This window comes from Pseudophaeobacter profundi, from assembly GCF_029697505.1.
Taxonomy (GTDB): Bacteria; Pseudomonadota; Alphaproteobacteria; order Rhodobacterales; family Rhodobacteraceae; genus Pseudophaeobacter; species Pseudophaeobacter profundi.
The window spans coordinates 56497-512652 of record NZ_JARJEF010000001.1 but is presented as its reverse complement, the minus strand read 5'-3'; the positions used below and the strand labels follow the sequence as shown (position 1 = coordinate 512652).

Annotated in this window: 420 protein-coding genes, 10 tRNA genes, 3 pseudogenes and 2 riboswitches (2 of these 435 cut by a window edge); of the genes and pseudogenes, 214 read left to right on the top strand and 219 right to left on the bottom strand. The window is 60.3% G+C overall.

Annotated features, from left to right (window positions below; genetic code table 11):
* A protein-coding gene (locus P2081_RS02440; RefSeq protein WP_278921271.1) for a sugar phosphorylase crosses the window boundary here: on the bottom strand, nt 1-1262 show its 5' portion. It extends 487 nt beyond the left edge of the window; the window shows 1262 of its 1749 coding nt (coding positions 1-1262); its start codon is at nt 1260-1262; its stop codon lies beyond the left edge, outside the window.
* A gap of 168 nt (nt 1263-1430) precedes the next feature.
* Nucleotides 1431-2294 carry a MurR/RpiR family transcriptional regulator gene (locus P2081_RS02435; protein ID WP_278921270.1) on the bottom strand — a complete coding sequence of 288 codons (864 nt, stop codon included), beginning with the start codon at nt 2292-2294 and terminating at the stop codon, nt 1431-1433.
* A gap of 250 nt (nt 2295-2544) precedes the next feature.
* Here P2081_RS02435 and dctP point away from each other — a divergent pair, with 250 nt between their 5' ends.
* The 7 genes from dctP to P2081_RS02400 all read left to right on the top strand — a co-directional run bounded on the left by dctP (nt 2545) and on the right by P2081_RS02400 (nt 9851).
* The gene (dctP, locus tag P2081_RS02430) at nt 2545-3552 is read left to right on the top strand and encodes a TRAP transporter substrate-binding protein DctP (protein ID WP_278921269.1); all 1008 of its coding nucleotides are present in this window, start codon (nt 2545-2547) and stop codon (nt 3550-3552) included.
* Entirely contained in the window at nt 3552-4037 is a 486-nt protein-coding gene (locus P2081_RS02425) for a TRAP transporter small permease (RefSeq protein WP_278921268.1), read from the top strand. The genes dctP and P2081_RS02425 overlap by 1 nt, the downstream gene beginning before the upstream one ends.
* Nucleotides 4034-5311 (top strand): TRAP transporter large permease, encoded by a 1278-nt coding sequence (locus tag P2081_RS02420; RefSeq protein WP_278921267.1) that lies wholly within the window; start codon nt 4034-4036, stop codon nt 5309-5311. Before P2081_RS02425 ends, P2081_RS02420 begins: the two co-directional genes overlap by 4 nt.
* Nucleotides 5312-6001 (top strand): M15 family metallopeptidase, encoded by a 690-nt coding sequence (locus tag P2081_RS02415; protein WP_278921266.1) that lies wholly within the window; start codon nt 5312-5314, stop codon nt 5999-6001.
* A 267-nt stretch (nt 6002-6268) separates the two neighbouring features.
* Nucleotides 6269-8200 carry an ATP-binding protein gene (locus P2081_RS02410; protein ID WP_278921265.1) on the top strand — a complete coding sequence of 644 codons (1932 nt, stop codon included), beginning with the start codon at nt 6269-6271 and terminating at the stop codon, nt 8198-8200.
* A 111-nt stretch (nt 8201-8311) separates the two neighbouring features.
* Nucleotides 8312-8914 carry an acyl-homoserine-lactone synthase gene (locus tag P2081_RS02405; protein WP_278921264.1) on the top strand — a complete coding sequence of 201 codons (603 nt, stop codon included), beginning with the start codon at nt 8312-8314 and terminating at the stop codon, nt 8912-8914.
* 118 nt (nt 8915-9032) lie between these two features.
* Nucleotides 9033-9851: a lysozyme family protein gene (locus tag P2081_RS02400; protein ID WP_278921263.1), complete on the top strand. Its 819-nt coding sequence runs from the start codon at nt 9033-9035 to the stop codon at nt 9849-9851.
* A gap of 13 nt (nt 9852-9864) precedes the next feature.
* Here P2081_RS02400 and P2081_RS02395 read toward each other — a convergent pair whose 3' ends face one another.
* The 4 genes from P2081_RS02395 to P2081_RS02380 all read right to left on the bottom strand — a co-directional run bounded on the left by P2081_RS02395 (nt 9865) and on the right by P2081_RS02380 (nt 14266).
* Nucleotides 9865-11181, bottom strand: a complete 1317-nt coding sequence (locus tag P2081_RS02395) for a TRAP transporter large permease (protein WP_278921262.1) — start codon at nt 11179-11181, stop codon at nt 9865-9867.
* Nucleotides 11181-11894: a TRAP transporter small permease gene (locus P2081_RS02390; RefSeq protein ID WP_278921261.1), complete on the bottom strand. Its 714-nt coding sequence runs from the start codon at nt 11892-11894 to the stop codon at nt 11181-11183. Before P2081_RS02390 ends, P2081_RS02395 begins: the two co-directional genes overlap by 1 nt.
* 81 nt (nt 11895-11975) lie before the next feature.
* Entirely contained in the window at nt 11976-12956 is a 981-nt protein-coding gene (locus tag P2081_RS02385) for a TRAP transporter substrate-binding protein (protein WP_278921260.1), read from the bottom strand.
* A gap of 68 nt (nt 12957-13024) precedes the next feature.
* Nucleotides 13025-14266: an NAD(P)/FAD-dependent oxidoreductase gene (locus P2081_RS02380; protein ID WP_278921259.1), complete on the bottom strand. Its 1242-nt coding sequence runs from the start codon at nt 14264-14266 to the stop codon at nt 13025-13027.
* 333 nt (nt 14267-14599) lie between these two features.
* Between P2081_RS02380 and P2081_RS02375 the strand changes: the two genes are divergently transcribed.
* Nucleotides 14600-15334, top strand: coding sequence for an aspartate/glutamate racemase family protein (locus tag P2081_RS02375; RefSeq protein WP_278921258.1), 735 nt, complete (start codon nt 14600-14602; stop codon nt 15332-15334).
* A 22-nt stretch (nt 15335-15356) separates the two neighbouring features.
* Here P2081_RS02375 and P2081_RS02370 read toward each other — a convergent pair whose 3' ends face one another.
* The 7 genes from P2081_RS02370 to P2081_RS02340 form a co-directional block, all read right to left on the bottom strand.
* Entirely contained in the window at nt 15357-16289 is a 933-nt protein-coding gene (locus P2081_RS02370) for an AEC family transporter (protein ID WP_278921257.1), read from the bottom strand.
* Nucleotides 16290-16439: 150 nt separating this feature from the next.
* The gene (locus P2081_RS02365; RefSeq protein WP_278921256.1) at nt 16440-17237 is read right to left on the bottom strand and encodes an MBL fold metallo-hydrolase; all 798 of its coding nucleotides are present in this window, start codon (nt 17235-17237) and stop codon (nt 16440-16442) included.
* Complete coding sequence (locus P2081_RS02360) at nt 17237-18046, bottom strand: TatD family hydrolase (protein WP_278921455.1); 810 nt, start codon at nt 18044-18046, stop codon at nt 17237-17239. Before P2081_RS02360 ends, P2081_RS02365 begins: the two co-directional genes overlap by 1 nt.
* A gap of 76 nt (nt 18047-18122) precedes the next feature.
* A complete protein-coding gene (locus P2081_RS02355) occupies nt 18123-19259 on the bottom strand; it encodes a DNA polymerase III subunit delta' (protein ID WP_278921255.1) in 1137 nt (378 codons plus the stop codon).
* Nucleotides 19256-19939 (bottom strand): dTMP kinase, encoded by a 684-nt coding sequence (gene tmk, locus P2081_RS02350; protein WP_278921254.1) that lies wholly within the window; start codon nt 19937-19939, stop codon nt 19256-19258. The genes P2081_RS02355 and tmk overlap by 4 nt, the downstream gene beginning before the upstream one ends.
* Nucleotides 19936-21117 (bottom strand): D-alanyl-D-alanine carboxypeptidase family protein, encoded by a 1182-nt coding sequence (locus P2081_RS02345; protein ID WP_417702013.1) that lies wholly within the window; start codon nt 21115-21117, stop codon nt 19936-19938. The genes tmk and P2081_RS02345 overlap by 4 nt, the downstream gene beginning before the upstream one ends.
* 34 nt (nt 21118-21151) lie before the next feature.
* The gene (locus tag P2081_RS02340; RefSeq protein ID WP_278921253.1) at nt 21152-22030 is read right to left on the bottom strand and encodes an SPOR domain-containing protein; all 879 of its coding nucleotides are present in this window, start codon (nt 22028-22030) and stop codon (nt 21152-21154) included.
* A gap of 277 nt (nt 22031-22307) precedes the next feature.
* Here P2081_RS02340 and P2081_RS02335 point away from each other — a divergent pair.
* Both P2081_RS02335 and P2081_RS02330 read left to right on the top strand, forming a co-directional pair.
* Nucleotides 22308-22397, top strand: a tRNA-Ser gene (locus tag P2081_RS02335).
* Between the two features lie 655 nt (nt 22398-23052).
* Nucleotides 23053-23586 (top strand): response regulator, encoded by a 534-nt coding sequence (locus tag P2081_RS02330; RefSeq protein ID WP_278921252.1) that lies wholly within the window; start codon nt 23053-23055, stop codon nt 23584-23586.
* A 234-nt stretch (nt 23587-23820) separates the two neighbouring features.
* Here P2081_RS02330 and P2081_RS02325 read toward each other — a convergent pair whose 3' ends face one another.
* Nucleotides 23821-24210, bottom strand: coding sequence for a DUF983 domain-containing protein (locus tag P2081_RS02325; protein WP_278921251.1), 390 nt, complete (start codon nt 24208-24210; stop codon nt 23821-23823).
* Between the two features lie 172 nt (nt 24211-24382).
* Between P2081_RS02325 and P2081_RS02320 the strand changes: the two genes are divergently transcribed.
* Together P2081_RS02320 and P2081_RS02315 are read left to right on the top strand one after the other, a co-directional pair.
* Entirely contained in the window at nt 24383-25771 is a 1389-nt protein-coding gene (locus tag P2081_RS02320; protein WP_278921250.1) for an aminotransferase-like domain-containing protein, read from the top strand.
* 37 nt (nt 25772-25808) lie between these two features.
* Nucleotides 25809-26675 (top strand): DMT family transporter, encoded by an 867-nt coding sequence (locus tag P2081_RS02315; protein WP_278921249.1) that lies wholly within the window; start codon nt 25809-25811, stop codon nt 26673-26675.
* A 10-nt stretch (nt 26676-26685) separates the two neighbouring features.
* Here the strand turns inward: P2081_RS02315 and cobF are convergent, their stop codons facing one another.
* The 10 genes from cobF to cbiE all read right to left on the bottom strand — a co-directional run bounded on the left by cobF (nt 26686) and on the right by cbiE (nt 34171).
* Complete coding sequence (gene cobF, locus P2081_RS02310; RefSeq protein WP_278921453.1) at nt 26686-27453, bottom strand: precorrin-6A synthase (deacetylating); 768 nt, start codon at nt 27451-27453, stop codon at nt 26686-26688.
* Between the two features lie 182 nt (nt 27454-27635).
* Complete coding sequence (locus tag P2081_RS02305) at nt 27636-28136, bottom strand: hypothetical protein (protein WP_278921248.1); 501 nt, start codon at nt 28134-28136, stop codon at nt 27636-27638.
* 63 nt (nt 28137-28199) lie between these two features.
* Nucleotides 28200-28889: a CbtA family protein gene (locus P2081_RS02300; RefSeq protein WP_278921247.1), complete on the bottom strand. Its 690-nt coding sequence runs from the start codon at nt 28887-28889 to the stop codon at nt 28200-28202.
* A 4-nt stretch (nt 28890-28893) separates the two neighbouring features.
* A complete protein-coding gene (locus P2081_RS02295; RefSeq protein WP_278921246.1) occupies nt 28894-29064 on the bottom strand; it encodes a CbtB domain-containing protein in 171 nt (56 codons plus the stop codon).
* Between the two features lie 35 nt (nt 29065-29099).
* Nucleotides 29100-29319, bottom strand: a riboswitch (cobalamin riboswitch).
* A 95-nt stretch (nt 29320-29414) separates the two neighbouring features.
* On the bottom strand, nt 29415-29750 hold the full coding sequence (locus P2081_RS02290) for a DUF1636 family protein (RefSeq protein ID WP_278921245.1): 336 nt from the start codon (nt 29748-29750) through the stop codon (nt 29415-29417).
* 4 nt (nt 29751-29754) lie between these two features.
* Nucleotides 29755-30492 (bottom strand): uroporphyrinogen-III C-methyltransferase, encoded by a 738-nt coding sequence (gene cobA / locus P2081_RS02285; protein WP_278921244.1) that lies wholly within the window; start codon nt 30490-30492, stop codon nt 29755-29757.
* The gene (locus P2081_RS02280; RefSeq protein ID WP_278921243.1) at nt 30489-31805 is read right to left on the bottom strand and encodes a cobyrinic acid a,c-diamide synthase CobB; all 1317 of its coding nucleotides are present in this window, start codon (nt 31803-31805) and stop codon (nt 30489-30491) included. The genes cobA (P2081_RS02285) and P2081_RS02280 overlap by 4 nt, the downstream gene beginning before the upstream one ends.
* The gene (cobM, locus tag P2081_RS02275) at nt 31798-32592 is read right to left on the bottom strand and encodes a precorrin-4 C(11)-methyltransferase (protein WP_278921242.1); all 795 of its coding nucleotides are present in this window, start codon (nt 32590-32592) and stop codon (nt 31798-31800) included. The genes P2081_RS02280 and cobM overlap by 8 nt, the downstream gene beginning before the upstream one ends.
* The gene (locus tag P2081_RS02270) at nt 32589-32966 is read right to left on the bottom strand and encodes a cobalamin biosynthesis protein (RefSeq protein ID WP_278921241.1); all 378 of its coding nucleotides are present in this window, start codon (nt 32964-32966) and stop codon (nt 32589-32591) included. The genes cobM and P2081_RS02270 overlap by 4 nt, the downstream gene beginning before the upstream one ends.
* Nucleotides 32963-34171 carry a precorrin-6y C5,15-methyltransferase (decarboxylating) subunit CbiE gene (gene cbiE, locus P2081_RS02265; protein WP_278921240.1) on the bottom strand — a complete coding sequence of 403 codons (1209 nt, stop codon included), beginning with the start codon at nt 34169-34171 and terminating at the stop codon, nt 32963-32965. Before cbiE ends, P2081_RS02270 begins: the two co-directional genes overlap by 4 nt.
* On the opposite strand from cbiE, the gene P2081_RS02260 reads away from it, so the two are divergent.
* Nucleotides 34170-34913: a cobalt-precorrin-6A reductase gene (locus P2081_RS02260; protein WP_278921239.1), complete on the top strand. Its 744-nt coding sequence runs from the start codon at nt 34170-34172 to the stop codon at nt 34911-34913. The two genes, cbiE and P2081_RS02260, sit on opposite strands and share 2 nt — an antisense overlap.
* Here the strand turns inward: P2081_RS02260 and cobJ are convergent.
* From cobJ to P2081_RS02225, 7 genes are all read right to left on the bottom strand, one after another.
* Nucleotides 34895-35656, bottom strand: coding sequence for a precorrin-3B C(17)-methyltransferase (cobJ, locus tag P2081_RS02255; protein ID WP_278921238.1), 762 nt, complete (start codon nt 35654-35656; stop codon nt 34895-34897). The two genes, P2081_RS02260 and cobJ, sit on opposite strands and share 19 nt — an antisense overlap.
* Entirely contained in the window at nt 35653-36390 is a 738-nt protein-coding gene (locus P2081_RS02250; protein WP_278921237.1) for a precorrin-2 C(20)-methyltransferase, read from the bottom strand. Before P2081_RS02250 ends, cobJ begins: the two co-directional genes overlap by 4 nt.
* Nucleotides 36391-36392: 2 nt before the next feature.
* Nucleotides 36393-37022, bottom strand: coding sequence for a precorrin-8X methylmutase (locus P2081_RS02245; protein ID WP_278921236.1), 630 nt, complete (start codon nt 37020-37022; stop codon nt 36393-36395).
* Between the two features lies 1 nt (nt 37023).
* Complete coding sequence (gene cobG / locus P2081_RS02240; RefSeq protein WP_278921235.1) at nt 37024-38211, bottom strand: precorrin-3B synthase; 1188 nt, start codon at nt 38209-38211, stop codon at nt 37024-37026.
* Complete coding sequence (gene cobN, locus P2081_RS02235) at nt 38208-41453, bottom strand: cobaltochelatase subunit CobN (RefSeq protein WP_278921234.1); 3246 nt, start codon at nt 41451-41453, stop codon at nt 38208-38210. Before cobN ends, cobG begins: the two co-directional genes overlap by 4 nt.
* 89 nt (nt 41454-41542) lie before the next feature.
* Nucleotides 41543-42577: a cobalamin biosynthesis protein CobW gene (gene cobW / locus P2081_RS02230; RefSeq protein WP_278921233.1), complete on the bottom strand. Its 1035-nt coding sequence runs from the start codon at nt 42575-42577 to the stop codon at nt 41543-41545.
* Nucleotides 42574-42993, bottom strand: coding sequence for a DUF1636 domain-containing protein (locus P2081_RS02225; RefSeq protein WP_278921232.1), 420 nt, complete (start codon nt 42991-42993; stop codon nt 42574-42576). Before P2081_RS02225 ends, cobW begins: the two co-directional genes overlap by 4 nt.
* A 94-nt stretch (nt 42994-43087) precedes the next feature.
* Nucleotides 43088-43315, bottom strand: a riboswitch (cobalamin riboswitch).
* 50 nt (nt 43316-43365) lie between these two features.
* Here P2081_RS02225 and cobO point away from each other — a divergent pair.
* On the top strand, nt 43366-44001 hold the full coding sequence (gene cobO / locus P2081_RS02220) for a cob(I)yrinic acid a,c-diamide adenosyltransferase (RefSeq protein WP_278921231.1): 636 nt from the start codon (nt 43366-43368) through the stop codon (nt 43999-44001).
* A gap of 104 nt (nt 44002-44105) precedes the next feature.
* On the opposite strand, the gene glpD is transcribed toward cobO, so the two are convergent.
* From glpD to P2081_RS02145, 15 genes are all read right to left on the bottom strand, one after another.
* Nucleotides 44106-45716, bottom strand: coding sequence for a glycerol-3-phosphate dehydrogenase (gene glpD / locus P2081_RS02215; RefSeq protein WP_278921230.1), 1611 nt, complete (start codon nt 45714-45716; stop codon nt 44106-44108).
* The gene (locus P2081_RS02210; RefSeq protein WP_278921229.1) at nt 45709-46494 is read right to left on the bottom strand and encodes a DeoR/GlpR family DNA-binding transcription regulator; all 786 of its coding nucleotides are present in this window, start codon (nt 46492-46494) and stop codon (nt 45709-45711) included. The genes glpD and P2081_RS02210 overlap by 8 nt, the downstream gene beginning before the upstream one ends.
* A 171-nt stretch (nt 46495-46665) precedes the next feature.
* Complete coding sequence (locus P2081_RS02205) at nt 46666-47751, bottom strand: DUF1513 domain-containing protein (RefSeq protein WP_278921228.1); 1086 nt, start codon at nt 47749-47751, stop codon at nt 46666-46668.
* A gap of 41 nt (nt 47752-47792) precedes the next feature.
* A complete protein-coding gene (locus P2081_RS02200) occupies nt 47793-48797 on the bottom strand; it encodes an imelysin family protein (RefSeq protein ID WP_278921227.1) in 1005 nt (334 codons plus the stop codon).
* A gap of 1 nt (nt 48798) precedes the next feature.
* Nucleotides 48799-50391: a di-heme oxidoreductase family protein gene (locus P2081_RS02195; protein ID WP_278921226.1), complete on the bottom strand. Its 1593-nt coding sequence runs from the start codon at nt 50389-50391 to the stop codon at nt 48799-48801.
* Nucleotides 50348-50836, bottom strand: a complete 489-nt coding sequence (gene bfr, locus P2081_RS02190; protein ID WP_278921225.1) for a bacterioferritin — start codon at nt 50834-50836, stop codon at nt 50348-50350. Before bfr ends, P2081_RS02195 begins: the two co-directional genes overlap by 44 nt.
* Nucleotides 50784-51077, bottom strand: a complete 294-nt coding sequence (locus P2081_RS02185; RefSeq protein ID WP_278921224.1) for a (2Fe-2S)-binding protein — start codon at nt 51075-51077, stop codon at nt 50784-50786. Before P2081_RS02185 ends, bfr begins: the two co-directional genes overlap by 53 nt.
* 249 nt (nt 51078-51326) lie before the next feature.
* On the bottom strand, nt 51327-52343 hold the full coding sequence (locus P2081_RS02180; protein ID WP_278921223.1) for a porin: 1017 nt from the start codon (nt 52341-52343) through the stop codon (nt 51327-51329).
* 86 nt (nt 52344-52429) lie between these two features.
* Entirely contained in the window at nt 52430-53698 is a 1269-nt protein-coding gene (locus P2081_RS02175) for an imelysin family protein (RefSeq protein WP_278921222.1), read from the bottom strand.
* A gap of 47 nt (nt 53699-53745) precedes the next feature.
* Nucleotides 53746-54225: a hypothetical protein gene (locus P2081_RS02170; protein WP_278921221.1), complete on the bottom strand. Its 480-nt coding sequence runs from the start codon at nt 54223-54225 to the stop codon at nt 53746-53748.
* The gene (hemP, locus tag P2081_RS02165) at nt 54222-54395 is read right to left on the bottom strand and encodes a hemin uptake protein HemP (protein ID WP_278921220.1); all 174 of its coding nucleotides are present in this window, start codon (nt 54393-54395) and stop codon (nt 54222-54224) included. Before hemP ends, P2081_RS02170 begins: the two co-directional genes overlap by 4 nt.
* A gap of 525 nt (nt 54396-54920) precedes the next feature.
* Complete coding sequence (gene metG, locus P2081_RS02160) at nt 54921-56639, bottom strand: methionine--tRNA ligase (RefSeq protein WP_278921219.1); 1719 nt, start codon at nt 56637-56639, stop codon at nt 54921-54923.
* A 137-nt stretch (nt 56640-56776) separates the two neighbouring features.
* Nucleotides 56777-58006 (bottom strand): MFS transporter, encoded by a 1230-nt coding sequence (locus P2081_RS02155; protein WP_278921218.1) that lies wholly within the window; start codon nt 58004-58006, stop codon nt 56777-56779.
* A gap of 83 nt (nt 58007-58089) precedes the next feature.
* Nucleotides 58090-58701 carry a YceI family protein gene (locus P2081_RS02150; RefSeq protein WP_278921217.1) on the bottom strand — a complete coding sequence of 204 codons (612 nt, stop codon included), beginning with the start codon at nt 58699-58701 and terminating at the stop codon, nt 58090-58092.
* Nucleotides 58702-58965: 264 nt separating this feature from the next.
* Nucleotides 58966-59367, bottom strand: a complete 402-nt coding sequence (locus P2081_RS02145; protein WP_278921216.1) for a rhodanese-like domain-containing protein — start codon at nt 59365-59367, stop codon at nt 58966-58968.
* Between the two features lie 157 nt (nt 59368-59524).
* Here P2081_RS02145 and P2081_RS02140 point away from each other — a divergent pair, with 157 nt between their 5' ends.
* Nucleotides 59525-60568, top strand: coding sequence for an aldo/keto reductase (locus tag P2081_RS02140; RefSeq protein ID WP_278921215.1), 1044 nt, complete (start codon nt 59525-59527; stop codon nt 60566-60568).
* Nucleotides 60569-60783: 215 nt separating this feature from the next.
* Here P2081_RS02140 and P2081_RS02135 read toward each other — a convergent pair whose 3' ends face one another.
* Nucleotides 60784-61821 (bottom strand): GlxA family transcriptional regulator, encoded by a 1038-nt coding sequence (locus P2081_RS02135; RefSeq protein ID WP_278921214.1) that lies wholly within the window; start codon nt 61819-61821, stop codon nt 60784-60786.
* Nucleotides 61822-61954: 133 nt separating this feature from the next.
* Here P2081_RS02135 and bcoG point away from each other — a divergent pair, with 133 nt between their 5' ends.
* On the top strand, nt 61955-62872 hold the full coding sequence (gene bcoG / locus P2081_RS02130; protein WP_278921213.1) for a 3-dehydrocarnitine:acetyl-CoA trimethylamine transferase BcoG: 918 nt from the start codon (nt 61955-61957) through the stop codon (nt 62870-62872).
* 73 nt (nt 62873-62945) lie between these two features.
* Here the strand turns inward: bcoG and P2081_RS02125 are convergent, their stop codons facing one another.
* Entirely contained in the window at nt 62946-63419 is a 474-nt protein-coding gene (locus P2081_RS02125; RefSeq protein ID WP_278921212.1) for a DUF1203 domain-containing protein, read from the bottom strand.
* Between the two features lie 74 nt (nt 63420-63493).
* Here P2081_RS02125 and P2081_RS02120 point away from each other — a divergent pair, with 74 nt between their 5' ends.
* Together P2081_RS02120 and P2081_RS02115 are read left to right on the top strand one after the other, a co-directional pair.
* On the top strand, nt 63494-64969 hold the full coding sequence (locus P2081_RS02120) for a carnitine 3-dehydrogenase (protein ID WP_278921211.1): 1476 nt from the start codon (nt 63494-63496) through the stop codon (nt 64967-64969).
* Entirely contained in the window at nt 64966-65736 is a 771-nt protein-coding gene (locus P2081_RS02115; RefSeq protein WP_278921210.1) for an SDR family oxidoreductase, read from the top strand. Before P2081_RS02120 ends, P2081_RS02115 begins: the two co-directional genes overlap by 4 nt.
* A gap of 122 nt (nt 65737-65858) precedes the next feature.
* On the opposite strand, the gene P2081_RS02110 is transcribed toward P2081_RS02115, so the two are convergent.
* Nucleotides 65859-66722, bottom strand: a complete 864-nt coding sequence (locus tag P2081_RS02110; protein ID WP_278921209.1) for a helix-turn-helix domain-containing protein — start codon at nt 66720-66722, stop codon at nt 65859-65861.
* Between the two features lie 110 nt (nt 66723-66832).
* Here P2081_RS02110 and P2081_RS02105 point away from each other — a divergent pair, with 110 nt between their 5' ends.
* From P2081_RS02105 to P2081_RS02095, 3 genes are read left to right on the top strand one after another with little or no spacing between them, the layout of a single operon-like run.
* Nucleotides 66833-67039, top strand: a complete 207-nt coding sequence (locus P2081_RS02105) for a DUF2061 domain-containing protein (RefSeq protein WP_278921208.1) — start codon at nt 66833-66835, stop codon at nt 67037-67039.
* Nucleotides 67032-67976, top strand: a complete 945-nt coding sequence (locus tag P2081_RS02100) for a fatty acid desaturase (RefSeq protein WP_278921207.1) — start codon at nt 67032-67034, stop codon at nt 67974-67976. The genes P2081_RS02105 and P2081_RS02100 overlap by 8 nt, the downstream gene beginning before the upstream one ends.
* A gap of 18 nt (nt 67977-67994) precedes the next feature.
* Nucleotides 67995-68897: an EamA family transporter gene (locus tag P2081_RS02095; protein ID WP_278921206.1), complete on the top strand. Its 903-nt coding sequence runs from the start codon at nt 67995-67997 to the stop codon at nt 68895-68897.
* 25 nt (nt 68898-68922) lie between these two features.
* Here the strand turns inward: P2081_RS02095 and P2081_RS02090 are convergent, their stop codons facing one another.
* Together P2081_RS02090 and P2081_RS02085 are read right to left on the bottom strand one after the other, a co-directional pair.
* The gene (locus P2081_RS02090) at nt 68923-69654 is read right to left on the bottom strand and encodes an NUDIX hydrolase (protein WP_278921205.1); all 732 of its coding nucleotides are present in this window, start codon (nt 69652-69654) and stop codon (nt 68923-68925) included.
* 36 nt (nt 69655-69690) lie between these two features.
* A complete protein-coding gene (locus P2081_RS02085) occupies nt 69691-70110 on the bottom strand; it encodes a DUF983 domain-containing protein (RefSeq protein ID WP_278921204.1) in 420 nt (139 codons plus the stop codon).
* 220 nt (nt 70111-70330) lie between these two features.
* On the opposite strand from P2081_RS02085, the gene P2081_RS02080 reads away from it, so the two are divergent.
* From P2081_RS02080 to P2081_RS02065, 4 genes are all read left to right on the top strand, one after another.
* Nucleotides 70331-70849, top strand: a complete 519-nt coding sequence (locus P2081_RS02080; protein WP_278921203.1) for an EF-hand domain-containing protein — start codon at nt 70331-70333, stop codon at nt 70847-70849.
* 171 nt (nt 70850-71020) lie between these two features.
* Complete coding sequence (locus P2081_RS02075) at nt 71021-71632, top strand: RNA polymerase sigma factor (RefSeq protein ID WP_417700006.1); 612 nt, start codon at nt 71021-71023, stop codon at nt 71630-71632.
* Nucleotides 71625-72035, top strand: a complete 411-nt coding sequence (locus P2081_RS02070; RefSeq protein WP_278921202.1) for a hypothetical protein — start codon at nt 71625-71627, stop codon at nt 72033-72035. Before P2081_RS02075 ends, P2081_RS02070 begins: the two co-directional genes overlap by 8 nt.
* Nucleotides 72032-72496 carry a periplasmic heavy metal sensor gene (locus tag P2081_RS02065; protein ID WP_278921201.1) on the top strand — a complete coding sequence of 155 codons (465 nt, stop codon included), beginning with the start codon at nt 72032-72034 and terminating at the stop codon, nt 72494-72496. The genes P2081_RS02070 and P2081_RS02065 overlap by 4 nt, the downstream gene beginning before the upstream one ends.
* A 99-nt stretch (nt 72497-72595) precedes the next feature.
* Here the strand turns inward: P2081_RS02065 and P2081_RS02060 are convergent, their stop codons facing one another.
* The gene (locus tag P2081_RS02060; protein WP_278921200.1) at nt 72596-74017 is read right to left on the bottom strand and encodes a diguanylate cyclase; all 1422 of its coding nucleotides are present in this window, start codon (nt 74015-74017) and stop codon (nt 72596-72598) included.
* 115 nt (nt 74018-74132) lie between these two features.
* Between P2081_RS02060 and P2081_RS02055 the strand changes: the two genes are divergently transcribed.
* The 5 genes from P2081_RS02055 (at nt 74133) to P2081_RS02035 (ending at nt 79126) form a co-directional block, all read left to right on the top strand.
* Entirely contained in the window at nt 74133-74417 is a 285-nt protein-coding gene (locus tag P2081_RS02055; RefSeq protein WP_278921199.1) for a DUF3572 domain-containing protein, read from the top strand.
* Nucleotides 74418-74542: 125 nt separating this feature from the next.
* Nucleotides 74543-75232 carry an HAD family hydrolase gene (locus P2081_RS02050; RefSeq protein ID WP_278921451.1) on the top strand — a complete coding sequence of 230 codons (690 nt, stop codon included), beginning with the start codon at nt 74543-74545 and terminating at the stop codon, nt 75230-75232.
* Between the two features lie 248 nt (nt 75233-75480).
* Entirely contained in the window at nt 75481-77118 is a 1638-nt protein-coding gene (locus tag P2081_RS02045) for a trimethylamine methyltransferase family protein (RefSeq protein ID WP_438826522.1), read from the top strand.
* Nucleotides 77119-77507: 389 nt separating this feature from the next.
* A complete protein-coding gene (locus tag P2081_RS02040; RefSeq protein ID WP_278921198.1) occupies nt 77508-78107 on the top strand; it encodes a heme NO-binding domain-containing protein in 600 nt (199 codons plus the stop codon).
* Nucleotides 78104-79126, top strand: coding sequence for a GGDEF domain-containing protein (locus P2081_RS02035; protein ID WP_278921197.1), 1023 nt, complete (start codon nt 78104-78106; stop codon nt 79124-79126). The genes P2081_RS02040 and P2081_RS02035 overlap by 4 nt, the downstream gene beginning before the upstream one ends.
* Nucleotides 79127-79305: 179 nt before the next feature.
* On the opposite strand, the gene P2081_RS02030 is transcribed toward P2081_RS02035, so the two are convergent.
* From P2081_RS02030 to P2081_RS02005, 6 genes are all read right to left on the bottom strand, one after another.
* A tRNA-Glu gene (locus P2081_RS02030) sits at nt 79306-79380 on the bottom strand.
* Nucleotides 79381-79558: 178 nt separating this feature from the next.
* Nucleotides 79559-79633, bottom strand: a tRNA-Glu gene (locus P2081_RS02025).
* A gap of 120 nt (nt 79634-79753) precedes the next feature.
* Nucleotides 79754-81499, bottom strand: coding sequence for a single-stranded-DNA-specific exonuclease RecJ (gene recJ, locus P2081_RS02020; protein WP_278921196.1), 1746 nt, complete (start codon nt 81497-81499; stop codon nt 79754-79756).
* Between the two features lie 169 nt (nt 81500-81668).
* Entirely contained in the window at nt 81669-82655 is a 987-nt protein-coding gene (gene glpX, locus P2081_RS02015) for a class II fructose-bisphosphatase (RefSeq protein WP_278921195.1), read from the bottom strand.
* Nucleotides 82656-82888: 233 nt separating this feature from the next.
* Nucleotides 82889-84175, bottom strand: coding sequence for a homoserine dehydrogenase (locus P2081_RS02010; protein ID WP_278921194.1), 1287 nt, complete (start codon nt 84173-84175; stop codon nt 82889-82891).
* A 184-nt stretch (nt 84176-84359) separates the two neighbouring features.
* The gene (locus P2081_RS02005; protein ID WP_278921193.1) at nt 84360-84623 is read right to left on the bottom strand and encodes a hypothetical protein; all 264 of its coding nucleotides are present in this window, start codon (nt 84621-84623) and stop codon (nt 84360-84362) included.
* Between the two features lie 216 nt (nt 84624-84839).
* Here P2081_RS02005 and P2081_RS02000 point away from each other — a divergent pair, with 216 nt between their 5' ends.
* Nucleotides 84840-85427 carry a TetR/AcrR family transcriptional regulator gene (locus P2081_RS02000; RefSeq protein WP_278921192.1) on the top strand — a complete coding sequence of 196 codons (588 nt, stop codon included), beginning with the start codon at nt 84840-84842 and terminating at the stop codon, nt 85425-85427.
* Nucleotides 85428-85502: 75 nt separating this feature from the next.
* Here the strand turns inward: P2081_RS02000 and P2081_RS01995 are convergent, their stop codons facing one another.
* Nucleotides 85503-86429 (bottom strand): pirin family protein, encoded by a 927-nt coding sequence (locus tag P2081_RS01995; RefSeq protein WP_278921191.1) that lies wholly within the window; start codon nt 86427-86429, stop codon nt 85503-85505.
* Nucleotides 86430-86665: 236 nt separating this feature from the next.
* On the opposite strand from P2081_RS01995, the gene P2081_RS01990 reads away from it, so the two are divergent.
* Nucleotides 86666-87148: a hypothetical protein gene (locus P2081_RS01990; protein ID WP_278921190.1), complete on the top strand. Its 483-nt coding sequence runs from the start codon at nt 86666-86668 to the stop codon at nt 87146-87148.
* 99 nt (nt 87149-87247) lie between these two features.
* Here P2081_RS01990 and P2081_RS01985 read toward each other — a convergent pair whose 3' ends face one another.
* The 3 genes from P2081_RS01985 to P2081_RS01975 are packed head-to-tail and all read right to left on the bottom strand — an operon-like array spanning nt 87248 to nt 90042.
* Complete coding sequence (locus P2081_RS01985) at nt 87248-87850, bottom strand: TadE/TadG family type IV pilus assembly protein (protein ID WP_278921189.1); 603 nt, start codon at nt 87848-87850, stop codon at nt 87248-87250.
* Between the two features lie 3 nt (nt 87851-87853).
* Nucleotides 87854-88399 (bottom strand): TadE/TadG family type IV pilus assembly protein, encoded by a 546-nt coding sequence (locus P2081_RS01980; protein ID WP_278921188.1) that lies wholly within the window; start codon nt 88397-88399, stop codon nt 87854-87856.
* Nucleotides 88396-90042: a pilus assembly protein TadG-related protein gene (locus tag P2081_RS01975; protein ID WP_278921187.1), complete on the bottom strand. Its 1647-nt coding sequence runs from the start codon at nt 90040-90042 to the stop codon at nt 88396-88398. Before P2081_RS01975 ends, P2081_RS01980 begins: the two co-directional genes overlap by 4 nt.
* Nucleotides 90043-90487: 445 nt before the next feature.
* On the opposite strand from P2081_RS01975, the gene P2081_RS01970 reads away from it, so the two are divergent.
* The 16 genes from P2081_RS01970 to ribD all read left to right on the top strand — a co-directional run bounded on the left by P2081_RS01970 (nt 90488) and on the right by ribD (nt 107052).
* Nucleotides 90488-91918, top strand: a complete 1431-nt coding sequence (locus P2081_RS01970; protein WP_278921186.1) for a Glu/Leu/Phe/Val family dehydrogenase — start codon at nt 90488-90490, stop codon at nt 91916-91918.
* A gap of 346 nt (nt 91919-92264) precedes the next feature.
* Complete coding sequence (locus P2081_RS01965) at nt 92265-93518, top strand: sarcosine oxidase subunit beta family protein (protein ID WP_278921185.1); 1254 nt, start codon at nt 92265-92267, stop codon at nt 93516-93518.
* A 69-nt stretch (nt 93519-93587) separates the two neighbouring features.
* Nucleotides 93588-93857, top strand: coding sequence for a sarcosine oxidase subunit delta (locus tag P2081_RS01960; protein WP_278921184.1), 270 nt, complete (start codon nt 93588-93590; stop codon nt 93855-93857).
* A complete protein-coding gene (locus P2081_RS01955) occupies nt 93854-96802 on the top strand; it encodes a sarcosine oxidase subunit alpha family protein (RefSeq protein ID WP_278921183.1) in 2949 nt (982 codons plus the stop codon). The genes P2081_RS01960 and P2081_RS01955 overlap by 4 nt, the downstream gene beginning before the upstream one ends.
* A complete protein-coding gene (locus tag P2081_RS01950; RefSeq protein ID WP_278921182.1) occupies nt 96795-97340 on the top strand; it encodes a sarcosine oxidase subunit gamma in 546 nt (181 codons plus the stop codon). The genes P2081_RS01955 and P2081_RS01950 overlap by 8 nt, the downstream gene beginning before the upstream one ends.
* A gap of 36 nt (nt 97341-97376) precedes the next feature.
* Nucleotides 97377-97715, top strand: coding sequence for a hypothetical protein (locus tag P2081_RS01945; RefSeq protein WP_278921181.1), 339 nt, complete (start codon nt 97377-97379; stop codon nt 97713-97715).
* A 144-nt stretch (nt 97716-97859) separates the two neighbouring features.
* Nucleotides 97860-99887: a DNA primase gene (dnaG, locus tag P2081_RS01940; protein WP_278921180.1), complete on the top strand. Its 2028-nt coding sequence runs from the start codon at nt 97860-97862 to the stop codon at nt 99885-99887.
* Between the two features lie 126 nt (nt 99888-100013).
* The gene (gene rpoD / locus P2081_RS01935; RefSeq protein ID WP_278921179.1) at nt 100014-102005 is read left to right on the top strand and encodes an RNA polymerase sigma factor RpoD; all 1992 of its coding nucleotides are present in this window, start codon (nt 100014-100016) and stop codon (nt 102003-102005) included.
* Nucleotides 102006-102103: 98 nt separating this feature from the next.
* Nucleotides 102104-102658: a thiol-disulfide oxidoreductase DCC family protein gene (locus tag P2081_RS01930; protein ID WP_313790315.1), complete on the top strand. Its 555-nt coding sequence runs from the start codon at nt 102104-102106 to the stop codon at nt 102656-102658.
* 94 nt (nt 102659-102752) lie between these two features.
* Nucleotides 102753-103070: a hypothetical protein gene (locus P2081_RS01925; protein WP_278921178.1), complete on the top strand. Its 318-nt coding sequence runs from the start codon at nt 102753-102755 to the stop codon at nt 103068-103070.
* A 157-nt stretch (nt 103071-103227) separates the two neighbouring features.
* Nucleotides 103228-103638 carry a hypothetical protein gene (locus P2081_RS01920; protein ID WP_278921177.1) on the top strand — a complete coding sequence of 137 codons (411 nt, stop codon included), beginning with the start codon at nt 103228-103230 and terminating at the stop codon, nt 103636-103638.
* Nucleotides 103639-103735: 97 nt separating this feature from the next.
* Nucleotides 103736-104188, top strand: a complete 453-nt coding sequence (locus P2081_RS01915) for a hypothetical protein (RefSeq protein ID WP_278921176.1) — start codon at nt 103736-103738, stop codon at nt 104186-104188.
* Nucleotides 104189-104300: 112 nt separating this feature from the next.
* Nucleotides 104301-104732: a hypothetical protein gene (locus tag P2081_RS01910; protein ID WP_278921175.1), complete on the top strand. Its 432-nt coding sequence runs from the start codon at nt 104301-104303 to the stop codon at nt 104730-104732.
* A 29-nt stretch (nt 104733-104761) separates the two neighbouring features.
* Complete coding sequence (locus P2081_RS01905; RefSeq protein WP_278921174.1) at nt 104762-105184, top strand: secondary thiamine-phosphate synthase enzyme YjbQ; 423 nt, start codon at nt 104762-104764, stop codon at nt 105182-105184.
* A 120-nt stretch (nt 105185-105304) separates the two neighbouring features.
* Nucleotides 105305-105769, top strand: coding sequence for a transcriptional regulator NrdR (nrdR, locus tag P2081_RS01900; RefSeq protein ID WP_278921173.1), 465 nt, complete (start codon nt 105305-105307; stop codon nt 105767-105769).
* A 185-nt stretch (nt 105770-105954) separates the two neighbouring features.
* Nucleotides 105955-107052 carry a bifunctional diaminohydroxyphosphoribosylaminopyrimidine deaminase/5-amino-6-(5-phosphoribosylamino)uracil reductase RibD gene (gene ribD, locus P2081_RS01895; protein WP_278921172.1) on the top strand — a complete coding sequence of 366 codons (1098 nt, stop codon included), beginning with the start codon at nt 105955-105957 and terminating at the stop codon, nt 107050-107052.
* Nucleotides 107053-107186: 134 nt separating this feature from the next.
* On the opposite strand, the gene P2081_RS01890 is transcribed toward ribD, so the two are convergent.
* The 3 genes from P2081_RS01890 to P2081_RS01880 form a co-directional block, all read right to left on the bottom strand.
* Nucleotides 107187-109232 (bottom strand): capsule polysaccharide biogenesis protein, encoded by a 2046-nt coding sequence (locus P2081_RS01890; RefSeq protein WP_278921171.1) that lies wholly within the window; start codon nt 109230-109232, stop codon nt 107187-107189.
* Nucleotides 109233-109236: 4 nt separating this feature from the next.
* Nucleotides 109237-110370 carry a polysaccharide biosynthesis/export family protein gene (locus tag P2081_RS01885; protein WP_278921170.1) on the bottom strand — a complete coding sequence of 378 codons (1134 nt, stop codon included), beginning with the start codon at nt 110368-110370 and terminating at the stop codon, nt 109237-109239.
* A 94-nt stretch (nt 110371-110464) separates the two neighbouring features.
* Nucleotides 110465-111757, bottom strand: a complete 1293-nt coding sequence (locus P2081_RS01880) for a capsule polysaccharide biogenesis protein (RefSeq protein ID WP_278921169.1) — start codon at nt 111755-111757, stop codon at nt 110465-110467.
* Nucleotides 111758-111988: 231 nt separating this feature from the next.
* Between P2081_RS01880 and P2081_RS01875 the strand changes: the two genes are divergently transcribed.
* From P2081_RS01875 to P2081_RS01855, 5 genes are all read left to right on the top strand, one after another.
* Complete coding sequence (locus tag P2081_RS01875) at nt 111989-112576, top strand: riboflavin synthase (protein ID WP_278921168.1); 588 nt, start codon at nt 111989-111991, stop codon at nt 112574-112576.
* A gap of 106 nt (nt 112577-112682) precedes the next feature.
* Nucleotides 112683-113804, top strand: a complete 1122-nt coding sequence (gene ribB, locus P2081_RS01870) for a 3,4-dihydroxy-2-butanone-4-phosphate synthase (RefSeq protein ID WP_278921167.1) — start codon at nt 112683-112685, stop codon at nt 113802-113804.
* Between the two features lies 1 nt (nt 113805).
* On the top strand, nt 113806-114357 hold the full coding sequence (locus P2081_RS01865; RefSeq protein WP_278921166.1) for a 6,7-dimethyl-8-ribityllumazine synthase: 552 nt from the start codon (nt 113806-113808) through the stop codon (nt 114355-114357).
* Nucleotides 114354-114836, top strand: a complete 483-nt coding sequence (nusB, locus tag P2081_RS01860; RefSeq protein ID WP_278921165.1) for a transcription antitermination factor NusB — start codon at nt 114354-114356, stop codon at nt 114834-114836. The genes P2081_RS01865 and nusB overlap by 4 nt, the downstream gene beginning before the upstream one ends.
* Before the next feature lie 148 nt (nt 114837-114984).
* Nucleotides 114985-115314 (top strand): hypothetical protein, encoded by a 330-nt coding sequence (locus tag P2081_RS01855; protein ID WP_278921164.1) that lies wholly within the window; start codon nt 114985-114987, stop codon nt 115312-115314.
* A 515-nt stretch (nt 115315-115829) separates the two neighbouring features.
* On the opposite strand, the gene P2081_RS01850 is transcribed toward P2081_RS01855, so the two are convergent.
* Nucleotides 115830-116018 (bottom strand): DUF6324 family protein, encoded by a 189-nt coding sequence (locus P2081_RS01850; protein ID WP_278921163.1) that lies wholly within the window; start codon nt 116016-116018, stop codon nt 115830-115832.
* 262 nt (nt 116019-116280) lie between these two features.
* On the opposite strand from P2081_RS01850, the gene P2081_RS01845 reads away from it, so the two are divergent.
* Nucleotides 116281-116357, top strand: a tRNA-His gene (locus P2081_RS01845).
* Nucleotides 116358-116579: 222 nt separating this feature from the next.
* Here the strand turns inward: P2081_RS01845 and P2081_RS01840 are convergent.
* On the bottom strand, nt 116580-116882 hold the full coding sequence (locus P2081_RS01840) for a DUF6476 family protein (RefSeq protein ID WP_278921162.1): 303 nt from the start codon (nt 116880-116882) through the stop codon (nt 116580-116582).
* Here P2081_RS01840 and P2081_RS01835 point away from each other — a divergent pair.
* Together P2081_RS01835 and rpoH are read left to right on the top strand one after the other, a co-directional pair.
* A complete protein-coding gene (locus P2081_RS01835; RefSeq protein WP_278921161.1) occupies nt 116881-117918 on the top strand; it encodes an RluA family pseudouridine synthase in 1038 nt (345 codons plus the stop codon). The two genes, P2081_RS01840 and P2081_RS01835, sit on opposite strands and share 2 nt — an antisense overlap.
* 152 nt (nt 117919-118070) lie before the next feature.
* Complete coding sequence (gene rpoH / locus P2081_RS01830) at nt 118071-118967, top strand: RNA polymerase sigma factor RpoH (protein ID WP_278921160.1); 897 nt, start codon at nt 118071-118073, stop codon at nt 118965-118967.
* A gap of 913 nt (nt 118968-119880) precedes the next feature.
* Here the strand turns inward: rpoH and P2081_RS01825 are convergent.
* The 3 genes from P2081_RS01825 to P2081_RS01815 form a co-directional block, all read right to left on the bottom strand.
* Entirely contained in the window at nt 119881-121701 is a 1821-nt protein-coding gene (locus P2081_RS01825; protein WP_278921159.1) for a M3 family oligoendopeptidase, read from the bottom strand.
* Between the two features lie 192 nt (nt 121702-121893).
* Complete coding sequence (locus tag P2081_RS01820; RefSeq protein WP_278921158.1) at nt 121894-122859, bottom strand: alpha/beta fold hydrolase; 966 nt, start codon at nt 122857-122859, stop codon at nt 121894-121896.
* Nucleotides 122859-123149 (bottom strand): SCP2 sterol-binding domain-containing protein, encoded by a 291-nt coding sequence (locus P2081_RS01815; RefSeq protein WP_278921157.1) that lies wholly within the window; start codon nt 123147-123149, stop codon nt 122859-122861. The genes P2081_RS01820 and P2081_RS01815 overlap by 1 nt, the downstream gene beginning before the upstream one ends.
* A gap of 129 nt (nt 123150-123278) precedes the next feature.
* On the opposite strand from P2081_RS01815, the gene P2081_RS01810 reads away from it, so the two are divergent.
* The 5 genes from P2081_RS01810 to P2081_RS01790 all read left to right on the top strand — a co-directional run bounded on the left by P2081_RS01810 (nt 123279) and on the right by P2081_RS01790 (nt 128509).
* Nucleotides 123279-123848 (top strand): tetratricopeptide repeat protein, encoded by a 570-nt coding sequence (locus P2081_RS01810; protein ID WP_278921156.1) that lies wholly within the window; start codon nt 123279-123281, stop codon nt 123846-123848.
* A 64-nt stretch (nt 123849-123912) separates the two neighbouring features.
* Nucleotides 123913-126888 (top strand): helicase-related protein, encoded by a 2976-nt coding sequence (locus P2081_RS01805; RefSeq protein WP_278921155.1) that lies wholly within the window; start codon nt 123913-123915, stop codon nt 126886-126888.
* A gap of 6 nt (nt 126889-126894) precedes the next feature.
* Entirely contained in the window at nt 126895-127269 is a 375-nt protein-coding gene (locus tag P2081_RS01800) for an RNA-binding S4 domain-containing protein (RefSeq protein ID WP_278921154.1), read from the top strand.
* A 64-nt stretch (nt 127270-127333) separates the two neighbouring features.
* The gene (fdxA, locus tag P2081_RS01795) at nt 127334-127672 is read left to right on the top strand and encodes a ferredoxin FdxA (protein WP_122072740.1); all 339 of its coding nucleotides are present in this window, start codon (nt 127334-127336) and stop codon (nt 127670-127672) included.
* A 324-nt stretch (nt 127673-127996) separates the two neighbouring features.
* Entirely contained in the window at nt 127997-128509 is a 513-nt protein-coding gene (locus P2081_RS01790) for a CarD family transcriptional regulator (protein ID WP_232400241.1), read from the top strand.
* Nucleotides 128510-128621: 112 nt separating this feature from the next.
* Here P2081_RS01790 and cobS (P2081_RS01785) read toward each other — a convergent pair whose 3' ends face one another.
* Nucleotides 128622-129380, bottom strand: a complete 759-nt coding sequence (cobS, locus tag P2081_RS01785; RefSeq protein ID WP_278921153.1) for an adenosylcobinamide-GDP ribazoletransferase — start codon at nt 129378-129380, stop codon at nt 128622-128624.
* A 102-nt stretch (nt 129381-129482) separates the two neighbouring features.
* Between cobS (P2081_RS01785) and cobT (P2081_RS01780) the strand changes: the two genes are divergently transcribed.
* Complete coding sequence (gene cobT, locus P2081_RS01780; RefSeq protein ID WP_278921152.1) at nt 129483-130499, top strand: nicotinate-nucleotide--dimethylbenzimidazole phosphoribosyltransferase; 1017 nt, start codon at nt 129483-129485, stop codon at nt 130497-130499.
* 185 nt (nt 130500-130684) lie between these two features.
* Here the strand turns inward: cobT (P2081_RS01780) and P2081_RS01775 are convergent, their stop codons facing one another.
* The 3 genes from P2081_RS01775 to P2081_RS01765 form a co-directional block, all read right to left on the bottom strand.
* Nucleotides 130685-132565, bottom strand: a complete 1881-nt coding sequence (locus P2081_RS01775; RefSeq protein ID WP_278921151.1) for a monovalent cation:proton antiporter-2 (CPA2) family protein — start codon at nt 132563-132565, stop codon at nt 130685-130687.
* A 188-nt stretch (nt 132566-132753) separates the two neighbouring features.
* Nucleotides 132754-133974, bottom strand: coding sequence for a PAS domain-containing protein (locus P2081_RS01770; protein ID WP_278921150.1), 1221 nt, complete (start codon nt 133972-133974; stop codon nt 132754-132756).
* A 62-nt stretch (nt 133975-134036) separates the two neighbouring features.
* Nucleotides 134037-134492 (bottom strand): Lrp/AsnC family transcriptional regulator, encoded by a 456-nt coding sequence (locus P2081_RS01765; protein WP_278921149.1) that lies wholly within the window; start codon nt 134490-134492, stop codon nt 134037-134039.
* A gap of 159 nt (nt 134493-134651) precedes the next feature.
* On the opposite strand from P2081_RS01765, the gene hppD reads away from it, so the two are divergent.
* On the top strand, nt 134652-135752 hold the full coding sequence (gene hppD / locus P2081_RS01760; RefSeq protein WP_278921148.1) for a 4-hydroxyphenylpyruvate dioxygenase: 1101 nt from the start codon (nt 134652-134654) through the stop codon (nt 135750-135752).
* A 107-nt stretch (nt 135753-135859) separates the two neighbouring features.
* On the opposite strand, the gene P2081_RS01755 is transcribed toward hppD, so the two are convergent.
* Entirely contained in the window at nt 135860-138457 is a 2598-nt protein-coding gene (locus P2081_RS01755; RefSeq protein WP_278921147.1) for a hypothetical protein, read from the bottom strand.
* Nucleotides 138458-138633: 176 nt separating this feature from the next.
* Here P2081_RS01755 and P2081_RS01750 point away from each other — a divergent pair, with 176 nt between their 5' ends.
* On the top strand, nt 138634-139353 hold the full coding sequence (locus P2081_RS01750; RefSeq protein WP_278921146.1) for an SIMPL domain-containing protein: 720 nt from the start codon (nt 138634-138636) through the stop codon (nt 139351-139353).
* Between the two features lie 136 nt (nt 139354-139489).
* On the opposite strand, the gene P2081_RS01745 is transcribed toward P2081_RS01750, so the two are convergent.
* Both P2081_RS01745 and P2081_RS01740 read right to left on the bottom strand, forming a co-directional pair.
* A complete protein-coding gene (locus P2081_RS01745; RefSeq protein ID WP_278921145.1) occupies nt 139490-140782 on the bottom strand; it encodes an O-acetylhomoserine aminocarboxypropyltransferase/cysteine synthase family protein in 1293 nt (430 codons plus the stop codon).
* A 194-nt stretch (nt 140783-140976) separates the two neighbouring features.
* Nucleotides 140977-141966 carry a GT-B fold glycosyltransferase domain-containing protein gene (locus P2081_RS01740; RefSeq protein ID WP_278921144.1) on the bottom strand — a complete coding sequence of 330 codons (990 nt, stop codon included), beginning with the start codon at nt 141964-141966 and terminating at the stop codon, nt 140977-140979.
* Nucleotides 141967-142124: 158 nt separating this feature from the next.
* On the opposite strand from P2081_RS01740, the gene P2081_RS01735 reads away from it, so the two are divergent.
* A complete protein-coding gene (locus P2081_RS01735; RefSeq protein ID WP_278921143.1) occupies nt 142125-142550 on the top strand; it encodes a hypothetical protein in 426 nt (141 codons plus the stop codon).
* Between the two features lie 18 nt (nt 142551-142568).
* Here the strand turns inward: P2081_RS01735 and P2081_RS01730 are convergent, their stop codons facing one another.
* Nucleotides 142569-143444, bottom strand: a complete 876-nt coding sequence (locus P2081_RS01730) for a hypothetical protein (RefSeq protein ID WP_278921142.1) — start codon at nt 143442-143444, stop codon at nt 142569-142571.
* A 280-nt stretch (nt 143445-143724) separates the two neighbouring features.
* On the opposite strand from P2081_RS01730, the gene P2081_RS01725 reads away from it, so the two are divergent.
* Nucleotides 143725-143800, top strand: a tRNA-Thr gene (locus P2081_RS01725).
* A gap of 81 nt (nt 143801-143881) precedes the next feature.
* The gene (locus P2081_RS01720) at nt 143882-144538 is read left to right on the top strand and encodes a DUF6538 domain-containing protein (RefSeq protein WP_278921141.1); all 657 of its coding nucleotides are present in this window, start codon (nt 143882-143884) and stop codon (nt 144536-144538) included.
* Between the two features lie 129 nt (nt 144539-144667).
* Here P2081_RS01720 and P2081_RS01715 read toward each other — a convergent pair whose 3' ends face one another.
* The 9 genes from P2081_RS01715 to P2081_RS01675 form a co-directional block, all read right to left on the bottom strand.
* Nucleotides 144668-145219 (bottom strand): fasciclin domain-containing protein, encoded by a 552-nt coding sequence (locus P2081_RS01715; RefSeq protein ID WP_278921140.1) that lies wholly within the window; start codon nt 145217-145219, stop codon nt 144668-144670.
* A 121-nt stretch (nt 145220-145340) separates the two neighbouring features.
* Nucleotides 145341-146039 carry an anti-sigma factor gene (locus P2081_RS01710; protein ID WP_278921139.1) on the bottom strand — a complete coding sequence of 233 codons (699 nt, stop codon included), beginning with the start codon at nt 146037-146039 and terminating at the stop codon, nt 145341-145343.
* Nucleotides 146024-146539, bottom strand: coding sequence for a sigma-70 family RNA polymerase sigma factor (locus tag P2081_RS01705; protein ID WP_278921448.1), 516 nt, complete (start codon nt 146537-146539; stop codon nt 146024-146026). Before P2081_RS01705 ends, P2081_RS01710 begins: the two co-directional genes overlap by 16 nt.
* 291 nt (nt 146540-146830) lie before the next feature.
* On the bottom strand, nt 146831-147298 hold the full coding sequence (gene queF, locus P2081_RS01700) for a preQ(1) synthase (protein WP_278921138.1): 468 nt from the start codon (nt 147296-147298) through the stop codon (nt 146831-146833).
* 12 nt (nt 147299-147310) lie between these two features.
* Nucleotides 147311-148030, bottom strand: coding sequence for a 7-carboxy-7-deazaguanine synthase QueE (gene queE, locus P2081_RS01695; protein ID WP_278921137.1), 720 nt, complete (start codon nt 148028-148030; stop codon nt 147311-147313).
* Nucleotides 148027-148383, bottom strand: coding sequence for a 6-pyruvoyl trahydropterin synthase family protein (locus tag P2081_RS01690; protein WP_278921136.1), 357 nt, complete (start codon nt 148381-148383; stop codon nt 148027-148029). The genes queE and P2081_RS01690 overlap by 4 nt, the downstream gene beginning before the upstream one ends.
* Nucleotides 148383-149075, bottom strand: coding sequence for a 7-cyano-7-deazaguanine synthase QueC (queC, locus tag P2081_RS01685; RefSeq protein ID WP_278921135.1), 693 nt, complete (start codon nt 149073-149075; stop codon nt 148383-148385). Before queC ends, P2081_RS01690 begins: the two co-directional genes overlap by 1 nt.
* A 216-nt stretch (nt 149076-149291) precedes the next feature.
* Complete coding sequence (locus P2081_RS01680; protein WP_278921134.1) at nt 149292-151790, bottom strand: ATP-binding protein; 2499 nt, start codon at nt 151788-151790, stop codon at nt 149292-149294.
* 7 nt (nt 151791-151797) lie between these two features.
* Nucleotides 151798-152520, bottom strand: coding sequence for a response regulator (locus tag P2081_RS01675; RefSeq protein WP_278921133.1), 723 nt, complete (start codon nt 152518-152520; stop codon nt 151798-151800).
* 278 nt (nt 152521-152798) lie between these two features.
* Between P2081_RS01675 and phnD the strand changes: the two genes are divergently transcribed.
* The 5 genes from phnD (at nt 152799) to P2081_RS01650 (ending at nt 157377) form a co-directional block, all read left to right on the top strand.
* Nucleotides 152799-153782 carry a phosphate/phosphite/phosphonate ABC transporter substrate-binding protein gene (gene phnD / locus P2081_RS01670; protein ID WP_278921132.1) on the top strand — a complete coding sequence of 328 codons (984 nt, stop codon included), beginning with the start codon at nt 152799-152801 and terminating at the stop codon, nt 153780-153782.
* A gap of 156 nt (nt 153783-153938) precedes the next feature.
* Entirely contained in the window at nt 153939-154724 is a 786-nt protein-coding gene (gene phnC, locus P2081_RS01665; protein WP_278921131.1) for a phosphonate ABC transporter ATP-binding protein, read from the top strand.
* Complete coding sequence (gene phnE / locus P2081_RS01660) at nt 154721-155515, top strand: phosphonate ABC transporter, permease protein PhnE (RefSeq protein WP_278921130.1); 795 nt, start codon at nt 154721-154723, stop codon at nt 155513-155515. The genes phnC and phnE (P2081_RS01660) overlap by 4 nt, the downstream gene beginning before the upstream one ends.
* Nucleotides 155512-156324: a phosphonate ABC transporter, permease protein PhnE gene (gene phnE, locus P2081_RS01655; protein ID WP_417699826.1), complete on the top strand. Its 813-nt coding sequence runs from the start codon at nt 155512-155514 to the stop codon at nt 156322-156324. The genes phnE (P2081_RS01660) and phnE (P2081_RS01655) overlap by 4 nt, the downstream gene beginning before the upstream one ends.
* A 150-nt stretch (nt 156325-156474) precedes the next feature.
* Complete coding sequence (locus tag P2081_RS01650; protein ID WP_278921446.1) at nt 156475-157377, top strand: HAD-IIA family hydrolase; 903 nt, start codon at nt 156475-156477, stop codon at nt 157375-157377.
* A gap of 29 nt (nt 157378-157406) precedes the next feature.
* Here P2081_RS01650 and P2081_RS01645 read toward each other — a convergent pair whose 3' ends face one another.
* A complete protein-coding gene (locus tag P2081_RS01645) occupies nt 157407-159185 on the bottom strand; it encodes a carboxyl transferase domain-containing protein (RefSeq protein WP_278921129.1) in 1779 nt (592 codons plus the stop codon).
* Between the two features lie 186 nt (nt 159186-159371).
* On the opposite strand from P2081_RS01645, the gene P2081_RS01640 reads away from it, so the two are divergent.
* Entirely contained in the window at nt 159372-160931 is a 1560-nt protein-coding gene (locus tag P2081_RS01640; protein WP_278921128.1) for an acyl-CoA synthetase, read from the top strand.
* Between the two features lie 185 nt (nt 160932-161116).
* Nucleotides 161117-163216, top strand: a complete 2100-nt coding sequence (locus P2081_RS01635; protein ID WP_278921127.1) for a TonB-dependent siderophore receptor — start codon at nt 161117-161119, stop codon at nt 163214-163216.
* Between the two features lie 204 nt (nt 163217-163420).
* Here the strand turns inward: P2081_RS01635 and P2081_RS01630 are convergent, their stop codons facing one another.
* The 17 genes from P2081_RS01630 to P2081_RS01550 all read right to left on the bottom strand — a co-directional run bounded on the left by P2081_RS01630 (nt 163421) and on the right by P2081_RS01550 (nt 176930).
* On the bottom strand, nt 163421-164272 hold the full coding sequence (locus tag P2081_RS01630; RefSeq protein ID WP_278921126.1) for an energy transducer TonB: 852 nt from the start codon (nt 164270-164272) through the stop codon (nt 163421-163423).
* Nucleotides 164269-164652, bottom strand: a complete 384-nt coding sequence (locus tag P2081_RS01625; RefSeq protein ID WP_278921125.1) for an ExbD/TolR family protein — start codon at nt 164650-164652, stop codon at nt 164269-164271. Before P2081_RS01625 ends, P2081_RS01630 begins: the two co-directional genes overlap by 4 nt.
* An 8-nt stretch (nt 164653-164660) precedes the next feature.
* Entirely contained in the window at nt 164661-165038 is a 378-nt protein-coding gene (locus tag P2081_RS01620) for an ExbD/TolR family protein (RefSeq protein ID WP_278921124.1), read from the bottom strand.
* 4 nt (nt 165039-165042) lie between these two features.
* Complete coding sequence (locus tag P2081_RS01615; protein WP_278921123.1) at nt 165043-166047, bottom strand: MotA/TolQ/ExbB proton channel family protein; 1005 nt, start codon at nt 166045-166047, stop codon at nt 165043-165045.
* Nucleotides 166044-167144 carry a siderophore-interacting protein gene (locus P2081_RS01610; protein ID WP_278921122.1) on the bottom strand — a complete coding sequence of 367 codons (1101 nt, stop codon included), beginning with the start codon at nt 167142-167144 and terminating at the stop codon, nt 166044-166046. Before P2081_RS01610 ends, P2081_RS01615 begins: the two co-directional genes overlap by 4 nt.
* A gap of 9 nt (nt 167145-167153) precedes the next feature.
* Nucleotides 167154-167984, bottom strand: a complete 831-nt coding sequence (locus P2081_RS01605) for an ABC transporter ATP-binding protein (RefSeq protein WP_278921121.1) — start codon at nt 167982-167984, stop codon at nt 167154-167156.
* Nucleotides 167985-169019, bottom strand: a complete 1035-nt coding sequence (locus P2081_RS01600; protein WP_278921120.1) for a FecCD family ABC transporter permease — start codon at nt 169017-169019, stop codon at nt 167985-167987.
* Nucleotides 169016-170050 (bottom strand): FecCD family ABC transporter permease, encoded by a 1035-nt coding sequence (locus P2081_RS01595; protein WP_278921119.1) that lies wholly within the window; start codon nt 170048-170050, stop codon nt 169016-169018. The genes P2081_RS01600 and P2081_RS01595 overlap by 4 nt, the downstream gene beginning before the upstream one ends.
* Before the next feature lies 1 nt (nt 170051).
* The gene (locus P2081_RS01590) at nt 170052-171041 is read right to left on the bottom strand and encodes an ABC transporter substrate-binding protein (RefSeq protein WP_313790313.1); all 990 of its coding nucleotides are present in this window, start codon (nt 171039-171041) and stop codon (nt 170052-170054) included.
* Between the two features lie 267 nt (nt 171042-171308).
* The gene (gene ureG, locus P2081_RS01585) at nt 171309-171932 is read right to left on the bottom strand and encodes an urease accessory protein UreG (RefSeq protein WP_278921118.1); all 624 of its coding nucleotides are present in this window, start codon (nt 171930-171932) and stop codon (nt 171309-171311) included.
* On the bottom strand, nt 171929-172609 hold the full coding sequence (locus P2081_RS01580) for an urease accessory protein UreF (protein WP_278921117.1): 681 nt from the start codon (nt 172607-172609) through the stop codon (nt 171929-171931). The genes ureG and P2081_RS01580 overlap by 4 nt, the downstream gene beginning before the upstream one ends.
* Nucleotides 172593-173030 carry an urease accessory protein UreE gene (locus tag P2081_RS01575; protein WP_232400312.1) on the bottom strand — a complete coding sequence of 146 codons (438 nt, stop codon included), beginning with the start codon at nt 173028-173030 and terminating at the stop codon, nt 172593-172595. Before P2081_RS01575 ends, P2081_RS01580 begins: the two co-directional genes overlap by 17 nt.
* Nucleotides 173031-173040: 10 nt before the next feature.
* Nucleotides 173041-174753: an urease subunit alpha gene (ureC, locus tag P2081_RS01570; RefSeq protein WP_278921116.1), complete on the bottom strand. Its 1713-nt coding sequence runs from the start codon at nt 174751-174753 to the stop codon at nt 173041-173043.
* A gap of 142 nt (nt 174754-174895) precedes the next feature.
* Nucleotides 174896-175201 carry an urease subunit beta gene (locus P2081_RS01565; protein ID WP_278921115.1) on the bottom strand — a complete coding sequence of 102 codons (306 nt, stop codon included), beginning with the start codon at nt 175199-175201 and terminating at the stop codon, nt 174896-174898.
* 13 nt (nt 175202-175214) lie between these two features.
* The gene (locus P2081_RS01560; RefSeq protein WP_278921114.1) at nt 175215-175802 is read right to left on the bottom strand and encodes a HupE/UreJ family protein; all 588 of its coding nucleotides are present in this window, start codon (nt 175800-175802) and stop codon (nt 175215-175217) included.
* Between the two features lie 23 nt (nt 175803-175825).
* The gene (locus P2081_RS01555) at nt 175826-176128 is read right to left on the bottom strand and encodes an urease subunit gamma (protein WP_278921113.1); all 303 of its coding nucleotides are present in this window, start codon (nt 176126-176128) and stop codon (nt 175826-175828) included.
* A 1-nt stretch (nt 176129) separates the two neighbouring features.
* The gene (locus P2081_RS01550) at nt 176130-176930 is read right to left on the bottom strand and encodes an urease accessory protein UreD (protein ID WP_278921444.1); all 801 of its coding nucleotides are present in this window, start codon (nt 176928-176930) and stop codon (nt 176130-176132) included.
* Between the two features lie 441 nt (nt 176931-177371).
* Between P2081_RS01550 and urtA the strand changes: the two genes are divergently transcribed.
* The 11 genes from urtA to P2081_RS01495 all read left to right on the top strand — a co-directional run bounded on the left by urtA (nt 177372) and on the right by P2081_RS01495 (nt 190313).
* Nucleotides 177372-178652 (top strand): urea ABC transporter substrate-binding protein, encoded by a 1281-nt coding sequence (gene urtA / locus P2081_RS01545; RefSeq protein ID WP_278921112.1) that lies wholly within the window; start codon nt 177372-177374, stop codon nt 178650-178652.
* A 54-nt stretch (nt 178653-178706) separates the two neighbouring features.
* On the top strand, nt 178707-180674 hold the full coding sequence (gene urtB / locus P2081_RS01540; protein ID WP_278921111.1) for an urea ABC transporter permease subunit UrtB: 1968 nt from the start codon (nt 178707-178709) through the stop codon (nt 180672-180674).
* Nucleotides 180675-180678: 4 nt separating this feature from the next.
* Entirely contained in the window at nt 180679-181911 is a 1233-nt protein-coding gene (gene urtC, locus P2081_RS01535) for an urea ABC transporter permease subunit UrtC (RefSeq protein ID WP_278921110.1), read from the top strand.
* Nucleotides 181908-182648 carry an urea ABC transporter ATP-binding protein UrtD gene (gene urtD, locus P2081_RS01530; RefSeq protein WP_278921109.1) on the top strand — a complete coding sequence of 247 codons (741 nt, stop codon included), beginning with the start codon at nt 181908-181910 and terminating at the stop codon, nt 182646-182648. The genes urtC and urtD overlap by 4 nt, the downstream gene beginning before the upstream one ends.
* A 3-nt stretch (nt 182649-182651) precedes the next feature.
* The gene (urtE, locus tag P2081_RS01525; RefSeq protein ID WP_278921108.1) at nt 182652-183347 is read left to right on the top strand and encodes an urea ABC transporter ATP-binding subunit UrtE; all 696 of its coding nucleotides are present in this window, start codon (nt 182652-182654) and stop codon (nt 183345-183347) included.
* 299 nt (nt 183348-183646) lie between these two features.
* Nucleotides 183647-185203 (top strand): ABC transporter substrate-binding protein, encoded by a 1557-nt coding sequence (locus P2081_RS01520; protein ID WP_278921107.1) that lies wholly within the window; start codon nt 183647-183649, stop codon nt 185201-185203.
* Between the two features lie 205 nt (nt 185204-185408).
* On the top strand, nt 185409-186389 hold the full coding sequence (locus tag P2081_RS01515) for an ABC transporter permease (protein ID WP_278921106.1): 981 nt from the start codon (nt 185409-185411) through the stop codon (nt 186387-186389).
* The gene (locus tag P2081_RS01510; protein ID WP_278921105.1) at nt 186386-187330 is read left to right on the top strand and encodes an ABC transporter permease; all 945 of its coding nucleotides are present in this window, start codon (nt 186386-186388) and stop codon (nt 187328-187330) included. Before P2081_RS01515 ends, P2081_RS01510 begins: the two co-directional genes overlap by 4 nt.
* A 5-nt stretch (nt 187331-187335) precedes the next feature.
* Entirely contained in the window at nt 187336-188328 is a 993-nt protein-coding gene (locus tag P2081_RS01505; RefSeq protein WP_278921104.1) for an ABC transporter ATP-binding protein, read from the top strand.
* Nucleotides 188325-189347 (top strand): ABC transporter ATP-binding protein, encoded by a 1023-nt coding sequence (locus tag P2081_RS01500; RefSeq protein WP_278921103.1) that lies wholly within the window; start codon nt 188325-188327, stop codon nt 189345-189347. Before P2081_RS01505 ends, P2081_RS01500 begins: the two co-directional genes overlap by 4 nt.
* A gap of 30 nt (nt 189348-189377) precedes the next feature.
* Entirely contained in the window at nt 189378-190313 is a 936-nt protein-coding gene (locus tag P2081_RS01495) for a LysR family transcriptional regulator (RefSeq protein ID WP_278921102.1), read from the top strand.
* On the opposite strand, the gene P2081_RS01490 is transcribed toward P2081_RS01495, so the two are convergent.
* A complete protein-coding gene (locus tag P2081_RS01490) occupies nt 190310-191227 on the bottom strand; it encodes a LysR substrate-binding domain-containing protein (protein ID WP_278921101.1) in 918 nt (305 codons plus the stop codon). The two genes, P2081_RS01495 and P2081_RS01490, sit on opposite strands and share 4 nt — an antisense overlap.
* 135 nt (nt 191228-191362) lie before the next feature.
* Between P2081_RS01490 and ugpB the strand changes: the two genes are divergently transcribed.
* The 5 genes from ugpB to P2081_RS01465 all read left to right on the top strand — a co-directional run bounded on the left by ugpB (nt 191363) and on the right by P2081_RS01465 (nt 196505).
* Nucleotides 191363-192664 (top strand): sn-glycerol-3-phosphate ABC transporter substrate-binding protein UgpB, encoded by a 1302-nt coding sequence (gene ugpB, locus P2081_RS01485; RefSeq protein ID WP_278921100.1) that lies wholly within the window; start codon nt 191363-191365, stop codon nt 192662-192664.
* Nucleotides 192665-192746: 82 nt separating this feature from the next.
* On the top strand, nt 192747-193628 hold the full coding sequence (gene ugpA, locus P2081_RS01480) for a sn-glycerol-3-phosphate ABC transporter permease UgpA (RefSeq protein WP_278921099.1): 882 nt from the start codon (nt 192747-192749) through the stop codon (nt 193626-193628).
* Nucleotides 193628-194479, top strand: a complete 852-nt coding sequence (ugpE, locus tag P2081_RS01475) for a sn-glycerol-3-phosphate ABC transporter permease UgpE (protein ID WP_278921098.1) — start codon at nt 193628-193630, stop codon at nt 194477-194479. Before ugpA ends, ugpE begins: the two co-directional genes overlap by 1 nt.
* An 11-nt stretch (nt 194480-194490) precedes the next feature.
* Nucleotides 194491-195546, top strand: coding sequence for a sn-glycerol-3-phosphate import ATP-binding protein UgpC (locus tag P2081_RS01470; RefSeq protein ID WP_278921097.1), 1056 nt, complete (start codon nt 194491-194493; stop codon nt 195544-195546).
* Nucleotides 195546-196505: a glycerophosphodiester phosphodiesterase family protein gene (locus P2081_RS01465; protein ID WP_278921096.1), complete on the top strand. Its 960-nt coding sequence runs from the start codon at nt 195546-195548 to the stop codon at nt 196503-196505. The genes P2081_RS01470 and P2081_RS01465 overlap by 1 nt, the downstream gene beginning before the upstream one ends.
* Nucleotides 196506-196611: 106 nt before the next feature.
* Here the strand turns inward: P2081_RS01465 and P2081_RS01460 are convergent, their stop codons facing one another.
* Nucleotides 196612-197274, bottom strand: coding sequence for a TetR/AcrR family transcriptional regulator (locus P2081_RS01460; protein WP_278921095.1), 663 nt, complete (start codon nt 197272-197274; stop codon nt 196612-196614).
* Between the two features lie 80 nt (nt 197275-197354).
* Between P2081_RS01460 and P2081_RS01455 the strand changes: the two genes are divergently transcribed.
* The 7 genes from P2081_RS01455 (at nt 197355) to P2081_RS01425 (ending at nt 209631) form a co-directional block, all read left to right on the top strand.
* Nucleotides 197355-198701 (top strand): flavin-containing monooxygenase, encoded by a 1347-nt coding sequence (locus P2081_RS01455; RefSeq protein ID WP_278921094.1) that lies wholly within the window; start codon nt 197355-197357, stop codon nt 198699-198701.
* Entirely contained in the window at nt 198698-199600 is a 903-nt protein-coding gene (locus P2081_RS01450; RefSeq protein ID WP_278921093.1) for a bile acid:sodium symporter family protein, read from the top strand. Before P2081_RS01455 ends, P2081_RS01450 begins: the two co-directional genes overlap by 4 nt.
* Nucleotides 199597-200526 (top strand): SDR family oxidoreductase, encoded by a 930-nt coding sequence (locus P2081_RS01445; RefSeq protein ID WP_278921092.1) that lies wholly within the window; start codon nt 199597-199599, stop codon nt 200524-200526. Before P2081_RS01450 ends, P2081_RS01445 begins: the two co-directional genes overlap by 4 nt.
* Nucleotides 200523-201338 (top strand): SDR family NAD(P)-dependent oxidoreductase, encoded by an 816-nt coding sequence (locus tag P2081_RS01440; protein WP_278921091.1) that lies wholly within the window; start codon nt 200523-200525, stop codon nt 201336-201338. The genes P2081_RS01445 and P2081_RS01440 overlap by 4 nt, the downstream gene beginning before the upstream one ends.
* A gap of 151 nt (nt 201339-201489) precedes the next feature.
* Complete coding sequence (locus P2081_RS01435; RefSeq protein WP_278921090.1) at nt 201490-203337, top strand: non-ribosomal peptide synthetase; 1848 nt, start codon at nt 201490-201492, stop codon at nt 203335-203337.
* Entirely contained in the window at nt 203334-205103 is a 1770-nt protein-coding gene (locus P2081_RS01430) for a thiamine pyrophosphate-binding protein (RefSeq protein ID WP_278921089.1), read from the top strand. Before P2081_RS01435 ends, P2081_RS01430 begins: the two co-directional genes overlap by 4 nt.
* The gene (locus P2081_RS01425) at nt 205096-209631 is read left to right on the top strand and encodes a non-ribosomal peptide synthetase (RefSeq protein WP_278921088.1); all 4536 of its coding nucleotides are present in this window, start codon (nt 205096-205098) and stop codon (nt 209629-209631) included. Before P2081_RS01430 ends, P2081_RS01425 begins: the two co-directional genes overlap by 8 nt.
* A gap of 19 nt (nt 209632-209650) precedes the next feature.
* Here P2081_RS01425 and P2081_RS01420 read toward each other — a convergent pair whose 3' ends face one another.
* From P2081_RS01420 to P2081_RS01410, 3 genes and pseudogenes are all read right to left on the bottom strand, one after another.
* Complete coding sequence (locus P2081_RS01420; RefSeq protein ID WP_278921087.1) at nt 209651-210589, bottom strand: glucokinase; 939 nt, start codon at nt 210587-210589, stop codon at nt 209651-209653.
* Nucleotides 210586-210957, bottom strand: a pseudogene (locus P2081_RS01415) (TOBE domain-containing protein); the annotation flags it as partial. The pseudogene P2081_RS01415 and the gene P2081_RS01420, both read right to left, overlap by 4 nt.
* Nucleotides 210943-211426 (bottom strand): annotated as a pseudogene (locus tag P2081_RS01410) (hypothetical protein); the annotation flags it as partial. The pseudogenes P2081_RS01410 and P2081_RS01415, both read right to left, overlap by 15 nt.
* Nucleotides 211427-211824: 398 nt before the next feature.
* Between P2081_RS01410 and P2081_RS01405 the strand changes: the two are divergent.
* The gene (locus P2081_RS01405; protein WP_278921086.1) at nt 211825-214140 is read left to right on the top strand and encodes an ATP-binding protein; all 2316 of its coding nucleotides are present in this window, start codon (nt 211825-211827) and stop codon (nt 214138-214140) included.
* A 44-nt stretch (nt 214141-214184) separates the two neighbouring features.
* On the opposite strand, the gene thiD is transcribed toward P2081_RS01405, so the two are convergent.
* The 7 genes from thiD to thiC are packed head-to-tail and all read right to left on the bottom strand — an operon-like array spanning nt 214185 to nt 220254.
* Nucleotides 214185-214961 (bottom strand): bifunctional hydroxymethylpyrimidine kinase/phosphomethylpyrimidine kinase, encoded by a 777-nt coding sequence (gene thiD, locus P2081_RS01400; protein ID WP_278921085.1) that lies wholly within the window; start codon nt 214959-214961, stop codon nt 214185-214187.
* A complete protein-coding gene (locus P2081_RS01395; protein WP_278921084.1) occupies nt 214958-215926 on the bottom strand; it encodes a HesA/MoeB/ThiF family protein in 969 nt (322 codons plus the stop codon). Before P2081_RS01395 ends, thiD begins: the two co-directional genes overlap by 4 nt.
* Complete coding sequence (locus P2081_RS01390) at nt 215926-216516, bottom strand: thiamine phosphate synthase (RefSeq protein ID WP_278921083.1); 591 nt, start codon at nt 216514-216516, stop codon at nt 215926-215928. The genes P2081_RS01395 and P2081_RS01390 overlap by 1 nt, the downstream gene beginning before the upstream one ends.
* Nucleotides 216517-216530: 14 nt before the next feature.
* Entirely contained in the window at nt 216531-217298 is a 768-nt protein-coding gene (locus P2081_RS01385) for a thiazole synthase (protein ID WP_278921082.1), read from the bottom strand.
* Between the two features lies 1 nt (nt 217299).
* On the bottom strand, nt 217300-217497 hold the full coding sequence (gene thiS, locus P2081_RS01380) for a sulfur carrier protein ThiS (RefSeq protein ID WP_232400364.1): 198 nt from the start codon (nt 217495-217497) through the stop codon (nt 217300-217302).
* On the bottom strand, nt 217466-218434 hold the full coding sequence (locus P2081_RS01375; protein WP_278921081.1) for an FAD-dependent oxidoreductase: 969 nt from the start codon (nt 218432-218434) through the stop codon (nt 217466-217468). Before P2081_RS01375 ends, thiS begins: the two co-directional genes overlap by 32 nt.
* Nucleotides 218431-220254, bottom strand: a complete 1824-nt coding sequence (thiC, locus tag P2081_RS01370; RefSeq protein ID WP_278921080.1) for a phosphomethylpyrimidine synthase ThiC — start codon at nt 220252-220254, stop codon at nt 218431-218433. Before thiC ends, P2081_RS01375 begins: the two co-directional genes overlap by 4 nt.
* A 445-nt stretch (nt 220255-220699) precedes the next feature.
* Here thiC and bioB point away from each other — a divergent pair, with 445 nt between their 5' ends.
* The 8 genes from bioB (at nt 220700) to P2081_RS01330 (ending at nt 230024) form a co-directional block, all read left to right on the top strand.
* Nucleotides 220700-221680 carry a biotin synthase BioB gene (bioB, locus tag P2081_RS01365; RefSeq protein WP_278921079.1) on the top strand — a complete coding sequence of 327 codons (981 nt, stop codon included), beginning with the start codon at nt 220700-220702 and terminating at the stop codon, nt 221678-221680.
* Entirely contained in the window at nt 221677-222915 is a 1239-nt protein-coding gene (locus P2081_RS01360) for an 8-amino-7-oxononanoate synthase (protein ID WP_278921078.1), read from the top strand. The genes bioB and P2081_RS01360 overlap by 4 nt, the downstream gene beginning before the upstream one ends.
* The gene (bioD, locus tag P2081_RS01355) at nt 222912-223568 is read left to right on the top strand and encodes a dethiobiotin synthase (RefSeq protein WP_278921077.1); all 657 of its coding nucleotides are present in this window, start codon (nt 222912-222914) and stop codon (nt 223566-223568) included. The genes P2081_RS01360 and bioD overlap by 4 nt, the downstream gene beginning before the upstream one ends.
* Nucleotides 223568-224866, top strand: coding sequence for an adenosylmethionine--8-amino-7-oxononanoate transaminase (bioA, locus tag P2081_RS01350; RefSeq protein WP_278921076.1), 1299 nt, complete (start codon nt 223568-223570; stop codon nt 224864-224866). Before bioD ends, bioA begins: the two co-directional genes overlap by 1 nt.
* Nucleotides 224867-225288: 422 nt before the next feature.
* On the top strand, nt 225289-226248 hold the full coding sequence (locus tag P2081_RS01345) for an ABC transporter substrate-binding protein (protein ID WP_438826521.1): 960 nt from the start codon (nt 225289-225291) through the stop codon (nt 226246-226248).
* Between the two features lie 14 nt (nt 226249-226262).
* Nucleotides 226263-227321 carry a quaternary amine ABC transporter ATP-binding protein gene (locus P2081_RS01340; RefSeq protein ID WP_278921075.1) on the top strand — a complete coding sequence of 353 codons (1059 nt, stop codon included), beginning with the start codon at nt 226263-226265 and terminating at the stop codon, nt 227319-227321.
* Nucleotides 227314-229368 (top strand): ABC transporter permease, encoded by a 2055-nt coding sequence (locus tag P2081_RS01335; protein WP_278921074.1) that lies wholly within the window; start codon nt 227314-227316, stop codon nt 229366-229368. The genes P2081_RS01340 and P2081_RS01335 overlap by 8 nt, the downstream gene beginning before the upstream one ends.
* 134 nt (nt 229369-229502) lie before the next feature.
* Nucleotides 229503-230024 (top strand): DUF2478 domain-containing protein, encoded by a 522-nt coding sequence (locus P2081_RS01330; RefSeq protein WP_278921073.1) that lies wholly within the window; start codon nt 229503-229505, stop codon nt 230022-230024.
* A gap of 255 nt (nt 230025-230279) precedes the next feature.
* On the opposite strand, the gene P2081_RS01325 is transcribed toward P2081_RS01330, so the two are convergent.
* A tRNA-Tyr gene (locus P2081_RS01325) sits at nt 230280-230363 on the bottom strand.
* Between the two features lie 120 nt (nt 230364-230483).
* Between P2081_RS01325 and rlmB the strand changes: the two genes are divergently transcribed.
* The 4 genes from rlmB to P2081_RS01305 all read left to right on the top strand — a co-directional run bounded on the left by rlmB (nt 230484) and on the right by P2081_RS01305 (nt 233012).
* On the top strand, nt 230484-231275 hold the full coding sequence (rlmB, locus tag P2081_RS01320) for a 23S rRNA (guanosine(2251)-2'-O)-methyltransferase RlmB (protein WP_278921072.1): 792 nt from the start codon (nt 230484-230486) through the stop codon (nt 231273-231275).
* A 136-nt stretch (nt 231276-231411) separates the two neighbouring features.
* The gene (locus P2081_RS01315; RefSeq protein WP_278921071.1) at nt 231412-231735 is read left to right on the top strand and encodes a hypothetical protein; all 324 of its coding nucleotides are present in this window, start codon (nt 231412-231414) and stop codon (nt 231733-231735) included.
* A gap of 139 nt (nt 231736-231874) precedes the next feature.
* Nucleotides 231875-232321 (top strand): YHS domain-containing (seleno)protein, encoded by a 447-nt coding sequence (locus P2081_RS01310; RefSeq protein ID WP_278921070.1) that lies wholly within the window; start codon nt 231875-231877, stop codon nt 232319-232321.
* Nucleotides 232322-232541: 220 nt separating this feature from the next.
* Nucleotides 232542-233012, top strand: coding sequence for a CoA-binding protein (locus P2081_RS01305; RefSeq protein ID WP_278921069.1), 471 nt, complete (start codon nt 232542-232544; stop codon nt 233010-233012).
* Between the two features lie 260 nt (nt 233013-233272).
* Here the strand turns inward: P2081_RS01305 and P2081_RS01300 are convergent, their stop codons facing one another.
* The 4 genes from P2081_RS01300 to hisA all read right to left on the bottom strand — a co-directional run bounded on the left by P2081_RS01300 (nt 233273) and on the right by hisA (nt 235631).
* Complete coding sequence (locus P2081_RS01300) at nt 233273-233590, bottom strand: phosphoribosyl-ATP diphosphatase (RefSeq protein ID WP_278921068.1); 318 nt, start codon at nt 233588-233590, stop codon at nt 233273-233275.
* Nucleotides 233587-234348, bottom strand: coding sequence for an imidazole glycerol phosphate synthase subunit HisF (gene hisF / locus P2081_RS01295; protein WP_278921067.1), 762 nt, complete (start codon nt 234346-234348; stop codon nt 233587-233589). Before hisF ends, P2081_RS01300 begins: the two co-directional genes overlap by 4 nt.
* Before the next feature lie 105 nt (nt 234349-234453).
* Nucleotides 234454-234903, bottom strand: a complete 450-nt coding sequence (locus tag P2081_RS01290; RefSeq protein WP_278921066.1) for a DUF2867 domain-containing protein — start codon at nt 234901-234903, stop codon at nt 234454-234456.
* A gap of 5 nt (nt 234904-234908) precedes the next feature.
* Complete coding sequence (hisA, locus tag P2081_RS01285; RefSeq protein ID WP_278921065.1) at nt 234909-235631, bottom strand: 1-(5-phosphoribosyl)-5-[(5-phosphoribosylamino)methylideneamino]imidazole-4-carboxamide isomerase; 723 nt, start codon at nt 235629-235631, stop codon at nt 234909-234911.
* Between the two features lie 211 nt (nt 235632-235842).
* Here hisA and P2081_RS01280 point away from each other — a divergent pair, with 211 nt between their 5' ends.
* Nucleotides 235843-236244: a DUF2147 domain-containing protein gene (locus tag P2081_RS01280; RefSeq protein WP_278921064.1), complete on the top strand. Its 402-nt coding sequence runs from the start codon at nt 235843-235845 to the stop codon at nt 236242-236244.
* A 69-nt stretch (nt 236245-236313) separates the two neighbouring features.
* Here P2081_RS01280 and P2081_RS01275 read toward each other — a convergent pair whose 3' ends face one another.
* From P2081_RS01275 to P2081_RS01265, 3 genes are all read right to left on the bottom strand, one after another.
* Nucleotides 236314-236565: a WGR domain-containing protein gene (locus tag P2081_RS01275; RefSeq protein ID WP_278921063.1), complete on the bottom strand. Its 252-nt coding sequence runs from the start codon at nt 236563-236565 to the stop codon at nt 236314-236316.
* Between the two features lie 232 nt (nt 236566-236797).
* On the bottom strand, nt 236798-237436 hold the full coding sequence (hisH, locus tag P2081_RS01270; protein WP_278921062.1) for an imidazole glycerol phosphate synthase subunit HisH: 639 nt from the start codon (nt 237434-237436) through the stop codon (nt 236798-236800).
* 96 nt (nt 237437-237532) lie between these two features.
* A complete protein-coding gene (locus P2081_RS01265; RefSeq protein ID WP_278921061.1) occupies nt 237533-238150 on the bottom strand; it encodes a TetR/AcrR family transcriptional regulator in 618 nt (205 codons plus the stop codon).
* Nucleotides 238151-238235: 85 nt separating this feature from the next.
* Between P2081_RS01265 and P2081_RS01260 the strand changes: the two genes are divergently transcribed.
* On the top strand, nt 238236-238856 hold the full coding sequence (locus P2081_RS01260) for a DUF2306 domain-containing protein (RefSeq protein WP_278921060.1): 621 nt from the start codon (nt 238236-238238) through the stop codon (nt 238854-238856).
* 56 nt (nt 238857-238912) lie between these two features.
* Here the strand turns inward: P2081_RS01260 and hisB are convergent, their stop codons facing one another.
* Nucleotides 238913-239500, bottom strand: coding sequence for an imidazoleglycerol-phosphate dehydratase HisB (gene hisB / locus P2081_RS01255; RefSeq protein WP_278921059.1), 588 nt, complete (start codon nt 239498-239500; stop codon nt 238913-238915).
* Between the two features lie 179 nt (nt 239501-239679).
* Between hisB and P2081_RS01250 the strand changes: the two genes are divergently transcribed.
* A complete protein-coding gene (locus P2081_RS01250; RefSeq protein WP_232400394.1) occupies nt 239680-239919 on the top strand; it encodes an Lrp/AsnC ligand binding domain-containing protein in 240 nt (79 codons plus the stop codon).
* An 87-nt stretch (nt 239920-240006) separates the two neighbouring features.
* Here P2081_RS01250 and P2081_RS01245 read toward each other — a convergent pair whose 3' ends face one another.
* The 7 genes from P2081_RS01245 to P2081_RS01215 form a co-directional block, all read right to left on the bottom strand.
* Complete coding sequence (locus P2081_RS01245) at nt 240007-241359, bottom strand: aminotransferase (RefSeq protein ID WP_278921058.1); 1353 nt, start codon at nt 241357-241359, stop codon at nt 240007-240009.
* Nucleotides 241360-241489: 130 nt separating this feature from the next.
* Nucleotides 241490-241639, bottom strand: a complete 150-nt coding sequence (locus P2081_RS01240; protein WP_278921057.1) for a hypothetical protein — start codon at nt 241637-241639, stop codon at nt 241490-241492.
* A gap of 22 nt (nt 241640-241661) precedes the next feature.
* Nucleotides 241662-241736, bottom strand: a tRNA-Gly gene (locus P2081_RS01235).
* 263 nt (nt 241737-241999) lie between these two features.
* Nucleotides 242000-242074: transfer RNA gene (locus tag P2081_RS01230), tRNA-Gly, on the bottom strand.
* A 78-nt stretch (nt 242075-242152) separates the two neighbouring features.
* Nucleotides 242153-243067, bottom strand: coding sequence for a NaeI family type II restriction endonuclease (locus P2081_RS01225; protein WP_278921056.1), 915 nt, complete (start codon nt 243065-243067; stop codon nt 242153-242155).
* Nucleotides 243068-243106: 39 nt separating this feature from the next.
* Nucleotides 243107-244066, bottom strand: coding sequence for a DNA cytosine methyltransferase (locus tag P2081_RS01220; RefSeq protein WP_278921055.1), 960 nt, complete (start codon nt 244064-244066; stop codon nt 243107-243109).
* Nucleotides 244067-244206: 140 nt separating this feature from the next.
* Nucleotides 244207-244281: transfer RNA gene (locus tag P2081_RS01215), tRNA-Gly, on the bottom strand.
* Nucleotides 244282-244484: 203 nt separating this feature from the next.
* Here P2081_RS01215 and P2081_RS01210 point away from each other — a divergent pair.
* Complete coding sequence (locus P2081_RS01210) at nt 244485-244676, top strand: hypothetical protein (RefSeq protein ID WP_278921054.1); 192 nt, start codon at nt 244485-244487, stop codon at nt 244674-244676.
* A gap of 64 nt (nt 244677-244740) precedes the next feature.
* Here P2081_RS01210 and P2081_RS01205 read toward each other — a convergent pair whose 3' ends face one another.
* Together P2081_RS01205 and P2081_RS01200 are read right to left on the bottom strand one after the other, a co-directional pair.
* On the bottom strand, nt 244741-248193 hold the full coding sequence (locus tag P2081_RS01205) for a pyruvate carboxylase (protein WP_278921053.1): 3453 nt from the start codon (nt 248191-248193) through the stop codon (nt 244741-244743).
* Nucleotides 248194-248403: 210 nt separating this feature from the next.
* Nucleotides 248404-249582, bottom strand: a complete 1179-nt coding sequence (locus P2081_RS01200) for an alpha-hydroxy acid oxidase (protein ID WP_278921442.1) — start codon at nt 249580-249582, stop codon at nt 248404-248406.
* A gap of 159 nt (nt 249583-249741) precedes the next feature.
* Between P2081_RS01200 and P2081_RS01195 the strand changes: the two genes are divergently transcribed.
* Entirely contained in the window at nt 249742-252117 is a 2376-nt protein-coding gene (locus P2081_RS01195; protein WP_278921052.1) for an ATP-dependent helicase, read from the top strand.
* Between the two features lie 542 nt (nt 252118-252659).
* Here P2081_RS01195 and P2081_RS01190 read toward each other — a convergent pair.
* Nucleotides 252660-252878, bottom strand: a complete 219-nt coding sequence (locus tag P2081_RS01190) for a DUF1127 domain-containing protein (protein ID WP_278921051.1) — start codon at nt 252876-252878, stop codon at nt 252660-252662.
* Between the two features lie 324 nt (nt 252879-253202).
* Between P2081_RS01190 and P2081_RS01185 the strand changes: the two genes are divergently transcribed.
* From P2081_RS01185 to murD, 9 genes are all read left to right on the top strand, one after another.
* A complete protein-coding gene (locus P2081_RS01185; protein ID WP_278921050.1) occupies nt 253203-254330 on the top strand; it encodes an Mrp/NBP35 family ATP-binding protein in 1128 nt (375 codons plus the stop codon).
* A gap of 991 nt (nt 254331-255321) precedes the next feature.
* On the top strand, nt 255322-255789 hold the full coding sequence (mraZ, locus tag P2081_RS01180; RefSeq protein ID WP_278921049.1) for a division/cell wall cluster transcriptional repressor MraZ: 468 nt from the start codon (nt 255322-255324) through the stop codon (nt 255787-255789).
* Between the two features lie 3 nt (nt 255790-255792).
* Nucleotides 255793-256785, top strand: a complete 993-nt coding sequence (gene rsmH, locus P2081_RS01175) for a 16S rRNA (cytosine(1402)-N(4))-methyltransferase RsmH (RefSeq protein ID WP_278921048.1) — start codon at nt 255793-255795, stop codon at nt 256783-256785.
* A complete protein-coding gene (gene ftsL / locus P2081_RS01170) occupies nt 256782-257144 on the top strand; it encodes a cell division protein FtsL (protein ID WP_278921047.1) in 363 nt (120 codons plus the stop codon). The genes rsmH and ftsL overlap by 4 nt, the downstream gene beginning before the upstream one ends.
* Nucleotides 257141-258925: a peptidoglycan D,D-transpeptidase FtsI family protein gene (locus tag P2081_RS01165; protein ID WP_278921046.1), complete on the top strand. Its 1785-nt coding sequence runs from the start codon at nt 257141-257143 to the stop codon at nt 258923-258925. Before ftsL ends, P2081_RS01165 begins: the two co-directional genes overlap by 4 nt.
* A 44-nt stretch (nt 258926-258969) precedes the next feature.
* Nucleotides 258970-260469 (top strand): UDP-N-acetylmuramoyl-L-alanyl-D-glutamate--2,6-diaminopimelate ligase, encoded by a 1500-nt coding sequence (locus tag P2081_RS01160; RefSeq protein ID WP_278921045.1) that lies wholly within the window; start codon nt 258970-258972, stop codon nt 260467-260469.
* On the top strand, nt 260466-261884 hold the full coding sequence (locus P2081_RS01155; protein ID WP_278921044.1) for a UDP-N-acetylmuramoyl-tripeptide--D-alanyl-D-alanine ligase: 1419 nt from the start codon (nt 260466-260468) through the stop codon (nt 261882-261884). The genes P2081_RS01160 and P2081_RS01155 overlap by 4 nt, the downstream gene beginning before the upstream one ends.
* 30 nt (nt 261885-261914) lie before the next feature.
* On the top strand, nt 261915-262997 hold the full coding sequence (gene mraY / locus P2081_RS01150) for a phospho-N-acetylmuramoyl-pentapeptide-transferase (protein WP_278921043.1): 1083 nt from the start codon (nt 261915-261917) through the stop codon (nt 262995-262997).
* Nucleotides 262998-263264: 267 nt separating this feature from the next.
* On the top strand, nt 263265-264662 hold the full coding sequence (murD, locus tag P2081_RS01145) for a UDP-N-acetylmuramoyl-L-alanine--D-glutamate ligase (RefSeq protein WP_278921042.1): 1398 nt from the start codon (nt 263265-263267) through the stop codon (nt 264660-264662).
* 92 nt (nt 264663-264754) lie between these two features.
* Here murD and P2081_RS01140 read toward each other — a convergent pair whose 3' ends face one another.
* Nucleotides 264755-265936 (bottom strand): BaiN/RdsA family NAD(P)/FAD-dependent oxidoreductase, encoded by a 1182-nt coding sequence (locus P2081_RS01140; protein WP_278921041.1) that lies wholly within the window; start codon nt 265934-265936, stop codon nt 264755-264757.
* 188 nt (nt 265937-266124) lie between these two features.
* On the opposite strand from P2081_RS01140, the gene ftsW reads away from it, so the two are divergent.
* The 15 genes from ftsW (at nt 266125) to P2081_RS01065 (ending at nt 283326) form a co-directional block, all read left to right on the top strand.
* On the top strand, nt 266125-267294 hold the full coding sequence (ftsW, locus tag P2081_RS01135; protein WP_278921040.1) for a putative lipid II flippase FtsW: 1170 nt from the start codon (nt 266125-266127) through the stop codon (nt 267292-267294).
* 68 nt (nt 267295-267362) lie between these two features.
* Nucleotides 267363-268454: a UDP-N-acetylglucosamine--N-acetylmuramyl-(pentapeptide) pyrophosphoryl-undecaprenol N-acetylglucosamine transferase gene (locus P2081_RS01130; protein WP_278921039.1), complete on the top strand. Its 1092-nt coding sequence runs from the start codon at nt 267363-267365 to the stop codon at nt 268452-268454.
* 2 nt (nt 268455-268456) lie between these two features.
* Nucleotides 268457-269872 carry a UDP-N-acetylmuramate--L-alanine ligase gene (gene murC, locus P2081_RS01125; RefSeq protein WP_278921038.1) on the top strand — a complete coding sequence of 472 codons (1416 nt, stop codon included), beginning with the start codon at nt 268457-268459 and terminating at the stop codon, nt 269870-269872.
* A 52-nt stretch (nt 269873-269924) separates the two neighbouring features.
* A complete protein-coding gene (locus P2081_RS01120) occupies nt 269925-270170 on the top strand; it encodes a DUF2484 family protein (protein ID WP_278921037.1) in 246 nt (81 codons plus the stop codon).
* Nucleotides 270167-270448 (top strand): DUF2484 family protein, encoded by a 282-nt coding sequence (locus tag P2081_RS01115; protein ID WP_278921036.1) that lies wholly within the window; start codon nt 270167-270169, stop codon nt 270446-270448. Before P2081_RS01120 ends, P2081_RS01115 begins: the two co-directional genes overlap by 4 nt.
* A 157-nt stretch (nt 270449-270605) precedes the next feature.
* Nucleotides 270606-271535, top strand: a complete 930-nt coding sequence (gene murB, locus P2081_RS01110; RefSeq protein ID WP_278921035.1) for a UDP-N-acetylmuramate dehydrogenase — start codon at nt 270606-270608, stop codon at nt 271533-271535.
* A 357-nt stretch (nt 271536-271892) separates the two neighbouring features.
* Nucleotides 271893-272813 (top strand): D-alanine--D-alanine ligase, encoded by a 921-nt coding sequence (locus P2081_RS01105; protein WP_278921034.1) that lies wholly within the window; start codon nt 271893-271895, stop codon nt 272811-272813.
* On the top strand, nt 272801-273703 hold the full coding sequence (locus P2081_RS01100) for a cell division protein FtsQ/DivIB (protein WP_278921033.1): 903 nt from the start codon (nt 272801-272803) through the stop codon (nt 273701-273703). Before P2081_RS01105 ends, P2081_RS01100 begins: the two co-directional genes overlap by 13 nt.
* A 1-nt stretch (nt 273704) precedes the next feature.
* On the top strand, nt 273705-275039 hold the full coding sequence (ftsA, locus tag P2081_RS01095; protein WP_278921032.1) for a cell division protein FtsA: 1335 nt from the start codon (nt 273705-273707) through the stop codon (nt 275037-275039).
* 370 nt (nt 275040-275409) lie between these two features.
* Nucleotides 275410-277086 (top strand): cell division protein FtsZ, encoded by a 1677-nt coding sequence (ftsZ, locus tag P2081_RS01090; protein WP_278921031.1) that lies wholly within the window; start codon nt 275410-275412, stop codon nt 277084-277086.
* Nucleotides 277087-277296: 210 nt separating this feature from the next.
* Nucleotides 277297-278232: a UDP-3-O-acyl-N-acetylglucosamine deacetylase gene (gene lpxC, locus P2081_RS01085; RefSeq protein ID WP_278921030.1), complete on the top strand. Its 936-nt coding sequence runs from the start codon at nt 277297-277299 to the stop codon at nt 278230-278232.
* A gap of 308 nt (nt 278233-278540) precedes the next feature.
* Nucleotides 278541-279389, top strand: a complete 849-nt coding sequence (locus P2081_RS01080) for an outer membrane protein assembly factor BamD (RefSeq protein WP_278921029.1) — start codon at nt 278541-278543, stop codon at nt 279387-279389.
* A 34-nt stretch (nt 279390-279423) separates the two neighbouring features.
* A complete protein-coding gene (gene recN, locus P2081_RS01075) occupies nt 279424-281070 on the top strand; it encodes a DNA repair protein RecN (RefSeq protein WP_278921028.1) in 1647 nt (548 codons plus the stop codon).
* 142 nt (nt 281071-281212) lie between these two features.
* Complete coding sequence (locus tag P2081_RS01070) at nt 281213-282895, top strand: chloride channel protein (protein ID WP_278921027.1); 1683 nt, start codon at nt 281213-281215, stop codon at nt 282893-282895.
* Between the two features lie 242 nt (nt 282896-283137).
* The gene (locus tag P2081_RS01065; protein WP_278921026.1) at nt 283138-283326 is read left to right on the top strand and encodes a hypothetical protein; all 189 of its coding nucleotides are present in this window, start codon (nt 283138-283140) and stop codon (nt 283324-283326) included.
* A gap of 335 nt (nt 283327-283661) precedes the next feature.
* Here P2081_RS01065 and P2081_RS01060 read toward each other — a convergent pair whose 3' ends face one another.
* From P2081_RS01060 to P2081_RS01040, 5 genes are all read right to left on the bottom strand, one after another.
* Nucleotides 283662-284003 (bottom strand): DUF427 domain-containing protein, encoded by a 342-nt coding sequence (locus P2081_RS01060; protein ID WP_278921025.1) that lies wholly within the window; start codon nt 284001-284003, stop codon nt 283662-283664.
* Between the two features lie 63 nt (nt 284004-284066).
* A complete protein-coding gene (locus P2081_RS01055; protein WP_278921024.1) occupies nt 284067-285857 on the bottom strand; it encodes an aminopeptidase P family protein in 1791 nt (596 codons plus the stop codon).
* A gap of 159 nt (nt 285858-286016) precedes the next feature.
* The gene (gene cobT, locus P2081_RS01050; RefSeq protein WP_278921023.1) at nt 286017-287894 is read right to left on the bottom strand and encodes a cobaltochelatase subunit CobT; all 1878 of its coding nucleotides are present in this window, start codon (nt 287892-287894) and stop codon (nt 286017-286019) included.
* Between the two features lie 166 nt (nt 287895-288060).
* Complete coding sequence (cobS, locus tag P2081_RS01045; RefSeq protein WP_278921022.1) at nt 288061-289047, bottom strand: cobaltochelatase subunit CobS; 987 nt, start codon at nt 289045-289047, stop codon at nt 288061-288063.
* 256 nt (nt 289048-289303) lie between these two features.
* On the bottom strand, nt 289304-289927 hold the full coding sequence (locus tag P2081_RS01040) for a DnaJ domain-containing protein (protein ID WP_278921021.1): 624 nt from the start codon (nt 289925-289927) through the stop codon (nt 289304-289306).
* A gap of 106 nt (nt 289928-290033) precedes the next feature.
* Here P2081_RS01040 and P2081_RS01035 point away from each other — a divergent pair, with 106 nt between their 5' ends.
* The gene (locus tag P2081_RS01035; RefSeq protein ID WP_232400443.1) at nt 290034-290291 is read left to right on the top strand and encodes a BolA family protein; all 258 of its coding nucleotides are present in this window, start codon (nt 290034-290036) and stop codon (nt 290289-290291) included.
* 101 nt (nt 290292-290392) lie between these two features.
* On the opposite strand, the gene P2081_RS01030 is transcribed toward P2081_RS01035, so the two are convergent.
* Both P2081_RS01030 and gatB read right to left on the bottom strand, forming a co-directional pair.
* Nucleotides 290393-290890 (bottom strand): DUF4177 domain-containing protein, encoded by a 498-nt coding sequence (locus P2081_RS01030; RefSeq protein WP_278921020.1) that lies wholly within the window; start codon nt 290888-290890, stop codon nt 290393-290395.
* A gap of 189 nt (nt 290891-291079) precedes the next feature.
* Nucleotides 291080-292591 carry an Asp-tRNA(Asn)/Glu-tRNA(Gln) amidotransferase subunit GatB gene (gene gatB / locus P2081_RS01025; RefSeq protein ID WP_278921019.1) on the bottom strand — a complete coding sequence of 504 codons (1512 nt, stop codon included), beginning with the start codon at nt 292589-292591 and terminating at the stop codon, nt 291080-291082.
* 218 nt (nt 292592-292809) lie between these two features.
* Here gatB and P2081_RS01020 point away from each other — a divergent pair, with 218 nt between their 5' ends.
* Nucleotides 292810-295197, top strand: coding sequence for a Tex family protein (locus tag P2081_RS01020; RefSeq protein ID WP_278921018.1), 2388 nt, complete (start codon nt 292810-292812; stop codon nt 295195-295197).
* A gap of 216 nt (nt 295198-295413) precedes the next feature.
* Here P2081_RS01020 and P2081_RS01015 read toward each other — a convergent pair whose 3' ends face one another.
* From P2081_RS01015 to pepN, 3 genes are all read right to left on the bottom strand, one after another.
* A complete protein-coding gene (locus tag P2081_RS01015) occupies nt 295414-296946 on the bottom strand; it encodes a hypothetical protein (RefSeq protein WP_278921017.1) in 1533 nt (510 codons plus the stop codon).
* Between the two features lie 201 nt (nt 296947-297147).
* A complete protein-coding gene (locus P2081_RS01010) occupies nt 297148-297534 on the bottom strand; it encodes a hypothetical protein (protein ID WP_278921016.1) in 387 nt (128 codons plus the stop codon).
* A gap of 97 nt (nt 297535-297631) precedes the next feature.
* Nucleotides 297632-300205: an aminopeptidase N gene (gene pepN / locus P2081_RS01005; RefSeq protein ID WP_278921015.1), complete on the bottom strand. Its 2574-nt coding sequence runs from the start codon at nt 300203-300205 to the stop codon at nt 297632-297634.
* A 287-nt stretch (nt 300206-300492) separates the two neighbouring features.
* Between pepN and P2081_RS01000 the strand changes: the two genes are divergently transcribed.
* From P2081_RS01000 to P2081_RS00990, 3 genes are all read left to right on the top strand, one after another.
* Nucleotides 300493-302628 (top strand): malate synthase G, encoded by a 2136-nt coding sequence (locus tag P2081_RS01000; RefSeq protein WP_278921014.1) that lies wholly within the window; start codon nt 300493-300495, stop codon nt 302626-302628.
* Nucleotides 302629-302720: 92 nt separating this feature from the next.
* Complete coding sequence (locus P2081_RS00995; protein ID WP_278921013.1) at nt 302721-303146, top strand: GlcG/HbpS family heme-binding protein; 426 nt, start codon at nt 302721-302723, stop codon at nt 303144-303146.
* 235 nt (nt 303147-303381) lie between these two features.
* On the top strand, nt 303382-304164 hold the full coding sequence (locus P2081_RS00990; RefSeq protein ID WP_278921012.1) for a gamma-glutamyl-gamma-aminobutyrate hydrolase family protein: 783 nt from the start codon (nt 303382-303384) through the stop codon (nt 304162-304164).
* Nucleotides 304165-304245: 81 nt separating this feature from the next.
* Here P2081_RS00990 and P2081_RS00985 read toward each other — a convergent pair whose 3' ends face one another.
* Together P2081_RS00985 and P2081_RS00980 are read right to left on the bottom strand one after the other, a co-directional pair.
* On the bottom strand, nt 304246-306483 hold the full coding sequence (locus tag P2081_RS00985; protein WP_278921011.1) for a xanthine dehydrogenase family protein molybdopterin-binding subunit: 2238 nt from the start codon (nt 306481-306483) through the stop codon (nt 304246-304248).
* Between the two features lie 4 nt (nt 306484-306487).
* The gene (locus P2081_RS00980; protein WP_278921010.1) at nt 306488-306952 is read right to left on the bottom strand and encodes a (2Fe-2S)-binding protein; all 465 of its coding nucleotides are present in this window, start codon (nt 306950-306952) and stop codon (nt 306488-306490) included.
* A gap of 104 nt (nt 306953-307056) precedes the next feature.
* On the opposite strand from P2081_RS00980, the gene P2081_RS00975 reads away from it, so the two are divergent.
* Nucleotides 307057-307650, top strand: coding sequence for a TetR/AcrR family transcriptional regulator (locus P2081_RS00975; protein WP_278921009.1), 594 nt, complete (start codon nt 307057-307059; stop codon nt 307648-307650).
* A 101-nt stretch (nt 307651-307751) separates the two neighbouring features.
* On the opposite strand, the gene kynA is transcribed toward P2081_RS00975, so the two are convergent.
* The 4 genes from kynA to P2081_RS00955 form a co-directional block, all read right to left on the bottom strand.
* Entirely contained in the window at nt 307752-308609 is an 858-nt protein-coding gene (kynA, locus tag P2081_RS00970) for a tryptophan 2,3-dioxygenase (RefSeq protein WP_278921008.1), read from the bottom strand.
* Nucleotides 308610-308758: 149 nt separating this feature from the next.
* Nucleotides 308759-309952 carry a kynureninase gene (gene kynU, locus P2081_RS00965; protein ID WP_278921007.1) on the bottom strand — a complete coding sequence of 398 codons (1194 nt, stop codon included), beginning with the start codon at nt 309950-309952 and terminating at the stop codon, nt 308759-308761.
* A gap of 89 nt (nt 309953-310041) precedes the next feature.
* The gene (locus tag P2081_RS00960) at nt 310042-310431 is read right to left on the bottom strand and encodes an MmcQ/YjbR family DNA-binding protein (protein WP_278921006.1); all 390 of its coding nucleotides are present in this window, start codon (nt 310429-310431) and stop codon (nt 310042-310044) included.
* Entirely contained in the window at nt 310431-311183 is a 753-nt protein-coding gene (locus tag P2081_RS00955) for an SDR family NAD(P)-dependent oxidoreductase (RefSeq protein WP_278921005.1), read from the bottom strand. The genes P2081_RS00960 and P2081_RS00955 overlap by 1 nt, the downstream gene beginning before the upstream one ends.
* Nucleotides 311184-311356: 173 nt before the next feature.
* Here P2081_RS00955 and P2081_RS00950 point away from each other — a divergent pair, with 173 nt between their 5' ends.
* The 5 genes from P2081_RS00950 to P2081_RS00930 all read left to right on the top strand — a co-directional run bounded on the left by P2081_RS00950 (nt 311357) and on the right by P2081_RS00930 (nt 317812).
* Nucleotides 311357-312310 (top strand): MBL fold metallo-hydrolase, encoded by a 954-nt coding sequence (locus tag P2081_RS00950; RefSeq protein ID WP_278921004.1) that lies wholly within the window; start codon nt 311357-311359, stop codon nt 312308-312310.
* A 219-nt stretch (nt 312311-312529) separates the two neighbouring features.
* Nucleotides 312530-312979, top strand: a complete 450-nt coding sequence (locus P2081_RS00945; protein WP_278921003.1) for a methyltransferase family protein — start codon at nt 312530-312532, stop codon at nt 312977-312979.
* 252 nt (nt 312980-313231) lie between these two features.
* Nucleotides 313232-314803, top strand: a complete 1572-nt coding sequence (locus P2081_RS00940) for a Re/Si-specific NAD(P)(+) transhydrogenase subunit alpha (RefSeq protein WP_278921002.1) — start codon at nt 313232-313234, stop codon at nt 314801-314803.
* A gap of 13 nt (nt 314804-314816) precedes the next feature.
* Nucleotides 314817-316250 (top strand): NAD(P)(+) transhydrogenase (Re/Si-specific) subunit beta, encoded by a 1434-nt coding sequence (locus tag P2081_RS00935; protein ID WP_278921001.1) that lies wholly within the window; start codon nt 314817-314819, stop codon nt 316248-316250.
* A 281-nt stretch (nt 316251-316531) separates the two neighbouring features.
* Complete coding sequence (locus tag P2081_RS00930; protein WP_278921000.1) at nt 316532-317812, top strand: DUF3422 family protein; 1281 nt, start codon at nt 316532-316534, stop codon at nt 317810-317812.
* Here the strand turns inward: P2081_RS00930 and P2081_RS00925 are convergent.
* The 4 genes from P2081_RS00925 to P2081_RS00910 all read right to left on the bottom strand — a co-directional run bounded on the left by P2081_RS00925 (nt 317748) and on the right by P2081_RS00910 (nt 322883).
* Entirely contained in the window at nt 317748-318848 is a 1101-nt protein-coding gene (locus P2081_RS00925; protein WP_278920999.1) for a YeeE/YedE family protein, read from the bottom strand. The two genes, P2081_RS00930 and P2081_RS00925, sit on opposite strands and share 65 nt — an antisense overlap.
* Nucleotides 318849-319112: 264 nt before the next feature.
* Nucleotides 319113-320024, bottom strand: a complete 912-nt coding sequence (locus P2081_RS00920; RefSeq protein WP_278920998.1) for an ABC transporter permease — start codon at nt 320022-320024, stop codon at nt 319113-319115.
* Nucleotides 320017-321024 carry an ABC transporter permease gene (locus tag P2081_RS00915; RefSeq protein ID WP_278920997.1) on the bottom strand — a complete coding sequence of 336 codons (1008 nt, stop codon included), beginning with the start codon at nt 321022-321024 and terminating at the stop codon, nt 320017-320019. Before P2081_RS00915 ends, P2081_RS00920 begins: the two co-directional genes overlap by 8 nt.
* A gap of 158 nt (nt 321025-321182) precedes the next feature.
* The gene (locus P2081_RS00910; RefSeq protein ID WP_278920996.1) at nt 321183-322883 is read right to left on the bottom strand and encodes a peptide ABC transporter substrate-binding protein; all 1701 of its coding nucleotides are present in this window, start codon (nt 322881-322883) and stop codon (nt 321183-321185) included.
* Between the two features lie 354 nt (nt 322884-323237).
* Here P2081_RS00910 and P2081_RS00905 point away from each other — a divergent pair, with 354 nt between their 5' ends.
* From P2081_RS00905 to P2081_RS00880, 6 genes are all read left to right on the top strand, one after another.
* Nucleotides 323238-325058, top strand: coding sequence for an ABC transporter ATP-binding protein (locus P2081_RS00905; protein WP_278920995.1), 1821 nt, complete (start codon nt 323238-323240; stop codon nt 325056-325058).
* A gap of 4 nt (nt 325059-325062) precedes the next feature.
* Nucleotides 325063-326229 carry an acetylornithine deacetylase gene (argE, locus tag P2081_RS00900; RefSeq protein ID WP_278920994.1) on the top strand — a complete coding sequence of 389 codons (1167 nt, stop codon included), beginning with the start codon at nt 325063-325065 and terminating at the stop codon, nt 326227-326229.
* Between the two features lie 65 nt (nt 326230-326294).
* Nucleotides 326295-326765 carry a MarR family winged helix-turn-helix transcriptional regulator gene (locus P2081_RS00895; RefSeq protein ID WP_278920993.1) on the top strand — a complete coding sequence of 157 codons (471 nt, stop codon included), beginning with the start codon at nt 326295-326297 and terminating at the stop codon, nt 326763-326765.
* A 53-nt stretch (nt 326766-326818) separates the two neighbouring features.
* Nucleotides 326819-327985, top strand: a complete 1167-nt coding sequence (locus tag P2081_RS00890) for a M20 aminoacylase family protein (RefSeq protein ID WP_278920992.1) — start codon at nt 326819-326821, stop codon at nt 327983-327985.
* Nucleotides 327986-328009: 24 nt separating this feature from the next.
* Nucleotides 328010-329179: a M20 aminoacylase family protein gene (locus tag P2081_RS00885; RefSeq protein WP_278920991.1), complete on the top strand. Its 1170-nt coding sequence runs from the start codon at nt 328010-328012 to the stop codon at nt 329177-329179.
* An 87-nt stretch (nt 329180-329266) separates the two neighbouring features.
* Nucleotides 329267-330430 carry a M20 aminoacylase family protein gene (locus P2081_RS00880; RefSeq protein ID WP_278920990.1) on the top strand — a complete coding sequence of 388 codons (1164 nt, stop codon included), beginning with the start codon at nt 329267-329269 and terminating at the stop codon, nt 330428-330430.
* A gap of 136 nt (nt 330431-330566) precedes the next feature.
* Here the strand turns inward: P2081_RS00880 and P2081_RS00875 are convergent, their stop codons facing one another.
* Genes P2081_RS00875 through moaA form a run of 3 tightly spaced genes read right to left on the bottom strand, consistent with a single transcriptional unit; the run spans nt 330567 to nt 333952 of the window.
* Nucleotides 330567-331610, bottom strand: a complete 1044-nt coding sequence (locus tag P2081_RS00875; RefSeq protein WP_278920989.1) for a glycosyltransferase family 4 protein — start codon at nt 331608-331610, stop codon at nt 330567-330569.
* A complete protein-coding gene (locus tag P2081_RS00870; protein ID WP_278920988.1) occupies nt 331607-332932 on the bottom strand; it encodes a 3-deoxy-D-manno-octulosonic acid transferase in 1326 nt (441 codons plus the stop codon). The genes P2081_RS00875 and P2081_RS00870 overlap by 4 nt, the downstream gene beginning before the upstream one ends.
* Before the next feature lie 9 nt (nt 332933-332941).
* Nucleotides 332942-333952, bottom strand: a complete 1011-nt coding sequence (moaA, locus tag P2081_RS00865) for a GTP 3',8-cyclase MoaA (protein WP_278920987.1) — start codon at nt 333950-333952, stop codon at nt 332942-332944.
* A 91-nt stretch (nt 333953-334043) separates the two neighbouring features.
* On the opposite strand from moaA, the gene P2081_RS00860 reads away from it, so the two are divergent.
* Nucleotides 334044-334532, top strand: coding sequence for a hypothetical protein (locus P2081_RS00860; protein WP_278920986.1), 489 nt, complete (start codon nt 334044-334046; stop codon nt 334530-334532).
* Between the two features lie 70 nt (nt 334533-334602).
* Here the strand turns inward: P2081_RS00860 and P2081_RS00855 are convergent, their stop codons facing one another.
* The 3 genes from P2081_RS00855 to glmU are packed head-to-tail and all read right to left on the bottom strand — an operon-like array spanning nt 334603 to nt 338562.
* Entirely contained in the window at nt 334603-335379 is a 777-nt protein-coding gene (locus tag P2081_RS00855; protein ID WP_278920985.1) for a DNA alkylation repair protein, read from the bottom strand.
* A 4-nt stretch (nt 335380-335383) separates the two neighbouring features.
* Nucleotides 335384-337207, bottom strand: a complete 1824-nt coding sequence (gene glmS, locus P2081_RS00850; RefSeq protein WP_278920984.1) for a glutamine--fructose-6-phosphate transaminase (isomerizing) — start codon at nt 337205-337207, stop codon at nt 335384-335386.
* Nucleotides 337207-338562 (bottom strand): bifunctional UDP-N-acetylglucosamine diphosphorylase/glucosamine-1-phosphate N-acetyltransferase GlmU, encoded by a 1356-nt coding sequence (glmU, locus tag P2081_RS00845; protein WP_278920983.1) that lies wholly within the window; start codon nt 338560-338562, stop codon nt 337207-337209. Before glmU ends, glmS begins: the two co-directional genes overlap by 1 nt.
* A 129-nt stretch (nt 338563-338691) precedes the next feature.
* Here glmU and P2081_RS00840 point away from each other — a divergent pair, with 129 nt between their 5' ends.
* From P2081_RS00840 to P2081_RS00830, 3 genes are all read left to right on the top strand, one after another.
* Nucleotides 338692-339354, top strand: coding sequence for an HAD-IA family hydrolase (locus P2081_RS00840; protein ID WP_278920982.1), 663 nt, complete (start codon nt 338692-338694; stop codon nt 339352-339354).
* Nucleotides 339355-339463: 109 nt separating this feature from the next.
* Entirely contained in the window at nt 339464-340684 is a 1221-nt protein-coding gene (locus P2081_RS00835; protein ID WP_278920981.1) for a DegT/DnrJ/EryC1/StrS family aminotransferase, read from the top strand.
* 250 nt (nt 340685-340934) lie between these two features.
* Nucleotides 340935-342095, top strand: a complete 1161-nt coding sequence (locus tag P2081_RS00830; RefSeq protein WP_278920980.1) for an isovaleryl-CoA dehydrogenase — start codon at nt 340935-340937, stop codon at nt 342093-342095.
* A 96-nt stretch (nt 342096-342191) separates the two neighbouring features.
* On the opposite strand, the gene P2081_RS00825 is transcribed toward P2081_RS00830, so the two are convergent.
* A complete protein-coding gene (locus P2081_RS00825; RefSeq protein ID WP_278920979.1) occupies nt 342192-342794 on the bottom strand; it encodes an OmpW/AlkL family protein in 603 nt (200 codons plus the stop codon).
* A gap of 149 nt (nt 342795-342943) precedes the next feature.
* Between P2081_RS00825 and P2081_RS00820 the strand changes: the two genes are divergently transcribed.
* The 29 genes from P2081_RS00820 to P2081_RS00680 all read left to right on the top strand — a co-directional run bounded on the left by P2081_RS00820 (nt 342944) and on the right by P2081_RS00680 (nt 371690).
* A complete protein-coding gene (locus P2081_RS00820; protein ID WP_278920978.1) occupies nt 342944-344464 on the top strand; it encodes an AMP-binding protein in 1521 nt (506 codons plus the stop codon).
* Nucleotides 344461-344907, top strand: coding sequence for a hypothetical protein (locus P2081_RS00815; RefSeq protein ID WP_278920977.1), 447 nt, complete (start codon nt 344461-344463; stop codon nt 344905-344907). The genes P2081_RS00820 and P2081_RS00815 overlap by 4 nt, the downstream gene beginning before the upstream one ends.
* Nucleotides 344908-344920: 13 nt before the next feature.
* Nucleotides 344921-346525 carry a carboxyl transferase domain-containing protein gene (locus tag P2081_RS00810; protein ID WP_278920976.1) on the top strand — a complete coding sequence of 535 codons (1605 nt, stop codon included), beginning with the start codon at nt 344921-344923 and terminating at the stop codon, nt 346523-346525.
* An 86-nt stretch (nt 346526-346611) separates the two neighbouring features.
* Complete coding sequence (locus P2081_RS00805) at nt 346612-348555, top strand: acetyl/propionyl/methylcrotonyl-CoA carboxylase subunit alpha (RefSeq protein WP_278920975.1); 1944 nt, start codon at nt 346612-346614, stop codon at nt 348553-348555.
* An 81-nt stretch (nt 348556-348636) separates the two neighbouring features.
* Nucleotides 348637-349494, top strand: a complete 858-nt coding sequence (locus P2081_RS00800) for a hydroxymethylglutaryl-CoA lyase (protein ID WP_278920974.1) — start codon at nt 348637-348639, stop codon at nt 349492-349494.
* A 58-nt stretch (nt 349495-349552) separates the two neighbouring features.
* Entirely contained in the window at nt 349553-350335 is a 783-nt protein-coding gene (locus tag P2081_RS00795; protein ID WP_278920973.1) for a crotonase/enoyl-CoA hydratase family protein, read from the top strand.
* Nucleotides 350336-350607: 272 nt separating this feature from the next.
* Nucleotides 350608-350973: an NADH-quinone oxidoreductase subunit A gene (locus P2081_RS00790; RefSeq protein ID WP_009808934.1), complete on the top strand. Its 366-nt coding sequence runs from the start codon at nt 350608-350610 to the stop codon at nt 350971-350973.
* On the top strand, nt 350964-351497 hold the full coding sequence (locus P2081_RS00785; RefSeq protein ID WP_278920972.1) for a NuoB/complex I 20 kDa subunit family protein: 534 nt from the start codon (nt 350964-350966) through the stop codon (nt 351495-351497). The genes P2081_RS00790 and P2081_RS00785 overlap by 10 nt, the downstream gene beginning before the upstream one ends.
* Nucleotides 351498-351520: 23 nt before the next feature.
* Complete coding sequence (locus P2081_RS00780; protein WP_278920971.1) at nt 351521-352123, top strand: NADH-quinone oxidoreductase subunit C; 603 nt, start codon at nt 351521-351523, stop codon at nt 352121-352123.
* Nucleotides 352124-352126: 3 nt separating this feature from the next.
* Nucleotides 352127-353050 (top strand): sulfotransferase, encoded by a 924-nt coding sequence (locus tag P2081_RS00775; protein WP_278920970.1) that lies wholly within the window; start codon nt 352127-352129, stop codon nt 353048-353050.
* A 100-nt stretch (nt 353051-353150) separates the two neighbouring features.
* Nucleotides 353151-354362 (top strand): NADH-quinone oxidoreductase subunit D, encoded by a 1212-nt coding sequence (locus tag P2081_RS00770; RefSeq protein ID WP_278921441.1) that lies wholly within the window; start codon nt 353151-353153, stop codon nt 354360-354362.
* The gene (locus tag P2081_RS00765; RefSeq protein WP_278920969.1) at nt 354362-355528 is read left to right on the top strand and encodes an NADH-quinone oxidoreductase subunit E; all 1167 of its coding nucleotides are present in this window, start codon (nt 354362-354364) and stop codon (nt 355526-355528) included. The genes P2081_RS00770 and P2081_RS00765 overlap by 1 nt, the downstream gene beginning before the upstream one ends.
* 53 nt (nt 355529-355581) lie before the next feature.
* The gene (locus P2081_RS00760) at nt 355582-355821 is read left to right on the top strand and encodes a DUF5337 domain-containing protein (RefSeq protein WP_278920968.1); all 240 of its coding nucleotides are present in this window, start codon (nt 355582-355584) and stop codon (nt 355819-355821) included.
* Nucleotides 355822-355827: 6 nt separating this feature from the next.
* Complete coding sequence (gene nuoF, locus P2081_RS00755; protein WP_278920967.1) at nt 355828-357126, top strand: NADH-quinone oxidoreductase subunit NuoF; 1299 nt, start codon at nt 355828-355830, stop codon at nt 357124-357126.
* A 23-nt stretch (nt 357127-357149) separates the two neighbouring features.
* The gene (locus P2081_RS00750) at nt 357150-357491 is read left to right on the top strand and encodes a hypothetical protein (protein WP_278920966.1); all 342 of its coding nucleotides are present in this window, start codon (nt 357150-357152) and stop codon (nt 357489-357491) included.
* Nucleotides 357492-357603: 112 nt separating this feature from the next.
* Nucleotides 357604-358014 carry a DUF5333 domain-containing protein gene (locus P2081_RS00745; RefSeq protein WP_438826520.1) on the top strand — a complete coding sequence of 137 codons (411 nt, stop codon included), beginning with the start codon at nt 357604-357606 and terminating at the stop codon, nt 358012-358014.
* 3 nt (nt 358015-358017) lie between these two features.
* Entirely contained in the window at nt 358018-360036 is a 2019-nt protein-coding gene (nuoG, locus tag P2081_RS00740) for an NADH-quinone oxidoreductase subunit NuoG (protein WP_278920965.1), read from the top strand.
* A complete protein-coding gene (locus tag P2081_RS00735; protein ID WP_278920964.1) occupies nt 360033-360419 on the top strand; it encodes a YNQ4 family lipoprotein in 387 nt (128 codons plus the stop codon). Before nuoG ends, P2081_RS00735 begins: the two co-directional genes overlap by 4 nt.
* A 6-nt stretch (nt 360420-360425) precedes the next feature.
* A complete protein-coding gene (gene nuoH / locus P2081_RS00730) occupies nt 360426-361463 on the top strand; it encodes an NADH-quinone oxidoreductase subunit NuoH (RefSeq protein ID WP_278920963.1) in 1038 nt (345 codons plus the stop codon).
* Nucleotides 361464-361465: 2 nt separating this feature from the next.
* The gene (gene nuoI / locus P2081_RS00725) at nt 361466-361963 is read left to right on the top strand and encodes an NADH-quinone oxidoreductase subunit NuoI (protein ID WP_278920962.1); all 498 of its coding nucleotides are present in this window, start codon (nt 361466-361468) and stop codon (nt 361961-361963) included.
* Nucleotides 361960-362391 (top strand): carboxymuconolactone decarboxylase family protein, encoded by a 432-nt coding sequence (locus P2081_RS00720; RefSeq protein WP_278920961.1) that lies wholly within the window; start codon nt 361960-361962, stop codon nt 362389-362391. The genes nuoI and P2081_RS00720 overlap by 4 nt, the downstream gene beginning before the upstream one ends.
* Nucleotides 362388-362990, top strand: coding sequence for an NADH-quinone oxidoreductase subunit J (locus P2081_RS00715; protein ID WP_278920960.1), 603 nt, complete (start codon nt 362388-362390; stop codon nt 362988-362990). Before P2081_RS00720 ends, P2081_RS00715 begins: the two co-directional genes overlap by 4 nt.
* A 2-nt stretch (nt 362991-362992) precedes the next feature.
* Complete coding sequence (nuoK, locus tag P2081_RS00710; RefSeq protein WP_009808916.1) at nt 362993-363298, top strand: NADH-quinone oxidoreductase subunit NuoK; 306 nt, start codon at nt 362993-362995, stop codon at nt 363296-363298.
* Between the two features lie 6 nt (nt 363299-363304).
* Nucleotides 363305-365401, top strand: coding sequence for an NADH-quinone oxidoreductase subunit L (nuoL, locus tag P2081_RS00705; RefSeq protein ID WP_278920959.1), 2097 nt, complete (start codon nt 363305-363307; stop codon nt 365399-365401).
* On the top strand, nt 365401-366948 hold the full coding sequence (locus P2081_RS00700; protein WP_278920958.1) for an NADH-quinone oxidoreductase subunit M: 1548 nt from the start codon (nt 365401-365403) through the stop codon (nt 366946-366948). Before nuoL ends, P2081_RS00700 begins: the two co-directional genes overlap by 1 nt.
* Nucleotides 366949-366962: 14 nt before the next feature.
* On the top strand, nt 366963-368402 hold the full coding sequence (nuoN, locus tag P2081_RS00695; protein WP_278920957.1) for an NADH-quinone oxidoreductase subunit NuoN: 1440 nt from the start codon (nt 366963-366965) through the stop codon (nt 368400-368402).
* 71 nt (nt 368403-368473) lie between these two features.
* Nucleotides 368474-369223, top strand: coding sequence for a biotin--[acetyl-CoA-carboxylase] ligase (locus P2081_RS00690; RefSeq protein ID WP_278920956.1), 750 nt, complete (start codon nt 368474-368476; stop codon nt 369221-369223).
* 17 nt (nt 369224-369240) lie between these two features.
* Nucleotides 369241-370023, top strand: coding sequence for a type III pantothenate kinase (locus P2081_RS00685; protein WP_278920955.1), 783 nt, complete (start codon nt 369241-369243; stop codon nt 370021-370023).
* On the top strand, nt 370020-371690 hold the full coding sequence (locus P2081_RS00680; protein ID WP_278920954.1) for a ribonuclease J: 1671 nt from the start codon (nt 370020-370022) through the stop codon (nt 371688-371690). Before P2081_RS00685 ends, P2081_RS00680 begins: the two co-directional genes overlap by 4 nt.
* A 113-nt stretch (nt 371691-371803) precedes the next feature.
* Here the strand turns inward: P2081_RS00680 and P2081_RS00675 are convergent, their stop codons facing one another.
* From P2081_RS00675 to P2081_RS00655, 5 genes are all read right to left on the bottom strand, one after another.
* Nucleotides 371804-371977 carry an RSP_7527 family protein gene (locus P2081_RS00675; RefSeq protein WP_278920953.1) on the bottom strand — a complete coding sequence of 58 codons (174 nt, stop codon included), beginning with the start codon at nt 371975-371977 and terminating at the stop codon, nt 371804-371806.
* A gap of 259 nt (nt 371978-372236) precedes the next feature.
* The gene (locus P2081_RS00670) at nt 372237-373901 is read right to left on the bottom strand and encodes a DEAD/DEAH box helicase (RefSeq protein ID WP_278920952.1); all 1665 of its coding nucleotides are present in this window, start codon (nt 373899-373901) and stop codon (nt 372237-372239) included.
* Nucleotides 373902-374124: 223 nt separating this feature from the next.
* Nucleotides 374125-375105 (bottom strand): glycosyltransferase family 2 protein, encoded by a 981-nt coding sequence (locus P2081_RS00665; RefSeq protein ID WP_278920951.1) that lies wholly within the window; start codon nt 375103-375105, stop codon nt 374125-374127.
* Between the two features lie 268 nt (nt 375106-375373).
* Nucleotides 375374-376981, bottom strand: a complete 1608-nt coding sequence (locus P2081_RS00660) for a peptide chain release factor 3 (protein WP_278920950.1) — start codon at nt 376979-376981, stop codon at nt 375374-375376.
* A gap of 145 nt (nt 376982-377126) precedes the next feature.
* Nucleotides 377127-378137, bottom strand: a complete 1011-nt coding sequence (locus P2081_RS00655; protein WP_417699659.1) for a Hint domain-containing protein — start codon at nt 378135-378137, stop codon at nt 377127-377129.
* A gap of 339 nt (nt 378138-378476) precedes the next feature.
* Here P2081_RS00655 and P2081_RS00650 point away from each other — a divergent pair, with 339 nt between their 5' ends.
* The 3 genes from P2081_RS00650 (at nt 378477) to P2081_RS00640 (ending at nt 381655) form a co-directional block, all read left to right on the top strand.
* On the top strand, nt 378477-379256 hold the full coding sequence (locus P2081_RS00650; protein ID WP_278920948.1) for an SDR family oxidoreductase: 780 nt from the start codon (nt 378477-378479) through the stop codon (nt 379254-379256).
* Between the two features lie 32 nt (nt 379257-379288).
* A complete protein-coding gene (locus P2081_RS00645) occupies nt 379289-380407 on the top strand; it encodes a YhaZ family DNA alkylation repair protein (RefSeq protein ID WP_278920947.1) in 1119 nt (372 codons plus the stop codon).
* A 135-nt stretch (nt 380408-380542) separates the two neighbouring features.
* Entirely contained in the window at nt 380543-381655 is a 1113-nt protein-coding gene (locus P2081_RS00640; RefSeq protein WP_278920946.1) for an ABC transporter ATP-binding protein, read from the top strand.
* Nucleotides 381656-381751: 96 nt separating this feature from the next.
* Here P2081_RS00640 and P2081_RS00635 read toward each other — a convergent pair whose 3' ends face one another.
* Both P2081_RS00635 and P2081_RS00630 read right to left on the bottom strand, forming a co-directional pair.
* Nucleotides 381752-382432, bottom strand: a complete 681-nt coding sequence (locus tag P2081_RS00635) for a helix-turn-helix transcriptional regulator (RefSeq protein ID WP_278920945.1) — start codon at nt 382430-382432, stop codon at nt 381752-381754.
* Between the two features lie 108 nt (nt 382433-382540).
* Entirely contained in the window at nt 382541-382852 is a 312-nt protein-coding gene (locus tag P2081_RS00630; protein ID WP_278920944.1) for a hypothetical protein, read from the bottom strand.
* Nucleotides 382853-383074: 222 nt separating this feature from the next.
* On the opposite strand from P2081_RS00630, the gene P2081_RS00625 reads away from it, so the two are divergent.
* The 4 genes from P2081_RS00625 (at nt 383075) to P2081_RS00610 (ending at nt 385733) form a co-directional block, all read left to right on the top strand.
* Entirely contained in the window at nt 383075-383302 is a 228-nt protein-coding gene (locus tag P2081_RS00625) for a twin-arginine translocase TatA/TatE family subunit (protein ID WP_278920943.1), read from the top strand.
* A 6-nt stretch (nt 383303-383308) separates the two neighbouring features.
* Nucleotides 383309-383806, top strand: coding sequence for a Sec-independent protein translocase protein TatB (tatB, locus tag P2081_RS00620; RefSeq protein ID WP_278920942.1), 498 nt, complete (start codon nt 383309-383311; stop codon nt 383804-383806).
* On the top strand, nt 383803-384744 hold the full coding sequence (gene tatC, locus P2081_RS00615; RefSeq protein WP_278920941.1) for a twin-arginine translocase subunit TatC: 942 nt from the start codon (nt 383803-383805) through the stop codon (nt 384742-384744). Before tatB ends, tatC begins: the two co-directional genes overlap by 4 nt.
* 146 nt (nt 384745-384890) lie before the next feature.
* Entirely contained in the window at nt 384891-385733 is an 843-nt protein-coding gene (locus P2081_RS00610; RefSeq protein WP_278920940.1) for an ATP-binding protein, read from the top strand.
* A 110-nt stretch (nt 385734-385843) separates the two neighbouring features.
* On the opposite strand, the gene P2081_RS00605 is transcribed toward P2081_RS00610, so the two are convergent.
* The 25 genes from P2081_RS00605 to P2081_RS00485 all read right to left on the bottom strand — a co-directional run bounded on the left by P2081_RS00605 (nt 385844) and on the right by P2081_RS00485 (nt 412053).
* On the bottom strand, nt 385844-387085 hold the full coding sequence (locus P2081_RS00605; RefSeq protein ID WP_278920939.1) for a M23 family metallopeptidase: 1242 nt from the start codon (nt 387083-387085) through the stop codon (nt 385844-385846).
* 134 nt (nt 387086-387219) lie between these two features.
* Nucleotides 387220-387867, bottom strand: coding sequence for a protein-L-isoaspartate(D-aspartate) O-methyltransferase (locus tag P2081_RS00600; RefSeq protein WP_278920938.1), 648 nt, complete (start codon nt 387865-387867; stop codon nt 387220-387222).
* Nucleotides 387864-388646: a 5'/3'-nucleotidase SurE gene (gene surE / locus P2081_RS00595; protein WP_278920937.1), complete on the bottom strand. Its 783-nt coding sequence runs from the start codon at nt 388644-388646 to the stop codon at nt 387864-387866. Before surE ends, P2081_RS00600 begins: the two co-directional genes overlap by 4 nt.
* Nucleotides 388647-389009: 363 nt before the next feature.
* On the bottom strand, nt 389010-389654 hold the full coding sequence (locus P2081_RS00590; RefSeq protein WP_278920936.1) for an SDR family NAD(P)-dependent oxidoreductase: 645 nt from the start codon (nt 389652-389654) through the stop codon (nt 389010-389012).
* Nucleotides 389655-389774: 120 nt separating this feature from the next.
* Entirely contained in the window at nt 389775-390047 is a 273-nt protein-coding gene (locus tag P2081_RS00585) for a hypothetical protein (RefSeq protein WP_278920935.1), read from the bottom strand.
* A 416-nt stretch (nt 390048-390463) separates the two neighbouring features.
* Nucleotides 390464-391006: a DUF2199 domain-containing protein gene (locus P2081_RS00580; RefSeq protein ID WP_278921439.1), complete on the bottom strand. Its 543-nt coding sequence runs from the start codon at nt 391004-391006 to the stop codon at nt 390464-390466.
* A gap of 183 nt (nt 391007-391189) precedes the next feature.
* Nucleotides 391190-392710 (bottom strand): amidophosphoribosyltransferase, encoded by a 1521-nt coding sequence (purF, locus tag P2081_RS00575; protein WP_278920934.1) that lies wholly within the window; start codon nt 392708-392710, stop codon nt 391190-391192.
* 239 nt (nt 392711-392949) lie between these two features.
* The gene (locus tag P2081_RS00570) at nt 392950-393636 is read right to left on the bottom strand and encodes a Hint domain-containing protein (protein ID WP_278920933.1); all 687 of its coding nucleotides are present in this window, start codon (nt 393634-393636) and stop codon (nt 392950-392952) included.
* Between the two features lie 405 nt (nt 393637-394041).
* Nucleotides 394042-394596 (bottom strand): CvpA family protein, encoded by a 555-nt coding sequence (locus P2081_RS00565; RefSeq protein ID WP_278920932.1) that lies wholly within the window; start codon nt 394594-394596, stop codon nt 394042-394044.
* Nucleotides 394597-394634: 38 nt separating this feature from the next.
* Nucleotides 394635-396002, bottom strand: a complete 1368-nt coding sequence (gene radA / locus P2081_RS00560; RefSeq protein ID WP_278920931.1) for a DNA repair protein RadA — start codon at nt 396000-396002, stop codon at nt 394635-394637.
* Between the two features lie 75 nt (nt 396003-396077).
* A complete protein-coding gene (locus P2081_RS00555; protein WP_438826519.1) occupies nt 396078-396521 on the bottom strand; it encodes a paraquat-inducible protein A in 444 nt (147 codons plus the stop codon).
* A gap of 288 nt (nt 396522-396809) precedes the next feature.
* Nucleotides 396810-397556, bottom strand: coding sequence for an ABC transporter ATP-binding protein (locus P2081_RS00550; RefSeq protein WP_278921437.1), 747 nt, complete (start codon nt 397554-397556; stop codon nt 396810-396812).
* 23 nt (nt 397557-397579) lie between these two features.
* On the bottom strand, nt 397580-398362 hold the full coding sequence (locus P2081_RS00545; RefSeq protein WP_278920930.1) for an MlaE family ABC transporter permease: 783 nt from the start codon (nt 398360-398362) through the stop codon (nt 397580-397582).
* Nucleotides 398359-399396, bottom strand: a complete 1038-nt coding sequence (gene alr / locus P2081_RS00540; protein ID WP_278920929.1) for an alanine racemase — start codon at nt 399394-399396, stop codon at nt 398359-398361. The genes P2081_RS00545 and alr overlap by 4 nt, the downstream gene beginning before the upstream one ends.
* Nucleotides 399397-399621: 225 nt before the next feature.
* Nucleotides 399622-400674, bottom strand: a complete 1053-nt coding sequence (locus tag P2081_RS00535) for a permease (protein WP_278920928.1) — start codon at nt 400672-400674, stop codon at nt 399622-399624.
* Nucleotides 400675-400729: 55 nt separating this feature from the next.
* Nucleotides 400730-401044, bottom strand: coding sequence for an ArsR/SmtB family transcription factor (locus P2081_RS00530; RefSeq protein WP_278920927.1), 315 nt, complete (start codon nt 401042-401044; stop codon nt 400730-400732).
* A gap of 162 nt (nt 401045-401206) precedes the next feature.
* A complete protein-coding gene (locus P2081_RS00525) occupies nt 401207-402859 on the bottom strand; it encodes a replicative DNA helicase (protein WP_417699647.1) in 1653 nt (550 codons plus the stop codon).
* A 239-nt stretch (nt 402860-403098) separates the two neighbouring features.
* Complete coding sequence (locus P2081_RS00520) at nt 403099-403779, bottom strand: orotate phosphoribosyltransferase (protein ID WP_278920926.1); 681 nt, start codon at nt 403777-403779, stop codon at nt 403099-403101.
* Nucleotides 403780-403897: 118 nt separating this feature from the next.
* Nucleotides 403898-404950, bottom strand: coding sequence for a dihydroorotase (gene pyrC, locus P2081_RS00515; RefSeq protein ID WP_278920925.1), 1053 nt, complete (start codon nt 404948-404950; stop codon nt 403898-403900).
* A gap of 84 nt (nt 404951-405034) precedes the next feature.
* Complete coding sequence (locus P2081_RS00510; protein ID WP_278920924.1) at nt 405035-405991, bottom strand: phosphoadenosine phosphosulfate reductase; 957 nt, start codon at nt 405989-405991, stop codon at nt 405035-405037.
* Nucleotides 405992-406181: 190 nt separating this feature from the next.
* The gene (locus P2081_RS00505) at nt 406182-407249 is read right to left on the bottom strand and encodes a glycosyltransferase family 2 protein (protein ID WP_278920923.1); all 1068 of its coding nucleotides are present in this window, start codon (nt 407247-407249) and stop codon (nt 406182-406184) included.
* 3 nt (nt 407250-407252) lie between these two features.
* The gene (locus P2081_RS00500; protein WP_278920922.1) at nt 407253-407990 is read right to left on the bottom strand and encodes an FkbM family methyltransferase; all 738 of its coding nucleotides are present in this window, start codon (nt 407988-407990) and stop codon (nt 407253-407255) included.
* A gap of 3 nt (nt 407991-407993) precedes the next feature.
* On the bottom strand, nt 407994-410375 hold the full coding sequence (locus P2081_RS00495) for a glycosyltransferase family 2 protein (RefSeq protein WP_278920921.1): 2382 nt from the start codon (nt 410373-410375) through the stop codon (nt 407994-407996).
* Complete coding sequence (locus P2081_RS00490) at nt 410375-411001, bottom strand: sulfotransferase (RefSeq protein ID WP_278920920.1); 627 nt, start codon at nt 410999-411001, stop codon at nt 410375-410377. The genes P2081_RS00495 and P2081_RS00490 overlap by 1 nt, the downstream gene beginning before the upstream one ends.
* Nucleotides 411002-411009: 8 nt before the next feature.
* Nucleotides 411010-412053: a glycosyltransferase family 2 protein gene (locus P2081_RS00485; RefSeq protein WP_278920919.1), complete on the bottom strand. Its 1044-nt coding sequence runs from the start codon at nt 412051-412053 to the stop codon at nt 411010-411012.
* A 426-nt stretch (nt 412054-412479) separates the two neighbouring features.
* On the opposite strand from P2081_RS00485, the gene P2081_RS00480 reads away from it, so the two are divergent.
* The 7 genes from P2081_RS00480 (at nt 412480) to P2081_RS00450 (ending at nt 420968) form a co-directional block, all read left to right on the top strand.
* A complete protein-coding gene (locus P2081_RS00480; protein ID WP_278920918.1) occupies nt 412480-413388 on the top strand; it encodes an AAA family ATPase in 909 nt (302 codons plus the stop codon).
* On the top strand, nt 413388-414641 hold the full coding sequence (locus P2081_RS00475) for a vWA domain-containing protein (RefSeq protein WP_278920917.1): 1254 nt from the start codon (nt 413388-413390) through the stop codon (nt 414639-414641). Before P2081_RS00480 ends, P2081_RS00475 begins: the two co-directional genes overlap by 1 nt.
* Before the next feature lie 165 nt (nt 414642-414806).
* Complete coding sequence (locus P2081_RS00470; RefSeq protein WP_278920916.1) at nt 414807-415820, top strand: XdhC family protein; 1014 nt, start codon at nt 414807-414809, stop codon at nt 415818-415820.
* Nucleotides 415817-416836, top strand: coding sequence for a molybdopterin-binding protein (locus P2081_RS00465; protein WP_278920915.1), 1020 nt, complete (start codon nt 415817-415819; stop codon nt 416834-416836). Before P2081_RS00470 ends, P2081_RS00465 begins: the two co-directional genes overlap by 4 nt.
* A gap of 249 nt (nt 416837-417085) precedes the next feature.
* Nucleotides 417086-417571, top strand: coding sequence for a (2Fe-2S)-binding protein (locus P2081_RS00460; RefSeq protein ID WP_278920914.1), 486 nt, complete (start codon nt 417086-417088; stop codon nt 417569-417571).
* Between the two features lie 120 nt (nt 417572-417691).
* Complete coding sequence (locus P2081_RS00455; RefSeq protein ID WP_278920913.1) at nt 417692-420070, top strand: xanthine dehydrogenase family protein molybdopterin-binding subunit; 2379 nt, start codon at nt 417692-417694, stop codon at nt 420068-420070.
* A 109-nt stretch (nt 420071-420179) separates the two neighbouring features.
* Nucleotides 420180-420968 carry an FAD binding domain-containing protein gene (locus P2081_RS00450; protein WP_278920912.1) on the top strand — a complete coding sequence of 263 codons (789 nt, stop codon included), beginning with the start codon at nt 420180-420182 and terminating at the stop codon, nt 420966-420968.
* A gap of 129 nt (nt 420969-421097) precedes the next feature.
* On the opposite strand, the gene infC is transcribed toward P2081_RS00450, so the two are convergent.
* Nucleotides 421098-421559 (bottom strand): translation initiation factor IF-3, encoded by a 462-nt coding sequence (gene infC / locus P2081_RS00445; protein WP_278921435.1) that lies wholly within the window; start codon nt 421557-421559, stop codon nt 421098-421100.
* A gap of 458 nt (nt 421560-422017) precedes the next feature.
* Between infC and P2081_RS00440 the strand changes: the two genes are divergently transcribed.
* The gene (locus P2081_RS00440; RefSeq protein WP_278920911.1) at nt 422018-422689 is read left to right on the top strand and encodes a hypothetical protein; all 672 of its coding nucleotides are present in this window, start codon (nt 422018-422020) and stop codon (nt 422687-422689) included.
* Nucleotides 422690-422908: 219 nt separating this feature from the next.
* On the opposite strand, the gene P2081_RS00435 is transcribed toward P2081_RS00440, so the two are convergent.
* The 6 genes from P2081_RS00435 to cobA (P2081_RS00410) all read right to left on the bottom strand — a co-directional run bounded on the left by P2081_RS00435 (nt 422909) and on the right by cobA (P2081_RS00410) (nt 427881).
* Nucleotides 422909-423778 carry a ferredoxin--NADP reductase gene (locus tag P2081_RS00435; RefSeq protein WP_278920910.1) on the bottom strand — a complete coding sequence of 290 codons (870 nt, stop codon included), beginning with the start codon at nt 423776-423778 and terminating at the stop codon, nt 422909-422911.
* A gap of 146 nt (nt 423779-423924) precedes the next feature.
* Entirely contained in the window at nt 423925-424326 is a 402-nt protein-coding gene (locus P2081_RS00430) for a DUF934 domain-containing protein (RefSeq protein WP_278920909.1), read from the bottom strand.
* A gap of 5 nt (nt 424327-424331) precedes the next feature.
* Entirely contained in the window at nt 424332-425105 is a 774-nt protein-coding gene (locus P2081_RS00425) for a phosphoadenylyl-sulfate reductase (protein ID WP_278920908.1), read from the bottom strand.
* 4 nt (nt 425106-425109) lie between these two features.
* Complete coding sequence (locus P2081_RS00420) at nt 425110-426774, bottom strand: nitrite/sulfite reductase (protein WP_278920907.1); 1665 nt, start codon at nt 426772-426774, stop codon at nt 425110-425112.
* Nucleotides 426767-427075 (bottom strand): DUF2849 domain-containing protein, encoded by a 309-nt coding sequence (locus P2081_RS00415; RefSeq protein ID WP_278920906.1) that lies wholly within the window; start codon nt 427073-427075, stop codon nt 426767-426769. The genes P2081_RS00420 and P2081_RS00415 overlap by 8 nt, the downstream gene beginning before the upstream one ends.
* Nucleotides 427075-427881 (bottom strand): uroporphyrinogen-III C-methyltransferase, encoded by an 807-nt coding sequence (gene cobA, locus P2081_RS00410; RefSeq protein WP_278920905.1) that lies wholly within the window; start codon nt 427879-427881, stop codon nt 427075-427077. Before cobA (P2081_RS00410) ends, P2081_RS00415 begins: the two co-directional genes overlap by 1 nt.
* Nucleotides 427882-428037: 156 nt before the next feature.
* Between cobA (P2081_RS00410) and P2081_RS00405 the strand changes: the two genes are divergently transcribed.
* On the top strand, nt 428038-428505 hold the full coding sequence (locus P2081_RS00405) for an Lrp/AsnC family transcriptional regulator (protein ID WP_232400602.1): 468 nt from the start codon (nt 428038-428040) through the stop codon (nt 428503-428505).
* Between the two features lie 239 nt (nt 428506-428744).
* Here P2081_RS00405 and P2081_RS00400 read toward each other — a convergent pair whose 3' ends face one another.
* Nucleotides 428745-429926 (bottom strand): cytochrome P450, encoded by a 1182-nt coding sequence (locus P2081_RS00400; RefSeq protein WP_278920904.1) that lies wholly within the window; start codon nt 429924-429926, stop codon nt 428745-428747.
* Between the two features lie 88 nt (nt 429927-430014).
* Here P2081_RS00400 and P2081_RS00395 point away from each other — a divergent pair, with 88 nt between their 5' ends.
* The 5 genes from P2081_RS00395 (at nt 430015) to P2081_RS00375 (ending at nt 436584) form a co-directional block, all read left to right on the top strand.
* Nucleotides 430015-431778, top strand: a complete 1764-nt coding sequence (locus tag P2081_RS00395) for an ATP-binding protein (protein WP_278920903.1) — start codon at nt 430015-430017, stop codon at nt 431776-431778.
* A complete protein-coding gene (locus tag P2081_RS00390) occupies nt 431775-433010 on the top strand; it encodes a sigma-54-dependent transcriptional regulator (RefSeq protein ID WP_278920902.1) in 1236 nt (411 codons plus the stop codon). Before P2081_RS00395 ends, P2081_RS00390 begins: the two co-directional genes overlap by 4 nt.
* A gap of 328 nt (nt 433011-433338) precedes the next feature.
* A complete protein-coding gene (locus P2081_RS00385) occupies nt 433339-434340 on the top strand; it encodes a DctP family TRAP transporter solute-binding subunit (protein ID WP_278920901.1) in 1002 nt (333 codons plus the stop codon).
* A gap of 145 nt (nt 434341-434485) precedes the next feature.
* Entirely contained in the window at nt 434486-435166 is a 681-nt protein-coding gene (locus P2081_RS00380; RefSeq protein ID WP_278920900.1) for a TRAP transporter small permease, read from the top strand.
* Complete coding sequence (locus tag P2081_RS00375) at nt 435166-436584, top strand: TRAP transporter large permease (RefSeq protein WP_278920899.1); 1419 nt, start codon at nt 435166-435168, stop codon at nt 436582-436584. The genes P2081_RS00380 and P2081_RS00375 overlap by 1 nt, the downstream gene beginning before the upstream one ends.
* A 186-nt stretch (nt 436585-436770) precedes the next feature.
* On the opposite strand, the gene tpiA is transcribed toward P2081_RS00375, so the two are convergent.
* The 6 genes from tpiA to P2081_RS00345 all read right to left on the bottom strand — a co-directional run bounded on the left by tpiA (nt 436771) and on the right by P2081_RS00345 (nt 441427).
* Nucleotides 436771-437520: a triose-phosphate isomerase gene (tpiA, locus tag P2081_RS00370; protein ID WP_278920898.1), complete on the bottom strand. Its 750-nt coding sequence runs from the start codon at nt 437518-437520 to the stop codon at nt 436771-436773.
* Nucleotides 437521-437638: 118 nt separating this feature from the next.
* Entirely contained in the window at nt 437639-437998 is a 360-nt protein-coding gene (locus tag P2081_RS00365) for a HesB/IscA family protein (protein WP_278920897.1), read from the bottom strand.
* Between the two features lie 138 nt (nt 437999-438136).
* Nucleotides 438137-439378 (bottom strand): glycerophosphodiester phosphodiesterase family protein, encoded by a 1242-nt coding sequence (locus P2081_RS00360; protein WP_438826518.1) that lies wholly within the window; start codon nt 439376-439378, stop codon nt 438137-438139.
* Nucleotides 439379-439485: 107 nt separating this feature from the next.
* The gene (locus P2081_RS00355; protein ID WP_232400616.1) at nt 439486-439848 is read right to left on the bottom strand and encodes an SUF system Fe-S cluster assembly protein; all 363 of its coding nucleotides are present in this window, start codon (nt 439846-439848) and stop codon (nt 439486-439488) included.
* A gap of 401 nt (nt 439849-440249) precedes the next feature.
* On the bottom strand, nt 440250-440537 hold the full coding sequence (locus P2081_RS00350; RefSeq protein WP_278920896.1) for an NfeD family protein: 288 nt from the start codon (nt 440535-440537) through the stop codon (nt 440250-440252).
* Nucleotides 440537-441427, bottom strand: a complete 891-nt coding sequence (locus P2081_RS00345) for an SPFH domain-containing protein (protein WP_278920895.1) — start codon at nt 441425-441427, stop codon at nt 440537-440539. Before P2081_RS00345 ends, P2081_RS00350 begins: the two co-directional genes overlap by 1 nt.
* A gap of 197 nt (nt 441428-441624) precedes the next feature.
* Here P2081_RS00345 and tgt point away from each other — a divergent pair, with 197 nt between their 5' ends.
* Nucleotides 441625-442755 (top strand): tRNA guanosine(34) transglycosylase Tgt, encoded by a 1131-nt coding sequence (gene tgt / locus P2081_RS00340; RefSeq protein ID WP_278920894.1) that lies wholly within the window; start codon nt 441625-441627, stop codon nt 442753-442755.
* Between the two features lie 465 nt (nt 442756-443220).
* On the top strand, nt 443221-445635 hold the full coding sequence (gene lon / locus P2081_RS00335; RefSeq protein ID WP_278920893.1) for an endopeptidase La: 2415 nt from the start codon (nt 443221-443223) through the stop codon (nt 445633-445635).
* A gap of 143 nt (nt 445636-445778) precedes the next feature.
* Here the strand turns inward: lon and P2081_RS00330 are convergent, their stop codons facing one another.
* Nucleotides 445779-446831: a Leu/Phe/Val dehydrogenase gene (locus P2081_RS00330; RefSeq protein ID WP_278920892.1), complete on the bottom strand. Its 1053-nt coding sequence runs from the start codon at nt 446829-446831 to the stop codon at nt 445779-445781.
* 131 nt (nt 446832-446962) lie between these two features.
* Between P2081_RS00330 and P2081_RS00325 the strand changes: the two genes are divergently transcribed.
* Together P2081_RS00325 and P2081_RS00320 are read left to right on the top strand one after the other, a co-directional pair.
* Nucleotides 446963-447418 carry an Lrp/AsnC family transcriptional regulator gene (locus tag P2081_RS00325; protein ID WP_278920891.1) on the top strand — a complete coding sequence of 152 codons (456 nt, stop codon included), beginning with the start codon at nt 446963-446965 and terminating at the stop codon, nt 447416-447418.
* A gap of 143 nt (nt 447419-447561) precedes the next feature.
* Nucleotides 447562-447636 (top strand) — tRNA-Val (locus tag P2081_RS00320).
* An 86-nt stretch (nt 447637-447722) separates the two neighbouring features.
* Here P2081_RS00320 and P2081_RS00315 read toward each other — a convergent pair.
* From P2081_RS00315 to P2081_RS00280, 8 genes and pseudogenes are all read right to left on the bottom strand, one after another.
* A pseudogene (locus tag P2081_RS00315) lies at nt 447723-447941 on the bottom strand (tyrosine-type recombinase/integrase); the annotation flags it as partial.
* 83 nt (nt 447942-448024) lie between these two features.
* Nucleotides 448025-448768, bottom strand: coding sequence for a pseudouridine synthase (locus P2081_RS00310; protein ID WP_278920890.1), 744 nt, complete (start codon nt 448766-448768; stop codon nt 448025-448027).
* A gap of 248 nt (nt 448769-449016) precedes the next feature.
* Entirely contained in the window at nt 449017-449448 is a 432-nt protein-coding gene (rnk, locus tag P2081_RS00305) for a nucleoside diphosphate kinase regulator (RefSeq protein ID WP_278920889.1), read from the bottom strand.
* Between the two features lie 488 nt (nt 449449-449936).
* Entirely contained in the window at nt 449937-451097 is a 1161-nt protein-coding gene (locus P2081_RS00300; protein WP_278920888.1) for a fumarylacetoacetate hydrolase family protein, read from the bottom strand.
* Nucleotides 451098-451241: 144 nt separating this feature from the next.
* Nucleotides 451242-454028 carry a bifunctional aconitate hydratase 2/2-methylisocitrate dehydratase gene (locus P2081_RS00295; protein ID WP_278920887.1) on the bottom strand — a complete coding sequence of 929 codons (2787 nt, stop codon included), beginning with the start codon at nt 454026-454028 and terminating at the stop codon, nt 451242-451244.
* Between the two features lie 287 nt (nt 454029-454315).
* Nucleotides 454316-454873 carry a sulfopyruvate decarboxylase subunit beta gene (gene comE, locus P2081_RS00290; protein WP_278920886.1) on the bottom strand — a complete coding sequence of 186 codons (558 nt, stop codon included), beginning with the start codon at nt 454871-454873 and terminating at the stop codon, nt 454316-454318.
* A complete protein-coding gene (gene comD / locus P2081_RS00285) occupies nt 454870-455376 on the bottom strand; it encodes a sulfopyruvate decarboxylase subunit alpha (RefSeq protein ID WP_278920885.1) in 507 nt (168 codons plus the stop codon). The genes comE and comD overlap by 4 nt, the downstream gene beginning before the upstream one ends.
* Nucleotides 455377-455556: 180 nt before the next feature.
* Nucleotides 455557-456156 carry the end of a BCCT family transporter gene (locus P2081_RS00280; protein WP_278920884.1) on the bottom strand. The gene runs 1044 nt beyond the window's last position, so only the last 600 of its 1644 coding nucleotides appear in the window; its start codon lies off the right edge, out of view; the stop codon is at nt 455557-455559.

Genomic DNA, 456156 nt, shown 5'->3' with positions numbered 1-456156 from the left:
GTTTGCGAACATAAGAACCGATCAAAGTGGTGGTCGTCTTCGCCCGAAAATGTCTGCCGGGTTGCCTCAAAGAAGGTGGTGTTGATTTCATAAGGTGCCTCGCCTCCGTCCGGCAAGGCCCGCATCGAGACCAGCCCGCCGGTCTGCTTGATCGTATCAAGCATCTTTTCCTGCTCCCGGTCTGGCAGGATGCCTTCGACTGGGCGCATACCAATCCCATCGTGGCTGGCAGTGAAATTCAGATAGGCGCATCCCAGCTGGGCTGGGGGCATGCCGCTCTGCCAGCGGCGCAAATACTGAGCAGACCCGGACAGGACCGCATGTAGAATCAAGGGCGGCAGCGGGAAGTTATAGATCGCGTGGGCTTCATTGCGGTTGCCAAAATAGCTGAGATTTTCCGCCTTTGGCACATTGGTTTCGGTCAACAGGATAATGGTTTCGGTGGCGTAGTCGCACAAGAGCCGCATCAGTTGCACAATCGCATGGGTCTGGGGCAAATGGATCGAGGCGGTGCCAACCTCTTTCCATAAAAATGCAATTGCATCCAGGCGGATGGTTCGCACGTCGTTGTCCACATGCAGGCGGATAATTCGCAGGAATTCTAGCAGGACCTCGGGGTTACCAAAGTCGAGATCAATCTGGTCATGGCTGAAGGTGCACCAAACATGGCGCGGGCCATTGGCTGTTTCGACCTCTTGCAGCAGCGGCGTTGTGCGGGGGCGAACCACCGCGCGCAGGTCATCCATCGGCGAGGCTTCGAAGAAGAAATCCGCATAGGGCGCCTGGCGCTGACGGTAGCTGTTGAACCAGCTTCCCTGGCTGGAGACATGGTTCAGCACCAGATCGGACATCAGGTGAAAATCTTTGCCGATCCGGTTGATATCCGGCCAATCCCCCAGCTGAGGGTTCACGGTGCGAAAATCCGACACCGCAAAGCCATCATCAGAGGTGAAGGGAAAGAACGGCAGGATATGTACCCCGTTGACGACCCCGTTCATCCGGCGAAGCAGGAAATCATGCAGAAGATCCAGTGGTTTATGGGCACCATCCAGGATGGAGTTGCCATAGGTGATCAGCAGCGCGTCGCGTTCCGTCCACAGATTGTTGCTTGGCCGCCGCCCACGTTTGCGACGATGTGTATTGTCGGGCCAGAAGGCGGCGATAATTTTGCTGGAAAGCGCTGCGGCATCCATATCAGGATAGATCTGCCGTATCAGCGCCGCCAACCGGTTTGAGAATGCATCTGTCTGGTCGTTAGGCATGTGAAAAGGAAATCTGAAAACCCGCGCAACACAAGGCTTTGGCGGTGTTTTGGGTCACAAAGCCCGGATCATCGGCAGCCCCGGTGGCCCGCCGTCAGATTTTGACCATTGCTGACTAAATATTAGGCATTTACTGGGTCGGTTCCGGTGCAGTTGGAGCGGTGGCAGCTAGTCCAGGAACAGGCCAAAATAATCCTGTGCCTCGGACAGTTTTTTGACCCGGCGTCCGGCGGTATCCCCAAGGCTGGCGCTGACATCCTGCAGCAGCAGGTTCAGCCCGGTGGTAATGCCTTGCGGCATCGCCAGGAAAAAGTGGGTCTCTGCCGGGTAGCGCAGGACATAGGGCGTGATGCCGCCAGCCCAGTCGCAAAATTCGTCCGCTAATACAATGACATCAATGCCACGCTCTTGGGCGAGTGCCGCCAGGCGGGGGCCATGCGCCCCGTAGCGGTAGACATCCATCATGATCAGCGCAACCCGTTCGCCGGGCTCTGGCAGCAAGCCGGCATAGACGCCGTCGATCCCATCTTCGAGGTGAACCTTGTTGCGCAGATAGGACAGGCGGCGGAAAAAACCGTCGGCAAGGAAATGCATGGTTTGAAAGCCGGTTACATGCACCGCATCCGAGTGCGCAACCAATTCGACGATCTGTTCCCAGAGGGCGCTGCCACGCAGTTCAAAGGCGGCCTCAACAGAGGCCCGGCTTAGCTGAAGATCCTTTATGGCCTTTTCAGAGCTGGGGCGCGAAAAACTATCTTCAAACCGTTTGTCGACGCGGTCATTCCCTGGCCTATAGGTGTTCTGGATGGACTGTGCGCGCGCATCAGCTGTGTCGGTGAAGCCGATTTTGCGGAAAAACCGGGTCAGCGTCATGGTGCTCAGGTCAAGTTTCTTGGCAATGTCAGCGTTCTTTTCGACAATCACCGCATCTGGGCGCGCCAGGAAATAGGCCGCGATCCGCTTCTCTTTTTGGGTGAGCTTTGATTCTGCCTTGGCGATGGCATTGGCCAATAGATCCTGCTCTTCCTGCACCTTTCGCCCCCTTCTTCCCCTGTGCTTACTGTTTCATCACATGTAATTTATTAGTATATTCAACTGTATAACAGCAAATGTTTTCCAGCAAACTTTTTTTATAAAGATGTTTGCTTGATAACATTTTCAAACTTTTCTATTCCAAGGTATCGCCCGAAACGCGTGCCGCCACTAAGGCAACACAGTGAAGTGCCGAGGAGGTCACGCGTTGGCGGCAGATCATATATCGCTCAACAGGAAGGTTTCTGAAATGAAATTCAAGTCTCTCGCCCTTGCCGCTTTGCTGTCCAGCACTGCGGTTGCCGCCCAGGCTGACGCCATCAAACTTGGCTACAACGGTCCCCCAGACGCCGAAAAGAACGCGGTGCATTTCTTTGCTACCAAACTGGAAGAGATCGTCGAAGCCAAGACGGATATCGAACTGGAGCTGTTTGCCAACTCGCAGCTGGGCGAAGAGCAGGAGCGCATGGAAAACACGCTGGCCTCGCCGATGTTGAACATCGCCAGCTTTGCCGGTGTGTCACCGGTGGTGCCAGAGGTCTTCGTTTCCAACACGCCCTTCATGTTCACCAGCCCCGAAGAGGCCCGCAGCTTCTTTGATGACGGCAAATACTGGGGCATGGTCGAAGAGGCCTTTGCCGAGCGCACCGGCGGGTCGGAAATCCTGGCCGTGGTGGAAGAGGGCGGTTTCCTCGCGTTCACCAGCACAGACAAGCCGATCCATTCGCCCGCCGATTTTGACGGCATGAAGTTCCGCGCGATGGATCCGTCGCAGGTGGCGCTGTATGAAGCCATGGGCGCATCCGGCACGCCAATTCCATGGACCGAAGTTTATAACGCGCTGCAAACCGGGGTTGTCGACGGGCAGATGAACCCGCCGCTCTATATCATTATCGGATCCTTGAACGAGGTGCAGGGCTATATGACCCGCGCCAATATCCAGTATTCCATGCAGTTCTTGACCGCCAATGGCACATGGCTGGCAGGTCTTTCCGACGAAGAGCGCACAATCCTGGAAGAGGCGGTGGTTGAGGCCAACGCGCTGACACGCGATGACGTGCAGGCCAATGTCGAAGGTCGGGTAGAATGGCTGTCGCAAAATGGCGTCGAGGTGATCACCCCCACCGCCGAGGCCATGGCAGAATTCCAGAAAATCGGTCAGCCCGGCTTTATCACATGGCTTGGCACCCAGGACATCGACAAGAGCTTCCTGGAAGCCGCCTTCGCGGATCTCGGCAAGTCTGACCTGATCAAGTAATGATCGTCGCTTTGCAAAAATTGCTGGCACGCCTTTCAATAGGCGTGTCAACGCTGCTCATCGCTTGGGTGACGGTGTTCATCCTTTATGGGGTGGGGGCGCGCTATTTCCTTGGCGCTTCGCCGATCTGGTTTGATGAACTGGCCCGCTATTGCATCATCGGGGCTGCGATGCTGGGGATGGGTGCGGTCTGGATTGAAGGCGCGCATATGCGTGTTGCGATCCTGGAAAACCGTGTTCCGGCGCCGATCAAACGAGTGATCGTTTGGTATCAATGGCTGTTGACCCTGGCGCTGACGGGGGCAATGACTTGGTTTTCCTATGAATATGTTGGCAGCGTCGGCTTCTTCAAAACGCCGGGTCTGCAGATTTCGCGCTCTATCCCGGTGGCGATCCTGCCGGTTGGCTTTGGGCTGCTTTTCCTTCTGGCGCTGCTGAATGGCCCCAAGCCAATGCGCGCCCAGACCGTCGAGGATGACGAATGATTGCCACCATGCTTGCTGTGATGCTGCTCAATGTGATCATTGGGATGCCGCTTTTCCTCAGCCTGATGACCACTGCGGTGATCGGATTCTCCTTTGTGGGCTTTGAACAGATGAGCCGCATCATGCCGCAGCAGGCCTTTGGCGGCATTGATGTGTTTTCCCTGATGGCCATTCCGCTGTTCATTCTGGCAGGGAACCTGATGAACAATGGCAATATGACGCCACGGCTATTGAACCTTGCAACGCGCCTTGTAGGGCATCTGCGCGGTGGTCTGGGCCATGTGAATGTCGTGGCCAGTGTTTTTTTTGCCGGCATCAACGGCTCTGCCGTGGCCGATACCTCGGCGCTGGGCACTCTGCTGGTGCCGGGAATGCGTAAGGCCGGGTTTCCCGGCACCTATGCGGCGGGGCTGACCGCTGCCAGTTCATTGATCGGGCCGATTATTCCGCCGTCGATCTTTATGATCCTCTATGCCAGCCAAACCGGAACCTCTGTTGGGGCGCTGTTTCTTGGTGGGGTATTGCCGGGGTTGGCGCTGGGTGGCGCATTCATGGCGATGAACGTTGTCTATGCGCGCATCTATAATGTTGAAAAACTGGACAAACCTGCGCGCTTTAGCGAAATTCTCTGTGCGGCCTATGCCGCGTTACCGGCCCTGATCGCGCCGCTGATCATTGTCGCGGGGATTGTATTTGGCGTGGTGACGCCGACGGAATCCGGCGCCTTGACCGTGGCCTATGTGGCAATCTGGGGGGTGATGTCGGGCAATCTGAACCTGCGCAGTCTTTGGATGTCTTTCAAAGACACGGCGATGCTGACCTCGGCGGTATTTGCCATCATCGCGATTTCCTCAATTATTTCGTGGCAGTTGGCCTTTGCCAATGCGCCCGAAGCCTTTGCCGATATCCTGGCGCCCTTTGCCGATAATCCGGCGCTAACCCTGATCGCGATTTCATTTGTGACTTTCATCACCGGCATGTTCATGGAGGAAGTCTCGGCGCTGATGCTGTTGACGCCGATCTTTTTGCCTGTGGCCCAGGTAACGGGGATTGATCCGGTGCATCTGGGCATTGTCATCACCCTGAACATCACCATCGCGCTGATTACGCCGCCGATGGGGGCCTGCATCTTTGTCGCCTCTGCGGTTGGCAAGGTCGATATCGCCCGTCTGTTCGTAGCGATCTGGCCCTTCATCGCGGTGGCGCTGAGCGTGCTGTTGATCATCATTCTTGTGCCCGGGCTTACCACCTGGCTGCCAACATTGTTGCACTAAATGTCTAAACCACAGCCAAATGTTCTGAACTGGGAGGCCGCGGCGCGGCTCAACATCGCTGAGAACGGCGAAGTGCTTGTCCCCACCTCCGGTTGTGCAGCCTGGCTGACGCGCCCCGTTTACCATGCCGATGGCCTGCCCAATGCCCTGCCAGATGTCTGGGTGCGTGCCGGGGTCTATGATCGTTTGCGCATGGCGGCGCGGGCCTTGCCGCCGGGGTATCGGCTGGTCCTGCTGGATGGGTGGCGCTCCAAAGCCCTGCAGCAGGCCCTGTACCAAAAGATCCGAAGCGATGTTGCTGCGCGCCATCCAGAGGCCAGCGCCCCGGAGATTGACCAAATTACCATGCAGTTTGCGGCACCACCTTCGGATAGTCAGACAAGACACAGCCCGCATGTCACCGGCGGCGCTATCGACGTGACACTGGCGGATGAAACCGGCGCAATCCTGCCTATGGGCAGCGGCTTTGACGAACCCAGTGCGCGCAGTTGGACAGATGCCGCTGTAGGATCCCCCGAGGTCGAGCGCCGACATCTACTGTGCCAGGCGATGTTTCAGGCCGGGTTTACCAATTTGGCAAGCGAATGGTGGCATTTTGACTATGGCAACTGGGTCTGGGCTGTTGCCGCCGGGCAGCCAGCCGCCTTTTATGGCCCAACCAGCCTGCCGGAAGGATGCCTGAAAATATAGCGGGGCACTGGAATCCTGGCTCTGCCTGTTCATTGTGCATCCCGTGTCTGAACACTGGGCTTTTGCGGGGAAATGCCTTCAAACTTGCATAAATTGTCAAGATACGATCCTATTCTTTCGAACCACCGCCATCTTTTGGCCTTATGTTCAGGCGAAAGTACCGAACCGTCCATACGCGTGCTCAGGCGATGGCGGTGATTGGGTGTCTTTGGTGCCCGTTCAGCGAGAAAAAAGGACGACGTGAATGACGCTTCGGGGATGATGCGCATGTTTGATTTACCAGCCGATTTGAAGGCTTCGGTTGCGGCACAGAACCGGCTTGTACGTGGCGACCTGCCATCTCGGTTTGCCTCCATCACGCTCGTCTCGGTTTTGTCCCTGTATTACCTGCCTTTTGTGACGGTTTGTGCTATCTATGCCTGCCTTTGCGTGATCGAAGTGATCGGTATTTTTGCCTATCGCAAGCTGGAGCGTGAGGTCACGCCTGGCGGGGTTGTGCTGTTGCTTGGCTCTGCCTTTGTCGGGATCTGGGTCTTCAACGCGATTCCGGTGCTTTTGTTCTTGCAGCCAGAGCCCTTTCCCAAGCTGGCCGGCACGATGTTGCTGATCATTGCTCTCAATCATAGCGTTGTTGCGCGCTCCGAATGGATGCTGTTTGGCCTTTTGACTGCGGTGCCGATTATCTGCGCTGTGGGTTTCATGATCATCAATTTCCTGTACTCCTTTGCCAGCCCGATGGAATTTGTCATCGCGTTGATTATCATGATTTTGGGGGCCGGGTATGTTGCCCATAGCATGTGGGTGCTGCACAGGCTGACCAGACGGCTGCGCGTAGCGCTTAGCGCAGCCGAGGCCGGTAGCCGTGCCAAGAGCCGCTTTCTGGCGGCGATGAGCCACGAAATCCGCACGCCTCTGAACGCGATTTGCGGCATGTCTGAACTCATCGATGAGGAAGATACCGATACAGAGACCCGGCGTGAGCGCACCATTTTGTTGCGCAAGTCAGCCCAGGCGCTGACCGGGATTCTGGACGATGTTCTGGACCATGCCAAGGTTGAGGCCGGCCATATCGAAGTGAGCCTGGCTGCCGCAGCCCCCAAGCTGGAAATCGCCAGCGCGGTAGAGGTGTTTCGCGCGGCGGCGGATGCAAAGGGGCTGCGGCTCGATGTTGCAATCGGTGAAGGCCTGCCAGCCTATGCCGAATTTGATGCGTTGCGCCTACGTCAGGTAATTGGGAACCTTGTTTCCAATGCGATTAAATTCACTGAAACCGGCTACGTCTCTGTCAAGGCGAGCGGCGCGCTGGTCCGAGGGGAGACGCTGCTGGCAATCGAAGTCTGCGACACGGGGCGGGGGATCGCGGCAGATCAGCTTGGCAAGCTGTTTACGGAGTTCTACCGCGTCGAGGATAAAGACGCCCCCACGGTTCCGGGCACAGGGCTGGGCTTGGCGATTGCGCGCCGTTTTGCCCGTATGATGGGCGGGGATATCACGGTTGTTTCCACGCCGTCCAAGGGCAGTTGTTTTACAGTGACCTGTCAGATCAAGGTTCTGGAAGAGGCAGATGTACCGCTTGAGACCGAGCGGCCCAGCGGCGCGGCTGCGCCTCCCAGCAGGGATGAACTGCAAGAGCTGGTGCGAGATCTTGGGATCAAATCCATCCTGCTGGTTGATGACACCCGATCAAACCGGATGGTGGTGCGGGCCTTTCTCAAGAAGGGGGATTTTGAAATATTGGAGGCCGGCAATGGTGTCGAGGCGCTGGACTGTCTGGAACAGCGGCCGGTTGATCTGGTGCTTCTGGATATGAAAATGCCGGTGATGGATGGCGGCGAGACCTTGATGGAAATGGCCCGGCGTGGCGGGCATATTGCTGCTACGCCAGTGATTATGCTGACGGCGAATGCCGGGGCAGAAGATCGCGAGCGATATCTGGCTCTTGGGGCCTCGGGCTATATCGCCAAACCGGTGAAAAAATCAGTTCTGTTGTCGGAAATGCGCAAGGTCGTGACTGCGTGGGGGATGGCCTCAGGTCAGTCGCAGCAATCGGACCGATCGACAGGCCCGGATGGCCTGCCAACAGAGGCCGAAGCGCGACCAATTCCGGGGCAGAGCACAGAGACCAGTCAGCTTTCCTCGGCAGAGACGGAGGAAGCCACCGTTTCGATTGACACAGGGCTGCGTCGTGCCGTTAAGTAATACCAGTTGCGTTAATGTAAAATTTACGATTGCCTGTAAGAGTTGTGTTGAATTTTATTAAAACTCCCATGAGGGGGTTAGAAATCCTCCAGCGACTGGGCAGGCGCAACGATGCAATCCACAGAGATCACCTTTGACAACTTTGGTGAAACAGGAACCTTATTCACCGCGCTTCTGCGCGCCAGGTATCACCATTTCATTGAAGCGCGCGGCTGGAAGCTGCCAAATACCCGTGGGCTTGAATTTGACCAATATGACAGCCCGGAAAGCATTTATTATGTGATCCACGATGGGCTGACGGTGCATGGCGGGCTGCGGGTGACGCCGACAACGGCCCAGAACATCAACGCCAGCTACATGCTACGCGATGCCCAATTGGGCCTGTTGCCGGATCTGCCCTCCGATATTCTGGACGAGCCAGCCCCGCAGGATCCCAAAATCTGGGAGGTCAGCCGGGTCTTTGTTGCCGACACCCTAAGCAGCCGGGAACGGATGCAGGTGCGCGGGGAGATCGGCATTAGCCTTGCCCGTTTGGCCGAGTCCTGGAACTTCAAGGACTATATCTGCCTGACATCGGTGGCGGCAGGGCTACTGATGCGGCGGACTGGTTTGACAATTTCCCCAGCTGGGCCGCGCGTTGAAATCGGCGGGGAGACCTGCCAAGCCTACCATTTGAAGGTGGATGCCAAAAATGTCCGCCGCTACGCGGCCTGACCCTTTGCCCGACGGGCTGCGGGGCATTTTAGCGCCCCGCCTCGCGCCCTGGTAAAGGAAATCTCAATTCTGTCACGATATCACAGCAGGGACCTGCGGTTTCAGACAGAAGGCTGATATGAGCAAATCCCAATTAGGCCCACGCCTTATTTCTTTGAGTATGGCGCTTTTTCTTTCGCCTGCCAGCTTTTCAGCTGTTGGCGCGACAGAACAGTTTTCCATCGTCAACGAAGGGTTCTTTCGTCAGGGATCTACGGCAGCGGCGCAGCCGATGTTGGCGCGCCATACTCCGGCTTCGGTTCTGGCGGGCGAGACAGCACCGGGTCAAGCTGATCTTCAGGGGCAGGGGCAGGGGCTTGAGGCCGAGATGGAAGCGGTACAATCCAATCTGGCGAGCCTCTTTGCCGATCGGCACGGCACCAGCCTGTTCCGCGCCATGCCCAAGGGGGGTGTTGCACGCGGTGCGGTGGCCAAGCTGATGCAGTTGATTGCCAGCGCCGAGGCCGGCAGCGCACAATATGATGCGGTTCAGCATGCCGCCAAGGTCCGCCCGCAAAAACTGCCAACCCAGCTGACGCTGGGTGAAATATACGACTGGATCGCCCGCACCCCAGGACAGCAGCACGCCATCGGGCGCTATCAGTTCATTCCGGCCACCCTTAAACGTCTGGCACGCCAGATTGGGGCCGAACGAGGAGAGCGCTTTTCCCCTGCGTTGCAGGACCGTCTTGCACATCAGTTGCTGGAAGAGGCAGGCCTAAGTGCGGTGATGGCAGGCAAGATGGACCGACGCGATTTCATGCATAACCTGTCCAAGATCTGGGCCGGGCTGCCCACCTCGACTGGTAAATCCTATTATCATGGCCTGGCGGGCAACCGTGCGGTGCTTAGCTGGGCGCGCTTTGACGCAGAGATGGCGCGTATCTTCCCCAGCTAAGACATACCATCCGCTATCCGCCGACAGGCCCACCCCGCAGGGTATTGGGAAGCCAGGTTGCCAGCTCTGGCCAGGCCACCAGGATAACGACCATCAAGAGCATCAGTCCCACCATCGGTAGGGCGGTCTTGGCGATATAGGAAATTTCGTGCCGGGTCATGCTTTGCAGTACAAAGAGGTTGAAGCCAATCGGTGGCGTGACCTGCGCCATTTCAACCACCACCACGATAAAGATGCCAAACCAGATCACATCAATGCCTGCCTGCCGGATCATTGGCTCTACAATTGCCATGGTCAAAACAACCGAGGAAATCCCATCCAGGAACATGCCGAGCACCACGTAAAACAGGGTTAGCGCAATGATCAGCACCAGCGGGGACAGGTTCATCTGATCAATCCAGGCTGCCAGCGCCCGTGGCAAGCCGGTAAAGCCCATGGCCAGTGACAGGAAAGAGGCCCCCATCAGGATCAGCGCGATCATCGCCGATGTGCGCGTCGCCCCCATCAGGGAGGCGCTGAAGGTTGCCCAGCTGAGCGAGCCTTGCAACAGCGCCAGCGTCAAGGCCCCGACAACGCCCACGGCGGCGGCCTCGGTGGCGGTGGCCAGGCCCAGATACATGGAGCCAATGACGACGGTGACCAGGATCAGCACCGGAATCAGGAACCTGCTCTCGGCAAGCATCGCACCAAAAGACATCGCTGGTTCGGGTTCGGGGCGCTGGTCTTTGGCCAGAAAGTGCCAGGCCATGATGTAGGCCATGAACAGGCTGGCCAGCACCAGGCCGGGGAAAATCCCGGCCATGAACAGTTTGGTGATCGATTCATTGATCGAAACGCCATAGACGATCAGCGTCAGCGAGGGCGGGATCATCAGCCCAAGCGTGGCAGCCCCGGCCAGGGTGCCGACGATCATATATTCCGGATAACCGCGCTTGCGCAGCTCGGGGATCGACATTTTTCCCACGGTGGTCAGCGTCGCCGCGGATGAGCCCGAGACGGCAGCAAAGATGGTACAGCCCGCGATATTGGTGTGCAGCAGCCCCCCCGGTAGCCAGCGCATCCAGGGGGCAAGGCCGCGAAACATGTCCTCTGACAATCGGGTGCGATAGAGGATCTCTCCCATCCAGATGAACAGGGGCAGCGCCGTCAGGGTCCAGCTGGAGGCACCGGTCCAGATGGTCGTGATCATGGCATCGCCTGCGGGGCGGGTGGTGAACAGCTCCATGCCGAACCAGGCCACGCCCATCAGCGCCAGCCCAATCCAGACGGAACTGCCAAGCAGCGCAAACAGAACAAATATAAAGATAAGCGTTGTGTAGATCTCGCCCATTATTCCACGGCCTCCGATGTGATGCTGGCCTTGCGGGTGATCAGCAGACGGCACAGATAATCCCACAGGGCCAGGGCCAACAGGACGGTGCCAATCGACATCGGCAGCTGTGGCAGCCAAACGGGGGTATAGACCCAGTCGGATCCGGTTTCAGCCCAGAGCCTGCCCCATTGCGACGGCGCGGTGACAAACATGGCAAAAAACGACAGCAGCCATTCCGGGGTGAAATCCTGCCCCTGGGTGCGATCATTCAGCATTTTTGACATGATGTTGGTCTTGATCGCGTAGCGGGCGAAATAGGTGGCGGTCACGGCGGCAATCCACATGGCCACCCCATCCAGCCAGAGGCCAAAGCGATAGCCCATATTCAAAAAGACCGAGACCCGGATATGGGCGCCTCGGGTCAGCGCATGGGCCAGAGCCAGAAACGAGGTCGCCGCCATGGCGTAGCCGGCATATTCGGTTGAACCGGGAAAGGTCAGGCTGCTCCATCGCGCTACCATCTGGGCGAGGATCAGCCCAAGAATGGTAATCATGCACAGTGCGGCCAGCATGCCGGACAGCAGATAGATCCGGTCCAGCAGCCGTTGCAGCGGCCGCAAAGCCCGGCCCATAGCTGCCGGTGACAGCAGACAGGCCAATGCCAATACTGTTGGAATCACAAAGAGCCAAACCCACAGGGGCAAGCCCAGAAACGGTTGCCAGTCACGCATGCCCATCCCCTAAAGACGTCACAGAAAAGACGGCTCCGCCCCCAAACTCCGGGGGGCAGAGCCGTCGAATTTTTGGTTCGCTTAGTTTGCGTTATAGGCGTCCAGAATGGCCTGGCCGTCATCTCCGGTGCTGGCCAGCCAGTTGGCAGCCATCTTGGCACCGATCTCTTCCAGTTCGGCCAGGAATTCGGGGCCCGCATCGGTGACTGTCATGCCGTTTGCAGCGAGCTGCTCAAAGTACCAATTGGCCAGCTCTTCCGATTTGGCCGCACAGGCCGCGCCGGTTTCATCCGCAGCCTGTTGAATCTGTCCCTGCGTTTCGGCGCTCAGCCCTTCCCAGACCTGTTTGTTGACCATTACATAGTTGCGCGGCAACCAGGCGTTGACCTTGTAATAATGGCTCAGGTTTTCCCAGACCTTGCGGTCATACCCGGTAGATCCGGACGAGATGAATGCCTCGGCGACGCCCGTTGCCAGGGCCTGGCTCAGCTCGGCGGCTTCGACCTGCACCGGGATCATGCCCAGTTCTTCGGCAAAGGTTGCGGTTGCGGTGTTATAGCTGCGGAACTTGATGCCCTGGGTGTCCTTGGAGGAGGAGACCTCTTTGTTGAAATAAAAGCCCTGGCCCGGCCAGGGGCAGGTGTAAAGCGCAACAAGGTTGAGATCGCCCAACTGGCTGTTCACCCGGTCTTTTGCGGCATGCCAGAGCTTTTCGTTATCGGCGTAGGTGGTAGCAATAAAGGGCAAGTTATCCCAGCCCAGCAGCGGCGCCTCGTTGGCGTGGGCGGACATGAAGCGTTCACCAATCGGGGCCTGGCCAGTCTGCACCGCGCGCTTGATTTCACCGCCCTTGAACAGCGATCCGCCTGCATGCACGGTGATGTCAATATCGCCGCCAGTGTAGTCGCGGACCTTGTCGGCAAAAACCACGCCCATTTCCGAATGGAAGTTGGACGCAGCATAGGCCATGGGCATGTCCCAGCTTTCGGCCAGGGCGCCCGTGGCCGCAAGGGCCAGCGCCGAGGCGGTGAAGGTCATTGTGAGCGAGGTTCTAGCTGTCATTTCTGTTCTCCCTGAAGGTTTGATTTTGCTGTTTGTCAGCTTGTTATTTTTGATGGTGCCAAATGGTGTCACCTAAAACGATCCGGGGCATAGGCGCGCATGTCAAGGTTCATCGGCTGACCGGTGATCAGCCCGGCCACCATACGCCCGGTTTTTGCGCCACCCGTCAGGCCGATGTGATGATGGCCAAAAGCGGTATAGACGCCAGTGCTGCCAACCTCGCCGATCAGGGGCAGGCTGTCCGACGGGGCGGGGCGAAAGCCCAGCCATTCCTGCTCACCGGTGGCGCGCATCTGGGGAAAGGTCTCGGCGACGGTGCGGCGCAGCAGATCCAGCGGTGCCTTGGACGGCGTCGGGTCCAGCCCGCCAAATTCGACGATGCCGGCACAGCGCAACCCCTGATCCATCGGGGTTGCCACGAATTTGCCAGAGGCCACCATCAGCGGCGCGCGCGGGGTAATGCTGGGGGATTCATACACCACGTGATAGCCACGCTCGGTCTCCATCGGGACCGAAAGACCAAGTTTCTGCATCAAGGGCTTGGACCAGATCCCGGCAGAGATGACCGCTTGGTCACAGTCAAAGCGTCCCTGATCCGTTTCAACGGCAGCAATACGTCCGCCGCTGAGATCAAAATCTTTGACCTCTGCCTGCACAAATTTACCACCCATTTCCACCAGCAGCTTGACCAGATCCTTGACGTAGTTTGCCGGGTTCAGGATGAAGCCGTGGTTCTTGTTCACCGCCAGCAGGCCGGTGTTTGGCCCCAGGGCCGGTTCGTGTTCCTGCACGGCCGGGCCTTCGATCAGATCGGGGACAAATCCGGCTTCGCGGCGCAGATCCCAGACATAGGAATCCGCCTCAAAGGCAGCGCGATCCTGATAGGCAAAGTTATACTCGCTCTCCCGGATCCATTTTGCCGCCGGGGTGCCGTGTGTCAGCGCCTGATGCTGTTCTACGCTGTCGCCAACAATATGGGTCAGCGATTTTGCAATGCGCCGGGTGTCGCGATCATTCGCATACGAGAGATATTTCATCAACCAAGGCAGCAGCTTGGGCGTATATCCCCAACGCAGAAACAGGGGGAACTTGGGGTCCAGCAGGTATTTTGGCCCCTTGGGAAGCAGGCCGGGCGTGGTCACCGGCACAATGGCGCAACTGGCGAGAATACAGGCATTGCCATAAGAGGCCCCCATGCCGGGTTCGCCTTTGTCGATCAGGGTGACGTCATGCCCGGCGCGCTTCAGCCAGAGCGCGGTGGCCGCGCCGACGATGCCTGCACCCACCACGATTGTATGTTGTGTCGTCATTCTAGATAGCCTTTTTGATCGCGGCCGAGCGCTTGCTGTGCGAGGATGGTTTCCACACGAATTGTCGCCTAAGCACTGTCAATGGAATAATCTTTTCCCAGACCATGCCGATTTCGCAGGGGCATTTCAAATGATATCTTTTGGCGTTGGTGTGGCTGCGGGTGAAATCGTGCGGTGGCGCGCGTTGCGCAGGCCCGGGGCTTGGGAAGGGGCAGATCTCTGGTGTTGGGGCCTTTGGTGCACCATCAGCAGCGGGCCTCTTGGGGGATGCCATGCCCTGGTAAAGCTGCTAGGGATATGGCGATTTTGCGGGGCATCCAGCGGAGAGACAGCATGCAGCAGGGTGGCAAGACAGTCTATGGGGCTGCGGTTGGGATCTTGATGCTTGAGACACAGTTTCCACGCATTCCGGGCGATATTGGCAACGCTCTGAGCTGGGATTTCCCGGTGCATTACCGGGTGGTGCGCGGCGCAACACCGGATCTGGCAGTGCGCCAGGACCCGGGCCAGCTTGCCGATCTGTTCATCGAGGCCGGGCGCGATCTGCTGGCCATGGGCTGCGATGGGATCACCACCAGCTGTGGCTTTCTGGCGCTGATCCAGGATCAGGTGAAACAGGCCCTGGGCGTGCCGGTAGCGACCTCTTCGTTGATGCAGATCCCCATGGTGCAGGCGCTGTTGCCAGCGGGCAAGAGGGTAGGGGTCCTGACCATTTCAGAACAGTCTTTGACCCCGGCCCATCTGCGGGCGGCGGGCGCCCCCGAGGATACGCCCATCGGCAGCCCCGAAGGGCTGCGTTGTTTCACCCACGACATCCTGCGCGATGCGGCGCAGATCGATTTTGCGGCCTGCGAGCTGGATATGATCGATGCGGCGCAGGCATTGATTGGGCGAAACCCGGATCTGGGGGCGCTGGTGCTGGAATGTACCAATATGGTGCCTCATGCGGCGGTGCTGCGCCGCGTCACCGGGCTGCCGGTCTTTACCATCCACAGTTTCATCACCTGGTTTCAGGCCGGGTTGATGCCGCGTCAGTTTGAACGGGGCCTGATGGACCACCGGACCTAGCGCGGGTTTGCATTCTGGACGGTTAGCTTAGCACCAGCAGCCAGAACCAGATGGTCAGCACCGAAGCGGCGGTGGCGATAAGCACCGAAGAGGCGGCAACCCGCTTGGCCCGCCCATACATATTGGCAAAAATATAGGCGTTGAAGCCAGGTGCCATGGCCGCATTCAGCACGCCAGAGCGGAACAGATCCTGCTTGACCCCAAGCGTGCCGCCCATCAGCCAGACAATGCTGGGATGTACCATGAGGGCGGTCACACAGACAAAGCCGATGGTGCGCAGGTCGCCTTCAGGGCGGTATTGCACCAGCACCCCACCAAGGGCGAACAGCGCCGTCGGCAGCGCTGCACGGATCAGCAATTGCAGCGCAGCATCGACGGTGCCGGGAATGGACAACCCGGCAAGATTAAAGGCAAAACCAAGGGCGATACCCAGGATCAGCACGTTCTTGAACATGGCGGTCAGCACCGAGGAAACTGTCTTGAACCCGCCAGCGCCCCGGTTTCTGACCACCTCCATTACGGTGATACCCAGCCCATAGCAAAAGGGCGAGTGAAAGGCGATGATCGCATAGTTGCCAGTCAGGTTCTCTGGCCCAAAGGCGCGTTCCGTGATTGGTAGCCCCAAGAGGACGGAATTGGAGAACAGGCAGCAAAAGCCAATGGCGACGCAGTCTTCCCAATCGCGTTTGAAAACCAGCCGTGCGCCGGTCAGCCCGATGCAGAAACACACCGCCGCCCCGGTGTAAAAGCTGATCAACAGCGCCGGATCAAAACTGCTGGAAAGGTCCAGATTGGCCATGGCGCGAAACAGCAGGCAGGGGATGGCAAACCCCTGGGTGAACTTCATCAGCCCATCAATCTGCGCCGGGCTGAAAAATCCTTTCTGTGTTGCGATATAGCCCGCTGTAACCACCAGAAATACTGGCAGGATGACGTCAATCAAGCTTTGCAGCATTGCAATCTCCTGTCAGCCCACAGTCAACCGCAGGCGGCCTATGGGCGGCATCAATACGCGGGCACCACCGGGGCCAAGACCCGAGGGGCAGAATAAATTTTCAATCAGCACCCAGGTACCAGCCTTGGTCCGATCAAAGTCAAATGGCTCCTAGAGCGGGCAGCGGATCACCATCCCGTCATAGGCCGGTGTAATGTGGTCATCGGTTTCCGCCGTAATCGTGTCATGGTCAAGATCGATATGCATATTGGTCAGAACCGCCCGCTTCGGCTGCATCCGCGCAATCCAGGAAAGGGCCTGTTCCAGGCTGAAATGAGTAGGGTGCGGGGTGCGGCGCAGCGCGTCCAGTACCCAGCAGTCCAGCCCTTCCAATGCGGCAAGAGAGCGATCGGGGATCTCGGCCACATCTGGCAGATAGGCAAGAGAGCCGATGCGAAAGCCCAGGGCGTCCATCGCACCGTGATTGACTTCAAACGGGAGAAACGGAATTTCCCCGCCAGGCCCGTCAATGCTGAAGGCGCCGTCAATGGTGCGCAGATCCAGGATTGGAGGATAGGGCGATCCTTCGGGCTGCACAAAGGCATAGCCAAATCGCGACAACAGCGCATTTTGCGTCTCGCCATCTGCATAGACCGGCACTCGGTTATGCATGTTGAAGACAATCATACGTAGATCATCAATGCCATGCACATGGTCTGCATGGGAATGGGTGTAGATCACCGCGTCCAGCCGCCCGACTTCGGCGTCCAGCAACTGGCTGCGCATATCCGGAGTGGTGTCAATCAGCACCGTGGTAGTGCCATCCGGGCCGTCCCGCTCCACCAGCATGGAACAACGGCGGCGGCGGTTGCGGGGGTTTTGTGGGTCACAGGCCCCCCAATGGCCGCCAAGCCGCGGCACCCCACCAGAAGAGCCGCAGCCCAGAATTGTATAGCGCAGTTCAACCATCAGGCAGTGGCCTCATAGCGGGTGGCCTTGCAGAACAGGCGGTCAAAATTTTCCTGGGTTGCCGTGGCAAAATCAGCATAGTCCAGACCAAAGGCCTTGGCACCGATCTGCGCGGTGAGGGCGCTATAGGCGGGTTCATTGCGTTTGCCGCGATGCGGTGGTGGTGCCAGATAGGGCGCATCGGTTTCGACCAGAATGCGGTCCAGCGGCGCGGCGGCAAAAATATCGCGCAGTTCCTGGCTCTTGGGGAAGGCGGCGATGCCGGACATCGACAGGTAAAACCCCAGATCCAGCGCCGCACGTCCCAGCTCAGCCGAAGAGGAAAAGCAGTGCATCACGCAGCTATAGGCACCGTTCTGCATTTCTTCGCGCAGGATCCGGGCCATATCGTCATCGGCGGCGCGGGCATGAATGATCAGCGGAAGCTTGGTTTCGCGCGCGGCGGCGATATGGATCCGCAGCGATTGCTGCTGCATTTCGGCGCTTTCGCTCGTGTAGTGGTAGTCCAGCCCGGTTTCGCCAATGCCGACAAATTTCGGATGTTTGGCCAGGGCAGTTAGCTCGTCAAAGCTGGCCATGGGTTCGCTTGCCACGCTCATCGGATGGGTGCCTGCCGCATAGAACACTGGAGGATGGGCCTCGGCGATGGCGCGGACCTGTGGTTCGTTCTTGAGCTTGGTGCAGATGGTGACCATGCGGGTCACCCCGGCCTGGGCGGCGCGGTCGATCACAGCCTCCAACTCGCCGTCAAAATCAGGGAAGTCCAAGTGGCAATGGCTATCGGTGATCTGTGCCGGACCTTGGGCCATAGCTTGGGAAGGGGTGCTCGTCATGCCTGCCTCGTCTTGTCGTCATTGGCCGGATCCGGGCGCTGCCGTTGGTGGGTCAGCGGGACGCGGTCTCTTGCATCTTGAAAACCGTATCTAGGACAAGTGAAGCCGGGTCAAGGTTCACCGCTTGGCCATGCCGCGCCCGCGCGGTTGCTTCGGCGGAAAGGTCGGCCCAGGCGCGCGCCTGTTGCGGCGTTGCGGCCAGCCGGGACAGCATTGCGCTTTCGCCGGGGGCGGCTTCGGGTTGTGGCGGCTGGCCCATGGCCCCGGTGCGCGCCAGCCGCGACAGCGCGATTTCGATCAGGGTGAGCAAGAGTTCAAATTTCTCTGCCGCGCCACGCTGGGCAGCAGTTTCGGCCAGGGCCATGGTGCGCTGTCGGTCCAGCCGGGGGAGGGTGGCCATGATCTGCACCAGCTCGCCATAGGTTTTTAGCCCGCCAAGATTCAACAGGCGCAGAGCCGCGCCTACGGATCCCGCCGCCAGAGCCGCCAGATGTGCCGTGTTTTCTGGCAGGTCCGCCCCCGCCTGGGCCAGCGCGGCCTGCATGTCATCAGGGCTGAGCGGCGCGAGCCGCAGGCTGCGGCAGCGCGACCGGATGGTGGGCAGCAGTCGCGAAGGCTGATGCGAAATCAGGATCATGGTGGTGCGCGCGGGGGGTTCTTCCAGCATTTTCAACAGCGCATTGGCGGCGCTGGTATTCATGTCGTCCGCCGCGTCCACAATCACCACCCGGCGCCCGCCATCGGTCGCGGACAGGCCAAAGAAGCGATTCAGTTTGCGAATATCATCCACCACGATCTGGTCTCGCAGCTTTTCCTTGTCGTTATAGCTGCGGCTGATAGAGGCCAGCCCCGGCTCGGCCAGGGCCTGAATGCGATGAGCGACAGGCAGATCTGGGTCCACCGACAGAGATGTTACCGGCGGTGGCGCGCCAAACAGCCCGTCTTCGGCAGGTGGGGTGGCCAGCAGAAAGCGGGCAATGCGCCAGGCCAGGGTGGCCTTGCCGATGCCCTGAGGCCCGGTCAGCAACCAGCCGTGGTGCAGGCGATTGGAATTGAAGGCGGTCAGAAAATCCTGCTCTGCCCGATCCTGGCCAAACAGCTGCGCGGTTTCCCGTGGATGCGGCGCGCCAAGTGCTTGATCGGCACGGGGCAGCGCCTCTGCCTCCTTGGTCTTGGTGGCGCGGCTCATGGTGTTGCGGTCTCGCGTGCGGCGAGCGCCGCAGTGGCCTGCTGTAGAATATCCGCCGCCACGCTGTCGATGTCCTGGCTGCCGTCGATGACGCAGAAGCGATCGGAAAATTCCTGTGCAAGTGCAAGAAACCCGGCACGCATTTTTTCCTGCAGCGCCAGGCCGAAATCTTCAAACCTTTCTTCTGAACCCTGCCGCCCCTTGGCACGGGCCAGGCCGGTGGCGGGGTCCATGTCTATAAGCAGGGTCAGGTCGGGTTCGCGGCCGATCATCAGGCTGTGCAGCTGGTCGACGGTGGCGCGCAGATCGCCGCGCGACAGTCCCTGATACATCCGGGTGCTATCGGCAAAGCGATCACAGATCACAACTTTGCCCGCCGCCAGAGCGGGCTGGATGGTCCGTTCCAGATGATCGCGGCGCGCGGCGGTGAACAGCAGGATTTCCGTTTCAGCGGACCATTTGTCAGGGTCGCCTTCCAGGACCAACCGGCGGATATCTTCCGCACCGGGAGAGCCGCCAGGCTCGCGGGTGACAAGCGTGTCATAGCCTGCGGCGCGCAGGGCTGCGGCCAGGCGCTGACACTGGGTAGATTTGCCCGACCCATCAATGCCTTCTAAGGTCAGGAATAGGCCTTTTTCGGCTGTGGCGCTGGCCTGCGCGTCTGACTTGATCGCGCTCACTCTGTGGCCTCGGGCCCATTGATCAGCCGCTTGGAAAGAACCTGAGCAGCGGTCTTTATGCGGACAAAGAATCCGCCTGCTGCAATGTCCTCGGCCGCCACCAGGGGCAGGCGCAGTTCTGGCAGATCATCGGGCTGTAGCACCAGTTCTGCCAGGGGGTCGCCCTTGCTGACAGGCGCATTGATGGGGCCGGAATAGACCACTTCGGCGGCGATTTCCTTGCCTGCCAGTGCCGGTAGCAGGATTTCCAGATCGGTTTGTGGCACCAGCCCTACCGATTGTTCAGCTCCCTGCCAGACCTCGGCGCGCGCCACCGGGATGCCGGCTTTGGCGATGATCTTTTTGGCAAATTGACGAAACGACCAGTTAACAACGGCTTCGGCCTCCTCTGCGCGGGCCTTGGTGTTGTCCAGCCCTGAAATCACAAAGATCACCCTGCGGTCCCCCTGCACGGCAGAGCCGACCAGCCCATAGCCGGCTTCACTGGTGTGCCCGGTCTTGAGCCCATCTGCCCCAATACCAAGCCCCAAAAGCGGGTTGCGGTTGCGGGTGTTCGAGGGCGCGCGCCCATCAAAGGCAAAGCTTTCTTCAGAAAACAGCGGGTAATACTGCGGGAAATCTTCGATCAGATGCTGCGCCAAGATGCCGAGATCGCGCATCGACATGCGATGCCCGGCTGCGGGCCAGCCGTTGGAATTGGCAAAGCTGGCGTTGTTCATGCCCAGCTCTTGGGCGCGTTTGGTCATGTAGCGGGCGAACCCGGCCTCGGTACCATCTGGGCTCAGCGCTTCGGCAATCACCACGCAGGCATCATTGCCGGACAAGACGATAATGCCGCGCAACAGATCCTCGACACGCACCCGGTCAGTGGTGTCCAGAAACATGGTTGATCCGCCATAGCTCATGGCGTGGGCGCTGACCGGAAGTTGTTCATCCAGGGTCAAACGGCCATCCCGAAGCGCCTCGAAGGCCACATAGAGCGTCATCAGCTTTGACATTGATGCGGGGGGCAGGGGGATTTCGGCATTTTTCGACAGCAGCACGGTATTGGTGCCTTGGTCCAATACAAATGCTGCCTCGGCGCGGGTATCAAAGGCGGCCAGCGGCAGTGCCGTCAGGCAGAGCCCAAGGGCGGCGGCCAGAAGCTGTTTGGCAATGGGGCGAAACGGTGATTTCACGCCTGCGTCCTCCTGAGGGTCGGGGGTATGAGAATTAGTTGGTGACGGCATAGGCATCGGTAAATCCGGCGGCTTTGACGGCTTTCAGCAGATGGCTGCGTTCCGAACTGGACTGGGCCGGGCCAACCACCACCCGCCAAAAGGGCTTGCCGTTGCTGGTCTGTGCCAGCACTGTGGGGATCAGCCCGGCGTTGCGCATCTGGCCAGCGGTGTTCTTGGCATTGCTTTCCACGCTGAAGATGCCGATCTGGATATAGGGTTTGGCCAGCGGAGAGACGCGCTGCGTGGCGGGCGCTTGCGGCGCGCTTTGGGTCGGTGCGGCCTCGATGGCGGCAGCGGCACCGGCAATCGGGTCCAGGGGGGTTGCCTCGATGTCATTGGCGGTCAGGGCGCTGGCGGCCTCTGCCTCCAGGGGGGCGTCTTCGCCGGTGGCGGCTGGCAGTGGATCTTCGGGCAGTTCTTCGGCTTCGCGCCGCAGGGCGGTAACATTCAGTTCAACCGGCGCACCGGCCAGCATACCAAGTGCCGCTGCCGCATCCGAGGAGGTTTGCAACCGCGGGCCAGGAATTTCACGCTCGCGGCGGAACAGGGCACCGATGACGAATTTGCCATTGGATGTGTTGCGAATGATTACCCGCTCTGGATCTTTGGCATCCGGGTGCGCCACCCAGACCCCACCCAGCGATGGGCGCCCATCCCAAAGCCCTGCCTCGTTTACCTGAAAGACATCCGGCGCTTCGACATCGCGCTCCACCAGCTGGGTGCTGCTGGAGCTGGCTACCTCGGGCTTTGCTGTTTTGGGTGACAGAAAAGAGAGGTTTGGCCCCTCTTCACAGGCACCTAAGATCAGCAGCGAAAGCGCCGCAAAGGTGAGGCCCGCACCGGGGCTCCGTCTTGGCATGGGGTGTGTCATGATGGTTTCCTTGCCTCTGCTCTTCCACGCCATAGCGCGCTTGCCGGGTTTCCCGGTCATCTCTGCGATTTGGCAGATGATAGCCTGCGATGGCTGGCATGAAAACCCTATGGTACACCGCCATTTGTGAAAGCCGGGCGATGGGCATCTTTCTGCGCGTCGTGATAGCCGAGGCAGGGAAAATCCCGGTATTTCCCCACAATCGCGGATCGACAGCGCAAAGCCGATAATTTCCTCTTGCGTGTTGGAGTGTCGCACCTTAAACCGCCCGCAGACCGGGGAGGTGGCAGAGTGGTCGAATGCGGCGGTCTTGAAAACCGTTGAACGTGAGAGCGTTCCCAGGGTTCGAATCCCTGTCTCCCCGCCACTAAATCAAGCACTTACGTGATTTCCGGCCTGCTGGTCGGGTTAGGTAAACTTGTGGGTTTCCAGCCTTTTTCTCACAGTTGTGTTTCGTCCTCTGAGGCTTCGCGCCGCGTTTGAAACGCGCCGTTCGAGTGTTTTGCATCATCGGCAAACTTTCGTGCCCCATGATGGCGTTGTCGCGCAAATCTCCTGAGGGGGGGGCGCTGTGTGAAGCCTGCATGATAGCTGGATGGTGTGAGCAGCCCGGTGCCTGAGAAGTGCAAGACCAGGAGTTCGCCCTCGTATAGTTAGCCAGTGAATGTGCCGCCAGTTCGTCCCACTGGTCATCGCACTCAAGCCACACGGATCGCCTGCGATCTGGTTTGATCCGGAAATGACCTGGATGCCACCGCAAACGGGAAAACTTGGCGGTCAAAATGCCGGATTTGGTGTAAGATTCACGTCAGCGTCGATGAGGCAGGAAGTGTGGATGCTCGGCATGGTTGTCACAAGGGGGGTGTATCCGCCCTTGAAAGGGGGAAGGCGCGGTTGAAATTCGATTTGTGCAACGAGGGTGTATTATGGCGCCGTTATTATTTACGCTGAACTTCTGCAAGAATTTGAAACTTTATCTTTAGTGAAAGATAAAGTTATCTAGCATTCGCAGTATTATAGGCGTGATCCCTTCGGTTAGCCCGAAAGGTTCAGTAAAAACGGCTTGTTGCATTTTGTTTATTACTTGTAGAGTGTTGCAAGTTCATGTCCAGTGGGGGGGGGCGTTTTCGGAAATGCCAGAGCGAAAACTATATATTGCCGATGATAATTTTGAATTCGTCGAATACCTTCAAGCGGTTGCAAGCCGCGCTGGGTGGCAGGTGGAAACCTGCGGCAATGGCAATGAACTGCTTGCGCTTCTTTTGTCTGGCCAGGATCCCGCTGTCGTATTGGTTGATATCAATATGCCCGAAAAAGACGGCATCGAAGTGATCGAAGGGCTGACTGATATTTCGCGCCCACTGCGATTTCGCTTTATGACCGGGGGCGCAGATGCCCCAATGTTGGCGGCCAAATTGATGGCGCGGGCCAGAAATCTTTCGGTTGGGCGCAATCTCTATAAACCCATTCCAATGGACACGCTGAAACGGGTGTTGGTGGAGGAGTGGGAGGAGCTTTTGCTTTTGCAGGAAAGCCCCAGCCAGCAGGTGCAATAAGCACGCCTGCCAGGTGGTTAGCTCGCTTGATATCCGCAGCAGCGGCCTTACCAGAGTGATCCCGGCTTTCAGGTGGTGGTGGAGGTCGTTGATTGGTCGGCCGGTAATACATGTGTCTGCCGTAGGGGCGGGGCGCAGGTTATCACCATACACGCGGCCACCGGACGGATCGGCCCATACGGCCATGCAGCATGGGATAACGTCACTGGCTTCTGGCTCAAGGGCTGGCTGGCGTCAAAAGCCGTGCATGCGTTTGGCCCATTGATAGGCTACAACCAGTCCCTTCATGCGGGGCAAGAGCGCCAGCGAGGCGCCAATGGTCACCGCAGACATGATCAAGGCCAGGGTCAGCGGATCGGGGCGGTAGGTGATGTAGGTGATGTGCAGCACAAACCCCAGCAGATGGCCCACCAGCAGAATGGTCAGGTAGGCTGGGCCGTCATCGGCGCGGTTGTGGTGCAGCGGTTGCCCGCAGTTGCCACAACTGTCTTTTACTTTCAGGTAGCTGTGCAACATCTTGCCTTCGCCACAGTTGGGGCAGCGCAGCCGTAGCCCACGCAGGACAGCAGGTTTCCAGGGGCGTGGTGCTGCTTCTGTCGGGGTGATTTGGGCGGGCGTGGTCATGGCGGCTCTCCTGTGTTGTACGGTTTCTAGGATGTTCGAAAATTGATTGCAATCAATTATGCAATCAATTACCGATCAATTTGACTGCACCGGGTCAACCGCCTGTGCGTGCCTCCGGCATCAAAGAGCGCTGGACAGCCCGCCACGGGACCGCCTGCCAAGGGAGAGAGTTTTGAAACAATGGCATCCAACCCTGCCGGGTTCTGATCGGCCGCGCTATGTGGAGATTGCCGACGCCATTCGCGCCGATATCCGCGCTGGGGTGCTGCATCCGGGCGACCGCCTGCCGCCACAGCGCGGAGTAGCACAGGATTTGGGTGTTGATTTTTCTACAGTTTCAAGAGGGTACGCCGAATCCGTGCGCCGGGGGGACATTGAAACCTTTGTTGGACGTGGCACCTTTGTGCGCGCACCAGAGGTCGCCACAAAACCGGACGAAGCCCTGCCTCTGCCAGATCCGCGTCGGGTTCTGGAAGAAGATCCGATGATGAATATGCCGCCAGAGCCCAATGATCCGGCGCTGGTCGCCCGGATGGCTGCTGGCGTCTCCGATATTGCCGCCAATCTTGTACCGCTGCTGCGCTATCAATCGGTGCGGGGCAGTGCCGCCGACCGCGACATTGCCCAGGGCTGGATGCAGGCCAATGGGCTGGAATATGCACCGGATCGCTTTGCCATCACACCGGGGACCCACGCCAGCCTTTATGCGATATTGACGCAGCTGAGCGAGCCGGGGCAGGTGCTGCTTTGTGAGACCTTGACCTATCCTGGTATTCGCGCCATCGCGGCCCGTCTGGATCTGCGTCTGGTGGGGGTTGCTTCTGACCAGGATGGGATGTGCCCGCAGGCGCTGGAGCAGGCGATCACCAGCCATTGGCCGGTGGCGCTTTACCTCAACCCGACCTTGCAAAACCCAACGACCCAGACCCTGAGCGAGGGCCGCCGCCGCGAGATTGCCGAGGTGTTGAAACGACATGAGATGCCGCTGATCGAGGATGATGCCTACCGCTTTGTCGCGCGCGATGCACCGCCGCCCCTTGCCCAATCTCTGCCTGATCTGGCCTGGCATGTGGCGGGGATTTCAAAATGCTTTGGCGCCGGGCTACGGCTTGCCTATACTACGGTGCCGCAACGGGCGGATATGGGCGGATTCTTGCAGGCCCTGCGCAGCATTAATGTGATGGCCTCGCCGCTAAGCCTGGCGCTGTTGGGGCGCTGGATCGAAGATGGTACCGCCGCCGAGATCCAGGCCTTCGTGCGCAGCGCTGCCGCCGAGAGACAGGCGCTGGCGCAGAGCTGTCTGAGCGGCTGCGCCCTGCGCGGCGCACCCGAGGCCTTTAACCTGTGGATTGATCTGCCCGCAGGCACCAGCCGGGCAGAAATCATGGGTCGTATGGCCAATCATCAGATTGGCATTATGCCCAGCGATGCCTTCACCGTCACCGAAACCCCCAGTGAAGCCCTGCGCGTGTGCCTTGGCGGACCCATCGGCCTGCCGCAGTTGCGTCAGGATCTGATGGCTCTGCGCGATGCCATCCTGCGTAAGGATTGGCTGGGATGATGGGTACTGCAATCCTTCCCTCTCTCGGAGAGCGCCGATGACCTCACATATTCCATTCCGGGTTCTGGGGACGGTGGTCCTGGCCATGACCCTGATTGTCACCGGTGATGCCGCTGGCAAGGCCCTGACCATGGCGGGGGCCAGCCCATTTTTCGTGGCCTGGTCGCGTTTTGCCGTGGCGGCGGTGGTGCTTCTCCCCTTTAGCGGCTTGCAAGCGGCAGAACTGCGCGGGTTTCTTGATTGGCGTATCCTGTTGCGCGGTCTGCTGATCGCCACGGGCATCCTGTGCATTTTGACCGCGCTGCGTACCGAACCGATTGCCAATGTCTTTGGCGGTTTCTTTGTTGGGCCGATTGTGGCCTTCGCGCTGTCGGCGCTGGTGCTGAAAGAGCGCGCCGATCCAAGCCGTGTGGCACTGTTGCTGGTCAGTTTTGGCGGTGTGCTTTTGGTGGTCAAGCCGGGGTTCGGCATGCAGGCCGGTATGGGGTTCGCCGTGCTGGCGGGCTGTTTCCATGGGTCTTACCTAGTGGCGACACGCAGCCTTGCAGGGCAGTACCGACCTCGGTTCTTACTGATATCACAGTTGATTATTGGTGCTGTTGTGCTGCTGCCCTTTACCCTGGGGGCGCTGCCGCAAAGTCTGGGCCCAACGCAGATCGGGCTGGTCTTGATCAGCGCCCTTGGATCGGCGGCAGGGAATTTCCTTTTGGTGCTGGTCAACCGAACAACCCCCGCAAATGTCGTGGCGCCACTGATCTACAGTCAGCTGCTGGCTGCCACGGTGCTGGGCGGTGTTGTCTTTGGCACCTGGCCCGATGGGGTGGCGCTCTTGGGGCTCTGCGTGATTATCCTGTCGGGACTGTCATCGCTGTGGCTGGCAGGGCGGCGCCTGGCGCAGACTTGAACCCGGCGTTTTATGCGGCGGAGGGCGTGCGGCGTAGCAGGTAGATATCCATGATCCAGCCGTGGTCAGCCCTTGCCCTGGCGCGGGTTTCGCAGATCTGGTCTGCCACCTCGCGCAACCTGCCAGAGATGCTGATCTGGTTTTCCATGCCAGCATAGGCTGACCACCAGATGTCCACCCCTGTGGGGTCGATCTTCTGGAATGAGCAGTCGCCATCCAGCATGATCACCAGGGTATCGGCACTGTCAGGCCAGCCGTTTTCGCGCAGCTGTCGCCCGGTGGTCACCGTAAAGGGTGCGCCAATCTCGTTCAGGGGGATGGCATGTGCGGCGGTCAGCGCCTGGATCGAGGTCACGCCGGGAATGACCTTTAGCGTGATATCCTGCGTGGCCTTCAGGCGCTCGGCGATGCGCATGGTGCTGTCATATAGCGACGGATCCCCCCAGACCAGAAAGCCAACCCTGACCTTGCCACCGGGGCAGTGGTCGCGGATGGTTTTGATCCAGACCTCGGCAATGGCATCGTGCCAGTGATCCACGCGGGCGGTGTAGTCCTGGATCGCGGGGTCGCGCACCGGCAGGGCAAATTCAACAATGCGCGGGCCGGGGGGCTGGATCACCTGGGCGCAGATCTGCTGGCGCAGCCCGGCGAGGTCGTCTTTGCCCGCGCCCTTATGCGGGATCAGGATCAGATCGCAGGCATTGAGCGCGGCGACTGCTTGCAGGGTCAGATGCTGCGGGTTGCCGGTGCCAATGCCAATGAGCGAAAGCTCGATCATGGCCGCCGTACTGTCATTGTTCATCTGTCGGGCTCCTGCCAAAAAGAAACACGGCCCGCTATGGCGCCGTGTTTCAGCATAATCAAGCCCGGATCCGGCGGCATCGCGGGATCGGGCCGCTTTGTATCGACTTCGCGTCAGGTCAGGCGGCAGACCAGGGCTGCAACCGGGGCACCAAGGGGTCAGGGGTTTTCAATGATCACGCTGTCAGCAATCGGATCTGTCCCGATCATCAGCGGGCTGTGGCTATTGGCGTTCAGCGCCACCGTGATTTCGACCTTGCCCTTGGGCAGATCGCCCAGATGCAGCCAGTTGCCATAGAGCCGCGTCAGCTTGCTGCCGTTGATATAGACATGGGCATGGCCTTCGCCGGGACGATCCGCGGTAGAGACGTGCTCGGGCGAGAAGAGGAAGTTTTCTGTCGTGACCTGCAGGTTCCAGCCAGACATCGGGTCCTTGTGGACTTTGACTGCGATTTTCGGCGCGCTACTGCCCGCTGTGATCATCAGCGGCTGGCTATGTGCGTGGCCGAGGCTTTCCATCTGGTGCTCTGCGCCGCCGTGCTGCGCCGGGTCGCCGTGGTCGTGACCGGTGAAGGTGATGCCATTGCCGGCAGCGACAACAAAACCGATGCCACAGCCAAAGGTAAGCCCAATGGCAAAGAGTGCGAGGGAACGGGACATTCTTGATCCTTTGAAACAGAAACCTCCGCCGGTGGCGATGCGTCGGCGGAGGTCTTGTTGCGATTACGCTGCGGCGGTACGAGGCGCTTCCGACTGCCAGAAATAACCGGCGAAGGTGCCAAGCAGAACCCAGGCGGCCATGCCAACGCCAAGGGCGCGTGCGGCAAACAGCGCGCCGATCTCGGTTGGAACCGGACCGGTAAAGCTGTCTGGTTCCGGGGCACCAATCAGATGCGGCAGCAGCAACAGCGCCACGGCAATGGCATAAGAGACCAGATTGCCGCCAAAGGCGATGAGCCACATGGCAATGCCAGCAGCAGCCACGGTTGCTGTCCACCAGATCTGGCGGTCAAAAACATCGGCAGCGGCGACGCCGGGCACTTCTGGTGCCAGGGTCAAAGCTGGCGCCAGATGGAAGGTGACAAAACCTGCCAGCCCCCAGAGAATGCCCGCCCGTGCGGTGACAACATGGCCCTTGCTCTCGGCAAGTGACATCAGGGCAACCATGACCAGCGCATAGCCGGTGTAGGTCAACATGGTGAAAATGATGCTCAACCCGTCGCGCATGACGTCAAAGCCGGGCAGCTCCGGATGCGCCGAAACTGCGGCACCGCCAAAATGCACCAGCTCGCCGCTTTCATAAAGCTCGGCATGCAAAAGAACAGGCTGCACAAAAAGAAGCTGCAGCAGAGCGGTTATCAACCCTGCTGCAGCACCAGCGAACAACGCGCTGGTCAAGATACGGTTCATCATCTGCTTAGTGGCAGGGGAAGCCGGTTGCGTGACGGACGTCATGGGCCGCGTCATGCAGGGCAGAGGCCTGTACGTGACCGGTCAGGGTGACAATACCCAGGCCGAGGATCACGGCAAACAGAGCGGGTGCAAAACCAACGCCTGCAGCGGATTTGTTCAGTGTCTTTGTTGTCATCATTATTCTCCACGTCGTCACACCCGACGACAAAAGTTGCATTCCAATACATGGCCGGTCTCCTGACTCGCAGGTCACGGCGGTTTTTCCCCTTCCCGGTGGCCAGATTGGCCCCAGTGGATATGAATAACCGCTCTCTGCTCACAGTCGCGGGGGCGGTTGAGGGTGTGGCGCCGCGATTTGGTCCGCCATTCCTCATTCCCGTTTCAGCCCTGATGCTTTGCACCGTTGGACACCATGTTCATTTGTTGTGCCCTTTGTCACACCGCCCGGTCAAGTTGGAAACCGTCCTGCATGGGCAAAGATGCGACTTTTCGGCGGGCAGGGTGATTTTGCCCCTGTTGCAGGATCTAGTCCAGATCCGCCGGGATTCGCGCGATGGCCTTCATCCGCAGCGCTCCCAGAGGGCGGGCATCTGCCAGGGTGCCATCTGCGCTTTCGTTAAAGAGCCGCAAGAAGACGACGATATCTGGCAGGTCCGCTGCGGTGATCTCGCCAAAGAGATAGGCCGTCTTGCCGCTTTGCCGTACCGCAAGGGTCTGCGGGCGTGTGCAGCCGGACATGCAGTCCACCTCCTGCACCCGCGCCGCGATCCCGGCCTGTTTCAAGGCCTCTGTCAGGCGAAGGGGCAGGGCCAGATCGGCGCTCCGGCAACTCCGGCAGAGGGTCAGGGTCGGCTGCGGCACCGGCTCAGCCTCCCGGGGTCAGATCGGTATCGGCCAGCGGGCCGTAGAGTATGAGAACCGGCGCAGTGGTTTCCATCGCACGCAGAACCTGTGGCAATTCACCCACCGTATGGCAGCTGAGTTCCTGTTCGGGTGTGGATACCCCCAATGCCACCAGCGCATGGGTTTCAGGTGGCAGACCGGCTTCGACCAGCTTTTCCGCCAGGGCGGCAAAGGTGCGTTTGCCCATATAGACAACCGTGGTGGCATCAGGGTCGGCCAGAGCCGCCATGTTGAGGCTATCTGGCAGGCCACCGGTGACGTCGTGACCGGTGATGAACTGCATACGGCGCGCCGTCAGCCGCCGGGTCAGCGGGATATTGGCCGCCGCCGCCGCCGCCGAAGCGGCCGTTACACCAGGCACGATCTCAAACGCGATACCGGCGGCCCGCAGCGCAGTGATTTCTTCTTCCAGGCGACCAAAAACGCCACTGTCGCCGGATTTCAGCCGCACCACATTCTGTCCGCTTAGGGCGTAGTCCACCAAGAGCTGGCTTACGTGGTCCTGTTTGGGCGAGGGGCGTCCGGCGCGTTTGCCAACACCCACCAGATCGGCCTCGGCGCGGGCATGGGTAAGGATCGGCCCGGCAGACAGATCATCAAACAGCACCGCATCGGCAGCTTCCAGTCTCTTGACCGCCTTCACCGTCAACAGGTCGGGATCGCCCGGCCCGGAAGAGACAAAGCTGACAAAGCCGCTCATGCGCCTTCTCCGGTGATCAGATGGAAAAAGGTGCCGGTGACATGGCCCTTGATGGAGCCGGTTTCCGGCACCGGATTGCCATCGGCGTCCATGACATGGGCCAGTGGGGCGTCGGGTTCATCCAGAATGGTGGAATAGTGGAACTCATGCCCGCGCAGGGCTGCACCTGTTGCAAAGCCCGGCATCGGCGCCTGCAACTCGGCGCGGCGATAGCCCAAATGGAATTTGCGTTTCTCATAGGAGGTGACCAGCCCCAGCAGACCGGCCATCTGATGGCGGTTGCCCTCTTTGTCGATCAGCGCGTCGCCAAGGGCCATGTAGCCCCCACATTCGCCATGCACTGGCCTGGTCTCGGCATGTTTGCGCAGGCCCGCACGGAAGGTCTCGGCGGCGGCCAGGGTGCCGCCGTGCAGTTCCGGGTAACCGCCGGGCAGCCAGACCAGATCGGCGTCTTGGGCCGGGGCCTCATCCGCGAGGGGGGAAAACGGCAGGATTTCAGCGCCAGCGGCGCGCCAGCCGGTCAAAAGATGCGGATAGGTAAAGGAAAAGGCCGCATCCCGTGCCAGCGCGATGCGCTGCGCCGGGGGCTTTGGCAGCCTGTTGGGGGCTGGGGCGGCCGCGCCCATGGCTGCCGATTTGAGCGCCTCAAGATCCACATGTTCGCGCAGGAAAGTGGCATAGCCTGCGATGGCGGCTTCCAGATCGGGATGTTCCACCGCCTGAATCAGGCCCAGGTGGCGTTCGGGCAAGGCGAGATCGCCGCGCCGGGGCAGCGCGCCCAGAACCTTGACGCCTGCGCGCTCCATCCCCAGCCGGGTCAGGCGTTCGTGGCGGGGGCTGGCAACCCGGTTCAGGATTACGCCCGCAAAGGGCACCTCGGGGTCGTAGGATTTAAACCCCAAAGCGGTGGCGGCAGCGGACTGCGCCTGGCCGCCCACGTCAATCACCAGCACCACCGGCCAGCTCATACGCTTGGCGGTTTCGGCAGAAGAGCCAAAGCCGGTCTGCCCACGGGTGGCAACCCCGTCAAACAGCCCCATCGAGCCTTCGCCGATGCAGATTTCAGCCCCTGTTGCCTGTCCGGCAACCGCATCCAGCAGCGGCGCGTCCATCGCCCAGGTATCCAGGTTAAAACTGGGGCGTTTGGCGGCGGCAAAGTGAAAGGCCGGGTCGATGTAGTCGGGGCCGCTTTTGAAGGGCTGAACCGCCAGGCCGTCTTCGGCCAGGGCCCGCAGCAGGCCCAGCATCACCGTGGTCTTGCCGGTGCCAGAGGCCGGGGCGGAGATCATCAAACCTTTGGGGAAATCAGTCATCACCTTCGCTCCAGTTGGCCCATTGGCTGTCGGCGCTTTGTGGCCGGTAGCGGCGGTCGTAATCCTGCGCGTAAAGGCAGCTTTCGTCAAAGCCTTCGTTGCCAAGCGCCGGTCCGACCAGGATCAGCGCGGTGCGTCCACGCATCCCACCCGTCGCCTCTTCCAGGGTGCCTAGCGTCGCCTTGACCACCTTTTGGTCGGGCCAGCTGGCGCGCCAGACCACGGCAACCGGGCACTCGGCGCCATAACTGGGGGTGAGCCGGGCGATCACATCCTCCAGCACATGCACCGAGAGGTGAATGGCCAGGGTCGCACCGGTGCGGGCAAAGTTTTCCAGCGTCTCACCCTCGGGCATGGCCGATGCCTTGCCGGATGTGCGCGTCAGCACCAACGATTGCGCCACGCCGGGCAGGGTAAGTTCTGCACCCAGGGTGGCGGCGGCGGCGGCGAAGGCCGGCACGCCGGGCGTGATGTCATAGGCGATGTCCAGCGCGCGCAAGCGGCGCAGCTGTTCGCCAAGGGCCGACCAGACCGACAGATCGCCCGAATGCAGCCGCGCGACATCCTGCCCGGCGGCATCGGCGGCCTGAATATGGGCGATGATCTCATCCAGTGACAGGGCGGCGGTGTTGATCACCTTGGCCCCTTTGGGGCAGTGCTGCAGCAGGGCCTCGGGCACCAGCGATCCCGCATAGAGACAGACCGGGCAGGCAGCGATCAGGTCGCGCCCGCGCAGGGTGATAAGATCGGCGGCGCCGGGACCGGCGCCGATGAAGTGAACGGTCATGGCTCAACTCTTTCTGCAATTGCCGCGGTGGCGATACCATTCGCGGTGATAACTCGGGGGGCGATCAGGCGGGACCGGGCCAGGTCTGCGCCTTGGCGGGCGGCCACCAGGGCGCAGGCCTCGGCAACCGAGCCGGTGCCAAATCGGGATTTTATGCGGGGTGAACAGGTGAGGGTCTGTTCGCCGGCGATGTCTTCTTCGCGCAGGGCAATCAGCGGCAGCGCCAGTTCCCGGGCTAGCTCTATCAGCGCAGGCTGCGCCGCCTTTGTCGCCAGGCTGGCCAGGGCATCGGGGCGCGCCCCTGTCAGGGCCAGGGCGGCGCGCAGATCGGCCAATGTTGCGGTGCTGCGAAATCCAAATCCAGCGATCTTCATCGGGTGACGCTCCACTGGATGACCGGGCGGGCGCGCTGCCAGTCACGCATGGACCCTAAAGGCCCGGCCTCGGCAATTTCAGCCTTCAGCAGATGGCCGCCCCATTGTGCATGGGCCTGCATCAGCAGGGTTTCGGTCTCCAGCGTGACGCCATTGGCCACCAGCCGGGTGCCGGGTGGCAGGATCTGCCACAGATGATCCAGCAGCGCCTGCGAGCCACCGCCGCCGATAAAGACGCAGTCGGGCAGCGCATGTCCCGTCAGCACTTCGGGGGCTTTGCCCTGGACTGCCACCATGCGGTGGCTCAGGCCAAAACGCGCGGCATTGGCGCGGATGTTTTCCAGCCGCTCGGTACGGGGTTCAAAGCTGATGGCGCGGGCTCCGGCAGCGGCCAGACACCATTCCACCGAGACAGAGCCAGAGCCGCCGCCAATATCCCACAGCAGTTCGCCTCTGCGTGGCGCCAGCGCCGAAAGGGTCAGGGCGCGAATGGGGCGTTTGGTGATCTGGCCATCGCTGGCGAAATGCGCATCGGCCAGCCCCGAAGCCTGCGGCAGCCCGGGCTGAGTTGCCTCGATGGCGACGAGGACCGGAGCCCCCCCTGGCGGCAGATCCCATTCCTTGGCGGTGGCCTGAAACAGGCGTTCCCGGGGGCCTCCCAGCCGTTCCATCACATGTATCCGCGCCGCATCCTGGCCGTTCTCAACCAGCCAGCGGGCCAGTTCAGCCGGGGCCGCGCCGTCGCGCAGGGTGCAAATTGCGCGGGTGCCCCGGCCCAGCAGCGGCAATAGTTGTGCAAAAGGCGCTGCATGCAGCCCGAGGCAAAGCACCTCTTCCAGTTTCCAGCCCAGCCGGTTGGCGGCGAGCGCAAAGCAGGAGGGCACCGGATGAGAAACCCATTCGTGAGGATCAAGGTCGCCCATCAAGGATCCTCCGGCGCCGTGCCAGAAGGGATCACCCGAGGCAAGCACCACCACCGGGCGTCCCCGTTGCGCCAGAACGGGCTGGATGGAAAAGGGCACCGGCCAGGGCTGCCCCTTGACCCCAGCCTGCACCAGATCAAGATGACGTGGCCCGCCAAAGATGGTTTCCGCATCCGCCAGCGCTTTGCGGCTTGCCTCTGACAGGCCGACCAGTCCATCTTCGCCCAGACCAATCACCGTGAGCCAGGGCTGGCCTGCGGTTTGCAAGACAGGATCAGACATGACACGCACCCTTGTTCTGGGCGGCACGACCGAGGCCTCTACGCTGGCGCGCGCCCTGGCCGACAGCGGCGCCGATGCGGTGTTTTCCTATGCCGGGCGCACCGCCAAGCCGGTGCCGCAACCCTTGCCGATGCGGCTGGGGGGCTTTGGCGGTATTGTCGGCTTGCGGGCCTATCTTCGGGAAAATGACATCAGCCATGTGGTGGATGCCACCCATCCCTTTGCTGCCCAGATGAGCCGCAATGCACTGCAGGCCTGCGCCGAGGCGGGGGTTGCGATCTGCACGTTTGAACGCCCGCCCTGGCAGGCCGAGGCTGGCGATACATGGTGTCATGTGCCAGATATGGCTGGCGCAGTTGCCGCTTTGCCCCAACAGGCCGCGCGGGTGTTTCTGGCCATTGGCAAGCAGAATTTGGCCCCCTTCGCGGCAAAGCCGCAGCATTACTATCTGCTGCGGCTGGTCGATGCACCGGCGGCGGATCTGCCGCTGCCTGACTGCACGGTGGAATTGGCGCGTGGGCCGTTTGATCCGGCGGGCGATCTGGCGCTGCTGAGGCGTCACCGCATCTCTCATATCGTGGCCAAGAACGCAGGTGGCACCGGCGCAGTGGCCAAACTTACTGCTGCGCGTGCGCTGGGTCTGCCGATCATTATGATCGACAGACCCAGGCTGCCAGCCCGGCGCGTGCTGGGCTCTCTGGCTGAGGTTTTGGCCTGGCTGTCTCATGTGTCTGATGCGTAGCGCGGCGTGTAGACATGCGGGCCGACACGGCGGGTGTCCTTGTTGCCGACGATGACCACGGTGCGCATATCCGCCATTTCTGGCCGCGCCTCGTTCAGGGTGACGGTGGTGATTTCCTCTGTCGGTTTGGACACATCGCGGGCAAAGGAAATCAACGTCTCGCCACCGCAGGCCTCGCGCAGGATCTCTAGTGCCCGGCCAAACTGATGTGGCCGTGATTTGGAGCGCGGATTGTAAAACCCCATGGCAAAGCCCGCTTCGCCGGCAAGGCGCAGGCGCTTTTCGATCAGGCCCCAGGGTTTCAGATTGTCGCTGAGGTTGATGGCGGCAAAGTCATGCCCCATCGGTGCGCCGATCCGGGCCGAGGCCGCCAGCATCGCGGTGATGCCCGGCAGCACCTGAATATCGAGATCCAGCCAGTCAGGGCGATTGGCCAGCTCCAGCGCTTCGAACAGGGCCGAGGCCATGGCAAAAACGCCGGGATCGCCAGAGGAAACAACCGCGACACGCTTGCCCTCGGCTGCCATTTCCAGTGCATGGGTCGCGCGCTCCACCTCGACCCGGTTATCTGTGGCATGTAGGGTCAGGCCAGGGCGCTCGGGAATACGTTTCACATAGGGGATATAGCCCACCACATCGGTGGCCTCGGCGATCACCTGCTGGACCTGGGCTGTCACCATGGTCTCGTCGCCGGGGCCAAGGCCGAGGATCTTTACCCAGCCTTTTGTTGCTGCATCTGTCATGGTCTGCGCCCCTGTCCATGCACCAGAACGATCGAAAAATAAGGCACATCGCCGGTGAGCTCGGAGAGTTTTTTCAGGCTTTGGCTTGGCATGGTGCCGCGTTCCACCAGCCAGGCATCCTGCAGTTTATTGGCGCGCTCCAGAGCGCGACGCAGCTTGGGCAGGTTGCGGCCAATCTTCATCACCACCAGCGCGTCGGTTTCCGCAATGCGGCGGGTGAGTTCATCCTCGCTGAGCGTGGCCATTGCCACGGTCAGCACATCATCGCCCCAGGTGATGGGATGGCCGGTGGCTGTCCAGCAGCCGGACATGCCGGTGATGCCGGGAATGATCTCTTGCGCGATACGACCCTGCAACCGGGTATAAAGATGCATGTAAGAGCCGTAAAAGAAGGGATCCCCTTCGCAGAGCACCACCACATCATCGCCGTCGTTCTTTGCAATACCGGCCAGAGTTTCGGCCCATTGATCATAGAAGGCAGCAAGGATGCGATTGTATTCGGGGTCAGAGAAATGGATCTCGGTGGTGACCGGATATTCCATCGCGTGTTCGATCACCCCGGCGGGCAAAAGACCTTCGACCAGGGCGCGGGCCTGACCTTTGCGGCCTTCCTTGCGGAAATAGGCCACATGTTTGGCCCCCTGGATGGCTCGCCAGGATTTGACGCTCATCAGGTCGGGGTCGCCAGGGCCGAGCCCGGCGCAGATCACTTTACCCGGTGTTACTTTTGGCATGGTCACTCTTTCCAGCTGGCAAGCGCATTGACCGCCGCCACGGTGATGGCAGAGCCGCCCAGGCGGCCCTTTACGATCATCGAGGGCACCGGAAGGTCCTGCATCAGGGCGTCTTTTGATTCCATAGCGCCGACAAAGCCAACCGGGCAGCCGATGATGGCGGCGGGGCGCGGGCAGGTGGGATCCTTCAGCATGTTGAGCAGGTGAAACAGGGCGGTGGGGGCATTGCCGATGGCGACAACGGCGCCGTCAAGATGTGGGCGCCACAGCTCCAGCGCCGCGGCTGAGCGGGTATTGCCCATCTCTTTGGCCATCTGGGGTACACGTTCATCGCGCAGGGTGCAGATAACCGGGTTATTGGCGGCAAGTCGGGGGCGGGTGATGCCCTCGCTGACCATATAGGCATCACAGAGGATCGGCGCACCACCAGCCAGCGCGGCGCGGGCGGTTTGTGCCATCCCAGGGGAAAAACGCACATGTTCTTCCAGGCCAATCATACCGGCGGCATGGATCATGCGAACGGTGACGCTTTCCTCATCCTTGTTGAACCGGGCCAGATCTGCCTCGGCGCGGATGGTGGCAAAGCTCTCGGCATAGATGGCGGCGCCGTTGGTTTCATAGGTGTGGAGCATGTCAGCTGCCCTCTGTCAGGATTTGTGGCGCGGCGCGCAAGGCGCCGGCCCTTAGGGAGACTCTTAGCGGTTGATCCCCGGCCTTGCCATGGTGGATCAGAGTAAATGTGTCGGGGGCGGTTGCGGTCAATACCAGTGGCGCCGGGCCGGGATGGGCACAGCCCTTGGCACAGCCCGAGACATGCAGCAGCTGCCCTTCTGGTACGAAGCGGGCCAGATCGCGGGCCAGATCGCGGGTGGCCGAAAGCGCCTGCAGGCAACCGGGCGCGCCGGTGCAGGCGCTCACCCGCAGGCGCGGATCGCGGGCGTCAAGGATCAGGCCGGGCAGGTGGCGGGCGGTCAGGTCGCGCGCGCCTTCTACCAGCAGCATGCGCCAAGGGGTCAGGCGCAGGGCGCCTTGCTCTGCCAGGGTCGCGAGGGCTTGAGCGGTGATTTGGCCGAACTCAAGCCCGACCAATTGGCCAATGGCGCAATGTCCGATCATTGGCGACGGGGTGCTGGTGCGACGGGGCGTGATATGTGACGTGGGTGGCCCGCGGCGCGCTATGAGCGGCTGCATTCTGCCACGCCCCTCGGGCGCGCCGCCCTGTTGCAAGAACCATCGCGCCAGATCGAGTGCTGCCTTGGCGGCGGTCTTGGCGGAAACCACTTTGCCATAGTCTGCGCCATCAGCCAGAAGCAAAAGCTCGGCACCGCTTGCCTCAATGCGAATATCGCCGGCGCAGTCGCGTAGCCGTGGGCTCTCTCCCGCATCGACCACGAAGCCGAATTTTCCGGGCAGCGAGAGATCCTGGGCATCGCGGAGCGCCTGTTCAAGCTGGGTGGCGATACGGTGACTGATGTCCTCGGGCTGCCACAGGGGGGTCAATGTCACGTTGCGGCGGGCCTCGGCGGCGCTGTCATGATCCACCAGACCGAGGTCCTGCAGGGCGGCAATCAAGGCAGGATAGCTGTCGGCAGTGATGCCGCGCAGTTGCAGGTTGGCCCGCGCCGAGAGGTCGATAAGACCATTGCCAAAGCGTTCAGACAGGCTGGCAATGGCGCGCGCTTGATCCTGGCTGAGCCGCCCCTGCGGTGCCCGGATGCGCAGGACCAGCCCGTCGCCCGACATCATTGGATGCAGGGCGCCCGGGCACCAGCCATAGACCTTTGGCTCAGAAGCGGCAGCAGGGCCAGGGGCTTTGGTCACGCGGTGTCCTCCAGCAGGGCCATGATGGAATTGCGCCGGGTGGTCCACAGATCAGCCGCTGCTAGGGCGCGAAAGCGGTCGCGCATTGCCGCCAGGGCTTTGGGATTTTCCTGTTCGAGAAAGGCGACAAGATCTTCGCGCCCCAGGGTGGCCTCGAAGTAGAGATCAAACAGATGCGGCGGCACCACCTGGGCCAGATGGGCAAAGGCCGCCATATGATCCAGCGTGGCCGCAATCTCTGCCCCACCACGAAAACCGTGTTGCATCATCGCGCTGGCCCAATCGGGATTGCTGGCGCGGGCTCGGGTGACGCGGGCGATCTCTTCGCCCAGCGAACGGGCCTGCGGACGGTCCGGCCGGGTGGCATCCAGATGGTAAAGCGCAGGTGCTGGGGCGCCGATGCGGGCCATGGCAGCGGCAAAGCCTGCCTCATGGGCGGCGTAGTCTTCGGCAATCAACAGGTCCGTTTCGGGCAGATCCTGCAGGTGAACAAAGCTGTCGGCACCCTTCAGGCGGGCCTCCAGGGCGCTGCGGGCCTCTGATATATCGCCCTGGGCATCAATGGCATGTGACGAGGCGGTGATCCAGGCCTCGCCCGCCGCTGCGCGTGCATCGTCGCTGTAGCTGTCGATATGTGGCCCCATGGACAGGCCGTAGAGGCCGGGTTTGGGGCCAAACACCCGTGGGCCCTGTGCCAGGTAAGGATTGTCGGAGGGGTCTTCGTCGCGCCCCGCCAGCGCCCCGGCGGCGGCTTCGAACATCTGGGCCAGGCCGGGAAAGATATCGCGGAACAGGCCGGAGACCCGCAGGGTGACATCAATGCGGGGGCGTCCCAACATGGAGAGGGGCAGGACTTCAAAGCCGGAGACCCGTTCCGAATCCTTATCCCATTTGGGCGCCAGTCCGGCCAGATGCAGCGCCATGGCAAATTCCTCGCCGGCGGTGCGCATGGTGGCAGAGCCCCAGAGATCAATCACCAGCCCCTGTGGCCAGTCGCCCTGGTCCTGCAGGTGGCGGCGCAGCAACTCTTCCGCCAGTTTGACCCCCTGCACCTGCGCCGCCCGTGACGGCACCGCGCGCGGGTCGGTGGTAAAGAGGTTGCGCCCGGTGGGCAGTACGTCTGAACGGCCGCGAAACGGAGAGCCAGACGGGCCGGGAGGCACCAACTGCCCATTCAGCGCAGCGATCAGCCCGGCATGTTCCGCCGCGCCGCAATCGCCGGTGCCAAAGATGTGCAGCCCCTCGCCATACTGGCTTTCCTTGATGTCGCAGACAAAGGCATCGATCCGGGTGATGGCCTCTGCCGCAGAGGTTTCAGGGGTGAGGCCGAGATCTGCCTCGACGCCAGTGCCCTGGGCCTCAGCGCGGATATCCTCCAGCAGACGGTCGCGCCGTGCCGGGTCCAGCCCATCGGCGGTGGAATATTCATCCAGCAGGTTTTCCAGCCGCGCCATACCCTCGGGCAGGGTGGTCTGGGCCAGGGGCGGCGGCACATGGCCCAGGGTTACGGCACCAATGCGGCGCTTGGCCTGGGCGGCCTCGCCAGGGTCGTTGACGATAAAGGGATAGACTACGGGCAGCGCGCCGGTCAGCGCTTCGGGCCAGCAGGCCGCCGAGAGTGCAACGGATTTGCCGGGCAGCCATTCGAGGGTGCCATGGGCACCGATATGGACCAGCGCATCGCTGTGCTGGCGCAGCCAGAGATAAAAGGCGACATAGGCATGGCGCGGCGTGCGTTCCAGATCATGGTAGTCGTCAACGCGGGTCTGTACCTCGCCACGTTCCGGTTGCAGGGCGATCAGCGCCTTGCCCGCCTGCAGCGCCTTGAAGTGAAACGCGCCATCCCTGCAGTCGGGATCCTGCTGCGGCGCCCCCCAGGCGGCGGCCAGGTCCTGTTGTAGCACCTGCGGCAGGCTGGCCAGCGCGGCGGTATATTCCTGCAGCGAAAAGCGCAGAGCGGCGCTGTCCAGCCGCAGGCCAAGATCCCCCTGCGGCGCGGTATCATAGCCCTGCTTGGCCAATCCTGCCAGGATTTCCTCACAGGAGGCCAGTGCATCCAGCCCCACCGCATGGGCCAGATTGTGGGCCTTGCCGGGATAGGTCGATAGGATCAGCGCCGGGCGCTTGGCCGCATTGGGCTGGGCTGCAAGACGCAGCCAGCCTTCGACCCGGTCGACAACCGCCGCGATGCGATCAGCAACGGGGCGGTGGGCAAAGCGGGAATACTGAAGGTCCGGATCCTGCTTGCCGGGGGATTTGAAACTGACAACCCCTGCCAGGATACGACCGTCTACTTCGGGCAGAACGACATGCATCGCCAGATCCGCAGGCGAGAGCCCGCGCGCCGCTTCGGCCCAATCCTTTTTGCGGGCGGTGGACAGCGCCACCTGAAACACCGGGCAGCCAGTGGCATTCAGCGGCGAGGCGCTGCCATCACTGCCCTGGGCCGAAAAGGCGGTGGCGTTGACAATAGCGGCTGGCTTCAGCACCGGCAGGGTCTCGCGCAGCCAGGCGGCGGTCTGGGTGGATTTCAAGCTGGCGGCAAACACGCCGTAGGCAGCGTAGCCACGGGCGCGCAGTTCAGCAATCAAGGCATCCACCGGGGCGGTATCGGCGGCAGTCAGGTAAGAGCGGTAGAAACTGATCAGAACCAAAGGTTTATTCTGCATATCGGGGGGCGAAATCACCCCCAGATCAGGATCATAGAAGCCGTGCTGCGGGGTGGATTTCAACCCCAGAACTGGCCCGGCATATAGTCCCGCCGCCAGCGAGAGCTGCGCCAGCGCCGCCTGCGCCGCTACCGCACCGCCCGCATCACAAAGCGCCTGCAGCCGCCGCAGGGTCGAGGCTGGTAGGGTCGACAGATCGTCCAGCCGAGGATCTTCACGGCCATCGGCAGGCAGGATTGCCAGGGCGATGCCGCGGCGGCGGGCCAGATCCTGCAGGGTGGCCAGCCCATAGGGCCAATAGCTTTCGCCGCCAATCAGCCGCACCAGCACCCCCTTGGCCCCGGCGAGTGTCTGTTCGGCATAGGTGTCGACTGACAGCGGGTGTTTCAGCGCCACCAGATTGGCCAGCCGCAGGCTGGGTAGTTTGCCATCGGCGCGATGCCAGCCTGCCGCAAAGGCCCCAAGGTCGCTGTCGGAAAAGGACAGCACCACCAAATCTGCGGGCGATTGCCCCAGATCCTGTGGCGTGTCGGTTTGATCCAACCCGTGGCTTTCACGAAAAACGACGTGCATTGGTGAGGCCTCTTGCAGAGTGTTTAGGGTGCCGCCTGGCCTTGCAGCCGGAATGCGGCACCCGCGTTTGCTTTGTCTTTGCCAGTGGCCTAGGCGCCCAGGTCTGCCCGGATGGCGGCCCCGTCGATATTGTCATGTTCGGCAATGACCACCAACTGGGTGCGACGCGGTGCATCGCCCCAGGGCTGATCATATTGTGCCCGCAGACGTTCGCCAACGGCCTGTACCAACATGCGCATTGGCTTGCCCTTTACTGCAACATAGCCTTTGACCCGCAGGATATTGCGAGTCCGAGCCAGATTCACAATGGCATTTTGCAGCGCTTCCGGGTCAGAAACTTCGCCCATTTCGACAACTATGCTTTCAAAATCGTCATGTTCGTGGTCGTGGTGGCCATCGTGATGGCTGGGGCGTGCCTCCAGATCGTCTTCGGCGGCTGCATTCAGCCCCAGAATGATGCGCGGATCAATCACGCCCTCGCTCATGGGGAGGATCGGCAGCTGGCGCGGGGCTTCGGCCTCGATCACCTTGCGGGCCTGTTCCAGTCCGGCCTCGCCCGCCAGATCGGCCTTGGACAAGAGCACGATATCGGCGCAAGCGATCTGATCCTCAAACACTTCCGACAGCGGCGTTTCGTGATCCAGGCTATCGTCGGCAGCGCGCTGGGCCTCGACGGCGGCGAGATCGGGGGCAAACTGCCCTGCGGCCACGGCTTCGGCGTCGGCTAGGGCAATGACGCCATCAACGGTGATGCGCGATCGGATGGCCGGCCAGTCAAAGGCCTTGAGCAGCGGCTTGGGCAGGGCCAGGCCTGAGGTCTCGATCAGGATATGTTCGGGGGCCTCTGGCAGGGCCATCAGGGCCTCGATGGTGGGGATGAAATCATCCGCTACGGTGCAGCAGATACAGCCGTTTGCCAGCTCCACAATGTTGTTTTCAGGGCAGTTTTCATCGGCGCAGGATTTCAGGATATCGCCATCGACGCCTGCGGTGCCAAATTCATTGACCAGAACCGCCAGGCGCTTGCCCTGGGGGTTTTGCATCAGGTGGCGGATCAGCGTGGTCTTGCCCGCACCGAGGAAACCAGTGATGACGGTGACAGGAATTTTGTTGAGATCGCTCATGGGGTTTCGTCCTTGCAGGGGAATGTGATCGGGGGAATGCGGGCGATGGATTGCTTGCGAAATACCTGTGGGCGTTCGCGCCAGGGCACCAGCCCATCGGTCGTGGCAGCATAGGCGGCAGCCCCGGCCAGAATGTCGTCGACATGGGCTTCGGGATCTAGGTCGCCGTAGATGTAGCTCCAGCGGGTATCGCCACCGGTCAGCACCATGGCGCAGCCACGTTTGCAGGCGGACAGGCATTCAACACCCCGCACCGTGACCCCGTCTGGCAATGTCGCCTCGGAGAGGGCCGACAGCAGCAGGGTGCCGGGGCGTGTGGACTCGGGGTCAACACCTTCGCGTTTGCAGGTGGTGCAGATCGTCAGGGTGACCTCTGCGGTATTTGGGGCGGTGGGGTCCGCCATATCGTCTGCCATCAGCGCGCACATCCATTGTGGGGCCAAGGGGCAATGCCAGCAGGGGGAGGGCAGAGGTGCGCTCCCACAACCAGTTGCGACACACCCCGTTCGCCCGTTGTCTCATGCGTTGGCAGGTCTCCCGGCTTGCGGATTTCAACAGGCCTGGGGCCTGTCTGCGGCTCTCTTGCCTTCCCGGCGCTGGGCACCAGTGGCATCAGAGACCTCTCCGGTCACGGTCGCGGGGGCGGCTGTGCTTGAGACTGATGCCAAGGGGGGGCACCTGCCTGTCACATTCCCTCTTCGCCTGCAATTTGCAGGAACCAACGAAAACCCCTTGCGCTATTGGGGGCTTCCTTGTCAAGACTTGCACAAACAGCAGGAGTGACCCCAGTGAGCGAGAAGTCCGAAACCGGCGTTTCAGAAGAGGAAGCGGCACGGCATGCCTCAAAGATGGCCAAGAAAAAGGCCGCCCGCGATCGCATGATGAAAAACAAGGATGGCGAAAAGGGGCTGATCATCGTCCACACTGGCCCGGGCAAGGGCAAGTCCAGCTCGGGATTCGGGATGATCATGCGGTGTATCGCCCATGGCATGCCCTCGGCTGTGGTGCAGTTCATCAAAGGCGCCTGGCAGACCGGCGAGCGTAGCCTGATTGAGGAAAACTTCAGCGATCTGTGCCAGTTTTATGCGATGGGCGAAGGCTTTACCTGGGAAACACAGGATAAGGCGCGCGATATCGCTGCGGCGCAAAATGGCTGGGAAAAAGCCAAAGAGATGATTCGGGATGAGCGCAACACCATGGTGCTCTTGGACGAGATCAACATCGCGCTGCGCTATGATTACCTGGATCTGGACGAAGTGCTGGAATTCCTGGTGGAGGAAAAGCCGCCGATGACCCATGTGGTGCTGACCGGCCGCAACGCCAAAGAAGAGCTGATCGAGATCGCCGATCTTGTCACCGAGATGGGGCAGGTCAAGCACCCCTTTCGTGCCGGTATTAAGGCGCAAAAAGGCGTGGAATTTTAAGAGAAAGGCGCTGCGCGGTCGAAAAGGCGGGCAGTGCCTTGCCCGCCGCGCAGGCGGACTTGTGCATCCCCAAAAAAACGGATCAGGCCCAGATTATATCTGGGTCACGTCTGAGCCACCGACGCAGCCCGGTTTTCTGCAGCTGACAGAAGGGCGGGATTGTTTCGAATATACGCATCCACAGCCGCACGCTGGGCTGCATCAAGCCGCAGGTTCAGCTTGGTGCGGCGCAGCAGGAAGTCTTCGCCTGTGCGCACCCATTCGTTCCTGATTACCCAGTCCAGCTCGCGTGCAGTGATGGTTGCGTCAAAATCCTGCCCCAGATCTTCTGGTGCTTTTGCATCTCCCAGAACCTCCCAGGCTTCCAGCCCGTAGGCACGGATCAGACGGCGCGTGGCATAGGCGCTGAGGAACGGATAGTCGCTGGCCAGTTTGGCCGTCAGCTTGGCGACATCTTCCACCGGAAAGTCGCCTCCTGGCATCGGCACGCCAGCGGTCCAGTTGCCTGAAAGGCCTGGCAGGGCCTCGCCAATCTTGGCCAGGGCGGATTCCGCCAGCTTGCGATAGGTGGTGATCTTGCCGCCAAAGACATTCAGCAGCGGCGCCTGGGTTTGATCCAGCGTCAGCACATATTCGCGCGTCGCTGCGGTGGCCGAACTGGCGCCATCATCATAGAGTGGGCGCACCCCGGAATAGGTCCAGATCACATCATCGCGGCTGAGCGGCTTTGCAAAATACTGCGACGCAAAATTCACCAGATAGTCCTGTTCTTCTGGCGTGCATTCCGGCGCGGTTCCGGGATCAGGGTGATCTGCATCGGTGGTGCCGATCAGGGTGAAGTCTTCTTCATAGGGGATGGCAAAGATAATCCGGCCATCGGTCCCCTGAAAGAAATAGCAGCGACCGTGGTCAAACAGTTTTGGCACCACGATATGGCTGCCGCGCACCAGACGCACGGTTTCGCGGCTGTTTTGCCCCAGTGTCTGGCGCAGCAGATCCGCCACCCATGGCCCGCCTGCATTGACCAGCATCTTGGCGTGATGCTCTGCCGTTTCGCCGCTGGCGTGATCCTTGACAGCGATGACCCAGTGATCGGCGCGGCGCTCTGCGTGCAAGACTTCGGTGCGGGTCATGATATTGGCGCCACGGGCCTGCGCGTCGCGGGCGTTCAGCACCACCAGCCGGGCGTCTTCGACCCAGCAATCGGAATATTCAAAGGCCTTTTTGAATTTCGACTTCAGCGGGCGGCCCGCCACATCGGTGGTCAGATCCACCGTGCTGGTGCCGGGCAGGATGCCACGCTTGCCAAGGGAATCGTACAAAAACAGCCCCAGACGGATCAGCCAGGCAGGGCGCCGCCCCTTCATCCAGGGCATGAAGGTGGTCAGCAGTTTAGACGTCGGCGTGTCATTGTCGAACCGCATATCCTTGTGGAAGGGCAGCACAAAGCGCATTGGCCAGGAAATATGCGGCATCGCTTTCAACAGTACCTCGCGTTCGATCAGGGCCTCGCGCACCAGTCTGAATTCGAAGTATTCAAGATAGCGCAGCCCGCCATGAAACAGCTTGGTCGAGGCCGAAGACGTGGCCGAAGCCAGGTCGTTCATCTCGGCCAGCGTGACGGAAAGGCCGCGCCCGGCGGCGTCACGGGCGATGCCGCAGCCATTGATACCGCCGCCAATGATAAAGAGATCGGTGATCTTGGTGTCAGACATTTTCGGGGCTTTCGTTTGTGGCAGTGGTCAGGATGCGGGTGCCAGCGGCGCGGGCGACATCGCAAAATTGGGCAGGGGGCAATTGGTCGGTGATCACGATATCCAGGTCTGTCAGGTCGCAGATTCGCACCGGTGCAGAGAGAGCGAATTTGCTGCCATCACAGAGAAGGATCTTGTTGCGCGCATTCTTCAACAGGGCGCGGGCGACAGAAACCTCGTTGGCGTCATGGTCCAGGACGGCGCCATCCGCATCCAGCGCCGAGGCGCCGATGATGGCATAATCCACTTTGTATCGCGAGATGAACTTGACTGCATCCTCGCCAATGATTGCGCCATCGCTTTGCCGCACAGTGCCACCGACCAGAACCAGCTCCTTGGACTCTCCGCCAATCATAAGATTGATAATATTTATATTATTGGAAAGAACAGTCAGCCCCCGGTGACTGCTGAGCGCCCGTGCAGCTTGTTCGGTTGAGGTGCCGATATTCAGCGCGACAGAGCAGCGATCGGGGATCAGATCTGCCAGAACGGCGGCCATGGCCTGCTTGGCGCTGGCGTTTTGTTTGCGCCGATCGGCATAGGCGCGGTTGGCAGCAGAGCTGATGCGCACTGCGCCGCCATGGACACGCGACAACGCGCCCCGCGCGGAAAGATCGCGCAGATCCGTGCGGATGGTTTGCAACGAGACCGCAAAACGGCGCGACAGATCCTCCACCTCGACCCGTTCCTGGGCGTTCAGCAGATCCAGAATGTGAGAGTGACGAGTCGCTGCATCCATTGGCTTTCCTTTTGATGTGGGATTTAGCCTATCTTATTTCGAGAGTCATCATTTGTTTTCGTTTTGCTTTCGCATCTGGGGGCGGGAAAAGAAAAAGGCGCGATCAAAGACCGCGCCTCGCCATGGATTGTAGCTTTGTCCCAACATCAGCCCGGGAATAAACCTGCCAGATTATCCTAGCCGAATAAGGTGGTTGTCCCAGGCTAGATCATGGCTCTGCTGGTGGGTGACTGTGGGGCCATCCAGCGTCAGAACCTGGCCAAGCCCGGTGCTGGCCATCAACCCGCTTGCGGTTGTCGCCAGGCCACAGACATCCGCAAGCGGGATTTCCTGAATGATTTCGGCGCTTTCAATCTGCATCACCTGTACCAGCCCGCCACGCGGAGAGCTGACCGCGATCTTGCGCCCATCCGGTGTAAAGGCGACTGAACCACCATATCCCTGCAGATGCCGCAAACGGGGATCATCTTCCCCCATCAGCCGGGGGGGCGTATCCGGGTGGTAAAGGCCAACAATCGGTAGGTCGGCGCCCAGATCCCCCTGCCACTGCATTGCAAACCCCACCCCCCCATCAGCCGAGAGCGCAAGGTGACGGATCGAGTTCAGGCGCAGGTCCGGGGCCAGCTCCATCACATCCTGCACATCGCCGTCCAGCGACAGCAGGCTGAGATTGGGCCGCATCTGCGGCAGGTTCAGCTTGGCGCGGCCACTGTCTGGGTGGGTTTCAATGCCGCCATTGGCCACAACGATCTGCTGGCCCGCCTCGTGGTGGCGCAGCAGCATGTCGTGGGGGCCGATCCCTCCAGAGCTAAAGCTGGCGCTGCGCTGATAGCCCCGCGCGACCTTCCAGACGCCGATGACGCCGCGGCCATTTTCAAAGTCATTTTCGGTCGTGTATAATCGGCTGCCATCGGGGCTAAAGACGCCATGCCCATAGAAATGGTGTCCCTTTGGGGGCTCTAGCCGGGCAAGGCGCGCGCCGGTCCGGCAGTCGATCACATCGGCAAATCGTCCGGGACGGCGGGCAAAGGCCACGGCTTCGGGGCGTTGCGGGTGGGCGGCTGCGGCATGGCCCCGGCCGGGCAGGGGGCAGGTAAAACGGATCGCCCCCTGATCAGAGAGCCCCGCGAGCAGATAGCCGCCCTGCGGGGTTTTGGCGGCGGCCAGAAAGGCAGGGCCGCCAAGATCAGCCCAACTGGGGCTAGGGGCAAGGCCTGTCGCCAACAGCCCGGCGAGAAAGCCACGTCGTGTCGTCATCTGCTGCTCCTTGTCTGACACAGGATGAGTGGGGCCGGAACCTAGTCGCCATCCAATGAGTTGAAGCCCGCCAAGACCCCAAGCGCCGGGCCGAGATCACTGGCGATCAGGGTGCGCAGGTCATTGATCTCTTGCTGCAGGGCCTCGATGTGGATGCGTTTTGCGGGGTCCGCAACACCTGCAAGGATGGGGTCCTCAAGTCGCAGCGCGCGTAGGGTCGGCCTTTCAAAGGCGGCGTCAAGGCGGGCGATCAGGGCGGCATCGCCATCTGCCAGGGCAGTGGCCAGCGGGTGGAGTGCTTGCAGGGCCAGCACGATATGGTGCTGGCTGCGACCAGAGCGCCAGGCCTCGGCCCGTTTTGGGCGCGGGGCATCAAACCGTCCGAGCGGCCGTCCCAGCCGCATGTCCGCCAGCATTTGCAGCCCTGTGTTCAGCGATTTGAACAGCTCTTGCTTGACCTCTGCTTCGTCCTGATAGCGCCCGGTGGCATTGCGCATCTGCGCGGCATAACTGTTCTGCCAGTCCTGCTGGATCGCTCTGGCGGTTGTGGCGATGTCCTGGGCCATGACGGCGGCCAGCGTGCAGCGATAAGCGGCCGCGGGGGCGCTGGCTGCTTTGGGATCAAAATAGAGGAACTCCAGCGCATAAAACCCGCGCCCGGCGATTGAAGACTGCGCAAAGGTGTTCGGCTCCAGCAGGGCGGGATCCGCTGCTTGCAGGTGTTTTGCCAGGGTTTTGGGGATCTTGCCGCGGCTGTCGGGCCAAAAGGCCAGGGCAAAGGCGCGGTTTTTGGTCTCGCTGGGGCCAAAGCGCAGGTGACTGACCTGGATCCAGTCATCAAAGGCTTGATCATAGGCGTCCCGCAGTTTGCCCCCCTCGGGGGTGCAATGGGTCTGCGCGGTCTGGGCCAGATACGCGCTGCTATCGACCAGGGCCTGCATCCCAGGCAGGATCTGATCGTCGAGAACCTCATCCACAACATCCGCCCGCAGCGCAGGCGGCGCAAGGCAGGCAATGGCGGCGACGGCAAAAAGGAGGTGTTTCACATCAAAGACTTTCCAAGAAACGAAGAAGGGCAGCGCGATCCGCTGGGGCAAGGGCGATGACACGGTTGCGCGCGGGCTCTGCCTCGCCGCCATGCCAGAGCACGGCTTCCAGCAAGCTGCGGGCGCGCCCGTCATGCAGGTAGGTGGCATCGGCGTTGACCTGTCGCGTCAGGCCAATCCCCCAGAGCGGCGGCGTGCGCCATTCCCGGCCCGTCGCGCGGCCCTCGGGGCGATTGTCGGCCAGATCCGGGCCCATGTCATGCAGCAGGAAGTCGCTATAGGGCCAGATCAGCTGAAAGCTGTTTTCCGGCCGGTCTGTCAGCCGCTGTGTGACAAATTTGGGCTGATGGCAACCGGTGCAGCCGCTGCCATAGAACAGGGCCTTGCCGCGCAACACCTGCGGGTCGTCCAGATCGCGCCGGGCAGGCACGGCAAGGTTGCGGGCGTAAAAGGTCACGAGATCCATATTGGCCTGGTCGATTTCGGTGCCGCGTATATCACCGTCGCCATGCGGCGCCGCAAGGCAGCCTGTCTGGGCGGCAGTGCAATCGCCCGCAGCTGCGTCAAACAGCGGCGTCGAAATGCCGATATCGCCGGAAAAGGCCGCTGCCGACTGCTGATGCAGCGTGGGCATCCCGGCCTTGTGGCCAAATCGCCCCAGCATGATCTGGTCGTATTCAGCCGACCATGCCAGGTTGGCCCGCCCGGATATACCGTCGCCATCGGCGTCGAGTTCATCCACATTGGCCAGGATATCAGCGGTTGAAATTGCCTCGATCAAGCCAAGGCCGATCATCGGCGGCGCCAGCCGGGGCGATAGCATCGCATCGGGGTGGAGCGGCCCATACCCCAGCGCAGCGGCGGTGTAGGTTGGACGGCGCAGGGTGACGCTTTCGCCGCCGCTCAGGGCCAGGGTTTGCGGGGTGTAGCTGACCTGCAGGCGGTATTCCGAGGGTACTCCGGGGCGGGAAAAATCCTGCAGCTGGCCGCCATAGTTCGGGTCTGGCGCAGTGCCAATATAGTCGCGCACGGCGCGCATCTGCGCAGGTGGTGGCGCAGGAATTGAGACGCGCAAAAACATCGAGGCGGCGCGGTAATCCGGGTCTGTCGGCACCTGGCCGCGCCCGTCCTTGATATGGCAGCGCTGACAGGATCGCGCGTTATACAGTGGCCCCAACCCATCTGACGCAAGCGTCGAGGCCGGGGAAAACACCCAGATTTTCTTGAACAATCCATTGCCCAGCTTGAAGGCCAGTTCCTGTTCAAAAGAGAGATTGGCACCATGCTGCGAAAAGGCGGTGGTGTCGCCGCGCGCGGGCACGGTAGCGCTGCCGACGGGACGGGCTTCAAAGGCTTCGGGAGCGGTGAAATTCTGTGTCGGCGCGGTGACGGCTGCGATACGCGCCTGTTCTACCGCGCTGCGGGGCAGGCTGTTCAGATGCGGATCCGACAGGGGGATCGAGGAGAGTTCAAAGGTGGGTTCCCCAGCGCATGCAGGGGCAAGACCGGCAAGGGAGGTGGCAACCACCAGAGCGGTAGCCACCAAAAGATTACTCTTCGACCGCTTCCATTTTGGTGGCGTTGAGCTGTGCATAGTTTTCGGCGCCAATCCGGTCGTGCAGGTCTAGCTGGGTTTCGAGGAAGTCGATATGGCCTTCTTCGTCTGCCATCAATGTTTCAAACAGTTTCATGGTGACGTAATCACCCGCCTGGTTGCAGATTTCGCGGGCCTCTTTGTAGAGTGCGCGGGCACTTTCTTCCGCCGCCAGGTCACATTCCAGCGTTTCCTTGGGCGTCTGGCCAATGCGCAGCGGATCCAGCTTTTGCAGGTTTGGATGACCGCCGAGGAACAAAATACGTTCGATCAGATCATCCGCATGCTGCATCTCTTCGATGCTTTCCTCGCGGCTTTTCTTGGCCATGCTGCCAAGGCCCCAATCGTCCTGCAGGCGATAGTGGAGCCAGTACTGGCTGACGGCTGTCAGCTCATGTCGCAGCGCTTTGTTGAGGTAGTCGATGACTTTGGGGTCGCCCTTCATAGGTGATCTCCTGATTTGTGCGGCGGCGCAGGTTCTGTAATTGCGCCGGTACGGTCACCTTATCATTGCTACGCATGGTGTCGAGGAAGAGTGGCATGCACCCGCCACAATCAGCGGTTTTCCCAAGGGCATGGTAAATTTTTCCAGGGGTGATGATGGTCTCTGGGTCGGCGCTGCGCATCCAGTCGATGGCGGCGTGGATATCATGATCAGAGATAGAGGTGCAGTGGCAGATAATCATGCGGAGGTCCCAAGGATATGTCTCGTGGGGGGGTGGCTTGAATATCTGACAAAAAGAATAGGTTTTCAAGGGTGAAATTCTTATGGTTTTAGTAAGGCACGGGTTTTCGTCGATATCGCCTTGTAAAAACGTGCTCTTTTCTTGCGGTTTTGGCTTGTTTTACGCGCGGCTTCTGGCCCAATACGCCATAAACTGACTGGCTGGCCCTGAGGACAGGATAGCCAGCCAGTCAGGCCTGGTTTGTTGGGGTTAGCTGCCCAATGGAACCACCAGATTGAGGCCAAGGATGGTGTCCTTGATGCCGCTGTCGTCCTGATAGGCCAGCGCGCCGCCGAGGGTCATGCCGTTCTGGAATTCGTACTCAGCCGCGAGTGAGTGCAGATCCGTCTTGCCGCCTGCGTCAAGATCCCGTTGCGACAGTGTGCCCGAAAGGGTCAGATCGCCAATGGCATAGGCCGCGTTCAAGGTTGCAAAACCTGCATCATCCGCACCGCCGCCAAAGTTGTCGAAGCTGGCAAATTCGGCATAGAGATCAAAACCGCCCTGGAAGCTGTGGCCAAGACCGGCCACCAGGCCCTGTTCATCATCCACGTCACCCGCGCTGGCGCTTAGGTGGCGCGCGCCGATGTGGAACCGGGTTCCGTCGACCTCATGCGCCCATTGAATGGCAAAATTGTCCAGGGTTCCGGTATTGCCCGCACCGCCGGTGTCGGATCTGTTGCGGCCCCGATCTGTGCCCCAGGATCGGCTTAGCCCCGTGTCATCGGCGAAAAAGACACCAAAGGACAGGGTGCCTGCACCGTTCAGTTCCACATCGGCCAATACGCCGATCTGCTCTGCCAGTTCATAGTCTTCGGCCAGGGTGCCACCAAAGAAGCCAGCCGCATCGTCCCAGGCGGTGCCAAAGACCGGGTGCAGTTTACCAAGCGTCACCGTGGTGGCCTGACCCAGGCCAAAGCTAAGGCCGAGCTTTTCAACATAGAGGCCCATATCGTCAAAGCTGCGATCTGCGGTCGGGTCTGTCACGCTCTCGGCGGTGAGGGTGGAAAAGATCGAAACGCCAGACCCAAATGTATAGGTGCCGGTGGCGGTGATGATGGCATAGGTGTTGCGGATTTCATTCCCTGCAACATCAGAAGAGACAACCTGTTCGTTGCCGATTTCGATTTCGCCTTCCCAAGAGAAGCCTTGGTCCGCCAGGGCCACATTGGCGCACAGCAGCAGGGGTGCGCCGAAGGCCAGCGCGGCAGATGTATTTCGTGTCATTTCAGGAGATTTCTTTGCTTGAAAAGGGGGCGGGCGGGCAGAAGAGCTGGCTGCCCCCTTTTATGTTTGTGTAATATTACAGAGGATTACTGGAAAACCGCATTGGGGTTATCCAAGCTGTCAGAGCCTTCGAAGGCCAGGCCATCCAGGTTGAGAACCTTTACCACGCGTTCAATTGATCGTGTCTGATCGACCAGGCCATTGACGCCACCCATGACAAGGGCTTCGCCAGCGGCATTGCCCTGTTCCAGCATCTGATCATAGGAAAAACCTGCCTCGGCGGTGGTCTTGATGCGGCCCAGAGCCTGCATGGTGGTGGAGAGCTTGCGGCGCATTTCGCTGTCCAGATCTGGGTCGGCTGCGGCGACCAGATCCGACAGTGACGGGCCAGAGACTAGCGCGCCATTCACCCGCACATATTCACCCAGATAGACGTTCTGCACCCCAAGCCCATCGTAATAGTGGCTGTTGTGGGTGTTGTCGGAAAAGCAGTCGTGCTCTTCTTCCGGATCATTGAGCATCAGGCCCAACCGCATGCGTTCGCCGGCCTGTTCGCCATAAGACAATGACCCCATGCCAGTCAGCATGGACGAAATGCCGGCACTTTCATTCGCAAGCAGGGTGCTGCGGGCCGCGCCGGTTTCGGACCACTGCGCCGCCATCCAGTCCAGATCAGCGACCAGCAGATCTGTTGCGGCTTTCAGGTAGGCACCACGTCGATCACAATTGCCATTGGTGCAGGTGTCGCCTGCCGCATAGTCGGTCCAGCTGCGCTGGCCTGCACCGTGCTTGGTGCCGTTCAGATCCTGCCCCCAAAGCAGGAATTCGATGGCGTGATAGCCAGTGGCCACATTGGCCTCGACGCCATCTGCTTCGTGCAGCGTCTCGGCCAGCAGGGCAGGGGTGATCTGGCTGGTGTCGATGGTTTTCCCAGACAGTTCAAACTCCGGGTTGGCCACCACATTCAGCGCAGCCAGGGCATTTTCGTCGGTGGCCCCGCCGTAAGAGGCATCTGTATAGTCAATCAGACCTTCATCCAGCGGCCAGGCGTTTACCTTTCCTTCCCACTCATCGACGATGGCATTGCCAAAGCGAAAGACTTCGGATTGCTGATAGGGCACGCGTGCGGCCAGCCAGGCCTGGCGCGCGGCGGTCAGGGCCTCGGCTGAAGGGGCGGCAATCAGGGCCTCGACGGCGGCCTGCAGGGTCTGCGCCGTGGACAGGCTGTCTTGGTATTTCGCCTGGGCGATATTGGCGTAGTTGGTCAAAACACCGCTTGCATCGGCGGCCAGGGCCGAGGTGCTGCCAAAGGCAAGACCTGCCAGAGCGGTACCCGTCAGAAACAGAGATTTCATATATAAAGTCCTTGATGGTTTTGCGGGGTGGGTCGGTTGAAAGGAGGTCAATGCAGGGTCGCAGACCCCGGACGATAGAGACGCCGTAGCGGGGCCTTGCCGACGAGATGTAGCAATAACAGGCCTGTCTGCGCCGCCAGGGCGCTAAGCGCCTGCGCCTTTTGCGGTGGGACAAGCAGCGCGGCCAGGAGGTCGGCATCAGCTGCCTCGCCCTGGGTTGCCGCCGCGACAAGGTTGGCAAAACAATTCTCGTCAGCGCCCAGGCAGGAGCAGGTCATGCCATGACGGATCAGCGGACGGCGGCCATGGGTGACGCAAAAATCACAAAGCCTGCCAAAGCTGTCATAGGCGCTTTGGGCGCTGTCGGGGCCAAGGCTGTCGCAAAGCGCCTGCTGCAGATCGGCGCGGGCCGATGGGCCGCTGAACCAATAGCGAAAATACCGCACCGTCCCCGCCTCTAGCGGGGGGAGATCGGCCAGCAGGCCGACAGCAGCGCCGCCGCGAAGGGAGGTCTGCGGCTGGGTCATTTTGTCAGGATCAGCTTTCCGGCCCGGGTGATGCGCAGGCTGTAGATCTGACCATTGAGCAGAATGCGTGCCTGAATGCCGCCGCGCGTCAGGTCCTCTGCGTGATAGGTCGGGAAAACTTCGGGGGTGGCGGTGGTGGTTGCCACCGGATCAGATGTCATCTGGTTCATAAGGATTGCCCATTGTTGAAGTCCGCCTTGTCCAAGAGCCATTCCAGATTTGCGCCCGCCGGGGCGATCCCGGTCAAGGACAACTCGGCCAGCTCGGGGCTGGAGAGTGGGTCGCGGTCGGCGCCCGGCGTGGTCTGATATGTATCAGGCCTGGCCTTGGGGGTAAGGCGGGTTCGGGCCGTGCGAGACTGGAGAGGCTTGGGCGACATAGCGGCGATTTCTAAGTTGTGAAGCTGCGGTGGGCTGGCCTGTCGAGTCAGGTTGGCTGAGCCTTTTATATCTTATTATTTTAATCAGGAAACCCTTTCCGAGTATTTTTGTCGGAAAAAGTATCTCAATAATATATCTATGCGGAACAGCTTGCGATATCTGCAGGGGGCTGGGCGCGGGATGCCTTGCGGCTGTGGCGGGCACCGGTGGGGCAGGGGCTGAAAAAAGGAAAAGCCCGCCTGAAGGCAGGCGGGCTTTGCAGGGTGTGGCGGGCCTGAGGGCCCGCCGGATTGGGATTTGTGGCGCGGAAGCGGATCAGTCGCGGTTGCCGGCGAACCTGGCCTGCCAGTCTTCGCGCTCTTCGTCGGTGATCTTGGCAAAAAGGTTTTCCGGCACCGTAAAGCCATGGCCTGCGGGCAGGGCCGCCAGGGCGGTTTCGATGTCACTGGGCCAGCTGTCGTCGGTGCAGTTCAGGGCCTGCATCAGGGTGGCGCTGGCGGTGGGAATGAAAGGGGCGCTCAACACGGCATAAAGACGGATCAGATTGAGCCCAAGGCGTACCTGGGCTGCAGCTTGGTCGGGATCGGTCTTGAAGGTGGACCAGGGGGCCGTGCTTTGCAGATACTCATTCCCGGCCACCCAGATGGCACGCAGTTCTTGCGCGGATTTGCGGACTTCCATGTTTTCCATGTGCTGCTCGTAGGCCCGGACCCGTTTGGTCAGATCCTCCATCAGTGCCTGCTCTGCTGCGCCATAGCTGCCGCCCTCGGGGACGGCTTCGCCAAACTTGGACCGGCAGAATTTGGTGATGCGGCTGACAAAGTTGCCCAGAACATCGGCCAGATCTTTATTGGTGGACTGCTGGAAGTTTTCCCAGGTAAATTCAGCATCAGAGCTCTCGGGGGCGTGGCTGAGCAGCCACCAGCGCCAGTAGTCGGCTGGCAGCAGCTCAAGCGCCTGATCCATGAAGATGCCGCGCCCCTGGCTGGTAGAGAACTGGCCGCCATCATAATTCAGATAGTTGAAGCTTTTCAGGTGATCGACCAGTTTCCAAGGCTCGCCAGAGCCCAGGATGGTCGCCGGGAAGGACAGAGTGTGGAAGGGCACGTTGTCTTTGCCCATGAACTGGACATATTTCACGTCATCGGCACCCATGTCAGTGCGCCACCAGCGCTGCCAGTCAGCGTCGGTTTTGCCATTGGCCTCGGCCCATTCGCCAGCGGCGGCGATATATTCGATGGGGGCGTCGAACCAGACATAAAAGACCTTGCCCTCCATGCCGGGCCAGTCTTCCGTGCCCTTTTTCACCGGAATGCCCCAGTCCAGATCGCGGGTGATGCCCCGATCCTGCAGGCCGTCGCCATCATGCAGCCATTTCTTGGCGATAGAGGTGGTCAGTATCGGCCAGTCGGCTTTGCTGTCGATCCAGGCGTCCAGCTGGTCTTTCATCTGGGATTGGCACAGGAACAGATGTTTGGTCGCGCGGACCTCCAGATCGGTCGATCCTGAAATGGCCGAGCGCGGATTGATCAGATCGGTGGGATCCAGCTGTTTGGTGCATTCTTCGCACTGATCGCCACGCGCCTTTTCAAAGCCGCAGTTCGGGCAGGTGCCTTCAACGTAGCGGTCGGGCAGAAATCGGCCATCCGCATGAGAATAGATCTGGCTGTCGTCAACTTCGCGGATCAGGCCTGCCTCGGCCAGCTTGCCGGCAAAATGCTGGGTCAAGGCATGGTTTTGCGGGCTGGAAGAGCGACCGAAGTGGTCAAAGCTAAGGCCGAACCCCTTGGCAATATCAGCCTGGACCTGGTGCATTTCGGCGCAGAATTCCGCAACCGGTTTGTCGGCCTTGGCGGCGGCCAGCTCTGCCGGGGTGCCATGTTCATCCGTGGCGCAGAGAAACAGCACCTCATTGCCAATGCTGCGCTGGTAGCGGGCATAAAGATCAGCCGGAAGCTGACTGCCAACCAGATTGCCCAGGTGCTTGATCCCATTGATATAGGGAATTGCCGAAGTAATCAGAACGCGTGCCATGCCATCTACCCATGTGTAAAGTCAAAGCTGCGTCTACCCCATGCAGCGCGGCGCGAAAACCCCGGCTGAGCCATTGGCGGGAAATTTTGCTGCCATAGCGGCGCTAGGGATCTGTCACGATAGGGGGCAGGGGCAGGTTATTTGCGCTCCCGTGCGCGTTTCATCAGGCGTCCGATAGTGAAAGAGGTCCGCGGTGCATAGACATAGCGGGTGCGTTCTTGCGGGTCTGGGGCGGCGCGGGCATGCATCCGGGTCAGGCCAAAGGCGATGAGCAGCGCATGGCCCAGGGCGACAAAGGCAAACAGCGCCGAAGGGCCAAACTGGCTGATCAGGCTTGAGGCCACCAGCGGCGCGGCAATCGCCCCAAGGGCAAAAAAGAACATCAAGGCTGCGGCCAGCTCGACGCGCTGTTCGGAGGTGGCAAAATCATTGGCATGTGCCGAAGAGAGCGAAAAAATCGGAAAGGTGGTCAAGCCAAAGAACCCGGCAGCCAGCATCACCCCGAGCGTGCCAGTCTGGCTGGCGGCCATGGTGATCAGGCAGCTGGCCACCGCCGCCCCCGAGAGCCAGATCAGCACCCAGCGCCGGTCATATTTGTCCGCCAGCCAGCCCATCGGATACTGCGCCAGGGCACCGCCCAGCACAAAAGAGGCAAGGAAAAAGGCGATCTGGTCGATCTCCAGCCCGACCTCCTGACCATAAATCGGCCCCACCATCCGAAAGGAGGCAGAGCTGAGCGCCGCCACCGTCACCCCAGCCACAGCTAAAGGGGAGCATTGCCAGGCCAGCTTGGGCCGCAGGCGTGGCGCGCCCGGTGTCGTCGGCTGGCTGGCACGGGTCAGGGTCAGCGGTAGAAGCGCCGCACAGCATAGCAGCGCCAGCAGGTTGTAAGACAGGTAATAGGCCGGCGGCAGTACCGCGATGAGCAGCTGCGCCCCAAGTGAGCCGCCCATATCGACCAGCCGATAGGTGCCCATGGCACGGCCGCGGGTTTCATTGGTGACCTTGGCGTTCAGCCAGGCTTCGATCACCGTGTAGCTGCCCGCGACACAGAGCCCGGAGGCAATGCGCATTGCGGCCCAGGCGTAGGGATCATTTGTCAGCGTATGCGCCAGCAGCCCCATAGCCCCCAGCGCGGTACAGACGGCAAAGGTGCGCGAATGGCCAATGGTGCCCAGCAGCCGTGGTGCCCACCAGCAGCCAATGAAAAACCCCAGGAAATGCGCCGACCCCAACAGGCCAATCTGCTCTTTGTCAAAACCAAGGGCAAAGCCGGATAGCGCATCCAGCGGGCCAACGCCGCCGGTGGCGAATTGCAACAGCACGACTGACAGGAAAAGGGCGGCAAAGGAAATGATCATACGCATGATCTGGCCATCAACGCCGCGACTGGCACAGAAGGCAAGTGGTTTTCCGACGCAAATGTCGCATTCGCGGTGGCAGTGGCGTTTTACTGATCGCGAATAATACGGGCATCGATGGCCAGCTGCACCCTGTCCCCGACCAGCGCGGCAAAACCCGAGGCCCCATAGGCGGCCCGGCTGAGGCTGCCGGTCAGACGGAACTCCAACTGGCTAAGATCATCCATCGCGCTGCCCGCGCGCCGGTACAGTGCTGCCTGCAGCGTGATCGGCTTTGTGATACCTCGCAGTGTAAGATCGCCAGTGATTTCAGCCCCGTCTGACAGGCGCCCCTTCGCACCCAGGTGGATCTTGCGGGATGTAAAGTGGATGGTCGGATAGCGTGCGATATCCAGAACCTCGGGGCCGGTCATGGCCTGGGTGGCAATGATGAACCCGGTTTTGGCCGCAGTTGCATCCAGCACCACAGAAACTCTGGTGGCGGCCAATTGGTTTGGGTTTAATTCAATCGCTGAGCTGGTGATGGGCATGGTGCCGCTTTGCCATATGCCATTGAGTTGAAATTTAAACTGAACGGTGGTCGCATCCAGATCCAGCCTGTAGCCACTGTTGCCGGCCCAAAGGCGCACAGGTGTTGTGACAAGACCTGCGTAACCAGCATGGCCCAGCAGACCCAGAAGCATCTGGCGTCGTGACGGCATGAGAGGGATCCTGCTATTGCTTGGTCCGGCGTGAAGGGGTCACTCTGGTCTCCGACTAAAATGCTAGCACAAAAAAAGCGCGCGCACAGGATTGCTTTTGGTCTTGCTTATTGGTCCTGCGGTTCTGGCTGGATAGTTTGCGGCGCATGCAGCCTGTGGGGCAGGCAAGGGGCAGCAGCGGCGACAGGCCGCTGGACTGCAGTCAGCGCGATTTGCGCGCGACGCCACGCGGCTTGCCTGCAAGAGCGGGGCGCAATCAGCGGATCAGGCCGTCTGCGGCACGACGGCCCCGCCCGCCTTTTCCCAGGCGGTAAAGCCGCCTTCAAGATGCATCACCGGGGCGAGCCCCATTTCCATCGCGATGCGCGCGCTGAGCGCCGAACGCCAGGCGCTGGCACAGTAAAAGACATAGGTTTTATCCTGGTTGAATATGGGCTTGTGATAGGGGCTGTCAGGATCGATCCAGAACTCCAACATGCCACGCGGGCAGGAGAAGGCGCCGGGAATCAAACCGCTGCGCTGCAACTCGCGGATATCGCGCAGATCAACAAAGACGTAGTTGGGATCCAGCGCCTTTTCCTTGGCCTCCTCTACCGACAGGGTGGTGACCTTGGCATTGGCCTCGGCAAGCAGGGCCTTCACGCCCTTGGTAATGTTCTGCGCCATTTCTTGGCTCTCCTGGCTGAACTTTGGATGCGGGTAGGCTGTTGTATTTTGTGGCAAAGCACAAGGCGACTGTTGGCTTGCGATCACGGGACGGGGCGCTAAGGTCGCGGAGGGAAATATCAGGCCTGTTGGCATCCAAGCAGTGAAGGAAAGCGCAATGAAGAAGAACCCCCTTGGTCGTACTGGAATGGAGGTTTCGGAACTCTGCCTTGGAACCATGACCTATGGCACCCAGACATCAGAGGCCGAGGCGCATGTGCAGATCGACACGGCGTTGGCGGCCGGGATCAACTTTATTGATACGGCAGAAATGTATCCGGTGAACCCGATCCGCCCCGAAACCATCGGCCGTAGTGAAGAGATCCTGGGCACCTGGCACGCGAAAACCGGGCGGCGGGGCGATTACATCCTGGCGACCAAACATTCTGGCGAGGGTATGCAGGCCGTGCGTGACGGCGCGCCGATCAGTTCGCAGACCATCGCCGCCACGATCGAAGGGTCACTGAAACGGCTGCAGTGCGATTATATTGATCTCTACCAGTTCCATTGGCCCAATCGCGGTAGCTACATGTTCCGCAAGAACTGGAGCTATGATCCCTCGACCCAGAACCGTGAAGAAACCCTGGACAACATGCGCGACTGCCTGGAGGCGTTGCAGGGGCAGGTCGACAAGGGCAATATCCGCGCCTTTGGGCTAAGCAATGAAAGCGCCTGGGGCACGGCACAGTGGCTGCGCCTTTCTGACGAGGGGCTGGGGCCAAGGGTGGCCTCGATCCAGAATGAGTATTCGCTGATCTGCCGGATGTATGACACCGATCTGGCGGAGCTGAGCGTCAACGAGGATGTGGGGCTGTTGGCCTTTTCACCGCTGGGAACCGGGTTGTTGACAGGCAAGTATCAAGAGGGGGCGGTGCCGGAAGGATCACGCAAATCCATCGTCCCAGAGCTGGGAGGGCGGCATTCGCCACGGGTCTACGATGCGGTTGCCGCCTATCTGGACATTGCCGCGCGGCATGGGCTGGATCCGGTGCATATGGCGCTGGCCTGGTGTCGCACACGGCCCTTTATGACCAGCGCCATCTTTGGCGCCACGACGCAGGGGCAACTGGAACATGCGTTGAAATCGGTGGAGCTGGAGCTGTCGGCAGAGGTGCTGGAGGAGATCAATCTGGCCCACCGCGCCCATCCGATGCCCTACTAATCCGAGAAGGGGGGGCGCTCCCGCCTGCGCCAGAGGCATTAAAATGCCTCTTTGCAGTTGGGCCCGGCGCCGCGCTATGCGCGGCGCCGGCACGCGACTTAAGAGGTGGCTCAAGGAGGTATATCCCCCCTCTTTAGGCCGCCAATGCCAGTGTCCTCTGCCTAAACCCGGCGGCGCTGGGCAGGCCGCCGAAGGTGCCTGGCTGCCCTATTGGGTTAGTGGGTTGTCGGGCGCGGCGTTTCCGGGCGGGAGGACCCCGTGGTGCCAAAGCTGGCACTACTCATGCTGCTGCGGTTTTGACGCAGTTCGCGGGCAGAGGTGCCATGGGCAACCCGAAAGGCGCGGGCAAAGCTTGAGGGCGAGGTAAAGCCAGTAGCCAGGGCAACCTCCATCAGGGACAGATCCGTATCGCTGACCAGGCGGCGGGCCTCGGCCAGACGCAGGTGCAGGTAGTGGTCCTGTGGGGTTGTGTTCAGCCGCAGGCGGAACTGCTGCTGCAGGCTGCGTGGGCTGGTGCCAAGGCGCTCGGCGATGGTGGTCAGGGTCAGGGGTTCGTCCAGAGCGGCCTCCATCAGCGCATTGGCCTTGGCGGTCAGTGCATTGTGCTTGTGGCTGCCCAGGCGGCTTTGGGCGCGTGTTGGTGCAGCGGGGCCGTCATAGAGGAACAGACCAGCCACCCGGGCGGCAAAGCCGGCCCCATGGCGGGCGCTGATGATATGCAGCATCATTTCGATCGCCGGCGTTGCGCCGCCAGAGGTCAGGCGACCCTCGGAGACGGTGAAGCGGTCATTGCGGCAATCCACCCCGGCAAAGCGGTTGGCAAAGTTTTCCAGATCTTCCCAATGGGTGGTGGCGGGGTGCCCCTCCAGCAGCCCGGCCTCTGCCATCAGCCAGGGGCCGCCGTCGATGCCGGCAATGGTGGTGCCCCTGGCCGCCAGACGCCGTAGCCCCGCCAGCAGGCTGGGGGTGGCTTGCTGGGCCAGCTGGAAGCCGGCCACCACGATCAGCAGCTCGCAGTCTTGCAGCCGGGCCAGGGGAAAGCCTGGCACATGCAGGCCACTGGTCAGCATTGGCTGCTCTTCGGTGGCACTTACATAGTCCCAGTCAAAGACGCAGCGCCCGGCAAGGCGATTGGCGGCGCGCATCGGATCGACGGCGGCCGCAAAAGAGAGCGTGTTGCATTCGTCGAGTACCAGCACCGCTGTTTTCAGCGGGCGATGTTCGGGCTGCAGGATGTTTTTTGCGGATTTCATCAACTTCGATTCGCTTAGTGTAAACTGTCTGCACAAAGGCTGAGGCAGACTAGGCGGTGAAGCAAATAGGAATCTGGGGAAGAGCTTGGGGATAACTCTAGGCACAACCCTGTACATTGCGGGGAAAACCAAAATGCCTCTGAATATGAACAAAAACGTCTTTATCACCTGCGCCGTGACCGGCTCTGGCAGCAGCCAGGATCGCAGCCCACATGTGCCGCGCTCGCCTGCGCAAATCGCCGAGAGTGCCATCGCCGCAGCCAAGGCCGGGGCGGCTGTGGTGCATTGCCATGTGCGCGATCCCGAGACCGGTGTGCCCTCACGCGATCTGGGGCTCTACCGCGAAGTGACCGATCGGATCCGCGACAGCGACACGGATGTGGTGCTGAATCTGACCGCCGGCATGGGTGGCGATATGGTCTTTGGCGATGTTGAAAACCCGCTGCCGGTAAATGAGGCTGGAACCGACATGATCGGCGCAACCGCCCGGATGGCGCATATTGCAGAATGCCTGCCAGAGATCTGCACGCTGGACTGCGGCACCATGAACTTTGCCGAGGCCGACTATGTCATGACCAACACCCCCGGCATGCTGCGGGCCATGGGGCAGATGATGGCCGATCTTGGCGTGAAGCCCGAGATCGAGGCCTTTGACACCGGCCATCTTTGGTTCGCCAAAGAACTGGAGAAAGAAGGCATCCTGCAAAGCCCTGCGCTGGTACAGCTTTGCATGGGGGTACCTTGGGGCGCGCCCAATGATCTGAACACATTCATGGCGATGGTCAACAATGTGCCTGAGAGCTGGAACTGGTCGGCCTTCTCCTTGGGACGTGATCAGATGGCCTATGTGGCGGCCTCGGTGCTGGCGGGCGGCAATGTGCGCGTCGGGCTTGAAGACAATCTCTGGCTGGAAAAGGGAGTGCTGGCCGAGAATTATCAGCTGGTGGAACGGGCAGGCAGCATCATTGAAAACATGGGCGGCAAGCTGATGGGGCCAGCGGAGGTGCGCGCGCAGCTTGGGTTGACCAAACGTGCGCCCGTGGCGGTGTGATCTGCCGATGCACAGCCGTTTGAGGATCGCCGCGCAGCACAGGTCTGCGCGGTTCTCATCGATAACCGTTGGATCAATCAGCGCGGTGGATGCGGCAGAGGAAGCAATTGTTGCTGGCACTGCGCAGATCGACAAAGGCAATGTCCGGGCGGGCCAGCAACCTGGCTGCATAGTCGACCAGCTGGCTGCGCGGGGTGACGGCACCGGTGCCGTAGACGATGCGTTCCGCAGCCGAGTAGCCGCGCAGGATATAGGCATCCGCCTGCAGCATCGCGGGTGGAACCGGCGCAGGCTCGGCCCGCCTGCATTTTTCGGCGCAGAGGAAAATCGGCCCTGTCTCGGAAAACGGGTTGCGGGTTTGAAACGGGCGATGTGCCAGCGTCAGATAGGGCTGTCCCTCGGCAACGTGGCACAGACAGTGGCGACAGGGCATTCCGCCTGCTTCGGCACGGGGGTGGCGTTCGACAGGATCGCCGTAGGAATCAAGACCCGTGCGATGGATGGTCTCGACCACCTCGCTGGGCAAAGCGTGAAATTCAAGTCTCATGAAATGTCTCCTTTCCTGGGTGTTGTGGCAGAGCACCTACCGGTGAGGCGACCCGAAATATGCGGGAAAGAACTATGACAAAAACAGCAGCAATCATCGGTGGCGGTGTTATTGGCGGCGGCTGGGCCGCGCGGTTCCTGCTCAATGGCTGGGATGTGCAGGTCTTTGACCCCGACCCGGAAGCCGAGCGCAAAATCAGCGAGGTGCTGGACAATGCGCGCCGCTCATTGCCTGGTCTGGGCAATGTGGCGCTGCCCGCCGAAGGCGGGCTCAGCTTTCATGGGACAATTGCCGAGGCTGTCGCTGGGGCTGACTGGATCCAGGAAAGCGTCCCCGAGCGGCTGGACCTGAAACAAAAGGTCTATGCTGAACTGGAAAAACACTGCGATGGTGATGCGGTGATTGGTTCTTCCACCTCCGGGTTCAAACCTTCCGAGTTGCAGGAGGGGCGTGGCAATGCAGGCCAGATCCTTGTGGCACATCCATTCAACCCGGTTTACCTGCTGCCCTTGGTCGAAGTCGTGACAACCCCCGCCAATTCAGAGCAGGTGGCAGTGCGGGCCAAGGATATCCTGTCGGGTCTTGGCATGTATCCCTTGCACCTGAAGAAAGAGATCGACGCCCATGTCGCTGACCGCTTCCTGGAGGCAGTCTGGCGCGAGGCGCTGTGGCTGGTCAAGGATGGCATCGCCACCACAGAAGAGATCGACAATGCCATTCGCTATGGTTTTGGCATTCGCTGGGCGCAGATGGGGTTGTTTGATACCTATCGCGTTGCTGGTGGCGAAGCGGGCATGAAGCATTTCATGGCGCAGTTTGGCCCCTGCCTGACCTCTCCCTGGACCAAACTGATGGATGTGCCAGAGTTCACCGAAGAGCTGGTCGACCTGATCGCCGGCCAGTCGGATGCACAGTCTGGACATTTGCCGATCCGCGAGATGGAGCGTATTCGCGACGACAACCTTGTGGGCATGATGCGGGCCTTGGGTGCCAATGACTGGGGCACGGGTGCGCTGCAAAACGCCCATGACAAGGGCCTGGAGGCTGCAGCCGGACTGGTCAGCACGCTTGAGGATCTTGCGGATCTCAGCCAGCCGGTGCTGACCCAGAGCCGTATCGTGCCACTGGACTGGACCGACTATAATGGCCACATGACCGAAAGCCGCTATCTGGATGCCTTTGCCCAGTCCACCGATCGCTTGATGATGCTGATTGGCTGTGATGCTGAATATATCGCCAATGGTGGCAGCTATTTTACCGCCGAGACCCATATTCGCCACATCGACGAAGTGCATGCAGGCCACCCGATTCAGGTCAAGACCCGTGTCATCATGGGGGCGGGCAAGAAGATGCACCTCTGGCATGAAATGTACGAAGGCGACCGGCTGCTGGCCACCGGGGAACATATGCTGCTGCATGTGGATCTAAAAACCCGCCGCTCGGCGCCGCCCGCGGCCCATATCGAGGCCAATCTGGCCAAACTGGCCAAGGCCCATGCGGATCTGTCGGCACCAGAGGGGCTGGGCCGTTCCATCGGCGCGCCGCGATGACATCGCCGCGTCAGCGGGTTTTGATTACGGCTGGCGGGGCCGGGATTGGCCGCGCCATTGCCGAGGGGTTTTCGGCGGCAGGATTTGAGGTCTGGATCACCGATTTCAACCCCGAGACCGTTGCAAACCTGCCCGAGGGCTGGCGCGGCACGGTTGCCAATGCTGCAGATGAGGGCGAGGTCAGCGCCTTGTTTGCGCAGATCGCAGAGGTCTGGGGCGGCTTGGAGGTGCTCTGTGCCAATGCAGGCATCGCCGGCCCGACGGCATTGGTGGAGGATGTGGAACTGGCGGATTGGCGCGCCTGCGTCAGCGTCAATCTGGAGGGGGCCTTTTTGGCGGCAAAATACGCCACGCCGATGATGAAGGCGGCCAAAGCTGGCGCGATCATCGTGACCTCGTCGACGGCGGGGCAATATGGCTACCCCAACCGGGCGCCCTATGCGGCGGCCAAATGGGCGATGATCGGCCTGACCAAAACCCTGGCGATGGAGCTGGGCCCCCACGGTATTCGCGCCAATGTGATCTGCCCTGGTTCGGTGGAAGGCCCCCGCATGGAGGGCGTTTTGGCCCGCGAGGCGAGAGCCAAGGGCATGACCCGCGATCAGGTCTATCAGGGCTATGTGTCCGGCACCTCCATGCGCTCTTTCGTAGAGGTGGAGGACATCGCCAATATGGCGGTCTTCCTTGGCTCTGATGCAGCGCGGCTGGTGTCGGGGCAGGTGATCGCAGTGGATGGCCATACCGAAAACCCAGATCCAAAAGTCTGATCCGTCACCGGCTCTGTTGGCGCGAGGCAGGCTCAAACCGCTGCCGCGGTTTGAGCCTGAGCGGCGCGCTTGCGCGCGCCTGACGCAGGGGGCGAGGCCTGGAGCATGTTGCGCAACATGCTCTAGGTGTTCAAGGCTGCCTTCAGGGCGCGAATGCGACCGGGGAGCTGGCGGGCGGTGATATCGGATTCGCGGATCAGTTGATCAAAATGATGGGTGAAGGTCTCGATCCGCTCGCGGTCTCGAAAGGCCATATAGTGGCTGCCGCCGTAAAAGACGCAGAGCAGCGGGCCAAAGATGGTGAGTGGCGCGGAAAACAGCCGCTTGGCATCAAACAGGTATATCCGCAGGCGCGGATAGAGCTGGGTGGTGAGGCGTTCAAACTGTTCCAGCTGTTCCAAACGGATTTCCAGCGGCAGCCCCGCATAATAGCCGGTGGCCTGGGCAAAGCTGTCCAGCTCGTACAGGGGCATGGCGATTTCATAATCCGATTGCGCCTGGCGCATCCAGGCCAGGCGATCCTCTGAGGCGCCAATGGCCTGATCAGCAGTCCGCCCCAGATGCGGCGCATATTCCCATTCCAGCAGCGCCCGGGTCTTGAGCATATCGGGCAGCGCCGCAGGCACATAGCGGATTTTATAGCCGGCTGCCTCTACGTGCCAGTCAAAGATCCGCTGATCTACCAGGGCGCGGGGCGCTTCGCTTAGCGACATGCTGGCGGCCATCAACTCTGCGGCGCTTTCGGGGCGGTCCGATAGAGACAGCAGCCAGTCGGCAGAGACCCCCAGCACCGCAGCGCAGGCGCCGACCACATGGGCATTGGGCAGCCGGGCCCCGTCATTCTTGAGCAGCTGCGAAATGGTGGAGCGATCCACCCCGGTGTCGCGCGCCAGGGCGCTTTGGCTCAGCCCGCTTTCGCTCAGGGCCCGGTTGAGGCGGAGGCGAAACTGTTCGGCGCGACGGCGTTTGTCAATTTTTTGCGGCATATGAAGATAATTATCACCATTGATGGGAAAAGTTAACCATATTCGGAATTCTTCACCGTGGTCCGGGGCGCTACGACTGCTGGCATGGCATCCGCAGGAGAAAGAGCAACATGGAAACCCGCAGGCGATCACTGGTTAAGGCCTTGGTCTGGAACGCAATCGGGTTTGCGACCATGACGCTCGTCGGGGTGGTGGCCACTGGATCTGCCAGTCTTGGCGGGATCATGGCGCTGGCCAATACTGCGCTGGGGTTTACCTGCTACGTGATCTATGAGCGGGTCTGGACCCGCATCACCTGGGGGCGGGTAAATGTCTGATCCGCACCGGAGCGTGGATTGTGCAACAGCCCTGCCGCGCGGGGTGGAGTGGGGCACGCTTGTTCTGATACTGGCCTGTTATGGGCTGTGGCTGCTGGTGTTGTTCCTGCTGCCGGGGCTTGGGCTGGGGCTGAGCGCGCTCTGTCTTGGGGGGCTGGCGGCGCTGCATTCCTCGCTGAGCCATGAAGCGCTGCATGGGCACCCGTTTCGTCGCCCCGGTTGGAACGAGGCGCTGTTATTCTTGCCGCTGTCCCTGTTCATCCCCTATGGCCGGTTTCGCGACACCCATCTGGCGCATCACCGGGATGATCGCCTGACCGATCCCTATGACGACCCCGAAAGCAACTTTCAGGATCCCGAGGTCTGGGCCCAGATGCCGGGCTGGCACCGGTTGCTGCTGCAGGCGAACAATACCTTGCTGGGGCGGTTGCTGTTGGGTCCGTTTGTGGGGCAGATTTGCTTTATGATCGGGGATTGGCGCCTGATGCGGGGGCAGGACCGCAACGGGGAACACCGGGCTGTGCTGCGCGATTGGGGCCTGCATGGAGTGGGCCTGGGTGTGGTCATCACCATCACCCTGGCAAGCCCGACGCCGCTCTGGGTGCTCTTCCTTGGCGGCTATATCGGGTTGGCCTTGCTCAAGATCCGTACATTTCTGGAACATCGCGCCCATGCCGAATGCCACAGTCGCACCGTGGTGGTTGAGGATCGCGGCCCGCTGGCCTGGCTGTTCCTGCACAACAATCTGCACATCGTCCACCACATGTACCCGGGCGTCCCCTGGCATGCGCTGCCGCGGCTCTACCGCGAGAACCGCGATTTGTTTTTGTCGATGAACCAGGGCTATCACTATAAAAGCTATGGCCAGGTCTTTCTGCGGTATCTGTTACGCAGCAAGGATCCCGTGCCACATCCGCTCTGGTCATCAGAAGACTAGCGGATCATAAAGGCAGCCATGCTGACCTGGATTCCCGTAACAATTGCCGCTGCGACCTTTCAGACCTTTCGCTTTATGCTGCAAAAGGTGCTGAGCACGGTCACCCTGTCGCCGGGCGGTGCTACCTTTGCCAGGTTTGCCTATTCGGCACCCTTTATCATCGCAGGGCTTGCGGCCTATCTGGTTGCCAGCGGACAAAGCCTGCCGCATCTCGGCGGGCTGTTCTGGGGCTTTGCCCTGGTGGGTGGCCTGTCACAGATCCTGGCAACGGTCTGCGTGGTGGCCCTGTTCAAACAGCGTAATTTTGCGGTTGGCATCACCTTCAAAAAAACCGAGGTCATCCAGACAGCCCTGCTGGGGCTGGTGGTTCTTGGGGATGGGATCAGCGCTTGGGGCTGGGTCGCAATTCTGCTGGGGCTGGGCGCAGTTCTGGTGCTGTCCCGACCACCGGATGCCACCGGGGCCTGGTGGCGACATCTGACCAATTTGGCCTCTCGGCTGGGGCTGGGGGCGGGGGTGCTGTTTGCCTTTTCTGCCGTCAGCTATCGCGGTGCGGCGTTGCAGTTGGGGGATCTGCCGGCCGTGTTTCGCGCGGCGGTCACGCTGGCCTCGGTGGTCAGCCTGCAAACCCTGCTGATGGTGGTCTGGCTGGCCTGGCGCGAACAGGGGGAAATCACCCGTGTCTGGCGGGCGCGGCGGGTGGCGATCTGGGTGGGATTGACCAGCCTGGGCGGTTCGTTTTGCTGGTTCTGGGCCTTTGCCCTGCAGAACGCCGCCTATGTCAAGGCGCTGGGGCAGGTAGAGCTGCTCTTGTCGGTGCTGGCGTCCCTTCTGTTTTTCAAGGAAAAGATCAGCCACCGTGAAATTACCGGTATGGCGCTGTTGATCCTGTCCATTCTGGCACTGGGGCTGGCCCTGTAATCCTGCCCCGGCCAGCCGCCCCGCGTTATTCTGAGCTGGGCATTGGTCTGCCCTTGAGACGCAGAAACAGGCTTTCTTCATCGTTGTTGCAGAAATAGGGCACACTGCGCGGTGGGGTGCGGTCCTTCAATCGGCCGGTGACTTCGGCCAGAACCACCTCGGTTATGAAGGGCAGATCAAAGCTGCGCACCTTGTTCAGCGGTATCCATTGCAGATGTGACAGCTCATCCGACGCACGCGAGAAATCATCCAGATCGCCGCTGATCTCATCCGCGTCGACCAGGAAGAACCGGGCATCAAACCGCCGGGGGCGGCCGGGCGGGGTGAGCGCGCGAAAGACAAACTGCAGCGCCCGAGCCGAGGGCAGATGGCCGGTGGCGGCAAAGCCGCGCCAATCCTCGGCGATCGTGTCCTTCCATGTGCCGGGATGGCCCAGAACCAGCCCGGTTTCTTCCCAAAGTTCGCGGATGGCCGCAATGGCCAGGGCATGATCCAGCCCGGTGCTGGCCTGATCGGCCAACCGGTCGCGGCAGATCGCGGGCAGCGGCTGGGCAAGCGGCACCGTGGCATCGGCCAGATCGACAGCGCCGCCGGGAAAGACGAATTTGTTGGGCATGAACACGGCTTTGGAGCCACGCTGCCCCATCAGAACCTTTGGATTATCGCCCATCCGGTCGCGCAACGCGATGATTGTTGCCGCATTGCGGATCGCGCTGCGGTCTTCGGATGTCACACCCTGCAATGCAGTCTTGCTCATCGGCCGGTTTCTCCCTTTTGCGTCTCCTAGGGGATGTTAGTCCTTGGTATCAAAGCCATACATCCGGCGGGCCCATTGATAGGCAACCACCACCCCTTTTAGTCTGGGCAAAAGATAGAGAGAAGAGACAATGCAGCCAATGGAGAATACTGAAAACGTTACGAGAGGTTCGGGACGCCAGGTGAAATAGACCACATGCAACAGCGGGGCCATGATATGGCCCACCAGCAAAATGGTCAGATAGGCCGGCCCGTCATCCGCCCGAGCCTGGGACAGATCCAAGCCACAATGATCGCAACGATCATTCATTTTCAGATAGGAATGCAGCACCGCGCCCTTGCCGCAATCAGGGCAGCGGCGCCGCCAGCCCTTGGCCAGGGCAGGCCAGGTGGCGCGGTCGGGGCGACTATGGACAGCGGCAGATACAGCAGCGGGGGAGGCCTGAGACTCGGTCATAGGTAATCCTGTTCTTGTGGCGCAATCATCGCCTGTCTGCCTGGCGATGGAAAGCCCGCGCAAATCGCTGCGGCCCGATGCCGCGGCGCCGGCAGGGTCGTATGCGCGCCGCCATTTTGCACAATTTTGCGCCGGGCGCGACGGAAAGCGCCGCATGGCGCGTTTAGTCTGGGTCTTGGGCAGCACAGGGCTGTCTTGGGCCAAACAGGAGATCAGAAACATGTCACGGATCAAGATTCAGACCAAACCTATTGTCGCCATTCTGGCCACAGCAGCGATGCTTGCGGCGACAACCGCCATGGCAAAGCCGGGTTTTGGTCCGATGGGACCAAAGGCTCAGTTCGAAGAGCTGGACAGCGACGGCAACGGCGAGATCACCAAGGCAGAGATGGCGGCACATAAGGCCGCGCGCTTTGGTGCAGCTGACAGCAATGGTGACGGCAAGCTTTCTGCAGAGGAGTTGCACGCCAGGGGCCAAGAGCTGCTGGCGAAACGGGTTGCGGCGATGATCCGCCATATGGATCAGGATGACGACGGTCAGCTGAGCCAGGCGGAAATGGGTAAGCGCGGCGATCATGGTGACATGTTTGCGCGGCTGGACCGCGACGATAATGGCAGCATCTCGCAAGAGGAGTTTGGCAAGATGCGTCATCATCGCGGTGGCAAGCAGAGGGCAGGACATGGTAGTGGCCATGATGGGTGTTCTGAACACAGAGCGGATGAGACAAATCAGGATTGATTGAAACAGGGTGTTGCACTTTCCCCCGATAGCTCTTGGCTGGTCTCTCTTGCGGGGCAGGGCCAGTCAGGGTCCCGCCCCGCAAAGGGGCGCGCGGTGAGCGGGCCTGCGACAGGGCCCGCGCCGCGCGCCGTTGCCGACCCTGTTGTGGACGCTGCCCCGTCAGATGCGATTTCTGCGGTGCGGTCGGCTGCGACGACGGGGGGGGCAACAGGGGCAACTGCAACGGATGACGCGTTGCTTGTGCTCTATGCCAATGGTGATCCTCAGGCCGCCGCCGATCTGTTGGCAAGGCTGGGGCCGCGTGCCTTTGGTGTGGCGCAGCGGGTTCTGGGAAACCGGGCCGAGGCCGAGGATGTCACCCAGGAGGCAATGATGCGTCTATGGCGCATGGCGCCGGACTGGCAGCCAGGGCAGGCACGGGTTTCAACCTGGCTTTATCGGGTGGTGATGAACCTGTGCATTGATCTGAAGCGGCGCCAGCGCGGCGGCCATGTGGATCTGGACGCCATTCCAGAACCGGTGGATCCGGCCCGCTCTGCGCCGGATCAATTGCAGGAAAACGCCCGCCAGGACGCGCTGCAACAGGCGCTGATGCAACTGCCAGAGCGCCAGCGCCAGGCCGTGGTCCTGCGCCACATCGAAGAACTGACCAACCCGGAGATTTCCGGGATCATGGAGATTAGCGTCGAAGCAGTCGAGAGCCTGACGGCGCGCGGCAAACGGGCGCTGGCAAAGATCCTTGCCAACCGCCAAGAGGAATTGGGGTATCGCGATGTCTGAAGGTGACAAAACTCTGAGTGAGATGGCGGATCTGGAGGATCTCTTTGCCGATGCCCGTCAGGCACGGCCCACCTTGCCGTCCGATTTGCAGGCAACCATCCTGGCTGATGCACATAGGATGCAGCGCGACCAGAGCATGGTCACGCCCAGCACCGGCAGCGCGAATGACCCCAGGACAAGACAGCAGCGCCTGTGGCGGCAATTCACGGCGGCGATTGGGGGCTGGCCCGCGCTGGGCGGGTTGGCAGCGGCGTGCCTGGTGGGGCTCTGGCTTGGGCTGGCGCCGCCTGTTTTCTTGCCCGATCCGGTGGCGGGCCTGGCCACGGCCTCCAATGCGCCGCAGCTGCTTGCGGATCTTGATTATGACGTGAGCTTTCTGATGAGCGATGAGGTATTCGAATGAGCCAGACACCAAAACCCGGCCTGCGCCCCTGGCTGAAAATCGTGTTGGCGCTGTCGCTGGCTTTGAACCTGGCGGTGATCGGGTTGGGCGCAGGGGCGGCCTGGCGGTACCATGATGCGCCGCATGGCTCCAAGCATCGCCGCGACAAGCCACCGATGCTGGGGCGCTTTATCTTCAAGGACATCGGCCGCCAAGAGATGCACCGGTTGCTGAAACAGCATGAGGGGGACAGCCAGAGCGCCGCAGATCGGCGCCGCGCCGAGATGGACCAGATGATTACGCTGCTTCAGGCAGAAAAGCTGGACCGGACGGCGGTTGCGGCGGTGCTCGAGGCACATATCGTTGAGACCCATCAATTTTTGCGCCTTGTTGTCGATGTCTGGGGGCAGCGCCTGGAGGGACTGAGCCTGACAGAACGGCGCAGGCTTGCCGAGCGGATGCAACATCAGTTGGAGCGCTGATCTCCAGCCCTTTGCAAATCATATGGTGCTGCATCGCCAGATCCGATCCACGCCCGGCATGATTTTGTCTGCGATTGCTGGCTTTACTGCTGCCTGCCGTCAGGCCGCCACTGGGGAGGGTTTGCCGAGGGTGACCTGATTGCGCCCGGCATTCTTGGCATCATACAGGGCCCGGTCTGCCTGCGAAATCATATCAGTGACGCTGATTGTGCTGCGGTCCTTGGCGGCGGACGCGCCGCAGGCATCGCGGCCAATCACTGCGCCAATGCTGATGGTAACGTCGATCGGGGTGGCAAGGCCGGGCACATGAAAGGGTTGACTATTGATGGCATTGCACAGGGCCACAGCCGCCATGCCCGCAGTGATTTCATCGCCGCCGGGCAGCACAATCATGAACTCTTCGCCGCCGACACGGGCGACCAGATCGACGGGGCGCATCTGCGCCTGCAGCCGCCGGGCGGCTTCGATCAGGACGGCGTCTCCAGCGGGGTGGCCATATTTGTCATTGATCCGCTTGAAGTGATCCAGATCTGCCAGCATCAGGGCAAAGCTGCCATTGCTTTCGATGGCGCGTTTGGCAGTGCGGTCCAGAAAGGGTTTGGCATAGCGGCGATTATACAGCCCGGTCATCGGGTCCTGCACCGCAGCCCGTAGCCCGTTGCGAACGCTGTCGCGCAGTTGATCATTGCGGGATTTATACTGAAGCTGTGTGGTCAACCGCAACGCCAGTTCGTCAACATCAAACCCTGCCTGCAAGACGTCATGGGCACCACGGTCCAGCGCCTCGGCGGCGATGACCGGATCCGCCGGGTTGGGCACCGCGATGACCACCGATTTCCGGGTAGAGGCGCGGGCGCGCAGGTCGGCCAGCAGTCGCAGCCCGGGGCCCGCAGATGTTTCGTTCAGCTCGATGATAAAGACATCCGCGACCGGGGCGCTCATCATCAGTTTGATATCGTTCAATTGGTGGCACTGTAGCGTATAGGGTAGTTTTTCACCCAATCTTTCCGCCCAGGCCTGCGCGGTTTTGGTATCCTGCGCCACCAGGGCGACATTTGCCGTGCTGGGCTGTGCATGGCCTGCACGGTCCGACAGAGGCAGCACAAACCCATGCGAGGCATCGCGCTGCATGTGCAGTTCTTCGTTGGTGCTGCGGGCACGCAGCAAACTGCGAATGCGGGCCTGCAGGATGACATCATCGACGGGCTGTGGCAGCACATCGTCAATCCCGGATGACAACGCGTTCAGACGCTGTTCAATCGCATTGGACTGGGTGATGGCGATGACGGGAATATCGGCAAGCATATCATCCTGACGCAGCGCATTCTTAACATCCGCGGCGGTACCGTCGGGCAGGGTCATGGCGGTCAGCACCAGATCAGGGCAGCTGTGGCGCGCCGCCTCAAGGGCATCGGCAACGCAGTCGGCCTGTTCCACACCATAGCAGGCTTCCGTCAGCTGAACCTTCAGCATAATACGGTTGGTAGAAATACCATCTATGACTAGGATCGTTCCTTGCACGCGGGTCGCCTTTCAAGCCTTGTACTCGCTACACTGGAAGTTTCCGCTAGACAGGTTAATAAACTGTTTCGGATTTTTACTAATTTGACGAGACCATGTCAGGAATAGGACAACTATGCAGATCTCCGCTGATCAGGCCGAAGTCATTGGACTACAGGCTTTGGCCTGGCTGATGGCAAATGATGAATTGTTTCCGGTGTTTATGGGGGCAACCGGTGCCGCAGAGGCGGATTTGAAGGCGCAGGCCGGTGATCCTGAGTTCCTCGGCTCGGTGCTTGATTTCTTAACTATGGACGATGCCTGGGTGGTGCAGTTCTGCGATCAGGCCAATTTGGCCTATGAAACGCCGATGCTGGCGCGGATGGCGCTTCCGGGTGGTGCGCAGGTTCACTGGACCTGAGACCACTGTCGATTCTGGGCAAAATTCCAACATGGGCAAATTTCCAAAAGGTTGCGACTAAGGGCTTGCACCAGGGGTGTTTGCCGATACGGTTCGCGCCAGATCACAACGCGCAAGGATAAATGATGCCGGTAGATGCCTTTCTCTTTGACAAGGACGGGACGCTGTTTGAATTCAAGGCCACCTGGAATGCCTGGGCGGCAGATATGCTGGGTCAGCTGAGCCAGGGTGACGAGGCCCGTGCCGAGGCGATGGCCCAAGTGATCCGTTTTGACCGCGCCGCCGGCGGCTTTCATCCCGATAGTCTGGTGATTGCCGGTACCAATGGTGAGGTGGCGGCGGTGCTGGCCCCCTTTGTCCCGCAGATGAGCGAGTCCGAGTTGGAGCGCTTTCTGGCCAAAAGCGCCGGATCGGCCGCGCTGTGCGAAGCTGTGCCTCTGGCGGCGTTCCTGGATGATTTGCTTGCGCGGGGCAAGGTGCTGGGAGTCATGACCAATGACGCAGAGACCTCGGCCGTCGATCAGTTGGAGCGCGCCGGGGTGTTGGACCGTTTTGCATTTGTTGCGGGGTTTGACAGTGGCCATGGGGCAAAGCCGGACGCGGATCCGCTGTTGGCGTTTTGCGCCGCGACTGGTGTGGCGCCGGGGCGCACCGCCATGGTGGGCGATAGCCTGCATGATCTGGTGGCGGGCGCCGCGGCAGGCATGACCTGCATTGGGGTGCTGACGGGCATGGCAGAACACAACGATTTAGCACCCCATGCGGATGTGGTCTTGCCACATATTGGCGGAATCCCGGCCTGGCTCGACCGGTAGGGCCTGCCCTCAGATGACCTGAGAGATATATCGGCGGCGTCTTTCCCTTTGTCTGGGGGAGGGGCGATCTGTGTGGAACTGGGCACATCTGTACAGAAAAGGGATATCTCTGCGTGATATGGTTCATTTGCGACATGAAGTGTCGTAATTGGGCAGGTTCGCCGGGTCGAGATTGGGCCTGCTAAAGTTGCCCGGGGCGCAGCATTCAGCGGGCGATCCCAGCGCTGGCACTTGCACAGGAGGCTTTCATGACCCGCGAAACAGATCCATCAGGTGGCAGTTCCGGGGGCTCTGCGGCAGCGGGGCCCAGCGACAACCTGATCGCGCGTGCTACTGGAAAGCGCAACAGTCGACGCGGCGGCGGGCGCGCGGGCGCGGCGGCGCGGCGTGGGCAGGCGGCGCTGCAGCAGATGCCCTGGTCCATTCCGCAAAACATTGATCCCCCCATTGAGCCGCTCCGCCCCGAAGGGGTTGCAGCCATTCACGACGGGGCCATGCGCATTCTCGAAGAGATCGGCGTTGTTTTCCTCAACCCAGAGGCGCTGGCGCTCTTCAAACAGGCCGGCTGTCAGGTTGAAGGTGACCTTGTGCGCATGGATCGGGGCTTTGTGATGGAGATGCTGGCGCATGCGCCGCCCGAGTTCACCATCACCCCTCGTAACCCGGCACGCAGTATTCCTATTGGCGGCAAGAACCTGCTGTTCGGCAATGTCTCCTCGCCGCCCAACTACTGGGATCTGGATCTTGGCAAGAAGGTTGCCGGCTCTCGCGAGCAGTGCCAGAATTTGTTGAAATTGACCCAGTATTTCAACTGTATCCACTTTGCTGGCGGCTACCCGGTAGAGCCAGTGGATATCCATGCCTCGGTGCGGCACCTTGACGTGCTTTATGATAAGTTGACGCTGACCGACAAGGCAATGCATGCCTATTCGCTGGGCAAAGAGCGGGTGGAAGACGTGATGGAGATGGTGCGCATCGCTGGGGGGCTCAGCGATGCGGAATTCGAGGCCAAGCCACGGATGTACACCAATATCAATTCCACCTCGCCGCTAAAGCATGACTATCCGATGATTGATGGCTGTCTGCGACTGGTGCGGCGGGGGCAGGCGGTTGTCGTGACGCCCTTTACCCTGGCCGGGGCAATGGCACCGGTGACGATGGCGGGGGCTGTGACGCAGTCTCTGGCTGAAGCTCTCTGTGCGATTGCGTTGTTTCAATATGTGCGCCCCGGCACCCCCTGCGCCATTGGCACCTTTACCTCGAATGTAGATATGAAATCAGGCGCACCCGCCTTTGGTACACCGGAATATATGCGCGCTACCCAGATGACCGGGCAAATGGCGCGCTACTATGGGCTGCCGATGCGCTCTTCCGGGGTCTGTGCCGCCAATGTGCCGGACGGGCAGGCCATGTGGGAGACCTCCAATTCGCTCTGGGCAGCGGTGCAATCCGGCACCAACATGGTTTATCACGCGGCCGGCTGGCTAGAGGGCGGACTGATCGCAAGCCCGGAAAAATTCATCATGGATTGCGAGGTCTTGCAGCAGATTCAGCGCTATATGCAGCCAGAGATCTGCGCCACCGGAGAGGATGATATCGCCCTGGATGCAATCCGAGAGGTGGGACATGAGGGGCATTTCTTTGGCATCCAGCACACTCAGGATCGGTATGCGAGCGCCTTTTATCAACCTTATCTGAGTGACTGGCGCAATTATGAGGCCTGGGAGGCCGCCGGAGCGATCTGGACGCCAGAGCGTGCCAACAGGCTCTATAAAGACATCCTGGCCGAGTTCGAACCACCCGACATGGAGGTCGCAACCCGAGAGGCGCTGCAGGATTTTGTCGCCCGGCGTAAATCGGAAGGCGGCGCACCCACCGATTTCTAGCTGGCAAGAGCGCCCAGCCCTGTGCGGCTGGCTGATCCGTTTCTGTATCGACACGGGTGTCTTGTCACTTCTTTGGGAGCGGGTGATTGTTTTTCTTTCTCAAACGAGTTTATCGCGGTATGACGCGTTCCAGTTGACGGGGCGGTCTGTTCTGCTTGCCTGGCCTAGGCTTATGGCAGCAGAGAGGAGCCCGGATAAGTATTTGCAATTTCAAGGTGATCTATTTTTTTCAGGTTGCAATAGAACGCTAGGATAAGGGGGCGTAATTACGTGTGCCAACCAGATGTTTTCGCAGGATTTCCCCCTGAAGTTCGGTAAAACTTTAGTTGTTGGGTGTATATTAACGATACGGCGCCATTTATGGGCGCAGTGTAACAAGGGGCCAATTTATGCATGGTCTGATCAACAGAGCTATTCAGGCGTTTGTCGTCAGTACCTACGGGGAAGACCGGTGGGCTAGTATTATGGAGTCCGCTGACCTTGGCTTTACAGAGTTTGAAGCCATGCTGTTCTATACGGACGCGCAATCCACCAAGATGCTCAGAGCGCTGGAGCGCTCGCAGGAGCGGCCCCTGTCTGAAATTCTGGAAGATACCGGTACCTTTTTGGTGTCCAACCCCCAGGTTGAAGCCCTGCGCCGTTTGCTTCGGTTTGGCGGGGTAAACTATGTTGAATTCCTGCATTCCTTGGATGATCTGCCTGATCGGGCGCGATTGGCGGTGGCGGATCTGCATCTGCCCGCGCTTGAACTGGTAGAAATCTCTCCGGGGCAGTTTGAATTGATATGCCAGCCTGGCTTGCCTGGATTTGCCTTTGTGCTGATGGGCGTGTTGCGGGCCATGGCAGATGACTACGGTGATCTGGTGATCTTGGACTATCGTGGCACCCAGGATGGCACTGACGAGGGCGCAGAGGTGATTTCGATCACCCTAGTGGAAACCGATTTTGCCGAAGGGCGGACCTTTGATCTGGGGGCACATAGCCTATGATGAATGACGCTGAACTTCTGAAGATCATGGATCTCCTGTGCCCAATGCATGCGGTCGTCGATGCTGCTGGGCGCTTGGTTTCCGTCGGCCCCACATTGAAGAAACTGCGCCCCGATCTAGACTGGTCGGGCAAGCGGTTCTTCCGTATTTTCGACATGACACGCCCGCGCCGGGTGCGTTCGATGGATGACCTGGTCAAGACGGTCGGCACGAAACTGCATCTCCAGTTTCGTGACAGCCCCCAAACCGGCCTGAAAGGCATGTTGATCCCGCTGCCGGATGGGAAGGGCGCGCTGATAAACCTGTCTTTTGGGATTTCAGTGCTTGAGGCGGTGCGCGACTACGATCTGACCAGCGCGGACTTTTCGCCCACGGATCTGACCATCGAAATGCTCTACCTGGTCGAAGCCAAATCTGCCGCGATGGAGGCGTCTCGTCAGTTGAACCTGCGCCTGCAGGGGGCAAAAATTGCTGCCGAGGAACAGGCCTTTACCGATACGCTCACCGGGTTGAAGAACCGGCGCGCCATGGATCACATCCTTGAGCGGCTGATTGGATCGGGCACGGATTTTGCCTTGATGCATGTGGATCTCGACTTCTTCAAAGAGGTCAACGATACGCTGGGCCATGCGGCCGGGGATGCAGTCTTGCAGAGTGTCGCCAGGGTCATGGTAGAATGCACTCGCCAGTCCGATACGGTTGCTCGTGTCGGTGGTGATGAGTTTGTCATTATATTTGAAGGTGTTAATGAGCCAAAAGTTCTTGCAGGGCTGGCGAAGAGACTGATCCGCCTACTGGAAGAGCCAGTGCCCTATGGTGGCAAGATGTGCAAGGTTTCAGCCAGCGCTGGCACCACTTTGTCGACGTGGAATTCTGGCACGGTGGAGGCTGCAGCCATGTTGCATCAGGCTGACCTGGCGCTCTATGCGGCCAAGCGGGCGGGGCGGTCGCAGCATCTCTTTTATGAAGAGGGCATGCAAAAAGGTGACCCAGAAACGGTGGCAAACGGCGTGCACTAGTGGCGAGGCGATGCCCAGGCAGCGCGTCAGATGCAATCCGTTTTAATCTGACAGGTTGCTAGGCTTTGCTGCGCGTTGTCGTGGCCCCGGCTATGGCGCGCCGCGCAGCCCTGCAGGCAGGGGCAAAGCGCAATACAACACTGCTGTTACCGCGTTTATTCTTAATCAGAGTGGGGAAGTGGCAGCCCGTAGGGGAGTCGAACCCCTCTTTTCAGGTTGAAAACCTGACGTCCTAACCGATAGACGAACGGGCCACTGTTTCGTGTGGCTGTATTACTTAGTCATAGCCGGTGGCGCAAGGGGCAATTTTGGTAAATTGGCGTTTTTTCTGCAGCGCGGTAAGTGTTTGAATAAAAGCCATATATGCCAAGAAGCATGGCAAATATCATGCCAGGTGCGCCAGATTGGCATTTTGCTTCAAGGGGGGAACAGTGGCAGCCCGTAGGGGAGTCGAACCCCTCTTTTCAGGTTGAAAACCTGACGTCCTAACCGATAGACGAACGGGCCACTTGCTGTGGAGCGGTGTTTAGTTTCTCTATGCCAAAGCCGCAAGCTAAAAAAGGCATCAAAAGTAAGTTTTTTTGGTGTGGGTAGATTTCTTTCCGTTTAGCCCCCTTTGAGGCAGGATTATTGGGTTTCGGCGGCGTCTTCCAGGCGCAGTTGCGGGCTTTGGCGCCCGCCCCAAGAATTGATTTCAAGCCGACCGGCAAAATGGAATCGCGCCCCGCCATGGTCCAGCAGGCGCGGGCCAAGGGCGGTGTCAAAGGCACCAAAGCAGATCGCATCCAAAGTGCCGCCAACCCCATCCGTCAGCGAAAGCTTCAGGTGGGTCTCGCCGATGCGTTTGGCAAAGCGAATTGCCAGATCGGGAAAGCCGTAGCGCGGTGCCGCAGCACCTGCCCCAAAGGGGCCGGCCTGCTCGATCTGCTCGATCAGATCAATCGTGGCGGCCCCGGGCATCAACATGCCATCCAGCTTCAGATCCGACGGCCCAAGCTGATCCGCGCCCTGTTTCGCCAAAAGGTCGCTCAGCCGTGCCATCGCCGCCTCCAGCTTGTCCTGCGCAAGGGTAAGGCCCGCCGCCATCTTGTGCCCCCCACCTTTCAGCAGCAAATTTTCGGCTGCTGTGCGTTGGATTGCGGCGCCAAGGTCGATACCGCTGACCGACCGGCCAGAGCCCTTGCCCTCGCCATTGTGCAGGCCAATGACCACGGCGGGGCGGCCTGCGGCCTCTTTCAGGCGTGACGCAACGATCCCGACAACACCTGGATGCCAGCCTTCACCGGCGGCCCAGACCAGCGGCGCGTCAAAGCCGCGTGCCTCGGCCTGTTCCATGGCGGCGGCACGCACCGCGTTTTCGATATCCCGCCGTTCGGTATTGAGCTGATCCAGTCGCTCGGCCAGGGCGGCGGCCTCATGCGGGTTGTCCGTCGACAAAAGCCGCGCCCCAAGGTCCGCCTTGCCGATGCGGCCTCCGGCATTGACCCGCGGCCCAAGCAAGAAACCCAGGTGATAGGTCGAGGGGGCGGCATCCATCCGCGAGACATCCGCCAGCGCCACCAGGCCTGGGCGTTGCCTGGCCCCCAGCACCTTCAGCCCCTGACGTACCAGCGCCCGGTTGGCACCAATCAGCGGCGCCACATCCGCCACTGTGGCCAGCGCCACCAGATCCAGCAGGCTCAGCAGGTCCGGCCCTGCCGCAAGTCCCTTTTCGCGGGCCTGGCGGCGCACCTCGACCAGCATCAGGAACACCACGCCAGCAGCGCAGAAATACCCCAGATCACCCGTTTCATCCTGGCGGTTCGGATTCACCACCGCAACGCAGTCAGGCAATGTTTCACCGCCAAGGTGATGGTCCAGCACGATGACATCTGCGCCCTTGGCGGCGGCAATCGGCCCATGCGAAAGGGTGCCACAGTCGACGCAGACGATCAGATCATGGTCCCGTGCCAGGCAAGACATGGCCTCATCATTGGGCCCATAGCCCTCGTCGATGCGATCGGGAATATAGAGCGTGGCCCGCAATCCCATGTCGCGCAGCCAAACCAGCAAGAGCGCAGCAGAGCTGCCGCCATCGACGTCATAATCGGCAAAAATGGCGATGCGCTGTCGCATCTCCACAGCCTGCAGAAAACGGGCGGCTGCCAGTTCCATATCCTTCATATGGCGTGGATCGGGCAGCAATTCTTTCAGCTGCGGCGTCAGAAAGCCGACCGCCTCATGGGCGGGCACGCCGCGCCGGGCCAGGACTTGACACAGCGGCGTCGGCAGGCCGGTCTGCTGTACCATATGTTCCGCCGCGCGCTCCAGATCAATGCCCAGCCCCAGCCAGCGACGCCCAGTCAGCGATGCCTCTACCCCAAGAAAACTCATGGATGGCTCCTCATCCTCGTCTATGAAAAAGGGCCGGACCCGCCTGGATCCAGCCCTTCATTTGGCCAAAAATATCCCCGCCGGAGGCCGTGGCGCAAGCCACTTCTTTGCTGGCGACAGCCACTCTGGACAGACCGCCCAACCTGGCTGCGGTGACGGGCCTGTTTTATCAGGCTTCCAGCGCGTCCACTGGCGTGCGGTATGACATGCGCCGTACCGATCCGGTTTTTGATCGCATCAGCAGGGTGGTGGTTTCCACCCAACCGGGCTGGCGTTTGATTTCCGGCAGCAAAGAGCCACCGGTCACGCCAGTCGCGGCAAAGATCACATCCTGGGTCACCATTTCGTCACGGGTATAGATCCGGTCGAGATCGGTGATGCCTGCCTTGGCGGCGCGGCCTTTTTCGTCCTCGTTGCGGAACAGCAGGCGGCCAAAAATCTGCCCGCCCATGCATTTCAGCGCCGCCGCAGCCAAAACGCCCTCAGGGGCGCCGCCCTGGCCCATATACATGTCGATGCCTGTGATTGCCGATTCGGCGCAGTGCATCACGCCGGCAACATCGCCATCGGTGATCAGCCGGATCGCCGCGCCGGTTTCACGCACTTCGGCGATCATCGCATCATGGCGCGGGCGTTCCAGAATGCAGACGGTGATATCGGCAGGGGCGCAGCCCTTGGCCGCTGCCAGGGCTTCGACCCGCTCACACGGGGACATATCCAGCGAGACAACGCCTTCGGGGTAGCCGGGGCCAATGGCCAGCTTGTCCATATAGGTATCGGGGGCGTGCAGCATCGAGCCGCGCGGCCCCATGGCAATCACGGTCAGCGCGTTGGGCATGTCCTTGGCGGTCAGCGTGGTGCCTTCCAGCGGGTCCAGCGCGATATCCACGCCAGGGCCGGTACCAGAGCCAACCTCTTCGCCGATATACAGCATCGGGGCCTCGTCGCGCTCGCCTTCGCCGATAACCACGACACCTTTGATGTCCAGCAGGTTCAGCTGTTCGCGCATGGCGTTGACGGCGGCCTGATCTGCGGCCTTTTCGTCGCCGCGCCCGATAAGCGAAGCCGAGGCGAGTGCGGCCTGTTCTGCCACTCGGGCAAGGCCAAGTGACAGCATGCGATCATGAAATGGGGCGTCTGTGGTGGTCGAGGTCATACTCAATATCCTGTTACAATCCGGGCGGGTTGCCTGTCGAATACCCCTTTGCGGGGGCGGCGGGCAAGGGATGATAGCGATAGCTAGGGCGGGAAGGCGCGCGTTGTGCCCCGAATGGAGCATTTTTGCGCGCCTTTACTAGGGGATGGGCCGGTTTGCGGCCCAATTGAATGTTTTATGACCTGGTTTTGGATCCAGGCTTTGACAACCAGACGCGCGCGCTGCGAGCCCGGTCAGAGCTCTTCGATGCGCAGGGCGACAGGCGCGCCGTCAACAACGCCGGTCTGGGCAAGGGTCTCGATTGCGACGTCCAGCGTGGCAGAGGTGGTCTTGTGTGTCACGATCAGCACCGGAGCTGTGGTTTCCGCGTGGCCGTATTGGCGCATCCGGTCGATGGAAATCCCTGCATTGCCAAGCGCTGCGGCCACTTTGGCCAGGGCACCGGGTTTGTCCTGCAGCGCCAGACGCAGGTAATAGGGGGCGGGAAGGCCGGTCTGGGCCGCTGGGATTTCCTGCAAAGAGCTGGCTGGCTGACCAAAAGTTGCGATGCGTAGCCCGCGCGCCAGATCGCAGATATCGCCAAGCACAGCGCTGGCGGTGGGGCCTTCACCGGCACCGGGGCCCTGAAGCACCACCTGTTCGATCGCGTCGCCTTCGATGACCACCATATTGGTGCCGCCTTCCAGCTGCCCCAGCGGCGAGTCAGCAGGCACCAGGCAGGGGGTCATGCGCTGTTCCAACCCACGGGGGCTGCGCTGTGCAACGCCCAGCAGCTTGATCCGATAGCCCATGTCGGCGGCATGGCGAATATCGTCGATGGCGATGCGCTGAATGCCCTGAAGTTGCACATCCTCAAAGGCAGGCTTGCTGCCAAAGGCAATAGAGGAGAGCAGCGCCAGCTTGTGGCCGGCATCAATGCCGCCAACATCCAGATTGGGATCGGCTTCCAGATAGCCCAGGCGACCGCATTCTTCGAACAGGGTGTTGTAGCCCTGGCCGGTGGCCTCCATCCGGGTCAGGATATAATTGCAGGTGCCGTTCATCACCCCCATGATCCGGGTGAACTGATTGCCTGCCAGCGCCTCGGTGAGCGTTTTGACAACCGGGATGCCACCGGCGACGGCGGCTTCAAAGCGGATCACCTGGCCGGCTGCCTCGGCCTGTTCTGCCAGCGCCTGGCCGTGGATGGCCAGCAACGCCTTGTTGGCGGTAACCACATCCTTGCCAGAGGCCAGCGCGGCCTCGGTGGCATCTTTGGCGGGGCCGTCGTCGCCGCCCATCAGTTCGACAAAAACGTCAATATCGTCACGCTTGGCCAGGGCGACTGGGTCGCTCTCCCAGGCGTAGCCGGTCAGGGCAACACCGCGGTCCTTGTCGGCATCGCGGGCCGAAACCGCCGTGATCACCACAGGGCGACCGGTGCGCATCTCCAGCATTTCAGCCTGGCGGCGGACGATTTTCACCACCCCCACGCCAACCGTGCCCAAACCTGCAATCCCAAGACGAAGCGGTTTTGTCATAGCCGGAGATCCTTTTCGTATCCATCTGTGTTGACCCGCCTTAGCGGGTTCAGGGAAGGGGTGCAACGGCGCTGGCGGGATAGCTGGGGAAATCAGGTCTCAAGCGGGATATAGACGGCGCAAATAGCGGCGCAAAGCGGGCAAGCCTATGCTGTCAGATCTTCGTTGTTCCTGGAGGGCCTGGTTACTGTGAGGCGCGGCGCAGGGCCTCGGCTCGGCGGTCCAGTCGGTCGCTGCGCGCCTTGAGTGTCTCTTGCAGCTGTTCTGCCGCGTCTTCTGGGGTGGCCTGAGGGGCGATCAGGTCATCTATCGGGCGTAGGGGCGGGTAGGCTGCGGCGCGCAGCTCTGGTGTCAGGCGATTGTTCAGCTCGGGCACGTTGCTGCACCCGGCAAGAGATGCAAGTCCGAGGCTGGCGCCAAGCAGGATCAGGGGCAGGGGGCGATGCATGACATTTTCCTATTGCTTGCCTCTTGATGCACAATCAACCGACAAGGTACAAGCTGGCAGCGTGATTTATCCGCTGCTGCGGCCCACTGAAGTCTGCCTGTCCATTGGGCTGGCCTGACCTTTGAACCGGCCTCAATATTGGGTCCCACCCAATGTCTTTTGGGTCGGAATGCAGCAGGGTCTTTTTTCTGAACAAATGTTCAGTTATCGTGAGGCATGGCACGTACGCAGGGTTCCCATTCTGACATCACCGGCCCGCGCATTCGTAGCGCGGCACTGCGGCTGTTTGCGCAGCATGGCTATGCGGCGGTGTCGATGCGCCAGATCGCCAAAGAGGTCGGTGTACAGGCAGGGGCCTTGTATAATTACACCCCCGACAAGCAAAGCCTGCTGCATTCTCTGATGGATCGGCACATGCGGGAACTGCTGGCGGCCTGGCAGGTCGAGGCGGGCGATGGTGACGCGCTGAGCCAGCTTGAGCGCTTTGTCCGTTTCCACATCCGCTTTCACATGCAGCGCCCGGATGCGGTTTTTATTGCCTATATGGAACTGCGGAATCTGACGGAAGAAAACTTCGCTGCCATTGAAACCCTACGGCGCGCCTATGAATACGCGTTAGAGGCAGTGCTGAAGCAGGGGGTGGCCAGTGGGCAGTTCACCATTCCCGATACCAAGATCGCGACCTTGGCGGTGATTGCCATGCTGAACGGAGTGATGACCTGGTATCGTAGCGGTGGCCGCCTCTCGCTGGAGGAGGTGGAAAGCGTCTATTGGGATATGGTGCGCAAATCGGTCACCGCCTGAACCGGCACATTGCACATGGTGCAAGGGCGAGGCAGCAGCGGCAAGACCGCTGATCTTGCCGCTGCTGCTCTTGCATCAATGTGCGGGGGCGATGAAGGTGCCGTTGCGCAGATCCTTGAAAGCTTGCTGCAGCTCGGCGCGGGTGTTCATCACGATTGGCCCATGCCAGGCTACCGGCTCTTGGATCGGGGCGCCTGAAATCAACAAGAAGCGCAGGCCTTCCGGGCCGGCCTGCACGGTGACCTCATCGCCGGTGCCAAATCGCACCAGGGTCCGGTTGCCAGACATATCCCGGATATTGAGTTCCTGGCCGGCAACCTCTTTTTCCAGCAGCACGCCCTGCGGGATTGCCGCATCGACAAAGGCCCCGGCCCCTTCGAAGACATAGGCAAAGGCGCGCCGGTAGGTGTCGATCTTGAAGGTCTTGGTCACCCCGGCAGGCACCGATATGTCCAGATATTGCGGATCCGCAGCGATGCCATCGACGGGGCCGCGTTTGCCCCAGAACTCGCCGGTGATCACCCGCACATGGGTGCCGTCGTCATCGGTGATTTCGGGGATCTCGCGGGCGGCGACATCCTGATAGCGGGGGGCGCACATCTTCTGGTCAGAGGGCAGATTTCCCCAGAGTTGAAAGCCATGCATCTGGCCCTGCTTGTTACCGCGCGGCATTTCCTGATGCAGGATGCCCGACCCGGCAGTCATCCACTGCACATCGCCAGCGCCCAGGCTGCCGGCATTGCCGAGCGAGTCGCTATGAGAGACCTCGCCGGACAGCACATAGGTGATGGTTTCAATGCCGCGATGCGGATGCCAGGGAAAGCCCTGCTGATAGTCTGCCGGGTCTTCGTTGCGGAAATCGTCAAACAGCAAAAACGGGTCCAGCTCGCTTGGGTCCTGAAAGCCAAAGGCGCGGTGCAGTTTCACGCCTGCCCCTTCGAGTGTGGGTTGGGCCTGACGGGTTTCCAGAATGGGTCTGGGGGATGTGGGGCGAAGCGACATGGGGGTTCTCCTGTACGGGACACTGCCGTTTCTGGGGCAGGGCTGGACTACATCTAGGCCGGGAACCTTTGTTGCAAAACACCCAAGAGACCACCGTTGCTGTGCAGGGATGCACAGACCGTCGGGCCCCGTCCGTGCCTGACTGCCGGCGGGGCTGTTCGTGGTGGCAAAAGCAGGCTATGTCCAACGCAACCAAAGGTCCGGGCAGGACCCGGACGATGGCAGGAGAGCGATAAATGACGGATGAAGTCTTGGTAACAGTAGAGGCCTCGGGGCTGCGCCGGATCATGGGGGTGGCCATGCTGGCGGTGATCGGCGTGACCCTGCTCTATGTGGCGGTTGCAACACCGCCGTCGCTGGCCTGGCTGGTGTTTCTGCTGCTTGTCGGACTGGGGGCGCTTTGGTTGTCGGTGCGGATGTGGCAGGCGACGGCCCACCAGATCGAACTGACCGAAGAGGTGCTGCGCTGCACCGATGGCACCGTGATCGCGCAGGTTGCCGATATTGAAACGATTGATCGCGGCTTTTTTGCCTTCAAGCCATCAAACGGATTTTTGATCCGTACCAGTGCGCCAGGCGCACGGATCTGGCTGCCGGGGCTGTGGTGGCGCGCCGGGCGACGGATTGGCATTGGCGGGGTGACGCCAGGGTCGCAGACCAAGACCATGTCGGAAATTCTGGCGGCGATGATCGCCAAGCGCAGCATGGGACCGCTGTAGGACATACTGCGCTAGAGCGGCTACCGGTTTGCGCATCGAATACATGCGCCATCAAACAGGGAGAGCCAGTCGCACGACAGGAAAGGGGCGTGAGAAGCCTTAATCCAGGGCATCCGAGCCATCATCATGACTGCCGCCCCCACCGTCGTTCTGGTTTTCAAACAGCACCTGCGGTGCAAAGCGGGGGCGGGTGAAGACAAAATTGTTGATGTCCAGGTTCGGCAGTCCAACGCGAAAGGCGGGAACCATCTCGTTGCGGGTTTCCACCAGGATAACGCGTTCCTGATCTGGCATGCTGGGCAGGCTCTCTTCGACGACACTGATGGTATCATCGGTCCATTCCACCAATGAGGTGCCGCGCACCTTGGACCAGTCGACATAGTAGCGGTTATCGTCTTCATTCCAGCGCACCACAGATACGCGCAGGGTGATCTGGGAATCCGAACGGATCAACAGCTTGGCCATTTCATGCATGCTGTCGATATAGGTTTCGTTCAGTTCGGCCGTCTCGCGAGAAATCAAATCCGAGATGGTATAGGCTGCCTTGAGGTTGACGGTTTCCTGCCGGAAGGCATCAAAGAAGGTGTAGATAGCGGTGAAGGCCCATAGCAAGAGTGGCGCGAAGATCACAAATTCGACCGTTACGGTTCCCTCTGCACGGCGGGCAAAGATGCGGAGGCGTTTTGTCAGGAAAGAATGCATGGTCTATCTCGGCTCCTGAACAAAGGCGGATACGGCGATAAGGCTGACCAACCCCTCCGGGTCGTCGTCGACGAGATCCTCGCCCAGGCCCCAGGCTGAAATCATCGGTCTAAAGCGCATGCAGGCGCGGATCAGCATCAGCTCGTTTGACGCTCCATCCTGAGAGAACCCACGTACCGGCAGGATTTCTTCGGGTTTGCTGATGCAGTCAGGCTGCGGGTCGACGCCTTCCCAGTCAAAGGGATCCAGCTGGACCAGTTCCAGCCGCAGCGAGGTTGCGCAATTCTCGGTATAGCCAGACAGTCGGCAGATCTGGTCGCGCACCACATCGTGCTGGGGCGCGGCGCCGGTTGTTAGGCGAATTTCGCGTACCGCGATATCCAGCGCGCGTTCCAGCTGGGATTGGCGCAGAATGACCATGCCCATCTCAACGGTGGAAATTAGGAACATGAAGAACAGCGGCATCAGCAGGACAAACTCGACCGTCACGGTCGCCTCGGAGCCGCTGCGGAAGCGGCGCAGGACGCGGGCTGTTGTTGCGGCGATCATTGTGTCAGCCTCAGCTGGCGGATGGAGGTCGCGATCGAGGCAAAGGCGTCTTTGATCTCCAGCCCATCTACATCAAAATAATGCGCACTGGTGCTGGCACAGTCGCGCAGGACCGCAACGCCGTCACTGGGTGCTTCAAAGCCGATGGTATAGACAATAATCCCTTTGGCCTTGGCGGCGGCGCAGATGTTGCGGGTGCGGGCATTCTTGGTCCCATTGCCGTAGGTGGAATAGATGCCATAGTACCATTTGTTGCGGGCGTCGTAGAAATCCATCCAGTCGTCAAAGATATAGCGGTAAAGGTATTTAAGCGAAGTGCGCGCAAAGAGCTCGCTGTACGTGAGGCTGGCAACAACTGGTGGATTGTCCTGGGGATCTGCGTTTTCTGACATCGTGCGGCAGCTATTGCCGTACCGGTCACAGTCATAAAAGGTATCATTGCCCGTGCCTATGGGGTGGTCTGCCCACTTGGCGCCATAGGGCAGGTGCCAGTAATAGCGACCATAGTATGCATCATAGGTGGAATACACCTTTAGCGAAGCGCTGTTGGTGCCATAGCGGATATCGTCGCGCCCCACGATGGTCGAGAAATAGACACCCGAGGCCCCATCGCGGTGATCGTCGTCGACATAATACTGCGAGGTATTTTGCCCATCGGTCATCAGCACGATAATCTTGATGGTATCTGAATCGGTATAATCTGCTGGCCGGGCGCTGAAATCATTTGGTACCGAAGCGTCCTGTCCCGTTGACAGATTCTGGATGGCAGGGCGGGCGCTGGGGTCCAGCAGGGTGGTGCCCCATTTCATGCCAATATCAATCGAGGTATTGCCGGCCGCCGAGAGGTTGCCAATGAAGGTCTTCAGCACATCAGCGTCTTTTTGCAGCGGCAGAATTTCGCGCGAGGCTCTGTTTTCGCAAACCGGATCCTTGATCAGGCGCGGTGTGCTGTAATAGGTTCGCCTGTCGCGATTGCTCTCGCCCCAGGGGGTGAAATGCATAGAGCGTTTCAATGTCTGGTTGGTGGGAAGCGCCGCCTGATTGAAATCAGACCCCTGAAAATTGATGCAGTTCGAATAGGGGTTTTCACCAACCGTTGAATATTCACCAATTAGATCATCAGGCAGCGACACCTGGGTGGCATAGGGCACAATTGAAATCGACATCTTTCCATCGGTGGTATTGGCCACCATGGTATCAATGAAGTCTTTGGCCGCGATCTTCAGATTGGTAAGGCGGCTGTTTGATCCCATCGAGCCAGAAACATCCAGCACCAGCGAAATCTCCAATCCGTCGATGCTCTCTTCTGCCTTTGAGGCAGCGTAGATCGGCATATCAGCGCCGCCGGAGTATTTTAGCCACTGGGCCTCGAATGTACTGTTGATGGTGGCTTTGACTCGTTTGTAACCCAGCCCGGATTCCACCTCTGGCGGGCTGTAGTGATCACCTAGACCCGCCTTTGTCAGATAGTCCTGAACCACCACGGCAGGGGGCTGGGTCTGGTCAAGGTCGGCCGCAGCCAGCACCGCACGGTCGAGGGTGTATTGCAGAATGGTTCGGTCGCGTTCCAGTCGCATCAGATCCACGCCGATACCGCCGATCGCCAACATCGCCACCAAAAAGGCCATGGTCGGGTAGGCCATGACGCCACTGTCCTGGCGGCGAAAGTCCCGCAATCTGTTGCCGCACTGGTGCAGGGCAACAAGCGGAAGTGCGGTAGCGGTTCTAAAACACTGGTGGGTCATCAACAACAACCTCTTCGCCCCCAAAATAGGGACATAGGAGTGGAACGGGGATGGTACTCTTCATATTTGGTTTGGGAAGATGGCGGAAATTGGGCGTGTCCAAGTCAATTTGGTTTCAATTTACTTAATGTGGGGATGGGTCTGCGACCTGATGACAGCCTCAACGAGGGGGCTGGTTCGAATCAGTGTGGCCCTGGATTTGCCAAAACATAATCGCGCAACCTTCGAATATTGAATAATTTTTAGAATGAAATGGTCAAAAAGGTCGCACTCGTTAAACATCCATGCGTAGAGTTGCGCTAACGATGGGAATGAGTCGTTGGAAGAGTACGGAGAACCGCAAATGAGCAACCTGCAAGAACCAAGTTTCCGTGAGAGTGTTGACCTCATGTTCAATCGGGCCGTCGCCCTGATGGACCTGCCGCCAGGCTTGGAGGAAAAGATTCGGGTTTGCAATGCGACCTATACGGTGCGATTCGGGGTGCGTCTGCGCGGCGAAATGCATACGTTCACTGGCTATCGCTCGGTGCATTCCGAACATATGGAGCCGGTCAAGGGCGGCATCCGTTACGCCATCAACGTGCATCAGGACGAGGTCGAGGCGCTGGCGGCGCTGATGACCTATAAATGTGCTCTGGTCGAAGCGCCGTTTGGGGGCTCCAAAGGGGGCCTGTGCATTGATCCACGCAAATACGAAGAGCATGAGCTGGAGCGCATCACCCGCCGCTTTGCCTATGAGCTGGCCAAGCGCGACCTGATCCACCCCTCTCAGAACGTGCCTGCGCCCGATATGGGCACGGGCGAGCGTGAAATGGCCTGGATTGCGGACCAGTATGCGCGCATGAACACCACCGATATCAACGCCCGCGCCTGTGTCACTGGTAAACCGTTGAACGCGGGCGGCATCGCCGGCCGGGTAGAGGCAACAGGACGCGGCGTGCAATATGCCCTGCGTGAATTCTTCCGCCATCCCGAAGATATCGCCAAGGCGGGGCTTGAGGGCAAGCTGAAGGGCAAGCGCATCATCGTGCAGGGGCTTGGCAATGTGGGGTATCACGCCGCCAAGTTCCTTAGCGAAGAAGATGGCGCGCTGATTACCGGCATCATCGAGCGTGATGGTAGCCTGTATCGTGCCGAAGGTCTTGATGTCGAGGCAGTGCATAACTGGATCGCCAAGCACGGTGGTATTTCCGGCTACCCGGACGCCAAGCTGTCAGAGGACGGCGCTGAGCTTTTGGAGCACGAGTGCGACATCCTGATCCCAGCGGCGCTGGAAGGGGTGATCAACCTGACCAACGCCAATCGTGTGCAGGCCCCCTTGATCATCGAGGCCGCCAATGGCCCTGTGACTGCGGGCGCTGACGAGATCCTGCGCGAAAAGGGGACGGTGATTATTCCGGATATGTATGCCAATGCCGGTGGTGTGACTGTTTCCTACTTCGAGTGGGTAAAGAACCTGAGCCATATCCGTTTTGGCCGCATGCAGCGTCGCCAGGAAGAGGCGCGTCACCAGCTGGTGGTGGATGAGCTGGAGGCCATTTCGGAGAGCATGGGCAATAAATGGAGCCTGAGCGACAACTTCAAGCAAAAGTACCTGCGCGGTGCTGATGAGCTGGAGTTGGTACGCTCGGGGCTCGATGACACCATGCGGATTGCCTATCAGTCAATGCGCGAGGTTTGGCATGACCGGGACGATGTGACCGATCTGCGCACCGCCGCCTATCTGGTCTCGATCACCAAGGTGGCCGCCAGCTACCGGGCCAAAGGACTTTGAGGTCAGCCGGTCTGGCCTAGGTCGAAATCATCATGACGAAAAGCGGCGCGCCAATGGTGCGCCGCTTTTTTGTCTTGGTTTAGCGCGCTGCGCTGTGCCGTCTGCCTGCGGGGCTGGCCTGTTCTGTTTGTCTCTTTTGGTGGGCAATCACTACTGGACATAAGTGCCCATTATGGGGTCAAGTGCAGGCAGGAGCTTGCCGGTTGCCGTATTCTTTCAATCGGGGGCTAGGCCTTTTGCGGTATTGGGGCTAGCAATATCACAGGCTTATCCTGGGTCGACCAGTGGCAGGCTGCCCGGGTATGGCACTGGGCAAAGCGGTGATAGCCAAGGGGAGAAATATGCGATGCGGTTTTCGGGATGGCGGGTGCTCAAAGAGGGGCTGACCGGCAACAGGGGCTGGGGCCCGCAGTGGCGCGACCCGGAGCCCAAGCGCGAATATGACGTGGTGATCATCGGTGGCGGTGGCCATGGGCTGGCCACGGCCTATTACCTGGCCGCGGAACACGGGATCATCAATATTGCGGTGCTGGAAAAGGGCTATCTCGGCGGTGGCAATGTCGGGCGCAATACCACCATCGTGCGGGCCAATTATTATTTGCCGGGAAATTCCGAATTCTATTCCCATTCGCTGCGGCTCTGGGAAGGGTTGGAGCAGGAGCTGAACTACAATGCGATGATGTCGCAGCGTGGCATGATCAACCTGTTTCACAACGATGGCCAGCGCGATGCCATCGTGCGCCGTGGCAATGCCATAATCAATCAGGGCGACGACGCCGAGCTGCTGGACCAAGATGCAGTGCGCAGGCTGGTGCCCTATCTTAATTTCGACAACAACCGTTTCCCGATCATGGGCGGACTGTTGCAGCGCCGTGCCGGGACCGCGCGCCATGATGCTGTGGCCTGGGGCTTTGCCCGTGGCGCCGATATGCGTGGCGTCGATCTCATTCAGAACTGCGAAGTCACCGGCATCGACGTCGAAGGCGGCAGGGTCACCGGGGTGCAGACCGCGCGTGGCCCGATCCGCGCCAAGAAGGTGGCGCTGGCGGCGGCTGGGCGCAGCTCTCAGGTGGCGGCCCTGGCGGGGCTGACGCTGCCAATCGAAAGCCATGTGCTGCAGGCTTTTGTCACCGAAGGGATCAAGCCGCTGGTGGATCATGTAGTCACCTTTGCCGAGGGGCATCTTTATATTAGTCAGTCCGACAAGGGTGGCTTGGTCTTTGGCAGCTATCTGGATTTTTACAGCTCTTACGCGGCGCGTGGCAATCTGCCGATGGTGGAACATACGATGGAAACCTGCCTGGCCATGGTGCCTGCCATCAGCAAGGCGCGGTTGTTGCGCAGTTGGGGTGGGATCATGGATATGACTCCGGATGGATCTCCGATCATTGATCACTCTCCGATTGCGGGGCTCTATCTCAACTGTGGTTGGTGTTACGGCGGGTTCAAGGCGACGCCGGGATCGGGCAATGCCTATGCCCATCTTATCGCGACAGACCGGCCACATGGGGCGGCGGCAAAGTTCCGGTTGGATCGTTTCAGCACAGGCCATGGATTGATGGACGAGGAGGGGACCGGTGCGCAACATAATCTCCACTAGGTTCTTGGGGCTTCGGCTGGATGCCTCCGGCGGAGGTATTTTGGGTAAGATGAAGCAGGAGCGTCAGACATGAGGATCCACTGTCCGCTATGCGGCGCGCGTGATCGCCGGGAGTTTTCCTATAAGGGAGCTGCGCTGGTACGACCGCTTGCGGCGGCTGAGTCGGAGGCCTGGCACGCCTATGTGAACCTGCGGGAAAATCCTGCGGGGCCTTTGGCAGAGCTTTGGTATCACGAGATGGGCTGTGGCAGTTGGCTGCAGGTGACCCGCGATACCGTGAACCATACGGTTTCAGAGGTGGTTCTGGCCCGGGATGCAGCATTGGGGGCGGGCGTATGAGGATTGCTGGCAAGGGGCAGGGCGCGGATGCCAAGACGGTGAACTTCACCTTTAATGGGCGGCATCTGATGGGGCGCGCCGGGGAGACGCTGGCGGCGGCTTTGCTGGCCAATGATATTCATCTGGTGGCCCGCTCGTTCAAGTATCATCGCCCGCGCGGCATTCTGACGGCGGGCAGTGAGGAGCCGAATGCGCTGGTCACGCTGGGCGCAGGTCCGGTGCAGGATCCCAATCAGCGGGCGACCACTCAGGAGCTTTATGAGGGGCTGGAGGCGCGCAGTCAGAATTGCTGGCCCTCGGTCGAGCATGACGTGATGGCGGTCAACAATCTTGCCGCGCCGTTTCTGGGGGCAGGGTTTTATTACAAGACCTTCATGTGGCCTGCGGCCTTTTGGGAGAAGCTTTATGAGCCGATGATCCGTCGCGCGGCGGGGCTTGGGGCCTTGTCGGGGCTGGCGGATACGGACCGCTATGAAAAGGCCTATGGGTTTTGTGATCTGCTGGTGGTTGGTGCCGGGCCTGCGGGGGTGATGGCAGCTTTGACGGCAGGACGCGCGGGTGCGGATGTCTTGCTTCTGGAGGAAGACAGCTGCCTAGGTGGGCGTCTTTTGGCGGAAGAGGAAGAGATTGACGGCAAGCCGGCGCAGATCTGGCTGCAGGAGGCCGAGGCTGAGCTGCAGCAGCTGGACAATGTACGGATCATGCGGCGCACAGCGGTGACCGGGGCCTATGATCACGGCACTTATGGCGCGCTGGAGCGGGTTGGGCATCATCTGCCACGGCAGCATTCGCTGAAGGGCAGCCAGCGCCCGCGGGAGTGTTTCTGGCGTATCGCGGCAAAGCACTGCATCCTGGCGGCGGGGGCGATCGAGCGCCCGGTGGCCTTTCGCAACAATGACCGGCCCGGCATCATGATGGCGGGGGCGGTACGCGCCTATCTCAACCGGTGGGGTGTCGCACCGGGAGAGCGGGTGACGCTGTTTTCCAATAATGATGATGCCCATCGTACCGCCCGCGACCTGGTCGCTGCCGGGGTGCATCTGGCCGCAGTCATCGACAGCCGTCATGATGCGCCCGACAGTGACCTGTATCCGGTGCTGAAGGGGGCGCAGGTCTGCAATACCAGTGGGTCCAAGCGGTTGGAGAGCATCACTGTGCGTTCCGTGCGGGGGGAAGAGCGGATCCAGAGCGATTGCCTTGCCATGTCGGGGGGGTGGAACCCTTCGCTGCATTTGACCTGCCACCTGAATGCGCGGCCCAGTTGGCGGCGAGAGCTGCTTGCCTTTGTGCCGCAGGTCGGCGCGGTGCCGGGGATGCGGGCAGTTGGTGCCTGCAATGGCAGTTTTTCCACCCATGCTGCGCTGCGCGAGGGGGCGGCGGCGGCTGATGCTGTATTGGCAGAGCTTGGGCTGCGAGTGACTGCGGCGGCGCAATTGCCAGAGGCCGAGGATCAACCCTACCGCATTGCGCCGCTTTGGGCGGTGCCGGGCAAGGGGCGGGCCTGGCTTGATTTTCAGAATGACGTCACCGTGAAGGATGTCACCCAGGCGGCGGATGAGAACTTTCGCTCTGTCGAGCATATGAAGCGCTACACCACCCAGGGTATGGCAACCGATCAGGGCAAGAATTCCAATGTGGCGGCCCTGGCGGTGCTGGCAGATGTCACCGGGCGTTCCATCCCCGAGACCGGTACCACGACCTTTCGTCCACCTTTTGTTCCGGTGGCCATCGGTGCCATGGGGGCCGGGGCGGCGGATCAGGGGTTCAAACCGCAGCGCTTTGTACCCTCGCATCTGGTTGCCGAGGAGCGCGGCGCCAGCCAGTTGGAGGTGGGGCTTTGGTACCGTGCGGCCTATTTCCCCAAACCCGGTGAAACCAACTGGCGTCAGGCCTGTGATCGAGAAATCATGTCGGTGCGCCAGTCGGTGGGGGTTTGTGATGTTTCCACCCTGGGCAAGATTGATATCCAGGGACCGGATGCGGCCAAGCTGCTGGATTTCGTCTACACCAACACCTTTAGCACGCTCAAACAGCGGCGCGTGCGCTATGGGCTGATGCTGCGTGAGGACGGGTTTGTCATGGATGATGGCACCTGCGCGCGGTTGGGGGATACACATTATGTGATGACCACCACCACGGCAGCGGCGGGTGAGGTCATGGCGCATCTGGAGTTTATCACCCAGGTGCTGCACCCGGAATGGGATCTGCGCTTTACCTCGGTGACGGAAAACTGGGCGCAGTTTGCCATTGCGGGGCCAAAGTCGCGGCTCCTGCTGAACGATCTGTTGGATCAGCCGCTGGCGCCTGCCGACTGGCCCTTCATGGCCTGTGGTGCGGTTACCGTCGGCGGTATCCAGGGGCGGCTGTTCCGGATCTCTTTCTCGGGAGAAGAGGCCTATGAACTCGCCCTGCCGGCCAGCTACGGCGACAGCCTGTTTCGCACTCTGCTGGAGCGCGCCGAGGCGCTGGGCGGTGGGGCCTATGGGATGGAGGCGTTGAATGTGCTGCGGATCGAGAAGGGTTTTGTCACCCATGCCGAAATCAATGGTACGGTGACGGCGCAGGATCTTGGCATGCAGGCGATGATGTCACAGACGAAGGACTTCATCGGCAAGGCCATGGCACAGCGTCCCGGCCTGGTGGCGCCAGACCGCATGCAGCTGGTCGGACTGAAGCCTATCGGTGCGGTCCAGGAGCTGAGCGCGGGTGCCCATCTGTTTGACCCGGAGGCCCCGGTGGAGCGGATCCAGGATCAGGGCTATGTCACCTCGGTAGGGTTTTCGCCGCTGCTGGGGCATATGATCGCCTTGGGCTTTTTGAAACGGGGCGCATCGCGCATTGGTGATGAGATCCGGCTGGTGGATCACATGCGTGGAATCGATGCGCTGTGTCAGGTGGTGGAACCGGTGTTTTTTGACCCCGAAGGAGAACGGATGCGTGGTTGACCTGCTTGCAAAAACCGCTTGCGACGGCTTGGCGCCGTTGAACATTGGCACTGTCTGCCTGCGGGAGGGGCCGACTGTTCCCATGACGACCCTGGCACCCTATCGCGGCCAGCAGGCGGCGTTGGATGCCGCGTTGCAGGCAGCGCATGGGCTGGGTTTTCCGCCCATTGGTGGCTCTTGTCAGAGTGGCGATGCGCGCGCGCTTTGGTTTGGCCGGGATCTGGGGCTGCTTATGGGGATAGAGCCAGAGGCGACATTGGCGCAATATGCCGCCCTGACGGACCAAAGCCAGGGCTGGGCCGTGATGCAGCTAGAGGGCCAGGGGGGCGAAGAGGTGCTGGCGCGGCTCTGTCCGGTGGATCTGCGGCTTTCGGCCTTTGGTGTCGGTGCGGCCCTGCGCACCGAGGCAAGGCACATGCAGGCGTCAATTTGTCGGATCGAGGAAGATTGCTTTCAGATCATGGTGTTCCGCTCTATGGCGCGAACAATGTACCATGATCTCAAAACAGCGATGGAAGCGTGGGCGGCGCGCGGGTAATCTGCCTCAACCATCAACTGATTCCGGGAGCGATCCATGATCCGCATCACCCTTGCCGCTGCTCTTTTGGCAGCGCCTGCCTATGCAGCTGAAAACAAAGAAGATAGCTGCAAGTACCAGGGCCAAGTCATGGCCGCAGTTCAGGCCGCGCGGCTGGACCGGGTTTCCCAGGCGGATGTGGAGCAGGTCATCCTGGACAGCAACCCAGAGTGGCCCGAGCAATACTCCAAGGCGATCCCGCAGCTGACTGCGCATATCTATGCCATGAAGCGCCGCGATGTGAAGGCAACCGAGTTTGGCCCCCTGATGGAACAGCAATGTCTGGAAAACTGGGATCAGATTCAGGCGATGAAGCAACAACTCAAAACAAACTGATCCCCGGAGCCCGTTTTCCACGGCGGGCTGCCAACCGTGGGTGAAACTGGCAACTGCTGTTGTCGGTTTCTCAGAATGGCCCCTAATTCGCCGACAATACTGTCCCTGTACTGCCCCTGTCGGCACAGCTGAAAACGAACTGATATGTCTTTGACACCTGGATTCATGGATGAATTGCGCAGCCGCGTCAGCATTGCGGATGTTGTCGGGCGCAAAGTCATGTGGGATCAGCGTAAATCCAATGTCGGCAAGGGGGATCTTTGGGCTCCTTGTCCTTTTCATCACGAAAAAAGTGCTTCTTTTCATGTGGATGACCGCAAGGGGTATTATTATTGCTTTGGCTGTCAGGCCAAGGGCGACGCGCTGAAATTCATCCAGGAAACCGAAAATGTCGGTTTTATGGAGGCGGTGGAAATCCTGGCGCGCGAGGCGGGTATGGAACTGCCGGCGCGCGATCCAAAGGCCCAGCAGAAACAGGACCGCCGCACTCTGCTGATTGATGTGATGGAACAGGCCGTGCAGTTCTTCCGCCTGCAACTGAAGACTGGCAATGGCAGCATGGCGCGCAGCTACCTGCAGCGGCGCGGTTTGACGCCACCAGCGCTGGAACGCTGGGAAATCGGCTTCGCGCCGGACGGCTGGCAAAACCTATGGGATCACCTGCGCGGCAAGAATGTGCCCGAAGATCTGATCCTTGCCGCCGGTCTGGCCAAGGCCTCGACCAAGGGGGGCAAGCCCTATGATACCTTCCGCAATCGGATCATGTTTCCGATCCGTGATGCCCGCGGCCGCGCCATTGCCTTTGGTGGTCGCGCCATGGACCCCAATGATAACGCCAAATATCTGAACTCCCCCGAAACGGATCTCTTTGACAAGGGGCGCAGCCTGTATAACCACGCGCCCGCCCGCGCCGCCGCCGGCCGGGGAACGCCGCTGATTGTTGCCGAGGGCTATATGGATGTCATTGCCCTGTCCGAGGGGGGCTTTCAGTCCTCGGTGGCGCCGCTGGGCACGGCGGTGACGGAAAACCAGTTGCAGATGCTGTGGCGCATGGCGGATGAGCCGATCATCGCGCTGGATGGTGATACCGCCGGGCTGCGCGCCGCGATGCGGGTGATCGACCTGGCGCTGCCGCTGTTGCAGGCGGGGAAATCGCTGCGTTTTGCCATCATGCCGGATGGGCAGGATCCGGATGATCTGATCAAGGCCAAAGGCCCCGAAGCGGTGCAGGCGGTGCTGGATCAGGCGATGCCGATGGTCAAGCTGCTGTGGCAGCGCGAAACCGAAGGCAAGGTGTTTGACAGCCCCGAGCGCAAGGCGGCGCTGGACAAGGCACTGCGTGAAAAGATCAAACTGATCCGGGACCCTTCGATCCGCAAACACTATGGCGATGATATTCGTGATCTGCGTTGGGAACTGTTTCGCGGTAATCGTCCCGAAGGCGCGGACCGTGATTTTCTTACCCCACCGGGCGGTGACAGCTGGAAGAGCGGCAGCGGCAAATTTGGCCGCAAGGGCGGCTTTGGCGATGGCACGCGCAAGCCCTGGAAGGGGCAGGGGGCAACACCTGCGCCCATGGCCAGCACCCGCAGTTCTGTCGTGGTGGCGGCTGATGACGCTGGCCTTGTTCGGGTGCGCCAAGCCGTGGTACTGGCGGTGGCCATTTCAACGCCAGATGTGATTGGGGAATTTGAAAGCAACCTGGAGAGGATGCCCTGCCAGGATCCCGATCTCGGGCGGCTGCGCGATCAGGTCTTGCGCTATGGTATTGATGCACCACAGACCCTGAAACAGCGCATCCTGGAAAACCTTGGCCCCCAGGCCCTTGAAAATCTGATGACCCTTGGCCATGTGGCTATTATCCCCTGCCTGCGCAGGCCCAGTGATTTTGACGCCGCGCGCCAAACCCTGGCCGAAGAATTCGCCAAACTGGAGGCCGTGCTGGGATTGGATGCTGAACTTGCCGAGGCCGAAGAGGACCTGACTGGCTTGGCGGATGAAGCCTTGACCTGGCGCCTGAAACAGGCGGCAGAGGCGCGAAACCGAGCCGTACGCAGTGAAAACGAGGACAAGGCCAACTTTGATGTGGGCGAAAACGGCGCGCGCCTCGACCGCGAGGAACTCGACGCTTTTGGCGCCCTTTTGGACAGGATTGGCTTCTCTGAGAAGTGATTCGTGGCATCCGCGAGTCGTTTTGCTAAGGAAGAGCCAAAGAAAATTCGCTAAACCGGGTGACGAATCACACGATCGCGCTAATGATTCGGCATCCGAATCGCCCAGCCTCTTAGGGAGCAATGAATGGCCGCCAAAGATAACGACGACCGTAAGCCTGACGATCAGGACGCTGAAATCACGCTGGATATGAGCCAGGCCGCGGTCAAGAAGATGATCGCTGAAGCCCGTGAGAAAGGCTACATCACTTATGATCAGCTGAACCAGGTGCTGCCGCCCGATCAGGTCAGCTCGGAGCAGATCGAAGATGTGATGTCGATGCTGTCCGAGATGGGCATCAATATCATCGAAGATGAAGAAGTCGACGAGGACGACCAGAAAGGGTCAACCGAACTGGTCTCTGCCGATAGCCCGCGTGAGGTTGCGGTTGCTGGTACTGCTTCGGAAAAACTGGATCGTACCGATGACCCCGTGCGCATGTACCTGCGCGAGATGGGCACCGTCGAACTGCTAAGCCGCGAAGGCGAAATTGCCATCGCCAAGCGGATCGAGGCTGGTCGCAACACCATGATTGCGGGCCTGTGCGAAAGCCCGCTGACCTTTCAGGCCATCACTATCTGGCATGATGAACTTCTGTCCGAAGACATTCTGCTGCGCGATGTGATCGACCTTGAGGCGACCTTTGGCAATCAGCTGGATGAAGAGGGAGACGCGGAAGAACCGGTGGTTCCGGTAACGCCGGGGGCTGCTCCGGCAGCCCAGCCTGCCAAGGATACCGGACCCGAACTCGACGCGGACGGCAACCCGATTGCCGATGACGATGAAGATGACGAAGACGAGCAGGCCAATATGTCCCTCGCCGCGATGGAAGCGGCGCTGAAGGATCGCGTTCTTACCACATTGGAGCGGATCTCGACCGATTTTTCCCAGCTATCGGAAATGCAGGACAGCCGGATTTCGGCCACCCTGAACGAAGACGGCTCTTTCACCAAGGGCGACGAGGCAACCTATCAGTCCCTGCGCTCTGAAATTGTTGAGCTGGTGAACGGGCTGCATCTGCATAACAACCGGATTGATGCGCTGATCGACCAGCTGTACGGCATCAACCGTCGGGTCATGCAGATTGACAGTTCCATGGTGAAGCTGGCCGACCAGGCCCGCATCAACCGTCGTGAATTTGTCGAGGCCTATCGTGGCCGAGAACTGGATCCGAACTGGCTGACGGAAATGGGCGAAAAGCCGGGCCGTGGCTGGCAGATGTTCATCGAGCGTTCGACCGAAAAGGTCGAAGAGCTGCGCGCCGACATGGCGCAGGTGGGCCAGTACGTCGGTCTGGATATCTCGGAATTCCGCCGCATCGTGCAGCAGGTGCAAAAAGGCGAAAAAGAGGCCCGTCAGGCCAAGAAGGAAATGGTCGAGGCCAACCTGCGTCTCGTGATCTCCATCGCCAAGAAATACACCAACCGCGGGTTGCAATTCCTTGACCTCATTCAGGAAGGCAACATCGGCCTGATGAAGGCGGTGGACAAATTTGAATACCGTCGCGGCTATAAGTTCTCGACCTATGCGACGTGGTGGATTCGTCAGGCGATCACCCGCTCGATCGCCGATCAGGCGCGCACCATCCGTATTCCGGTGCATATGATCGAAACCATCAACAAGCTGGTGCGCACCGGCCGTCAGATGCTGCACGAGATCGGCCGCGAGCCGACGCCGGAAGAGCTGGCCGAAAAGCTGCAAATGCCGCTGGAAAAGGTCCGCAAGGTGATGAAAATCGCCAAGGAGCCGATCTCTCTCGAAACCCCGATCGGGGACGAGGAAGACAGCCAGCTGGGCGATTTCATCGAGGACAAGAATGCCGTGTTGCCTTTGGACAGCGCCATTCAGGAAAACCTCAAGGAAACCACCACCCGCGTGCTGGCGTCGCTCACCCCGCGTGAAGAACGGGTTCTGCGGATGCGCTTCGGCATCGGCATGAACACCGACCACACGCTGGAAGAGGTCGGCCAGCAGTTCAGCGTGACCCGTGAACGGATCCGCCAGATCGAGGCCAAGGCGCTCAGGAAGCTGAAGCACCCCAGCCGCTCGCGCAAACTGCGCAGCTTCCTTGATCAATAAGTTCAGAAGGCGCTCCCGTTGGGGCGCCTTTTTTCTATGAATGCGGGCGCCAACGCGTGGGCTAAGAATTGCCTGCTCAATTGGAAACGTTCGGCCAATTGAGCAGCCCAGCGTCGCCGCTGGGCGTACCTGGGGATAGCTGCCTGAACGATGTCGATACCCATATAAGTGTCTCCAGACCTAGCGCAGAGCTTCTGGCTACAGACCTCATCGTCTTTGATGGGGAATGTGTGCTGTGTTCGCGTTTCTTGCGCTTCATGCTGCGCCATGACAGGGCGCAGCGCTTTTCCTTTGCCACGGCGCAGTCAGACCTGGGCCAGCGACATTTCCGCGAGCTGGGCCTGCCGCAGGACAGGTTTGAAACCATGCTGGTGGTTGTGGGTGGCCAGACCTATCAGCGGCTGGATGCCTTTGCTGCCGCAATGCGGGCTTTGCCGGGGGGCTGGCCTTTGCTTGGGATATGCCGCTTCCTGCCCGCCCGTGTTAAAGATCTGCTGTATCATGCTGTGGCCCGAAATCGGTATCGCCTGTTTGGCCGCCACAGCGCCTGTCTGGTGCCGGATGCGGATTTGCAGGCGCGGTTTCTCGATTGGGTCCCGGCAGGGGCGGTGCCGGTCGCAAAGCCCGGGCGCGACGGGGACACCTCAAGTTAACCATTCGTTAACCTTTCCCCTTGTCGCGGGGCCGTTGGCGCGTTTACACTCTTCTTGCACTTGTTGTCTTACATGCACCGCCTTTGGGGGACCGATGTCTGCAAATCAAAACCTGACCACGGCGCTGGAAGCGCTGGAAGCGCTGGAAGATCAGCTCAGAACGCTGCAAACTCTGACCAATGCCAATGAATTCATGGTTGCCGCGCTGAAAGAACAGGGCGATGCCCTCAAGTCGATGGAGCCGGAACCGGCGCGCGATTTGCTGCGCTCGCAGGCGCGTGAACGGTTCAGCCAGGATCATGGCAGCGCCCCGGATGAGGCAGTTCTGAGTATCCTGGAGCAAAGCCTGGGTAAGGGGCTGGGCGCAGAAATTATTCCGTTTCCCGGCCCGGCTGCGCGGAAAGCGGACTAGGCCTGAATTGTCGCGCGGCAAATGCCGGTTGAATGCCTCTTGGCGTGATGGCGCATTGCATGCGCATTTTGCCAGTCCTGCTGTGTTCTCGGGGGTGTTCCCCTTGGAACACGCGGGCTTTTTTCCTATGTATGTGGCAAGCAAGGGAAAATGATTGATGAAAAAGCAACTTATCGCCACCGCATTGACCGCAGCCCTATTGGTGCCTGTCAGCGCTGAGGCCTTTACCACACCGCGTGGCGTGCGGGTGAACCCAGTGGATGATGTGGTCTTTGAAGTCATTCCGAAAAGCTCTGGCAGCTATGGTGATTTCTGGTGTGGCGCATCGGAATATGCCCGCCGGGTCAAGGGGGCAGGCTGGCGTGATCTGGTCTATGTGGTGCGCGGGCGCGGCGACAGTGTTACCACGGGGCGGCGTTCTGCAGCGCAATTCACCCTGTCACCCGACAAGGTCGATCTTCCCCCTGCGCCACAGGGATGGCTGGCCCTCGGGATCAAGCCGGGTGATCGTATGTCGGTGCAACAGGCCCGCAACTATTGTGATCAGTTTCCGGTTCGATCCAACTGATCTGGCCAAAAAGATGTTGAAATGATTTCCCACGCCCTAAATGATCAGCTGCAAGGGGAACGACGCAACGTGCCCCGGTGTTGATTTGGGGGCTACAATGAAATGTGCCACAACAACGGCTGTCGTCGGTTCAGGCGGTTGGTCAGTCCGCTTTAAGGTGGCCCTGTGCTGCGCGGTTGGCCTGACCCTTGCGGCCCCGGCAGAGGCCTTTACCTCCAGAGATGGCAGCCGGGTCAATCCTGTATCTGATGCGATTTTTGAAGTTATCCCGCGCAGTGGCGGCGCAGGGCGGCTGTACTGGTGCGGGGCGGCAGATTACGCCCTGCGTGCGCATAAGGCCCCCTGGCAGGCACAGCTGACCATTTCACGGGCGCTCGCTGCGAGCGAGACAACAAACCGGCGCTCGGCGGTGCAGTTCACCCTGCAGCCCGCGCTGGTTGATGGATTGGAGGCGCGCCCATACGGCAGCGTCAATGGGTTGGCGCGGGGCGATACCATGTCGGTGCGCGATGCGTTTGATCTATGCAATCAGCTGCCGGTCGGATTTTGATGGCTGGCATGATGGGCAAAGGGGCAGGTGGCGCAGGCTGGACGTGCGATCTGGTCCTATACCGATCTGACACCAACTGGCGTGATGCCAAGGGGGAACTGTGAGAAACAACATGCGAACGAGGCTGCGCAAAGGTACAACGCGGGCAGCTATCCTGCTTTTTCTGGGCGGGGTTCCGATGGGGGCACAGGCCTGGTGGGCCTGGAACCGACATGAGGTCTTTCCGGTTTCCGAGGGCGTCTGGGAGGTCGTCAGTCAGGTTGGATCTGGGGCGCAGGATTATTGGTGCGGGATTGGCGATTTTGCCCTGCGCGAGCTGCGCACCAAGGCAACCCAGCGGATCTACATCTGGCAAGGCATCGGGCCTTCGGTGACCCGACCGGGCCGCAAATCGGTTCAGTTTTCGCTGACGCCGCCACCGGGCGGCGACACCCAGCCGCGCCTGTCGCTGAGCGTGAAGGCCGTTGGTGATAACCTGAATGCGGCGACGGCGCGCAACTATTGCACCGACCGGCTGGAAGATCTGTTCTATCCCATTAACTGACAGCGTGACCGGGGCAGTGGTTCTGTAGCATGCAGCATGAATTTGAAATCCGCACCCAGGGTGCTGGTCTCTACGAGTGTACCGCGGATCTGCGGCACTGGTTGGCCGGTGTTGGCGGGCTCCGTTCGGGGCTTCTGACGCTGTTTGTGCGCCATACTTCCTGTTCACTTCTGATCCAGGAAAACGCCGACCCCGAGGTGCAAACAGATCTGCAGGCCTTTTTTAGCCGGTTGGTGCCCCCTTCGGATCATCCCTCGATGCGCTATCTGCGCCATACCTATGAAGGCCCTGATGATATGCCTGCCCATATCAAGGCGGCGATGATGCCGGTGAGCCTGTCGATCCCGTTCAGCGACGGTAGCCTGGGCCTGGGCACCTGGCAGGGCGTCTATCTGTTTGAACACCGCCAAGCGCCCCACCAGCGCAAAATTCTGGCGCATCTCAGCGCGTGACTTGGCTGATTTAGCGGTTGAATTTCTCCTCTACCCAATTCCTAGCGGCTGCCCTATAGTTGTGGATAAATGTGCGCAACTAAGCACAATTAACGGGTATTGGGATAAGGGGATCGGCAAATGCGCTGTCCGTTTTGCGGGAATATCGACACTCAAGTAAAGGACTCGCGTCCCGCCGAGGATCACGTTTCGATCCGTCGGCGCAGGTTTTGTCCGGCCTGTGGCGGTCGCTTCACGACCTATGAACGGGTGCAGTTGCGCGATTTGGTCGTGGTGAAAACCAACGGCAAGCGGGAAGATTTCGACCGGGACAAACTTGAACGCTCGATCCGTATTTCAATGCAGAAACGCCCCATCGACCCAGAGCGGATCGACCAGATGATCTCTGGTATTGTGCGGCGGTTGGAAAGCATGGGCGAGACGGATATCTCTTCCAGCAAGATTGGTGAAATCGTGATGGAAGCCCTGGCCCGGATTGATACGGTGGCCTATGTGCGCTTTGCCAGCGTTTACAAGAATTTCCAGGCTGCGGATGACTTCGAAGATTTTGTCCATGAGCTGCGCCCTGATGTCCCTGGTGATTAACCTAGGCTAAGAGGGCCGACACTGACGACACGCAGCAGGCCCGGGGCTTGCTGCGTTTTTTCTGCGGGCTATTGTTACCCCTATGATCCGGTTGCGGGGGCAGGGGAACTCGGCCTGATGCTGCACTTCTCATCACTGGGGTGTGGGGCTATGTAGGGGCAAGATCAAAAATAGGCGGTGATCAGGTGGCAGATACAGATACACGGTATATGGCGTTGGCGCTGTCGTTGGGGCGGCGGGGGCTGGGCAATTGCTGGCCCAACCCGGCGGTTGGCTGTGTGCTGGTGCGCGAGGGACGGATTGTCGGCCGCGGCTGGACCCAGCCCGGCGGCCGCCCCCATGCCGAGGTCGAGGCGCTGACCCAGGCCGGAGAGCTGGCACGGGGTGCTACAGCCTACGTCACGCTGGAACCCTGTTCGCATCAGGGCAAGTCTCCGCCCTGCGCCGACGCGCTGATCAAGGCGGGGATTTCGCGACTGGTCGCGGCGATTGGTGATAGTGATCCGCGGGTTTCAGGCCAAGGGTTTGAGAGGCTGCGCCAAGCCGGGATCGCGGTCACTGTCGGGGTTCTGGCAGAGGAGGCCGCGCGCGATCACGCTGGGTTTTTCTTCAAGACGGAACTGGGCCGCCCCTTGGTGACGCTGAAGCTGGCCAGCAGTTTTGATGGCCGTATCGCCACAGGATCTGGCCAGAGCAAATGGATAACCGGTCCCGAGGCCCGCCGTGAAGTCCATGCCATGCGGGCGCGTCACGATGCGGTCATGGTCGGGGCTGGTACGGCGCGGGCGGATGATCCGTCGCTGACGGTGCGCGATCTTGGCGCTGCCCATCAGCCGGTGCGGGTGGTGGTGTCACGGCACCTCGATCTGCCGTTGATCAGTAAATTGGCCACCTCTGCCGCAGAGGTGCCGTTGTGGCTGTGCCATGGCGCTGGCGCTGATGTTGAACGCAGGCAGGCCTGGGAAGGGCTTGGCGCGCGGCTGCTGCCCTGTGCCAGCCGCGGTGTTCAGTTGGATCCACAGGACCTGTTGCAACAGCTGGGCCACGCCGGGCTGACGCGGCTCTTTTGTGAAGGTGGCAGCGCGCTTGCGGCCTCGCTCTTGGCTTTTGATCTGGTGGATGAGCTGATTGGCTTTACCGCTGGGCTGGGTATTGGTGCCGAAGGTCTGCCGTCGATTGGCGCGCTGGGGCTACATAGTCTGGAAGCCGCAAGCCGGTTTGATCTGATCGAGACCCGCGCGGTTGGCGGCGATGTGCTGCACCGCTGGCGCCGCCCGACCTAACGCTGCCTGACCTGACACTGCCCTGCCTGTTGCGACGTGACCTGCGGCATCACAGGGGCTAGGGCATGGCGGGCAAAAGTGGGGACCGGATTTGAGCGGCCAAAACAGGTGACATCGGATGAACGCGGCTAGCTTTAGCCACGTCGCCATAGATGCGCATAGGTGGCAAAGGCCCCTTGAAGTTTGGCCAGCCCCCGGTTGCCCAGCCCCGCCTGTGGCAGGGCGCCAGATATCAGCCGCTCGACCACCACTTCGGGCGGGCAGGGTTGGCGTGTGACCGGATCAAAATAGCGCGGATAATCAATCAGAACCGCATGTGCCAGCCCCAACAGATCTGGGCGGGCCTGGCGCCAGGGCGGGGCGGGGCGGTGGTCCCGTGTCAGCCCCCAGCCGGCATAAAAGGGCAGACCCAGGGTGGTTACCTTGATGCCGCGCAGCAGTGCTTCAAACCCCAGCAATGAGGTCATGGTCCAGACCTCTTGCACCACATCCAGCAGCGCCATGGCATCGCAGTTGCTGGCCACCACATCGGCAAGCCCCTCGGGGATCCCTTTTGCTGTCAGGCCGCCGTTGCGCAGGCCTGCTTCGACATCGGGATGGGGTTTATAGATTATGATGGCCTTTGGGTTGGCCTTACGGGTGGCGCGCAGCAACGCCAGGTTGGTATTGATGCGGCCACATCCGGCAGTGATCGAAGCATCGTCTTCCACCTGACCTGGCACCAGAATGCAATGCCCGGCGGGCAGATCGGGCAGGTTGGTCTGCATATCGGTCAGGTTGTATTTTGACAGGCTGTGGCGGATCAGCTGCTGGACCAGGGCTTCGGCGCGCATGGCCTCAGCCGGGCCAAGATCGGCGCGTTGCGTGATCAGGTCATCCAGATCACTGGGCTGGCGCGGATCGTAGTAGATGCCCTGCCGGTCCACCACCAACGAGAGCGGCGGCACCAGATCGGCCCCCAAACCGCGCGAGCGCAGAAAGCCATCCTCGACCCGGCTGGCCCCGGCATGGGTTTCGGCATCGGCCTTGCTGGCCCAGACCATCCAGTTGCGGCCGGTCTTGCGTGCGGTTTCACAGTCTTCGGTGAAATGTAGTTTCTTGTGCTGGCCAAAGAAGCCCTGCAGCGGTTTGCGTTTCCACAGCCGCATGCCCGAGGCGCTCCAGCCGGCGCGATCCTGACGCCAGGCGCGGGTGCTGGCCTCCAACGTGTCGATCACCCGCTCCAGTTGACAAAGCTGATCACTAAAGGGGTCGTACCAGGTTGGATAGAGAAACATCGCACCAGAAAACAATTGCGCCCGCGTCAGCCTGCGTTGGCGGCGCGCCAGGGGCTCTTCGTCTTCGGTCAGGCCCCAGCCGGCATAGAAGGGCTGGCCAAAGACGCGGGGCCTGTGCCCGGCCAGGATGGCCTCGAACCCCAGTTGAGACGAAACGGTATAGACCGCAATCGCCCCTTCCAGCAGCGGCCAGGGGGAAACCGGTGCGCTGAACATCTCTATCCGGCCCTGGGCGTCCTTGTTGGTGAAATGCCCCGGTCTCTTGCCGGCAGCTGTTTCCGGGTGGGTCTTGATCAAAATGCGCGCGCCGGGGTGTTCTTGCTGCGCAAAGACCAGCATCTCGCAAAAGCGGGCGCGGTTGGCCTTGGAGGCGGTCACGGAGGCATCGCCGCGCAGCTGGTCCACCACCAATACATAGCCGGGATCCGGCACCGGCGCGCTGGCGGAAAAGGCGTTGTATTTGCTGAGGTGGGCATCTTCTATACGGCCAATGGCGTTGCGGGCGCGGCGCATCATCTGGCTGTCGTCCAGCGGGTGCGTCGCCAGAATCTCCTCCAGATCAGAGGGTTGCGCGGGATCAAAATGCACCCCCTTGCGATCCAACAGCAGCCCCAGAGGGGGCTCTTTGCTGGCGCGGCCTGGGTGGATCGAGCGCAGGAAGGCGTCTTCGACATGCAGCAGGCTGACACCGCGTTTTTCGGCGACGGCCCGGCCGCGATGGGCGGTGGGAGAGTTGCCCCAGATGCCGACCAGATCGTCTTGCTGTGGCAGGCCGAGGCGGGTGTGATAGCCCGCCAGATCCAGAATGCGCCGAATTCGGGGTTGGGTGAGAAAGCCACCATTGTAAACAAAAAGCCGGGAGCCTTGGCTCCCGGCTTGGGGTCTGTCTGTCTGTCTGGTCATATGCTCAGCCGCCAAACAAGGTATCCACACTGGCAAGTGGCGTCAGCGGGCTGGCCAGGAGCGAGATCGTCTTGGTCCACTGTGCATAGGGCGCTTCGGTTACATAGAGGGTGTCTTCGTCGCGGACCACAAAGTCGCGCGCAATAAACAAACCGTTGGGTTGGGTTAGATTCAGCACATAGACCATACGCTGGGCGCCGATCAGGTCGTCCCGGCCCAGCACCTGATTGGCAATGGCGGCTGGTTCGTTGCGGAAGATAAACACCCCAGTCGGATCAGAGCTGGTTGAAATCAATCCGCCCACCTGGGCAATCGCCTCAAGCGCCGAAAGATCCTGACTTTCAAATGGTACCCGCGCCTGGGCGCTGGTTGCCCCAAGGGCGGTGAAAGAGCGGCTGTCTGATTCCACCAGAATGCGGTCTCCGCCGCGCAGGGCGATGTCCAGCTCGGGGTGGTTGAACAGATCCTGGAACCAGATCTTGCCCTGCTGTTCGCCACGGATCACCGTCACTTGGGCAATTTCGGGTTCGATTGCGACGCCACCGGCGCGCGCCAGCATGGTTGACAGGGTGCGGGTGGGGCGTTCAATTGGATAGACACCCTGGCCACCGACGGCACCGGTCAGGCTGACGGTAGAGCCATCGCCTGCCACGCGGCGCACCTGAACCTGTGGGTCCGGTGTCTGATCTTCGAGCTTCGCGGTTATGACCTCCCGCAGTTGTTCGGGGGTATTGCCAGAGGCGCGCAGGCGCCCGGCATAGGGCACAAAGATATAACCCGCACTATCCACCTGCACCTCTTCGAGTGCGGTGGCATTGGTGGCTTCATTGGCTAGCAACCCGTCATCGACGTTTTCCCAGATGGTCAGCCCCAGCACATCGCCAGGGCGGATGGTATCGGAGGTGAGCTGACCAGCCGTCACAAAGCCGTCGGAAAATCCAAGGGCGGGAACCACAGCGGTGGCACGGGTAACACGGTCATTGACGGATACGATAAAGGCGTCGCCTTCTTTCTGAACCGACCCCGCAAATATTTGGCGTTTACTGGGGCCGACTTTTGGCAAGCTACAAGACGCCGCCAGCGTCAGTGCAGCAAGAATCGCCACGGGCCGCACCCAGGAAAGAGGGACGTTTTTCACTGCTCGGTCTCCTCGACCTATTATTGTTTTGCCTCAGTTTTTTGGAAAGACTAGTGCAGTTTTCTGATAAAATCCAGTGTTGCAGTCAGCGCGCTTAATTGACCACAGACAACTGTTGCCGAGGGGCCGCTGTGCCATGGCGCAGTGCATCATAGGGATCATGCGGCGACAGCATCATGTCCACCACATGACGCAGCAGTTGCCGCCGTCCTGAGCGCGAATAATATCCCCCCGGCACCTGCGAGGTTTCCAGCAGGTAGCGGCGATATTCTTTATAGGCGCGATTGTCGGGGCGGGCAGGGCCTGCAAAGAACTGTGCCAGTGGCTGATCCGAGGTGAATTCAGCCTTGTCATACACCGCCGCGCCAAACACCTTGAGCGGAATACCGCGCCACAGAACCTGCTGACCGGCGGTTGAGTTCACCGTGACGGCGGTGCGGGCCTCGTTCAGCAGCGCGGCCAGCTTGCCGCCGCGCACATAGTGGATCCGGTCTTGAATACCATGCATCCGCGCGAGGCGCCGCAGTTCCTGTCGGATGGGGCTGCGGCCATCCTCAAGCGGGTGGGCCTTGATCACCAGATGGTGGTGACGTGGTGCCCCGGCAGCAAAGCCGATGATCACCTCGGTCAGGAAATCGGTCATGCTGTCAAAGGGGGAATGCATCTGGAATGAACTGTCATGGGCCAGTTGCAGCAACGCCAGGTGATAGGGAAATCCACCATTGCGGATGCGGCGGGTGGCCAGCCGCCGTTCCAGTGCCTGTGCAGGCATCAGGATCAACCGTTTGAGGTGGAGCTGAAATTCGCGGGTAACCGGCAGCGCGCGATGCGGTTGAAAGTTTCGGTACTTGCGGTTCCAGAACATCACAAACCAGTGGTACAGCGCGCCGTAGAACACATGCTGGCGCATGTCCCCCCAATGGGCCGGTGGCAGCGGCGCCTCGAGGTCTGAACGCGCCAGTGCTGTCTGCATTTCAGCCACATCGGTTTGCATCAGGCGCGAATGCCCATTGGTCCCCTCGCGCTCATAGGTCACCCAATAGGGGCGCAGGTAGCCCTCTTCAAACACATGGACCCGCAGGCCGCAGGCGCGGGCGGCTGCGATGGCCTGGGCGTGGATCGGGCGGGTATCGCCATAAAGTACGATATCGGTGATGCCCTTGTCGCGGCAGGTCTGCTCAAAAAACGGCTGCCAGTCCGACAGCGTATCGCGAAAGGGAATGTATTGCGCGCGGTTGCGCCAGAAAGCCTGATCGCCGGCATTGAATCCAATGCGCCAGACGCCGCAGCCTGCGGTGCGCAGCATCTTGCCCAAAGCGTTGAAGAACGGTCCGTGCGGCCCCTGCAGGAACAGGAAAATGCGTCTATCTTGGCTATGGGCTTGCATCAGGGCACAAAAACATTCTGAGTTTAGGATCTGGTTTGCCTAGCAGGGCACTGGGGCGAAACTATGGCTGGCACTACTGCGGCCTGCCCCGTGCCATAGCGGCTTGCGCGGGCCATCGCAATCTATTGCGCCGGGTGCCGCGTGTTTGCAGGGGCAGGGGCCTTGTCGCGGCCTGTCGGCTCGGCTACCTCTGGGCCAGGATCCCTGCCGCAACCATAGGAGAGCAGCCAGATGTTCACCGGTATTATCACTGACATTGGAACCATTGCCCAGCTTGATCAGCAGGGCGACCTGCGCGCGCGGATCACCACCGGCTATGACACTGCAGGCATTGATCTGGGCGCCTCTATCGCGTCGGATGGGGTTTGCCTGACGGTGATCGAGCTGGGCTCTGATTGGTACGATGTGCAGATCTCGGCTGAAACGGTGTCCAAGACCAATATTGGAGCCTGGACGGTTGGCAAACGGGTGAACCTTGAACGTGCGCTCAAGGTCGGCGATGAGCTGGGCGGGCATATCGTTTCGGGCCATGTCGATGGTGTTGCCGAGGTTGTGGCGATGCAGGAAGAGGGTGATAGCACCCGTGTGACCCTGCGCGCCCCGGCTGCGCTGGCGCGGTTTATCGCCCCCAAGGGATCGGTTGCGCTGAATGGCACCTCGTTGACGGTGAACGATGTGACAGGCTGCGACTTTGGCATCAACTTCATCCCCCATACCAAAGAGGCGACCACATGGGGGGATGTGGCGCTGGGCGATCAGGTGAATTTGGAAATCGACACCCTCGCCCGCTATGTTGCACGTCTGAACGAGGCAGGCTGACGCCACCGCTTGTGGGGCTGGCCTTTGCATCACGACTGGGCTATTTCGCCTATGTACCCCGATGGGCGATGGGCTCTGCGGGCATCTGTAGTGAAAGGCTGTGAACATGAGCTTTGAAACACCGGGGCCGGTCGAGGCCCGTTTGCGCGCGGCGATCAGCCCGATTGAAGAGATCATCACAGAGGCCCGTGAGGGGCGGATGTTCATTCTGGTCGATCACGAAGACCGAGAGAACGAAGGCGATCTGGTGATCCCGGCGCAGGCTGCAGATGCAACTGCCATCAACTTCATGGCAACCCACGGACGCGGCCTGATCTGTCTGACATTGCCTGCCGAACGTATCGAGGCGCTGGGCTTGCCGATGATGGCGATGCATAATTCCTCGCGCCATGAGACCGCCTTTACCGTGTCGATCGAGGCGCGCGAAGGCGTGACCACAGGCATCTCTGCGGCGGATCGTGCGCTGACAGTGGCCACCGCGATTGATCCAGAAAAAACTGCGGCTGATATTGCCACGCCGGGCCATGTCTTTCCGCTGCGCGCCCGCCGCGGTGGCGTGTTGCAACGGGCAGGCCATACCGAAGCGGGCTGCGATGTGGCGCGCCTGGCCGGGCATTATCCTGCCTCGGTGATCTGCGAGATCATGAATGAGGATGGCACCATGGCGCGGCTGCCCGATCTGGTGGATTATGCGGAAAAGCACGGGCTGAAGATTGGCACTATTTCCGATCTGATCACCTATCGTTCACGCAATGACAATCTGGTGGTGGAAACAAGCCGCAGCACCGTGACCTCTGAATTTGGTGGTGACTGGGAGATGCGGCTGTTCACCGATCAGATTCACGGTGTTGAGCATGTGGTGCTGATCAAGGGTGATATCTCCAGTGGTGGTCCGGTGCTGACCCGCACCCATGCGCTGCACGAAGCCTCGGATGTTCTGGGGCTTGGCCCCAAGCCGGTGCGCGAACTGCCCCGCGCGATGGAACTGATCGCAGATGAAGGGCGCGGTGTCGTCTGCCTGTTCCGCGAGCCACGCCATGCGCTCTATGCGCCCGAAGATGAAGGCCCGCGTACCATCAAGCAAACCGGTCTTGGGGCGCAGATCCTGTCAGAGCTGGGGTTGGATGAGCTGGAGCTTTTGACGGATTCGCCTGCCACCACCTATCTTGGGCTTGATGCCTATGGGCTGTCCATCGTAGGCACCCGCCCGATCCTGAAGGAGTCCTGATATGGCCGGACACGAACAGCACTACATCATGCCGCGCCCCGAATTTGACAAACCGGTCAAGCTGGCCATTGTCATATCGCCCTACTACAAGGACATCGCCGACAATATGCTGGCAGGGGCGCAGGCCGAGATCGAAGCCGTTGGCGGCAGCTTTGAAGTGATCGAAGTTCCCGGCGCGTTGGAAATTCCAACCGCGATCGCCATTGCCGACCGGAAATCAAACTTTGATGGGTTTGTGGCACTGGGCTGCGTTATTCGCGGTGAAACCACCCACTACGATACGGTCTGCAATGACAGCAGTCGCGCCATTCAATTGCTTGGCCTGCAGGGGCTGTGCATCGGCAACGGTATCCTGACGGTGGAAAATCGCAAACAGGCCGAGGTGCGCGCCGATCCCGATGATCAAAACAAGGGGGGCGGCGCGGCTGCTGCAGCCTTGCATCTTATTGCGCTGACGCGTAAGTGGGGCGCCCAGACCAAGGGAGTCGGCTTCAAGGCGCCTTCCGAAGCCATTCAGCTGGCTGGCACAGAAAACGGACCCCGCACAGCATGACCCATTCGGACAGCGCCCCCAAGGGCAATGGCAAAACTCAGATGAAATCCGCCGCCCGGCTATATGCCGTTCAGGCACTGTTTCAGATGGAACACAGCGATCTGACCTTTGACAAGGTGATTGCGGAATTTGAAAATCATCGCTTTGGTGCCACCTATGACGGCGATGAAATGGCCGAGGGTGACACTGGCCTGTTTCGCAAGTTGTTGAAAGATGCGGTGAATTTTCAGGCGAAGATTGACCAGATGACCGATCGCGCCCTGGTAGCGAAATGGCCCATCGACCGGATCGACCCCACCCTGCGGGCGCTGTTTCGCGCTGCCGGGGCCGAATTCACCCAGTCGCAAACGCCGCCCAGGGTGGTGATCAACGAATTTGTAGATATCGCCCGCGCCTTCTTTCCCGAAGGCAAAGAGCCAAAATTCGTCAATGCAGTGCTGGATCATATGGCCCGCGAGGCAAAGCCCGAAGCTTTTTAACGGGCCGTTCACACCCGGAAAAAACACACGGATGCGCGCCCCTTGGGGCGCGTTTTTGCTTTCGGCCATTTCCCGCCTGTATGATACAAGCGCTGGACCTTGCAGGGCAGAGTGCTAGAGTATCCATTGAAACATGGATGAGGTGGTCATGCCCAAGCTGGTGAAACTCTACATCAAGAATGTTGTCATTGGATTTGCGATCGCGGCAGGCTTTGTGGCGATGTTGCTCTGGTTCAATGTCATGAATCTCTGGGGGCTGGTCAGCCAGTCCAGCGACGGTATTCTGGCGGTCTTTCTGCTGTGGTTCATGAACGGAATCGTCTTTGCCGGGGTGCAGTTTGCCTGGGTGATCATGGCGATGGCGAAAAAGGACAGCGGCCCCCGTGGTGGCACGCCTATCGCCCATTCGTTTGAGCCGATCCGCATCAAGGCAGAGGCCCCATCGCCGCAAAACCGCCCGCGTCAGCGTCGCCGCTAGGCTGCCCTAGGGGCCAGCATCTGGACCGACTTGCGGGCGTTGCCTTTGTGTGGCGATGTTTGCTTGAAAATAAACCATGAAAACCGCGCATCGATGTTCCGGTGCTGCGGTTTTTTTACGGCTCGGCCGTGTGTTTCGCGGCGGTTGATCATGACTGGTCGCGCCTTGCGCGCTGCCGTGATGTTCAATGCGGGATGAGGGAATGTGACGGGACCACCAAACAGACGTGCGGTTTTGATTCCCGGGGACCTGTATGTACAGGTGGGCACCAGATAAACGGACCAGGGTCCGAACAGAGCCAGCTCCCGTGGAATTGCTTAAGGCCACTGGAATGCTGCCGGTCACTGAAAGGGCAGAACCCGCCACGCCCTGTAGGTAGTACCCCGCTGTCGGCAAAGCAAGGGGCAGAGGGAAATCAGTTGATCACTATGGGCGCGCTATGGAAAGCCGCTGAGGCTGGACAGCTGGCTTTCTGGTTTGTCTGGTGCGGTCCTGGCCGACTGCAAGATTTCGTTTCAGCCGGTGACCAGGCGTGCTGCCTGGGCCGCCGCACGTAGTTCTTCGGCAATTTCTTCGGCTTCTTCCGGATCAAAATCCATTGGGATCTCGACGCCATCGGCCTCAATAAACAGTCGCACCATGCCCAGGTCGGTTGGACCGATCTGCATGTTTGCTTCGATGTCGCGTTCGCTATTGATACCCATTTTGCACTCCTGTCGCGGCGGCCTATTGCCAGTCTTGGTGCTAGCCCGCGCAAGCGTGAAAGGCAAGCCGCCACAGCGGGCAGCGCGGACAGGCAGGCTTGCGTCGTCAGTCACTTGGTCGCAACGGAAGGGCAAGCTGGGTTGAAAACTGGCGCGGGGGCGCTGCTTGGCCCCGTAGACGAGAATTTCATCAAACAAAGCTGGAAACTTGTGATATAATCCCCTTGCGCTTCGGTTTTCTCTAGGCTAAATCGCCCCCAGTGCCGCCTTAGCTCAGTAGGTTAGAGCGCCTGATTGTGGATCAGGAGGTCCCCCGTTCGAGCCGGGGAGGTGGTACCATCCCCCCATACTTGTTGTATTTGCAGACGGATGCCCGGCTAGGTGGGTGCATGGCCAGGTTCGCTGTCAGGCCGACTGGCAATAGGGCAGACCGGCCAGAGACAGGTTTTCACCCAGCCTCAATCTGCCCGCGTGGGCTCATTTTGTGGGGCCTCGCCTGTTGGCTGGGAGCGTCGCATGGCGCAGTTTACGCCCTTGGGACGGGTCGGCAGCCAGTCGCGATTATTTGATGTTGATTTCCTGACGCACCGCATGGCTCTGTGGATCCAGAATCAAGATCTGATTCTGTGTCGTTACCACCGCGATCCAGCCGCTGCCAAAGGTGACCGCCTGCGCTGTTACGCCTGCGGGCAGGGTGATCTCGCTTGGCAAGCTGGGGCCATCGGCAGACAAGCGGATGACAAGCAGTCCAATTACCACTACAAGCCCGCCAATCATCACCACGGTCAGGGTGGTCACCAGTCGACGCAGAAATCTGAGCTGCGCAGGCTCCTCTTGAATTTCAGGCTTGGAAGGATCAGTCATGGGCAGCCGCCAGATTGAGTTTGTCATTGCGGAAAACCCGCCTAAACGGCTTGATAAAGCGGTTTCACGGGATGTGCCAGAGGAAGCGACGCTTTCGCGGACCCGGTTGGCGCGCCTGATAGAGGCTGGCAGTGTGCAAATCGACGGTGTGGTGGTGCAGGACGCCAAGGCCCGCGTCGATGAGGGCGCGCAGGTCATCATCACGGTGGAAGAGGCTGAGGAAAGCCATATCGGCCCGGAAGACATCGCGCTGGATGTGATTTTTGAAGACGATGATCTGATCGTGATCAACAAACCTGCGGGTATGGTGGTGCATCCTGCCCCCGGAACGCCGTCGGGGACCTTGGTCAATGCGCTGTTGCATCACTGTGGGGACAAGCTGTCCGGTGTCGGCGGTGTCAAACGCCCCGGAATCGTGCACCGTATTGATAAAGAGACCTCTGGCCTCTTGGTGGTGGCCAAAACCGATGTTGCGCATCAGGGGCTGGCGGCACAGTTTGAAAAGCATACGGTCGAACGCTATTACCGGGCCATCTGTTACGGGGTGCCGGATGCCAATGATCCGCGGCTGCGCGGGGTCAAGGGCACCAGTTTTGAACCCGGCAACATCTTGAAGCTGACAACGCAGCTGGCACGTCATAAATTTGACCGCCAGCGTCAGGCAGTGCTGTTTCAGGGCGGACGCCACGCGGTGACACGGGCGCGCATTGTGCAGCCCTTTGGCTCGCCGCCCGTGGCAGCCTTGATTGAATGCTGGCTGGAAACCGGGCGCACCCATCAGATCCGCGTGCATATGACCCATGCCGGCCACAGCCTGGTGGGCGACCCGACCTATGGCGGCAAACGCAAGCTGGCAGCAAAATCGCTGACGCCTGCCGCCATTGCAGCAGTGCAGGGATTTCCCCGTCAGGCGCTGCATGCGGCAGTGCTGGGGTTTGTCCACCCTGTCAGCGGTGCGGCGCTGCGATTTGAGGCCCCGTTGCCCGATGACATGGCAGGCTTGATTGATGCTCTTTCCCAACCTGTTGAAAACTAATAACTAGTTTTGCAACTATCTGTGATATGCGTCACAGATAGTTGCGCCAGCACGGTCTATGGTGTTTCATGTTAGCGCCCCCTTGAAAGGGCGCAAACGCTGACCCATATAACCTAATGTTAAATCCATAAACATCCTGGGAGCGACCGTTAATGGCTAATTATGCAAATCTGCCCGCGCCAACACCTGAAGGCGGTCTCAACCGCTATATGCAAGAAATTCGTAAATTCCCGCTTCTGGAGCCGGAAGAAGAATACATGCTGGCCAAGGCCTGGGTGGAGAAGGAAGATTCCAGTGCTGCGCATCGGATGGTGACCTCGCACCTGCGTCTGGCCGCCAAGATCGCTATGGGATACCGAGGCTATGGCCTGCCACAGGCCGAGGTGATCTCGGAAGCCAATGTTGGCCTGATGCAGGCGGTAAAGCGGTTTGATCCCGAAAAAGGCTTTCGTCTTGCGACCTATGCGATGTGGTGGATCCGTGCCTCGATCCAGGAATATGTGCTGCGCTCCTGGTCGATGGTGAAACTTGGCACCACCTCGGCGCAGAAAAAGCTGTTCTTCAACCTGCGCAAGGCCAAGGCCCGTATCGGCGCGCTGGAAGAGGGTGACCTGCGGCCTGAAAATGTTAAGCGGATCGCCCATGATCTCGGCGTGACCGAGGACGAGGTGGTTTCGATGAACCGCCGGATGTCCGGTGGTGATGCCTCGCTGAATGCCACGGTTGGCAGCGAAGGCGAAGGCACCATGCAGTGGCAGGATTGGCTGGAAGATGAAGATGCCGACCAGGCTGGCGATTACGAGGCCCGCGATGAGCTGGAAGCCCGCCGCGCCCTCTTGGGTGATGCGCTTGAGGTGCTGAATGACCGCGAGAAGGATATTCTCACCCAGCGGCGTCTGGCGGAAAAGGTGCAGACTCTGGAGGAGCTGAGCGCGCAGTATGGCGTCAGCCGCGAGCGTATCCGGCAGATTGAGGTCCGTGCATTTGAAAAGCTGCAAAAGAAGATGCGTGAAATGGCTGCGGCCAAGGGGATGTTGGCACTGCAATAAGGGCGCGACCTTCTTTCCATGTGGATGATCAGCAAAGGCGGGGCCAGATGGCTCCGCCTTTTGTTGTTTGGGATGGCTAAGGCGCGCAGAAATGGCTGGCCTGCAGAAATGGCTGGCCTAGGGGGGGCTGGCTGGTGCTGGCAAGAAGAGGGCTGGGAAGCGCCTAGGCTGGCCGAGAGGGCGGGCGTGGCGGGCATCTGGCTTATCTTTTCTGGTTGTCCCGTCGCTGGCCAATATGGCGGGCTGCGGTGCCGTTCATGGGGCTGGGGCCTGTCTTGCTGGCTGGCCTCTGTGAAGGCTGGCATGCGGGATGGGGCGTCTTGCTGGCGGCTGCCTGTCGCCACAGGCGGTATTGTGGTCAGCTGTGCAAAATTCGAACGATCAGGCCGAACGATCAGGATTGGCTGGCTGGCTTGGTTCGATAGGGGGCTGGCTGGGCTGGCTGTCTGGCGGGTCCCGTATCGGGACTGGCTGGAGTAGCTTGCTGCGTGCTGCCTGTGAACTGGCGTGCTGCAAATCCTGCCCTCTTTCTAGAATGTATATCGTGGTGCGTCAATATTGTTTTCAGAAAAGATCGTGCAAAATCAAGTAGTTGACTTTTATTGTCGGGTATTTCCTCTAGGGTGAAGCGACAGGGAAACCGTGCCGTGCATGCGTGGTCTTGAGGTTTGATTTCGTTCATAAAATTGCGTCGGTCGTTGATGGCGCTGCAAGAGGGGCACGCTCTGCGGTCAAATAATCCATCCGCATGGCCAGCCGGGGGCACAAAAAAGATGGCGTGAAAATTCACGCCATCTTCCGGGGGCAAAGGCCTGTGCGACAGGGCTGGAAAACAGAACTTGATCGGCTTGCACGTCTAGGTGGCGGACAAGATCAAATACGTCTGAGCCGGTCGGGCGCAGGCGGAAGGACGTCAGTCCTCCATGGCTTCCAGTTCGTCGATCATATCGGAAATCATCGACAGCCCCTTGTCCCAGAATTTGGGGTCCGAGGCATCAAGACCAAAGGGCGCAAGCAGTTCTTTGTGGTGTTTGGACCCACCCGCCTTGAGCATGTCGAAATACTTGTCCTCAAATCCTTCTTCGCCCTCGGCGTAGACGGAATAGAGCGCATTTACCAACCCGTCGCCAAAGGCATAGGCGTAGACATAGAAGGGCGAATGGACAAAATGCGGGATATAGACCCAGAAGGTTTCATAGCCTTCCATGAAGTCAAAGGCGTCGCCCAGGGATTCGGCCTGCACCGACATCCATAGCGCATTGATGTCATCGGGGGTCAGCTCGCCTTGGGCGCGGGCCGCATGCAGTTTGCATTCAAAATCGTAGAACGCGATCTGGCGTACCACGGTGTTGATCATATCCTCGACCTTGCCTGCCAGCAGGATCCTGCGCTGTTCTTTGGTTTCAGCCTTTTCCAGCATCTTGCGGAAGGTTAGCATTTCACCAAAGACGCTTGCGGTTTCGGCCAGGGTCAGCGGGGTGGAGGACAGCATTTCACCCTGATCAGCGGCCAGAACCTGATGCACCCCATGGCCCAGCTCATGCGCCAGGGTCATCACGTCGCGCGGTTTGCCAAGGTAGTTCAGCATCACATAGGGGTGCACGTCGGTGACGGTGGGATGGGCAAAGGCGCCGGGGGCTTTGCCGGGTTTGACAGCCGCATCAATCCAGCCCTTGGAAAAGAACGGCGCGGCGATTTCCCCCATGCGCGGATCAAAGGCCTCATAGGCCTCCATCACGGTTTTTTCGGCCTGCGCCCAGTCCACCACGCGGCTGTCTTCCATCGGCAGGGGCGCGTTGCGATCCCAGACCTGCATGCGCTCCAGCCCTAGCCATTTGCGTTTCAGGTCATAATAGCGATGGCTGAGCTTGGGGTAGGCGGCGACCACGGCTTCGCGCAGGGCCTCGACCACTTCGGGTTCGACATGGTTTGACAGGTGACGCCCAGTCTGTGGTGTTGGCATGCCACGCCAGCGATCGACCACCTCTTTTTCCTTTGCCTGGGTATTATGGACCCGGGCAAAGGTCTTGATGTTGTCCTGAAACACCTCTGCCAATGCGCGCGAGGCGGCCTCGCGCTTGCTGCGATCCTGTTCGGTCAGCAGGTTGAGGGTGCCTTCGATGTTCAGCTCTTGGCCGTCGATGGTAAAGGTGAGCCCGGCAATGGTTTCGTCAAACAGACGCTCCCAGGCGTCGCCAACAACCCCCAGATCATGCAGGAATTTTTCCAGCTCGTCTGACAGCTGATAGGGTTTCATGGCGCGGATGCGATCAAACACGGGTTTGTAGCGGGCAAGATCGGCATTGGCGGCAAAATGGGCCTCAAGCGCGGTGTCTTCAATGCGGTTGATTTCCAGCGTGAAAAACACCAGCGGTGTGGTGAAGACGGTGATCTTTTCCTGCATGTCGGACATGAACTTGGCGCGATCAGCATCGGTGGTCAGCTGATAATAGCGCAGGCCCGCATAGGACATGATGCGCCCGGCAATGGCATTGATCTTTTCATTGCGCAGCACACAGGCCAGCAGGCCATCGGCATCCAGCCCGGCCAGATTGCCCTCGTAATCGGCGGCAAAGGCGCTGCATTCCTGCTCCAACCAGTCCAGATCGCGGCGCAGCTCGGGCGCGTCCTCTGCTGCGTAAAGGTCGGTCAGATCCCATTCGGGCAGGTTGCCCAGCTCATCAGAGCCAGAGCTGGCATTGGCATCACGGACAGGGAAGGGGAGTGGCAACATGGGGCCTCCTTGGCGGGCATGTTTGTTTCAGCGTTGCACAACATCTAAGCGCGGCATGGCCGGATCACAAGCAAAGCCCCGCGCCGAAATTCGGGGCAGGGCGGAATTTATGCGCAGCAATTGGTGCAGGTTTGGCCTGACGTCATTTTACCCGCGCTTTGGCATATTGGCCGCAGCACGCGTCGGGATCGGCTAGCGGTATTGATCAAACAGCCGGGTCATCTTGTCAAAGGCTCGGGCGCGAATCTCTGGGGCTTCCATCACGATTTCATGCTGGGCTGGGTCAATCAGATCCAGCTCGCCGCCGGGCCAGCGGGCCATGCGGTCCTGCACGGCGGCGCTGTTGACGATCTGCTCCTGCCTGCCAAGAAATGTAATGCAGGGCAGTGGCGGCGAGGGGCGGTTCGCGAGGGATTCGCATTCTTTCAACCCCTGGGTCAGCCAATTGATCGTTGGCCCACCCAACACCAGTGCGGGCTGCTCGCGCAGCTGGTCAATCATTAGCTGATACATCGCCGGATCATTGGTCAGGGTATTGTTCTTGAAGGGGGCCGTTTCCACATAGTGGCCGACGGTGGTGGTCGGCACCCGCTTGCCCCCAAGGCCCAGACCGGGGGCAAGGCTGCCCAGGAGGCGTGCAATGGGTTTTAGAGCCGGCGGAATCAGGATCCCCCACATGGGGGCGGAAAAGGCGCAGGCCCTGACGGGTAGCCCTTCCATCAGGGCGCGTAGACCAATGGCGCCCCCCATCGAATGGCCAAGCAGGAACCAAGGCTCAGGCAGGTGCAGCTGTTTGGCCAGTTTGACCGTCGCGGCGACATCTTTTTGGAAATCATCAAAGTCGTCGACATGGCCCAGGCGACTGTCCGGCAACATGCGATCCGCCAGGCCCTGGCCGCGCCAGTCAATAGCCAGTGTCGCGTAGCCGCGCGCGCCAAATTCGAGAGCGGCGGGGCCGTATTTTTCAATATATTCAGTACGACCGGGAAAGATCAGCACGGTGCCTTTGGCGGCGGTGTCCTCGGGGGGCAGCCAGTGGCCAACCCGGATGCGGATCCCGTCCTCTGTGGTTGCCCAATGGGCCTGCCCTGTGTCGGGCCCCTGCGCGATCTCGGCAAAATAGGGCGCTGGGGTCAGGTCCATCAGGCTCTTGTCCATCAGGCCAGCGCCGACGCCAGTTGCATCGCGGTGCCCATGTCGCCGTCAATGGTCAGTTTGCCGGACATAAAGGCGCTGGTGGGGTTCATTTCGCCAGACAGAATATCCTGAAAGGTTTCGGCATCCGCCGAGAGGGTCACATCGGCTTCGTCATCGCTGACGCGGGCGCCGGTGCTGTCCAGGACAATGGCCCCCATGCCTTCGATCTGGAATTTTGCCGAGGCCGAGAAATCGCTTCCGGCCAATTTTTCGTTCATGGCGGCAGCGGCCTGTTCGAGTGTTTCGCTCATTGTTACGTCCTTTGATCATCGGTGCGCCGGGTGGCACCAAAACTGAAATTTGGCGCTTTGCGCAATTTTACGTGACGCAGCGATTTCCAGTACTGGAAAATATGTTGCGCAGGGTTACACTGAGCCATCATGATCGCAAATCACCTGAACCTCAAAGCTATCGTGGCGGCAACGCTGTTTACAGTCACTATTTCGCTACCCTTGGCAATATCGGCGGACGAAAAATCCGACGAATCTGCGCTCTTGGCTGCGCTGGTTTCTGCCGATGCCAAGGCGGCCTCGGCGCTCGACCGCGAGTTGCAGGCCCTGTGGCGCAACAGCGGATCGGCAGCGATGGACCTATTGCAATCGCGGGCCAATCGCGCGCTGGAGGCAGGCGATGTTGCTGCTGCCATTGAACATCTGACGGCGCTGACCGATCACGCGCCGGATTTTGCGCGGGGCTGGTATCTGCGGGCGCGGGCCTATCATGTGGCCGGGCTCTATGGTCCTGCGGTTGCCGATCTGGAACGCGCCCTGGTACTGAATCCAAATGATTACAATGCAATCTATGCACTGGGCACCGTGTTTGAGCAGTTTCGCAGGCCCCAGCGCGCCCATGCGGCCTATTTACGGGCCAAGGCTATACATCCCCATCATGAGGAAGTACTCAACGCGCTGGAACGTCTGCAGCCCCAGGTGGCAGGCAAGGATCTTTAGCCGACCTGGTCCCCGAAGTGTCACAATTGACCTGTAGGGGAGGGGCAGAATAGGGGCTGAACAGATGGCAGGCGGATCACGGGTACTTGCGGTTTTGGGACCGACCAATACCGGCAAGACGCATTACGCGATTGAACGGATGCTGGGCCATCGCACTGGCATCATGGGATTTCCACTGCGGCTTTTGGCGCGCGAGGTCTATGACAAGATCGTCGCCATTCGCGGCCCTTCCGTGGTGGCGCTGGTCACCGGCGAAGAGCGGATCGTGCCGCCGCGGGCCAAATACTGGATCTGCACGGTCGAAGCGATGCCGCCCGGCATGGGCTGTGATTTTCTGGCCATTGATGAAATCCAGCTCTGTGCCGATCAGGAACGCGGCCATGTCTTTACCGAGCGGCTGTTGAAATCGCGCGGCACCAACGAAACCCTGTTTCTGGGTGCCGACACCATGCGCGGGCCGATTGCAGCGCTGGTGCCAGGGGTCGAATTCCTGCGCCGTGAACGCATGTCGGAACTGGTCTATGGTGGCTCCAAAAAGATCAGCCGGATGCCGCCGCGCACAGCGATCGTGGGGTTTTCGGTTGATAACGTCTATGCCATCGCGGAATTGCTGAAACGGCAAAAAGGCGGTGCTGCGGTGGTCATGGGGGCGCTGAGCCCGCGCACCCGCAATGCCCAGGTGGCGCTATATCAAAATGGCGAGGTCGATTATCTGGTGGCCACCGATGCCATCGGCATGGGGCTGAATCTGGATATCGACCATGTGGCCTTTTCGGCCACGTCCAAATTTGATGGCCGCCGGATGCGGCCCCTGATGCCTGCGGAACTGGCGCAGATCGCGGGCCGTGCCGGGCGCGGCATGAGCCATGGCAGCTTTGGCGTCACCGGGGATGCCCGCCCGCTGGACGACCATGTGGCCGAGGCCATCATGGAACACCGTTTTGAGCCGCTGAAAAAGCTCAACTGGCGGTCGTCTGATCTGCAGTTCGGCACCGTCGAGGCGCTGATCCGTTCGCTCGAATCAATCCCCGAGGACGAAGTCCTGATGCGCGCCCGTGAGGCTGATGATCTGGGAGCTTTGAAATTTCTGTCCCGCGATAGCGGCATAATCTCGCGCACAACCAACCCGCAATCGGTGCGTTTGCTGTGGGATGTTTGCCGGATTCCGGATTTTCGTGGTATCTCTCATGGGGAACATGCAGCGCTGATTGGGGGTATATTCGAATATCTGCATGGCGGCGGCGTGGTCCCGGATGATTGGCTGGCCCGCCAGATCAAGCGAATTGACCGCACGGATGGCGATATTGATACTCTTTCCAAGAGGCTGGCCTTTATTCGTACATGGACCTATGTCTCACAGCGTAAAAATTGGTTGCATGACGAAAGCCATTGGCGCGGGGTGACTCGCGCTGTAGAAGACAGGTTGTCAGATGCGCTGCACGAGCGCTTGACTCAGCGATTTGTGGACCGGCGCACATCCGTGCTTCTGCGCCGGCTCAAACAGAAGGAGGCCCTTTTGGCCGAAGTGAATGACAAGGGTGAAGTGACCGTCGAGGGCGAATTTGTCGGACGGTTGGACGGGTTTCGGTTTACGCCGGACAAAAGCGCACAGGGCGCCGAGGCAAAGACATTGAAGTCTGCCTCGCTGCAGGCGCTGGCGCCGCAATTCCATCTGCGCGCCGACCGGTTCTACAATGCACCCGATACCGAGATCGACTTCACCGAACAGGGTGGCCTGATGTGGGGCGACGCTGCGGTTGGTAAACTGGTGGCCGGCGCTGACCCGCTGAACCCGCAGGTTGAAGTCTTTGTTGACGATGCCGCCGGCGCCGATGTTGCGCAAAAGGTCGAACGCCGCTTGCAGCATTTCATCTCTCGCAAGGTGCAGGCGCTGTTTGAGCCGCTTATCAATTTGCAAAAAGACGAAGAGCTGACCGGCCTGGCGCGTGGCTTTGCCTTCCGTCTGGTCGAAGCTCTTGGGCTGCTGCCGCGTCATACCGTGATGCAGGAAGTAAAAGAATTGGATCAGGATGCCCGTGGCGCACTGCGCAAACACGGTATTCGCTTTGGTCAGTTCACCATCTTCATGCCGCTGCTGCTGAAGCCGGCTCCGACGCGCCTGCGTTTGGTGCTGTGGTCGCTTGCCAATGGTGTGCAGGAATTCCCCGAAGCGCCGCCTCCCGGTTTGGTCACCGTGCCTGCCGCCAAAGACGCGCCTAAGGGCTATGATACCATGTCCGGCTACCGCGAAGCAGGCGAGCGGATGATCCGCATCGACATGCTGGAACGTCTGGCCGACATGCTGCGCGCCGAAGACAGCCGAGGCGGCTTTGAGGCCAAAGCCGATATGCTGTCGATCACCGGCATGACGCTAGAGCAGTTCGCAGATCTGATGCAGGGACTTGGCTACCGTGCCGAAAAGGGCGAACGCGCCAAGGTGAAGGCTGCGGCAGAGACTGCCAAAGAACCCGAAGCTGAGGTATCAGGCGATACAGCAGCCGACGCGCCAGGCGAAACACCGGTCGAGACACCTGTTGAAGCGCCGGTTGAGACACCAACAGAGACCCCAACCGCGCCCCCAGCCGAAGTTCCTGTCGAGACCCCGACAGAAACACCGGCCGAGACCCCGACGGAAGCACCGGCTGAGGCCCCCTCAGAGGGCGCTGCTGACACTGCTGCCGAGGCCCAGGCTGAGATGGAGGTTTTTTATACCTTTGCCTGGGGCGGTCGTGGTCGCCAGGGCGGCAACCGTGGCGCGCGGCGTAGCGATGCTTCTGGTCAGGACGGTCAGGAACGCCGCGGTGGCAAGCCGCGTGGCGTTGGTGGCAAGGCACGGTCTGGTCAGGCTGGTTCCTCTGGTGAGCGCACCGCTGGTAAACCCGCTGGCCGCCCCGGTGGAAAGCCCGGCGGCAAAAAAGCGGGCCGCCCGCAGCAGCAGGGGGGCAAGACCTATTCCGCCCGCCCGCCCAAGAAGGAAAAGCAGATCGATCCGGACAATCCCTTTGCCGCAGCTCTCATGGGGCTGAAACAGGGCGATTGACCCGGCATGGAGCCGCAGGCTGCTAAACTCCGGGTCGACAAATGGCTTTGGTATGCGCGGTTTTTCAAAACCCGCAGCCTTGCAGCCAAACAGGTCAGCGCCGGGCATCTGCGCCTCAACGGCACCAAGATCACAAAAACGGCTCAGAGCGTCACCCCAGGCGATGTTCTGAGCTTTCCACAGGGGCGACAAACCCGTGTGGTTGAAGTCCTCGCCCTTGGCAATCGCCGCGGTCCGGCCCCCGAGGCACAGGCGCTTTATCTTGATAAAACGCCAAAACAGGACAATGTACCTGTAAACCCCGGGTTTGAGGGAAAAGGGCGTCCTGACAAGAAGACTCGCAGAGCGCTTGACCTTTCCCGCCAGCGGGACTTCACGTGATGGCTTGAAGCTGGGGCGAGTCTGATTTAGCTAGTGGCCAAACAACAAATGGGACCGCACCCACATGACCTATGTCGTTACGGATAACTGCATTGCCTGCAAATACACCGACTGTGTCGAGGTTTGCCCGGTAGATTGTTTCTATGAAGGTGAAAACACCCTGGTTATTCACCCGGATGAATGCATCGATTGCGGCGTCTGTGAACCGGAATGCCCGGCGGATGCCATCCGTCCGGATACCGAGCCAGATATGGACAAATGGGTTGAATTCAACCGCAAGTATTCCGAAATGTGGCCGGTGATCGTGTCCAAGAAAGACCCGATGCCCGGCGCGGAAGAGCGTGACGGAGAAGAGGGTAAGCTGGAGAAATATTTTTCCGAAGCCCCCGGTGAAGGCGGGTAATCCGGGAAATTTCGGATAATTTACGGCGGCTATCCTGCTGAAATCGCTTAAAATGGCCGAATTTTGACCGTTCGGCGCCACTTCACCCCTTGCCCGCCTTTCGGGGAGGGGGTTTTTGTGATATGATAATCATCAGATGTATATGAAACTGGAACTCACCTCACGCAGCACAGTTGATGTCGCGCGCGGGCTGGGGGATTGAATCACGGTGACGATTGATCTCTGGTACCGCACTATTGCGGGGCCGGGGCGCAAGCGTTGCCGTTGTTGTGTCGGATCTCCCTTCGGGGACTAGGCCGACCTCAAGTGCAAGGAAAGACCTGTATGACAAAATCGAAGAAGCTCGCATTCCGTCCTGACGAATTTGTGGTTTATCCCGCCCACGGGGTTGGGCAGATCATTTCGATTGAGGAACAGGAAGTGGCCGGCTTTGCGCTGGAACTTTTTGTAATTACCTTCGAAAAAGACAAGATGACGCTGCGGGTGCCAACCAACAAGGCGATCGAAGTGGGCATGCGCTCGCTCAGCTCTCCGGATGTGATCAATCAGGCGATGAAAACCCTGAAGGGCAAGGCCAAGGTCAAGCGCGCCATGTGGTCCCGTCGGGCGCAGGAATATGAGCAAAAGATCAATTCTGGCGATCTGATCGCTATTGCCGAAGTGGTGCGCGATCTGCACCGCACCGATGATCAGCGCGAGCAAAGCTACTCTGAGCGCCAGCTTTATGAAGCCGCTCTGGAGCGGTTGACCCGTGAAGTTGCCGCAGTGGCAGGCGGCGACGAAATCCTGGCCGCAAAACAGGTCGGCGATGTGCTGACCTCACGGGTTGCCGCCTGATCCGAGTGTTGCCCCTTTGAAACGGTGCGCACCAGATCAGGCTGGGGCTTGAGAAAATAGTCGGGAAGAGGCCCGCAGTCTTATTGGCTGCGGGCCTTTTTGTGGTCGCAGATCAGCTGTAGATGGCGACGAGGGTAAGCACTCCCGCAACTTCACAGAGTTGTTGACAGGCGCCCAGTACATCGCCGGTCTGGCCACCGATCTTATGCTGTGCCAAAGCCCCCAGTCCCAGACAGGTAAGCACGAGCATGGCGAGAACGGCCAGAATATGCGCCCCCAGCAATGGCAGCGCCAGTGCAACGGCAAGGCAAACGCCAAGGCCGACGGCCCGCCGGGGTGGCCGCCCGAGGCTTTGCGAAAGGCCCGACTGGCGGGCATTGGGAAGCCAAAGCATCACAACGGGCATCGCGGCCCGGCTCAGGGCTGCCAGGGCCAGCAGGCTCCAGATCTGCTCCAGTTCGATCAGCAGCGCAATGGCCTGCCAGCGCAGCCCAAGCGAGAGCACCAGCGCCAGAACGCCGTAGCTGCCGATCTGGCTGTCCTTCATGATCTCAAGCCGACGGGCAGGATCAAACCCTCCCCAGAACCCATCGGCGCAATCCGCCAGTCCGTCTTCGTGCATCGCGCCGCTCAACAGTACCTGAACCACCAGCAAGATCCCGGCGGCAAGGGGGGCTGGCAGGCCAAGCGCCAGGGCCAGTAGTGCCAGCAGGCAGGCGGGCAGGGTAACGGCCACCCCGGCCAGCGCAAAGGCCCATGTGGCGCGCGCCTGCCGATGAAAGCTGGCTGCGTTCAGGCGCGGCAGCGGCAACCGGGTCAGTAGCACCAGCGCCAGGGGGATATCCACCAGAGATGTGTCGTTTTTTCTCATTTGCGGGCCTCATGCAGGACTTGTGAAGCCGCGATAAGCCGCTAAACAGGACGAACCAGATTTACCCGCACCTGCGGTTCAGATGCAACGAGGCTTTAGTCAATGCTGCCAACACTTTCTTCCCTTGATGACATGCGCCGCCAGTTGGCACAGGCCAGCGGTGCAGACCAGATGGCGCTTGATGCGGCTGGCCAGCGTAATGGCCAGCTGACCAAACCTCCCGGCGCGCTGGGACGGCTAGAGGATCTGGCGATCTGGTATGGCGGCTGGCGCGGGACGGACCGGCCAGCGATCACATCGCCGCAGGTCATTGTCTTTGCAGGCAATCACGGGGTGACGGCGCAGGGCGTTTCTGCCTTCCCGGCCGAGGTGACCGCCCAGATGGTGCTCAACTTTGAACAGGGCGGCGCGGCAATCAACCAGCTTGCCAAACTGGCCGGGGCGCGCATGGATGTTCATGCGCTGGAGCTGGATACCCCGGTGCAGGATTTCACCACGGGTCCAGCCCTGCCCGAGGCTGATCTGCTGGCCGCCTTGCAGGCGGGCTGGAACGCCGTTGACCGGGAGGCTGATTTGCTGGTCGTAGGCGAGATGGGTATCGGCAATACCACCTCTGCGGCCGCGCTGGCCCTTGCGTTGTTTGGCGGTGACGCGGCAGACTGGACTGGCCGGGGCACCGGTGTCGACGATGCCGGGCTTGCCAACAAGAGCCGGGTTGTCGCTGAAGGTGTGGCGCTGCACCAGGCTGCGATCCGCGATGGGCTGGATGCGTTGGGATGCCTGGGCGGGCGCGAAATCGCCGCCATGGCGGGGGCGATTGCCGCTGCGCGTGTCTTGCATATTCCGGTGATCCTGGATGGCTTTATCTGTTGCGCCGCAGCGGCCTGCCTGCTGCGCACCGATCCAGGTGCGCTGGACCATGCGGTGGCAGGCCATGAAAGCGCCGAAAGCGCGCATCCTGCCCTGCTGAAGCAGCTTGGCAAGGCCCCACTGCTGTCCTTGGGCCTACGCCTTGGTGAAGGCTCTGGCGCGGCGCTGGCAATCCAGGTGCTGAAAGGGGCCATTGCGTGCCACAGCGGCATGGCGACCTTTGCCGAGGCGGGTGTCGCCGCAGGCTAGCCCAAGAGGTTTTGCGCGATCGGCAAAAGCCCACGGCGCAGGCCTTGGGCTTTTGCCTTTCAAAGACCGCAGGCGCAGCCTCTTGGGTGCGTCGCGTTCATTTGTAATCTCGCAACCTGCTCCGCTTAGGTGATGCCGCATGTTTTAGCGGTGCAAGACCAGCGGCCACTTTTGCGCAAGATGTGCTAGCCCTTATCCTTTTTCTCGGCCAGGTCCTGCAGGGCGATTTCCAGATCCTTTTCCATTTCGCGGGCGCGTTCGATATAGGCCTGGTTTTCGCTGGTGGGGATGTCGGCCCGCCAGAAACTTGCCAGCTCGCGCAGGCTTTTGCGGTCATGGGCGTAAAAGGTCTGTTCTGCCTGGGCGGCTTCGTATTCGCTCAGCCCGATTTTTTCCAGAACATAGCGCCCGGCCCGCAGTGAGCTGTCGAACATTTCACGCACGATATCATCCGCACCCGCCTGGTAGAGCGCAAAGACATGGTTGCGATCATAGGCGCGGGCGATGATATGCAGGTCCGGGTAGGTGCGCCGTACATAGCTGACCAGCTTGACGCTTCTTTCGATGTCATCCAGCGCCACCACCAGCACATGCGCCTTGGCAATCCCGGCAGCCTTGAGCAGTTCTGGGCGGGTTGGATCGCCTAGGAAGCTCTTGAATCCGAAGCGGCGCATCAGCTGTACCGCCCGCATGTCATTGTCCAGCAATACGGTCTTGAACCCGCTTGCCCGGACCAGCCGGTTGACGATCTGGCCAAAGCGGCCAATGCCGGCAATGATTACCGGCCCCTGTTCGTCAATTTCATCCGGTTCATGTTCGACCCGCTGATCCTTTACGAAATGGGACAGCAGATCATAGAGAATGAACAGCAGCGGCGTGATCAGCATCGAGAGCGCAATGACCAGCAACAGCTTTTCCGCCAGCGGTGCGGGAATCACATTTTGCTGGCGGGAAAAGGCCAGCAGCACAAAACCAAATTCGCCTGCCTGCGCCAAGCTGAGCGTGAACAGCCAGTGATTGCGCTGTTTCAGACCAAAGGCCCGGCCAATGAAATATAAAATGGCCCCCTTGGCCACAATTACGAGCAGTGCCAGCCCCAGCAGATCGCCAGGGTTGGCCAGAAACAGCTTGTAGTTGATGCCGGCCCCGACGGTGATGAAAAACAGGCCCAGCAACAGCCCCTTGAAGGGGGTAAGATCGCTTTCCAGCTCGTGGCGGAATTCAGAGTTGGCCAGAACCACCCCGGCCAGAAAGGCGCCAAGCGCCGGGGACAGGCCCACCAGGGTCATCAGGAAGGAGATCCCAACCACGATAAGCAGCGCCAGCGCGGTATACATTTCGCGCAGCTTGCTGGCATTGATGAAGCGGAATACCGGTTGGGTCAGATAGATGCCAGCCAGCACCACAGCCCCGATCACCCCGAGGGTTGTCAGCGTCACGGCCCAGCCGGGCAGCCCGGCAACAAGTGACAGGCTGTCATGGCCCGCAGCGCTCTTTGCCGCGCCTTCAAGGCCGCGTTCAATCGTTCCGTTTTCACCAAGTTGTAGCCCGCCATTCACAGCCAACAGGGGCAGAAAGGCGAGAATGGGAATGACGGCAATATCCTGAGTCAGCAGCACCGAGAAAGAGGCCCGACCACCACCGGTTTGCATCAACCCCTTTTCCGACAGGGTTTGCAGCACAATCGCGGTAGAGGACAGCGACAGCGCCAGTCCGATCGCCAGGCTGACTTGCCAGGTTTCCCCGGCCATCAGCGCGGCCGCCATCAGCGCCAGGGTGCTGGTCAGGACCTGTAGCCCGCCCAGCCCAACCAATTTGTGACGCATCGCCCACAGAGCGCGGGGATCAAGCTCTAGCCCGATCAGAAACAGCATCATGACAACGCCAAATTCGGCAAAATGCTGCAGGTCTTCGGTTTCGGCCCCGACAAGCCCCAGCACTGGTCCGATAATGATGCCGGCCGCCAGATAGCCCAGAACAGAGCCCAGCCCTAGCCGCGCCGCGAGGGGCACGGCAATGACGGCAGCTGCGAGATAGATTGTTGCTTGATATAGAAATGCGTCCATACCAAATGGTATCGCAAGCGGTCCGCGACTTGGCAACGGTTTAAGCGGGTCGGCGGTAAAGCCAAATCTCCGCCCGGCGCATCCCCGCCAAGCGAATAGGGGGGAGGCCAGGGGCAAATGGGAAACGGCGGCCAGGTTTCCCCGCCGCCGCCTGTGCTGCCCTGCATCGCCGGTTTTTTTGGGGGGGGTTACTGATCCATCATGCGGATTTCATTGCTGAGCTTGCTAATATTGTCGAGGCGGCGCGAAATCCGTTCCTGGAAGACCCCAAGCTGGTCGATGATATCCGAAAGGGTCTCGCCTGATTCCGGCAGGCGTGCGCTTTCAATCTTACACAGGACGCGGGTTGAGCTCAGCCCCAGGAACTGGCGATGCATGACCTGACAGGCGCGCATGATACGGTCTGCCTCAAGGTCCACCTCTTCCACGCCTTTTCTGGCCCGATCTGTTTCCGCTTGCACCATATCGGTTAGGTTGCTGCGTTCGGCGTCCATATCGATACTGCCCAGGCCCCGTTGTTCGGTCTGAAGCTGCGCATTGCATTCATTCAGGATGCGGGCCATGCCTTCGACAAAGAGGCTATTGGTGACGGCCAGTTTGATGGCGTTGAAATTGCTGTTTTCTCCCATCACATGGGCTGCAAACCAATCCGACATCTCGCGCGACATCGCGCCATAGTTCTGGGACAGAACAGTGACCGGGCCGCCCGAGGGTTCGATACGAGAGGCAATGACCCGCAGGTTATGCGGGATCGTGTGCATGGCGTCGAAATCCTTGACCAGGCCCTGGGTCTCTTCGACCAGGGTTTCTGCATTGGCCATCATCCGGCGCAGATCAGAGATCTTGGCGTCTCTGGGGCGCTCCAGTCCTGCATCGCGGGCCAGCAGTTCTTCGCTCAGTGCATGGGTGGCAAACTGGTGATAGTTTTCGAACCCCTTGCCATGGATCCAATCCATCATCCTTTGGGCGCTGTCTACCGGGCTGAGACCTTCGTTGACTTCTGCCTGGCGCATGTCGTTATAGGCGGCTTTGACTTCCTCAAACAGGGTGCTGCAGGGGGAAATCCGTGCCGACAGGTAGCCCCCCTTGCAGGGCACGACAACTGCAAAAACCCAGTAATACAGTCCGTCTTTGGCCTTGTTCTTGACGTAGGCGCCAATGCTGTCTCCGGCATTCAGGGTATCCCAGAACAGCTGGAAAACACCCTTTGGCATATCCGGGTGGCGGATGATCTTATGTGGTGCGCCGATCAGCTCTTCCCAGCTGTAATTGGCGACACGTTTGAATACGTAGTTACCCGCTTGGATAACGCCTCGCTCGTCGGTACGGGAAAAGAATACCTCGTTCAGAGCGAAGGGGGCGGCGCCTGTCGAGGGGCGAACTTCGATGCGACGGTCTACAAAGGACAAGGGAGGGTTCCACTTCTATATCGTTCAGGTGTGATTCCTACATCGCAAACCTTCATTTACTGTTAAGTCGGCAGGGGCGCGTCGCGTTTTAGCTGCGCCATGACGATCTGGCTTTGCACGCGGGCCACGGCGGGATGCGGCAAAAGAATCTCGTGGATTAACTGATTTAGCGCCTGCAGGTCATGGCAATAGACCCGCAGCAGGTAATCGGCCTCGCCGGTCATGGTCCAGGCAGACGTTATTTCAGGACGGGTGCTGACCAGGCGGCTGAAGCTGGCGGATTGTTCCGGGCCGTGGCTGCCCAGATTGACATGCACAAACCCCTGCACCGTAAGGCCGATCTTGACCGGATCCAGCCGGGCGCAATAGGCTTGGATATAGCCTTCGGCCTCTAGACGTTGGCGTCGTCGGCCTGCCTGGCTGGGGGAAAGGTTCAGCAACTCTCCCAGATCCTGCGCGGTGAGATGTGCATTTTTCTGCAATGCCGCGAGCAGCTTGGTGTCGGTGGCGTCAATCATATGCGGTGTTTTCCCAATTTTTCGCATTGTTGCGTGAATATTCCGCATATGGAAGGGGGTATCGCATGAAGAACGCGCAAAACAAGCATCTCATGTGCGCTATTATCAAGGGGAACAGACACCTAAGCCCGCATCCCGCGACAATTGGAGGAAACCACCATGGGTCCATTTCCGCATAACGCGCCAAAAACAGTCATCAGCGAAGAAAACCCCGCCGGTACCGACGGTTTTGAATTTGTTGAATTCGCCAGCCCTAACCCGCAAGAGCTGCGCGATCTTTTCACCAAGATGGGCTATGAACAGGTTGGCCATCACAAGACCAAAACCGGGGTAGAGCTGTGGCAGCAGGGCGATATCACCTATATCCTCAACGCCGAAAAAGGCAGCTTTGCCGATAAGTTCGTAGCCGAGCATGGCCCCTGTGCCCCCTCGATGGGCTGGCGTGTTGTGGATGCGCAAAAGGCCTTTGACCATGCGGTTTCCAAAGGTGCCGAAGCCTATGAAGGCGACGACAAGACGATGGATGTGCCCGCGATCAAGGGTATTGGCGGTTCGCTGATCTATTTCATCGACCAGTATTATGAAACCTCGCCCTATAACGAGGAATTCGAGTGGACCAAGCAATCCAAGCCGCGTGGCGTTGGTTTTTATTATCTCGATCACCTCACCCACAATGTTTACAAGGGCAATATGGACAAATGGTTCCGGTTCTACGGCGATCTGTTCAACTTCAAGGAAATCCGTTTCTTTGACATCGAGGGCAAGTTCACCGGGTTGCTGAGCCGCGCGCTGACCTCGCCCTGTGGCCGCATTCGCATTCCAATCAACGAAGACCGTGGCGAGACCGGCCAGATTGTTGCCTATCTGAAGAAATACAAAGGCGAGGGCATCCAGCACATCGCGGTTGGCGCCGAAGATATCTACAGTGCCACCGACGAAATCGCGGATCGCGGTATCACCTATATGCCGCCACCCCCGGCCGCCTATTATGAGCTGAGCCACGACCGCGTCGTGGGCCATGAAGAGCCGCTGGACAGGATGCAGAAACACGGCATCTTGATTGATGGTGAAGGGGTCGTGGATGGTGGCGAGACCAAGATCCTGTTGCAGATCTTCTCTAAGACAGTGATCGGGCCGATCTTCTTTGAATTCATCCAGCGTAAGGGCGACGATGGCTTTGGCGAGGGCAATTTCAAAGCGCTGTTTGAATCAATCGAGCGTGAACAGATTGCCAACGGAGAGCTGGACGCTGCTGAATAAGCCAGACAATTTACCAGGCTAACAAAAAGCCGGGTCTCTTACATGGGGCCCGGCTTTTTCCGTTTCATTTCCGCCCGTGCAGCCTGTGGCCGGGCGGGGTGTGGGTATCAGTCGCCTGGAAGTTCTAACGTGATGTTTTTGCTTCTCTTTTGGTACTGAAGCTGGTTTTCGCCAATGGCCAGGACAGTGCCCCCGTCCAGGCGATCTCCGGTGCTGACCTGGCGGGTGCGGCCACTGGGCATCCGGATCAGGGCCTGTCGGTTAGAGGGCTTGCCGAAGATCCCGATCAGGTTCACCTGCCGTAGGTTGATGGCATTGGTGAGCGTGGCCTGGCGCGCCACCGAAGCAGAGCTGGGGATGCTGGGCGAGACCGTGCGCGGGGCTGCTGATGCTGCCGTGGCGCTGCTTGCTGCGGCAGTAGTGGCGCGTTGCCGTGTGGCACGGTCTACCAGATTGGCAAAGTTGGCAGGCCTGCTGCGCGGCGCGGTGGACGATGTCACAGCCAGGCTGCTGACGGGCTGATTTTCCTGTTCTTCTGTCTTCAGGCTGGCCGGGCGGGGGCGTGGCCTGACACGGGCCAATTCTGCCCGGCTTAGCCCGCCCAGGACCGCGCGCTCTGCCTGTTCTACCAGATCTGACGGGCGGGGACGGGGGCGGGTTTGCGACAGGGTTGCGATGCGGGCATTTTCCGCCTCGGTGTCGGCTGCGTCAAGCGCGGCGCGGGCGGGGGTGGGTGGCGGCACCACGTCTGGGCGGCCCAGGTAGACCATCACCCCATCTGGGTTCAACGTGCCGTCCGGGGTGGCGGTTACCAACCCGCGATTGTCCAGCTCAAACCCGCGTCCCGCCGCTGCCGGATCGCTTAGCGCATTTGGCACTGTATCGTGCTCCAATCCGGGGGACAGGGGCAGGGCAATCGCATCCTGCGACAGATTGCTGTTGTCGATAGAGGCAACATAGATGTCATCCAGTGTGACCAGCGCAGGCGGCTGGGTGATCTGGGGCACCTGCTGCCAGATGCCTGTCGCTGCATAGAGCGCGGCTGCGCTGCGCGCTGCTTCCCGGTCCGTCTGATCCTCTGCGGCCTCAGCGTCGTCCTGCGGCGTGCTCTCCTCCTCGAACGTATCAAGCACGGGCTGGCCCGTGCTTGCGTGCAGTTGCGGTTCTGTCTCTTGCGGTGTTGGGGCGCCTTGCTCGACAATGCCGGGGTCGGGCTGGTCTGGGATTGCGCTCACCTGTGGGGCGATGCTGACAGGTTCCGTTTCGTTTTCGCTGAGCGGGATTTCCGCGGGCTGGGGCACACCGGCCTCTGCGGGATCAATATTGGCGGCGGGCTCTGGGGTGGTGGCTGATCGCTCGGCTGCGGGGGGAAGTGGCGGTTCGTCTTCAGTCACTTCCAATTGCGTGCGTTCAGAGGCAAAGAAAGATCCGCCCTCTGAGAACAGCGCAAATGCGGCAATAGCGGCCATGGTCAGCAACAGCGCTGCGGTCAGGATCAACCCCAGATACCGCGGTTTACCCTTGGTGCCTTCAGATTCGAGGCTGTTTGCCGCCTGCGCGGCGGCGGGGCTGATGGCGGGGGAGGGCGTTGCGGCGCGGTCACCGGACGGGGATTGCAGGGGCTTGCGGCTGGCCTGTACGGGTTTTGCCGTGCCTGTCCCATCTGCGGGGCGTGGCGGCGCAACAGCAGGGGCGGATTTGCTGCCCACTTTTGCGTTGGGGGCTGCGGCATCAAGTGTTCCACCGCTGCCGGTCTTGTCGGCGGCATTTGCGGCGCGGGCCGGTCCAACCGGTTTTGCCGCTTCGCCCTTGGGATTGGCGGTGGCGGCAGGTGCCGGTTTGACATGCGGCGCTGCAACCGTGGCTGCGATCTTTGCTGTTTCTGCCGTGGCGGCACCAGCATCGGGGCGGCTGGGCGCATCCGTGGGTTTACGGCGACGCGTGCTGAACCCGGCGATTGGACCGCTGTCTGCCTGTGGGGCTGTGTCCGAAAGGCCAGATCCCGAAGCGGGGGCATCTGGGTCCAGTTCTGCCGGTGCCTCAGGCAGGGTCAGCACCGCCTTGGCCGCAGGTGTCTTGGCGTCGCGAAGCCTGTCTTTGCCTTGTGGCTCTTGTGGTTCTGAGGCCTTTGTCTCTGGTACCTTTGGCGCTTTATTCTCTGGCTGGGGCAGTTTTGCGGGGCCGACATCGACCACGGCAATGCCGTCTGGCTCGATCTCTTGATGGCCCAGCGATGGGGCCGGACCAAAGAAGGGCTCTCCGAGGAAGCCGGACCCTCCGGGCACCGCTACAAAGGAGGCTGGCGTAAAGCCGTTTTCCAGCGCAAAGCTTTCGGCCTCTGCCAGGGTTTCATGGGCCACCGCGGCAATATGGGTCTGGCTGCCGTCTTCTGACAGATCAAAGGCCAGGTCGGACACGGCATAGGGCGTAGCCCCTTCCAGCGCGGCACGCGCCACGTCGCGGCGGCGTGCGGGATCCGATACCCCGGTTTCAATGGTCAGGTAGCGGATCTGCTCATTTGGAATGATCAGCTTGCACAGACCATTGCTGTCCAGCGCATCACCCTTGGCGCGCAGGGCGGCAATATCGGCGGTCATAGTGTCACCGCCAAGCGGCACAGACCCCACATTGCGCCAGCCCCCGGCGGCACGATGCAGCAGAACAATACCCTCAGCGGAAAGAGAAAGAGCAAACCCCGGTTTCATAATGCGGTCAAACCATCCAAATCTTAAATGCCCGGACCGCGAGGAGTCCATTCAGGCTGTGTCAGGGCAGACCATAAAGCAGGACTCCGCCGAGTGAAAGGAAAAGAGCACAACCAGCCCTTGTCAGCGGTGATCTGCCACCCCCATCTTAGGCGGGAGAAAAAGGAGCTTTAACAATGAAAACAAAGACAGTTTTGATCACCGCCCTGGCATTGGGTTTGTCCTTGGGCAGCGTGGCGAGAGCGGAGACCCCAGTGGATCGCAATATTGTGGTCACCGGAGAGGGGCAGGTCGAGGTCTCGCCGGATATGGCGGTTATCACTCTTGGCGTGAGCAAAGAAGACGTCGAGGCAGGCGCGGCTATGGCGGCGGTCACGCAGGATATGGCGGCGGTTGTGGCGACGCTGCGTGACGCGGGGATCGCGGCCACGGATATGCAGACACAGCAGATTTCTTTGCATCCGGTCTGGTCCAACCCGCGCGGGCAGGGCACAGAGGAGCCACGCAAGATCACCGGGTTTTCTGCCTCCAATACCCTGAACCTGCGGGTGCGCGATCTGGATCAGCTGGGCACGGTGCTGGATCAGGTTCTGCGGGCCGGGGCCAATCAGTTCCAGGGGCTGCGCTTTGATGTGGCGGATCACGCGGGCCTGGAGGTTCAGCTGCGCGCGGATGCGGTTGCGGATGCCATGGCCAAAGCAGAACAGTTGGCCAAGGCGGCTGGGGTGACATTGGGCCCGGTGCGCAGCATCACCGATCGTCAGCCCGGTGGTGGGCGTCCGATGATGGCCATGGAAATGGCGCGCGGCGGAGCCATGCCAATCGAAGCGGGCGAGCTGAGCTTTACCCATAATGTCGATGTGGTCTTTGATCTGCAGGTGTCGGAAACAAAGTAGCGCAGTAGCGCAGAACCGGCTGCCGGTTCTGCGCACCTAAAACATGCGAAATAGAATGACCGCGACAAGCTCTCGTGATCAAAAGGCCGGGCAATTGCCCGGCCTTTTTCTTGTCAGTGATGGCTGTTGTGCAGTGTCAGCCGCAGGCTTTGGTCAGGGCCTGGTCCAGATCGCGGATCAGATCGGCGGAATCTTCCAGGCCGATGGAAATCCGCACCACATTGGCCCCCGCGCCAGCGGCCTCTTGCTGTTCCGGTGAAAGCTGGCGGTGAGTGGTCGAGGCAGAGTGGATGATCAGCGACCGGGTGTCGCCAAGGTTGGCCACATGGCTGAAGATCTCCAGTGAATCGACCAGTTTGATGCAGGCGTCATAGCCGCCCTTCACTGCAAAGGTGAACAGCCCGCTGGTGCCCTTAGGGAAGCATTTCTGCGCCCGTTCATAGTAGGGAGAGCTTTCCAGCCCAGCGTAGGTCACATAGTCGACCCGGTCGTCCTGCTCCAGCCAGCTGGCAACGGTTATGGCGTTTTCGCAGTGGCGCTGCATCCGCAGCGACAGGGTTTCAACGCCCATCAGTGTATAATGTGCTGCCTGTGGGTTCATCGTCATTCCGAGGTCCCGCAGCCCGATGGCGATGCCATGGAAGGTAAAGGCCAATCCGCCAAAGGTCTCATGGAATTTCAGTCCGTGGTAGGCGGGCTCTGGCGCGGAAAGCGAGGGAAATTTGTCGCTGGCGGACCAGTCGAATTTTCCGCTGTCGATCACTGCGCCACCGGTCACTGTGCCATTGCCGGTCAGATATTTGGTGGTTGAATGCACCACCAAGGTCGCGCCCTGGGCAATGGGGTTGCACAGGTAGGGTGTGGCGGTGGTGTTGTCGACAATCAGCGGCACACCTGCGGCATCAGCCACATCGGCAATGGCGCGTACATCGGTGACATAGCCGCCGGGGTTGGCGATTGATTCGCAGAATACCGCGCGGGTGTTTTCATCAATTGCCGCCGCAACCGCGGCTAGATCATCGGTATCAACAAATTTGGCCGACCAGCCAAAGCGTTTGATTGTTTGGCTGAACTGGGTAACCGTGCCGCCATAAAGACGGGTCGAGGCAATGACATTGCAGCCTGGGGCCATCAACGGGAATAGCGCCATGATCTGCGCTGCGTGACCAGAAGAGCAGCATACCGCCCCAACGCCGCCCTCAAGCGTCGCCAGGCGTTCTTGCAACACCGCAACCGTGGGGTTGGTCAGACGGGAATAGATGAAGCCGACTTCCTGCAGATTGAACAGGGCAGCGGCATGATCGGCATCGCGAAAGACATAGCCGGTTGTCTGGTAGATTGGTGTCTGCCGGGCCCCGGTTGCCGGGTCGGGCTTGGCGCCTGCATGGATCTGCAAGGTATCAAAGCCATAGGCTGGTGCATCGCTCATTCTGGTCTCTCCCTGATCAATACTGTTGGCGAATGTCTAGGACAGCTTGCCGCGTAGTACAACGCAGGCGTTGCAGTTTGGAACGCTTCGGCGTCTTTTGCTGCCACAGGAAGAATATTGTTCCAGGACCCTGCCTGGGTGCCCGATGGCTGCTGTAAAACCCGCATGGCGCGGCTGCTGCGGGGCAGCCGACCTTAGCGCAGCCAGTGCCCTGCAGATTTGATCTTGTTGCGGATGGCCTGTTCGCGCCGGGGCAGGTTGTCCTGATCAAACAGGGCCCGCACCCTTGCGCCTCGGTTTTGATAGACCAGCCGCTTGATCGGCTCATAGGTTTTCAGCACTTTTTTCAACCAGTTTGGCGCTGCGATCTCTTCGAGCAGCGCAATGACCGCATCGCTTTCACGGGCATAGAGCAGCGGGAAAAGGCGGTAGTGGCAGCTGGTGTCCCCATCAAGATAACCCGCAGGCAGCGTGTCGCGCCCACCACCAAAGGAGTGGATCACCAGTGGCAGAGCCACCTGATCCAGCCAGGGATCCAGCGACTGGCCAACCAGTTCGATGGGCGGATCAGTCAGGATAGACTGCGCGTAGCTGGCAAACCTTGCGCCAAAGGCCTGGGGGCAGGCACCATAAAAGAACCCGGCATTGAAATAGAGATAGCGTTTCCAATATTCATCAGGTTGGCTGTGATCCAGCGTTGGTTCGATATCAAGATCAAAACGCCGATACAGGGCGCGCCAGATCGCATCATAGCCAGGCCCGTAAAGGGTTGGCTTGGGCCAGGTGCCTTCGCGCCGCAAAGACGCCGATGGGCGGCAAAAATCGAACGGCACTGCCTGCAGGTCGCCGGTGATCAGGGTGTCGCTGTCAAAGAAGACAAAGGGCTCTCCCTCGGGCATGGCCTGCAGGGCCTCGATCTTGTTGCCATAGGGGTAACTTTCGCCAAAGAGCTTGCTCTCAAACGGGAGCAATTCAACATCCAGACGGGTCAGCGCCGCCAGCACCGCCGCATTGCGCAGGCTGGGGTCTTTCTGCCAGAGCGGGCCGGGCTGCGGCACGGCGACAAACAGGCGTCCCGAAAAATCAGGGCAGCTGTGGCGCAGAGAGGCGGCAAAAAGCAGTGCCTCATATTGCAAACGGCCGGACTGGCCGATGATCATGACGTTGAAAGATTGCTGCGCCATCGCTGTTCCTGTCTGCTGCATGCTGTGCGCGGTTGGGGAGTGGGGGTCTTTTGCTCTATAGTGCAACTTGGACCTGGCCAAAACCCACTCTGCGAAGGGGGGCGTCTCATGGTGCCGGTCCGCGACTTGTTTGTATCAGTTTCAGCGAGGGATTGAGAATGTTGAGAGGTTTATTTGCGGCACCTATCTGCCTGGTCCTGGGCATGGTGCCAGCCCTGGCGCAGGCAGCGCCCTTTACCACTGCCGCCGAAGTAAAACCGATACTGGCGGCAACCAAGGCAAACTGGATCTCTGTACGGGAATTTCAGGGGCAGGATCTGCTCTATGTGACGCATCTGTGGTCCTGGCGCTGTGGGCTGTCGGGGATCCGCATCAGCATCAATGGCGCGGCGCCTGAAAACTGGCCCTTGCCGCCATGCCACGAAGACCAGCCCGCACCCAATGCGATCCTGGAAGAAGACGGGATGCCCTATAAAAGCTATCCTTTACAATCGATCGAGCAGGTTTCTATTGATCTGTTTTACGATGACCAAACGGTAGAGAGCCTGACCGTTGACCGCGCAGGCCAGCCCATCGCGCGCTAGGGCCGCCAGGCTGGGCCATCAGGGCGTGAGCAGAGTAACACCGGGAATGCCGCGAACTCTCTCCATGTCCGCTTCATATAGCGCAGTCACCTCCTCAACCAGGGTTTCGCTCCAGCCGGGCAGATCGATTTCCTCTACCAGCGCGTCTTCATCGACGTATTTGTCCAGAAAGGCAGCAAAGACGCGATGGCGCTGGGGCTGGGACAGGTCCGGATGCTGCGCCAGATATTGACGCAGGCGTCGCATGCCTTCGCGGTCCATGATCGCCGCGAGCAGATCCATGCCACCATTCAGGCGTTCATCCGCAGGTATTGCGGACATGTCGCGGATGATTTCGGCCCAGATAAGCGGCATGTCCTCAAAGCACCAGGTGGTGATCTTTACCTCGGGCACCGCCTGGCGCAGCCGATACAGCAGATCAGACCAGCGCAGGCCATAGGGATCTAGCGCCTGCAGCACCTGCGTCTTGCGATCCGGGTGGGCGTTTTCCAGTAGAACAGGCAGCAGTGTGGCGGGGTTGCGCAACCCGATGAACAGTTCAATCTGATCCTGTGCAAACAGCTGCTGCAGTGAGCGCAGGCGCTCCTCGGCCTCGGGGTAAAAGCGACTGCCGTCAATGGATTGCCGTTGCGAACCAAAGAAATGGGCATTCGACAGCAGGACACGCCTGGCCTCTTCCTCCTCCAGAATAGCGTCCCACAAAACATCGCGTGATCCTGGCGCTGCAGTGCCATCCTGCAGCGCGGCGATACAGTCCTTAAGCAGATAGCGATATTTCCCCGGCGCCGGCACAGCCGTCCCATGGGCGCGAAACCGTTCCTGGTTGCGCTGCAATGTCTTGACCAGGCGATCCTCTTCGGTGCCATGTGCTCCGCAGTGAAAAATGACCTGCATGTGGGGTCTCCGGGCGTCTTGGATGCGTCAGGCTTACTCTGCTAACCGACCTGGGTCAAACCAGCTGGATCGGGGCACCGGGTCCACCTTGGAATATTGCGCGCGCGGCACACCCTTTGCAGGCGCGCTCACTCCCGATATGGGGCCAAGCAGCAGCCGCAGAAATTCCGCGCATTTTCTTCCTCGGGGGTCTTGCAAACAGTTTCTGTTGGTGTAGAAGGACGCTGCAACCGCGAAGCACCGATCTGATCCGGTCTAAACGCGGTCCTGCAGTAAGAGTGCCCCTATAGCTCAGCTGGTAGAGCAACTGATTTGTAATCAGTAGGTCCGCGGTTCGAGTCCGTGTGGGGGCACCATTTATCATTGAAATCGCAGTACTTTCATGGTGTTAGTGGCTATACCGCTACACAAACGCTACACATTCTGTGGTGGCGCACATGAGGATTGCCTTGGATCTACCGCATCTCAAACCCGCTACAGCAACAGCAAATGCCAAATATCGTAGGCGTGTCCCTGAAGATCTCCGAGGCGTTTTTGGGAAAAATGCTGTGGAGTGGTCTCTTGGTACAAAGGATCCCGCCGAAATCTATGAGGCATGGAAGATTGCTCACGCCAAGTATGAAGCAATGGCTGGTAGACGCTCAAAGGTTTCCACCGAACAAATTAGATGGGAGATCGCTCAGAAAGCGGCAATTGAACATGGCCTTGCAACCCCCCGAGACAAACGCATTGGGCCTGTTGATTTAGAGCTTGAGCAAGGAAAATATCAGGACTTCACCGATGCAGTCCGCAAGGAAGCCGAGAAACTGTCATCTCAGCAATTGGGAGCAAAGTTCGCTAACAATCCAGCTCCCTCAAGTTTTGACGTGCTCTTGGAGGCGCAGCTCAAAGGCATAGAGCGCCCTCCAGTGACCCTAAGAGACGCTGCTGACAGCTATCTGAAGGACCGAGAGGCCCGAGCAACCTACCGGGATATTTCAAAGCAGGTTGGTCTTGTTCTGAATGGGATTGAAGAGGCTATAGGCTTGGAGAACCCTTCCCTTGAAGCGCTGTCCTTTGACCACGCCTATGCTTACCGGGTCAGTTCTCAGTGACAATCAACAGCGTTCCGGCAAAGGCAATGAACCCGGTCAGAAACTTACGGCGTTTCATTTGGAAGTCTCCTCTACAAGTGGACGTGCCCCCTCCGCCAACGCGGAGGGGGAGGGGACGATTGCGCAGAATTACTTGGGAACAAGCACGCTATTGACGACGTGGATCACGCCATTGGATTGATCGACATCCGCAACAATGACCTTGCTGGCATTGCCGTTTTCATCGATGAGGTAGACATTGCTGCCCTTCACCTGTGCCGAAAGCGCGTCACCGGATACGGCGTTGAAGTGATAGAACCCATCGCTGCTGGCGCGCGCTGCTGAAACGATATCGGCGGCAGACCAGTCACCGGCCACAACATGCGCCGTCAGGACCTTTTGCAGCATTCCCTTGTTTTCGGGCTTCAGCAGTGTTTCGACCGTGCCCGCAGGCAGCGCCGCGAATGCATCGTCAACCGGGGCGAATACCGTGAAGGGGCCTGCGCCCTGCAAGGTGTCCACCAGATCGGCGGCTTTCACAGCGGCGACAAGCGTCTTGTGGATGGGGGAGTTCACGGCATTTTCGATGATGTTGCGGTTTTCAAGCATCGGCGCGCCGCCAACGGTTGGGTTGTCAGCAAATGCAGCGGTGCCAAGCGCCAGAGCAGCAGTGGAAGAGGCAATGAATGTCTTGATCGTCATGGGTAGTCTCCTTCGTTGCGTTGGCCCTTTGTGGGCCGGCGATGAAGGAGACACGGGACGTTCCGAGAGAAAGTTTCAAAGTTTTTTGAGTTTTTTCGAAACTCTGTTTTGGGGCAGATTTTTAGGCGTCTGCCACAGGTCCAACGGCAAGCACCGCACCTGTCGGTGCACCCGTTGGCGAGCCGCCGGCTGGTTCGTCACTGATGGCCAGTACTGCCTTGGCCATTTGCGTCGCCAGGGCGCTTGGCAGCTCGATACGTACCTCGGGATCTTCGGGCAGAACACCCAGTGACACGGGCGCATCCGCGCCGTCCGCAATCAGCCACAGTTCCAGCACGCGTCCCGGCAGGGCGTTCCCGGTTTGGCGCGAGATCTGAAGTGTATTCGTTTCGGCAATGAAATGCGCTGTAACAATAAGCGAGCCGTCTTCAGCAGCAATACTTGCCGTGTATGTCGGGTCTAGGCCGATATCAGGGATAAGGTTGGGTGCCAACAGAATGGCGCCGATACCAATGCCGGCAGCAACGACACCGCCCACCAGCCATCCCCACCAGGGGCTGCGGCGCGCCGTGTTGTCCGGGAAGAGCGAGCTGTGCAGCCGGGCTTTTACAGCGGCTGGTGGCGTGACAGGAGCAATATCATGCGTCATGAGGGAAAACTGTTCGTCCCAATCGCGCACCAGATCGCGCAGGGCCGGCTCAACAGCCATACGCTGCTCGAACGCTGCGCGCTCGGCATCATCAAGAAGATGCAGCACATACTCGCCCGCAAGGGCGGTATCGTCGCTATGGTCTTCTTCCGGGCTCATCGGCTCAGGCATTCCCTTAGTTTCAGAAGGCTGCGTCGCAGCCATGTACGCATTGTATTAAGCGGCACCTCGTATCGTGCCGCCAGGTCCTGGTAGCTGTCACCGTCCAGATAAGCGCGACGCACAGCCTCTGATTTGTCCGCCTCTAGCTCTTGCAGGCATTGATTCAACTGCCTGCGCTCGGATGCGGCGACAGCCTCTGCCTCGGGCGTCGGCGCCCCGTCAGAGAGATCGTGGACATCATCGATATCCACATGGCCGTCCCGCCGGGTGCGTAGCTTGTCGATTGCCGTATTCCGCGCCAATGTAATCAGCCAGGTCATCGGGCTATATCCGTTCGCACTATAAAGCCGGGCCTTCTGCCAGACTTTCACAAATACGTTCTGGAGCGCGTCTTCGGCTTCGGCCCTATTATTCAATACACGTAGGCACACGCCAAAAAGTTTCGCAGAGGTTGCATCATAAAGCGCAGAAAATGCAGCACGGTCACCAAGACCCACCTGCAAGATCATGCTCTCAATGTCGCTCTTCTCGTCCACTTGGTGTTCAAACCTCAACTGATTTCAGGGGAACAATGCTCTGCTGAACTCCGAAAGACCAGTGGCAAAAGAATACCTAGGTCAGTGCAACGCGATGGGCAAGAAACTGTTGCCATACCGCATGTGGCAATATCGGTCTTTTTGACCTGGACTGAAAGCAGAGGATGCGCAGATGCCCGCCGCCTGCGTTGCAGCAAGCGGCGTGGCCTTTTCCATTGTCCCAGTCGGTGCGTCAGTTGTGCGATATGGCTGCTTTGGTTGAAATCATCCGCGTCCACGATAGGTTGGGACGCCCTGATCCGGGATCCAGACAGTCGCAGGCTGCGCGCCCGTCTGGTAGAAAATATCAATGGGAATGCCACCACGCGGATACCAGTAGCCTCCGACTCGCAGCCACTTGGGGCTCAGCAAGTCCACGAGCCGCTTGCCAATGGTGACGGTGCAGTCTTCGTGAAAGGCGCCATGATTGCGGAAGGCTCCAAGGAAGAGCTTCAGCGATTTGCTTTCCACTAGCCAGTCACCGGGCACGTAGTCCAGCACGATATGGGCAAAATCCGGTTGCCCGGTCATTGGGCAGAGGGAGGTAAATTCAGGCGCAGTGAAACGCACCGCGTAGTCGGTTCCCGCCTGCGGGTTGGGAACGCGTTCCAGCACCGCCTCTTCTGGCGAATTGGGCAGCTCGGTTTTACCACCAAGCTGGGTCAGATTTGCATAGATGTCTTCGTTAGCCATTGTTCTAGTCCTTCAGACGCCGCGTTTGTTGCCCCAGACGAGCACGTGCAGCTGTGGCAGGATGGTGGGGGTATACCAGCGATCCCCCAGAGTTTTGTCGATCAACCACTCGTAGCGGTCCATGATGCCGTCCATGTCGATTTCGGCATCTTCTGCCTCGGGGGGCGGAGGGGTATGATTGCCCGGCTGCAGATAGAGCGGCAGGCGGGGGTACTTTGCGGCGACGCCGCGTGCCCAGGCATAATCTGTTTCGTCAAAGATCACGATTTTCATCACGGTTTGCCGATGTTGCGCAGCTGCGATGCAGGCGTCGAACCTGGCCCAGTCGACCGTCTCACCCGAAGAGGGCGGCTTGGGGCTTAGGATCAATGTGGACAGCGCGCTGAACCAATCCTGTGCAATGGATCCCTGGGTTTCCATGACAAAGCTGTATCCCTTGGCCCGCCCCAGTTCGATCAGCGGAGCAAAGTCCTGAATTGCCGGGTTGCCACCGGACAGAGAAACGGCCAGCGGCACCCCGCCGGACAGGCGCTCTACTGCCGCAAAAACCTCTGATGGGGTCATGGCTGTCCAGTCATGGCGGAACCTGCTGTCCACCGCGTGCAGGCTGTCGCACCAGGTACAGCGATAGTCACATCCGCCGGCCCGCACAAAGACGGTCGGAACCCCGATGACGGCGCCTTCCCCCTGTATGGTGGGGCCAAATATTTCTGCGATACGTAGGGGCTTCATGGGCGGTACTCGGCCCAGGTTTTGGGGGTCTCGCTGATCCGCACGGCGCTGGTTTGGGGCCAGCGTGCCCGGCAGAAATCGAAGATCGCCTTGGCCAGATATTCCGAGGTGACCATGTCGTGATCAAAGACCTCGTTCAGATGGCGGTGATCCAGTGCATCGTCGATCCAGGTCTTCAGCGGTTTCAGCTCGCGGTAGTCCAGAACAAAGCCATGCGCATCCAGCTCTGGTGCTGCCAATTCCACCTCGGCAATATAGTTGTGCCCATGCAGGCGGGCGCAGGGGTGGTCCTGATGCAGGGCACAAAGCTGGTGGCTGGCGGAAAAGTGGAACTCTTTGGTGATCCGATACATCAAGCGGCACCCACCACGGATTTCCAGTAGTCCGGGTCGCTGTAGCTGGTGGGATCCGTGATCCCGGCGATATGGAAGGCTTCGCGCCGCTCGACACAGGTGCCGCAACGCCCACAGTGATCGCTGCCGCCCTTGTAGCAGGACCAGGTTTCAGCAAAGGGCGTGCCGTGCCGGGCGCCTTCGGTGACGATGGCCGACTTGGGGACATGCACAAACGGCGTATAAAGTTTGACATCGGCATAGCCATCCAGCGCCTTGGCCTGCATCGCCTCAAAGGCCTCGGTGAAATCCGGGCGGCAATCGGGGTAGATGAAGTGATCGCCCCCGTGGACGGCGGTGGCCACCGCATCGGCCTGTTTGGCCGCCGCGACGCCAAAGGCAATGGCCAGCATGATGGCATTGCGGTTTGGCACCACGGTGGCCTTCATGGTTTCTTCGGCATAGTGTCCGTCGGGAACATCCACATCGTCGGTCAGGGCCGAGCCAGACAGATGGGCGCCGATATGGCGCATGTCGATCAAGTCAAAGGGGGCATCCAGACGTTTGGCGCAGAGCGCGGCAAAGTCGGTTTCCTTGCTGTGGCGCTGGCCATAATCAAAGGAAATCAGGCCTGCCAATTCGTGCTCTGCCGCAACCTTATGCGCCAAAGACACCGAATCGAGACCGCCTGAGCAGATAACGATTGTCTTCATTTTTCAGATCCATGTTTTGTTTGCCGGGTTGGCTACGACCGGCGCTCACACTGTGTGAACGCAGCCGTTCTAGCAGATATGGCTGGCGGGGAAAACCAACTTTCTCTGGGGGGATCGAATGCAGCCCGCCAGAAAGATAAGGGCATCGAGCGCGGCAATGGGGGCTCTTTGCTGCTGATCTAGCGGGTGTTGTGACTTGGAAACAGCCGCCTGACCCTAGCGCGCAGCAACAAGATCACGCATCCGGGTGTCGCTTACAGGTTTGGTCAGCCGCGTCAGGTGCGGCGCATTCGCCAGGGCCTTGGGGGTGCGGCTGGTTTCGCGGGTGGACATCAGCGCCAGCTGGCAGTCGGGAAACAGCTGATGGCCAAGCTGCAAAACCTCCCATCCCGAGGCACCGCTGTCGAGGTTGAGATCACTGATAATCAGATCCAGCTGATCCTGTTGGCGCAGCTGGGCGGTGCCCTCGGCAAAAGAGGCCGCGCGGAGCACCTGATAGCCGAGACGCTCTAGGGTGGTGGCGGTCGAGGCGAGATAGGCCTGATCGTCATCCACCACTAGGGCGCTGCGCTGTGTTGGCAGCGGATCTGCGCGCGGGGTTTCGTCGGTCAGGGGCGGAAAGCACAGGGTGACGGTGGTGCCCTGTTCGGGCGGGGCGGTGCGCGATGTCAGGGTCAGCTCACCGCCTGATTGATGCACAAAACCATCCACCATGGACAGCCCAAGCCCGGTGCCATTGCCGCCATCGCGATGGGTGAAAAACGGCTCTGTTGCGCGCCGCAGCACCTCTGGTGGCATGCCAGAACCGCTGTCGCGCATGGTGAGCCGCGCACCGCCGTCGGTGTTTTCATCCACTCGCAGGCTGATGGTTCCAGCCCCGCTGATCGCCTGGCCGGCATTGACGCAAAGGTTGAGCACCGCGCTTTCCAGCTGGCCCGGATCAATGCGGGCCAGAACCGGGCTGTTGCTAAGCTCTAGCTGGATGGTCACGGTGCTGGGCAGGGCGATTTCCAACAGATCAACCATGCCGTCGATCAGCAGGCCGATATCTGTCACCTGAGGTTCCAGATGCTGCTTGCGGGCAAAGGCCAGCAACCGTTCCGTCAGGGACACGCCCAGATCCACAGCTGATCGGATGCGGGTGCGGAAATGGCGCGCCTGTTGCGAATCCGCCCCCTCCAGCAGGTGTAGGTTACCAGAAATGCTGGATAGGATATTGCCAAAATCATGGGCGATTTCACCCGAAACCTTGCCCAGAGTTTCGATCCGGCGAATTTCTTCCAGCCGTTCCTCGACCTTCTTGCGTTCGGTGGTTTCCGACAGCAACCAGACCACGCCACCATCGGGCAGGGGGGAATGGCGCATCTCCAGCACATTGCCGGTGGGATCGACATATTCCTCAAAGCCGCCGCGCTCTCCGGCGCTGGCCTGGCGCACAAAGGACGACTGCGCGATCAGATCCTGCATCCGGTCCTGCGCATCGGGGGCTGCCTGTGCCAGCCGCAGCAATTGGCGCAGATTGTCGTTTTCCGCCTCAATCCAGCCCGTCGCCGAGGCAATCGCCACCCCATCTGTGATATTACGAAACACCCTTGAAAACAGGGCGTTCTGGTGGCGGATCTGGTTGGTGCGCCGATCCAGCTTACGGGCGTTTTCACGAAAGACGCGAAAGGCTGCAAACAGCTGGCCGATTTCATCTTCCGAGCTGGGGCCACGCGGCAGGGCGGCACTGTGGTTGCCGGCAGCCAACCGGCGCATGGCATCGGCAATGCGGTGCAGGTTGCGCGCCACATAGCGCGAGACATAGAGCGACGAGGTCACCGCCACCAGCAGGCTCATCAGGGTGAGGGCCAGAAAGGTATTCTTGGCGATCCCGAGGTTATCGGAGGTCTCGGCGCGGGCCTGTGACAGGCGGGCCTCTGCCTGGGCGACCTTGCCTTCGGCAAAACGGGTGATCCGGCTGGTCTCTTGGCGGATGCGAAACAACGCGTTTTCGGCATCAAGCCGGGCGGCGATTTCGCGATGTTTTAGGGCAAACAGGCTGTCGTTGCGCTGGATAACATCCTGAATTTCATCAAAGGTTACCTGGTGTGGTGCTCTCAGGCGCGGCGCAATATAGCCGCGGTCCTTGGTGTAGCGGCGATTGAAATCGCCCAGTTCGATCAGGGCGCTTGCCCGCCCGGCGCCCAGGGCGCTGGTGGCCATCTGTTGCAGCCCGGCCCAGACCTCGCGTTCTGCCAGTGGACGGGTTGCATCGCGGGCCAGGCGGCGGATGCGCTGGTTCAGCCGCACCAGATCGCGATCAATCGCGGTGAGTGCTGCCTTCCGCGCGGTCTGTGGCACAAGTGCCGTGGTCAGATCGTCAATCGCCAGCCGCAGCCGCGCCAGGGGCAGGGCCAATTCCGGGTCATCCCGCGCATACTTTTCGATGTTTTCCAAGTTTTTCAACACGTTTTGGGCTTCTTGTTCCAGCTGAAAGGGCGGGAACAGCGCGTAGAGAAACGGGGCCGAGCTTGCCAGATCCGCCGAGATCCGCGATAGATCCAGCGCATCAGAGACCTCTGCCAGGGTGTCCTGATGCAGCACGTTCATCCAGAATTCCGTGCGGTTCAACACCCGGATGCCAATCAGGCTGACCAGCAGGATCAGGCCAAAAAGCACGGCAATCGCCGCAGAGAGGCGAAAGCGGACGCTAAGACGGGGGAAGGCGGGCATCATGGGATCAAACCGGCGAGAGCTGGAAGATATAGCCCTGGGCACGGCGGGTCTGCAGATGCACCGGCTTGGAAGGCACCGCCTCGATCTTGCGGCGCAGGCGCAGGATCAGCACATCAATGGTGCGGTCGACATAGCGCTGCATGTCAGAGCCCAGCTTTTCCAGCAATTCTGGCCGTGGGATGATGCGGTTGGGGTTCTGGGCAAAATATTCCAGCAGGCGGTATTCAGCATTGGTCAGGGGGATTTCTTCGCCCTGGCCATCCAGCAGGCGGCGCGATTGCACGTCCAGACGCATGGTGCCAAAGGCGATTTCCTGATCGGGGGCGGCGCTGGGCCTGGTGGTCCCATGGCCATAGCGGCGCAGCACGGCGCGGATGCGGGCAACCAGTTCGCGCGGGTTGAAAGGTTTTATCATATAGTCGTCGGCGCCGGTCTCCAGCCCGATGATCTTGTCGATCTCATCACCAACACCGGTCAGCATCACAATCGGGATCTCATAGCGTTCGCGGATATGGATCGCCAGGGTCAGGCCGCTTTCACCGCGCAGGCGCAGGTCAATCAGCGCCAGATCCACCTGCGGCGGATCACCAAGCGCCAGAAAGGCGGGGATATCCGGGCAGCAGACAGCATCAAAGCCGCTATCGCGCATCAAGGCAGACAGCGTGTCGCGTACATTGGCGTCGTCATCGACAATGGCAATCAGCGGCTCGGCTCTGTCTGCCTGCATTGCGCGTTTCCTTTGTTGTTGCCGGCGTTCCTGTGATGGTGCGCCGCCTCTGGTGCCGCAGTAAACGGGCGCTTTCACCTGAGTGCCGTAAATTCAGCTAAATATTAAGAGCATCCGGCAACGATTGTAATACTGTTAACATGAAACCGCCGTTTCGGCTGTTCCATTAACAGAAGACGCCTCGCCTCTGCTGTGGCCGCGCTTCTATCGTGAGGCGTCAGCGCTGAATCCCGCTTGCTTAGTCGCAGTGCGGGCCCGGCGTATTAAGGGAGGACACCATGACGAAATTTATCACCCGTGCCGCAACGGCGCTGGGCATCCTGTCAGTGAGCGCAATCGCTGCAGCAGCTGCCGAAAACTGTGAAACCCGCGGTGCGCTTGATGTGCTGTATTGCGATGCCAATGGCGATCTGGTTGCGGATACCCCCACCGATCCCGCCAAGCTGAGCAACCCGGACACCCTGGTCTTTGCCTACACTCCGGTTGAAGACCCTGCGGTTTACGCCGATATCTGGGCGCCGTTCATCACCCATCTGGAAGAGACCACCGGCAAGGACGTGCAGTTCTTTGCGGTGCAGTCCAACTCTGCCGAGGTTGAGGCCATGCGCTCTGGCCGTCTACATGTTGCAGGTTTCTCTACCGGGCCGACCCCCTTTGCCGTGAACCTTGCCGGCGCGGTTCCCTTTGCCATCATGGGCGCTGAAGACGGCCAGTTCGGCTATAAGCTGCAGGTCTTTACCCAGGCCGATAGCGACATCAAGACCGTCGCCGATCTGGCTGGCCGCCGTGTGGCGCATACCTCTCCCACCTCCAACTCGGGCAACCAGGCCCCACGTGCCCTGTTCCCCGATCTGGGTGTCGAACCCGACAAGGATTATGAAGTGGTCTATTCCGGCTCGCACGATCAGTCGATGCTGGGCGTGGTTGCTGGCGACTACGATGCGGCACCTGTTGCGTCGGAAGTCGTGGACCGCATGGCCGAGCGCGGTCTCTATGACACCGCAGATGTACGCAAGATCTGGGAAAGCGATCCCTTCCCAACGACCTCTTTCAACCTGGCGCATAACCTCGACCCCGCGCTGGCTGAAAAGATCAAGGAAGCCTTCTTCACCTTTGATTTTGCCGGCACCAAGCTGGGCGATGAGTTCGCAGGCGTCAGCAAGTTCATCCCGATCACCTACAAAGATCAGTGGGCTGTGATCCGTCAGATCCAGGGATCCAATGGTGTGGAATACACACCACAGGGTCTTGCCGGGAAGTAATTCCGCCCAAACCATCCACCCGGTCGGCCAAGACAGCGCCGACCGGGTGACACTGCCCCAGGCCTGTTTCGCCCCTTTGTCCGCTATTGCCACTTCAACTCTGCGCCGCTTGGATCCCCCTTGCGGGGGCGGCTGGCTCTTGTCCGAAAGACCATCATGCTAAAAATCTCCAAATTGACCAAACGCTATGGATCCGGCGATCCCGTTCTGAAAGAGCTGGACCTGACCGTAGAGGGCGACCAGCTGACCTCTGTCATTGGCTCTTCCGGGGCGGGCAAAAGCACGCTGTTGCGTTGTATCAACCGGCTGGTTGAACCGACCTCTGGATCCATTGATCTGAACGGCACCGAATTCACCACCTTGAACCGCCGGGATCTGCGCGCCGCACGCCGCCGTATTGGTATGGTGTTCCAGGGCTTTAACCTGATTGATCGCCTCACGGTCATGGAAAATGTCCAGTCCGGCCGACTGGGCTATATCTCGACTTGGGCGGCGCTGACCCGGCGCTATCCGCGCGACGACATCCGCCACGCCTATGAACTGATGGAGCGGGTCGGCATTGCCCATTACGCCAACAAGCGCGCGGATGAGCTGTCGGGCGGCGAACGTCAGCGGGTTGGCGTGGTGCGCGCTTTGATGCAACGGCCGGAAATTCTGCTGGCGGATGAACCCACGGCTTCGCTTGATCCCAAGACATCTGAACAGATCATGTCGCTGCTGCGCGATCTGGCCAGCGAGCTGAAGCTGCCGGTGATCATCAACATCCACAACGTGACCGAGGCCAAGGAATACAGCGACCGCATCGTCGGGATGCGCTATGGCCGGATCATCTTTGATGATCTGCCAGCAAAGCTGACCACGGCAGAAATGGACGAAATCTATGCCGGGGTTCCGGCGATGGATCGCGCCGCAGTTGGGGCCGCGGCTGGAGCAGAGGCATGAGCGGAGCAAAAGACACCTGGCGCAAGCCGCCCTTTATCGCCAATCCGCTACTGCGCTATGGCCTGTATGGCGCGGTACTGATCTACTTTGTCGCCACCATGGCGACGCTGCCGATCGACTGGGACCGGGTCGCCGATGGCATGACCCGCGCGCAGCGGATTTTCAACGGTGCCTTTCCGCCCAATTTTGAACGCTCTGGCCTGCTGATCGACGGCTTTCTTGAAAGCCTGAAAATCGCCATTCTTGCCACGGTGGGCGGCGTTGCGCTGTCGGTGCCGCTGGCCTTTATGGCGGCGGGCAATATTGCCATCAAACCGGTCTATTTTCTGGGCCGTGCCATCATCATCGTGGCGCGCAGTTTCCACCCGGTGATCGTGGCGATCATCTTTGTGAAGGCGGTTGGCTTTGGTCCCTTTGCCGGGGCGCTGACGCTGGTGGTCTATTCCATTGGTTTTGTTGCCAAACTTCTGGCCGAACGGATCGAAGAGATCGACTTTGGCCAGGTGGAGGCGATGCGCTCTGCCGGGGCAGGTTTCATTGCGACGCTGGTCTATGCGGTGCTGCCGCAGATCATGCCGCGCCTTGTTGGCCTGGGGATCTATCAGCTGGACAGCAACCTGCGGGCTTCGGCTGTTGTGGGCATTGTGGGCGCGGGCGGCATCGGTGCCACGCTGGCCAATGCCTTTGGGCGCTATGACTACGATTTTGCCCTGGCGATCACCATGGTCATCGTTGGTGTCATCCTCATCTCTGAAGCGGTGAGCGGATTTGTCAGGAAGCGGATTGCATGATGAGCACTCAACCTTTGCAAAACACACTGGATCACTGGTCCCGTTTCACCCTGCGCCAGCGCATGATGCGCTATGGCGGTCTGGCCTTGACCCTGCTGTTGGTTGGCTGGGCACTGGGCAGCATTGATGTCATCTGGGAATGGGTCTGGGATTCCCCCCGGCAGATGGGCGATTTGTTTGGCCGCATGATGCCGCCAGACCCCAGCAATCTGCCCTCGATCCTGGAAGCGATCTGGCAGACCGTGAATATCGCCACCCTTGCGACCATGATCGCGGTGGTTGTGTCACTGCCAGTGGCCTATATTTCCGCACAGAACACCACGCCCAACCGCGTCGCCCTGTGGATTGGCCGGTTTATCCTGGTGTCGTCCCGGTCGGTGAATACCATCATCTGGGCGCTGCTTTTCGTGGCGATCTTTGGACCCGGCATCGTCGCGGGGATCGTGGCGATCATGTTCCGCTCTATCGGGTTCCTGGGCAAACTGTTGGGCGAAGCCATCGAGGAAATCGACCACAAGCCGGTTGAAGCCCTGGAGGCCTGCGGCGCGTCGCGGTTCAAGATCGTGCTTTATGCCATTGTGCCCCAGGTGATGCCTGCCTTCTTTGCGGTGGCCATTCTGCGCTGGGACATCAACCTGCGTGAATCTACCGTTCTTGGCCTGGTCGGTGCAGGTGGCATCGGCATGATCCTGCAAGGGGCGATTGATACCTTCAACTGGCCCGAGGTCTCTATGGTGCTTTTGACCATCCTGGCACTGGTGGTCTTTGGCGAGGTCGTGTCGTCCTATCTGCGCAAGAAAATCCTGTGAACCGGGGCAATATGACATGATCCAGGCCCGGCAGCTGCATCTCATGCACTGCCGGGCCTTTTTATTTTGCTGGGCTTGTGCATCCGGGTGAACCGGGGCAAATGGAGCCGCCAGCCCCAAGACCCGCAGCGACAGAAAGACATGGACAAGATGACCAACACCAACTGGGCTTTTGACCGATATGAAAGCGTGCGGGCATTGCTGCCGCAGGCCAGCTTCCCAGCCCAGAGTCGGCAGGGGCAGGATTTAGGCGATACCATTGCCGATTATGATGCCTATGTGCTGGATGCTTTTGGCGTGCTGAATCGGGGCGAAACCGCGATTGATGGCGCAGTTGAACGCATGGCCCAGCTGCGCGCATTGGGTAAACGGCTGCTGGTTCTGACCAATGCGGCCAGTTACACCCGCGCAGAGGTTCTGGCCAAGTATCATCGGCTTGGGTTCGATTTCACCGCTGATGAGGTGGTGTCGAGCCGCGATGTGGCCTTTGCCGGGCTGCCGCAACTGCCTGCGGGGCAGGTCTGGGGCGCGGCCGCCGCACCAGAGGATGATTTCAGCGATGCCCCTGCGGGGGTGCAGATTGAACATCTGGCGGATGATCCTGATTTGTTGCACCGGGCAGGTGGCATTCTACTATTGTCGAACGCCGGTTGGGGCGCGGATAATACCGCGATGCTGATACAGGCGCTGCGCGACAACCCGCGGCCGCTGGTGGTGGCCAATCCTGATCTTGTGGCCCCGCGTGAGGATGGTCTGTCGCTTGAACCGGGCCTGTTTGCCCATGATGTGACCGAGGCCACCGGCGGGCGGGCTGATTTTTTCGGCAAACCTTTTGGCAATGCCTTTGACAGGGCTCTGGCGCGGTTGGGCGATCTGCCGCGTGGGCGGATCGCCATGGTGGGGGACACCCTGCATACCGATGTTCTGGGCGGGGCAGCTGCGGGGATCGGCACCATCCTGATCACCGACCACGGGCTGTTTCGCGGCCATGATGTTGCCCCCTATATTGCCAAGTCGGGCATTCGCCCGAACTGGATTGTCGCCACCACCTAACGGCTGGCCCAGTGGCGATGCAGCCCGGCTCACCAGGCATCGACATAGCGGGCTGCGGGGGTGCTGGGCCCGGCGCAGGCCAGGGCGCGGCTGATTTCGGCCCGGCTTTCGCCCGGGTCGATCACGGCGTCGAATTCCAACAGGCTGGCGGCGTTCAGCGCCGCGCCGTTTTCATAAAGCGCATCAACCAGACGCCGGTATTCCGCCTCGCGGGCTACCGGATCCTGGATAGCCTCTAGCTGGGCACGCTGGCCCAGCTTTACCGCGCCCTCTAGCCCCATGGCCCCCACTTCGCCACTGGGCCAGGCACAGCAATAATGCGGTCGGTCAAACCCGCCGCCTGCCATGGCCATTGCCCCCAGCCCATAGGCCTTGCGCAGAATCAAGGTGACCAGCGGTTGCGAGAAATGCGCCCCGGCCAGAAACAGGCGCGACACATGCGCCACCTGGCCGGTGGCCTCGATCTCTGGGCCGACCATGAAACCGGGGGTGTCGCAAAGCGTCACAACCGGCAGCCCCCAACTATCGCAGAGCTGCAGGAACCGCGCGCCTTTGTCGGCGGCAGGGGCGTCGATGGCACCGCCCAGATGCAGTGGGTTATTGGCCAGGATGCCAACCGCGCGGCCATTGATGCGGCCAAAACCGGTGATCATCCCGGTGCCAAATCCGCGACGCAGTTCCAGCAAGGTGCCCGGATCAAGAAGCGCGCCAAGCGCGTTGCGCATATCATAGGCGCGGGTCCGGTCCGCTGGTACCACTGATCGCAGGGCCGCAACCGGCGCATCTGCCACATGCGCTTTGGTCACGTTTGGCAGGGACAGCAGGGTCTTGGCCTGGGCGACGGCCTCGGCTTCATCGGCGGTCAGCAGATCGATTACGCCGTTTGCCGTCTGCACGTCGCAGGGGCCGATCTCTTGCGGTTTGAAAACGCCAAGGCCACCGCCTTCGATCATGGCAGGGCCGCCCATGCCGATCTGGCTGTTTCTGGTAGCGATCCGCAGATCGCAGACGCCAAATAGGGCGGCATTTCCGGCAAAGCACAGGCCCGAAGCGATGCCGATTTTTGGGCCGCGATGGGCGGCAAATTGGCGAAAGGAGGGCACGTTCAACCCGGCGACTACCAGCTGCGCCACATCATGGTCATTGGGCCGCCCGCCGCCGCCTTCGGCAAACAGAACGATGGGCAGATTGTCCCGCCCGGCCAGCGCGATCAGACGATCCATCTTGCGGTGGTGGTTGTAGCCCTGGGTGCCGGCCATGACCATGTAGTCAACCGCCATTGCAGCAACGGGGCGCCCCGCTACGGTACCGGTACCGCAAATGATGCCATCGCCTTGGGTCCGCGCCTGCAAATCATCCAGCGGGCGGGTGCTGCGCTGCGCTGCCACTGCCAGGGCACCATATTCGGTGAACGAACCGGGATCGAACAGATCGGTGATGTTTTCGCGTGCGGTGCGGCCACCGCTGGCATGCCGCCGGGCCACGGCCTTGGGGCGGCTGTCATCGCGCAGTAGGGAGATACGCGCCTCAAAGGCGGTGAAATCTGCGCGCGGGCTGTTGTCCGGGCTGGGCCGTGGCGCGGCGCTGACCTCGGCGGGGGCAAGGCTGATCAGAGGTTCCGCGCCGCGCAGTTCATCGCCTGCGCTGACATGCACCTGGGTCACCACGCCGCTGCAGGGCGCACAGATATCCTGCTGCATCTTCATCAATTCAGTGACGAGCAACACCGTGCCCGCCGCAACTTCATCCCCCACCGCTACGCGCAGCTCCGAGACGATTGCGGCATTTTCGGCTGTGATCGTTTTCACCTGATCCCTCCCCAGGGTTGTGGTCGTTCGCAGGGGCAAGCATGCGCCAGTTGCGCGGGCTTGTGCAAAGGACGTGCCGTCACTTTGGCTGTGGCGCATTTTTTGGGCCCCGCAAAGGCGTTGACGGGCCAGAGACCTCCGCCCAATCTGTCGCGAATATTGCATCACTAACCGAAAGTTCGCATCATGCAGATCTCTTCCATCCTCCGGCGCGCCGCGCAGATCAATCCAAACGGGATTGCCACGATATGTGGCGCGCGTCAGCAAAGCTGGAGCGAGATGTTGGAGCGGGTGCAGCGTCTGGCCGGGGCCTTGCAAGCCCAGGGGATGCAGCCGGGGGACCGGGTGGCGCTGATTTCGCTGAACTCTGACAGATTTATCGAGTATTATTTCGCTGTGGTCTGGGGCGGCGGCGCCATGATGCCGATGAACATCCGCTGGAGCGCCGCTGAATGTGCCTATGCGCTAAAGGATGCTGGGGCTGAAATTCTGATCTGTGACGAGGCCTTCAAGACACTGGCCGAAGAGATAAAGCCGCAGGTGCCTGGCTTGAAAACCCTGATCTATTGCGGCGATGCGGCAACGCCTGCGGGCATGGCAAACTATGAAGATCTGATCGCGGCAGCCGATCCTGTTGCCGATGCCGGGCGCGGTGGCGATGATCTGGCAGGGGTGTTTTATACCGGTGGCACAACCGGCTTTCCCAAGGGGGTAATGCTGTCGCATACCAATTTCTATGTGGGCGGCGTGTCCAACGCCCATGACATCAACATGACCGATGGCACCATCTATCTGCATGCGGCCCCAATGTTCCATATCGCCGATCTGATCTGGTTCTCTGCGCTGACCTTTATGGGCGGCACGCATGTGGTGATCCCCGCCTTCACCCCAGATGCCACCCTGGAGGCGATCGAAAAACACCGCCCCGACCAGACCCTGCTGGTGCCGGTCATGTTGCAGATGATCCTGCAAAGCGACAAGCTGGCGCAGACCGATATTTCCTCACTGCGTCAGATCGCCTATGGGGCATCCCCCATCACCGAGGGGGTGCTGAAAGAGGCCTTTGAAAAATTCCCGAATGTGGCCTTCCTGCAGGCTTTTGGCCAGACAGAGCTGAGCCCGGTGGCGACGATCCTGCCCACGGATTACCACGTCTTTGACGGGCCAAAGGCTGGCAAGCTGCGATCCGCTGGGCGGGCGACACGGGTCTGTGAAATCCGCATCGTTGATGACGCGCATCAGCCTCTGCCCAGTGGCGAGGTCGGGCAGATCGCGGTCAAGGGGCCGGTTACCATGCTCGGCTATTGGAACCAGCCAGAGGTGACGGCAAAGACCATCGTGGATGGCTGGGTGATGACGGGCGATGCCGGCTACATGGATGCAGACGGCTTTGTCTTCTTGATGGACCGGGTGAAGGACATGATCGTATCGGGCGGTGAAAATGTCTATTCCGCCGAGGTGGAAAACGCCCTGAGCCAGCACCCGGATGTGGCCACCAGCGCGGTCATCGGCATCCCCAGCGACCAATGGGGTGAAAGCGTGCATGCCATCGTCATCCTGCACCCCGGCGCAGGTGTCACCGCCGAGGAACTGCAGGCCCATTGTCATGGGCTGATTGCCGGCTACAAATGTCCGCGCAGCGTTGAATTTCGGCAAGAACCTTTCCCGCTGTCGGGGGCGAACAAGGTGCTCAAGACCGACCTGCGCAAACCCTACTGGCAGGATCAGGATCGCCAGATTTCCTGATCGGCCCCCTGCGCCCCCGAGGGCAGAACAGGCCGTCGCCGGGGGCGCGGTATAGGTGCGAAACGGCAACATAGCAACGCCTTGCGCGCGCCTGCCTTGACCCGGTCGGCGTCTGAAGGTAGCGCGCAGATACCCAGCGAAATGTCAGGCAAAACCGAAACCGCAAGAAGAGGCGGAAACCTGACATGTTTTTGCACCGAACCACTGTATCACTCTGGGCTTTGATGGCGGCGACGCCGGCCATTTCCCAGGTTGTTGCCCTCGAAGAAATCCTTGTTTCCGGCGGTAGCGCCGATGCCTATTTTGGCGAGAGTGTCGCGCTGGACACTGGCACCACCTCCAAGACAGGTGATGCGATTGTCGAAACGCCGCGCTCTGTTGCGGTCATCACCGCCCAGCAGATCGCTGAACGTGGTGCGCAAAACGTCGAACAGGCGCTGCAGTATTCGGCCGGCGTTCTGGGTGGGCAGTGGGGCCAGGATGCCCGCGCCAATTGGTCCCTGCTGCGCGGCTTTAGGCCCAGCACGCTGCATGACGGGCTGCCGTCGCGCTATGGCAATTACAATGACACCAGCCCCGAACCATTCTTGCTGAACAGTGTTGAAGTGCTGAAAGGTCCGGCCTCGGGGCTTTATGGCAGCGGCTCGGTGGGTGGGGTGGTCAATACCACCTCTAAAACCGCCGCACAGGATAGCGACAACATGATCCAGCTGCAGGCCGGATCGAACAGCCGCGCCCAGCTGGGGGTTGATGTCAGCGGTGATCTGAACGCCGACGGCACGCTGCGCTATCGCTTTGTCGGTTTGCTGCGCGACGCGGATGGTCCGGTGGATTTTTCAACCGATGATGCCCTGGCGCTTGCGCCCTCCATCACCTGGCGTCCCACTGATGATACCGAACTGACCGTGCTGGCCAACTACCAGAAAAACGATGGCAGCCCGCTGATCCAGTTTGCCTCTCTCTACGGCTCGCTGTTGCCTGCCACCGGCTTTGGCAATGGCACCTTCCTGGACAGCGACACCTTTGTTGGCGAACCGGGTTTTGATCTGTACAATTCTGAGCAGCGTTCTTTGACCGCGATGTTCAAGCACCGTTTCAACGCAACATGGAGCATGAACGCCAGCGCGCGCTACCTGGAAGGTGAAGCGCTGTATCAGCACGCCTGGTGGGCCTATGATAACACTGGAACTGGCCGCTACAATCCCGATGGCACCATCAACCGCACCTTTTACCGGGCCGAGAATGAGCTGAAAACCTGGGGGCTGGACAGCTATGCCACCGCTGAATACGCGCTGGGCGGGGTCGAGATGCGCACCATCATCGGCGCCAGCTATACCCAAGGCTATTATGATAGCGATACGGCGTACGGCGCGCAGGTTGGGCCGATTGATCCCTTCAACCCGTCCTACACTGGCTACAACCCGATCACCGTGACCGACACGGCAGGCAATACCATCACCGAATGGGGCCTTTATGTGCAGCAGCGTGCGGTGTTCCAGGACCGTCTGTTTGTGGATCTGGGGCTGCGGTATGGCGATATCGAAACCGGAACCAGCAATGGCAGTTTTGGGGCGACAACTGTGGCCGCCACAGACAGCGCCTGGACCGGAAACGCGGCGGTTCTGTACCGCTTTGACAATGGTCTGGCGCCCTATCTCAGCTATGCGGAAAGCTTCCGCCAGGATGCTATCGGCGCGGATGTCAACGGCAAACCCTTTGAACCAACCCGTGGCGAACAGGTCGAACTGGGCCTTAAATATCAACCTGTTGGCACCGATACCCTGCTGACGGCTGCGGTTTTTGATCTGACCAAATCCAACATGACAGTTGCGGATGCCGCCAATCCTAACTTCCAGGTGCAGACCGGAGAGGCCAAGGCAACGGGCTTTGAATTTGAAGCCTTCCACCGCTTTGGCGATCTGTCCGTGAACCTGGCCTATACCTATCTCGATACCGAAGACGCCGATGGTGATCATATCGCGCAGGTGCCTCAGAACGCTGCCTCGCTCTGGCTGAGCTATGCACCCGTTGATGGGGCCTTGGCAGGTTGGAGCCTGGGCGCAGGTGCGCGCTATAATGGGGCTGCCTGGGGGGGATCCAACACCTATCTGACCCCGTCCTATACGCTGTATGATGCCGCCGTTTCTTATGGGCGGGACAACTGGCTGGTGGCGCTGAATGTCCGTAACCTCACGGATGAGCGCTATGTCTCCACCTGCCAGTCGGGGGCCTGCTATTTTGGCGAAGGGCGCAATCTGGCCCTGACCCTGACCTCCAAGTTCTGATCGAACAAGCAGATGTCCTGCGGAGGCGGATATCGAAGCCTGCCTCCGCAACCCCGCAAACCTTATAACGACTTACCCCTGTGCCCATGATTGATGGGCGCAGGGCTTTTTGTTGCCTGGGAAGGTATCTGTTTAGAGTAGCGCGCCCAGATCTGCGCAGCGCCGAAGCATAGGATCCGTCTCTCACAATCCCCAAGCGGGGGGCTATTTGCTAAAGCTTATTGGTAGGGAAAACTTGGCGTGACCACCGCCCAGTTGCTTTGGCATCTTGGGAAACTTGCCCGCCCGGCTGACCGCTTTCAGCGCCGCCCGGTCAAACGCGGCAGAGCCTGAGGATTTGACGACGCGCACATTGACCAGCGCGCCGCTGGCCGCAACGGTGATCTGAACAACTACCCGGCCATCGCCACGCCCATCCGAGGGGTAGCGCTTGCGCCGTTCAATACGAGAGCGGATCTTGGCCCCCCAAACGGCCCTCAGCTTTGCCTGCCGCCCGGCGGATAGTGTTGCTGTTTCACTGCTACCAGAAACCCCGGACTGCGCCCCGCCACCAGCCCCGGCTGCGCGCTGGGCAGCGCGATATTCCACCGTCTGATCCGAAATCGCGGCCTCGGTCTGTTTGGGCGGCGGCGTGGGCGCTGGTTTTGGCCTGGGCTTCGGCCTTTGTTCAGGTTCAGGCGGGGGGGCCAGTTCCGGCTCGGGTGGCGGCGGGGGTGTTGACAGATCAACCTGTATCACGGTGGCGCTGCCAGGTTGGGGCAGGGCCATCTGCACCGCTACCTGCGGCGCCTCTGCCAGTTGAAATTCGGGCATTTCCGGCGCCTCTGGTGGCGTATCGGGGGTGACGAGATCCGCACTGGTCGCCGGAGGCCGTGGCGGGCGTTCCCAGGCTTCCACCATCTCGGTAACCGTGGCATTTGCAGCAGTGAGAGAGACCATGGCCTCGCCACCAGCACCGCTGGACTGGACGCCCGACTGCGGTGCCGTGGCAAAGAGGCTGACATGGATCAGGGCGGCAAGCCCGGCAAAGACGGTGACTTCGGCGCTGCGTTTCATTGGGGCGTTACCACCAGTTCAGCCCGGCCAAGCCCGGCGGCGGCCAGTTGGCGCAGAATGCCGGCCAGCGCCTTGGCCTCTAGTTTGGCATCGGCGCGCAGCAACACAACCGGGGCCTTGCCGCCAATCTGCGACAGGCGCGCCAGCGCGGCCTCTCCTTCGCTGCCGTCAAAATGCATGCGCCCCGCAGCGTCGATATACAGCACCGGATCAGCCTCCGCTTCGGCCTCCAGCGCAGCACTGGGGGGCACGATCTCAAACGGGTCGGGCTGCGCCAGGCGCGATGTCATCAGAAAAAAGATCAGCAGCAGAAACACCACATTGATCATCGGTACGATGGATTCTGCGCGTGGCCGACGGGGGGGCGATGAAAAATCCATCTGCGTCCTTACTCTACCAAGACGACATTGCTGTAGCCGGCGGCGCGCAGCAGGGTCGTGATATCAATGATGCGCTGCACATCGGCAGCATCGCGACCGCGCAGGATCACCAGATCTTCGGGTTTGGCCATCAAGGGCGCCAGGGCTTCGCCCAGATGGGTTTCCGCAATGGGCACACCGTTGAGATCCAGGTTGTTGGCGCCGATACCCACCAGCCGCGGCGGACCACTATAGGTACCGCCTCTGCCAGCCAAAGGCAGCTCCAGTACGGCTTCTGTGCCAAAGCGCGAGGCCAGCATGAAGAAGACCAGCAGCAAAAAGACCACGTCGATCATCGGTGTCAGGCTTGGCTTGCGTCGGCGCCTTGGGGGATCGCTGAACTGCATCTGCTCACTCTGCCGCGATCTTCAGCTCTGGCGGGTTTTGGGCGATGAACAGGCGGGTGGCGCTGTCTTCAATGTCCTGGCGGATGCGGGTCAGTACAGCCTCAAACCAGGTCAGAGCAGCCGAGGCGGGGATCGCCACCGCCATGCCGGCAGCCGTGGTCAAAAGCGCCTCCCAGATCCCGCCGGCCAGCAGCGCCGGATCGGCCTTGGACCCGGCCTGCTGCAGGGCCTGAAAGGCGGCGATCATGCCCAGAACCGTGCCCAGCAGACCAAGCAGCGGCGCGATGGTGGCAATCAGTTCCAGCGCGCCAAGCCCGGTGGCCGCCTGGGCCAGATGCTTTTTGGCCACCCGCGCGACCTCTTCCCGGGCGCGTGCTTCGGGGCGTTGCTGCAGGGCGACCAATCCGGCGCTGACCACTTTGGAACGAATGCCCATGCGGCCCTTGACGATGGCCAGTGCCGCGTCGGGCTGGCCTGCCTCATAGGCGGCAAGGGCCTGTCTTGCCTTGCCCCTGGACCAGGCCCCAATGAGCGCCAAGCGCCAGATCTTCCACAGGATCAGGGCAAGGGTAATCACCGAGAGCGCCGCAATCGCCCAGATGGAGGGGCCGCCATCACGCAGGAATTTCAGCGCTTTGTCAGAGCTTGCCTTGGCCAGTTGCACAAATGCCTGATCCTGGCCCAAGGGGGAGGTGTCGGGGGCGTTTGCAGCTGTCGCACCCGGCAGGGGGGCGCCCTGCGGGACAGGTGGTGCGGTGGTCGGGCTGGCGGGCGGTGCTTCTGAGACGGCCGTGGCACCTGGTGGCACGGCGACCGATGCGACCGGGGCGTCAGCCGCAGCTGTTGGGGCCTGTGGGGCCAGGCCCGCGCCGGTGCTGTCGACACTGGGCGCTGTCATGACGGGGGTCGGACTGGTGGCAGCGGGGGCAGGCTGCTGGGAGTCTTGCGCAGTGGCCAGGGTGCCCAGTGCAACTAGGCAGATGCAGGGCAGGGGAATATAGCGGGTCATGGCTGGCTCCAGTAGGCGGCGATATAGGTGGTTCCGGGGGCTGGGTCGCTCGCCTTGATGGCGGTACGTACCGGGGTGACGGTGCTTTTTTCACCGGCAAACCAGAAGAAGTGGTCGGGCAGGGCGGTGCGGGCCGTCAGGGCGCGTTCGGCAATGTCCCCGGCTTCGGACCGGGTCAGCCAGGTCACCTCTACCCCTTTGGGGGCCGCGATCGGATAGCCGCAGGCCGCGCCCTGCTCGGCCACAAGGGTGATTTGCCCCTGGCTGTCTGCAGAAAGGTTTTCCAGAATGCGCGCCGCTGCAGGAAAAGCGGTTTCATCGGCAAACAGTACAATTTTGTTGCTCTGCACCAACCCGCCGCCGCCGGGGCCTGCGATGGCCAGTTGATCGCCAACCGCTGCAGCGCGCACCCAATTGGTGGCGCGCCCGCCCGCGTGCAAAAAGATGTCAAACGCCATCAGCCCGGCTGCCCGGTCGATCCAGCGGGTGGTATAGACCGGGCGATGCAGCGCCTTGTCCCCCTTTGGCCAGAGGGTCGCACCACTGGCGGAAACGCTTGGCCATTCTGGCGCGCTGCAACCTTCCGGTGGCAGGACCAGCCGGAAGTGTATCGCATCGTCCTGAAAGCTGCTGAGGTCATCGGCTTTCACCTGCACCCTCAGGAAGGCTGTGCCGATGGGGGTGATGGATTGCACGGTGGTGAAATGCAGGTTTGGCGGCAGTTGGGGCTGCGGCGGTTGCCCCGGCTGGCGGGGCGCCGACACCTCTGTCTGCGAGGGGCTGGCGCTCTGTGTCCAGAGAAGGCTTTCAGCGGCTTCTGGCAGCAGCTGTGCCAGCGTATCGCAGAACCCATCCTTCAGCATGAACAATCGATCCGGCAGGGCGGCAGTAATGGTTACGACAGTGCCACTGCCGCGCGCCGCCAAGCGGTACTGGCCAAAGGCGGTGACCTCGATGCTGACCGCGCTGTCGCTGTCCTCCAGGATCTTAAGTTCATGCGCCTGTGCCTGCTGCAGCATGACCGCACGCAGCTGGGAAAAACCAACATCACAGAGCTCGGCTCTGGCCTCTAGGGGGAAAGCTGTGGATATCGACATGCTGCGGTCCTATTCTGGAATGACATGGGGGGTGGCGTGCACCGGGTCGGAAATGATCTGGCATTTCAGGCCAAAGACCTCGGCCATGTTTTCGCGGGTTACCACCTGCTCTGGTCGGCCCTTGGCAAAGACCTCTCCGGAGCGCAGGGCGATCATGTGGCTGGCAAAGCGGGCCGCCAGATTGATGTCATGCAGCACCATCGCCACGGTCTGCCCGCTGTCCTGGTTCAGCGATTGCACCAGAGTCAGCAGTTCGATCTGATGTGGCAGATCCAGATAGGTCGTTGGCTCGTCCAGAAGCAGGATATCGGTCTCTTGTGCCAAGGCCATGGCAATCCAGGCGCGCTGGCGTTGGCCACCAGACAGGGCTTCCAGGCTGCGTTGGGCAAGGGGGGCCATGCCGGTGCGTTCAAGCGCCTGCTCTACGGCGCGGGCGTCCTGGCGCGACCACTGCTGCAGGGCGGATTGATGCGGGGTGCGGCCACGGCTGACCAGATCATGCACCGTCAGGCCTTCAGGGGCGGTGGGGGATTGTGGCAAGATCGCCAGCCGCTGCGCCACTCCCCGGCTGCGCTGGTGGTGAATACTCTTGCCATCCAGCAGAACCTGCCCGCCCGAGAGCCGCTGCAGCCGCGCCAGAGAGCGCAGCAGGGTGGATTTGCCACAGGCATTTGGCCCGACAATCACGGTGATTTCCCCATCGGGAATGTCGAGCGTCAGATCGCTGAGGATGGAGGCCTGTGCATAGGCGACCGACAGCGTCCGGGCGCGCAGGCGTGCATCCTGGGGCGCATCCTGGCGGGTCGGTTGGTCGGCGTACAGGCTGGCAGGCTGGGTCATTCAGAGTTTTCCTTTGCGAAGCTGGGTGACAAGCAGCCAGATCATCACCGGGCCGCCAATCAAGGCGGTGAAGACGCCGGCGGGCAGGTGAAGGGTCACGATCATGCGGGCAGCCGTATCTGCGGCCAGCACCAGCAGGGCGCCAATCGCAGCCGCGCCCAGCAGGGCAGGCTGGCCATTGCGTAGCAGGGCGCGGGCAATCGGGCCGGCGGCAAAGGCCACAAAGGGCAGCGGCCCGGCGCTGCAGACTGCCAGGGTCGCCAGGACAATGCCCAGGGCGGTGATAGTCAGTCGCAGTTGTGACAGCCGCAGCCCCAGCCCGCCGGCCAGATCCTCTGGCAGCCCCAGGCGCGCCAGCGGGAAATGCAGCCAGACAAGCATCGGTGACAGCAGCGCAAGCCCGGCCCAGACCAGGGTGACATCCTGCCAGTCGCGGGCGTTCAGGGTGCCGATCAGCCATTTGGTCATATCGGCGGCGGTGCGCGCATCCGTGCGGCTCAGCAACAGGTCGGACAGGGCGGCAAGGGCAAAGCCCACGCCCAGCCCGATCAGCACCAGCCGCTCAGCCTGCAGCCCGTTGCGCCAGGCCAGCCCGGTCACCAGTACTGCGGTGCAAAAGGCCCCCAGCAGCGCCCCCAGCAATATCGTGCCCCCGGTTGCTGCGCTGCCTGCGGCAATGATCGCCACCAGGGCACCACAGCTGGCACCAGCGTTGAAACCAATCACATCCGGCGAGGCCAGCGGGTTGCGCAACATGGTCTGGAACATGGCGCCGGACAGGCCAAAACAGGCTCCGGCGCCAAGCGCGGTCAGAATGCGGGGCAGGCGGTGATCCAGCAGGATCATCTGTTCGATATCGCTGCCAGCGCCGCCCAGGATTGCCCCCCATGTTCCCGGTGCCAGCGGATAGCTGCCAAGGCGCAGCGCCAGCAGCGCTCCGGCTGCGATCATCAGTGCCAGTGCAAGCGCAATCGCACTGCCCCGCGCAGACAGGCGGAGCGATACAAAGGGCAGGCGCAGGGTCCAGTGGGTCATCGCAGGCCCCTTTCGTTGCGGCGCAACAACCAGACAAAGGCGGGGCCGCCAATCAGGGCTACCATGACGCCAGCCTGCATATTGCCGCCAAAGAAAGGCAGGCGTCCGACAAGATCCGCAAGCATCACAAGACCAGCCCCCAGCAGGGCGGAAAACAGGGTGCACCAGCGCATATCCGCGCCAGCAAAGCGCCGCGCCATATGCGGCACCACAAGGCCGACAAAGGCAATCGGCCCGGCCATGGAAACCGTGGCGGCACAGAGACACAGGATAGCCGCCACCGTCAGGGTTCGGGTGCCGCCGGTGCGCAGCCCCAGCCCGCGGGCGGTGTCTTCGCCCAGGATCATCGCGTTCAGATGAAAGGCGCTGACCAGCGCCAACGCCGCGCCAAGGCCAAAGATGGGGAGCAGGGCAAAAATGCTCTGCATCTCGATACCGTCCAGCCCGCCCAGAACCCAGAACCGATAGACATCCAGACTGCGCTGGCTGACCAGCAGCAGGCTGCGCCCCAAGGCGAGGAACAGCGCGCCAAGTGCCGCCCCGGCCAGGATCAGGCGCAGGTTGGACCCGCGTTGCCCACCGCCAAGCAGAAAGACCAGAATGGTGCTCAGCAGCCCGCCCGCCATGGCTACCCAGACAAATGCGGCAGGGTCAGAGATGCCCAACAGAAAGATACACAGGATCACGCCCAGAGCCGCGCCGGCATTGATGCCCAGCAAGCCGGGATCGGCCAGCGGATTGCGGGTCAACCCCTGGATCAGCACCCCCGAGGTCGCCAGTGCCGCCCCAGCCAGCCAGGCCGCCAGCAGCCGTGGCAGCCGCATTTTCTGAATGACGATGTGATCCGCGTTCTCTGGCGAATAGGCCACAAAAGAGTCCCAGATTTCGCTCCAGCCAATAGGGCGCAGCCCCAGCCGCAACGACAGGCCAGACAGGAGCGCCAGGCCCACCAGCGCCAGCAGCAGCCAGAGATGCCGGTCCGGGATGCGCCTGCGCTGTGGCCGCGAGGTGGTGGTTGTGATCAGGGTCATGTTAGCGCGCCTTTGGCAAGAGATCAGCGGCGGCCATGCTGGGCACCGGCGTGGCAGGATCGCCGTCCATCGCCGCCTCGATCAGCGGCACCAGCCGATCAAGCGCATAGCCGAGGCTGAGCGGGCTTGAATGGGACAGCGCTGCCGAAAGCAGCAGGTCGGCGTAAATTTCGCGCCCTTCGGCATAGGCCTGCAGGGTCGGGCGCAGCGGCATGCGCTGCAACCGGCTGACAGAACCGCCTGCGTCCAGCCAGATCAGTGCATCCACATCAATCGGTGACAGGTCTTCTGCCGGGATCAGGGCGTAATAGCTGTTTAGCGCGGCGCTGGTGTTGATGACCTCTGGCACCTTGAAGCCGAGGGCTTCGATGAATTGCCCGCGAATGTCACGGGCGGTATAGGCCCCTGTTTGCCCGCCCCAGACCATGACGGCGCTAGCGCCCTGCCAGGTGGGATGGCTGGCGCGCAGCGTGTCAAAGCGGCTTTCCAGATCGGCAATGATCTGCTGCGCCAGCTGGTGTTTACCGGTGGCCCGCCCAAGAACACGCAGCATCTCTTGCCAGGGGGTGCCATAGGCGCCGTACTTGTCCTGCGCCGGGATGGTGGGGGCTATGCGTGACAGCAGTCGGTATTCGGCCTGCGTCATGCCGGACCATTGGCCGACGATCAGATCGGGGGCCATGGCGGCGATGGATTCGATGTCGATTTCGCCCTGCATGACGATGGGTTTTGCCGTGCCCAGGGCCGCTTGCGCCCAGGGCCAAACCCCATAGGGATAGGCGCCGAACCACTTGCGTAGCGCATAGGGTGGCTCTCCCAGCGCTAGCAGAAAGTCATGACCGATATAGCTCAGAGAGACGATGCGGCGCGGCTTGGCCGGGATCAGGCTGCTGCCATATTGGTGATCGATTGTAACCGGGAAAGCAGCTGTCTCTGCAGCGGCCCTGCCTGACAGCAAGAGCAGCAGGACCAGCGCTACCTGTGCCGTCACCAGCAGTGGCCCGGCCAGTCGGCCCGTATGGGACCGGAACCAGGGCCTGCACCATACGGATATTAGCTGTCCCCAAGAGGGAGAGACACGTAAAACCAGACTCTTCGCCACCATATTGCTCCACTGCACTGTCGCAGGCAGAGACCTGAACAGGGCTTAAAGATATGGCTGGGCAAAGAGAGGAGGGAGCTCTCTGAAACCTTGCTGGAATTCAATGTGAAGGACCCATATTTATCCCTACCAGTTTTGTCAACAATAGGGTGGGCGCTAATCTGTGCTGGGCAGGCCACCGATTTCACGGATCCGGTTCCAGATCTGATCAACCCCGGTCCGGGCCTTGAGATTGGTGAAATAGCTGGGCAGGTCCGGCCGCATCCGGGCGGCATCGCGCGCCATGACATCCAGGCTGGCCCCGACATGGGGCGCCAGGTCTGTTTTGTTGATGACCAGAATATCTGACCGGGTCACGGCCGGCCCGCCCTTGCGGGGGATTTCCTCGCCGGCGGCCACGTCAATCACATAGATTGTCAGGTCTGCCAGCTCGGGGCTGAAGGTGGCAGACAGATTGTCGCCGCCGCTTTCGATCAGCACGATTTCAACCTCGGGGTGGCGGCTGACCATTTCCGCCACGGCCGCCAGATTGATCGAGGCATCTTCGCGGATGGCCGTGTGGGGGCAGCCACCCGTTTCAACCCCGATGATCCGATCCGAGGGCAGTACCTGCATGCGCACCAGTGCTTCGGCGTCTTCCTGGGTGTAGATGTCATTGGTGATGACCCCTATCGAATGACGCCCGCGCAGGGTTTCGGCCAGGGCGGCGGTCAGCGTGGTCTTGCCGGCACCAACCGGTCCACCGATGCCAATACGAAGGGGGCCATTGGGGCTCATCATGTGCGAAAAATCCTTGATCGTTGGGTTTCATGTTTCATTGCGGCAATATCGCCAAGAAAGGCGGTGGCCGACAGTCGCGTCAGATCACCATCCGCGCTCTGTGCCGCGATTTCGGGCAGACGCAGAGCGAGCCTGTGCAAGATCTCTTGACCTGCTGTCTGGCCAACCGGCAACAGCCGCTGGCCAGCGGCGATCAGATTGGACACAAAGGCCTGCAGATACATCGACAGGGTCAAGTCCAGTGGCAGGGCCTCGGCGGCGGCCGCCGCCCCCAGCGCAACCGGATAGGTCAGCCCAGTCGGGTTGGTCGGGCCAGGCAGGTTGGTCAGCTCGCCCCCCCAGATCGCCTGGGTTACCCTGGAAAAACTGCCACCCTGCTGGCAGGTTTCAAACAGGCGCTCTTTGCTGGCGGCAAAGGCGCGGGCGGTGGTGTCTGTTTCAATCAGGGTCTCGCGCGTTTCGGCGTGCCAGGCGGCGGCCAGCAACAGCGCATCCGAGCGCCCGGCACCATGTTCCAGCAGGTCCTCAAGCCAGTCTTGCAGGTCTCTGCCATCGCGGACCCAGCCTTGATCCACTGCCGCTTCCAGCCCATGGCTATAGGCAAAGGCCCCAACCGGATAGGCGGGGCTGAGCCATTGGCTCAGCAGCAGGATCTGGGCATTAGTGGCTGTGGCCATGGGTGCGTCCGTGCCCATAGGCACCGCCTTCGGGGCAAAAGGGGGCTTCTACCTCATGCAGGTCGGCCCCAAGTTTCTGCAACATATCGCGCAGCACATGGTCGCGCTGGATCAGCAGGCGGGTGTCTTCGATCTGGCAGGGGGTGTGGCGGTTGCCGATGTGCCAGGCCAGCCGCACCAGATCGCCAGTGACCTCTAGCAGGGCCTCGCTGGCGGGGACCACCGCGACCAGCCGCCCATCCGACAATTTGAAGGCATCGCCCCCCGAGACTGAGGTGGTCTGCGCCAGATCCACCAGGAACTGGGCACCGCTGGTGGTGGTCAGCACCTTGCGGCGCAGGAAGCGGGCGTCATAGGTCAGCGTGACCTCATCGTCGCTGTGATGACTGTGCAGAATTTCGCGGGCAGTTGGCAGTTCCATGCGGGTCTCCTCAGAACAGGAAATAGCGTTGCGCCATGGGCAGAACCTCGGCGGGCTGACAGGTGAGCAGCTCTCCATCGGCGCGCACCTCATAGGTTTCGGGATTCACCTCCATCGCCGGGGTGGCGGTGTTCAGGCGCAGATCTTTCTTGCCGATGTTACGGGTATTTTGCACCGCCAGGGTCCGTTTGGCCAATCCTAGCCTCGCGCCGATGCCAGCGGCCTGCGCCGCCTCAGACACAAAGGTGACGGCAGAGTTTTCCACCGCCCGGCCAAAGGCACCGAACATGGGGCGGGAATAGACTGGCTGTGGCGTCGGGATTGATGCGTTGGGATCGCCCATCTGTGCCATCACGATAGAGCCCCCCAGCAGCACCATTTCCGGTTTGATGCCAAAAAACGCCGGATCCCACAGCACCAGATCAGCGCGCTTGCCTTCGGTGATGCTGCCGATTTCATGGGATATCCCATGGGCAATCGCCGGGTTGATGGTATATTTGGCAATATAGCGCCGCACCCGGTAGTTGTCGTTGTTGCCGGTTTCCTCGGCCAGCCGTCCGCGCTGTTTCTTCATCTTGTCGGCGGTCTGCCAGGTGCGGATCAGCACTTCGCCCACCCGGCCCATGGCCTGGCTGTCGCTGGCGATGATGCTGAATGCGCCCATGTCGTGCAGGATATCTTCGGCGGCGATGGTTTCGCGGCGGATGCGGCTTTCGGCAAAGGCGACGTCTTCGGAAATGGATTTGTCCAGGTGGTGGCAGACCATCAGCATATCCAGATGTTCTTCCAGCGTGTTCACGGTGAAGGGCCGCGTCGGGTTGGTCGAAGAGGGCAGCACATGGTCTTCGCCGCAGATCTTGATGATGTCCGGCGCGTGGCCACCGCCGGCGCCCTCGGTGTGGAAGGCATGGATGGTGCGGCCCTTGATGGCGCCCAGGGTATGTTCGACAAAGCCGCTTTCATTCAGGGTGTCTGTATGGATCATCACCTGCACATCCATGGCGTCTGCCACCGACAGGCAGCAGTCGATGGCGGCCGGGGTTGAGCCCCAATCTTCATGCAGTTTCAAAGCGCAGGCGCCGCCCAGAACCTGCTCTTCCAGGGCGGCAGGCAGTGATGCGTTGCCCTTGCCGGCAAAGGCCAGGTTCATCGGAAACGCATCCGCCGCCTGCAACATGCGACCAAGGTGCCAGGCACCGGGGGTGCAGGTGGTGGCCAAGGTCCCATGGGCTGGCCCGGTGCCTCCGCCCAGCATGGTGGTCAGGCCGGAATGCAACGCGTCTTCGATCTGCTGCGGGCAGATGAAATGGATATGGCTGTCAAATCCCCCTGCGGTCAGGATGCGCCCCTCGCCGGCGATCACCTCGGTGCCGGGGCCAACAATGACATCAACGCCGGGCTGGGTATCAGGGTTGCCTGCCTTGCCGATCTTGGCAATGCGCCCGTCCCGCAGACCCACATCGGCCTTGTAGATGCCAGAGTGATCGACAATCAGCGCATTGGTGACCACCGTGTCCACGGCGCCAGCGGCACGGGTGGCCTGCGATTGCCCCATGCCGTCGCGGATCACCTTGCCGCCGCCGAATTTGACCTCTTCGCCATAGGGACCGGTGAGGTCACGCTCCACCTCGATGATCAGATCGGTATCGGCCAGCCGCAGCTTGTCGCCGGTGGTGGGGCCATACATGGCGGCATAATCGGCGCGGGAAATTTTTGCGGGCATCAGCTGTCTCCGATGGCATGTGTCAATTACGGGAGCCTTCTTTCGGGGCCGCAGCCCCGGATCGCGCCCGACCCGCCCCCCAGGGCGGGCGCGATTTGATCGCCCCCACCCACGGGACGGGCGCGATCCTCAGCGGATCCGTCTAGAGACCCCCCATCACCTGCCCATTAAAGCCATAAACCTTGCGCGCGCCGCTGATCGGGATCAGCTGCACTTCGCGGCGCTGGCCGGGCTCAAACCGCACGGCGGTGCCGGCCGCGATGTCCAGGCGGCAGCCATGTGCGGTGGTGCGGTCGAAGTCGAGCGCCGGATTGGCCTCGGCGAAATGATAGTGGCTGCCGACCTGCACCGGGCGGTCGCCGGTATTGGCGACCATCAGCGTCACCGCCTCGGCGCCCTCGTTCAGCACCAATTCGCCTGCGGCAGGGATGATTTCTCCGGGGATCATGGCTTTTTCCTCCTTAGCCAGCGATTATCAGCGCGGAGCCGGCAAGCGCGACCAGCCCACCCAGCGCACGGGTGACGAAGGGAGCGCGCTGCGCGATACCGAGGCCGCCCAAAACACCCGCCGCATGCAACAGCGCAGTCGCAAGCGCAAAGCCCGCCAGATAAGGCAGTGCCTCAGCACTCCCGAGTTCCGCGCCGTGCGCATGGCCATGGAATAGGCCGAACAGTGCGGTCAGACCGGCGGCAGTCATCAACGGCAGGCGCAGCGCCAGGGCGCAAAGCCCGCCCAGAACCAGCACCGAGGCCAGAATCATCGGCTCCACGAATGGCAGGCCAACACCCGCCATCGCCAGCAGGAAGCCCGCCGCCATCGCCCCGACAAAGGCAACCGGCAGCGCTGCCAAGGCGCGACGATCATTAGACCGGCCAGCCAGCGTCACCGCCCACAGGCCAACGGCGACCATGGCAAGGATATGGTCTGCGCCAAACACCGGGTGGCTCACCCCCGCAACAAAGGAGCCATGCTCGGTTGGATCCAAATGGGCCAGCGCAGGACCAGCGGTGAGGGTAAGGGCAGGGGCGAGAGCAAGCTGTCGTTTCATCTTGGGCGTCTCCAGATAGGACATTAGCGAATGGGGTTATGCACGGTCACCAGCTTGGTGCCGTCGGGAAAGGTGGCTTCGACCTGGACGTCATGGATCATCTCGGCGATGCCCTCCATGCACTGGTCTCGGCTGATGACCTCGGCGCCGGCCTCCATCATGTCAGCGACGGAACGGCCATCTCGGGCGCCCTCCACCACGGCATCGGTGATCAGGGCGATGGCCTCGGGATGGTTCAGCTTGACGCCGCGCGCCAGACGGCGGCGGGCCACTTCGGCGGCCATGGCGATCAGCAGTTTGTCTTTTTCTCGGGGGGTCAGGTTCATGTCAGATCATCCAGCATCGGGGAAGGGTGCCCTGTGTCAGGCGGTTCAAAACAGGGATCAGGCTCAGGCGCAGATCATGGGCGTCAGCGGCAAGAATGCGCAGCAGCAGCAGATCATCTCCAATCACCGAAGCACCGGCCTGCACGGGCAGCATGGCGCGCAGCGGGGCCAACTGGCCGCCGGCATCCGGGGCCACATAGATCACGGAGACCAGCGCGCGCGCCCCTGCCGCCACATGCGGGCGGTCCAGTTGCGCCTGCATGTCACCGTCAAAGCGCATGGCATCGCGGTAGAGCTCGGTGCCATTGCGGCGCAGCATAATGCGGTCATGAAAGCGCCCCTGCGTCACCACTTCGCCCATCGCCATACGGCCAAAGACCAGCGGTTCCACCAGCAGGGCGGTGGCATCCGGGGCGAGATCCACATCAAGCCGACGCGACAGGGCGCAGCCTTGGAACAGAATGGTTTCCTGCGGCAGCCAGTTTGCATGGCCACCTGCGGCAACAGTCAGTTTGGTCTGCAACCGCCCGACTTCACCGGGCTGGGCGCGATAGGCGCGCTCGGCCGTCTGTGTGGTGAGGGTCAGGGCGGCATTGGCACCGACCGCGGCGTTGATACGCATATCGTCGCCGCCAGTGATGCCGCCGGCTGTGTTGATCAGCACCGCCTCTAGCGTTGTGGTCTTGGGGCGCGGAAACAGGCACCTGAACGAGCCGGACTGGCGCAGCCCCTGCAGCGCCGTGCCCCGTGCCGTCAGTTTCGCAGACAGGCTGACCGTCCCGCGTGCGCGGGGCTGGCCCAGGTGAACCGGCTGGGCAGTTTGCTGCGATATGTCGGCAGTCAGGGTGATGCCGGTCTCCTCATGGGCAAAGTGGTGGGTTGCAATTCAGGTGCCACTTTTTTCGGCAGTTCCGGCCTGAGGCTCTACAAAAACCTGCAAAAAACAGGCCGGGAAAATCCAACTGCCTATTTTTTGGGTCTTGGGTGGGATGGATGCGCAAGTTTTGATCAATTCTGAGCATGGCATCGGGTTTCTCTGCCCTGTGCGTTGCTTCAAATGCCGCAATGCAGAAGCACTATAGAGGCCCGAGGCGAGTGGATGCTCTGGATTGGGTGTGTGACGACCAGACGAATTGCAGCTCTGAACGGCCGCCACACGGGTGCAACAAAGGTTGCGGGGACTGGGTACGGAAAGATGCGCATTGACGCAAGCACCCCCGACCCCCTCCGCCGGGAGATATACATGATTGATCTAAAAACCACATTGGCAGCCACCGCTGCTGTCGCCGCCCTGAGCGCACCGGCATTCGCCGATGACTGTTCCATCAAGGTTGGCGTCCTGCATTCGCTATCCGGGACCATGGCGATTTCCGAGACCACGCTGAAAGATACCATGTTGATGCTGATTGACCAGCAGAACGCCGCCGGTGGTGTTCTGGGCTGTGAGCTGGAAGCGGTTGTTGTCGATCCGGCCTCTGACTGGCCGCTGTTTGCCGAAAAGGCGCGTGAATTGCTGACCGTACATGATGTCGATGTGATCTTTGGCAACTGGACCAGCGTCAGCCGCAAATCGGTGCTGCCGGTGATCGAAGAGCTGAACGGCCTGCTGTTCTACCCGGTGCAATATGAGGGCGAAGAAAGCTCCAAGAACGTGTTCTACACCGGTGCGGCCCCCAACCAGCAGGCAATCCCGGCGACAGATTACTTTCTCGAAGAGCTGGGCGTTGAAAAATTCGCGCTGCTCGGCACCGATTATGTCTATCCCCGCACCACCAACAACATCCTGGAAAGCTACCTGCAGTCCAAGGGCATTGCGAGCGAAGATATCTTTGTGAACTACACTCCCTTTGGTCACTCTGACTGGTCCAAGATCGTGGCAGATGTTGTTGCGCTGGCGGCAGATGGCAAAAAGGTTGGGGTGATTTCCACCATCAATGGCGATGCCAACATCGGTTTCTACAAAGAGCTGGCCGCAGCGGGCATTTCGGCCGATGACATCCCCGTGGTTGCCTTCTCGGTGGGCGAAGAAGAGCTGTCGGGTCTGGATACCTCGAACTTGGTGGGCCATCTGGCGGCCTGGAACTACTTCCAATCGGCTGAAAGTGAGGCCAACACTGCCTTTATCGACGCCTGGAAAACCACCATGGGCGATGAGCGCGTCACCAACGACCCGATGGAGGCCCATTACATCGGCTTCAACATGTGGGTGAACGCGGTGGAAGCGGCAAAAACGGCGGATGTGGATGCGGTGCGCAGCGCCATGTATGGCCAGGAGTTCCCCAACCTGACCGGCGGCACCGCCGTGATGCTGCCCAACCACCACCTGGCCAAGCCGGTGCTGATTGGCGAAATTCAGGAAGACGGCCAGTTTGACATCATCAGCCAGACCACCGAAGTCCCCGGCGACGCCTGGACTGACTTCCTGCCCGAAAGTGCGGTCTTGATGTCCGATTGGAAAGACATTGGCTGCGGCATGTACAACACCGAAACCAAATCCTGCGTTCAGCTGAACTCCAACTACTGATCGTAACAGTCCCGCAGGGCCGTGTCTCTGCGGGACATTGAAGGCACCAGCATCATGAGAACTACCCTTTTGGCGGGCCTTATGGTCCTTCTGTCCAGCCTTGCTGCCCTTGCTCAACAGGTGCCTGAACCAGCCCCGGTGCAAAGCATCCTGCAAGAGCAAAGCGCGCTGATCCAGAAAAGCTCACGCAAGACAATTGCCCCGGCCATCGCCGCCCTGGCCGAGAGCGGCTTGCCCCAGGCCCAGGCGGTGCTGGAGGCCTGGCAGGTTAAGGCCCTGTGGATGCGCATATCTGACGGGATGTTCTTTCGCGGCGAAAAGCTGGAAGGCCAAACCTATCGCCTGTTTGATTTTGATACCGGGCAGGCGGTTGGTGATGTGGCCAAATCGGACCTGAAACAGATCAAACCCAACAGCGGCATTCGGGCGCTGATCGCCACCGCGCTGGTGCAGTTTCAGCTATCAGACCCGGATCCTTCCCGCCGCGAGGAGGCGCTGCTGGCGATTGAACGCGCCCCCGCTGGTGCGCTGCTGGCGCCGCTGCGCGCCTCGATCCCGGGCGAGACAGACCCGGTGCTGAAGGTGCGAAAGATGCGCATCGAGCAGCTGTTGACTATCGCCCATGGCACGGATGAGGCCCGCCGCGTTGCCACTATTCAATCCCTCTCCGGGGATCTGGGGCTGGACGTCCGGGCGACGCTCAACCCGCTGGTTTCGACCCAGCTGCGGGCCTTTGCAGGCGACATCCCGGCGGGTTTGAACGTCGCGCGCAGGGTGGCGCCGGGGGCGGGCGCGTTGTCGCCGGATGCGGCCTATGACCTTCTGGTTGCTGCCAAACTGGCCCCGGCGCGTCTCTCCAGCGATGAGATCCGCACGACGCTGGCTGCCCATATCGAAGGTGGCCGGGTCGGAGGTGTTCCGCTGGCGCAGCTAAACAAGGAAGACGCCCGTACACGCGCTTATGCTGCGCTGGTCGAGGCCGGGCAGGCCCCGGCGCGGGTCAGCGCTGAGCAAATTACCCAGAGCCTGAACGCGCATGTGTTTGCCGAAATCTACGATGAACCCTCGGCGGTCATGACCCATGCTGCGCAGGCGGCGCTCACTTCCATTGCCACCCAGGTGGCCGTTGGTCAGGCGGTAGATCTGACCCTGGATGCGCTGTCGCTGGCCTCGATCTATTTCCTCGCCGCCATTGGCCTTGCCATCACCTTTGGGGTGATGGGGGTGATCAATATGGCGCATGGCGAATTCATCATGATGGGGGCCTATACCGGCTATGTGGTGCAGCAGGTGATCCCCAACCATACGGTGTCGATCCTGGTGGCGGTGCCGCTGGCCTTTGCGGTGACCTTTGCCGCCGGAGTGGCGATGGAGCGGCTGGTCATTCGCTGGCTGTATAACCGCCCGCTTGAGACCCTGCTGGCCACCTTTGGCATCTCGATTGCGCTGCAACAGCTGGCTAAGAACATCTTTGGCACCCAGGCGCGCCCGCTGACCGCACCGGGCTGGCTGGATGGCGCCTGGATCATCAACGATGTGGTCTCGATCAGCTATATTCGCATCGCGATCTTCATGCTGGCGCTGATCTTTCTTGGCGTGTTCCTGTTCATTATGCGCCGCACCCGGCTGGGGCTGGAAACCCGTGCGGTGACGCAGAACCGGGCCATGGCCGGGTCCATGGGGATCAACCCGGAGCGGGTGAATATGCTCACTTTTGGCCTGGGGTCCGGTATTGCCGGTATCGCAGGCGTCGCCATCGGGCTGTTTGCCAAGGTCACCTCAGAGCTTGGCTCTGACTACATCGTGCAGAGCTTCATGACCGTGGTTGTCGGCGGCGTTGGCAATATCTGGGGCACCCTGGCAGGGGCCACCATGATTGGCTTTTTCCAAAAGGGCGTCGAGTGGCTGAACCCGTCGAACACCCTGGCGGCACAGACCTATATGATCGTCTTTATCATCGTCTTCATTCAATTTCGCCCACGAGGGATCATCGCCCTCAAAGGCCGGGCGGCAGGAGACTGAACCCATGTCCGACACATTCCTTACACGAAACCCGTCGACGCTGGTGTTTCTGGCGGTGCTGGCGCTGTTTGTGCTGTCGGTGACCCTGTTGGCCGAAGGCGCAGGCGTCGGGGTGATCTCGACCAGTTTTGTCAAAACACTGGGCAAGACGCTGTGCCTGGCGCTGGTGGCGCTGGCGATGGATCTGGTCTGGGGCTACACGGGCATCCTGTCGCTGGGCCATTTTGCCTTCTTTGGCCTTGGCGGCTATATGATCGGCATGTGGCTGATGTATGCGCGCACGCAGGCGATTGTTGTCTCGTCGCTGTCTGAGGCACCGATCCCCGCAACCGATAGCGAAATTGTCGATGCCATTGGCAATCAGATCTTTGGCGTGGTCGGATCCAGCGAGTTTCCCCTGATCTGGATGTTTGCGGACAGTCTGCTGCTGCAGCTGATGCTGGTGGTGGCGGTTCCGGGTGTGCTGGCGCTGGTCTTTGGCTGGCTGGCCTTCCGCTCGCGGGTGACGGGCGTTTACCTGTCGATCCTGACCCAGGCGATGACACTGGGGCTGGCGCTCTATCTGTTTCAAAACGACAGTGGCTTGCGCGGCAACAACGGGCTGTCGGGGCTGCAGAACCTGCCAGGCATGGATCATGTGCCACAGGCGACCCTGTCGATCTGGTTCTTCTGGGCCTCGGCTGCGGCGCTGGCGCTGGGCTATCTGTTTGCGGCCTGGATTGTGGCGGGCAAGTTTGGCTCGGTGCTGCGCGGCATTCGCGACAACGAGGCCCGCGTGCGCTTTCTTGGCTACTCGGTCGAGGGCTACAAGCTGTTCATCTTTACCGTCACGGCCATTATCGCAGGTATCGCCGGGGCGCTCTATTATCCGCAGGCGGGGATTATCAACCCGGCGGAGATTGCCCCGGTGGCCTCGATCTATCTGGCGGTCTGGGTGGCCATTGGTGGGCGCGGGCGGCTGTACGGGGCGGTGATCGGCGCCATCTTTGTCAGCCTGGTGTCCTCTTGGTTTACTGGCGGCCAGGCCCCGGATCTGGACCTTGGCTTTTACACTCTGAAATGGGTGGATTGGTGGCTGATTGTGCTGGGGCTGAGCTTTGTTCTGGTGACGCTTTTTGCGCCGCGTGGCATTGGCGGGCTGGTGGATCTGTGGAGCGACCGCCGCCAGCCCGACCGCCACGGTGCCGATCTGGGGCCGGGTGCGGGCGCACTGCGCGAAAAGGAGGCCGAGCAATGAGCATGCTTCTGGAAGTCTCGGGTGTCTCCGTCAGCTTTGATGGGTTCAAGGCGATCAACAACCTCAGCTTTGCTATTGGTCAGGCGGAAATGCGGGCGATCATCGGCCCCAATGGCGCGGGCAAGACCACCTTTATGGATATCGTCACCGGCAAGACCAAACCGGACGCGGGCCGGGTGATCTGGGGTGAACGAAATATTTCTCTCTTGGGGATGAGCGAAGCGCGCATCGCCCGCGAGGGCGTGGGGCGCAAGTTCCAGAAACCCACAGTGTTTGAGGATCAGACGGTGCTGGAAAACCTGCTGATGGCGCTGCGCTCAAACCGCAGTCCTTTTGCGGTGATGTTCTATCGCGCCACCGCCGCCGATCTGGCGCGGGTAGATGAGCTGGCCAGTGAGATTGGCCTGGCAGAGGCGCTGGGGCGCAAATCCGGCGAGCTGAGCCATGGCCAGAAACAGTGGCTGGAAATCGGCATGCTACTGGCACAAGAGCCGCGTCTGTTGCTGGTGGATGAACCCGCAGCTGGCATGACCCCGGCCGAGCGTGAGCACACCACCGCCATTCTGGTCGAGGCCGCCAAGACCCGCGCGGTTGTGGTGGTGGAACATGACATGGAGTTTGTGCGCAGGCTGGATTGCCGCGTCACGGTGCTGCACGAGGGGGCGGTTCTGGCTGAAGGTTCCCTGGATCACGTGACTGCAAACAGCCAGGTCATTGACGTTTATCTGGGGCGCTGACAGATGCTGACACTTGACGATTTCACCCTGCACTATGGTCATTCGCAAATCCTGCATGGCGTCTCGCTTGCAGCCAAGGCAGGGGCTGTGACCTGCGTGATGGGCACCAATGGGGTGGGCAAAACCAGCCTGATCCGGGCGATCTGCGGCCAGCATCTGCGCTCGGGCGGGCGCATGGTTCTGGACGGTGAAGAGCTGCCGGTGATGGCCGCGCACAGGCTGGCGCAAAAGGGCGTCGCCGTGGTGCCACAGGGGCGCGAAATCTTTCCGCAACTCACCGTGCGCGAAAACATGGAAACCGGCTTTTCCTGCCTGCCCAAATCGGAACACCATATCCCGGATGAGGTGTTTGATTTGTTCCCGGTGCTGAAGGATTTTATCGACCGGCGCGGCGGTGATCTGTCGGGCGGGCAACAGCAGCAGCTGGCCATTGCGCGGGCGCTGATCACCCGGCCCAAACTCCTGCTGCTGGATGAGCCAACCGAGGGCATTCAGCCCAATGTCATCCAGCAGATCGGCGAGGTCATCCGCCTGCTGCGTGGCCGTGGCGAGATGGCGATTGTACTGGTCGAACAGTATTTTGATTTTGCCTATGATCTGGCAGATTACATCGTGGTGTTGCGCCGGGGCGAGGTGATCTTTGACGGTGCCAGGGCCGATAGTCCGCGCGCCGAAGTGCTGCCGCTGGTCTCTGTATAGGGTCATATTTGGCGGCGCTGCCCTAGGCGTCGCAGGGTAAACTTGGGCATGTTTGAGCGCGCCGCCACAGGGCAGGGCGGTGCTGCAGTTTGGGGCGTCTTTTCGAAAGTGACCATATTACAGCGGCTTGCAGGCGTTCTGCGGGGCGTTGTTTTTGTTTATGCGCGGATCGTTATCCGCTCTATTCCTGATTTGCATGGGCAATTTGAAATTGGCATTGGCCGCTGGTCGGCGCGATGCATTAGGTAGCTTGCACAGATGTATAAGGGGGCCACCAAGGTCCCTGACAAGGAGGGAAAATGAATAATTTTATCCGCATCGCTGCGGCTGGCGTGATGTCGCTCACCTTTGGTGCAGTGGCGCAGGCCGAAGTCACGGTGAAGGTTGCCTATGACGCCGACCCGGTGTCTTTGGACCCGCATGAGCAACTGTCCGGCGGCACGCTGCAGTTTTCGCATATGGCCTTTGACCCGCTGGTTCGCTGGACCCAGGACCTGCAGTTTGAACCCCGCCTGGCCACCAGCTGGGAACAGATCGACGCGACCACCACCCGTTTCCATCTGCGCGAAGGTGTGAGCTTTCATTCCGGCAACATGCTGACTGCGGCCGATGTCGACTGGACCTTTGACCGCCTGAAAGAAAGCCCCGATTTCAAGGGCATCTTCAGCCTGTTCACCGATGTGAAGGTGGTTGACGATCACACCTTTGACCTGATCACCTCGGAACCCTATCCGCTGGTGCTGCACACCGCGACCTATATCTTCCCCATGGACAGCCAGTTCTATTCCGGCACCACCGAAGACGGCAAGGATCGCGCCGAGCTGGTAAAGCACGGCGACAGCTTTGCCTCGCGCAATGTCTCCGGCACCGGCCCCTTTGTTGTGACCGAGCGTGAGCAGGGCGTGAAAATGGTCTTTGACCGTTTTGATGGCTACTGGGACACCGAAACCGCCGGGAACGTTGACCAGATCATCCTGACTCCGATCAAGGAAAGCCCCACCCGTGTGGCCGCCCTGCTGTCCGGTGACGTTGATTTCATCGCCCCCGTGCCCCCCACCGATCTGGCCCGCGTTGACGAAAACGAAGGCACCAATCTGATCACAATGCCCGGCACCCGGATCATCACGTTCCAGATGAACCAGAACCGTGTCGAAGCGCTGAAAGATGCCCGTGTCCGCAAGGCCATCGACTATGCCGTCAACAATGCCGGTATCGTGGATCGCATCATGCGTGGCTTTGGCACGGTTGGCGCCCAGGCAAGCCCGGCTGGCTATCTTGGTCACAGCGCTGATCTGACGCCGCGTTTTGACGTTGCAAAAGCCAAGGAACTGATGGCTGAAGCTGGCTATGCCGACGGGTTTGAGCTGACCATGATGGCACCAAACAATCGCTATGTGAACGATGACAAGATCGCGCAGGCGGTTGCCTCGATGCTGGCAAAAATCAACATCAAGGTTGACCTGCAGACCATGCCAAAGGCCCAGTACTGGCCCGCCTTTGACGAGCGCGCAGCAGACATGATGATGATCGGCTGGCATTCGGATACCGAAGATTCGGCAAACTTCCACCAGTTCCTGAGCCACTGCCCAGATGAGGCAACCGGCAATGGTCAGTATAATTCGGGCAACTTCTGCAACCCGGAAGCCGATAAGCTGATGGCCCAGGCCAATGCTGAAACCGATGCCGACAAGCGCGCAGCCCTGCTGACGCAGATGGAAACCATCCTCTATGACGAGGCGGCTTTCATTCCGCTGCACTGGCAGAACCTGGCTTGGGGTGCCCGTAAAGGTGTCCATGCCGAAGCCATCGTGAACGCGCTGAACTTCCCTTACTTTGGTGACCTCGTCGTCGACTAAGGGGCGTCCTCGCTTGCGGCCGGAGCGGGTCATGTCTGACCCGCTCCGGCTCTTATTTTCTGCAAAGCCTTGAGGGGTGTGCTTCCCGCGCTGGGGAGGGCAGATCCGGCACCCGCCAAGATCCATTGCTGAAATCGGCCGCAGGCCATCTCTCTCTTCTCTACTCCCCCAGGCCCATTTACTTGCCCCAGGAAGGTGTAAAAGCATGTTTGCTTACCTTGTGAAACGCGTGTTTCAAGCGATCGCGGTGATGTTCGTCATCTCGCTGATCGGTTTTGCCATTCAGGACAATCTCGGCGATCCGCTGCGCGAGCTTGTCGGACAATCCGTCAGCGAAGAAGTCAGACAGGAGCTGCGCGATGAGCTGGGGCTGAATGACAGTTTTGTTACCCAGTATCTGCGCTTTGCGGGGAATGCCCTGCAGGGAGATCTGGGCACCAGCTATTTCTTCAAGGAACCCGCGTTGGATGTGATCCTGAAGAAACTGCCCGCCACGATGGAGCTGGTCTTTGGCGCCACCATCATCATTGTCGGCCTGTCGATCCCGGTGGGCGTTTATACCGCCATCTATCCCAACACGATCCTGAGCCGCCTGGTCATGGGGATTTCGATCATTGGCATTTCGGTGCCGGTGTTCCTGACCGCGATCCTGATGATCTTTGTCTTTTCCGTTGAATACGGCTGGTTCCCCTCTTACGGGCGCGGCGATGTGGTACATGTCTTTGGCCCCTGGGAGACCAATTTTGCCACCGTGGATGGCTGGATGCATATCCTGCTGCCCTCTATCGCGCTGGCCTCTATCATGTTGCCGCTGTTTGTCCGCCTGATCCGGGCGGAAATGATGGAAGTGCTGCAGAGCGAATATGTCAAATACGCCAAAGCCAAGGGCATCCGGCCCTGGCGGATCTATTTTGTCCATGCGCTGAAGAACACGCTTTTGCCGGTGATCACCGTGGGCGGCGTGCAGATTGGCACCATGGTGGCCTATACGATCCTGACTGAAACCGTGTTTCAGTGGCCGGGCATGGGCTTTATGTTCCTGGAGGCTGTGAACCGCGTCGATACCCCATTGATCGTGGCCTATCTGATCGTGGTTGGCTTTATCTTTGTTGTCACCAATACAATCGTTGATCTGATCTACGGGCTGGTCAATCCCACCGTCAATCTTGCGAGGATGGGCGCATGAGCAGCCTGAGCACCAATTCCGAACCCAGCCGTTGGTCGCAGATCTGGAATTCCAACATCGGCTATAGCTTCCGGAAAAATCCGGTTGCCATCGTGTCGCTGGTGATTTTCCTGGTCATCGCGGTCATGTCATTCTGCGCGCCGCTGATCGCGCCGTTTGATCCCTATGATCCGGGGCAGATCGACATCATGAACAGCGAATACCCGCCGCTCTGGGTTGATGGCGCTGATGCGCAGTTCATGCTGGGCACCGACGATCAGGGCCGCGATCTGTGGTCCACCATTCTCTATGGTACACGGCTGTCGCTGTTGATCGGCATCTGTGCCGTGGGGCTGCAGGCCATCCTGGGGATCTCGATCGGGCTGATCGCTGGCTATGTTGGCGGCCGGATTGACAGCCTGCTGATGCGGATGGCCGATATCCAGCTGTCCTTTTCCACCCTGATGGTGGCGATCATCTTTCTGGCGGTAACCCAGGCGATGTTTGGATCTGAAACCTTCAACCAATATGCGATCTATTTCCTGATCGCGGTGATTGGCGTGGCCGAGTGGCCGCAATATGCCCGCACCGTGCGCGCCACCGTTCTGGCCGAGAAAAAGAAGGAATATGTCGACAGTGCCCGGGTGCTGGGCTTTGGCCCGATGCGCATCATGGTGCGCCATATCCTGCCCAATTCGCTGTCACCAATCTTTGTGATCTCCACCGTGCAGGTGGCCAATGCGATCATTTCCGAGGCCTCGCTGTCGTTTCTGGGCTTGGGCATGCCGCCCAGCCAGCCGTCGCTGGGGTCGCTGATCTCATCGGGGTTTGACTATATCTTTTCGGGAAGCTGGTGGATCACCGCCATTCCCGGCATCGTGCTGGTGGTTCTGGTGCTGGTGATCAATCTGTTGGGCGACTGGCTACGCGATGCCCTGAACCCCAAACTGTATAAGGGATAAGCACAATGTCTTTGCTTTCCGTGCGCGATCTCAGCGTGAAATTTGCCATGCGCGACAATACCGTCACCGCCCTCAACCAGATCAGCTTTGATCTGGCCAAGGGGGAACGCCTTGGCATCGTTGGGGAATCCGGTGCTGGTAAATCCATTACCGGTTTTGCCCTGATGAACCTGCTCAGCCGCCCTGGTTTTGTGGATAGTGGCAAGATCCTGTTTCAGGGCGATGATATTGCCCAGATGTCGGATGCCCAGATGCGCCGCATTCGTGGCAACCAGATGGCGATGATCTTTCAGGATCCCATGGTCACGCTGAATCCGGTTCTGACCATTGGCCAGCAGATGGTGGAAACCCTGATGGCCCATCGCAAGCTGAGCAAATCCGAGGCCGAGCAGATCGCCATCGTCAAGCTGCGCGAGGTCTATATCCCCTCGCCGGCAGAACGGCTGAATCAATATCCGCATGAACTCTCTGGTGGGATGCGGCAGCGGATTATCATCGCGATTGCCCTGCTGCTGGACCCGCAGCTGATCATCGCGGATGAACCCACCACGGCACTGGATGTGACCATTCAGGCTGACATCATGGAACTCTTGCTGGAGCTGTGCGAAACCAACAAGGTTGGCCTGATTTTGATTACCCACGATCTGGGCGTGGTCAGCCAGATGACCGAACGCACACTGGTTATGTATGCCGGGCGCATCATCGAGGCCGGGCGCACGCGGGAAATTATCAATGACCCGCAGCACCCCTATACCCAGGGGCTGATCAATGCGCTGCCGCAACAGACGGCACCGGGCCAGCGGCTGAAGCAGATTCCGGGCAATATGCCCTCGCTGACCGCCATTCCCAATGGCTGCCCCTTTAGCCCGCGCTGTGAATATGTGCAGGACCACTGCCGCACCGAGGCGCCCAAAACTGTGCAATACACCCATGTCGAAGTGGCCTGCCACGAGGTCCACCGCCTGCATAGCGACAAAGCCGAGGAGATGAACCGATGACTGCGCCTCAGCCCTTGTTGGACATTCGCAATCTTGAAAAACGGTTTGAACTGGATCGCGGGTTTCTGGAAACCCTGAAACTGCGCGGCGGCAAGCTGGTGCAGGAAAAGCGCGAAGTGCATGCCGTCAACGATATTTCGCTGCAGGTCGCCCCGGGAGAGGCGCTTTGTGTGGTGGGCGAAAGCGGCTGTGGCAAATCCACGGTTGCGCGGCTGATCGCTGGCCTTTTGACGCCGAGCAGTGGGGAAATCCACTACGGCGGCGAACGCATCGACAATCGCTCGCGCCGGGCCATGATGCCGCTGCGCAAAAAGATGCAGATGATCTTTCAAAACCCCTATGCATCGCTGAACCCGCGCATGACCATCCAGCAGGCGCTGGAAGAACCGGTGCGCTACCACAACCCAAACCTGTCGCAGGGCGAGATCCGCGACAAGGTGGCGGATGTGATGCGCGCAGTTGGCGTCGATCCCAGCTGGGGCGGACGTTACCCGCATGAATTTTCTGGTGGTCAGCGCCAGCGGATCGCCATTGCGCGCGCCCTGACGGTGGACCCGGAATTCATCATCGCGGATGAACCGATTTCGGCACTGGATGTGTCGATCCAGGCGCAGGTGCTGAATCTGATGCTAGAGGCCAAGGAAGAGCGCGGCCTTACCTATCTGTTCATTACTCATGATCTGAGCGTGGTGCAGCACTTTGGCACCAAGGTGGCAGTGCTTTATCTTGGGTCGGTCTGTGAACTGTCTGACACCGCAACCCTGTTTGAAAATCCGAAACACCCCTATACGCGGGCCTTGTTGTCGGCGGTGCCGCAGTTGAAGGATGATCACCCCAATCATATCCGCCTACGTGGAGAGATCCCGACGCCGATCAACCTGCCCCCGGGCTGCCCGTTTGAAAGCCGCTGCGCCCATGCCAACAGCCGCTGCCAAAGTGAACAGCCCCGTCCGCAACTGCAACCTGATGGCGCGCTGGTTGCCTGCCATGCGGTTGAAGAGGGGCGCCTGGACGGGTAACCTCGGCCAGGTTGTGATTGGATTGACACAGTGGACATAGCCTGGCTCCGAGATTTTGAGGCTTTGGTCGCGCAGAAGAATTTCTCGCGCGCGGCCGAAGACCGTAATGTTAGCCAACCGGCCTTTTCTCGGCGCATTCGTGCGCTGGAGGAAGAGTTCGGCGTCAAGCTGATCAATCGTCAGACCCTGCCGCTGTCACTGACCCCGGCAGGAGAGGTGTTTCTGGCACAGTCCCGCGTCATGCTGCGCACCTATGACGAAACGCTGGAACGCTGCCAGATCATTGATGCGGCAGGCGAAAACGTTATTCGCTTTGCCACGTCACAGTCACTTTATATGACGCATTACAAAACTCATATCGCCCCCTTGGTCACCGAGGGCGGTCTAGAGATCGACCTGAATTCCACAGGCTGGGCCGCGGATCAGTTTGTGTCGGCCCTGCAGCAGCGCTATTGCGATGTGATCCTGACCTATTGGCACCCGGCGATGGATGCCCTGGCGCCGCTGGAACTGGGAAACTGCGAGTATATTACCCTGACCACAGACCGATTGGTGCCAGTGTCCAAGACCGGCGCGGACGGGCCGCTGTACCGGCTGGAGAGCGGCAGCAAAAAGCCGGTCTCGCTGCTGTCCTATGGCACGGTGTCGGCGCTGCGCCCGGTGGTGGACTACGCCCTGCGGCTGGATCCTGCGGGGCCAAAGATTCTGGTGGTCAACCAAAGCGCCCTGGCCAGTTCAGTCAAGGCGATGGTGATGGAGGGGTTCGGCCTGGGCTGGCTGCCACATAAGCTGTGCAAAACAGAGCTGTCCGACGGGCGGATGCAGATCGTGGGCGGGCAGGGCTATCAGCAGGATCTACAGGTCCGGTTGTACCGCGACAAGGATAACAGCAAGCCCAGCCTGAACAAGCTTTGGGATGATATGCAGGCCCATTCACAAGAGGATCGACAGGTGGCCGATCGCTAGCTGTGTTGCTGCGGCGGCGGTTCTACGGCGTAGGGCTGCAGACTTTCCAGAAAGGTATCGACAAAATCCAGCGAGAGCAGCGAACGGCTGCCAGAGGCAGGCCGCAGGATTGACAGCCAGTGAGAGATCTCCGGCTCAAAGGGGCGCATCTCAAAGCCCTGTGACTTGAAATGATCCGCATCCAGGGCGCTGACCACCGACACCCCCTGGCCCTGGGCCACCATGATGCAGGCCGTAGAAAACTGCCGCACCTCGACCCAGGAATTCAGCAAGACACCATAGTCAGAAAACGCCTGCGACAGGCTGTTGAAAAACGGGCTGCCCTTGCGGGTGTGGATGATCTTTTCATCCACCAGATCCAGCGGCGACACTGTTCCCTGTTTTGACAACCGATGGCCGCGTGGGAAGATACAGACGGTTTTGACAGCAATATCAATATGTTCAACCGCCGGATGACCGGAAAACCCATCTGTTATACCACAGTCATATTGCTCTCCTATGATCCACTCAAGGATCCGCTCCGGGCGGTCCGGCTCAAGTGTGAGGTTTACCCCCGGACGCTGTTGGAGGAACTGAGCAAGAAGTTGCGGCAAGTGGGAACTTGCAAAACCCGGCAGGCAAGCAATACGCAGATGGCCGGCCGTCCGATCCGTCAAGTCCCGGTTGAGCTCTTCCAGATGGCGCAGGCTGTCAAAGACCCGGCCAACCTCTGACAACAGATAGCGGGCTTCGCTGGTGGGAATCAGCATGCCATCCTTGCGGCGAAACAACTCAATCGCGACAGAATTGGAAAAGTCCGACAAGAGCCGACTGGTGGCTGGTTGCGAAATGCCCAGTGTTTTTGCCGCCCGCGTGACCGATCCGGTTTGTGCAACGGCCTGAAAGGCTTCCAACTGTCTCAGCTTGAATTTCAATGGCTTAGCCCCGGTTTTGCATGGAATTCGCAGCACTTCATAACATTGTGTTATGCGAAATGTCAAAAAACTTTCACTTGCATTATATTATCTTCTGCTCATTCTTTGGGCATCAAATGAACGGGGAAAACTCATATGTCTATCAAATCACTTTTGTGCACATCGGCCATGCTGGCGACCACCGTGTCGATGGCCTACGCCGAAACCGAGGTTCAGTGGTGGCACGCCATGGGCGGTGCCAATGGCGAACGCGTCAACAAGATCGCCGAAGATTTCAACGCTACGCAGAGCGACTACAAGGTCGTTCCTGTCTACAAGGGCAACTATACCGAAACCATGACCGCCGCGATTGCGGCTTTCCGCGCCAAAGAGCACCCGCAGATCGTGCAGGTTTTTGAAGTTGGCACCGCCACCATGATGGCCGCCAAGGGTGCGATCTATCCAGTTGAACAACTGATGAAAGACGCCGGCGAGCCCTTTGATGGTGACGCCTTCCTGCCTGCGGTTGTGTCCTACTATGAAACCCCTGAAGGTGAGCTGCTGTCGATGCCTTTCAACAGCTCGACCCCGGTCATGTGGTACAACAAAGACGCGCTGGACGCGGCTGGTGCATCGATTCCAGAAACCTGGGATGATGTGAAGGTTGCGGCGCAAAAACTGGTCGACAACGGCATGGAATGCGGTGTGTCCTTTGGCTGGCAGTCCTGGGTCATGATCGAGAACTTCTCGGCTTGGCACAACATGGAAATGGGCACCAAGGAAAACGGCTTTGCCGGTTTCGACACTGAGCTCAGCTTTAACACCCCTGCGGTTGCGGCCCGTTTGGACGACATTGCCTCGATGACCGAAGGCAACCTGTTCAAATATGGCGGTCGTCGCGGTGACAGCCTGCCAATGTTCACCAATGGCGAATGCGGCATGTGGATGAACTCTTCCGCCTATTACGGTTCGATGAAAGAGCAGGCCGATTTTGAATTTGGTCAGACCATGCTGCCGCTGGATACCGCCCTGGCGGATGCACCGCAAAACTCTGTTATCGGTGGCGCAACCCTCTGGGTTCTGGCCGGTCATGAGGACGAAGAATACAAGGGCACCGCACAGTTCCTGAGCTATCTGTCTTCGCCAGAAGTACAGGCCTGGTGGCACCAGGAAACCGGCTATGTGCCAATCACCACAGCGGCCTATGAGCTGTCCAAGGAGCAGGGTTTCTATGATGCAAACCCCGGCACCGACACCGCCATCAAACAGCTGAGCCTGAACACACCAACGCCAAACAGCCGTGGTCTGCGCTTTGGTAACTTTGTGCAGGTGCGTGACGTGATCAACGAAGAGCTGGAAGCGCTCTGGGCTGGTGACAAGACCGCGACTGAAGCACTGGATGCAGCGGTCGAGCGCGGCAACACCCTGCTGCGTAAATTCGAACGCTCAGTGAAATAAGCCACCCTTACATGATGTGAACCATGCCGCCTGTCTTTGGCGGCATGGTTTCGTTTTACACGCGGCACGAACGGGGCACTACATGCTGAAACGCGTCCACTTTCCTTCCTCTCCCTTGCCATATCTGCTGGTCGCACCGCAGCTGGCCATCACCCTGGTCTTTTTCATCTGGCCCGCCAGCCAGGCCATGTACCAGTCGTTCCTGATCGAAGATGCCTTTGGGCTTGGGTCTGAATTTGTCTGGTTTGAAAACTTCGAGGCCCTCTGGGCGGATCAGCACTATCTGGATGCCTTTCTGCGCACGGCGGTGTTTTCGCTCTTGGTGGCGGCGCTGTCGATGGGCGTGGCCCTGCTTCTGGCGGGGTTTGCGCAACGGGTGGTGCGCGGTGCCATGTTCTACCGGACCCTGTTGATCTGGCCCTATGCGGTGGCACCGGTTCTGGCAGGTGCGCTTTGGGTGTTCATGTTCAACCCAACGCTGGGGATCTTTCCCTACTTCCTCGATTTTTTTGGCATTGACTGGAATCATTACCTGAATGGCAATCAGGCCATGGCGCTGGTTATTCTGGCGGCGGCCTGGAAACAGGTTGCCTATAACTTTTTGTTCTATCTGGCAGCGATGCAGTCGATCCCCAACAGTGTGATCGAAGCCGCCGCCATTGATGGGGCCGGGCCGGGGCGCCGGTTCTTTTCGATCATTCTGCCGCTGATCTCGCCGACGACGTTCTTCCTGCTGGTGATCAATATGGTCTACGCCTTTTTTGAGACCTTCGGGATCATCCATGCGGTGACCCAGGGGGGGCCAGGGTCCTCGACCACCATTCTGGTCTACAAGGTGTTCAATGACGGTTTTGTCGGGCTCGACCTTGGCGGCTCTGCGGCGCAGTCGGTGGTCCTGATGGTGCTGGTGATTGCCATGACCATTGTCCAATTCCGCTATGTTGAAAGAAAGGTGGAATACTGATGGTTGAAAATCGACCTCTCACCGCGATCCTGACCCATTTCATGCTGGTGCTGGGGGTGATCGCCATCGCCTTGCCGATCTGGATCACCTTTGTTGCCGCCACCCATGATGCGGCACGCATGACCCAGGTGCCGCTGCCGCTCTGGCCGGGGACGCACCTGTGGGACAACCTGAAACAGACGCTGTTTGGCTCTGGCCTCAGCGGCACCGAAGGGGCACCGGTCTGGCTGATGCTGTTCAACAGCCTGGCCATGGCGATGATGATTTCGCTGGGCAAGATCGCCATTTCGCTGCTCTCGGCCTTTGCCATTGTCTATTTCCGCTTTCCCTTCCGCATGACCTGCTTCTGGATGATCTTCATCACCCTGATGCTGCCGGTAGAGGTGCGGATCCTGCCGACCTTCGAGGTGGTTGCCAATCTGGGAATGCTGAACAGCTATTGGGGGCTATCGATCCCGCTGATTGCCTCGGCCACCGCGACATTCATGTTCCGCCAGGTCTTTCTGACGGTTCCGGATGAAATGCTGGAAAGTGCCCGTATTGACGGGGCAGGGCCGATGCGGTTCTTCTTTGACATCCTGCTGCCGCTGTCGCGCACCAATATCGCGGCGCTGTTTGTGATCCTCTTCATCTTTGGCTGGAACCAATACCTTTGGCCGCTGCTGATCACCACCGATACCTCGATGACCACCATCGTCATGTCGATCAAGCAGATGCTGGAGGCAGCCGAGCAAAGCCCACAATGGAATATCATCATGACGACCGCGCTTTTGGCGATGATCCCGCCAATCTTTGTCGTCATCTCGATGCAAAAGCTCTTTGTGCAGGGCTTGACGGAAACCGATAAATAGGACGCCCCTCAATGGCTGAAATCAAACTGACCGACCTGACCAAATCCTACGGTCCCACTGAAGTGCTGCACCATGTCGAGGGCGAGATCAACGATGGCGAATTCATCGTCATCGTTGGCCCCTCGGGCTGCGGTAAATCCACCCTGCTGCGCATGGTGGCGGGGCTGGAGACCGTCACCTCTGGCGAGATCGCCATTGCGGGGCGCCGGGTGAATGAGCTGGAACCATCCGCGCGTGATATCGCCATGGTGTTCCAGAACTACGCGCTTTATCCGCATATGAGCGTGCGGGAAAACATGGCCTATGGTCTGAAGATCCGCAAACTTTCCAAGGCCGAAATCAACAAACGGGTGGAAGAGGCGGCGGATATTCTGGAAATCCATCAATACCTTGACCGCAAGCCGCGGCAATTGTCTGGCGGTCAGCGCCAGCGGGTGGCTATGGGGCGGGCGATTGTGCGCGACCCGCAGGTGTTCCTGTTTGACGAACCCCTGTCAAACCTGGATGCCAAACTGCGGGTGCAGATGCGGCTGGAAATCCGCAAGCTACAGCAGCGTCTGGGGGTGACCTCGATCTATGTGACCCATGATCAAGTCGAGGCGATGACCCTGGGTGACCGCCTGATGGTGCTGAACGGCGGCTATGTGGAACAGTTCGGCACCCCGATTGAACTCTATGATCGTCCTGCTTCGGTCTTTGTGGCCGGCTTCATTGGCAGCCCGGCGATGAATTTCCTGCCCGCCACCGCCGAAGAAGATGGCCTGTTGCTGCCCTCGGGCATCAAACTTGTCGCGGGCCTGGCGCAGCGCGGGCAGGTTTTGTTGGGTATGCGCCCGGAACACCTGATCCCGGATGCGGCCGGCCCGATTGCGATTGAGGTCGAGATGGTCGAACAGCTGGGGGCAAATACCCTGCTGCACGGCACGCTGAGCGGCACGGATCATGCCATGGTTGCCTCGGTCTCTGGTCATGTCAGCGCCGAAATGGGCACGGTACACCGCTTTGCGGTGACGCCAGAGCTGCTGCATCTGTTCGATCCTGAAACTCAAAAGCGATTGGAGGCCTGATGCGCTATCCCCAGCTTGCGGCTTTTTCGCGTCAGGAGGGCATCATTCGCGTGGTGGGCCACCGGGGCGCGCGCGGGGTCATGCCGGAAAACACCATGGAGGGGTTTGACTTTACCCTGAGCTGCGGCGTGCGCCTGTTGGAATTCGACGTGGTGGTCACCCGCGACACTGTGCCAGTGATCACCCATAATCACCGGCTGACGCGTTCTATTGTGCGCGATGCGGCAGGGCAATGGCTGCGTGGTGATGAACCCAAAGTGGCGGATCTGGACTGGGCAGATCTGGCCCAGTTGGATGTGGGGGGACTGGATGGCAACAGTGACTATGGCCAGCACTTTCCGGATCAGGCCTTTCTGTATGGCGCACATATCCCGCGTCTGCGCGATCTATGCGCGCGGGTTGCCCAGCCGGGATATCAGGATGTACATCTGATGCTTGAGATCAAGTCAGACCCGGCCGAGCTGAAAGACGCGGCAGCGCGCGTCAGGGTAGTGGACGCTGTGGTGCAAGAGGTGCGTGCCTTTGACCTGGCAGAGCGGACTTTGATGCATAGCTTTGACTGGTCGCTCTTGGCGGAATGCGCCCGGCTTGCGCCGGAAATTCCGACCTCTTTCCTGACCCAGTTGCCGCAGAATGTCGCCGATGCCGTCGATGCCGATGAAGACAGTGCCATGCCGGACTGCCCGGATTTGACGGCTCCGGGGATCAGCCCGCCTGATCTGGTTGCCAAGGCGGGCGGGGCGCTGTGGTGTCCCCATTATCTGGATGTGACTGCGGCGGATGTGCGCCGTGCGCAGGCGCTAGGGCTGCTTGTCGCTGTCTGGACGGTGAACGAGGTGGCGGATATCGATCGGATGATCGCCCAGGGCGTTGATGCGATCATTTCGGACTATCCCGGCCGGGTACAGCGTAGGCTCTTGGCGCATGGGGTGGGGTGGGGCGCAGGGCCTGCGGTCTGATCCTGCAGCGTTTTGCGGTCTGCGTGGGGTATCAAGCACCGCATAACACTTTGAAATCGTTTACTGCAAATCCGCGTTCGCCAAGGTGGATGTGGTGCGAAACGCTTTAGGCGCGAAACCCCGCCTCGCAAAAGTCGAGCAGCGCTTCGGTCAGGTCCTCGGCTGTTTCGGCCTGGGACAGGTCGGTGATGCGCCAGCGTGAGGTGCACAGAGACAGCATGGCAGAGACCATAAAGACAAAGCAGGCACTGATTTTCTGTGGATCCGCTTTGGGTAAAGTCTCTGCGATCTCTGCCAGGAATACCCTGGCGGTTGGGTCAAAACAGTTCTGGGCGATCTGTTGCCAGCGTGGATCCGACGACACATGCGCAATCAGGCGCCCATAAGCCGACCAGTGGGCACCACCATGCAGGATCTGGTGGATGAAGGGCGCAAGGAAGCAGTGCAGCACCTGGCGCAGGGGCAATGCCACCTCAGCGTCTGATTGGGCCTGTGCTTTTGCAGCTGCCAACGCCTGTAGTCTGAGGTTGGACAGCTCTTCCGCACGCCTGGCCACCACCGTGGCAAACAGCGCTGCTTTGCTGCCGCCGTGATGGCTGACCAGCGCCCCTTGCACCCCGGCAGCGCGCGCGATGTCACGAATCGACGCCCCTTCAAAGCCACGGTCTGCAAAGAGCTGTTCGGCTGCATCAAATATTCGGTCTCGGGTGGCGAGAGAGCGCTGGCTTGGCGCGCGTTTGCGCTGATTTTCGGGTACTTTTTCTGTCATGTCAGAATTACCTTGCCCTATTTTTAACAGTCGTTCAATCTAAATAGGTATCCAGCGGGTACCATTTGGGAGGATGATGAATGACGGCAGGGCCAGAGGCAGCGCAGGACAGCGCTGTCAGAGCAAAATATGCGCTGATCGGAGCCGGGCCAATGGGGCTGGCCATGGCCAAGGTGCTGAAGCAACAAGGCATTCCCTTTCAGGGATTTGAACTGCATTCAGATGTGGGTGGCCTGTGGGACATCACGGCACCGCGCTCTACCATGTATGACAGCGCGCATCTGATTTCGTCCAAGACAATGACAGAGTTTGCCGATTTCCCGATGGATGAGGGAGTGGCCGAATACCCGTCGCACCGCGAAATGCGCCGATATTTCCGCGATTTCGCCCGGCATTTTGATCTCTATCAGCATTATGCGTTTTCCTGCGAAGTGCTGTCCTGTGTTCCGCTTGGGGCTTCGGGGGCGGGCTGGCGCCTGACCTGGCGCGATGGAACTGGGGCAGAACATAGCGATGTTTTCGCCGGTGTTCTGATCGCCAATGGCACCCTGGCCGAACCCAATACCGTGCAGTTCAAGGGCGACTTCAGCGGTACACAGATCCATTCTGCCCAGTATCGTGATCCGCGCCAGTTTGCCGATAAACGGGTGCTGATCGTCGGCGCAGGCAATTCCGGCTGCGACATTGCTGTCGATGCGATCCACCATGGCAAAAGCTGCGATATCTCTATGCGGCGGGGCTATTACTTTGTGCCCAAGTATGTTTTTGGCAAGCCAGCCGATACTCTTGGCGGTGCCATTCGCCTGCCGATGTGGCTCAAACGTCGGGTGGATGGAATGATCCTGAAATGGTTTGTGGGGGATGCGCAGAAATACGGCTTCCCCAAGCCCGATTATGCCCTCTACGAGAGCCACCCAGTGGTGAATTCGCTGATCCTGTTTCATGCCGGTCATGGCGATCTGACGGTGCGCCCCGATATTGATCGGATCAGCGGCAAGACCGTCTATTTCACCGATGGCAGCCAGGGGGACTATGACATGATCCTGACGGCCACCGGATATTTGCTGCACTATCCCTTTATCGACAGGGAGCTGCTGAACTGGCAGGGGGCGGCACCGCATCTCTATCTCAACTGCATGCACCCAGAACGCGATGACCTGTTTGTGCTGGGCATGGTCGAGGCCTCGGGGCTGGGGTGGCAGGGGCGCCATGAACAGGCCGAGATGGTGGCGCGCTACATCACCGGGATTGGCGATAAGGCACCTGCGGCGCAGCGGTTGCAGGCCACCAAAGCCACCGATTTTGCGCGGGCAACAGGCGGTATGCAGTATCTCAAGCTTGCCCGGATGGCCTATTACGTCGACAAGGCGACCTACCGCAAATCCGTCACCGGCTGGATCTCGGCGTTGACGCAGGGGGGCACATGAAGGATCTTGACGCCGTTGTATTGAATTTCAGCGCCTCTAGCCTGCTGCTGATGAATGCCATTCTGGCGATTGTCATGTTCTCGATCGCCCTGGATCTGAAAACCAGTGATTTTCACCGCCTGCTGCGGGCACCAAAGCCGGTCCTGACCGGGTTGATTGCGCAGTTTCTCCTGCTGCCGGGCCTGACCTATCTGCTTATCCTTGCGTTGCAGCCGCAGGCGTCTATTGCGCTGGGGTTGATCCTGGTGGCGGCCTGTCCGGGGGGTAACATCTCTAATTTCATCACCCACAGGGCCGGGGGCAATGCGGCGCTGTCGGTGTCGCTGACGGCCTTTGCCACGGTTGGGGCCATTGTGATCACGCCGCTGAACATTGCCTTTTGGGGGCAGCTATATGCCCCGGCGCAGGCGATCTTGCAGCGGGTGCATATTGATCCGGTGCAGGTGGGTGTCACCGTCTCTTTGATGTTGATCCTGCCGCTGGTGCTGGGCATCGTGCTGAACAATCGCCGTCCTGTCCTGGCCAACCGGGTCAGGCACCTGCTGCAGAACCTGTCGATGCTGATTTTTCTGGCCTTTGTGGTGCTGGCGCTGGCGGCAAACTGGGGGTTTTTTCTGGACTATGCGCAATATGTCGGTGCCCTGGTTGTGGTGCATAATGCCCTTGCTCTGGCGACGGGCTATGGCGCAGCGCGGCTGGCCGGGCTGTCGTCCTATGATCGGCGCGCGATCACCATTGAAACCGGCATCCAGAATTCGGGCCTGGGGCTGGTGTTGATCTTTGGCTTTTTCAACGGGCTGGGTGGCATGGCCGTGGTGGCGGCCCTTTGGGGGATCTGGCATGCTGTCTCTGGCCTATGCCTGGCCCATGTCATATCCCGAACAGAGGCGCAGCTATGACCAAGATTTTGATTACCGGCGCCGCCGGGGATGTGGGCTCGGCCCTGTTGCAGGAACTGGCCGCAAGCCCCTATGAGGTGGTCGCAACGGACCTGTACCGTCCCGCAAACCTCCCAGCGGGCATGCGTTTTGTACCCATGGATGTCCGCGCCGGAGCACCGGGCCTGGTTATGGGGGATGAAAAGCCGGATGTGGTGATTCACCTGGCCTCGATTGTGACGCCAACCAGCCGCGCCTTTGCCTATTCGGTGGATGTCGAGGGCACGCGCAATGTGCTGAATGCCTGTCTCTTCCACCGGGTCAAGCGCCTGGTGGTGACGTCTTCGGGGGCGGCCTATGGCTATCACGCCGACAACCCGATGCCCCTGGTCGAAAGCGACGCGCTGCGCGGCAATGCGGAATTCGCCTATGCCGACCACAAGCGCCAGGTCGAAGAGATGCTGGCCAAGGCCCGCACCGAATCCCCAGAGCTGGAGCAGGTGGTGCTGCGGGTGGGAACAGTGCTGGGCGCGGGGATGGAAAACCAGATCACCGCGCTGTTTCACAAACCGCGCCTGTTGGCGCTTTTTCGCAGCGAGAGCCCCTTTGTCTTCATCTGGACACAGGACCTGGCCCGGGTCCTGAAGCGCGCGATCAAAGCTGCCCCGCAGGGGATCTTCAACGTCGCTGGCGATGGAAGCCTGGGCGTTTCCGATCTGGCGCGGGCGTTGAACAAGCCGGTTCTGCGCTTGCCGGCCTGGGGGGTGAAACTGGCGCTGGCGATTGCGCACCCGTTGGGCCTGTCGCGCTATGGCCCGGCGCAGGTGCGCTTTTTGCAATACCGGCCGGTGCTGGACAATACCAAGCTGAAGCGGGATTTTGGCTATGTGCCAGAGCTGACGAGCGCCGAGGTTTTTGCGCTGTGGCAAAAGGCCGCCGGGCTATGAGCGTGCCAGATGGGCCGGGAAAGACTGCTGTCATCACGGGCGGCGCGGGCGGGCTGGGTCTGGCACTGGACGCAGGCCTGCGGGCACGTGGCTGGTCGACGGTGCTGATTGACCTGCCGGGGCCGCAATTGCAGGCGCTGGCCCCATTGCCCAACCGCCGGACCTATGGCTGCGATCTGACTGATCGGGTGCAGCTGCGTCGCCTGTGCCAAGAGATTAGCAGCACCCAGGCGTCGATTGATCTGGTGATCTATAATGCTGGCATCACCTGGATTGGTGCCAGCGCTGATCTCAGCGATGCGGCCCACAGAAAGGTGTTCGACATCAACTATTTTGCCGCCACTGATATGGCGCAGGCGCTACAGGCGGATCTGCGGCGGGCGGGCGGCACCCATCTGGCGATTTCCTCTGTGGCGGGATTTTGCCCGCTGTACCACCGTACCGCCTATGCCGCTAGCAAACACGCGCTAGAGGGGTTTTTCAAATCCCTGCGCTGCGAGGAAAAGCCATTTGGCGTGCGGGTGGTGATTGCTGCGCCCAGCTTTATCGCCACCAACCTTGGCCGCCCAGAGGTCGCAGATGCACAGACGCAGGCAGCAGTGGCAGGCCATAGTGGCATCGCCCGTCCCGGATCCGCAGCGGATGGGATGGACTATATGAGCCCGGAAAGCGCGGCGCAGCATATCCTGACAGGGCTGGACCGGCGGCGCGATTTCCTCCCCGTCGGCCGTGTCGCCCGCCTCTCGGCGTTGCTCAACCGGTTTTTCCCCCGGATTTTTGCGGCGGTGATGACAGGCAGGATCGCGCGGTGACCAACCACAGGCGAGGGGCGCCCCCCCTGGCGGCGCGCTCTTTGCGGCAGGCGAGCTGCGTCTTGCTTTATGTGGACGGGCAGAATACTTCTCATTTTTGTTTAAATTAGACTATTGATTTGGCATTGTACCGGACTTTTGAGGGACACCCGTGATACATTTTGGAGCCCAGTTGCGGGCGGGGCTGATGCGGCGGGCCGACCTGCCAGCCCTTATTTGCAATGATCTTGGCCCGCTGAGCGGCACCACTTGCCTTGCGGCGATGGATCAGGTGCGCGCGGGCCTTGCCGCTGCCGGTCTGCCAGCAGGCAGCCGTATTGCCATCATTGCCCCCCAGCCGCGCCATGCGGCACTTGCCTTTGTGGCCTGCCTGCAGAGCCATGTGGCAGCGCCGCTGAACCCCGACTATACGCGCGATGAATTTCTATTTTACCTCAAGGATCTGCAGCCCGGTCTGGTGCTGCTTGGCGCGGGCGCAACGGCGGCGGCCGAGGCGGCTGTTGCCAGCTGTGGCCTGCCCAGCTTGCGCCTCGGGGATGAGGTGTTTCAAGCCGCGCCACAGGTCACAGCAGCCCAAAAGGTCAGCCAGATCGGGGCGGTGGGTGGCAATCTGCCTGCGCTCTCGGCGGCTGATGCACCGGGGCTGATCCTGCATACCTCTGGCACGACGGCGCGCCCCAAGATGGTGGCCCTGTCCCAGGAAAACCTTGCCAGCTCCAGCGCCAATATCGCAGAGTCGCTGCGGTTGAACGATGAGGATATTTCGCTCTGTGCTATGCCGCTGTTTCACATCCATGGCCTGATGGCCTGTTTGGGGGCGGCGCTTGTGGCGGGGGGCGCTGTAGTTCTGGCCGGGCGGTTCCAGCCAGAGCGCTTTGTCGACTGTCTGCTGCGGCATGGGCCCACCTGGTTTTCGGCCGTGCCGACCCTGCACCTGGCGCTGATGCATCATCTTGATCAGCGCGCCGCGCCGATGGATCATGCCCTGCGCTTTATCCGCTCTTCTTCGGCGCCGCTGCCGCCCTCGGTCATCGCCCGGCTGGAGGGCTATTTTGAGGCGCCGGTGATCGAGGCCTATGGCATGACCGAGGCAAGCCATCAGATCGCCAGCAACCCCTTGCCGCCTGCGGTGCGCAAACCCGGCACCGTGGGGCAGGCCTTTGGGACATCTGTTGCTATTCTGGATGACCAGGGCACCGCCTGCGCTGCTGGCGTGGTTGGCAATGTGGTGATAACCGGCGCAGGCGTCACGCCCGGCTATGTCGAAAACCCAAGCGCCAATCTGGAGGCTTTTCAGCCGACGGGTTTCTGGACCGGTGACCTTGGCGCCTTGGATGAGGATGGCTATCTTCGCCTGACCGGGCGGTGCAAGGAAATCGTCAACCGTGGCGGGCAAAAGATCTCTCCGCGCGAAATCGACGAAGCGCTGATTGCTATCCCCGGCATCACTGATGCGGTGGCCTTTGCCCAGCCCCATGCCAGCCTTGGCGAAGATCTGTTGGCGGCGGTCTGTCTGGCGCCGGGCACGGATCTGACAGGCGAAGCGATCCGGTTGCGCCTGTTTGAACGGCTGGTGGATTACAAGGTGCCTAGCCAGATTGCCGTGGTTGATGCGATCCCCGTCGGGGCCACCGGCAAGCGCCAGCGCCTGCAGATGTGGTCTGCCCTGCAGGGGCATTTTTCTGCGCCAATGCGGGCCCCTGTGACGCCTGTTGAAATCATCCTGTGCGAATTTACCGCTGAAATTCTGGGTCAAGAGCGCATAGGCCTAGATGATAACTTCTTTAATTTGGGCGGGAATTCCATTCTGGGTGTTGAACTTTCCGTCACCCTCGGCGACCTGCTTGGCTGCTATATTCCGCCCACTGTGATCTTTCGCCACCCCACCCCGGCAGGCCTGTCCGCATTTGTGCTGGGTCGGCTGAGCGATCAGGATCTGGCACAGCTGGATCAGGTGGTGCGCAGCCTCGCCGAGGTGGACGAGGTCGCAGAGACATGACGGTCGCAATTGACGGGTCCGCGCCTGATCAGCGGGCTGAGGCCGCTGGGAAGCGGGCGGCGCTGTTGCGGACCCGGTTGCAGCAGCGGCAGGCCCCCAGCGGGCATCAAGCCATTGCGCAGGCCTTCCTAAGTGCAGGGATCACCCATGTCTACGCGCTGCCGGGCAACCCGATGTATGCCACCCTTGGCGCCTGTGCCGAAAGCGGGCTTCAGGTCATTGGCTGTCGCAGCCAGTCCGGCGCGCTGAGCGCGGCACTGGCGCATAACTATCGCTGTGGGGCGTTTCGGGCGGTGGCGCTGTGCTCGCCCGCGCCGGGGGTGACCAATTCGATCACCGGCCTGTCTGATGCCAGGGGCAACCACTGGCCCATGGTGTTGATTACGGCCCTGATGGGGAATGCTCCCGATGAAGGCCCCGGCGAGAATGGTGAGCCTGGGCCAGATACCGATGCACATGCCGCCGGACCGCAGGCCAATTTCCAGGATCTTGATGGCGCTGAGATCGCTGCTGCTAGCTGCAAGGCGGTGGTACGGCTCACGGCGCGGGATGGGCTGGCGGCTGGGATCTTGCAGGCGGTGCAGCTGGCGCAAAGCGTCCCTTGCGGGCCGGTCTTTGTCGAGGTGCGGGCGGGCTTGCTCAATCTTCGCCAAACAGATGTGACCCCCGTTCCGTTACCTGCTGCCCCGGCTCAATGCGCTTTGCCGCCGGATCCTGCTGTTGTGGCAGGGGTGGCTGCGGCACAAAAACCGCTGCTTGTCCTGGGCGAGGGGCTGCGCTGGTCCCGACCGCTGACGCCGGATAAGACTCGCCGCCTGCAGGCTCAGGTTGACAGGCTTCAGCTGCCAGTGCTGGCCAGCCCGATGGGGCGTGGTCTCTTGCCGGATCGCCACCCGCGCAGCACCTTTATGGCGAAGGAGAAGGGGCTGGGGAACTGTGACCATCTGCTGCTCTGTGGTGCGGATCTGGATTGGCGCTTTGGCGGCCAGTTCCCGCATTCTGCCCAGGCGCGGATTGACCGAATTCTGCCCGATATTGATGTGTTGCTTGCCCTGCTGGACGCGGTGCCGGAGACCGCGCCCTCTTCGGTGGTTCACCGTAGCGCCTGGGCCGCTGATCTGACCCAGAACCATCTTTCCGCCCTGGCCAGGCTGGGTCGGCAGGCAGATCCCGGCAGCGCGGCGATGCAGATGAACCGGCTCTGTGCCGCCCTGGGCCGGTGGCTGCCCGAAGAGTCGCTGAGCATCATCGACAGCGGCCTCGGGCTGGCGGCGGGGCATCTGCTCTGGCCGGTGCAGCAGCCCTTTTCGCGGATGACCCTGGGGCAGAATGGCACCATTGGCCTGGGCATTCCCTTCGCCTTGGGCAGCGCAATGGCGCAGCAGGACCAGGATGCAGACCGTGCAGTTGTGGCGCTGGTGGGGGATGTCGGTTTTGGGCTGTCGTCAAGCGAGTTGGAAACCGCTCGCCGACATGGCGCTCGCCTCGTTGTCGTGGTGGCGGATAATGGCGGTATCAATGGCCGCGCCTTTCAGGACAATTGGTTCCCGGGTGAAGGCAGCCCGGATGTGCTGCGCTATCATCAGCAGGTGGATTATGCCGCCATTGCGCGTGGTTGGGGCGCACGTGCTGAGGTGACCCCGACGCCACAGGCCCTGCGGCAGGCGCTAGGCAGCGCGCTGGTGGCCGAGGGGCCGACAGTGATTTCGGTGCCGATGGCAGAATGTTTCCCACAGGGGCAGACCGAGGAACAGGAAGATGGGTGACGCGCAGGGCTCTTTGCGCCAACGGCTGCGCGGTTTGTTGCGCCAGTCCCGGCGGCCATCGGCAGAACAGATCCGTCGCCCCGCCGGTGATGTGGTGGTGCCAGCGCCGCTGGTGCAGCAAAACTTCTGGTGCCTGGATCAGTTCGCGCCCGGTCAGGGGCTGGCAAACGTGAACCGCGCCTGGCAGATCGAAGGGGCGTTTCAGCCAGAGGCCTGCCATTCTGCGCTACAGCGCCTGACCTCCAAATACGATTGCCTGCGGTGCAGCCTGTTCGAACAGGGCGACGAATTGCAGATGATCGTCAAGGAACACCAAGAGCCAGATTTTACCCTGGTCGATCTGCGCCAGAACGAGACAGAGCTGGCGGCGCGTATGGCGGCTGAAAGCCAGCGGCCCTTTGCTGATGGGGTGGGGCCCTTGCTGCGGCTGCGGGCCTATCGGTTGGCAGATCAGCGCTGGCTGCTGCATCTGGTCTATCACCACGCCATCCTGGACGGCTGGTCGCTGACCCAATTCTGCCAAGAGCTGGGGCAGCTCTATGCCCAGGATGCCGAGGCGGATCTGGTGCCGCAGCGCCCGGCCTATGATTTTGCCGATCACGCCAAAGCGGCGGGCCAGGTGGGCAAAACCCCGACCGCGCGGTCGGCATCCCAATCGGGCCTGCAACTGCCCTATGACTACGCACCGCCTGCGGTGCCGTGCTATCAATGCAAATCCACGCCGGTAACAATTAATGCCGCCAGCCGCGCCGCCGTAGAGAGCCTGGCCGCAGAGCTGAGCCTCTCGCCGGGGGCGGTGTTGCTGGCTGCCCTGCGTCTGGCCCTGTTCCGGATTTCGGGGCAGCGCGATTTTTGCCTTGCCAATACAATGATGAACCGCAATGCGCCGGGCCTGCACTCCATGCTTGGTGCCTTTGTTCAAAGCCTGCCAATTTGCACTGCTCTGCCGCGCGGGATCAGTTTTGCACAGCTTTGCCAGGGGGAGCAGGTCTCTCTGACCGAGGCCCTCATAGGTGCAGAAGACCGGAACCAAGACCAGCCCCCCGCGGAGGTCCCCTGTAACGTTCTGCTGAACTATCGTGGCTTTGCCACTGGTACGCTGGCCCTTGCGGGCTGCGAGGTCAGCCCATATGCGCAGGCCAGCAGTGCCAGCCCCTTTGCCTTGGTGCTCAATCTTGAAAATACCGCGACTGGCTATAGGGGCGAGTTGCTGTGGCAGGCAGCGCGCTTTGAGGCAGGAACCTGTGGGCGGATCGTGGCGCAGATCCTGGCCAGCCTTGCCGCTGGGCTAAAGGCGCCAAACGCGGCGATTGACGAGGATGCGGCTGAAATAGCCGCTGCCGGTTCCTGCTCTGCTCTGCCTGGCCCGTTGTTCAGCCCGTCGTTCAGCCAGCCGCCTGCTGCGACGCCTGACGGCCCGGTCCCCGCAGTGGGGCAGTTGCTAGAGCAGGCCTTCGCTCGCTGGCCAGAGCGCCGCTCGCTACGCATGACAGGCGATGATTCCGCAGCGCAGCCCTGGCGCTACCGCGATCTGGATCTTGCCAGTGCCGCCTGGGCCAATGCTCTTTTGCAGGCGCCGGGTGGGCCTGGGGATCTGGTGGCGCTGGCGCTGCCACGGGGGGCGGAATTCGTCGCGGCGCTGATTGGTATCCTGCGCAGCGGGCGCGCCTTTTTGCCCCTGTCGCCGCAGGATCCGCCAGAGCGGTTGAAACGCATTTTGCACAGTGCCCAACCCAGCCATGTGATCGCCGAGGCGGGGCTGGCGCAAGCGCTGGGGGTGGCGCCCCTATTGCCCCTGCCGCCAGAGGCAGACGGGGCGGCGATGGCGGTGCCCTTTGTCCGACGTGAACCCGAGGATCTGGCCTACGTGATGTTCACCTCCGGTTCTACCGGGGTGCCAAAGGGCGTGGCCATCCCGCATCGCGCCCTGGCCAACCACCTGGCCGGAACCTGCGCCGTCTTTGCGCCCCAGCCGGGGGATCGTCTGCTCTCTGTCAGCAGCACGACCTTTGACAGCATCCTCCATGAGGTGCTGTTCCCCTTGGTGAGCGGCGGTGAACTGGTGATGGTGCCAGAGGCGCTTCGCCGTGATCCCTGGCACCTGTGCGACAGCCTGAAACGCAGCGCGCCACATCATTTCTTTGCCACCCCCTCGCTGTGGCGCATGCTGCTAGAGGCCGGGTTGCCGAGCCTGCCGCACCTGCAGGCGCTGATCGGCGGCGAGACGATGAGCCCGGCGCTGGCTGCGCGGATCCTGCCACAGGTGGGGCGGCTCTATAATGTCTATGGCCCGACCGAGGCCACGGTCTTTACCACCTGGAAACAGGTGCTGCCTGCGGCCTGTGAGGGCGCGGACAGGCGTCCTGTCGGCTCTGATCTGGGGCAGCCATTTCCAGGCTATAGTGTTGCCATCATGGATGAAAATGGCCAAACGACCTGGCCTGGTGCCATGGGAGAGATCTGGATTTCAGGTCCCGGGATCGCAACCGGGTATTACGGGGATGCAGAACGTAGTGCCCAAAGCTTTGTCTCCACCGGTCTAGCATCTGGCGAGGAAGTGCAGGGGCGCCGCTGGTATCGCAGTGGCGATTTGGGGCGGCTGCAGCTGGAACCGGGTTCTGGGGGGCAGCAGCTTGCCTATCTGGGGCGACTGGATGACCAGGTTAAAATCAGCGGCCAGCGGGTCGAACCGGCGGAGATTGAAAACCTGATCCAGACCAGTGGCCTGGCCTCGCAAGCTGCGGTCGTCGCCGCCGGAGAGGCCGGGCGCAGGGTTCTGGTTGCCTTTTATGTCACCCAGAACGGCAGCGCCGATATGGATGCGGGCCGGGCGGGCGATGCAAACGCAGCCCTGCGGCACCATCTTCAGGCCAATCTGCCCTCGACCTGGGTACCGGGGCTGCTGCTGCCCTGCGCCAGCCTGCCGCTGAATGGCTCGGGTAAAATCGACCGTGCCGGGCTGTTGCGCCAGGCGCAGGAGGCGCTGAAGGGGCAGGGGCAAAGCCCGTCGCTGGATCCTGATTTGGCCCCTGTGGTGATCCAGGCCTGGGAACAGGTCTTGGGCCGTATGCCGACAGGTGACAGGCAGGATTTCTTTGCCTCTGGCGGAACCTCGCTGTTGATGATCCGGCTGTTGGCGCTGATCCGTGCGCGCACCGCCTGCCATCTGCCAGTGGCCGAAGCCTTTGGCGATCCGACCCCGGCAGGCTTGACGGCCCTGTTGGATGCGGCTGCGCCGCTTGATCTGCATGAGGCGCTGATTTGTGCCAGGCAGGGGGGGGCGGCAGATCCGCTGGTGATGCTGCCCGGTCTGGTGGATACGGGGCCAAACCTGACGGATCTCTTGGCGCATGGGCCGCCGGATCGTAGCGTCTATCAGCTGCAGCGGTCAGCAACCCTTGTGTCTGATGCAAAAGTCAGTTTTGCCGATCACACCCGCTATTTCGCCAAGGTCTTGCACCAGGGCTTTGCGGCTGATGGGCTGCATCTGGCCGGGTTTTCCTATGGCGGAGCCGAGGCCTTTGAAACGGCGCGCCAGCTGGTGGCGCTCAAGGCGCCGCCTGCCGGGCTGACGGTCATTGATCACGGGCTACGCTATTATAGGCCCCAGCCGATCAATCCCACCTGGACGGCCGCTTCGATTGCGGCAGAGACCCGGCGCCGGGCGCATGGGCTGCGGGTGTTAAACGCAAATATGAGCCTGGTGCGGGCAGAACGCCCGGGCCTGGTGTCGCTGGCAATGATCGCCCTCGGCTGGGAGGATTTTGTCAGCGGTGAGGTTGCCGTGCATGTGCTGCCCGGTGGGCATGCCGACATGCTGCATGCGCAGGCCGCGCAAACCATGCAGGTGATCAGCGGCCAGGTGCAGCCAGAGTTCCTGGTTGCCAGCTTGCCGGGGGCGGCTGATCGGCGGCGGGTCGTGCGTCTGATCGCAAAGAGAAAATACAAGGCGGCGCATGATGTGATTTGTGGGGTCAGCCGCGAACATGCGCACCACCCCTGGTCGGTTCTGATGGCGGATCGATTGGGTCGGCAGCTAGGGCGGGATCCTGATGGGCTGTTGTCAGACTGGATTGAAACGGTCCCCGAGGCGGTGCCGCCGGGGGTGCCGGAACTGGCTTGGCACGCGGGCCGTGCCGAGGTGCAACTGCGGCTGGGGGCTAGGGAAGAAGCGCTGCACACGCTGCAATCGGCGCGGGCCTGCGTGGCTGCAGCGGTCAACGTGGCAGGGCGGGGCGATGCGCGCACCGCGGCCCCCTCCGGCGCGATCATCCGCAATCTTGAGGTCTGCTATGGCGATGTGCTGCAACAGCTAGGTCGGTTTGAAGCAGCAAGCGCGGTGCTGGAAACTGCCGCTGACCAATATGGCTATACGCCCAGGATCTGGCGGCTGCTGGGGCTGAGCCTGGCGAAACAGCAACACTACGCCAAGGCCTTGCCGCTGTTGCAGCGGGCGGCGGTCGCCCCCAAGGTAAATGAAGAGGTGCAAACCTGGCTGGCCCGCGCGGTGCAGGCGGTTGAGGGCTGACGGGTTCTGCGGCCTGCGCCTAGGACGCGGGAAAGCGAAACGCGGCGCAGCCCTTCAGGGCGGCACCATCGTCGAGGATGCAAAACACCGGGGCGGTGATCTCGGGGAACTGTGGGTCCGGGCGGGTGAATTCTGTCAGAAAATCGCCCTGGGCCGGGCTGGTCAGCAGGTTGCGCGCCACGGTTCCGGCAAAGAACAGCCCGCCACGTGGCAAGAACCCTTTCAGCAGATTGCGGCACAGCAGCGCCAGTAGCCGGGCATAAAAGCGCAAAAAGGCGGTGCAGGTTGCATCGTCCTGCGCCTGCATGATCTCAGGCCCACTTCGGGGGGGGCTGTCTGGGGCAAAGGCTGCAAAGAGCGCAGAAAAACCCCGGCCGGAAAAGCAGCATTCCACCGTTTTGAACGGGGCCGCCCGCGGGCCGATTTCCGCAACCATGGCCTGATAGAGATCCAGCGGCAGCGCCACATGTCCATATTCTGCCCTGGGGCAGATCACGCCGGTGTCGCTGGCAATGACCGGGCTGATATTGAACCCGGTGCCAATGCCGATGACCAGTCTCTGGTCCTGGTGGCTGGCGTCGGCGCTGGGATGGATCTGCGCCAGATCCGCGCCTTGCAATCCCGGTAGGCTATGGCCCAAAGCGCTCAGGTCATTGAACAAATGCACCCTGTCCTGGTGAAATTCCTGTCGTAGATCCTGGGCGGATATATACCAGTCGCGATTGGTGACCCTTACGGTCTGATCGGCCACAGGCCCGGCAGCGGCCAGGACGATTTCACGGATTTCTGGCTGGCCCTGATCCGCCAGGTAGTGGCGCAACAGGGCAGAGAAACTGGCAAAATCATCATTGCGATATCTGCACAGGCTCTCGGGTGGCTGTCCCACCGTTGTGCCGGAAACCAGCGCCAACCGGCAGTTCGTCCCGCCCAGATCTGCAATCAGTCTTTGTGTCGTCAATTCAAGCGCTCACCTGTAGCGGGGGCAAAGAAGGAAACCTTGGCCAGATCAAAGGCGAGATCCAGCATCGCGCCGGGTTGCGCCTTGGTTTCAGCATGTAGTCGCGCCGTGACCTGTTTGCCGCCCAGTTGCGAGACCACATAGGTATCGGCACCGGCAGGTTCTACCAGATCAATGCGACAGGGGGAAGCCTGCACGGCACGGCCACTGTGAAACCCGGCCTTGGCAATGTCTTCGGGGCGCAGGCCCAGAATGACATCTGCGGGCAGTTCGCGCTGCAGCTCGCTGTGCAGGATCATCGGGCTGCCGTCAGGGCGGGCGATTACGATCTGCAGCCCATCCTTGTCGCGGCGGGTGCGGGCCGGGATCGAACCTTCGTTGAGGTCAAAGACCTTCTGGAAGTTCTGCCCGACGAACAGCTTGGCCAAGAGCGCCTGACCCTCTGTTTTGTCGCTGCCGGTGACATCGAACATGGCAAAGCTGTCGACATTGTACAGGAACCTCTCTCCCGGTGCTGAAGCACAGAGAAAACCCTTGCCCGCAGCCAGAGCCGTCGGCGACGGAAGAAATATCGGCCAGCAGGCCTTCTTCGTACCATTCCTGAGTGCCGGGGCCTTTCAGTTGCACCGCAGCGCCGTCATGGCCGCATCGCCACCGCCGCTGACCACTGGCATATCGGTCCAGGTGCCGCCGTTGGCCATGACGGTGCTGCAGGACGGCAACGGATTTTGCCTCGCCGCCGGATGTCCACCAATGCTGCCCCATGGCCCGGAGGGCAATACAGGCCGCAGAGGCCCGCCCGCCTGTCGCTGCTGCCCTATCCCTTGACCCCGCCATTAAGTTGGCTTTGACCCTGCCGAAATTCAGGGCTATTTGCAGCGGCGAGACTCTCGTATTACGCACAAGGACTTGTTTGTCTAAATGCAGCTTTGCTAGGTTGCGGTATTGTTTGCTGTATGCGGATTTGTAAAAATAGGGGAAATAATTAACGTTTTTTCCCTAGGAATTCATAGATACGCTTTTGGGTGTGGTGGTATGACTCTGTGGTAGAACCTTCTGAAAAACCCGTTTGGGGGCTGGTAAGGGCCACTTACACTCTTATTGTCATTGCATTTTTGGTAATCTTGGCTGGCGGATATTATTCCGAGCAAAAGAACGCTGAAGTTCATGACCGGGCTTTGCGCGCCGAGGTGCGGCGCGAGGCAAATCGAATCAAATCAAATTTCGAAGGCGCCTTGAACAGCGATATTCAGGTGGCGCGCGGCCTGGTTGCGGTGCTTTCGGCTGAACCAGATATGAACCAGGAGAGGTTTTCTGAGCTGTCCGAGCGGGTGATTGGCGCCAATACCAGTATCAGCCATATTGCTGCTGCCCCTGATATGGTGGTGTCAATGATCTACCCGCTTGCGGGCAATGAGGAAGCGCTTGGTCTGGATTACAACCATACCGAAAGCCAGCGGGCGGTTGTCATGCGGGTGCGTGACACGGAAGAGCTGATCTTGACCGGCCCCGTCCCGCTGGTGCAGGGCGGCAATGCGCTGCTTGGGCGCTTTCCGGTTTTTGCTGGCACGGGTGAGGGGCGGTACTTCTGGGGGATCGTGTCCTCTGTGATCAAAACGGAACCCTTTTTTGCCAGGCATGGTCTGGAGTCAGAGGACCTCGGGATCGAGGTGGCCCTTATTGGGCGCGATGGCATGGGGGCCAAGGGGGAGCAGTTTTACGGAGATCCCGATATCGTGACGGACAGGCCGGTGCGGGTGGATGTCTTTTTACCCGGCGGGTCCTGGCAGATCGCGGCGCGGCCAAAGGGCGGTTGGGAAGCACAGCAAGGCAATCCCTGGCCCTGGCGGGCAGTCCTGTTTGTGGCGGGAACCCTGATACTGGTTCCGATATACACCGCCGGGCGGTTGTCTGCTGCGCGGCGCGCCATCATTAGCACTCTGCGCGGCCGCGAGCATGAATTGGAAACCATCTCTCGGAGGTTGGAGGTCGCGGTGGAGATATCGCAGATCGGCATTTGGGAGGTGAACACCAAGACAGGCGTGGTGATCTGGGATGCGAACCTGCGCAAGATGTATGGTCTTGGTGCTGATGATCCTGTCCACTTTGGTACCTGGGAAGCCCATCTGCATCCCGATGATCACAAACGGGCCGTGCAAGAGCATAGGGATTCGTCACATGCGGGGGGCAGCTACGCATCGGAATTCCGCATCTTGCTGCCCACGAATGAGGAAAAGCACATTCGCGCCATGGGCACCGCCTATGTGGATGGGGATGGATGGCTGCGCATGATCGGCGTCAATATGGATGTAACCAGCGATGTGCATCTGCGTGAAAAGCTGATCGAGGCGAATTCAGCCCTGTTGCAACGCAACAATGAACTGAATGACGCCAAAATCGCTGCCGAACGGGCTGATCGTGCCAAATCGGAATTCCTGGCCAATATGAGCCACGAAATCCGTACGCCGATGAATGGTGTTTTGGGTATGGCGGATTTGATGGCAAATTCGGACCTTGGCCCACAGGAACGGCAATACCTTGATACGATCAGGGATTCCTCTAATGCGCTGCTGAAGATCATCAATGATATCCTGGATCTGTCACGCCTTGAATCCGGCCAGCTGGCGATCAACCCGGTTGATTTCGACCTGCGCCACTGTGTGGCCGGGGCGGTCAACCTGCTGCGCCCCAAGGCCCGCGAAAAGGGGCTGTGGGTCTCGGTTGAGTTCGCCGATGATCTGCCGGACCGGGTGCATGGCGATGATGGGCGGCTGCGGCAAATTCTGGTCAACCTAGTTGGCAATGCGGTGAAATTCACCGCACAGGGCGGGGTGGACATAAAAGTTGGCTGCCTGAAAGAGGATCCCTATCAGCTGCACATCTCGGTCGACGACACCGGAATCGGCATCTCTGACAGCCAGGCGGAACATATCTTTGATCGCTTTTCACAGGCGGATGCGGCCATCACCCGCGCCTTTGGCGGCACCGGGCTGGGGCTGACGATTTCCAGCATTCTGGCGCAGCGTATGGGCGGCGGCATAGAGCTGTGCCGCCAAAAGGAAAAAGGCTCTCGCTTTCGGGTTGCGGTGAATTTTGACAAGCCAATTGGCCCCAAAAGCAATTCTGCCGTCGACGCCCTGCTGGATACTGCGATATTGGCGGGCTGTCGGGTGCTTTTGGCTGAGGACAACAAAACCAACCGCCTGCTGGTGTGCAAATATCTGGAAGGGGTGGGGATCCACCTTACCGAGGCCCACAATGGCCGCGAGGCGGTGACCCTGTGCAAGCAATCTCTGCCGGATATTATCCTGATGGATATGTCGATGCCAGAGCTGGACGGCCTGGCCGCCACCCGCGAAATTCGCGCGCTCGATATCGCGCAGCCGCAGATTGTTGCCCTGACCGCCAATGCCTTTGATACAGATCGCGACGCCTGTCTGGCGGCTGGTATGGATTATTTCCTGCAAAAGCCCATTTCCAAATCGCTGCTGCTGCAAAGCCTCAGCATGCTGCGGGTTGGCCAGGAAACCCGGCAAGGTCTGTCAGGCTAACCCACAGTCCTTGTCGGCCCCATCTTTTGCCGGTCCCCCCCCCCTCACTGTGCCAGCCAGGCACTGACTGCGGCCTTGGCCTCTGTGCAGGCCTGGTCAAGGCTGGCGCCTGCGGCCAGGGAACAGGCCAGCGCCGTGGCCAGGCTACAGCCGGTGCCGCGCTTTTGCAGGGGCAGACGTGGCGCGGCATAGGCGCGATGGCCCTGTGGGGCCTGGGGGCTGAACAGGTGGTCAACGCTGCAATCACCGTCGGCATGGCCCCCTTTGATCAGCACCGCAGCAACCCCTTTCGCCTGTATGATCTGCGCTTGGCGCCGAAAAAGCACCAGATCGTCTTGCGGTGGTTCTTGTGTGGAAATGCATTGATTCTCAGTATTTCGCGGCATTGGCGTCAGCCCGCTCAGCCGGGCGCTTTCCTCCAGATTGGGGGTCAGAAGCGTGACCCGGCGCAGCAGCGGTGTCAGGCTGTCCAGCGACATCAATGTGCCGCCAGAGCTGCTCTTGAGCACCGGATCCAGCACAATGGGCAGGCCCTCGGGCAGGGTGTCTGCCAGGAGGCGCGCTGCCTCGGCACTGCCAATCATGCCGATTTTCACCGCCCTTGGCGCGGTGCGTTTGTCGTCAAAGGCGGCGCGGATCTGGGCCGAGATGATCTGCGGCGGCACCGGGTGGATGGCCTGCAGCGCCTGATTGGTCTGCACGGTCACGGCCGTCACCACCGGCACGACCTCGCAGCCCAGGGTGGTGGCCATGGCCGTGTCGCGGCTCAACCCGGCGCCACCGCTGCTATCGGTGCCGGCGATGACAAGAACGCGGTTCATGCGATGGCTCCGGCAGCGATAATTTCGATCTGTGCAAAGCCGCGCGTCTGCAGATCACGCGCGACCCGCCAGGCGCGCAGCCCCGAACGGCAGCACAGGACGATCGGGCGGTTGGGGCAGAGATCAGCCGCCGCGATCTCTGTGGGCAGGATGCGGCGGGCCTGGGCGGTGATCAGGTCCGGGGACTCTGTTTTGGGACGCAGGTCGATGACCTGGGCCTCTGGGGCGATCAGTGCCGGGCTGGTAAAACGCAGCGGGGTGGCGGGTTCGTCGGCGCCGTCAAAGCGAAAGCTGCCCAGGCTAAGATTGGCCATATCCATCTGCATCAGCTGCCCCAATGGCGAAGGGGCGTGATGCAGCAGAACCTTCAGTGCCATCTGCGCCTGCAGCGCGCCAATCATGCCAACCACAGGCCCCATCACACCACCGCTTGCGCAGCTGGCGGCGGTCTCGGGCAGGTCCGGGAACAGCGCCCGCAGCGAGGGCGCGCCAGCGCAAAAGCCGCCGACATAGCCGCGCTGCCCCAGCACCGAGGCGGATATCAGCGGCAGCGCCCGCTGCAGGCAGGCATCGGACAGAATATAGGAGGTGGCAAAATTGTCAGCGCCATCCAAGACAAGATCGACCTCTGTCAGATGCCGGTCAACAGTGTCGGCTGTCAGGGCGGTTTCCTGCACTTGCAGCGCCAGATCCGGGTTGCGCGCCATCAGATGATCGCGTGCCGCTGCCACCTTGGGGCGGCCGATGTCCTGCATGGTGAACAGGGTCTGCCGGTGCAGATTGCTTTGCTCTACCTGGTCGGGGTCCAGCAGGGTGATGTGGCCGATGCCGGCGCCTGCCAGATATTGCAGCGCCGGTGCCGCCAGCCCGCCGGCCCCAACCACCAGGATATGGGCGCGCGCCAGCATTGCCTGCCCCTGGGGGCCAACTTCGGGCAGCATCATCTGGCGGGCATAGCGCGACATCAGGCGCAGGCCTTGGCCCATTGGCGGCAGCGGGCTTCGGGGTCTTCGGCCTGTTGAATATCGGTGACCACGGCGGCGCTGTCAGCCCCGGCGGCAAAGACCCCCGGCAGGCGATCAGGTGTCAGGCCACCGATGGCCACCAGCGGCGTTGCCCCGGCCAGGGCTTTCCAGCGGCTGACACGATCCAGCCCCTGTGGGGCCCATTTCATCTGTTTCAGCAGCGTCGGATAGACCGGCCCCAGCGCCACATAGGCAGGATCCTGCGAGAGGGCGCGCTCCAGCTCGGCCTCATCATGGGTGGACAGCCCATAGCGCACCCCGGCGCGGCGCAGGGCGGCAAAATCAGCTTCGGCCATGTCTTCCTGACCGAGGTGAACAAAGTTGCAGTTGAGATCCAGCGCGATTTGCCAGTGATCATTGACCACCAGCTGCGCATCATGCACGGCGCAAAAATCGCGGGCGCGGGCGATCTGGCGGCGCAGCTCTGGCTCTGGCGCATCCTTGATCCGCAGCTGCACCAGCTTGGCCCCCTGCGGCACCAAAAGCTCCAACCGGCCCACATGGCCGACGATCAGATAGAAACGTTGCATCGGTTTTTGCTCTTTCATGTCAGCTCTGCCAGTCCCAGAACCGGGGTTGAGGGCACCGCCATGTCGCGGCGTGGCATCAGGTCTGCCACATATCCAAGGCGGCCGGCCTCAACCGCCAATGCCATCGCGCGGCCCATCGTTGCCGGATCGCCTGCCTTGGCGACCGCCGTGTTAAGCAATACCGCATCCATGCCCAGCTCCATTGCCTGCGCCGCATCTGAGGGGCGGCCGATGCCGGCATCGACGATCAGCGGAACATTCGGGAAATGCGCCCGCATCGCCCGCAACGCATCCGGGTTGCGCAGCCCCTGACCCGATCCGATCGGCGCGCCCCAGGGCATCAGCACTTCGCAGCCCGCCTCCAAGAGCTTTTCCCCCACCACCAGATCATCCGTGGTGTATGGAAAGACCTGGAAGCCGTCCTCAGCCAGAATCCGGGCCGCGTCCACCAGGCCAAAAACATCCGGCTGCAAGGTGTCGGCATGGCCGATCACCTCCAGCTTGATCCAGGCGGTGTTGAACAGATCGCGCGCCATATGGGCGGTGGTCACCGCCTCCTGCACCGAATGACAGCCGGCCGTATTGGGCAGAATATGGCAGCCAGCCTGTTGCAACCCCTGCCAGAACCCAGCACCGTCGCCATCGGCGGTTTCCCGGCGCAGCGAGAGGGTGATGATCTCTGTGCCGCTGGATGTTATCGCCTCTGCCAGCACCGAGGGCGCGGGGTATTGCGCGGTGCCAAGCAGCAGCCGGGAGGTGATTTCCGTGCCGTAGACTTGCATTTCAGCCTCCCTGCATCGGGGCCAGCACTTCCAGCCGGTCACCGTTGGTTAACAAAACATCACTGCGTTTCGCGCGCGAAACAAAGACCCCGTTGAGGGCGGTGGCAATCGCCGGGCTGGTAAAGCCCAATTCGCAGAGCGCGGCCTCTAGGGTCTGGGCGCGCACCTCATGCGCTTGTGCGTTCACGATGATTTGCATCTGCGGTCTCCTGAAAGAACTGGGCGGCCAGCTGTTGCGCCAGGGCCGGGGCCAGAAGGTAGCCGTGGCGGTAGAGCCCGTTGACATGGGTGGTTTGGCCCAGCTGGGTCAGGCGGGGCATATTGTCTGCAAAGGCGGGGCGCAGCCCGGTGCCGGTCTCGATCACGCTGGCCTCTCCCAGGGCGGGATGCAGGGCAAAACAGGCCCCCAGCAGCTCTAGCAGAGAGCGCAGGGTGATCTGTCGCCAGGAACTGCTCTCGATCATGGTGGCGCCGATCATGTAGATGCCCTTGCCGCGGGGCACCAGATAGACGGGGATGCGCGGGTGTAGCAGGCGTAGGGTGCGGGTGATCTCGACCTCGGGGGCCTCGATCAGCGCCATCTCGCCGCGCACCGGACGCAGCCCCGGCAAGGGGGCCGCCATGCCGCGACAATCCACATCCACATGGGCGGGCGCCGGGGTGCCATAGCGGATTTCGACCCCTAGCGCCTGCACTGCCTTGCTCAGGTCGATGAGGGCCTGGCGCGGGTCAAGATGGGCTTCGTCTTCAAAGAACAGCGCCTGGGCAAAGCGCCCGGCCAGCGCGGGTTCTAGTTGGGCCAGCTCTGCCGCTTCGATCAGGCGATGATTGGTGGTGCGGCGGGCAAAGCGGGTCAGCTCTGCCCGGTCGCGGGGCGGGGTCAGCACCAGGGTGCCACGGTCCTCGACCTTGGTGAACTGGCGCCACCAGGCCTTGGCGCCGATGCCAAGGCGGACCACCTCTGGCGCGGCGCTTTCGCCTTCGCACCAGGGGGCCAGCATGCCGCCGGCATACCAGGAACAGGGATTGTCCGCAGGATCCGCCCCGGTCTCGTATAGCGTCACCTCTGCGCCGCGGCTTGCCAGCTCATAGGCGCTGGCAAGCCCGGCGACACCGGCACCGGCAATGGTGATCATTCTGCCGGTTCCGCCTTTGTATCGGCTGCGGGCACATAGAGTTCACCGCCCTGACGGAATTTGGCGGCCATGGCCTCCATGCCTTCCTTCTGGGCCTCGGCGCGGATGTCATGGCTGATCCGCATCGAGCAGAATTTCGGCCCGCACATGGAACAGAAATGCGCCACCTTATGCGCCTCTTTCGGCAGGGTCTGATCGTGGAAGTCGCGGGCAGTATCGGGGTCCAGCGAGAGGTTGAACTGATCCTCCCAGCGGAATTCAAACCGGGCGCGCGACAGCGCATCATCGCGACGCTGGGCACCGGGCATGCCCTTGGCCAGATCGGCGGCATGGGCGGCGATCTTGTAGGTGATCACGCCGACCTTCACATCGTCACGGTCCGGCAGGCCAAGGTGTTCCTTGGGCGTCACATAACACAGCATGGCGCAGCCAAACCAGCCAATCATCGCCGCGCCGATACCCGAGGTGATATGGTCATAGCCCGGCGCGATATCGGTGGTGAGGGGGCCAAGCGTGTAAAACGGCGCCTCGTGGCAGCACTCCAGCTGCTTGTCCATGTTTTCCTTGATCTTGTGCATGGCGACGTGGCCCGGCCCTTCGATCATCACCTGGCAATCCTTGGCCCAGGCGATCTTGGTCAGCTCGCCCAGGGTTTCCAGTTCGGCAAACTGCGCCGCGTCATTGGCATCCGCGATCGAGCCGGGGCGCAGACCATCGCCCAATGAGAACGAGACATCGTATTTGCGGCAGATGTCGCAGATCTCCTCAAAATGTTCATAGAGGAAGCTCTCTTTGTGGTGGTGCAGGCACCATTTGGCCATGATCGACCCGCCGCGCGACACGATCCCGGTGACGCGTTCCACGGTCATCGGCACCATATGCAGCCGCACGCCGGCATGGATGGTGAAGTAATCAACGCCCTGTTCGGCCTGTTCGATCAGGGTGTCGCGGAACACCTCCCAGGTGAGATCCTCGGCAATGCCGTTCACCTTTTCCAGCGCCTGATACATCGGCACGGTGCCAATCGGCACGGGGGAGTTGCGCAGGATCCATTCGCGGGTGTTGTGGATGTTGCGGCCCGTGGACAGATCCATCACCGTGTCAGCGCCCCAGCGGATCGACCAGACCAGCTTGTCCACCTCTTCCTCCATCGAGGAGGTGACGGCAGAGGTGCCCATATTGGCGTTGATCTTGACCAGAAAGTTGCGGCCAATGATCATTGGCTCGATTTCGGGGTGGTTGATATTGGCGGGGATGATGGCGCGGCCTTCGGCAACCTCCTGGCGGACAAATTCCGGCGTCACGTAATCGGGGATATTGGCGCCCCAGTCGTGGCCGTCGCGGTGGCAGGGCGATGTCTCGCGCAGCTGGTTTTCGCGGATGGCGATGAATTCCATTTCCGGCGTGATGATCCCGGCGCGGGCATAGGCCAGCTGGGTCACCGCCTTGCCGTCCTTGGCGCGCAGCGGCGCAGGTTTCACCGGGAATTCCGGCGTCAGCCGTTCGCCAGATACAAAACCGTTGTCGGCCGAGGTGATTTCGCGGCCCTGGTATTCTTCGACGTCCCCGCGGGCCAGGATCCAATCGCGGCGCAGCTGGGCCAGCCCCTGGCGGATATCGGTCTGCTGGTCCGGATCGGTATAGGGGCCAGAGCTGTCATAGACCGGCAGCGGTGCTTCGCCAGCGGTGGGGTGGGTGGCAATTTCGCGCATGGGCACGCGAATGTCGGGGTGGATTTCACCGGGCACATAGATCTTGCGCGATGCGGGCAGGGCACCGGTGGTTACCTCTGGGGTGATCTTTGGCGGGCTTACGTTCATTTTGGTGCTCCTCGAGCCAATACTCAAAAAAGTCACCAGATGAGGCTTGGCTGGGAGGCTCGGAGAGGGTGTACGGCCCTCCCGGTTCGGGCGCACAGCCAAAGGGGGTACAGTCCCTGTCGCGGCGCGTCCTAGCTTCCTACGCCAGTGTCAACTGGGTCAGGTTCTAAGGGTCGCGTCACCGGGCAGATTGCTCTGTCCTGTCAGCCTCTCAGTCCCCTTGGTGGGACTCCCCTGCGTGGGTTAAGACCTAGGGGAGGCGATGGGTTGCCGTCAACTGGTATTTTGATAGATAAAATATAATATTATAATTCAATATCTTGATGGGTATTCTGCGGATTAATTCCGCGTTGCGGCATAAATCCTTTGTGCTGGCTGTATAATTATCTATAAAAACGAAAGCCATCTGGCCCAAGACCGCAACACCCGATCTTCAGGAGAGCCCATGCTGGACGCCGCCCCAATTCGAACCAACTGGACCCGCGCAGAGGCGGAAGAAATCTACAACAAACCCTTCATGGATCTGTTGTATGAGGCCCAGTCGGTGCACCGTCTGCACTATGATCCCAATCAGGTGCAGAAATCCAAACTGCTGAGCATCAAGACCGGTGGCTGCGCCGAAGATTGCGCCTATTGCTCGCAGTCGGCCCGCAACGGTGCCAAGCTTTCGGCCAGCAAGCTGATCGAGGTGGAGCGGGTGATCGCCGAGGCCAGGAAGGCCAAGGCAGGGGGCGCGACGCGCTACTGCATGGGGGCGGCCTGGCGCTCGCCCAAGGATCGCGACATGGCCGCACTTGAGGCGATGATCGAAGGCGTCAAGGATCTGGGGATGGAGACCTGCATGACCCTGGGCATGCTGGATGACAGCCAGGTCTTTCGCCTGCGCGACGCCGGGCTGGATTATTACAACCACAATATCGACACCTCGGAACGCTACTATTCCGAAATCATCACCACCCGCACCTTTGCCGACCGGATCGACACCCTGAACCGGGTGCGCGAGGCGGGGATGAAGGTCTGCGCCGGTGGCATTGTTGGCATGGGTGAACAGCAGATGGACCGCATCGACATGCTGCTGGCGCTGGCCACCCTGCAGGAGCACCCGGATTCGGTGCCGGTCAACATGCTGATCCCCATGCCGGATACGCCGCTGGCGGATGTGCCCAAGCTGGACCCGATTGAATTTGTCCGCACCATCGCGCTGGCGCGGATCCTGATGCCGAAATCCCATGTGCGGCTTTCGGCCGGGCGCACCGATATGTCGGATGAGCTGCAGGCGATGTGCTTTTTTGCCGGGGCCAATTCGATCTTTGTCGGCGACACGCTGTTGACGGCGGACAATCCCGAAGAGGACAAGGATCAGATCCTGTTCGACCGCCTTGGCATCACCGCCATGGGCGTGGGCTGCGATGGAAGCCAGGTATGAGCGCCGATATGACCGCTGGCATGACCGCAGAGACGCCGCCGCTGTTTCCCCGTCATGCGGCAGACCTGCAGAATTTGCGCCAGCGCGGCCGCTATCGTCAGCTGATGCCACGGGCGGGGCATGATTTTTCCTCTAATGACTATATCGGCCTGGCGCAGTCTGCGACGCTGAAGGCCGCCGCCCATGCCGCCCTGGATAGGGGGGTATCGGTTGGGGCAGGCGGGTCGCGTCTGTTGCGGGGCAATGACAGCGAACATTGCCTGCTGGAGGCCGAGGCCGCTGCCTTTTTTGGCAGTGAGGCGGCGCTGTTCATGGGCGGGGGCTTTAACGCCAATCAGGCGATTTTCTCGACCCTGCCGCAGCGTGGCGATCTGGTGCTCTATGATGCGCTGATCCATGCCAGCACCCATGACGGCATGCGCCTGGGGCGGGCTGAAATCTGCAAATTTGCCCATAACGATGTGGCGGATGCCAGCCGTCATATTGCCAAATGGCGCGCGGGTGGCGGCAGTGGTCAGATCTGGATCGCCATCGAGGCGGTCTATTCGATGGAGGGCACGCGGGCCCCCCTTGCGGCCTTTGCCAAGCTGGCTGAGGCTGAGGCGGCGATGCTGGTGGTGGACGAGGCCCATGCCACCGGGCTGTTTGGCGATCTGGGGCGCGGGCTGGCACATGACATCGCCCATTTGCCCCGGGTGTTGACCCTGCATACCTGCGGCAAGGCGCTGGGGGTGTCGGGGGCTTTGATCTGTGGTGCGCAGGTGTTGATCGAATTTCTGATCAACCGCGGACGTGGCTTCATCTTTGCCACCGCGCCTTCACCGCTGAATGCGGCGCTGGTGCGGGCGGCGCTGGTGGATCTGGCAGGGAACCCGGCGCGGCGCGACCGGGCCTGGGAACGTATCGAACACGCCCAGGCCGAGGCGGCGCGGCTTTGCGGGCTGGTGGGGTTTGAAAGTCAGATCCTGCCGGTGATCCTGGGGCAGGATGAACTTTGTATGCAGGTGGCCAAAGGTCTTCAGGATCAGGGGTTTGACATCCGCGGCATTCGCCCGCCCACGGTGCCTGCGGGCACGGCGCGGTTGCGGATATCACTCACAGGAAGTCTGAGCAAGCCGGTGATCACCGATCTGTTCGAACGGCTGGCGCCCGTGTTGCAAGATTTGTCGCCCGCTGGTGCATCCAAGGCTGACCCGGCCCCAGATCCGGCGCTAGACCAGGTGCGCAGCGCATGAGTGCCCTGGTGGTGACCGGCACCGATACCGGCATTGGCAAGACGGTGTTTTCCGCCGGTCTGGTGCAGGCGCTGGGGGCGCGCTACTGGAAACCGGTGCAGGCGGGGCTGGAAGAGGCAACCGACAGTGAGGTCGTCGCCCGCCTGTCCGGGCAGGAGGTCCTGGCAGAGGGGTATCGCCTGCAGTTGCCAGCCTCGCCGCATCTTGCGGCCGAGGCCGAAGGGGTGGAGATCGACCCGGCGCAGCTCTCCCTGCCTGCCTGCGATGGGCCATTGGTGGTCGAAGGTGCTGGCGGGGTGATGGTGCCGCTCAATCGCCGGATGCTCTATCTGGATCTCTTTGCGCGCTGGGGGGCGCCGGTGATCCTGTGCGCGCGCACCCAATTGGGCACCATCAACCATACGCTCTTGTCGCTGCAGGCGCTGCGGGCGGCGGGTTGCCGGGTTCTGGGGGTGGTCTTCATCGGTGCGCCCGAACGGGAGGTCGAGGATAGTATCTGCCTGTTTGGTAAGGTGGTGCATCTGGGGCGGCTGCCGATGATCCCCGGATTGGGGAAGGCTGCCGCCCGGCCGGGTCGTGCGGCCGGGTCTGACGCTCTGGCCAGGGCCTTTGCGACCCATATCAAGCTTGATCTGATCCGGGAGGTTCCGTGATGGGGGGAACTGATCTTACGCAGCTGGAATTCGACCAGCAGCACCTCTGGCATCCCTATACCAATGTGGCCAAACCCGGCCCGACCTTTGTGGTGAAAGAAAGCGAAGGTGTCTATCTGACGCTGGAGGATGGCACCCGGCTGATCGATGCCATGTCGTCCTGGTGGTGCATGATGCATGGTCACCGCCATCCGGCGATCACCGGGGCTATTCATGATCAGCTGGATCGGCTGCCGCATGTGATGTTTGGCGGGCTGACCCATGATCCGGCGATTGATCTGGGGCGTAAACTGTTGGCAATCACCCCGGCCAGCCTGACGCGGATCTTTTACTGCGACAGCGGCTCTGTCTCGGTAGAGGTGGCGATGAAGATGGCGGTGCAATACCAGCACGCCATGGGATTCGCCGGGCGCAGCCAGTTCGCCACCGTGCGGTCCGGCTATCACGGCGACACCTGGAAAGCGATGAGCGTTTGCGACCCGGACACCGGTATGCACCACCTGTTTCAGGGGGCGCTGAGCGTGCAGCATTTCACCCCGCGACCGCCCATCCGGCTGGGCGAAGACTGGATCGAGGATCCGGCACTGAATGGTATCGGCGCGCTGCGGGCGCTGCTAGAGGCCGGGGCGGAGAAGATTGCGGGCTTTATTCTGGAACCCGTGGTGCAGGGCACCGGCGGTATGTATTTCTATCATCCCGAATATCTGAACCAGGCGCGTGCGCTTTGTGATGAGCTGGGGATCTTGCTGATCTTTGACGAGATCGCCACCGGATTTGCCCGCACCGGAGAACTGTTCGCGACTGATTTCTGCGCGGTGGAGCCGGATATCATCTGTCTGGGTAAGGGGTTGACCGGTGGCCATATCTCTTTCGCCTGCACCCTGACCAATGACCGGGTGGCGCTGGGCATTGGGGGCGGCAATCCGGGTATCTTTATGCATGGGCCAACCTATATGGCCAACCCCCTGGCCTGCGCGGCGGCCCTGGCGGCGCTGAATGTGCTGACAGGGCAGGACTGGCGCGGCCGGGTCGCGGCGATTTCTGATCAGCTACAGCAAGAGCTGGCACCCGCCCGTGCATTGTCCAAGGTCCGCGATGTGCGGGTGCTGGGGGCGATTGGCGTGATCGAAATGCAGCAGCCTGTTTCGGCGGATGCTGCCCATGCGCTGGCACCTGAAATGGGGGTGTTTCTGCGCCCCTTTGGCAAGAATATCTACACCATGCCCCCCTTCATCACGACGCCCGCCCAGCTGAGCAAGATCACCGCAGGCATGCTGCGGCTGGCGCAAGACCTGTAGCGTCGCGCCTGGGGCAACGCCCTTTCCCCCCTTGTCGCTGTCCTGTTGTGGCGAGGGGGATTGGCCCATAGGTTGGCTGCAGCAGGCCAAGAATCGAGTCGGCGCTTGCCTTGGCGCGGTGGTGCTAAGGCGGCTTGCCCGGCGAATGGGCAGGGTTGGATTGTTCCTTCGTTCAAGAAATTGAATGAACAATCAAAAAAACCTGCGAAGTCCGCCGTAAAACCTCGACAAAGCGTCGCAAACCGTTCAAACACTTGTGGCAGGCCCGGTCACACTTGGTGCAATGCCGAGGGCCGCCCCCCGAGGTCACGCGGCACCGTGGTGGTGTCAACGAAATCCTTGGGGCGTGTGAACCGCTGGGTTCCATCAAACTGCGCCCGGCCTATCCTAGCGATTGGCGGGCAAAAACAGGGAAATCAACAATGAAAACGACGACATTTGCATGTGTTTTGAGCGCGGCATCATTGGCCGCTGGCATGGGGCAGGCGGCTGAATTGGGCGCGGTCGACAAGCCGATCAAACTGGCAATCAATGAATGGACCGGCCAACATGTTTCGACCCATATTGCGGGTGAAATGCTCAAGGCGGCGGGCTATCAGGTGGAATATGTCACTGCGGGCATGATGAACCAGTTCCAGGCCATCGCCGATGGTGAAATCCACGCCACAATGGAAATCTGGTCTTCCAATGTGTCGGACCAATATGCCGAAAAAATCACCGAGGGCACCATCGTCGAACTGGGCGATCTGGAGCTGGCGGCCAAGGAAGGCATTGCCTATCCGGCCCATGTGGCGGAACTCTGCCCCGGTCTGCCTGCCTGGGAGGCGCTGAAAGACTGCGCGCCGCTGTTTGCTTCGGCGGAAACTCTGCCAGTGGGTCGTCTGGTGGATTACCCTGCCGATTGGGGCACCCCTGGTGCTGATCGCATGACCGGCCTGGCGCTGCCGTTCAAGGCGGTGCCTGCGGGATCCGAGGGGGCTTTGATTGCCGAGCTGCGCGCCTCGACCGAGCGCAAATCGCCGCTGCTGATTACCTTTTGGCAGCCGCATTGGGCGATGTCTGCCTATGATGTGAAATTTGTCGACCTGCCGGTGGGCGAAGAGGCCTGCTTTACCGACCCGGCCTGGGGGCCAAACCCGGATGCGGTGAATGACTGTGATTTTGCACCGTCTCGCATCTTCAAGGCCGCCTGGTCCGGCACGGCTGAAACATGGCCTGCGGCCTTTGAAATCCTGTCGAACTACACCCTTGCAGTGGAAGATCAGCAACCCATGATGGGCGCGATTGATGTCGATGGCGGCGAGGTCACAGAGGTTGTTGCGGCCTGGATGGCTGCCAATGAAGACAGCTGGCGCCCCATCGTCGACGCCGCGACCAAGTGAGCGAGGCAACTGCCGTGACCGGGTCTGAAACCCCCGCCATTTCCTGCCGGAATCTCTGGCAGGTCTTTGGCGACAATGCTGACAGCGCCCTGAAACAGGCGCTGTCACAACATAAAAGCGCCGATGCGGTGTCGCAGGCGCTGCGTGCCAAGGGGCTGGTTCCTGCGGTGCAGGACGCCAATTTCGATGTCAAGGAAGGCGAGCTTTTCGTGATCATGGGCCTGTCCGGTTCCGGGAAGTCGACCCTGATCCGCTGCATCTCGCAGTTGCTGCCGGCCTCGGGTGGGGAAATCCGCATCGAGGGCGAAGACATCGTCTCGGCCAGCAAGGCCCGGCTGATCGCGCTGCGGCGCAAGACGCTGGGCATGGTGTTTCAGCATTTTGGTCTGTTTCCCCATATGACGGTGGCCGACAATGTGGCCTATCCGCTGCGGGTGCAGGGCATCAAGCGCAAGGCGCGGCGGGCCAAGGCGCAGGAGGTCATCGAACTGGTGGGGCTGGCAGGGCGCGAAGATCGCTATCCGCGGGAATTGTCGGGCGGGCAGCGTCAGCGGGTTGGCATCGCCCGATCCTTGGTAACCGATTGTTCGGTCTGGTTTCTCGATGAACCCTTTTCGGCGCTGGATCCGCTGATCCGCCGCCAGTTGCAGGATGAATTTCTTGATATCCAGGCCAAGCTGAAGACCACCATCGTCTTTATCACCCATGATATCAACGAGGCGCTGAAACTGGCAGATCGTATTGCCATCATGCGCGATGGCAAGATCGTGCAGATCGGCACGCCCGCCGATATCGTGCTGAATCCGGTGGACGACTACGTGCGTGAGTTTTCCAAGGATGTCGCCAAGGGGCGTCATGCCAATGTGGCCTCTGTCATGCAAAGCCCGGAAGGCAACAGCTATGGTGTCGATGATCCGGGGCTGCGCCGCGACATGACGCTGGATGCGGCGCTGGCGCGCTGTATGGATCTCTATGATCCTGTGCCGGTGCGCGACAGCGATGGCACATTGGTTGGGGTTATCAATCCGGCTGATCTGGCAGCTGCCCTACAGGTGGAAACAGATCATGTCTAATGCGCTTGCGGCCCGCGGGCTTGGCAAAGGTGCCCTGGCGGCGCTGATCGCGGGTGTCGTCGGGGCGTTCTGTCTGCTGTTCGAGGGGCTTTGGCCCTGGCTGAGCAGCTATCCAAACGACTGGGTGCTGCCGACCAGTGATGCTGTCGGCGGCGCGGTCAAAGGCGGGCTCGACTACCTCAAACCTGCCGCGCGGGTGTTTTCGACCCTGATGGCCTATCCGATGACGGCGGCGAATACCGTTCTGGCTGTGCTGCCCTGGCCCTTGCTGATTGCCGCCACCGTGGCGCTTGGCTGGCGGTTGGGCGGAGTCAAGATGGCGGCCATGGCGGCGATCGGGCTGGGGCTGGTGCTGGCGTCCGGCTATTGGCAGCAGGGGATGAACACCCTGGCGCTGGTTGCGGTTTCGGTGCCGCTGGCGCTGCTGGCGGGGGCAATGATTGGCATCTTTGCCAATGAATTCCCGCGCTTTCGCGCGCCGGTACAGGCGTTGCTGGATGTGATGCAGACGGTGCCGACCTTTGCCTATCTGACGCCTTTGCTGGTGCTCTTTGGCTTTGGCCCTGTTGTTGGGCTCATTGCCTCGGCGATCTATGCGGCACCGCCTATGGCGCGCAATGTTCTGCTTGGGCTGCAACGGGTTGAGCCAGAAGTGAAGGAAGCAGCGGTAATGTCCGGGGGCACCCGGATGCAGCAGTTGTTCCAGGTAGAGATCCCGGCGGCCAAGGTGCAGATCATGGTGGGGGTCAATCAATGTCTGATGGCGGCCCTGTCGATGGTGATCATCGCGGCCGTCATTGGCGGGTTCAATGACATCGGCTGGGAAGTGCTGCTGACCATGCGCAAGGCGCAGTTTGGCCCGGCGATGTTGGCAGGGTCGGTCATTGTGATCTTTGCCATCCTGATCGACCGGATGAGTGCCACCCTGGCGCAGGAACGTCGTCGGCTTTGGGATGGGCGTATTTCGCTGGCGATCCTGCTGCTGGGGCTGGTTGTTAGCCTGGTCTTCTGGCGCTCGCTTGGCCACCCGGACAGCTATCGGCTGCTGGATCCGCTGGCGAATGGGCTGGACAGTTGGCTGACCGATTTCACCCGTGCCAATGCAGAATTGCTGACCAACTTCAAGAATGGCGTGATGTTCTATGTGCTGTTGCCGCTGCGCATTGGCCTGGATCAGGCGATCCTGCCCTTCACCTGGGGGTTTCAGTGGACCTCGGGGATGAGCCTTGGCTTTTATGCGGTGGCGGCAGTTGTGGCCTTGGGGCTGGCGCTGCGTGGGCAGCCTACCCTGGGGTTGGTGGTCTTGATCGCTGCGGGCATTCTGGAGACCGGCGTGTCCCAACTGCCCTGGCCCTTTGTGTTGATCGGTGTTGGTGCCCTGTCTTGGGTGGCAGGGGGCTATCGTCTGGCGCTGCTCTCGGTGGTGCTGCTGTCGACCATCCTGGTTTCGGGCCTGTGGGACCGCGCCTTGCTCTCGCTCTACCTGTCGGGGGCTGCGGTCTTTGCCTGTGCGGTGCTGGGTGGCGGTATCGGCGTGCTTTGCGCCGTTTCCCCCATGGTCTGGCGGCTGGTGCGACCAATCTGCGACATGCTGCAGACCATCCCGCTGTTTGTCTTTCTTATCCCGGTGCTGATGGTGTTTCAGATTGGCGAGTTCTCGGCCTTTCTGGCGATCATCGCCTATGCCATCGTGCCGATGATCCGTTACACACGGCAGGGGCTTATCGCCACCCCGGATGAGATGATCGAGGCTGCGACGGCATCCGGCGCGACGCGCTGGCAGATGATGCGCGATGTGCGTGCGCCCTATGCGGCGCCCACGATCCTGCTGGGGCTGAACCAAACCATTCTCTATGCCTTTGCCATGCTGGTGATTGCGGCGCTGATCGGCACCACCGGCCTGGGCCAGTCGATCTATCTGGCGCTGGGGCAGGCGGATGTCGGGCTGGGCATTTCTGCCGGGGCGGCCATGGCGATCCTGGCGCTGATTGCCGACCGGATTGTTCAGGGCTTTGCCGAAGAGCGCAAAAAGGCGCTGGGGCTCTAGCCTCCGGCTGCCAGCATACCCGCGCCGCCGCCGCATTCGTGCCGGGCGGCGCGGCAATTCCGCCTCTGGTATCGGGGGGGAATTGCGGGTAGCACTTGAGGCATACTTCCAAATCACTGATGAGAGGGCTTTTGATGCATCTGGCCTATGTCATGACCGAAACCCGTGGCGGCACCGACCGGCTGCTGAGCAGCCTGGCCGAGGCGCTGGACGCCAAAGGCATTGCGCTGGCGGGCATTGTGCAAACCAATACCGAATGTAGCGATGACACCCTGTGCGACATGGATGTGCGGGTGTTGCCCGACGGCGAGACCATTCGCATTTCGCAATCCCTGGGCGCTGGTGCTCGTGGGTGCCGTCTGAACCCAGAGGCGCTGGAACAGGCGGTAGGACAGGTGACCAGCAGCCTGCACGCAGAGCCCCGCCCAGAGGTTCTGATCGTCAATAAATTTGGCAAGCACGAAGCCGATGGCCGCGGTATGCGCCCGGTGATCGCCGAAGCTCTGTCGCAGGGGCTGGTGGTGGTGTCGGGGGTGAACCGGATGAATGTAGAGGCCTTCAAGGCCTTCTCGGATGGTATGGCAGTGCAGGGCGCCGCCGATCTGGACGGGCTGGTGGCCTGGGTTGAGGCCGCACTGGCAAAAGACGCGGCATGATCGGGGCAGGGCGCTCACCGGGCCTGTTTTCTGTTTTTTCCTGGTGACTTGGTTTTCCTGCTGATGTGGCCTGCCTAGGCTATTGGCCTGTCTGACCTACTGGTCGGGCAGGCGTCCAAGATGGATGAGAGTCAGAGAACGCAGATCGGGGCAGATCGACGGAACGCGATTTTCTGCCGCCCAGATCAGTGAGAGCATTTTTCAGATCACCTGCGTTGAATGTCTCGCCATTTCCATCCACAGTTCGGGAGGAAATGGTGGGCGACCCTGGAATCGAACCAGGCGTGCGTCTCCGCGAGGGAGTTACAGTCCCCTGCCACACCTTGCGGCCTGTCGCCCACTGTCAGGTGAGTGTTGCACCTAACGTGAAGGCGTGATTACTAGCGCCACCGAGGGGCGTCAACCGAAAATCACAAGTTTTTTTGCCCTGACCTGAAATTCCTTTTGCCGGAGAGATCTATGTCCAAGAAACCCACCAAAAAGCCCCAGTGGGTGATTGAAAAGGAGCAGAACAAGAAGGCCGGCGGAGAAGAGACTGTCTGGCTCTTTGGGTTGCACGCGGTGCGCGATGCCTTGCTGAACCCAAAGCGGGAAAAACTGCGTCTGATCGTGACCTTGAATGCCCAGAACAAGCTGGAAGAGGCCATCGCCGAGTCGGGGATCGAGCCGGAACTGGTTGAGCCGCGCAAATTCAACGCACCGCTGGATCCGAACTCGGTGCATCAGGGGGCTGCACTGGAGGTGAAGCCGCTGAACTGGGGCTCGCTGTCGGAAAACTGCATCGGTGCCGAACTGCCGCGGGTGATTTTGCTCGACCGGGTGACCGACCCGCATAATGTCGGCGCCATCCTGCGTTCCGCCGAGGTCTTTGGCGCCAGTGCGGTGATTGGCACCCGGCACCATTCAGCCCCGGAAACCGGCGCGCTGGCCAAAACCGCATCTGGCGCGTTGGAGCGCCAGCCCTATCTGCGGATGCGCAACCTTGCCGATACCATCACAGAGCTGCAGAACATGGGCTATGTGGTACTGGGTCTGGACGGCGAGGCAGAGCAGACGATCGAGAGCTGCCTGGAAGGGCGCAAGGATCTGCCGGTTGCCTTGGTTCTGGGGGCGGAAGGTCCCGGCCTGCGGCAAAAGACCAAGGAAACCGTAGATCATCTGGTCAAAATCGACGCAGCGGGCGGATTTGGCTCGCTCAACGTCTCAAATGCGGCGGCAATTGCCCTATATGCATCCCTAGAGCGGTCCTGAGAAGCCGCCAGCATTTAGGGGAAGGGACGGCCAGACAATGTCACAATGCGGTAGCCATGGCGGCAAGATATTAAGCTGTTGTTATTGCGGCGTGCAGTCGGCCTTTTTGCCGGTTGCCGCCGCGCAGCGATCCGGGATGTCTGCGCTGATCTGCAGCACCTGCGGCGCGCCTCTGGCCGCCCAGAAAGCGCGCCCCCTGACCCCCGGCAAAGGCGCCAGCCTGCCAAGCGCGACAAGATTGCCCGCTGTTTCGGCACCAGCGGCAGGCGCTGGCCTCCCCCCCGGTCGAAGCAAGCCGCAGAAGAAAAGCAAGGCAAAGAAAAGCACCAAGAAGAAAGTCCAGCAGGCCAAATATGCGCCGCCCGTGCCGCGCAGGGGAAAGCCGGTCAAAAAGCGCAAGGGCCTGTTTGAAAAACTGCTCTCCGAGGCGGTGGATCTTGTGGAAGATATTTTCGACTGAACGCCTGGCGGATCCAGGCGCATGGCCCATCTGCCGTCGGACCTAGCGCGTGATCACATCTGTGTAACCGGGCTTTGCAAAGCCACGGTTCTGAGGCAGGTTCAAGCCGTTCCACGTTCTGCCTTTGGAGGCTCTCTTGGTGTTTCGCCAGATATTTGCGGCCCTGGTCGTTTTTGTACTGACTGCTCCGCTCCCGTTGCGGGCGGATTCGCCGATTTTTTCTAGCCGCGATGGTCTTGCACTCGGGGGGTATGATGTTGTGGCCCTGGTCGAGGAAAGAGGCACCATCGCCGGGCTGCAGGACTTTGCCCTGATGTGGAAAGGCGTTGTATGGCGCTTTGCGACATCGCAGAATCAGGCTAGGTTTGAGGCCAACCCAAGGGCTTATGCGCCTGTTTTTGGTGGCTATTGCGCCTATGCCATGTCGCAGGGCCACCTGGCGATAGGCGATCCGCATATGTCCTTGATGCGCAATGGGCGGCTTTATCTGTTGAACAATCCGTCGGTGCGCGACATCTGGCTGGAGGCGGCCCCGCAGCTGTTGGTGGCGGCACAGGCGAATTGGCCGATGGTGCTGCGCGACTAAGGCGGATTTGAGCCAAAACTAAAAAAAGATCCGACGACATCTTTTTTTTTACTGTTGCCATACTACATCTATTGGGACTGCGGGGTGGAACCTCCGTAGATCTTTTTAATGTCCCTCGTTCCATACCTTGCGCCTGGATCTCTGCGATCCGGGCGTTTTTTTGTCTTGCGTGTCGGTCCCGGGCCTAGGCGCTGCGCTACGGGTACGCTAGGTCTGTGGGATGACAGAATATACCGACAGCCATTTGAAAGCGATTCTGCAGCGCAGCCACACCATTGCGGTGGTTGGGGTATCGATGAACCCGGTGCGCCCCAGCTATTATGTGGCGCGCTATCTTGGCCTGAAAGGATATCGGGTGATCCCGGTCAATCCTGCCCATGCTGGCAAGCGTCTGTTTGGTGAACTGGTGCAGCCCAGCCTTTCGGCGATTGTGGATCCGGTGGATATGGTTGATATCTTTCGCCGCTCTGAGGCGGTGCCGCCCATTGTCGAAGAAGCGCTTGAGCATTTTCCGGCGTTGAAGTGCATCTGGATGCAGATCGGGGTGGAGCATGCCGCTGCCGCTGCCATGGCTGAGGCACGTGGCGTCGATGTGGTGCAAAACCGCTGTCCCAAGATCGAATATCAGCGCCTCTTTGGCGAACTGCGCATGGGTGGCTTTGCCACCGGGATCATTTCCTCAAAACTGTAACATCCAGCCGCGGCGGTGGCTCCCGCCCGTCGGGCTGGCATCACGGATGCCTGCCTCCCGTTGGGCCCAGCCGGGCCTGCGGCCCGGCAAGGCAGGAAAAAGCGGCTGAGAAGCGTCTGAGGGGCCGATCTGCCCCTCAGAGCGCCGGTCCGAGTTTGTGAAAGCTGCTGCCTCAAGGGTGAACCGCGCCAGGGTGCGAGCGCCCAGGGGCGGCCCTTGACCCAGCCCTATGGCTGCAAGGGGGCTGGAAATGGCGGGCCTTAGGTCTGGGGGCGGGCAGCTTTTTCGGCCAGGCCGCTGATGTTCTGGCGTTTGGCCAGCTCCTCCAGGACCGTATCCAGGGTGACATTCCGCGCGGCCAGCATCACCAGGAAGTGGTAGAGCACATCCGCACCTTCGCTGGCCAGCTTGTCGGTGTCGCCCTTGACGGCCTCGATCAGGGCCTCGATGGCCTCTTCGCCAAATTTTTCAGCGCATTTTTCCGGTCCCTTGGCGAGCAGCTTGGCCGTCCAGCTGCTGTCGGGGTCTGCGGATTTTCGCGCCTGGATGGTGGTTTCTAGATCGTGCAGGATGCTCATGTCAGCCTCATGGGGATACCGGCGGCGGCCATGTGTTGTTTCGCCTGCTGGATGGAAAATTCGCCAAAGTGAAAGATTGACGCGGCCAGCACAGCGCTGGCACCGCCCTTGGTGACGCCTTCGACCAGGTGATCGAGAGTGCCGACGCCGCCAGAGGCAATCACCGGCACATTGACCGCATCGGAAATTGCGCGGGTCAGCGGCAGATTGAAACCGGATTTCGTGCCATCGCGATCCATTGAGGTCAGCAGGATTTCCCCCGCGCCCTTTGCCACCACGGTGCGGGCAAAATCGACCGCATCAATGCCGGTTGCGCGACGTCCGCCATGGGTGAAGATTTCCCATTTTCCGGGACTGACGGTCTTGGCGTCTATGGCGCAGACGATGCACTGGCTGCCAAATTGTTCGGCGGCCTCGGCAATCACTTCGGGGCGGGCTACGGCGGCAGAGTTGAAAGAGACCTTGTCGGCACCTGCCAGCAGCAAAGCACGCACGTCTTCGCGTGTACGCACGCCGCCGCCAACGGTCAGTGGCACAAAGCATTGTTCGGCAGTGCGGCGCACCACGTCAAACATGGTGCCGCGGTTTTCATGGGTGGCATGGATGTCGAGAAAGGTGATTTCATCGGCACCGGCGGCGTCATAGGCCTTGGCCGATTCCACCGGGTCGCCCGCATCGCGCAGGCCGATAAAATTGACGCCTTTGACGACGCGGCCGTCGGCCACATCCAGGCAGGGAATGATGCGGGTTTTCAGCACGTCATTGCTTCCTTTTGCTGGTCTTGTGGTCAATGCCACGCCCCGCGGAAAAAGGCCAGTGCAAGCAGATCGCGGCGCAGGCCAGGGGAGGGCCGCCTGGTCGGTTCAGACCCGTTTCACCGCATTGCGGACGATGAGCACATGAAAGGGCATGATCAGGCGCAGATAGAGGCAGCCAAAGCGGTTTTTGGTTCGCACCCAGGTGGCAAAATAGATCTGGCCTTCCTGTTTGAGAACCGAGATGCGAAAATCCAGGTGCTTGTCGTCCAGCCCCAGGATCAGTTCATTGTCCGACCGGTTGACAAGCGGGAAAAACCCGATTTTTTCGGGGCTGGTGATCTCGGTATTCAGGCCAAAGGGGGTAACCAACAGATTGCGCAGGCGCATCAGGGCGGAAACCCAGGCAGGAAATTTGAAGGCACGTTCGGCGGCCTCTTCCAGGGGGCGGTCGGTGGAAGAGGCGTAGCAATCGACAAAATCGCCTGGCTGAATGCCCGCGGGCTGCTGGAACAGCAGGCTGGATGACGGCAGCGCTGTTGCCCTGACCTGTCCCATGTGGATCAATCCCTTAGGACGTCAAGGGCTGCGACCAGATCGATGGCGCCATCATATAGCGCCCGGCCAGAGATGGCCCCGTTCAGCGGCGCGCCACAGCTTTTCAGATCCTTCAGGTCCTGCAGGGATGACACCCCGCCGGACGCGATCACCGGGATCGAAACCGCATTGGCCAGATCGGCGGTGGCCGCCACATTGGGGCCTTTCATTGCGCCGTCGCGCATGATGTCGGTGTAGATGATGGCGGCGACGCCTGCGTCTTCAAAGCTGCGGGCCAGATCGGTGACCATGACATCGGTTTCCGTTGCCCAGCCCTTGGTGGCGACGCGGCCATTGCGCGCGTCAATGCCGACGGCGACCTTGCCGGGGAATTCGCGCGCAGCCTGGCGCACCAGATCGGGGTTTTCCACTGCGACAGTGCCAAGAATCACCCGCGCCAGGCCCTTGTCGATCCAACGTTCAATGGTTTTCATGTCGCGAATGCCGCCGCCCAGCTGGGCCGGTACATTGCATTGTTTCAGAATTTCCTCGACCGGGGCGGCATTGACCGGTTCTCCGGCAAAGGCGCCGTTCAGATCAACCAGGTGCAGCCAGTCGCAGCCCGCGTTGACGAATTCCAGCGCCTGGGCGGCGGGGTTGTCGTTGAAGACGGTGGTCTTGTCCATGTCGCCATGCAGCAGGCGCACGGCCTGGCCATCTTTGAGATCGATTGCGGGATAGAGGATCATATGCGCAGCCTTTGTGATCTGGGGCGCCGCCTGTGCTGGCCACGCCTGTTGGGCGCTGTTTTGCACGGGCTGGCTGTGAAATGCAACGCGACCTAAAGTCAGGCTTGCCTGAAAAGCCGTCTCTGCGCCACTGTGGGGGCCAAAGGGGGCGGTTTTGCGCTGCACCCGGACCTATACGACAGCAGAGGCAGACAAAAATGGGAGAGACGCGATGAAACGGTTTATGGCAACTGCACTGACCAGCCTGGCCCTGGCCACGCTGACCAGTGCCGGAGCGGCCCTGGCGGATCCGGTTTTGGGCACCTGGAAGACCCAGCCGGATGATGGCGCCTATGCGCATATTGAAATGACCCGCTGTGGCGCGGCGATCTGCGGCAAGATCGCGCGCACCTTTACCGATAGTGGCGAATATGCATCGCCCAATATCGGCAAGACCCTGGTGATCGATATGGTGGCGCAGGGGGATGGCCACTACACCGGAGAAGTATGGCGACCGTCAAATGACAAGATCTATACGGGCAAGATGGATCTGGACGGCAATTCCCTGGCGCTGCGCGGCTGTGTAGCGGGCGGGTTGATCTGTTCCAAACAGGCCTGGTCACGGGTGAAATAGGCGGCAGAACCGGCGCGGCGGTGAACCATGATCCGGGGAAGACGTGACCTGTGCAAACCCGGGCTGGGGCTAAAGCAGCCCCAGTTGCACCGGCAATGGCACAAAACCGCGCTTGAGCAGGGCATCACGTCGCGCGTCAAAGCCCTGCTGCGCTTCTTGCTGTTGCAGGAAATAGGCGCGGCTTTCCTGTCCGCCTGGGGCGCCGATCGGGCCCTTGGCCTGTTCCAGGCACCATTCGCCAAACAGCGTCTGGCTGAGCCTGAGAATGCAGTAGCGGTGGCGGCCATCCACATAGTCGAATTTTTCAAGTCGGGTCTGCACGGGCGAAATTTGAACCTGTGATTTGCGGGACTTTACCTATGCCCGCAAAGGCGCCCCCTGTCCATTGCCGAGATCGCGCTGCGTTATGCGCTGCGCTGGGGGGGGAAGTTGGGCAAGAGCGCCAGCGCTGCGGCTTTGGGAGGCCATCGTGCAATTAGGTATTTAGGGTAAGATGAAATCAGCGCAGCGACCAATTGACATTGGTGTCTTTGCGATGCAGGCCTTGGCGCCTTCAGGGGGTCCAGCGCAGGAAGTTGCCAATCATCCGCAGCCCGACCGCTTGGCTTTTTTCCGGGTGGAACTGCATGCCCAGCATGGTGTCGCGGCCAATAACGGCGGTGACATCGCCGCCGTAGTCCACATGGGCCAGCCGCTGGGCATCGGCGCTGGCGCGGAAATGGTAGGAATGCACGAAATAAACGTGATCCCCCGAAGCAATACCTTCAAAAACCGGGTGGGGATTGTCAATCACCAGATTATTCCAGCCCATATGCGGCACCTTGAGGCTGGCATCTTCCGGGGTGATTTTCACGACATCGCCCGCGACCCAGTCGAGGCCGGGGGTCTCGCTGTATTCATGGCCCGTTGTGGCCATCAGCTGCATGCCGACACAGATTCCCAGGAAGGGGCGGCCCTTTTGTTCCACCGCTTCCAGCATTGCCTCGTAGATGCCTTTATGGCCTCGCAGTTCTTCGGCGCAGGCCGGGAAGGCACCGTCACCGGGCAGGACCAGCCGGTCGGCACGCGCTACCACATCGGCATCCGAGGTGACGATGACCTCTCCGGCATCCATGTCCCGTGCCATCCGTTGAAAGGCTTTTTCGGCGGAATGAAGATTGCCGGATTCATAGTCGATGATGGCTGTCAGCATGGGGGCGTTCCTTGGTGAGAGGCCTTTGACCTCTCTCTATTTGTGCCAAAGGTCAAGAGTGGCGCGATGGGGCGGGTGATTTGGCGCGGCGCTGCATCAGTTCGGATCTGGCGCGGCGGTGCCAATCTGGTTGAGCAGGGCCATAACGGGAGCAAAGAGAGCATGGTGATCGGAGCGACCGTTTCCGGGGCCAAAGATGCCTGCCAGAAACAGATGCGAAAAGCCGTGGATCAGCGACCAGACCTGGGTTTCGACGATCCGGGGGTCAGTGCCGTTGGGCACAAAGGGGGCGCAGGTCTCGCGCAGAACACCATAGGCGGTGGTCTCACCTGCTTTCAGGTTGTCCGGATTCTGCGGCAGCGCCCCACAAGAGAAGATCAGCGCAAAAAGCGCTTGGTTTTCCTCCGCAAAATCCAGATACCCCCTGCAGAGCGAGAAAATGCGGCCCTCGGGGTCCTGGGGGCCCTGGGCGCGACTGTGCAGGAGGTGACGACGAAAGCGGTCAAAGCCTTCCTGGGCGATGGCGGCGCGCAGCCCGGCCAGACCATCAAAATGATGGGCCGGGGCCGCATGAGAGACTCCGGCGCGGGCAGCGCAGCGCCGCAGGGTCAGCTGATCTAGCCCCGATTCGGTCAGGATTTCGATACCGCTCTGGATGAGCGCGGCGGCGAGATCGCCGTGATGGTGCGGTTTCTTGTCTGTCTGGTTGTTCATTTGGCGAGGGTAGCAGCCATCTTGACATCGTCAAGTCACTGTGATTTTGACTATGTAAAGTTTACATAGTCAAATTGGAGAGAATATGCTTGTCCGACCTTCCCTGATCCGTCTGCGCAGCGCCGTCTCTTGGGGCTTGTCTATCTTGGTCGCCCTGGCGTCCTGGCGGTTCTTGTTGCTGGGGGTAGAGCAATCAATGCCCTTTGTTGCCTATCACGCGCAGGTGCGGCCGCTGGGGTTCTATGCCCATATCGGCCTTGCACCGGTGGCGCTGGCCTTGATGCCGTTTCAGTTCTGGATCGGGCTACGGCAGCACCGCCCGCAGCTGCATCGCTGGATCGGCCGTATCTATGGCGTGGCGATCCTGCTGGCGGGGCTGGGCGGCTTGCAGATGGCATTTGGCACCACGGCGGGGCCGGTTGCGGGGCTGGGGTTTGGCCTGTTGGCGATTGCCTGGCTGGGGAGCACCGGCCGTGGCATCTGGCTGGCGTGGCAGGGGCGCATTGCAGAACACCGGGCCTGGATGATCCGTTCTGCCGCTTTGACATTTGCGGCGGTGACGCTGCGGCTCTATCTGCCGCTGCTGTTTGTCACCTTGGGTGAAACAGCGGGCTATAGTCTGGTGGCCTGGGCCTGCTGGCTGCCGAATCTGGTCGTGGCGGAATGGATCTTGCGGCGCAACCGATCACTGCTGGCCGCAGCCTGATCTGACGGCGGGATCGCCCCGCCGCCGCCATTCGCCGTTGTGAGTTGAAACCGGGGCTAGAGCGCCCCTTTGGTAGAGGGGATGGCATCTGATTTGCGCGGATCCGTTTCCACTGCCAATCGCAGGGCGCGGGCCACAGCCTTGAAGGCGGCTTCGACGATGTGGTGGCTGTTAAAGCCATGCAGCTGGTCGATGTGCAGGGTGATGCCGCCGTGGGTGGCGAAGGCGGTGAAAAACTCGCGCACCAGCTCGGTGTCGAAGGTGCCGATCTTCTGGGTCGGGATGTCAACATTCCATACCAGAAAAGGGCGCGCCGACAGATCCAGGGCGCAGCGCACCTGGGCATCATCCATTGGCAGGTGGCATTCGCCATACCGCCGGATGCCTTTCTTGTCGCCAAGCGCCTTTGCCAGCGCCTGCCCGAGGGCAATGCCGGTGTCTTCGACGGTGTGGTGATCATCAATGTGATAATCGCCTTTGGCGCGGATGGTCATGTCGATCAGCGAATGGCGGGCCAGCTGGTCGAGCATATGGTCAAAAAAGCCAACGCCGGTCTGATTGTCATATGAACCCGCGCCATCGAGAGTGATCTCGACCGTGATTTCGGTTTCGGCGGTCTGTCGGCTGATCTTGGCGCTGCGCATGGGGCATTCCTTCGTGTCTGCCTGGCACTTATAGGGTGGAGAGGGGGGCTGGCTCAAGGGCTTTGCGATGGCCTGCGGATTGGGGGCTATTTGCCACGGGCAGGCCATTGCGCCGGGCGGCTGTGCGTGCCAGCTTGGGCGGGAAATCAGTTGCTCACACCAGATCAAAAGGGGCGCCCATGTCGACCTGCGTATTCATCCAGATCCGTTGCAAACCCGGTTCCACCTACAAGGTGGCCGAGGATATCGCCCTGCGCGAAATTCACTCTGAACTTTATTCTACCAGTGGCGAATATGACCTGCTGATGAAGCTGTATATTCCAACGGATGCCGATGTGGGGAAATATATCAATGATCACTTGCTGGTCATCCCCAATATTGAACGCTCTCTCACCACCATGACCTACAAGGTCTTTTGACCGCGGATAGATCCGCCCCCAGAATGTGGAAACGCCCCAGAGTGATCCGGGGCGTTTTTTATTGCTGTTTTCTGGCGGCGCCGACGATCAGTTGTCCAGGTGGCCAGCGGCCTTGAGGCTGTCATAGCTGGTATCCAGGGCGATTTTGACCCGTGCCAGCATATCGTCGATTTCAGCCTTGGTGATGATCAGCGGCGGACAGAAGGCCAGGGCATTGCCCGCAACGGCCCGCAGGATCACGCCGTTGTCCTGACAGGCTTTGACAGCGGCGGCACCGCCTTTGCCGCCGGCAATTGTCGCGCCGGTGGTTTTGTTGGAGACCAGTTCCAGCGCCGCAATCAGCCCCTTGCCGCGCACCTCGCCCACCAGCGGGTGGTCGGTAAAGATGCGGCGCAGCTCTGCCTGCAGGTAATCGCCAACCTCGGCGGCGTGACCAAACAGGTTGTCGCGCTCGTAGATCTCCAGCGTTTTCAGGGCGGCAGCGCAGGCAGCGGGGTGGCCGGAATAGGTATAGCCATGGCCAAAGACGCCAACCTCATTTGAGGGCGCCACCATTTCCTTGTACATCCAGCCGGGGATGACGCTGGCAGAAATCGGAAAATAGGCCGAGCTGAGCTGTTTGGCAAAGGTCATCAGGTCGGGCTTGATGCCCATGGTGGTGCAGCCAAAATCGGCGCCGGTGCGACCAAAGCCGGTGATGACCTCATCGGCCCAGACCAGAATGCCATGTTTGCGCAGCAGCGCCTGCAGTTTCTCATAGTAGCCCTCTGGTGGCACAATCACGCCCGAGGCACCGGTGATGGGCTCCATGATCATCGCGGCGATGGTGTCGGGGTCTTCGGCCAGGATCTGCTGTTCAAGATTGTCGAGGATCCGGTCAACAAACTGCGCTTCGGTCTCGTTGCCCTTGCGGCCGGTGTAATAATGGGGCGCATCGGTGCGCAGGATATGCAGCGCCTCTACGGGGGCGTCAAAATGCGCCAGATTGGCGGGCAGCGAGGTCAGCGACCCGGCCGCCACGGTAACGCCGTGATAGCCGCGCTCGCGGGTGATGATCTTGCGCTTTTCCGGTTTGCCGATGGCATTGAAGTAATAGCGCAGCATCTTGTAGTGGCTGTCATTGGCGTCCGAGCCAGAGTTGCCAAAGAAGATATGCGCGTCTTCCACCGGCACCATGGCGGCCAGCTTGTCGGCCAGATCAATCAGCGGCTGATGGGTCTTGCCGCCAAAGGAATGGCTAAAGGGCAGGGTGTTCAGCTGGGCGGTGATGGCCTCGATCACCTCTGTGTTGCTATACCCCAGAGAGGTACACCAAAGCCCAGCCAGGCCTTCGATGTATTTATTGCCTTCGCTGTCAAAGACATAGATGCCTTCCCCGCGGTCCAGGCACATGGTTTCGGTCGCTGTGAGATTGGTGGTCGGATAGACGACTGGGGCCATTGCTGAATTCCTCTTGTGATGCGCCTGCCTTGCGGACAGGGGCGCAGATAATCAATGGGCGCGCGGCGGATGACTCGGCGCGCCTGGGCCAGCATTGGCCTGTTTTCAAACAGAGGTCAAAGGAATTTGATCAAAAGTTCCGCGACCCTTTGTGCCAATCCGTGCCTGTGCCTGCCTGCGCCTGGGCGGCAATGGCCGGGGGCTGGGCAGCAGTGGTCAAGGTGGGGCCGTTCATCTGCGGTGGGAGCGCCACAAAAAAGGCCGCTGATGCGGTATGCATCAAGCGGCCTGTTTGATCCAAATGGAGCGGGCGAGGCGATTCGAACGCCCGACCCTAACCTTGGCAAGGTTATGCTCTACCCCTGAGCTACGCCCGCGCTACATTTGGTGAGCCGGTATTTAGGCAAAGCCGGGCGGGGCCGCAAGGGTAAAATGTGCTGCCGAGAAGAGTTTTTATCCGGGGGAAGCAAGGAGGCGTGGTGCCCCAGATGTCAGGCCGTCAGCAACCAGGCAGTCAGCAATCGGGCAGCCAACAAACAGGCAGCCAACAAACAGGCAGCCAACAAACAGGCAGCCAACAAACAGGCGCCACAAAAAAGGCCGCCGATGCGGATGCATCAAGCGGCCTGTTTGATCCAAATGGAGCGGGCGAGGCGATTCGAACGCCCGACCCTAACCTTGGCAAGGTTATGCTCTACCCCTGAGCTACGCCCGCGCTGCATTTGGTGAAGCGGTATTTAGGCAAAGCCGAGCGGAGCCGCAAGAGGAAAAATGCGCCAAGGGCAGAGATTTATTATGTCCCGGTGTTGTGCGGCAGCGGGGGCAGGCGAAACCCTGCCTGCTGCGCCAGCCGGTGCTGCTGCTCGGTGCGCGGGCGGCAAGAGATGAACTCGGAACTGCTGCAACCTGCCAGCCCCAGCGCCTTGATCAGCTGGCTGTCATAGTGGCCCGAGAGCAGCAGAATGCCCTCCCGCTCTAGGTGGTCGCGGGTGCCGCGCCCGTTGTCGGATCGGATCCGGCGCATGAAATCCTTTTGCTGCGCCACCGCCTCGACCACATCACGGGCGATGGGGGTGTTCTGGATCAGCCGAAACAGGCAGGCCATGCGGGCATTGCCGGTCTGTGCCGAAAAGATTTCTGCCACCTGGTCCGGGTTCTGGCAGCGCCAGAAATTCGCCGGATAGTCATGATCACACAGCAACCAGAGGATATGGCCAAAGCCGCTGGCCGAAACCGCCCCCTTGCCATCCTTGTTCTTGCCCTGGGTCAGATAGGCCGGGCGGGCGACAATCAGGCCCAGATAGCAGCGGGCGCGCTGTTCGTCGGCGGCCACCAACAGGCAGGGCTGATCCAGCGCTTCGGTTGGAATCATCCAATTGCTGCCCATCGTGTTCTTGATATCGACATCGCGGCCCAGGATCTGGGTATCCAGCCGCCCGCGCGGCAGGCGCAGCAGGGCGCGCAGCTCGATCTCGACGCGGGTGCCGATATAGGTCTTTTCGGTTTTCTCCAGCTCTTCATAGGCGCGCCGCCCGGTTTTGGGCGTCATGATCACATCATCAATGCAGCGGCGCAGCAGAACGGGAAAGTCCTGCTGCAGCACCAGCACGCCGCCGGCGCGGGCGGTGATTTCTGTCGCCAGTTCGGTCAGCAGATCATAATCCGCATGGCCGGGCACAATCAGGCTATCGGGCAGTTTCTGCTTCATCCTGGGCCGTTTCCGCCCTCGGGGGCGTTGTGCGGGATATCAGGCGCGCACGGCATGGAGCTTGGGCTTGGCGATGGCGGCTTTCAGTTGCAGCGCGACGGCCTCGGCGACCGGCGGCGGGAAGGCATTGCCGACCTGGCGGTAGGCATTGGTTTTGGCCCCGGTGAAATGCCAGGCATCGGGAAAGCCCTGAATGCGGGCGACCATGCGCACGGTCAGCCGTGGCATATCATTGTGAAAGGGATCGGGGGCCTCAACGGCGATGGTGCGCCCCTCAACCCCCAGGGACGCCCATGCGCGCCGCGCCCGCGTCGGGCCCAGATCCGGGCCGCCATGTTTTTTGGATCCACCAACGATGGTGGGGGCAATTTCATCGGCCTGGGCGGCCCAGTCTTTGGCCCCGCGCCAGCCGCGCGCCTGCATCAGGTCCAGCAGGGTTTCCCCTACGGTGCGCGGATTGTGGGGCAGGGGTTCGGGCCAGGCAAAATCGCCGGCAAATTCGCGCCGCAGCGCGATGATCGCCACGCGGGGGCGCAGCTGTGGTACGCCGTAATCCGATGCATTCAGCAGTCGCCAGTCGGTTTCATAGCCCAGTTTGGCCAGCTGCCGCTTCAGTTTTTCACGGTAGTCGTGAAAGGCGGCATCCAGAAAGCCGCGCACATTTTCGATCATCACCGCGCGTGGACGGCTGGCATCGACGATATGAATGGCGTCATCAAACAGGTTGCGTTCGTCCTTTTCGCCCAGCTGTTTTCCCGCCACGGAAAAGGGCGGGCAGGGCAGGCCACCGGCCAGCAGATCAATGCCCCTGTAGGCACTGGCGTCCTCTTTGAACAGCCGCACATCTTCTTCCAGCACGTTCCAGTTGGGGCGGTTGTGGCGCAGGGTGGCGCAGCAATGCTTGTCTATTTCCACCAAGGCAGTGTGATCAAAACCGGCTCGTTCCAGCCCAAGCGCCTGGCCGCCAGCCCCGGCGCAAAGTTCCACGGATGTGAGCATGTCGTCTTGCCTGCCTGTTGCTGTTTTGCGTTCTGGATCTGTTCCTAGGCGGAAAGCTGATTCCGCGCAAGCTCTTGCTAGGGTCTCTTATTGCAACGCGAAAGGCCACCCCAAGATGGGATGGCCTTTTCGTTTCCAAATGGAGCGGGCGAGGCGATTCGAACGCCCGACCCTAACCTTGGCAAGGTTATGCTCTACCCCTGAGCTACGCCCGCGCAACATTTGGTGACGCCGACCTATGCATTCCTGTCCTCGCCCGCAAGTCAAAAATGCCGCTGCGGCGCGAAAAAAAGTCAAATCCCGCGACGGAAGCCGGGCAGACCTGCGTTTAGGTCAGAGGGTGCCCTGCGACAGGGGGGAAATCCTGCGCCCCAGTCGCGGGGCGCGACAAGACAAGATGACGAGAGTGGAGCGATACATGCGTAAGACCAAAGACACCCTGCGGCTCACAGCCTTGGTAGCGGCGATCACTCTGGGGCTTTGCGTGCAAAACCTGGCAAGTCCGGGCGGGCGATGGGATCCGCGCGCAGCGTTGGACCTGCCTGAGCAGCAGCCACATTGGCTGGCCTCTCCGGTCAGGGTTGAAACGCTGGCGCCCTATCTGGGCTAGGGCTGCGCGATATATCTGCTGCCCCCGCAGGTAAGGCGGAGGCAGCTATTCGTTTCGCGGCGGATCAGTCCAGATCTTCCAGTTCAACCAGCAGATCCTTGGCGTCGATCTGGGTGCCGGGCTGAACATGCAGGGCCTTGACGCGGGCGCTGCGTTCGGCGTGCAGACCGGTTTCCATTTTCATCGCCTCGATTGTCAGCAGCATATCGCCTTCGTGCACCTCCTGGCCAAGCTGCACCGCAACAGTGGCAACAACGCCGGGCATCGGCGCACCGATGTGGTTGGCATTGCCCAGCTCTGCCTTGGGGCGGCTTTCGGTCGTGGCCTTGACCAGGCGGTTGGGCACACGGATGACACGGGGCTGGCCGTTCAGTTCAAAGAAGACTTTGACCTCGCCCTTTTCATCGGTTTCCCCCAGCGCCTGCAGGCGGATTTCCAGCGTCTTGCCAGGGTCGATTTCTGCGGTGATTTCCTCGCCCGGTTCCATCCCGTAAAAGAAGGCCCGCGTGGGCAGGGCGCGTACTGGCCCGTACTGGCGGTGGCGGCCCATGTAGTCGAGAAAGACCTTTGGATACATCAGGTAGCCGTTGAGATCCTCGTCATCGACCTCTTTGCCTTCCAGTTGCTGGCGCAGCTCGGCGCGGGTTTCCTCCAGATCGACGGGGGGCAGATGGGCGCCGGGGCGGCTGAGGTTAGGCGCTTCGTCCTTCAGCACCTTGGCGGTGATACCTGCGGGGAAACCACCGGGAGGCTGGCCCAGATTGCCGCGCATCATGTCGATGACACTATCGGGGAAAGAAACCTCGGTTGCGGGGTCTTCCACCTGGGCGCGGGTCAGGTTCTGACTGACCATCATCAGCGCCATATCGCCAACCACCTTGGAAGAGGGCGTCACCTTGACGATATCGCCAAACATCTGGTTCACATCCGCATAGGTCTGGGCAACCTCATGCCAGCGGTCTTCCAGACCAAGGCTGCGCGCCTGGGCCTTGAGGTTGGTGAACTGTCCGCCGGGCATCTCGTGCAGATAGACCTCGGAGGCGGGGGCCTGCAGGCCGCTTTCAAAGGCGGCATACTGCGCCCGGACCTGCTCCCAGTAGCCAGAGATTTCGCGGATTTTTGCGATATCCAGGCCAGTGTCGCGATCGGTGTTGCGCAGGCCCTCGACGATGGAGCCAAAGCAGGGCTGCGAGGTGCCGCCAGAAAAGGCATCCATCGCCACATCCACCGCATCAACCCCGGCATCGGCAGCGGCCAGAATGGTGGCACCGGCAATGCCCGAGGTGTCATGGGTGTGGAAATGGACCGGCAGGCCGACTTCTTCTTTCAGCGCCTTGACCAGCTGACGGGCGGCTGCGGGTTTCAGCAGGCCTGCCATGTCTTTGAGGCCCAGCACATGGGCGCCTGCGGCTTCCAGTTCGCGGGCCATGCCGACATAGTATTTCAGGTCATATTTGGCGCGGTTGGGGTCCTGGATATCGCCGGTGTAGCAGATGGTGCCTTCGCAGAGCTTGCCGGACTCATTCACCGCATCCATGGCAACGCGCATGTTTTCCACCCAGTTGAGGCTGTCAAACACCCGGAAGACATCCACCCCGGTGACCGCCGCCTGGCGGACAAATTCCTGCACCACATTGTCGGGGTAGTTGGTGTAGCCCACGCCATTGGAGGCGCGCAGCAGCATCTGGGTCATCACGTTGGGCATGGCTTCGCGCAGGTCGCGCAGCCGCTGCCAGGGGCATTCCTGCAAAAAGCGGTAGGCCACATCAAAGGTCGCCCCGCCCCAGCATTCAACCGAGAACAACTGGCTGAGATTCTGCGCATAGGCGGGGGCCACCTTGATCATGTCATGGCTGCGCATCCGGGTTGCCAGCAAGGACTGGTGACCATCGCGCATGGTGGTATCGGTCAGCAGCAGCTGACGCTGGGCTTTCATCCAGTCGGCCACCGCCTGGGCGCCTTTTTGCTCCAGCAGGTTGCGGGTGCCAGAGGGCAGGGGCGCCGGATCCACATGGGGCGCGCGCGGCTCTTTCAGGTCGGTCGGCGGCGCGGCGCGGCCTTCGGTTTCCGGGTGCCCGTTGACGCTGATATCGGCCAGATAGGTCAGCACCTTGGTGCCGCGGTCCTGGCGTTTGGCAAACTGGAACAGCTCGGGCGTGTTGTCGATGAAGGTGGTGGTATAGCTGTTGTCGAGGAAGGTCGGGTGTTTCAGCAGGTTCTCGACAAAGGCGATATTGGTGGAGACGCCGCGCACCCGGAATTCACGCAGGGCGCGGTCCATACGGGCGATGGCTTTTTCGGGCGTTGGAGCCCAGGCTGTGACCTTGGTCAGCAGGCTGTCATAATAGCGGGTGATCACCCCGCCGGCATAGGCGGTGCCGCCATCCAGACGAATGCCCATGCCGGTGGCCGAGCGATAGGCGGTAATACGGCCATAGTCGGGGATAAAGTTGTTCAGCGGGTCTTCGGTGGTGACGCGGGTCTGCAGCGCGTGACCATTCAGGTGGATCTCTGCCTGGCTGTCTTTGCCGGTGGCCTCGGCAATGGTCTTGCCCTCGGCGATCAGGATCTGGGCCTGCACGATGTCGATGCCGGTCACCTCTTCGGTGACGGTATGTTCCACCTGCACCCGGGGGTTCACCTCGATGAAGTAGAATTTGCCGTCGTTCATATCCATCAGGAATTCAACGGTGCCGGCGCATTCATAGTTCACATGTTTGCAGATCTTGCGGCCCAATTCGCAGATCTCAGCCCGCTGCTGTTCAGACAGATAGGGCGCAGGGGCGCGTTCAACCACTTTCTGGTTGCGGCGCTGTACCGAACAATCGCGTTCAAACAGGTGATAGATCTCACCGTGCTTGTCACCCAGGATCTGCACCTCGACGTGGCGGGCGCGGGTGATCATCTTTTCCAGATAGCCTTCGCCATTGCCAAAGGCGGCTTCGGCCTCGCGGCGGCCTTCCAGGACTTTTTCTTCCAGCTCGTCAGGGCCGTGAATGGGGCGCATGCCGCGCCCACCGCCGCCCCAGGACGCCTTGAGCATCAGCGGATAGCCGACCTCTTCGGCCTCTTTGGCAATGGCCTTCATATCATCGCCCAGCACCTCGGTGGCGGGAATGACCGGCACGCCGGCCTCAACCGCGACGCGACGGGCCGAGGCCTTGTCGCCCAGGGCGCGCATGGTTTCGGCCTTGGGGCCGATGAAGGTGATGCCGTTGCGCGCGCAGGCATCGACAAAATCGGGGTTTTCCGACAACAGCCCATAGCCGGGGTGGATTGCATCGGCACCGCATTCTTTGGCAACGCGAATGATCTCGTCGATGCTCAGATAGGCGGCGACGGGGCCCATGCCCTCGCCAATGCGGTAGGCTTCATCCGCTTTGAAGCGGTGCAGACCCAGCTTGTCCTCTTCGGCATAGATGGCAACCGTGCGCTTGCCCATTTCGTTGGCTGCTCGCATGACGCGGATGGCGATTTCGCCTCGGTTCGCAATCAGGATCTTTTTGAAGTCAGGCATTGTGGCTCCTTGGGCAGTGTTGTGGGCAAGTGGTTTGGCGAAGTGTTAGGGGCTTCTTAGCGGTTGGTATAGACGTAGTTCTGGGTATCTGCGGCCTGATTGCGCTCTCATGCGGTCAATTTCCGTCTCTTTTGCTGCAGCTGCGGCATTTGGCCGCCAGTCCCGGCAGCGCCTTGGGTCAGGTCAACAGGCCAGGTCAGCAGGTTGATATCAGGGCAGCCCGGTCAACGCAGGAAGCCTGCGGACTTTCAGCTTGCGCAGCTCGGCAAGGTTTTGCAATCCCAGTTGCCCCATGTTGGCTTCAAGGTCTTTTGACAGAACCTCGATCAGATGCTGTGGTCCAGCAGAGCCTAATGCTGCAAGTGCGAAATGAAAAGCCCGCCCCAGCATGACAAAGTCGGCCCCAAGCGCCAGGGCACGCAGGATATCCAGTCCGCCCTCTATCCCACTGTCAAAGATCAGCGGCAGTCGGGTTGCGGCGCGCAGTTCTGGCAGGGCTTCGATACTGGCGGGGGCGGCGTCAAACTGACGCCCTGCATGGTTGGAAACCCAAAGCGCATCGACACCGATCTGTTCCAGCGGCGCGGCATCTTCCGCCCGCAGCACGCCCTTGATGACAAAGGTCCCCTGCCAGGCCCCGCGCAGCCATCTTACATAGTCCCGGTCGGGTGAGGTGCGCAGCAGATAGCCAATATGCGCCGTCGAAGACAGGCCGCCGCTATTGTCGGTGACATATTTATCCAATGTGCGCATATGGGGCATCCCGCCCTCATGTCGGTGCTGGTGTGCCATGCCAAGGGCCCAGCGAGGTTTGCGCATCACCTGCGCCAGCAGGCGTGGCGTCAGGCGCGGCGGCTGCGTCAGGCCTGAACGCACCTGGCGTTCGCGTCGCGAGGCCACCGGCACATCGACGGTCAGCACCAGGGTCGAAAACCCCGCCCGGCGCGCCCGATCCAGCATATCGCTGCGAATGGTCTCGTCCTTGGGCGGATAGAGCTGGAACCAGGCCTCTGGCCCCAGATGCGGTGCCAGATCCTCGGGGGATTGGCTGGCCACGGTGGACAGGGAGTAGGGGATACCTGCTGCGGCACCGCAGCGGGCCAGGTGGCCCTCGGCATCGGGCCAGATAAGCCCCGACATGCCAAGCGGTGCAATGCCAAAGGGCAGCGGCAGGTCGCGGCCCATAAAGCGGGTGTTCAGCGCCACCTCTTGTTCCCCATGCAGGATAGAGGGCATGAAGCCGATCTGATCCAAGGCACTGCGATTGCGCCGTTTCGTGGCCTCTTGGCCGGTGGCACTGTCAAGATATTCCCAGACGAATTCGGGCAGGCGGCGCTGGGCCGCAGCGCGCAGATCCTCAAGGCCGGGGTATGTTTGATGCAGATCCATGCGGCATTGATAGGCGGTGGCGCGCAATTGGCAAGAGGGCGGGGCAATCGCGCCATGACGCCGCCCTGAAAACCGGGTTTGGCGGGCATCGGCAAGGCCTGCGAACATAATGCGAACGTCCTCTTTTCTCGCAGATTGAATCACGCTAGTATTACGGACATGAGCAGTTTTGATGAAATGGACGCCTTTGAAGGCGCCTCCCTGTCGTCGCGGGCCATGGCCGCCCGTCCCAGCCCCTATCTTGAGGGGCTGAATCCTGCCCAACGCGAGGCGGTTGAATGTCTGGATGGTCCGGTCCTGATGCTGGCGGGCGCGGGCACCGGCAAAACCAAGGCGCTGACGGCGCGGATTGTGCATCTGCTGAACACGCAGTCGGCGCGGACCAATGAAATCTTGGCGGTGACCTTTACCAACAAGGCCGCGCGCGAAATGAAAGAGCGGGTCGGCAAGTTGCTGGGCCAGCCCGCCGAGGGCATGCAATGGCTGGGAACCTTCCATTCGGTCTGTGTGAAACTGCTGCGACGCCATGCCGAACTGGTTGGTTTGAAGTCGAATTTCACCATTCTGGACAGTGACGATCAGATCAGGCTGCTGAAGCAATTGATCCGTGCGGCGGATATCGACGAAAAGCGCTGGCCGCCGCGCATGCTGGCCGGAATCATTGATGACTGGAAGAACCGCGCCCTGACACCGGACAAGTTGTCGGCTGCTGAGGCAGGGGCCTATAACCACCGTGGCCCCGAATTCTATGCCCAGTATCAAACGCGCCTGCGCGAGTTGAACGCCGTCGATTTTGGCGATTTGCTGCTGCATGTGGTGACGATCTTTCAGACCCATGGCGATATTCTGGCGCAGTATCAGCGCTGGTTCCGTTACATCATGGTAGACGAATACCAGGATACCAATATCGCCCAATATCTGTGGCTGCGGCTGCTGGCAGGCGGGCACAAAAACATCTGTTGCGTTGGTGATGATGACCAGTCGATCTATGGCTGGCGCGGTGCCGAGGTGGGCAATATCCTGCGGTTTGAAAAGGATTTTCCCGGCGCCAAGGTGGTCCGGCTGGAGCAGAATTACCGCTCGACCGAACATATTCTGGCGGCTGCCTCCGGCGTGATCAGCGGCAATTCGGGCCGCTTGGGCAAAGAGCTATGGACCGCAGAAAAGGGCGGCGAAAAAGTGCGGCTGATCGGCCATTGGGATGGCGAGGAAGAGGCCCGCTGGATCGGAGAAGAGATCGAGGCGATGCAGCGCGGCACCCGCGGCCAGCGCCCGATTGATCTGAACGAGATGGCGATTCTGGTGCGGGCTTCGCATCAGATGCGTGCTTTTGAAGACCGGTTTTTGACCATTGGTCTGCCCTACCGCGTCATTGGTGGCCCGCGCTTTTATGAGCGGCTCGAAATTCGCGATGCTATGGGGTATTTCCGTATGGTGACCTCGGCGGATGACGATTTGGCCTTTGAACGGATTGTTAATACCCCAAAACGTGGCCTTGGCGACAAGGCGCAGCAGACCATTCAGGGATTTGCCCGCGAAAATGGGGTCTCCTTGTTTGAAGGTGCGCGCCTTGCGGTGCAATCCGGCGCAATCAAGGGCAAGGGCGGCGCAGCGCTGGGGCGGTTGGTCGAGAACCTCACCCGCTGGGGCCGTATGGTCGAGGATGCGGATATATCGCATATCGAACTGGCCGAAATCATCCTGGATGAAAGCGGCTATACGGGCATGTGGCAGGCCGACAAGAACCCCGATTCCCCCGGTCGGCTTGAAAACCTGAAAGAACTGGTCAAGGCGCTGGAAAACTTTGAAAACCTGCAAGGGTTTCTGGAACATGTCAGCCTGGTTATGGACAATGACAAACAGGATTCGGACCAGAAGGTTTCGATCATGACGCTGCACGGCGCCAAGGGGCTGGAATTTCCGGCCGTGTTTCTGCCCGGCTGGGAAGACGGGCTGTTCCCCTCGCAGCGGTCGATGGATGAAACCGGCCTGAAAGGCCTGGAGGAAGAGCGCCGCCTTGCCTATGTCGGCATCACCCGCGCCGAAGAGGTCTGCACCATTTCCTTTGCCGGCAACCGCCGGGTCTTTGGCCAGTGGCAATCGCAGCTGCCGTCGCGCTTTGTTGATGAACTGCCCGAGGAGCATGTCGAGGTGCTGACGCCACCTGGCCTATATGGTGGTGGTTATGGGGCCGCTGCGGGTGGCGACGATTCGGTGCGTTCTACCATCGAGGCCAAGGTGGCGCAGGCGGATGGCTATAATTCGCCCGGCTGGAAGCGGATGCAGGCACGGGCTGGCCAGCGCGGCAATGCCCAGCCCAAACCGGCCCCGGTGATTGACCTAACAGCCGTTGCCAGTTTCACGCTGGGTGAGCGGGTGTTTCACCAGAAATTCGGCTACGGCGCGATTACCGGGATCGAGGCCGACAAGCTGGAGGTGGCCTTTGAAAAGGCGGGCAGCAAAAAGGTGCTGGCGCGTTTTATCACCGCCAGCGGCGCTGCGAGTGACCCATCGGTTGATGATGTTCCGTTTTAGCGGCGATCATTTGGCCTGAAACGGGCAGGGGCTGAAACGGCAGGGCTGTGGCTGGGACTCTGTGCTGGCAGCCTGCGACAGTCGGGCACGCAGCGATTCGCCTCCCCTTCCTGTGGCCCCGCTGTAGGGCTCAACCGTTTCGCCAGATTTTGGGGGGCGGTCCGCGGGGCTGTCCTATTTCTCTATGTCATGCCGATGGAACGGCGCGCTTGGCGACCGCTTGGCGACATGGGGGGCAATGGTCGCGACCCGCGATTTTCAGGTTTTGCTGTTGATTGGCCCGTGACACCTGCATCTGCACGGCCTGGCAGGCTGCGTTACTGTGTGTTTTTTGGGGGGAGAGAAACATAAAACGGCGGCGCCCAGGGAGGAGGAGGGGGCACCGCCGTTCATGACAACATCAGGACCAAGGGAGGAGGAGACCCGGATGTATTCTTGTCCGGCAAGGGCCGGAATTAGGGTGCGGTGACATCAGGGAGGAGGAGGATGTCACCGCGTAGGACAGGCTCTCTAGGGAGGAGGAGAAAAGAGCCTGATCTCTATTAGTTGTTTTCGTATGCCGCCTGATAGGCGATGCGCCGGATCATCGAACGGTGCAGGCCCAGATCGGCCAGTTCGCGACCGGACAGCGAAGAGAGTTCATTATAGGTTTGGCGATACAGACGATGGCGAGCCAGCTTGGTGCTCAGCGCATCAAACCAAGCCAGGGGCAGTGCCGCAGAGAGGGCTTTGGATGGGGCGATTTGCTGTACGAGGGCCATCGGATAGATCCTTGAAACTGGTTATTTGCGTTGTGCCTGTATCGGCGTCTGTTGAGATCAAAATAGCGAATTGCTGCACCTGCACAATCCCCCGTATTGGCATTTCTGCTATGCAGCATTTGCATGGGTCGCCCCTATTCGTTTGTAAACAGACTGTTTTTTGGGCAAACTTGTCCAAATCTACTTTCCGCTAGGAAGAGATTGGCATGGTCTGGCGATGCGTGCCCTTGCGGATATCACCGGTTAAGAGCACTCTCTGGCGCCAGCGACAGGGGCACCGCAGGGTGGTCTTTCGCCCCTATAGCAATAAGAGGCCTGCAGCATATGTCGGTGAGTGAGAACCAGATCAACGAGGCGCAGATCAAAGAGGCACTGGCGCGACTTGCCCTGCCAGATGGGGGCACGCTGATCTCGCGGGATATGATCCGTGCCCTGACGCTTCAGCCGGATGCCGCAGGGGCAGGCGCCGTAAAGGTCAGCTTTGTCATAGAGGCGCCAAGCCCGGAAATCGCCCAGCATATGGAACCGCTGCGCCGCGCTGCCGAGGCTGCCGTTCTGGCTCTTGCGGGGGTTGGTTCTGTCTCAGCGGCGTTGACGGCGCATGGCCCGGCCAGCGCCGGGCCGTCCGCAAAGGGGGCGTCGGGCGCGCCTGGTCTCAAGTTCGGTGGCCATGCAAAACCGCAGGCCGGGCCGATAAAGCCTGCCGGGGTTGCGCGCATTCTGGCGGTTGCCTCTGGCAAGGGGGGCGTGGGGAAATCCACGGTCAGCGCCAATCTGGCGGTGGCCCTGTCGCGGCAGGGGCGCCGGGTGGGGTTGCTGGATGCTGATATCTATGGCCCCAGCCAGCCGCGCATGATGGGGGTCACGGGCCGTCCCGGCAGCGCCGATGGCAAGGTGATTGAACCCTTGCAGGCGCATGGGGTCACGATGATGTCGATCGGTTTGATGGTGCCAGAGGATAAGGCGGTTGTCTGGCGCGGCCCGATGTTGATGGGGGCGCTGCAGCAGATGCTGGGCCAGGTGAACTGGGGCGAGTTGGATATTCTTATTGTGGATCTGCCACCGGGAACCGGGGATGTGCAGTTGACGCTCTGTACCAAGAGCGAGCTGAGCGGTGCAATTGTAGTCAGCACCCCGCAGGATGTGGCGCTGATTGATGCGCGAAAAGCCCTGGATATGTTCAAGACGCTCAAGACGCCGGTTCTGGGGTTGATCGAAAACATGTCATTCTTTACCTGCCCAGATTGCGGCGGAGAGCACCATATCTTTGGCCATGGCGGGGTTGCCGCCGAGGCAGAGGCGCTTGGTCTGCCTTTGCTGGGGGCTTTGCCGATTGACCTGGAAACCCGGCTGGCCGGGGATGCAGGCCGGCCCGTCGCTGCCGGAGACGGCGCAATTGCACAGGCCTATGGCCAGATCGCCAAGGGGCTGATTGCAGGCGGCATGGCCTAGGTTCTGTCCCGGTAGCTGAATTGCATTCTCTATAAACGCGCGGCTGGACCTTTCTGTGCTGTGTTGCAGGATTTCGCCGCAGGGCGCGCTTTGCGGTGGCGGCCTGCCGGTCTGACTGCCTGCCTGTCAGTCTGGGTGGCGGCAGGTCTGTTCGGCGCAGGGCAGGGATCTGCCCTGCGGCCCCTCTCTTGGGTGGGATCTATCCTGATCGCCGCGCAGGCGGGGGCGGCTTCTGTTAGCAATCAAAAGCTGATCTTGCCCCTTTTTGTGCCTCTACGGGAAATCGTGGGACGGATGGGAAATCATGGGCTGAATGCGTGCCAGGCCCGCGCCAAAGGTCGATGAATTGGCGGAAGTGATTCGTTTTCAGCTCCGAATCAGTAGATGCGCAGGCGAAATTCTAATTACCCACAGAGTTATGCACAGATGGGGAGCGGAACATTAGCGGAACTCCTTAATGGAAGAAGGAATCCCATTCCTGCGGATGGGAATTTATGGGTGATGCAGGCCGGGGAGTGTGACTTTTTTCACTCTCTATATGTGGTGTCTAGGATTCGATGAATAACATTTTGTGCGAAATATCCCCTGATATTGGCCCGAAATTGCTGCAACTTCCGGGCGGTAAAAACTATTTAGGAGAAGCTTTTATTCTTTCCGGGTTGCCAGGCCATGAATTCCCATAGTATCCCTTTTACATCGGATGCAGCGAAGAGCACATCGGGGCGCCAAAGACCCCAAGCTCATAATAATAAGCAGGTTCATACAGGCCTTTGCTTCTTCCGAACAACGAGAGATCCGGCGCGCGGGCGAGCAGACATCCCCCCAGGTGGCGCGCGCAGTCGGACAACCCGCCAAGCGGGAACCAGGAGGCGAGTTGATCAGTGGCAGCAGATCAACTCGCCTCTTTTAATTTCGGGGAGCAGAGCGCGAAGGCGCCGGGATAGAGGGCTGAGATTTGGGCCGCAGGTTCAGAGGCGAAAGCCACCACAAGGTGGACACAAAGGGGCGGGTATCCATTCCAGCCTCCTTTCGTCGTGTGATCGAGGCAAGTGACCCCAACTGGAAGTCCGGTGAAAACCCTGAATTGGTAATCGTCTACGGCGATCAGCGCCGCAATTACCTGGAATGCTATACGATGGAGGCGATCGAAGAGGTCGACGCCAAAATTGATGCCTTGCCGCGTGGATCTATGCAGCGCAAAATGTTGCAGCGCATGTTTCATGGTCAGTCTTTCCCGACAACAGTGGACGAGACCGGCCGTCTGGTGTTGCCCGCCAAACTGCGCAACAAGATTGATCTCGAAAAAGAAGCCTTCTTTATGGCCGCCGGTGATACCTTCCAGATCTGGAAGCCCGAGACCTACGAAGAAGAAGAGCTGGCCCAAACCGAGAAATGGATGGATGAATTGCCAGAGGGTTTTGACCCGCTGGAGTTCCTAGATAACGCCGGAGGCGCATAGGCTATGACAACGGATCGCGAGACCTCGACCGGGCCGCATGTTCCGGTGCTGTTGCGCCCGCTGTTGCAGGCGGTCGCGCCGGTTTCCGGGCGCTGGCTGGACGGCACCTTTGGCGCTGGCGGTTATACGCGCGGATTGTTGCAGGCCGGGGCCGATCAGGTGATCGGCGTCGACCGCGATCCGCTTGCCTTTGAACTGGCCCAGCCCTGGGCCGCTGACTATGGTGATCGCCTGGTACTGCAAGAGGGCGTCTTCTCGCGCATGGATGAATATGCGCAAGACTTGGACGGTGTGGTGCTGGACCTTGGGGTCTCTTCCATGCAGCTGGATCTGGCCGAGCGTGGTTTTTCCTTTATGCGCGACGGGCCGCTGGATATGCGGATGTCGCAGACCGGGCCATCGGCGGCGGACCTGGTGGCCGAGCTGAGCGAAGTGCAGCTTGCCGATATCCTGTTTCATTTTGGCGAAGAACGCGCCAGCCGCCGCATTGCCAAATCCATCGTCAAGGCGCGCGCGCTGGAGCCAATCACCACGACGCTGCAATTGGCCAAGCTGATCGAGGGCTGTCTGCCCCGCGCCAAACAGGGCAAGTCGCATCCCGCCACCCGCAGCTTTCAGGCGCTGCGCATCGCGGTGAACGCAGAATACGAAGAGCTGTTCAACGGGCTTCTGGCGGCTGAACGCGCCTTGAAACCGGGTGGTTTGCTGGCTGTTGTGACTTTCCATTCGGTCGAGGATCGCATGGTCAAACGCTTCTTTCAGCATCGCGCCGGCAAGACAGGCCGCGCCAATCGCTATGCGCCGGAACAGGAAGAACTGGCAGCGCAGTTTGAACAGGTCACCCGCAAGGCGGTTGGCCCGGATGATGACGAACTGGCACAAAACCCCCGGTCGCGCTCGGCGCGGCTGCGGGTGGGGCGTCGCACTGCGGCAGAGCCGGTACCCATCAGCGCCAAGGACCTGAGCATGCCGCAGCTGAAAGAGGGGCGCAAATGAAGTCGTTGTTGTATGTGATCACCGCTCTGGCAGTCTTTGGGCTGGCGTTCTGGGCCTACCGTGAAAACTATGCAACCCAGCAGGTGCTGAAAGAAACCCGCGGCCTGCAGCGCCAGATTGGTGCGGCCCAGACCCGGCTGAGCGTCCTGCGGGCGGAATGGGCTTATCTGAACCGGCCGGACCGGTTGATGGAACTGGCCGAGCTGAACTTTGCCAGCCTTGGCCTCTTGCCGCTGCGCCCGGATCAGTTTGGCCGGGTGGATGAGGTCACATATCCGCTGCAACCCGAATTTACGATTACCGAAGGCGTCGAGGTTTCTGGTCTCAATACGCGGTCCCAGTCGGAGCAGAGCCAATGACCCGCAGACCCCTGCGTCCGCTTGCCCGTATTCTTGATGCCCGTGCCAAGGGGGAAAACCCCGACGCGATCGAAAAAGAAAACATCCGTCAGCGCCATGACGAGATGCAGGTCAAATCGCGCCAACGTGCCGAGGGCCGCCTGCTGGTTCTGGGGGTTTTCTTCCTCTGTGCCTATGCGGCCGTGGCAGGGCGTATGGGGGTTATGGCAACCTCGGAGCCGCGCGAACCTGTGGCCAGCACCGCAGGCAGCGCCATTGCCATGCAGCGCGCCGATATTGTTGATCGTCAGGGGCGCATTCTGGCCACCAATTTTGAGACCCATTCGCTCTATGCGCAGCCACCGCAGTTGATCGACCCGGAAGCCACCGCCGCGCGGCTGGTCGAGATTTTCCCGGATCTGGACCCGGCGCGCCTACTGGCCGATTTTACCGGAACGCGCAAGTTCTTGTGGATAAAAAAGAAAATCAGCCCCGAACAAAAACAGGCGGTGCATGATATCGGGGATCCGGGCCTGATGTTTGGCCCGCGTGAAATGCGTCTTTATCCCAATGGCAGTGTCGCCGCCCATGTTCTGGGCGGGGCTGGATTTGGCAAAGAGGGCGTCAGCGCCGCCGAGGTGATCGGTGTCGCCGGCGTGGAAAAGCAGTTTGACAGCTATCTGCGCGATCCGGGCAATGGCACAAAGCCGCTGGCTCTCTCGCTGGATCTGACCGTGCAGGCTGCTGCCGAGCGGGTGCTGGATGGTGGCATGAAGCTGATGAATGCCAAGGGTGCTACCTCCATCTTGATGGATGTGCACAGCGGTGAGGTGATTTCGGTGGTGTCGCTGCCGGATTTCGACCCCAATGAACGCCCGCAGCCGCCGACCTCTGGCTTTGACCCTTCGGTCAGCCCGCTGTTCAACCGCGCGGTGCAGGGGGTTTATGAGCTGGGCTCTACCTTCAAGATCTTTGCCGCAGCCCAGGCAATGGATCTGGGGCTGGCGACGCCGGACACGGTGGTTGATACCCGTGGCCCACTGCGCTGGGGGAAATTTGCGATCAGGGATTTCCGTAACTATGGCAATGCCTTGTCGGTGACAAAGATCATCGTGAAATCCTCTAACATTGGGACTGCGCGCCTGGCCCAGCAGATCGGGGCTGAACGCCAGCGTGATTTCCTGGATGATCTGGGGATGCTGGAGGCCACGCCAGTTGAAATCGTCGAGGCGCAGGGCGGCAAGCCGCTGTTGCCCAAGAACTGGTCTGAACTGTCAGCCATGACCATCTCTTACGGTCATGGGATTTCCACCACGCCAATGCACCTGGCGGCAGGTTATGCTGCCATCGCCAATGGCGGGCGCTATGTCAGCCCAACCATCCTTAAACAGGATGGCCCGCAGTTGGGGCGGCGCATCATGACAGAAGAATCGGCCAGAGCGGCGCGTCTTATGCTGCGCAAGGTTGTGACCGAAGGCACCGCCAGCTTTGCCCGCGTGCCGGGCTATCAGGTGGGCGGCAAGACTGGCACCGCGGATAAGCCAAGACCCCGCGGCGGCTATTACGAAGACAAGGTTATTGCGACCTTTGCCTCGATGTTTCCGGCGCATGATCCCAAATATGTGCTGGTGGTCACCCTGGATGAACCCTCTGTCTTTGCCTATGGCGAGGAACGCCGCACTGCCGGTTGGACAGCTGTGCCAGTGGCGGCTGAAATGATTGGCCGTCTGGCGCCGCTCCTTGGGTTGAGACCACAAGTTGAACCCGCCGAGGTGACTGGTATAACCCTGACCTCCAACTGATCCCGGGGGCGACTCCCGGGCCTAACCCCTGGTGAGGGCCGCAGATGCGCAGCAACCCCGACGAGACCCCTGAAACCCGCCCGCTGAGCGAGCTCGGCCTGACTGCCCGTGGCGGTGCCGATCCGCTGATTGCGGGCCTTGCAGTCGACAGCCGCAAGGTGGCCAAGGGCTGCCTATTTGCGGCGCTGCCAGGCAGCCTGGTCCATGGGGCCAAATTCATCCCAGCGGCGCTGGAGCAGGGGGCAACCGCCATCCTGACCGATGCGGCCGGGGCAAGGATCGCTGCCCAGCCGCTGGCCGACAGCCATGCGGCGCTGGTGATTGCCGAAGATCCGCGCCAGGCGCTGGCCTATGCTGCTGCCCTGTGGTTTGGCGCCCAGCCTGCCACCATGGTCGCGGTGACCGGCACCAATGGGAAAACCTCTGTCGCGACATTCGTACGCCAGATCTGGTGCGAGCTGGGCCATGCCGCCGTCAACCTGGGCACCACCGGCATCGAAGGTGCCTGGAGTCACCCGCTGGCCCATACGACGCCGGAACCGATCACGCTGCATGCGGCCCTGGCCAAGGCGGCGGCAGCGGGGGTGACCCATGCCGCGATGGAGGCCTCTTCGCATGGGCTGGATCAATGCCGCCTTGATGGGGTGCAGCTGGCGGCGGCGGGCTTTACCAATTTCACCCAGGATCATCTGGATTATCACGAAACCTTCGAGGCCTATTTTGCCGCCAAGGCGGGATTGTTCCGCCGCATCCTGCCAGAGGATGGCGTTGCAGTGATCAATATGAATGATCCGCGGGGGCCAGAAATGCGCGCCGTGGCGGCAGCCCGTGGCCAAGAGGTGCTGAGCGTCGGGCGTGGCCTGGGCGATATCAGCCTCAGCGGGCTGCGCTATGATGATACCGGCCAGGAACTGCGCTTTAGCTGGCATGACCAGCCCTATCAGGTGCGGCTCAACCTTATCGGCGGTTTTCAGGCGGAAAATGTGCTCTTGGCCTGCGGTCTGGTGATTGCCAGTGGCGAAGACCCGGCAGCGGTCTTTGCGACCCTGCCGCATCTGACCACGGTGCGCGGCCGGATGGAACATGCCGCGACCCGTGACAATGGGGCGGCGGTTTTTGTCGATTACGCCCATACGCCGGATGCGGTGGCTACTGCGATCAAGGCGCTGCGCCCGCATGTGCTGGGACGGCTGATTGCCATTGTTGGCGCCGGTGGTGATCGCGACGCGGGCAAACGCCCCTTGATGGGGCAGGCCGCACAGGACAATGCCGATCTGGTCATTGTCACGGATGACAATCCGCGCACCGAAGATCCGGGCCTGATCCGGGCGCAGGTCAAAAAGGGCGCCCCAGCTGCCCTGGAGGTCGGCGACCGCGCCGAGGCAATCCTGCGCGGGGTTGATATGCTGGGGGCGGGGGATGTCTTGCTGATCTGTGGCAAGGGCCATGAAAGCGGCCAGACCATCGGCACCGATGTGCTGCCCTTTGATGATGTGGAACAGGCCAGCCTGGCGGTGGCCGTTTTGGATGGGAAAGCAGTATGACAGCGCTCTGGAGCGCGGCAGAGGCCGCGCAGGCAACAGGCGGCGAGGCCAGAGGTGACTGGCAGGCGACGGGCCTGTCGATCGATACCCGGACGCTTGCGCCGGGGGATATGTTTGTGGCGCTGAAGGCCGCACGCGACGGCCATGATTTTGTGGCTCAGGCTTTGGAAAAGGGGGCCGCTGCCGCGCTGGTCAGCCGTCGTCCCGACGATGTGGCGCCAGATGCGCCATTGTTGATTGTTGCCGATGTCCAGGCGGCGCTAGAGGCTCTGGGGCGGGCGGCGCGGGCGCGCACCAGTGCCAAGGTGATTGCCGTCACTGGCTCTGTCGGCAAGACCTCGACCAAGGAAATGCTGGCCTGCATGCTGGCCGATCAGGGGCGCTGCCATGCCGCCGTGGCCAGCTATAACAATCACTGGGGGGTGCCGCTTACCCTGGCGCGGATGCCGCGGGATTCAGAGTATGCGGTGATCGAAATCGGCATGAATCACCCTGGCGAGACTGCGCCATTGGCCCGCCAGGCTCGCCCGCATGTGGCCCTGGTGACCACGGTTGCGGCGGTACACCTAGAGGCCTTTGACGATGTGGCGGGTATTGCCCGCGAAAAGGCGGCTATCCTGGAAGGGCTGGAACCGGGCGGCACCGCGGTGCTGAATGCAGATATCGCCGAGGCGCAGGTCCTGGCGCAAGAGGCCCAGCGGTTGGGCGCGCGTCCTGTCTGGTTTGGTCAGACTTCGACGGCCTATCACCTGCTGTCGACCCGGATCGAGGCTGGCGAAACCCTGGCCGAGGTGCGCTGCAACGCCACCAGGCTGCAGCTGCATATTCAGTCGCTTGGGGCCCATTTTGCCATGAACGCGCTGGGGGCATTGGCCGCGGTAGAGGCCGCTGGCGCCGATCTGGCGCGGGCGGCGCAGGTTCTGGCGCTCTGGTCGCCGGTCACGGGGCGCGGTGCGCGGGTCGAAGTGGCGCTAGAGGGCGGAAAATTGCTGCTGCTGGACGACAGCTATAATGCCAATCCCACATCAATGGCGGCGGCGCTTGACGTGCTTGCGGCGACGCCGTTGCCAACAGATGCCACGGCCCGGCCCCTCGGGCGCAGGATCGCCTATCTGGGCGATATGGGCGAACTTGGTCCACAGGAGGCAGCGCTGCACGCCGGTCTTGCTGATCTGGCGGCGCTGCAGGCAATTGATGAGATCCACTGCATCGGCCCATTGATGGCGCATCTGTACGCGGCCCTGCCCGAGGCCAAACGTGGCAAGCACTATGCCAGTGCAAGCGAGGCGCGCCCAGATCTGGCGGCGCAGCTGGGCTGTGGCGATATTGTGCTGGCCAAGGGATCTTTGAGCGCGGGGCTGGCCAAGATCGTTGACGGCATCCGGGAATTGGGTCATGGCAAGCGCACTTCTTAAACAACAACTAAAGGCGAGGATCGATCCAAGATGCTCTATTGGCTGACGGCCCTGTCGGATGGCGGCGATTTTTTCAACCTCTTCCGCTATATCACCTTCCGGGCAGGCGGCGCCTTTATGACCGCGCTTGTGTTTGGTTTCTTGTTCGGCACGCCGCTGATCAACGTACTGCGCCGCCGTCAGGGCAAGGGGCAGCCGATCCGCGATGACGGCCCAGAGGCGCATATGGCCAAGGCGGGCACCCCGACCATGGGCGGGCTGCTGATTGTCGGCGCCGTTCTCAGTGCCACGCTGATCTGGGCGCGGCTGGACAATCCCTTTGTCTGGCTGGTGCTTTTTGTCACCATGTCCTTTGCCCTGATCGGCTTTGCCGATGACTATGCCAAGGTGTCAAAGCAGAACACCGCCGGGGTATCCGGCAAAGTGCGGCTGCTGTTGGGGATTTTGATTGCGGTCATCGCGGCGGTCTGGGCCAGGGCCTATCACCCGGAGGCGTTGCAGAGCGAACTGGCGCTGCCGGTGTTCAAGGATACCCTGCTGAACCTGGGGTATTTCTATGTGCCCTTCGTGATCTGCGTTATCGTGGGTTCGGCCAATGCGGTGAACCTGACCGATGGTCTGGATGGGCTGGCCATCATGCCGGTGATGATTGCGGCGGGCACCCTGGGTGTGATCGCCTATGCGGTGGGCCGGGTTGATTTCACCGATTATCTGGATGTGCACTATGTGCCTGGCACCGGCGAAATCCTGATCTTTACGGCAGCGCTGTTTGGCGGCGGCCTTGGCTTCTTGTGGTATAATGCGCCGCCTGCTGCCGTCTTCATGGGCGATACCGGATCGCTGGCCCTGGGCGGCGCGCTGGGGGCGATTGCGGTTGTCACCAAACATGAGCTGGTCTGGGCGATCGTCGGTGGGCTGTTTGTGCTGGAGGCGCTTTCCGTGATCCTGCAGGTGCTGTATTTCAAACGGACCGGCAAGCGGATTTTCCTGATGGCGCCGATCCACCACCACTATGAAAAAAAGGGCTGGGCAGAGCCGACAATTGTGATCCGGTTCTGGATCATTGCACTGATCCTGGCGATGATCGGCCTGGCAACGCTGAAGGTGCGATAGACCTTGGCAGATTTTCCTGCTGCGTGATGGAAGATGAAAGGAGGCTACGGCCTCCTTTTTCATGCGTGGCACCCAGCAACAGGGGGGCGCTCCCGCCAATTTCGAGCGGCGCTGCCACTCTGGCAATTGTTGGGGGTGGCAGAGGCCCTCTGGGCCTCTGCAAGGGGCGCGCGGATAGAGGCATTTGCCAAGCCTCTGACCTCTTGCAAGTGGGGGGGGGGCGGTGCACTGTGCGGCGCAAATTTGATCAATTAGGTGAGGTGGGCGATGATCCCGGTTCAAGGGTTTGAAGGCGCAACTGTCGCCGTTTTGGGGTTGGGGCGGTCTGGCCTTGCCACGGCGCGGGCGCTGCTGGCGGGCGGCGCCACTGCGGTGTGCTGGGATGACCAGCCGCAGGCGCGCGCTGCCGCCGAGGCAGAGGGCTTTGAGCTGAGGGATCTGCACAGGAACGGAGCCTTTAACGATGTCGCGGTGTTGATCACCTCGCCGGGCATTCCGCATCTTTACCCGCAGCCCAACCCGGTGATCCGTGCTGCCCTGGAAGCTGGGGTGCCGGTGGACAATGACATCGGGCTGTTCTTTGCCTCGTTGCCGGCCCAGGGCTGGGATATGCTGGATCAGCCGCCCAAAGTGGTGGCGATCACCGGATCCAACGGCAAATCAACCACGGTGGCGCTGTTGCATCACATTCTGGTGTCTGTCGGGCGCGACAGCCAGATGGCGGGCAATATTGGCCGCGGCGTGCTGGATATCGATCCACCGGGAAATGCTGGTGTGGTGGTGCTGGAGCTGTCCAGCTATCAGACGGAACTGGCCCGCGCGCTGACCCCCGATGTGGCGATTTTGACCAATCTATCGCCCGATCATCTGGATCGCCATGCTGGACTGGGGGGATATTTTGCCGCCAAACGTCGCCTGTTTGCCGAGGGCGGCCCGGATCGGGCCATTATCGGTGTTGATGAGGACGAGGGGCTGTTTCTTGCCGGACAGATGGCGCAGGCGGCCAGCGATGACCGGGTAATCCGGGTGGCCTCGGGGCGCAAGCTGACTGGACCGGGCTGGCAGGTCTTTGCCCGCAAAGGCTTTCTGAGCGAGATGCGCAAGGGGCGTCAGGTGGCCTCGGTCGATTTGCGGCGGATGACGGGGCTGCCGGGGCAGCATAATCATCAGAATGCCTGTGCGGCCTATGCGGCGGCGCGGGTGCTGGGGCTGGCACCACGGGTGATCGAGGCGGCATTGGCCGATTATCCGGGCCTGCCGCACCGCAGCCAGACCATTGCCGAGGTGGCGGGTGTACGCTATGTCAACGACAGCAAGGCCACCAACCTGGATAGCGCCGCAAAAGCGCTGAGCGCTTTCAAGAACATTCGCTGGATCTGCGGCGGGTTGGAAAAAGAGGGCGGGCTGGCGGCGCTGGGGGGGCAAACCGGTGCGGTGCGCAAGGCCTATGTGATCGGCCGAGAGGCGGCGGGCTTTGCCCTGCAGCTGGATGTCGAGGCTGAGGTTTGCACCACGATGGCCAAGGCGGTAGAGCGCGCCATGGCAGAGGCCGAGCCGGGGGACGTGGTTCTGTTGGCGCCAGCGGCCGCCAGTTTTGATCAATATGACAATTTCGAGCAACGCGGCGATGATTTCATTGCGCAGGTTACGGCGCGTCTGGGCTGATCGCGACGTGTGACAGCGAGAGAGAGGCGGCAGGAAGAGAGAAGCTGCAGGTTCACCAAAACGGAAGGTCAGCTGTCGGATCTGCGGCGGCGCTAGCGCAGGGCGGCGATGGCGCAGCCGGCCGCATGGCCCGAGGCCCAGGCCCACTGAAAGTTGTAGCCCCCCAGCCAGCCGGTGACATCCACCGCTTCGCCAATTGCATAGAGGCCCGGGCGGGATTTTGCCTGCAGGGTTTTGGAGGAGAGCGCATCAGTATCGATACCGCCCAGCGTGACTTCGGCGGTGCGGTAGCCTTCGCTGCCGCCTGGGGTGAGCGCCCAGTGTGACAGCGCGGTGCAGAGGCTTTGCAAGGCGCTGTCGGATTGGTCGGCCAGGCGGCCTGTGATTTTGAATTCAGTGGCGAGGAAATCCACCAGGCGGCCCGGCAGGTGGCGGGCGAGTTCAGTGGTGAGAGCGCGGCGGCCCTGGGTCTGGCGTTGCTTGCGCAGCAGGGTAAAGAGGTCGATCATGGGGATCAGGTTGAGGCTGATTTCTTCGCCTTCGTGCCAATAGGACGACAGTTGCAACACCGATGGGCCGGAGAGACCGCGATGGGTGAACAGTAGCGCTTCATCAAAGCTGGCGCGGGGATTGGACAGGCGTGCGGGCAGGGCGGTGCCGGCCAGGGCAGTAAAGCGCCCTTCGGGAAAGGTGAAGGGCACCAGCCCCGGGCGCGTGTCGAGCACTGGCAAGCCAAACTGGCGGGCAATGTCATAGGCGAGGCCTGTGGCCCCCATCTTGGGGATGCTTTTGCCGCCGGTGGCCAGCACCAGGTTTTTGCAGTCAACGCGCTGCTGCGCCCCGTCACGCAGCAGCGTCAGCTGGTAGCCGTCGCCGCGCGCCTGTACCTGTTGCACTGTGGTCTGCAGCCAGAGTTCGGCACCGGCCTGGGCCATTTCGGCCGCCAACATGGCGACGATCTGCTTGGCGGATCCGTCGCAGAACAGCTGGCCCAGGGTTTTTTCATGCCAGGCGATGCCGTGGCGATCCACCAGCGAGATGAAATCCCATTGGGTATAGCGCGCCAGGGCGGATTTGCAGAAATGCGGGTTCTGTGACAGGTAGTTTTCCGGTGTAGTGTCCAGATTTGTGAAATTGCACCGGCCGCCGCCGGAGATGCGGATTTTTTCGCCAGGCGCTTTGGCGTGATCTACCACCAGGCAATCGCCGCCCGCCTGCATGGCGCACATCATGCCGGCAGCGCCAGCCCCAAGAATCACGGTGTTTACATACATGAGCCGCATCCACCATGGATGCCCAAGCGGTGCAAGGGGCGCGGCGCCTCTGTCGGTCGGCGGGCTGGTGGCGATTTTGCCGCGCTGTGGGCATCAAGGGACTGGCCTGAACAGCGGTTTTCAGCTAGTCTGGCATCAATGACCCCAAAATGGGGCTTTCTCGAGGCAAAATTTCTGGCGGTGTTCCCATGACTGAGATGGTCTATGGCGCGGTTCCTGTACCCACAGGTGAACCGATTCTTCCCAAATGGTGGCGGACCTTGGATAAGTGGTCCATGTCCTGTATTCTTGCGCTCTTTGTTTTGGGGCTTTTACTGGGGCTTGCAGCCTCGGTGCCGCTGGCAGAGCGCAACGGGTTTGACAATTTCCATTATGTGCAGCGCCAGGCCATTTTTGGCACCACGGCGCTGATCGCGATGATCCTTACCTCGATGATGTCGCCGCAGTTGGTGCGACGGCTGGCGGTCATTGGCTTTATCTGTGCCTTTGTCGCCCTGGCCTTTCTGCCGGTTTTGGGCACTGATTTCGGCAAGGGGGCTGTGCGCTGGTATTCGCTGGGCTTTGCATCCTTGCAGCCTTCGGAGTTTCTGAAGCCGGGATTTGTGGTGGTGGCGGCCTGGATGATTGCCTCGAGCCAGCAGATCAACGGACCGCCTGGGACCCTGATTTCCTTTGGGATCTGCATGGCAGTGGTGATGATGCTGGTACTGCAGCCCGATTTTGGTCAGGCCTGTCTGATCCTGTTTGGCTGGGGCGTGATGTATTTTGTTGCTGGTGCGCCCATGGTGCTGCTGGTCGGCATGGCGGCGGTTGTGGTCATGGGCGGGGTTTTTGCCTATTCCAGTTCCGAACACTTTGCCCGCCGCATTGATGGGTTCCTGAACCCCGAAATCGACCCGACCACCCAGATGGGCTATGCCACCAATGCGATCCGTGAAGGCGGGCTGTTTGGTGTCGGCGTCGGAGAGGGCCAGGTGAAGTGGTCGCTGCCGGATGCCCATACCGATTTCATCGTTGCGGTCGCAGCCGAGGAATACGGGCTTATCCTAGTGCTGGTGCTGATCGGGCTTTATGCCCTGGTGGTGGTGCGGTCGCTGTTCCGGCTGATGCGAGAGCGCGATATCTTCATCCGCCTGGCGGGCACTGGGCTGGTTTGCATGTTTGGCGTGCAGGCGATGATCAACATGGGGGTCGCGGTGCGGCTCTTGCCGGCCAAGGGCATGACGCTGCCCTTTGTCAGCTACGGCGGGTCTTCGCTGATCGCCGGCGGGATCGCGCTGGGGATGCTCTTGTCTTTTACCCGCGCAAGACCGCAGGGTGAGATCGCCGATTTCCTGCGCGGACGCGGGCGCGGCTGAGCAAGGACCCAAGAGCTGGCCGCTGCCCAAGGTGGCGGACCAGCCGCAGATATAGAAGCGCGATTGATATGACACAGAAACTGCTGTTGATGGCCGCTGGTGGCACCGGTGGCCATATGTTTCCGGCCCAGGCCCTGGCCGAGGCGATGCTGCGCAGAGGCTGGCGGGTGAAACTGTCGACCGATGCACGTGGGGCGCGCTATACAGGCGGCTTTCCCCATAGTACTGAAATTTCCCAGGTGTCTTCGGCGACCTTTGCCCGGGGCGGGATCCTGGCCAAGGCGCTGGTGGGACCAAAGATTGCCGCTGGTGTGGTGTCGATGGCGCTGCAGATGCGCCGTGATCGCCCCGATGTGGTGATCGGCTTTGGTGGCTACCCGTCAATTCCGGCGCTGGGGGCGGCAACCCTGCTGAAACGTCGGCGGATGATCCACGAACAAAACGGCGTGCTGGGCCGGGTGAACCAGCTGTTTGCCACCCGCGTCGCCGGGGTCGCCTGCGGCACCTGGCCGACCGATCTGCCTGACACGGTGCCGCACGAACATGTGGGTAATCCGGTGCGTGCTGCAGTGATGGAGCGCGCAGGTGCGGGCTATATCGCGCCGGGGGATTACCCGATGTCGATTCTGGTGATGGGCGGCAGCCAGGGCGCGCGCATCCTGTCGGATGTAGTGCCGGCCGCTATTGCCGCCCTGCCAGAGGCCATGCGCAGGTTTCTGCGCATTTCGCATCAGGCCCGATCCGAAGACATGGAGCGGGTGCGCGCGTTTTATGACAGCCATGGTATCAGCGCGGATGTGCAGAGCTTCTTCAAGGATGTGCCTGCGCGTATGTCCGAAGCGCAGCTGGTGATTTCGCGTGCGGGGGCGTCGTCGGTAGCGGATATCTCTGTCATTGGCCGTCCGTCGATCCTGGTACCCTATGCTGCGGCCACCGGCGATCACCAAACCGCCAATGCCCGTGGGCTGGTTGATGCGGGAGGTGCCATTCTGATCCCCGAAAGCGCCCTTGACGTCGCATCGCTAAGCGCGCAAATCAGCGCAGTCTTGAGTAACCCAGAAGCGGCCCAGCAAATGTCGCGCGCCGCATTGAGCGCCGGTGTTCCCGATGCCACCCAAAGATTGGTGGCCCTGGTCGAGCAGCTGGCAGAGGAAGGATAAGCATGAACCCTGCAACCAAACTGCCCGGCGATGTTGGCCCCATTCATTTTGTCGGCATCGGCGGCATTGGCATGTCCGGTATTGCCGAAGTGCTGCTGAACCTTGGCTATGTGGTGCAGGGCTCTGATCTGAAGAGCTCCAAGATCACCCAGCGGCTGGAAAAGCTGGGCGCGCTGGTCTTTGTCGGCCAGGAGGCAAAAAACCTGGAAGGCGCTGCGGTGGTTGTGATCTCGTCTGCGATCAAGCCCGGCAACCCGGAACTGGACGAAGCGCGCCGTCGCGGGCTGCCGGTGGTGCGCCGTGCAGAAATGCTGGCGGAACTGATGCGGCTGAAATCCAATATCGCCATTGGTGGCACCCATGGCAAAACCACCACCACCACCATGATGGCAGAGCTGATGGTCGCGGGGAAGTTTGATCCTACCGTGGTCAATGGCGGCATCATTCATGCCTATGGATCCAATGCCCGCATGGGGCAGGGCGAATGGATGGTGGTCGAGGCGGATGAAAGTGACGGTACCTTCAACCGGCTGCCTGCCACCATCGCCGTGGTCACCAATATCGACCCGGAGCACATGGAGCACTGGGGCGATTTTGACACCCTGCGCGATGGCTTTTACGAATTTGTCTCTAATATTCCCTTCTACGGCGTTGCGGTCTGTTGCACTGATCACGCCGAGGTGCAGGCGCTGGTTGGGCGCATTACCGACCGCCGGGTGGTGACCTATGGGTTCAACGCCCAGGCCGATGTGCGCGCCCTCAATCTGACCTATAAGGCGGGGGTTGCGCATTTTGACATTCACCTGCAGGCCGAAGACCGGATGATCGAGGGCTGTAGCCTGCCTATGCCGGGGGATCACAATGTTTCCAATGCGCTCTCGGCTGTGGCTGTGGCGCGGCATCTGGGCATGAACAGCAGCGAGATCCGTGAAGCGCTGGCCAATTTTGGCGGCGTCAATCGCCGCTTTACCAAGGTCGGAGAGGTCGACGGCGTTACCATCATTGATGACTATGGCCATCACCCGGTGGAAATTGCGGCGGTGCTGAAGGCGGCACGTCAGGCCATCGCCGATACCCCGGGTGCGCAGGTGATAGCGGTGCACCAGCCGCATCGCTATTCGCGCCTGGCGGATCTGTTCGAAGATTTCTGCCTCTGCTTCAACGAGGCCGACGTTGTTGCCATCGCCGAGGTCTTTGCCGCCGGCGAAGACCCGATCCCCGGTGCCAGCCGCGACGATCTGGTGGCGGGGATGATCCGCCATGGGCACCGTCACGCCCAGGCACTGCTGAGCGAGGATGACCTGGAAAGCCTGGTACGCGAGAAGGCCCGGCCGGGTGACATGGTGGTCTGTCTGGGCGCGGGCACCATCAGCACCTGGGCAATTGGCTTGCCGGACCGGCTGCGCCGCGCCAGCTGATGCTGCGGCCTGCGGATAGGCCGGTGCGCAGACAGCGGGGCCGCCCTGCGCCATGAGCATTCTTGCGGCCATCCTCTGGGTTTTTGCCAGCACCGCAGTTGCCATGCTGCCGGTAGAGCGGCATTTTGTACCGGGGCGGATCCTGTTGGCGCTGGCACCGCCGCTGCTTATCTGGCTGGGTGTCACCCAGGGCTGGGGTCTGGTGGTCTTTGGGATGTTTGCGGTGGTATCAATCTATCGGCGTCCGATCCGCTATTATTGGACGAAATGGCGCCAGCCAAAGGGTGCAAAGGAATGACCGTTTCATTGACACTTGCGGCCCTGTGGGCCTTGCTGGCCAATCTGCTTGCAATGCTGCCCAGCCGTGACAATCACTGGCGGCGCGCCTATTTCCTGCTGGCCACCGGTATTCCGCTGCTTGGCTATGTGACGTATGAAAATGGCCCATGGTGGGGGCTGGCGGTGTTTCTTGCCGGCATGAGCCTGCTGCGCTGGCCCGTCATCTATCTGCTGCGGTGGCTGGGAATTGCCCCGTCCCGCGACACCGTGGCGGCAGAGGAGGTGGATGCCGACTAGGCTGGCGCAAGGGCGTTTCGGCCAAAAGCCGCCTTAGATCGATCCGGCGCGCGGTTTGGCACCACAGAACCGTTGTCTTCATCCCTGCTGACGGGATAGAGGCGATTGAAAGTCAAGAAGATGGTCCCACAGGGTCGGGCAAAGGGAAGAGCGTTTGATGATTATCGAAGGGATCCGTGGCAAGCTGACGCAAAACCGTGATCTGTCCGAGCTGACATGGCTGCGGGTGGGCGGTGCTGCCGACTATCTGTTCCAGCCCGCTGATATCCAAGACCTGCAGCATTTCTTGTCGCATCTACCAAGGGATGTCGCGATTTTTCCCATGGGGGTTGGTTCGAATCTGATCGTGCGTGATGGGGGGCTGCGGGCGGTGGTTATCCGTCTGGGGCGCGGCTTCAATGCAATTGAAATCAATGGGGATCGGGTGACCGCTGGCGCTGCGGCGCTGGATGCCCATGTGGCGCGCAAGGCCGCCGAGGCGGGGCTGGACCTGACCTTCCTGCGCACCATTCCCGGTTCCATCGGCGGGGCGGTTCGCATGAATGCGGGCTGCTATGGCTCTTATGTGGCGGATCACTTTGTCTCGGCCCGGATGGTCACCCGCGACGGTGCGCTGCGTGATATCACCGCCGAGGACTTGCAGTTCCAGTATCGCCAGACAACCCTGCCGGAGGGCGCCGTTCTGGTCTCGGCTACGCTGCGCGCGACCGCAGGAGAGCCCGAGGCGCTGCAGGCTCGCATGGCGGCGCAGTTGAAAAAACGCGATGAGACCCAGCCGACAAAAGAACGTTCGGCCGGGTCGACCTTTCGTAATCCGGCTGGGTTTTCCTCGACAGGGCTGGCTGACGATGTGCAGGACCTGAAGGCCTGGAAGGTGATTGATGATGCCGGGCTGCGTGGGGCATGCGTCGGTGGTGCCCAGATGAGCGAGAAGCATTCGAACTTCATGATTAACACGGGTGGCGCATCTGCCGCAGATTTGGAAACTTTGGGCGAAGATGTCAGAAAAAAGGTTTACGCCAATTCCGGGCTGACGCTAGAATGGGAAATCATGAGGGTCGGAGACCCCCTGTTCGAGCAAAAATAACAACGTCGAGACATTTTGGGTAATCCTATCTTTTCAAACAATTTTAGTTTGATAGAAGGTATGGACCGTTGCAGGGCGCAGACAGGCAGCTTCGGATCTGAACATGGTAAAGCGGCCATTAATACCCCGGTAATATTTGCGGCGTTATGATGGCGGAAACAGCCCCGGAGATGGGCGTGAAGATACGGCGGCAGGCAGCCTAGGCAGTTGTTTGTGGCGATGGCAGATCTTGGATCTGGCACCAGGAACAGGGGCGATCAGCCCTGGTACGAGACGGGCAATGACCCAAAGATGATGTGGGCCGGTTTCAGGCTCCAATAACCAAGGGCAAAAGCCCGATAATTTTGAGGCGCTATCGTGGGTGAGTCGAGCAGAACACTCCCGAAAGTGGCGGTACTACTGGGCGGGCCCTCTGCAGAACGTGAGGTCTCTCTGTCGAGTGGGCGTGAATGCGCAGCCGCGCTACGGGGCGAAGGATTTGAGGTCACAGAGCTGGACGCGGGGCCGGACCTGGCCGCACAGCTGACTGTGATCAAGCCGGATGTGGTCTTTAATGCTCTGCATGGACGCTGGGGCGAAGATGGCTGTGTTCAGGGCCTGCTGGAATGGATGGGCTTGCCTTATACCCATTCTGGTGTGCTGGCCTCGGCCCTGGCGATGGACAAACAGCGCAGCAAGATGGTGTTTCAAGAGGCAGGCCTGCCGGTGATGGCAAGTGGCCTTTTCCCCAAACACGCGGTGATGGCGGACCATGTGATGGTGCCGCCCTATGTCGTCAAACCCAATAATGAAGGTTCCAGCGTCGGCATCTATCTGGTGCATGAGGCGGCCAACGGCCCGCCGAGCCTTTCGGCGGAGATGCCCGAAGAGGTCTTGGTCGAAGCTTTCGCGCCGGGCCGAGAGCTGAGTGTTTCGGTGCTGGGGGATCGCGCGCTGGAGGTTACCGATATCCTGACCGATGGCTGGTATGACTATGATGCGAAGTACAAGCCGGGTGGCTCGCGCCACGTGGTGCCGGCTGACATCCCGGCCAAGATCCGCGACCTGTGCCTGGACTATGCGCTGCGGGCGCATCAGGCCCTGGGTTGTCGCGGGCTGAGCCGGACCGACATCCGCTGGGACGAAACCAAAGGCGCCGATGGGCTGATCCTGTTGGAGACCAACAATCAGCCCGGCATGACGCCAACCTCGCTGGCGCCGGAACAGGCCGCTCACTGCGGTATCTCTTTTGGTGCGCTCTGTACCTGGTTGGTTGAGGATGCATCATGCGGACGTTGAAGGATCGGATTACTGGCAACGCCCGCAACACGCATAGTCAGGCGGACCCGGCGCCATCTCGGCTGAAGTATCGGTTGCAGCGCTGGATGCTGACACCCGGCATTCGCTTTGGCTTGAAATTTGGCGTGCCTTTCTGTCTGACCCTGGCGGCGGGCGGTGCCTTTTTGGCGGATGCGGCGCGACGCGAGATGGTTTCTGACACCCTTGCGTCTTTTCGGGCTGCGATCGAAGAGCGCCCTGAATTCATGGTCAATGTCATGGCAGTGGACGGGGCAGGGCCTTCGGTGGCGCAGGATGTGCGCGAAGTGCTGCCATTTGATTTCCCGATCAGCTCTTTTGATCTGGATCTGGCACAGATCCGCGCCGAGATCGAAACCCTGGCACCGATCAAGGCCGCGAATGTGCGTATTCGCCCTGGCGGCATCTTGCAGATCGATGTGGAAGAGCGCACTCCGGCCCTGATTTGGCGCAGCCATGAGGGCCTTGCGCTATTAGATGAAAGCGGTGCCCATGTGGCTGAACTGGGCCGCCGCGCCATGCATCCGGACCTGCCGCTGATTGCGGGGCGTTCTGCCGACGTCGTGGCGGTCGAAGCGTTGGAGTTGATCGAAACGGCGCGCCCGCTTGGTGGGCGGTTGCGCGGGCTGGTACGGATTGGCGAACGCCGCTGGGACATGGTTCTGGACCGGGGGCAGCGTATCTTGTTGCCACAGGAACACCCTGTTCAGGCGCTGGAGCGGGTGATCGTGGTGAGCGAAGTACAGGACCTGCTGGAACGCGATGTCGCGGTGGTGGATATGCGGATTGCAGCACGGCCAACCGTGCGCATGACAGACCATGCAGTAGAAAACTGGTGGCGCATCAGAGAGTTGAACGAGGGTGGGTTCTAGGATGACGGATCTTTATCAGTCCCAGCGGGCGATGCGGCAGATGCGCCGTCAGGCGCTGCAGCGCGGTGTTGTGGCGATTTTGGATATTGGCAGCTCAAAAATTGCCTGCCTGGTGCTGCGCTTTGATGGCACCACGCGGCTGAGCGAGGATAACTCCATCGGTTCTCTGGCCGGGCAGTCGGGGTTCCGGGTGATTGGCGCGGCGACCACGCGGTCGCGTGGGGTGCAATTTGGCGAAATCACCGCCATGCAAGAAACCGAACGGGCCATTCGCACTGCCGTGCAGGCGGCACAAAAGATGGCCGGATTGCGGGTGGATCACGTGATCGCCAGCTTTTCTGGTGCCAATCCGCGCTCTTACGGGCTGGATGCCAAGCTGGATCTCGATGGCCAGGAGGTCTCTGAATCGGAAATCGCCCAGGTTCTCGCGGCCTGTGAGGTTCCGGAATATGGCGCCGGGCGTGAGGTACTGCATGCGCAGCCGGTGAATTTTGCGCTCGACAATCGCAGCGGGCTGGAAGATCCGCGTGGCCAATTGGGACAGACCCTGGCAGTGGATATGCATATGCTCACCGTCGATACCGGCACGGTGCAGAACCTGGTGCGCTGCATTCAGCGCTGCGATCTTGAACTGGCGGGAATTGCCTCCTCTGCCTATGCGTCGGGCTATGCAGCCCTGGTCGAAGATGAACAGGAACTGGGGGCTGCCTGCATTGACATGGGCGGCGGGTCCACCTCGATTTCGATCTTTATGAAAAAACACATGATCTATGCCGATGCGGTGCGCATGGGCGGTGATCACATCACCAGCGATATCTCGATGGGGCTGGGCGTGCCGATGGCCAATGCTGAGCGGATCAAGACCTTTTGTGGGGGTGTGCATGCCACCGGGGTGGATGATCGCGACATGATTGATATCGGTGGGGATACCGGCGATTGGGAACATGACCGGCGCAGTGTCAGCCGGGCGGAACTGATCGGCATCATGCGCCCACGGGTTGAGGAAATCCTTGAAGAGGTGCGCACGCGCCTGGATGCGGCCGGGTTTGAATACCTGCCCAGCCAACAGATTGTGCTGACCGGCGGCTCTAGCCAGATCCTGGGCCTTGATGGGCTGGCGACGCGCATTCTGGGACAGCAGGTGCGGCTGGGGCGTCCGCTGCGGGTGCATGGCCTGCCGCAATCGGCCACTGGCCCCGGCTTTGCCGCCGCGGTTGGGCTCAGTCTCTTTGCCGCGCACCCCCAGGACGAATGGTGGGATTTTGAAACGCCAGTTGATCGCAATTCCGGTCGCTCTTTCAGCCGCGCTGTGCGCTGGTTCAGGGATAATTGGTAGGGCAGTCAAGAAAATATCCCCAGCCTGTGGAAAACTTGAAGCGTCTGGGTGACAGGGGCAAAAAAAACGGCTAACAAAGATTTAACTGTCGCAAAAGCGACACCGGCATACCGAGCAGTGTGCAGCCATAACTTTCAAAGTTTGCCCCTGGCATTTTGCCGGGGCGCTGCGCCTGTTGTGGTGGGCGAAACAAATTCTACCAAATCTGCCGGGATGAGCGAAATTTTGCGGATTTCACCCAGTATGATAGCCATATTTTGTGGTGTTTTTCGTTTTTTGGGATGACGAGACTCTGCCATCACGGTATGATTGTGGCGGATATAGACAGGAATAGCCCTTGCGGGAGGGCTTATAGATAGGCGGAAAGAGCATGACATTGAACCTTTCGATGCCCGGGCAGGAAGAACTGAGCCCTAAAATCACCGTGTTCGGTGTTGGTGGTGCAGGTGGTAACGCGGTCAACAATATGATCGCGAAAGAACTGGAAGGCGTCGACTTTGTCGTTGCCAATACCGATGCGCAGGCGCTGCAGCAGAATGCCGCCAAGAGCCGCATCCAGCTGGGGGTGAAAGTCACCGAAGGGCTCGGCGCTGGTGCGCGGCCTTCAGTTGGCTCTGCCTCGGCAGAAGAAAGTATCGAGCAGATCGTTGATCACCTGGCCGGGGCGCACATGTGCTTTATCACGGCCGGGATGGGCGGAGGCACCGGGACAGGTGCCGCGCCGATCATCGCGCAGGCCGCACGAGAGCTGGGCGTTCTGACGGTTGGTGTTGTCACCAAGCCGTTCCAGTTTGAAGGCAACAAGCGGATGAAGCAGGCCGAAGAGGGCGTCGAAGCCCTGCAAAAGGTCGTAGATACGCTGATCATCATTCCAAACCAGAACCTGTTCCGTCTGGCCAATGAAAAGACCACCTTCACCGAGGCCTTCTCGATGGCTGATGACGTTCTGTATCAGGGTGTCAAAGGCGTCACCGATCTGATGGTGCGCCCCGGCTTGATCAACCTCGACTTTGCCGATGTGCGCGCCGTGATGGACGAAATGGGCAAGGCGATGATGGGCACCGGCGAGGCCGAAGGCGAAGATCGCGCGGTTCAGGCCGCCGAGAAAGCGATTGCCAACCCGCTGCTGGATGAAATCAGCCTGCGCGGTGCCAAGGGCGTTCTCATCAACATCACCGGCGCGCACGATCTTACCCTGTTTGAACTGGATGAAGCTGCCAACCGGATCCGCGAAGAGGTGGACCCAGAGGCAAATATCATCGTTGGCTCCACGCTTGATACGGCGATGGAAGGCAAGATGCGGGTGTCTGTTGTTGCAACGGGCATCGATGCCACTGACGTGATGACCGAAATTCCGGTCCCGCGTCGGCCGATGTCCGCGCCGCTGAAAAAATCTGTCAGCGTTGAAGATGCACGCCCGGCTCCGCTGGAGCTGAACGCCCCGGTGGAACAGCCACAGGTTGCAAGCGCAGAAGCCGCGCCTGCACCGCAGGAACCATCGCTTTTTGAAGGCATGGAAGGGCAGCACGCCGCCCAGGTGCCAGTGGAAGATGTCTTTGAACCGGTTGAGGACCTGGGCCAGGACGGTCTGCCACAACCCGCTTATCAGCCACAGGCTCCGGCAGCCCAGGCGCAGCCAGAGGCCTCTTTTGTGGCCCCCAAGGCCCCCGCACCAGGAACACCTTCTGCCGATGCAATTGTGCGGTTGCAGGCGGCCGCCGCGCGGGCCCAGCAGGGGCAGCAATCGGCGCAGCCCGCACCGGTACAGCAACATCTGGCGCCCCAGCCGCAGATGCAGCAGCGTCCAATGGCCGCCCCCGGCGCGCAACACGCCGAGGCGCAGTCTGAACAGCGCCGGTTTGGCCTGAACTCGCTGATCCACCGGATGACCGGCAGCGCCGCCGAAGGGCAGTCTGCCAAACCGCAGCCGGTGCGCCAGCAGCCGCCGATGCAGCAGCAGGCCGTCGCACCGCAGCAGCAGCAAGAGCCTGACGCAGATCAGGAACGGATCGAAATTCCTGCTTTCCTGCGCCGCCAAGCAAATTAATCTTTCACTAATCAAGATTAAGAGGCCGCCTTTGGGCGGCCTTTTTTCTATTTATTGCAATAAGTTAGCTATATCTAAGCAGTGTTTTGCCGATCTGTTACAGGGATGTTTCAATCCGTTACAAAGATTGAGTTGTGGCTTTTTCGTGAAATCCTTACCTGTTCAGTCAACACGGCGCACGTCGCCGGACATGGTCAGTAGGAGCACAAGGTGCAGAATACGCTTAAAGCATCGGTGACATTTGAAGGGATTGGTCTGCATTCAGGTCGATCCGCCCGTCTGGTGATCAAGCCGGCCGCTGCCGACCATGGCATCGTTTTCAAACGCACCGACATTGCTTTGGGCAATCGCATTGTTCCGGCTCTTTGGGATCATGTGGAACGCACCGCGCTGTGCACCCGCCTGGTCAATGGCGCTGGTGTCAGCGTCTCCACCGTCGAACATCTCATGGCGGCGCTGGCGGGCTGCGGCGTACACAATGCGCTGATCGAACTGGATGGCCCGGAAGTTCCGATCCTTGATGGATCTTCCGCACAGTTTGTGCGCGGGATCATGGGGCAGGGCATTCGCCGCCTGACAACACCGGTGACGGCCATCGAAGTGCTGAAGCCGGTCACGGTTGAAAAGGACGGTGCCACTGCCACGCTGGTTCCCTGTGATCGCCTGATGATTGAATTTCACATCGACTTTGCAGAGCAGGCCATTGGCCGCCAAAGCCGGGCCTTGGACCTGCGCAATGGTGCCTTTGTGCGCGAACTTTGCGACAGCCGCACCTTCTGCCGTCGCGCCGATGTAGAGGCCATGCAGGCCAATGGATTGGCCCTGGGCGGTGTGCCGGGTGAAAATGCGATCGTCTTTGATGGCAGCCAGGTTGAAAGCGGTGAAGGCCTGCGCCACTCGGATGAGCCGGTGCGCCACAAGATGCTGGATGCGCTTGGCGATCTGGCGCTGGCCGGTGGGCCGTTGCTGGGGCACTATACCGGTGATCGCGCGGGCCATGCGCTAACGAACACTCTGCTGCGGGCGCTCTTTGCGACGCCTGGGGCAGTGCGCCGCGTTGAATGCGATGTGGCGATGGCATCCCGCCTGCCGGGCCAGGGCCTGGTGCGCTCGGAAATCCCCGGCCTTAGCCGTCAGGTTGCCTGAAACCTGCCCGTCCAATCCTTTACAATTTTCGGTGGCCTCGGCGTTTCGGACCGATTGAATTGTCGTGTACGGCTGCGCTCTGACCTTATTCACCCCTATGCCTATGGCCCCGTTTCGGCGGGGTTTTTGCCTGTTCTGCCCTCGGCAGGCGGCTGTTGCACGTTTGTCAGGCTTGACCCTGCCAAACATTCTCTGCCAAGTGGGGGCGAAGCGGGTGAAAGGCGTTTTGCACGCCGGATGAATGTGCTAAACGGGGCAGAACCGGGGCGTATACACCCGACAGTCAAAGACGGTGAGGTTTAGGCAATATGATCGGCATCAAGGCAGGAGCCAAATTCATCGGCGCGGCTCTTTTGATGGCAGCACTTTCTGGATGTGGTGGGGACGGTGGTGCCTCTGAACAGGCAGTGCCGTTGGAAACCTACACCCCCCAGCAGATTTTTGAGCGCGGCGAATTTGAGCTGGCCCGCAATCGTACTGAGGATGCCGCCTATTATTTCTCTGAAATTGAGCGGCTCTATCCCTATTCGGAATATGCCAAGCAGGCCCTGATCATGCAGGCCTTTGCCAATCACCGCTCCAAAGACTACGAAGGCAGCCGGTCTGCGGCCCAGCGGTATATCGATTTCTATCCTACTGATGAAGACGCGGCCTATGCGCAGTATCTTCTCGCGCTCAGCTATTATGATCAGATTGACGAAGTTGGTCGTGACCAGGGCCTGACATTTCAGGCGCTGCAAGCGCTGCGCACCGTGATCGAGGTTTATCCCGACAGCGAATATGCCACCTCGGCTATTCTGAAGTTTGATCTGGCCTTTGACCACCTTGCCGGCAAGGAAATGGAAATCGGTCGCTATTACCTGCGCCGGGGCCATTATACATCAGCAATCAGCCGGTTCCGTGTGGTGGTCGAGGATTTCCAGACCACAAGCCATACCGCCGAAGCGCTGCATCGCCTGGTAGAGGCCTATCTGTCGCTGGGCCTGACTGAGGAGGCACAGACCGCTGGCGCCATTCTTGGCCATAACTACCAATCGACCGATTGGTATGAAGACAGCTATAAACTGCTGACATCACAGGGGCTCAAGCTTAAAGATCGTGGCAATAACTGGCTGAGCCAGATCTATCGCCAGTCGATCAAAGGGCGCTGGCTGTAACTTTCCTGACGACGGAACAGGCGGTAAACCGGCTATGCTGCGCGCACTTGATATTCGTGATCTGCTGATCATCGACCACCTTGAACTGGCGTTTCAGCCGGGGCTGAATGTGCTCACCGGGGAAACCGGCGCGGGCAAGTCTATCCTGCTGGATTCGCTGGGCTTTGTTCTGGGGTGGCGCGGCCGTGCCGATCTGGTGCGTCAGGGCGCGGCCCAGGGCGAGGTGATCGCGGAATTCGACCTTGCGCCGGATCATCCTGCCCATGCCATTCTGGAGGAGGCCGGACTGCCCGGTGGGGCGGAATTGGTACTGCGCCGTATCAATACCGCCGAGGGGCGCAAGACGGCCTGGGTCAATGACCGGCGCTGTTCCGGCGAGGTGCTGCGCCGCCTGTCTGAAACTCTGGTAGAACTGCATGGCCAGCATGATGATCGTGGGCTTTTGAACCCGCGCGGCCATCGGACATTGCTGGACGCCTTTGCTGCATCTGGCGATCTTCTGGCGCAGACGCGCGGGGCCTGGCGGGCGCTCGCCAAGGCGCAGCAGCGGGTGCAATCGACGCGCGACGCGCTGGATGCGGTGCGGGCCGAAGAAGAATTCCTGCGCCATGCGGTGGCCGAGTTGGATAAGCTGAACCCCGAGGCGGGCGAGGATGAAACGCTGGATGAACGCCGCCGCCAGATGCAGCAGGCCGAGAGGATCCGCGGTGATATCGCCCGCGCCCATGCCTTGCTGAGCGATGGCGCCGAGGCCTCTTTGGGAGAGGCGCAGCGCTGGCTTGAAGGGGTGGAACGGGCCGAGGAAACCGGGCTGAATGCGCCACTAAGCGCGCTGAGCCGCGCCATGGTCGAGTTGGGCGAGGCTCAGGATGGGGTGACACGCATTCTCGAGGGGTTGGACTTCAACCCTGGCGATCTGGAAGACTGCGAAGCGCGCCTGTTCGAAATTCGTGCGCTGGCGCGCAAATATGCGGTGCAGCCGGATGAGCTGGCCGCGCATGCGGATGTCCTTCGTGGTAAGCTGGCCGATCTGGATGCCGGTGATCGCGACCTGGCCGATCAAGAGGCGGCGCTGCGTCTGGCCGAAACTGATTATCAGGCAGCCGCCGAAGCCTTGAGCGCCGCGCGTCTGGCATCAGCAGAGGCGTTGGACCACGCGGTGATGGCAGAACTTGCACCGCTGAAGATGGAGCGCGCCGTTTTCAAGACCAATGTGGACCCCGCAGAACCCGGCCCCGATGGTCAGGATGCGGTGGCCTTTACCGTGGCGACCAACCCTGGTGCGCCCTCCGGGCCGTTGAACAAGATTGCCTCGGGCGGAGAGCTGAGCCGGTTCTTGCTGGCGCTGAAGGTCTGCCTGCGTGGCAGTGATCAAAGCAAGACACTGATTTTTGACGAAATTGATCGCGGCGTCGGCGGCGCGACCGCAGATGCGGTGGGGCGGCGGCTGAAATCCCTGGCTGGTTCAGGCCAGGTCTTGGTGGTGACGCATTCGCCGCAGGTTGCTGCCCAGGGTGGCTTTCACTGGCGGGTCCAAAAACGGGTTGAGGCGGGCAGTACCCTATCCGAAGTCGTGCCGCTGGACGCGGGTGAGCGTGTGGATGAAATTGCCCGAATGGTTTCTGGCGATACCATCACACCAGAAGCCCGCGCTGCGGCCCGCGCACTATTGGCTAGCTAAATTTGCATGCCCTGGCACCGGGGTGTTCTGGCGCGGCGGGGCCAGAAAAAACTGGGCTATGGTGAAATCCCAATTAAATATTTACGATATCAGAGATATTTTTTGATCTAGCCCGCGCACATACCAGCCCCTACAGGACCCCATGCCCCAGCAGCCAGGCCTTTCCGTCACATCTGTTCTTGCCCAGGGCCGGTCTGCGGCGCGCGATCTGTGGCGGGTTCTGCTGCACCGTGGCCCCAGCCAGTTTCAGTTCTGGGTGATTGCGCTGCTGATCGGCATCGGCGCGGGCTTTGCGGCGCTGCTGTTTCGCAAGGGAATTTCCGCCCTGCAGGCCTGGGTTTATGGCGCGGATGACGTGAAATACCTGCATAGTTTTGCCGCCGATCTTCCCTGGTACTGGCTGGTTTTGATAGCCGGTATCGGCGGACTGGTGGTGGGGCTGCTGCTGGATCGCTTTACCCCCGATGGTCGGGTGCGATCCGTCGCGGATGTGATCGAAGGCGCTGCCCTGAACGAGGGACGCCTTGAAGCGCGCTCTGGCCTGGCATCGGCATTGGCGTCGTTTCTGACGCTGTCAACGGGCGGTTCCACTGGGCGTGAAGGGCCGGTGGTTCATCTGGCCGGGGTCATGTCGAGCTGGGTCAGTGACAAGATCCGCGCCGATGGCATCACCGGGCGTGATCTGCTGGGCTGCGCGGTGGCGGCGGCGGTCTCTGCCAGTTTCAACGCGCCAATTGCAGGGGCGCTCTTTGCGCTAGAGGTGGTGCTGCGTCATTTTGCCGTGCACGCCTTTGCACCGATTGTGATCGCCTCGGTTGCGGGCACCGTGATCAACCGTCTTGCCTATGGCGATGTCGCGGAATTTTCGATGACGACGCCGGGGGCCTTACAATTCTATGTGGAATTGCCGGCCTTTCTGATGCTGGGGGTGATTTGTGGGTTGGTTGCCGTTGTGCTGATGCGGGCGATCTTTTTTGCCGATCATGTCGGCGATGTGGTGCAGCAGCGGCTGCGCATCCCGCGCTGGCTGCGTCCGGCAATTGCTGGGTTGATGCTGGGCTGCATTGCCATCTGGTATCCGCATATCATCGGCGTCGGCTATGAAACCACTGAACTGGCGTTGACAGGCGGGCTGGTGCTGTCACAGGCGCTGATCTTTGTGGTGGCCAAAACAGTCGCCGTGGCGATCACCATGGGCGGCCGGATGGGGGGCGGCGTGTTTTCACCGTCTTTGATGATTGGGGCTATCACCGGCCTTGCCTTCGGGCTGGTGGCGACTTCCTTCCTGCCGGATGTGTCTGGCACCCATACGCTTTATGCTTTTGCCGGCATGGGGGCGGTGGCCGCAGCCGTGTTGGGGGCACCGATTTCCACCACCCTGATCGTGTTTGAACTGACTGGGGATTGGCAAATTGGTCTGGCGGTGATGGTGGCTGTGTCGATTTCCACCGCTCTGGCCTCGCGGCTGGTTGATCGTTCCTTCTTTCTGACCCAGCTGGAGAGACGCAATGTGCATTGTGCGGCGGGGCCGCAGGCCTATCTGTTGACGATGCTGAGAGTCGGCACGGTGATGCGCCCGCTAGAGGATCCGCGCGCCCCCAGCCTGGAGGCCTGCGAGGCGCTGTGCGAACAGGACCTTTGCTTGCGGGTTGATGCCACGCTAGAGGCGGCGCTACCGCTCTTTGATCGCTCTGATCTGCCGTTTCTGCCGGTCATAGGCCTGGATGACGGCGGCAAAACCATACTGGGGGCAATCTACCATGTGGATGCTCTGAAATCTTATAATCGCGCTTTGATTGCGGTCGCAGCCGAAGAACATAGCTAGCAGAGCCGCAAGCTGTGCATGGCGTCGTAGAATCAGTTTCTGAGCGTGCCGAACAGCCCAAAAAACGAGCTGACACGGCGGGGAGTCAATGGGAAAGAGGCGCAATCTGTTGCAAATCCCCATCATTTTTACGCTATCTGCTTCACAAATAGGTTAATTTTTACTTTCTATTGATTAACCGCTTCAACTAACGGAATTTGGCAGAACGGTAATAAAAGTTAGAAAAGTGCGGAAGGAAGAATATGCGTACTTTAGAAAACGGCCCAGAAGAGGCCGCGCAAGACCGTGTTGTAGGCGAGCGGGAAAAAGAAAAGGCTTCTTTGGAAGCACTGATTGAATATACGATTCAATGCGCGCTAGAGACCAATGTCTTTAGCTCTGATGATCGGCTGGAAGATATGCGGCGCAATCTGTGCCGCGCAGTTCTTTAACAGGTTTTCCGCGCGTCGATGTGTACAGGCTGTGCACAGGGCTGCCGGGTTTAACGAGTGAACCATATCGAGATATTTGGCCAGGGTTCTGTCGGATGCAGCTTGCACCCGGACGAGGAGCTATTTGCCTGCTTGCGGTTGTCAGGTGTTAGCCTGAGCTTGTGCCGCTCGTTTTCTGACGGCAACTGACACTGTATTGGGGCTGGGCGGAATATGTGTGGCATCAACTGCTGTGGCGATGATCACCCAGCTGTCCTGCCAGCAGACGAACGCGCGGGTGTTGGCCGCAGGGCGGCAACGGGACTGCCAGACCTCGCCCGGCAGCCATCGCGGCCTCAGATCTGTTCTACTTTGACAGAGTCGCCGGTATGAAAGGCAAGATAGCCCTTGATCTCCGACAGCGCCTCATTCGGAGATTCATAGCTCCAGACCACATTTTCCGTGATCGAGGATTTGTTTACGATCGAATAATAGGTCGCATCGCCCTTTAGTGGGCAATGGGTGGTCTTGTTGCTGGGATCAAGAAAGGCAATGGCGATGTCTTCGCGGGGGAAGTATATTGCTGGGGCATGGCCCTCTTCGTCCAGTTCCAGCGCACGGGTGCTTTCGCCAAGCACCGCACCACCAGAACGAACAACCCAGGTGCCTCCTGCTTTGCGAATACGGATTGTGCTCATAGTCTTCCCCCTGATTGCGTCTCTAGGCATATCCATATGCCTTAAATATGTAACAAGCTGATATCAGATTGGCCGGGTGACGTCATCCAGCCAAGCGCGTGCATCTTCAGTAACGTAGGGGCGCAGTTTCTCTGCGGTTTCACGGTGGTAGGCGTTGATCCAGTCGCGTTCTGCCGCAGTCAGCATATCGAGGCAGATCAACTGTCGGTCGATGGGCGCATAGGTCAGCCCGCGCCAGCTCAGCATCTCGCGTTCCGGGTCAGCGCTGTCCAGCGCCGGGGCCGGTTCGACCACCAGCAGGTTTTCGATGCGAATACCAAAGGCCCCTTCGCGGTAATAGCCCGGTTCATTCGACAGAATCATCCCCACTTCCAGCGGCACGGTAGAAACCCGGCTCAGGCGTTGCGGGCCTTCATGCACACTGAGATAGGCGCCAACACCGTGGCCCAGCCCATGATTGAAATCCTGCCCGGCCAGCCAGAGCGGCATCCGGCCGATGGCTTCGATATCGCGGCCTGCCAGCCCCTTTGGCCAACGCAGGCGCGAGATGGCGATCATTCCTTGCAGTACCCGTGTAAAGGCGGCGCTTTCGACGTCACCGGGCGTGCCAATGGCGATGGTGCGGGTGATATCGGTGGTGCCGTCCAGATATTGTCCGCCACTGTCGAGCACCAGCAGATGGCCCTCTTCCAGGCGGCTGTTGGTCTCTTCGGTGACCCGGTAGTGCATCACTGCGCCGTTTTCACCGGTGCCGGAAATGGTTTCAAAACTGATATCGCGCAGGGCGGGGTCACGGCGGCGCAGCTCTTCCAGGTGTTTGGCCACCTCGATCTCGGTCACCGTGCCACTGGGTTGGGCATCCAGCCAGGCGAGCAATTCCACCACGGCGGCGCCATCGCGCAGATGGGCGGCGGCAGAGCCGGCGATTTCAGCGGCGTTCTTGCGGGCCTTGGGCAGGGCGCAGGGATCGCCCGCATCTACCAGATGATCCCCAAGCGCATCGGCGACGATCTGCGGCAGGCTGGTGGCATCGACACTGACCTTGCCGCCAAGCGCCTGCACCGCGCCAAGGAAATCGCTGGGCGGATGGCAGGCGACACTGGCGGGTAGGTGATCGGTGATTTGATGCAGCTTTTCAGGCGCCATGAACAGATCAACCCGCGCATCATCATGCAGGATGGCGAAGCCATGTGCCACCGGGTTACGGGGAATGTCGCCACCGCGAATATTCAGCAGCCACATGATGCTGTCGGGCAGGGTGATCACGGCGGCGCTGTGACCGGCGGTGCGCAGATCCGCTGCCAGCCGGGCGCATTTGTCAGCCGCAGCTTCGCCAGCATAGCTCAGCGCGTGGGGCAGGGCAGGCTGCAGCGGCGGCGCGGGCTGGTCCTGCCAGATCCGGTCAACAAGATTGTCGCATTGCACCAGCTCGATCCCGGATCCTGTCAGGTCTTGCACCAGGCGAGAGATCTGGTCGCTGGCGTGTAGCCAGGCATCATAGCCGACCTTGCCGCCCTGTGGCAGTTGCTCTTTCAACCAGCTGGCAAGGGATACCTCGGGCCAGGGCACCGGGGTGAAATCGGCAGCGACCTGACGCTTGACCTGGGTACGGTAGCGACCGTCAATGAAGACGCCGGCTATGGTATCAAGCACGGCGCAGAACCCGGCTGACCCGGTGAACCCCGTCAGCCAGCTGAGCCGTTCGTCACGCGGGGCGACATATTCGCCTTGATGGGCATCGGCGCGGGGCACAAGAAAACCGTTCAATCCATCGCGGGACAGCTCTGCGCGCAGGGCTTGCAGGCGGGGAGGCCCCTGTTCGGGGCGCGCAGTGACGTCAAAATTCTGAAACATGGCAGTCTCCTCGATGGTTTTATCTGGTCTCGGGCTAAGCGGGCGTTGGTAAGGACGCCGGGGGCCCTGCCAAATGCGGCAGGCCCGGTAGTGGGGGCACGCCAACAGCAAGCACGGCCGACAGGGCTGGCCGCTGTTGGCGCGGATGTTGTGCAGGGGCTAGCCGACGTTGCGTATGCCCATGACCCGCGCGCGGGCGCGGGGGTCGCTGTCAAACAGGGCAGCCAGCTGTTCGGTCATGGCGCCGGCCAACTGTTCAACATCGGTAATCGTGACGGCGCGGTCGTAATAGCGGGTCACATCATGGCCAATGCCAATTGCCAGCAGTTCTACCTGTTTGCGCTTTTCCACCATGGCGATCACATCGCGCAGATGCTTTTCGAGATAGTTGGCCGGGTTCACCGAGAGGGTGCTGTCATCAACGGGCGCGCCATCAGAAATCACCATCAGGATCTTGCGGGCCTCTTGGCGGCCCAGCATCCGGCGGTGGGCCCATTCCAGCGCCTCGCCGTCAATGTTTTCCTTCAGCAGGCCTTCTTTCATCATCAGCCCCAGATTGGGGCGCACCCGGCGCCAGGGACTGTCGGCGGATTTATAGATGATATGGCGCAGGTCATTCAGGCGCCCCGGCATCTGCGGCCGCCCGTCATTGAGCCAGGCCTCGCGGGCCAGCCCGCCTTTCCAGGCGCGGGTGGTAAAGCCGAGGATTTCAACCTTGACGTTGCAGCGCTCTAGCGTGCGGGCCAGAACATCGGCGCAGATCGCGGCGATGGAAATGGGCCGCCCCCGCATCGAACCAGAGTTGTCCAGCAGTAATGTCACCACGGTATCGCGGAATTCGGTGTCTTTTTCGCGCTTGAAGGATAGGGGTGTTGTCGGGTTGGCAATCACCCGCGCCAGACGGCCGGCATCCAGAATGCCTTCTTCCAGGTCAAATTCCCAGGACCGGTTTTGCTGGGCCTGCAGGCGGCGCTGCAATTTATTGGCCAGACGCGACACGGCACCTTTCAGCGGTTCCAGTTGCTGGTCGAGATAGGCGCGCAGGCGCTCCAGTTCGGCAGGTTCCGCCAGATCTTCGGCGGCGATTTCTTCGTCATTGGCGTCAAGAAATACCTTGTAATCCGGGTCGGCCTCGGATGCTGCGGGCGGCGGAGGTGGGTCCAGCGGCGCTTCACCGTCTGGCATTTCGGTTTCTTCCGTCAGCTCTTCCTCGGCCATCTCATCCATAGAGACCTGGGCCTGGCTTTCGTCCTGCTGTTGCTCCTGGGCCTGTTCGGCATCGGCTTCGGATTGCTCGTCGTCGGAATCATCTTCGCCGTTGCCATCGGGGTCGGGCTGTTCTTCGGCGTCGTCCTCGGCCTCGTCATCCTGGTTGTCGTCCAGTTCATCCGGGTCATCGCCCAGCTGGTCGCCATAGCCGAGGTCAGCAATGATCTTGCGGGCGAATTTGGCAAATTCGGACTGATCGGCGATCTTGTCGTCAAGGTTTTCGAGTGTTTCCCCGGCCTGAGCTTCAATAAAGCCGCGCCACAGCTCCATCACATTATCGGCGCCCTCGGGCAGGGGGCGACCAGTGGCCAGATGGCGCACGAGATAGCCAGCCGAAGCCGCCAGTGGCGCCTCGGATGAGCTCTTCATCTGGTCATAGCCACGCCGGATGGCCTCGTTGCGGATTTTTACGTCGATATTGCTGGCGGTGCCGGGCATGTGCCGCGCGCCCATGGCCTCGCAACGGGCGGTTTCCATGGCCTCGTACAGATCGCGGGCCATTTCCCCCTGGGGGGTGTATTTGGCATGGGTGGCATCGTCGTGGAACTTGCGGCGCAGGGCGAGGGCATCCGCGGTGCCACGGGCCAGCAGCACCTCTTCGCGGGTCATGCGGCGGCTAACCTGCGGCAGGCGCATATTGTCACCGGACACACCCGAGGGGTCGACGGTATAGGAAACGCTCAGCTCCGGATCATCGGCCATGACCTTGGTGGCCTCGGCCAGGGCCTTTTTGAACGGATCAGCGGGATTGTCGTTTTGTTTTCTCATGGTCGCACCTTGTCCCTGATGAGCATCCCCCCTCTTCTTGGGAAAGTCCAGTCGAGCGGCAGCGAAAAGGGCGGCGCCAGACCCGGCGGGGAGGAAGCGAAGCGCCCGACCCGTGGGGGACGGGACGGGCGCTGCCCGGCCTTGCGACCGGGCGGCACGTCACAAATCAGCCCAGTGAAACGCTGGCAGCGCTTTCGGGCAGCTCTTCGTCAAAGCAGCGCTGGTAGAACTCGGCGACGGTCTGGCGCTCCAGCTCGTCACATTTGTTCAGGAACGACAGACGGAAGGCATAGCCCACATCGCGGAAGATTTCGGCGTTTTGCGCCCAGTTGATCACGGTCCGCGGCGACATCACCGTCGACAGATCGCCATTCATGAATGCGGTCCGCGTCAGATCCGCCACGGTGACCATCTGGCTGATGCTCTTGCGGCCGACCTCGGTGTTGTAATGGGGCGCCTTGGACAGCACGATCGCTGTTTCGGCATCATGGCTGAGGTAGTTCAGCGTCGAGACCAGCGACCAGCGGTCCATCTGGGCCTGGTTGATCTGCTGGGTGCCGTGGTACAGCCCGGTGGTATCGCCCAGGCCGACCGTGTTTGCGGTGGCGAACAGGCGGAAGAACGGGTTCGGGGTGATGATCTCGTTTTGGTCCAGAAGCGTCAGCTTGCCGTCATGTTCCAGTACCCGCTGGATTACAAACATCACGTCGGCGCGGCCTGCATCATATTCATCAAACACAATTGCAACCGGGTTGCGTAGCGCCCAGGGCAGGATGCCTTCGTGGAATTCGGTGACCTGCTTGCCGTCGCGCAGTTTGATCGCGTCCTTGCCGATCAGGTCGATCCGGGAAATGTGGCTGTCAAGATTGACGCGCACCGAGGGCCAGTTGAGCCGAGCGGCGACCTGTTCGATATGGGTCGATTTGCCTGTGCCGTGGTAGCCTTGGATCATCACACGGCGATTGTGCGAGAAGCCCGCCAGAATGGCCATGGTGGTGTCGGGATCAAATTTGTAGGTGTTGTCGATGGCCGGAACACGGTCTGATCGATCGGCAAAGCCCTTGATAGTCATGTCGGTGTCGATGCCAAAGACATCGCGGACCGAAATAGTATCGGTCGGTTTTGTATTCATATCCAGCATGCCATCGGTCATCGTCGTCGATCCTTGTTCCTCTCCCGCGGCTGCGGGGCCAATCCGGGGGATTGGTGCCTGATCTTGCGATGAAGGGCAAGGGGCAGAGTAGGTGGCAGCCAAATAACGTGGTGTTGCGGTGAAACTGGCCTTATCGCTGCTGAAATATATGCACCAGAACTGGCCTGGTCGCGGGATCGGTTGTGCGGTGGGCGCGCAACAAAAAGGGCAGCCCGTGCTGCCCTTTTGCCCATGGATTTAACGCAGGCGCTGCGGCCTATTTGAAGCTGCGGCTGTCCTTGATCTGTTCCCAGGCCCAGCGAACCTCTTGCAGCTGTTCTTCCTGGCTGCGGTCGCCGCCGTTCATGTCGGGGTGCAGCACCTTGATCAGCTTTTTGTAGGCCTTGCGAATGTCCGCCTTGGACCAGTCATCCTTGGCCTCCAGCACTTCGATGGCGCGGCGTTCGGTTGCGGGCAGGCGGCGCCCTGTTGCGGCGGAACGGCCCGGATTCTGCGTGGCGTTCCCGCCCAGTACCTGATGTGGGTCTTCAATGCCCAGCCGGGCCCAGGCGCGAGCCTCGGGATCGCCCATAGGTTTGGTCTGGCGTTCCCAGACCTTGTCCTTGGATTGCTGGGCGTTCAGTTCTGCCTCGGTTGTACCCTGGAAAAAGTTCCAGTGGTTGTTGTATTCGCGGACATGGTCCTGGCAGAACCAGAAGAAATCATCCAGAACATCGGGGGCCTTGGGGGCGCGAAACTTGCCGGCCTCCTCGCAACCCTCTTTGTCGCAGACCCGTACTGAGGTCTCTGAGGCGCCAGACATGCTGCGGCGGCCACGCGGATTTTTCTTTTTGGCAGAGCTGACGGACATATCGAAACCGAAGGGATCTGATTTGCTCATGTGGGGCACTTTCTAGACGCAGCTGTTCGACTCGGAGGCAGCAGTTTAGTCTAAGGGGCGTCAGATTGAAGGGGGGCAGAGAAATAAATATGAGGATGAGCAGAATATGAGCATAAATACGGAAATGGAACAGCGGCTGCGGGCTGCCTTTAACCCTACCGCCCTAGAGGTTGTGGATGACAGCAACAGCCATATCGGTCACGCTGGCCATGATGGCAGCGGCGAGAGCCACTTTAACGTGATGATCCGCGCCGCAGCCTTTGCCGGGCAAAGCCGGGTGCAGCGGCACCGGATGGTGCACAAGGCGCTGGGGGACATCGTGCCGCGCATTCACGCGCTGGCGCTGGACATCGGCAGCGACTGACCAATGAAAAGCGCATAACAGGTGCCCCCGATCACGCAGGAGGGGGCGCCCGCTAATTGCTGCCTACTATTTTCTGCATGGCGTGTGGCCTTTGGCGGCGGTCAGGTTTCGTCCGTTGTGCGGCGTTCTGCGCGGGCTTTCAGCGCCGCTGTCATGCCGGAAACCGGGCTGAGTTCTTCAACGCCATCATCGGCCTGCATCTTGGCCGCGCCCAGGCCTGGGACGGGGGTGGCATCCGCTGGCGCTTCGGGGTCGCCAGCCGTGGCAGTCAGGACGGGGGCTGTGGTTGCGGCTGTGTCTGTCGCGGAAACAGGGGGGGCAACCGCAGGCGCGGCCACCTGCGGCGCGGCCTGTGTTGTTGCCGGGGCAAGTGTGCGACGAAACACCAGGACATTGCGCCAGTTCGTGGTCGAGCCGGTCAGGCCCGAGCGTTCTTCCGAGGGCAGCAGTTCCGCGCGCTGATATTCCCAGCCTTCGGCGGCCATCTCGTTGAGGGTCATCTCAACCGAATTGGCAAAGCGGCTTTCAGGGGTCTTGACGCCCTTGGCCTTGGTGCCCTTGTGCGGGGCGGGAACAACTTTGTACTCGAAAGCTTGCATGCTGGTCTCCTGACTTGGAGCGCAGGTTTACCCGATGCAGGCGGAGCGTCAAGCGCAGGGACGCGCCGTTTCAGTTTGCCGCCTGTTTATCCTGGCCTTGCTCCGGCGGGGGCGTCACTGTGGTCACCAATAGAAAAGGCGGCCCTGCATATATGCAGGACCGCCTTTTTACGTAGGTTTTAGGTGCGTTTAGCTACCAAGTTTCTGGGCAACCAGCTGGTTTACAGCCTTGGGGTTGGCCTTGCCGCCAGTGGCCTTCATTACCTGACCCACAAACCAGCCTGCCAGTTTGGGGTTTTGCTTGGCTTTTTCCACCTGGGCGGGGTTGTCGGCGATGATCTGGTCCAGCGCGGCTTCAATGGCACCAGTGTCTGTCACCTGCTTCATGCCGCGCTCTTCGACGATCTGGGCCGGGTCGCCTCCCTCGGTGTAGACGATTTCGAACAGATCTTTGGCGATCTTGCCGGAAATGGTCTCTGCCGTGATCAGTTCGACGATGCCACCCAGCTGTTCCGGTGTGACCGGGCTATTGGCGATATCCGCCTCGTCTGCCTTCAGGCGGCCAAACAATTCGTTGATCACCCAGTTGGCTGCCAGCTTGCCGTTGCGCCCTTCGGCCACGGCTTCGAAATAGGCGGCAGAGGCCACATCGGCAGTCAGCACCGAGGCGTCATAGTTCGACAGGCCAAAATCGGCGATGAAACGGGCCTTCTTGGCGTCGGGCAATTCAGGCAGGGTGGCGGCGATTTCATCCACCCAGGCCTGTTCGATTTCCAGCGGCAGCAGGTCGGGATCGGGGAAGTAGCGATAGTCATGCGCTTCTTCCTTGGACCGCATGGAACGTGTTTCGCCCTTGTCCGGGTCATAAAGACGGGTTTCCTGATCGACCTCTCCACCGGCTTCGACAATGGCGATCTGGCGGCGTGCTTCGACTTCGATAGCCTGCTGGATAAAGCGCATGGAGTTCATGTTCTTGATTTCGCAGCGGGTGCCCAGATGAGAGAAGTCCTTGCTTGCCTGGTATTTTTCATACTGGCCGGGCAGGCAGATGGAGACGTTGACATCGGCACGCAGGTTGCCGTTTTGCATATTGCCGTCGCAGGTGCCGAGGTACTTCAGGATCTGACGGATCTTGGCAATATAGGCGGCGGCCTCTTCCGGGCCACGGATGTCGGGGCGGCTGACGATCTCCATCAGGCAGACGCCGGTCCGGTTGAGATCGACAAAGGACATATTGGGATCCATGTCGTGGATCGACTTGCCCGCGTCCTGTTCCATATGGATACGTTCGATGCCCACGGTGCGCGCGGTGCCATCGCCCATTTCCACCAGCACTTCGCCTTCGCCAACGATGGGGTGGTACAGCTGCGAAATCTGATAGCCCTGCGGCAGATCCGGGTAGAAATAGTTCTTGCGGTCAAAGGCCGACCAGAGGTTGATTTCCGCTTTCAGCCCCAGCCCCGTACGCACAGCCTGTTCAACGCAGTATTCGTTGATTACCGGCAACATGCCGGGCATCGCCGCATCCACGAAAGAGACGTTGGAGTTTGGCTCGGCGCCGAATTTGGTCGAGGCGCCGGAAAACAGCTTGGCGTTGGAGCTGACCTGGGCATGCACTTCCATACCGATGACCAGTTCCCAGTCATGTTTGGCGCCCGAAATCACCTTGGGCTTGGGGAGTTCATATGTCAGGTCGAGCATCTTGCATCGGCTCCTTTGATCGCGTTTAGCAGGCGTTCTAGGCCAGCGGGCCATGCGGGGCAAGAGGCAGCAGAGATTCTGCCGCGCCAATGGGGAATTGGGCGGCGAAATCCTGCAATTGATCTGTACTCCGGCGCAGCCGAGTGCACGCGAACCCTTGGCGCGACGGCGCGGCAGAGCTATGAAGATCGCCCGAGCAGAACGAAGAGGACGCATTCTTGGAAACCGCAGCCCGCATTGCCCAGACGATTGCCCGTGAAATCGGTGCCGCCCCGAACCAGGTGAACAGCGCCGTGACACTGTTGGATGAGGGCGCGACAGTCCCCTTTGTGGCGCGCTACCGCAAAGAGGTGACAGGCGGGCTGGACGACAGCCAGCTGCGCACTCTGGCAGAACGGCTGTCATATCTGCGAGAGCTGGAGGCACGGCGCGCGGCGATCCTCGACTCGATCAAATCGCAGGACAAGCTGAGCGATGATCTGGCCACATCCATCGCCAGGGCCGAGACCAAGGCGCAGCTGGAAGATATCTATCTGCCCTATAAGCCCAAGCGTCGCACAAAGGCGATGATTGCGCGTGAAAACGGGCTTGAACCACTGGTCGAGGCGATCCTGGGGGATCACGGCGCCGACCCGGAGGCGCTGGCGGCAGGCTATATCACCGAGGCGGTGCCCGGCACCAAAGAGGCGTTGAACGGGGCGCGTGACATTCTGACAGAACGGATGACGGAAAACGCGCATCTCTTGGGGCGACTGCGCCAGTTTCTGCAGGCCGAGGCCAGGCTGACCGCGCGTGTGGTCGATGGCAAAGAGCAGGACGGAGCCAAGTTTTCCGACTATTTCGACCATAATGAACGCTGGGCCGATGTGCCCTCACACCGGGCGCTGGCGATGCTGCGCGGCGCCAATGAAGGCGTGCTGACGCTGGATATTGGCCCCGAACCCGAAGAGGGGGTGGCGCGGGCCGAAGCCATGGTGGCGGCAGAGCTGGCCGCCAGCGGCACTGGGCCGGGGGACAAATGGCTGCGCAAGGTGGCTGGCTGGACCTGGCGGGTGAAGCTGAGCCTGTCGATGATGCTGGAACTGATGTCGGATCTGCGCGCCCGGGCGCAGGAGGATGCAATCCAGGTGTTTGCCCGCAACCTGCGCGATCTGTTGTTTGCCGCGCCAGCCGGTGCGCGACCGACGCTCGGGCTGGATCCGGGCATTCGCACCGGCGTCAAGGCGGCGGTGGTCGATGCAACCGGGAAAGTGCTTGCCACTGAAACGATATATCCTTTTCAGCCAAAGAATGATCTGCGCGGGGCGCAGGTCGCAGTGCTGAAACTTATTGCGGAACATGGGGTTGAGCTGATCGCCATTGGCAACGGCACCGCCAGCCGCGAAACCGAACGGATGGTGGCCGAGGTGATTAAACATCTGCCCGCCAAGGTGAAGGCACCCACCAAGGTGGTGGTGTCCGAGGCTGGTGCTTCGGTCTATTCGGCCTCCGAACTGGCTGCGCGCGAATTTCCCGATCTGGACGTCTCCCTGCGCGGTGCGGTGTCGATTGCGCGTCGCCTGCAGGATCCGCTGGCGGAACTGGTCAAAATCGAACCCAAGAGCATTGGCGTCGGACAGTACCAGCACGACGTCGACCAGCATCGCCTGTCGAAATCGCTGGAGGCGGTGATCGAGGATGTGGTGAACGCCGTGGGGGTTGATCTCAACATGGCGTCGGCACCTCTCTTGGCGCATGTCTCTGGTCTGGGGCCTGGCTTGGCCGAGGCCATCGTGGCGCATCGCGATATGAACGGTGCCTTTGCCACCCGCAAAGAATTGTTGAAGGTCGCGCGCCTTGGCCCCAAGGCCTTTGAACAATGTGCCGGTTTCTTGCGTATTCGCGACGGGCAAGAGCCGCTTGATGCTTCCTCTGTGCACCCCGAGGCCTATAGTGTGGCCCGCCGGGTGGTTGCAGCCTGTGGGCGTGATATTCGCCAGATCATGGGCGACAGCAGCGCGTTGAAAACGCTGCGGGCAGAACAGTTTGTCGATGCGAGTTTTGGTCTGCCCACGGTGCGCGATATCTTCAGCGAGTTGGAAAAGCCGGGGCGTGACCCGCGCCCATCCTTTGTCACGGCGACCTTTGCCGAAGGGGTCGAGACGATGAAGGATCTGAAGCCTGGGATGGTGCTGGAGGGCACGGTCACGAATGTGGCGGCCTTTGGGGCCTTTGTGGATGTCGGGGTTCATCAGGATGGGCTGGTGCATGTCAGTCAGCTTGCCGATAAATTTGTCAAAGATCCGCATGAGGTGGTGAAAACCGGCCAGGTGGTAAAGGTCACCGTGACCGAAGTCGATGTGACGCGCAAACGGATTGCCCTGACCATGCGCAAGGATGGCGGTGCTTCGGCCCGCGAAGAGCGCAATGCCCGCAGTGCCGAGGATGGGGCCAAGCGCGGGGTTCAGGGGCGTGGTGCCAAAGGCAGCGGTGGCAAGGGCGGCGGATACCGAGGCGGCGGCAAAGGCGGCAATATGTCTGCGGGTCCAAAGGAGGGCGGCGCGTCGCAGGGGGGGCAGACTGGGGCCCTGGGGGCTGCCTTGATGGATGCGTTCAAGAAGACCTGATCCATCGCGATGGCGGCGCGGCTCGGGTATGCCAAAACGGGTCCGGACCGGGTCCGAAGAATGCCCCCGCGACAGCGCGGCCAGCGTAGACAGAGCAAACCGCGCAGCCAGAGCAAGGGCCGGGAGTTTCCCGGCCGGTATGCCTGTTTCATCCGATCCTGCCCGACGGGCCGGTTTGGGAGGGCCGGTCTTTGGTGTGGCGTGTTTGCGCGGTTTTCAGGTCAGTAGGTCAATACCATCCGGGGTAAAGGCGATCTTGTGCCCGCATTCCAGTTCGTCGCGAAACACCTCGGCAATGCAGTGCAAGGCCCTGGCCTGGCCCTGGGTGGCAAAGCGGCGCAGAGAGGCGACATGGGCGTTGTTGTCAAAGCCTGCGCAGGCATGGGCCCAGATCAGTGGGTGCAGCTCATGCAGATGAGAGCGGATCAGCCAGCGCGCCGCCTTGGCAATCTGCGCCCGGTTCTTTTTGGCGTTTTGATCTGATTTCCGGCCTGCATCCTGCGATAAGGTGATGGCGCAATAGGCCGAAAGCAGGTTTACCATTTCCTGGCTGGAATCCACATTCAGGATGTCCTGCATCCCCTCCAGGAAAAACTTTGTATCGACGCGGGCGCAGGCCCGATCGTCAATCGCCATGGCATCAAAATAGACCCAGGTATAGCCGCCTGCGCCCCAGATGCCTTGGGTGCGCGCAGCGGTGCGCCGGGCTTCCAGTTCCAGTGCTGCATAGGATCCGTTGGCGCGTGGCAGCATCTGTGCCCCAAGCGCGCGCATCGGGCGGGGGTTGTTCGGGTCCTGGTCGATCAGTACCGCATAGGCATCCGCGACCTGCAGCGTTGCGGCGCTCTGGCCGGCAAAAAGCGCGCAATGGGCGGCCGATAAGAAGGCGCTGTTCTGGATTTGCGCCTGCAGCGGGGCCAGCAGGGCGGCAGCGCGCTCAAAATGGGCCGTGGCCCGGCGCAGGTGGGCCTCTGAGCTGAGGCCGGAAAGGGGCGTCGCTGCCGTGGTGCTGTCCGCGGCCAGGGCGGCAGCGGAACCGGTGTCGCGGCGCGGGCCGTCGTCGGCCTGGGATGCGGCTGACGTGATGGTGCTGCGCCAAACCCAGGCAATGTCGATATGGGCCAGGGCAACAATCGCGGTCAGATAGGCGTCATGGCGATGTTCACGCCGCAGGGCTTCCAGCGCCATGACCCCCTCTATGAGGATGCGATCTTCGCCATTGGGGCCAGTCTTGTCGCTGGGTTCCTGCAGGGCGTGATCAACTGCGTTGACCACATCGGCGCGGGCGCCACAGGCAAGAAGATCGGCCTCGGGCAGCCCACCTTCGGTGCGGCGGTGCTGTTGATCTGCGCTGCGGATCATCTTGGACAAATCGGCCCAGCGGTCCTGCCGGGCCAGGAACTGGCCCTTGTCCTGTAGTGCAAGGCGGCTGCGGGTGGCGGGGCTGTCGGTGCAAACCGGGATCAAGAGAACCTTGGCAAAGGTGGCCAGATCGGATTCGGCAGCTTGCACATCTGCCGCAGGCGTGCCGGGGCTATCGGCCTTCAGGGCGGTTGTCTGGTCGTCAGTGTCGCAGGACTGGGCGCATGCGCGTTGCAGGATCTTCTGCTGCTCTGCCTCGCTCTGATGCGGGGGGAGTGTGGCTGTACGGGGGGGCAGCTTAGTTGTCAGGCGGGAGGAGATCCAAGCGGGGAATTCGCGTTGCAGTCTGGACAGGCGCGTCCACATGGGGTCGTGAGGTTTGAACATGCAACATCCTGCAGGTTGGCGACTGATCTGTAGGAGGGCAAACTGCCGGTGTAATGCGGCGCAATCGTGGCAGGGATGGGGAGATTGCTGCCACGAATTGGGGAAATGCTGCGGCAGTCTCTGGACGATCTGGGACAGTTGCTTGCGGGCAGGCGCGACGGGCTGGGCGCGCGCAGGGCTGCCTGCCCGCAAGCGGCAGATCTAGAGACTGCTGAAAAGGTGGCGCTGGCAGGCTATGCCATGGGCCGCAAGGCTGGTTTTCAGGGCCTGAACAGGGGGTAGCGCCGGTTGTGGCAGGCGCAGCTTGGCGCCGCTGTGTAGCACCAGGGTGGCGTGGTAGGATAGGTCCCAGCGCCGATCCAGCCGCAGCAGCGCGACTTCGGACAGGGCAACCCCAGCGGCCTTTTGCGCGACATGCCAGCGGATCTTGCCCGCGCCAACCGTCAACCCAGAGCTGGGATTGCGCCACAGATCCCAAAGCCCCGGCAGGCAGGGCAGGGCAAGACCGCTCAGAATCCAGGGTGAGACCTGCGCCGCAACACCCCCGATGCCCAGCAATGCCAGCCAGCCCGCAAGCGCCAGTGCCAACCCGAAGGAGCGCCCCTGCCGCCGAAAGTGAAGCGCGGGGGGAGGCAGGGGTAAGTTCTTGGCCTGCTGTGGCGGGCCAAGGACCGGGGCGCAGGGGTCAGGCATCCAGGATACGGCTGACCATTTCGTTGGTGTCGCGGCTCAGCCCGGCGGTGGTCTGAATGCGCTGCAACTGCGCCGCGATCAAGGCTTGGCGGTCGTTGTCATAGCGCTTCCAGCTCTGGAAGGCGGTACACATGCGGGCAGTGGTCTGCGGGTTCAGGCCATCCAGCGCGATCAGATTGTCGGCCAAAAGCTGGTAGCCTGCACCGTTGGCGTGGTGAAAGCCCGCGTGATTGCCCGCCAGCGCACCCATCACCGCCCGGAACCGGTTAGGGTTTTTCAGGGTGAACAGCGGATGCCGGGTCAACTGTGCTGCCGTACGCGCGGTTGCCTCTGGCACGGCCATGGCGATTTGCAGCGCAAACCATTTGTCCATCACCAGCCGGTCGTCCTGCCATTGGTCAAAAAAGGCCTGGGACTGCACCGTGCCTTTTTCCGCCTTCATCAGATTGGCCAGAGCGCTGTATTGCTGGGTCATATTGTCGGCCGTCTCATACTGGCGCGCCGCCTGTTCGCCGCCATCCAGCCGGGTCAGCAGGGTCAGGATGCGGGCATTCAAGGCCCGGTTGCCGGCACTGACCGCATCTGGGGTATAGGCCCCGGTCACGGTGGTGTCGGCATAGAGCCGGGGAAGGCTGTCGGCCAGTTGCTGCGCCAGGGTCTGAGCCAGGGTTTCGGCGGCGTCGTAGATCTTTTGCGGATCGGGGGTATGGCCGCGCTCATGCAGGGTTTGGGCGATGTCGGACTGGCTGGGCGGCTGCAGGATCAGGGCGCGAAAGGCGGGATCCAGCGTATCGTCGCGCAGCAGTTTGGTCAGCGCATCCAGATAGTCTGCATCAGGGGCTGCCCCCTCCAGGACCATGGCAACACGCGCCTCGCGGGCCAGTGCATTGCCTGCTTCCCAGCGGTTGAACGGATCGGTGTCATGGGCCAGCAGGAAGGCACGTTCGGCATTTGATGTCTCGCGCTCCAGGATCACCGGCGCTGAAAATTCGCGCAGAATGGACGGAACCGGTTTCGTGGCGAGCCCCTCAAAGGTGAAACTTTGCTTGGCTTCAGTCATTTCCAGAACCTGCGTCTGGCGTATCTCGTCGCCATTGGCACCCAGCAGGCCCACCGCAATGGGGATGACGCGCGGGTCTTTGTCCGGCTGGCCGGGCGTCGGCGCGGTGCTCTGTTCGAAGGTCAGCGTATAGGTGCCATTCGCAAAGCTCTCTGCCACTGTCAGGCGTGGGGTGCCGGCCTGGCTGTACCAGCGTTTGAACTGGCCCAAATCGCGGCCCGTGGCGTCTTCGAAAACCTTCAGCCAGTCTTCGATCGTGCAGGCCTGCCCGTCGTGGCGCTCAAAGTAGAGATCCACGGCTTTTGAATAGTCCGCATCCCCCACCAGGCGTTTCAGCATGCCGATCACCTCGGCGCCTTTTTCATAGACGGTGGCGGTGTAGAAGTTGTTGATTTCCTGAAACTCTTCGGGGCGCACCGGGTGTGACAGCGGGCCTTGGTCCTCGGGGAACTGGCGGGCGCGCAGGTCGATGACATCCGATATCCGCTTTACCGGGGCAGAGCGCATATCGGATGTGAACTGCGAGTCGCGAAACACTGTCAGCCCTTCCTTCAGGCAGAGCTGGAACCAGTCGCGGCAGGTGATGCGGTTGCCGGTCCAGTTGTGGAAATACTCATGCGCGATGATCGCTTCGATCCGTTCGAAATTGGCATCCGTAGAGGTTTCAGGCGAGGCCAGCACGCAGGAGGAGTTGAAAATGTTCAGCCCCTTGTTTTCCATCGCGCCCATGTTGAAATCGTCCACCGCCACAATGTTGAAGATATCGAGGTCATATTCGCGCCCATAGGCCTGTTCATCCCAGGTCATGGATTTCTTCAGCGCCTCCATGCCAAAGGCGCATTTGTCCTCGTCACCGTGGCGGACCCAGATGTTCAGCTCTACCTTGCGGCCGGATTTGGTGGTGAACGTGTCGGGGTGATTGACCAGATCACCGGCAACCAGCGCAAAAAGATAGGCCGGTTTGGGCCAGGGGTCCTGCCAGACGGCAAGGCCATCGGATTTGGAAATCGGGTTGCCGTTGGACAGCATCACCTCTTCATCGCCTTCGATCCGCACGGTGAAGATGGACATCACATCGGGGCGGTCGGGGTAATAGGTGATCTTGCGAAAGCCCTCGGCTTCGCATTGGGTGCAATACATGCCACCTGACATATACAGCCCTTCTAGTGCGGTATTGCCAGCCGGATCGATTTCGACCTCTGCCTCCCAGACAAAGCGCTGTTGCGGCACATCGCAGGTCAGACCTTCGGGGGTAACTGTCGGGGCAACATCAACACCGTCGATCCTGGCCGAAATCAGCTTGAGCATTTCACCATGCAGAAAGAACCGTGGGTCTGGCGTACCGGGTTTGGGGATAAAGCAAATCTTGCTGACAACCCGCGTGGCGCTGGGCGCCAGTTTGAAGGTCAGCTCAACGCTTTCGACCTCAAACCCAAAGGGGGTGTAATCCTTCAGGTAGAAGGTTTCGGCGGTCTGTTGCGGTGTCTGGGTCAAATCGGCCGTCATCGTGCTGTCCTCATCTGTCGGGACCAGGGGCAGCCAGGGCGGTGCCTGTGGTCATGGCGTGTTCCAGTGGTAGGCAATGGCGCAGAGCCGGGCAAGCAGATGTCAGGCCAAAACACTGTAAAACCCAACGGGATTTACCTGTCGGATTTGAAGTTGGCGGCGATTTGCAAGAATAACTTGAAACAGCCTCCCCTTAATTGGTAAAATAATATTACCGCATATGTTGCCGATAGGAAACTTTTCCTGTATCCGGGAAACCACAGTGACAACCCGTGAAGGAGGATTTGATGAACGACATGCGCAATATCGAGGGGATGCAGGTCGCATCCGAGCTGGCAGAGTTCATTGAAGGCCAAGCCTTGCCGGGGACCGGTGTTCAGGCAGCGGATTTCTGGGCCGGGCTGTCCGGTCTGGTCAATGGCATGGGGGATGAAAATCGCGCCCTACTGGCCAAACGTGAGGATCTTCAGGGGCAGATTGATGCCTGGCACATCGCGCATCTGGGGGCGCCGCAGGATGCTGAAGCCTATACGGATTTTCTGCGCCAAATTGGCTATCTGCTGCCCGAAGGCGATGATTTCGAGATCGACACGTCAAATGTGGATGCCGAGATCGCCGCAACGCCGGGGCCACAGCTGGTTGTGCCGATCACCAATGCCCGTTTTGCGCTGAATGCCGCCAATGCGCGCTGGGGCTCGCTCTATGATGCGCTCTACGGCACGGATGCCATGGGCGATCTGCCTGGCGGCGGCGGCTATGATGCGGCACGCGGTGATCGGGTGATTGCCTGGGGTCGCAGCTTTCTGGATGAAACATTCCCGCTTGAGACCGGTTCCTGGAGCAACATCACCGGCTTGTCTGTTGTTGATGGCGCCTTGATGCCTGCCTTGAAGGCGGCCGACCAATTTGCCGGTCACGTCGGCGCGGCCGAGGCCCCGACGCGGGTGATTTTGAAGAACAACGGCTTACATGCGATTGTTGAAATTGATGCGGCTGGCAATATCGGCGCGACCGATCAGGCGGGGATCAACGACATCACGCTGGAATCCGCGCTGTCGACCATCATGGACTGCGAAGATTCCGTAGCCTGTGTGGATGCCGCAGACAAGGTTGTCGCCTATCGCAACTGGCTGGGCCTGATGAAGCGGGACCTGGCCGAAGAGGTCACCAAGGGCGGCAAGAGCTTTACCCGGGTGCTGAACAGCGATCTCGACTATACCACTGCCGGCGGGGAGGCTGCGAGCCTCAAGGGGCGGTCCCTGCTGCTGGTGCGTAATGTTGGCCATCTGATGACCAACCCGGCAGTTCTGGACAGCGAAGGCCGCGAAGCCGGTGAGGGATTCCTGGATGCGATGATCACCGTGATGATCGCCATGCATGACCTGCAGGCGGAAGGTGGCAATTCGGTGCAGGGATCTGTCTATGTGGTCAAACCAAAGATGCACGGCCCCGAAGAAGTGGCCTTTGCCTGCCGTATCTTTGATCACGTCGAGGCGGCGCTGGGCCTGCCGGCCAATACCGTCAAGATCGGCATCATGGATGAAGAGCGCCGCACCAGTGTGAACCTCAAGGAATGTATCCGCGCTGCCAAATCGCGGGTAGCCTTTATCAACACGGGGTTCCTGGATCGCACCGGCGATGAAATCCATACCTCGATGGAGGCAGGGCCGATGCTGCCCAAGGGCGAGATGAAGGGCACCGCCTGGATCGCATCCTATGAGGATCGCAACGTGGATATCGGTCTGGCCTGCGGCCTGAAGGGGCGGGCCCAGATCGGCAAGGGCATGTGGGCCATGCCTGATCTGATGGGCGAAATGCTGGCCACCAAGATCGGCCATCCCAAGGCGGGCGCGACCTGCGCCTGGGTGCCTTCGCCAACGGCCGCGACGCTGCATGCCACCCATTATCACCAGTTTGACGTGCTGGCGCACCAAGATGCGCTGCGCGCCGCTGGCCCGCGTGGCACGCTGGAAGATCTGCTGACTATTCCGGTGATGCAGGGGCAGAACCTGTCGAAGGACGAAATCAGCCATGAGGTTGAAAACAATGCGCAGGGCATTCTGGGCTATGTGGTGCGCTGGGTGGATCAGGGCGTTGGCTGCTCCAAGGTGCCCGACCTCAATGATGTTGGTCTGATGGAAGACCGCGCCACCTGCCGGATCTCATCTCAGGCGCTGGCGAACTGGCTGCATCATGAGGTGGTGGACGAGACACGTGTGATGGCGGCGATGCAAAAAATGGCCGCTGTGGTGGATGCACAGAATGCAGGCGATGCCAGCTATACCCCGATGGCCCCCGGCTTTGACGGTATTGCCTTTCAGGCTGCCTGCGATCTGGTGTTCAAGGGGCGGGTGCAGCCTTCGGGCTATACAGAACCGGTGCTGCATGCCCGCCGCCTGGAGTTGAAGGCGGCGGCAGGCTAGGGCGGCCGATCTGACAGAGCAACAGGGGCAGGGCGTGATCCTGCCCCTGTTTTGACTGAGCCAGCAGGCCTGATCACAAGAGGGACAAGAGAATGACAATTTCGCTGAAATCAGCCCTGACGATTATTGACGCCAGCCTGGCCAAGGGACGCGAGATGAATTTCAAACCGCTTTCCGTTGTGGTGCTGGATGCTGGTGGCCATGCACAGGCCTTTGCCCGCGAAGATGGGGCAGCGCCCGGGCGTTTTGCCATTGCTCATGGCAAGGCCTATGGCGCGGTTATGCTGGGCATGCCGGGCAGCGCCCAGATGGCGCGGGCCGAGGCGCAGCCCTATTTCATGGCAGCGGTGAACGGAGTCTACGGCGGCCAGGTCATTCCGGTGCCCGGCGGCGTTTTGCTCCGTGACGACAGCGGTGCGGTGATCGGCGCTGTTGGTGTAACCGGCGATACCTCTGACAATGATGTGGTTGCGGCCCTCGCCGGGATCGCGGCGGCTGGCCTGACCGGCGAAAGCTGATCCAGGCCGCGCAGAAAGAAAGAGACAGAGCGTTGCAGCATGCTGCGCCCTGTTTGCATGTCTGGGTCCCGTCTGGGTAAATTTCTGCGGGGGCAGGAATGCGCAAAAGCCGGCTGTCAGGTGCTGGTCGTGCATAATTGAACAACCGCCTGCGCGGGTGCCCGCGCTTTGCGCGCTTGCGGGATCTGGGGGGAGGCCGTAGTTTTATGCTGTTGCATCTTATCTCGGAGTCCCCATGGCGCGTCCCAAAGTCGGTATTATCGGCAATTCCTATCTGCTCAACGATCAGTATCCGGCCCATGCAGGCGGGACAATGAATTCCGAGGCAGTGGCCGAAGTGGCGGGCTGCATGCCGCTGTTGATTCCTTCTGACCCACGCTTTCTGTCGGTTGATGAACTGCTTGACAGTTTTGATGGCTTTTTGCTGACAGGGGGGCGCCCCAATGTGCATCCCAACGAATATGGCGAGGATGAAACGGCGGCGCATGGGGCCTTTGATCGGGCGCGTGATGCCATCGTGCTGCCGCTGGTGCGTGCCTGTGTGGAACGCGGCCAGCCCTTCCTGGGGATTTGTCGCGGCTTTCAAGAGGTGAATGTCGCCATGGGGGGCACGCTCTATCCTGAAATTCGCGATCTGCCCGGCCGGATGAACCATCGCATGCCGCCTGATGGCTCGCTAGAGGAAAAATTTGCCCTGCGCCATCCGGTCAAGATGACCCCAGGCGGGGTCTTCAACGAAATCTTTGGCGCTGCCGAAGTGATGACCAATAGCCTGCATGGTCAGGGGATCAAAACGCCGGGCGCGCGGATCGTGGTTGAAGGGCATGCCCCCGATGGCACCCCGGAAGCGATTTATGTGCAGGATGCGCCGGGTTTCGCCCTGGCGGTGCAGTGGCATCCCGAATGGGATGCGGCCAATGATCCGGTCTCACGACCGCTGTTTCAGGCCTTTGGTGATGCGGTGCGCAGCTGGCAGGCCGGCAGCCTGTTGCCCCCCCGGCATTCTGCCACCGGATAAGACCTGACACGGGCCAGTCTGGGAACTGGTGCCCCCAGCACCCACTGGCGGCCCGCAGCATGCCAGTGGGTGCTGAATGGTTCATACAAAGCTAAAACGCTTGTTCAGGGGCAATTCACGGGCACGGTCCCCGGTGAGATCAAAAATCGCATTGGCCAATGCAGGTGCCGCTGGCGGGGTGCCGGGTTCGCCCGCGCCGCCCATGTGTTTCTGGTTTTCCAGTACGGCGACCTCGACACGCGGCATGCTGGGCATGCGCAGTGCGTCGTAATCAGGGAAGTTTTCCTGTTCTACCATCCCGTCGGCAAAGGTGATTTCGCCAAAACAGGCCGCCGAGAGCCCATAGGCAAGACCGCCAAACAGCTGCGCCTCGATGTTGCGCGGATCAATGGCCAGGCCAAGATCCGCGGCAATCCAGGCCTTGGTGATGGCGATGTCGCCGTCTCGGTCGGCCACCTCTATCACCTGCGCCACCGGGGTACCAAAACTGTAGGCCAGGGCGACTCCGCGCCCGACGCCTGCCGGGGTTTCGCCGCTCCAGCTTGACATGTCGCGCACGCGCTCCAGCACCTGGGCGGCAGGTTCCCATTCGGCGCGGGCCAGCTCCAGGCGGAATTCCAGCGGGTCACGCCCCGCCCTATGGGCCATCTCGTCGATGATTGTGTCGGAAAAGAAGCCGTTGAACGAGGCCGCTACTGAGCGCCAGAAGCCAACCGGGATCATTGGTTTCGCAAGATAGCCCTCGACGCGGAAATTTGGAATTGCCAGGGGCTGGTTGAATGCGGCGTCCACATGGCCCTTGTCGGGGCCGGACATGGGCAGCCCCAGCATCCGGCCAGCACCTTCCTGAGTGGTGGATTGCGCGGCGATTTTACCATGCACCATCAGGGCCTTGCCATCCTTGACGGCGGCACGGTAGCGAGCAATGGCACCGGGGCGGAAATAGTCGTGGCGCATATCTTCTTCGCGTGACCACGTCAGCTGCACCGGGATGCCGCGCAGCTGCAGGGCGATCTGCACCGCCAGGTTGGTATAGTCCACTTCGATGCGCCGCCCAAAGCCGCCCCCCAGATAGGTGGTGTTGACGGTGATTGCCTCAGCCTCCAGCCCGCTAAGATCGGCGGCGGCTTTTTGCACCACGGTCGGGCCTTGGTTCGGGGCCCAGATTTCCAGACTGTCACCAGTATAGAGCGCAGTGGCATTCATCGGCTCCATGGTGGCATGGGCCAGATAGGGCAGGCGGTACTCAACCTCCAACAGCTCCGCCCCCTCGGGTAGGTCATCGACATCGCCATCGTCGCGCAGGGTGGAATTTGGGCTGTCGTCAAAGGCAGCGGCAATCTCGGCAAAGATTGCCTCGGTGGTCTCGGGGTAGTTCGCAGGTGCCCAGTCGACCTCGATGGCATCCACAGCCTGTTGCGCCAGCCAGGTGTTGGTGCCAACCACCGCCACCGCATCGCCAAGATCGAGGATCTCTTCGACACCGGCCATGCTTTTGGCGGCCGAGGCATCAAAGCTGCGCATCGCTGCACCATAGTGCGGGTTTTGCCGGATGGCGGCGAATTTCATCCCCTCGATCCGGGTATCAAGGCCGAAGGTGGCGGTGCCGGTGATCTTTTCCACCATATCAATCCGGGCAACAGGTTTGCCGATGTATTTCCACTGTGCTGCAGGGCGCAGTTCTGCCTCTTGGGCTTCAACATCAGCGGCGGCCACTGCCAGTTCGCTATAGGCCAGCGTAACCCCGCCCGGGGCCAGCACAACCCCGTCTTTGGTTTCCAGCAGGGCGCGGGCGACGCCAAGCTGCTGTGCTGCAGCCTCTTTCAGAGTTTCCCGCGCACTGGCGCCTGCCAGGCGCATCCGGGTGAACCCGTCCTTCATCGACGACGATCCCCCCGTCACCTGCAGGTCAAGGAATTTAGAGAAATTGCCGACAATCTGCCCCAGAGAGTGCTTCAAATCACTGGCATCATATCCGCGCCCCGGCAGGGCTTCGGCCATCATGGCGCTGTTGTAATAGGCCTTGGCGGCAGGGCCATGCAGCACGGTGACGGCAGCGGGGTCTACATCCAGCTCTTCGGCGATCAGTGCCGCCCAGGAAGTGCGCACCCCCTGGCCCATTTCTGCCCGTGGCGCGATCAGGGTCACCCCGGATTGATCTACAAAAACAAAGGGGTTCAGGATGGCTTTGCCCGCGCCCGGTTGCAGTGGGTTGGGGGCGGGCTGGTGGTATTTGAAGGTGCCAAAGGCAACCCCCCCGACAATCGCGGCAGAGCCGACAAGGAAACTGCGGCGGGCGATTTTTTTCAAGCTGGCCATGGGGTCAGGCCTCCTGCATCATTTTGGCGGCGGAATGGATGGCAGCGCGGATGCGCGGATAGGTGCCGCAGCGGCACAGATTGCCCTGCATCGCATCATCAATGTCTTCGTCGCTGGGACTGGGGTTTTCCGCCAGCAGGCTGGCGGCCTGCATGATCTGGCCAGACTGGCAATAGCCACATTGCGCCACCTGATGCGCCACCCAGGCCTGCTGGATCTTGGCCAGGTTGTCTGGCGTTCCAAGCCCTTCGATGGTGGTCACGTCGCCCTCGACATCGCCCAGGCTCAGCTGGCAGGATCGCATCGCCTCACCATTCACCTGCACCGTGCAGGCGCCACAGGCGGCCACGCCGCAGCCAAATTTTGTGCCGGTCAGACCAATTTCATCGCGCAGCACCCAAAGCAGGGGGACATCATCGGGCAGATCCACCTCATGGGTCTTGCCATTGATACGGAGCGTTTTTGACATGGGACTGGCCTCTTGCTGGATCCGAGTGACATTGCTGACAAAATGCATACCTTTTGTCACTCTGTCAATTGACAAAAAGACCTGTAACTGTCAGAACCGCGCCTATGAGAGTTTCAACTGCTGATACCAAAACACAGGCCATACTCTTGGCAGCCTGGGCGGGGTTCTCTGCCTATGGGTTTCGCAAGACGTCGATGGATGACATAGCGCGCGGCGCCGGCATGTCACGTCCGGCGCTCTATCTGCGGTTCAAGAACAAAGAGGCGATTTTTCGCGCGCTGGTTGACAGTTACTATGCTGAGGCGCGGCGCGACATCCGCGCCGCCCTGGAGGGGGAAGGCAGCCTGCATCACCGGCTGGCCCGCGCCTTTGCCGCCCATGGTGGTGCCACGATGGAGGCCATGATGTCCTCGGCGCATGGGATGGAGCTGTTCGAGGCGGGCATGAACGTGGCGGGGGATATGATCGAAGAGGGCGAGGCGCAGTTGCAGGCACTGTATGCCGCCTGGCTGACCGATGAAGCCGGGCAGGGGCGTGCCGCTCTGACCTGCGACCCCGATGCGCTGGCGCGCCTGTTTTGTGCCTGCCTGAAAGGCATCAAACACACCTCCCAGAGCTATGAGGCCTATCGCGCTGGCGTACAAACCTATGCGGCACTTTGTGCCCAGGCGCTGATATCGCCTGACGCCCCGGTCTGATCCCGCGCTGCAGCGCCGCGCAAAGCGCGGCGCCGGGCCCAACGGGATGCGGCATTTTGATGCCGTAAGACGGGCGGGAGCCCCCCGTCGTGGCCGCTGTCCTACAGGCTGGTGCGCAGGTGCCAGAGCTCGGGGAAGAGTTCCACCTCCAGCATCCTTTTGAGGTAGTTCACGCCGCCGGTGCCGCCAGTGCCGCGCTTGAAGCCGATCACCCGTTCCACCGTGGTGACATGGTTGAACCGCCAACGGCGGAAATAGTCTTCAAAATCAACCAGTTTCTCGGCCAGCTCATAAAGCTCCCAATGGGTTTCCGTGGCGCGGTAGACTTCGGACCAGGCGGCTTCTACCTCGGGCGAGGGCTGATAGGGGGCCGAAAGATCGCGATTGATCACCGCCTCGGGCAGGGCAAAACGTGCATTTAGCGCCCGCAGGGCCACATCATAGAGCGAGGGCTGCGCCAGTTCGGCTTCCAGCAGTGCCACCAGATCGGGGCGATGGGCATGGGGTTTCAGCATCGCTATGTTGCGATTGCCCAGCATGAACTCGATCAGCCGGTACTGATGCGACTGAAAGCCTGAACTCTGCCCCAGGGCATCGCGAAAGGCGGTGTAGTCCGACGGCGTCATGGTGCGCAACACATCCCAGGCGGAATTGAGCTGCTCAAAAATACGCGCCACCCGCGCCAGCATCTTGAAGGCAGGACGCATCTCGCCCTGCAACAGGCGATCGCGCGCTGCTTGCAATTCGTGGATCGCCAGCCGCATCCACAGCTCAGAGGTCTGGTGCTGGATGATGAAGAGCATTTCATCATGGGTATCGCTATTGGGGTTTTGTGCGCTCAGCAGCGCATCAAGCGACAGATAGTCGCCGTAGGACATGCGGCCATCAAAATCCATCTGGGCGCCATCTTCTGCAGGGTTGAAGGGGCAGCCGGGGGTCGGTGTCTTGGAATCGCTCATGGGATTCCTCCTTTTTCTGAATTGAATACTAGCTCAGGAAAAGGAGAAAACCCGCCTGTTCAGTCTGCCACATTGGGCCAGGCGACGCCAAAGCGCCACCCAACCAAAGGGGCGGCACAGGGGCAGGGCCTGTGTCAGGGGCGCGATCATCAGGTGACGGCCGCGCGGATTTTGTATTCAGGCACATCCCACAGGCGGTTGTTCATCACATCTGCAATGATGGCGATAGCCGCATCAACATCCGCCTCGTCGATATAGAGCGGGGTAAAGCCAAAGCGCATGATGTCGGGGGCGCGGAAATCGCCAATAACGCCGCGCGCGATCACCGCCTGCATCGCGGCATAGCCCTGTTCAAAGGCGAAGGAGACCTGGCTGCCGCGCCCAGAGCCATCCCGTGGCGAGGCCAGCACCAGCTCGGGGCAGCTGGCCTCGATCCCGGCGATAAAGCGATCACACAGCGCGATAGACTGTGCCCGCAGCGCCTGCATGTCGACCTGATCCCAGATATCCATAGAGGCATCAAGCGCCGCCAGCTGGATCATTGGCGGGGTGCCAACGCGCATGCGTTCAATGCCGGTGCCGGGACGGTAGTCAAGATCAAAGGCAAAAGGTGCCTCATGTCCCAGCCAGCCCGACAGGGCGGGGCGGGCCTTGTCCACATGACGCGGCGCCACATAGATGAAGGCGGGGCCACCTGGGCCGGAGTTGAGATATTTATAAGAACAGCCCACAGCAAAATCGGCCTTGCACCCGGCAAGATCCACCGGCAGCGCGCCGGCCGAATGGGCCAGATCCCACACTGTCACCACGCCCTGTTCATGGGCCTTTGCGGTCAGCGCCTTCATGTCGTGCTTGCGCCCCGATCGGTAATCCACTTCGGTCAACATCAAGACAGCCAGGTCATCGGTGATATTGTCGGCGACCTCTTCCGGCGGCACCACACGCAGTTCGTAGTCATCGCCCAGCGATTTCAGCAGCCCCTGCACGATATATAGATCCGAGGGGAAGTTGCCACTGTCCGACAGCACCACCCGGCGGCCAGGGTTCAGTTCCAGCGCTGAGGCGACGGCCTGATAGACCTTGATTGACAGGGTATCGCCCATCATCACATGGCCCGCTTCGGCGCCGATCAGCCGTCCGATGCGATCACCGATGGAGTTGGGCTGCTGCATCCAGCCCGCCTTGTTCCAGCCGGTGATCAGCAGCTTGCCCCATTCGTCCTCGATCATCGAGGCAACGCGGTCTTTGGTTGCCTTTGGCAGCGGGCCCAATGAGTTCCCATCAAGGTAGATCACCCCTTCGGGTAGATCGAACATTTTTTTGGTGGCGGCAAAATCGGTCATCGGAAACCCCGGGGCTGATATCAATGCTTCAAGCTTAAAGCTTTTGTATTTCGTATCCGATCAAAATGAGGCTGTCCAGTGCCCAGATGCTAGGGTTCCTTCTGTGGCGGGGCAGGCTGTGGGTCAGGAATACCCAGTTCGGCGCGTTTGCGTTTTGACAGCCCGGCCGTCACCAGCTGATAGGATAGGGCAATGCAGTCGCGCAATTCGGCGTCGTCCAGCCCGTTGGCATCAAACTGCTGCAGCCACTTCATCCCGCGCGAGGCCAGATAGGGCGCGGGGCGAACGCCGGGGCGTTCTTGCAATACCTCGTAGGCGATCTCTCCGGCTTTGAAGGTGAAGGCATCGCGGCCATCGGCCCAGCCGCAGAGGGCAAAAAGCTTGCCGCCTGCTTTCCAGACATCGGAATTGCCCCACTGAACCACATGTTCAGCGGCTGGAAAGGTAGCGCAGAAACGATTGAATTCTGCGCGGTTCATCAGGTCTGCCCACCGGCAATCTCGATGGTCTGGCCGTTGATTGACTGCGATCCGGGACCACAGAGCCACAGGGCCGCCGCCGAGACTTCCTCGGGTTCAATCAGGCGCTGGTGACGGTTGGCATTGACCATGACCTTCAGAGCCTCTTCTTCGCTGATGCCGGCGCGGGTGGCGATAGAGCTGATATTGCGGTCCACGATCGGGGTGTCGACATAGCCGGGGCAGAGCGCGTTGGCGGTGATCTGGCTGCCCATGTAATCTTCGCTCAGGGCGCGGGTCAGGCCAATCATGCCATGTTTGCTGGCACTGTAGCAGGCACCGCCTTTCAGGCCGCGCAGTCCGGCAATAGAGGCCACGGTGATGATGCGGCCCCAGTCGGCCTGGTGCATGGATTTCAGACATTCACGTATGGTCAGAAAGGCACCGTCGAGATTGGTCGACATCATGTTGCGCCAAAAATCCAGCGAGGTCTTGTGCAGCGACTTGCCCTCTGCGATGCCGGCATTGGCGACACAGATTTGAATGGGGCCGCGGGCGTCAACGGCGGCGGCAACCTTGGCGATGATGTCATCTTCATCGCGCACATCCATAGCCATGGGATGCAGGCCTTTGGTGGCGACCTCTTCCAGGACCTCTTGGCGACGTCCGGTGATGGTGACCTGGGCACCCTGGTCGGCAAGCGCCCTGGCGATGGCCAACCCGATGCCAGTGCCGCCGCCTGTGACCAATGCGTGTTTTCCGTTCAGATCCATAATGTTCTCCTCCTGTTTCGGACAGGTTATCGGCGGAGCCTGCTTGCGCAAGTGCGCCGTTCCGTCAAAGTGGTGATCCGCCCCTTTTGCGGCTGGAGATTTTGGCATTTACAATCATATTCATAGGTGTGAATAATTTGGGTGTATCAGGTTAAATCCTTGGGAGGTCCCTTATGAAAACACCGCTGTTTGCAGCGCTGGCCGTTGCCAGCCTGGCCAGTTCGGTTCTGGCCAGCGAAGATATTGCGGATCAATACCCGCAGTCAGAGCTTTATTCCAAACCGGTTGAGGTCATCCCGCATGTGTTTTCGGCCATCGGTGCCACTGCACCGCCCGGGTACGACAATGCAGGCCATAACAACAACCTCTCCTTTATCGTGACCAGCGAAGGTGTTGTGGTAATCAATGCCGGGGCATCCAATGCGCTGGCGGCGGCGCTGCATGCCGAGATCAAGGCTGAGACGGGTCAGCCCGTGGTGCTGGTGATCAATGAAAATGGCCAGGGCCATGCGATGCTGGGCAATGGCTATTGGCGCGATCTGGGGGTTGATGTCCTGGCGCATGAGGATGCGATTGCCGAGGTACAGAAAAATGGCGATTTCATCTTGCAGCGTATGCAGTCCTACAACGGTGATCGCGCGGGCGACACCCGGGTAGAGCCTGCCAACCTGAGCTTCGCTGACAGCTATGAGGTCATCCTTGGCGGGGTTGATATCCAGGTGCTGCATCTTGGTCCGGCGCATGATCCGGGGGACACTCAGGTCTGGATCCCGCAGTGGCAGATCATGATCGCCGGCGATATCGCCTTTCATGAACGTATGCTGCCGATCTTTCCCCATACCTGCACCAGCTGCTGGATGGAAACCTGGGTCGACAAGCTGGAACCCCTTGCGCCGACCTATGTGATCCCCGGCCATGGCCATCCAACCAACCTGGCGCAGTTGCGGCGCTATACCTATGACTATCTGGCTGACTTGCGGGCAAAAGTCGGCGCGCATATCGACGAGGGCGGCGATCTGGCGGGCGCCTATTATGTCGACCAAGAGGCCTGGCGCGGGCTGGATACCTTTGATGAACTGGCAACAAAGAACGCGGGCCGTGTCTTTGAAGAAATGGAATGGGAGTAGTACGTTTTTGCCTCGACACAGGGACACAAGGCCTGATGGTTGCATGCAGATGCGGCCTGCCGGGAACGACGTTGTGATATCCCCCCAAACAATGGGCAACCTGTTCTTTTATTGTGCGCATCCAAGGCGAAATGCTGGACCTTCCCACGCGATGCGGGGAGGGTGGCGGAAAGTTATCATTACTCTGGCGGGCTTTGGCCCTCTTCGAAAGAACATGAAATGAAGTGGATAGATTTGCCGCCAGTCTGGTTAGGTGCCGGTATCGCCTTGGCTTGGGGGCAGGCGCGGTTCTTGCCAATGGGGCTCGGCTTTGGGCCGGTCCTGGCAGATCTGCTGGGCGGGCTCTTGGTTGGTGGCGGATTGGTGTTGATGGCCTTGGCCGTGGTGGAACTGCGCCGCCAGAAAACCACGGTGCTGCCCCATGCGACCCCTGCCAAGCTGGTGCAATCAGGGATTTTCAGCCGCAGTCGCAACCCGATCTACCTGGGCGATGTGATGGTGTTGGCGGGGCTTATCCTCTACTTTGATGCGGTGCTGGCGCTGCCCCTGATCCCGGTGCTGACCTGGATCCTGGAAAAACGCTTTATCCTGCCCGAAGAAAACAGAATGCGCCGCGTCTTTCGCGCCGATTGGGCGCGCTATGAGCAAAAGGTCCGGCGCTGGCTGTGATCCGGGTCATGGTCGGGCGACTGTCATGTCAGGCAGGGGCGAAAATCCGGGCCAAGCCTCGCGGTGAATGATCTGGGCCGGTTGAAGAATCCGTGCCACTTTTGTTGAGTGGTGCAGAAATGCGGCAGCGCGGCAGCGATATGCGGCGTCGCGGCGTAATGGTTGCGCAAATATGTTGCGCAGGATAGTCATTATTTTTTCGATCCGTACTCAGCAAGTGCCGAGACGGGCAGGACGAGGGGGACCGTAAAGGTGAAAATTGGAACACCCAAAGAGGTGATCAACGGCGAGGCGCGGGTTGCGATGACGCCAGACTCTGCGCGTCAGCTGCAGAAACTGGGGTACGACTGTGCCATTGAAAGCGGCGCGGGGCTATTGGCAGGATTCAGCGACGAAGCCTATGCCGAGGCTGGTGTCGAAATCATCAAAACCGCTGCTGGCTTGTGGAAGACGGCTGACATCATTGCCAAGGTGCGCCAGCCAAACGAGGTTGAGCTGAAGCGGCTGAACTCAAAAAAGACGCTGATTTCCTTCTTCAACCCTGGTGGCAATGAAGAGGGGCTGGAACTGGCCAAATCCAAGGGCGCCAGCGTTGTCGCCATGGAAATGGTGCCGCGTATCAGCCGGGCACAAAAGATGGACGCGCTGTCGTCGATGGCCAATATCGCGGGCTATCGCGCGGTGATCGAGGCGGGCAACAACTTTGGCCGCTTCTTCACCGGTCAGATCACGGCGGCGGGCAAGGTGCCCCCAGCCAAGGTTCTGGTGGTAGGGGCCGGTGTTGCCGGTCTGGCCGCCATTGGCACCTCGACCAGCCTCGGCGCGATTACCCTGGCCTTTGACGTGCGCCCCGAAGTGGCCGAGCAGGTCGAAAGCATGGGGGCCGAATTTGTCTATCTCGATTTCGAGGAAGACCAGGCGGATGGTGCCTCTTCCGGCGGCTATGCCTCCGTTTCCAGCCCCGAATTCCGCGAGGCCCAGCTGGCCAAGTTTCTGGAACTGGCGCCAGAGGTCGATATCGTCATCACCACCGCGCTGATCCCCAACCGCGAAGCGCCAGAGCTGTGGACCGAAGAGATGGTCGCGGCGATGAAGCCCGGTTCGGTCATCGTTGACCTGGCGGCGGAAAAGGGCGGCAACTGCAAGCTCACCGTGATGGACGAAAAGATCGTCACGGAAAACGGCGTGACCATCATCGGCTATACCGATTTCCCATCCCGCATGGCGGCGCAGGCGTCGATGCTCTATGCCACCAACATCCGCCACATGATGACAGATCTGACGCCCGAAAAGGACGGTCAGGTCAATCATAACATGGAAGATGACGTCATTCGCGGCGCCACCGTCACCCATGCCGGTGAAATCACCTTCCCACCACCGCCACCAAAGGTGCAGGCAATTGCCGCCAAGCCCAAAGAGGTGACACCAGAGCTGACGCCAGAACAAAAACGTGCCGAAGAAGTGGCTGCCTTCAAGGCGCAGACCAAGAACCAGGTGACCCTGCTGGCCGTCGGTGGTGCCTTGCTGCTTGCGGTTGGTCTGGTCGCGCCTGCCTCTTTCATGCAGCACTTCATCGTCTTTGTGCTGTCGGTCTTTATTGGTTTCCAGGTGATCTGGGGCGTGGCGCACAGCCTGCACACACCGCTGATGGCGGTGACCAATGCGATCTCGTCGATCATTATTCTGGGCGCGCTGATGCAGATCGGTTCGGGCAGCTTCCTGGTGATCCTGCTGGCAGCCCTCTCGGTCTTTATGGCTGGGATCAACATCTTTGGTGGCTTCCTTGTCACCCGGCGCATGCTTGCCATGTTCCAGAAATCTTAAGGAGGCTACAGAGATGGAATATGGATTTACCACTGCCGCCTATGTGGTTGCGGCTGTTCTCTTTATCCTCAGCCTTGGCGGGTTGTCGGGCCAGGAAAGCGCCAAGCGCGCGGTCTGGTACGGCATTGCCGGCATGGCGCTGGCGATCTTTGCCACTCTTGTTGGCCCCGGCTCCGGTCTGTGGCTGCTGTCTATCCTGTTGATCGCAGGCGGCGGCGTCATCGGCTACCAGCTGGCAACACGTGTGCAGATGACGCAGATGCCCGAACTTGTCGCGGCGATGCACTCTCTGGTTGGTCTGGCGGCGGTTTTTGTGGGCGTGATCGCCCATGTCGAACTGGGTCGCGTCATGGCCATGGATGCCGACCAAAAGCAGGCGCTGGACGGCTTTGCCAAGCTCCTGGCCAAGAAAGACAGCGTCGAAGTGGCCATCCTACGGGTTGAACTCTTCCTCGGCATCTTCATCGGCGCAGTGACCTTCACCGGGTCGGTTGTGGCCTATGGCAAACTGGCAGGCCGGGTGACCTCTGCTGCGGTCAAACTGCCGGGCGGTCACATGCTGAACGCGGGCGCCGCTGCGATTTCCCTGATTGCACTGATCTGGTACTTCAACTCAGGTGGCGTTGTCCCGCTGTTGCTGATGACACTGGCGGCGCTGTTCATCGGTTACCATCTGATCATGGGCATCGGCGGTGCTGATATGCCAGTGGTTGTCTCCATGCTGAACAGCTACTCTGGCTGGGCGGCAGCAGCGATTGGTTTCAGTCTTGGCAATGACCTGCTGATCGTCGTTGGCGCGCTTGTCGGCTCCTCTGGTGCCATCCTCAGCTATATCATGTGTAAGGCGATGAACCGTTCGTTCATCAGCGTTATCCTTGGCGGCTTTGGTGGCAGCACTGGTCCCGCGATGGAGGTCGAGGGCGAGCAGGTGGCCATTGATGCCGATGGCGTTGCAGCCGCACTGGAAGAAGCTGACAGTGTCATCATCATCCCCGGCTACGGCATGGCGGTGGCGCAGGCGCAGCAGAATGTGGCCGAACTGACGCGGCGTCTGCGTGCCAAAGGCAAAAATGTGCGCTTTGCTATCCATCCGGTTGCCGGGCGTCTGCCCGGCCACATGAACGTGCTGCTGGCCGAAGCCAAGGTGCCCTATGACATCGTCATGGAGATGGATGAAATCAACGCGGACTTCCTCGAAACCGATGTGGCAATCGTCATTGGCTCCAATGACATCGTCAACCCGGCGGCGCAGGAAGATCCCAATTCGCCCATCGCTGGTATGCCGGTTCTGGAATGCTGGAAAGCAAAGCAGGTCTTCGTCTCCAAACGGGGCCAGGGCACTGGCTACTCCGGTATCGAGAACCCGCTGTTCTTCAAGGACAATACCCGGATGTTCTACGGCGATGCCAAGGCCTCCCTGGATCAGCTCCTTGGCATGATCCAGTAGGATTAGCACCTGGTTCCACCCTGACTAGGCGCGGCGGAGAAATCCGGCGCGCCTTCTTTTTTCCGCTCCACCTGGGCGCGTTCGCCATGGCTTCATTTGGCGGAAAATATCCCGGGGGCGGCCGTAGGCCGGGGGCAGAGCCCCATGTAATGCCAGCCGGTTCCCTGTGGTGTTGGGCGCGCTGTATACCATTGTACCCCGGTAACATGTTGAAATGAAAGAATTCTTTACAGGTTCTTCTGCGCTCGCTATGGTCTCGGAAGTTAGTGGAGACGCCGTTTATGCCCCCGATCCAAGACCACCCGCTGCGTTACGAGCTGGCAAATGAGTTGCACGCGCGTCCCTTTCCGGCGATGCAAAGTCCCAGCACGGTGATCTATCTTGCGGTAAAGCAGCCGCGCCAGGCGGTGCACCGGGATCGCGCGCTTGATATGGCACATCTGACGGCATTGCTGGACCGGCACGGTGCGGCGCATCCAAAGCCGGGTGCGACCCATCATTCGGCTCAGCTGGGGCGCCATGCGCTGAAATGGGAACAGCACACCGAATTTGTCAGCTATACGCTCTATGGCGATGGCGTCAGCGCCCGTGCCTTTGATCCGGCGGATTTTGACGTTTTTCCCAAGGACTGGCTAGAGCAGCTACCGGGGCAGCGGGTGACCTCGCTGATGATGCGGGTTTTGCCCCGGCCGCAGGATGGCGACATCAAGACTGCCCTGCAGGATTGGTTTGTCCCCGAAAGCCTGGCGGTGGCCGAGGTGCTGGAAAACAGCGCGGTGATCGCGGGGGATTTTCGCATTGATCCCGCTGGGCATATGCGGTTTGCGCTCTTTGCCAATGACACGACCGGGGCACAGCGTATCGGCCGTCTGGTGCAGCGTGTCTGCGAGATAGAAACCTACCGGGCGATGTCGATGCTGGGGTTTTCCCGCGCCCGTAGCCTCGCGCCGCCGATTGGGCGCCTGGATAGCGACCTCAGCGGCATGATGGCCGAGATGGCGTCTGACACCGCACCACCGGAACAGACGCTGACGCAGCTTTTGACGGTTTCGGCAGAATTGGAAGCGATGGCAGCGAAGTGTGAATTCCGCTTTGGTGCCACCGGCGCCTATGAGGCGCTGGTCAATCAACGTATCGGCCTGCTGCGAGAGCAGCGCCATGGCGGGTTTCAGCTCTTTGCAGAGTTCATGCTGCGCCGCTACGAGCCCGCCATGCGCACGGTGAAATCCACCGAGAAGCGCATCGCCAGGCTGGCAGACCGGGCCCGTCGCGGCGGAGAGCTGTTGCGAACCCGCGTCGATGTAGAGCGCAGCGGCCAGAATCAGGCGCTATTGGCCAGTATGGATCGGCGCGCCGATCAGGCGCTCCGGCTGCAGCATACGGTCGAAGGGCTGTCGGTGGTGGCGATCAGCTACTATGCGGTCTCGCTGGTGGCCTATCTGGCCTATCCCCTTGCCCTGGCGCTGGGGCTGAGCAAGGGGATGATGACAGCGATGATCACGCTGCCTGTTGTGGGCCTGGTTTGGCTTGGGGTGCGGCGGGTGAAGAAACGGCTTCACTAGCGCCATCGGTGCGCTGTGCATTTTGCAGCAGATGATGGCTGGTGACGCCGCCCAGGGCAATGGCACCCAGGGCTAGCGGCGCGGCGAGGCCAAGGGTGGACATCCCAGCAAGCCCGGCCCCAAGGGTGCAGCCACCAGCCAGAACCCCGCCAAAACCCATAAGCGCAGCACCCAGCATATAACGCCCGGTCTGGCGCGGGCTGTCAAAGCTTTGCCAGGTGAAATCCCCCCGCAGCAGAGCGACCAGCAGCGCACCGATCAGAACACCGGCAACCAGGCCGGGGCCAAAGCTCGCAGGCACGGCACTTGCAGCGATCGTGTAGAACAGGGTCTCGGACATTGGCGCGGTGAATGACAGGCTCTCCATCGCGATGGGGTCGAATTCGTCATATAGCACAAAGCCGGTTGTGACCCAGGCCAGCGGCACCAGCGCACCTATCGTGGCCCCTCCGAGGAGGGCGAGGCCAGAGTTTTGCGATCGCAGCGCCAGCCAGAGTGCGGGCAGGGCGACAAGGGCGCTCCACAACGGCGCACCGCCGGGCAGGGCGGCCAGACTGGCATAGTCGCCCAGCTGCAGGGTCATGCCGCCCAGGCCCGTGCGCAGCGGTGCCAACACGCCCTTCAGCGTCGCATGGGCGGTGATGGCAAAGACGACAAGGCAAAGCAGGGCACGCAGGTTGCCAGTGCCGCTCAGCACGGTCAGGCGCGAAATGCAGCCACGCGTCAGCACCATGCCGACACCAAACATCACCCCACCCAGAACAATCGCGACAATCGGCAGCTCGGCTGCCCAAAGCCGGTGACCGTCAAAGCTGATCCATCCCTGTGCAACCGCTGCCTGGGTGCCTAGCACGGAAACCGCCAGTGCCAGTGCCCAGACCCCGGACGCCTGGCGGCGATCCTCGCCAACCAGGGCGCGACGAAAACAAAACCGTGTCAGCTGCGCCAGGCCGCCAAAGCCAAGGCCAAGCAGAATGGCAAAATATACTGATACCGCGCGCGGTCCTGTCTCTTCAAAGCCGAGGGTCTCGAACATGGGTCTCTCCCGATAGAGTGGAGCTGAACTGGAATGATTTCCCGAAATGAGGCCAATTGCGCCGCACGACAAGGGGGAAAGCGGCGCATTCATCAGAATGCGCAGGAGAGATGTTCTGTTGATGGTGATTTAGGCAGGACCCTGTCCTGCAATGCCCGGCGTGGCAAAAAAATATCGGCCGCCCCAGGGGGCGGCCGGCATTTATTTTCTTATTTGAATATGTCTCAGCGAGAGCCGCAGCAAAGGCCCTGCTGCCCGCTGTTCCTAGCGGCCGCGAATCCGTGGATCCAGCGCGTCACGCAGCCCGTCGCCAAGGTAGTTCACGCTCAGCACCGTCAGAGAAATCGCCATACCGGGCCAGAACACCCGCTCCGGGTGCTGCTGGAGATAGTCGGTGGCATCAAACAGCAGCCGCCCCCAGGTTGGGAAATCGGGCGGAAAGCCAAGACCCAGGAAGGAAAGCGAGCTTTCGGTGATGATCGCGGTGGCGATACCAAGGGTGGCCGAGACCATGATGGGGGACAACACATTGGGCAGGATATGCCGGGTGATCAGCTTGTTGTCGGCGGTGCCGATAGAACGGGCCGCCAGAACGAACTCACGTTCCTTGATGGCCAGCACATCGCCGCGAACGATCCGCGCAGTGGGCATCCAGGAGGTGATGCCAATGGCGCAGACGATCAGGATGAAAATGCCCTGCTCTGGCCCAAAGGCGGCGTTCAGCGGTTCGCGGAACAACAGCATCATCACCAGCAAGAGCGGCAGCAGCGGCAGCGCCAGAAACAGATCGGTCAGCCGCATCAAAGGCCCATCGAGCCGTTTGAAGAAGCCCGCGACAACACCAATGAAAGAGCCGAGAAACAGCGCCAGCATCATTGCCGTCAGCCCGACGGACACAGAGGTGGAGCCCCCGGCCATCATCCGGGCCAGCATATCGCGGCCCAGCTGATCGGTGCCAAAGGGATGCGCCCAGCTGGGCCCTTGGTTGCGGGCCCGGATGTCGATATGGGTTGCATCGATATCCCATAGGAACGGCCCCAGATAGACCGTTGCCACGATCAGCAGGAACAGGATCCCGCCCATCAGGGCGCCGCGGTGCGATTTGAACTGGTCCCAGACGTCCAGCCACTGGCTGCGCGGTGGTTTGCTTGGGATAGGATTGCTCAGCTCAGTCATAGCGGATCCTCGGGTCTAGAATGCCATAGAGCACATCAGCGATCAGGTTGAACAGCACGATGAGGATGGCAAAGATAAAGGTAAGCGTCTGCACCATCGGCAGGTCATTGGCCTGGATCGCACCAATTAGCAGCTGGCCGATACCATTCACCTTGAACACCTGTTCTGTGATGATTGCGCCGCCAAAGATTGCCGGGATGCCCAGTGCAATCACGGTGACCACCGGGATCATTGAATTGCGCAGGACATGCACCATGACCACGACATATTCGCTTAGCCCTTTGGCGCGGGCGGTGCGCACGTAGTCCTGGTTCAGGTTGTCCAGCATCGAGGCGCGCATGAAACGGCTGAGCTGGGCGGTGATCTGCAGCGCCAGCACCATGACTGGCATGATCATCTGCTGCAACTGATAGACAAAGCTGTCCCAGCTATCCACCACATGGGTGGTGTCATAGATCGACGGGAACCAGCCCAGTTGCACCGAGAAGATCACGATGACCAGCACACCCGAAAAGAAGGGCGGCACTGAAAAGCCGACCATCGATATAAAGGTCCCCAGCTGATCAAACCAGCTATACTGGCGATAGGCTGAATAGATGCCAATGGGCAGCGCGATGAAGATGGCGACCACATAGGCGGTGCCAACAACCCACAGGGTCTGTGGCATCCGCTGGATGACGATATCCATCACTGGCGAACGGGTCTGCCAGGAAATTACCCGCAGATCCCCCTGCGAGAAGGTGGTGCCAAAATAGTGGTCAATCATCACCTGGGGTTCAATCCAGAAGAATTGCACCAGCCATTTCCAGAACCGGATCGGGGCGGGTTGGCCAAGGCCCAGGGCCTCGCGCATTTTTTCTTTGACTTCAGGGGGAACTGTGAGGGGAACCTGCGCCATGGGGTCGCCGGGGGCGAGTTCGAGCAGCAGGAAAATCACGAGACTGATGAACAGCAATGTCGGAACCGACAGGACCAGTCGCCTGATTGTAAAGGTCAGCATAGAGCGTGCGCCTTTTGCAATGTGTTATTGTTGATCCGGAAAGGGCGCGCAGCCCTTGGGGTGCGGCCTGTCCAGCGTGTCCGCGATAGAACGGAACGTGGCGCGGATGGCAAGAGGCCCCGGCGAAAACACCGGGGCCCCGTTTCTACAAGATCCGCTTATTTGATGCGGTACCAGTCAGCAGCGTTCCAGAGTTCGCTGTCCCAGACGTTGAGCTTAACGCCACCCAGGCTGTTGGCATGGGCCGAAAGACGACCACGGTGAACCAGTGGGATCATACCACCATTGGTTACGATGATGTCGTTCAGGCGCTTGGAGATTTCGGCACGTGCTTCGGCGCCGGCTGTTTTTGTCAGCTCCGCATGCAGGGCGTCATACTCTTCGTTGCAGAAGCGCGAGATGTTTTCGCCCTGCCATTGGCTTGCAGGCGAAGGTGCCTTGTCGCACAGACCGTTGGCCAGGTAGGACTGCGGGTCGGTGCCGTTGAAGGTATTGGCATACATTTCAACATCGGCATAGAACTTCTGGAAGGTGTCGGGCGAGCCGGGATCACCACCAAAGAACACAGAACCGCTGAGGTTACGCAGCTCGGATTCGATACCGATTTCGCTCCACCACTGTTTGATCAGAGCCTGGAAATCCTGACGCACGGCATTGGTCGAGGTCTGGTACAGGATCTTCATCGGAACACCCGATGGGGTTTCGCGGACGCCGTCACCATCGGTGTCTTTGTAGCCCGCTTCCTCCAGCATCGCGTTTGCAGCTGCAATGTCCTGTTTGTCACAGGTCATGGTGTCAGAGTTCACAGCAGCAGGGGCCGGGACCCAGTTACAGGTGACTTTACCCGCTTTGCCATAGCCGATTTCAACCAGCAAAGGACGGTCGATCGCCAGCGACATGGCGTTGTAAACGGCAGGATCGCCCAAGAAGGGGTGCGGGCGGATCACCGAGCGTTCATCCGGGCCAAGCGCCGGATCGGGGTTGGTGTTGTTCAGCATGATGCGTTCAACCAGCGGGCCAAAGCCTGCGACAGGCGTGCCCTTGCCGGCGGATTCCATCTGGGCCACGACTTCGGGGGCCAGCTGCAGGTTCCAGGCATAGTCGAATTCGCCGGTTTCCATCACGGCACGACCAGCTGCGGTTGCATCACCGCCGCCTTTGAACAGGACCTTGGCAAAGGCAGGCTTGGCCGGGTCGCGAAAGTTGGGGTTGGCCGACAGGGTTATCACATCGTTGGGCTTGAATTCATCCACAACAAAGGGGCCGGTGCCCAGCGGCGCAAAGTTGGCCTCGGTGCATTCGGGGGCCTTGGCGCCCATGCAATCAGCAAACTGAGCAGCCTGAATGATGGGGCTTTCGCCGCCAACAAAGGGGCCATAGGGGAAGGGTGTTGGCTGGGCAAAGGTGACCTTGACCGTCAGATCATCCAGCGCTTCAACCGAAGTCACACCTTCGAATTTGGTAACCTGGGCGCAGCCGCCTTCGGGATCCATGCAGTAATCTGCAGTGAATTTCACGTCTTTCGATGTGAAGGGCGTACCATCGGACCATTTAATGCCAGGGGCGATTTTCCAGGTGATGGTGGTCAGGTCTTCGCTGACGCCGCCATTCTCCACGGTTGGAACTTCGGATGCCAGGAACGGCACCATTTCACCAACTTCATTGTAGCGCGCCAGAGGTTCAATCACCAGAGAGGCAGCCTCGACGTCTTTGGTCCCACCGGACAGAAAGGGGTTCATGATCGAAGGGGCCTGCCAGTAAATAATATTTACCTGACCATCGGCGCCACGCTCGGCAAAAGCTGCCGGAGCGACGGCTGCCGAAGCGATGGCACCCATCAAAAGGGTTTTGAGTTTCATTACACTCTCCTTGTCGAACACGTTACGTGTCTTTTTGTGCCGGGCAACCAGGGCCTGGCTTGTTGCCGCAAAGCTGCGGATACGATGTCGCTCTGCCTCACATTGCGCGGAACAATTTGAAAAACAGACGCTTTTCAAATCACGGGGCCTATGCTGACCCGTCAAGATGGGCAGATACTGAGCATATCGAAACAGAGTTTGAGGAAAATGCAAGCCTTACCAGAGGTTTTTTCCGGCAAGGCTTTCCATTCGAGATTATTAAAGGCAGATTTGACGGCAAGACCAAGATCGACGTAGATTTCGGCAAGGCCCGACACCGGGCCGCATAACATAATAGATACAGGGGGGCGCCAGGTGCTTGATCAACCTATTGCGCAAATCAAAGGCCTGCGGGTTGAGTTTCAAACCAAGGATGGCCCGGTTGTTGGCGTCGAGAATGTTTCCTTTGATGTGAACCCCGGAGAGACCGTCTGCGTCGTGGGCGAGTCGGGGTCGGGCAAATCCGTCTCCTCGCTGTCGCTGATGCGTCTGGTGGAATTTGGCGGCGGAGAGATCACTAGCGGGGCGCTGATGTTTGATCGCCGTGACGGTGGCGAAATGGATCTGGCCCAGGCCTCCAGTGAGGTGATGAAGGATATCCGGGGCAACGAAATCGGGATGATCTTTCAAGAGCCGATGACGGCGCTGAACCCGGTGTTCACCGTTGGTCGCCAGCTCACCGAAGGGCTGCGGGTGCACAAGGATATGTCGCAATCCCAGGCCGAAGAACGCGCTCTGGAACTGCTGCGCGAGGTCCGCATCCCCGAACCAGAACGCCGCCTGAAGCAATATCCGCATGAATTGTCGGGCGGTATGCGCCAGCGCGTGGTGATCGCAATGGCCATGGCCTGTGAGCCGCGCCTGCTGATCGCGGACGAGCCGACAACCGCGCTGGATGTGACCATTCAGGCCGAGATCCTGGCGCTGATGGATCGGCTGAAACGTGAAACCGGCACCGCAGTCATGTTCATCACCCACGACATGGCCGTCGTGGCGCAGATGGCGGACCGTGTCGTCGTCATGTTCCGCGGCAACAAGGTCGAAGAGGGCACCGTCGAAGAGATCTTTGAAAACCCGCAGCATGATTACACCAAGGCACTGTTGGCTGCGGTGCCAAAGCTGGGCGAAATGCAGGGTAAGGCCTATCCTGAACCGATGAAGCTGATGGGGGTCGAGGATCAGAAGATCGCGCCGATCACTGGCACCAATGAGGTGCTGCTGAATGTTGAAAACCTGACCACCCGATTCGCCGTCAAAGGCGGCTTGCTGCGCCGGACCGTCGCAAATGTGCATGCGGTGGAAGATGTCTCTTTCAAGGTCTTCAAGGGCCAGACCCTGTCACTGGTGGGCGAATCAGGGTGTGGCAAATCCACCGCCGGGCGGTCGCTGTTGCGTCTGGTCGAACCGTTGTCGGGCAAGGTGGAATTTGAAGGGCGCGATATCCTGGGGTTGAACCATGCAGATCTGCACAAGGCGCGCCTGGATATGCAGATGATCTTTCAGGATCCCTTTGCGTCGCTCAACCCGCAGATGCAGTTGCTGGATCAGGTGGCAGAACCCCTGCGCAACTATGGCCTGGCGTCAGGGTCCGAGCTGCAGGATAGGGTTGCGAATCTGTTTGATCGGGTACAGCTGCCGCGCAGTTTCATGCGCCGCTACCCGCACGAGATGTCCGGCGGCCAGCGCCAGCGAATCGCCATCGCGCGTGCCCTGGCGCTGAACCCTAAACTGATCGTCGCAGATGAGGCCGTCTCGGCGCTGGATGTTTCTGTACAAGCCCAAGTCTTGAACTTGATGATGGAATTGCAGGCAGATCTGGGGCTGTCCTTCCTGTTCATCAGCCATGACATGGCCGTGGTAGAGCGGGTCAGCCATCAGGTCGGGGTGATGTATCTGGGGCGTATTGTTGAGCTTGGCCCGCGTGCCCGCGTCTTTGAGAACCCGCAGCATGCCTATACCCAGGCCTTGATGAAGGCGGTTCCCATTGCCGATCCGCATCGCCGCAAGAGCGAAAAAGACCTGAATTTCAAACCTATCCCGTCGCCGATTCACGGGCTGGACTATAAGCCCGAACCTTCGCAGTATCAGGAGGTCGAGCCAGGCCATTATGTGCTGACCACCGATAGCGGGTATTGAGCGCATGGCGACTATTTTGACACCGCTGGAACTGATGCAGCATCTGGTCAGCTTTCCAACCGTCAGCCGTGACACCAATCTGCCGCTGGTGGATTGGGTGCAGGACTATCTGCAGGGGCATGGCATCACCGCGCATCGCTGGGTGGATCCGGCCCAGCCCCATAAGGCGGCGCTCTTTGCTCATGTCGGCCCAGAGATCGAGGGCGCGGTCGTGCTGTCGGGGCATACTGATGTGGTGCCTGTGGATGGCCAGCCCTGGGATAGTGATCCGTTTACCGTGGTGGAACGCGACGGTAAATATTTTGGCCGGGGCACCTGCGACATGAAGGGCTTTGACGCCCTGGCGATCTGGGCATTGGTCGAGGCACATCACCGCGGCGTGAAACGCCCGCTGCAGCTGGGCCTGAGCTTTGATGAAGAGATCGGCTGCACCGGTGCGCCGCCGATGATCGAAGCCATGCAGCCGCTGCTGCCCAAGGGGGCGGCGGTGATTGTTGGCGAACCCTCGATGATGCAAGCGGTCACAGGCCACAACGGGGCCTATGCCTACAACACGCATGTGATCGGCTTTGAGGTGCATTCCTCGCTGTTGCCCACCGGGGTCAGCGCCATCATGGAGGGCGCCAAGCTGATCGATTGGGCCAATCAGCGCAACGCAGAAAACCAGGCGCAGGAGCCGGGCGAGATGCAGGCGCTGTTCAACCCGCCCTTTACCACCTGCCATGTCGGCACGATCTCGGGCGGCACGGCCAATAATATCACCGCCAAGGACTGCCATTTCATGATGGGCTTTCGTGTGGTTCCAGGCGAAAATGGCGACGACTGGGAAAAGGCCTATCTGGCCGAGGTCAAAAAGGTCGAGGCCGGGATGCAGGCGATCCACCCCGAGGCGCGTATTGATGTGACCCAGGCGTTTCATGTGCCCGGTTTGGTGCCGGAAGAGGCAGGCGAGGCCGAAACACTGGTGCGCAGCCTCACCGGTGATAACGCGACCCATGTGGTGACCTATGGAACCGAGGCCGGGCAATTCCAGGCTGCAGGCTATTCGGCGGTGATCTGTGGCCCCGGCGATATTGCCCAGGCGCATCAGCCCAACGAATATGTCACTGTCGCACAGTTCAATGCAGGCCATGACTTTATGAAAAAACTGGTCGCGCGGCTGGCGCAATAGCGGCGGATGCATCCTGTGCGGGCGGACATCTTCTTCTTTCTTCTTTGCACCCGCGAAAGGTAGCTATGCAAAATACCGAAAGCGACCTCTTGCAAGAGGTCTATCAAGACGTTGATTTTGCCGTGCTGATACAAATAGCCGGGCGGATGATTGCCCAGCACGTAGAGCTGATCGGCAAGGAAACCGGGCTATCTGCAGGGCATCTCAGCGTTTTGGGGATGATTCTTCGCAAGCCGGGACTGGTGCAGAACGCCTATGGGACGATCCTGGCCATCAATGACGCCACCCTGGGGCGCTATGTTGACAAGCTGGAGGACCACGGGCTGGTCCAGCGGGCGCGCTGTGACGGGGATCGGCGCACCGTGCGACTGACGCTGACGCAGGCTGGCCAGGACTACATTCGGACGGTCAAATCCCGCCTGACACAGGTGCGTGCAGAGGTGACCGGCGGGTTGCAAGCAGATGATATTTCTCTTCTGCATGAAAAGCTCGTTGTCTTTCTGTCGGCGCAGGGGCGGGACCAGCAAGACCCGTAGACAAGCGTTTTTTATTTTCGTACCAATCATCTCAAGTGAGAGGAGTTGAGCCCGTGCCCATCAAGAATAGATTTGCCGAAATGCAGCAAGAGGTGACCGGCTGGCGGCGCCACCTGCATGAAAACCCCGAACTGATGTATGAGCTGCACAAAACAGCGGCTTTTGTTCAGGAGCGTTTGCACGGTTTTGGTATCACCGATGTGACGCCCGGCATTGGCAAGACGGGTGTTGTGGCGGTGATCGAGGGCAAGACCAATACCTCGGGTCGGGTGATTGGCCTGCGCGCCGATATGGACGCCCTGCCAATTCACGAGGCTTCGGGGGTGGATTATGCGTCCAAGACGCCGGGGGTGATGCATGCCTGTGGCCATGATGGGCATACGGCAATCCTGCTGGGGGCAGCGAAATACCTGGCCGAGACCCGCAATTTTGACGGCAAGGTCGTTCTGATTTTCCAGCCCGCCGAAGAGGGAGGCGCAGGTGCGCTGGCCATGTGCCAGGATGGCCTGATGGAGCGTTGGGGCATTCAGGAAGTCTATGGCTTGCACAATATGCCGGGCAAGCCAGTTGGCGAATTTGCCATTCGTTCCGGAGCTTTGCTGGCCTCTTCGGACGAATTTGAGATCACTGTCACCGGCAAGGGGGGGCATGCCGCTGCGCCGCATGATTCCATCGACACCACCCTTGTGGCCGCGCAGATTGTGGTCTCGCTCCACTCTATCGTGTCGCGCAACGTCAACCCGGTCAAACGGGTGGTGCTCACGGTGGGCACCTTTGAAACCGACAGTACCGCGTCAAATGTGATTGCCCATACGGCCAAATTGCAGGGCACGGTGCGCACGCTGGATACCGAATACCGCGCCCAGGCGGAAGACTGGGTGCGCCGGGTGGCGACAAGCACAGCCGAGGCCTTTGGCGCCAGTGCCGAGGTGACCTGGTCACCAGGCTATCCGGTGACATTCAACACCGAGACCGAGACGGGCCATGCCATCGAGGCGGCGCGGGCGGTCGGGGTCGCTGTCGATGAGAATACATCGCCGATCATGCCGTCAGAGGATTTTTCCTACATGCTGGAAGAGCGCCCCGGCGCCTATATCTTCCTCGGCAATGGCGATACGCCGATGTGCCACCACCCGGCCTACATCTTTGACGACGAGGCAATTCCGCTGGGCTGCAGCTGGTTTGCCGAACTGGTCGAACGACGTATGCCTGCTGCGTAACCTCAACAGGGAAGGACAGGCGCGATGCCCGTTAAGAACCGAATTGCCGATCTGCACGACGAGGTGGCCGCCTGGCGTCGCGATATCCATGAAAATCCTGAAATCCTGTATGAAACCCATCGCACCAGCGCCCTGGTGGCTGAAAAGCTGCACAGCTTTGGCTGTGATGAGGTGGTGACCGGGATTGGCCGGACCGGGGTTGTTGCCGTGATCAAGGGGCGCAGCAATTCCCAGGGGCGCGCCATTGGGCTGCGCGCCGATATGGATGCGCTGCCGATGCAGGAACAAACCGGGCTGGACCATGCCTCTAAAATCCCCAATGCGATGCATGCCTGTGGCCATGACGGCCATACCGCCATGCTGTTGGGTGCGGCAAAATATCTGGCCGAAACCCGCAATTTTGATGGCACCGCCGTGGTGATCTTTCAGCCCGCCGAAGAGGGCGGCAATGGCGCCGAAGCCATGTGCAAGGACGGCCTGATGGATCGCTTCGGCATTGATGAAGTCTATGCCATTCACAATGCGCCGGGGCTGGAGCTGGGCAAATTTGCCATTCGTCCCGGCCCGATCCTGGCCTCGGTGGATGAATTCACGCTGCAGCTGCAGGGGCGCGGTGGCCATGCCGCCAAACCAAATGAAACCGTCGATACCACGGTGATGATGGCGCATATCATCTGCGCGTTGCAAACGGTGATGTCGCGCAATGTCGACCCGGTCTTGCAGGGGGTGCTGTCGGTGACCTCGGCTGAAACCTCTTCCAAGGCATTTAACGTGATCCCGGATCGGGCCGAGGTGCGCGGCACCATCCGCACCCATTCCCCGCAGGTGCGCGCCCTGATCCCAGAGCGGCTGCAGGCGATCGTTGACGGCATCGCCCAGAGCTTTGGCGGATCGGCGGAGCTGTCCTTTCACCTTGGCGTGCCGGTCACGATCAATGATGCGGCGGCAGCAGATCTGGCCCGGGTGGCGGCAGAAACGGTTTCGGGGGTGGGCGCCTGTGAAGAGGTGCCATTGGCCATGGGCGGAGAGGATTTTTCCTTTATGCTGCAGGAACGCCCCGGTGCGATGATCCGGCTGGGCAACGGACCCTCTGCCGGGCTGCACCATCCGGAGTATGATTTCAACGATGCGGCGATCCCAGCCGGTATCAGCTGGTTTGCCGAAATTATCGAACAACGCATGCCTGTCGCCTGACAGGCAATCTGCGCCCGACAGAGACCACCATTCAATAGCCTCCCTCGGACAAGGTGCCGGGGGTGTTACTTCCAAAGGAGAGCTTCCATGCCGGTCAAGAACCGCTTTGCCGAATTGCAAAAAGAAATCACCGAATGGCGTCGTGACATTCACGAAAACCCTGAAATCCTGTTTGAAACCCACCGGACCTCGGCGCTGGTGGCAGACAAGCTCAAGGAATTCGGCTGTGATGAAATCACCACCGGCATTGGCCGCACCGGGGTTGTTGGCGTGATCAAGGGTAAGACCGATACCGCGGGCAAGGTCATTGGCCTGCGCGCCGATATGGACGCGCTGCCCATCCACGAAGCAACCGGGCTGGACTATGCCTCCAAGACCCCCGATGCGATGCATGCCTGCGGCCATGACGGCCATACCGCCATGCTGTTGGGCGCTGCGAAATACCTCTCCGAGACCCGTAATTTTGACGGCACCGTGGTTCTGATCTTTCAACCCGCCGAAGAAGGCGGCGGCGGCGGTAAAGAAATGTGCGACGATGGCATGATGGAACGCTGGGGCATTCAGGAAGTCTACGGCATGCACAACTGGCCTGGGAAACCGATTGGCAGCTTTGCAATCCGTCCCGGTGCCTTTTTTGCCGCCACCGACCAGTTTGACATCACCTTTGAAGGGCGCGGTGGCCATGCGGCAAAACCGCATGAAACCATCGATACCACCGTGATGTCTGCGCAGGCGGTTCTGGCATTGCAGACCATCGCATCGCGCAATGCGGATCCGGTGGACCGGGTTGTTGTGTCGGTGACTTCGTTTGAAACCTCTTCCAAGGCGTTCAACGTGATTCCACAGCGGGTTCAGATCAAAGGCACCGTGCGCACCATGTCGACAGAGATGCGCGATCTCGCCGAAAAGCGGGTCCAGGAAATCTGCGCCGGCGTGGCGGCGACTTTTGGTGGTAGCGCAGAGGTGACCTATCACCGCGGCTATCCGGTGATGGTGAACCACGAAGAGCAGACCGAATTCGCGGCCAAGGTGGCCAGCGGTATTTCCGGTGGCTGCGATGAGGCACCGCTGGTGATGGGCGGCGAAGACTTTGCCTTCATGCTGGAAGAGCGCCCCGGCGCCTATATCCTGGTTGGCAATGGCGACAGCGCCGATGTGCACCATCCGGAATATAACTTCAACGACGAGGCCATCCCGGCCGGCTGCAGCTGGTGGGCGGAAATTGTCGAACAGCGCATGCCTGCGGCCTGATCCGGCAGCCAACCCAAACACCTGTGCAAAAGGCCTGGCGATTGCCGGGCCTTTTGTCTGTCTGGCCCGCCTCTTTGTCTGCTGGGCCGTTGTCTGACGACCGCCGCCATCGGCGCGCCATCTTATCTTGCAGGGCTTAGCCCTTGCTCCATAGTTCTTGGTAAACTGCTTCAATGCCTTCGGCCTCGCGGGTGGCGCTGAAGCTGTTGATGGCAACGTCACGGGCGCGGGCGCACATGGCCTGATGGCGGTCTGGGTTTGACAATAGCGCCAGGGCGGCTGCGGCTGCGGCTGCGGCGTCCTCTAGCGGGACAATCTTGCCGGTGGTTCCCTGGGCGGAAAAGGCGCTGTAATAGCCCGCTTGCGAAGCAATGAAGGGCACACCACTGGCCATGCCTTCCAGCGGCACCATGCCGTAGCCCTCATAGCGCGGCAGCTGCACCACAAGTGACAGGGCGCGCATGACCTGCGGCAGGTCCTGCGGGGCCACCTCGCCGGGGAACAGGATACGATCGCTCAAGCCTGCGGCCTTGATACGCGCCTGAAGCCCCTGCAAAAACCGTTGATGTTCGGGGGCCGCGCGGCCCAGCACCAAGGCGGTTGCGCCGGGGAGGTCGGGCAGCAGCTGCAGCATCGCTTCGACAAAGAGATCGGTGCCTTTTTCCGGCCGGATCCTGCCAATACTGGCCAGCCCCAACGTGCCACCATAGCCAAGCGCCCGCCAGGCAGTGGCGCGATTTTCGGCGGGGCAGTAGAGATCGGTATCAACCCCGTGCGGCACCACGGCGCGCACATGGGGCACAAAATCTGCTGCCTTTTCAGTGGTGGCGACCACCGCATCCATGCGCGAAATCAGCCAGCGCGGCAGCGCCGAATGGCGGCGCTGTGCAGCCGAGGTAAAGACAATGCGGATTGGCAGCCGCAGAACATCGCGGCTCCAGATCGCGGCGCGCATTTCAGTGTTGCGACGTACATGCCAGATGGAAAAGGGGTAGTCCTGCGGTGGCTTTGCCGCCAGGCGGCGCGCGGTCTGCAGCGACATCGGCGCCGGGCAGGCGGGCAGCGCACGTCCGATCAGCCGCACCTCATGCAGCGCCATCTGCTGGCGCAGAACATTGGCGGCAGTGGCCGAGACCCCGGTGAAGTTCTTGTTGAAGTTGGTGACATAAAGCTCATTCACGCCGGGTCTCCTAGGTTGAGGCCGGTGATCAGCCGGGTGACCACCTGATCCAGTTGGCCCGATTGCGCCGCAAGATAGTCGCCTGCGGCGTCGCGGGCGGCGTGCAGCGCCTCTGGCTGGGTAAGCCAGTGATCCACCGCTGCGGCCAAACTGTCGGCATCCGCCACCTCGACTGCGCCGCCCGCGGCGATCAGCGGCGGAAAGGTTTCGCTGAAATTGCTATAGCCCGGACCGGTCAGCACTGCCGCTTTGGCCTGGGCCACCTCAAAGGGATTATGGCCGCCAATCGGCAGCAATGATCCGCCAAGAAAGACAATCTCGCTCAGCGCGTACCAACTGCCCAGCTCTCCCAATGTGTCGGCCAGATAGACCTGCGTTTCACGGGCCAGGGGGGCAGCGCTGCTGCGTTGCGCAAAGGTCAGGCCAGCCTTGGTGATCTTGTCGCGGACCTCGGCGGCACGGGTCGGATGACGCGGTGCCAGAAGTAGGCAGAGATCGGGGTGATCGCGCAGCAGGGCGCGATGGGCGGCCAGGATGATCTCTTCTTCGCCTTTGTGGGTTGAACTGGCAATCCAGACCGGGCGTCCGGATAGCGCGGCGCGCATTTCGGCCACAAGGGCGGTGTCTTGCGGCAGCGCAGCAGCAGCGGCTTTGAGGTTGCCACTGGGAAATACCCGGTCAGCATTGCCGCCAAGCGAGACCAGATCCTGCGCCACCGCCGGGTTCTGCGCCAGCAGCAGATCAAACAGCCCAAGAATGAAACGCGCCGTTGGCAGCTTTTTGCGCCAGCTGGCAACCGAGCGTGCAGAAAGGCGGGCATTGACCAGCGCCAGCCGGGTACCACGCGCCTTGGCGCTTGCCAGGGTAACCGGCCACAGTTCACTTTCGACAAAGATCCCGGCGTCGGGGCGCCAATGGTCCAGAAACCGCCGTACCGCCCTGCCGCTGTCCAGCGGCGCAAACTGGTGCTGGCAGCCCTCGGGCAGACGTTTGGCTGCCATCACCGCTGATGTCGCCGTGCCGGAGGTCAGCAAAAATCGTGCCTTGGGCAGCTGCGGGCGCAGGCGGTTGATCAGCGTCAGCGCCGCTTGGCTTTCGCCAACCGAGGCCCCGTGAAACCAGATCAGCGCGGCACCCGGTGCAAGAGCAGGGCGGGGTTGGCTGGCCCGGCCAAGTCGCTCGCGTTGGCGCAGTCTGGGAATGCCTTCGGCAGCCAGTTTTGCGGCAACTTTGCGATAGGCAAAGGGCAAGAGCATCGCGGTCAGGGCGCGATAACTGTGAAACAGCAGCGTTGGCGGTGCTGTTTTTTCAGGTTTTGACATGGGCTTCGCTTACCCGCCGGTATGGCTCATGTGGCGGGACATGGTGCCGCCGACTTCTTGCCGGGAATAGTCAAAATCATGGCCTTTGGGTTTGTCGCCAATGGCGGCACGAATAGCATTTTCCAGCAGGTCAGAACCTTCGGGGCTGGCCCGCAGCGGGCTGCGCAGATCAGCGGACCCTTCCTGGCCGAGGCAGGTATAGATCTCGCCGGTGCAGGTGATGCGCACCCGGTTGCAGCTTTCGCAGAAATTATGGCTGAGCGGGGTAATAAAACCGATCTTCTGGCCGCTTTCTTCCAGGCGCACATAGCGCGCCGGCCCGCCAGAGCGTTCCGCAAGATCACTGACGGTATAGTGTTTTTCGTATTCCGCGCGCAGCTCTTTCAGGGACCAGAACTGGCCGATGCGATTGGCATCGCCGATGTCTTCGCCCATGGGCATTACCTCGATCCAGGTCAGGTCGATGTCGCGGCTGGCGCACCAGCGGGTGATGTCCGGTAGCTCTGCCTCGTTGAAACCCTTTAGGGCGACGGCGTTGATCTTGACCCGCAGCCCCGCCTTTTGTGCCGCATCAATGCCGCGCAGCACTTGGGGCAGGCGGCCCCAACGGGTGACGCGGGCGAATTTTTCTTCGTCCAGGGTATCAAGCGAGATATTCACCCGGCGCACCCCGGCGGCAAACAGATCTTTGGCGTATTTTTCCAGCTGCGATCCATTGGTGGTCAGGGTCAGTTCTTGCAGGGCACCGCTGTCCAGATGCCGCGACATCGACTGAAAGAAGGTCATGATACCTCGCCGCACCAGGGGCTCTCCGCCAGTGATGCGCAGTTTTCGCACACCTAATTTGACAAAGGTAGAGCAGAGCCGATCCAGTTCTTCCAGGGTCAGCAGCTCTTTCTTGGGCAGAAAGGTCATGTTTTCCGACATGCAATAGACGCAGCGGAAATCACAACGGTCAGTGACCGAGACGCGCAGATAGGTGATTGCGCGGGCGAAGGGATCAATCAATGGTGCATTCATGCCCTATAGCTAAGGCGCAGTCTTGCTCAGGGCAAGAAGAGACTCTGTTTTGGTGCTGGTCATGGCGCTGTACCAGGGCTAGGCTGGCGCTATGAAAAAGCTGATCCTTGCCTTTGCGCCCGCCGTTTTGCTGACTGCTTGCAATACCTTGCAGTGGAACTCTGATATTCTTGGTGGGCCGCGGCCCGACACCGCCCAGGGGAGCGGCCAAACGGCGACTGCAGATTCTGGCGCGCCGCTCTCGGCAATTTCGACCGAGGATGCCCTGGCGTCGGGGGATCTGACGGATAGCCTGGTTGCTGTGCCCTCAACCGACCCGGCGGATGCCTTTCAGGGGCGCGCCAGTACGGTGGCCTCGCTGGGGGATCCGGCGATCCCCGGCATGTGGATGCAGACTGACCTGGTGACCAGGCCCCAGGCCGCGCGTCTGCGCAGTGCCAATGGCAAAGAGGTGATGGTCACGCTGAAACCCGCTGCGGCGGGCAGTTCCGGCGGTGGACGCCTGTCGATAGGTGCCATGCGCGCCCTTGGCGCCCCCTTGAGCGAGCTGGTTGAGGTCCAGGTATTGCCCGCAGGCTGACCTTCTGGCGAAGACCGGCCTGCAGGCACGCCCCAAGGCGGGGCTAACTTAGGTATTGGTCGCCTGGGCTTTAGCTATCTGCTTTGTCAGCTACCGCCTGATCTGGCGCGTCCTGATCCACCTGATCCTGTGCGGGCTCGGGTTGGGGGAGGTTGGGATAGATGATTGGTTCTTTCAGGTATTTCGCCGCTTCCTTGCGGGCAAAGGGCTTCATCGCTGCGCCATTGGCCATCAGAAATTCCCGGCTGGCGGCGGCGTCATGTTTGCTCAGGTCGCGGACCCACCAGGCGATGGCCTTTTGCAGGAACCAGTTGCGATCGGGCACATAGGAGGCGGCCCAGCCCAGGATGCGGTCGCGCCGTGCCTGATCTTCGGGTTTGAGGTTGTTCAGCTTGGCCCAGGGCAGGCAGGCCACAAGCGCGGCGCGCCGGGTCCACATATTGTCGCTGGTTGTCCAGGCTTCGACATCATCCAGGCGCGTTGGATCGGCGGTCAGCCGTTTCTGCATGGCCATCGCGGCGTGATCGGCAATCGCCCAGCTGTCAAAATCCGGCAGCCAGCTTTGCAGCAGATCCCAAATCGCGGCATCGTCTTTGATGCGGGCCTGGGTCAGCAGCTTGGCTGCGGCCAGGCGGGCCTCAAAGACGTCACTTTTCCACAGCTCATCCGCCAGGGTAACACGCTCTGGCAGGGTCAGCGCCTGGCGCCAGGCCTTGGTGATATCGTTGATCGCGGTGTTGGGGACGCCCAGAACGATGCGCTTTTGCTTGTGGTAGCTGACCATTTGTTCAGCGCGGCCGGGTTCATTTGCGGCGTTCAATTCGGCCAGGGCATCTTCAAGGATCATCAGGTTACTCCACCGTGACGGATTTTGCGAGATTGCGCGGCTGATCTACATCGGTGCCTTTGGCAACCGCAGTGTGATAGGCCAGCATCTGTGCCGGCAGCGCATAGAGAATAGGGGCCAGGCTGTCGTGAACCTGTGGCATCTGGATGGTTTGCCAGGTGCCGTCTCCCCCTTCCTTAAGGCCCGCCGCATCCGAGATCAACAGCACCTTGCCCTTGCGCGCCATGACCTCTTGCATGTTGGAAACGGATTTATCAAAAAGAGCGTCCCGTGGGGCCAGTACCACCACCGGCATCTGTTTGTCGATCAGGGCAATGGGGCCGTGCTTCAATTCTCCAGATGCATAGGCTTCGGCGTGTATGTAGCTGATTTCTTTTAGTTTCAAAGCGCCCTCCAGCGCCAGTGGGAACATCATTCCACGGCCCAGAAACAGTACGTCGCGGGCTTCGCTCAGCTTTTGCGCTGCCTGGCGTATGGTGTCGTTTTGCTCCAGCCCGGCGGCCAGTATATTTGGCAGCCCGCGCAGGGCCGAGATATGCGCCTGCAGATCCTCAGCCGAGATTTCACCGCGATCCGTTGCGGCCTTGAGCGCCAACATCAACAATACGCTGAGTTGGCAGGTAAAGGCCTTGGTCGAGGCCACGCCAATTTCAACGCCTGCGTGGATGGGCAGGGCCAGATCGCTTTCGCGCGCGATCGAACTTTCCGGCACATTGACCACCGATAGGATCTTATCCGCCTTGCCCGCACAGTAGCGTAGTGCCGCCAAGGTATCAGCGGTTTCGCCGGATTGGGAAACAAACAGCGCTGCGGTCTTGCCCGGGATCGGTGGTTCGCGGTAGCGGAATTCAGAGGCGATATCGACTTCCACCGGAATACGCGCGATCTGTTCAAACCAGTATTTGGCGGTCAGGCAGGCATAGAAGGCAGTGCCGCAGGCGACCAGGGTCAGCCGCTCGATCTTTGAGAAATCAATGCCATCACCTGGCAGATGCACCGCATCTTCGCCGACGGGCAGATAGTGGCGGATGGCCTCTGCGATAACCGTGGGCTGTTCGGCGATCTCTTTCGCCATGAAGTGTTTGTGGCCGGCCTTGTCGACCTGCGCCACATCGATCTGGATGATCTTCATCGCCCGATTGGCCAGCGCACCCTGGGCATCGCGGATTTCCAGGCTGGTGCGGGTCAGGTAGACCCGGTCGCCTTCTTCCAGATATGTGACACGATGGGTTAGCGGTGCCAGCGCGATGGCATCGCTGCCGACGAACATTTCGCCATCGCCATGCCCCACCGCCAGCGGAGAGCCTTTGCGCGCGGCAATCATCAGATCGTCTTCGCCTTCGAACAGAAAGGCCAGGGCAAAGGCCCCCTCTAGCCGGTCCAGGGTTTTATTGGCAGCCGCGATGGGAGACAGTCCCTGGGCCAGGTGGTGCTGGGTCAGCAGGGCAACGGTTTCGGTGTCGGTTTCGGTCTGAAACTCGATACCGCAGCTGGCCAGTTCAGTGCGCAAATCGCGGTAGTTTTCGATGATGCCATTGTGCACGACAGCAACCGCGCCAGCACGATGCGGGTGGGCATTGCCGACCGAAGGCGCCCCATGGGTGGCCCAGCGGGTATGGCCGATACCGGATTTTCCGGGCAGCGGTTCATGCACCAGCAGGTCGCTTAGGTTGACCAGTTTCCCCAGGGCCCGCCGCCGCGCCAGGGCGCCGTTGTTGACGGTTGCAATGCCGGCGCTGTCATAGCCGCGATATTCCAGACGCTTGAGCGCCTCTACCAGAATGGGTGCCGCTTCATGTTTTCCAAGGACGCCTACGATGCCACACATTATTCGGATCCTTTTTTCAGACGGGTCTTTTTGGCGCGCAGCATGTCCATCAGCTTCTCGGCGTAGCCAGGCTTGTTTTCTTGCCGCGCGCGGGAAATGGCCAGCGCGCCGTCTTCTACATCCTTTGTGACCACGGTGCCCGAGGCCGTCATGGTTTCATGCCCCAGGGTCACGGGGGCCACCAGCAAGGTGTTGGAACCGATGAAGCTGCGCGCGCCAATCTTGGTGCGGTGTTTCATCACCCCGTCATAGTTGCAGGTGATGGTGCCGGCACCAATGTTGGTGGCCTTGCCGATCGAGGCATCGCCGATATAGCTCAGGTGGTTGACCTTGGCACCTTCGGCGATTTCGGCGTTCTTGATTTCGACAAAGTTGCCGATATGGGTGTCTTCGGCCAGTTCCGCACCGGGGCGCAGGCGGGCATAGGGGCCGACCTTGGCACCGCGGCTGACATGGCAGCCTTCCAGATGGGAAAAGGCACGGATCAGCGCGCTGCTTTCGATCGTGACACCGGGGCCAAAGACCACATTGGGTTCGATCACCGTGTCGCGGCCAATGACGGTATCAAAGGCCAGATAGACGGTCTCCGGTGCCATCAGGGTGACGCCCAGATCCATCAGCTCTGCCCGTGCTTTCGCCTGAAATACCGCATCCGCTGCGGCCAGATCACTGCGTGAATTCACGCCAAGGGTTTCGCTTTCGTCGCAGGCAACAGCGGTGACGCTGCGGCCCGATTTGCGCGCGCCCTCGACCAGATCTGTTAGGTAATATTCGCCCGAAGCATTGTCATTGCCGATCTCGGCAATCAGATCAAACATCAGCGCCGCATCGCAGGCTATCAGGCCGGAATTGCAAAAGCTGATGGCCCGCTCTGTCTCAGAGGCGTCTTTGTATTCGACAATGCGTTCCAGGCTGTCGCCCTGCATCACCAACCGGCCATAGCGGGCGGGATCCGCGGCCTGAAAGCCCAGCACCACCAGATCGGCACTGGCGCGGGCGGCAATCATGCGTTCCAGGGTTTCAGCGCTGACAAAGGGCGTATCGCCATACAGCACCACCACATCACCGCTGAACCCCGTCAGGGCGGCACGGGCCTGATCTACCGCATGGGCCGTGCCAAGCTGTTCTTCTTGCAAGACCACTTCGGCGGTTTCGTCAATCTCGGCAACCGCGGCCTGCACCGCCTCGGCCCCGTGACCGGCGACAACGATCACCCGTTCTGGATCCAGGACGCGGCCTGCAGCAAGCGCGTGTTCTAGCATTGACGCCTGGGCAATGGGGTGCAGAACCTTGGGGAGATCCGAATTCATGCGTGTGCCTTTGCCAGCGGCAAGCACGACAAGGGCTATGCTCATAATCAGTTTTCTCTTTGACTTTATTGCCCCCGTTCTATCGGCTAACAGCAAGGGTGCAAGCCAAAGAGCCATCAAAGATGGTTGCGACTTGCAATAAAGGGCAGCAAAAAGACGCCGAGTGGGGGCAAAATGCGAACAGTTATCTTTGATCTGGATGGAACACTGGCGGATACTTCGGGTGATCTATTGGCGGCGGCAAATGCCTGTTTTCGCCAGATGGGGCTGGGGGATATGCTGACCCAGCCGCAGGATGCGGCCACGGCCCTGCGTGGTGGCAAGATGATGCTGACGGCCGGTATGAAACGGGCAGGCGTCTATGATGCGGCGAAGGTCGAAGATTACTACCCGGTCCTGCTTGCGGCTTACCGCGACGCCATTGATCATCACACTTTCCTGTATCCCGGCGCGATGGAGGCGGTAGAGACCCTGAAACTGGCGGGATATGGCGTTGGTATCTGCACCAACAAGCCAGAGGCCTTGGCCGAACAGCTGATGCGCTCATTGGGCGTGCGGGATTCCTTTGCCTCTTTGGTCGGGGCGGATACTCTGCCGGTGCGCAAACCTGACCCCGAGCCCCTGTTCGAGGCCGCGCGGCGGGCTGGCGGGGATCCGGCGAGAACCATTCTGATCGGCGACAGTGACACTGACCGTAACACGGCGGCCAATGCCGGGGTGCCGTCGGTGCTGGTAACCTTTGGTCCGGCGGGGGGGGATATGGCCGCGCTCAAACCCGAGGCCCTGTTGCAGCGCTACGAAGATCTGCCCGATATGGTTGCCCGTCTGATTGGCTAGGGGCTGGCGGCTTGGCGGTGCCATGCTAGGGGCTTGCCGGTGGTAAAGGGGGCTTGCCAAGGGTTTGTTCCCCCTTGACCGCCGCGAAAGGGCGGCTCACAAACCCCTTATGAGCGAGAAATTTACTGGCAGCTTCACCCAGCAAGAAGCACTCTCTGAGGCGGCAATCGAAGCCGCACTGCAGGTTCTGCGCCATGGGCGCCTGCATCGCTATAACGTCACCGAGGGTGAGCATGGCGAGACGGCCCTGCTGGAGCAAGAGTTCGCGGCCCAGATCGGTGCCAAATATTGCTTGGCGGTCGCCTCGGGTGGCTATGCGCTGGCGACTGCGCTGCGCGCCGTCGGGGTGCAGCATGGCGAGTGCGTGCTGACCAATGCCTTTACCCTGGCCCCCGTACCGGGGGCGATCGCTGCGGTGGGCGCTTCTCCGGTCTTTGTTGGCGTCAGCGAGGACCTGACCATTGATCTGGATGATCTGGTGGCCAAGGCCGATCAGGCGCGCGTCCTGATGCTGAGCCATATGCGCGGGCATCTGTGTGACATGGACCGCCTGATGCAGATTTGTAATGACGCGGGCATCATCGTGATCGAGGACTGCGCCCATACCATGGGGGCGGCCTGGAAGGGGCAGGCTTCGGGCCGACAGGGCGCGGTGGGCTGCTATTCGTGTCAGACCTACAAGCATGTAAATTCTGGTGAAGGTGGCCTGCTTGTCACTGATGATCCCGACATCGCCGCCCGTGCGGTCATGTTGTCGGGGTCCTACATGCTGTATGAACGCCACCTGGCAGCGCCCCCGCCCGAGGCATTTGAGCAGGTGAAATACGATACGCCGAATATTTCCGGCCGCATGGATAATCTGCGGGCCGCTATCCTGCGCCCGCAACTCTATGAACTTGACGCGCAGGTGGCGCGCTGGAATGAACGCTACCGGGTTGTTGAATCCGGGCTGCGCGATACCCCCGGCCTGACCATTGTCGAACGCCCCGAGGGGGAGAGCTATGTCGGGTCGTCGATCCAGTTCCTGCTGCTTGATTGGCGCGATGATGCGCTGCAAGAGGTGATCGCCCGCTGTGGCGCGCGCGGGGTGGAGCTGAAGTGGTTTGGCACCCCGGAGCCGGTGGCCTTTACCTCGCGCTATGACAGCTGGCGCTATGCTGAGGCGCAGAGCCTGCCCAAAAGCGACCGCATCCTGGCCGGGATTGTCGATATGCGTGTGCCCCTAACCTTTAGCCTTGAAGACTGCGCCCAGATTGCGCGGATCATCCGGGAAGAAGTAGGCGCAGTCTTCCAGTCTGAGGCCCAGCATCGCAGGGGCCGGAGTGGTTAGGGCGGCAGCGGTTTTGCCCGAATGAAACAGCGTTGCAGTGGGGGGCTCCGGTTTGGTGCCCCCTTTTTTGTGTCACGTGCATTTTTGACTTTTCGATCTAATCCTTGGTTTTGCTTGATAATCCCGGTTTCGAGGATTTGTCGCGCCGTCGCCATCGCAGGGCAGGGATTGACCCGAATCAAGGTTGCGCTCTATGAAATGAACAACTGTTCAGATAATTTAGCCAGAACTGTGGGAAAGGGAGCGGGAAATGTTCAATGCGAGCATGCAATTCGATCTTGGAGATGAGGTAAATGCGTTGCGCGATATGGTGCATCGCTGGGCGCAGGATCGCGTCAAACCCATGGCGCAGGAAATCGACCAGAAAAACGAATTCCCAGCCGAACTCTGGGCCGAGATGGGGGAGCTTGGTCTGTTGGGCATCACGGTGCCGGAAGAATTTGGCGGTGCGGGCATGTCGTATCTGGCCCACACGGTCGCGGTTGAGGAAGTGGCGCGGGCCAGCGCCTCGGTCTCGCTGTCTTATGGCGCGCATTCAAATCTTTGCGTCAATCAGATCAAGCTGAACGGCAGTGACGAGCAAAAGAAAAAATATCTGCCCGGTCTGGTGTCCGGTCAACATGTCGGAGCCCTTGCCATGTCCGAAGCGGGCGCTGGGTCGGATGTGGTTTCGATGTCGCTGCGGGCGGAAAAGCGGAATGACCACTACCGCCTGAACGGCAATAAATACTGGATCACCAACGGCCCCGACGCCGATACACTGGTGGTCTATGCCAAGACCGATCCGGAAGCGGGCTCCAAGGGCATCACCGCTTTTATCGTTGAAAAAAGCATGACGGGTTTTTCGACCTCGCCGCATTTTGACAAGCTGGGTATGCGCGGATCCAACACGGCCGAGCTGATCTTTGACGATTGCGAAGTGCCGTTTGAAAACGTGCTGGGCGAAGAGGGCAAGGGCGTCAAGGTGTTGATGTCCGGGCTGGATTACGAACGGGTGGTTCTGGCCGGTATCGGCACCGGGATCATGGCCGCCTGTATGGACGAGATGATGCCCTACCTGAAAGAGCGCAAGCAGTTTGGCCAGCCAATCGGGAACTTCCAGCTGATGCAGGGCAAGATTGCCGATATGTATACGGCAATGAACGCGGCACGCTCGTATGTCTATGAGGTGGCAAAGGCCTGCGACAAGGGCACCGTGACCCGCCAGGATGCGGCGGCCTGCTGTCTTTTTGCCTCTGAACAGGCGATGACCCAGGCGCATCAGGCGGTGCAGGCGCTGGGCGGCGCGGGCTATCTGTCCGATAACCCCGTTGGCCGGATCTTCCGCGATGCCAAGCTGATGGAAATTGGCGCTGGCACCTCGGAAATTCGCCGGATGCTGATCGGCCGGGAACTGATGGGCACCATGTAAACCAACACCCCCCAGCTGTCCGAGGGAGGCCAGCTGGGGGGATTGAGGTGTTTGGCAGGCCTGTGCGGGCCCGCCAGTTGATGTTAGAGCAAGGGATCAGAACCTGTGAACGTAGCTGACACCAATGGTGACCGGGTCAATTTCGGCTGTGCCGATAGAGGCGCCGTTCAGGTAGGCATCGGATTCGATGTCCATGTAGCGGACGTTCAGACGCAGCGCACCCTTGTCGGAAACCTGCCAGTCAGCCCCCGCCTGGACCGCAAATCCCCAGCTGTCTTCAAGTTTCAGCACACCAAGGGAAGACTGCTCTTCAAAGAAGGTTGTGTAGTTGATCCCGGCCCCGATGAAGGGTTTGATTTTGCCATTGGTGGGGAAGTGATAGTTGACCGACAGGGTGGGCGGCAGCTGCTTGGATGTCCCGGCAAGGGCGCCGCCGATGCTGATGTCATGTTCAAACGGGGTCGCGGCCAGCAGTTCAATCCCGAGATTGTCGCGGATGAAGTACTCTGCGGTGAAGGAAGCCTGGGTATTGTCGTTTATTGTGGCCGGGCCACCAGCCAGGGTGCCATTATTCGACTTGGGGTTGACGTTGATGACACCGATACCAAAGGTCCAGTCGCCTTGGGACTGTGCAAAAGCCGGGGCCGCTACAACAGTGCAGGCGGTTACCAGCGCGAGAATGGAAGCAGAGCGTTTCATGGGGGGAATCCCTTTTCTTGTATTTACGCCTCCTCTTTGCGCCCTTGTCCGGATGAATGCTCTGATCTGGATCAAGAGAGAACTCGCTTTCCCCTTGGGTATGCAGGAAAATCCCGCATACCTGCCATGCAATATGAGAGTAGCTGCTGATGCGAGAATATCCGGGTTTGACCGCAGGGGGGTCTTGGTCTCTGCCTGCGGGGCTGAATATGGCGGCTCAGGCCATGGCGCATGCGCCAGCGGCGCTGGCGATCATTGATCTGACAGGGCCAGAGCGCCGCGACATCAGCCATGGGCAATTGGCCGAAATGGTCGACGGTCTTGCGCGCTATATGCAGCCGCGCATCCAGGCGGGTGACCGGGTTGGTGTCTTGCTTAGCCAGTCGCCCTGGTGCGCCGCCGCGCATTTGGCCATCTGGAAGCTGGGGGCGATTTCAGTCCCATTGTTCAAGCTGTTCAAACGCGATGCCCTGGCCTCGCGGGCCGGGGACGCTGGCGTTGCCTTTGTCCTGACCGATCCCGATGGGGCAGATCTCTTGGGGAATCTGGCCGAGGCGGTTCTGGTAGACCGCGTCGGGCGCCCCGGTGATCCGGTTGCCTTTGCCGACACGACGCCAGAAACGCCAGCGGTGCTGATCTATACCTCGGGCACCACGGGCAGCCCCAAGGGGGCGCTGCATGGTCATCGGGTGCTGACCGGCCATTTGCCCGGTGTGTCTGTCAGCCATGATCATCTGGGCCAGCCCGGAGACTGCCTGTGGACCCCGGCAGATTGGGCCTGGATTGGTGGCCTGTTTGATGTCTTGATGCCGGGTCTGGCGCTGGGCGTGCCTGTGGTGGCGGCGCGGCTGGATAAATTCAGCCCCGAGGCCTGCGCTGATCTGGTACAGCGCGGCAATATACGCAATGTTTTCTTTCCCCCCACAGCGCTACGCATGCTGAAAGCGGCGGGGCAGGGGCTCGGCGGTCTGCGCTCTGTTGCCTCTGGCGGAGAGCCCCTGGGCGCAGAGATGCTCGCCTGGGGCCAGGCGCATTTCGGCCTGACCATCAATGAATTCTACGGCCAGACCGAATGTAATATGGTGGCTTCGTCCTGTGGTGGCGACTACGCGCCGCGTCCGGGCTGCATCGGCAAACCTGTCCCCGGCCATCAGTTGGCAGTGCTGGACGCGACCGGTAATCCGACCACGGGTGAGGGGGATGTGGCTGTCCGCCGTGGGTCGGCCTCGATGATGCTGGAATACTGGAACCGCCCGGAAGAGACCGCCGCCAAGTTCTGCGGCGACTGGCTTGTCACCGGAGACCGCGGCATCTGGGAAGGCGACTTTCTGCGCTTTGTCGGTCGCGAAGATGACGTGATCACGTCTTCAGGCTACCGCATTGGCCCAGCCGAGATCGAAGACTGTCTGATGACTCACCCCGCCGTGGCCACCGTTGGTGTTGTCGGCAAACCCGATCCGTTGCGCACCGAGATCGTCAAGGCCTATGTGGTGCTGAAACCCGAGAGCCAGGCTACGCAACAACAATTGCAAGACTACGTAAAAGACCGTCTTGCCCAGTATTCCTACCCTCGCGAAATCTCTTTTCTGGAGGCCCTGCCGATGACAGTGACCGGCAAGGTCATCCGTAAAGAGCTCAAGGCGCGGGCCGCGCAGGAGCTCACGTCGTGAAGGTCGTTCAGTGCATCGCGGCTGCTTTCATCGCCTCCCTGGTGCTGACTGCCCCAATGCTGCGGGCGCAGCCCCAGCAAGAGAACATGTTTGACAGCCAAGGGTATCTTGCCGCTTGCAGCAGCCGGGTCTCAAATGGCGCGATGTTGGTTCCTATACGGCGACTTTGTATCTCGACATCAACCAAGCTTCGCAATCTCAGTCTTGAAATGCGCGGGCGTGGGGACTGCATGGTTTTCGGCTCTTTTTGGCTGGAGCAGGATAGCCCGCGCGTCAAGCAGCAGTATATCGGGGCTCAGACGATGGCGGAGACGTCTTCTGCTTTTCAGAATCGTCAGGTCGCCGACCTGACTTCTACCCAGATTGGCGCCTACCAAACGGCGCTGTTGAAATGGTTCAAACTCCGCGTGGTTGAACTCGACCAGACAACCCGCACCAGGTGATAAGGACGCAGACATGAAACTCAAATCCAAGGCGATGCCTTCCTCCGAAGGTTTCAAGGCAAATCAAGCCGCGCATCTCGATGCGCTGGCGCAGATTTCTGCAGTGGCCGAGGCTGCGCGCCTGGGCGGGGGCGAAAAATCTCGCGCCCGCCATGAAAGCCGGGGCAAGATGCTGCCACGCCGCCGGGTGGCGAACCTGCTGGATCCGGGCTCGCCCTTTCTTGAGATCGGTGCGACAGCGGCCCACAACATGTATGACGGTGCAGCCCCTGCCGGAGGCGTGATTGCGGGTATTGGCCGGGTGCATGGTCAAGAGGTCATGGTGGTCTGTAATGATGCCACCGTAAAGGGCGGCACCTACTACCCGATGACGGTGAAGAAACATCTGCGGGCGCAGGAAATTGCCGAGGAAAACCGCCTTCCTTGTATCTACCTGGTGGACTCGGGCGGCGCCAACCTGCCGCAACAGGACGAGGTCTTCCCGGACCGCGACCACTTTGGCCGCATCTTTTACAATCAGGCGCGCATGTCCTCCAAGGGCATTCCGCAAATCGCCGTGGTCATGGGCTCTTGCACTGCCGGTGGCGCCTATGTGCCCGCGATGTCTGACGTGACCATCATCGTCAAGGAGCAGGGCACTATCTTTCTGGCCGGCCCCCCCCTGGTCAAGGCCGCCACTGGCGAGGTGGTCACGGCCGAGGATCTCGGCGGCGGAGATGTGCACACGCGGCTCTCTGGCGTGGCGGATTACCTGGCTGAAGATGACGCCCACGCCCTGGCACTTGCGCGCCGCGCCGTGCAGTCGCTCAATATCATCAAACCGCAAACGGTGAACTGGGCCTCCCCCGAAGAGCCCGCCTATGACCCCGAAGAAATCCTGGGCGTGGTTCCTGGTGATCTGCGCACCCCCTATGACATCCGCGAAGTGATTGCGCGCCTGGTGGACGGCTCACGCTTTGACGAATTCAAGCCGCGCTACGGCGAAACCCTGGTGACCGGTTTTGCCCATGTCAAAGGCTGCCCTGTGGGGATCATCGCCAACAATGGCGTCTTGTTTTCCGAAGCCGCCCAAAAAGGCGCGCATTTTGTAGAACTCTGCTCACAGCGCAAAATCCCATTGGTCTTTTTGCAGAATATCACCGGTTTCATGGTGGGACGAAAATATGAAAACGAAGGCATCGCGCGCCACGGTGCCAAGATGGTGACGGCAGTGGCTTCGACCAATGTCCCCAAGATCACCATGCTGGTCGGCGGCTCCTTTGGTGCGGGCAACTACGGCATGGCCGGGCGGGCCTATCAGCCGCGTTTCCTGTGGACCTGGCCCAACTCACGCATCTCGGTCATGGGCGGCGAACAGGCGGCAGGCGTGTTGGCCACGGTGAAACGCGACGCTATTGAGCGCCAGGGCGGCAGCTGGTCGGCGGAGGAAGAAAACCAGTTCAAACAGCCCACCATTGATATGTTCGAAGAACAAAGCCACCCGCTCTATGCCGCAGCACGGCTCTGGGATGATGGCATCATCGACCCCCGCAAAAGCCGAGATGTGCTGGCCCTGTCACTGCAGGCCGCGCTCAATGCAGAAATCGATGAAACCCGCTTTGGCGTCTTCCGCATGTAAATGCCTTCCATTCATCTTGCCAAAAATACCTCGGGGGTCCGGGGGCAGAGCCCTCGGTCCGACGTTGCAGACAAAGGACCATCCCCATGTTCGATAAAATTCTGATTGCCAATCGCGGTGAAATTGCCTGCCGTGTGATAGAAACCGCCCGCTCCCTTGGGGTCAAAACCGTGGCCGTCTACTCCGATGCGGATCGCGCCGCCAAACATGTGGCCATGGCAGATGAAGCCTGTCACATCGGCCAGGGCCCGGCGCCGGCCGACAGCTATCTGTTGGGCGACGAGATCATTGCGCAGGCCCAGGCGATGGGGGCCCAGGCGATCCACCCGGGCTATGGCTTCCTGTCGGAAAACCCCGATTTTGTGGAGGCCGTCGAGGCAGCCGGGCTGATCTTTATTGGCCCCTCGGCAGACGCGATCCGCAAAATGGGTCTCAAAGATGCCGCCAAGGTATTGATGGAGGCGGCTGGCGTGCCCGTGGTCCCTGGCTATCACGGCGCCAATCAGCAGGCTGACTTCCTGAAAGCCGAGGCCGATAAAATTGGCTATCCGGTATTGATCAAGGCCGTAGCCGGTGGTGGCGGTAAGGGCATGCGCCTGGTCGAGGCTGGCAGTGAATTTGCCGAAGCGCTTGCCAGCGCCCAGGGCGAGGCGACAACGGCCTTTGGCAATCCGGATGTCCTGATCGAAAAATACATCCAGCAGCCCCGCCATATCGAAATCCAGGTCTTTGGCGATGGTACTCATGCGGTACATCTGTTTGAACGCGACTGTTCGTTGCAGCGCCGCCACCAAAAGGTGATCGAGGAGGCTCCGGCCCCCGGCATGACGGATGAAATGCGCGCCGCCATGGGGGCGGCCGGGGTACGCGCCGCCGAGGCGATTGGCTACAAGGGGGCTGGCACGGTGGAATTCATCGTTGATGGCTCCGATGGTCTGCGCGCCGATGGCTTCTGGTTCATGGAGATGAACACCCGACTGCAGGTGGAGCATCCGGTATCAGAACTGATCACAGGTGTTGATCTGGTCGAATGGCAGTTGCGCGTCGCTGCAGGGGAGAGCCTGCCAGCCCAGCAAGAGGATCTGGCAATTTCAGGTCACGCCTTTGAAGCGCGGCTTTATGCCGAAGATGTGCCAAAGGGGTTTTTGCCAGCCACCGGCACCCTGACACATCTGCAATTTCCCGCAGACTGTCGCGCCGACAGCGGGGTGCGCGCTGGCGATACCATCAGCCCCTGGTATGACCCTATGATTGCCAAGGTCATCGTGCATGGGCCAACCCGTGACATTGCCCTGTCGCGCCTGTCGCAGGCCCTGGCCGAAACCGAGGTCGGCGGCACGGTCACCAACCTGGCATTCCTGGGCGCGCTTGCGGCGCATGAAAGCTTTGCCGCAGGGCAGGTCGACACCGGCCTCATTGCGCGGGATCTGGAGCAACTGGTGCAGGTGCCGCAAGTGAAATTTGAACACAAGGCTGCCGCAGGCATGCAGGCTTTGGGCCTGGTGGACATGGATTGGGCGGCGGGCTTTACCCTTTGGTCTGATCTGCGCCGCTCGATACACCTCAGCTATCAGGGGGAAGTCTTTGAAGCCACGGTTGAAGTGGACGGTCCGGACCGCCAGATCTGGGAGTTCCCGGGACATCCCGAGGATCAGATCTGCGCCAACCGGGTTGGCGGCACTTGGCTACTGGGCGGTGATCGTTTGCCGCCAATGACCCAGGCGGGCAATTCCATCACTGTCTTTGATGGCTATGGCCAGGTCTTTGAAGTGATCGACCCGCTGGAGCGTGACGCTACGGCGGGCGGCGATCTCAATGTGGTGGAAGCGCCGATGCCGGGCCTGGTCAAGGCGGTCTTCGCCAAGGCGGGGGCCGAGGTCAAAGAGGGCGACCGGCTGGCTATTCTGGAGGCGATGAAAATGGAACATTCTTTGTTGGCCGCCCGCGACGGTACGGTGGCCGAGGTCCTGGCTACCGAGGGCGATCAGGTTGAGGCTGGTGCTGCGCTGGTGCGTCTGGAAGAGAGCTAGGCCGCAACAGGTTCGAGCCGCGCGTTCCGGGGCGCGGTTCGGAGTTTAGGTATTTAGGGTAAGATGAAGGAGGGGCGGGGCGTGCAACGGACTGTCGAGATCTTTGAGATGGGGCCGCGCGACGGGCTGCAGAACGAAAAGCGCGCCATCCCGGTGGCCGAGAAAATCGCATTGGTGAATTGCCTGTCGCGGGCCGGGTTTCGCCGGATCGAGGTTGCCAGTTTTGTGTCACCCAAATGGGTGCCGCAGATGGCGGGCAGCGCCGAGGTTTTAGCCGGAATTGGCCGGGTTGCCGGGGTTTCCTATGCAGCTTTGACCCCGAATATGCGCGGCTACCGGGATGCGGTGGCGGCGGGGGCGGATGAGATCGCGGTGTTTGCCTCAGCCTCGGAAGGGTTTTCTCGGGCAAATATCAATGCGACCATTGCCGAAAGCCTGGAGCGGTTTGAGCCGATTGTGGCGGCGGCGGCGGCGATCAATCTGCCGGTCCGGGGCTATGTGTCCTGTGTAACGGATTGTCCTTTTGATGGTACGACGGCCCCTGAGCAGGTGGCGCGTGTGGCGCAGCAGTTGCATGAGATGGGCTGCTATGAGGTCTCGCTGGGCGATACCATTGGCCAGGCAACGCCAGAGGCCATCAGCAAGATGCTGGAGGCGGTGAAGGTGCGGGTGCCGGTGTCGCAACTGGCGGGCCATTATCATGACACGGCGGGGCGCGCCCTGGTCAATATCGAGGCGTCGCTGGCGCAGGGGGTGCGAGTGTTCGATGCCGCAGTTGGCGGTCTGGGGGGGTGTCCCTATGCGCCGGGCGCCGCTGGCAATGTTGCCACCGAAGCGGTGCAGGATCATCTGGTGGCGCTGGGATATGAAACGGGGCTGGATCGTGGGGTTTTGACCGAAGCGGCCACTTTGGCGCGCAGGATGCGCGGAAGTGACTGAACAGGGCGGCCTGCCCGGGCAGGCCCCGGCGCGGTGTGACTGAGGAAGAGGAAAAGTGATGTACAAGACGGTGTTGTTGGAGACGGATGCGCGCGGGGTTGCACGGCTGACCCTGAACCGGCCGGAAAAGCATAATGCGATGTCTGGAGAGATGCTGCTGGAGATCAAGGCGGCTGCTGCCGAGCTGGCGGCGGATGAGCGGGTGCGTGTTGTGGTCTTGACCGGTGCGGGCAAGAGTTTTTGCGCAGGCGGTGATCTGGGCTGGATGCAGCAGCAGATGCAAGCCGATGCGGCCACCCGCGCCGCAGAAGCGCGTATTCTGGCCGAGGCTTTGATGCTGCTGAATACTCTGCCGAAGCCGCTCATCGGGGCGATTCAGGGCAATGCCTTTGGCGGCGGCGTCGGCATGGCATCAGTCTGTGATGTGGCCATTGGGGTGGATCATCTGAAAATGGGGCTGACGGAAACCCGTCTGGGCCTGATCCCGGCCACCATTGGCCCCTATGTGGTGGCGCGTATGGGCGAGGCGCGGGCGCGGCGGGTTTTTATGTCGGCACGTCTGTTTGGCGCGGCGGAAGCTGTCGATCTGGGCCTGTTGGCCAAAGCGGTTCCGGCGGCTGATCTGGCGGCTGCGGTGGAGTTTGAGGTGGAACCCTATCTGTCCTGCGCGCCAGGTGCGGTTGCCGCGGCGAAAAAATTAGCGCGAGATCTGGGACCGCGTCTGGATGATACGGTGATCGATATGACCATTTCTGCCCTGGTGGAGCGTTGGGAGGGCGATGAAGCCCCGGAAGGCATCGGCGCCTTCTTTGACAAGCGCAAGCCGCGTTGGCAGGGATGATACCAGCGCCAGGTTAATCCGCATTTTGAATGTCTGTTTTTCCGGGTGTCGCGAGAGCTCGCGGCACCTTTCCTTATGGAAATAATAAGAAATTAACCTGGGGCGGTCCAAATGGCGCCAAGTGATGCTGCTGGGTCTCGGCGCATGTAGAAAGCCCGGTTCATCCGCATTGGTTCGGTTGACGATAGGGGGGGCGGCGAGTAGACACATGCGCAAGTCAACACGCCAATTGACGGCGCGCGAGAATCCGCGCGCTCGGAAAGGAGCCACTCGTGGAAGAGATGTTGCGGGAATACCTCCCGATCTTGGTGTTTCTAGTTGTCGCGGTCGGCCTAGGAATTGTTCTTATTTTGGCGGCAGTTGTGCTTGCCGTGCGCAACCCTGACCCCGAAAAAGTCAGCGCCTATGAATGCGGTTTCAACGCCTTTGATGACGCGCGCATGAAATTTGACGTTCGGTTTTACCTGGTGTCGATTCTTTTCATCATTTTTGATCTGGAAATCGCCTTTCTGTTTCCCTGGGCCGTTGGGTTCAAGGATATGAGCGATACCGGTTTCTGGTCGATGATGGTGTTTCTTGGGGTTCTGACCATCGGCTTTGCCTATGAGTGGAAAAAGGGAGCTCTGGAATGGGAGTGATGACCGGGGCCAATACCGCTGGGGTGGACAAGGAAGTTGTTACCCAGGCGCTGAATGCAGAATTGCAGGACAAGGGGTTTCTGCTGACCTCTGCCGAAGATATCATCAACTGGGCCCGCACCGGCAGCCTGCACTGGATGACCTTTGGTCTGGCCTGCTGTGCGGTCGAGATGATGCATACGTCGATGCCGCGCTATGATGCCGAACGTTTTGGCATTGCGCCGCGGGCCTCGCCGCGCCAATCGGATGTGATGATCGTGGCCGGGACCCTTACCAACAAGATGGCGCCCGCGCTGCGCAAGGTTTACGACCAGATGCCAGAGCCGCGCTACGTGATCTCCATGGGCTCCTGTGCCAATGGCGGCGGCTATTACCACTATAGCTATTCGGTGGTGCGCGGCTGTGATCGTATCGTTCCGGTTGATATCTACGTGCCAGGCTGCCCGCCCACGGCGGAGGCCCTGCTTTACGGGTTGATGCAGCTGCAGCGCAAAATCCGCCGTACCGGTACTCTGGTGCGCTAAGCGATCTGGCTGGAGAGACATAAATGACTGAAGCACTGCAAGAACTCGGGACCCAGATCGCCGCCAAGCGCCCGGACTGCGTTTTGTCCTGGGATGTGGCCTTTGATGAATTGAACGTCGATGTGGCCCCGGCCAATATCGCCGGTCTGGTTGAATTTCTGAAAACAGACAGCAACTGCAAGTTTTCATCCTTGGTTGACATCACCGCCGTGGACTACCCCGAGCGCACCAAGCGCTTTGAGGTGGTTTACCATCTGCTGTCTATGTACCAGAACCAACGTATCCGCCTTCGGGTCTCCATTCGCGAAGACGACATGGTGCCGTCGATTGTTGCTGTTCACCCTTCGGCCAACTGGTTTGAGCGCGAAGTTTTCGACATGTTCGGAATCCTGTTTTCTGGTCATCCGGATCTCCGCCGCATCCTGACCGACTATGGCTTTCGCGGCTATCCGCTGCGCAAGGATTTCCCCACCACGGGCTATACCGAAGTACGTTACGACGAGGCGGAAAAACGCGTTGTCTATGAGCCGGTGAACCTTGTGCAGGAATATCGCCAGTTTGATTTCATGTCGCCATGGGAGGGTGCCGAGTACATCCTGCCCGGTGATGAAAAAAAAGAGGGCTGAGGCATGAGCGCGGCAAAGATAGATAGCCGGTTCGCGGAACCCACGACCCTGTTTTTTGGTGTCGGAGCCCAGAAGGCTGGGACAAGCTGGTTGCATGCCTACCTGAACCAGCACCCGGAGGCCTGCGTGCCGCCGGGCAAGGAGATGCATTACTGGAGCTATTGGCAAACCGGTTTATCGTTCCACCATGACGTGCAAAAGAAAAGACTGGCAGAGTTCAGCGAGGCTGGCGAAAAGCCTCCGGCGCTATTGCAACGAAGTATTGCCATGCGTGAGACGCGAGACCCAACGCATGAGCTTTATGCTGATATCGTGTTTGAGCGCTATAACGGCCAGAAATTGGTGGGTGAAATTACGCCGGACTACTCAAAGCTGAGCGTTGATACCTTTGCGCAAATGGCTGCGTTGAACGCTGACACAAGGTTCGTGTTTTTGATGCGCGACCCTATTGAACGCCTGCATTCAGCCGCGCGTAAGCAGCTGCGCGCGCGCGATAATGGTGATCGTTCGCGTAAAATTGGCAATGAGGAAATCCTGAACGAGCTGAAGACAATGCTTGCGCGGAAGAATTCGGCGGCCCTGCGTCGCTCGCGCTATCATCTGACAATTGCCAATCTGGAAGCGGCTGTGGAGCCAGAGAAAATCGGATATTTCTTCTACGAGGACATGTTCGAGAAGCGCAATGTTGACGATATCTGCGATTTTCTGGGGATTGCCCGCAAGTCGGGTGACTTTGATACCAAGGTGAACGTTGGTAATCCGCGCGAGAAAAAGTTTGATCCGGCATTCCGGGCTTTCGCTCTGGAACACCTTGGCGAGGTTTATGACCTGATGCAGGAAAAATTCGGAGACCGCTTGCCAGAGGCCTGGAAAGTGCACCTTGAAGGCGCCAATGATCTTCAACCCGCTACGGTAGGTTCGATATGAGAATGACCTGCAAGGATAACCACACGTTCGACGCTGCCATGCTGGGCCAGGGCCAGATCGCGATTGTGGCGCGCGCGTGTAATGAGGGGGAACTGGCATGATGGACGGCTCCAAATTCGATGACGCCCAGACCGGCGAGCAGAAGATCCGCAATTTCAACATCAACTTTGGCCCGCAGCACCCTGCGGCCCACGGGGTGTTGCGTCTGGTGTTGGAGTTGGACGGCGAGATTGTAGAGCGCTGCGACCCGCACATCGGCCTGCTGCACCGTGGCACCGAAAAGCTGATGGAAAGCCGCACCTACCTGCAGAACCTGCCGTATTTTGACCGGCTGGACTATGTGGCGCCGATGAACCAGGAACATGCCTGGTGCTTGGCAATCGAAAAACTGACCGGCGTTGAAGTGCCGCGTCGTGGCTCGCTTATCCGGGTTCTGTACTCTGAAATCGGCCGTATTCTGAACCACCTGCTGAACGTCACTACCCAGGCGATGGACGTTGGCGCGCTGACGCCGCCGCTCTGGGGATTTGAGGAACGTGAAAAGCTGATGGTGTTCTATGAACGCGCCTGTGGGGCACGTCTGCACGCGGCCTATTTCCGCCCCGGTGGGGTGCATCAGGATATTCCGGATGATCTGCTGGACGATATCGACCTCTGGGCGATGGAATTCCCCAAGGTACTGGCTGATATCGACGGGTTGTTGACCGAAAACCGCATCTTCAAGCAGCGCAACTGCGATATTGGCGTGGTGACCGAGGAAGATATCCTGGAATATGGCTTTTCCGGCGTTATGGTGCGTGGATCGGGCATGGCCTGGGATTTGCGCCGCGCGCAGCCCTATGAATGCTACGATGAATTCGACTTCCAGATCCCTGTGGGCAAGAACGGGGATTGCTATGATCGCTATCTGGTGCGCATGGAAGAAATGCGCCAGTCGCTGTCTATCATCCGTCAGGCCATCGTCAAACTGCGTGAGGCCACTGGTGATGTGATGGCGCGGGGTAAGCTGAGCCCGCCCAAACGAGGTGATATGAAGACCTCGATGGAGAGCCTCATTCACCACTTCAAACTCTATACCGAAGGCTTTCACGTGCCCGCCGGTGAGGTCTATACCGCCGTCGAGGCCCCGAAGGGCGAATTCGGCGTCTATCTGGTGGCAGATGGGTCTAACAAACCCTACCGCAGCAAGATCCGCGCGCCGGGTTTCCTGCATCTGCAAGCCATGGACCACGTTGCAAAAGGCCACCAGCTGGCCGACGTCGCTGCCATCATCGGCACCATGGACGTCGTATTTGGAGAGATTGACCGCTAATGCTTCGTCGCCTTCATTCCGAACAACCCGAAAGCTTTGCTTTCACGCCCGCCAACCAGAAATGGGCCGAGGCGCAATTGACCAAATTCCCCGAAGGCCGTCAGGCCTCGGCTGTGATCCCGCTGTTGTGGCGGGCACAGGAACAGGAAGGCTGGGTCTCCAAGCCGGCGATTGAATATATCGCCGATATGTTGGGCATGGCCTATATCCGTGTGCTCGAGGTTACCTCGTTCTACTTCATGTTCCAGATGCAGCCCACCGGATCGGTGGCGCATGTGCAGGTCTGTGGCACCCTGTCTTGCATGATCTGCGGCGCCGAAGATCTGATCGCGGTTTGCAAGGACAAGATTGCTGAAAAACCGCATACCCTCTCGGCGGATGGCAAGTTCAGCTGGGAAGAGGTCGAATGTCTGGGCGCCTGCGCCAACGCGCCGATGGCCCAGATCGGCAAGGACTATTTTGAAGATCTCACCGCCGCCGGCTTTGGCCAGATGCTGGATGATCTGGCGGCAGGCAAGCCTGTTGTGCCGGGGCCGCAGAATGGCCGTTATGCGGCAGAGCCAAAGTCGGGCCTGACCTCGTTGCAGGATTTTGATAGCGGCAAGGCACAGTATAACGCATCGGCACAGCTGGCGACTGATATTGGCGACGGTATCAAGCGGATCCAGGGTGATGAAGTTCCGCTGCTGACCCCCTGGGTTGGCAAGGATGGTGTGGTCGCAGGGCGCGCCTCAGCGGATCAGCCCCCCAAGGCTCCCGAGGCCGCGAAACCGGCCGCCAAGCAGGCCAAAGAGGCCGCAAAGGCACCGGTGAAAAAATCTGCAGTGGTAGAGCCTGCCTCCCCCGAAGGGGCGGCGGCCAAGGTCACCGAGGAACAGGAACCCAAGACGCTGAAAGAAGCGCGCGGTGGACTGCCGGATGATCTGAAACTGCTAAAGGGCGTTGGTCCCAAGCTGGAGGCAACCCTGAACGATCTGGGCTTTTTCCACTTTGACCAGATTGCGGAGTGGGGCGAGGCCGAAGTGGCCTGGGTCGACAACCGATTGAAGTTCAAGGGCCGTATCGAACGGGATGGCTGGATTGCACAGGCTGCCAAACTGGCGGTGGGTGACGAGACTGAATTTGCCACGAAGGCCAAAAAAGACGGCCGCTACGACGACGAATAACCGAACTGGCTGTCCTATTCCGGGGCAGGCAGGGAACAGACATGAGGACCTGAATGAGCGCAGATCTGGATAGGGCGATCGCAGCAAAGGGGCGGCACATCTCATTGGTGATTGCCGGAACCATGCTGGCCTGGTTGGCCTTGAATCTGATCATTGGCCCGGCAATTGGATTGCCTGGCCGCTTTGCGCTCTTGTTTGATTTCGCAGCCCTTGCCGCGATGATCTATGCAGGGGTCAATATAGTGCAACTCTGGCGCATGCGTCAGGCCAGTAAAAACGACAACCAAGGGTAGGCAGACATGCTGAAGGACCAGGACCGGATCTTTACCAACCTATACGGTATGCATGAGCGCACCCTGAAAGGCGCGCAGGCACGTGGCCATTGGGATGGCACTTCAGGGATCATCGACAAGGGTCGTGACTGGATCATCCAGACGATGAAGGATTCCGGTTTGCGGGGCCGTGGTGGTGCGGGGTTCCCTACCGGGCTGAAATGGTCTTTCATGCCGAAAGAAAGCGATGGTCGCCCGTCCTATCTGGTGATCAACGCCGATGAATCCGAACCCGGCACCTGCAAAGACCGCGAAATCATGCGCCATGATCCGCATACGCTGATCGAGGGCGCGCTGATTGCCAGCTTCGCGATGAACGCGCATACCTGTTATATCTACCTGCGTGGCGAATATATCCGCGAGCGCGAGGCGCTGCAGGCGGCTATCGACGAATGCTACGACAAGGGGCTTCTGGGCAAGAACGCAGCCGGATCAGGCTGGGATTTCGATGTCTTCCTGCACCATGGGGCAGGGGCCTATATCTGCGGCGAGGAAACCGCCCTGATCGAAAGCCTGGAAGGCAAGAAGGGCATGCCCCGGATGAAGCCACCTTTTCCGGCAGGCGCGGGTCTATATGGCTGCCCCACCACGGTTAATAACGTGGAATCGATTGCTGTTGTGCCCACCATCCTGCGCCGCGGTGCGGATTGGTTTGCAGGCTTTGGCCGACCTAATAATGCCGGTACCAAGCTGTTTGCGATTTCTGGCCACGTCAACAACCCCTGTGTGGTTGAAGAAGCCATGTCGATCTCGTTTGAAGAGCTGATTGAAAAGCACTGCGGTGGCATTCGCGGCGGCTGGGACAATCTGCTGGCGGTGATCCCCGGTGGGTCTTCGGTGCCCTGCGTGCGCGGTGAAAACATGCGCGATGCGATCATGGACTTTGACTACCTGCGCGGCGAGCTGGGCTCGGGCCTTGGCACCGCAGCGGTCATCGTGATGGATAAGCAGACCGATATCATCAAGGCGATCTGGCGTCTGGCGAAATTCTACAAACACGAAAGTTGCGGCCAGTGTACGCCCTGCCGCGAAGGCACCGGCTGGATGATGCGGGTGATGGAACGCCTGGTCAAAGGCGAGGCGGATCTGGAAGAAATCGACATGTTGTGGGATGTGACCAAGCAGGTCGAAGGCCACACCATCTGCGCCCTGGGCGACGCCGCAGCCTGGCCGATCCAGGGGTTGATCCGCAACTTCCGCGATGAAATCGAAGACCGCATCAAAGCGCAGAAAACCGGCCGCAAAAGCGCCATTGCTGCTGAATGATGGGATGTAAGGGACCAATTTTGATGGGACATGTCAAATTCATGACGGCGACGTTTGTCGTCACCGCGCTTTTGGCGGCCTGCAGCGATAAGGACATGCGTCCTGTGTTTGATGGCGTGCCGTTCCGCACCAAGGCCTCTGTTGTCGATAAGAAAGTCACGCGCGCGCGGTTCGAGGCAGAGGTCTATGATGTTGCGGCCTCGCCCTTGGGCGCGCGTGAGGCGATGCGCTATGCGGGCACCACATATTGCATTCAAAACTACGGCACCTCGCGTATTGACTGGCCGCTGGATCTGGACGACCCAGAAGTGCCGCTGCCGCGTGATGGCGACAATGCTGTGCTGCAGGGGGTCTGCAAGTCGTGAGCGTGATCCAGGCATATTCTGGCCAATTGGCAGCGGCGCTATTGCATAGCGCGGCCGTTTTTTGGCCTTTTGCCTCTCCAAACTTCAGGAGAGACCGATGAAATATGCCCAGATGAAACTGGCCTGGATTGTACCTTTGATGGCAGCAGCGGCGTTTGCTGGTCCTTTGACTGCGGCGGCAAAACCGTCGCTGCGGGATGTGCCGGAAATTGAAAACCCGCTGTTTGCCGTGGCGATGGCAAAAGAGGTGGCGGATCATTGTGACAGCCTTGGTGCGCGCTTCCTTAAAGGCGTGGGCGAACTGCGTAGATTGCGGGCACGGGCCAATCGCCTTGGCTACGCTGACAGCGAAATCCGCGCTTATATCGAATCCGACGTTGAAAAGGCCCGGATGCGGGCCAAGGGCGAAAGACTGCTGGCGGCGCGCGGCGTCTCTTATGGCAATCAAGAAACATTCTGTGCGTTCGGTCGTGCGGAAATCAAGAAAAACAGCGCGATCGGCGCGTTACTGAGGGCGAAATAGACCATGGCTGACCTCCGCAAGATCAACATTGACGGAACCGAGGTTGAGGTGGACGGGGCGATGACCCTGATCCAGGCCTGTGAAGAGGCCGGGGTGGAAATCCCGCGCTTCTGCTACCATGAACGCCTGTCGATTGCCGGCAACTGCCGCATGTGTCTGGTAGAGGTCGTGGGCGGCCCGCCCAAGCCTGCGGCATCCTGCGCTATGCAGGTGCGTGACCTGCGCCCAGGCCCCGAAGGCCAGCCGCCGGTGGTGAAAACCAATTCACCCATGGTGAAAAAAGCCCGCGAAGGCGTGATGGAATTCATGCTGATCAACCATCCGCTGGATTGCCCGATTTGCGACCAGGGCGGCGAATGTGATCTGCAGGATCAGGCCATGGCCTATGGTGTTGATTTTTCCCGCTTTCGTGAACCCAAGCGCGCAGTGGACGATCTGAACCTCGGCCCGCTTGTTTCAACTGCGATGACCCGCTGCATCAGCTGCACCCGCTGTGTGCGCTTCACCTCCGAGGTGGCCGGGATCACCCAGATGGGCCAGACAGGCCGCGGTGAAGATGCTGAAATCACCAGCTATCTGAACGAAACCCTGGACAGCAACCTGCAGGGCAACATCATTGATCTGTGTCCGGTTGGCGCGCTGACCTCGAAACCCTATGCCTTTAGCGCCCGCCCCTGGGAGCTGACAAAGACAGAATCCATTGATGTGATGGATTCGCTGGGGGCCAATATTCGGGTTGATACCAAGGGGCGCGAAGTGATGCGGATCCTGCCGCGCAACAATGACGCGGTGAACGAAGAATGGATTTCCGACAAGACACGCTTTGTCTGGGATGGTCTGCGGCGTCAGCGTCTGGATCGCCCCTATGTGCGTGTTGACGGCAAGCTAAAGCCTGCCAGCTGGCCCGAAGCCCTGCACGCGGCTGCCGATGCGATGAAGGGCAAGAAGATTGCTGGCCTGATCGGCGATCTGGTCCCGGTTGAGGCGGCCTTTGCGCTGAAGCAGCTGGTTGAAGCCCAGGGTGGCCAGGTCGAATGCCGGACCGATAATGCGCGCCTGCCGATTGGCGACCGCGCAGGCTATGTTGGCACCGCGACCATCGAGGATATCGACAGCGCCAAGGCGATCATGCTGATCGGAACGGATCCACGCAATGAATCTCCGGTGCTGAATGCTCGGATCCGACGGGCCTGGATCAATGGGGCCACCATCGGCCTGATCGGCCAGCCAGTCGATCTGACCTATGACTATAGCCACCTGGGCACTGATCGTGCCGCGCTTGAAGCGCTGCATTCTGGCGATCACTCTGCTGCGCTGGACAAGGAAACCCTGGTGATTGTCGGGCAGGGTGCCCTGCGCGAAGCCGACGGGCTTGCGGTGCTGGCGCATGCCCAGAAATTTGCCGCTGATACCGGATCAAAACTCTTGGTGCTGCATACTGCGGCGGCACGGGTTGGCGCGATGGATATCGGCGCGGTGACCGAAGGTGGCATGGCGGCGGCCATCGAGGGCGCCGAGGTGATCTACAACCTGGGCGCGGACGAAGTGGAAATCGACGATGGTGCCTTTGTGATCTATCAGGGCAGCCATGGCGATCGTGGTGCGCATCGCGCCGATGTGATCCTGCCGGGCGCGGCCTATACGGAAGAGAACGGCCTTTTTGTCAATACTGAAGGACGGCCCCAGCTGGCGATGCGTGCGGGCTTTGCCCCCGGTGACGCCAAGGAAAACTGGGCCATTTTGCGCGCACTTAGCGCCGAGGTGGACGCAACTTTGCAGTATGACTCGCTGGCGCAGCTGCGTCAGGCCCTGGTCAAGCAGGTGCCGCATCTGGCGCAGGTTGATCAGGTGATCGAGAATGAGGGCACACCGCTGGAACTGGGGCCGCTGGGCAAGGCGGCATTCCTGCCTGCGGTCAAGGATTTCTATCTGAGCAACCCGATTGCCCGGGCTTCCAAACTGATGGCGGAACTCTCGGCCAATGCCAAAGCCCGCCGGGCCGAAAAGATGGCGGCCGAGTGATCCGCGCTGCACTCATATCGTTTCTGACGCTGGCGGCCTGTGCGCCGATCCCCGGCGGTTCAGCGGATGGCGTTGCCCCCCAGTATAACGGGGTCGACACCAGCCTGCTGGACGGCGATCTGGTGCAATTTCATGTCTCTATGTCTGGTGCCGCCTCTGGTGCGGATCTGGATGACTATGCCGAATGTGCCGCTGCACAATACGCGCTGATCCGCGGTTATGGGTTTGCGCGCCACGTGCGCACGAAAATGAAACAAGAGGGTGGCAATCAGATAGCCGATGCTGTCTACACGATCTCGCCCTCCCTTCCGCGCGGTTTGCGCACCATCGATGCAGAAGTCGTGGTCGCCAATTGCGAGGCTAACGGAATACCTACGGTGTGAGGACCTATGGCTGAATTCTTTAACACCCCAGGCGGCATTGCTGTACTGATCCTGGCGCAAGTGCTTGCTGTTGTTGCATTTGTAATGATCTCTCTGTTGTTCCTCGTCTATGGGGACCGCAAGATCTGGGCGGCGGTGCAGATGCGCCGTGGCCCCAATGTCGTGGGCGTCTTTGGTCTGCTGCAATCGGTGGCGGATGCGCTGAAATATGTGGTCAAAGAGGTGGTGATCCCGGCGGGTGCAGATCGCACCGTCTTTATCATGGCACCGCTGACCTCCTTTGTGCTGGCGATGGTGGCCTGGGCGGTGATCCCGTTCAACGATGGTTGGGTGCTGTCAGACATCAACGTCGCCATCCTCTATGTCTTTGCGGTTTCCAGCCTCGAGGTCTACGGCGTGATCATGGGGGGCTGGGCCTCGAACTCGAAATACCCCTTCCTTGGCGCCCTGCGCTCGGCGGCGCAGATGATTTCTTACGAGGTCTCGATCGGCTTGATCATCGTCGGGGTGATCATCTCTACCGGCAGCATGAACTTTGGCGATATCGTCCGCGCACAGGACGGCGACCTGGGCCTGTTGAACTGGTACTGGATCCCGCATTTTCCGATGGTCTTCCTGTTCTTCATCTCTTGCCTGGCTGAAACCAACCGCCCCCCCTTCGACCTGCCCGAAGCGGAGTCGGAACTGGTGGCCGGTTATCAGGTGGAATATTCGGCAACGCCCTTCCTATTGTTCATGGCGGGTGAATATATCGCTATCTTCCTGATGTGCGCGCTGACCTCGCTGCTGTTCTTTGGTGGCTGGCTGTCGCCAATCCCAGGCCTGCCGGATGGTGTGCTGTGGATGGTCGGCAAGATGGCCTTCTTCTTCTTCCTCTTTGCAATGGTGAAAGCCATCACCCCGCGCTATCGCTATGACCAGCTGATGCGCCTTGGCTGGAAGGTCTTTCTGCCCTTCTCGCTGTTCTGGGTGGTCTTTGTTTCCTTTGCTGCAAAATTTGACTGGTTCTGGGGCATCTTCGCCCGCTGGACCGTGGGAGGCTGATCATGACAAACCAGATCGATTACACCCGTGCCGCCAAATATTTCCTGCTGCAGGATTTCTGGGTCGGCTTCAAACTGGGGATGAAGTATTTCTTTGCCCCCAAGGCGACGCTGAACTACCCGCATGAAAAGGGGCCGCTAAGCCCACGTTTTCGCGGTGAACATGCGCTGCGGCGGTATCCCAACGGCGAAGAGCGCTGCATTGCCTGCAAGCTGTGTGAAGCGGTCTGCCCGGCGCAGGCGATCACCATCGATGCGGAGCCGCGTGAAGATGGCAGCCGCCGTACCACGCGCTATGACATCGACATGACCAAATGCATCTACTGCGGTTTCTGCCAAGAAGCCTGCCCGGTGGATGCCATTGTCGAAGGTCCGAATTTTGAGTTCGCCACCGAAACCCGCGAAGAGCTGTTCTACGACAAGGACAAGTTGTTGGCGAATGGCGAGCGCTGGGAAGCCGAGATCGCCCGCAACCTCGAACTGGATGCGCCCTACCGATGAGCGATGCAAAGAACCCCTTTGAGGCCATGATGGCCCAGGCACAGGCCCAGTATAAGGACATGGTCAAGGCCATGAACCCGGATCTGGCGGCGGGTCTGGATCCGATGTCGATGAAAGGGTTCGAGGCCCTGTGGCCAACCATGCCCAAAGAGGTCATGGAAATGATGTTTGGCAAGACCATCAACAAGGATGGTCTGGATGCCAAGACCCGGCTTTTGCTGACATTGGCCGGGCTGACCTGTCAGGGCGCGCAGGCGGATTCCGCTGTGCGTCAAACCGTGCGCCACGCTGTTGAGGCGGGTGCAAAGAAACAAGAGATCGTTGAAACGATCGGACAGATGTCGGTTTTCGCCGGCATTCCGGCCATGAACCGGGCGCTGGAACTGGCGCAGGAAGTCATGACCGACAAAAGGGACGATGAGACATGAGCGTTTTTGCCTTCTACCTCTTCGCCATCAGCGCCATCACCGGCGGGCTGTTCACTGTGATCAGCCGCCAGCCGGTGCATTCGGTTCTGTGGCTGATCCTGGCCTTTATCTCTTCGGCCGGGTTGTTTGTGCTGCTGGGGGCGGAATTCGTCGCCATGCTGCTGGTCATCGTCTACGTGGGGGCGGTTGCTGTACTGTTTCTCTTTGTGGTGATGATGCTGGATGTGGACTTTGCTGAACTGAAGGCAGAGATGGCGCAGTATATGCCGTTGGCCCTGTTGATTGGTCTGGTCATTCTGATGCAGTTCGTGATGGCCTATGGTAGCTGGGAAAGTGCCCATGGCGCCGCCGAACAACTGGCGCAGCCGATCCCTGCTGATCGCCACAACACCGAGGCCCTGGGCCTTATCATCTATGATCAATATTTCCTTCTGTTCCAGCTTTCGGGTCTGATCCTGCTGGTCGCCATGATTGGCGCCATCACCCTGACCCTGCGCCATCGCAAAGATGTCAAACGCCAGGACGTGATGCTGCAAATGTCGCGCGATCCGGCCAAGGCCATGGAACTGAAAGACATCAAACCGGGGCAGGGGCTTTAATAATGATTGGTATCGAGCATTACCTTACCGTCGCGGCGACGCTGTTCGTCATTGGCATCTTCGGGCTGTTCCTGAACCGCAAGAACGTGATCATCCTGCTGATGAGCATCGAATTGATGCTGCTGGCGGTGAATATCAACCTTGTGGCCTTCTCCAGTTTCCTTGGGGATCTGGTGGGGCAGGTCTTTACCCTGTTCGTGCTGACCGTGGCCGCCGCCGAGGCCGCTATTGGTCTGGCGATCCTGGTCTGCTTCTTCCGTAACCGCGGCACCATCGCCGTGGAAGACATCAATATGATGAAGGGCTAAAGCATCATGGAAACCATCCTCCTCTTTGCCCCTCTGGTGGGCGCGCTGATTTGTGGCTTTGGCCATAAATATATCGGCGAAAAAGCAGCCATGGTGACGGCGACGAGCCTGTTGTTCCTTTCGGCGCTCTTGTCCTGGATCACCTTTCTTGGATTTGACGGGGTTACCCGCCAGATCGAAGTCATGACCTGGATTGAAAGCGGTTCACTGTCTACGTCATGGGGGATCCGGCTGGACCGGCTTACCGCCCTGATGCTGATTGTTGTCACCTCGGTGTCTAGCCTGGTTCACCTCTACAGCTTTGGCTACATGGCGGATGATCCGCAGTGGAAAGAGGGCGAGAGCTACAAGCCGCGCTTCTTTGCCTATCTGTCCTTCTTTACCTTTGCCATGCTGATGCTGGTGACCTCAGATAATCTGGTTCAGATGTTCTTTGGCTGGGAAGGGGTCGGCGTGGCCTCTTACCTGTTGATCGGCTTCTACTACCGCAAGCCAAGCGCAAATGCGGCGGCAATGAAGGCCTTTATCGTCAACCGGGTTGGGGATTTTGGCTTTGCGCTGGGGATCTTTGGTCTGTTCCTGCTGACCGATAGCATCAACTTCTCTGATATTTTTGCCGCCATTCCCACCGAGGTCTCCGGTCAGCAGATATCCTTCCTTTGGGGCGAATGGGACGCAGCGAACCTGTTGGCGGTGCTGTTGTTCATCGGCGCGATGGGTAAATCGGCGCAGCTGTTCCTGCACACCTGGCTGCCAGATGCGATGGAAGGCCCGACACCTGTTTCGGCGTTGATCCATGCTGCGACCATGGTTACCGCCGGTGTCTTTCTGGTCTGCCGCATGTCGCCGCTGATGGAGTTTGCGCCACAGGCAACCATGTTCATCACGGTGATTGGTGCCTCTACGGCTTTCTTTGCCGCAACGGTGGGCCTGGTTCAGACCGACATCAAACGCGTCATTGCCTATTCCACCTGCTCGCAGCTGGGGTATATGTTCGTGGCCGCAGGCGTCGGCATGTATTCGGCGGCAATGTTCCACCTGTTTACCCATGCCTTTTTCAAGGCGATGCTGTTCCTGGGCGCAGGTTCGGTTATCCACGCCATGCACCATGAACAGGACATGATGAACTATGGCGGTCTGCGCAAGAAAATCCCCTATACCTATTGGGCGATGATGATTGGCACCCTGGCCATCACCGGCGTTGGCATCCCGCTGACCCATATCGGTTTTGCCGGCTTCCTGTCCAAGGATGCGATTATTGAGAGCGCCTTTGCCGGTGGATCCGACTATGGGTTCTGGCTGCTCGTGATTGCTGCCTTCATGACCTCTTTCTACAGCTGGCGCCTGATGTTCCTGACCTTCTTTGGCAAGCCACGTGGCGACAAACATACCCATGATCACGCGCATGAGAGCCCGATGACGATGCTTATCCCGCTTGGGGTGCTGGCACTGGGTGCGGTCTTCTCTGGCATGATCTGGTACGGCAGCTTCTTTGGGCATGCCGACAAGGTTGGAAAATTCTACGGTATCCCCGTGGCGGAAGCTTCGGCAGCGGCCCATGGTGAGGCAGCAGAGAGCCATGGCGAAAGCGATGCGCATGGTGCCGAGGCCGAGGCGGGTGAGCATCACTATGTCTTTACCGGCCAGCCGGGAGAGGGCGCGCTGTATTTTGCCGCCGACAACCATGTGCTGGACGATGCACATGCCGCGCCAAAATGGGTCAAGGTCTCGCCCTTTATTGCGATGTCCCTTGGCTTGGTGCTGGCGGTTTGGTTCTACATCGTGAACCCAAGCCTGCCTGGGCGCCTGGCAGAGACGCATCAGCCGCTTTATCTGTTCCTCAAGAACAAGTGGTACTTTGACGAGCTGTACGACGCGATTTTTGTCAAGCCTGCCTTGGCCATTGGGCGTTTCTTCTGGAAACGCGGCGATGGCAATGCCATTGACGGCTTCCTGAATGGCGTCGCCATGGGGATTGTTCCTTTCTTCACCAAACTTGCCGGTCGCGCGCAGTCCGGTTTCATCTTTACCTATGCCTTCTGGATGGTGCTGGGCATTGCAGCCCTGATCACCTGGATGTCGATCGGCGGAGGAGCCCACTGATGGACAACCTTCTATCAATTGTCACCTTCATCCCTGCTGTGGCAGCTGCTGTTATGGCGCTGCTGATGCGCGGCGAGGATGAAGCGGCGCAGCGCAATGCCAAACGGCTTGCCCTGATTACCACCAGCCTGACCTTTTTGGTCAGCCTGGGGATCTACACACAGTTTGACCCTGCCAACACCGGCTTTCAGTTCGTAGAAGAGCACGACTGGGTCTTTGGCTTAAAGTACAAGATGGGCGTTGACGGCATTTCGGTGCTGTTTGTCCTGCTGACCACCTTTGTGATGCCGCTGACCATACTGGCCAGCTGGCGGGTGACCACCCGTGTCAAGGAATACATGATCGCCTTCCTGTTGCTGGAAACCCTGATGCTGGGTGTTTTCATGGCGCTGGACCTGGTGCTGTTTTACATGTTCTTCGAGGCGGGATTGATCCCGATGTTCCTGATCATCGGCATCTGGGGCGGCAAGGAACGCATCTACGCCTCCTTCAAGTTTTTTCTTTATACCTTCCTTGGCTCTGTCTTGATGCTGGTGGCTATGGTGGCGATGTATGCCGATGCGGGCACCACCGATATCGAAACCCTGCTGACGCATAGTTTCTCTGCCACCAGCTTTGATCTGTTGGGCATTCATGTGGTCGGCGGCATGCAGACCCTGATGTTCCTGGCGTTCTTTGCCTCCTTTGCGGTGAAGATGCCGATGTGGCCGGTACATACCTGGCTGCCGGATGCACACGTTCAGGCGCCGACGGCTGGGTCTGTGGTGCTGGCGGCGATCCTGCTCAAGATGGGCGGCTATGGCTTCCTGCGGTTTTCCTTGCCGATGTTCCCGGTTGGCGCGGATGTGATGACCGATCTGATCCTGTGGATGTCCGCCATCGCGGTGGTCTATACCTCGCTGGTGGCGATGGTGCAGGAAGACATGAAAAAGCTGATCGCCTATTCATCCGTCGCGCATATGGGCTTTGTCACCATGGGGATCTTTGCGGCCAACCAGCAGGGGGTTGATGGTGCCATCTTCCAGATGTTGAGCCACGGCTTCATCTCGGCGGCGCTGTTCCTTTGCGTGGGCGTGATCTATGACCGCATGCATACCCGCGACATCAACGCCTATGGCGGCCTGGTGGTGCGGATGCCCGCTTACGGGCTGGTCTTCATGTTCTTTACCATGGGCAACGTTGGCCTGCCGGGCACCTCTGGCTTTGTTGGGGAATTCTTGACCCTGATGGGCACATTCCAGAAAAACACCTGGGTAGCAGCGGTTGCGGCTTCCGGCGTAATTTTCTCGGCGGCCTATGCGCTCTGGCTTTATCGTCGGGTGGTCTTTGGCGACCTAATCAAGGGCAGCCTGAAAACCATTCAGGACATGGATGCACGTGAACGCTTTATCTTTGCGCCACTGGTTGTGATGACTATCCTTCTGGGCGTCTATCCGTCGCTGGTCACCGATATCATCAGTCCATCGACTGAAGCGCTGATCGCAAACTTCAACCAGTCTCTGGCTGCTGCGGATACCTCCGCTGTAATCCAGACCGCGTCGCACTAAGGGAGCATGGGCAGATGATCCAAGCTGATCTCTCCGTAATTCTGCCAGAGATTATCCTGGCACTTTACGCAATGGCGGCGCTATTGGGCGCAGTCTACACTGGCAAAGACAAGCTTGCCTCGGCGATCACCTGGTCTACGTCGGGCCTGATGGTGGTGCTGGCCTTGTGGATTGGCACCAGCGGCAGCGGCAGCACAACGGCTTTTGGCGGCATGTTTGTCGATGACGGCTTTGCCCGTTTTGCCAAGGTGACGATCCTGCTGGCGGCAGCCGCTGTTCTGGTGATGGGGCAGGAGTATATGTTGCGCCGCGGCATGCTGCGCTTTGAATACCCGATCCTGGTCGCGCTGAGCGCGGTTGGCATGATGGTCATGGTTTCTGCCGGTGATCTGATGTCGCTGTACATGGGGTTGGAGCTGCAGTCGCTGGCGCTCTACGTTGTGGCTTCGATGCGCCGCGACAGCGTCAAATCGACCGAGGCCGGCCTGAAGTATTTTGTGCTGGGTGCGCTGTCTTCGGGTCTGCTGCTTTACGGTGCCTCGCTTGTTTACGGCTTTGCCGGTACCACCAAATTTGCGGGCATCATTGATGTAGCCCAGCACGGCGAGGTCTCTGTGGGCCTGCTGTTTGGTCTGGTCCTGCTGATTTCTGGTCTTGGGTTCAAGGTCTCTGCAGTGCCCTTCCACATGTGGACGCCGGATGTCTATGAAGGCGCGCCCACACCGGTAACGGCTTTCTTTGCTTCGGCCCCCAAAGTTGCGGCCATGGGCCTGTTTGCCCGGGTGATGCATGACGCCTTTGGCCACGCGATCAGCGATTGGAGCCAGGTTGTGGCGCTGCTGTCCGTCTTGTCGATGTTTCTGGGTGCGGTGGCGGCGATTGGCCAGCGTAATATCAAACGTCTGATGGCCTATTCTTCGATTGCCCATATGGGCTATGCGCTGATGGGGCTTGCTGCGGGTACTCAGCTCGGCATCGAGGCGATGCTGGTCTATATGGCGATCTATGTTTCGATGAATATCGGCACCTTTGCCTTTATCCTGATGCTGCAAAAGGATGGCCAGCCTGTCACCGATATTCAGGCGCTGAACCAATATGCCCGCCGTGAACCTGGTAAGGCACTGGCGGTTCTGGTGCTGCTGTTCTCGCTTGCAGGTGTGCCGCCGATGCTGGGCTTCTTTGGCAAGTTCTATGTGCTGCGCGCTGCCTATGAGGCAGATCTGGCCTGGCTGGCGATTGCTGGTGTGGTTGCCTCGGTCATCGGTGCCTTCTATTATCTGCGGATCGTCTACTACATGTATTTCGGCGAAGAAGCCGAAGAGCTGGACCGCACCGGGTCGCCTGTGCTCTGGGTCTTCCTTATGGGGTCGGCTGCAGTGATGGTTCTGGGGATTATCAATATGTTTGGTGTCGATGGCGCAGCGGCTGCTGCGGCTGCGGCCTTGGTCCACTGAACGGTTTAACATCTCTGACAAAGGGCCTGGTCCAGCGGACCGGGCCTTTTTGCCTTTAAAGGAATGAGACAATGACGGATTGGCCTGACGGTTACGGCAAGCGGATCTTGCAAGAGGTGGACAGCACCCTGGACGAGGCCAGGCGCATCGCGCCAGAGCTGACGGGGCCGGAATGGATCCTTGCCAAGCGCCAGACCAAGGGGCGTGGCCGCCGGGGCCGCGACTGGAAGGAACCGCAGGGTAATTTTGCCGCCACACTGGTGATGCGCCCAAGCGAGCCCCCGCAGCAGGTGGCGCTTCGCAGTTTTGTCGCCGCGCTGGCGGTCTATGATGCCTGCGAATCCCTGACCGGGCGCACCGTTGGTCTGGCGCTGAAATGGCCCAATGATGTTTTGTTCAACGGCGGCAAGCTGTCTGGTATTCTGTTGGAAAGCTCGGGTGCGGGGCAGGGGCTGAACTACCTAGCCATTGGCATCGGCGTCAATCTGGTGGAAACGCCGATGAAAGAATGGCTGGAACCGGGGGCGGTCTGGCCGGTGTCGCTGCTGTCTGAAACTGGGGTGCAGGTCACGCCCGAGGTCTTTTTGACCGCGCTGGCGGCGGCCTATGCCCGCTATGAACTGCAGTTCACCACCTATGGCTTTGACCCGATCCGCACCGCTTGGTTGGCACGCGCGGCCAAGCTTGGAGAGGTGATAATTGCAAGAACCAGCCATTCTGAGGTAGAAGGCACCTTCGAGACGGTAGACGCGGAGGGCAACCTTGTCCTAAACAGCGCCAACGGTCGGGTATCGATCCCCGCCGCCGATATCTTTTTCTGAGCGCAAAAGGGCATTCCATGCTTCTGGCTGTTGATTGTGGCAATACCAATACCGTCTTCTCTATCTGGGATGGCGAACAATTTATTGGCACCTGGCGCACGGCGACCGATTGGCGGCGCACGGCGGATCAGTATTTTGTCTGGCTCAACACATTGATTCAGGCGCAGGGCATCGAGACGGATATCACGGATATGATCGTTTCTTCCACTGTGCCGCGTGTTGTGTTCAACCTGCGGGTTCTGGCTGATCGCTATTACAACACCCGCCCACTGGTGGTGGGCAAACCGGATTGTCTGTTGCCGGTGGATGTCCGGGTGGACGAGGGCACCGCAGTGGGGCCGGATCGGTTGGTCAACACGGTGGCCGGTTTTGACCACTACGGTGGCAATCTGGTGATGGTGGATTTTGGCACGGCCACTACCTTTGATGTGGTAGCCGAAGATGGTGCCTATGTCGGTGGTGTGATCGCGCCTGGGGTGAACCTCAGCCTTGAGGCGCTGCATCAGGCGGCGGCGGCGCTGCCACATGTGGATATTTCCAAACCCGAGCACGTGATCGGCACCAATACGGTGGCCTGCATGCAATCGGGCGTGTTTTGGGGCTACGTCGGCCTGGTGCGCGAGATCTGCGCCCGGATCAAAGCCGAACGCAATGTTCCGATGAAGATTATCTCAACAGGCGGGCTGGCGCCTCTATTCCAGCAAGCTGCTGATCTGTTTGACGCATATGAGGATGATCTCACGATGCATGGACTGCAGATCATCCATAAATATAATAAGGATAACGGTACTCCTATATGAGCACTGATGAACGTTTGATCTATCTGCCCCTTGGTGGTGCAGGCGAAATTGGCATGAATGCCTATGTTTACGGCTATGGCCGCCCCGGCAAGGAACGGCTGATCCTGGTGGATCTGGGCGTTGCCTTCCCCGATATGGACAGCACCCCCGGTGTTGACTTGATCATGCCTGATATCACCTGGCTGCGTGAACGCGTTGACCAGCTGGAGGCAATTTTTATCACCCATGGCCATGAGGACCACATCGGCGCGGTCTCGCATCTGTATCGTCAGCTGAACGTGCCGATCTATGCCCGTGCCTTTACCGCCAATCTTGCGCGGCGCAAGATGGAAGAGCGCGGCCATGATCCGCTGGTGGTGAAAACGGTTGGTGCCTGGCCCGAAGTGACCAAGCTTGGCCCCTTTACCATCGGTGTCGCGCCGATGGCGCATTCGATCCCGGAAAGCGGTGGCCTGGTCATCGACAGCCCGGCGGGCCGGGTGGTGCATACCGGTGATTTCAAACTGGATCGCACGCCGCTGGTTGGCGAAGCCTTTGATCCTGAAATGTGGGCGGAAATCGCCAAGCCAGGCATCAAGGCCCTGGTGTGCGATTCCACCAATGTGTTCTCCAAAACACCTGGCCGTTCTGAATCGGATCTGCCCGAGGAAATTACCCGCCTGATCGGCGAGGCCAGCGGCATGGTCGCGGCAACCACCTTTGCTTCGAACGTGGCACGGGTAAAGACCCTGGCGGATGCGGGCACGCGGGCCGGGCGTTCGGTTGTCTTGTTGGGCCGCGCGATGCTGCGCATGGTCGAGGCCGCCAAGGAAACCGGCGTTCTGACGGATTTCCCACCGGTCTTTTCCCCGGAAGAGGCAAGGGACCTGCCCCGCAACAACCTGATGTTGATCACCACGGGCAGCCAGGGCGAACGCCGTGCCGCTTCGGCGCAGATGGCGCGTGGTAAATACCGTGGGTTAGAGTTGAAAGAGGGCGATCTGTTCCTGTTTTCCTCCAAGACGATTCCGGGCAATGAGCGCGGTGTGATCCGCATCATCAACCAGTTCTCGGAACGTGGCGTCGATGTGGTGGATGACAGCTCTGGTCTGTATCATGTCTCTGGCCATGCCAATGGACCGGACCTTGAGGCGCTGCATGCGCTGCTGCAGCCCGCGATGCTGGTGCCAATGCATGGTGAACATCGCCACCTACGGATGCATGCCCGTCTGGGCGAGGCCAAGGGTATTCCCAGCATTGTGGCGGTGAATGGCATGATGTTGAACCTGTCGGGTAACCGTCCCTCGGTGCTGGAATATATCGACACTGGCCGCACCTATCTGGATGGCACCACCAAGATTGGTGCGATGGATGGCGTGGTGCGCGACCGCATCCGCATGGCGCTGAATGGCCATCTGGTCGTTACCCTTATTCTGGACGAGGAAGATGAACCCCTGGGCGAGCCCTGGTGTGATATCAAGGGGCTGACAGATACTAGCAGCTCTAACGCGGCACTGATCGATGTTCTGGAAGAAGACCTGAATCAGTTCCTGATGCGGGCTGGGGCCAAGACGCTGAAGGATGACGACAAGCTGGAAGGCGAACTACGCCGGATTGCGCGTCAGACCTGCAACAACGAAATCGGCAAAAAGCCCGAAGTCACCGTGGTGATCAGCCGGATGCGATAAGCACCGCGCTGACATCCTGAATAGAAAAGGCCTCGGCAGATCTTGCCGAGGCTTTTTTGTGGGCGCTGACGGGGGAACCCGTCACTGCGCAAAACAGTGGCAGGCTGCTGCCCTTACGCGGTGCGGGGGCGTTGCAGCAGCGCGACGATTTTCTGGGGCAGGGCGCGCAGGCTGCGGCCAACCGCGCTCATCCCATCAGCCAAAGCCCGGGCGCGCATAGCTTCTGCGCGACGCTGGATGGCATGGATTTCATCAGCGGTGAGAGTAACAGGCTGGTGCTCGGTCATAACGTTCTCGGTCTATTGCGTTTTCGGATGGGCTACATGTAGCGGGCTTTGGGCGCGGTGACATTGGCCAATCTGTCAATCCCGCCATGCTGCAAGTGCAAAGGTCGCCAGCTGAAAATTCGGGAAGACCGCGTGACGCACTGGGTCGTGTAGACCGACTGCCTGTGAATTCAAGACCTTTCCCGGCACGCTCTAAAGCGCAAACGCAAAACGGCCGCCAAAGATGGCGGCCGTAAATGGTATTGATTTTATTGGAAAATTACCCGGCGCGACGCTCTGCAAATGAGAGCGCGATAAAGCTTGGCATGTGATCGCCCATGCCAACAACCGTGCGATCGTCACGACGCCCGCCTTGTTTGCCGCCACGGCCCCGATTGTTCTTGGGGGCAGTTTGTTGCTGCGCTGCAGCGTTTTCCTCGGCGACGGGCTTGTCGTCTGGCTTATCGTCTGCCTTGGCCGTGGCCTTGCGCGTACGCGAGCGGCCTTCGGATTTGGCACTGTCTGCCTTGCGGGGGGCCGATTTGCGTGCTTCGGACTTGTCCGTTTCAGTGGTTTCCTGCGCTTGCAGATCCGCAGATACCTGGTCAGCGCCGGCCTTATCTTCACTGACCTCTGCTTTTGGTGTGGCAGCATCCTGCGGCGCAGCGGCGTCCGCCGACTTGCGCGATGTAGCGCCCCGGCGGCTTCGTGTGGGCTTGCCACCGGAATTTTCGGTGTCCTGATCCGGCGTGTCAGTGGATTTCTTGGCAGCGCTGCGCTTGACCGGCTCTGCTTTCTTGGCAGGGTTGTCCATCCGGCTGATTTCTTTTTGCAGCAGGTTTTCAACGGCGGCGAGGGCCTTTTCATCGCGGACAGAGCAAATGGTGATTGCCTTGCCTTCACGGCCCGCGCGGCCGGTGCGGCCAATCCGGTGGACATAGTCTTCGGGGTGGCCGGGCACATCATAATTGAACACATGGCTGACGCTGGGCACATCCAGGCCGCGCGCCGCGACGTCAGAGGCCACGAGAATACGCAGCTGCCCGTCGCGGAACCCGTCGAGTGTCTTGGTGCGTTGGCTCTGGTCCAGATCGCCATGAATCGGCGCGGCATCATAGCCGTATTTTTTCAGTGACTTGGTCACAATATCTACATCCGTCTTACGGTTGCAGAAGATGATTGCGTTGGTCAGCTTGTCGCCTTCGCCGTCGATCAATGCGCGCAGGGCGGTGCGTTTTTCGCTGGCTTCGCGATCTTTGCGCGAGGCTTTGAACTGCACCACTTGTTGTTCGATGGTTTCAGAGGCGCTGGCCTGCCGGGCAACTTCGATTCGCTCAGGTGCGGAAAGGAAGGTATTGGTGATCCGTTCGATTTCAGGGGCCATGGTGGCCGAGAAGAACAGCGTCTGGCGGGTAAAGGGCGTAAGGGAGAAGATCCGCTCGATATCCGGAATAAAGCCCATGTCGAGCATCCGGTCTGCCTCATCGACGACCATGATCTGCACACCGGTCAGCAAGAGCTTTCCGCGCTCGAAATGATCCAGCAGGCGACCTGGCGTTGCGATCAGAACGTCGACGCCTTTGTCGATTAGCTGGTCCTGCTCCTTAAAGCTGACACCGCCAATCAAGAGGGCCTTTGTAAGCTTTAAGTGTTTGGTATAAGTGTCAAAATTCTCTGCAACCTGGGCTGCCAATTCGCGGGTCGGGCACAGGACCAGGCTGCGCGGCATCCGGGCGCGGGCGCGGCCACGGGCCAGCATGGTGATCATTGGCAGGGTGAAAGAGGCGGTTTTGCCGGTGCCGGTTTGGGCGATGCCCAGTACATCACGACCTTCAAGCGCAGGTGGAATAGCACCAGCCTGGATCGGTGTTGGTGACTCGTAACCCGCTTCTTCAATCGCTTTGAGGACCTTGGGGTTCAGGTTCAGATCGGTAAATTTTGTCATATGCGTCCGTTTTTGCGGACACTAATTTGGCCCGCGCGTGTTTTGACAAAGCCGGGTCCGCGAGAACAAGCGGTGTGACAACGTCCAGCTTTTGGCGGGACATAGCAAAATCTTGTCCTGCGGTCAATTATTGGCTGGGCTTGCCTGGCCGCTATCCGCCTCTGCTGGCGTGCCAAAATACCGGTCACCCCCGCGTCAGGGGCGCCGAATCGTTGCGCGGGGATCACCCCTGCGTGCTGTCAAAACTGGGGAAGTGCTTTTGTCGGGTCGCGGCGCGGTTGAGCATACGGATCCGCAACAGCCCTTCCTGTTCCAGCCGCTGGCGCAGGGCCGGGCTGTCGCCGCAGACTTCATCATAAAAGGCGCGCAGGCCTGGCACGCCCTCTTCGGCCTCTATTGCCGAGAGGAGTTCATGCAGGTTTATGCCGTCCTTATCCCTGGGTCGTGCGGGCGAGAGGTCGGCCCGGTAAGATCCGCGCTCTAGGCGAAACCGGTAATGCGCCAGCCAGTGGGGCCAATCCCGCGCATGCAGGTGGCACAGCTCAAGCGCAGGCAGTTCGGTCGTGGCGGGGTTTTCCAGCCGGTCCTCTGGGCTTTTGCCAGCGTCTTGGAAAAAGTTATGGATGCGAAAGCTGATATCGGGCAGTCCTGTGCGCACAAAGATCTTGCCCTGCACATGGCTGAGAAAGCCGCCACGCATATGTTCGCCGTAGCGCGGATACAGGCGGCCGACGATTGTGCCGCGTTCAGGCCCTTTGGGGATATGACCTTTGAAGGCAGTTGCATCGCCTGCAAGTGCCTCTATGGGGCGGGCGCGGGCTGCCAGGGTAGTTTGCGGCAGGGCCGCCAGCAGCGTGCCAATCGAGCTATTCGCCCAGAGGAATTCATCAACGTCAATATGGGCTAGCCAGTCCAGATCAGCAGCTTGGCGACGATAGGCACGGGTGGCATTCAGGCTTTGGCGAACCTGATGTTTGGCGGGCTTGCCGCCCTTGCGCCGCCTTTGCCAAGAGGCATCGTCGCAGTCAAAGACGCGGATCTTTGGATGCGCCTTGAGCAGAGGGCGGGCGCCGGGGCAGGGGGCATCGAGATATAGAAACAGACGATGTGCTCCGGCCTCCAGGTGGTAGGCGGCAAAATCGAGGATGTCTTGGGCCGGGGCCTTGATAGTGGCGACGATGCCCCATTTTGCGTTTGTGTCCATTGATGCCCTGCTCTCTGTATCCTTGCTCTGTCCGGTTGCGGGGCAGGGCTGTCTGCGCGGTGTCACGTGGCGCGATACTGCACAGGGTTCCCCCCGTTGGTCCAGTGCGCGCCGGACAGAAGAGCGGCAAAACCTCAAAATGCGGATCGGGCTGCGACCAAGCGGCGGGCCGCGACGTCAACGAAGAATCGCAAAAGGGCGCGCCGGTGATGGCGCGCCCAGATTATGTGAGCTTGTCTATCAGGCTTTGGGGCCGTAGCGCGGTGCCTCAGACCATCATTTCCTTGGTCGCGGTCAGTTGCAGATCGGGGTAATCCCGCTCTACCCGGTCGATGTCCCACTGCAGACGAGTCAGATAGACGACATCGCCATCATGGTCATAGGCGATGTGCTGTTTGTTGGAATTTACAAACTTGTCCACCGCCGCTTTGTCCCCATTGACCCAGCGCGCCGAGGTGAACTGAGAGCTGTCAAACCGCACCGGTAGGCCGTATTCCAGCTCGATCCGGCTGGCCAGAACCTCAAATTGCAGCGCCCCGACCACGCCAACAATAAAGCCGGAACCGATTGAGGGTTTGAACACCTTGGCTGCGCCTTCTTCGGCAAACTGCATCAGCGCCTTTTCCAGATGCTTGGCTTTCATCGGATCGCCCGCGCGCACGCCCTGCAGCAGTTCCGGCGCAAAGGAGGGAATACCGGCAACCCGCAGGGCTTCGCCTTCGGTCAGGGTGTCGCCGATGCGCAGCTGGCCATGGTTCGGAATACCAATGATATCGCCAGCCCATGCCTCTTCGGCCAATTCGCGGTCAGAGGCGAGGAACAGCACCGGGTTGGAAATCGCCATCGGTTTCTTGGTGCGCACATGGGTCAGTTTCATGCCGCGTTTAAAGTGGCCGCTAGCCATCCGCACAAAGGCCACCCGGTCGCGGTGCTTTGGGTCCATATTGGCCTGCACCTTGAAGACAAAGCCGGCGACCTTCTTCTCTTCGGGGGCAATATTTCGTGGCTGCGCCTTTTGCACCTGCGGTTCGGGGCCGTAGTGGCCAATGCCGTCCATTAGTTCTTTGACGCCAAAGGAGTTGATGGCTGAGCCAAACCAGATCGGGGTCATATGGCCTTCGAGCACCGCCTGCGGATCCAGCTTGGGCAGCAGCTCGCGGGCCATCTCGACCTCTTCCAGCAGCTTGTTCAGCAGATCTGCGGGCACATATTCGGCCAGCTTGGGGTCATCCAGGCCCTCAATCGCGATGCTTTCGGCCACTTTGTTGCGGTCGGCGCGGTCCATCAGCTCCAGTCGGTCGCGCAGCATGTCGTAGCAGCCGATGAAATCGCGCCCAACGCCGATGGGCCAGGCGGCTGGCGTCACGTCAATGGCCAGGTTTTCCTGGATCTCATCAATAATATCAAAGGTATCGCGACTTTCGCGGTCCATCTTGTTACAGAAGGTCAGGATCGGCAGGTCACGCAGGCGGCAGACCTCAAACAGTTTCTGAGTCTGGCTTTCCACGCCCTTTGCCCCATCAATCACCATGACGGCGGCATCCACCGCCGTGAGGGTGCGATAGGTGTCTTCGGAAAAGTCCGAGTGGCCGGGCGTATCCACCAGATTGAAGCGGAAGCCGTCAAAATCAAAGGACATTGCCGAGGCCGAGACCGAAATGCCGCGGTCCTTTTCCATCTGCATGAAATCGGATCTGGTGCGCCGTGCTTCGCCCTTGGCGCGCACCTGCCCAGCCATCTGAATCGCGCCGCCATAAAGCAGGAATTTTTCAGTCAGCGTGGTTTTGCCCGCATCCGGGTGCGAAATGATCGCAAAGGTGCGGCGCCGCGCGATTTCGGGCGGCAGGTCTGGGCGGTTTGCAGCGGTATCCAACATGAGCGCGCGTATAGGTTGGATTGTCGAGGCTGGCAAGAAAAAGCCCCCCCTCGTCGCAGAAAGCTGTGAAACAGGGCGGCCAGGGGGCTGCGCAGGTATCGCTCCCGATGATGCATCGCAGGCGACTTGTCCACGGAGGCGTCGGTTAGCGCAGCGAAGAGCGGCGCAGCATTTCAACCGCATCTGGGTGGTTCAGCAGGTTTTTCTGTACCTCCAACCCGTGGCTGTCGCGGCGCTGACCTGTGGCAAGGCCAGGGCCGATGCGGCGCAGCAGATCATCGGGCAGGGCGGGCTGGGTAAGGGGGTCCAGAAACAGGCTCTCTGCGGCGATGCCTTCGGCATAGATGATGTGATGCCGGTCAAACAGCAGCTGGAAGTAATCGACAAAGCCGCCATCCTGCACCACAACCGTTGTGCCATTGACCAGGTCACGCGCCCGCACCAGGAGTTCCGAACAGCCGGTGCCCAGCTCATCGCGGCGTTGATAGACCATCAGGCGGTGATCGGGGCTGACCAGCAGATCAGCGGCATTGTTCAAGACCCCGGCCCGGATCAGTACCGGGGCCATACGCCCCACCGCGCGCGATGTGGTCTGGCCAATCCAGCGCAACTCCTGCACCCCGTCGTCGCGGGTCAATACGCGATCACCGGGCACGAGGTCTTCGATCGGTTTCTGCGCCCCTGTGGCCAGGGTAATCCGGGTGCCGCGGGTGAATGACACACAGGCCATCTGCGCCAGTTTGCGCCGTGCACCGTCCTGTTCCGCCCGCACCAGCGTATAGCTGTGTTGCAGGTTCAGTGGTGCCATGGGCAACAGGTAGATCGCAGCGATCATCCCGTCCGCGTCGACTTCGACCATTACCAGGGCTTCGACGTTATCGCCGGCCTGTGGCATCAGGGTCAGGACGCAGTCCAGATGCAGCCGAGCACCGGGGGTGCCGAGTGCCGTGCCTTCGGCGATGCAGAACTGCCCCTCTGCGTTGCTGGCCAGGGCCAGCCGTTGTGGGTGCGCCGGTGGGCTAAGCTGGTAGATGTCATCCAGCATCAGGTCCTGGTAAAGGCCAATCGGGTCACCCATGTTGGCACCAATTTCCACCAGGAACTGTTCGGCCGGGTAGGCCGGGATGGACTGAATGGCGTGTTCTACTGCTGGCACTGAAGTCCCCATCCTGATTTAGCTGTTGCGACGCAAGGGGTAACCCCTGCCTGGGCGCGCCGCAAACGCAATGGCATGCCCCTGGCACAGGGGTATAGCCGCGAATTATGGCATGATACCGACAAATACGGGCAGAAATCCTGACAAGCCATTAATTTCACCTATCCCTTTGTGGTGGTGCAGGCCAGCAGTCCAGCCAGCCGGCTCCAATCAGGGGGCCGCAGCGGCCAAATGTATCGGCAAAACCCGGCAGGCCGCCCCTGCGATTCTGGGCTGGCCATTACTGCCCAAGCGGTGCAGTCTTGGGCAAAATTCAAGCACGACGCAGGGAGCAAAGCTATGGATCTCGGGATTACTGGAAAACGCGCATTGGTATGCGCCAGCAGCAAGGGCCTGGGTCTGGGTTGCGCGGAGGCATTGGCCGAAGCGGGGGTCAACCTGGTGATGAATGCGCGCGGCGAAGAGACCCTCTTGCAGGCCGCGCAGGCCATTCGCGATCGCTACGGCGTTGAGGTCGAAACCGTGGCGGCTGATGTCACCACGCAAGAGGGGCAGGCAAAGCTGCTCGCCGCTGCGACAGGCGTTGATATCCTGGTCAATAACGCCGGTGGCCCGCCTCCGGGGCTGTGGTCAGACTGGGAGCGTGAGGATTTCATCAAGGCGCTGGATGCCAATATGTTGGCACCGATTGCCCTGATGAAGGCGCTGCTGCCGGGCATGATGGAACGCGGCTGGGGCCGGGTGGTCAATATCACCTCGCAATCCGTCAAGGCCCCCATTGCGGTGCTGGGCCTGTCAAACTCTGCCCGCGCCGGGTTGACTGGGTATGTGGCAGGCACCTCGCGACAGGTCGCAGGCAGCGGTGTTGCCATCAATAACCTGCTGCCCGGTATCCATGCCACGGACCGCGCGGTTTCATTGGATAGCGGCGTCAGCAGCCAGCAGGGTATCACCATGGAAGAGGCCAAGGCACAGCGCGCGGCCACCATTCCCGCAGGACGCTACGGCACCCGGCAGGAATTCGGCGCCGCCTGTGCGTTTTTGTGCTCGCAACATGCGGGGTTCATTGTCGGACAGAACATTCTGTTGGACGGTGGGGCCACCAATATGACACTGTAAGCAGTGTCCTGACGCAAGACACGGAGCATCGAATGGCCAGCGGGTTTTCCCTTAAGGACCAATTGTTCAATCAGCAAAAGACCCGCTATCTGGCGGGTCTTTTTGCCCCTGTGGTGCCGGGGTTTCAGGCTGATCAATTTGAAACGGATGTCATGGCGGGCCTGTTGCCGCTGGAATTGAAGGCGCGCATCAGTTGGATCGCCGAGGTTCTGGGCCAGCATCTGCCCGGACCGCTGCCCGAGGTGGCACCTCGGCTTTTGCAGGCGCTGCCGCCACCGCTGGATCCGGGGAGGACGGATGATGATTTCGGCGATTTCATCTTTGCTCCGGTGGGCGAGTTCGTCTTGGCGCGGGGGCTGCACAGCGACCCAGAGCTGGCGCTGGATCTCTTGGCGGAACTGACCCAGCGGTTTTCCATGGAATGGGCCATTCGTCCGTTCTTGAATACGCATCAGGATCTGACGCTGGCGCGGATGCAGCAGTGGATACAGCATCCCAGCTATCATGTGCGCCGCCTGGTCAGCGAAGGCACCAGGCCGCGCCTGCCCTGGGGGCAGGGGGTTGCTTTGACGCTGGCCGATCCGCTGCCGTTTCTGGACCATCTGCATCAGGATCCCACCCGCTATGTGACGCGATCAGTTGCCAATCACCTGAATGACATCAGCAAGAAAGAGCCGGATCTGGTCCTGGACCGGCTAGAGGCCTGGCGGGCACATGGCGCACAACAGGAAAAAGAGCTGACCTGGCTGATCAGCCATGCCTGTCGCGGCCTGGTGAAATCCGGCCACCCGCGGGCATTGCGCCTGCTTGGCTATGACCCTGAGGCAGAGGTCTCGGTCGATTTGCAGCTGGGGGCGTCGGCCCTGCGCATTGGCGGGGCGCTCAAGTTTGAGGTCACGCTTGCCTCCCCGACGGATTTGCCAGTGATTGTCGACTACCGTGTCAGTTTTGCACGGGCTGGTGGCAAGACCGCGCAAAAGGTGTTCAAGCTGAAGCAAACGAAACTGCGCGGTGCGGCGCTGACCTTGGCCAAACTGCATCGGTTCAAAGGCGATGCCACCACCTTCAAACTGTATCCAGGCCGCCACCAGATTGAAATTCTGGTCAATGGCCGCGTTGGTGCGCAGGCGGCTTTTGATCTGACCGCCTGACCATATGCGGCTTTGACGTAATTCTGGCAAATTGACGGGCTTTAGCGCGCCGGGGCTGAGGACTTGCACGGCGCTCGCCGGGTTGGTATTTGCCGCAAGGACCGATTGCACAATCGGCAAAGCTTGTGAGGCAGAATGAGCACAACACCCCCCAGCGCGCCCCAGTCTGAGGCCGCGCCGCATCCGCGGCTCGAGATCCGTAATATCCATCGCTATTATGATGGCCGTGCGGTGGTGGATGATGTTTCGCTGCAAATTCAGGCCGGGCAGGTTACCTGCCTGCTTGGGCCCTCTGGCTGCGGTAAATCCACCACCCTGCGGATGATCGCAGGGGTGGAAATGCAGGACAGCGGTGAAATCTATGTCGATGGCAAGCTGGTCTGCGACACGGTGTTCCGGGTGCCACCAGAGCGGCGCGAGATTGGGCTGATGTTTCAGGATTTTGCCCTGTTCCCGCATCTGAGTGTGGCGGATAACGTCGCCTTTGGCCTGAAGGGCAGCAAAGAGGCCAAGCGCGCCCGCGTTGAAGAACTGCTGAAAAAGGTTTCCTTGTCGCGGTTTATTGATGAATTTCCCCACCAGTTGTCAGGTGGAGAGCAGCAGCGCGTCGCCCTGGCCCGTGCCCTGGCACCGCGTCCGCGGATCATGCTGATGGATGAACCCTTTTCCGGGCTCGACAACCGGCTGCGCGATGGGATCCGCGACGAAACACTGACGCTGCTGAAAGAAGAAGACGCGGCGGTGTTGCTGGTCACCCATGAGCCGGAAGAAGCCATGAGGATGGCCGATGAAATTGCCCTGATGCGCGGCGGGAAAATTGTCCAGCAAGGCGCGCCCTATAACGTCTACACCCGCCCGACAGATAAGGCTGCGGTGGCCTTTTTTAGTGATATCAACGTGTTGCATTCGCAAGTGAATGGCGCGCTGGCGGAAACACCCTTTGGCCAGTTTCTGGCGCCGGGTATTGCTGATCGCACCGATGTCGACATCGTCTTTCGCCCGCAGCATGTGCGGATCGATTTTGACCGTGGTGGCAGGGGGCCGCTGCCAACCGCCACCGACGGCGTACCAGCCCGCGCGGTGGTGAAACGGGCGCGCTATCTTGGCCATGAGAGCCTGGTCGAGTTCCAGATGGATTACGACGGCTCTATTCTCAAGGTGACGGTGCCGCGCGTTTTCCTGCCAGAGGTGGGCCGGGTGATGTGGCTGACGGTGCCGCGCAACCGCTGTTTTGTCTTTCCCGCCTAAGGGCAACCTATCAGATGCCAGCTTGACCGAGGCCAGCCAGCCTGAGCCCAACCTTGTTGATCCGGGATGATGTGTTCCAAGGTGGCCTAGGCGCTGCTAGTGCCTGTCGCGATGCGGATCATAATCCGCCAGGGTCTTGCCGGGTTCATCCAGGAACAATTCGGGCAGGGCGCGCACCTCTTCGATCAGATCGACGCGAAAGACCCGGAAATCCGCCCGGGTTTCGCACCAGGCGGTCAGGGTCCAGACGCGGCCCCAATATTCCATATGCAGGGGGCGGATGGTGCGCTCTGTCAGGGTGCCATCTATGCGCTGGTACTGCAGCGCCAGCTTTTGGCGCGATTTGATTGCCGCGCGTAGGGTGGGCATATGGCCAAAGCCCCGCGCTGCATCGGCAAAGGGGTAGACGGCAAATTTCCAGGCGTCCGCTGCGGCGATCGTCTCGGTCGGCAAGACCGCATCCACCTTGGCAGCCAGGGACTGAGCGGCGGCCTTCAGATCGGCATCTGCGGCTTCGGCTACGATGGCCATGCCAAGGTTCAGCGCCTCCAGTTCCTCTGCGGTAAGCGTTAGTGGCGGCAGGGTGATCTGTTCACGCACCATATAGCCAAGACCACGTTCGCCTTCGACCGGCACACCCGAGGCAACCAATGTATCCATGTCGCGGTAGATGGTGCGGGTAGAGACCTCAAGCCGGGCGGCAATATCCTGTGCCCGATGGAGTTTCCCATCACGCAGGATCTGGATGATTTCAAAAAGGCGGTCGGTGCGGCGCATGGGGTTACCCTTGGCGCAGAGACAGGGGGGCGTCAAGCCGGGGCATGCAAGGGTGGTGCCCCGGCCGTCTATAGTGGCAGCGTAGGATTGCGTCACAAAGTCGGGTGGTTAGCTGGGCGCAACGGTCCAGTGGATGGTTTCGTGGCGCAGGGTGACCGTTTCTGGTGCAATCGCCGCCATCAGCGCCGGGGCAAAATCCTGTTTGCCAAAACTCTCGGCCACCTGCTGCGCGGTTTCCATATCTTTCCAGATCACGGTATCCGTCCACCGCCCATCAGCGCCACAGCTGAGGCGGCGAAAGATAAAGCCGGGGTTGGCGCGCACAAAGGCCTCGCTGGTTTGGCTGATCTTGACAAACTCTTCGGGGGTGACGCCTGGGTTCAGCTTGAAGGTCACGGTTTCAGCGACGTTTTGGGTCATATCAATCTCCTCTTGTGTTGATGAGGCAGCCCTAGCAGGGGTCAACTGACATAAACCTGTCAGTTGTGTGCCTGGGGGGCGAAAAAAAGCGATTTTGCTGCTGTCTCTCGCCCCAAGACCGCTGCCGCCTCTTTGCTCTGGCGCGGGAGGGGCCTAAAACCTGTGGTCAGAGAATAGTCAGCCGATGCAGCGCGCATTGGCAAAAGTGAAGGAGAGATTCACATGCTTAATAATATCGGCCTTCCCGGCCTGCTGCTTATCGCTGTTGTGGTTCTGGTGCTGTTTGGCCGCGGCAAGATCAGCTCGCTTATGGGTGAAGTTGGCAAAGGCATTACCTCGTTCAAGAAGGGTGTGAATGAAGGCACTGCAGAGCTGGAAGAAGAAAAAACTGTCGAAGCCAAGGACGTCACCCCTGCCTCCGGGTCTGCCTCTGAAACAGACAAGGCGTAACGGGGCATGTTTGATCTTGGGCTAACCGAACTTCTGGTGGTTGGCGTCGTGGCGCTGATTGTTGTCGGGCCCAAAGACCTGCCCGTGATGTTTCGCAATGTGGGGCGTTTCGTGGGCAAGGCCAAGGGCATGGCACGCGAATTCAGCAGCGCCATGAACGAGGCTGCTGATGAAAGCGGCGTGCGGGATGTGGCCAAGGGGCTGAAGGCTGCGACCAATCCTGTCAGCACCGCGATGGACGGGGTGAAGGAGGCGGCGCAGGATATGGCCAAATCCATTGATCCGACCACCTATAAGCCTGGCACTGAAACCGGTAAAATGGCAGTGGAACGCGCGCTGGAGGCCAAGAAGATCCAGGCCGCCACCGCGCGCAGTGCAGCAGAACGCAAAGCCCGCGAGGCACAAGACGCCCTGGCCCATGCCGAGGCCGCAGAAGCGGCAATTGAGGCAGGACCAGAACAGCCAGACAACGCGCCCTCCGAAGGAAGTGAGGCCAAGACATGAGCCAGACCGAAGAGGTTGAGGATTCAACCGCCCCCCTGATCGAACATCTGGCAGAGCTGCGCACCCGATTGATCCGGGCGGTGATGGCCTTTGCGGTGGGGGTCATTCTGGCCTTTGTCGTGGCCGAACCTATTTTGCAGTTCCTGGTAAAGCCCATCGAGGAAACGCTGCGGGCGTTAGGCGATCCGTCCCCGACGCTGCAATATACCTCGCCGCAGGAATATCTGTTCACGCTGTTCCGCATCTCGATGGTCTTTGGGTTTGCCCTGTCCTTCCCGGTGATCGGCTACCAGCTTTGGCGATTTGTGGCACCGGGGCTGTATAAAACGGAAAAAGGCGCCTTTTTGCCGTTCCTGATTGCCTCGCCCTTCATGTTTCTGCTGGGGGCGACCTTTGCGCAGCTTGTGGTGACACCGCTGGCGATGCAGTTCTTTCTGGGCTTTGCAGATGTCAGTTCGATTTTTGCCAACCTGTTGAGCCAGGCTGCAGGGGCTGTTCCTGATGGGGTGACCGTAGATGCGGCAGTGGTGCCGGAAACCGTCGATGGGGTGAAAATCACCTTCTTTGGGAAGGTGAATGAAAGCCTTGATATCACGCTGAAATTTATCATGGCCTTTGGGTTGTGCTTTCAGCTGCCGGTTCTTTTGACCCTGATGGGCAAGGCGGGACTGGTCAGCGCTGATGGGCTGGGTGCCATGCGTAAATATGCGGTTGTGGCCATTCTGGTTCTGGCCGCGCTGGTAACGCCGCCGGATGTAATCACCCAGATGATCCTGTTTGTGGTGGTCTATGGGCTTTATGAGATGTCGATCTTCCTGGTGCGCCGGGTTGAGGCCAAGCGCGAAGAAAAGCTGCGCGCCGAAGGGTACTACGACGACGAGGATGAAGACCCGCTGATGGCAGAATTCGATGCCGATGAGGGTGAAGACGACAGGTAACCCTGTCTGCAAAACAGAACCGGGGGCGTGTCCAGCAGGGTGCGCCCCCTTTTTTATGTGTTGATTTTCCCGTGACCTGTCAGGACTTGTCCGCCCCGGCGGAACGTGGTTCAAACCTTCCAGCCCTAAACGACCGGAGACCCCCAATGGACCAGATCCTATTGACCCGCATTGCCGAGGCGCTGGAACGGATGTCGCCCGCGCCGCTGGCAGCGCCCGATTTTGATGCTGCTGCCGCTTTTGTCTGGCATGTGGCCCCAGACCGGCTGGAGCCTGTGGCACAGGTCAACCGGATTGATCTGGAACTGCTGGTCGGGATTGGGCGGTCGCGCGATACCCTGTTGGAAAACACGCGCCGTTTTGCCCGTGGTGAGGCCGCGAACAATGCCCTCCTATGGGGGGCGCGGGGCATGGGGAAGTCCAGCCTGGTAAAGGCCATTCACGGCGCGCTCTTGGGGGATCATCCCGATTTGAAACTGGTAGAGTTGCAGCGCGAAGACCTGCCCTCGGTGGCGCGTCTGCTGAACCACCTGCGCCAGGCACCGCATCGCTTTATCCTGTTTTGCGATGACCTGTCATTCAGCCATGATGACCAGCATTACAAAAGCCTGAAGGCGGTGCTGGATGGCGGCATCGAGGGGCGTCCGGAGAATGTGGTGTTCTTTGCTACGTCTAACCGGCGGCACCTGATGCCGCGCGACATGATCGAGAATGAACGCTCTAGCGCCATCAACCCCTCTGAGGCGGTTGAGGAAAAGGTCTCTCTCTCGGATCGTTTTGGCCTGTGGCTGGGCTTCCACCCCTGTGATCAGGATGAATATCTCGATATGATTTCAGGCTATTGCAAGGCCTATGGTGTCGATGTCGATGCAGATGTCATGCGGGCAGAGGCGATTGAATGGCAAGCCACACGCGGGGCGCGTTCTGGGCGGGTGGCCTGGCAGTTCTTTACCGACCTGGCGGGGCGGCATGGGGTCTCGCTGGCCTAGGACGGCACCACAGGATAGCGGTCAAATGAACAGGGGCGGGATGTGGTTTCAACCGCATCCCGCCCCTGCTGTCTGTTCTGGCCTGCTGCTGCGGCCGCGCTGGTATCCGTCTAGTTCAGATAGGACAGCGGGTCGAGGCTGTCATAGCCGTTGCGCACCTCAAAATGCAGCGTCGCGCCCGCGACTTCTTGCAGATTGCCAATCGCCTGGCCGCGGCTGACCTGGTCGCCCTTGCTTACCAGGATTTTGTCAACATTGGCATAGATGGTTAGCAGCTTTGGATCGTGGCGGATCACAATGATCGGGATGTTTTTTGAATCCTTGGTGATGGCGGCAACTGTGCCGGCCTCGGCCGCCGTGACCTGGGCGCCCGCCGCGGCAGAGATATCAATGCCATCGTTGCGCCCCTTGGCGTAGGTTTTGATGATCTTGCCCTGCACCGGATAGGCCATGGCGGCCTGGTTGGGCCGTGAGGGGCTGGGCACATCGACTGAAGGCAGGTTTTCCGCAGCAACGCTGGCCGGAGCCACATTTTCTGTGGGCAGAGGTTTGGTCGCACTGGGCGGCGTTGGCGTGGCCGAGCCCTGGCCGGGGGCGGTGGTCACCACCGCTGCCGGTGTCTGCGAGGGGCGGCTTTGATCCTTGAGGGGGATCAACAGTTGCTGGCCTTCACGTATGGCAAAGTCGCTGCCCAATCCATTCCAGTCCGCCAGGGATTTCACGGGCACCTGATAGAGCCGGGAAATGGTATAGGCGGTCTCGCCTCGCACCACCTTGTGGCGTACGGGTTCTGGCCCGTCCTGCACCGCGACCGGCTTGGTCTGTGGTGTCGGCTGGATCTCGGTGGTGGTCACCGAACCGGGGTTGGGCGAGGTGGTGGGCGCCGCATCAATGGCATTGCCCGCCAAGGACGCAATGTCGACGCCACCGGCACTTGCGGTGCCGACAGTGGCAGGCTGGCTGGCTGGGGCACGGCGGGGCAGAACAAGCACCTCGCCTTGGCGCAGGCTGTCATTGGTCTGCATGCCATTGAAGCGGGCGATTTCAACTGCGGGCAATCCGATGCGTGCGGCCACATCCGCAACCTTGTCGCCGCGTTCGGCCACGGCCACCTGATAAGAGGGGTAGGTGATCAAGCCCCGGCTATCGGGGGCGGGGCGGTTCGCGGTTGCCGTCTGGGCGGCCTGGGTGGTGTTGAAACCACCAATCTGCCCGCGCAGATCATAATCCAATGGCCCTTCGCAGGCCGCAAGAAACAGCGGAGCCACGACCAGGGAAAGGCGCGCGACGATCGGGGCGGATTTCGGGTTTGGGCGGCGCTTGGGGCGGGTACTTGGGCGACCTGTCAGCATGCTGTCCTCGTTTTTTGTCGTTTTTTGACGCGCCGGACGGAGCGCCGGGCTTTGCGCCTGTTGTGCTGGGACCTGCGCCCGGGTCAATGGTTATTTGCACGTCCTGTTCAAATCGGCGCGGCTTTGCCTGTTTTTCAGGTGTCTTTGCCCAAACCTTCGAGCAGGGGCACAAAACGTACCGGGCGCAATTCGTCATAGTCAAGCCCATCATCGGTTTTGCGGACCCGGATCAGGGTTTGCACTGTATCGGACTGGCCAACCGGCACCACCATTATGCCACCGGGTTTGAGTTGCGCCAATAGCGGGCCGGGGGGATCTTCGGCGGCGGCGGTGACAATGATGCGATCAAAGGGGGCCTGATCCGGCAGGCCAAAGCTGCCATCGCCAACCAGCGAGGTGATATTAGGCAGTTGCAGCGCCTCAAAGATCATCCGGGCTTCGCGCACCAGGCGGGCATGACGATCGATGGTATAGACCCGGCGCGCCAGCTTGGCGAGGATGGCCGCCTGATAGCCGGAACCGGTGCCGACCTCCAGGACGGTGTCGCGCGGCGAAATCTGCAGCGCCTGGGTCATCAACCCCACCACAGAGGGCTGCGAGATGGTCTGGCCACAGGCAATCGGCAGCGGCGTGTCCTCATAGGCGCGATCTGAGAAAATGCCACGCACAAAGGGGCCGCGATCAATTTGCTCCATCGCCTCCAGCACCTTGGTATCGGTCACGCCGCGCGAGCGCAGGGCAAAGAGAAACTGCATCTTAGTTTCCGGGTCAGGGCTGCTCATTCGATCTCTTTGAACCCGTCGAGCATCTCGTGGGCGGTTAGATCGGCGCGCATTGGGGTAACAGAGACATAGCCTTCCAGGTTGACGCTGGCATCGCTATCGGGGGCGGTCTGGATATGCTGGTCGCCGCCCTTGATCCAAAGATAGCGCCGCCCATTCGGCGAGAGTTGTTCCTGCGCCGAGAAATGGCTGCCCCGGCGAAAGCCTTGGCGCACAACGCGGGTGCCCTTGACGGATGCGGCGGGGACAGGCGGAAAGTTGATGTTATAAAACAGCCGGTAATCCTGCTGATCCTGCGGCTCTGCTGCCAGGATCTTGCGGACGACCTCGGCACCATGCTGGGCCGCGGCCTCGAACGGGTTGTCGATATCTTTGTTCAGCGGGCCATAATACTGCGAGAGCCCCATGGCGGGAATGCCCTGCAAAGCAGCCTCCATCGCGCCGCCAAGGGTGCCGGAGTAGAGCGCATTTTCCGCCGAGTTATTGCCTCGGTTGACCCCGGACAAGACCAGATCGGGGCGCACATCCTGCATGGCGACATGGATGCCGGCCAGAACGCAATCCGCCGGAGAGCCTTCGGCCGCAAAGCGCCTTGGCCCCAGCTGGCTTAGCATGGAGGGGCGGGTATAGCTGATGCAATGGCCAACGCCGGATTGCTCAAACGCGGGGGCGACGGTCCAGACCTCGCCTGAGGGGCCGGCCAGTGTCTGGGCGATCTGTTCCAGCACCGCAAGGCCGGGGGCGCTGATGCCGTCGTCATTGGTGATGAGAATGCGCATTTTGTCCCCTGGTCGCTGTTTTGATCTGAATAGGCATTGGCATCAAAGGGGGCAAGTGTTTCGGCCCAATCAGAGGAAGGATCTGCTGGCAGCTTGGGTAGCTGTGCCACAGGTCCGGGTCGATAGAAGCTCTGCCTGGGGCGTTGGGCCGAGATTTAGGCGCCTGACCTTGGCGGTTAGGGTACGCTGCGCGTCAAGATCAGGGGCAGGCAGTGCATATGAGCATAAAAAGCGGGGGTTCCTGCGCGGATCAGGGCTTTTGGCAAAGCCCCTCTCCCCTTGGGCCGGGCAGGCTGCCGCCTGCGGTCGCGTGATTTGGCATGCCGGGGGCAAATCGGTTGGCTTGCACCCGGGGCTACCGACTTAGGCCAGAATCTGCGGCAGCAGGCGGGCGGCTTCGGCCTGGCAGTCGTTCAAGGGGGCGCGATCCTCGCCGGGGAAGAAGCGGGCGCGCAGGGCGGTAGGCATGGGCTGGGGCGTCAGGATCTTGACCTTGGGGCCGGTTTTGATCGTTTCCGCCTGCCAACTGCGGGCCAAAGCCATCTGGGCGGCTTTGCTGGCACCATAGGCGCCAAAGAATTTTTCTCCCGCCCGCGGGTCATCAAAGAAAACGGCCCGGCCGCTCTGACCGAGCAGCGGTGCCACATAGGGGATCAGCACCGAAGGGGCCGTGGCGTTGATCGCAATGGATTTGGTCCAGTCCTTTACCGCCACCGAGGGGGCAGGGCTGAGCGGCGCGGCATGGATGGCGCTGTGCAGCCAGAGGTCAAGCTGACCCCAGCGATCATGGATGCCGCGGCACAGGGTCGCCATGGCCTCGGGCTGGGTGATGTCCATCGGTGCCAGGGTGGCAGAGCCGCCTGCCGCCTGGATCCGATCATCCAGCTCTTCGAGCGCGCCAGTGGTGCGGGCGACCGCCAAGATGTGATGCGTGGGGGCCAGGGCTTCGGCCAGGGCAGCCCCGAGACCGCGGGAGGCGCCAGTGATAAGAGCGATTTTCTGTGTCATGAACAGCCTTGTGATCCGCTTGGCGCAGAGGGTCAAGTCTCCATTCTGGCGCAGGGGGCATGGCGCGACGCTTTCAGCAAGCAGAGCTGCCGCCAATGGCCAGGGCGGCCGGGCCGGAGCTTAGCTGCCGGGCATTTCAATGCGCTGGGTATGGCCCGATTTTTCCAACACGATGCCATTGGCATCTATGCCCAGAACACGGCTAAACGATACGCGCGCACCGGCAGAGACCGTTTTGATCCGGCCATTGGGCAGACGCACCATGGCTTGCAGGTTGTCCTTGGCACCGAACAGGCCCAGCAGGCTGAGGCCATGCTGTGGGAGTGCCGCATTCTGGGTGGCCGTCTGGGCGACACGCGCCGACGTTTTGGAAGAGGTGAGGGAATTTGTCATGGTCATCTTTGGTTTGGGTCGGTGGCAAATGGCGGTTTCAAGGCAGGCATTGACCAGAGAAACCTGGGCGAGTGAGTTTAGTCAGGCCTATTGCTCCGAGCCGGTTGCGCCAGGCCAGTTCGCCAGGCAAATCAGGAGAAAACGCCAGCCAGACCCGGTGAGGCCTACGCAGGCAGCAAGCAGGCAGCAATGAGAGAGCTGCGGCGGTCGTTCAGGCATGCGCCCAATGGTCCGTGGCACCTGCCGAGGCTGGCATAGGCCGACTGGGCGCAAAGTACGAGGCAAAAATGCGGGCACCGCAGGCACTGGGCCGTAGGTCGGCGGAGCCTTGCGGATAGGCGCGGCACAGTGGCGGGCTTTCGCCTGTCTTGGGGGGCTAGCCGCTGGCTGGCGGTGTTTGGGCGACACCTGGCTGGTTAAGAATCATAGACCAGCGACGCCAGGTCATGCCCATAGGTATGCAGTAGCTCAAACAGTTCTTCCAACTGGGCCCCGGTGTGCTGCAGCGTCGAGAGCGGATGGTTCGCTTCGGAAATCTGCAGTTCCGGGTATTGGCCTTCGGGGCGCATGTGCAACATGCAGGCAACGGGGCTGGTATTGTCCGGCGGGATAGCATTGGACAACCAGGCCGGGCGGCTGCCCAGGCTTTCGGTGTCTTGCATATCCAGCAGATCAAGATAGGCGTCAAAGTCATCCACCCCAAGATTGGCCCAGGTGCCCAGGATGAATTCCTGCCCGTCACTGTCGGCCAATGGCACCGCCAGCACCGCGCGCACAAAACGCAGATCGCCAAGGCGGCAAAAATCATCGGTCAGCACATCGCCCGTCTGGGCCAGAATGGCAGAGTTATCCTGCACCACAAGATCATCGGGGCACAGATCCGGGCGGTCGCAGCTGAGGCTGAGCAATTGCGCAAAGGTCGCCCCGCAGCAACGGCAACGGCGCGAGGAGGTCAGCATACGGGCGAGATGGGCATCCAAAGGGCGGATCTTTCATGTGGCCCGGTCACGGGCGAGAGAGCAAAACAAAGGAAAGGCGCCGATCTGTGTGATCAGCGCCTCTCCCCTATGACGTTGGGGTCGTCTTAACCTGCTTGTGGCGCGAATTCAAACCCCCCGTATGTCGCCCCCTCTGACGGTGGATCAGTCGGCCTGTTTCATGCTGTTCCAGGATGCCCCCTGGGCGGGCATGTCTTTGATTTTCTGGCTGACCCGGCCGCTGCTCTCCAGCCCCGCCAGGTAGTCCTGGCTGACACTGCCAGTGACATATTTGCCGTCAAAGCAGGAGCAATCAAACGCTTCAATATCCTTGTTGCCCTCTTTCGCGGCCCAGACCAGATCTTCAAGACGTTGATAAATAAGCGCATCGGCGCCCAGCTCTTGGCGGATCTCTTCTGTGGTGCGACCATCGGCGATCAGTTCATGCTTGGTGGGCATGTCGATGCCATAGACATTAGGGTATTTCACTGGCGGCGAGGCGCTGGCGATATAAACTTTTTTGGCCCCTGCATCGCGGCACATCTGAACGATTTTTTGAATGGTATTCCCGCGCACGATGGAATCATCAATCAGCAAGAGATTGAGCCCCTTCATCTCCAGCGGGATAGCGTTCAGCTTGCGGCGCACCGATTTTTGCCGCTCGGCCTGGCCAGGCATAATAAAGGTGCGGCCGATGTAGCGATTCTTGACCAGGCCTTCGCGGTAGCGAATGCCCATGGAATTGGCCACTTCCAGCGCTACGGGACGGGCAGAATCAGGCACTGGAATAATGCAGTCGATATCCAGATCGGCCTCGATGATCTGCTTGGCAAGGGTTTGGCCCATGCGCAACTGGGTTTTGTAGACCGAAATGCCATCCAGCATCGAATCGGGGCGTGCCAGATAGACATATTCAAAGATGCAGGGGGTCAGGCTGCCTTCGACGGCTTGGAAGCTGTGCATATTGCCGTCAAGATCGATGAGAATCGCCTCTCCGGGCTTCACGTCGCGCAGTTTTTCAAAGCCATTGATGCCAAAGGCCACATCTTCAGAGGCAAAGGCATAGTCGTGGCTATCGCCTTCGGCGTCGCGGCGGGCAATAGAGAGAGGCCGGATGCCATGCGGGTCACGAAAGGCCAGCATGCCAACCCCGGCCACCATGCAGATCACCGAATAGGCGCCTTGGATACGCTCCATCGTCATCTTCACCCCGGCAAAGAGGTTGCGAATCGGATCGACTGTGCCGTTGACCTTGATGCAGTCAGAGATCTTGTCGGCCAGTACATTCAATAGGATTTCCGAATCCGAAGTGGTGCGCAGATGGCGGCTGTATTTTGCGGTGACCTTGGCACGCTGTTCTGCCGTGTTTGTAATATTCCCGTTGTGTACCAGATAGATACCATAGGGCGCATTGACAAAGAATGGCTGCGCTTCGGCGGCACTCAGCGATCCGGCAGTGGGATAACGGACATGACCGATTCCAACTTTGCCACGCAGGGTTTCTGCATCTGCCGCGTTAAACACGTCTTTGACCAGACCATTTGCTTTACGCTCGCGAAAGAATTCGCCGTTGTAGGTCACAATGCCAGAGGCGTCCTGCCCACGGTGTTGCAGCATAAGCAACCCGTCATAAAGTTCGGCAAAAACCTCGTCCTGTCGGCTCGCGATCCCCAAAATCCCGCACATTGAATGGCTCCAATTTCACTGTAGCGTTGCTGTTCGGTTGCTGCAGGCCGGGACGCTGCCTGGACCCTGCTGAGGCTTCCTAGCTTGGATGGCTGGTAGAATACAGAAGAAAGCAGGGTTTTGCTGTGTCATTTTCCGTTCTGGTCGCCATGGCAGGAATATCGCTGCAACCACAGGCACAGAGGGGCCAAGGCAGATCAGTGAAACCGGGTGCGGCTGACCACAGGGCGGGGCTGCCTTTAGGCCGCTTTGGCGGCGGCGAGCAGATCGTTCAGCAGATCAGGGAAGGGCGCGCCGGCCAGTTCGTCTTCCAGTTCGACCGCCTCGGTCAGGGGCTGGGTCTCTTCGCTGGCCAGAACTTGACGGGTTTCCGCCAGGGACAGCTCTTTGAAGGCACTATCAGGGCCACCGGTGCCAGCCTGCATCAGCATGCCGCTTTCGGCCCAGATCAGCTCTTCCTCGGCGCATTCGATGTGAATACGGCCCAGACGTTCGGGGCATTCGGGCTTGATACCCTTATATCCAGCCAGCGAGATCAGCTTTACCAAAGCCAGAGGCACACCGAACAGACGTTCAACCGCGTCGAGTTCAAGGGCAACCATCTGATCGGCCGGCAGGTGCAGGTCGCAGTCATTGCCAAGGGCCCCGGCAGGCACATGCATCAAAGTCGTGAGGCGTGGAACCGCGTGGCGCAGGGTGACGACTTCCTGGCAGCCGCCATCAAAGGTGTAGACCATATCGCCGGGCTTGAGATCACGCGCCTGTAGAAAGCCACGATCGGTCTCAACCAGGGTGTCTGGCAGAAAGCCGCCGGTTTTTCTGCGCGGTGTTGCTGGGGCTTCCGCTTCGCGGCACACCATGGGAAAATCCAACAGAAGTCCAACAGGTTGGAAATCGGCAAAAGCGTTGAAATGATCCAGGAGCATGATGGCGTTCCTTCTGAGCGCTGGGGCGTGTTCGTCTGTGTTGATCCTATCTGGCCCCGGAATTGGGCCGAAAATGGGGCAGGGGTGCGGCCAATTCCGTGCCAGGGCCATTTTGAGGCGACAAAAGCGGATTTTTCGCTGTTTTGTTTACCGGTCGCCATGGGGCGTTTGGGCTTTATTAATAGATTTCCGAAAATTCGCCCTATTTTAAATCAACTCATCAGGCAGTGATTCTCTTCGGCTCTTCAGACCTGAAAAATTGGCGGGCCGCGCAAAGCTATCGTGATCACTATGGCCCCTGTGCGGTTGCACAGAGCATTAAGCGATAAAAAAGGGCGCCCGTAAGGCGCCCTTGCTTTGTCCCTGTACTTACCGGTGGTCTACCTTATCGGACAGATACCGGGCTTAGCTCTCGCAGGTGCCGATCAGCGCCTCGTACTGCTGGGTGACCCAACCCAGGGCCTGCTCGGGATTGCGATCTTCGATCTTGCCGATCATCCGCTCAAACACCACGGCAGAACGGCTTTCATCGACAATGGTAAAGTTCTGGCCGGTCATCACCACATTATAAAGGAAGAAGGCAATCGCCACCAAAAGGATGCCGCGTAGAACCCCAAAGAAGAAGCCCGCCCCCTGATCTAACCCGCCAAGGGCCGAACGCTGTACCAAAGAGGAAAACAGCGGGGTGAAGAAAGACACCACGATCAGTGCGATGGCAAAGACTGCGGCAAAGGCTGCGATGATCGACAATTCACAGCTGTCAGAGATGAACTCCCCAATCACGGGGATCTCTGCCATCAGCGGTTCCACCTGTGGTGCAAACATAAAGGCAAGGATGCCAGCGGCAATCCAGCCAGCAATCGCCATGGCCTCGCGCACGAAGCCGCGCGAATAGGCCAGAAGCGCCGATAATATGATGACCAGGGCCACAACCCCGTCAATAATAGTGAAACCTTCCATGACCCTCGCCCGTTAGCCTGTAAATTATTTCGGCAACCCTAGCCGGCTCCAAAGAATTCGCCAACAAATCCGGCAAGATCCGAAGCTTGGCGCAGGCCAAGACCTCTGATCGAAACGGATTTGCCACCACTTGGAGCTATTGCAGAGGTGAAACCAAGTTTTTGCGCTTCTTTCAACCGGTTTTCGGTCTGTGGAGCAGGTCGAAGCGCCCCTGAGAGCGATATTTCTCCAAAAACTGCCGTATCTGCCGGAAGCGCCACATCTTCGCGGGCGCTGAGCAGCGCTGCCGCGACGGCAAGATCGGCAGCGGGTTCGGTAATCTTCATGCCGCCCGCGACATTAAGATAGACATCCAAACCGGCAAAAGGGATGCCACAGCGCGCCTCAAGAACCGCCAGGATCATTGCCAGTCGCGACGAATCCCACCCGACAACTGCGCGGCGCGGTTGCGAATGCGGCGAGGGGGCCACCAGCGCCTGCATCTCCACCAAGACCGGACGGGTGCCTTCGATACCGGCAAAGACCACTGACCCAGGCGAGGGCTCGCCGCGCCCCGATAGGAACAGGGCTGATGGATTGGTGACTTCGGCAAGCCCGGCGCCGGTCATCTCAAAGACGCCAATTTCATCTGATGGACCAAATCGGTTCTTAACTGCCCGCAAGATGCGAAATTGATGCCCGCGCTCGCCCTCGAAATACAGCACCGTATCAACCATATGTTCCACGACGCGCGGCCCGGCAATCTGGCCGTCCTTGGTGACATGGCCTACCATGATGATGGAAATGCCCTGGCTTTTGGCAAAGGTTGTCAGTTCATGCGCTGCGGCACGAACCTGGCTGACCGAACCAGGGGCGCTGTCGACATGATCGGCCCACATGGTCTGAATAGAATCGATAATGGCCAGCTGCGGCTTTTCGGCCTCAAGCGTGGTGAGAATATCGCGCAGGTTGGTTTCTGCTGCCAGTTTCACGGGGGCCTGCGCTAGACCCAAACGCTGGGCTCGCATCCGCACCTGGGCCGAAGCCTCTTCGCCACTGACGTAAATCGTTTTGACGCCAGCCCCAGCAAAGCGCGCTGCCGCCTGCAGCAACAATGTGGATTTGCCGATGCCAGGGTCGCCGCCAACCAGAATCGCCGAAGCTGCTACCAGGCCGCCGCCTAGTACACGGTCCAATTCTCCAACGCCACAAGTGGCACGCGGCGGCGGCGTTTCTTCGGTCGAGAGATCAGACAGCAAGATGGTTTTGCCACGCCGAATGCCAAGTGACTTTTTAGCGGGCCCAGCCGAGGACAGGCCCTTGTCCTCAACAATAGTGTTCCATTCACCACAGCCTTCGCAACGACCGGACCACTTGGAAAAGCTCGCGCCACAGGCGGAACAGGAGAAGGTATTTGATTTTGCCATATTGCCTTCTGCCTTATGTTCTTTGTTTGTTCAAGGGGTGAGCGCCATAGGCGCGAGGGGGCAAGGCCCCCCAAGTCATGTCTTGTTCTCCCTGCGGTTCTCCATCAAGCCGAGAACCAGAGAGGTAACAATGCAGGCTGTGAGCATATATAACCCCCAGGCGATTTCGAGTGTTGCATATGAGACGCCTTTGGCGACAGTGATGTAGAGGGCGATCAAAAATATGTCAGCCATGGCAAGCTTACCGAGGACATGCAGAACGGGGAGGGCGCGCGGATCTAACAAGTTCCACTGTATCAATGCCAAGCCGATAGTTTTGAGATAGGGGGCAAAAATTGCAAAGAAGGTGACCGTGAGGGCCAAGAACACGTCACTGCCCCAGAGGCTTTGCAATCCAGTGAGAACCGAGATTTCCGAAAGGCCAAAAATTGGTAAGAGACCAGCCCGCATCAAAGGCGCGAACCAGGCCACCGGGTAGAGAATCAGTAGTGAGAGGGTGGCAAGGCGAACTGCGATCATAGGATATCTCTTTGTGGCATTCGCGGCTTAGGGAATCTCCCTGTGAAACTAGGATGCGTTCAGCTCCCAAGGCAAGGAGCTGCGCAATGCGCTGTCCTGGGATTGCGGCTTTTGATGTCTCTTTTGGAGCCGCGATTTGCCAGCAGCATGGTCTTGCAGGCGAGTTCTGGTGTCATTCCCTTCTTGTGGCGAACGGGACGACCAGGCGGCACAGCATTGGTCCTGCGCGGCAGCTAAGTCAAGCTAGCCTCCTGTGGGAGGCTAGGTACCGGGGAAACTGCCGCGAAGTCACCGCACCGCTTCGATCGGGCCTTCGGCGCGGCCATGGATGAATTGGTCGAGATACGGATCGCCGGACTGGTCCAGATCGGCCACCGGGCCGACCCATTTGATCACGCCGTCATGCAGCATGGCGACAGTGTCGGCGATCGCACGTACCGAAGACATATCATGGGTGATGGTCATCGCCGTGGCGCCCATCTCGACGACGATTTCGCGGATCAGATCATTGATCACCCCGGACATTATCGGGTCGAGACCAGTGGTTGGTTCGTCAAAAAAGATGATCTCGGGTTCGGCGGCGATGGCGCGGGCCAGCCCGACACGTTTTTGCATTCCCCCCGACAGCTCTGCGGGAAAGCGGTCTGCGACATCAGATTTCAGGCCCACTCGGCGCAGCTTTTCTATGGCGATCGCGCGCGCCTCGTCGGCGGGGCGTTTCAGGGCGCCGCGTTGCAGGCGAAAGGCGACATTTTTCCAGACGGGTAGGGAATCAAACAGTGCACCGCCTTGAAACAGCATGCCAAATCGCGCCAGAAAGGCATCTCGGTCCCCGGACCCGGCGGGCTTGCCATCGACATAAATCGCGCCTGCGTCTGGTTTGATCAGGCCTAGTACGCTCTTGAGTGCGACGGATTTTCCGGTGCCAGAGCCGCCAATGATTACCATAGAAGAGCCCCTGGAAATCGACAGATCCATGCCCCGCAGGACGCGGTTTGAGCCAAAGGCTTTGTGGATGCCATCCATCCTGATCATCGGTGGGGGGGATTGGTCCTGGGTCATAGCGAAAAGAACACCCCTGTAAGGATAAAGTTGGCTGCCAAGATCAGCACGGCGGCGGCTTCGACCGAGGATTTTGTTGCGCTGCCAACCCCCTGGGCGCCGCGGCCCGATTGCATGCCGTAGTAGCAGCCCATGGTGGCGGCGATCACGCCAAAGAAGGCACCTTTGACCAGAGAGGAAATCACATCCAGAGGCTCTAGAAAATCGACGGTGTTTTTCAGATAGGCGGCAGCGTTGAAATCAAGGTTATGCACTGCAACCGCATAGCCACCGGCAATACCGATCACATCGCCGATGCCGACCAACAGTGGAACCGTGATCAGGGCGGCCAGCACCCGCGGTGCGACCAGATATTGCATCGGGTTGGTCGAGAGCGTCACGAGCGCGTCGATTTGCTCGGTCACCTTCATGGTAGCGATTTCGGCCGCGATAGAAGAGGTCACGCGGGCGGCGATCATCAGGCCGACCAGCACTGGTCCCAGTTCCCGCACCATGCCAATGGCGACGATTTGCGGCACCACCGCCTCGGCGTTGAAACGTGCGCCCCCGGCGTAGATCTGCAGGGCCAGGGCACCGCCGGTAAAGACCGCTGTCAGCCCAACCACTGGCAGCGACAACCAGCCGATCTGCAGCAGCGACAGGGCAAATTCACGCGGATAATACGGCGGGCGCAGCATATGGGTGAAGGTGCTGATCGCAAAAAGCGCGACCCGCCCCACCGCAGCCAGCGCCCCCAGGGCGAGGCGGCCCAGCCGGGCCAGAAGAGACAGCGGGCTCATCCCTGATAGGTCCGCGCGTAGCGATGGCCCAGCGAAGTCAGGATCTCATAGCCGATGGTATCGGCAGCTGCGGCCAGGTGGTCGACCGTCTGCGCCTCGTTCAACAATGACAGGCTGGCGGGAATTTCTTCCAGCGCGCTGATATCAACGGTGATCAGATCCATCGACACGCGCCCCACAACCGGGCAGGCCTGTGATCCGGCATAGAGCGAAATTCCGTGATTCATCAGCGCACGTTGCAGCCCATCGGCATAGCCTGCGGCAACAGTGGCGATGCGGCGCGGAGCCGGCGCAGTCCAGCTATTGCCATATCCCACGGTTTCACCAGCATCCACTTCACGGGTCTGGATCAGGGGCAGGTCAAGCTGCACCACAGGCAGGGCATCGTCATAGGGCGCGCCGCCATAGAGGCCAACCCCAGGGCGGCATAGGTCAAAGTGATAGTCCCGCCCCAGCAATATGCCCCCCGTTGCCGAGAGCGAGCGCGGCACTTCGATGCCGTCTGTCATCTCATGAAAGCACTGCAATTGCTGACGATTCATTGCATGGTTTGCATCATCGCTGCAGGCCAGATGCGACATCAGCAGAACCGGGTTTTGCCCCAACGCGATATCCCGCACTGCAGCCCATTCGGCGGGCTCCATCCCCAGACGATTCATACCGCTGTCCAGCTGCACGCCAAAGATATGGCCGGGCAGGGTTTCAAAATGGCGCAGCATCTGATCCAGCGAGTTCAGCATTGGGGCCAGCTGGAATTCTTTCAGCAGCCTTGCGTCGCCTTCCATATGGCCGGAAAACACCGAAATGCCGGGGCCGGGGCCAAGAGCACGGCGTAGCGCCACACCTTCTTCGGCGGCTGCAACAAAAAAGTTACGTGCGCCCGCGCGCATCAATGCCTTGGCCACGCGGCCTGCATCTAGCCCATAGCCATTTGCCTTGACGACGGCTGCGGTCTCGCAGTTGGTCATCGCGTTCAGATTTTGCCAGTTGGTCACCAGCGCATCAAGATTGATTGTCAGTTTACCCGTGCTCATGCCCCTGTTCTTGACATGCGCGGGGCAGGGGTCAAGTGAAATTCGCGGGGAATTCTATGCCTTGTGGCAAGGATCGGCTGCTTGCGGCTTGTTTCTTAAATCCGCGAGGGTCTTGCACAGGAAAAAAGACCGCCGACAGGATGGATATTGGCTGGTTTCAGGCGCGGCGGATCTTGCAGGCCTTCCGCGAAGGCCCGCAAAGCTGTGCATGAAATCAACTGCGCGCTAGAGCGCAGTCCAGAGCTGAAACAGCAGTCCGATGGCAAATGAACCGGTAAGCGCAATGGCAAGATAGAGGGCGAACACCTCTTTTTTGACCAAGGCCCAGACTGCGATTGCTGCCGGGAGCGAGCTGACCCCACCTGCAACCAGAAACGCCAGGCCGGCGCCCGGTGCCATGCCTTGCCCCATCAGGCCGCCGACCAGCGGCAGGGCGGCATAACCGTTCAGATAGGCAGGCACTCCCACAAGCGTTGCAATTGCGATTGGCGCAAGGCCGGTGCCGCCCAGCGAACGTGCAACCAGATCGGCAGGTAACCAGGCCAGCATCAGGCTTTCAAGGATGAAGGCGAGGGTCAGCCACTTGGCGAGAAAAAGCGTGGTCTTGATGCCTTCGCGCCAGAATTTTGCAACACGCGCTTCATCGCGCCAGAATTTCCAGACGACAGGCTGCACCGTGCGAACCTTGGCTCCGCCGCAGCCACCATTGCCGACACCCTCGCGCAGCGGATCGGACAGGCCACCCGCATGGGACAGGACGTGAACGGTAAAACCGCCAAGAACCCCCAGCCCCAGCGCCGCCAGCGTTTTTGCAACTGCAAACTCGAAACCCAGCACGCCGGTGGTCAGAAAGAACATCGAAGGGTCCATCACCGGTGAGGCCAGCCAGAAGGCCATGACCGCCGAAAGCGGCACACCCATTGCCAGAAGCGCGGCGATCAGAGGGATAACGCCGCAAGAACAAAACGGTGAAAGCCCGCCGATCGCTGCAGCGATAAGAATCATGACAACGGGCGATCCGGTAAAGGCCCGCGCGATCAGCCCGTCAGCGCCCGTTGCCCCCGCATAGGCCGCGATCCCGACGGAAAGCGCGAGGAAAGGCGCGACATTGGCAAGGTTCTGCGCCACGAACCCTGCCGTGGTAACACCAAGGGGCGTGGCAAAGATGAACAACAGCGCAAGAATTGCTGCCGAGATCAGCCAGACCCTTTCCTTTGTCCAGAGCCGGTGGAGTACGTCAATCGTCCGGGATCGGACAGTGAGAGAGAGGTCAGTCATGTCTACATCCTTAATTTTGTAGTTGTATTTGCCGGTAGAAAAGCGGGGCTTGGCATCAGGCTGCCCCTTTGCTTGCCAGCTTTATCCCCGAACAACATTCCGAGGTGAGGAACGACACGGTTTGATGCATGACATCAAAATCAACGCGGTTGACGATCTGCCGCCCCTGTCGTTCCTGTGTCACCAGTCCGGCGTCCACCAGCGTCTTGAGGTGATAGGCTAGCGTGGATGCCGCCATTCCCAAGTGCTGCCCGATCTCACCAATGTTGAGACCATCGTGACCCGCCCGCACCAGCAACCGAAAGATTGTCAGGCGGGCGTCGTGGCCAAGTGCGGCAAGCGATTGGGCGGCGGAGCTATGTTTCATCATGGGTATGAATAAAACTACAAATGTGGTTTTGTCAAGCCGCCCGGTGAAATCCATCACTTTAAAGCAAGGGCACCACCAATGGCATGTCCGATAGAAAAGTCGACTGGTCTGGTCAGGAAAGGAAAGCGCCCCCGCTCAGATTGCCTGGCAGGGGCGGGGGGCTTAATATTCGTCTTCACGCGGGCCATTTTGCCAGGCCTTGGCCAGGTTGCCAAAACGGGTGAATTCGGCGGTGAATGACAGTTCAACCGTGCCGATGGGGCCGTGACGCTGCTTGCCGACGATGACTTCTGCCTTGGCGTGCAGTCGCTCCATCGCGGTTTTCCATTCTTCCATCTTGTCCAGCTCATGGTCGCCTGGTTTTTCGCGTTCCTTGTAGTATTCTTCGCGGAACACAAACATCACCACATCGGCATCCTGTTCGATCGACCCGGATTCCCGAAGGTCCGACAGCTGCGGGCGTTTGTCATCGCGGTTTTCCACCTGACGCGACAACTGCGACAGGGCGATCACCGGGATCTGCAATTCCTTGGCGATGGCCTTCATCCCCATGGAGATTTCGGCAATTTCGTTCACCCGGTTTTCGGCCATACCACGACAGAGCTGCAGATAGTCAATAACCAGAACGTCCAGCCCATGGGTTCGTTTCAACCGCCGCGCCCGCGCCGCCAGCTGCGAAATCGGCAGAGCAGGCGTGTCGTCAATGAACAGCGGGCAGCTTTCCAGATCCTTGGCAGCCTGGACAAAGCGGCGGAATTCGCTTTCGGTCATGTCGCCCTGGCGAATCTTGTGGGAACTGATTTCCGAGGCTTCGGCCAGGACCCGGCCCGCCAGCTGTTCCGCCGACATTTCGAGCGAGAAAAAGCCAACCACCCCACCGTCGATCGCGCCTTCGCTTCCGTCTGGTTTGGTGCCTTTCTTATAGGCCTTGGCTACATTGAACGCGATATTGGTCGCCAGCGAGGTCTTCCCCATCGAGGGGCGCCCGGCCAGGATCAACAAGTCAGAGGGGTGCAACCCGCCAAGCTGCTTGTCAAGATCGGCAAGCCCGGTTGAAATCCCGGCCATGCCGCCGCCGCGCTGATAGGCTTCATTGGTGACATTGACCGCTTCGGTGACCGCCTTCAGAAAAGATTTGAAGCCGCTTTCGGTCTGGCCCTGTTCTGCCAGCTGATAGAGCGACTGCTCGGCCTCGACGATCTGCTCCTTTGGTTCAGAGGCCACATCCACCCGGCGCGCCTTGTCAGAGATGCTCTGGCCCAGGGCGATCAACTCGCGTCGGATCGCCAGATCATAGATCATCTGCGCATAGTCACGCACCGCAAAGGCAGAAATGGAGGAACTCGCCAACTTGGCCAGATAGGCCGGACCGCCCAGTTCTTTCAGCCCCTCATCGTCTTCCATAAAGGCCTTGAGCGTCACGGGAGAGGCAAGCGCGTTCTTGGAGATCCGCGCTGCCGCGATTTCATAGATGCGGGTATGGACCGGATCATAGAAATGGCTGGCATTGATGATCGAGGCAATCCGGTCGTAGACGTCATTATTGGTCAGGATGGCGCCCAAAAGCTGCTGTTCGGCCTCGACCGAGTGCGGGAGCTCAACCGCTTCGGCGGGTTTGGCGGCCAGGGCGACGGCCATTCCCGTTTGCCCCAGAGGGGCCAAGGCCTGGCCACCTGTGGCGGCACCGGGATCAGCAGCGCCTGCGATCATGTCGGGCGACATCTCTTCTGGCATCTCGCTTGAGATGTGATCAGGCATTTCATCGGGCATCGGCGCACTGGGGGCACCGCCGTCATAGGGCGGGGTTTCGTTCATTGCTGCTCTCTTCGCTATTAGCGCCAGTGATAGAGTTTTCTGTCCGGTTTGGGTATCGGGAAATCTTGTGGGTAAGCGCGGCGGGCCTGTGGATAACTGCGCAAATGGTGAAGAGGCCCGATCGCGAACCCGATCGCGAACCTGGGGCGGGATCGTTTTGGAATGAGGCCTGAAACCCAAGACCACAAAAGGCCGCCCATGCTGTCAGGCGGCCTTGGTCGGTGTGGCAAGGGGCCGTGTTAGCCGGGCTTATTGGCCTCTTGCCAGGCGCGCGGGTCACGCAGGAAGTTTTCCACTTCATCCAGGGTTGCCGGATCAAAGGCTTCTTGCGCCTTGGCTTCGGCCAGTACATCCCACCAGGTGCACAGGTAATGCAGTTCTACCCCATGGTCGCCCAGGCGTTTTGTGGTTTCCGGGAAGATATCATAGTAGAAGATCACCGCGGTGTGGCCACAGCTGGCACCGGTTTCGCGGATGGCATCGACAAAGGACAGCTTGGAGCCGCCATCGGTTGTCATGTCTTCCACCAGCAGAACCCGCTGGCCCTCTGACATCACGCCTTCGATCCGGGCATTCCGGCCATAGCCTTTGGGCTTTTTGCGCACATAGGTCATTGGCAGGGCCATGCGCTCGGCCACCAGAGCAGAGAAGGGAATGCCGGCAGTTTCGCCGCCAGCAATATTATCAAAGGCTTCGAAACCTGCGTTGCGCATGACCGTCACGGTCATGAAATCCATCAAGGTGGCGCGAATCCGTGGGTAGGAAATGAGCTTGCGGCAGTCGATATAGCTGGGCGAGGGCAGACCAGAGGCCAGGATATAGGGCGTGTCGGTGTTGAAGTTCACCGCGCCGATTTCCAGCAGCATGCGCGCCGACAGGCGAGCGATCTCTTCACGGGTGGGGTAGGCAGTTGGGATCATGGCGTATCCTTTGGGAACTTGGGGACCCGTGGCGCGGGCAGGAGCCTCCGGCGGAGGTATTTAGGGTAAGATGAAACCGGGTGCCTGATCCCTTTGGGGGCGCTCGGGCGGGCGCGGGTCAGGCAACGGACCAGAAGACCGGGAAGCCGGGATCAAAGACGGTGACGGGGCCGTCATCGCTGTTGATTTTGGCGGGGAACTGGCTGGGCTGGTCGGACTTTACCAGGGTGAGGGTCGTTTGGTTTTCGGGTAGTCCGTAAAAGGCGGGGCCGTTCTTGCTGGCAAAGTGCTGCAACTGATCCAGGGTACCGTCTTCGTCAAAGACATGCGCAAGCAGCGCCATGGTATTGGTGGCGGTGAAACAGCCGGCACAGCCGCAGCCGCTTTCTTTATTGGGGTCCGTATGCGGGGCTGAATCGGTGCCAAGGAAAAAGCGAGAATCCCCCGAGGTTGCGGCGGCGCGCAGGGCCAGGCGGTGCTCTTCGCGTTTGGCCACGGGCAGGCAATAGTAATGCGGCTTGATCCCGCCCACCAGCAGGTGGTTGCGGTTGATGATCAGGTGGTGGGTGGTGATCGTTGCACCAAGGTCGCGGGCATTGGATTTCACATAGTCGACGCCGTCGCGGGTGGTGATATGTTCCATCACCACTTTCAGTCCCGGTGTTGCCTTGCGGATGGGGTCCAGCACACGGTCAATAAAGACGGCTTCGCGGTCGAAGATGTCGATCTCGGCGTCGGTGACTTCGCCATGCACGCAGAGCGGCAGGCCGATCTCGGCCATTTTGTCCAGCACAGGTCGCACCTTGTCAAAGTTGCTGACGCCGCTGCTGGAATTTGTCGTGGCCCCGGCAGGGTAGAGTTTGACGGCCTTTACCAGGCCAGAGGCATGGGCGGCGGCAACATCTGCGGGATCGGTGTCTTCGGTCAGGTAAAGCGTCATCAGGGGGGTGAAATCCATGCCATCAGGCAGGGCCGCCATAATGCGGTCGCGGTAGGCGCTTGCTTGCGCGCCGGTGACCACGGGCGGCACCAGGTTGGGCATGATGATGGCGCGGCCAAAATCGCGGGCGGTTTCTGGCAAGACGGCCTGCAGCATCGCGCCGTCGCGCAGGTGCAGATGCCAGTCGTCGGGGCGGGTCAGGGTGAGCGTCTGAAGCGGGGGCTGGGTCATGGCGTCGCGTTAGCATAGCTTGGCAGAAAGGAAAAGACGCCGGTCCCGTCTATGGGGCTGGAAAAGGCAGTTTTGCCCCGGTGGCTACAGCGAGGAGGGCAGTTTGAATTCGCCCTCGGCGGCGCGTTGTTCCAGAGTGTTCAGGCGGCGACGAAAGCGCGGGGCGCTGAGCCGCCCCAGAACATTGCGGCACAAGAGGGTTTGCAGATAGGGGCGGTCCAATTGGTCAAGCCGCCCCATCAAGGCCCGCAGGTAAGAGGAATCATCGCGCCGTGCCCGGAACAGCCGGGCAAATGCCATGTAATCAAACCTTCCGTCGGCTGCCAGCTGCAGGATCTGGTTCAGGAGGCCCATTTTTACCATTCGCGTCTGTACGGCCGCGCCAAGGTTGGGCACCCGCAGGCGGGTAACGCAGGGGCGGTGGAACAGCGCCGCATGCATGGCGTCCAACCGTTCGTAGGGGTCATAAAAGACAAAGGCCTCTTTGGCCCCATCCAGCATATCGGGGGCAAAGCCATAGCGATCACTAAAGGAGGTACGGCGCATTTCGACGAAGCGATCATCCCATTCCGTTAGGCGCGGGTCCAAGGTGGCCTGGGGCTGGATTGCCACCACGGTTGCGCCGGGGGACGCCACGGAAAAGGCCGCGGCCGCATAGCCACAGGGGCCTGCGCCGTAAAAGATCACCTTGTCAAATTCTTCAAAGAAACCATCGTCGATCAGCTGGTCAATAAAGCCAAAGACCTGCGGGTCGCGGAACCAGGTGTCACCCTTGGAAATAAGGCCAAGATGCGACCAGCCTTCTTGTTTGACCATGTCAAAGCCAAGCGGCTGGGCCAGAGGGGAGAGGTTGTGCAGGCCCTCTTGGGTTTCAAAGGTGACCAGCAGGGTATCGCCCTGATCCAGAAAGGTGGCGCAGTGTTTTTCCCCCAAGGGCTGGAACATGCCCAGTTCTTCGGTGAGGGTAGCAAGGCGGTCCTGCCACTGGGCGGGTTTCAGACCTGACAGGTCTTCATTCAAGATCTCAAGGTTCTCTTGCATCGCCAAAATCCCTTACTCAGGCCGCAGCAGCGGTGGATATCTATAAGATTTAGGCCCGGAATGCGGCCAAATTAGGAAAAACTCTAGTCGCTTTGCTGACTCCTGCCCAGTTTGCGGGCGCGAGCAGAGCGAGAGGGGGGGGGCTGAGTGGGAGTTTTGCCTGCGCGTCTGGGCGCAGTCCGGCGGCCCGTCAGGGCGCATCCTTGGCAGAGCTTTGTGCGGCACGGCCCATATTGGCGAATTTGGTCAGTGTCTTGGCGGTGACGGCATTTATAGGGCGCGAAGGGGGCGTCATCAGCAGACGGGCGAACAGCGCCCGATAGGGTTCTTGCTGCATCAGCACGCGAAAGTGTTCGTGCCGCCAGGCCACTGATTTTTTGCGCAGATCTGCCAGCGCAGGATCCTGCAAGAGGGTCTTTTCCAGGCTGCGGCGGGCGCTGGCGTAGCGTTCGATCGAGTGATCTGTTTCGGTGTTGAAATTGCGCTCGACCCAATAGTCGACCCCCAGCATGTCCTGCGTATGAACGGCCCGTCCGCGCGCGGCCTTCAGGACGTAGCTTTCCATTGCGCCCAAGGGGTAGTGGTTCAACTGGGCCAGGTCATAGTTGGGGCGACCAAAGTTGGAGAACAGACGCCGGGATTTGAAGGCTTCCCCCAGTTCGCGCCCGCAGCAATCGAACCAGCGGAACTGGTCCAGCTGTTGCGGATCCTTGACCGACCGGGGGCGGTGGATGCCAATTTTTTGATAGGTGCCATCGTTGCGATACAGCGTCTTGAACATCGAGGCGCGCCAGGGCCAGTGGATCACCTCTGGGGCGCAGCGGCAGAACTGCGCGCTTACGGGGGTGTCTTCAAAGCGCAGCACATCATTATTGCCAAACAATCGCCAGGTCAGGGTGATTGCATCGGCTTCGGGCAGGGCGGTCAGCAGGTCTGTCAGGGTGCCGTCGCCGGTCTTGATATTGACAAATTCATCGACATCCAGCGCCAGGATCCAGTCGGCCTGTTGCACCAGGGGGTGGGTATCGGCACGTTTCATTGCGGTGAACTGGATGCCGCCCTTGCCATAGGGACCATCATTGCGCAGGTGGGTCAGCTGGCCAAGCGCCTCTAGGCGGTCCAGCATGGCATCGGTGCCATCCTGGCAATCATTGGAAAACACCAGGAAATCCGTGAAGCCCACAGCCCGGTGATGCGCCAGCCATTCCAAGAGAAAAGCGCCTTCGTTGCGAACAGTCAGGATGGCGAGGCAGCGCATATCTTACCAATCAGAGCGGAACACGGCGACCTTGCCGTGGGACCAGCGCGGAAAAAACACCAGACCAGCCGCATCCAGGCAGCGAAACACCTTTTGCATGCCGATCTTGCCGATCCATTGCGGGTGGGTTTCGATGACGACTGCCCGCAGCCCGGTCAGATCCATCTTGGGCAATAGATCCGCCTCGGCCCCCTCGATGTCGCAGATCAGCACTGTGGGGGAAAGATCGCGGATCACCGCGTTGACGTCACGGGTTGGCACATCGACCTTGGTGCAGTCTGCGCTGTCTTCCATTGGATCCAGAGAGGAGGCCAGAAAATTCTTGCGGATATAAAAGGGCGCGGTGCCGTCGCGCTCACCCAGAACCGCATGGGTGACATGGGCGTTGGTCACCTTGTTGAGCGCATGCACCTGGGCAATATAGGGCAAAAGCTGCGGGTTGGCCTCGTAGGAGTGGACCGATTTGGCTGGGGTCTGGGTGGCCACAAGGGTGGACATAAAGCCAATGCCGGCCCCCAACTCCATCACCACATCCTGCGGCTTTATCAGTTTTTTGGCAGCGGTTGCCTCTTTGGCCTCATAGGCATCGTTGCGCAGCAAGGTGCGGATGCGCGGCGGCAGGACGTTGCGGTCCAACGGAAAGCGCATACCACGGCATTTCAGGATCTTTTGCGGCTTTGCCACATCAGACGGGATGGCCCCTGCTGTATTTGCCTGGGGGGCGGCGGGCGTCTCGCTCATGTCTTAGCTCTCCAGATCAAGCGCCAGCGCATAGGCGACGCGTTCGGTTGCGGTCAGTTTGAGGCGCAGCGCCTGTTGAAACAGGTCTTCAAATTCGGCCATGTCATGCAATTCATCGGCCTTGGCGCGGTGCCAGTCCAGCCCCTTTTGGTGCCAGTTGCGCAGCGCCTTGTCCTTTAGAAGGCGATCATATTCAGCCTGCAACCGCGGCAGGTTGCGCTGGATAGTGATATCGCGGTGATCGTTCCAGTCCATACGGATCCAGTAGTTGATCCCGATAGAGCGATCCACATGCAGGGCGCGCCCGCGCTGGCGTTTGACCAGAAAGCTCTCGGCTGAGCGCAGCGCATAGTGGTTCAGCTGGACCAGATCATAGCCGATGGATTTGCGCGAGTTGCGCCAGCCATTGTCAATGGCTTCCCGCGTCATGTCGCGGCCCGACCCATTGACCCATTTCACCTGATCGCGCAGGGGCGCTGTCAGTTTGTTGGGGCGGTGGCAGCTGATCTTTTGATAGGCGCCAATGTTCTTGAACATGGTCTTAAAGCCCCAGACTGTATGCGGTTTGGGGCAATATTTCGGTGCGCAGGCGTCAAACTGGCCAATGACGAACCTGTCATGCAGGCGGTCCACCCCGTTTGAACCAAACAGTCGCCAGGTCATGGCGATATTGCTGGCGTCCGGCACCTGATCGAACAGATCCTGCAGCGTGCCATTGCCACAGCGCACATTGATGAATTCATCCACATCAATATGGATCACCCATTCCGAATCGCGGATCAGCGGCTCTTTCAAGGATTGGTTCAGCGCATGTTGCTGCGGCGAGTTGCCCTTCCAGTTGTCATTGTTCCGATGCTGCACGATACCCAGATCCTGTAGGCGGTCCAGCAGTTCGCTGGTGCCATCTTCGCAGCCATTGGTGTAGATGAGAAAGTTATCAACCCCGATGCCGCGGTGATAGGCGATCCATTCCAGGATATAGGGGGCTTCGTTTTTCATGCAGCCGACAATGACATTGCCGCTGGACCCCGGTGTCAGCTGCCGGAGCGGTACTTCGCGATATGGTGATTGAGGCTGGTCTTCGCCCTTTTGACCCAGCATGTTGTGTGGCTTGAACGCAGAGCTTTGTAGCATGTCGAAGTTTTCCACCGCCAGCGGGGGCATCACGGCCAGGGCGTCTTTGCTGGGCCGGGGGCGCTGGGGTGTTTCGGCCTGGTCCAGATCCTGCAAATCGGCCGCCTTGCCGCGTCTTTCTTCCTTGGTGGCCTTGGTGATGCGGCGCATGAAGGTCAGCAGGTACTGCGAGGCGCGATATCCGCGTGTCGTCGCGGCCTCTTGCCAAGGGGGGCTGGGCTTGGTCTTGGCGGAAATGACCCCGAAGTCAACGGCCAGCAGCGCCGGGTGCTGGCGCGCAAGGGCTTGATTGGCAGCCGAAAAATACTGTGAGACTGCGGCAAGGCTGGCGGGATCGATCGGCTCACCTTCGATGGCGATCTCGTTCAGAAAACTGCGCCAGAGCGGACGCGGCAGGATCATTTTGCGCTGGGCCAGCAGCTGCAACAGCAAGGTATTGAGCTGCCGACTGCGCGCCAGCTGGGCGGCAGAGGGCTGTTGCGGCACCTTGGCCTCTGGGCTGCGCCCAATCTGCCCGTCAATGCCAAAGGCGGCGCAGATCTCACTGGGGGCCTCGGTGCCATAGATGCTTGCGGGGGCAAAGGGGCGAAACGACACGGCGCCGGTGCCAAATGTGGCCTCCCAGTGCTGTTGCAAAGCCGTGTAGTCGAGCCAGAAAGGCGCGGCTTGGGTTTCTTCAAACTGCCCGGCCTGCGGGTCTGGCTGTGGCAGAGTGGTCAGCGCGGCCTGCCACCAGCCCATGTCCTGCTCCTGCGCCAGCCTGGCGATCAGCGCCAGCTCCTGGTCCAGCGTGCGGTCGCGTCCCTCCAGGATCTGGGTGCCGTAGTGATGTACCAGTGCGCAGGCGGGACTATCAATATGGGCGACGATCCTGATATCATCCGACAGCGGCGTCAGCAGGGCTTTCAACCGTTCCAGCTCGCTTTTGCGGTGCAGTTTTGCCCCCAGCTGCGAGGCCGACAGGATCAGCCTGTCTGGCTTGGCCTTGTCCACTTCTCGGTGCAGATCTTCGATCAGCTTCTCGCGCAGGCGTGCCTGCTTTTCCGTCGTGATAAAGCCGCGATTGTAGCGCAGGGGGTCAATATGATCTGCATCGGTGACCGCCATGAACAGGCGCGTATGGTTGCTGGAACCGGGGGCGCGGGGAAACAGGGTGCCCTTGGCCTGCAATTGGGACCGCTTGTCGGCCATGATGCGTTGCAGATGATCCGCGCCAGTCTGTTCCAGCCCGATATGTAGATAGATCCGCATCAGCTATCCTGTGCCTTTTTGTTGACATTGGCCTTGCCCCACCAGGGCAGGTCGCGGTTCAGGTGGCGGCTGACCTGGGCCTGGGCATCCGGGTTGGCGATGTCGAGCTCCAGATACCTGGGATCATCGCGAAACCAATGGGCCAGCGCTTCGTAGTGGCCATCAATCCACCGCATCTGTTGATCGGCGGTTTTGCCATAGCCAATCGGCAGCCCCGGAACCGTGCTCGCGGGCAACCGGGTCGTGCCAAGATTGTTCCAGGCCATGATTGATTTTGAATGGCTTGCAGCATCGCGCCTGGTGGCGATGAAACGCGCTTCTGGGTATAGATCTTGCAACACCTTGATCATGGCAAAATCAAACTGCGGCCAGATCGAGAATTTGCCATGAATAAAGCTGATCTCGCTGACCGCGTCATACTCCTGCATATAGGCCATCGGGTCGCCGACCTCATAGAGCCCCTTGTAGAGCAGCGAGCCGACAAAGACGCGGCGCTTGCCGGGGCGGTCTTCCTCGCGCTCTTTCAGGCGATGATCGGCGACATGATACCCCGCCCGCGACAGCGCCCGGTTCAGGGTCGTGGTGCCGGATTTCGGCAGGCCGAGGTTGATGACTTTCAGAACCATGGCGCGCCTCAGGATCCCTGCGCGGGCAACAGGCCCAGATCGGTCAGCAAGGCCTCTTCCTGCGGTGGCAGGGTCGGGGCGGTCAAGAGTTGCTGACGCATCTGCTGATAATCTGGCTGGGCCAACAGCTGATCGCGCCTGTCCCGGTGCCGCTGCAGGCAGATCTCGTGCAGCGCGGCGATTTCGGGGTCCGATTTCAGCGCCTTCAGCGCCTCTTGCAGATCGGGCAGATAGCGCAGGATAGAGCGATCCTCATAGGCGGGGTCATTGCGTTCGCGCCAATAGCTGTCGTCAAAGGCGCGGTGCTCGCGGTTGACATCGCCGCGGTCATTCTTGACCAGGTAGCTGTCAAGCGAGCGCAGCGCATAGTGGTTGAGAGTGGCCAGATCGCGGCTGCCCTTGGCGGGGAATTTACGGATGCGGCGGGGATTGTCCGCCACCAGAAACTTGGCTGGCACATCGCGCCCGGATCCATCGCACCAGTGGGGGAACTTGCGGGGTGGCAGGCCTTTCTTGAAGAAAGGCCGGTGCGCGCCGTAGTATTTCAGCGGAAAATCCTGACGCACCAGGGTTTTGACTTCAATTGCGGTTTCGGCACACCAGATATCGGGATTATGAGAGCGGCTGAACTGTGCGATCACCGGCTCATCAACAAATGCCTCTATCCCGTCGTTGGCAAAGAACTGAAAGCTGACGGAAATTGCACCGGGGTTGCCACAGGCCGTGATCAGGGCGGGAATGCTATGATCCCCGGTGTGTATATTGAGAAATTCATCCACATCTGCGATCCAGACCCAATCGGCCTCCTGTACCAGCGGCTGATGGGCGGCATCTTTCAGCGCTTCCATCTGGTAGTTGCGCCCCTGCGCTGGATTGGGCAGATGGGTCAGCAGGCCACGCGCCGCCAAGGCATCGAGCAATTCCGCCGTACCATCGGTGCAGTCGTTTGAATAGAAAAGAAAATCTGTGACGCCGATCAGCCTGTTATAGGCGATCCATTCCAGCAGGAACGGGCCCTCGTTCTTGACGCAGGTTACTGCAGTGATACGCATGTCACATCCCCTTTCATGCGGTGCAGACCGCAGCGCGAGGGATTTCCCGAGGCAGCGTCAGGGCTGCCAAGCGCAAGCCCCCCGCAGCCCCCGAACGAACTGTGTGGCCCGGAACCTGAAGGCCTGGAGCTGGATGTTCGGTGCATCGACCTGTCTGCCTCTATGCCCCGGTTTGTCGGGCGCGTGTTCTTATTGGCGGCAGCTTTGCATTGCCGCCCCTCTGGGTCAATCGTTGCGGGCCTTGGCGTCTTTACTCTGGCCGGTGCTGTTGCAAGAGTGTTGCGCCGGGGCCGGGTCCTTGCTCCGTGCCGCAGTTGCGGCGGCGCTGTGGCTTGACCCGGTGCCATGCCCGTGGCCTCTTGGTTGAAACCCAAAGAGCCCCCGGTAACGAGACCCCGGCAAACAGCCCAAGGAAGGATGCCACGAATGATGCAGGCCGCGACAATTGAGCAGGTGCAGACTGCGCTGGGCGAACAGGGCTATGTCTGTGATCGCGCCCTGGCGGTGGTGGTGTTTCTATCGCTGAAACTGGGTCGCCCGCTGTTTCTTGAGGGCGAAGCCGGGGTGGGCAAGACCGAAATCGCCAAGGCGCTGGCGGCGGCCTTTGGGCGGCGGCTGATCCGGCTGCAATGCTACGAAGGGCTTGATGCTTCCTCGGCGGTTTATGAATGGAACTTTGCCGCCCAGATGGTGGCCATTCGCACTGCCGAAGCAGCAGGCGGCGCTGATCGCGCAACCCTGCAAGGAGAGCTGTTCTCGGATGAATTTCTGATCGAGCGGCCGCTGCTTGAGGCGATGCGCCCGGATGAGAACGGCCCGCCGGTGCTGTTGATTGATGAACTTGACCGGACCGATGAACCCTTTGAGGCCTTTCTGCTTGAGGCGCTGTCGGATTTTCAGGTCACTATCCCCGAACTGGGCACCATCAAGGCACCGGTGCCGCCCATCGTGGTTCTGACCTCCAACCGAACCCGCGAGGTGCACGACGCATTAAAACGCCGTTGCCTGTATCATTGGGTGGATTATCCCGATTTTGACCGCGAGGTAGAGATCTTGAATGCACGCGCGCCGACCTTGGCGGCGCAGCTCAGCCGGGAGGTGGTGGCCTTTGTGCAGAGCCTGCGCACAGAGGATCTGTTCAAGAAGCCCGGCGTTGCCGAAACCATCGACTGGGCCAATTGTCTGCTGGCACTGGATGTCATTGACCTGTCGCCTGCGGTGATTGCGGATACCCTGGGGGCGATCCTGAAATATCAGGATGATATCTCTAAGGTGCAGGGGGGCGAGGCCAAGCGCATTCTGGATCAGGCGCGGGCTAGTCTGGACGCTGGCTGATGGTTGAATTGCCGGATCTCACCCTGCCGGATAATCCCAGGCTGGCGCAGAATATCACCCATTTTGCCCGTGCCCTGCGCAAGGCAGGGCTGCCGATCGGGCCGGGGCGGGTGATTGATGCGGTGGCAGCGGTGGCGGCGGCGGGCTTTACTTCGCGGCAGGATTTCTACTGGGCGCTGCATGCCTGTTTTGTCTCCAAACCCGAACACCGGGTGATCTTTGCCCAGGTCTTTCGGCTGTATTGGCGCGATCCGCGTTTTCTGGAACGGATGATGGCCGCGCTGTTGCCTGCCATCCGCGGCGTGCAAGAGGAACAGGCGGCAAAGCCTGGTGAAAAACGCGCCGCCGAAGCCCTGCTGGACGGGGCCAATCCGCAGCTTGATGCCCCCGATCCCCCTGAGGATGAGGGCACCGAGATCGAGGTGGATGCCAGCTTGACCATCTCGGCCGAGGAACGGTTGCGCAGCCTGGATTTTGAACAGATGAGCACCGACGAGGTGGCGCAGGCCAAGCGTATTCTGGCGCAGTTGAAACTGCCGGTATCGCCGCTTCAGTCGCGTCGCCTGATGGCGGCACAGCGGGGCAGCAGGCCGGATTGGCGTCGCACCTTCCGCGAAGCGGCCCGCCGCGGGGGCGATATCCAGTTCATTGCCCGCGCCAAGCACCGCACCCGCTGGCCCAATCTGGTGGTGATCTGCGATATTTCCGGATCGATGAGCCAATACAGCCGTATCGTGCTGCATTTCCTGCATACGGTCAGCAATGCCAAGGGGGCGGGCTGGGCCCGGGTGCATGGCTTTACCTTTGGCACCCGGCTGACCAATATCACCCGCCATTTGGCCACCCGCGATGTCGATGCCGCCCTTGCCGCAGCAGGCGCCGAAGCGCAAGACTGGGAGGGCGGCACCCGGATTGGTGCCTGCCTGCATGACTTCAACCGGGACTGGTCACGCCGGGTCATGGGGCAGGGCGCTGTGGTGCTGCTGATCACCGATGGGCTTGATCGCGATGACCCGGCGGCGCTGGAACGGGAAATGCAGCGCCTGCAGCTTTCGGCGCGGCGTCTGATTTGGCTGAACCCGCTATTGCGCTGGGATGGGTTTGCCGCCAAGGCGCAGGGCATTAGGGCCATGTTACCCTATGTCGATAGCTTTCGGGCCGGCCATTCCATTGCCGCGTTGCAGGATCTTGCAGAGGTGATTTCGCGCCCCGAGGAGAGCGGCGAAAAAGCCCGCTTGCTGCGCGATTTGTGACGCGCGGGCTCCGCGCCGCTGGTGGTCGCCGCGTACATCTTTTGCCAGGGTAGGGCCGTGTTTTGCCAGGGTAGGGCCGTGCGTCCGGATTTGCGGCTTGAAACTGCAAAGATGACGCGCAAAGCTGGTATCCAAGCGGGCAGGATCTGCCCGACCGGAGGATAGATGACCCAGACTAGTGACAGCCCGCCCGTCTCTGCCGACGTTTCCCCCTTGGCAGCCAGTGCGGCGCAAACCGCGCTGGCGTGGCACCGCGCCGGTCGGGGGGCGGCCCTGGCCACCGTGGTGCAGACCTGGGGATCGGCCCCGCGTCGGGTGGGGGCACAGCTGGTCGTCAGCGGTGATGGCGAGATCGAGGGCTCTGTTTCTGGCGGCTGTGTTGAAGGTGCCGTGGTGCTGGAAGCGCAAGAGGCGCTGGCGGATGGCAAGCACCGGGTGCTGGAATATGGCGTCAGCGATGGCGATGCCTTTGCCGTTGGGCTGGCCTGTGGTGGCACCATTCGCATTCTGGTTGAACCTGTGGGTGGTTCCATGCCCGTCGCCCTGCTGGCGGATCTGGTGGCGGCGCAGACGGCGCGCGACCAGGTGGCCTATGAGGTGAACCTGACCACGGGGATTGGCGCGGTGCTGCGCGATGCCTACCCCGAGCGGATGCGACTGGACCGCTCCGGGGTCGAAGACGACGGAGAGACCTTTGTGGCAGTGCACAACCCGCCGCTGCGGCTGGTCGTGGTGGGGGCGGTGCATATTGCCCAGGCGCTGGTGCCGATGGCGATGCTGGCGGGCTATGATCCGGTGGTGATTGATCCCCGCGCGGCCTTTGCCACGCCTGCGCGTTTTCCCGGTGTGACCCTGCTGGAGGATTGGCCGGATGAGGCGGTTGCCAAGCTGGGGCTGGATGCGCGCACCGCGCTGGTCTTGCTGACCCATGACCCCAAACTGGATGATCCCGCGTTGGTGGCGGGGCTGCAGCAGCGCTGTTTTTATATTGGTGCGTTGGGGTCCAAACGCACCCAGGCCAGCCGGGCAGAGCGGATGCAGGCTGCGGGCTTTGCGGCGCAGGACATCACCCGTATTCATGGCCCCGTCGGTTTGGATATCGGCGCGGCAGGCCCGGCCGAGATCGCCGTTTCTATCCTGGCGGAAATGACTGCCGTGTTGCGCGGTCGGGCCAAATGAAGTTCGGCACCGTCCCTGTCGCAAAGGCCGAAGGCGCGATCCTGGCGCATTCGATGCAGGCGGGCCAGCCCCCCTATGAAAACGCGCTGCGCTACCGGATTGCCAAGGGAACCCGTCTTACGGCGCAGCATCTGGCGGATCTGGCGGCTGCGGGTCATGCGCAGATCACGGTTGCCCGGCTGGAAGCAGGCGATCTGCACGAAGATGCGGCTGCCCTGGCGCTGGCGCAGGCCCTGGTGCCGGATGCGGCGGGCCTGGGTCTTCGCATCTCTGGCGCTGGTGCGGGCCGGGTGAACCTTTATGCCTTGGCTGCCGGTCTTGTCAAGCTGAACCCAGCAGCACTTGAGGCGGTGAATGCGGTTGATCCGATGATCACCATCGCCACGGTGCCGGATTATCACCGGGTTGATGCGGATGGTATGATTGCCACCATCAAGATCATTTCCTATGGGGTCGGGGCCGAGACGGTGAAGCAGGCCGGAGCAGGCGCGGCGGGCGCGCTGCGTGTTTTGCCGCCGGTCTTTACCTCGGCTAGCCTTATCGAGACAAGCGTCAGCCAAGAAATTCCTTCGGACAAAGGGCGGCGCTCTATGGCGGGACGATTGCAACGCATGGGGCTGGAACTTTCGGATCGGGTGGTGGTGCCGCACCAGGAGGTGGAGCTGGCGGCGGCTTTGGCGGCGGCACCAGGAGAGGTCTTGTTAATCCTCACAGGGTCTGCGACCTCGGATCCAATGGATGTGGCGCCAGAGGCACTGCGCCGGGCCGGCGGCAGCGTGACCCGCTTTGGCATGCCTGTGGACCCTGGGAACCTGCTGTTTATCGGGGCATTGCAGGGTAAGCCGGTGATTGGCCTTCCGGGCTGCGCGCGCTCGCCGGCGCTGAATGGCGCGGATTGGGTGCTGGAGCGGGTTCTATGTGGTTGCCGGGTGGGCAGTGCCGATATTGCCGCGATGGGTGTCGGCGGCCTGCTAAAGGAGATCCCCACCCGGCCCATGCCGCGTAGTTTGGACTAAGGTTGAATTAAGAGGTGGGTGTTACCTTTTGATTTAACTGAATTTACGGCGAATTCAGCCGCCGTTTCTCGGGGTCGAGCTTGGGGTGGCGCGGGCTGGATGCTGCGCGCAGTACCGCAGAAAGCGAAGGCAAAAGCTTGCCAAGCGGCAAGATTGTTTGTGATGGCGCGCTTAAAAGGGGTTCGCGGAGACGCAATCCCGTGCTTAACTTCCCTTAGCCAACAAAAGTAGCAAAAATGGGAGGAATACATGACCAAGGTCTCAATGACCGTGAACGGCAAGCCTGCGCAAGCCGAGGCGGAGGGCCGCACCTTGCTCTCCTCGTTCCTGCGCGAAGAACTGGGCCTGACCGGCACGCATGTCGGCTGTGATACCAGCCAATGCGGGGCCTGTGTGGTCCATGTGAATGGTATTGCGGTCAAATCCTGCACCATGCTGGCCATTGAGGCTGAAGGCGCAGAAGTGGCAACCATCGAAGGCCAGGCCGCTGCGGATGGGACGCTCAATATCATTCAGCAGGCTTTCCAGGATCATCACGGGCTGCAATGTGGGTTCTGTACGCCCGGCATGGTGATGTCGACGGCGGCGCTGCTGCAAGAAAATCCCAAACCCAGCGAGCAAGAGATCCGCGAGTATCTTGAAGGCAATATCTGCCGTTGCACCGGGTACCATAATATCGTCAAGGCGATCATGGCTGCCTCCGGTCAGGATGTATCCGCCATCGCGGCGGAATAAGCCGCCCCCTCTTGGGCCCCATTGGGAGGTGTGGCCCTGGTAGATATCAAGACGCAAAGATCAAACTGCATAACCAAGAGGTGCGCCATTGGATGCACCCTCCAGGGAGGAGATTTGAATATGCCAAAAGATAGTGACCAAATTGACAGCGGCATTGGCGCCAGCCCGAAACGGCGCGAAGATGTCCGGTTCCTGACCGGGACGGGCAATTACACAGATGATATCAACCTGAACGGCCAAGCCTATGTGTATTTCCTGCGCTCGGATGTGGCGCATGGCCGGATCGTTTCCATTGACACCAGCGATGCCGCCGCGATGCCAGGAGTGGTGCAGATTTTTACCGGTGCCGATTTTGAATCCGTGGGCGGTATTCCCTGCGGCTGGCAGATCACCGATAAGCATGGCGAAGTCATGCAGGAGCCAGCCCATCCGGTTCTGGCCCAGGGCAAGGTGCGCTATGTCGGGGATGCTATTGCCGCCGTTGTCGCCGACAGTCTTGAGCAGGCCCGCGACGCCGCCGAAGCGATCATGCTGGATATCGAGGAACTGCCCGCCGTCATCGACATGAAGGCCGCCCTCAAGGAGGGCGCCACCAAGGTGCATGACGATCTGACCTCGAACCTCTGCTATGACTGGGGTTTTGTTGAAGAAAACAAGCCCGCAGTGGAAGAGGCCTTTGCCAAGGCCGCGCATGTGACGACGCTGGAGCTGGTCAACAACCGGCTGATTGCCAACCCGATGGAGCCGCGCGTGGCGCTGGGGGATTTCAATCGCGCCACTGGCGACAGCACGCTTTATACGACCTCGCAGAACCCGCATGTGATCCGGCTGTTGATGGGGGCCTTTGTTCTGGGCATCCCAGAGCACAAGCTGCGTGTCATTGCGCCCGATGTGGGGGGGGGCTTTGGTACCAAGATCTTTCACTACGCCGAAGAGGCCTTTTGTACCTTTGCCGCCAAGGCCCTGAATCGGGCGGTGAAATGGACCTCTTCGCGGTCTGAGGCCTTTATTTCGGATGCGCATGGGCGCGATCATGTGACCACCATTCAACTGGCACTGGACAGCGACAACAACTTTACCGCGCTGCGCACGGATACCCATGCCAATATGGGGGCCTATCTGTCGACCTTTGCGCCGTCGGTTCCCACCTGGCTGCATGGCACCCTGATGGCCGGCAATTACAAGACGCCGCTGATCTATGTGAACGTCAAGGCGGTCTTTACCAATACGGTGCCGGTGGATGCCTATCGCGGCGCGGGCCGCCCCGAGGCGACATTTCAGCTGGAGCGCGTCATCGACAAGGCTGCGCGCGAACTGGGTGTTGATCCGATTGCCCTGCGGCGGCAGAACTTTATCACCGAATTCCCCTATGCCACGCCGGTGGCGGTGGAATATGACACCGGCGATTACAACGCCACCATGGACAAGCTGGAAGAGATTGCCGATCTTTCCGGCTTTGCTGCGCGTCGCGCCAAAAGCGAGGCCAGCGGCCGGGTGCGTGGCCTAGGCGTGAACTGCTATATCGAAGCCTGCGGCATCGCGCCAAGTAACCTTGTCGGGCAGCTGGGCGCGCGGGCTGGCCTGTATGAAAGCGCAACCGTGCGGGTCAATGCCACTGGTGGTCTGGTGGTGATGACCGGGTCTCATAGTCATGGCCAGGGGCATGAGACATCCTTCCCGCAGGTGATTGCCGAGATGATCGGCATTGATGAAAGCATGGTGGAAATTGTGCATGGCGACACCGCCAACACCCCGATGGGCATGGGGACCTATGGGTCCCGCTCGCTGGCGGTTGGTGGCTCTGCCATGGTGCGGGCCACTGAAAAGATCATCGCCAAGGCCAAGAAAATCGCCGCGCATATCCTGGAAGCCTCGGATGCGGATATCGAGCTGAAAGACGGTCAGTTTTCGGTTGCGGGCACGGATAAATCCCTTGCCTGGGGGGATGTGACCCTGGCGGCCTATGTGCCGCACAACTATCCACTGGAAGATATCGAGCCGGGGCTGGAAGAAACCGCCTTTTATGATCCTGCGAATTTTACCTATCCGTCGGGGGCCTATGCCTGCGAGGTAGAGCTGGATCCGGAGACCGGTAAGGTGAGCATTGAACGCTTTGCCGCGGCGGATGATTTTGGCAATATCGTGAACCCGATGATCGTGGATGGTCAAGTTCACGGTGGTATTGGCCAGGGCATTGGTCAGGCGCTGCTGGAGGCGGCGGTCTATAATGAGGACGGGCAGCTGCTATCGGCGTCATACATGGACTATGCCATGCCACGGGCGGATGACCTGCCGTTCTATCAGGTCGATCATTCCTGTCAGACGCCCTGCACTCATAACCCCCTGGGGGTAAAGGGCTGCGGCGAGGCGGGGGCCATTGGCTCGCCGCCGGCGGTGGTCAATGCGGTGGTCGATGCGCTGCAATCGATGGGCAAGGATGTCACCCATATCGACATGCCGTTGAGCCCTGCGCGGGTCTGGGCGGCGATGAATGGCTGAGTGCGGGGTAGCAGCTTGATGGGCGAGGGGCTCTGCCCCTCGCGCTCCCCGAGGTATTTTGGGAAAGATGAAAGGGCCGGGCGAGCCGGTTCTGGGAAGGAAATGCGAAATGTATAATTTCGAGGTCGAAAAACCCACCAGTATTGCGGATGCAGTGGCGGCGCTGGGTGCAGAGGAGGCGCAGGCGCTGGGCGGCGGTCAAACTCTGATCCCGACGCTAAAACAGCGGTTGGCCAGCCCCTCCAAGCTGGTCTCATTAAGTGGTATCGCCGAGATGCAGGGGGTCAGACTGGAGGCTGGCACTGTCTGCATTGGCGGAGCAACGCCGCATGGGGTGGTGGCGTCTGAGGCGGCCGCGGCCTATCCGGCGCTGGCTGCTTTGGCGGGCAAGATCGGCGATCCTGCGGTGCGCAACCGCGGCACCATCGGAGGCTCACTTGCCAATAACGATCCGGCGGCCTGCTATCCGGCTGCTGCTTTGGCCAGTGGGGCGGTGATTGTCACCAATGCGCGCGAGATTGCGGCGGATGACTTTTTTGATGGGCTTTTCACCACAGTACTGGAGGAGGGCGAGATCGTCACCGAGGTGCGCCTGCCGGTGCCGGAAGTGGCCAACTATCAGAAGTTTGTGCAGCCTGCGTCGCGTTTTGCGCTGGTGGGGGTCTTTGTCGCCAAATTCGCCGGTGCTGTGCGGGTGGCGGTGACGGGGGCATCTGAGGAGGGGGTATTTCGCTGGAGCGAGGCTGAGGCGGCGCTGAGCCGCAATTTCAGCGCCGATGCGCTGGAGGGGCTGTCAGTCGCACCTGAGGGTATGATGGCGGATATTCATGGCTCCAAGGCCTACCGCGCCCATTTGATTGCGGTTTTGACCAAACGCGCGGTTGCCGCTGCTGCCTAGAGCGTGTCATCAAGAATAGAGTGGGGCCTGGGCGGGGAAATCCTGTCTAGGCCCGTATTAGGGGTGGCCATGTAAAAAACGCCCCAGCCCGGATGGGGTGGAGCGTTTCTAGCCAAACGAGGTTTGGTGCTATTTCTGTGGAAGCGGGCCGATCATCATGACCATTTGGCGGCCTTCCATCTTGGGCATGTTTTCAACCTTGCCCAGGTCTTTCACATCTTCGGCGACGCGTTCCAGCAACTGGCGGCCCAGGTTCTGGTGCGCCATTTCACGGCCGCGGAACCGCAGGGTGATTTTCACCTTGTCGCCCGCTTCCAGGAATTTGTAGACGTTACGCATTTTGACTTCGTAGTCATTGGTGTCGGTATTGGGCCGAAATTTGACCTCTTTGACTTCAATGATCTTTTGTTTTTTGCGGGCTTCGCTTTCGCGTTTCTGCTGTTCATATTTGAACTTGCCGAAATCCATGATCTTACAGACCGGAGGCGTTGCATTTGGCGAAATTTCAACCAGATCAAGACCGGCCTCATGTGCCATGTCCATAGCCTTGGCAGGGTGCACGACCCCGACATTTTCGCCATCAGCGCCAATCAGGCGAATCTCAGAGGCGCGAATTTTTTCGTTCGTGCGCGGGCCGGTGTCACGTTGCGGCGGCGCATTATGAGGTCTGCGGGCTATGGCTTTGATCCTTTGATTGTTGCCGAATTTCGAGCTCGAAACCTAAACCTAACCCGGCAAGGTTTCAAGCCGCAACGAGAGCAAGCGGGGTGGAATTCCTGCTGGATTGTCGCTTTTGCCGGTCGCAAATCTGGTTTCGGGACGATTGGTCGGGGCTTGGACCCGGATTGACCCCGGATTGGCAATGTCAAAGCGATTTTTTGTCCATTGCGCAACTGGCTGAAACGCGCCCGTTCCGGGGTGAGTCTGTCGGCGGGCATTGGCTGATGAGGTGGCGCGCGGGTTATTCCCCCTTGTGATGGTCGGCACAAACGCGCACCTGCCAGCCATCAAGTCTGCGTGGAATGCAGTATAATAGAAGGAGACGGGTCATGAAGCCTATTTTTGTTATTTTGGGTTTGGGTGTGGTTGCTGCAGGGGGCTATTTCTACGTCCAGAGCCAACAGCCGGAAACCGTGGTCAAGGGCGTGGTCGAGATGGCCCCAGAAGCCGTCGTCGAGGAAGAGAACACCGCAGAGCCATCGACAGAGGAACGCGTTGAGGAGGTGACCACCGCAGTGGAAGAGGCCGTCGAGACAGCCAACGAGGCGGCAAGCGAAGCCGCTGATGCTGTCGCCGAAGAGGTTGGTGAGGTCGCGAGCGAGGCCGGCGCAGCGGCCAATGAAGCGGTGAGCGCCGCCGTCGAAGGTGGCGAGAATGCTGCAGAAGCGGTTGCAGGGGCTGCCACAGAGGCAGGCGAGGTTGCGGCCGAGGTGGTAGAGGGTGCAACTGACGAGGTAAGCGACGCGGCAAATGCCACCGCCGAGGCGGTTTCGCAGGCGGTGACAGCTGCCGGTGAGGGCGCCAGCGCCACGACCGAAGGTATGGCGCAGTATCTGAGCCTGGACGGGTTCGACCATGAGAAGGTGATGGCGATGATCGAAGAGTCCGATCTGGATGCCGCCACGAAATCGGTGCTGAGCAGCGCTGTTACCCAGGCCAAGGACAGCCCAGAGCTGCTGGCAGGGGTGCTGAGCCAAATCAAGACTGCGCTGGGGCTCTGAGAGCGGCCCTGTTCCGATCTGGCCAGCCTATCTTGCTGGTCGGGTTGGTCCCGTTCTATCAGGCCTGACTGGTTTGACTGGCCTGCCTGTTACAGTCGGACATAAAAAAGGGCAGCCTCAATTTCGAGGCTGCCCTTTTTGCATGGGGCGCGTTCTGCTTTGGCCGATGCCAGGGGGTATTCCCGAGGGTATGGCCTGCAGGGGATCCTGGTGTGGAGATCAGTCCAGAAAGGCTTTCTCGACGACATATTGCGCAGGTTTGGAATTGGCACCTTCTTCCAGCCCGGCTGCTTCCAGCATGGCTTTGAGTTCCAGGTTGAAGGCCAGGTTGCCGCAGATCATTGCCCGGTCGTTATCGGGGCACAGCGGGGTGACGCCAAGATCCTTATAGGCCTCGCCAGAGTTGATCAGATCGGTGATACGGCCCATCTTCGGGCTCTCTTCGCGGGTGGTTGTGGGGTAGTATTTGATCTTTTTCCAGAAGCCTTCACCGATCACCTCATTGAGCAGCTCGTCGTCCTTCAGCCCCTCGATCAGCTCGGCGCCATAGGTCAGCTCACCGGCGGTGCGGCAGGTGTGGGTGATGATGACCTCATCGTAGTCTTCATAAGTTTGGGGTTCGCGCAGCAGCGAGGCAAAGGGCGCAAAGCCGGTGCCAGTGGCAAAAAACCAGATCCGCTTGCCGGGGATCAGCGCGTCATGCACCAGAGTGCCAACGGGTTTTGGGCGCAGGATGATTTCATCGCCGGGCTGAATATGCTGCAGTCGTGAGGTCAGGGGGCCGTCTTCGACCTTGATGGAATAGAACTCCATTTCTTCGTCCCAGCTGGGCGAAGCAATGGAATAGGCACGCAGCAGCGGCTTTACCTTGCCGGTTTTGGGGTCGGGGTCGTTCATCAGCCCGATCATCACAAACTCGCCCGAGCGAAAACGCAAAGAGGCGGGCCGGGTCACCCGGAAGGAAAACAGCTTGTCTGTCCAATGCTTGACCTCTGTTACAGTCTGGGCATCGGGCAGGGCAGGGGCGGCCTTTACAGGCGCGGGCGCGGGCTGGGTCGCAGAATCTGTCACAGGTGTAATCTCATTCATCGGTTGCTCTGCCAGTGGTATCACCGGCACCTCTGATTAATCTTTGATGTAGGTCAGGGGAAGCCCCGGAATGTAGCAAACCCGCAGCGTCAGTTCCACTGGGCTTGCACATTGGGGCCGTCCTGTCGGATCTGGTGGCGCTGGCTTTAGCTGGCAGCAGAGCTGCCACGCAGGCGGGCCTGATAATTATGGGCGTTCCACTTGGCGCGGGCAAGCCATTGATCCTGGGGTTGCCGGGCGGCAAGCTCATCGCTGATTTCCACCTCGTCGAACCCACAGCGGCGCGCCATGGCATATTGATCCGCCAGCACGTGTCCATGGGCACGCAGACGCCCGCCATAGCCCATGAGGCGCAGCTGTCGCGCCAGGGTAAAGCCCCGGCCATCGGCAAAGCTGGGGAAATCAATGCGGATGATTTCCACCCCTTGGGTCACATTCACCAGTGCCGAGGGATCCGCATCAGAGGTCAGATCAAGGGCGTTTTCGCCTTCAAAGCCCTTGGTCCAGGTTTCGGGGCCAAAGCCCGCGTCAGTCACGATTACAGTCATATCATTCATGCTCCTGTGCGGATGAATTGGCCATTCACAATGTGGATGCCGCATTCTTCCTTGGTCTGGTCGCGCCAGCGTCCGGCGCGGGGATCTTCGCCTGCTGCAACGGGCGAGGTGCAGGGCGCGCAGCCGATCGACGGATAGCCCTTGGCCACCAGCGGGTGACGCGGCAGGCGGTTTTCGTCCATATAGGCGCGCACATCCTGCGGTGCCCAATGGGCCAGCGGGTTGATCTTGATGCGCCCGGTTGATCCGGTTTCGGTGGTTTCCACCTCGAAGAAATCAAGCGCAGCGCGGCTGCCGGCCTGAAAGCGTTTGCGCCCGGTGATCCAGCCGTCGAACCCGTCCAACGCCGCCTGTAGCGGCGCGGTCTTGCGCAGGGCGCAGCAGGCATCGGTGTCAGAGAAGCGCAGCGCGCCATAGGGGTCCTTGGCTGCGATATCCGCTGCCTTGACGATCTGCACATTACGCAGCCCCAGACGTTCGCTCACCTCTTGCTGGTAGACCAGCGTTTCGGTGAACAACAGTTCGGTATCGACAAACAGCACCGGCACCATCGGGTCGATGACGGCGGCCATATGCAAAAGCACAACCGATTCCGCGCCAAAGCTGGAGACCAGCGCGATATGGCCGGCATCCTGCAGCGCGCCCTGCATCACCGCCGTGGCCGAATGATGCCGGTAGCGGGCATTCAGCCCTGCCACCTTGTCAATCAGCGCGCTCTGTGTCGCAGCGGGTCTGTCTGGCTCAAAGCTGTCGGGTTCTAGGTTCACCATGGGGCTATGCCACCTTTTTCTGGGCCTCAGGATAGAGCGCGGTCTTGAAGGGCTCCATGCCGAGACGACGATAGGTTTCCAGGAAGGTTTCCTCTGCGTCGCTGCGCAGGGTGAGATAGGCCTCGATCAGCCGTTCCACCGCAGGCACGATTTCATCATAGGCAAAGCCCGGTCCGGTGCGTGTGCCGATTGCGGCGGTTTCAGTGGCGTCGCCGCCCAGGGTGATCTGGTAGTTTTCCACCCCGGCGCGATCCAGCCCAAGAATGCCGATATGGGCCACGTGGTGGTGGCCACAGGCATTGATGCAACCGGAAATCTTGATCTGAAGATGGCCGATGTCGTGCTCCAGCTTCAGATCGTCAAAGCGGCTGGCGATTTCCTGTGCCACCGGGATCGACCGCGCTGTTGCCAGGGCGCAGTAGTCCATGCCGGGGCAAGCGATAATGTCGGAAATCAGGCCGATATTGGCAGTTGCCAGCCCCTGTTCTTTCAGACGCGCGTGTAGCGCAGGCAGGTCGGATTTATGCACATGTGGCAGGATAACGTTCTGCTGGTGGCTGATGCGCAGCTCGTCATAGCCCAACTCTTCGGCAAGATCGGCCATGGTGCGCATCTGCTCGGCGCTGGCATCGCCCGGGGTGGCGCCATGTGCTTTGATCGAGACGGTGACGATGGCATGGGCGCTGTCGCGATGTTCGGCCAGGTTGGTATCAGCCCAGGCCCGGAACACCGGGTCGGCGTCATAGGCAGCCTGATAGGCATCGGTGCTGCCAGTGCGCAGGGCGGGCGGGGTGAAATGGGTCTTGATCTCGGCCAGAAGCGCCTGATCAGTGCCATCAAATTCGCGCTGACGCTCGGTAAAACGGGCATCGACCAGATCACGGATCTTTTCGATGCCGTTTTCCTGCACGGTGATCTTGATGCGGGCCTTGTACTTGTTGTCGCGCCGTCCCAGCACGTTATAGACGCTTAGCACGGCCTCGAGGTAAGGCAGCAGATCGGCCTGGGGCAGGAAGTCGCGAATGACCTTGCCGACCATAGGCGTACGGCCCAGGCCACCACCGACAATGACTTCAAAGCCGATTTCGCCATTCTGTTCCACCATGCGCAGACCGACGTCATGCGCCTTGACCACGGCGCGGTCATTGGGGCTGCCGGTGATGCCAATCTTGAATTTGCGCCCCAGGAACTGGAATTCTGGGTGATCTGTCGACCACTGCCGGATCAGCTCTGCATAGGGGCGCGGGTCTGTCAGCTCATCCGCGGCCGCGCCGGCAAAGTGGTCGGCGGTGGTGTTGCGGATAGTGTTGCCAGAGGTCTGGATTGCGTGCAGGCCAACCTCCCCCAGGGCATCCAGCATATCGGGGATGTCGTTCAGCTTGGGCCAGTTGTACTGGATGTTCTGGCGGGTGGTGAAGTGGCCATAGCCCTTGTCCCACTTTTCGGCCAGCAGCGCCAAGGCGCGCATCTGGGCGGAATTGAGCGTGCCATAGGGGATCGCCACCCGCAGCATATAGGCGTGCAGCTGCAGGTAAACACCGTTCATCAGCCGCAGTGGTTTGAACTCATCCTCGGTGAGAGAGCCGTCAATGCGGCGTTCGACCTGGGCACGGAACTGGGCGTTGCGCTCTGCCAGAAAGGCGGCGTCAAAGGCGTTGTACTTATACATGGGCTTCGGCCTCCTGTTTGCCGTGGCTGTAGTTGGATGGGCCTTTGCGGCGGAAATCTTCGCGGAAATGCACCGGTTCTGGACCGTTGGGGCCGGCCTTGGCATCGGCCAGATAGGCGCCAACGATACGGATGTTCTGTTTTTCCGCCTCCAGCAGGCGCAGCTGCGCCTCGGCTTCGTCTTCGATCAGTTCGGCCTGGGCCAGATCACGGGTCCAGCTGTTGTCTGCCATGAAGTAGATGACATCGCCTTCCAGCAGATCGTTGGCGGTGATGACTTTGGGGGTGAAGGGGCGGGCCATTATGCAAGCTCCATGTTCAATGCGGTGAGGGCAGCCGCGCTGTGGCGCGGGGCAAGCCCCAGAAAGGTGAGGGCGGGGCCGTCAAAACCCGCAGCAGCAAGATCCGTTGGCAGGCGATCCAGTGTGGTTTCCAGCACCCGCTGATTGCGGCGTGAGGCATTTTCGACCAGGGTCACCGGCGTTGCCCGGCTGGCGCCGTGCATGATCAGGCGGCCCTGCACAAAGCGGGCGGATTTCTTGCCCATGTAGATCGCGGCAACCTCGCCGGGGCGGGCCAGAGCGGCCCAGTCCTGATCGGCGAAGCCGCGCATGTCATGCCCGGTGAGAAAGCGCACCGAAGAATTGCGCCCGCGCTGGGTCAGGCTCTGACCTATGCCAGCCACCGCTGCGGATGCGGCGGTGATGCCGGGCATGATCTGATAGGCGATGCCAGCCTCTTCACAGGCGGTCAGTTCCTCATCCAGGCGACCAAAGACGGTTGGGTCACCGGATTTCAGGCGCAGCACCTTTTTGCCAGCCTGGGCATGGGCCACCATCCGGGCGCAGATCTCTTGTTGGCTCATGGAAGGGCCGAAGCCCTCTTTGCCGACGTCTTCCAACTGGGACTGCGCCCCGGCGAGCGCGAGAATCTCGGCGCTGACCAGGCGATCATACAGGACCACATCGGCCTCTTGCAGCGCCTTGGCGACCTTTAGCGTCAACAGGTCCGGATCGCCCGGGCCAGAGCCTGCAAAGGCCACATCGCCGCTGACAAGGCAGCACATACCGCTGCGGCTGGGCGCGGGGACTGTGGTGTTCTGTGTCATGGGACCGGTCATGGCGGCGGCTTTCTGTTGTTTGACTTGGTGTTAGATATAGGAAATATTCCCGCCATTGCGCTATATGCAGAACCAAATAAGGTTGTTTGTTCTATCTGTCGCCATACCCGGATAGAATGGTCCTGAAACAGGGGGAATTTGAGAATGACAGTGCGGATCGATGCGACGGACCGGAAAATTCTGGCAGAGCTCCAGCGGGATGCGGGGCAATCCTTGGATGAAATCGCCCGTCAGGTGGGCAGTTCCAAGACGCCAGTGTGGAATCGGATCCGAAAACTGCGCGAGGCCGGGGTCATTGGCCAGCAGACCGTGGTGCTTGATGCTGAGGCTCTGGGTTTTGAGGCCTGTTTCTTTGTGCTGATCCGTACCTCGGAGCATGAGGCCGAGTGGCAGCAGTCGTTTCTGAAGGCGCTGCACGACCGCCCCGAAGTGCAAGAGGCGCATCGGCTGGCCGGGGATATCGATTATATCCTGAAGGTGCGGGTGCAGAACGCGCGGGCTTATGACAAGTTTTACCAGGCGCTGATTTCAGAGGTGCGGGTGCATAATGTTACCGCGCTCTTGTCGATGGAAGAGATCAAATCCACCACCATGCTGCCGTTGGAGGGCTGAGGCATATCGCAAAAGGCGTAGGACAAAGGAGCGCTACCGCGCGCCTTGATCTGACAGATGAGGCGTGACGGCAGATCGTAGGTGGGGCACCGGGGGCTAGGTTTGTGCAACAGACCTGCTGAGAAGCGCTTTGGCGGCAGGTCTGCCCCAAAGACGCCTGAACAAGTCTGACTGGGTTTGGCGCGTAAAGGACAAGCCCTGCGATGCAGGGGGGCCTTTGGCCCTCCTTGACCCGCAGGTCAGCCTGTGACCTGCAGCCCTGTCAGCCCGTGGAAATGGTAGCTGTTGCTATAGCGTGGTGCGGCGGCGAGTTTCAGTTGCGGGCAGCGCTCAAACAGGATCGGCAGGGCGACCTGCATTTCCATTCGTGCCAGCGGCGCGCCAACGCAGAAATGCAGACCGCCACCAAAGGCCGCATTGGTGCGGGCCGGGCGGGTTGGATCAAAACGCTCCGGTTCGTCTTCGGCGGCAGGGTCGCGATTGGCCGCAGCCAGCAGCAGGGCGACCTGATCGCCAGGCTGGAATGTATGGCCCATGACCTCGATCTCTTCGTAGGCGTAGCGGGTGAACATATGCAGCGGCGGATCAAAGCGCAGGATTTCTTCGACGAGGTTTTCGATGCCTTCCGGTGCCAGCCGAGCGGGATCCCAGCCCTGTTGCAGTAGCGTTTTCACCCCATTGCCCAAGGCGTGTACCGTGGCCTCGTGCCCAGCGTTCAGCAAGAGAATGCAGGTGCCGATCAACTCATCCGTGCTGAGGCTGTCGCCTTCTTCTTCGGCCAGGATCAGGCGGGTGATCAGATCATCCTGCGGATCGGAGCGGCGTTTGTCGATGTAGCCTGAAAGGAAATCGCTAAAGTCCTGCGCCGCCGTGGCGGCGGCCAGTTCATCGGCATGAGTCTTGCTGGCCTGATACATGGTGACCATCGCATGGGACCAGTCCAAGAGTTGCGGTGCCATTTCGCAGGGCACACCAAGTAGACGGCAGATGGTGATGACCGGAACCTGGGTGCAATAGGCTGGAAGCAGATCAAAGGGTTCGGCGGGAAAGGCATCAATCAAGCTGTGGCACAGCGCCGTAAGATCGGCTTGCTGCGCCTTGATCTCGCGCGAGGTGAAGGCCCGCATCACCAGTCGGCGCAGGCGGGTATGGCGGGGGGGCTCTGCCTCTAGCATCGAATGAGCTTCGACCGCGAGAAAGGGCGCAAGATGCGCTGGAGTTGCAGTGGCAATACCTGGTGGTACTTCGCGGCCAAATCTGCGATCGCGCAGGATGGCATGCACTGCGGCGCGGCGAAAGGCGGCTGGCATGTCATAGTCCTGCCAGTAGCACAAACCGCCAAGGCTGCGGCAGTTTTGGTAAAAGCGATAGGGGTCTTGCACAAAGGCGGGGTCGGTCGGGGACTGGATGACTGTTTGCATGGGCTGACTTTGCCGCGATGACTGGCCTTTGCAAGCCCAGTCTTGTTAGACTGGGAAAAAACACAAGCGCAAGAAAGCTGGTACAGGAATGCACAGATGGGCAGTGTTGCTGGGGTTCGCTCTGGCGGTAATCGCAATTGGTGGGGCAACATGGGTCTACGGCTACCGGCAAGCGTTGGATTCCCTGGCCGAGCGCAGCGTTGCTGATCTGGCGCTGGCCTCTGATCGCGTCAGTACACAATTGCAGATATATCAAGAGCTTGCGGTATTGATGGCGGATCATCCTGCGCTTGAACAGTTGGATGGCCCTGCGCGGCGCGGCGCGGCGCAGCACCTGCTACGCGGGGTGGCAGATAAGACTGCGGCTTTGGATGTTCTTTATGCTGATGCCGATGGTCGGGTGCTTGCCTCTGCCGCAGGTGTGCTTGGCGAAGACATCGCGGCTGAGGGCTATTTCCGCCGCGCCTTGCAGGGGGCGTTGGGCACCGGGGCGGCCGTATTGGCGGACAATGGCCACCGCGCCTATTTTTACGCCGCGCCGAATTTCTCGCCTGATGGCGGTATTTCTGGGGTGCTGGTGGTCGTGGCTGATGTCGAAGATGTCGAACAGACCTGGCGTGGTTCTTTGCCGACTGTCTTTTTCACCAAGGCAACAGGCGAGGTCTTTATTTCCAACCGGCCAGAGTTGCTGTTTTGGCAACAGACCGGGTCTGCTTGGGGTGCGGCAGGTACGGGGGAAACTGGTGGCGTGCTGCGCGACGGCAGCTCTTTGTCCTATAGGGTATCCAGGACTGGTGAACATGAAATCTGGCACCTGTCTGAACGACCCTATCTGCCCCGGCGCGCGCTGCATTTAACGGTGGGTTTGCCGGTGATTGGCTTGACCGGGCAAATCCTGGTTGATGTTGCGTCGGCCTGGCGGCTGGCGACACTACAGGCTTTGGCCTTGGCGGCGCTGTGCCTGGCCTTTGGCACCTTCCTCTTTCTGGCACTGGAACGTCGTCGCACCCTGGCCGAGGCCAATGCGGTACTGGAAAGCCGGGTCGAGACCCGCACCCGTGCCCTGCAGGCGACCAACAGCCAGTTGCGCCGCGAAGTGAGCGAGCGCGAGGATGCCGAGGCGGCCCTGAAGAAGGCGCAAGAGGAACTGGTGCAGGCGGGCAAGCTGTCGGCCCTGGGGCAGATGTCTGCCGGGATCAGCCACGAGCTGAACCAGCCCTTGATGGCGATCCAGCAATATGCCGAAAACGGCGATGCCTTTTTGCGGCGCGGTCAGGTGGATCGGGTCGGTGAAAACCTGACGCGGATTGCTGGAATGTCGGCGCGCATGGCCCGCATCATCAAAAACCTGCGGGCCTTTTCGCGCAATGAGAACGAGCCCATGGCGCGGGTGGATCTGGTGCAGGTGATCAATACCGCAGTAGAGCTGACCGCCTCGCGTCTGGAGACGGATGAGGTGGCGCTGAGCTGGCAGCCGCCTGACGGCAGTGAGCCGATCTATGTCTGGGGCGGAGAAGTCCGGCTTACTCAGGTTTTTGTTAATCTTATCAATAATTCAGCTGATGCCATGCTGGATCAGAAGACGCGGTCCATCGGCATCACCCTAGAGGCTGGCGATCGGCTCTCGGTGGCGGTGCGCGACATTGGTCCTGGCATCAAGGAGCCAGAGAAGATGTTTGATCCGTTCTACTCTACCAAGGTGGTCAGCAGTTCTGAAGGCATGGGGCTGGGGCTGTCGATTTCCTACGGGTTGGTGCAGAGTTTTGGTGGCAATATTCATGGCAAGAACATGGAACGCGGCGCGGTCTTTACCGTAGAGTTGGAGCGCTGGAACGACGGTGGCGCGACATGACAACCCGCAAGGTTCTTGTGGTAGATGATGATGCGGCGCTGCGCGAAGCTCTGGCGCAGACACTTGAGCTCAACGACCTGGTGCCCATCACGGCAGGCTCTTTTGTGGCGGCCAAGGATCTGATTACCGCTGAATTTGACGGGGTGGTCCTGTCGGATATCCGCATGCCGGGGCGGGATGGGTTCTACCTGCTTGACTATGTGCGCAGCGCTGATGAGGACCTGCCGGTGATCCTGCTGACTGGCGAGGGGGATATTCCCATGGCAGTCCAGGCGATGTCGCAGGGGGCCTTTGGGTTTCTGGAAAAGCCCTGCGTGACGGCGGATCTGCTTGCCGCGCTGCAGCGGGCGCTCAAGACCCGCCGTCTGGTGTTGGAAAACCGCAGTTTCAAGCAGAAGCTGGAAGAGGGCGACCCGGCGGCACGCATGTTATTTGGGACCTCGCCGCAGTCGGATGCCTTGCGCGCGCGGGTGCGCAGTGTGGCGCCAACCCTGGCCGAAGTCCTGGTGTCCGGTCCGGCGGGCAGCGGCGTTCCCAAGGTGGCAGAGGTCATTCATCTGATGTCGCCGCGTGCCCAGGCGCCCTTTGTCAAATCCCCCTCTGCCGGGCTTAGCGTCGCGGATCTGGCTGAACTTTGTCAGCAGGCGGCAGGTGGCTCGCTGTTTTTGGATGAAATCTCGGCACTGTCCGAGGCGCTGCAATATGCTGTGTTGGAGCGGATCGAACAGGGGGATGGGCCGCGTCTTATTGTCGGCAGTACCGCCGATCTGGCTGCTCTGGTGGCGGCGGGCAGCTTTGGTGCCGATCTGTATTACCGCCTTGAAGGGATGCGGGTGCGCATTCCTTCGCTGGCGGAACGCCCCGGTGACATCCCTGTTCTGTTCCGTCTTTATGTGGCCCAGGCTGCTGAACAGGCGGGAATAGAGCCGCCGGAAATCAGCCAAGAGCATCTCGCCGGGCTGATGGCGCAGGATTGGCCGGGCAATGCGCGATCCTTGATGTCGGCGGCCATGCGCTTTGTGCTGGGCATGCCAGATGAGGTGAGCGCGGCAACCGATCTTGGCCTGGCGGAACAGATGGCCCAGGTGGAACGCTCTTTGTTGATTGCCGCCCTGGGACGACAGAATGGCCGGGCCGCCGCCGCAGCCGAGGCGTTGAAACTGCCGCGTAAAACCTTTTATGATAAGTTGGCCCGCTACGGTATCCGGCCGGAAGACTATCGGCGGCCCTGACGGCTGTTGCTGGCCTAGCGGCCCTGTGCAGTGCGATCAGGCGGGGTATCTGTTCGGCGATTCCTTGCGCATAGGCGGCTGCCAAATTGTCGAACTCTGTGCGGATTTTCGCACAACACCCCGGAAACCCTGTGCGAAATTTCGCACAACACTCCAGCTGTGGGATATCTTGGGGGAGTTGATGTCGATGTAAGTCACTACGGAAGAATGCATAAATTTGAAATCCGCCCAAATTTGAAACAAATCTTGAGTGGCCCCGCACAACTGGCAATTCTATGGCGGAGGCCCCGCCGCAGGTGGGGACATCACCAATTCTGGGAGGATTGAAATGAAATATGTAACTGCTGCTGCCACCGCGATGGCGCTGACCGTATCCGCTGGTGCCGCACAGGCGGCCTGTGACGAAGGTGAGATCGTCGTCAAGTTCAGCCATGTCACTAACACGGATAAGCATCCCAAGGGGATTGCGGCGTCGTTGCTGGAACAGCGGATCAACGACGAGATGAATGGCACCATGTGCCTGGAGGTCTACCCCAACTCGACCCTGTACAATGACAACAAGGTGCTGGAAGCCATGTTGCAGGGCGATGTGCAGCTGGCCGCGCCTTCGCTGTCCAAGTTTGAAAAGTTCACCAAAGAATTCCGTCTGTTTGATCTGCCGTTCATGTTCAAGAACATCGACGCGGTTGATGAATTCCAGGCCTCGGAAAACGGGCAAGCCCTGCTGGATAGCATGCAGCGTCGCGGCCTGCAGGGGCTGGCCTATTGGCACAACGGCATGAAGCAGATGTCCGCCAACAAGCCGCTGGTGGCACCTACGGATGCCAATGGCCTGAAATTCCGGGTGCAGTCTTCGGATGTTCTGGTCGCCCAGATGGAAGCCATCGGCGGCAGCCCGCAGAAAATGGCCTTCTCTGAGGTGTACGGCGCGTTGCAACAGGGTGTTGTGGACGGACAGGAAAACACCTGGTCCAACATCTATGGCAAGAAGTTCTTTGAAGTGCAGGACGGGGTGACGGAAACCAACCACGGTATCATCGACTATCTGGTGGTGACCAATGTGGATTGGCTGGAAAGCCTGGAGCCTGCCGTGCGGGAACAGTTCCTCACTATTCTTGGTGAAGTGACCGCGACCCGCAACGCGGAATCGGCGCAGGTGAACCAAGAGGCCAAAGAGGCCATCATCGCCGCCGGTGGTGTCGTGCGCAGCCTGGATGCCGACCAGCGTCAGGCCTGGGTCGAAACCATGATGCCGGTCTGGCAGCAGTTCGCGGGCGACGTTGGCCAGGACAAGATCGACGCAGCACAGGCGATCAACGCCAATCACTGATTGGATCTGAAACAGGCGCCCGTCTCTTTGTGAGCGGGCGCCTCCGGGGCGCCGATCCAGATGATCTGGGCGCCCCGGAGTTCAGGCTGGGTATGGATCCGCAGTCTGCGTTTACTCTTTTCTCAAAATCATCGGGGTGACCAATATGTCGGGGGCAAGAACCGGCCCGTCTGGGTTTATCAACACCCTGGAAGAAACGCTGATTGCGCTGCTTCTAGGGCTGATGACCGCCATTACATTTTCCAATGTGATCGCGCGTTTCGTCTTTAATTCCAATATTCTGTGGGCTCTGGAGGTGACGGTATTCCTTTTTGCCTGGTTGGTGCTTCTGGGGGCGGCCTATGCCGTGAAGACCCACGCACATCTGGGCGTGGATGCCATCGTCAATATTCTAAACCCAGGCGCGCGCAGGGTCGTGGGGCTGATTGCTTCTGGCTGCTGTCTGGTGTTTTCGCTGTTGCTGCTCAAGGGGGCCTATGACTACTGGGCAGTTTTTGCTGATCTGCCGCCGACCTCGGGACGGTGGTTCCCTACCGGGTTTGATTTCAGCGCGCGCTCGCAGAGTTTTTATGAGGTGCAGGATGTACCGATGGTCGGGGTCTTCCGTTTTCTGGAAGAGCTGATCAACTACGGCGATTCCTATGAGAAGCTGCCAAAGGCGGTGCCCTATGTGGTGCTGCCGCTGTCGATGCTGTTGCTTGTCTTGCGGTTTGCTCAGGCGGCGCGGCAAGTGTGGCGCGGTGAGGCAGACCGGCTGGTTGCCAGCCATGAGGTCGAAGATGAGCTGGACGAAGCCCGGGCCCGCGCGACCGAGGGAGAAATTTAATGGACGTGATTTTCCTGTTTGCCATGGTCATTGGCCTGATGCTGATCGGTGTGCCGATTGCGATCTCGCTGGGGCTTAGCTCTGTTCTGTTTCTGCTGATCTATTCGGACAGTTCGCTGGCAAGCGTCGCCGGCACCCTGTTCGAAGCCTTTGAGGGACATTTCACCCTTCTGGCCATTCCGTTTTTCATCCTGGCTTCAACCTTTATGTCCACTGGCGGCGTGGCGCAGCGGATCATTCGGTTTTCGATCGCCTGTGTTGGCCACTTTCAGGGGGGGCTGGCCATTGCGGGCGTCTTTGCCTGTATGATGTTTGCCGCCCTGTCGGGATCGTCGCCTGCAACCGTTGTGGCCATTGGCTCTATCGTTATCGCAGCCATGCGCCAGGCCGGGTATACCAAGGAATTCGCCGCTGGGGTCATCTGTAATGCCGGCACGCTGGGCATTTTGATCCCGCCGTCGATCGTCATGGTGGTCTATGCGGCCTCGGTTGATGTTTCGGTTGGTCGGATGTTCCTGGCGGGGATCATTCCGGGGCTTTTGGCTGGTTTGATGCTGATGGTGACGATCTATGTGATCGCCCGGATCAAGAATATGCCCAAGGGGCAGTGGGCCGGTTGGGGCGAGGTTGGTGCCTCTTTCCGCGAGGCCTTCTGGGGCCTGTTCCTGATCGTGATCATCATGGTCGGTATCTATGGCTATCCCTGGTATTCGGCGGAACTGGGGCTGTACAAGGAAGCGGCCATCTTTACGCCCACCGAGGCGGCGGCTGTGGCCTCTGTCTATGCGTTCTTTGTGGCCTGCTTTGTCTATCGCGACATGGGACCATTGGCAGAAACCGAAGGACGCAAGCGGCGTTCTGTGTTGCAGGCACCGACGGCATTGCTATCGGTTTGGGTGCACCGAGACACCAAAAAAGCGCTGTTTGATGCGGGCAAGCTGACCGTGACGCTGATGTTCGTGATCGCCAATGCGCTGATCCTGAAGCATGTGCTGACGGATGAGCAGGTGCCACAGCATATCGCCAATGCAATGCTGTCGGCCGGTTTCGGCCCGGTGATGTTCCTGGTGGTGGTCAATGTGATCCTGCTGATCGGCGGCCAGTTCATGGAGCCGTCGGGGCTGTTGGTGATCGTGGCGCCACTGGTGTTTCCGATTGCAATCGAGTTGGGCATTGACCCGATCCACCTCGGCATCATCATGGTGGTCAATATGGAGATCGGCATGATCACCCCGCCGGTTGGGCTCAACCTCTTTGTGACCTCCGGGGTTGCGGGCATGCCGATGATGGCGGTGGTGCGGGCGGCTTTGCCCTTCCTTGCCGTGCTCTTCGTGTTCCTGATTATGGTGACCTATATTCCATGGCTCAGCACGATGATCCCCAATGCGCTGATGGGGCCTGAGATCATAACCAACTAGCCCGCCTGGGAGCGATCCCTGAGGATGCGATAAATAGGAAACGCCCCGGTTTTACCGGGGCGTTTTGTCATTGCGGGATAGATATGTCTGCTAGGGGCGCTGCCCCTCTTGGCCTCTGGCCAATTCACCCCGAGGTTTTTTCGGTAAGATGAAGCCGTTCTGACGAGGCACCAGGATGCGCGGGGGTCAGCTGGCGTCGAGGGCGGAAATGATCGGGATAAATTCCTCTGCCGTGAGGCTGGCACCGCCGACCAGAGCACCGTCAACATTGGAGACGGCAAAGATTTGCGCGGCATTGCCGGGCTTGACCGAGCCACCGTAGAGCAGCCGGGTGGACTCTGCCATTTCAGCGCCGAAGCGGGTGGTGAGCTCTGCGCGGATGAAGTTATGCACCTTGGCGATCTGCGCCAGGCTTGGCACCTTGCCGGTACCAATGGACCAGACCGGTTCATAGGCAAGGACCGTGTTTTCACCGGTGGCCCCATCGGGCAGAGAGGCCTTGAGTTGGGCTGCCACGACATTCAATGTATCGCCTGCTTCGCGCTCTGTCAGGGTTTCGCCGACGCAGATCACGGTCATGAGGCCAGCCTCCCAAGCGGCGCAGACCTTGGCGCCCACTTCTTCGCTGCTTTCTGCATGGTCGGCGCGGCGTTCCGAATGGCCCAGGATCACCGCGCTGGCGCCGGCGTCCTTGAGCATATCTGCCGAAATGTCCCCGGTATGCGCGCCAGCGGTTGCGGCGTGGCAGTTTTGGCCACCAATTGCAATTGAGCTGTCTTTAACCACATCTGCGGCGCGCGACAGCAGGGTGGCGGCTGGGCAGATCAGTATCTCGGCGCGTGCTGCACCCTGTGCCGCTGCCAGGGCCTGAAGCTCGGCCAAAGCCGCGCCTGTTCCGTTCATTTTCCAGTTGCCCACTGCCATTTTTTGCCGCATGTGCCGTTCCTTTTATGGTTTCTGGCCACGTGGTAACATCCGCAGCTGTGCGGGGCAATCAGACAAAAGGGGCAGGCCGCCGCTGGCCGCGCTTGTCATATATCAAGCAAAGCGGTGGTCAGAGGTTCGGCACATCCTTGAAACTGATGGATTCGCCACAGCCGCAAGCCTCTGAGACATTGGGGTTGTTGAATTTGAAGCCGCTTTCCAGCAGCGAGATCTCATAGTCGATTTCAGTGCCAAAGAGAAACATCTGTGCCATGGGGGCAATCAGCACCCGAGCGCCATCCTGTTCGACCACCTCGTCGTTGCTGTCGGGGTCATCGACATATTCCATGGTGTATTCCATCCCGGCACAGCCGCCCTTTTTGACGCCAATGCGCAGGCCTGCATGGCCACCACTGGCCATCAGCTTGCTGATCTGGGCCGCAGCCTTTGGGGTGATTGTCACAGCCTGTTTGCCAGGAATGCCGAACATGAGTGTCTCCAATACGCGCGTTACACCCTATCTAGGGCGGCTGGGGCGCAGGCTCAAGAGGGGGGGCGTGAAATCGCGGGCCACAGGGAAGGGGGAGGCCGGGGGGTGGCCTGCGATGATCTGGTGCGCGGCAGGCGGTTATAGCCCCATGCAGTTGGCGTAGTAGGTGACGGTTGCTGGCCAGTCGGAGAAGATCCCGTCGATTTTCACGTCCTGTGCCAGCACATCCAGAACTTCGTAGTAGCTGGAGGCATTCTGCACCGCAGGCTGCACGGACTGGAAGTACCAGCCGCCGCCATCGTTCAGCGGGCCAGAGCGTTCCAAGGTCCAGGTGATCAGGTGCAGCCCGGCAGCCTTGGCTTCAAGGGCGTAGGCCGATGGCACCATCTTGCCATCTTTCATCGTGAGCAGGAACCAGAGCGGCGGCGCGATGTAATTCACGCCCATATCAGCCAGGTCCTGCATCGAGGGTTGAAAACTGTCGGGCGCGTTGGGATCAAGCGGCGCGCTACCCTGATTGCGCCCATCAAGATAGACTGCCTGGCGGCCGAACTCCGGTTCATTGTCTATCCAGTATTTCACCACCTCGAGGTTGAAACTCTGAGGCCAGACATCGGCTGCAGGGATACCTGCCGCCTTGTAGTCGTCGATCAGTTTTTGGGCATAGTCTTGCAGGGTAAAGCCGTTGAAGGGCATCTCGACCACAGGGGATTTGAGCTCGGGAGTGAACTTTGTCCCGAGAGATTTGAACAACGCGATGGATTGCGCATGGGTCATGGCGGTGGCGCCATCCTCGTATTGCGTGCTGCGCCAGGGCGCGACCCCGCCCTGTGAGGCGGCGGCGCTGGTGGCGGTCTTGTCAAAGCTGTCCATCTTGGGGGTGAGGCTTTGAAACTGTGCCAGGGTGATATCGCTGCTGCGGCACTCTGCCTTGGCGGGGCTGTCTGGCGTTGCGGGGGTAAAGGGCTGGATGCAGGTCTCGGCCAGATCGGTGGTCAGGATATTTGTGGTTGTGTGAAGATCGTTTTGGGCGTGGCGGCAGATCAGCTCCAGGTCTTTGGTGAAGGTGACATCGCATTCCAGAATACCTGCCCCCATGCGCGCGGCGGCCTGGTTGGATTGCACGGTATGTTCGGGAAACATCAAAGGGGCGCCCCGGTGTCCGATCGAAAAATCGCTGCGGCGCGGGGGCTGCGCCGCGCAGGACTGCAACTTTGTTTTCAAATCACCCTCGGGCAGCATCGCAATCAGATGGGCGGGGCGGGGGCCATAGCTGAGGCCAGCGTCTGAGTCTGCCTCCGGGGTGGCGGCTGTGACCGGAGCAAAGACGCCAAGAAGCGGCAGCGACAGGGCGAGAGCAGGGGCAAGAGCGTAGCGCAAAGGAGATCTCCAATGAAATGAAATACAAAAGAAAAATCGCGACGAAAGGTAACCCCTTTGCCGCGATCCTGTGACGTTTTTATGATCTCTTTGCTGCCGCGAGGCCGCTACATGAAGCCAAGCTCAAGCCGGGCTTCATCGGACATCATTTCCATGCCCCAGGGTGGTTCCCAGGTGATTTCCACGTCGACATCCTTGACCCCGGGCACCGGCGAGACCGCATCGACAATCCAGCCGGGCATTTCACCCGCAACAGGGCAGCCCGGCGCGGTGAGGGTCATGATGATCTTGACCTCGTTCTCGGCATTGATGTCGATGGTGTAGATCAGCCCCAGTTCATAGATGTTGACTGGAATTTCAGGGTCATAGACTGACTTGCAGGCATCCGCGATCTGATCAAACAGCGGGTGTTCGACGGAAGACGGTGCGATGAGGGGGGTACCTTCAAGCGGTTCGGAAGCGTTGGTCATATCGGTCCCTGACTGTTAATCCGACTGTTTATATAGGGAACCAGGCGGGGAAGGTCCAGTGCCTGTACGGGTCTGGCGACAATTTGAACCGGGCGGTGGCACCGTCATGAATGCTGCCTGGAGCCGACAAAAACTGCCCTGCCATCACCCTGTCGTGACTGTATATGTTGCGAATGCCGTCGCGCAGAGCAGGGCTGATGAGATGCGCCATTTAACCCCGATTTAGGGCCGGGGTGTTTTTGTCGGCTCTACTGGGGGGGGCAGCCAAGTCTGCCAAGTTCGCGTTGAAAAGTGATTGAGCAAAGAAAAGGCCTGCGGCTTCATGCGCAGGCCTTTCCGTTTCTTGAGGCTTGGTACATCGTCAAAGGCTGGTCCGGTGTCCGGGCGGGGCGGATTTGTTGTCAATCGTTGATGTCGTGGTCGAAGTTCTTCACCTGACCAGAGGGAAGGGCAAAATAGCGACGCATCAGCAGCCAGGAGACCAGCGATAGTCCGGCAAACAGAAACAACAGGGCAGGCAGGCCTGGCCCGGCGCTACCAAGGATTGCCAGCAATATGCCACAGGCCAGGGCACCCAGGGTAAAGCCCAGAAAGACAAAACCGGGGACCAGCACTTCGAGGATCGCCAGGATCAGTGCGCCAGCGCACCAGACCCACCAGAGCGCCCAGAAGGGGGTTGCGAGCTCCATCATTTGCCACCTTTCAGAAGTTTGAAGGCGTCGCCAAAGGCTTCGAGTGCATGGGCGGGCAGAATGATGGTCTGCTTGCCAGCGCCATTGCCAAGCGCATTCAGGGCTTCGACCTGTTTCAGGGCAACCTGATATTGCGCGGCTTCGAGGCCGTTTTCCTGGATCGCCTTGGCAACAACTTCTGTGGCATAGGCCTCGGCGTCGGCCTGAATGCGGCGGGCCTTGGCGATCTGTTCAGCGGCGTAAAGCTCCCCTTCGGCGGCCAGTTCAACGGCGCGTTTAGTGCCTTCGGCCTCGGTAACCTGGGCGCGGCGGGCGCGTTCGGCATTCAGCTGTTGCAGCATGGCGTCGCGGGTGGCCTGGTCAAGGTTCACATCCAGGATTTCTGCGCGGGTGACCTGGATTCCCCAGTCATCAACAGCGTCTTCAACCGCAGCCTGAATCTGGCCAATCAGCTGGGCGCGGTTGGATTGGACCTCGTCCAGGTCCATCTTGCCGATCTCGGCACGGACAATGCCCGCAACGGTAGTCGCAATGGCGCCATCCACATCGCGGATCCGGTAGACGGTTTTTTCGGGCTCAAGAATGCGGTAGAAAACAGAGGTATCTATCTGCACCAGAACGTTGTCTTTGGTGATGGCATCCTGGGCGGCATTGGGCAGTTGGCGTTCCAGCACTGAAATGCGATGCGCGACGCTGTCCAGCAGCGGCACAATAAAGTTGATGCCAGGCCCCAGAACCGAATGCAGGCGGCCAAAGCGTTCGACGACAAATTTTTCGGATTGGGGGACGATATGAACCCCCTTGAAGATAATGATGATCAGGAAAATTGCGCCAAGCAGGTATATGGCGTTTTGGGAAATCAGTCCAATGAGGATGTCTTCATTCATCGGGGGCTCCTAAAGTAATGTGTGCTATTGTATACAGATGTAGCCACCCAGAGGCCGTTTCAAGGCGCTGCGGGCAGGGGGGGGCTTTCCGGATCTTATGAGCTGTACCTTGCGGGCTGGCAAGACGGCTTGAGACGTGCCAAAAGGCGTGCACTCAGGCAAGTGCAATGGCTTTGGCAGGCGAAGGATAGCAAACAATGGCACCAAAAATCACCTTTGATTTGAAAGCCCGCGATGGCAAGGCCCGCACCGGGGTCATCTCAACTCCGCGTGGCGATATCCGCACCCCGGCCTTTATGCCGGTTGGTACTGCTGCCACGGTCAAGGCGATGATGCCGGAAAGTGTGCGCGAGACGGGCGCTGATATCCTGCTGGGCAATACCTATCATCTTATGCTGCGCCCCACCGCCGAGCGGATTGATCGGCTGGGCGGTTTGCACAAGTTCATGAACTGGGACCGGCCCATTTTGACGGATTCCGGTGGCTTTCAGGTGATGTCCTTGGCGGGGCTGCGCAAGCTGACCGAACAGGGGGTGACTTTCAAAAGCCATATCGACGGTTCCAAACATGAACTGACGCCGGAACGCTCGATGGAGATCCAAAAGCTCTTGGGGTCTGACATTGTGATGTGTTTCGACGAATGCCCAGCCCTGCCTGCCACCCGTGACCGCATCGCCGAAAGTATGCAGTTGTCGATGCGCTGGGCGGCGCGGTCGAAACAGGCCTTCGGGGATCGGCCAGGTCATGCGCTGTTCGGCATTATGCAGGGCGGTCTGGAACAGGACCTGCGCGAAGAGAGTGCCGAGGCGCTGAAAGAGATCGGTTTTGATGGCTACGCGGTAGGGGGGCTTGCCGTGGGCGAAGGGCAGGAGGCGATGTTTGACTGCCTCGACTATGCGCCCGACATGCTGCCGCAGGACAAGCCGCGCTATCTGATGGGCGTTGGCAAGCCTGACGATATCGTGGGTGCGGTGGCGCGCGGCATTGATATGATGGACTGTGTGCTGCCGTCGCGGTCGGGGCGCACTGGTCAGGCCTTCACCCGCCACGGAGTGGTCAACATCAAGAACGCGCGCCATGCGGATGATCCGCGTCCGCTGGACGAGAATTGCAGCTGCCCGGCCTGCTCCAAATACAGCCGCGCCTATCTGCACCATGTGTTCCGCAGCAACGAGATGATCTCTGGTATGCTGCTGACCTGGCATAACCTGCGCTATTTCCAGGACATCATGGAGGGCATGCGCGGTGCCATCGCGGCGGGTAGTTTTGATGCCTGGCAGCAGGATTTCCACGCCAAACGGGCTGAGGGCGATATCGCACCGCTTTGAGGTTTGGCCTTTGGGCGCGCTCTTGCGGCCCTGGGGCTGGCGTGGCCTTGATCGGGGTCATGCATGGTGGGCGTGGCGCAAGAGGCCGGTTTCGCAGCACTTACCCATCTGAAAGATGGCCCTGCCGACGAGAACATGGCGGCCTTCGGCAAGCAACTGGTGAGTCCGCAGTCAACTTTGGCGACCTTTGGTCAGGCCCGGCCGCGGCTGAGCTGTGCGACTACTGATGCTTGTACCCGCAAACAGAGCCTGAAAAACAGGCTCTGTTCCTGATACGGTGATTTGCGCTGCATTTGCCAAAAGCGCTCTTGTGGTTCGGCGGTGCTGCGGGCAATGTGGACCCCAAATTTCAGGCACTGTGGTTGAAAAATGTTAACCGCTCTCCCAGATAATAACCATCAAAGAGGAGACTGCCGCGGCTGCCGATAATGGGGCCTGGTGGACTTGCTAAGTAAAGGACGAAGTATGAACGAGCCGCTTAATTCCTCCTACCCTGTACTGCCGCTGCGCGATATTGTGGTTTTTCCACATATGATTGTGCCGCTGTTTGTCGGACGGGAGAAATCTGTGCGCGCCCTCGAAGAGGTGATGGCCGATGACAAGCAGATCCTGCTGTCCAGCCAGATTGACCCGGCCGAGGACGAACCGCAATCCGATGGCATCTACCCGACAGGCGTTCTTGCGAATGTGCTGCAACTGCTGAAACTTCCTGATGGCACCGTAAAGGTGCTGGTGGAGGGGCACGCACGGGTCAAGATCACCGAGTTCCTGGAAAACGAGAACTACTTTGAGGCCAGAGCCGAATATCTGACCGAAATCCCCGGCGATGCCACCACCATTGAGGCACTGGTGCGAACCGTGGGCGATGAGTTCGAGCGCTACGCCAAGGTGCGCAAGAACATCCCCGAAGAGGCACTTACGGCGGTCGGCGAAACCGCAGAGCCCGCCAAACTGGCGGATCTGGTCGCAGGTCATCTCGGGATCGAAGTTGATCGCAAGCAGGAACTGTTGGAAACCCTTTCGATCAGCGAACGACTGGAGAAGGTCTACGGCCTGATGCAGGGCGAAATGTCGGTGCTTCAGGTTGAGAAAAAGATCAAGACCCGTGTCAAATCGCAGATGGAAAAGACCCAGCGGGAATACTACCTGAATGAGCAAATGAAGGCCATTCAGAAGGAGCTGGGCGATGGCGAAGAAGGGGCTGGCGAAATTGCCGAACTGGAAGAAAAGATCGCCGCTATCAAGCTGTCGAAAGAGGCCCGCGAAAAAGCCGATGCAGAGCTGAAGAAGCTGAAGAACATGTCGCCCATGTCGGCCGAGGCTACCGTGGTGCGCAACTATCTTGACTGGATTCTTGCAATCCCGTGGGGCGTGAAATCGCGCGTCAAGAAAGACCTGGGTCGGGCTGAGAAAATCCTTGATGAGGATCACTATGGTCTTGAAAAGGTCAAGGAACGCATTGTTGAATACCTCGCGGTGCAGCAGCGTTCGGCCAAGCTGAAAGGCCCGATCCTCTGCCTTGTTGGTCCCCCTGGCGTGGGTAAAACCTCGCTTGGCAAATCGGTGGCCAAGGCAACTGGGCGTGAATTCATTCGCATTTCCTTGGGTGGCGTGCGCGACGAGTCCGAAATTCGCGGTCACCGCCGGACCTATATCGGCTCGATGCCTGGCAAGATCATTCAGGCGCTGAAAAAGGCCAAGACAACGAATCCTCTGATCCTTCTCGATGAAATCGACAAGATGGGGCAGGATTTCCGGGGTGATCCGGCCAGCGCCATGCTGGAAGTGCTTGATCCGGAACAGAACGCCACCTTTGTGGATCACTATCTTGAGGTCGAATATGACCTCTCGAATGTGATGTTCCTGACCACCTCGAACAGCTACAACATGCCTGGGCCACTGCTGGACCGGATGGAAATCATTCCGCTGTCTGGCTATACCGAGGATGAAAAGCGCGAAATTGCCAAGCAGCATCTGATCTCGAAACAGGTGAAAAACCATGGTCTCAAGGCCAAGGAGTTTGAGCTGACAGACGAAGCCCTGAACGATATCATCCGGGTTTACACCCGCGAAGCCGGGGTGCGGAACCTTGAGCGTGAAATCGCAAAGGTCGCCCGTAAGTCATTGACCAAGATCGTCAAAAAAGAGGTCGAGAGCGTCAAGGTTACCTCTGAAAATCTTGATGAATTCCTTGGCGTCGCGAAATACCGCTACGGGCTGGCAGAAAAAGAAGATCAGATCGGTGTTGTCACCGGGCTTGCCTATACTTCTGTTGGCGGTGAACTCTTGTCGATCGAAGCGCTGCGCCTGCCGGGCAAAGGTCGGATGAAGACCACCGGCAAGCTGGGCGACGTGATGAAAGAGTCGATTGAAGCGGCGTCGAGCTACGTGCGCTCTATCTCGCCCCAGATTGGGATTAAGCCGCCGAAGTTCGATAAATGGGACATTCACGTCCACGTGCCGGAGGGCGCCACCCCCAAGGATGGCCCTTCTGCAGGTTTGGCCATGGTGACCTCGATTGTTTCGGTGCTGACAAAGATCCCGGTGCGCAAGGATATCGCGATGACTGGCGAAGTCACCCTGCGTGGCAATGCACTGGCGATTGGTGGTCTCAAGGAGAAACTATTGGCGGCGCTGCGCGGTGGTATCAAGACCGTGTTGATCCCGCAGGAAAACGCCAAGGATCTGCCAGAGATCCCGGACAACGTGAAGGAAGGGCTGGAAATCATCCCGGTCAGCCATGTTTCCGAGGTTCTGAAATACGCCTTGGTGCGCCAACCTGAAGCCATTGAATGGGACGAGGCCGCAGAGGAAGAAGCGGCCGCTGCCAAGGCGGCGCTGGAAACCGAAGGTCGTAGATCAGGCGCGCCGGCTCACTAGGGCAGGCGTGCCAATCAATCGCAGATGTGCGAGGGGCCAATTGGGCAGGCGTGCGTCGCAAGACACAAACAGAAAGGGCGGCCCGTCAGGGTCGCCCTTTTTTGTTGCGATCTTGCTGCTACCGCGTTTCTGGCGCGCGCGGATCAGGCGGCGCTCTGTGCGGCCATATGGGCCTGGACGGTGCTAATTGCCACCGCATCGGGGCTTTGATCCGTCGCCTTGGCCTGGGCCAGGATGGTTTCCAGCGTGACATCCAGTGCCCGCAGTTTTTCCGTGACAAAGGTGTCCCGGTCACTGATCTGTTCGATTTCGGTAGCGACGTTGATGATGCCGCCGCCGTTGGTGACAAAGTCCGGCGCATAGAGAATACCGGCTTCATGCAGGGCCACAGCATCGGCCGGGCTGGCCAGTTGGTTGTTGGCCCCACCACAGACGATCGCAACTTTCAGCTGCGGAATGGTTTTGGCATTCAGAATGCCGCCAATGGCGCAGGGGGCAAAGATATCGGCCTCGACGCTGTAAATTTCATCGGGGGCGACGGTCTTGGCACCAAAGACCTTTTGGGCCTTGTTCAGTTGGTCCTGGTTCACATCCGTTACCACCAGACTTGCCCCGGCCTGCGTCAACAGCCCGCACAGGCTCCAGCCGACATGTCCCAGCCCCTGCACCGCGATCGTCAACGCCGAGAGATCCTTGCTGCCGCTGATATGCGCCTGACTGGTGCAAATGGCATTGAAAATACCGCGTGCGGTGATCGGAGAAGGGTCGCCACTGGCAAAGTCTCCCTCGGCCAAACCGGCAACATAGGGGGTTTCTTCCGCCAGAATAGCCATGTCGGCAGGGCTCATGCCCATGTCTTCGGCGGTGTAATAGCGTCCGTCAAGGCTATGAATGGCGCGGGCAAAGGCCCGCAGCAGGGCGGGCGTCTTTTCGGTCGCCGGATCGCCAATGATAACCGCTTTGCCGCCACCAAGCGCCAGGCCCGCAGCGGCGTTCTTGTAGGTCATGCCCTCGCTTAGCCGCTGCACATCAACCAGGGCTTCGGCTTCGCTGGCATAGGGGCGCATCCGCAGGCCGCCCGCCGCAGGCCCCAGCTGGGTGGAATGCAAGGCAATAAACCCGACCAACCCAAGGGTGGGCTCTTCGACGCGATAGATCTCTTCATGTGTTGTTGAGGGGAGGGCGGTGATTGTCATGTATCTGGCTCCTGCTGGGGACGCATTATTCTAGCCTGCAGGGGCTGGTGTTTTTCCCTAAATATGACTGTTTGAGTGTTGGTGGTTGGTGCTATTCTCTACTCGCGGGGTTAATCTTGGAGGAAATCACTATGGACGCTATGGATCGCAAGATCGTCGCGATATTGCAGACCGAGGGGCGGATCAAGATGGCCGAGCTGTCAGAGCGGGTTGGACTGTCGCCAACGCCCTGCGCGCGCCGTGTGGCCCTGCTTGAACAGGCCGGGGTGATCTGCGGCTATTCGGCCCGGGTGGATCAGGCCAAGCTTGGCCTGCCTGTCACAATCTTTGTGGCGGTTGAACTAGAGAGCCAGTCTACCGATGCCCTGCAGAGTTTTGAGCGCGCGGTGAGCAAGTTTGACCAGGTGATGGAATGCTACCTGATGACTGGCACCCGCGATATCTTGTTGCGGGTGGTGGCGCAGGATCTCACCGATTTTGACCGCTTTCTTGAAACCCGGCTGATGCGGGTGTCAGGTATTCGCAATACGCGATCCAGCTTTACCCTGCGTACGATGATTGCCCGCAATGCCCTGCCGCAGTTCTAAGGCGCTGAAAGCCGGGTCGCATCTGCATGTGCGGGGGCGACAGCCAGGCCTAGGAAACCACCAAAGAAAGTGAAATGCGGCAGCGATTTCTTTCCACCGCCCTCTTGCGCCAGCTCTGGGCTAAGGGTAATACCCGGCCTTGAGGGTGATTAGCTCAGTGGTAGAGCGCTTCGTTCACATCGAAGATGTCAGGAGTTCAAATCTCTTATCACCCACCATCCAGCCACCTTTAAATTATGGTTCCCTGCGGGGATGTGGGTCATTTATACAAAGTGTTCCTTGGTTCTCTGAACCTAACTCGATATCATCTGACTTGTCGTACTTGGGTGAAATCCAGAATTTCTGCAGCATCTTGCAGGTGATCCGGTGCAAATCTGGCATAGCTTTGACAGGTGATCGCCACGTTGGAGTGCCCGAGGTATTGGGCAACCTTTTCCAGCGTCACTCCATTTGAAACCATGGCCACAGCACTGGAATGGCGGATCGTGTGGACTGTTACGTTTTCCAGTCTGGCCCTCTCGCATGCCGCCTTTCCTGTAGACGCAGCCCCTGGAGCGTCCGTGGGGCCGCTTTGGGCTGTAAGCCGTTATCAGCGGCTCTTTCTGGTCAATCCCCTCTATTGAAAATCAGGGCAATCTCTTCTCCAGTAAGGAGCCGCCATTCCCGAGGTGCCAAGCCATCAGGGAGTGCTAGGTCGCCTAGGCGCTCGCGGTGCAGTCCCACGACGTGGTTGCCGGTGGCAGCAAACATGCGGCGCACTTGGTGGTATCGGCCCTCGGTTATACTGAGCAAGGCTTCGGTTGTCGAAACCACTTCCAATTCAGCGGGCGCTAGTGGCTTGGTTTCGCTGTCCAACATCAGGCCCCCAGAGGCAAACAGATCGCCTTCGGTGCCATTGAGTGGGCGGGCCAGATTGACCCGATAAGTTTTCTTCACGAAGCGCTTGGGGCTGATGACTTGGTGCAACAGATCACCATCATCCGTTAGCAACAAAAGGCCAGAGGTTTGTTTGTCCAAACGACCGACAGTTGAGATCGCAGGAGTGCGCGACCTCCAGCGCTTGGGGAGGATATCATACACCAATGCTCCGTCATTCTTATGCGAGCAGGTCATGCCTATAGGTTTGTTTAATAGGATAACCATGTGCGCGAGAGGATCGAGAGCCTCGCCGCATATCGTCATACGCGTTGGCAAATCCGGAGTGACAGCAATACGTTGGGTAACGTCCAAGAGTGAGGCTGCGTCTAGAATAATGCCGCCGGCCTTGGCTATGCGTGCGATTTCTTTGCGCGAGCCGTAGCCCATAGAGGACAGCAGCTTGTCGATGCGTGAGGTTGGAACCCTAGCCATTAACTTGGCTCCTAATTGGAAGTCTAAGACTTGGACTGCAGAGTGACGGTTTGAGATTTTTGGATCATCTCTTGGGCCATCTGCATTCACCGCTGAGACAGGACCTGGCACCACACGAGAAGGGCGCGCCCTCGTCGGTGGACCGGCGCCCCCCCCCCCCAGGCTGACGGCTTCAGGCGCCATCTAAATGGCTCTGGATTGGTCATGCCTGAGGAAGGTAATCACCAGTTTGATCGGAGATTTCAGTCTCACGTGTTTGGCTGAGGTTGTCTCACCTCAAGGACCGTCAACGTCCGCCGCTGATCATCTCGCGTGTCCCAGTAGAAGCTGCTCCCTTCAGACAGCCCCAGGAGCGCGATACCGATGGGCGTCATGACCGAAACACAAAGGTTCGTGATATCGGCCTCTTCAGGATAGACGATCGTTACGGTTTTTTCGTGTCCGGACACTTCGTCCCGATAGGTTACGTTGCTGCCCATCGTCACAATATTGTCCCGCAACCTGGCGGGGGCCACGATACGGGCGCGGCCCAGCTCTTCCAGTAGCCGGTCTGCCAGTGCTGGCTGACGTCGCATCATGCCGTCAGCCAGCCCTTCGAGGTGGGCCAGATCATCTGTGCTGATCACAATTTTAGGTTTGCGCTTGGATCGTTTTTGGGTGGTTTCTGTCGAGGTCAACATAGGAGGAGTTCCTTCAGAGGAAGCAATGGTGCCGGAATGGTCGCAAGGGTTTGAACAACGCGCGACCCTGTGAGAATAGGCCCGTCGGTGGTCGCAATGTGGGAAAGGTTCGACGCTGAACGTCATCTATCCACCAGCGATAGTATCGCTAGATCCACGTTTCAGGACTGTAGGAATACCCCGGAAGGTTAGGCAGACGCGGACGCGCCTAAGCCGCCCGGGGAAGGGGGCGGTTTAGCAAAGGGAACCGGCAATGATTTGCATACACCATCATATTTATAGAGCTAGGCATGCCCTGCTCGATAGTCAATCTCGATAACAAAAATTAGATTGCGCAATGTTTTTGTGGCATTTAGGGCCCATTCACCGCATTGGGCAAGACCTGGACGCGCTGACAGATCACCCGGCCTATCTGCTGGTCCATGACGAGGCGAACGAATGGGCACATGCGGCTGTTCGGTGCGGGTGGGAAACAGGGCCGCAGCAGGCTAAAGTAGCTGCCGCTTGGCCAGGTTTTTCATCAGTGCCCCCGTGCCAAAGCTCCAGGCGGGGCATTTGTTCGAGAGATTGATCCGATTGCACAGCGTTCCGAGCAGCGGGGTTGAGATGGTTACCTGATCGCCCAGTTTATGGGTGAACCCCTGGCCAGGTTCATCGCGGTCCTGGATCGGCGCGAACATGCTGCCCAGATAGAGCATCAGGCCGTCTGGATACTGGTGATGCGGCCCCAGGGTTTGGGCAACGATGCTTTCGGGCTGGCGGCTGATTTCGCGCATGGCGCAGCTTTCTTCCAGGCTAAAGCCATCTTCGGCGCCCTTGATCCGTAACAGGATTTCGGCCTGTTTGATATCAGTCAGGTCAAAATCCTGATCAAATATTCGGATGAAAGGGCCGATCGCGGCAGAGGCATTGTTGTCCTTTGCCTTGCCCAGCAATAGCGCCGATCGCCCCTCGACATCACGCAGGTTCACGTCATTGCCCAGCGTCGCACCGCAGATCCTGCCATTGGACGAAACCGCCAGGACAATCTCTGGTTCGGGGTTGTTCCAACCAGAGTCAGGATGCAGGCCGATCTCGGCGCCAGTGCCGACAGCAGAAAGCGGCTGCGCCTTGGTAAAGACCTCGGCGTCGGGGCCGATCCCTACCTCCAGATACTGTGACCATAGGTTTTCAGCCTCCAGCAGGGCTTTGACCCGGGCGGCGGCTTCGGATCCGGGGGTGATGTCTTTCAGAGAGCCGCCAATAAGATCAGCAACCTGGGTGCGGATTTCACTGGCGCGGGTGGCATCGCCTGCGGCGCGTTCCTCGATCACCCGTTCGATCATGGATCTTGCAAAGGTGACGCCGGCAGCCTTGACCGCCTGTAGGTCGCAGGGGGCCAGAAGGCGCAGCCGATCCTGCGGCGCGTTCCGGGCGCAGGTACTGTGCTCCAGCTCTGCCAGGGTGCAGACACGCGTGCCTTTCACGCCGTTGACATAGGCGGCAATATCCTCTGCTTCCAGCAGCGCCGAGAGCGTCGCTGCTGCCGGACTGGTGATATCCCAGACCTCTTTTTCACGCAGGGTGACAAGGCAGGGTCCAATGCCGGGCCGCCAGAGGCGACCAAGGTAAAGGCCGCTTGGGTCCAGTCCGAATTCCAAAGGGGGCATTTGCATTGCTTTCAATGTGGTTTTGTCGCTTTGGTGTCCTGCCTAGCATCCTAGAGTTGTTTAACCAAGAAAAAGGGCGCAATGATCATCATTGCGCCCTGTTCAGATCTTGCCGTATCGGCCGTGTGTTAGGCGAAGCGCGCCTTAGAAGTGGGCCGAGTTTGTGGCGGATGGGATCGCCAGAGGTGGTGCAAACTTGGTCAGGTCAATGCCTTCAACGGCGGCCTTGTATTCGTCAATTGTTGGTGTGCGGCCCAGAATGGCCGCCAGCACAACAACCGGGGTCGAGGCCAGCAGGCTTTCGCCTTTCTTTTCGGCGGCATCTTCTACCACACGGCCCTGGAACAGCCGCGTCGAGGTGGCCAGAACGGTATCACCCTTGGCCGCTTTTTCCTGGTTGCCCATGCAGAGGTTACAGCCGGGGCGTTCGAGATAGAGAATGTTCTCATACTCGGTCCGGGCGTTGTTCTTGGGCATGAAATCGTCGAATTCAAAGCCAGAGTATTTTTGCAGAATTTCCCAATCGCCTTCTGCCTTCAGCTCATCCACGATGTTGTAGGTCGGGGCTGCAACAACCAGAGGCGCGTTGAAGGTGACTTTGCCTTCTGCCTTTTCCAGGTTCTTGAGCATCTGCGCCACAATCTTGATATCACCCTTGTGCACCATGCAGGAGCCAACAAAGCCAAGATCCACCTTTTTGTTGCCGCCGTAGTAGGAAACGGGGCGGATGGTGTCGTGGGTATAGCGCTTTGACACATCGGCGTTGTTTACATCCGGGTCAGCGATCATCGGTTCGACCACTTCGTCCAGATCTACCACGACTTCGGCAAAATACTTGGCGTTGTCATCGGGGGTCAGGGCGGGCTTTTCACCGGATTTGATCTCGCCAATCCGTTTGTCTGCAATGTCGATCAGCCCCTGCAGGGTGCCAGCCGCATTGTCCATACCCTTGTCGATCATGATCTGGATCCGGCTTTTCGCGATCTCAAGCGATCCGATCAGCGTCTCGTCTTGCGAAATGCAGATAGAGGCCTTGGCCTTCATTTCCGCTGTCCAGTCGGTGAAGGTAAATGCCTGGTCTGCCAGCAGCGTTCCGATGTGCACCTCGATGATGCGGCCCTGGAAGACGTTATCGCCAAACTGCTTGAGCATCTGCGCCTGGGTGGCATGTACCACATCGCGGAAATCCATGTGATCTTTCATGGTGCCCTTGAAGGTCACCTTGACGGATTCAGGGATCGGCATTGTGGCCTCGCCGGTGGCCAGAGCCAGGGCAACGGTGCCGGAGTCGGCGCCAAAGGCGACGCCCTTGGACATACGGGTGTGGCTGTCGCCGCCGATGATGATGGCCCAGTCATCCACGGTGATGTCGTTCAGCACCTTGTGGATCACATCTGTCATGGCATGGTATTCGCCCTTGGGATCACGTGCAGTGATCAGGCCGAATTTGTTCATAAAGCTCATCAGCTTGGGGATGTTCGCCTGGGCCTTGAGATCCCAGACCGACGCGGTGTGACAGCCCGACTGATAGGCGCCATCCACCGACGGAGAGATCACCGTCGCGGCCATGGCTTCCAGTTCTTGTGAGGTCATCAGGCCGGTGGTGTCTTGTGACCCCACGATATTGACCTTGACGCGTACATCTGACCCGGCATGCAGTGGCGCATCCGACGTCAGCCCACGAGCGTTTTTGTTGAAGATCTTTTCAACTGCGGTCAGGCCCTGGCCTTCATGCGAAATCTCTTTCGAGGGGGCAAAGGCGGATTTCAGCTCCTGGCCCAGGGCCTCGGCGGCAAATGTTTGTAGTTTTTTGCCAAAGACCACAGCGTAGGAACCGCCGGCCTTGATGAATTCGGCCTTTTGTGGCGTCAGCGAGGCGGAGATATCCACCAGCTCTTTGTCGCCTTCATAGAGCTTCTTGGTCTTGGTGTTGATGGTCAGCACCTTGCCGGTTTCAACCGAATAGCTCTGTTCCAGCACCGGGTCGCCATTGGCATCCAGTACGGGTTTACCATCTGCGTCCAGTTTCTTGACCCAGTTCTTCAGGTCGATACCAATGCCGCCGGTCACGCCGACGGTGGTCAGGAAGATCGGTGAAATGCCGTTGGTTCCAGCCACGATGGGGGCATAGTTCACGAATGGCACATAGGGGCTGGCGGGCTTACCGGTCCAGAGGGCAACGTTGTTGACACCGGACATGCGCGAAGACCCAACGCCCATGGTACCCTTTTCTGCGATCAGCATCACGCGGGCATCGGGATGGGCAGCCTTCAGGGCTTCGATTTCGGCCTGGGCCTCTGGCGTGATCATGCACTTGCCATGCAGCTCGCGATCAGAACGCGAATGCGCCTGGTTGCCGGGAGACAGCAGGTCGGTGGAAATATCACCTTCGCCGGCGATATATGTGACAACTTTGATTTCTTCCTCGATCTCGGGAAGCGTGGTAAAAAACTCTGCCTTGGCATAGCTTTCAAGAATGTCACGGGCGACCGCATTACCATCAGCCAGCGCGGCGGCCAGCCGATCGGTATCGGCCTCATAAAGGAAGAACTGCGTCTTCAGCACTGCGGCGGCCTGCTGCGCGATGGCTGCATCAGTGCCCAGTGCCAGATCCAATAGCACCTCGACCGAGGGGCCGCCTTTCATGTGGGACAGCAGTTCAAAGGCAAAATCAGGGGTGATTTCGGCCACTTCAGCCGCGCCCAGAATGATGTCTTTCAGAAACTTTGCCTTCTTGTCGGCAGCGCTAGTGGTGCCGGGCAGGGTGTTGTAAATAAAGAATTTAAGGCTGTCCTCACGGTGGGGGTTTGCCGGATCTTTGATCTGTGTAATCAGCTCTGCCACAAGCGCGCCGTCATCAATGGGCTTTGGGTGCAGGTCCTGGGCTTTGCGTGTTTCGATTTCTGCTAGGTAGTCCGTGTACAAGGTCATGCTATTGTCCCGCCGATGAGTGTTGCGCATAGCTTGAATGACGGGTGTCAGAAAGGTCTGGCGAGTCGAAACAAGCTGGTTGTATGCGGTGGTATACTTTTTAGTTCTGCTTTGCAAGATGCCCAATATCGGCCCGGCTGCGGCGCGGGATTGGTGCTGTCCCAAGCCAGAGCATGCAGGTGCCGTTACAGCATCAAGTTTCCTGCGCGACTAAGCATGATTTTGCTGTGGTGGCAACAAATGCCGCAGGGTGTTTCTACGGCATTTGTTCCCGCGCTGCCGCGTGGTCAGCGGTGGGCGACTGCCTGCATGAAACGGGTGCGGATTTCCACCGGATCCATGGTGATTACCGGCATCTTGGCATTGCCGCTGTCACATTTGACCACCAGGACGGTGGCCTGCTGCGCTGCCAGCGCTTGTTGGAGCGCCGGGCCTGTGTGGCGATCGCGCACCTCAACCACGTTGTCACAGCCTGCCGCCCGCGCCATGCCTGCCAGGCTGGTTTTCTTGCCGGTATAGGTCGGTTGATCCCCGGTAGAACCATATGAGCCATTGTCGATGATCATCAGGATGTAGTTTGCCGGGGCATTGTTGCCGATGGTGGGCAGGGTACCAAGATTGGTCAGCACCGAGCCATCGCCGTCAATCACGATGACGGGTTTGGGTTGCGCCAGCGCCAGGCCCAGACCAATGGACGAGGCAAGCCCCATGGTGCCAAGCATGTAGAAATTGCTTGGTTGGTCGTCGATTGCGTGCAGTTCCTGACTGGGGATACCGATATTGCAGACCACCAGCTGGTCGCGCAAAATGGGTGCGATTTCGGTTAGGATTTCAGACCGGATCATTGATCGCCATAGCCTCCCCAGAAGGTGGCATCCGTCAGGATTGCCACGGGTTTGTTGCACATGAAGGTGTATTTCAGGATCGTGTCGAACTCTGCCACGTCGCTTTGCTGGTGAAAGTGATAGGTGGGGATATTGAGCTGCGCCAAGAGCGCCTTGGTGTGCAGCGCCATTTCCACCTGACAGGCGACAGGTTCGCGCAGTTCACCGCGATAGGAAATCAGCATGGGCAGCGGCATCCGGTAGTATTGTATCAGGGTGGCCAGGGTGTTTATGGTCACGCCGATGGCGGTGTTCTGCATGATGATCGCCGGGCGCTTGCCACCCATCCAGGCGCCCGCACACAGGCCCATGCCTTCGTCTTCCTTGTTGGCTGGGATATGAAAAATATCATCGCGCTGGTCGATTTCCTTGATCACTCCGGCCAGCTGTTTGCAGGGCACGGTGGTTACAAAAGAGATATCATTGGCGACCAGATCATCGGCGATCCGTTTGTCTATATTCATAGGGGCGGGCCTTTTTGCCGGAGATCTAACAGGCGGGGCTGCGGCGAATATGCACTGCACACCGCCAAGCTGGCAACAGCTGCCTTGTGGGCATTGGCCTGGCAGCGGGGCTGCTGAATAGAAAAAGGGCGGATACTTGCAGCCAAGCATCCGCCCCCTGTTGTTGACTAAGGCCTGTACCTATTGATTTTCGGCGTGCTCATCGCGCAGCCCGCGTAAGATGCAATAGCACATGACCAGCAGCACCACAGTGAACAGCAGGCCGGTGGAAATCACCATGGATTGCAGGGCTGCAAGCCCTCCGCCCAGCAGCAAGGCAACGGCAACCGCGCCTTCAAAGATGCACCAGCACACGCGCTGTGGCACCGGGGCGTGAACCTTGCCCCCGGCTGTGATGGTATCAATCACCAGCGAGCCAGAGTCCGAGGAGGTGACGAAGAAGACAATCACCAGAACAATGCCGATGAACGAGGTCACAGACGACAGGGGCAGCTCTCCGAGCATCTGGAACAGCTGGCGCGGCAGTTCTGCGCTCTGCGCTCCGGTGAAGTTATCGGTGATCACCTGATAGATGGCGTTGCCACCAAAGATCGACATCCAGGCGACACAGACCAGCGATGGGATCAGCAAAACACAGACGATGAATTCGCGTACTGTCCGACCGCGGCTGACACGGGCGATGAACATGCCGACAAAAGGTGACCAGCTGATCCACCAGGCCCAATAGAAAGAGGTCCAGCCCTGGCTAAAGTTCACGTCCTCGCGTGCAAATGGATTGGC

Excerpts from the sequence above, each read along its gene's own strand:
- P2081_RS01450 (WP_278921093.1), top strand. The coding sequence starts at position 198,698 with ATGAAGGATCTTGACGCCGTTGTATTGAATTTCAGCGCCTCTAGCCTG.
- phnD (WP_278921132.1), top strand. The coding sequence starts at position 152,799 with ATGACGAAATTTATCACCCGTGCCGCAACGGCGCTGGGCATCCTGTCA.
- tatC (WP_278920941.1), top strand. The coding sequence starts at position 383,803 with ATGAGCCAGACCGAAGAGGTTGAGGATTCAACCGCCCCCCTGATCGAA.
- phnE (WP_278921130.1), top strand. The coding sequence starts at position 154,721 with ATGAGCGGAGCAAAAGACACCTGGCGCAAGCCGCCCTTTATCGCCAAT.
- recN (WP_278921028.1), top strand. The coding sequence starts at position 279,424 with ATGCTGCGCGCACTTGATATTCGTGATCTGCTGATCATCGACCACCTT.
- P2081_RS01115 (WP_278921036.1), top strand. The coding sequence starts at position 270,167 with ATGACCGTTTCATTGACACTTGCGGCCCTGTGGGCCTTGCTGGCCAAT.
- P2081_RS01000 (WP_278921014.1), top strand. The coding sequence starts at position 300,493 with ATGAACGACATGCGCAATATCGAGGGGATGCAGGTCGCATCCGAGCTG.
- P2081_RS02270 (WP_278921241.1), bottom strand. The coding sequence starts at position 32,966 with ATGAAGATCGCTGGATTTGGATTTCGCAGCACCGCAACATTGGCCGAT.
- P2081_RS01460 (WP_278921095.1), bottom strand. The coding sequence starts at position 197,274 with ATGACAGAAAAAGTACCCGAAAATCAGCGCAAACGCGCGCCAAGCCAG.
- P2081_RS00520 (WP_278920926.1), bottom strand. The coding sequence starts at position 403,779 with ATGATCCCAACTGCCTACCCCACCCGTGAAGAGATCGCTCGCCTGTCG.
- P2081_RS01735 (WP_278921143.1), top strand. The coding sequence starts at position 142,125 with ATGTTGAGAGGTTTATTTGCGGCACCTATCTGCCTGGTCCTGGGCATG.
- P2081_RS01345 (WP_438826521.1), top strand. The coding sequence starts at position 225,289 with ATGAAAACGACGACATTTGCATGTGTTTTGAGCGCGGCATCATTGGCC.
- P2081_RS01290 (WP_278921066.1), bottom strand. The coding sequence starts at position 234,903 with ATGGGACAGGTCAGGGCAACAGCGCTGCCGTCATCCAGCCTGCTGTTC.
- P2081_RS01915 (WP_278921176.1), top strand. The coding sequence starts at position 103,736 with ATGAAATGTGCCACAACAACGGCTGTCGTCGGTTCAGGCGGTTGGTCA.
- P2081_RS01080 (WP_278921029.1), top strand. The coding sequence starts at position 278,541 with ATGATCGGCATCAAGGCAGGAGCCAAATTCATCGGCGCGGCTCTTTTG.
- nuoL (WP_278920959.1), top strand. The coding sequence starts at position 363,305 with ATGGAAACCATCCTCCTCTTTGCCCCTCTGGTGGGCGCGCTGATTTGT.
- kynA (WP_278921008.1), bottom strand. The coding sequence starts at position 308,609 with ATGAGCGATTCCAAGACACCGACCCCCGGCTGCCCCTTCAACCCTGCA.
- tatB (WP_278920942.1), top strand. The coding sequence starts at position 383,309 with ATGTTTGATCTTGGGCTAACCGAACTTCTGGTGGTTGGCGTCGTGGCG.
- P2081_RS00310 (WP_278920890.1), bottom strand. The coding sequence starts at position 448,768 with ATGGCTAGGGTTCCAACCTCACGCATCGACAAGCTGCTGTCCTCTATG.
- P2081_RS00660 (WP_278920950.1), bottom strand. The coding sequence starts at position 376,981 with ATGTTGGATACCGCTGCAAACCGCCCAGACCTGCCGCCCGAAATCGCG.
- cobA (WP_278921244.1), bottom strand. The coding sequence starts at position 30,492 with ATGAGCGGCTTTGTCAGCTTTGTCTCTTCCGGGCCGGGCGATCCCGAC.
- glmS (WP_278920984.1), bottom strand. The coding sequence starts at position 337,207 with ATGTGTGGCATCGTAGGCGTCCTTGGAAAACATGAAGCGGCACCCATT.
- P2081_RS00820 (WP_278920978.1), top strand. The coding sequence starts at position 342,944 with ATGCGAGAATATCCGGGTTTGACCGCAGGGGGGTCTTGGTCTCTGCCT.
- P2081_RS02125 (WP_278921212.1), bottom strand. The coding sequence starts at position 63,419 with ATGAGACTTGAATTTCACGCTTTGCCCAGCGAGGTGGTCGAGACCATC.
- P2081_RS01300 (WP_278921068.1), bottom strand. The coding sequence starts at position 233,590 with ATGAGCATCCTGCACGATCTAGAAACCACCATCCAGGCGCGAAAATCC.
- gatB (WP_278921019.1), bottom strand. The coding sequence starts at position 292,591 with ATGCTCGACCTGACATATGAACTCCCCAAGCCCAAGGTGATTTCGGGC.
- P2081_RS02425 (WP_278921268.1), top strand. The coding sequence starts at position 3,552 with ATGATCGTCGCTTTGCAAAAATTGCTGGCACGCCTTTCAATAGGCGTG.
- P2081_RS02065 (WP_278921201.1), top strand. The coding sequence starts at position 72,032 with ATGAGCCAGACACCAAAACCCGGCCTGCGCCCCTGGCTGAAAATCGTG.
- P2081_RS01875 (WP_278921168.1), top strand. The coding sequence starts at position 111,989 with ATGTTCACCGGTATTATCACTGACATTGGAACCATTGCCCAGCTTGAT.
- P2081_RS00525 (WP_417699647.1), bottom strand. The coding sequence starts at position 402,859 with ATGAACGAAACCCCGCCCTATGACGGCGGTGCCCCCAGTGCGCCGATG.
- cobT (WP_278921023.1), bottom strand. The coding sequence starts at position 287,894 with ATGAGAAAACAAAACGACAATCCCGCTGATCCGTTCAAAAAGGCCCTG.
- P2081_RS01265 (WP_278921061.1), bottom strand. The coding sequence starts at position 238,150 with ATGAACAACCAGACAGACAAGAAACCGCACCATCACGGCGATCTCGCC.
- P2081_RS01750 (WP_278921146.1), top strand. The coding sequence starts at position 138,634 with ATGAAAACAAAGACAGTTTTGATCACCGCCCTGGCATTGGGTTTGTCC.
- P2081_RS01850 (WP_278921163.1), bottom strand. The coding sequence starts at position 116,018 with ATGGGTATCAATAGCGAACGCGACATCGAAGCAAACATGCAGATCGGT.
- P2081_RS01330 (WP_278921073.1), top strand. The coding sequence starts at position 229,503 with ATGCATCTGGCCTATGTCATGACCGAAACCCGTGGCGGCACCGACCGG.
- P2081_RS00480 (WP_278920918.1), top strand. The coding sequence starts at position 412,480 with ATGATGCAGGCCGCGACAATTGAGCAGGTGCAGACTGCGCTGGGCGAA.
- P2081_RS00785 (WP_278920972.1), top strand. The coding sequence starts at position 350,964 with ATGGGAGTGATGACCGGGGCCAATACCGCTGGGGTGGACAAGGAAGTT.
- P2081_RS02185 (WP_278921224.1), bottom strand. The coding sequence starts at position 51,077 with ATGATTATCTGCCACTGCACCTCTATCTCTGATCATGATATCCACGCC.
- P2081_RS02095 (WP_278921206.1), top strand. The coding sequence starts at position 67,995 with ATGCTGACCTGGATTCCCGTAACAATTGCCGCTGCGACCTTTCAGACC.
- P2081_RS01240 (WP_278921057.1), bottom strand. The coding sequence starts at position 241,639 with ATGCATACCGCATCAGCGGCCTTTTTTGTGGCGCTCCCACCGCAGATG.
- P2081_RS01865 (WP_278921166.1), top strand. The coding sequence starts at position 113,806 with ATGGCCGGACACGAACAGCACTACATCATGCCGCGCCCCGAATTTGAC.
- P2081_RS01605 (WP_278921121.1), bottom strand. The coding sequence starts at position 167,984 with ATGACCCAGCCTGCCAGCCTGTACGCCGACCAACCGACCCGCCAGGAT.
- P2081_RS00425 (WP_278920908.1), bottom strand. The coding sequence starts at position 425,105 with ATGGTGAACCTAGAACCCGACAGCTTTGAGCCAGACAGACCCGCTGCG.
- P2081_RS00630 (WP_278920944.1), bottom strand. The coding sequence starts at position 382,852 with ATGACCCAAAACGTCGCTGAAACCGTGACCTTCAAGCTGAACCCAGGC.
- nusB (WP_278921165.1), top strand. The coding sequence starts at position 114,354 with ATGACCCATTCGGACAGCGCCCCCAAGGGCAATGGCAAAACTCAGATG.
- P2081_RS00485 (WP_278920919.1), bottom strand. The coding sequence starts at position 412,053 with ATGCGTATCACTGCAGTAACCTGCGTCAAGAACGAGGGCCCGTTCCTG.
- urtA (WP_278921112.1), top strand. The coding sequence starts at position 177,372 with ATGATTGATCTAAAAACCACATTGGCAGCCACCGCTGCTGTCGCCGCC.
- P2081_RS02100 (WP_278921207.1), top strand. The coding sequence starts at position 67,032 with ATGTCTGATCCGCACCGGAGCGTGGATTGTGCAACAGCCCTGCCGCGC.
- phnC (WP_278921131.1), top strand. The coding sequence starts at position 153,939 with ATGCTAAAAATCTCCAAATTGACCAAACGCTATGGATCCGGCGATCCC.
- P2081_RS01620 (WP_278921124.1), bottom strand. The coding sequence starts at position 165,038 with ATGCAGTTCAGCGATCCCCCAAGGCGCCGACGCAAGCCAAGCCTGACA.
- P2081_RS01445 (WP_278921092.1), top strand. The coding sequence starts at position 199,597 with ATGACCAAGATTTTGATTACCGGCGCCGCCGGGGATGTGGGCTCGGCC.
- P2081_RS00380 (WP_278920900.1), top strand. The coding sequence starts at position 434,486 with ATGTCGGGGGCAAGAACCGGCCCGTCTGGGTTTATCAACACCCTGGAA.
- P2081_RS01715 (WP_278921140.1), bottom strand. The coding sequence starts at position 145,219 with ATGACGATCAAGACATTCATTGCCTCTTCCACTGCTGCTCTGGCGCTT.
- P2081_RS00420 (WP_278920907.1), bottom strand. The coding sequence starts at position 426,774 with ATGTATAAGTACAACGCCTTTGACGCCGCCTTTCTGGCAGAGCGCAAC.
- P2081_RS00975 (WP_278921009.1), top strand. The coding sequence starts at position 307,057 with ATGAGAGTTTCAACTGCTGATACCAAAACACAGGCCATACTCTTGGCA.
- murB (WP_278921035.1), top strand. The coding sequence starts at position 270,606 with ATGATTATCGAAGGGATCCGTGGCAAGCTGACGCAAAACCGTGATCTG.
- P2081_RS02045 (WP_438826522.1), top strand. The coding sequence starts at position 75,481 with ATGACCCGCGAAACAGATCCATCAGGTGGCAGTTCCGGGGGCTCTGCG.
- P2081_RS00830 (WP_278920980.1), top strand. The coding sequence starts at position 340,935 with ATGTTCAATGCGAGCATGCAATTCGATCTTGGAGATGAGGTAAATGCG.
- P2081_RS00920 (WP_278920998.1), bottom strand. The coding sequence starts at position 320,024 with ATGACTGAGCTGAGCAATCCTATCCCAAGCAAACCACCGCGCAGCCAG.
- P2081_RS01160 (WP_278921045.1), top strand. The coding sequence starts at position 258,970 with ATGCGCAGCAACCCCGACGAGACCCCTGAAACCCGCCCGCTGAGCGAG.
- P2081_RS00925 (WP_278920999.1), bottom strand. The coding sequence starts at position 318,848 with ATGTTCGAGACCCTCGGCTTTGAAGAGACAGGACCGCGCGCGGTATCA.
- P2081_RS01430 (WP_278921089.1), top strand. The coding sequence starts at position 203,334 with ATGACGGTCGCAATTGACGGGTCCGCGCCTGATCAGCGGGCTGAGGCC.
- P2081_RS01840 (WP_278921162.1), bottom strand. The coding sequence starts at position 116,882 with ATGACTGATCCTTCCAAGCCTGAAATTCAAGAGGAGCCTGCGCAGCTC.
- P2081_RS00835 (WP_278920981.1), top strand. The coding sequence starts at position 339,464 with ATGAGCGAGAAATTTACTGGCAGCTTCACCCAGCAAGAAGCACTCTCT.
- P2081_RS02385 (WP_278921260.1), bottom strand. The coding sequence starts at position 12,956 with ATGACAGCTAGAACCTCGCTCACAATGACCTTCACCGCCTCGGCGCTG.
- P2081_RS01065 (WP_278921026.1), top strand. The coding sequence starts at position 283,138 with ATGCGTACTTTAGAAAACGGCCCAGAAGAGGCCGCGCAAGACCGTGTT.
- P2081_RS01565 (WP_278921115.1), bottom strand. The coding sequence starts at position 175,201 with ATGATCCCCGGAGAAATCATCCCTGCCGCAGGCGAATTGGTGCTGAAC.
- P2081_RS00775 (WP_278920970.1), top strand. The coding sequence starts at position 352,127 with ATGAGCGCGGCAAAGATAGATAGCCGGTTCGCGGAACCCACGACCCTG.
- P2081_RS00640 (WP_278920946.1), top strand. The coding sequence starts at position 380,543 with ATGAGCACAACACCCCCCAGCGCGCCCCAGTCTGAGGCCGCGCCGCAT.
- P2081_RS01980 (WP_278921188.1), bottom strand. The coding sequence starts at position 88,399 with ATGATCGCCGCAACAACAGCCCGCGTCCTGCGCCGCTTCCGCAGCGGC.
- thiC (WP_278921080.1), bottom strand. The coding sequence starts at position 220,254 with ATGAACGTAAGCCCGCCAAAGATCACCCCAGAGGTAACCACCGGTGCC.
- P2081_RS01960 (WP_278921184.1), top strand. The coding sequence starts at position 93,588 with ATGAGGATCCACTGTCCGCTATGCGGCGCGCGTGATCGCCGGGAGTTT.
- P2081_RS00995 (WP_278921013.1), top strand. The coding sequence starts at position 302,721 with ATGACAATTTCGCTGAAATCAGCCCTGACGATTATTGACGCCAGCCTG.
- P2081_RS01825 (WP_278921159.1), bottom strand. The coding sequence starts at position 121,701 with ATGTTGCCACTCCCCTTCCCTGTCCGTGATGCCAATGCCAGCTCTGGC.
- P2081_RS02110 (WP_278921209.1), bottom strand. The coding sequence starts at position 66,722 with ATGCCGCAAAAAATTGACAAACGCCGTCGCGCCGAACAGTTTCGCCTC.
- P2081_RS02120 (WP_278921211.1), top strand. The coding sequence starts at position 63,494 with ATGACAAAAACAGCAGCAATCATCGGTGGCGGTGTTATTGGCGGCGGC.
- P2081_RS00645 (WP_278920947.1), top strand. The coding sequence starts at position 379,289 with ATGGCCAGCGGGTTTTCCCTTAAGGACCAATTGTTCAATCAGCAAAAG.
- P2081_RS00350 (WP_278920896.1), bottom strand. The coding sequence starts at position 440,537 with ATGGAGCTCGCAACCCCCTTCTGGGCGCTCTGGTGGGTCTGGTGCGCT.
- P2081_RS02040 (WP_278921198.1), top strand. The coding sequence starts at position 77,508 with ATGCATGGTCTGATCAACAGAGCTATTCAGGCGTTTGTCGTCAGTACC.
- P2081_RS02005 (WP_278921193.1), bottom strand. The coding sequence starts at position 84,623 with ATGCATCGCCCCCTGCCCCTGATCCTGCTTGGCGCCAGCCTCGGACTT.
- nuoI (WP_278920962.1), top strand. The coding sequence starts at position 361,466 with ATGACAAACCAGATCGATTACACCCGTGCCGCCAAATATTTCCTGCTG.
- P2081_RS02360 (WP_278921455.1), bottom strand. The coding sequence starts at position 18,046 with ATGGCCCAAGGTCCGGCACAGATCACCGATAGCCATTGCCACTTGGAC.
- P2081_RS01130 (WP_278921039.1), top strand. The coding sequence starts at position 267,363 with ATGACACAGAAACTGCTGTTGATGGCCGCTGGTGGCACCGGTGGCCAT.
- P2081_RS00300 (WP_278920888.1), bottom strand. The coding sequence starts at position 451,097 with ATGCCCCCTTTGGAATTCGGACTGGACCCAAGCGGCCTTTACCTTGGT.
- pyrC (WP_278920925.1), bottom strand. The coding sequence starts at position 404,950 with ATGACCCAGCCCCCGCTTCAGACGCTCACCCTGACCCGCCCCGACGAC.
- P2081_RS00325 (WP_278920891.1), top strand. The coding sequence starts at position 446,963 with ATGGACGCTATGGATCGCAAGATCGTCGCGATATTGCAGACCGAGGGG.
- P2081_RS00580 (WP_278921439.1), bottom strand. The coding sequence starts at position 391,006 with ATGCTGACCTCCTCGCGCCGTTGCCGTTGCTGCGGGGCGACCTTTGCG.
- P2081_RS00780 (WP_278920971.1), top strand. The coding sequence starts at position 351,521 with ATGACTGAAGCACTGCAAGAACTCGGGACCCAGATCGCCGCCAAGCGC.
- P2081_RS02210 (WP_278921229.1), bottom strand. The coding sequence starts at position 46,494 with ATGGATGCAGCGACTCGTCACTCTCACATTCTGGATCTGCTGAACGCC.
- P2081_RS01815 (WP_278921157.1), bottom strand. The coding sequence starts at position 123,149 with ATGAGCGAAACACTCGAACAGGCCGCTGCCGCCATGAACGAAAAATTG.
- P2081_RS00980 (WP_278921010.1), bottom strand. The coding sequence starts at position 306,952 with ATGTCAAAAACGCTCCGTATCAATGGCAAGACCCATGAGGTGGATCTG.
- P2081_RS00470 (WP_278920916.1), top strand. The coding sequence starts at position 414,807 with ATGACCCAGACTAGTGACAGCCCGCCCGTCTCTGCCGACGTTTCCCCC.
- P2081_RS02340 (WP_278921253.1), bottom strand. The coding sequence starts at position 22,030 with ATGACACACCCCATGCCAAGACGGAGCCCCGGTGCGGGCCTCACCTTT.
- P2081_RS00665 (WP_278920951.1), bottom strand. The coding sequence starts at position 375,105 with ATGGACACAAACGCAAAATGGGGCATCGTCGCCACTATCAAGGCCCCG.
- fdxA (WP_122072740.1), top strand. The coding sequence starts at position 127,334 with ATGACCTATGTCGTTACGGATAACTGCATTGCCTGCAAATACACCGAC.
- P2081_RS01945 (WP_278921181.1), top strand. The coding sequence starts at position 97,377 with ATGATCCGCATCACCCTTGCCGCTGCTCTTTTGGCAGCGCCTGCCTAT.
- urtC (WP_278921110.1), top strand. The coding sequence starts at position 180,679 with ATGTCCGACACATTCCTTACACGAAACCCGTCGACGCTGGTGTTTCTG.
- argE (WP_278920994.1), top strand. The coding sequence starts at position 325,063 with ATGGCGACTATTTTGACACCGCTGGAACTGATGCAGCATCTGGTCAGC.
- P2081_RS01390 (WP_278921083.1), bottom strand. The coding sequence starts at position 216,516 with ATGCAACGTTTCTATCTGATCGTCGGCCATGTGGGCCGGTTGGAGCTT.
- tpiA (WP_278920898.1), bottom strand. The coding sequence starts at position 437,520 with ATGCGGCAAAAAATGGCAGTGGGCAACTGGAAAATGAACGGAACAGGC.
- ugpB (WP_278921100.1), top strand. The coding sequence starts at position 191,363 with ATGTCTATCAAATCACTTTTGTGCACATCGGCCATGCTGGCGACCACC.
- P2081_RS00570 (WP_278920933.1), bottom strand. The coding sequence starts at position 393,636 with ATGCTCCTGGATCATTTCAACGCTTTTGCCGATTTCCAACCTGTTGGA.
- P2081_RS01955 (WP_278921183.1), top strand. The coding sequence starts at position 93,854 with ATGAGGATTGCTGGCAAGGGGCAGGGCGCGGATGCCAAGACGGTGAAC.
- glmU (WP_278920983.1), bottom strand. The coding sequence starts at position 338,562 with ATGAGCATAGCCCTTGTCGTGCTTGCCGCTGGCAAAGGCACACGCATG.
- P2081_RS02390 (WP_278921261.1), bottom strand. The coding sequence starts at position 11,894 with ATGCGTGACTGGCAACCGTTTCTGGGCTTGCCCCTGTGGGTTTGGCTC.
- P2081_RS00535 (WP_278920928.1), bottom strand. The coding sequence starts at position 400,674 with ATGACTGACCTCTCTCTCACTGTCCGATCCCGGACGATTGACGTACTC.
- P2081_RS02145 (WP_278921216.1), bottom strand. The coding sequence starts at position 59,367 with ATGGCGCAGAACATTACCAAGGGCGTGAAGGCCCTGCTTGCCGAGGCC.
- P2081_RS01975 (WP_278921187.1), bottom strand. The coding sequence starts at position 90,042 with ATGGCCTACCCGACCATGGCCTTTTTGGTGGCGATGTTGGCGATCGGC.
- P2081_RS01610 (WP_278921122.1), bottom strand. The coding sequence starts at position 167,144 with ATGTCGATATCCACAGCTTTCCCCCTAGAGGCCAGAGCCGAGCTCTGT.
- queE (WP_278921137.1), bottom strand. The coding sequence starts at position 148,030 with ATGAAGCCCCTACGTATCGCAGAAATATTTGGCCCCACCATACAGGGG.
- P2081_RS01755 (WP_278921147.1), bottom strand. The coding sequence starts at position 138,457 with ATGAAACCGGGGTTTGCTCTTTCTCTTTCCGCTGAGGGTATTGTTCTG.
- cobA (WP_278920905.1), bottom strand. The coding sequence starts at position 427,881 with ATGACACAGAACACCACAGTCCCCGCGCCCAGCCGCAGCGGTATGTGC.
- P2081_RS01015 (WP_278921017.1), bottom strand. The coding sequence starts at position 296,946 with ATGTTCAAACCTCACGACCCCATGTGGACGCGCCTGTCCAGACTGCAA.
- bfr (WP_278921225.1), bottom strand. The coding sequence starts at position 50,836 with ATGAAGGGCGACCCCAAAGTCATCGACTACCTCAACAAAGCGCTGCGA.
- P2081_RS02245 (WP_278921236.1), bottom strand. The coding sequence starts at position 37,022 with ATGCTCCACACCTATGAAACCAACGGCGCCGCCATCTATGCCGAGAGC.
- P2081_RS01775 (WP_278921151.1), bottom strand. The coding sequence starts at position 132,565 with ATGGACGCATTTCTATATCAAGCAACAATCTATCTCGCAGCTGCCGTC.
- rsmH (WP_278921048.1), top strand. The coding sequence starts at position 255,793 with ATGACAACGGATCGCGAGACCTCGACCGGGCCGCATGTTCCGGTGCTG.
- P2081_RS00895 (WP_278920993.1), top strand. The coding sequence starts at position 326,295 with ATGCAAAATACCGAAAGCGACCTCTTGCAAGAGGTCTATCAAGACGTT.
- P2081_RS01890 (WP_278921171.1), bottom strand. The coding sequence starts at position 109,232 with ATGACCAGACAGACAGACAGACCCCAAGCCGGGAGCCAAGGCTCCCGG.
- P2081_RS02380 (WP_278921259.1), bottom strand. The coding sequence starts at position 14,266 with ATGACGACACAACATACAATCGTGGTGGGTGCAGGCATCGTCGGCGCG.
- P2081_RS02115 (WP_278921210.1), top strand. The coding sequence starts at position 64,966 with ATGACATCGCCGCGTCAGCGGGTTTTGATTACGGCTGGCGGGGCCGGG.
- P2081_RS01765 (WP_278921149.1), bottom strand. The coding sequence starts at position 134,492 with ATGATTGACGCCACCGACACCAAGCTGCTCGCGGCATTGCAGAAAAAT.
- moaA (WP_278920987.1), bottom strand. The coding sequence starts at position 333,952 with ATGAATGCACCATTGATTGATCCCTTCGCCCGCGCAATCACCTATCTG.
- P2081_RS00330 (WP_278920892.1), bottom strand. The coding sequence starts at position 446,831 with ATGACAATCACCGCCCTCCCCTCAACAACACATGAAGAGATCTATCGC.
- P2081_RS01925 (WP_278921178.1), top strand. The coding sequence starts at position 102,753 with ATGTCTGCAAATCAAAACCTGACCACGGCGCTGGAAGCGCTGGAAGCG.
- P2081_RS01060 (WP_278921025.1), bottom strand. The coding sequence starts at position 284,003 with ATGAGCACAATCCGTATTCGCAAAGCAGGAGGCACCTGGGTTGTTCGT.
- P2081_RS00930 (WP_278921000.1), top strand. The coding sequence starts at position 316,532 with ATGCCCCCGATCCAAGACCACCCGCTGCGTTACGAGCTGGCAAATGAG.
- P2081_RS01315 (WP_278921071.1), top strand. The coding sequence starts at position 231,412 with ATGTCTGCGCTGATCTGCAGCACCTGCGGCGCGCCTCTGGCCGCCCAG.
- P2081_RS00505 (WP_278920923.1), bottom strand. The coding sequence starts at position 407,249 with ATGCGCTGCCTCGCCATCCTGACTGTTCGCAACGAAGGCGCTTTTCTC.
- P2081_RS00550 (WP_278921437.1), bottom strand. The coding sequence starts at position 397,556 with ATGATCAGGATGGATGGCATCCACAAAGCCTTTGGCTCAAACCGCGTC.
- P2081_RS00415 (WP_278920906.1), bottom strand. The coding sequence starts at position 427,075 with ATGGCCCGCCCCTTCACCCCCAAAGTCATCACCGCCAACGATCTGCTG.
- P2081_RS01425 (WP_278921088.1), top strand. The coding sequence starts at position 205,096 with ATGGGTGACGCGCAGGGCTCTTTGCGCCAACGGCTGCGCGGTTTGTTG.
- P2081_RS02250 (WP_278921237.1), bottom strand. The coding sequence starts at position 36,390 with ATGCCAAAAGTAACACCGGGTAAAGTGATCTGCGCCGGGCTCGGCCCT.
- bcoG (WP_278921213.1), top strand. The coding sequence starts at position 61,955 with ATGCCTCTGAATATGAACAAAAACGTCTTTATCACCTGCGCCGTGACC.
- P2081_RS00810 (WP_278920976.1), top strand. The coding sequence starts at position 344,921 with ATGAAACTCAAATCCAAGGCGATGCCTTCCTCCGAAGGTTTCAAGGCA.
- P2081_RS02395 (WP_278921262.1), bottom strand. The coding sequence starts at position 11,181 with ATGGGCGAGATCTACACAACGCTTATCTTTATATTTGTTCTGTTTGCG.
- P2081_RS01675 (WP_278921133.1), bottom strand. The coding sequence starts at position 152,520 with ATGCAGGCAGACAGAGCCGAGCCGCTGATTGCCATTGTCGATGACGAC.
- P2081_RS01470 (WP_278921097.1), top strand. The coding sequence starts at position 194,491 with ATGGCTGAAATCAAACTGACCGACCTGACCAAATCCTACGGTCCCACT.
- P2081_RS01805 (WP_278921155.1), top strand. The coding sequence starts at position 123,913 with ATGGCAGGCGGATCACGGGTACTTGCGGTTTTGGGACCGACCAATACC.
- P2081_RS02295 (WP_278921246.1), bottom strand. The coding sequence starts at position 29,064 with ATGACAACAAAGACACTGAACAAATCCGCTGCAGGCGTTGGTTTTGCA.
- P2081_RS02090 (WP_278921205.1), bottom strand. The coding sequence starts at position 69,654 with ATGAGCAAGACTGCATTGCAGGGTGTGACATCCGAAGACCGCAGCGCG.
- P2081_RS00475 (WP_278920917.1), top strand. The coding sequence starts at position 413,388 with ATGGTTGAATTGCCGGATCTCACCCTGCCGGATAATCCCAGGCTGGCG.
- P2081_RS01990 (WP_278921190.1), top strand. The coding sequence starts at position 86,666 with ATGACGGATGAAGTCTTGGTAACAGTAGAGGCCTCGGGGCTGCGCCGG.
- urtE (WP_278921108.1), top strand. The coding sequence starts at position 182,652 with ATGCTGACACTTGACGATTTCACCCTGCACTATGGTCATTCGCAAATC.
- P2081_RS01730 (WP_278921142.1), bottom strand. The coding sequence starts at position 143,444 with ATGCAGGTCATTTTTCACTGCGGAGCACATGGCACCGAAGAGGATCGC.
- P2081_RS00385 (WP_278920901.1), top strand. The coding sequence starts at position 433,339 with ATGAAATATGTAACTGCTGCTGCCACCGCGATGGCGCTGACCGTATCC.
- purF (WP_278920934.1), bottom strand. The coding sequence starts at position 392,710 with ATGTGCGGGATTTTGGGGATCGCGAGCCGACAGGACGAGGTTTTTGCC.
- P2081_RS01195 (WP_278921052.1), top strand. The coding sequence starts at position 249,742 with ATGAGCAGTTTTGATGAAATGGACGCCTTTGAAGGCGCCTCCCTGTCG.
- P2081_RS00805 (WP_278920975.1), top strand. The coding sequence starts at position 346,612 with ATGTTCGATAAAATTCTGATTGCCAATCGCGGTGAAATTGCCTGCCGT.
- rpoH (WP_278921160.1), top strand. The coding sequence starts at position 118,071 with ATGGCTAATTATGCAAATCTGCCCGCGCCAACACCTGAAGGCGGTCTC.
- P2081_RS00545 (WP_278920930.1), bottom strand. The coding sequence starts at position 398,362 with ATGAGCCCGCTGTCTCTTCTGGCCCGGCTGGGCCGCCTCGCCCTGGGG.
- P2081_RS01190 (WP_278921051.1), bottom strand. The coding sequence starts at position 252,878 with ATGGCCCTCGTACAGCAAATCGCCCCATCCAAAGCCCTCTCTGCGGCA.
- radA (WP_278920931.1), bottom strand. The coding sequence starts at position 396,002 with ATGGCAAAATCAAATACCTTCTCCTGTTCCGCCTGTGGCGCGAGCTTT.
- rpoD (WP_278921179.1), top strand. The coding sequence starts at position 100,014 with ATGGCCGCCAAAGATAACGACGACCGTAAGCCTGACGATCAGGACGCT.
- P2081_RS00760 (WP_278920968.1), top strand. The coding sequence starts at position 355,582 with ATGAGCGCAGATCTGGATAGGGCGATCGCAGCAAAGGGGCGGCACATC.
- P2081_RS00390 (WP_278920902.1), top strand. The coding sequence starts at position 431,775 with ATGACAACCCGCAAGGTTCTTGTGGTAGATGATGATGCGGCGCTGCGC.
- P2081_RS01625 (WP_278921125.1), bottom strand. The coding sequence starts at position 164,652 with ATGGATTTTTCATCGCCCCCCCGTCGGCCACGCGCAGAATCCATCGTA.
- cobS (WP_278921022.1), bottom strand. The coding sequence starts at position 289,047 with ATGACCGATGGCATGCTGGATATGAATACAAAACCGACCGATACTATT.
- cbiE (WP_278921240.1), bottom strand. The coding sequence starts at position 34,171 with ATGTCTGATCCTGTCTTGCAAACCGCAGGCCAGCCCTGGCTCACGGTG.
- glpD (WP_278921230.1), bottom strand. The coding sequence starts at position 45,716 with ATGTCTGACACCAAGATCACCGATCTCTTTATCATTGGCGGCGGTATC.
- P2081_RS00465 (WP_278920915.1), top strand. The coding sequence starts at position 415,817 with ATGAAGTTCGGCACCGTCCCTGTCGCAAAGGCCGAAGGCGCGATCCTG.
- P2081_RS01650 (WP_278921446.1), top strand. The coding sequence starts at position 156,475 with ATGACCAACACCAACTGGGCTTTTGACCGATATGAAAGCGTGCGGGCA.
- P2081_RS01910 (WP_278921175.1), top strand. The coding sequence starts at position 104,301 with ATGCGAACGAGGCTGCGCAAAGGTACAACGCGGGCAGCTATCCTGCTT.
- P2081_RS02155 (WP_278921218.1), bottom strand. The coding sequence starts at position 58,006 with ATGCGTATGATCATTTCCTTTGCCGCCCTTTTCCTGTCAGTCGTGCTG.
- P2081_RS00955 (WP_278921005.1), bottom strand. The coding sequence starts at position 311,183 with ATGGATCTGAACGGAAAACACGCATTGGTCACAGGCGGCGGCACTGGC.
- P2081_RS00990 (WP_278921012.1), top strand. The coding sequence starts at position 303,382 with ATGGCGCGTCCCAAAGTCGGTATTATCGGCAATTCCTATCTGCTCAAC.
- P2081_RS00495 (WP_278920921.1), bottom strand. The coding sequence starts at position 410,375 with ATGCGGATCTATCTACATATCGGGCTGGAACAGACTGGCGCGGATCAT.
- P2081_RS01965 (WP_278921185.1), top strand. The coding sequence starts at position 92,265 with ATGCGGTTTTCGGGATGGCGGGTGCTCAAAGAGGGGCTGACCGGCAAC.
- P2081_RS01360 (WP_278921078.1), top strand. The coding sequence starts at position 221,677 with ATGAGCGCCGATATGACCGCTGGCATGACCGCAGAGACGCCGCCGCTG.
- P2081_RS01035 (WP_232400443.1), top strand. The coding sequence starts at position 290,034 with ATGAGCATAAATACGGAAATGGAACAGCGGCTGCGGGCTGCCTTTAAC.
- P2081_RS02105 (WP_278921208.1), top strand. The coding sequence starts at position 66,833 with ATGGAAACCCGCAGGCGATCACTGGTTAAGGCCTTGGTCTGGAACGCA.
- pepN (WP_278921015.1), bottom strand. The coding sequence starts at position 300,205 with ATGACGGCCGATTTGACCCAGACACCGCAACAGACCGCCGAAACCTTC.
- P2081_RS02370 (WP_278921257.1), bottom strand. The coding sequence starts at position 16,289 with ATGCTGCAAAGCTTGATTGACGTCATCCTGCCAGTATTTCTGGTGGTT.
- P2081_RS01375 (WP_278921081.1), bottom strand. The coding sequence starts at position 218,434 with ATGATCACCATTGCCGGTGCCGGTGTCGCCGGGCTTGCCAGCGCCTAT.
- P2081_RS02000 (WP_278921192.1), top strand. The coding sequence starts at position 84,840 with ATGGCACGTACGCAGGGTTCCCATTCTGACATCACCGGCCCGCGCATT.
- urtB (WP_278921111.1), top strand. The coding sequence starts at position 178,707 with ATGAGAACTACCCTTTTGGCGGGCCTTATGGTCCTTCTGTCCAGCCTT.
- comD (WP_278920885.1), bottom strand. The coding sequence starts at position 455,376 with ATGAATATAGACAAACGGATCGCCGATGATCTGGTCGCCAATGATATC.
- murD (WP_278921042.1), top strand. The coding sequence starts at position 263,265 with ATGATCCCGGTTCAAGGGTTTGAAGGCGCAACTGTCGCCGTTTTGGGG.
- P2081_RS01220 (WP_278921055.1), bottom strand. The coding sequence starts at position 244,066 with ATGCTCACATCCGTGGAACTTTGCGCCGGGGCTGGCGGCCAGGCGCTT.
- ftsW (WP_278921040.1), top strand. The coding sequence starts at position 266,125 with ATGACTGAGATGGTCTATGGCGCGGTTCCTGTACCCACAGGTGAACCG.
- P2081_RS00945 (WP_278921003.1), top strand. The coding sequence starts at position 312,530 with ATGAAGTGGATAGATTTGCCGCCAGTCTGGTTAGGTGCCGGTATCGCC.
- cobJ (WP_278921238.1), bottom strand. The coding sequence starts at position 35,656 with ATGACAGATGCAGCAACAAAAGGCTGGGTAAAGATCCTCGGCCTTGGC.
- P2081_RS02175 (WP_278921222.1), bottom strand. The coding sequence starts at position 53,698 with ATGAAATCTCTGTTTCTGACGGGTACCGCTCTGGCAGGTCTTGCCTTT.
- kynU (WP_278921007.1), bottom strand. The coding sequence starts at position 309,952 with ATGACCGATTTTGCCGCCACCAAAAAAATGTTCGATCTACCCGAAGGG.
- P2081_RS01615 (WP_278921123.1), bottom strand. The coding sequence starts at position 166,047 with ATGACCCGCTATATTCCCCTGCCCTGCATCTGCCTAGTTGCACTGGGC.
- P2081_RS01985 (WP_278921189.1), bottom strand. The coding sequence starts at position 87,850 with ATGCATTCTTTCCTGACAAAACGCCTCCGCATCTTTGCCCGCCGTGCA.
- P2081_RS02070 (WP_278921202.1), top strand. The coding sequence starts at position 71,625 with ATGTCTGAAGGTGACAAAACTCTGAGTGAGATGGCGGATCTGGAGGAT.
- nuoH (WP_278920963.1), top strand. The coding sequence starts at position 360,426 with ATGGCTGAATTCTTTAACACCCCAGGCGGCATTGCTGTACTGATCCTG.
- P2081_RS00405 (WP_232400602.1), top strand. The coding sequence starts at position 428,038 with ATGACAGTGCGGATCGATGCGACGGACCGGAAAATTCTGGCAGAGCTC.
- cobW (WP_278921233.1), bottom strand. The coding sequence starts at position 42,577 with ATGAGCGATCTCAACAAAATTCCTGTCACCGTCATCACTGGTTTCCTC.
- P2081_RS02055 (WP_278921199.1), top strand. The coding sequence starts at position 74,133 with ATGCAGATCTCCGCTGATCAGGCCGAAGTCATTGGACTACAGGCTTTG.
- surE (WP_278920937.1), bottom strand. The coding sequence starts at position 388,646 with ATGCGCATTCTCATCACCAATGACGACGGCATCAGCGCCCCCGGCCTT.
- P2081_RS00765 (WP_278920969.1), top strand. The coding sequence starts at position 354,362 with ATGCTTCGTCGCCTTCATTCCGAACAACCCGAAAGCTTTGCTTTCACG.
- P2081_RS01465 (WP_278921096.1), top strand. The coding sequence starts at position 195,546 with ATGCGCTATCCCCAGCTTGCGGCTTTTTCGCGTCAGGAGGGCATCATT.
- P2081_RS02010 (WP_278921194.1), bottom strand. The coding sequence starts at position 84,175 with ATGACAAAACCGCTTCGTCTTGGGATTGCAGGTTTGGGCACGGTTGGC.
- P2081_RS02205 (WP_278921228.1), bottom strand. The coding sequence starts at position 47,751 with ATGACGACACGACGTGGCTTTCTCGCCGGGCTGTTGGCGACAGGCCTT.
- murC (WP_278921038.1), top strand. The coding sequence starts at position 268,457 with ATGAACCCTGCAACCAAACTGCCCGGCGATGTTGGCCCCATTCATTTT.
- P2081_RS01510 (WP_278921105.1), top strand. The coding sequence starts at position 186,386 with ATGAGCAGCCTGAGCACCAATTCCGAACCCAGCCGTTGGTCGCAGATC.
- P2081_RS00555 (WP_438826519.1), bottom strand. The coding sequence starts at position 396,521 with ATGATCGCAGTTCGCCTTGCCACCCTCTCACTACTGATTCTCTACCCG.
- P2081_RS02410 (WP_278921265.1), top strand. The coding sequence starts at position 6,269 with ATGTTTGATTTACCAGCCGATTTGAAGGCTTCGGTTGCGGCACAGAAC.
- bioB (WP_278921079.1), top strand. The coding sequence starts at position 220,700 with ATGCTGGACGCCGCCCCAATTCGAACCAACTGGACCCGCGCAGAGGCG.
- P2081_RS01335 (WP_278921074.1), top strand. The coding sequence starts at position 227,314 with ATGTCTAATGCGCTTGCGGCCCGCGGGCTTGGCAAAGGTGCCCTGGCG.
- P2081_RS02280 (WP_278921243.1), bottom strand. The coding sequence starts at position 31,805 with ATGACTGATTTCCCCAAAGGTTTGATGATCTCCGCCCCGGCCTCTGGC.
- P2081_RS01560 (WP_278921114.1), bottom strand. The coding sequence starts at position 175,802 with ATGAAACGACAGCTTGCTCTCGCCCCTGCCCTTACCCTCACCGCTGGT.
- recJ (WP_278921196.1), bottom strand. The coding sequence starts at position 81,499 with ATGAGTTTTCTTGGGGTAGAGGCATCGCTGACTGGGCGTCGCTGGCTG.
- P2081_RS00585 (WP_278920935.1), bottom strand. The coding sequence starts at position 390,047 with ATGACAAATTCCCTCACCTCTTCCAAAACGTCGGCGCGTGTCGCCCAG.
- P2081_RS01305 (WP_278921069.1), top strand. The coding sequence starts at position 232,542 with ATGACAGAATATACCGACAGCCATTTGAAAGCGATTCTGCAGCGCAGC.
- P2081_RS01245 (WP_278921058.1), bottom strand. The coding sequence starts at position 241,359 with ATGGCCCCAGTCGTCTATCCGACCACCAATCTCACAGCGACCGAAACC.
- ugpE (WP_278921098.1), top strand. The coding sequence starts at position 193,628 with ATGGTTGAAAATCGACCTCTCACCGCGATCCTGACCCATTTCATGCTG.
- P2081_RS01455 (WP_278921094.1), top strand. The coding sequence starts at position 197,355 with ATGACGGCAGGGCCAGAGGCAGCGCAGGACAGCGCTGTCAGAGCAAAA.
- ribB (WP_278921167.1), top strand. The coding sequence starts at position 112,683 with ATGAGCTTTGAAACACCGGGGCCGGTCGAGGCCCGTTTGCGCGCGGCG.
- dnaG (WP_278921180.1), top strand. The coding sequence starts at position 97,860 with ATGTCTTTGACACCTGGATTCATGGATGAATTGCGCAGCCGCGTCAGC.
- P2081_RS00610 (WP_278920940.1), top strand. The coding sequence starts at position 384,891 with ATGGACCAGATCCTATTGACCCGCATTGCCGAGGCGCTGGAACGGATG.
- P2081_RS00605 (WP_278920939.1), bottom strand. The coding sequence starts at position 387,085 with ATGCTGACAGGTCGCCCAAGTACCCGCCCCAAGCGCCGCCCAAACCCG.
- P2081_RS01385 (WP_278921082.1), bottom strand. The coding sequence starts at position 217,298 with ATGCAAGTCTACGGCACGGAAATCACCTCCCGGCTGCTGCTTGGCACC.
- P2081_RS01070 (WP_278921027.1), top strand. The coding sequence starts at position 281,213 with ATGCCCCAGCAGCCAGGCCTTTCCGTCACATCTGTTCTTGCCCAGGGC.
- P2081_RS00375 (WP_278920899.1), top strand. The coding sequence starts at position 435,166 with ATGGACGTGATTTTCCTGTTTGCCATGGTCATTGGCCTGATGCTGATC.
- P2081_RS00855 (WP_278920985.1), bottom strand. The coding sequence starts at position 335,379 with ATGATCCTTGAAGATGCCCTGGCCGAATTGAACGCCGCAAATGAACCC.
- tgt (WP_278920894.1), top strand. The coding sequence starts at position 441,625 with ATGGCACCAAAAATCACCTTTGATTTGAAAGCCCGCGATGGCAAGGCC.
- nuoN (WP_278920957.1), top strand. The coding sequence starts at position 366,963 with ATGATCCAAGCTGATCTCTCCGTAATTCTGCCAGAGATTATCCTGGCA.
- P2081_RS01140 (WP_278921041.1), bottom strand. The coding sequence starts at position 265,936 with ATGTATGTAAACACCGTGATTCTTGGGGCTGGCGCTGCCGGCATGATG.
- dctP (WP_278921269.1), top strand. The coding sequence starts at position 2,545 with ATGAAATTCAAGTCTCTCGCCCTTGCCGCTTTGCTGTCCAGCACTGCG.
- P2081_RS01690 (WP_278921136.1), bottom strand. The coding sequence starts at position 148,383 with ATGTATCGGATCACCAAAGAGTTCCACTTTTCCGCCAGCCACCAGCTT.
- P2081_RS02260 (WP_278921239.1), top strand. The coding sequence starts at position 34,170 with ATGACACGCACCCTTGTTCTGGGCGGCACGACCGAGGCCTCTACGCTG.
- P2081_RS00795 (WP_278920973.1), top strand. The coding sequence starts at position 349,553 with ATGTACAAGACGGTGTTGTTGGAGACGGATGCGCGCGGGGTTGCACGG.
- P2081_RS01835 (WP_278921161.1), top strand. The coding sequence starts at position 116,881 with ATGGGCAGCCGCCAGATTGAGTTTGTCATTGCGGAAAACCCGCCTAAA.
- P2081_RS00870 (WP_278920988.1), bottom strand. The coding sequence starts at position 332,932 with ATGTCAAAACCTGAAAAAACAGCACCGCCAACGCTGCTGTTTCACAGT.
- P2081_RS02420 (WP_278921267.1), top strand. The coding sequence starts at position 4,034 with ATGATTGCCACCATGCTTGCTGTGATGCTGCTCAATGTGATCATTGGG.
- P2081_RS01440 (WP_278921091.1), top strand. The coding sequence starts at position 200,523 with ATGAGCGTGCCAGATGGGCCGGGAAAGACTGCTGTCATCACGGGCGGC.
- P2081_RS00745 (WP_438826520.1), top strand. The coding sequence starts at position 357,604 with ATGAAACTGGCCTGGATTGTACCTTTGATGGCAGCAGCGGCGTTTGCT.
- P2081_RS00365 (WP_278920897.1), bottom strand. The coding sequence starts at position 437,998 with ATGTTCGGCATTCCTGGCAAACAGGCTGTGACAATCACCCCAAAGGCT.
- P2081_RS00825 (WP_278920979.1), bottom strand. The coding sequence starts at position 342,794 with ATGAAACGCTCTGCTTCCATTCTCGCGCTGGTAACCGCCTGCACTGTT.
- P2081_RS01970 (WP_278921186.1), top strand. The coding sequence starts at position 90,488 with ATGAGCAACCTGCAAGAACCAAGTTTCCGTGAGAGTGTTGACCTCATG.
- cobF (WP_278921453.1), bottom strand. The coding sequence starts at position 27,453 with ATGATCGAGCTTTCGCTCATTGGCATTGGCACCGGCAACCCGCAGCAT.
- lon (WP_278920893.1), top strand. The coding sequence starts at position 443,221 with ATGAACGAGCCGCTTAATTCCTCCTACCCTGTACTGCCGCTGCGCGAT.
- P2081_RS01580 (WP_278921117.1), bottom strand. The coding sequence starts at position 172,609 with ATGGCCACAGCCACTAATGCCCAGATCCTGCTGCTGAGCCAATGGCTC.
- P2081_RS01745 (WP_278921145.1), bottom strand. The coding sequence starts at position 140,782 with ATGAGCGATGCACCAGCCTATGGCTTTGATACCTTGCAGATCCATGCA.
- P2081_RS00915 (WP_278920997.1), bottom strand. The coding sequence starts at position 321,024 with ATGCTGACCTTTACAATCAGGCGACTGGTCCTGTCGGTTCCGACATTG.
- ureC (WP_278921116.1), bottom strand. The coding sequence starts at position 174,753 with ATGCCCGCAAAAATTTCCCGCGCCGATTATGCCGCCATGTATGGCCCC.
- hppD (WP_278921148.1), top strand. The coding sequence starts at position 134,652 with ATGGGTCCATTTCCGCATAACGCGCCAAAAACAGTCATCAGCGAAGAA.
- P2081_RS01260 (WP_278921060.1), top strand. The coding sequence starts at position 238,236 with ATGCTTGTCCGACCTTCCCTGATCCGTCTGCGCAGCGCCGTCTCTTGG.
- P2081_RS00530 (WP_278920927.1), bottom strand. The coding sequence starts at position 401,044 with ATGATGAAACATAGCTCCGCCGCCCAATCGCTTGCCGCACTTGGCCAC.
- P2081_RS02080 (WP_278921203.1), top strand. The coding sequence starts at position 70,331 with ATGTCACGGATCAAGATTCAGACCAAACCTATTGTCGCCATTCTGGCC.
- P2081_RS01680 (WP_278921134.1), bottom strand. The coding sequence starts at position 151,790 with ATGCCCGCCTTCCCCCGTCTTAGCGTCCGCTTTCGCCTCTCTGCGGCG.
- thiD (WP_278921085.1), bottom strand. The coding sequence starts at position 214,961 with ATGAACCGCGTTCTTGTCATCGCCGGCACCGATAGCAGCGGTGGCGCC.
- P2081_RS00590 (WP_278920936.1), bottom strand. The coding sequence starts at position 389,654 with ATGACACAGAAAATCGCTCTTATCACTGGCGCCTCCCGCGGTCTCGGG.
- alr (WP_278920929.1), bottom strand. The coding sequence starts at position 399,396 with ATGAGCACGGGTAAACTGACAATCAATCTTGATGCGCTGGTGACCAAC.
- P2081_RS00500 (WP_278920922.1), bottom strand. The coding sequence starts at position 407,990 with ATGAGCGAGACGCCCGCCGCCCCCCAGGCAAATACAGCAGGGGCCATC.
- rlmB (WP_278921072.1), top strand. The coding sequence starts at position 230,484 with ATGTCCAAGAAACCCACCAAAAAGCCCCAGTGGGTGATTGAAAAGGAG.
- P2081_RS02415 (WP_278921266.1), top strand. The coding sequence starts at position 5,312 with ATGTCTAAACCACAGCCAAATGTTCTGAACTGGGAGGCCGCGGCGCGG.
- P2081_RS01155 (WP_278921044.1), top strand. The coding sequence starts at position 260,466 with ATGACAGCGCTCTGGAGCGCGGCAGAGGCCGCGCAGGCAACAGGCGGC.
- P2081_RS00635 (WP_278920945.1), bottom strand. The coding sequence starts at position 382,432 with ATGCGCCGCACCGACCGCCTTTTTGAAATCATCCAGATCCTGCGTGAT.
- P2081_RS00490 (WP_278920920.1), bottom strand. The coding sequence starts at position 411,001 with ATGGTTCTGAAAGTCATCAACCTCGGCCTGCCGAAATCCGGCACCACG.
- P2081_RS02225 (WP_278921232.1), bottom strand. The coding sequence starts at position 42,993 with ATGGCAGACGATATGGCGGACCCCACCGCCCCAAATACCGCAGAGGTC.
- P2081_RS00750 (WP_278920966.1), top strand. The coding sequence starts at position 357,150 with ATGGGACATGTCAAATTCATGACGGCGACGTTTGTCGTCACCGCGCTT.
- P2081_RS01250 (WP_232400394.1), top strand. The coding sequence starts at position 239,680 with ATGTCGACCTGCGTATTCATCCAGATCCGTTGCAAACCCGGTTCCACC.
- P2081_RS01635 (WP_278921127.1), top strand. The coding sequence starts at position 161,117 with ATGTTTTTGCACCGAACCACTGTATCACTCTGGGCTTTGATGGCGGCG.
- P2081_RS00510 (WP_278920924.1), bottom strand. The coding sequence starts at position 405,991 with ATGCAAGAGAACCTTGAGATCTTGAATGAAGACCTGTCAGGTCTGAAA.
- phnE (WP_417699826.1), top strand. The coding sequence starts at position 155,512 with ATGATGAGCACTCAACCTTTGCAAAACACACTGGATCACTGGTCCCGT.
- P2081_RS00565 (WP_278920932.1), bottom strand. The coding sequence starts at position 394,596 with ATGGAAGGTTTCACTATTATTGACGGGGTTGTGGCCCTGGTCATCATA.
- P2081_RS00355 (WP_232400616.1), bottom strand. The coding sequence starts at position 439,848 with ATGACCAACGCTTCCGAACCGCTTGAAGGTACCCCCCTCATCGCACCG.
- P2081_RS01740 (WP_278921144.1), bottom strand. The coding sequence starts at position 141,966 with ATGGCGCAGCAATCTTTCAACGTCATGATCATCGGCCAGTCCGGCCGT.
- ftsA (WP_278921032.1), top strand. The coding sequence starts at position 273,705 with ATGACGGATCTTTATCAGTCCCAGCGGGCGATGCGGCAGATGCGCCGT.
- queC (WP_278921135.1), bottom strand. The coding sequence starts at position 149,075 with ATGAAGACAATCGTTATCTGCTCAGGCGGTCTCGATTCGGTGTCTTTG.
- P2081_RS01205 (WP_278921053.1), bottom strand. The coding sequence starts at position 248,193 with ATGCCTGACTTCAAAAAGATCCTGATTGCGAACCGAGGCGAAATCGCC.
- metG (WP_278921219.1), bottom strand. The coding sequence starts at position 56,639 with ATGGCACGCGTTCTGATTACTTCGGCAATTCCCTATATCAATGGGATC.
- nuoF (WP_278920967.1), top strand. The coding sequence starts at position 355,828 with ATGCTGAAGGACCAGGACCGGATCTTTACCAACCTATACGGTATGCAT.
- P2081_RS01575 (WP_232400312.1), bottom strand. The coding sequence starts at position 173,030 with ATGGAACTGCCAACTGCCCGCGAAATTCTGCACAGTCATCACAGCGAC.
- P2081_RS01640 (WP_278921128.1), top strand. The coding sequence starts at position 159,372 with ATGCAGATCTCTTCCATCCTCCGGCGCGCCGCGCAGATCAATCCAAAC.
- P2081_RS02180 (WP_278921223.1), bottom strand. The coding sequence starts at position 52,343 with ATGACACGAAATACATCTGCCGCGCTGGCCTTCGGCGCACCCCTGCTG.
- hisH (WP_278921062.1), bottom strand. The coding sequence starts at position 237,436 with ATGCTGACAGCCATCATCGACTATGAATCCGGCAATCTTCATTCCGCC.
- P2081_RS01855 (WP_278921164.1), top strand. The coding sequence starts at position 114,985 with ATGCCCAAGCTGGTGAAACTCTACATCAAGAATGTTGTCATTGGATTT.
- P2081_RS00680 (WP_278920954.1), top strand. The coding sequence starts at position 370,020 with ATGAGCACTGATGAACGTTTGATCTATCTGCCCCTTGGTGGTGCAGGC.
- P2081_RS00685 (WP_278920955.1), top strand. The coding sequence starts at position 369,241 with ATGCTTCTGGCTGTTGATTGTGGCAATACCAATACCGTCTTCTCTATC.
- P2081_RS02150 (WP_278921217.1), bottom strand. The coding sequence starts at position 58,701 with ATGCCGTCACGACGCCAGATGCTTCTGGGTCTGCTGGGCCATGCTGGT.
- P2081_RS01630 (WP_278921126.1), bottom strand. The coding sequence starts at position 164,272 with ATGAAACGCAGCGCCGAAGTCACCGTCTTTGCCGGGCTTGCCGCCCTG.
- P2081_RS00885 (WP_278920991.1), top strand. The coding sequence starts at position 328,010 with ATGCCCGTTAAGAACCGAATTGCCGATCTGCACGACGAGGTGGCCGCC.
- P2081_RS00600 (WP_278920938.1), bottom strand. The coding sequence starts at position 387,867 with ATGAGCAGCCCTGACCCGGAAACTAAGATGCAGTTTCTCTTTGCCCTG.
- P2081_RS00935 (WP_278921001.1), top strand. The coding sequence starts at position 314,817 with ATGGAATATGGATTTACCACTGCCGCCTATGTGGTTGCGGCTGTTCTC.
- P2081_RS01880 (WP_278921169.1), bottom strand. The coding sequence starts at position 111,757 with ATGCAAGCCCATAGCCAAGATAGACGCATTTTCCTGTTCCTGCAGGGG.
- ftsZ (WP_278921031.1), top strand. The coding sequence starts at position 275,410 with ATGACATTGAACCTTTCGATGCCCGGGCAGGAAGAACTGAGCCCTAAA.
- P2081_RS00950 (WP_278921004.1), top strand. The coding sequence starts at position 311,357 with ATGAAAACACCGCTGTTTGCAGCGCTGGCCGTTGCCAGCCTGGCCAGT.
- P2081_RS01600 (WP_278921120.1), bottom strand. The coding sequence starts at position 169,019 with ATGACCCACTGGACCCTGCGCCTGCCCTTTGTATCGCTCCGCCTGTCT.
- P2081_RS00910 (WP_278920996.1), bottom strand. The coding sequence starts at position 322,883 with ATGAAACTCAAAACCCTTTTGATGGGTGCCATCGCTTCGGCAGCCGTC.
- bioA (WP_278921076.1), top strand. The coding sequence starts at position 223,568 with ATGGGGGGAACTGATCTTACGCAGCTGGAATTCGACCAGCAGCACCTC.
- nrdR (WP_278921173.1), top strand. The coding sequence starts at position 105,305 with ATGCGCTGTCCGTTTTGCGGGAATATCGACACTCAAGTAAAGGACTCG.
- P2081_RS00985 (WP_278921011.1), bottom strand. The coding sequence starts at position 306,483 with ATGGCCAGCTTGAAAAAAATCGCCCGCCGCAGTTTCCTTGTCGGCTCT.
- P2081_RS00395 (WP_278920903.1), top strand. The coding sequence starts at position 430,015 with ATGCACAGATGGGCAGTGTTGCTGGGGTTCGCTCTGGCGGTAATCGCA.
- P2081_RS01100 (WP_278921033.1), top strand. The coding sequence starts at position 272,801 with ATGCGGACGTTGAAGGATCGGATTACTGGCAACGCCCGCAACACGCAT.
- glpX (WP_278921195.1), bottom strand. The coding sequence starts at position 82,655 with ATGACCTCGACCACCACAGACGCCCCATTTCATGATCGCATGCTGTCA.
- P2081_RS02195 (WP_278921226.1), bottom strand. The coding sequence starts at position 50,391 with ATGCACAGCTCAACGCCACCAAAATGGAAGCGGTCGAAGAGTAATCTT.
- P2081_RS02325 (WP_278921251.1), bottom strand. The coding sequence starts at position 24,210 with ATGACCACGCCCGCCCAAATCACCCCGACAGAAGCAGCACCACGCCCC.
- P2081_RS00650 (WP_278920948.1), top strand. The coding sequence starts at position 378,477 with ATGGATCTCGGGATTACTGGAAAACGCGCATTGGTATGCGCCAGCAGC.
- hemP (WP_278921220.1), bottom strand. The coding sequence starts at position 54,395 with ATGAACCAGATGACATCTGATCCGGTGGCAACCACCACCGCCACCCCC.
- P2081_RS02085 (WP_278921204.1), bottom strand. The coding sequence starts at position 70,110 with ATGACCGAGTCTCAGGCCTCCCCCGCTGCTGTATCTGCCGCTGTCCAT.
- P2081_RS00675 (WP_278920953.1), bottom strand. The coding sequence starts at position 371,977 with ATGACCGAGCACCAGCCTGTTACTCTCACCGCTGATGAAATCCATGCC.
- mraY (WP_278921043.1), top strand. The coding sequence starts at position 261,915 with ATGCTCTATTGGCTGACGGCCCTGTCGGATGGCGGCGATTTTTTCAAC.
- P2081_RS01210 (WP_278921054.1), top strand. The coding sequence starts at position 244,485 with ATGCGTAAGACCAAAGACACCCTGCGGCTCACAGCCTTGGTAGCGGCG.
- P2081_RS00625 (WP_278920943.1), top strand. The coding sequence starts at position 383,075 with ATGCTTAATAATATCGGCCTTCCCGGCCTGCTGCTTATCGCTGTTGTG.
- P2081_RS01820 (WP_278921158.1), bottom strand. The coding sequence starts at position 122,859 with ATGGACAAGAGCCTGATGGACCTGACCCCAGCGCCCTATTTTGCCGAG.
- cobN (WP_278921234.1), bottom strand. The coding sequence starts at position 41,453 with ATGCACGTCGTTTTTCGTGAAAGCCACGGGTTGGATCAAACCGACACG.
- P2081_RS02035 (WP_278921197.1), top strand. The coding sequence starts at position 78,104 with ATGATGAATGACGCTGAACTTCTGAAGATCATGGATCTCCTGTGCCCA.
- P2081_RS00840 (WP_278920982.1), top strand. The coding sequence starts at position 338,692 with ATGCGAACAGTTATCTTTGATCTGGATGGAACACTGGCGGATACTTCG.
- P2081_RS02050 (WP_278921451.1), top strand. The coding sequence starts at position 74,543 with ATGCCGGTAGATGCCTTTCTCTTTGACAAGGACGGGACGCTGTTTGAA.
- nuoG (WP_278920965.1), top strand. The coding sequence starts at position 358,018 with ATGGCTGACCTCCGCAAGATCAACATTGACGGAACCGAGGTTGAGGTG.
- P2081_RS02365 (WP_278921256.1), bottom strand. The coding sequence starts at position 17,237 with ATGGTTGAACTGCGCTATACAATTCTGGGCTGCGGCTCTTCTGGTGGG.
- P2081_RS01905 (WP_278921174.1), top strand. The coding sequence starts at position 104,762 with ATGCAGCATGAATTTGAAATCCGCACCCAGGGTGCTGGTCTCTACGAG.
- ureG (WP_278921118.1), bottom strand. The coding sequence starts at position 171,932 with ATGATGAGCCCCAATGGCCCCCTTCGTATTGGCATCGGTGGACCGGTT.
- P2081_RS01225 (WP_278921056.1), bottom strand. The coding sequence starts at position 243,067 with ATGAAGCAGAAACTGCCCGATAGCCTGATTGTGCCCGGCCATGCGGAT.
- P2081_RS01505 (WP_278921104.1), top strand. The coding sequence starts at position 187,336 with ATGTCTTTGCTTTCCGTGCGCGATCTCAGCGTGAAATTTGCCATGCGC.
- P2081_RS01055 (WP_278921024.1), bottom strand. The coding sequence starts at position 285,857 with ATGTTTCAGAATTTTGACGTCACTGCGCGCCCCGAACAGGGGCCTCCC.
- P2081_RS01500 (WP_278921103.1), top strand. The coding sequence starts at position 188,325 with ATGACTGCGCCTCAGCCCTTGTTGGACATTCGCAATCTTGAAAAACGG.
- P2081_RS00880 (WP_278920990.1), top strand. The coding sequence starts at position 329,267 with ATGCCGGTCAAGAACCGCTTTGCCGAATTGCAAAAAGAAATCACCGAA.
- P2081_RS00770 (WP_278921441.1), top strand. The coding sequence starts at position 353,151 with ATGGACGGCTCCAAATTCGATGACGCCCAGACCGGCGAGCAGAAGATC.
- P2081_RS01595 (WP_278921119.1), bottom strand. The coding sequence starts at position 170,050 with ATGACCCTGATCACAACCACCACCTCGCGGCCACAGCGCAGGCGCATC.
- P2081_RS01555 (WP_278921113.1), bottom strand. The coding sequence starts at position 176,128 with ATGAACCTGACCCCCCGAGAAAAAGACAAACTGCTGATCGCCATGGCC.
- P2081_RS01810 (WP_278921156.1), top strand. The coding sequence starts at position 123,279 with ATGATCGCAAATCACCTGAACCTCAAAGCTATCGTGGCGGCAACGCTG.
- P2081_RS00450 (WP_278920912.1), top strand. The coding sequence starts at position 420,180 with ATGTATAATTTCGAGGTCGAAAAACCCACCAGTATTGCGGATGCAGTG.
- P2081_RS00690 (WP_278920956.1), top strand. The coding sequence starts at position 368,474 with ATGACGGATTGGCCTGACGGTTACGGCAAGCGGATCTTGCAAGAGGTG.
- P2081_RS00860 (WP_278920986.1), top strand. The coding sequence starts at position 334,044 with ATGAAAAAGCTGATCCTTGCCTTTGCGCCCGCCGTTTTGCTGACTGCT.
- P2081_RS00435 (WP_278920910.1), bottom strand. The coding sequence starts at position 423,778 with ATGAATGAGATTACACCTGTGACAGATTCTGCGACCCAGCCCGCGCCC.
- P2081_RS00440 (WP_278920911.1), top strand. The coding sequence starts at position 422,018 with ATGAAGCCTATTTTTGTTATTTTGGGTTTGGGTGTGGTTGCTGCAGGG.
- P2081_RS01120 (WP_278921037.1), top strand. The coding sequence starts at position 269,925 with ATGAGCATTCTTGCGGCCATCCTCTGGGTTTTTGCCAGCACCGCAGTT.
- P2081_RS02170 (WP_278921221.1), bottom strand. The coding sequence starts at position 54,225 with ATGACCCAGCCGCAGACCTCCCTTCGCGGCGGCGCTGCTGTCGGCCTG.
- P2081_RS00715 (WP_278920960.1), top strand. The coding sequence starts at position 362,388 with ATGAGCGTTTTTGCCTTCTACCTCTTCGCCATCAGCGCCATCACCGGC.
- P2081_RS01790 (WP_232400241.1), top strand. The coding sequence starts at position 127,997 with ATGACAAAATCGAAGAAGCTCGCATTCCGTCCTGACGAATTTGTGGTT.
- P2081_RS01200 (WP_278921442.1), bottom strand. The coding sequence starts at position 249,582 with ATGGATCTGCATCAAACATACCCCGGCCTTGAGGATCTGCGCGCTGCG.
- cobS (WP_278921153.1), bottom strand. The coding sequence starts at position 129,380 with ATGAGAAAAAACGACACATCTCTGGTGGATATCCCCCTGGCGCTGGTG.
- P2081_RS01920 (WP_278921177.1), top strand. The coding sequence starts at position 103,228 with ATGAAAAAGCAACTTATCGCCACCGCATTGACCGCAGCCCTATTGGTG.
- P2081_RS01520 (WP_278921107.1), top strand. The coding sequence starts at position 183,647 with ATGAATAATTTTATCCGCATCGCTGCGGCTGGCGTGATGTCGCTCACC.
- P2081_RS02305 (WP_278921248.1), bottom strand. The coding sequence starts at position 28,136 with ATGTCCCGTTCCCTCGCACTCTTTGCCATTGGGCTTACCTTTGGCTGT.
- P2081_RS02140 (WP_278921215.1), top strand. The coding sequence starts at position 59,525 with ATGAAGAAGAACCCCCTTGGTCGTACTGGAATGGAGGTTTCGGAACTC.
- P2081_RS01710 (WP_278921139.1), bottom strand. The coding sequence starts at position 146,039 with ATGCCTGAGCCGATGAGCCCGGAAGAAGACCATAGCGACGATACCGCC.
- P2081_RS00960 (WP_278921006.1), bottom strand. The coding sequence starts at position 310,431 with ATGAACCGCGCAGAATTCAATCGTTTCTGCGCTACCTTTCCAGCCGCT.
- P2081_RS01185 (WP_278921050.1), top strand. The coding sequence starts at position 253,203 with ATGTCGGTGAGTGAGAACCAGATCAACGAGGCGCAGATCAAAGAGGCA.
- P2081_RS02405 (WP_278921264.1), top strand. The coding sequence starts at position 8,312 with ATGCAATCCACAGAGATCACCTTTGACAACTTTGGTGAAACAGGAACC.
- P2081_RS01515 (WP_278921106.1), top strand. The coding sequence starts at position 185,409 with ATGTTTGCTTACCTTGTGAAACGCGTGTTTCAAGCGATCGCGGTGATG.
- comE (WP_278920886.1), bottom strand. The coding sequence starts at position 454,873 with ATGATCCGGTCTGAAATCCTAACCGAAATCGCACCCATTTTGCGCGAC.
- bioD (WP_278921077.1), top strand. The coding sequence starts at position 222,912 with ATGAGTGCCCTGGTGGTGACCGGCACCGATACCGGCATTGGCAAGACG.
- P2081_RS02300 (WP_278921247.1), bottom strand. The coding sequence starts at position 28,889 with ATGATGAACCGTATCTTGACCAGCGCGTTGTTCGCTGGTGCTGCAGCA.
- P2081_RS00460 (WP_278920914.1), top strand. The coding sequence starts at position 417,086 with ATGACCAAGGTCTCAATGACCGTGAACGGCAAGCCTGCGCAAGCCGAG.
- P2081_RS02135 (WP_278921214.1), bottom strand. The coding sequence starts at position 61,821 with ATGAAATCCGCAAAAAACATCCTGCAGCCCGAACATCGCCCGCTGAAA.
- thiS (WP_232400364.1), bottom strand. The coding sequence starts at position 217,497 with ATGCAAATCATCGTGAACGCACAAGCGCATGAGGTGCGCGCCCAGACC.
- queF (WP_278921138.1), bottom strand. The coding sequence starts at position 147,298 with ATGGCTAACGAAGACATCTATGCAAATCTGACCCAGCTTGGTGGTAAA.
- P2081_RS01040 (WP_278921021.1), bottom strand. The coding sequence starts at position 289,927 with ATGAGCAAATCAGATCCCTTCGGTTTCGATATGTCCGTCAGCTCTGCC.
- P2081_RS00455 (WP_278920913.1), top strand. The coding sequence starts at position 417,692 with ATGCCAAAAGATAGTGACCAAATTGACAGCGGCATTGGCGCCAGCCCG.
- P2081_RS01280 (WP_278921064.1), top strand. The coding sequence starts at position 235,843 with ATGAAACGGTTTATGGCAACTGCACTGACCAGCCTGGCCCTGGCCACG.
- P2081_RS01995 (WP_278921191.1), bottom strand. The coding sequence starts at position 86,429 with ATGTCGCTTCGCCCCACATCCCCCAGACCCATTCTGGAAACCCGTCAG.
- P2081_RS02375 (WP_278921258.1), top strand. The coding sequence starts at position 14,600 with ATGCAGCAGGGTGGCAAGACAGTCTATGGGGCTGCGGTTGGGATCTTG.
- P2081_RS00345 (WP_278920895.1), bottom strand. The coding sequence starts at position 441,427 with ATGAATGAAGACATCCTCATTGGACTGATTTCCCAAAACGCCATATAC.
- P2081_RS01705 (WP_278921448.1), bottom strand. The coding sequence starts at position 146,539 with ATGATCTTGCAGGTGGGTCTTGGTGACCGTGCTGCATTTTCTGCGCTT.
- hisA (WP_278921065.1), bottom strand. The coding sequence starts at position 235,631 with ATGATCCTCTATCCCGCAATCGATCTCAAAGATGGCCAGGCCGTGCGC.
- nuoK (WP_009808916.1), top strand. The coding sequence starts at position 362,993 with ATGATTGGTATCGAGCATTACCTTACCGTCGCGGCGACGCTGTTCGTC.
- rnk (WP_278920889.1), bottom strand. The coding sequence starts at position 449,448 with ATGTTGACCTCGACAGAAACCACCCAAAAACGATCCAAGCGCAAACCT.
- P2081_RS00295 (WP_278920887.1), bottom strand. The coding sequence starts at position 454,028 with ATGACCTTGTACACGGACTACCTAGCAGAAATCGAAACACGCAAAGCC.
- cobM (WP_278921242.1), bottom strand. The coding sequence starts at position 32,592 with ATGACCGTTCACTTCATCGGCGCCGGTCCCGGCGCCGCCGATCTTATC.
- P2081_RS00700 (WP_278920958.1), top strand. The coding sequence starts at position 365,401 with ATGGACAACCTTCTATCAATTGTCACCTTCATCCCTGCTGTGGCAGCT.
- hisB (WP_278921059.1), bottom strand. The coding sequence starts at position 239,500 with ATGCGCAGCGCCAAGATCAGCCGACAGACCGCCGAAACCGAAATCACG.
- ugpA (WP_278921099.1), top strand. The coding sequence starts at position 192,747 with ATGCTGAAACGCGTCCACTTTCCTTCCTCTCCCTTGCCATATCTGCTG.
- P2081_RS02315 (WP_278921249.1), top strand. The coding sequence starts at position 25,809 with ATGACCTCACATATTCCATTCCGGGTTCTGGGGACGGTGGTCCTGGCC.
- P2081_RS01800 (WP_278921154.1), top strand. The coding sequence starts at position 126,895 with ATGGAGCCGCAGGCTGCTAAACTCCGGGTCGACAAATGGCTTTGGTAT.
- P2081_RS01395 (WP_278921084.1), bottom strand. The coding sequence starts at position 215,926 with ATGTCGCGCTATGCCCGCCAGATGATGCTGCCCGAAGTTGGCCCCCAG.
- P2081_RS00430 (WP_278920909.1), bottom strand. The coding sequence starts at position 424,326 with ATGACTGTAATCGTGACTGACGCGGGCTTTGGCCCCGAAACCTGGACC.
- P2081_RS02400 (WP_278921263.1), top strand. The coding sequence starts at position 9,033 with ATGAGCAAATCCCAATTAGGCCCACGCCTTATTTCTTTGAGTATGGCG.
- cobT (WP_278921152.1), top strand. The coding sequence starts at position 129,483 with ATGCTGCCAACACTTTCTTCCCTTGATGACATGCGCCGCCAGTTGGCA.
- P2081_RS01165 (WP_278921046.1), top strand. The coding sequence starts at position 257,141 with ATGACCCGCAGACCCCTGCGTCCGCTTGCCCGTATTCTTGATGCCCGT.
- P2081_RS02355 (WP_278921255.1), bottom strand. The coding sequence starts at position 19,259 with ATGAGCCGCGCCACCAAGACCAAGGAGGCAGAGGCGCTGCCCCGTGCC.
- P2081_RS00400 (WP_278920904.1), bottom strand. The coding sequence starts at position 429,926 with ATGCAAACAGTCATCCAGTCCCCGACCGACCCCGCCTTTGTGCAAGAC.
- P2081_RS01720 (WP_278921141.1), top strand. The coding sequence starts at position 143,882 with ATGAGGATTGCCTTGGATCTACCGCATCTCAAACCCGCTACAGCAACA.
- P2081_RS00720 (WP_278920961.1), top strand. The coding sequence starts at position 361,960 with ATGAGCGATGCAAAGAACCCCTTTGAGGCCATGATGGCCCAGGCACAG.
- P2081_RS01030 (WP_278921020.1), bottom strand. The coding sequence starts at position 290,890 with ATGCAAGCTTTCGAGTACAAAGTTGTTCCCGCCCCGCACAAGGGCACC.
- P2081_RS00670 (WP_278920952.1), bottom strand. The coding sequence starts at position 373,901 with ATGACAAAATTTACCGATCTGAACCTGAACCCCAAGGTCCTCAAAGCG.
- urtD (WP_278921109.1), top strand. The coding sequence starts at position 181,908 with ATGAGCATGCTTCTGGAAGTCTCGGGTGTCTCCGTCAGCTTTGATGGG.
- ftsL (WP_278921047.1), top strand. The coding sequence starts at position 256,782 with ATGAAGTCGTTGTTGTATGTGATCACCGCTCTGGCAGTCTTTGGGCTG.